This window comes from Shewanella sp. GD04112 (assembly GCF_029835735.1).
GTDB lineage: Bacteria > Pseudomonadota > Gammaproteobacteria > Enterobacterales > Shewanellaceae > Shewanella.
Genome location: NZ_JAOEAL010000001.1, coordinates 1,093,577 through 1,554,949, shown reverse-complemented (window position 1 = coordinate 1,554,949; position 461,373 = coordinate 1,093,577). Strand labels below are relative to the sequence as shown.

At 47.4% G+C, this 461,373-nt stretch carries 408 protein-coding genes, 23 tRNA genes and 2 pseudogenes (2 of these 433 only partly in view); 154 read left to right on the top strand and 279 right to left on the bottom strand.

Features of this window, described 5'->3' with window-relative positions; genetic code table 11:
* From N7386_RS06940 to rfaH, 17 genes and pseudogenes are all read right to left on the bottom strand, one after another.
* Positions 1-522, bottom strand: the 5' portion of a protein-coding gene (locus N7386_RS06940; protein ID WP_279767685.1) for an SDR family oxidoreductase. Its footprint begins 450 nt before the window's first position; 522 of the gene's 972 nt are visible here — the first part of the coding sequence; its start codon is at positions 520-522; its stop codon lies off the left edge, out of view.
* 15 nt (positions 523-537) lie between these two features.
* On the bottom strand, positions 538-1,452 hold the full coding sequence (locus tag N7386_RS06935; protein ID WP_279767684.1) for a glycosyltransferase: 915 nt from the start codon (positions 1,450-1,452) through the stop codon (positions 538-540).
* Between the two features lie 26 nt (positions 1,453-1,478).
* The gene (locus N7386_RS06930) at positions 1,479-2,606 is read right to left on the bottom strand and encodes a glycoside hydrolase family 99-like domain-containing protein (RefSeq protein WP_279767682.1); all 1,128 of its coding nucleotides are present in this window, start codon (positions 2,604-2,606) and stop codon (positions 1,479-1,481) included.
* 7 nt (positions 2,607-2,613) lie between these two features.
* Positions 2,614-3,453 (bottom strand): hypothetical protein, encoded by an 840-nt coding sequence (locus tag N7386_RS06925; protein ID WP_279767680.1) that lies wholly within the window; start codon positions 3,451-3,453, stop codon positions 2,614-2,616.
* Between the two features lie 1,026 nt (positions 3,454-4,479).
* The gene (locus tag N7386_RS06920; RefSeq protein WP_279767678.1) at positions 4,480-5,517 is read right to left on the bottom strand and encodes a glycosyltransferase family 4 protein; all 1,038 of its coding nucleotides are present in this window, start codon (positions 5,515-5,517) and stop codon (positions 4,480-4,482) included.
* 278 nt (positions 5,518-5,795) lie between these two features.
* Positions 5,796-7,052, bottom strand: a complete 1,257-nt coding sequence (locus tag N7386_RS06915) for an O-antigen translocase (protein WP_279767676.1) — start codon at positions 7,050-7,052, stop codon at positions 5,796-5,798.
* Positions 7,049-8,152 (bottom strand): DegT/DnrJ/EryC1/StrS family aminotransferase, encoded by a 1,104-nt coding sequence (locus N7386_RS06910; RefSeq protein ID WP_279767675.1) that lies wholly within the window; start codon positions 8,150-8,152, stop codon positions 7,049-7,051. The genes N7386_RS06915 and N7386_RS06910 overlap by 4 nt, the downstream gene beginning before the upstream one ends.
* A 1-nt stretch (position 8,153) precedes the next feature.
* Positions 8,154-8,615 (bottom strand): acyltransferase, encoded by a 462-nt coding sequence (locus tag N7386_RS06905; protein ID WP_279767673.1) that lies wholly within the window; start codon positions 8,613-8,615, stop codon positions 8,154-8,156.
* On the bottom strand, positions 8,593-9,012 hold the full coding sequence (locus tag N7386_RS06900) for an FdtA/QdtA family cupin domain-containing protein (protein WP_279767672.1): 420 nt from the start codon (positions 9,010-9,012) through the stop codon (positions 8,593-8,595). The genes N7386_RS06905 and N7386_RS06900 overlap by 23 nt, the downstream gene beginning before the upstream one ends.
* 10 nt (positions 9,013-9,022) lie before the next feature.
* Entirely contained in the window at positions 9,023-9,559 is a 537-nt protein-coding gene (gene rfbC, locus N7386_RS06895; RefSeq protein ID WP_279767671.1) for a dTDP-4-dehydrorhamnose 3,5-epimerase, read from the bottom strand.
* 53 nt (positions 9,560-9,612) lie between these two features.
* On the bottom strand, positions 9,613-10,488 hold the full coding sequence (gene rfbD, locus N7386_RS06890; protein WP_279767670.1) for a dTDP-4-dehydrorhamnose reductase: 876 nt from the start codon (positions 10,486-10,488) through the stop codon (positions 9,613-9,615).
* Entirely contained in the window at positions 10,485-11,354 is an 870-nt protein-coding gene (gene rfbA / locus N7386_RS06885) for a glucose-1-phosphate thymidylyltransferase RfbA (RefSeq protein WP_279767669.1), read from the bottom strand. The genes rfbD and rfbA overlap by 4 nt, the downstream gene beginning before the upstream one ends.
* Positions 11,355-11,432: 78 nt before the next feature.
* A complete protein-coding gene (gene rfbB / locus N7386_RS06880) occupies positions 11,433-12,512 on the bottom strand; it encodes a dTDP-glucose 4,6-dehydratase (protein WP_279767668.1) in 1,080 nt (359 codons plus the stop codon).
* 207 nt (positions 12,513-12,719) lie between these two features.
* Entirely contained in the window at positions 12,720-13,694 is a 975-nt protein-coding gene (locus tag N7386_RS06875) for a Wzz/FepE/Etk N-terminal domain-containing protein (protein ID WP_279767667.1), read from the bottom strand.
* A 201-nt stretch (positions 13,695-13,895) separates the two neighbouring features.
* Positions 13,896-14,329 (bottom strand): annotated as a pseudogene (locus N7386_RS06870) (four helix bundle protein).
* A 117-nt stretch (positions 14,330-14,446) separates the two neighbouring features.
* Positions 14,447-16,957 carry an SLBB domain-containing protein gene (locus N7386_RS06865; RefSeq protein WP_279767648.1) on the bottom strand — a complete coding sequence of 837 codons (2,511 nt, stop codon included), beginning with the start codon at positions 16,955-16,957 and terminating at the stop codon, positions 14,447-14,449.
* Between the two features lie 663 nt (positions 16,958-17,620).
* Entirely contained in the window at positions 17,621-18,121 is a 501-nt protein-coding gene (gene rfaH / locus N7386_RS06860) for a transcription/translation regulatory transformer protein RfaH (RefSeq protein ID WP_011716442.1), read from the bottom strand.
* 474 nt (positions 18,122-18,595) lie between these two features.
* Between rfaH and N7386_RS06855 the strand changes: the two genes are divergently transcribed.
* Positions 18,596-20,065, top strand: a complete 1,470-nt coding sequence (locus tag N7386_RS06855; protein WP_279767646.1) for a peptide MFS transporter — start codon at positions 18,596-18,598, stop codon at positions 20,063-20,065.
* 201 nt (positions 20,066-20,266) lie between these two features.
* Here N7386_RS06855 and N7386_RS06850 read toward each other — a convergent pair whose 3' ends face one another.
* Positions 20,267-21,370 carry a response regulator gene (locus N7386_RS06850; RefSeq protein ID WP_279767644.1) on the bottom strand — a complete coding sequence of 368 codons (1,104 nt, stop codon included), beginning with the start codon at positions 21,368-21,370 and terminating at the stop codon, positions 20,267-20,269.
* A gap of 122 nt (positions 21,371-21,492) precedes the next feature.
* Positions 21,493-22,278 (bottom strand): VacJ family lipoprotein, encoded by a 786-nt coding sequence (locus N7386_RS06845; protein WP_279767642.1) that lies wholly within the window; start codon positions 22,276-22,278, stop codon positions 21,493-21,495.
* 221 nt (positions 22,279-22,499) lie between these two features.
* On the opposite strand from N7386_RS06845, the gene N7386_RS06840 reads away from it, so the two are divergent.
* Entirely contained in the window at positions 22,500-24,548 is a 2,049-nt protein-coding gene (locus tag N7386_RS06840; RefSeq protein ID WP_279767640.1) for a flagellar hook-length control protein FliK, read from the top strand.
* Positions 24,549-24,563: 15 nt separating this feature from the next.
* Positions 24,564-24,872 (top strand): EscU/YscU/HrcU family type III secretion system export apparatus switch protein, encoded by a 309-nt coding sequence (locus tag N7386_RS06835; RefSeq protein WP_086903746.1) that lies wholly within the window; start codon positions 24,564-24,566, stop codon positions 24,870-24,872.
* Between the two features lie 25 nt (positions 24,873-24,897).
* Here the strand turns inward: N7386_RS06835 and N7386_RS06830 are convergent, their stop codons facing one another.
* The 50 genes from N7386_RS06830 to N7386_RS06585 all read right to left on the bottom strand — a co-directional run bounded on the left by N7386_RS06830 (position 24,898) and on the right by N7386_RS06585 (position 73,468).
* The gene (locus N7386_RS06830) at positions 24,898-25,296 is read right to left on the bottom strand and encodes a DUF2802 domain-containing protein (RefSeq protein WP_011622093.1); all 399 of its coding nucleotides are present in this window, start codon (positions 25,294-25,296) and stop codon (positions 24,898-24,900) included.
* 154 nt (positions 25,297-25,450) lie between these two features.
* On the bottom strand, positions 25,451-25,945 hold the full coding sequence (locus N7386_RS06825) for a chemotaxis protein CheW (RefSeq protein ID WP_011073088.1): 495 nt from the start codon (positions 25,943-25,945) through the stop codon (positions 25,451-25,453).
* Positions 25,946-25,952: 7 nt separating this feature from the next.
* On the bottom strand, positions 25,953-26,960 hold the full coding sequence (locus N7386_RS06820; protein ID WP_279767617.1) for a chemotaxis protein CheW: 1,008 nt from the start codon (positions 26,958-26,960) through the stop codon (positions 25,953-25,955).
* Positions 26,944-27,735, bottom strand: coding sequence for a ParA family protein (locus N7386_RS06815; protein ID WP_086903718.1), 792 nt, complete (start codon positions 27,733-27,735; stop codon positions 26,944-26,946). Before N7386_RS06815 ends, N7386_RS06820 begins: the two co-directional genes overlap by 17 nt.
* A 64-nt stretch (positions 27,736-27,799) precedes the next feature.
* Positions 27,800-28,315 (bottom strand): hypothetical protein, encoded by a 516-nt coding sequence (locus N7386_RS06810; RefSeq protein ID WP_041412972.1) that lies wholly within the window; start codon positions 28,313-28,315, stop codon positions 27,800-27,802.
* A 13-nt stretch (positions 28,316-28,328) separates the two neighbouring features.
* The gene (locus N7386_RS06805) at positions 28,329-29,453 is read right to left on the bottom strand and encodes a chemotaxis response regulator protein-glutamate methylesterase (RefSeq protein WP_279767614.1); all 1,125 of its coding nucleotides are present in this window, start codon (positions 29,451-29,453) and stop codon (positions 28,329-28,331) included.
* A gap of 18 nt (positions 29,454-29,471) precedes the next feature.
* Positions 29,472-31,754 (bottom strand): chemotaxis protein CheA, encoded by a 2,283-nt coding sequence (locus N7386_RS06800; RefSeq protein WP_126512830.1) that lies wholly within the window; start codon positions 31,752-31,754, stop codon positions 29,472-29,474.
* A gap of 15 nt (positions 31,755-31,769) precedes the next feature.
* Positions 31,770-32,507, bottom strand: coding sequence for a protein phosphatase CheZ (locus N7386_RS06795; protein ID WP_011622087.1), 738 nt, complete (start codon positions 32,505-32,507; stop codon positions 31,770-31,772).
* A 13-nt stretch (positions 32,508-32,520) separates the two neighbouring features.
* On the bottom strand, positions 32,521-32,904 hold the full coding sequence (gene cheY, locus N7386_RS06790) for a chemotaxis response regulator CheY (RefSeq protein ID WP_007649667.1): 384 nt from the start codon (positions 32,902-32,904) through the stop codon (positions 32,521-32,523).
* Positions 32,905-32,951: 47 nt separating this feature from the next.
* A complete protein-coding gene (locus N7386_RS06785; RefSeq protein WP_011716431.1) occupies positions 32,952-33,665 on the bottom strand; it encodes an RNA polymerase sigma factor FliA in 714 nt (237 codons plus the stop codon).
* On the bottom strand, positions 33,658-34,539 hold the full coding sequence (locus N7386_RS06780; protein ID WP_011622085.1) for a MinD/ParA family protein: 882 nt from the start codon (positions 34,537-34,539) through the stop codon (positions 33,658-33,660). Before N7386_RS06780 ends, N7386_RS06785 begins: the two co-directional genes overlap by 8 nt.
* Before the next feature lie 4 nt (positions 34,540-34,543).
* The gene (gene flhF, locus N7386_RS06775) at positions 34,544-35,920 is read right to left on the bottom strand and encodes a flagellar biosynthesis protein FlhF (protein WP_109286380.1); all 1,377 of its coding nucleotides are present in this window, start codon (positions 35,918-35,920) and stop codon (positions 34,544-34,546) included.
* An 11-nt stretch (positions 35,921-35,931) separates the two neighbouring features.
* Complete coding sequence (flhA, locus tag N7386_RS06770) at positions 35,932-38,031, bottom strand: flagellar biosynthesis protein FlhA (RefSeq protein WP_089068184.1); 2,100 nt, start codon at positions 38,029-38,031, stop codon at positions 35,932-35,934.
* Between the two features lie 118 nt (positions 38,032-38,149).
* Complete coding sequence (gene flhB / locus N7386_RS06765; RefSeq protein WP_011622082.1) at positions 38,150-39,280, bottom strand: flagellar biosynthesis protein FlhB; 1,131 nt, start codon at positions 39,278-39,280, stop codon at positions 38,150-38,152.
* Positions 39,281-39,297: 17 nt separating this feature from the next.
* A complete protein-coding gene (gene fliR, locus N7386_RS06760) occupies positions 39,298-40,095 on the bottom strand; it encodes a flagellar biosynthetic protein FliR (RefSeq protein WP_089068185.1) in 798 nt (265 codons plus the stop codon).
* A 4-nt stretch (positions 40,096-40,099) separates the two neighbouring features.
* On the bottom strand, positions 40,100-40,369 hold the full coding sequence (gene fliQ, locus N7386_RS06755) for a flagellar biosynthesis protein FliQ (protein WP_011622080.1): 270 nt from the start codon (positions 40,367-40,369) through the stop codon (positions 40,100-40,102).
* Between the two features lie 17 nt (positions 40,370-40,386).
* Positions 40,387-41,133, bottom strand: a complete 747-nt coding sequence (gene fliP, locus N7386_RS06750; protein ID WP_089068186.1) for a flagellar type III secretion system pore protein FliP — start codon at positions 41,131-41,133, stop codon at positions 40,387-40,389.
* Positions 41,130-41,537, bottom strand: coding sequence for a flagellar biosynthetic protein FliO (fliO, locus tag N7386_RS06745; protein ID WP_086903724.1), 408 nt, complete (start codon positions 41,535-41,537; stop codon positions 41,130-41,132). The genes fliP and fliO overlap by 4 nt, the downstream gene beginning before the upstream one ends.
* A 33-nt stretch (positions 41,538-41,570) precedes the next feature.
* The gene (fliN, locus tag N7386_RS06740; protein WP_011622077.1) at positions 41,571-41,945 is read right to left on the bottom strand and encodes a flagellar motor switch protein FliN; all 375 of its coding nucleotides are present in this window, start codon (positions 41,943-41,945) and stop codon (positions 41,571-41,573) included.
* A 12-nt stretch (positions 41,946-41,957) separates the two neighbouring features.
* On the bottom strand, positions 41,958-42,989 hold the full coding sequence (gene fliM, locus N7386_RS06735) for a flagellar motor switch protein FliM (RefSeq protein ID WP_011716423.1): 1,032 nt from the start codon (positions 42,987-42,989) through the stop codon (positions 41,958-41,960).
* A gap of 40 nt (positions 42,990-43,029) precedes the next feature.
* The gene (fliL, locus tag N7386_RS06730; RefSeq protein ID WP_089068187.1) at positions 43,030-43,554 is read right to left on the bottom strand and encodes a flagellar basal body-associated protein FliL; all 525 of its coding nucleotides are present in this window, start codon (positions 43,552-43,554) and stop codon (positions 43,030-43,032) included.
* Between the two features lie 83 nt (positions 43,555-43,637).
* Complete coding sequence (locus tag N7386_RS06725) at positions 43,638-45,416, bottom strand: flagellar hook-length control protein FliK (RefSeq protein WP_279767601.1); 1,779 nt, start codon at positions 45,414-45,416, stop codon at positions 43,638-43,640.
* Between the two features lie 159 nt (positions 45,417-45,575).
* Positions 45,576-46,022 (bottom strand): flagellar export protein FliJ, encoded by a 447-nt coding sequence (gene fliJ / locus N7386_RS06720; protein WP_055647463.1) that lies wholly within the window; start codon positions 46,020-46,022, stop codon positions 45,576-45,578.
* Between the two features lie 11 nt (positions 46,023-46,033).
* A complete protein-coding gene (gene fliI, locus N7386_RS06715) occupies positions 46,034-47,371 on the bottom strand; it encodes a flagellar protein export ATPase FliI (protein ID WP_011716419.1) in 1,338 nt (445 codons plus the stop codon).
* Positions 47,340-48,302 (bottom strand): flagellar assembly protein FliH, encoded by a 963-nt coding sequence (gene fliH / locus N7386_RS06710; RefSeq protein ID WP_279767598.1) that lies wholly within the window; start codon positions 48,300-48,302, stop codon positions 47,340-47,342. The genes fliI and fliH overlap by 32 nt, the downstream gene beginning before the upstream one ends.
* Positions 48,289-49,335: a flagellar motor switch protein FliG gene (fliG, locus tag N7386_RS06705; protein ID WP_011716417.1), complete on the bottom strand. Its 1,047-nt coding sequence runs from the start codon at positions 49,333-49,335 to the stop codon at positions 48,289-48,291. The genes fliH and fliG overlap by 14 nt, the downstream gene beginning before the upstream one ends.
* On the bottom strand, positions 49,328-51,013 hold the full coding sequence (fliF, locus tag N7386_RS06700) for a flagellar basal-body MS-ring/collar protein FliF (protein WP_279770989.1): 1,686 nt from the start codon (positions 51,011-51,013) through the stop codon (positions 49,328-49,330). The genes fliG and fliF overlap by 8 nt, the downstream gene beginning before the upstream one ends.
* A gap of 45 nt (positions 51,014-51,058) precedes the next feature.
* Positions 51,059-51,397 (bottom strand): flagellar hook-basal body complex protein FliE, encoded by a 339-nt coding sequence (gene fliE / locus N7386_RS06695; protein ID WP_279767596.1) that lies wholly within the window; start codon positions 51,395-51,397, stop codon positions 51,059-51,061.
* 177 nt (positions 51,398-51,574) lie between these two features.
* Positions 51,575-52,915: a sigma-54 dependent transcriptional regulator gene (locus N7386_RS06690; protein WP_279767593.1), complete on the bottom strand. Its 1,341-nt coding sequence runs from the start codon at positions 52,913-52,915 to the stop codon at positions 51,575-51,577.
* Positions 52,908-53,990, bottom strand: a complete 1,083-nt coding sequence (locus tag N7386_RS06685; protein WP_055647457.1) for an ATP-binding protein — start codon at positions 53,988-53,990, stop codon at positions 52,908-52,910. The genes N7386_RS06690 and N7386_RS06685 overlap by 8 nt, the downstream gene beginning before the upstream one ends.
* A gap of 108 nt (positions 53,991-54,098) precedes the next feature.
* Positions 54,099-55,532 carry a sigma-54 dependent transcriptional regulator gene (locus tag N7386_RS06680; protein ID WP_279767590.1) on the bottom strand — a complete coding sequence of 478 codons (1,434 nt, stop codon included), beginning with the start codon at positions 55,530-55,532 and terminating at the stop codon, positions 54,099-54,101.
* Positions 55,533-55,829: 297 nt separating this feature from the next.
* Entirely contained in the window at positions 55,830-56,240 is a 411-nt protein-coding gene (gene fliS, locus N7386_RS06675; protein WP_279767589.1) for a flagellar export chaperone FliS, read from the bottom strand.
* A gap of 6 nt (positions 56,241-56,246) precedes the next feature.
* Positions 56,247-56,576, bottom strand: coding sequence for a hypothetical protein (locus N7386_RS06670; RefSeq protein ID WP_037424799.1), 330 nt, complete (start codon positions 56,574-56,576; stop codon positions 56,247-56,249).
* A gap of 18 nt (positions 56,577-56,594) precedes the next feature.
* Positions 56,595-57,965, bottom strand: a complete 1,371-nt coding sequence (gene fliD, locus N7386_RS06665; protein ID WP_279767586.1) for a flagellar filament capping protein FliD — start codon at positions 57,963-57,965, stop codon at positions 56,595-56,597.
* Between the two features lie 44 nt (positions 57,966-58,009).
* The gene (locus N7386_RS06660; protein ID WP_218677680.1) at positions 58,010-58,396 is read right to left on the bottom strand and encodes a flagellar protein FlaG; all 387 of its coding nucleotides are present in this window, start codon (positions 58,394-58,396) and stop codon (positions 58,010-58,012) included.
* A gap of 138 nt (positions 58,397-58,534) precedes the next feature.
* Positions 58,535-59,359 (bottom strand): flagellin, encoded by an 825-nt coding sequence (locus N7386_RS06655; protein WP_279767583.1) that lies wholly within the window; start codon positions 59,357-59,359, stop codon positions 58,535-58,537.
* Between the two features lie 255 nt (positions 59,360-59,614).
* Entirely contained in the window at positions 59,615-60,442 is an 828-nt protein-coding gene (locus N7386_RS06650) for a flagellin (protein WP_279767580.1), read from the bottom strand.
* Positions 60,443-60,544: 102 nt separating this feature from the next.
* The gene (gene flgL / locus N7386_RS06645; protein ID WP_011716405.1) at positions 60,545-61,756 is read right to left on the bottom strand and encodes a flagellar hook-associated protein FlgL; all 1,212 of its coding nucleotides are present in this window, start codon (positions 61,754-61,756) and stop codon (positions 60,545-60,547) included.
* An 11-nt stretch (positions 61,757-61,767) separates the two neighbouring features.
* Positions 61,768-63,693: a flagellar hook-associated protein FlgK gene (gene flgK, locus N7386_RS06640; RefSeq protein WP_037424813.1), complete on the bottom strand. Its 1,926-nt coding sequence runs from the start codon at positions 63,691-63,693 to the stop codon at positions 61,768-61,770.
* Positions 63,694-63,733: 40 nt separating this feature from the next.
* The gene (locus N7386_RS06635) at positions 63,734-64,888 is read right to left on the bottom strand and encodes a flagellar assembly peptidoglycan hydrolase FlgJ (protein WP_279767578.1); all 1,155 of its coding nucleotides are present in this window, start codon (positions 64,886-64,888) and stop codon (positions 63,734-63,736) included.
* Between the two features lie 17 nt (positions 64,889-64,905).
* Entirely contained in the window at positions 64,906-65,997 is a 1,092-nt protein-coding gene (locus N7386_RS06630) for a flagellar basal body P-ring protein FlgI (RefSeq protein ID WP_037420597.1), read from the bottom strand.
* Between the two features lie 11 nt (positions 65,998-66,008).
* Positions 66,009-66,683 (bottom strand): flagellar basal body L-ring protein FlgH, encoded by a 675-nt coding sequence (gene flgH / locus N7386_RS06625; protein WP_279767576.1) that lies wholly within the window; start codon positions 66,681-66,683, stop codon positions 66,009-66,011.
* A 12-nt stretch (positions 66,684-66,695) separates the two neighbouring features.
* Positions 66,696-67,484, bottom strand: a complete 789-nt coding sequence (gene flgG / locus N7386_RS06620; RefSeq protein ID WP_011716400.1) for a flagellar basal-body rod protein FlgG — start codon at positions 67,482-67,484, stop codon at positions 66,696-66,698.
* A gap of 10 nt (positions 67,485-67,494) precedes the next feature.
* Entirely contained in the window at positions 67,495-68,238 is a 744-nt protein-coding gene (gene flgF / locus N7386_RS06615; protein ID WP_011716399.1) for a flagellar basal-body rod protein FlgF, read from the bottom strand.
* 172 nt (positions 68,239-68,410) lie between these two features.
* Positions 68,411-69,772: a flagellar hook protein FlgE gene (gene flgE / locus N7386_RS06610; RefSeq protein WP_086903735.1), complete on the bottom strand. Its 1,362-nt coding sequence runs from the start codon at positions 69,770-69,772 to the stop codon at positions 68,411-68,413.
* Between the two features lie 62 nt (positions 69,773-69,834).
* A complete protein-coding gene (gene flgD / locus N7386_RS06605; RefSeq protein WP_126512809.1) occupies positions 69,835-70,614 on the bottom strand; it encodes a flagellar hook assembly protein FlgD in 780 nt (259 codons plus the stop codon).
* Positions 70,615-70,638: 24 nt separating this feature from the next.
* Positions 70,639-71,055: a flagellar basal body rod protein FlgC gene (gene flgC, locus N7386_RS06600; RefSeq protein WP_011622048.1), complete on the bottom strand. Its 417-nt coding sequence runs from the start codon at positions 71,053-71,055 to the stop codon at positions 70,639-70,641.
* Positions 71,056-71,057: 2 nt separating this feature from the next.
* Positions 71,058-71,462 (bottom strand): flagellar basal body rod protein FlgB, encoded by a 405-nt coding sequence (gene flgB / locus N7386_RS06595; protein ID WP_011716395.1) that lies wholly within the window; start codon positions 71,460-71,462, stop codon positions 71,058-71,060.
* Positions 71,463-71,606: 144 nt separating this feature from the next.
* The gene (locus N7386_RS06590) at positions 71,607-72,446 is read right to left on the bottom strand and encodes a protein-glutamate O-methyltransferase CheR (RefSeq protein ID WP_011716394.1); all 840 of its coding nucleotides are present in this window, start codon (positions 72,444-72,446) and stop codon (positions 71,607-71,609) included.
* A 101-nt stretch (positions 72,447-72,547) separates the two neighbouring features.
* Positions 72,548-73,468: a chemotaxis protein CheV gene (locus N7386_RS06585; RefSeq protein WP_011716393.1), complete on the bottom strand. Its 921-nt coding sequence runs from the start codon at positions 73,466-73,468 to the stop codon at positions 72,548-72,550.
* A 205-nt stretch (positions 73,469-73,673) separates the two neighbouring features.
* On the opposite strand from N7386_RS06585, the gene flgA reads away from it, so the two are divergent.
* The 3 genes from flgA to N7386_RS06570 all read left to right on the top strand — a co-directional run bounded on the left by flgA (position 73,674) and on the right by N7386_RS06570 (position 75,211).
* Positions 73,674-74,381 (top strand): flagellar basal body P-ring formation chaperone FlgA, encoded by a 708-nt coding sequence (flgA, locus tag N7386_RS06580; protein ID WP_011716392.1) that lies wholly within the window; start codon positions 73,674-73,676, stop codon positions 74,379-74,381.
* A 75-nt stretch (positions 74,382-74,456) separates the two neighbouring features.
* Positions 74,457-74,783: a flagellar biosynthesis anti-sigma factor FlgM gene (gene flgM / locus N7386_RS06575; RefSeq protein ID WP_011622043.1), complete on the top strand. Its 327-nt coding sequence runs from the start codon at positions 74,457-74,459 to the stop codon at positions 74,781-74,783.
* 2 nt (positions 74,784-74,785) lie between these two features.
* Positions 74,786-75,211, top strand: a complete 426-nt coding sequence (locus N7386_RS06570) for a flagellar protein FlgN (RefSeq protein ID WP_011716391.1) — start codon at positions 74,786-74,788, stop codon at positions 75,209-75,211.
* 102 nt (positions 75,212-75,313) lie between these two features.
* On the opposite strand, the gene N7386_RS06565 is transcribed toward N7386_RS06570, so the two are convergent.
* Both N7386_RS06565 and N7386_RS06560 read right to left on the bottom strand, forming a co-directional pair.
* The gene (locus N7386_RS06565) at positions 75,314-75,763 is read right to left on the bottom strand and encodes an LPP20 family lipoprotein (protein WP_011625672.1); all 450 of its coding nucleotides are present in this window, start codon (positions 75,761-75,763) and stop codon (positions 75,314-75,316) included.
* On the bottom strand, positions 75,760-76,392 hold the full coding sequence (locus N7386_RS06560) for a FlgO family outer membrane protein (protein WP_126512808.1): 633 nt from the start codon (positions 76,390-76,392) through the stop codon (positions 75,760-75,762). Before N7386_RS06560 ends, N7386_RS06565 begins: the two co-directional genes overlap by 4 nt.
* A 239-nt stretch (positions 76,393-76,631) precedes the next feature.
* On the opposite strand from N7386_RS06560, the gene N7386_RS06555 reads away from it, so the two are divergent.
* From N7386_RS06555 to N7386_RS06495, 13 genes are all read left to right on the top strand, one after another.
* The gene (locus N7386_RS06555; protein WP_279767564.1) at positions 76,632-77,798 is read left to right on the top strand and encodes a flagellar assembly protein FlgT; all 1,167 of its coding nucleotides are present in this window, start codon (positions 76,632-76,634) and stop codon (positions 77,796-77,798) included.
* Positions 77,799-77,853: 55 nt separating this feature from the next.
* Positions 77,854-77,929 (top strand) — tRNA-Arg (locus N7386_RS06550).
* A gap of 49 nt (positions 77,930-77,978) precedes the next feature.
* Complete coding sequence (locus tag N7386_RS06545) at positions 77,979-79,307, top strand: 6-hydroxymethylpterin diphosphokinase MptE-like protein (protein ID WP_279767562.1); 1,329 nt, start codon at positions 77,979-77,981, stop codon at positions 79,305-79,307.
* Complete coding sequence (locus N7386_RS06540; protein ID WP_279767560.1) at positions 79,307-79,552, top strand: hypothetical protein; 246 nt, start codon at positions 79,307-79,309, stop codon at positions 79,550-79,552. The genes N7386_RS06545 and N7386_RS06540 overlap by 1 nt, the downstream gene beginning before the upstream one ends.
* A 72-nt stretch (positions 79,553-79,624) precedes the next feature.
* Positions 79,625-80,491 (top strand): N-acetylneuraminate synthase family protein, encoded by an 867-nt coding sequence (locus N7386_RS06535; RefSeq protein WP_279767557.1) that lies wholly within the window; start codon positions 79,625-79,627, stop codon positions 80,489-80,491.
* A 47-nt stretch (positions 80,492-80,538) separates the two neighbouring features.
* A complete protein-coding gene (locus N7386_RS06530; RefSeq protein ID WP_279767555.1) occupies positions 80,539-81,378 on the top strand; it encodes a transketolase in 840 nt (279 codons plus the stop codon).
* Positions 81,371-82,336 carry a transketolase C-terminal domain-containing protein gene (locus N7386_RS06525; protein WP_279767553.1) on the top strand — a complete coding sequence of 322 codons (966 nt, stop codon included), beginning with the start codon at positions 81,371-81,373 and terminating at the stop codon, positions 82,334-82,336. Before N7386_RS06530 ends, N7386_RS06525 begins: the two co-directional genes overlap by 8 nt.
* Positions 82,336-83,085 carry an SDR family NAD(P)-dependent oxidoreductase gene (locus N7386_RS06520; protein ID WP_279767551.1) on the top strand — a complete coding sequence of 250 codons (750 nt, stop codon included), beginning with the start codon at positions 82,336-82,338 and terminating at the stop codon, positions 83,083-83,085. Before N7386_RS06525 ends, N7386_RS06520 begins: the two co-directional genes overlap by 1 nt.
* On the top strand, positions 83,078-84,262 hold the full coding sequence (locus N7386_RS06515) for a class I SAM-dependent methyltransferase (protein WP_279767549.1): 1,185 nt from the start codon (positions 83,078-83,080) through the stop codon (positions 84,260-84,262). The genes N7386_RS06520 and N7386_RS06515 overlap by 8 nt, the downstream gene beginning before the upstream one ends.
* A gap of 14 nt (positions 84,263-84,276) precedes the next feature.
* Positions 84,277-85,458 (top strand): polysaccharide pyruvyl transferase family protein, encoded by a 1,182-nt coding sequence (locus N7386_RS06510; protein WP_279767546.1) that lies wholly within the window; start codon positions 84,277-84,279, stop codon positions 85,456-85,458.
* Positions 85,455-86,684 carry an ATP-grasp domain-containing protein gene (locus N7386_RS06505; protein WP_279767544.1) on the top strand — a complete coding sequence of 410 codons (1,230 nt, stop codon included), beginning with the start codon at positions 85,455-85,457 and terminating at the stop codon, positions 86,682-86,684. The genes N7386_RS06510 and N7386_RS06505 overlap by 4 nt, the downstream gene beginning before the upstream one ends.
* Positions 86,681-88,591 (top strand): glycoside hydrolase, encoded by a 1,911-nt coding sequence (locus tag N7386_RS06500; protein ID WP_279767542.1) that lies wholly within the window; start codon positions 86,681-86,683, stop codon positions 88,589-88,591. The genes N7386_RS06505 and N7386_RS06500 overlap by 4 nt, the downstream gene beginning before the upstream one ends.
* Positions 88,584-90,290, top strand: a complete 1,707-nt coding sequence (locus N7386_RS06495) for an NTP transferase domain-containing protein (protein ID WP_279767538.1) — start codon at positions 88,584-88,586, stop codon at positions 90,288-90,290. The genes N7386_RS06500 and N7386_RS06495 overlap by 8 nt, the downstream gene beginning before the upstream one ends.
* Before the next feature lie 15 nt (positions 90,291-90,305).
* On the opposite strand, the gene pseC is transcribed toward N7386_RS06495, so the two are convergent.
* Both pseC and pseB read right to left on the bottom strand, forming a co-directional pair.
* Positions 90,306-91,451 carry a UDP-4-amino-4,6-dideoxy-N-acetyl-beta-L-altrosamine transaminase gene (pseC, locus tag N7386_RS06490; protein ID WP_279767536.1) on the bottom strand — a complete coding sequence of 382 codons (1,146 nt, stop codon included), beginning with the start codon at positions 91,449-91,451 and terminating at the stop codon, positions 90,306-90,308.
* Positions 91,448-92,443, bottom strand: a complete 996-nt coding sequence (pseB, locus tag N7386_RS06485; protein WP_279767534.1) for a UDP-N-acetylglucosamine 4,6-dehydratase (inverting) — start codon at positions 92,441-92,443, stop codon at positions 91,448-91,450. The genes pseC and pseB overlap by 4 nt, the downstream gene beginning before the upstream one ends.
* A 371-nt stretch (positions 92,444-92,814) precedes the next feature.
* Here pseB and N7386_RS06480 point away from each other — a divergent pair, with 371 nt between their 5' ends.
* The 3 genes from N7386_RS06480 to N7386_RS06470 all read left to right on the top strand — a co-directional run bounded on the left by N7386_RS06480 (position 92,815) and on the right by N7386_RS06470 (position 96,671).
* Positions 92,815-95,280, top strand: a complete 2,466-nt coding sequence (locus N7386_RS06480) for a 6-hydroxymethylpterin diphosphokinase MptE-like protein (RefSeq protein WP_279767533.1) — start codon at positions 92,815-92,817, stop codon at positions 95,278-95,280.
* Positions 95,281-95,384: 104 nt separating this feature from the next.
* Positions 95,385-95,864, top strand: a complete 480-nt coding sequence (locus tag N7386_RS06475; protein WP_248967285.1) for a DUF2947 domain-containing protein — start codon at positions 95,385-95,387, stop codon at positions 95,862-95,864.
* A gap of 246 nt (positions 95,865-96,110) precedes the next feature.
* On the top strand, positions 96,111-96,671 hold the full coding sequence (locus N7386_RS06470) for a chalcone isomerase family protein (protein ID WP_086904642.1): 561 nt from the start codon (positions 96,111-96,113) through the stop codon (positions 96,669-96,671).
* Here the strand turns inward: N7386_RS06470 and N7386_RS06465 are convergent, their stop codons facing one another.
* Together N7386_RS06465 and N7386_RS06460 are read right to left on the bottom strand one after the other, a co-directional pair.
* Positions 96,672-97,574 carry a DUF6268 family outer membrane beta-barrel protein gene (locus tag N7386_RS06465; RefSeq protein ID WP_279770985.1) on the bottom strand — a complete coding sequence of 301 codons (903 nt, stop codon included), beginning with the start codon at positions 97,572-97,574 and terminating at the stop codon, positions 96,672-96,674.
* Between the two features lie 157 nt (positions 97,575-97,731).
* Positions 97,732-98,352: a TetR/AcrR family transcriptional regulator gene (locus N7386_RS06460; RefSeq protein ID WP_279767528.1), complete on the bottom strand. Its 621-nt coding sequence runs from the start codon at positions 98,350-98,352 to the stop codon at positions 97,732-97,734.
* Between the two features lie 137 nt (positions 98,353-98,489).
* Here N7386_RS06460 and N7386_RS06455 point away from each other — a divergent pair, with 137 nt between their 5' ends.
* Positions 98,490-99,602 carry an efflux RND transporter periplasmic adaptor subunit gene (locus N7386_RS06455; protein WP_279767526.1) on the top strand — a complete coding sequence of 371 codons (1,113 nt, stop codon included), beginning with the start codon at positions 98,490-98,492 and terminating at the stop codon, positions 99,600-99,602.
* Positions 99,603-99,604: 2 nt separating this feature from the next.
* On the top strand, positions 99,605-102,685 hold the full coding sequence (locus N7386_RS06450) for an efflux RND transporter permease subunit (RefSeq protein ID WP_086904639.1): 3,081 nt from the start codon (positions 99,605-99,607) through the stop codon (positions 102,683-102,685).
* Here the strand turns inward: N7386_RS06450 and N7386_RS06445 are convergent.
* Entirely contained in the window at positions 102,670-102,915 is a 246-nt protein-coding gene (locus N7386_RS06445; RefSeq protein WP_086904638.1) for a YdcH family protein, read from the bottom strand. The genes N7386_RS06450 and N7386_RS06445 overlap by 16 nt on opposite strands.
* 259 nt (positions 102,916-103,174) lie before the next feature.
* Between N7386_RS06445 and N7386_RS06440 the strand changes: the two genes are divergently transcribed.
* Positions 103,175-105,178 carry a methyl-accepting chemotaxis protein gene (locus N7386_RS06440; protein ID WP_086904637.1) on the top strand — a complete coding sequence of 668 codons (2,004 nt, stop codon included), beginning with the start codon at positions 103,175-103,177 and terminating at the stop codon, positions 105,176-105,178.
* Between the two features lie 499 nt (positions 105,179-105,677).
* Here the strand turns inward: N7386_RS06440 and cydX are convergent, their stop codons facing one another.
* The 4 genes from cydX to purL form a co-directional block, all read right to left on the bottom strand.
* Positions 105,678-105,794 carry a cytochrome bd-I oxidase subunit CydX gene (gene cydX, locus N7386_RS06435; RefSeq protein ID WP_011622029.1) on the bottom strand — a complete coding sequence of 39 codons (117 nt, stop codon included), beginning with the start codon at positions 105,792-105,794 and terminating at the stop codon, positions 105,678-105,680.
* An 18-nt stretch (positions 105,795-105,812) separates the two neighbouring features.
* The gene (cydB, locus tag N7386_RS06430; RefSeq protein WP_011622028.1) at positions 105,813-106,952 is read right to left on the bottom strand and encodes a cytochrome d ubiquinol oxidase subunit II; all 1,140 of its coding nucleotides are present in this window, start codon (positions 106,950-106,952) and stop codon (positions 105,813-105,815) included.
* Positions 106,953-106,967: 15 nt separating this feature from the next.
* Entirely contained in the window at positions 106,968-108,524 is a 1,557-nt protein-coding gene (locus N7386_RS06425; RefSeq protein WP_011716322.1) for a cytochrome ubiquinol oxidase subunit I, read from the bottom strand.
* 1,240 nt (positions 108,525-109,764) lie between these two features.
* The gene (gene purL, locus N7386_RS06420) at positions 109,765-113,646 is read right to left on the bottom strand and encodes a phosphoribosylformylglycinamidine synthase (protein WP_011716321.1); all 3,882 of its coding nucleotides are present in this window, start codon (positions 113,644-113,646) and stop codon (positions 109,765-109,767) included.
* Between the two features lie 279 nt (positions 113,647-113,925).
* Here purL and mltF point away from each other — a divergent pair, with 279 nt between their 5' ends.
* Positions 113,926-115,362, top strand: coding sequence for a membrane-bound lytic murein transglycosylase MltF (gene mltF, locus N7386_RS06415; protein ID WP_011622025.1), 1,437 nt, complete (start codon positions 113,926-113,928; stop codon positions 115,360-115,362).
* Positions 115,363-115,801: 439 nt separating this feature from the next.
* Here mltF and tadA read toward each other — a convergent pair whose 3' ends face one another.
* From tadA to guaB, 3 genes are all read right to left on the bottom strand, one after another.
* On the bottom strand, positions 115,802-116,299 hold the full coding sequence (gene tadA, locus N7386_RS06410) for a tRNA adenosine(34) deaminase TadA (protein WP_279770982.1): 498 nt from the start codon (positions 116,297-116,299) through the stop codon (positions 115,802-115,804).
* A 277-nt stretch (positions 116,300-116,576) separates the two neighbouring features.
* Positions 116,577-118,154, bottom strand: coding sequence for a glutamine-hydrolyzing GMP synthase (gene guaA / locus N7386_RS06405; RefSeq protein ID WP_011622023.1), 1,578 nt, complete (start codon positions 118,152-118,154; stop codon positions 116,577-116,579).
* 117 nt (positions 118,155-118,271) lie between these two features.
* A complete protein-coding gene (guaB, locus tag N7386_RS06400; RefSeq protein WP_011716317.1) occupies positions 118,272-119,738 on the bottom strand; it encodes an IMP dehydrogenase in 1,467 nt (488 codons plus the stop codon).
* 122 nt (positions 119,739-119,860) lie between these two features.
* On the opposite strand from guaB, the gene xseA reads away from it, so the two are divergent.
* A complete protein-coding gene (gene xseA / locus N7386_RS06395) occupies positions 119,861-121,207 on the top strand; it encodes an exodeoxyribonuclease VII large subunit (protein ID WP_279767520.1) in 1,347 nt (448 codons plus the stop codon).
* 150 nt (positions 121,208-121,357) lie between these two features.
* Here xseA and der read toward each other — a convergent pair whose 3' ends face one another.
* The 8 genes from der to N7386_RS06355 form a co-directional block, all read right to left on the bottom strand.
* Complete coding sequence (der, locus tag N7386_RS06390; protein ID WP_011622020.1) at positions 121,358-122,824, bottom strand: ribosome biogenesis GTPase Der; 1,467 nt, start codon at positions 122,822-122,824, stop codon at positions 121,358-121,360.
* 79 nt (positions 122,825-122,903) lie between these two features.
* On the bottom strand, positions 122,904-124,091 hold the full coding sequence (gene bamB, locus N7386_RS06385; protein WP_086904454.1) for an outer membrane protein assembly factor BamB: 1,188 nt from the start codon (positions 124,089-124,091) through the stop codon (positions 122,904-122,906).
* An 11-nt stretch (positions 124,092-124,102) separates the two neighbouring features.
* A complete protein-coding gene (locus N7386_RS06380) occupies positions 124,103-124,723 on the bottom strand; it encodes a tetratricopeptide repeat protein (RefSeq protein WP_279767516.1) in 621 nt (206 codons plus the stop codon).
* A 12-nt stretch (positions 124,724-124,735) separates the two neighbouring features.
* Entirely contained in the window at positions 124,736-126,013 is a 1,278-nt protein-coding gene (hisS, locus tag N7386_RS06375) for a histidine--tRNA ligase (protein WP_011622017.1), read from the bottom strand.
* A 159-nt stretch (positions 126,014-126,172) separates the two neighbouring features.
* Positions 126,173-127,288 carry a flavodoxin-dependent (E)-4-hydroxy-3-methylbut-2-enyl-diphosphate synthase gene (ispG, locus tag N7386_RS06370; protein ID WP_011622016.1) on the bottom strand — a complete coding sequence of 372 codons (1,116 nt, stop codon included), beginning with the start codon at positions 127,286-127,288 and terminating at the stop codon, positions 126,173-126,175.
* Between the two features lie 41 nt (positions 127,289-127,329).
* The gene (locus N7386_RS06365; protein ID WP_279767513.1) at positions 127,330-128,475 is read right to left on the bottom strand and encodes a RodZ domain-containing protein; all 1,146 of its coding nucleotides are present in this window, start codon (positions 128,473-128,475) and stop codon (positions 127,330-127,332) included.
* Positions 128,472-129,260: a type IV pilus biogenesis/stability protein PilW gene (gene pilW / locus N7386_RS06360; protein WP_126512764.1), complete on the bottom strand. Its 789-nt coding sequence runs from the start codon at positions 129,258-129,260 to the stop codon at positions 128,472-128,474. The genes N7386_RS06365 and pilW overlap by 4 nt, the downstream gene beginning before the upstream one ends.
* A gap of 32 nt (positions 129,261-129,292) precedes the next feature.
* Positions 129,293-130,414: a bifunctional tRNA (adenosine(37)-C2)-methyltransferase TrmG/ribosomal RNA large subunit methyltransferase RlmN gene (locus N7386_RS06355; RefSeq protein ID WP_279767510.1), complete on the bottom strand. Its 1,122-nt coding sequence runs from the start codon at positions 130,412-130,414 to the stop codon at positions 129,293-129,295.
* A gap of 144 nt (positions 130,415-130,558) precedes the next feature.
* Between N7386_RS06355 and N7386_RS06350 the strand changes: the two genes are divergently transcribed.
* Both N7386_RS06350 and N7386_RS06345 read left to right on the top strand, forming a co-directional pair.
* The gene (locus N7386_RS06350; RefSeq protein WP_011622012.1) at positions 130,559-131,650 is read left to right on the top strand and encodes a hemolysin family protein; all 1,092 of its coding nucleotides are present in this window, start codon (positions 130,559-130,561) and stop codon (positions 131,648-131,650) included.
* Between the two features lie 97 nt (positions 131,651-131,747).
* The gene (locus N7386_RS06345) at positions 131,748-133,499 is read left to right on the top strand and encodes a bifunctional metallophosphatase/5'-nucleotidase (protein ID WP_279767508.1); all 1,752 of its coding nucleotides are present in this window, start codon (positions 131,748-131,750) and stop codon (positions 133,497-133,499) included.
* A 396-nt stretch (positions 133,500-133,895) separates the two neighbouring features.
* On the opposite strand, the gene N7386_RS06340 is transcribed toward N7386_RS06345, so the two are convergent.
* Positions 133,896-134,789, bottom strand: a complete 894-nt coding sequence (locus N7386_RS06340; RefSeq protein WP_041412961.1) for a LysR substrate-binding domain-containing protein — start codon at positions 134,787-134,789, stop codon at positions 133,896-133,898.
* A gap of 164 nt (positions 134,790-134,953) precedes the next feature.
* Here N7386_RS06340 and N7386_RS06335 point away from each other — a divergent pair, with 164 nt between their 5' ends.
* On the top strand, positions 134,954-135,397 hold the full coding sequence (locus tag N7386_RS06335; RefSeq protein WP_011716306.1) for a DoxX family protein: 444 nt from the start codon (positions 134,954-134,956) through the stop codon (positions 135,395-135,397).
* 10 nt (positions 135,398-135,407) lie between these two features.
* Complete coding sequence (locus N7386_RS06330; RefSeq protein ID WP_279767505.1) at positions 135,408-136,103, top strand: pirin family protein; 696 nt, start codon at positions 135,408-135,410, stop codon at positions 136,101-136,103.
* A gap of 97 nt (positions 136,104-136,200) precedes the next feature.
* On the opposite strand, the gene N7386_RS06325 is transcribed toward N7386_RS06330, so the two are convergent.
* From N7386_RS06325 to N7386_RS06305, 5 genes are all read right to left on the bottom strand, one after another.
* The gene (locus N7386_RS06325; protein WP_011622007.1) at positions 136,201-136,731 is read right to left on the bottom strand and encodes a GNAT family N-acetyltransferase; all 531 of its coding nucleotides are present in this window, start codon (positions 136,729-136,731) and stop codon (positions 136,201-136,203) included.
* Positions 136,732-136,794: 63 nt separating this feature from the next.
* On the bottom strand, positions 136,795-137,316 hold the full coding sequence (locus N7386_RS06320; protein WP_279767503.1) for a GNAT family N-acetyltransferase: 522 nt from the start codon (positions 137,314-137,316) through the stop codon (positions 136,795-136,797).
* Between the two features lie 167 nt (positions 137,317-137,483).
* Complete coding sequence (locus N7386_RS06315) at positions 137,484-137,786, bottom strand: hypothetical protein (protein WP_011622005.1); 303 nt, start codon at positions 137,784-137,786, stop codon at positions 137,484-137,486.
* A 127-nt stretch (positions 137,787-137,913) separates the two neighbouring features.
* Positions 137,914-138,123, bottom strand: coding sequence for a DUF3820 family protein (locus tag N7386_RS06310; RefSeq protein ID WP_011622004.1), 210 nt, complete (start codon positions 138,121-138,123; stop codon positions 137,914-137,916).
* Positions 138,124-138,334: 211 nt separating this feature from the next.
* Positions 138,335-138,793, bottom strand: a complete 459-nt coding sequence (locus N7386_RS06305) for a GNAT family N-acetyltransferase (RefSeq protein WP_011716301.1) — start codon at positions 138,791-138,793, stop codon at positions 138,335-138,337.
* 531 nt (positions 138,794-139,324) lie between these two features.
* Between N7386_RS06305 and N7386_RS06300 the strand changes: the two genes are divergently transcribed.
* From N7386_RS06300 to N7386_RS06275, 6 genes are all read left to right on the top strand, one after another.
* On the top strand, positions 139,325-140,107 hold the full coding sequence (locus N7386_RS06300) for an AAA family ATPase (RefSeq protein ID WP_011622002.1): 783 nt from the start codon (positions 139,325-139,327) through the stop codon (positions 140,105-140,107).
* Positions 140,067-140,501, top strand: coding sequence for a CopG family transcriptional regulator (locus N7386_RS06295; RefSeq protein WP_176370371.1), 435 nt, complete (start codon positions 140,067-140,069; stop codon positions 140,499-140,501). Before N7386_RS06300 ends, N7386_RS06295 begins: the two co-directional genes overlap by 41 nt.
* A gap of 134 nt (positions 140,502-140,635) precedes the next feature.
* A complete protein-coding gene (locus tag N7386_RS06290) occupies positions 140,636-142,126 on the top strand; it encodes an extracellular solute-binding protein (protein WP_279767499.1) in 1,491 nt (496 codons plus the stop codon).
* Positions 142,123-143,859: a GGDEF domain-containing protein gene (locus N7386_RS06285; protein ID WP_279767497.1), complete on the top strand. Its 1,737-nt coding sequence runs from the start codon at positions 142,123-142,125 to the stop codon at positions 143,857-143,859. Before N7386_RS06290 ends, N7386_RS06285 begins: the two co-directional genes overlap by 4 nt.
* A 103-nt stretch (positions 143,860-143,962) precedes the next feature.
* On the top strand, positions 143,963-144,787 hold the full coding sequence (locus tag N7386_RS06280) for a zinc-dependent peptidase (RefSeq protein ID WP_279767496.1): 825 nt from the start codon (positions 143,963-143,965) through the stop codon (positions 144,785-144,787).
* Between the two features lie 51 nt (positions 144,788-144,838).
* The gene (locus N7386_RS06275; protein ID WP_279767494.1) at positions 144,839-145,378 is read left to right on the top strand and encodes a nuclear transport factor 2 family protein; all 540 of its coding nucleotides are present in this window, start codon (positions 144,839-144,841) and stop codon (positions 145,376-145,378) included.
* 4 nt (positions 145,379-145,382) lie between these two features.
* Here the strand turns inward: N7386_RS06275 and N7386_RS06270 are convergent, their stop codons facing one another.
* Together N7386_RS06270 and ltaE are read right to left on the bottom strand one after the other, a co-directional pair.
* Positions 145,383-146,849 carry an HDOD domain-containing protein gene (locus N7386_RS06270; protein ID WP_279767493.1) on the bottom strand — a complete coding sequence of 489 codons (1,467 nt, stop codon included), beginning with the start codon at positions 146,847-146,849 and terminating at the stop codon, positions 145,383-145,385.
* 164 nt (positions 146,850-147,013) lie between these two features.
* Complete coding sequence (ltaE, locus tag N7386_RS06265) at positions 147,014-148,027, bottom strand: low-specificity L-threonine aldolase (RefSeq protein ID WP_086904766.1); 1,014 nt, start codon at positions 148,025-148,027, stop codon at positions 147,014-147,016.
* Between the two features lie 301 nt (positions 148,028-148,328).
* On the opposite strand from ltaE, the gene N7386_RS06260 reads away from it, so the two are divergent.
* From N7386_RS06260 to tpx, 3 genes are all read left to right on the top strand, one after another.
* Positions 148,329-148,904 carry an OmpA family protein gene (locus tag N7386_RS06260; RefSeq protein WP_176370372.1) on the top strand — a complete coding sequence of 192 codons (576 nt, stop codon included), beginning with the start codon at positions 148,329-148,331 and terminating at the stop codon, positions 148,902-148,904.
* 32 nt (positions 148,905-148,936) lie between these two features.
* The gene (locus N7386_RS06255) at positions 148,937-149,764 is read left to right on the top strand and encodes a mechanosensitive ion channel domain-containing protein (RefSeq protein ID WP_086904764.1); all 828 of its coding nucleotides are present in this window, start codon (positions 148,937-148,939) and stop codon (positions 149,762-149,764) included.
* Between the two features lie 111 nt (positions 149,765-149,875).
* On the top strand, positions 149,876-150,469 hold the full coding sequence (gene tpx, locus N7386_RS06250; RefSeq protein ID WP_086904763.1) for a thiol peroxidase: 594 nt from the start codon (positions 149,876-149,878) through the stop codon (positions 150,467-150,469).
* Between the two features lie 35 nt (positions 150,470-150,504).
* On the opposite strand, the gene N7386_RS06245 is transcribed toward tpx, so the two are convergent.
* Both N7386_RS06245 and N7386_RS06240 read right to left on the bottom strand, forming a co-directional pair.
* A complete protein-coding gene (locus N7386_RS06245; RefSeq protein ID WP_086904762.1) occupies positions 150,505-151,146 on the bottom strand; it encodes a trimeric intracellular cation channel family protein in 642 nt (213 codons plus the stop codon).
* A 353-nt stretch (positions 151,147-151,499) separates the two neighbouring features.
* The gene (locus N7386_RS06240; RefSeq protein ID WP_011621990.1) at positions 151,500-152,060 is read right to left on the bottom strand and encodes a DUF4136 domain-containing protein; all 561 of its coding nucleotides are present in this window, start codon (positions 152,058-152,060) and stop codon (positions 151,500-151,502) included.
* Positions 152,061-152,239: 179 nt separating this feature from the next.
* On the opposite strand from N7386_RS06240, the gene N7386_RS06235 reads away from it, so the two are divergent.
* The 4 genes from N7386_RS06235 (at position 152,240) to ruvX (ending at position 154,121) form a co-directional block, all read left to right on the top strand.
* Positions 152,240-152,554: a hypothetical protein gene (locus tag N7386_RS06235; RefSeq protein ID WP_011716287.1), complete on the top strand. Its 315-nt coding sequence runs from the start codon at positions 152,240-152,242 to the stop codon at positions 152,552-152,554.
* Between the two features lie 149 nt (positions 152,555-152,703).
* Positions 152,704-153,033, top strand: coding sequence for a stress response translation initiation inhibitor YciH (gene yciH, locus N7386_RS06230; RefSeq protein WP_011625632.1), 330 nt, complete (start codon positions 152,704-152,706; stop codon positions 153,031-153,033).
* Between the two features lie 68 nt (positions 153,034-153,101).
* The gene (locus N7386_RS06225) at positions 153,102-153,665 is read left to right on the top strand and encodes a YqgE/AlgH family protein (RefSeq protein WP_011621987.1); all 564 of its coding nucleotides are present in this window, start codon (positions 153,102-153,104) and stop codon (positions 153,663-153,665) included.
* Positions 153,666-153,695: 30 nt separating this feature from the next.
* On the top strand, positions 153,696-154,121 hold the full coding sequence (gene ruvX / locus N7386_RS06220; protein ID WP_011621986.1) for a Holliday junction resolvase RuvX: 426 nt from the start codon (positions 153,696-153,698) through the stop codon (positions 154,119-154,121).
* A 61-nt stretch (positions 154,122-154,182) separates the two neighbouring features.
* Here the strand turns inward: ruvX and hemH are convergent, their stop codons facing one another.
* The 4 genes from hemH to N7386_RS06200 form a co-directional block, all read right to left on the bottom strand.
* Positions 154,183-155,166, bottom strand: coding sequence for a ferrochelatase (hemH, locus tag N7386_RS06215; RefSeq protein WP_088212067.1), 984 nt, complete (start codon positions 155,164-155,166; stop codon positions 154,183-154,185).
* Between the two features lie 69 nt (positions 155,167-155,235).
* Positions 155,236-155,769: a glutathione peroxidase gene (locus N7386_RS06210; RefSeq protein ID WP_086904528.1), complete on the bottom strand. Its 534-nt coding sequence runs from the start codon at positions 155,767-155,769 to the stop codon at positions 155,236-155,238.
* Between the two features lie 176 nt (positions 155,770-155,945).
* Positions 155,946-157,058: a PilT/PilU family type 4a pilus ATPase gene (locus N7386_RS06205; protein WP_011621983.1), complete on the bottom strand. Its 1,113-nt coding sequence runs from the start codon at positions 157,056-157,058 to the stop codon at positions 155,946-155,948.
* 9 nt (positions 157,059-157,067) lie between these two features.
* Positions 157,068-158,105: a type IV pilus twitching motility protein PilT gene (locus N7386_RS06200; RefSeq protein ID WP_011621982.1), complete on the bottom strand. Its 1,038-nt coding sequence runs from the start codon at positions 158,103-158,105 to the stop codon at positions 157,068-157,070.
* 35 nt (positions 158,106-158,140) lie between these two features.
* Between N7386_RS06200 and N7386_RS06195 the strand changes: the two genes are divergently transcribed.
* Positions 158,141-158,857, top strand: coding sequence for a YggS family pyridoxal phosphate-dependent enzyme (locus N7386_RS06195; RefSeq protein WP_279767481.1), 717 nt, complete (start codon positions 158,141-158,143; stop codon positions 158,855-158,857).
* On the opposite strand, the gene N7386_RS06190 is transcribed toward N7386_RS06195, so the two are convergent.
* Positions 158,854-158,985: a hypothetical protein gene (locus N7386_RS06190; protein WP_279767478.1), complete on the bottom strand. Its 132-nt coding sequence runs from the start codon at positions 158,983-158,985 to the stop codon at positions 158,854-158,856. The genes N7386_RS06195 and N7386_RS06190 overlap by 4 nt on opposite strands.
* A 96-nt stretch (positions 158,986-159,081) precedes the next feature.
* Here N7386_RS06190 and proC point away from each other — a divergent pair, with 96 nt between their 5' ends.
* From proC to N7386_RS06155, 7 genes are all read left to right on the top strand, one after another.
* The gene (gene proC, locus N7386_RS06185) at positions 159,082-159,900 is read left to right on the top strand and encodes a pyrroline-5-carboxylate reductase (protein WP_011621980.1); all 819 of its coding nucleotides are present in this window, start codon (positions 159,082-159,084) and stop codon (positions 159,898-159,900) included.
* A gap of 71 nt (positions 159,901-159,971) precedes the next feature.
* On the top strand, positions 159,972-160,520 hold the full coding sequence (locus tag N7386_RS06180; protein ID WP_086904530.1) for a YggT family protein: 549 nt from the start codon (positions 159,972-159,974) through the stop codon (positions 160,518-160,520).
* Positions 160,520-160,810, top strand: a complete 291-nt coding sequence (gene yggU, locus N7386_RS06175) for a DUF167 family protein YggU (protein ID WP_011625626.1) — start codon at positions 160,520-160,522, stop codon at positions 160,808-160,810. Before N7386_RS06180 ends, yggU begins: the two co-directional genes overlap by 1 nt.
* 68 nt (positions 160,811-160,878) lie before the next feature.
* Positions 160,879-161,313 carry a DUF4426 domain-containing protein gene (locus N7386_RS06170; protein ID WP_011621977.1) on the top strand — a complete coding sequence of 145 codons (435 nt, stop codon included), beginning with the start codon at positions 160,879-160,881 and terminating at the stop codon, positions 161,311-161,313.
* A 160-nt stretch (positions 161,314-161,473) separates the two neighbouring features.
* A complete protein-coding gene (gene rdgB, locus N7386_RS06165) occupies positions 161,474-162,091 on the top strand; it encodes an RdgB/HAM1 family non-canonical purine NTP pyrophosphatase (RefSeq protein WP_086904531.1) in 618 nt (205 codons plus the stop codon).
* The gene (hemW, locus tag N7386_RS06160; protein WP_279767473.1) at positions 162,091-163,248 is read left to right on the top strand and encodes a radical SAM family heme chaperone HemW; all 1,158 of its coding nucleotides are present in this window, start codon (positions 162,091-162,093) and stop codon (positions 163,246-163,248) included. Before rdgB ends, hemW begins: the two co-directional genes overlap by 1 nt.
* A 152-nt stretch (positions 163,249-163,400) precedes the next feature.
* Positions 163,401-165,248, top strand: coding sequence for a DUF885 domain-containing protein (locus tag N7386_RS06155; protein WP_279767471.1), 1,848 nt, complete (start codon positions 163,401-163,403; stop codon positions 165,246-165,248).
* A gap of 622 nt (positions 165,249-165,870) precedes the next feature.
* On the opposite strand, the gene N7386_RS06150 is transcribed toward N7386_RS06155, so the two are convergent.
* From N7386_RS06150 to trmB, 5 genes are all read right to left on the bottom strand, one after another.
* The gene (locus tag N7386_RS06150; protein ID WP_011625622.1) at positions 165,871-166,812 is read right to left on the bottom strand and encodes a LysR family transcriptional regulator; all 942 of its coding nucleotides are present in this window, start codon (positions 166,810-166,812) and stop codon (positions 165,871-165,873) included.
* Between the two features lie 419 nt (positions 166,813-167,231).
* A complete protein-coding gene (locus tag N7386_RS06145; protein WP_126512742.1) occupies positions 167,232-168,053 on the bottom strand; it encodes a YggN family protein in 822 nt (273 codons plus the stop codon).
* 178 nt (positions 168,054-168,231) lie between these two features.
* Entirely contained in the window at positions 168,232-169,146 is a 915-nt protein-coding gene (glsB, locus tag N7386_RS06140; protein WP_011621971.1) for a glutaminase B, read from the bottom strand.
* Complete coding sequence (locus N7386_RS06135) at positions 169,146-169,472, bottom strand: YggL family protein (protein ID WP_011621970.1); 327 nt, start codon at positions 169,470-169,472, stop codon at positions 169,146-169,148. The genes glsB and N7386_RS06135 overlap by 1 nt, the downstream gene beginning before the upstream one ends.
* A gap of 45 nt (positions 169,473-169,517) precedes the next feature.
* On the bottom strand, positions 169,518-170,234 hold the full coding sequence (gene trmB, locus N7386_RS06130) for a tRNA (guanosine(46)-N7)-methyltransferase TrmB (protein WP_011621969.1): 717 nt from the start codon (positions 170,232-170,234) through the stop codon (positions 169,518-169,520).
* A gap of 179 nt (positions 170,235-170,413) precedes the next feature.
* Here trmB and mutY point away from each other — a divergent pair, with 179 nt between their 5' ends.
* Both mutY and N7386_RS06120 read left to right on the top strand, forming a co-directional pair.
* The gene (gene mutY, locus N7386_RS06125; protein WP_011716273.1) at positions 170,414-171,532 is read left to right on the top strand and encodes an A/G-specific adenine glycosylase; all 1,119 of its coding nucleotides are present in this window, start codon (positions 170,414-170,416) and stop codon (positions 171,530-171,532) included.
* A 9-nt stretch (positions 171,533-171,541) separates the two neighbouring features.
* Positions 171,542-171,820: an oxidative damage protection protein gene (locus N7386_RS06120; protein ID WP_011621967.1), complete on the top strand. Its 279-nt coding sequence runs from the start codon at positions 171,542-171,544 to the stop codon at positions 171,818-171,820.
* Between the two features lie 84 nt (positions 171,821-171,904).
* Here N7386_RS06120 and N7386_RS06115 read toward each other — a convergent pair whose 3' ends face one another.
* On the bottom strand, positions 171,905-172,480 hold the full coding sequence (locus N7386_RS06115) for a YceI family protein (RefSeq protein WP_011716272.1): 576 nt from the start codon (positions 172,478-172,480) through the stop codon (positions 171,905-171,907).
* A gap of 4 nt (positions 172,481-172,484) precedes the next feature.
* On the bottom strand, positions 172,485-173,036 hold the full coding sequence (locus N7386_RS06110) for a cytochrome b (protein WP_011716271.1): 552 nt from the start codon (positions 173,034-173,036) through the stop codon (positions 172,485-172,487).
* 388 nt (positions 173,037-173,424) lie between these two features.
* Between N7386_RS06110 and N7386_RS06105 the strand changes: the two genes are divergently transcribed.
* The 4 genes from N7386_RS06105 to N7386_RS06090 all read left to right on the top strand — a co-directional run bounded on the left by N7386_RS06105 (position 173,425) and on the right by N7386_RS06090 (position 174,204).
* Positions 173,425-173,500 (top strand) — tRNA-Phe (locus N7386_RS06105).
* Between the two features lie 6 nt (positions 173,501-173,506).
* Positions 173,507-173,582, top strand: a tRNA-Thr gene (locus N7386_RS06100).
* Between the two features lie 464 nt (positions 173,583-174,046).
* Positions 174,047-174,122, top strand: a tRNA-Phe gene (locus N7386_RS06095).
* Between the two features lie 6 nt (positions 174,123-174,128).
* Positions 174,129-174,204 (top strand) — tRNA-Thr (locus N7386_RS06090).
* 364 nt (positions 174,205-174,568) lie between these two features.
* Here N7386_RS06090 and N7386_RS06085 read toward each other — a convergent pair.
* The gene (locus N7386_RS06085; RefSeq protein ID WP_011625617.1) at positions 174,569-174,754 is read right to left on the bottom strand and encodes a hypothetical protein; all 186 of its coding nucleotides are present in this window, start codon (positions 174,752-174,754) and stop codon (positions 174,569-174,571) included.
* A gap of 153 nt (positions 174,755-174,907) precedes the next feature.
* Here N7386_RS06085 and N7386_RS06080 point away from each other — a divergent pair, with 153 nt between their 5' ends.
* Entirely contained in the window at positions 174,908-175,252 is a 345-nt protein-coding gene (locus tag N7386_RS06080; protein ID WP_011621963.1) for a DUF3634 family protein, read from the top strand.
* A 120-nt stretch (positions 175,253-175,372) separates the two neighbouring features.
* Here N7386_RS06080 and N7386_RS06075 read toward each other — a convergent pair whose 3' ends face one another.
* The 12 genes from N7386_RS06075 to N7386_RS06020 all read right to left on the bottom strand — a co-directional run bounded on the left by N7386_RS06075 (position 175,373) and on the right by N7386_RS06020 (position 185,504).
* Positions 175,373-175,552: a hypothetical protein gene (locus N7386_RS06075; protein ID WP_164717927.1), complete on the bottom strand. Its 180-nt coding sequence runs from the start codon at positions 175,550-175,552 to the stop codon at positions 175,373-175,375.
* A gap of 76 nt (positions 175,553-175,628) precedes the next feature.
* The gene (locus N7386_RS06070; RefSeq protein WP_086903188.1) at positions 175,629-176,177 is read right to left on the bottom strand and encodes a DUF3833 domain-containing protein; all 549 of its coding nucleotides are present in this window, start codon (positions 176,175-176,177) and stop codon (positions 175,629-175,631) included.
* Positions 176,165-176,737 carry a chalcone isomerase family protein gene (locus N7386_RS06065; RefSeq protein ID WP_086903187.1) on the bottom strand — a complete coding sequence of 191 codons (573 nt, stop codon included), beginning with the start codon at positions 176,735-176,737 and terminating at the stop codon, positions 176,165-176,167. Before N7386_RS06065 ends, N7386_RS06070 begins: the two co-directional genes overlap by 13 nt.
* 54 nt (positions 176,738-176,791) lie before the next feature.
* Positions 176,792-177,334: a DUF2878 domain-containing protein gene (locus N7386_RS06060; protein WP_086903186.1), complete on the bottom strand. Its 543-nt coding sequence runs from the start codon at positions 177,332-177,334 to the stop codon at positions 176,792-176,794.
* Between the two features lie 12 nt (positions 177,335-177,346).
* Positions 177,347-178,603 (bottom strand): cyclopropane-fatty-acyl-phospholipid synthase family protein, encoded by a 1,257-nt coding sequence (locus N7386_RS06055; protein ID WP_086903185.1) that lies wholly within the window; start codon positions 178,601-178,603, stop codon positions 177,347-177,349.
* 1 nt (position 178,604) lies between these two features.
* The gene (locus tag N7386_RS06050) at positions 178,605-179,396 is read right to left on the bottom strand and encodes a DUF1365 domain-containing protein (RefSeq protein ID WP_279767461.1); all 792 of its coding nucleotides are present in this window, start codon (positions 179,394-179,396) and stop codon (positions 178,605-178,607) included.
* Positions 179,393-180,643 carry an FAD-dependent oxidoreductase gene (locus tag N7386_RS06045; protein ID WP_279767459.1) on the bottom strand — a complete coding sequence of 417 codons (1,251 nt, stop codon included), beginning with the start codon at positions 180,641-180,643 and terminating at the stop codon, positions 179,393-179,395. The genes N7386_RS06050 and N7386_RS06045 overlap by 4 nt, the downstream gene beginning before the upstream one ends.
* Positions 180,640-181,440, bottom strand: a complete 801-nt coding sequence (locus N7386_RS06040) for an SDR family NAD(P)-dependent oxidoreductase (protein ID WP_279767457.1) — start codon at positions 181,438-181,440, stop codon at positions 180,640-180,642. The genes N7386_RS06045 and N7386_RS06040 overlap by 4 nt, the downstream gene beginning before the upstream one ends.
* Entirely contained in the window at positions 181,440-181,886 is a 447-nt protein-coding gene (locus N7386_RS06035) for a nuclear transport factor 2 family protein (protein WP_279767455.1), read from the bottom strand. The genes N7386_RS06040 and N7386_RS06035 overlap by 1 nt, the downstream gene beginning before the upstream one ends.
* A gap of 45 nt (positions 181,887-181,931) precedes the next feature.
* The gene (phrB, locus tag N7386_RS06030) at positions 181,932-183,413 is read right to left on the bottom strand and encodes a deoxyribodipyrimidine photo-lyase (RefSeq protein ID WP_279767453.1); all 1,482 of its coding nucleotides are present in this window, start codon (positions 183,411-183,413) and stop codon (positions 181,932-181,934) included.
* Positions 183,403-184,476: a MerR family transcriptional regulator gene (locus tag N7386_RS06025; protein ID WP_279767451.1), complete on the bottom strand. Its 1,074-nt coding sequence runs from the start codon at positions 184,474-184,476 to the stop codon at positions 183,403-183,405. Before N7386_RS06025 ends, phrB begins: the two co-directional genes overlap by 11 nt.
* 74 nt (positions 184,477-184,550) lie before the next feature.
* Positions 184,551-185,504 (bottom strand): DUF523 and DUF1722 domain-containing protein, encoded by a 954-nt coding sequence (locus N7386_RS06020; protein ID WP_011625604.1) that lies wholly within the window; start codon positions 185,502-185,504, stop codon positions 184,551-184,553.
* 201 nt (positions 185,505-185,705) lie between these two features.
* Between N7386_RS06020 and N7386_RS06015 the strand changes: the two genes are divergently transcribed.
* Positions 185,706-186,215, top strand: coding sequence for a hypothetical protein (locus N7386_RS06015; RefSeq protein ID WP_279767449.1), 510 nt, complete (start codon positions 185,706-185,708; stop codon positions 186,213-186,215).
* Between the two features lie 264 nt (positions 186,216-186,479).
* On the opposite strand, the gene N7386_RS06010 is transcribed toward N7386_RS06015, so the two are convergent.
* Positions 186,480-187,709 carry a DEAD/DEAH box helicase gene (locus tag N7386_RS06010; RefSeq protein WP_279767447.1) on the bottom strand — a complete coding sequence of 410 codons (1,230 nt, stop codon included), beginning with the start codon at positions 187,707-187,709 and terminating at the stop codon, positions 186,480-186,482.
* 149 nt (positions 187,710-187,858) lie between these two features.
* Positions 187,859-190,498 carry a bifunctional diguanylate cyclase/phosphodiesterase gene (locus tag N7386_RS06005; RefSeq protein ID WP_279767445.1) on the bottom strand — a complete coding sequence of 880 codons (2,640 nt, stop codon included), beginning with the start codon at positions 190,496-190,498 and terminating at the stop codon, positions 187,859-187,861.
* A gap of 396 nt (positions 190,499-190,894) precedes the next feature.
* On the opposite strand from N7386_RS06005, the gene N7386_RS06000 reads away from it, so the two are divergent.
* The gene (locus N7386_RS06000) at positions 190,895-193,312 is read left to right on the top strand and encodes an ATP-binding protein (RefSeq protein WP_279767443.1); all 2,418 of its coding nucleotides are present in this window, start codon (positions 190,895-190,897) and stop codon (positions 193,310-193,312) included.
* Between the two features lie 67 nt (positions 193,313-193,379).
* Here N7386_RS06000 and N7386_RS05995 read toward each other — a convergent pair whose 3' ends face one another.
* Entirely contained in the window at positions 193,380-194,447 is a 1,068-nt protein-coding gene (locus N7386_RS05995; RefSeq protein ID WP_126512726.1) for an alkene reductase, read from the bottom strand.
* Positions 194,448-194,575: 128 nt separating this feature from the next.
* On the opposite strand from N7386_RS05995, the gene N7386_RS05990 reads away from it, so the two are divergent.
* Complete coding sequence (locus N7386_RS05990) at positions 194,576-195,157, top strand: TetR/AcrR family transcriptional regulator (RefSeq protein WP_261731572.1); 582 nt, start codon at positions 194,576-194,578, stop codon at positions 195,155-195,157.
* Between the two features lie 104 nt (positions 195,158-195,261).
* Here N7386_RS05990 and N7386_RS05985 read toward each other — a convergent pair whose 3' ends face one another.
* A complete protein-coding gene (locus N7386_RS05985) occupies positions 195,262-195,486 on the bottom strand; it encodes a TIGR02922 family protein (protein ID WP_011621944.1) in 225 nt (74 codons plus the stop codon).
* A 315-nt stretch (positions 195,487-195,801) separates the two neighbouring features.
* Entirely contained in the window at positions 195,802-197,373 is a 1,572-nt protein-coding gene (locus N7386_RS05980) for a methyl-accepting chemotaxis protein (RefSeq protein ID WP_261731573.1), read from the bottom strand.
* Positions 197,374-197,763: 390 nt separating this feature from the next.
* Here N7386_RS05980 and N7386_RS05975 point away from each other — a divergent pair, with 390 nt between their 5' ends.
* Entirely contained in the window at positions 197,764-198,486 is a 723-nt protein-coding gene (locus tag N7386_RS05975) for a YebC/PmpR family DNA-binding transcriptional regulator (protein WP_088212097.1), read from the top strand.
* Between the two features lie 70 nt (positions 198,487-198,556).
* Here N7386_RS05975 and N7386_RS05970 read toward each other — a convergent pair whose 3' ends face one another.
* Positions 198,557-199,102: a cysteine hydrolase family protein gene (locus N7386_RS05970; RefSeq protein ID WP_279767437.1), complete on the bottom strand. Its 546-nt coding sequence runs from the start codon at positions 199,100-199,102 to the stop codon at positions 198,557-198,559.
* Between the two features lie 365 nt (positions 199,103-199,467).
* Here N7386_RS05970 and N7386_RS05965 point away from each other — a divergent pair, with 365 nt between their 5' ends.
* Together N7386_RS05965 and N7386_RS05960 are read left to right on the top strand one after the other, a co-directional pair.
* Positions 199,468-200,628 carry a histidine kinase gene (locus tag N7386_RS05965; RefSeq protein WP_279767436.1) on the top strand — a complete coding sequence of 387 codons (1,161 nt, stop codon included), beginning with the start codon at positions 199,468-199,470 and terminating at the stop codon, positions 200,626-200,628.
* Between the two features lie 46 nt (positions 200,629-200,674).
* On the top strand, positions 200,675-201,352 hold the full coding sequence (locus tag N7386_RS05960) for a response regulator transcription factor (protein ID WP_279767434.1): 678 nt from the start codon (positions 200,675-200,677) through the stop codon (positions 201,350-201,352).
* A 170-nt stretch (positions 201,353-201,522) separates the two neighbouring features.
* On the opposite strand, the gene tnpA is transcribed toward N7386_RS05960, so the two are convergent.
* The 3 genes from tnpA to N7386_RS05945 form a co-directional block, all read right to left on the bottom strand.
* A complete protein-coding gene (gene tnpA, locus N7386_RS05955; RefSeq protein WP_279767432.1) occupies positions 201,523-201,960 on the bottom strand; it encodes an IS200/IS605 family transposase in 438 nt (145 codons plus the stop codon).
* A 168-nt stretch (positions 201,961-202,128) separates the two neighbouring features.
* Entirely contained in the window at positions 202,129-202,485 is a 357-nt protein-coding gene (raiA, locus tag N7386_RS05950) for a ribosome-associated translation inhibitor RaiA (protein ID WP_023266557.1), read from the bottom strand.
* A 229-nt stretch (positions 202,486-202,714) separates the two neighbouring features.
* Positions 202,715-204,283, bottom strand: coding sequence for a PAS domain-containing methyl-accepting chemotaxis protein (locus N7386_RS05945; RefSeq protein WP_279767430.1), 1,569 nt, complete (start codon positions 204,281-204,283; stop codon positions 202,715-202,717).
* 422 nt (positions 204,284-204,705) lie between these two features.
* Here N7386_RS05945 and N7386_RS05940 point away from each other — a divergent pair, with 422 nt between their 5' ends.
* The 5 genes from N7386_RS05940 to N7386_RS05920 all read left to right on the top strand — a co-directional run bounded on the left by N7386_RS05940 (position 204,706) and on the right by N7386_RS05920 (position 208,161).
* A complete protein-coding gene (locus N7386_RS05940) occupies positions 204,706-205,080 on the top strand; it encodes a DUF3649 domain-containing protein (RefSeq protein ID WP_088210788.1) in 375 nt (124 codons plus the stop codon).
* A gap of 1 nt (position 205,081) precedes the next feature.
* The gene (locus tag N7386_RS05935) at positions 205,082-206,764 is read left to right on the top strand and encodes a PepSY-associated TM helix domain-containing protein (RefSeq protein WP_279767428.1); all 1,683 of its coding nucleotides are present in this window, start codon (positions 205,082-205,084) and stop codon (positions 206,762-206,764) included.
* A complete protein-coding gene (locus N7386_RS05930) occupies positions 206,761-207,111 on the top strand; it encodes a DUF3325 domain-containing protein (RefSeq protein WP_279767427.1) in 351 nt (116 codons plus the stop codon). Before N7386_RS05935 ends, N7386_RS05930 begins: the two co-directional genes overlap by 4 nt.
* A 99-nt stretch (positions 207,112-207,210) precedes the next feature.
* Positions 207,211-207,648 carry an OsmC family protein gene (locus N7386_RS05925; RefSeq protein ID WP_220054974.1) on the top strand — a complete coding sequence of 146 codons (438 nt, stop codon included), beginning with the start codon at positions 207,211-207,213 and terminating at the stop codon, positions 207,646-207,648.
* 129 nt (positions 207,649-207,777) lie between these two features.
* Positions 207,778-208,161, top strand: coding sequence for a hypothetical protein (locus N7386_RS05920; RefSeq protein ID WP_279767426.1), 384 nt, complete (start codon positions 207,778-207,780; stop codon positions 208,159-208,161).
* A gap of 137 nt (positions 208,162-208,298) precedes the next feature.
* On the opposite strand, the gene N7386_RS05915 is transcribed toward N7386_RS05920, so the two are convergent.
* The 6 genes and pseudogenes from N7386_RS05915 to thrA all read right to left on the bottom strand — a co-directional run bounded on the left by N7386_RS05915 (position 208,299) and on the right by thrA (position 218,147).
* Positions 208,299-211,580, bottom strand: a complete 3,282-nt coding sequence (locus N7386_RS05915; RefSeq protein ID WP_279767425.1) for a S41 family peptidase — start codon at positions 211,578-211,580, stop codon at positions 208,299-208,301.
* A gap of 207 nt (positions 211,581-211,787) precedes the next feature.
* Positions 211,788-212,612 (bottom strand): annotated as a pseudogene (locus N7386_RS05910) (transporter substrate-binding domain-containing protein).
* Between the two features lie 221 nt (positions 212,613-212,833).
* Entirely contained in the window at positions 212,834-213,127 is a 294-nt protein-coding gene (locus N7386_RS05905; RefSeq protein ID WP_279767424.1) for a hypothetical protein, read from the bottom strand.
* A gap of 266 nt (positions 213,128-213,393) precedes the next feature.
* On the bottom strand, positions 213,394-214,677 hold the full coding sequence (thrC, locus tag N7386_RS05900) for a threonine synthase (protein WP_279767423.1): 1,284 nt from the start codon (positions 214,675-214,677) through the stop codon (positions 213,394-213,396).
* Positions 214,678-214,743: 66 nt separating this feature from the next.
* Positions 214,744-215,682, bottom strand: coding sequence for a homoserine kinase (gene thrB / locus N7386_RS05895; RefSeq protein WP_279767421.1), 939 nt, complete (start codon positions 215,680-215,682; stop codon positions 214,744-214,746).
* Complete coding sequence (gene thrA / locus N7386_RS05890; RefSeq protein ID WP_279767420.1) at positions 215,679-218,147, bottom strand: bifunctional aspartate kinase/homoserine dehydrogenase I; 2,469 nt, start codon at positions 218,145-218,147, stop codon at positions 215,679-215,681. The genes thrB and thrA overlap by 4 nt, the downstream gene beginning before the upstream one ends.
* A 642-nt stretch (positions 218,148-218,789) precedes the next feature.
* Between thrA and slyD the strand changes: the two genes are divergently transcribed.
* Complete coding sequence (gene slyD / locus N7386_RS05885) at positions 218,790-219,452, top strand: peptidylprolyl isomerase (RefSeq protein WP_279767419.1); 663 nt, start codon at positions 218,790-218,792, stop codon at positions 219,450-219,452.
* Between the two features lie 192 nt (positions 219,453-219,644).
* Positions 219,645-220,022 (top strand): hypothetical protein, encoded by a 378-nt coding sequence (locus N7386_RS05880; protein WP_011625580.1) that lies wholly within the window; start codon positions 219,645-219,647, stop codon positions 220,020-220,022.
* Between the two features lie 30 nt (positions 220,023-220,052).
* Here the strand turns inward: N7386_RS05880 and trpR are convergent, their stop codons facing one another.
* Positions 220,053-220,328, bottom strand: a complete 276-nt coding sequence (trpR, locus tag N7386_RS05875; RefSeq protein ID WP_011621923.1) for a trp operon repressor — start codon at positions 220,326-220,328, stop codon at positions 220,053-220,055.
* 189 nt (positions 220,329-220,517) lie between these two features.
* On the opposite strand from trpR, the gene N7386_RS05870 reads away from it, so the two are divergent.
* A complete protein-coding gene (locus tag N7386_RS05870) occupies positions 220,518-220,967 on the top strand; it encodes a cytochrome c (protein WP_011625579.1) in 450 nt (149 codons plus the stop codon).
* Positions 220,968-221,032: 65 nt separating this feature from the next.
* Here N7386_RS05870 and N7386_RS05865 read toward each other — a convergent pair whose 3' ends face one another.
* Positions 221,033-221,722 (bottom strand): cytochrome b/b6 domain-containing protein, encoded by a 690-nt coding sequence (locus tag N7386_RS05865; RefSeq protein ID WP_279767418.1) that lies wholly within the window; start codon positions 221,720-221,722, stop codon positions 221,033-221,035.
* Between the two features lie 297 nt (positions 221,723-222,019).
* On the opposite strand from N7386_RS05865, the gene raiA (N7386_RS05860) reads away from it, so the two are divergent.
* The 3 genes from raiA (N7386_RS05860) to N7386_RS05850 all read left to right on the top strand — a co-directional run bounded on the left by raiA (N7386_RS05860) (position 222,020) and on the right by N7386_RS05850 (position 226,899).
* Positions 222,020-222,376 carry a ribosome-associated translation inhibitor RaiA gene (gene raiA / locus N7386_RS05860; protein WP_011621920.1) on the top strand — a complete coding sequence of 119 codons (357 nt, stop codon included), beginning with the start codon at positions 222,020-222,022 and terminating at the stop codon, positions 222,374-222,376.
* 1,166 nt (positions 222,377-223,542) lie between these two features.
* On the top strand, positions 223,543-224,007 hold the full coding sequence (locus tag N7386_RS05855) for a DNA polymerase III subunit chi (protein ID WP_011716230.1): 465 nt from the start codon (positions 223,543-223,545) through the stop codon (positions 224,005-224,007).
* A 15-nt stretch (positions 224,008-224,022) separates the two neighbouring features.
* Entirely contained in the window at positions 224,023-226,899 is a 2,877-nt protein-coding gene (locus N7386_RS05850) for a valine--tRNA ligase (protein ID WP_279767415.1), read from the top strand.
* A gap of 406 nt (positions 226,900-227,305) precedes the next feature.
* Here N7386_RS05850 and N7386_RS05845 read toward each other — a convergent pair.
* From N7386_RS05845 to recA, 13 genes are all read right to left on the bottom strand, one after another.
* A tRNA-Arg gene (locus tag N7386_RS05845) sits at positions 227,306-227,382 on the bottom strand.
* 94 nt (positions 227,383-227,476) lie between these two features.
* Positions 227,477-227,568: transfer RNA gene (locus N7386_RS05840), tRNA-Ser, on the bottom strand.
* A 36-nt stretch (positions 227,569-227,604) separates the two neighbouring features.
* Positions 227,605-227,681: transfer RNA gene (locus tag N7386_RS05835), tRNA-Arg, on the bottom strand.
* Positions 227,682-227,725: 44 nt separating this feature from the next.
* Positions 227,726-227,802 (bottom strand) — tRNA-Arg (locus tag N7386_RS05830).
* A 42-nt stretch (positions 227,803-227,844) separates the two neighbouring features.
* A tRNA-Arg gene (locus N7386_RS05825) sits at positions 227,845-227,921 on the bottom strand.
* A gap of 82 nt (positions 227,922-228,003) precedes the next feature.
* Positions 228,004-228,080: transfer RNA gene (locus tag N7386_RS05820), tRNA-Arg, on the bottom strand.
* Between the two features lie 28 nt (positions 228,081-228,108).
* Positions 228,109-228,185: transfer RNA gene (locus N7386_RS05815), tRNA-Arg, on the bottom strand.
* Between the two features lie 18 nt (positions 228,186-228,203).
* Positions 228,204-228,295 (bottom strand) — tRNA-Ser (locus tag N7386_RS05810).
* 203 nt (positions 228,296-228,498) lie between these two features.
* On the bottom strand, positions 228,499-228,696 hold the full coding sequence (gene csrA / locus N7386_RS05805; protein ID WP_006082602.1) for a carbon storage regulator CsrA: 198 nt from the start codon (positions 228,694-228,696) through the stop codon (positions 228,499-228,501).
* A gap of 118 nt (positions 228,697-228,814) precedes the next feature.
* On the bottom strand, positions 228,815-230,071 hold the full coding sequence (locus N7386_RS05800; protein WP_109287347.1) for an aspartate kinase: 1,257 nt from the start codon (positions 230,069-230,071) through the stop codon (positions 228,815-228,817).
* A gap of 9 nt (positions 230,072-230,080) precedes the next feature.
* Positions 230,081-232,705 carry an alanine--tRNA ligase gene (alaS, locus tag N7386_RS05795; RefSeq protein ID WP_279767412.1) on the bottom strand — a complete coding sequence of 875 codons (2,625 nt, stop codon included), beginning with the start codon at positions 232,703-232,705 and terminating at the stop codon, positions 230,081-230,083.
* A 275-nt stretch (positions 232,706-232,980) separates the two neighbouring features.
* Positions 232,981-233,391, bottom strand: a complete 411-nt coding sequence (locus tag N7386_RS05790; protein WP_347815256.1) for a regulatory protein RecX — start codon at positions 233,389-233,391, stop codon at positions 232,981-232,983.
* A gap of 74 nt (positions 233,392-233,465) precedes the next feature.
* Positions 233,466-234,539 carry a recombinase RecA gene (gene recA / locus N7386_RS05785; protein WP_011716225.1) on the bottom strand — a complete coding sequence of 358 codons (1,074 nt, stop codon included), beginning with the start codon at positions 234,537-234,539 and terminating at the stop codon, positions 233,466-233,468.
* Between the two features lie 383 nt (positions 234,540-234,922).
* Between recA and mutS the strand changes: the two genes are divergently transcribed.
* Positions 234,923-237,508, top strand: coding sequence for a DNA mismatch repair protein MutS (gene mutS / locus N7386_RS05780; RefSeq protein WP_279767410.1), 2,586 nt, complete (start codon positions 234,923-234,925; stop codon positions 237,506-237,508).
* A 194-nt stretch (positions 237,509-237,702) separates the two neighbouring features.
* Here the strand turns inward: mutS and rpoS are convergent, their stop codons facing one another.
* From rpoS to mazG, 11 genes are all read right to left on the bottom strand, one after another.
* Complete coding sequence (gene rpoS, locus N7386_RS05775) at positions 237,703-238,683, bottom strand: RNA polymerase sigma factor RpoS (protein ID WP_011621912.1); 981 nt, start codon at positions 238,681-238,683, stop codon at positions 237,703-237,705.
* Between the two features lie 80 nt (positions 238,684-238,763).
* Positions 238,764-239,660 carry a peptidoglycan DD-metalloendopeptidase family protein gene (locus tag N7386_RS05770; protein ID WP_279767407.1) on the bottom strand — a complete coding sequence of 299 codons (897 nt, stop codon included), beginning with the start codon at positions 239,658-239,660 and terminating at the stop codon, positions 238,764-238,766.
* A gap of 97 nt (positions 239,661-239,757) precedes the next feature.
* Entirely contained in the window at positions 239,758-240,393 is a 636-nt protein-coding gene (locus N7386_RS05765) for a protein-L-isoaspartate(D-aspartate) O-methyltransferase (RefSeq protein WP_279767406.1), read from the bottom strand.
* The gene (surE, locus tag N7386_RS05760; protein WP_279767405.1) at positions 240,390-241,139 is read right to left on the bottom strand and encodes a 5'/3'-nucleotidase SurE; all 750 of its coding nucleotides are present in this window, start codon (positions 241,137-241,139) and stop codon (positions 240,390-240,392) included. Before surE ends, N7386_RS05765 begins: the two co-directional genes overlap by 4 nt.
* Positions 241,136-242,278, bottom strand: coding sequence for a tRNA pseudouridine(13) synthase TruD (locus N7386_RS05755; RefSeq protein ID WP_279767402.1), 1,143 nt, complete (start codon positions 242,276-242,278; stop codon positions 241,136-241,138). Before N7386_RS05755 ends, surE begins: the two co-directional genes overlap by 4 nt.
* Positions 242,279-242,307: 29 nt before the next feature.
* Positions 242,308-242,787 (bottom strand): 2-C-methyl-D-erythritol 2,4-cyclodiphosphate synthase, encoded by a 480-nt coding sequence (gene ispF / locus N7386_RS05750; RefSeq protein WP_220057573.1) that lies wholly within the window; start codon positions 242,785-242,787, stop codon positions 242,308-242,310.
* Between the two features lie 51 nt (positions 242,788-242,838).
* Positions 242,839-243,588 carry a 2-C-methyl-D-erythritol 4-phosphate cytidylyltransferase gene (gene ispD, locus N7386_RS05745; RefSeq protein ID WP_088210809.1) on the bottom strand — a complete coding sequence of 250 codons (750 nt, stop codon included), beginning with the start codon at positions 243,586-243,588 and terminating at the stop codon, positions 242,839-242,841.
* Positions 243,589-243,598: 10 nt separating this feature from the next.
* Positions 243,599-243,898: a cell division protein FtsB gene (gene ftsB / locus N7386_RS05740; protein ID WP_011625569.1), complete on the bottom strand. Its 300-nt coding sequence runs from the start codon at positions 243,896-243,898 to the stop codon at positions 243,599-243,601.
* 100 nt (positions 243,899-243,998) lie between these two features.
* Positions 243,999-245,294 carry a phosphopyruvate hydratase gene (gene eno / locus N7386_RS05735; protein ID WP_011621904.1) on the bottom strand — a complete coding sequence of 432 codons (1,296 nt, stop codon included), beginning with the start codon at positions 245,292-245,294 and terminating at the stop codon, positions 243,999-244,001.
* Between the two features lie 213 nt (positions 245,295-245,507).
* On the bottom strand, positions 245,508-247,148 hold the full coding sequence (locus N7386_RS05730; RefSeq protein WP_023267550.1) for a CTP synthase: 1,641 nt from the start codon (positions 247,146-247,148) through the stop codon (positions 245,508-245,510).
* Positions 247,149-247,264: 116 nt separating this feature from the next.
* Positions 247,265-248,143 carry a nucleoside triphosphate pyrophosphohydrolase gene (mazG, locus tag N7386_RS05725; protein WP_279767399.1) on the bottom strand — a complete coding sequence of 293 codons (879 nt, stop codon included), beginning with the start codon at positions 248,141-248,143 and terminating at the stop codon, positions 247,265-247,267.
* A gap of 515 nt (positions 248,144-248,658) precedes the next feature.
* On the opposite strand from mazG, the gene N7386_RS05720 reads away from it, so the two are divergent.
* The 3 genes from N7386_RS05720 to N7386_RS05710 all read left to right on the top strand — a co-directional run bounded on the left by N7386_RS05720 (position 248,659) and on the right by N7386_RS05710 (position 250,428).
* Positions 248,659-248,868 carry a hypothetical protein gene (locus tag N7386_RS05720; protein ID WP_279767397.1) on the top strand — a complete coding sequence of 70 codons (210 nt, stop codon included), beginning with the start codon at positions 248,659-248,661 and terminating at the stop codon, positions 248,866-248,868.
* A gap of 330 nt (positions 248,869-249,198) precedes the next feature.
* A complete protein-coding gene (locus tag N7386_RS05715; RefSeq protein ID WP_279767395.1) occupies positions 249,199-249,666 on the top strand; it encodes a hypothetical protein in 468 nt (155 codons plus the stop codon).
* 102 nt (positions 249,667-249,768) lie between these two features.
* Positions 249,769-250,428, top strand: a complete 660-nt coding sequence (locus N7386_RS05710) for a hypothetical protein (RefSeq protein ID WP_279767393.1) — start codon at positions 249,769-249,771, stop codon at positions 250,426-250,428.
* Between the two features lie 416 nt (positions 250,429-250,844).
* Here N7386_RS05710 and relA read toward each other — a convergent pair whose 3' ends face one another.
* Together relA and rlmD are read right to left on the bottom strand one after the other, a co-directional pair.
* Complete coding sequence (gene relA / locus N7386_RS05705; protein ID WP_279767391.1) at positions 250,845-253,052, bottom strand: GTP diphosphokinase; 2,208 nt, start codon at positions 253,050-253,052, stop codon at positions 250,845-250,847.
* 189 nt (positions 253,053-253,241) lie between these two features.
* The gene (gene rlmD / locus N7386_RS05700) at positions 253,242-254,591 is read right to left on the bottom strand and encodes a 23S rRNA (uracil(1939)-C(5))-methyltransferase RlmD (RefSeq protein WP_279767389.1); all 1,350 of its coding nucleotides are present in this window, start codon (positions 254,589-254,591) and stop codon (positions 253,242-253,244) included.
* Positions 254,592-254,692: 101 nt separating this feature from the next.
* Here rlmD and barA point away from each other — a divergent pair, with 101 nt between their 5' ends.
* The 3 genes from barA to N7386_RS05685 all read left to right on the top strand — a co-directional run bounded on the left by barA (position 254,693) and on the right by N7386_RS05685 (position 258,671).
* Complete coding sequence (gene barA / locus N7386_RS05695) at positions 254,693-257,500, top strand: two-component sensor histidine kinase BarA (RefSeq protein ID WP_279767387.1); 2,808 nt, start codon at positions 254,693-254,695, stop codon at positions 257,498-257,500.
* Entirely contained in the window at positions 257,475-258,074 is a 600-nt protein-coding gene (locus tag N7386_RS05690) for a YjaG family protein (RefSeq protein WP_011716210.1), read from the top strand. Before barA ends, N7386_RS05690 begins: the two co-directional genes overlap by 26 nt.
* A 363-nt stretch (positions 258,075-258,437) precedes the next feature.
* Complete coding sequence (locus N7386_RS05685; protein WP_011625558.1) at positions 258,438-258,671, top strand: DUF3319 domain-containing protein; 234 nt, start codon at positions 258,438-258,440, stop codon at positions 258,669-258,671.
* Positions 258,672-258,676: 5 nt separating this feature from the next.
* On the opposite strand, the gene lldR is transcribed toward N7386_RS05685, so the two are convergent.
* Complete coding sequence (gene lldR, locus N7386_RS05680; RefSeq protein ID WP_279767386.1) at positions 258,677-259,576, bottom strand: LysR family transcriptional regulator LldR; 900 nt, start codon at positions 259,574-259,576, stop codon at positions 258,677-258,679.
* Positions 259,577-259,852: 276 nt separating this feature from the next.
* Here lldR and N7386_RS05675 point away from each other — a divergent pair, with 276 nt between their 5' ends.
* From N7386_RS05675 to N7386_RS05665, 3 genes are all read left to right on the top strand, one after another.
* Positions 259,853-260,815 (top strand): AEC family transporter, encoded by a 963-nt coding sequence (locus N7386_RS05675; protein WP_089068228.1) that lies wholly within the window; start codon positions 259,853-259,855, stop codon positions 260,813-260,815.
* A gap of 129 nt (positions 260,816-260,944) precedes the next feature.
* Entirely contained in the window at positions 260,945-262,603 is a 1,659-nt protein-coding gene (gene recN / locus N7386_RS05670) for a DNA repair protein RecN (protein WP_089068229.1), read from the top strand.
* Between the two features lie 414 nt (positions 262,604-263,017).
* Entirely contained in the window at positions 263,018-263,893 is an 876-nt protein-coding gene (locus N7386_RS05665; protein WP_279767385.1) for a universal stress protein, read from the top strand.
* Positions 263,894-263,963: 70 nt separating this feature from the next.
* Here the strand turns inward: N7386_RS05665 and N7386_RS05660 are convergent, their stop codons facing one another.
* The 9 genes from N7386_RS05660 to glyA form a co-directional block, all read right to left on the bottom strand.
* A complete protein-coding gene (locus tag N7386_RS05660) occupies positions 263,964-264,458 on the bottom strand; it encodes a phosphatidylglycerophosphatase A (RefSeq protein ID WP_279767384.1) in 495 nt (164 codons plus the stop codon).
* On the bottom strand, positions 264,458-265,414 hold the full coding sequence (thiL, locus tag N7386_RS05655) for a thiamine-phosphate kinase (protein WP_279767383.1): 957 nt from the start codon (positions 265,412-265,414) through the stop codon (positions 264,458-264,460). Before thiL ends, N7386_RS05660 begins: the two co-directional genes overlap by 1 nt.
* Before the next feature lie 78 nt (positions 265,415-265,492).
* A complete protein-coding gene (nusB, locus tag N7386_RS05650; RefSeq protein WP_279767381.1) occupies positions 265,493-265,897 on the bottom strand; it encodes a transcription antitermination factor NusB in 405 nt (134 codons plus the stop codon).
* A gap of 14 nt (positions 265,898-265,911) precedes the next feature.
* A complete protein-coding gene (ribE, locus tag N7386_RS05645; RefSeq protein ID WP_011073313.1) occupies positions 265,912-266,388 on the bottom strand; it encodes a 6,7-dimethyl-8-ribityllumazine synthase in 477 nt (158 codons plus the stop codon).
* Positions 266,389-266,527: 139 nt separating this feature from the next.
* Entirely contained in the window at positions 266,528-267,631 is a 1,104-nt protein-coding gene (ribBA, locus tag N7386_RS05640; RefSeq protein WP_279767380.1) for a bifunctional 3,4-dihydroxy-2-butanone-4-phosphate synthase/GTP cyclohydrolase II, read from the bottom strand.
* Between the two features lie 67 nt (positions 267,632-267,698).
* A complete protein-coding gene (locus tag N7386_RS05635) occupies positions 267,699-268,355 on the bottom strand; it encodes a riboflavin synthase (protein ID WP_011621887.1) in 657 nt (218 codons plus the stop codon).
* A gap of 7 nt (positions 268,356-268,362) precedes the next feature.
* Positions 268,363-269,508 carry a bifunctional diaminohydroxyphosphoribosylaminopyrimidine deaminase/5-amino-6-(5-phosphoribosylamino)uracil reductase RibD gene (gene ribD / locus N7386_RS05630; protein ID WP_279767377.1) on the bottom strand — a complete coding sequence of 382 codons (1,146 nt, stop codon included), beginning with the start codon at positions 269,506-269,508 and terminating at the stop codon, positions 268,363-268,365.
* Between the two features lie 87 nt (positions 269,509-269,595).
* On the bottom strand, positions 269,596-270,045 hold the full coding sequence (gene nrdR / locus N7386_RS05625; protein WP_011073317.1) for a transcriptional regulator NrdR: 450 nt from the start codon (positions 270,043-270,045) through the stop codon (positions 269,596-269,598).
* Between the two features lie 210 nt (positions 270,046-270,255).
* Positions 270,256-271,509, bottom strand: a complete 1,254-nt coding sequence (gene glyA / locus N7386_RS05620; RefSeq protein ID WP_011625551.1) for a serine hydroxymethyltransferase — start codon at positions 271,507-271,509, stop codon at positions 270,256-270,258.
* A gap of 190 nt (positions 271,510-271,699) precedes the next feature.
* Between glyA and ettA the strand changes: the two genes are divergently transcribed.
* The gene (ettA, locus tag N7386_RS05615) at positions 271,700-273,367 is read left to right on the top strand and encodes an energy-dependent translational throttle protein EttA (RefSeq protein ID WP_088210825.1); all 1,668 of its coding nucleotides are present in this window, start codon (positions 271,700-271,702) and stop codon (positions 273,365-273,367) included.
* A gap of 74 nt (positions 273,368-273,441) precedes the next feature.
* Here ettA and N7386_RS05610 read toward each other — a convergent pair whose 3' ends face one another.
* Both N7386_RS05610 and N7386_RS05605 read right to left on the bottom strand, forming a co-directional pair.
* Positions 273,442-274,449 carry a TIGR00341 family protein gene (locus N7386_RS05610; protein WP_088210826.1) on the bottom strand — a complete coding sequence of 336 codons (1,008 nt, stop codon included), beginning with the start codon at positions 274,447-274,449 and terminating at the stop codon, positions 273,442-273,444.
* Positions 274,450-274,648: 199 nt separating this feature from the next.
* Positions 274,649-275,572, bottom strand: a complete 924-nt coding sequence (locus tag N7386_RS05605) for a LysR family transcriptional regulator (RefSeq protein WP_279767374.1) — start codon at positions 275,570-275,572, stop codon at positions 274,649-274,651.
* A 186-nt stretch (positions 275,573-275,758) separates the two neighbouring features.
* Here N7386_RS05605 and N7386_RS05600 point away from each other — a divergent pair, with 186 nt between their 5' ends.
* Both N7386_RS05600 and N7386_RS05595 read left to right on the top strand, forming a co-directional pair.
* Positions 275,759-276,658, top strand: a complete 900-nt coding sequence (locus N7386_RS05600; protein WP_279767372.1) for an MBL fold metallo-hydrolase — start codon at positions 275,759-275,761, stop codon at positions 276,656-276,658.
* Between the two features lie 107 nt (positions 276,659-276,765).
* The gene (locus N7386_RS05595; protein WP_279767370.1) at positions 276,766-277,419 is read left to right on the top strand and encodes a DsbA family protein; all 654 of its coding nucleotides are present in this window, start codon (positions 276,766-276,768) and stop codon (positions 277,417-277,419) included.
* 128 nt (positions 277,420-277,547) lie between these two features.
* Here N7386_RS05595 and N7386_RS05590 read toward each other — a convergent pair whose 3' ends face one another.
* Positions 277,548-277,868: a TapY2 family type IVa secretion system protein gene (locus tag N7386_RS05590; RefSeq protein ID WP_279767368.1), complete on the bottom strand. Its 321-nt coding sequence runs from the start codon at positions 277,866-277,868 to the stop codon at positions 277,548-277,550.
* Positions 277,869-277,905: 37 nt separating this feature from the next.
* Complete coding sequence (locus tag N7386_RS05585; RefSeq protein ID WP_279767366.1) at positions 277,906-281,586, bottom strand: PilC/PilY family type IV pilus protein; 3,681 nt, start codon at positions 281,584-281,586, stop codon at positions 277,906-277,908.
* A 544-nt stretch (positions 281,587-282,130) separates the two neighbouring features.
* Here N7386_RS05585 and N7386_RS05580 point away from each other — a divergent pair.
* From N7386_RS05580 to N7386_RS05565, 4 genes are all read left to right on the top strand, one after another.
* Complete coding sequence (locus N7386_RS05580) at positions 282,131-283,297, top strand: metallophosphoesterase (protein WP_279767364.1); 1,167 nt, start codon at positions 282,131-282,133, stop codon at positions 283,295-283,297.
* 276 nt (positions 283,298-283,573) lie between these two features.
* Entirely contained in the window at positions 283,574-284,368 is a 795-nt protein-coding gene (locus tag N7386_RS05575; protein ID WP_279767361.1) for a transporter substrate-binding domain-containing protein, read from the top strand.
* A 198-nt stretch (positions 284,369-284,566) separates the two neighbouring features.
* A complete protein-coding gene (locus N7386_RS05570; protein WP_279767359.1) occupies positions 284,567-285,679 on the top strand; it encodes an efflux RND transporter periplasmic adaptor subunit in 1,113 nt (370 codons plus the stop codon).
* Positions 285,679-288,834 (top strand): multidrug efflux RND transporter permease subunit, encoded by a 3,156-nt coding sequence (locus N7386_RS05565; RefSeq protein ID WP_011716189.1) that lies wholly within the window; start codon positions 285,679-285,681, stop codon positions 288,832-288,834. Before N7386_RS05570 ends, N7386_RS05565 begins: the two co-directional genes overlap by 1 nt.
* Positions 288,835-288,909: 75 nt before the next feature.
* Here the strand turns inward: N7386_RS05565 and N7386_RS05560 are convergent, their stop codons facing one another.
* Positions 288,910-290,088: a multidrug effflux MFS transporter gene (locus tag N7386_RS05560; protein WP_011716188.1), complete on the bottom strand. Its 1,179-nt coding sequence runs from the start codon at positions 290,086-290,088 to the stop codon at positions 288,910-288,912.
* A 143-nt stretch (positions 290,089-290,231) separates the two neighbouring features.
* On the opposite strand from N7386_RS05560, the gene N7386_RS05555 reads away from it, so the two are divergent.
* Both N7386_RS05555 and N7386_RS05550 read left to right on the top strand, forming a co-directional pair.
* Entirely contained in the window at positions 290,232-290,999 is a 768-nt protein-coding gene (locus N7386_RS05555) for a helix-turn-helix transcriptional regulator (protein WP_011716187.1), read from the top strand.
* Between the two features lie 152 nt (positions 291,000-291,151).
* A complete protein-coding gene (locus N7386_RS05550; RefSeq protein ID WP_041412568.1) occupies positions 291,152-291,625 on the top strand; it encodes an NYN domain-containing protein in 474 nt (157 codons plus the stop codon).
* Between the two features lie 20 nt (positions 291,626-291,645).
* On the opposite strand, the gene N7386_RS05545 is transcribed toward N7386_RS05550, so the two are convergent.
* The 3 genes from N7386_RS05545 to N7386_RS05535 all read right to left on the bottom strand — a co-directional run bounded on the left by N7386_RS05545 (position 291,646) and on the right by N7386_RS05535 (position 297,438).
* Entirely contained in the window at positions 291,646-292,914 is a 1,269-nt protein-coding gene (locus tag N7386_RS05545) for an HD domain-containing phosphohydrolase (RefSeq protein ID WP_279767354.1), read from the bottom strand.
* 122 nt (positions 292,915-293,036) lie between these two features.
* A complete protein-coding gene (locus N7386_RS05540) occupies positions 293,037-296,186 on the bottom strand; it encodes a multidrug efflux RND transporter permease subunit (protein ID WP_279767351.1) in 3,150 nt (1,049 codons plus the stop codon).
* Positions 296,187-296,199: 13 nt separating this feature from the next.
* On the bottom strand, positions 296,200-297,438 hold the full coding sequence (locus N7386_RS05535) for an efflux RND transporter periplasmic adaptor subunit (protein WP_279767349.1): 1,239 nt from the start codon (positions 297,436-297,438) through the stop codon (positions 296,200-296,202).
* A 637-nt stretch (positions 297,439-298,075) separates the two neighbouring features.
* Between N7386_RS05535 and N7386_RS05530 the strand changes: the two genes are divergently transcribed.
* Complete coding sequence (locus N7386_RS05530) at positions 298,076-298,696, top strand: TetR/AcrR family transcriptional regulator (protein WP_011716182.1); 621 nt, start codon at positions 298,076-298,078, stop codon at positions 298,694-298,696.
* Between the two features lie 89 nt (positions 298,697-298,785).
* On the opposite strand, the gene N7386_RS05525 is transcribed toward N7386_RS05530, so the two are convergent.
* Positions 298,786-299,214: an OsmC family protein gene (locus tag N7386_RS05525; protein ID WP_011621862.1), complete on the bottom strand. Its 429-nt coding sequence runs from the start codon at positions 299,212-299,214 to the stop codon at positions 298,786-298,788.
* Between the two features lie 203 nt (positions 299,215-299,417).
* Here N7386_RS05525 and N7386_RS05520 point away from each other — a divergent pair, with 203 nt between their 5' ends.
* The gene (locus N7386_RS05520) at positions 299,418-300,236 is read left to right on the top strand and encodes a transporter substrate-binding domain-containing protein (RefSeq protein WP_126512657.1); all 819 of its coding nucleotides are present in this window, start codon (positions 299,418-299,420) and stop codon (positions 300,234-300,236) included.
* A gap of 15 nt (positions 300,237-300,251) precedes the next feature.
* On the opposite strand, the gene N7386_RS05515 is transcribed toward N7386_RS05520, so the two are convergent.
* Positions 300,252-301,145: a LysR family transcriptional regulator gene (locus tag N7386_RS05515; protein WP_086904664.1), complete on the bottom strand. Its 894-nt coding sequence runs from the start codon at positions 301,143-301,145 to the stop codon at positions 300,252-300,254.
* A gap of 135 nt (positions 301,146-301,280) precedes the next feature.
* Here N7386_RS05515 and N7386_RS05510 point away from each other — a divergent pair, with 135 nt between their 5' ends.
* Both N7386_RS05510 and N7386_RS05505 read left to right on the top strand, forming a co-directional pair.
* Positions 301,281-302,537, top strand: a complete 1,257-nt coding sequence (locus N7386_RS05510; protein ID WP_011716179.1) for an adenylosuccinate synthase — start codon at positions 301,281-301,283, stop codon at positions 302,535-302,537.
* A 187-nt stretch (positions 302,538-302,724) separates the two neighbouring features.
* Complete coding sequence (locus N7386_RS05505) at positions 302,725-303,138, top strand: thioesterase family protein (RefSeq protein ID WP_279767345.1); 414 nt, start codon at positions 302,725-302,727, stop codon at positions 303,136-303,138.
* 28 nt (positions 303,139-303,166) lie between these two features.
* On the opposite strand, the gene N7386_RS05500 is transcribed toward N7386_RS05505, so the two are convergent.
* Together N7386_RS05500 and N7386_RS05495 are read right to left on the bottom strand one after the other, a co-directional pair.
* Positions 303,167-304,693: a bifunctional diguanylate cyclase/phosphodiesterase gene (locus tag N7386_RS05500; protein ID WP_279767344.1), complete on the bottom strand. Its 1,527-nt coding sequence runs from the start codon at positions 304,691-304,693 to the stop codon at positions 303,167-303,169.
* Positions 304,694-304,777: 84 nt separating this feature from the next.
* Positions 304,778-305,617: an HDOD domain-containing protein gene (locus N7386_RS05495; protein WP_279767342.1), complete on the bottom strand. Its 840-nt coding sequence runs from the start codon at positions 305,615-305,617 to the stop codon at positions 304,778-304,780.
* A gap of 384 nt (positions 305,618-306,001) precedes the next feature.
* Here N7386_RS05495 and yegQ point away from each other — a divergent pair, with 384 nt between their 5' ends.
* Together yegQ and N7386_RS05485 are read left to right on the top strand one after the other, a co-directional pair.
* Entirely contained in the window at positions 306,002-307,366 is a 1,365-nt protein-coding gene (yegQ, locus tag N7386_RS05490; protein WP_023266720.1) for a tRNA 5-hydroxyuridine modification protein YegQ, read from the top strand.
* A gap of 3 nt (positions 307,367-307,369) precedes the next feature.
* A complete protein-coding gene (locus tag N7386_RS05485) occupies positions 307,370-307,621 on the top strand; it encodes a YfhL family 4Fe-4S dicluster ferredoxin (RefSeq protein ID WP_279767339.1) in 252 nt (83 codons plus the stop codon).
* Positions 307,622-307,706: 85 nt separating this feature from the next.
* Here the strand turns inward: N7386_RS05485 and N7386_RS05480 are convergent, their stop codons facing one another.
* Entirely contained in the window at positions 307,707-308,243 is a 537-nt protein-coding gene (locus N7386_RS05480; protein WP_279767336.1) for an SCP2 sterol-binding domain-containing protein, read from the bottom strand.
* A gap of 138 nt (positions 308,244-308,381) precedes the next feature.
* Here N7386_RS05480 and N7386_RS05475 point away from each other — a divergent pair, with 138 nt between their 5' ends.
* Both N7386_RS05475 and N7386_RS05470 read left to right on the top strand, forming a co-directional pair.
* Positions 308,382-309,383 (top strand): U32 family peptidase, encoded by a 1,002-nt coding sequence (locus N7386_RS05475; RefSeq protein ID WP_279767333.1) that lies wholly within the window; start codon positions 308,382-308,384, stop codon positions 309,381-309,383.
* 30 nt (positions 309,384-309,413) lie between these two features.
* Positions 309,414-310,283, top strand: a complete 870-nt coding sequence (locus N7386_RS05470) for a U32 family peptidase (RefSeq protein WP_279767331.1) — start codon at positions 309,414-309,416, stop codon at positions 310,281-310,283.
* A 29-nt stretch (positions 310,284-310,312) separates the two neighbouring features.
* Here N7386_RS05470 and N7386_RS05465 read toward each other — a convergent pair whose 3' ends face one another.
* The gene (locus N7386_RS05465) at positions 310,313-311,020 is read right to left on the bottom strand and encodes a hypothetical protein (protein WP_279767329.1); all 708 of its coding nucleotides are present in this window, start codon (positions 311,018-311,020) and stop codon (positions 310,313-310,315) included.
* Between the two features lie 704 nt (positions 311,021-311,724).
* Between N7386_RS05465 and N7386_RS05460 the strand changes: the two genes are divergently transcribed.
* A complete protein-coding gene (locus tag N7386_RS05460) occupies positions 311,725-313,083 on the top strand; it encodes a YjiH family protein (RefSeq protein WP_023266715.1) in 1,359 nt (452 codons plus the stop codon).
* A 544-nt stretch (positions 313,084-313,627) separates the two neighbouring features.
* Here the strand turns inward: N7386_RS05460 and N7386_RS05455 are convergent.
* On the bottom strand, positions 313,628-315,253 hold the full coding sequence (locus tag N7386_RS05455) for a GIY-YIG nuclease family protein (RefSeq protein ID WP_279767324.1): 1,626 nt from the start codon (positions 315,251-315,253) through the stop codon (positions 313,628-313,630).
* Positions 315,254-316,004: 751 nt separating this feature from the next.
* On the opposite strand from N7386_RS05455, the gene N7386_RS05450 reads away from it, so the two are divergent.
* The 3 genes from N7386_RS05450 (at position 316,005) to N7386_RS05440 (ending at position 319,527) form a co-directional block, all read left to right on the top strand.
* On the top strand, positions 316,005-317,087 hold the full coding sequence (locus tag N7386_RS05450; protein WP_126512637.1) for a UDP-2,3-diacylglucosamine diphosphatase: 1,083 nt from the start codon (positions 316,005-316,007) through the stop codon (positions 317,085-317,087).
* 104 nt (positions 317,088-317,191) lie between these two features.
* Complete coding sequence (locus N7386_RS05445; protein WP_086022265.1) at positions 317,192-318,994, top strand: lysophospholipid acyltransferase family protein; 1,803 nt, start codon at positions 317,192-317,194, stop codon at positions 318,992-318,994.
* A 101-nt stretch (positions 318,995-319,095) separates the two neighbouring features.
* Positions 319,096-319,527 (top strand): CBS domain-containing protein, encoded by a 432-nt coding sequence (locus tag N7386_RS05440; RefSeq protein WP_011621846.1) that lies wholly within the window; start codon positions 319,096-319,098, stop codon positions 319,525-319,527.
* Between the two features lie 25 nt (positions 319,528-319,552).
* Here N7386_RS05440 and N7386_RS05435 read toward each other — a convergent pair whose 3' ends face one another.
* Positions 319,553-320,905 (bottom strand): NCS2 family permease, encoded by a 1,353-nt coding sequence (locus tag N7386_RS05435; RefSeq protein WP_086903685.1) that lies wholly within the window; start codon positions 320,903-320,905, stop codon positions 319,553-319,555.
* A 517-nt stretch (positions 320,906-321,422) separates the two neighbouring features.
* Between N7386_RS05435 and torE the strand changes: the two genes are divergently transcribed.
* The 4 genes from torE to torD all read left to right on the top strand — a co-directional run bounded on the left by torE (position 321,423) and on the right by torD (position 326,000).
* Positions 321,423-321,593, top strand: a complete 171-nt coding sequence (torE, locus tag N7386_RS05430; protein WP_011621844.1) for a trimethylamine N-oxide reductase system protein TorE — start codon at positions 321,423-321,425, stop codon at positions 321,591-321,593.
* A 26-nt stretch (positions 321,594-321,619) separates the two neighbouring features.
* Positions 321,620-322,798 (top strand): pentaheme c-type cytochrome TorC, encoded by a 1,179-nt coding sequence (gene torC, locus N7386_RS05425; RefSeq protein WP_011625513.1) that lies wholly within the window; start codon positions 321,620-321,622, stop codon positions 322,796-322,798.
* A gap of 15 nt (positions 322,799-322,813) precedes the next feature.
* Entirely contained in the window at positions 322,814-325,303 is a 2,490-nt protein-coding gene (torA, locus tag N7386_RS05420; RefSeq protein WP_279767319.1) for a trimethylamine-N-oxide reductase TorA, read from the top strand.
* A gap of 67 nt (positions 325,304-325,370) precedes the next feature.
* On the top strand, positions 325,371-326,000 hold the full coding sequence (gene torD, locus N7386_RS05415) for a molecular chaperone TorD (protein WP_279767317.1): 630 nt from the start codon (positions 325,371-325,373) through the stop codon (positions 325,998-326,000).
* 207 nt (positions 326,001-326,207) lie between these two features.
* Here torD and torS read toward each other — a convergent pair whose 3' ends face one another.
* The gene (torS, locus tag N7386_RS05410) at positions 326,208-329,288 is read right to left on the bottom strand and encodes a TMAO reductase system sensor histidine kinase/response regulator TorS (RefSeq protein ID WP_279767315.1); all 3,081 of its coding nucleotides are present in this window, start codon (positions 329,286-329,288) and stop codon (positions 326,208-326,210) included.
* 56 nt (positions 329,289-329,344) lie between these two features.
* On the opposite strand from torS, the gene torT reads away from it, so the two are divergent.
* Positions 329,345-330,412, top strand: coding sequence for a TMAO reductase system periplasmic protein TorT (torT, locus tag N7386_RS05405; RefSeq protein ID WP_279767313.1), 1,068 nt, complete (start codon positions 329,345-329,347; stop codon positions 330,410-330,412).
* Between the two features lie 65 nt (positions 330,413-330,477).
* Here torT and torR read toward each other — a convergent pair whose 3' ends face one another.
* The gene (gene torR, locus N7386_RS05400) at positions 330,478-331,188 is read right to left on the bottom strand and encodes a two-component system response regulator TorR (protein ID WP_011625509.1); all 711 of its coding nucleotides are present in this window, start codon (positions 331,186-331,188) and stop codon (positions 330,478-330,480) included.
* Positions 331,189-331,388: 200 nt separating this feature from the next.
* Here torR and N7386_RS05395 point away from each other — a divergent pair, with 200 nt between their 5' ends.
* On the top strand, positions 331,389-331,760 hold the full coding sequence (locus tag N7386_RS05395) for a PilZ domain-containing protein (RefSeq protein ID WP_164717995.1): 372 nt from the start codon (positions 331,389-331,391) through the stop codon (positions 331,758-331,760).
* A gap of 83 nt (positions 331,761-331,843) precedes the next feature.
* Here the strand turns inward: N7386_RS05395 and radA are convergent, their stop codons facing one another.
* Complete coding sequence (gene radA / locus N7386_RS05390) at positions 331,844-333,208, bottom strand: DNA repair protein RadA (RefSeq protein ID WP_279767311.1); 1,365 nt, start codon at positions 333,206-333,208, stop codon at positions 331,844-331,846.
* Positions 333,209-333,310: 102 nt separating this feature from the next.
* On the opposite strand from radA, the gene N7386_RS05385 reads away from it, so the two are divergent.
* Positions 333,311-335,683 carry a PilZ domain-containing protein gene (locus tag N7386_RS05385; RefSeq protein WP_279767309.1) on the top strand — a complete coding sequence of 791 codons (2,373 nt, stop codon included), beginning with the start codon at positions 333,311-333,313 and terminating at the stop codon, positions 335,681-335,683.
* 16 nt (positions 335,684-335,699) lie between these two features.
* Here the strand turns inward: N7386_RS05385 and N7386_RS05380 are convergent, their stop codons facing one another.
* Positions 335,700-336,701, bottom strand: coding sequence for an alpha/beta fold hydrolase (locus tag N7386_RS05380; RefSeq protein WP_279767307.1), 1,002 nt, complete (start codon positions 336,699-336,701; stop codon positions 335,700-335,702).
* 82 nt (positions 336,702-336,783) lie between these two features.
* Positions 336,784-337,776: a phosphoserine phosphatase SerB gene (gene serB, locus N7386_RS05375; RefSeq protein WP_279767305.1), complete on the bottom strand. Its 993-nt coding sequence runs from the start codon at positions 337,774-337,776 to the stop codon at positions 336,784-336,786.
* A 79-nt stretch (positions 337,777-337,855) separates the two neighbouring features.
* Between serB and N7386_RS05370 the strand changes: the two genes are divergently transcribed.
* On the top strand, positions 337,856-339,055 hold the full coding sequence (locus N7386_RS05370; protein ID WP_279767303.1) for an AhpA/YtjB family protein: 1,200 nt from the start codon (positions 337,856-337,858) through the stop codon (positions 339,053-339,055).
* 167 nt (positions 339,056-339,222) lie between these two features.
* Here N7386_RS05370 and deoD read toward each other — a convergent pair whose 3' ends face one another.
* From deoD to pnp, 11 genes are all read right to left on the bottom strand, one after another.
* Positions 339,223-339,933, bottom strand: coding sequence for a purine-nucleoside phosphorylase (deoD, locus tag N7386_RS05365; protein ID WP_011621831.1), 711 nt, complete (start codon positions 339,931-339,933; stop codon positions 339,223-339,225).
* 91 nt (positions 339,934-340,024) lie between these two features.
* Positions 340,025-341,239, bottom strand: a complete 1,215-nt coding sequence (locus N7386_RS05360; RefSeq protein WP_248966464.1) for a phosphopentomutase — start codon at positions 341,237-341,239, stop codon at positions 340,025-340,027.
* 9 nt (positions 341,240-341,248) lie between these two features.
* Positions 341,249-342,580: a thymidine phosphorylase gene (gene deoA / locus N7386_RS05355; protein WP_126512626.1), complete on the bottom strand. Its 1,332-nt coding sequence runs from the start codon at positions 342,578-342,580 to the stop codon at positions 341,249-341,251.
* 184 nt (positions 342,581-342,764) lie between these two features.
* Positions 342,765-343,535, bottom strand: coding sequence for a deoxyribose-phosphate aldolase (gene deoC, locus N7386_RS05350; RefSeq protein WP_011716152.1), 771 nt, complete (start codon positions 343,533-343,535; stop codon positions 342,765-342,767).
* Positions 343,536-343,949: 414 nt separating this feature from the next.
* Entirely contained in the window at positions 343,950-344,789 is an 840-nt protein-coding gene (locus tag N7386_RS05345; protein ID WP_011716151.1) for an outer membrane protein OmpK, read from the bottom strand.
* Positions 344,790-345,124: 335 nt separating this feature from the next.
* Positions 345,125-346,384, bottom strand: coding sequence for a NupC/NupG family nucleoside CNT transporter (locus tag N7386_RS05340; protein WP_011716150.1), 1,260 nt, complete (start codon positions 346,382-346,384; stop codon positions 345,125-345,127).
* Between the two features lie 176 nt (positions 346,385-346,560).
* A complete protein-coding gene (locus N7386_RS05335) occupies positions 346,561-347,325 on the bottom strand; it encodes a TatD family hydrolase (RefSeq protein ID WP_041412946.1) in 765 nt (254 codons plus the stop codon).
* A 10-nt stretch (positions 347,326-347,335) separates the two neighbouring features.
* The gene (locus N7386_RS23500) at positions 347,336-347,515 is read right to left on the bottom strand and encodes a hypothetical protein (protein ID WP_041412565.1); all 180 of its coding nucleotides are present in this window, start codon (positions 347,513-347,515) and stop codon (positions 347,336-347,338) included.
* Between the two features lie 71 nt (positions 347,516-347,586).
* Positions 347,587-349,167: a peptide chain release factor 3 gene (prfC, locus tag N7386_RS05330; RefSeq protein WP_011716148.1), complete on the bottom strand. Its 1,581-nt coding sequence runs from the start codon at positions 349,165-349,167 to the stop codon at positions 347,587-347,589.
* A 99-nt stretch (positions 349,168-349,266) separates the two neighbouring features.
* Positions 349,267-350,169 (bottom strand): lipoprotein NlpI, encoded by a 903-nt coding sequence (nlpI, locus tag N7386_RS05325; RefSeq protein WP_011621823.1) that lies wholly within the window; start codon positions 350,167-350,169, stop codon positions 349,267-349,269.
* Between the two features lie 191 nt (positions 350,170-350,360).
* Positions 350,361-352,460: a polyribonucleotide nucleotidyltransferase gene (gene pnp / locus N7386_RS05320; protein WP_279767298.1), complete on the bottom strand. Its 2,100-nt coding sequence runs from the start codon at positions 352,458-352,460 to the stop codon at positions 350,361-350,363.
* A gap of 193 nt (positions 352,461-352,653) precedes the next feature.
* Between pnp and N7386_RS05315 the strand changes: the two genes are divergently transcribed.
* Positions 352,654-354,708 carry an EAL domain-containing protein gene (locus N7386_RS05315; protein ID WP_088210874.1) on the top strand — a complete coding sequence of 685 codons (2,055 nt, stop codon included), beginning with the start codon at positions 352,654-352,656 and terminating at the stop codon, positions 354,706-354,708.
* 86 nt (positions 354,709-354,794) lie between these two features.
* On the opposite strand, the gene rpsO is transcribed toward N7386_RS05315, so the two are convergent.
* The 14 genes from rpsO to rlmE all read right to left on the bottom strand — a co-directional run bounded on the left by rpsO (position 354,795) and on the right by rlmE (position 368,102).
* Positions 354,795-355,064, bottom strand: coding sequence for a 30S ribosomal protein S15 (rpsO, locus tag N7386_RS05310; RefSeq protein ID WP_011621820.1), 270 nt, complete (start codon positions 355,062-355,064; stop codon positions 354,795-354,797).
* A 126-nt stretch (positions 355,065-355,190) separates the two neighbouring features.
* The gene (gene truB / locus N7386_RS05305) at positions 355,191-356,144 is read right to left on the bottom strand and encodes a tRNA pseudouridine(55) synthase TruB (protein WP_279767296.1); all 954 of its coding nucleotides are present in this window, start codon (positions 356,142-356,144) and stop codon (positions 355,191-355,193) included.
* Entirely contained in the window at positions 356,144-356,584 is a 441-nt protein-coding gene (rbfA, locus tag N7386_RS05300; protein ID WP_088210876.1) for a 30S ribosome-binding factor RbfA, read from the bottom strand. The genes truB and rbfA overlap by 1 nt, the downstream gene beginning before the upstream one ends.
* Positions 356,585-356,646: 62 nt before the next feature.
* Positions 356,647-359,316 (bottom strand): translation initiation factor IF-2, encoded by a 2,670-nt coding sequence (gene infB / locus N7386_RS05295; RefSeq protein ID WP_086903704.1) that lies wholly within the window; start codon positions 359,314-359,316, stop codon positions 356,647-356,649.
* 25 nt (positions 359,317-359,341) lie between these two features.
* A complete protein-coding gene (gene nusA, locus N7386_RS05290) occupies positions 359,342-360,841 on the bottom strand; it encodes a transcription termination factor NusA (protein WP_279767293.1) in 1,500 nt (499 codons plus the stop codon).
* Between the two features lie 29 nt (positions 360,842-360,870).
* Positions 360,871-361,326, bottom strand: a complete 456-nt coding sequence (gene rimP, locus N7386_RS05285) for a ribosome maturation factor RimP (protein WP_011716141.1) — start codon at positions 361,324-361,326, stop codon at positions 360,871-360,873.
* Between the two features lie 170 nt (positions 361,327-361,496).
* Positions 361,497-361,573: transfer RNA gene (locus tag N7386_RS05280), tRNA-Met, on the bottom strand.
* Between the two features lie 83 nt (positions 361,574-361,656).
* A tRNA-Leu gene (locus N7386_RS05275) sits at positions 361,657-361,743 on the bottom strand.
* An 11-nt stretch (positions 361,744-361,754) separates the two neighbouring features.
* A complete protein-coding gene (secG, locus tag N7386_RS05270; protein WP_279767290.1) occupies positions 361,755-362,087 on the bottom strand; it encodes a preprotein translocase subunit SecG in 333 nt (110 codons plus the stop codon).
* Between the two features lies 1 nt (position 362,088).
* Complete coding sequence (gene tpiA / locus N7386_RS05265) at positions 362,089-362,871, bottom strand: triose-phosphate isomerase (protein WP_011071430.1); 783 nt, start codon at positions 362,869-362,871, stop codon at positions 362,089-362,091.
* Positions 362,872-363,064: 193 nt separating this feature from the next.
* On the bottom strand, positions 363,065-364,402 hold the full coding sequence (glmM, locus tag N7386_RS05260; RefSeq protein WP_279767288.1) for a phosphoglucosamine mutase: 1,338 nt from the start codon (positions 364,400-364,402) through the stop codon (positions 363,065-363,067).
* Between the two features lie 74 nt (positions 364,403-364,476).
* Complete coding sequence (gene folP / locus N7386_RS05255; RefSeq protein ID WP_279767286.1) at positions 364,477-365,310, bottom strand: dihydropteroate synthase; 834 nt, start codon at positions 365,308-365,310, stop codon at positions 364,477-364,479.
* Positions 365,311-365,469: 159 nt separating this feature from the next.
* The gene (ftsH, locus tag N7386_RS05250; protein WP_167373646.1) at positions 365,470-367,443 is read right to left on the bottom strand and encodes an ATP-dependent zinc metalloprotease FtsH; all 1,974 of its coding nucleotides are present in this window, start codon (positions 367,441-367,443) and stop codon (positions 365,470-365,472) included.
* 29 nt (positions 367,444-367,472) lie between these two features.
* Positions 367,473-368,102: a 23S rRNA (uridine(2552)-2'-O)-methyltransferase RlmE gene (gene rlmE / locus N7386_RS05245; protein ID WP_011621809.1), complete on the bottom strand. Its 630-nt coding sequence runs from the start codon at positions 368,100-368,102 to the stop codon at positions 367,473-367,475.
* A 90-nt stretch (positions 368,103-368,192) separates the two neighbouring features.
* On the opposite strand from rlmE, the gene yhbY reads away from it, so the two are divergent.
* Positions 368,193-368,492 carry a ribosome assembly RNA-binding protein YhbY gene (gene yhbY, locus N7386_RS05240; protein ID WP_011716136.1) on the top strand — a complete coding sequence of 100 codons (300 nt, stop codon included), beginning with the start codon at positions 368,193-368,195 and terminating at the stop codon, positions 368,490-368,492.
* Between the two features lie 57 nt (positions 368,493-368,549).
* Here the strand turns inward: yhbY and secF are convergent, their stop codons facing one another.
* The 7 genes from secF to N7386_RS05205 form a co-directional block, all read right to left on the bottom strand.
* Positions 368,550-369,434 carry a protein translocase subunit SecF gene (gene secF, locus N7386_RS05235; RefSeq protein ID WP_126512608.1) on the bottom strand — a complete coding sequence of 295 codons (885 nt, stop codon included), beginning with the start codon at positions 369,432-369,434 and terminating at the stop codon, positions 368,550-368,552.
* A gap of 2 nt (positions 369,435-369,436) precedes the next feature.
* On the bottom strand, positions 369,437-371,311 hold the full coding sequence (secD, locus tag N7386_RS05230) for a protein translocase subunit SecD (protein WP_279767280.1): 1,875 nt from the start codon (positions 371,309-371,311) through the stop codon (positions 369,437-369,439).
* Positions 371,312-371,687: 376 nt separating this feature from the next.
* Entirely contained in the window at positions 371,688-372,215 is a 528-nt protein-coding gene (locus N7386_RS05225; protein ID WP_279770968.1) for a hypothetical protein, read from the bottom strand.
* A gap of 313 nt (positions 372,216-372,528) precedes the next feature.
* Positions 372,529-373,005, bottom strand: a complete 477-nt coding sequence (gene greA, locus N7386_RS05220) for a transcription elongation factor GreA (protein WP_011621805.1) — start codon at positions 373,003-373,005, stop codon at positions 372,529-372,531.
* Positions 373,006-373,251: 246 nt separating this feature from the next.
* Complete coding sequence (locus tag N7386_RS05215) at positions 373,252-374,070, bottom strand: DUF4198 domain-containing protein (RefSeq protein ID WP_011716132.1); 819 nt, start codon at positions 374,068-374,070, stop codon at positions 373,252-373,254.
* A gap of 29 nt (positions 374,071-374,099) precedes the next feature.
* Complete coding sequence (locus tag N7386_RS05210; protein WP_167373712.1) at positions 374,100-374,612, bottom strand: DUF2271 domain-containing protein; 513 nt, start codon at positions 374,610-374,612, stop codon at positions 374,100-374,102.
* 16 nt (positions 374,613-374,628) lie between these two features.
* Complete coding sequence (locus N7386_RS05205; RefSeq protein WP_086903712.1) at positions 374,629-375,225, bottom strand: PepSY-associated TM helix domain-containing protein; 597 nt, start codon at positions 375,223-375,225, stop codon at positions 374,629-374,631.
* Positions 375,226-375,630: 405 nt separating this feature from the next.
* Between N7386_RS05205 and N7386_RS05200 the strand changes: the two genes are divergently transcribed.
* A complete protein-coding gene (locus N7386_RS05200) occupies positions 375,631-376,266 on the top strand; it encodes a hypothetical protein (RefSeq protein WP_279770965.1) in 636 nt (211 codons plus the stop codon).
* 304 nt (positions 376,267-376,570) lie between these two features.
* Here N7386_RS05200 and N7386_RS05195 read toward each other — a convergent pair.
* From N7386_RS05195 to N7386_RS05150, 10 genes are all read right to left on the bottom strand, one after another.
* Positions 376,571-376,645 (bottom strand) — tRNA-Gln (locus N7386_RS05195).
* Between the two features lie 36 nt (positions 376,646-376,681).
* Positions 376,682-376,766 (bottom strand) — tRNA-Leu (locus N7386_RS05190).
* A gap of 83 nt (positions 376,767-376,849) precedes the next feature.
* Positions 376,850-376,926: transfer RNA gene (locus N7386_RS05185), tRNA-Met, on the bottom strand.
* Between the two features lies 1 nt (position 376,927).
* Positions 376,928-377,002 (bottom strand) — tRNA-Gln (locus N7386_RS05180).
* A gap of 22 nt (positions 377,003-377,024) precedes the next feature.
* Positions 377,025-377,099: transfer RNA gene (locus N7386_RS05175), tRNA-Gln, on the bottom strand.
* Positions 377,100-377,146: 47 nt separating this feature from the next.
* Positions 377,147-377,231, bottom strand: a tRNA-Leu gene (locus tag N7386_RS05170).
* A gap of 54 nt (positions 377,232-377,285) precedes the next feature.
* A tRNA-Met gene (locus N7386_RS05165) sits at positions 377,286-377,362 on the bottom strand.
* A gap of 207 nt (positions 377,363-377,569) precedes the next feature.
* Positions 377,570-378,661, bottom strand: coding sequence for a redox-regulated ATPase YchF (gene ychF / locus N7386_RS05160; protein WP_011621800.1), 1,092 nt, complete (start codon positions 378,659-378,661; stop codon positions 377,570-377,572).
* 140 nt (positions 378,662-378,801) lie between these two features.
* The gene (pth, locus tag N7386_RS05155) at positions 378,802-379,389 is read right to left on the bottom strand and encodes an aminoacyl-tRNA hydrolase (RefSeq protein WP_011621799.1); all 588 of its coding nucleotides are present in this window, start codon (positions 379,387-379,389) and stop codon (positions 378,802-378,804) included.
* A gap of 167 nt (positions 379,390-379,556) precedes the next feature.
* Complete coding sequence (locus tag N7386_RS05150) at positions 379,557-380,783, bottom strand: FAD-dependent monooxygenase (protein WP_164717924.1); 1,227 nt, start codon at positions 380,781-380,783, stop codon at positions 379,557-379,559.
* Positions 380,784-381,131: 348 nt separating this feature from the next.
* On the opposite strand from N7386_RS05150, the gene N7386_RS05145 reads away from it, so the two are divergent.
* From N7386_RS05145 to N7386_RS05115, 7 genes are all read left to right on the top strand, one after another.
* Positions 381,132-381,464, top strand: a complete 333-nt coding sequence (locus N7386_RS05145; RefSeq protein ID WP_011716126.1) for a hypothetical protein — start codon at positions 381,132-381,134, stop codon at positions 381,462-381,464.
* A 139-nt stretch (positions 381,465-381,603) separates the two neighbouring features.
* Positions 381,604-383,028, top strand: coding sequence for a tRNA (N6-isopentenyl adenosine(37)-C2)-methylthiotransferase MiaB (miaB, locus tag N7386_RS05140; protein WP_011716125.1), 1,425 nt, complete (start codon positions 381,604-381,606; stop codon positions 383,026-383,028).
* Between the two features lie 263 nt (positions 383,029-383,291).
* Positions 383,292-384,356, top strand: a complete 1,065-nt coding sequence (locus N7386_RS05135; RefSeq protein ID WP_011716124.1) for a PhoH family protein — start codon at positions 383,292-383,294, stop codon at positions 384,354-384,356.
* Positions 384,346-384,807, top strand: coding sequence for an rRNA maturation RNase YbeY (ybeY, locus tag N7386_RS05130; protein ID WP_011716123.1), 462 nt, complete (start codon positions 384,346-384,348; stop codon positions 384,805-384,807). The genes N7386_RS05135 and ybeY overlap by 11 nt, the downstream gene beginning before the upstream one ends.
* A 39-nt stretch (positions 384,808-384,846) precedes the next feature.
* Complete coding sequence (gene corC / locus N7386_RS05125) at positions 384,847-385,722, top strand: CNNM family magnesium/cobalt transport protein CorC (RefSeq protein WP_011716122.1); 876 nt, start codon at positions 384,847-384,849, stop codon at positions 385,720-385,722.
* A gap of 42 nt (positions 385,723-385,764) precedes the next feature.
* Positions 385,765-387,315, top strand: a complete 1,551-nt coding sequence (gene lnt, locus N7386_RS05120) for an apolipoprotein N-acyltransferase (RefSeq protein ID WP_011716121.1) — start codon at positions 385,765-385,767, stop codon at positions 387,313-387,315.
* A 15-nt stretch (positions 387,316-387,330) separates the two neighbouring features.
* A complete protein-coding gene (locus N7386_RS05115) occupies positions 387,331-387,825 on the top strand; it encodes a type II secretion system protein (protein WP_011621791.1) in 495 nt (164 codons plus the stop codon).
* 61 nt (positions 387,826-387,886) lie between these two features.
* Here N7386_RS05115 and N7386_RS05110 read toward each other — a convergent pair whose 3' ends face one another.
* Positions 387,887-388,387 (bottom strand): zinc ribbon-containing protein, encoded by a 501-nt coding sequence (locus N7386_RS05110; protein WP_011621790.1) that lies wholly within the window; start codon positions 388,385-388,387, stop codon positions 387,887-387,889.
* Positions 388,388-388,508: 121 nt separating this feature from the next.
* Here N7386_RS05110 and leuS point away from each other — a divergent pair, with 121 nt between their 5' ends.
* From leuS to lipA, 14 genes are all read left to right on the top strand, one after another.
* Positions 388,509-391,088: a leucine--tRNA ligase gene (leuS, locus tag N7386_RS05105; RefSeq protein ID WP_011716120.1), complete on the top strand. Its 2,580-nt coding sequence runs from the start codon at positions 388,509-388,511 to the stop codon at positions 391,086-391,088.
* A 59-nt stretch (positions 391,089-391,147) separates the two neighbouring features.
* The gene (lptE, locus tag N7386_RS05100; RefSeq protein WP_011621788.1) at positions 391,148-391,642 is read left to right on the top strand and encodes an LPS assembly lipoprotein LptE; all 495 of its coding nucleotides are present in this window, start codon (positions 391,148-391,150) and stop codon (positions 391,640-391,642) included.
* A 52-nt stretch (positions 391,643-391,694) separates the two neighbouring features.
* A complete protein-coding gene (gene holA, locus N7386_RS05095; protein WP_011716119.1) occupies positions 391,695-392,726 on the top strand; it encodes a DNA polymerase III subunit delta in 1,032 nt (343 codons plus the stop codon).
* A gap of 12 nt (positions 392,727-392,738) precedes the next feature.
* The gene (nadD, locus tag N7386_RS05090) at positions 392,739-393,377 is read left to right on the top strand and encodes a nicotinate-nucleotide adenylyltransferase (protein ID WP_011716118.1); all 639 of its coding nucleotides are present in this window, start codon (positions 392,739-392,741) and stop codon (positions 393,375-393,377) included.
* A gap of 117 nt (positions 393,378-393,494) precedes the next feature.
* Positions 393,495-393,824, top strand: a complete 330-nt coding sequence (gene rsfS / locus N7386_RS05085) for a ribosome silencing factor (protein ID WP_037430791.1) — start codon at positions 393,495-393,497, stop codon at positions 393,822-393,824.
* Complete coding sequence (gene rlmH / locus N7386_RS05080) at positions 393,824-394,294, top strand: 23S rRNA (pseudouridine(1915)-N(3))-methyltransferase RlmH (protein ID WP_011621784.1); 471 nt, start codon at positions 393,824-393,826, stop codon at positions 394,292-394,294. Before rsfS ends, rlmH begins: the two co-directional genes overlap by 1 nt.
* A gap of 60 nt (positions 394,295-394,354) precedes the next feature.
* Positions 394,355-396,211, top strand: coding sequence for a penicillin-binding protein 2 (mrdA, locus tag N7386_RS05075; protein WP_086903351.1), 1,857 nt, complete (start codon positions 394,355-394,357; stop codon positions 396,209-396,211).
* The gene (gene rodA / locus N7386_RS05070; protein WP_011621782.1) at positions 396,208-397,311 is read left to right on the top strand and encodes a rod shape-determining protein RodA; all 1,104 of its coding nucleotides are present in this window, start codon (positions 396,208-396,210) and stop codon (positions 397,309-397,311) included. The genes mrdA and rodA overlap by 4 nt, the downstream gene beginning before the upstream one ends.
* Before the next feature lie 17 nt (positions 397,312-397,328).
* Positions 397,329-398,393, top strand: a complete 1,065-nt coding sequence (gene mltB / locus N7386_RS05065; RefSeq protein WP_086903352.1) for a lytic murein transglycosylase B — start codon at positions 397,329-397,331, stop codon at positions 398,391-398,393.
* Positions 398,377-399,219 (top strand): septal ring lytic transglycosylase RlpA family protein, encoded by an 843-nt coding sequence (locus N7386_RS05060; RefSeq protein ID WP_011621780.1) that lies wholly within the window; start codon positions 398,377-398,379, stop codon positions 399,217-399,219. Before mltB ends, N7386_RS05060 begins: the two co-directional genes overlap by 17 nt.
* A 144-nt stretch (positions 399,220-399,363) precedes the next feature.
* The gene (locus tag N7386_RS05055; protein WP_011621779.1) at positions 399,364-400,539 is read left to right on the top strand and encodes a serine hydrolase; all 1,176 of its coding nucleotides are present in this window, start codon (positions 399,364-399,366) and stop codon (positions 400,537-400,539) included.
* Positions 400,540-400,660: 121 nt separating this feature from the next.
* Positions 400,661-400,927, top strand: a complete 267-nt coding sequence (gene ybeD / locus N7386_RS05050) for a DUF493 family protein YbeD (protein ID WP_011621778.1) — start codon at positions 400,661-400,663, stop codon at positions 400,925-400,927.
* 92 nt (positions 400,928-401,019) lie between these two features.
* Complete coding sequence (lipB, locus tag N7386_RS05045; RefSeq protein ID WP_011716113.1) at positions 401,020-401,673, top strand: lipoyl(octanoyl) transferase LipB; 654 nt, start codon at positions 401,020-401,022, stop codon at positions 401,671-401,673.
* Positions 401,670-402,635 carry a lipoyl synthase gene (gene lipA / locus N7386_RS05040; RefSeq protein ID WP_011621776.1) on the top strand — a complete coding sequence of 322 codons (966 nt, stop codon included), beginning with the start codon at positions 401,670-401,672 and terminating at the stop codon, positions 402,633-402,635. The genes lipB and lipA overlap by 4 nt, the downstream gene beginning before the upstream one ends.
* Before the next feature lie 63 nt (positions 402,636-402,698).
* Here lipA and N7386_RS05035 read toward each other — a convergent pair whose 3' ends face one another.
* Complete coding sequence (locus N7386_RS05035) at positions 402,699-403,733, bottom strand: DUF1254 domain-containing protein (RefSeq protein ID WP_086903354.1); 1,035 nt, start codon at positions 403,731-403,733, stop codon at positions 402,699-402,701.
* 173 nt (positions 403,734-403,906) lie between these two features.
* Between N7386_RS05035 and N7386_RS05030 the strand changes: the two genes are divergently transcribed.
* Positions 403,907-404,797: a LysR family transcriptional regulator gene (locus N7386_RS05030; protein WP_086903355.1), complete on the top strand. Its 891-nt coding sequence runs from the start codon at positions 403,907-403,909 to the stop codon at positions 404,795-404,797.
* A 102-nt stretch (positions 404,798-404,899) separates the two neighbouring features.
* Here N7386_RS05030 and rimI read toward each other — a convergent pair whose 3' ends face one another.
* On the bottom strand, positions 404,900-405,301 hold the full coding sequence (gene rimI, locus N7386_RS05025) for a ribosomal protein S18-alanine N-acetyltransferase (protein WP_279770963.1): 402 nt from the start codon (positions 405,299-405,301) through the stop codon (positions 404,900-404,902).
* 134 nt (positions 405,302-405,435) lie between these two features.
* The gene (locus N7386_RS05020) at positions 405,436-405,786 is read right to left on the bottom strand and encodes a DNA polymerase III subunit psi (RefSeq protein ID WP_011716111.1); all 351 of its coding nucleotides are present in this window, start codon (positions 405,784-405,786) and stop codon (positions 405,436-405,438) included.
* A gap of 229 nt (positions 405,787-406,015) precedes the next feature.
* Here N7386_RS05020 and dpsA point away from each other — a divergent pair, with 229 nt between their 5' ends.
* Entirely contained in the window at positions 406,016-406,483 is a 468-nt protein-coding gene (dpsA, locus tag N7386_RS05015) for a DNA starvation/stationary phase protection protein DpsA (RefSeq protein ID WP_011621773.1), read from the top strand.
* 83 nt (positions 406,484-406,566) lie between these two features.
* Here dpsA and N7386_RS05010 read toward each other — a convergent pair whose 3' ends face one another.
* The 7 genes from N7386_RS05010 to N7386_RS04980 all read right to left on the bottom strand — a co-directional run bounded on the left by N7386_RS05010 (position 406,567) and on the right by N7386_RS04980 (position 413,758).
* A complete protein-coding gene (locus N7386_RS05010) occupies positions 406,567-407,772 on the bottom strand; it encodes a heparan-alpha-glucosaminide N-acetyltransferase domain-containing protein (RefSeq protein ID WP_086903357.1) in 1,206 nt (401 codons plus the stop codon).
* Positions 407,762-409,909, bottom strand: a complete 2,148-nt coding sequence (locus tag N7386_RS05005) for a TonB-dependent siderophore receptor (protein WP_086903382.1) — start codon at positions 409,907-409,909, stop codon at positions 407,762-407,764. Before N7386_RS05005 ends, N7386_RS05010 begins: the two co-directional genes overlap by 11 nt.
* A gap of 84 nt (positions 409,910-409,993) precedes the next feature.
* Positions 409,994-410,284, bottom strand: a complete 291-nt coding sequence (locus tag N7386_RS05000; protein ID WP_176370320.1) for a DUF2946 domain-containing protein — start codon at positions 410,282-410,284, stop codon at positions 409,994-409,996.
* A 159-nt stretch (positions 410,285-410,443) separates the two neighbouring features.
* A tRNA-Trp gene (locus N7386_RS04995) sits at positions 410,444-410,520 on the bottom strand.
* Between the two features lie 305 nt (positions 410,521-410,825).
* Positions 410,826-411,794 (bottom strand): hypothetical protein, encoded by a 969-nt coding sequence (locus N7386_RS04990; RefSeq protein ID WP_086903359.1) that lies wholly within the window; start codon positions 411,792-411,794, stop codon positions 410,826-410,828.
* A gap of 45 nt (positions 411,795-411,839) precedes the next feature.
* The gene (locus N7386_RS04985; RefSeq protein ID WP_279767254.1) at positions 411,840-412,727 is read right to left on the bottom strand and encodes a 3'-5' exonuclease domain-containing protein 2; all 888 of its coding nucleotides are present in this window, start codon (positions 412,725-412,727) and stop codon (positions 411,840-411,842) included.
* A 104-nt stretch (positions 412,728-412,831) separates the two neighbouring features.
* Complete coding sequence (locus N7386_RS04980) at positions 412,832-413,758, bottom strand: DUF808 domain-containing protein (RefSeq protein ID WP_279767252.1); 927 nt, start codon at positions 413,756-413,758, stop codon at positions 412,832-412,834.
* A 294-nt stretch (positions 413,759-414,052) separates the two neighbouring features.
* On the opposite strand from N7386_RS04980, the gene rpiA reads away from it, so the two are divergent.
* A complete protein-coding gene (rpiA, locus tag N7386_RS04975; RefSeq protein WP_011621766.1) occupies positions 414,053-414,712 on the top strand; it encodes a ribose-5-phosphate isomerase RpiA in 660 nt (219 codons plus the stop codon).
* 91 nt (positions 414,713-414,803) lie between these two features.
* Here rpiA and N7386_RS04970 read toward each other — a convergent pair whose 3' ends face one another.
* Complete coding sequence (locus N7386_RS04970) at positions 414,804-415,994, bottom strand: class I SAM-dependent methyltransferase (RefSeq protein WP_279767249.1); 1,191 nt, start codon at positions 415,992-415,994, stop codon at positions 414,804-414,806.
* Positions 415,995-416,461: 467 nt separating this feature from the next.
* On the opposite strand from N7386_RS04970, the gene N7386_RS04965 reads away from it, so the two are divergent.
* From N7386_RS04965 to N7386_RS04955, 3 genes are all read left to right on the top strand, one after another.
* A complete protein-coding gene (locus N7386_RS04965) occupies positions 416,462-416,914 on the top strand; it encodes a hypothetical protein (protein WP_011621764.1) in 453 nt (150 codons plus the stop codon).
* Positions 416,915-416,992: 78 nt separating this feature from the next.
* Entirely contained in the window at positions 416,993-417,874 is an 882-nt protein-coding gene (locus N7386_RS04960) for a DUF692 domain-containing protein (protein ID WP_279767247.1), read from the top strand.
* Positions 417,871-418,686, top strand: coding sequence for a DNA-binding domain-containing protein (locus N7386_RS04955; protein ID WP_279767245.1), 816 nt, complete (start codon positions 417,871-417,873; stop codon positions 418,684-418,686). The genes N7386_RS04960 and N7386_RS04955 overlap by 4 nt, the downstream gene beginning before the upstream one ends.
* 11 nt (positions 418,687-418,697) lie before the next feature.
* Here the strand turns inward: N7386_RS04955 and N7386_RS04950 are convergent, their stop codons facing one another.
* Positions 418,698-419,831, bottom strand: coding sequence for an endonuclease/exonuclease/phosphatase family protein (locus tag N7386_RS04950; RefSeq protein ID WP_279767243.1), 1,134 nt, complete (start codon positions 419,829-419,831; stop codon positions 418,698-418,700).
* A gap of 679 nt (positions 419,832-420,510) precedes the next feature.
* On the opposite strand from N7386_RS04950, the gene N7386_RS04945 reads away from it, so the two are divergent.
* The 4 genes from N7386_RS04945 (at position 420,511) to N7386_RS04930 (ending at position 424,970) form a co-directional block, all read left to right on the top strand.
* Positions 420,511-421,212, top strand: a complete 702-nt coding sequence (locus N7386_RS04945; protein WP_220054833.1) for a hypothetical protein — start codon at positions 420,511-420,513, stop codon at positions 421,210-421,212.
* A 22-nt stretch (positions 421,213-421,234) separates the two neighbouring features.
* The gene (mgtE, locus tag N7386_RS04940) at positions 421,235-422,608 is read left to right on the top strand and encodes a magnesium transporter (RefSeq protein ID WP_279767239.1); all 1,374 of its coding nucleotides are present in this window, start codon (positions 421,235-421,237) and stop codon (positions 422,606-422,608) included.
* 292 nt (positions 422,609-422,900) lie between these two features.
* Complete coding sequence (locus tag N7386_RS04935) at positions 422,901-423,989, top strand: methyl-accepting chemotaxis protein (RefSeq protein ID WP_279767237.1); 1,089 nt, start codon at positions 422,901-422,903, stop codon at positions 423,987-423,989.
* Between the two features lie 213 nt (positions 423,990-424,202).
* Positions 424,203-424,970, top strand: a complete 768-nt coding sequence (locus N7386_RS04930; RefSeq protein WP_279767235.1) for a transporter substrate-binding domain-containing protein — start codon at positions 424,203-424,205, stop codon at positions 424,968-424,970.
* An 83-nt stretch (positions 424,971-425,053) separates the two neighbouring features.
* Here the strand turns inward: N7386_RS04930 and carB are convergent, their stop codons facing one another.
* The 7 genes from carB to N7386_RS04895 form a co-directional block, all read right to left on the bottom strand.
* Positions 425,054-428,278, bottom strand: coding sequence for a carbamoyl-phosphate synthase large subunit (carB, locus tag N7386_RS04925; RefSeq protein ID WP_011716094.1), 3,225 nt, complete (start codon positions 428,276-428,278; stop codon positions 425,054-425,056).
* A 27-nt stretch (positions 428,279-428,305) separates the two neighbouring features.
* The gene (gene carA / locus N7386_RS04920; protein WP_088210913.1) at positions 428,306-429,466 is read right to left on the bottom strand and encodes a glutamine-hydrolyzing carbamoyl-phosphate synthase small subunit; all 1,161 of its coding nucleotides are present in this window, start codon (positions 429,464-429,466) and stop codon (positions 428,306-428,308) included.
* A 168-nt stretch (positions 429,467-429,634) separates the two neighbouring features.
* On the bottom strand, positions 429,635-430,447 hold the full coding sequence (gene dapB, locus N7386_RS04915; protein WP_011716092.1) for a 4-hydroxy-tetrahydrodipicolinate reductase: 813 nt from the start codon (positions 430,445-430,447) through the stop codon (positions 429,635-429,637).
* A gap of 72 nt (positions 430,448-430,519) precedes the next feature.
* Positions 430,520-431,137, bottom strand: coding sequence for an FKBP-type peptidyl-prolyl cis-trans isomerase (locus tag N7386_RS04910; protein ID WP_011716091.1), 618 nt, complete (start codon positions 431,135-431,137; stop codon positions 430,520-430,522).
* Positions 431,138-431,329: 192 nt separating this feature from the next.
* Positions 431,330-432,139, bottom strand: coding sequence for a M48 family metallopeptidase (locus N7386_RS04905; RefSeq protein WP_279767229.1), 810 nt, complete (start codon positions 432,137-432,139; stop codon positions 431,330-431,332).
* 140 nt (positions 432,140-432,279) lie between these two features.
* Positions 432,280-432,873: a GNAT family protein gene (locus N7386_RS04900; RefSeq protein WP_279767227.1), complete on the bottom strand. Its 594-nt coding sequence runs from the start codon at positions 432,871-432,873 to the stop codon at positions 432,280-432,282.
* Between the two features lie 131 nt (positions 432,874-433,004).
* The gene (locus N7386_RS04895; RefSeq protein WP_279767225.1) at positions 433,005-434,333 is read right to left on the bottom strand and encodes a DEAD/DEAH box helicase; all 1,329 of its coding nucleotides are present in this window, start codon (positions 434,331-434,333) and stop codon (positions 433,005-433,007) included.
* 677 nt (positions 434,334-435,010) lie between these two features.
* On the opposite strand from N7386_RS04895, the gene N7386_RS04890 reads away from it, so the two are divergent.
* Positions 435,011-435,700 carry a hypothetical protein gene (locus tag N7386_RS04890; RefSeq protein ID WP_249554240.1) on the top strand — a complete coding sequence of 230 codons (690 nt, stop codon included), beginning with the start codon at positions 435,011-435,013 and terminating at the stop codon, positions 435,698-435,700.
* A gap of 338 nt (positions 435,701-436,038) precedes the next feature.
* On the opposite strand, the gene dnaJ is transcribed toward N7386_RS04890, so the two are convergent.
* Positions 436,039-437,172, bottom strand: coding sequence for a molecular chaperone DnaJ (gene dnaJ, locus N7386_RS04885; protein WP_011716086.1), 1,134 nt, complete (start codon positions 437,170-437,172; stop codon positions 436,039-436,041).
* 109 nt (positions 437,173-437,281) lie between these two features.
* A complete protein-coding gene (gene dnaK / locus N7386_RS04880; RefSeq protein WP_011716085.1) occupies positions 437,282-439,201 on the bottom strand; it encodes a molecular chaperone DnaK in 1,920 nt (639 codons plus the stop codon).
* A 285-nt stretch (positions 439,202-439,486) separates the two neighbouring features.
* Between dnaK and N7386_RS04875 the strand changes: the two genes are divergently transcribed.
* The 3 genes from N7386_RS04875 to N7386_RS04865 all read left to right on the top strand — a co-directional run bounded on the left by N7386_RS04875 (position 439,487) and on the right by N7386_RS04865 (position 441,452).
* On the top strand, positions 439,487-440,407 hold the full coding sequence (locus tag N7386_RS04875) for a DMT family transporter (protein ID WP_126512556.1): 921 nt from the start codon (positions 439,487-439,489) through the stop codon (positions 440,405-440,407).
* A gap of 141 nt (positions 440,408-440,548) precedes the next feature.
* Positions 440,549-441,025: a Cys-tRNA(Pro) deacylase gene (ybaK, locus tag N7386_RS04870; protein ID WP_279767220.1), complete on the top strand. Its 477-nt coding sequence runs from the start codon at positions 440,549-440,551 to the stop codon at positions 441,023-441,025.
* Positions 441,026-441,149: 124 nt separating this feature from the next.
* Positions 441,150-441,452 (top strand): hypothetical protein, encoded by a 303-nt coding sequence (locus tag N7386_RS04865; protein WP_011716082.1) that lies wholly within the window; start codon positions 441,150-441,152, stop codon positions 441,450-441,452.
* Positions 441,453-441,524: 72 nt separating this feature from the next.
* Here N7386_RS04865 and N7386_RS04860 read toward each other — a convergent pair whose 3' ends face one another.
* The 5 genes from N7386_RS04860 to N7386_RS04840 all read right to left on the bottom strand — a co-directional run bounded on the left by N7386_RS04860 (position 441,525) and on the right by N7386_RS04840 (position 450,452).
* Positions 441,525-442,802, bottom strand: coding sequence for a glutamate-5-semialdehyde dehydrogenase (locus N7386_RS04860; RefSeq protein WP_279767217.1), 1,278 nt, complete (start codon positions 442,800-442,802; stop codon positions 441,525-441,527).
* A 12-nt stretch (positions 442,803-442,814) separates the two neighbouring features.
* On the bottom strand, positions 442,815-443,933 hold the full coding sequence (gene proB, locus N7386_RS04855; protein ID WP_279767214.1) for a glutamate 5-kinase: 1,119 nt from the start codon (positions 443,931-443,933) through the stop codon (positions 442,815-442,817).
* 173 nt (positions 443,934-444,106) lie between these two features.
* On the bottom strand, positions 444,107-445,396 hold the full coding sequence (locus N7386_RS04850; RefSeq protein ID WP_011716079.1) for an NCS2 family permease: 1,290 nt from the start codon (positions 445,394-445,396) through the stop codon (positions 444,107-444,109).
* Positions 445,397-445,804: 408 nt separating this feature from the next.
* Positions 445,805-447,994 carry a TonB-dependent siderophore receptor gene (locus N7386_RS04845; RefSeq protein WP_279767211.1) on the bottom strand — a complete coding sequence of 730 codons (2,190 nt, stop codon included), beginning with the start codon at positions 447,992-447,994 and terminating at the stop codon, positions 445,805-445,807.
* A 919-nt stretch (positions 447,995-448,913) separates the two neighbouring features.
* Positions 448,914-450,452, bottom strand: coding sequence for a leucyl aminopeptidase family protein (locus N7386_RS04840; RefSeq protein ID WP_279767209.1), 1,539 nt, complete (start codon positions 450,450-450,452; stop codon positions 448,914-448,916).
* 218 nt (positions 450,453-450,670) lie between these two features.
* Between N7386_RS04840 and N7386_RS04835 the strand changes: the two genes are divergently transcribed.
* Complete coding sequence (locus N7386_RS04835; protein WP_089068321.1) at positions 450,671-452,134, top strand: aminoacyl-histidine dipeptidase; 1,464 nt, start codon at positions 450,671-450,673, stop codon at positions 452,132-452,134.
* A gap of 175 nt (positions 452,135-452,309) precedes the next feature.
* On the opposite strand, the gene dinB is transcribed toward N7386_RS04835, so the two are convergent.
* From dinB to N7386_RS04785, 10 genes are all read right to left on the bottom strand, one after another.
* Positions 452,310-453,389, bottom strand: coding sequence for a DNA polymerase IV (gene dinB, locus N7386_RS04830; protein ID WP_279767208.1), 1,080 nt, complete (start codon positions 453,387-453,389; stop codon positions 452,310-452,312).
* Between the two features lie 150 nt (positions 453,390-453,539).
* Positions 453,540-455,543, bottom strand: a complete 2,004-nt coding sequence (locus tag N7386_RS04825; protein ID WP_011625413.1) for a methyl-accepting chemotaxis protein — start codon at positions 455,541-455,543, stop codon at positions 453,540-453,542.
* A gap of 299 nt (positions 455,544-455,842) precedes the next feature.
* Complete coding sequence (gene bfr / locus N7386_RS04820) at positions 455,843-456,310, bottom strand: bacterioferritin (protein WP_011625412.1); 468 nt, start codon at positions 456,308-456,310, stop codon at positions 455,843-455,845.
* A 9-nt stretch (positions 456,311-456,319) separates the two neighbouring features.
* Positions 456,320-456,793 carry a bacterioferritin gene (gene bfr, locus N7386_RS04815; RefSeq protein ID WP_011621736.1) on the bottom strand — a complete coding sequence of 158 codons (474 nt, stop codon included), beginning with the start codon at positions 456,791-456,793 and terminating at the stop codon, positions 456,320-456,322.
* A 375-nt stretch (positions 456,794-457,168) separates the two neighbouring features.
* A complete protein-coding gene (gene nqrM, locus N7386_RS04810) occupies positions 457,169-457,393 on the bottom strand; it encodes a (Na+)-NQR maturation NqrM (protein WP_007645837.1) in 225 nt (74 codons plus the stop codon).
* A gap of 11 nt (positions 457,394-457,404) precedes the next feature.
* Positions 457,405-458,463: an FAD:protein FMN transferase gene (locus N7386_RS04805; RefSeq protein ID WP_089068993.1), complete on the bottom strand. Its 1,059-nt coding sequence runs from the start codon at positions 458,461-458,463 to the stop codon at positions 457,405-457,407.
* 98 nt (positions 458,464-458,561) lie between these two features.
* The gene (gene nqrF, locus N7386_RS04800) at positions 458,562-459,818 is read right to left on the bottom strand and encodes an NADH:ubiquinone reductase (Na(+)-transporting) subunit F (RefSeq protein ID WP_011621734.1); all 1,257 of its coding nucleotides are present in this window, start codon (positions 459,816-459,818) and stop codon (positions 458,562-458,564) included.
* A gap of 46 nt (positions 459,819-459,864) precedes the next feature.
* Positions 459,865-460,473: an NADH:ubiquinone reductase (Na(+)-transporting) subunit E gene (gene nqrE, locus N7386_RS04795; protein ID WP_006080469.1), complete on the bottom strand. Its 609-nt coding sequence runs from the start codon at positions 460,471-460,473 to the stop codon at positions 459,865-459,867.
* Between the two features lie 6 nt (positions 460,474-460,479).
* Complete coding sequence (locus tag N7386_RS04790) at positions 460,480-461,112, bottom strand: NADH:ubiquinone reductase (Na(+)-transporting) subunit D (RefSeq protein WP_011621733.1); 633 nt, start codon at positions 461,110-461,112, stop codon at positions 460,480-460,482.
* Positions 461,112-461,373 carry the 3' end of a Na(+)-translocating NADH-quinone reductase subunit C gene (locus N7386_RS04785; RefSeq protein ID WP_086904332.1) on the bottom strand. It continues 527 nt past the right edge of the window, so the window shows 262 of its 789 coding nt (coding positions 528-789); the start codon falls outside the window, past its right edge; it ends in the stop codon at positions 461,112-461,114. The genes N7386_RS04790 and N7386_RS04785 overlap by 1 nt, the downstream gene beginning before the upstream one ends.

The window sequence follows — 461,373 nt, the reverse complement described above, 5'->3', positions numbered from 1 at the left end:
AACTAAAGTAGGACGAATGATGACAAGTTCTAAACCTGTTTCTTTGGATAACTCAATCAAATGATGCTCTGCTTCAGATTTAGAAACGCCATATGGATCTTGTGGACTTCTAATATCACTGTAGGTAAAAGACTTACCGAGTTCAGTACTTTCCCCATTAACCTTAATACTGCTAACAAAAATGAAGCGTTTTATTCCAGCATTTACTGCCTGTTTAGCAAGATTCAACGTACCTTCAGTATTTACTTCTCGATATAACAACAATGGGTTAGATTCATCATCTTGCATCAGATGGACTCGGGCGGCACAATGGATAACTACACTAATATCCTTAAAGGCAAGAGAGTAATCAGTATCAGATGTAATAGGTCCACATATTTGTTCTATACTTAGATTACGACTATTCCCTAATGCTGAAAGTGAACGTCTGCCATAAGTACGAATCGCGACCTCTTTCTCTTCCAACAATTTAAATAAAACTGCACTTCCGACAAAACCTGTAGCTCCGGTTAATAAAATCATAAAAGTCCAAAACTATTAAAATAAATTCAGTAAAAGTACCAAAGATAATGCGAAGCGATCACGCATTCTTCTTCTAAGTTTGTTTATATGTAACAACAAATATAAATTTCCGATATATCCATTATTCAAACCACATTTAACAATAGGTTCACTTTGAATATTTAAATACTCTGCAATTTTTACAGATTGTTTTCGATACCAATTACTTTTTATCAATTTAAGGCGCTTTAAAGCAGAAGCCAAATTATTATTAGTCCCGACTTGATTATTCGCATGCTGACGATAAAGCATCATAGGTTGCGGATCAATATACCAGTTATAACCATTTTTTCGTGCGAAAGCATAAAAAAGCCAGTCATGCAAAGCGATATCTTTACCTATCTGCTCGTAATTCTGAATTAACCAGGACCTGAAATTAACTGCAACGTCGTTCTTAAAAACATAAGTACAACCAGGACCAGCGGCTTCAAACAAAAAGTCCCATTCGCGTTGTGATTGAGCTTTATCAATTAAAACATTATATCCATTTTCCCAAAAAGCAGTAACGTTTGCAGAATAACAATCATAAAACTGAAGTTTCTCAATACCTTTGATTAACTTATCATTCGGCCAAATATCATCTTGGTCACTAAAAGAAATATAATCATAAAAACTAAGTTCAACATCCTTTAATAACCGATAAAAATTTCTACCAGCCCCCCCGAAACGAATATGACTAGACAAAATTTTGACATTCAAATGATGACCATATCTATCAAGTAAATATTCATAAGTTCCGTCACTTGAAACATCAACGCTAATATAAACAGTCAAACAAACACTTTTTTGAGAAAGAATTGAAGTTAACTGTTCATCAATCCAGTTAACTCCATTAAAAGCAGCCAACAAAACAGCACAAGTTGGCATATTATCCACAGTATTAATAGACATCAGCTTTCACTTTTCATATAAAGAAATCAACAATCAGAGCTAGCGAATGATTTAATAATCTCTAATTTTTTATAGGTATTTATTTCATCTGGTTCAATATATGCGCCTTCGGACCATTCATTCCAAGCATTTATAAAGAGAATCTTATTTTTGAAGTTTTTTTGACCATCAACAACCGTGTCAATTGCACACTTAAATTGTGGAATAGAAACATTGGAGAATAAAGTGGCTTTATCTCCATATCTTGCAGTATTATCCCAATCGGGGAAAACTATCTGATAACATTCCTTACCATAACAATTATAATCATCTTTATTTTTTAAACTATTTATATAATCAGAATAAGAATATATTCGGTAACTTTTGTTACTGACAAATCTAGTTAAGATACTCTGCATGCTTTCGGGTAATTTCCGAGCAAAAGATTCTAAATATTTAGTAAGTTTTGAACGTGAAGCCAAATACTTATTTATTGCGAATCTTGGTTGAAAATTAATAACAGATTCGAATTTATTGTAGATTTTTTGCGATCCAGATAAGATATAAGCTCTCATAGCAATAAAGTGTATACCAGAAAACCCTTCTTGAATTGCACGAGTATTAAAATAATCTAGCATATCATCTAAATTTGGAATAATTTCAGGACGATAAATGCAGAAAATTGGCTTTCCATCAATTTTTGTATACCTCGAGTCATTAAAAAATCGCAATAAATATTCAAAGTGATTATTCCACAACACATCTGAACGCTCATAACTATTTTTTACAAGAATTTCACCCGGTTTACCAATCCACTGTCGTGTCCAATTTTCATTAGCCCAAGTAAAGAAAAATTCAAATTGAATATCAGGATTATTAAGTAGATTAGTAACAGGTGCATCAAGCAAAACTTTACCATCAAACCAGTAGTGATAGAAATTAAAACCACTAATTCCAAATGACTTAGCTATACTACACTGTTTTTCAATAGTCTGCGGTAGAGATTGATCAAGATGACCATATAGAGGTCTTCTTGGTTGAAAATGATCTTGGAATAAAGGTTTAGCGCTTTTTACCAACTCCCAGTCAGTAAAACCGTCTCCCCACCATTTATCATTTTCAGGAATCGAATATAACTGAGGGAAATAAAGAGGAAAAATTTTGTAACAACTCATTGGTAGCTCACTTGAAATATTTAAACAAATTGATAAACTCTTTATACTTAAGAGATAACTTCAAGGAAAGTAAAAAAATATAAACTCTTAAAAGCATAGATTTAAAATTACTCTTACTATAATGGTCCACCCAAAAATTTATAACTTTAGACAAAGAGCTCAAATATATTTTTTTATCACTTGAAGGATGAAATGATAAGTCATGTTCTAAAAACAAATCCATAACCCAAAAATTATAATTATTTTTATTAAAATAATCAAAAAGCACTGTGTCAGTTCCGTAAAAAGAACTGTACATAGGATATGAAAAACTGTCCAACAACTCCGATTTTTTAATAATAATACCACTATTAATTGCAGATAAGCCTCTTGCTCTCCCCGATGTGTACGAGTTAATTGGTCGAGAAAAAACAAAATAACTTTTATACGGACTTATTAAGTTACCTGAAACATTAACCTTTGGCAAAAAAACGATATTGGGCTCTAAAAGGTTTTTAATCGCATCATTGAAAAAATTGGCAATGAAATTACAGGGCAAGTCTGTATCATCATCTAGAATTAAAATATAATGACCATTTATTACATCTTTGAATTGTGAAGAATAAATTTCACTTAGTGGTAAATTTCTATTATCATGCTTATAATTAACAGAAAACATATTTTTTAACAATCTAAGTTCATCTTCAGAAATACAAGGATCACTAGAATTATCAAATAAGTTTAAAACTAAATTACACTCACCTTGTTCACGTCCAAAGTTTTGACGCAACAAAGATGTTAACGTACTGCTCTCAAAAAAATTTTTGTTATATATTACAACCACAACTGTCAAATTAATATTACACATGAACCCACCAAATTTTTAAAGCTAAAACCTATCATGTAAGTCTAATAAAATATGTAACCAAGAAGACGATAGTTATAATAGACTGAAGAAATAATGAATACTGATGACATTAAGTAAAAACAAAAAACTGAGTAATACCTTCTTAAATTAGCAATCATAAATATTGAAAAAAATATTGCCATATCAATAAACCTAAAAGATAAATCGGGCAATGACCTTAATCCAATAGCAAATATCAACAATGAAATAACACAGAAATAAATAATAAAATCAAACCGCGTAATTTTATATAGTTTTAATGAAAACAATAAAAGGATTATATATAGTACAACAATTCTAAATGAGAACATGTTAACACCTTCATTCATATGAGAGCTTGCATTAACATATATCATCACTTTATCAAAAATATAATTAGAAAAAGAGAAACTAAGCAGATTTAAAAAATCTAAAAAGAAAATAGAAATTGAAAAAAATCCAATAAAAAAACAAATCGCCAACCCTCTATTTCTCTCAACCAACTTAGCTGAATAAAAGAATAGTACGAACAATATTGCAGAAGTGTGAAAAAACAAAGCAAGAAAGAAACAAATGATAGATTTTAATTTATTATTATAGCTAAGGACTACCCCTAGCAATAAAAAGGATAATGCCAGAGCAATCCTAATCTGAATAAATTCATGCAATATTAAAAGAGAACATAAGTACATTAATAAAATTAAATACTTATACTCAAACAATCTAAAACATAAGAACTTAATATACAAAGCAGTAAATACATAAAAGAGAATAACCCAACGAAACGAATCACTAAAAAGTAAGACTAATCGTGACAAGAATACATAACTAAACTCAACAAGAATTATCGAGTCTAATTTTACACTTTCGAAGTACTCTTTATAGGTCATCATATCGGGCAATAAATCAATAGGCTTTAATGCTCCAAAAAGAGTAAATATGCATAGTAAGAGAAATGTATAAAACTTATAAGCATTTATCATAAGTTAAATAACCATCATAGCAAACTTACATGTGGAGTAAAATTTTATGAAACTTATCACCTACAATACTCCACGAAGAATCTTTAACTAATTGATAGTTTGAGGCTAACTCATTTATTATATCAGACTGACTTAATTCGAAACATTGTTCAATCTTCTTCGCTAGTTCCTCTTTATCAAAACTCTTTAAACTCAAGATACTTTCACCATTAACAAGTGGTGCATAGTTTGAGATAACGAGACAATTTGATGCAATAGCCTCTGCGCATGGATAATGAAATGCACCATCCTCAATCAAACCTGTCGCAATAATGATGTCATTTAATCTATAAAAATCAGCTAACTGTTCATCGTTATGGATTTCATAAAAATTGAAACTTTCAATTTTGTTCATCCAATTAACATCCATATATACAGCAATATTTAAACTAAAATCAAACCTATTATTTAAATAAAACTTAGATAACACATCAATTATCTCTCGACTTCCTTTATAAGGCTCTCTCCTTCCTATAAAACCAATTTTCAATTTTTTAGTGTCTATTTCCTTATTAATAGATTTAAATAAATCAAGATCTATACCAGGAGGAATCACTTCAATGTAATTATTAATATAACTTGGCAATAATAATTTTGAGTTTACTATTTTTTTTAATGGGAGTAAATAGGAAAAAAAAGCGAGCATTTTAAGTGTATAGCGTTTACTAAAATTAACCTCGTAAGCCTGTATATAGTAAAACTTATTAACTGAACTTTTAAGCAAAGCAACTATATAAGCAGTTAAATGATAATTTGCAATAGCGACATCCGCATTTACAGCACGAGATTTACATAGCAAATAATACATATTAAAAAAGAAATTTAAAAATTTGAATCTTGTTCTCTTAACTTTAGATTTCAAAATTACAATTTTTGAATCTAACGGATAATAAGGCAAGCAATTACTTTCTGGAGCAACAATATATACATCCTCTCCTTTGTCAACTAATGCATTTGCAAGTTTTGCGAGAACTCGTTCACCACCAGACCGCCCCATCCCCATCATTGGAATAACAACTTTCACTTTGAAACCTCTAATCTGTAGCTTATTCAGACACTATTCAAGTAACATACTATAATGTAAGTAAAACGCCACGAAATATTTATAACCGATCATATACAATCTAAATAGCCACATGGTAACACCAAAAAAATACTATGGGCTATTTAATTAACCACGTCTAATCAAATTTAAGTAAAACTTGGAAACAAAAAATTACTATACCTTAATATAAAGTTCAAAGAATTAAGTGTGTTTACTTTCAAACAATATTAGTATTCACTAGAGACACATTATAAATTCTAACATTTTAAATGAAGTCTTTTTAAAAGAAATAACGCCACAAAAAAATATAACAAATAGTTCGCAGCGTACGCAATGCAAGCACCTTGCAAACCATATTTAGCTATAAAATAATAAGAAAATAAAACAAACAAAACAGAAAATAAAATCTCAGTAATTATAAACCACCGAAAACAACCCTTGGCCAATATAGGATAAGCATAAAGCCAACTAGTTATTTTTATTACATCGCCAGTTAATTGAATGGCGAATAACTCACGGGCAGAACGAAATTCATCAGTAAATAATAAGGTAATAGCCACATCCCGTAAAAAATACACCCCAAGCGCCATAACAGCTACAATCGGGATAATTACCCTTGCAGTTTTATTAATTTCACTGACAATTGCTTCAACACCGCTAAGTGATGCTAAGCGTGGCAAATAATAGGTGCCAAGCGCCATGGTGATCATCCCCAAATAGACTTCAGAGATTTTATATACCGCTTGCCATTGGCCTGTGGCATCCCAACCAACTTGGTCAATTAAAATATTTCTCACCAAGATTAACGACATAGGCATAGTCAAGGCACTGGTGATTGCCATCAGCATATAGCCGCCAATGTCTTTACGGGCTTTGGACTCTACCGCCCCCCACCAATAACACAATTTAAACCAAGGCTGGCGCAGGTTAGCGATTAACATAACCACGCCAATCAAGGCTGCTTGTATCGCAGCGGCTAACAGTGCGCCCTCAATATTGTGCAGAGAGATCATGGCCAACATCACGCCGCCAGAAACTAGCGACGAGATCATCCCAAGACAGACATAACGGCGGTATAACTGTTGACCATTAATCACCGAATTAAATAAGGTGCCAATTGCAGCAAAGGGCAATACACAGACTGTCGCCACCACCACCCAAGCTAAGCTCGAATCTTTAAATAAACTACTGGCAATAGGCTTGGCTAATAATACGCCAAAGGGAATTGTAATAGCCGAGATGATTAGCACCCATTGCATCGCTGCGCGCCACCAAGGTGCGCAAGCGTCAAACCCTTGTTCCTTATTTTCAGCGGTAAAACGCACCACACCGCTACCAGCGGGCGCATTAATAATTCCGTTCAAGCTACCTACTAAGCTTTGTACTTGCCCAAGCATCGCCAAACCAGTAGGGCCAGTATAAATAGCAACCACTTTAGCAATCACAAAACCCATCAACATACGTAGCAAAGTTAATAACGCTGTCATGGCAGTGACTTTAAGCAAACGCTTCATCGAGCAAACTCATTCATCGCTTCAATAACTTTAGCGATATCTTCAGCATTCATGGTTGGGTCAAGCGGAATAGAAAGCACTTGCTGATGTATTAACTCAGTTAGCGGTAGTTGTAAATCAGCATAATGACCATAAGCCTGCTGTTTATGTGGCGGAATAGGGTAATGAATTAAAGTTTGAATTCCCTTATCAGACAAATACTGTTGTAATGCTTCACGGTTTTCACAGCGCACCACAAAAAGATGCCACACATGTGCGAGTTCCTCATTCACACACGGTAGCGTTATTAGTAGATTACTAATCTCATCACGATATGCTTTAGCAATATTCTGTCGACGCAAGGTTTCAGCTTCTAAATGCCGTAGTTTAACTCGCAACATTGCAGCTTGAATTTCATCAAGACGGCTATTTACCCCCTGATAGAGGTTTTCATATTTTTTATGGGAACCATAGTTGCGTAGTGCTTTGAGGGTTTGTGCCAGTTCATCGTCATTTGTAGTGATAGCACCTGCATCGCCAAGGGCACCAAGATTTTTTCCCGGATAAAAACTAAAACCAGCGGCATCCCCCCAGTTACCAGCACGCTTACCATTAATTTCAGCGCCATGGGCTTGGGCACAATCTTCCAATACCAGTAGGTTATGAGCATTAGCAATCGCCATAATTTCTGGCATTGGCGACAATTGACCATAAAGATGCACTGGTAAGATCGCTTTTGTCTTTGGGGTAATGGCAGCGACTAGTGTTTCGGGGTCGAGATTATAACTACCTAGATTTGGTTCTACCAATACTGGCACGAGATCATTTTCAGTTATTGCCAACACAGAAGCTATATAGGTATTTGCCTGTACAATGACCTCATCACCAGCACTTAATTTCCCCAGCTCTTTCCATGCACGCAAAGTAAGAATAAGTGCATCGAGTCCATTGGCCACACCTATCGAATGTTTAGTGCCGCAGTACGCGGCAAATTCAGCTTCAAATTGGGTAAGCTCATTGCCCATGATATACCAACCAGAGTCGATCACCCGTGCACAAGCATCTTTCAGTTCTTGCTGGTATTGGTTATTAATGGCTTTTAAATCAAGAAAGTTGATCATATTACTGCTCTATAAATTTAATAATTTTGGCTGGATTACCGACTACCACAGCATACGCAGGCACATCTTTAGTCACCACAGAACCAGCCCCCACCATTGCATGCTTGCCAATCGTGATGCCGGGTAATAAAGTGGCATTTGCACCTATAGAGGCATGGTCCTCAATGGTTATTCTAGAAAATGTATCAGGGTAAACTTTAGAACGAGGCATTTTATCGTTGGTAAAAGTCGCACAAGGACCTATAAAGACATTATTTCCAATGGTGGTACCATCCCAAATATATACGCCAGATTTAACGGTTACGTTATCTCCTAGCACCACATCGTTTTCAATCAAGGTATGGGCACAAATATTACAATCACGACCAATAGTGGCATCTTGTAGCACAACTGCGAACTGCCACACACGAGTACCTTCACCGATTTTGCAACTTTGTACATCACTTAGCTGATGAATAAACATGGGAATTTACTGCCTCAATAAATTTTGAATATTCGCGAATGTAGTCCGATTCATCATAAACTTGGTCAGCCAGCACCATCAAAACGCAGTCTTCAGAAAAATCGTACATCTCGTGCCACTGCATGGCATCAATTAGCAAGCCTTTGTTTGGCGTTGCCAAGATCACATCTTGTTTGTCTTTACCATCGTCCATTACAAAGCGGCAAGAGCCTTTTAAACAAATCGCGATTTGTTTAAGTGCTTTGTGAGCATGAAAGCCGCGAGCGACGCCCGGTTTGGTTGCAAAAAGATAATATACCCTTTTAATTTCAAACGGTATTTGGTTATTAGCCTCTAGGGCAATTAATGAACCACGTTCATCACCAAGAGTATTGAAGTCAATTATATTGACAAGCATAATATAATTCTCACTTTAGATTTATAAACATCGGTGCTTGTCGATCTTTTTCTGAAAGCAAAACACTTTCAATGGGCCATTCAATTTTTAACTCAGGATCATTCCACGCAATCGCACCTTCACTCTCACGATGATAATAATCAGTAGTCTTATACAAAAACTCTGCAGTGTCGCTCAAGGTGACAAATCCATGTGCAAATCCCGAAGGAATCCATAATTGTTTCTTGTTTTCAGCCGATAAATAGACACCAACCCATTGTCCAAATGTTGGTGAATTTTTGCGTATATCCACGGCAACATCAAATACCTCCCCCACCACACAACGGACTAATTTACCTTGTTCGTGTGGGGAAAGTTGGTAATGTAAACCTCGTAATACTCCCTTGCTCGATTTAGAGTGATTGTCCTGCACAAATTTAACAGGATAACCAACAGCAGATTCGAATAACTGCTGATTGAAACTTTCAAAGAAGAAACCTCTTTCATCACCAAATACTTTAGGCTCGATGATTTTTACATCTGGGATTATTGTATCAATAATTTTCATGTTATTCATTAGTTGCGATTAGTAATTAGTGTAATATGCAATTACAGTATCATTCATGCATAATTATTCAGATTATTTAAAGCTGCTTGCCAGTCGCAGGGTTTAATACCAAAGCTTTGCTCTATTTTGCGACAATCCAGTTTCGAGTTTGCAGGACGTTTAGCTGGAGTAGGATATTGATCTGAAGTAATGCCATTAACCAAGACGTCTTTATTAAGCACATCTTGCTTTTTTGCTTTGGCGAAAATCTCCATGGCAAATTGATGCCAGCTAACATGTGGCAGGCCAGCAAAATGATAAATCCCATAGTGGTTATTGCCCATGTGCAACGCTTTAGCCATTAGGATAAGCGCATTGGCAATATCACCGGCATAGGTTGGACCGCCAAATTGGTCTGCGACCACACCGAGTTCATCACGGGTTTGGGCTAGTCGCAGCATGGTTTTAACGAAGTTATTGCCGGTTTCACAAAACACCCAAGCGGTTCGCAATATGATATGGCGTGGGCAAGCGGCTGCAACAGCAAGTTCGCCCGCCAGTTTACTTTGGCCATATACCCCTTGAGGCGCAACAACATCGGTCTCTACATACTCACCGACTTTATCGCCTGCAAACACATAGTCGGTGGATATATGCAATATTATGGCACCAACACGGTTAGCCGCTTGGGCTAAAAACTGTGGGCCATCGCGGTTAATGGCGTAGGATAGCTCAACTTCCTGTTCCGCTTTATCTACAGCCGTATGCGCCGCCGCATTAATAATTGCATTTGGCCTAAATTCACTAACAAGTTTGTTTACTGCATCAGGATCAGTAATATCCAGCTGATCGCGACCTACCGCTAAAAACTCAATCTCGGGCATCTGGTTTAAGATTTTGACTAGGCAGCTACCCACTTGGCCATTAGTTCCAGTAATAAGGATTTTCATTTCTTATCTGCCAAATGTGCCAAATACAGCCCATAGTCATTCTTCAGCATGGGTTTCGCGAGTTCTTTGAGTTCGTCAACAGTTAACCAGCCATTGCGATAGGCGATTTCTTCTAAACACGCTACCTTTAACCCTTGAACATGCTCAATAGTTTGCACAAAAGAGGATGCTTCATGCAGGCTCTCGTGTGTTCCGGTGTCTAACCATGCAAAACCACGCCCGAGTAGCTCAACATTTAACTCACCCGCATTTAAGTACATGTCATTAAGGGTGGTGATCTCAAGCTCGCCGCGATGTGACGGTTTAACCTCTTTTGCCAGTTCAACCACCTTGTTATCGTAAAAATAAAGGCCCGTGACTGCGTAATTAGACTTAGGCTTTGTTGGCTTTTCTTCAATAGAAATAGCCTTCATATCAGCATCGAATTCAACAACACCAAAACGTTCGGGATCTTTCACTTGATACCCAAAAACAGTAGCGCCTGACGGACGACCTGCAATATTTTTAAGTGTCTTGGAAAATGATTGACCATAAAAAATATTGTCACCAAGCACTAAGCAAACATTCGAATCGCCGATAAATTCTTCACCGATGATAAAAGCCTGCGCTAAACCATCGGGACTGGGTTGTACTGCATATTGCAAACGGATCCCAAAATCTGAACCATCACCCAATAGGCGTTTAAAGCTATCGTTATCTTCTGGGGTAGTAATAATCAATATATCCCGAATCCCAGCTAACATAAGCGTGGATAAAGGATAGTAAATCATAGGTTTATCATAAATTGGTAATAGTTGTTTAGATACACCACGAGTTAATGGATATAAACGCGTACCTGAACCACCAGCTAAAATAATTCCTTTCATCAAAAAATAAGCTCCTAGATATTTAGGCCCTAGGTTTAAAGAAAAAATAAGGGCGTTAAAACAGAATAGTAAAAGGGATTAGATACCTAAACGCTCACGCTGATAAGTACCATCTTGAACATTCTGGCACCATTCTTGGTTAGCTAAATACCATTCAACTGTTTTACGTAGACCAGTCTCAAAAGTTTCTTGTGGCTGCCAATTAAGCTCAGCACTCATTTTGCTTGCATCAATGGCATAGCGACGATCGTGGCCGGGTCTATCTGTAACATAGGTAATTTGCTCAGCATAAGGCGTGGTTTTAGGCACTAATGAATCTAAGATTCTACAGATGGTTTGTACCACTTCTAAGTTCTGCTTCTCGTTATGACCACCAATATTGTAGGTTTCACCAATTTTGCCCTCAGTAACTACTTTATAAAGTGCGCGAGCATGGTCTTCAACATATAGCCAATCACGGATCTGATCGCCTTTACCATAAATAGGTAATGGCTTGCCTTCGAGGGCATTTAGGATAACCAGCGGGATCAACTTTTCAGGAAAGTGATACGGGCCATAGTTATTGGAACAATTGGTTACAATCGTCGGTAAGCCATAGGTACGTAGCCATGCACGTACTAAATGATCGCTTGATGCTTTAGAAGCAGAATATGGACTGCTTGGGGCATAGGGCGTGCTTTCAGTAAATAAAGGTAGCTCTTGTTTTACTGCTTGGCTTTCTTGCTCATCTGGGTGTGGTAAATCACCATACACTTCATCGGTTGAAATATGATGAAAACGAAAAGCTGATTTACGCTCACCATCAAGTTGCATCCAGTAATGGCGTGCAGCTTCAAGTAGCGTGTAAGTACCCACAATATTAGTTTGAATAAAATCTGCTGGGCCAGTAATTGAACGGTCAACATGTGACTCTGCAGCCAAATGCATAACTGCATCGGGTCGGTGTTGTGAAAAGACTCTATCCAGCTCAGCACGGTCACAAATATCGACTTGCTCAAATGCATAACGCTCACTTGCCGCAACACTTACAAGTGATTCTAAATTGCCAGCATAAGTCAACTTATCAAGGTTAATTACGCTATCTTGAGTATTGCTGATGATATGACGAACGACTGCTGAGCCGATAAAACCAGCGCCGCCAGTAACTAGTATTTTCATTATTTACTACCAATAATTGTTGAACGTAACCATTTTGATGGTCAATGAAGGGGGACAAACACTGAAATTTTTCACTTTTGTACCTCAGCTTTTCAAACCCAGCGGAGACACTTTTATTCATTTTGAGACAGCTTTATCTTTGCTATCCCACGTAAAGCCTAGGTTTTACCGTTTTTCTGAAAACAGTCCCAATAGGCCCTTAAATCTCTAGTTTTGCTCTTTTCTCATAAAATGCCTTACCAGCACCAACATCACACCTAACATACCGCCGAGCATAGTGCCTAGTACGCATATTAGTGCGCGTTTAGGTTTAGCCTTTTCCTCAGGCGCTAATGCGGGATCGATAGTTTTGAATACATATTCATCACGTACTTCGGCAAACATAATCGTTTTAGCCTGCTCTTCGATCAGTTTATAAAGTACGGTTTTGATATCTGCGACATTGGTTAAGGCGATTTGTTGATTTAAAAACTCAGTACTGCGGTGCGCTTCTGCAACATCACGGTCTTTCATCACTTTATTAATATCTTGGATTAACCAAGTGACCCATTGCTGGGAAACGGTTGGGGATAAGTGCTCTACCGAAATAGTCACCATTGCAGTCTCTTTATCTTTATTGACAGCAATCATTTTACTGAATTCTTTATAGGCTTCTTGCATAGATGGCTCAGGTTTAAATGGTGGTTCTACATCGCGCACCCAAGTATTTGTTTGCTCGTTGTATAACTCAGGGTCATAGATAATCTTATCCGTATCCCTATCCCATTTTTTCGCAGCCATTAAATCAGCAAGAATATTATGCTTTTGAATAAACTCACTGGTAAATTGGCGGGATTTTAATACTTCAATCGCAAGCTGGGTTTTATCAGTACCACCTTTACCACCGAGATTAACCCCTGCAAGGCTAGCTAAACCACCAAACTGTGAGGCTAAGGCACTTAAGCCACCGCCCTGCTCCTCTGATGCGGACGCTAACAAAGCCTCGGATTTATAAATATTGGGCTGTAAAATAGCAAAGACTACAGAGGCAATGGCAAAAACAGTAGTTATGGCAATAATGAGCCATTTGCCTTGCCAGATAACCGAGAATAATTCACGAAGGTCGATTTCATCTTCTTGTACTTGCGGAAATCTAGCATCGGATTGATAGGTATTTGGATTTTGAGTAATTTGTGTGTTCATTGGTTCTTCAGATTCTAGATTCTAGTACGCTGCGCGGCGAGAGCGCTGCGCTTCTATAAAGGCAAAAGCTTAAAGCAGAGCGGGCTGCGCCCTTATAGAAAGAGCAGAGCGTCGCTTCGCGACTTCTAGATTCTAAAGCCACGTAGTGGCGTTCTAGAGGCCGAAGGCCGTTGTAGAGCAGTGCTCTTTGCTGCGTTCTTCTTAGCTTTTACTCTTACTTTGCTTTTGTTTGATAATTGCACCTAAGATTTTGGCTAATTCTTTTGCTTCTTGAACCATAAGTAACGCGGGTTCCTTTGCCAAATATCCAACTTCAATACCTATATAAAGTTGGGTGACTAGCTCTCCTAGAGAGCCTTTGGCATAGTACAAAAAGCGAATTTGATCTTTTAGTGTTTCACGCTCTTCACCTTACTCGGTACATCCATGTACCTTACTTCTTCGAGACCGATGCTAAAGTCACATCGTTCAAAAGTTGCTCCTGCACTTTTGTCAGCAATATTTGAAGGGACAGATAATCCTGAACGGGTTATTTGATCTTTAAAACCCCAATTACTTACTGATTCTGTCACTTGATATATTTGACAAGATAATCTCGAAGCTCTTTTCCAAACATCCAGTTGTTCGAATCGCATGAGAGCTCCTTTCAGTCGCGAGAATCGAGGATAAGCAGAGCGTCGCTACGCGACTTCTAGATTCTAGAACCACGCAGTGGCGTCCTAGAAGCCGAAGGCCGTCCTAGATTCTAGTTTCTATATCCCCGATATTGCGGATACTGCAACGGCGGTGTTGTAGATAATGCTCGTTACTTGAGTCCACAACGTTAGATTATCTTTGTATTCGGTATCTAATGGTACAACTATGGTATCACCAGGTTCCATTGAGCTACCGCCAGTAAACCACATTGAAGATTCAGGCATTTGTACCGCGCCATCGGCTTTTAATATGTAAGTACGTGATTCGTCAGCACGTTTACGTGGACCGCCGGATAAGGCTAAATACTGCTCAAAGTTTAAACCGGGTTTAAAGCGATGAGTACTTGGGTGCTGTACTTGACCCATAACAGAAACCGTCTGGTTAGCAGGTGGAATGTAGAGTGCATCTGCATCCTCTAGCATTAAATCGGCACTTTCGATACCTAATTCAATCGCATTGATATCGACAACTAAGCGACCAACCGTTTTAACGTTTTCCAACTGATTTAACATCATTTGTGCGTCGTTATAACCAACGGTAGGCGTGTCTTTGGTCAAGGCTTTTGCCGCAATCTCACGGCGCAATTCATCGGCAAGCTTAGCAAGCTCTTGCTGTTCTTTCTCTTGAATAGATTTGCGCAAAAAGACCGCACTGCGTGGTGCTGCATCACTCGTCATACCACCAGCACGAGCCAGCACTTGTTTTAAAGTTTCGCCGCGCTGGATACTGTAAGTGCCAGGGAATTTAACTTCACCTTTAATGGTGACCCAACGAGTTTCTTGCCAATCTGGCAAAGTACGTACAGTTAAGATGTCACGGCTTTGCAGTTTGATATTGGCCGCCGGATCATTTTGCATAACGCGGTCTAAACTAAGCTGTACATGTTCTACACTGACACCGTTTTGCTCAGACACTTGTTGGCGAGTCAGCTCTGCAGATAGGGTATATGCTCCTTCCTCTAATCCACCGGCTGCGATGAGTAACTCTTTTACATCGGCATTAACTGTTATTGGATACTGGCCAGGAAAGCGCACATTACCATTAATGTTAACTAGCTTCGCTGCATCACCAAAACGGCTTTGCTCTTTTAGCTTTTTGATGATGGGCTTAAGCAGAGCTTCACGGTCAGCATAGTCAAATACGATGACTGAATCACGTGGTTTTAGCTCAAGGTTATAATGTGATTTGGGTTCACCAATCGCGCGACCGAGGTTAATACGCTCGACTTCGATATCGCCACGTTGGTTGATTTCTCTTACCAACAAGCTGTAATCCAAGTCTGCCGAGATGGTTAAATCGCCCCAAATTGAAGGCAATAAATCGGCAACGGTTAGGCCATTTGTCCATTGATATTTACCAGGGCGTATTACAGCACCAGACACCGTAATGGCATTATCAATACGGCTTGAAGCTGAGCGCACATTAAGCAAGTCGCCATTTTTAGCTAACGTACTTAAACCTGAATTTTCGGTTAAATCTACGCTTACCACGGTTTTTACAGCTTCACGACTATAACGTTCGATAGTACTGGCTTTAGGATAAGCACCTGGGTTTAAGCCACTGGCCATGTTAATCACATCAGCCATGGTTTCATTATTTTTAAGTTCGTAAATGGCAGGGCGACGCACTTCGCCAATGACACTCACTGTGCCCCCGGTAGATGGAACAAAGACCACATCACCGGATTGTAATCGCATATCACCCGAAGCATCGCCGCGAAGCAATAAATCATACAAGTCTAAACGGCCAATAGTTTTACCAGAGCGCTTTAATTGGATATCACGCAAGCTACCAATTTCATTCACACCACCCGAAATAAACAAGGCTTGGGTAATAGTGGATAAACTAGATACAGTATAGGATCCTGGCTTGTAAGCGTCACCCGCCACAAAAATCCGAATAGAACGCAACTCACCCATAGTGATATTAGACTCAATGCCTATCATGCTTTGGCTTATCTTTTGCTGTAATAACTCCCGTGTTTCAGCAAAGGTTAAACCTACTAGTGAGATAGGCCCCAAGTTAGGGAATTGCACTGCACCATCACGGCCCACGGTTAACGTGAACTGATTATTTTCTTTACCAAAAAACTGCACATTTAAGGTATCACCTGGGCCCATCATGTATTCAGCAGGCACTGGTACGTCAGAAACGGGAGCAAACGTACTTGGAGAACCCGCAAATAAGTCATAGCCAAAGCGTTTTAGCTGATTTTCTTTCCTATCTTCGATAGCTTCAACTTTAGCTTCCGTTTTGGTTGCCTGGTTAAGTTTATCGTCCTCAGATTGATCGACAACATTGTTTGTCGCCGCACGCGGCGTCACCACTGTTGGGTTTTCAACAACAGTAGCAGTAGTTGAGGCTCCCGTGATCATTGATGGATCAATACCGTATTGGCGAGCTAAACGCTCTTGCTCTGACTTAGGTAATTGTTTGAATTGCTCTATCATCTGCGGAGAGGGCGTAATAGCTTGCGCCTGTGCGCCCATCAATATAGTGGCAGTGATGCCAACTAATATTGCGGTTTTGGGAACCGCTTTGATGTATTTTTTGAATTGTTGTAACACCAGATATCTCCGATTGGGTAAAAATGATGGAAAACATTAAAAACGTTAAAGGCTGATTGGGCTTCGCCAAGCGAGAACAATGTACTTCTCAGTTCTAGACTCTAAAAGCGAACTTACAAGCGTTTCAGAGCGGCGCTTTGAGCTATAACTTTGAGGCCGAAGACCAGCAAAGCAGCGCAGTTCATCGAAACCTGACACGCTACCAATCTGCGTGCCAGACAAGACCTTCTGCATTCTTCGCTTAACGAATGAAACTATCGATTTGATGTCATTCAGACACGCTACCGCCCATGGATTGCGGTCTCCAAAATCCCCTTCGCAACGCGAAAAACCTTATTTTTCAATTGGTCACACTAAGTTTTGCACCAATTTCAAATTCTATTAGAACCTAAATCTAAGTAGAACTTAACTTCAAGCATGGTTAAGGATAGCACTCAGAAAGGATATGATTTATCACATATCCTAATTAAATCATGCGTGTACTCTCTTGCTGCTTAAATGCTGTACAAAATGATACTTATTTATTTCTTTTAAAGGCGCAAAATCCTGCACCAAAACCGAAACATATATTTTACATATTGCGCTATAGAAAATTTAAGCATTGCAACGGGTAACCCGCTATTTTGCGGACAACTAAAGCAAGATACTTAATTTCAAAGCATGCTATAGCCTTACAACAGAATCCTGAGGAACAGTAACGACTTTGCTCTGCCCCATAATATTAAACAACACATGACAGCGCTTGTTCGGGCATTTCTCTTGAAAAATACCTTCTAAGTCCACAAAAGGCCCATCTTTAAAGCGAATTTTTTCCCCGGTTTTTAGTTCTAGTTCGTGGTCTAAAACCGCTTGGGAAGGCGTTAATTCTTTCATGCGAATAGCGTGAATAATACGATCGTCTATAGGCGTCATTTTTTCCTGACAATTGACGATTCGGCTCACGCCGCGAGTAGAGTTGACCTGCTTAACACTGGTTTGGCTTGGGTCGAAATTGATGAACAGATAATTTGGGAATAGAGGTACGCGACAGATCCGCTTCTGCCCGCGTTGAGATTTTTCTTCAGAAACCATCGGTAAGTATGTCTCTAAATTTTGAAGCGCTAAGTTCTGTTGTGCCCTCGCTTCACTTCGAGGTTTACAATACAAAAGGTACCATGCCTTCATCTACTAATCTCACTACCCTATGTTAAGTGACGTCCATTCACGGCTCGCAATCATAGCAAAGTTGTGAATAGGGATGGAAGCAGTTTTTTGGCGCAAAAGGATTGCCGCTCGGTATATGAACAATGATGACTTATATTAGTAAAATCAGCATTAATCGGCCTTTGCCGTAAGTTGCAGATAATCTCACCAGTTAGCAAGCCAAAATTGACTTTAGCCACTTTTAAAGGGTATATAAGGTGGGATTTTAGCGAAATCGTTCAATTTAATGCTATAAAATATTACTTTTATTATAAGAACGTAACAATAACTCATACCAAAGCCGCCGTAATTCAACAAGTTACTCTTGCTTTAAAGCTTTAGTAAACCAACGAATTCACAGTGGATAAATGAGAAGAGCAACAACCATTTTTCTGTGGTGACATCATCCTGTTACAGGGGCGCCACAGGCAATCACGAGCTTAAGGTGGAAACTTCATGAGCGTAGCAAAACCACAAGGGACGATGCTTGGTCATCCCAAGGGCCTGTTCCTTCTATTTACAACAGAACTGTGGGAACGTTTTAGTTATTACGCAATGCGCGCCATTTTGGTGCTGTATTTAGTGGACAAAGTGCAGAGTGAAGGGGGACACGGTTTAGGTTGGACGCAAGCCGATGCGATTTCACTCTATGGTACATTCACTGGCCTAGTTTACTTAACGCCGCTTATCGGTGGCTGGTTAGCAGACACCTTTTTAGGCCAACGCCGCGCGATTATGATTGGCGGTACTTTAATGGCCGCAGGTCAATTTATTCTCGGTACGCCGCACGCTTGGGTACCAGGTATGGAAACCGAAGTTTTCTATGTCGGCTTAGGTACCTTGATCTTAGGTAACGGCCTGTTCAAGCCGAATATCTCTACCATGGTGGGCGATTTGTACGAAGAAGGCGATCATCGCCGTGACGGTGCATTCACCATTTTCTACATGGGGATCAACGTCGGTGCTTTCCTATCGGGTATTATCGTAGGTTCTGTGGTGGCGGCTTATGATGGCAACTTCCAAGCCGGCTTTATCTGTGCCGGTATTGGTATGATCCTGTCATTAATCATCCAACTTGTGTTTGCGCAAAAGTTACTTGGTGATATCGGTAGAACCCCTGCGGCTAAGCTTGAAAAGCAAAAAGCGGCAGAAAAAGGCGAAGTTCGCAAAGAGCCACTCACCAAAGTTGAGCGTGACCGTATTAAAGTCATCATGGTGATGGGCTTATTTACCATCATCTTCTGGGCGGGGTTTGAACAAGCTGGCGGCTTGATGAACCTGTTCACGAATGACTTTACCGACCGTATGATCGGTACTTGGGAAGTTCCAACCACTTGGTTCCAATCCTTAAACGCGATGTTTATCGTGATTTTCGCACCTGTTGTAGCCTCGATTTGGGTACGTTTAGGTAAGAATGAACCGAACTCCCCTGTTAAGTTTGCTTTAGGCTTAGTGTTATTAGCCGTTGGCTTCTTATTCATGATCGGTGCCGTTGTTGAGATGGGTGGCGATGCTTCAGCGAAATCGAGCATGTGGTGGTTAGTCGGTGCTTATTTCTTCCACACCATGGGTGAGCTTTGCTTATCACCAATTGGTTTATCTATGGTGACTAAGCTAGCCCCATTACGTATAGCTTCATTAATGATGGGTTCTTGGTTCCTGTTCGTTGCTGCTGCTAACAAGATTGGTGGCGTAGTGGGTTCATTCATCGGCCACGGCGGTGAAAAAGAAGAACAACTCGCCAATGCAATGGCCATTTTCTCGGGTATCGCGATTACTGCTGCGCTTTCTGGTGTGATCTTATACTTCATGGCCGACAAACTTGTGGATTGGATGCATGGCGCAGAAAGCAAGCATCACAACGAAGCCGAAGCGTTAGAAGATGAAATTGCCGTTACCGGTGAGCATGAAGCGATTAAACGTTAATATGCTTTAGGTTCAATCAATAAAAAACGCTGCCATGGCAGCGTTTTTTATTTGTCGCATAGAAGATTAACTTAAGCCATCGAGCTAATTTCCAATTACATTTCTGGTTAATAGTCGATTTTAGAATCATCGCCAACCTTCACATTCGTTGTCATAGATACGCACAAAGTCACTGTCGTGGCATAGTGAATTTCCCCACAGTTATAGACTTAATTGCATAAAGCCACCCGCTGGTAACTGTGAATCATAAACAAGGCCTTTAAATTGGTTTTCTAAGAGTTGCTGCTTGTGTTCAGGCTCACTGGTCGCAATACAGAGCTGCTCCTGCGGCAATATAGTGCGAAACTGAATGCTCGGTTTCCCCCAATCTAACATCCCCAATTGTAAGCTCTCAGAAAGCGCTAATGGGCTCAAACCTTCATCATTACGCAAATAACACCTCAGCCCCTTACCAGCTTGCGCAATCGCGGCGCGATAGCGTGTTAATTCGATAGCGACATAAATAATATCGACTGTGATATCGAGGCCAGATTTGACTAAACGCTCGTTCAAATAACTTAACATATTGAAGGGCTCGATAATGGTCTTGCTTTGGCCACTACGATAACTTTTGAGCTTTTGGTTAACAAAACTGCGCAGCAATACACAGGCAAAAGCCGCTCTATTATCTTCGGGATAGAGATGGGCCATGTACATGATGAGGTAGTCACTACCCACCATAGTGGAATCAATAAAGTAACTGCTGATATCGCTACTCTTAAACAGACTGTAATCCACCTTGGCTGTGGGATAGCTTATGTTAGAGGCAGGAAATAGCTGCTGCTGAACTTGCTTAGCTGCCTCGACACTTTGTTCTAACAGAACCAAGTTATCCTTAAGCTCTTGATTAGATAAAGCATCAAACTCGGCTTGAGTCACATCATCAGAATGGTGTCGTTGCAACCCCTGTTTTATCGCTTGTTCGATGATAAATAAATCGGGGACGGGTTTAACGAGATAATCACAGGCACCAACACGCAGAGCTTCAACGACATCCGCCATTACGTTATTACCAGAGACCACAATTGAAGGCACCAGCGGCTCTAATTTACTCATTTCCTTGAGCATATCGAGTCCACCGAGTTTAGGCATGCTGAGATCGGCAAGAATGATATCGAAACGTTGTTGCTTAAAAATAGACAGTCCCTGCTCACCATCGCAGGCCTGCACAACTTCGGCACCGCGCCCAATAAGAAATGTGGCGACGATTTGCCTAAAGACCGGGTCGTCTTCGACCCAAAGAATAGAAACATCATTTAACGCCATAAAGATTCCCGAATAACATTCATTGCGATAGCAATAACTCAATCATGACATCGGAAGAATCATTCAATACGGCAAGGGCTTGGCTGCAAAAAAGGATTTACAGCCAAGTACAGCGCATAAGCTTACTCAAGTTCCTGCATGTACTGATCGAGCAACTCATCATCTTCTTGTTTTTGAGGAACATTGCCATCATAGACTTTATAGTCCATGTGTTGTAAGTACGCATCTTTCACAAAGGTATAAGGATCGAGCGCATTATCAACAAGCCTTTCTTGGTCAATCGCCGACGCTCTCGCATGAAGACTCTTAAGTCCCCATTTAACAATGGATTGCCACACTGTTAGCTCAGATAGTGGAAAGTATAGACCATCAACCCAATCCGACGCGAGTTCTCGCACGACATAGGGGCCGGCAAAGGGAGCCATAAAATACGGTCCGTTTGGCACGCCGTAGTAGCCTAGCACTTCGTTAAATTCATCTTGCTTGCGTGGCATCCCCATCATATCGGCCACATCAAATACCCCGAGTAACCCGATTGTGGTGTTCACCGTAAAACGGCCACCTGCATTTGCCGCCCAGCCCCATTTACCCTGTAAGGCGTTGTTAACTAGGCTACTCGGTTCTTCCAAATTTTGTACGAAGTTGTTTATCCCCGTTTTTGCGGGCAATGGCAGATAATCGTTATATCCATGTGCGACAGGACGATAAATATACCGGTCTAAATACAGATAGTTGAAATCCCACATTGCACGGTTAAACCCCTCAAAGGGATCACGCGGGTCATCGTAAGTAATCTTTACTGCTGAAGCCGTATCCTTTGGAGTAGTCTCAGGTACAGTCGCCTCTGCCCCATACACCTTAGGCAGTAATGCAATTCCTAAAAGTACCCCTAGCCATTTCAACTTCATATTGCTCTCTTAAATAAATGTACTGCTTAGATATCGAGTTTTGCTAAAGTGACCAAGGACAAGTGACGATAAAAGATTATTCACCTGAGTGGCATACTCTAGTATGACAGAGAAACTGTCGTTGTTTTTACAAAGCGCATAAGCATACTTGGCAAAACATTTTGGTCAATTGTTAATTTTTCAAAATAGCGTGCCGTTAGATACACCAACAAGGGCCTCACATGGAGTCAATTCCACTTATTAATACCGCTAATGCGCAATTAATCACTCCAGCCTCTTCAAACGATGCCGTGAGCGTACACTCACGTCCCCTTCCAGCTGAAGTGCAAGTCTCCCCCGAGGGCGATAGTATTATTCTAAACGGTACAGAATATAATTTAAAGCTTGTTAATGCACAGCAAAGACAAGCCTTGATTGTGGCGAGTAGTTTCTTAGTGAATCCAATTACCCCAAAAGCCACTGCCAGCACGAGTGCCAATAGCACTGTCGCTAACGCACAATTACTGACGCTAGGCGCGACACTGACCCTAAAATTACCCGAAGCGATAGCGCAACTTGCGCAGCAAAATGGCATCTCCCTGGATAAGCTCTATACCCTAGCGGCTAGGCCGCAGGGATATCCGCTACCCAATGTCACTGTTACAACAAAAGAATTTCAATTTGCCAACGGGACTGTGGTGCCACAGGATCCTGGTACTCGACTCAGCACTGGAGAATATCAAGCTAAAATAAGCCTCTCGCAAGGAAGGCCTATTTTAGTCCTGACCCCAATACTGAGCAAACTTGAAATCCACATTGGCGCGCCAATAAATGAAACTCAACTTCCCATTATTGATAAACAAGCAGCTAATGTGGTCATCACTAAAACTGAGCCTGCTCAGATAATTGCTGCATTTTTACGTAAACTTGAAGGAATTGCACCACAGGCCGAGCCATCAAATGCAGCGAAGCCTAGTACTCAAGCACCTGTGTCCTCGGAGAATAAAGCTGCCAATATGCTAGCTCCTTCTTCCGCAACAGATATGCCAAGCAGCAAAATCAATGTATCGGCCGCTAATCCTCAAACCAGTCTACAAGCCAATACTGAACCTAAGCTGACTGTTGTAAATCAAACGTTAAATACCACGGCGCAATCGCAAGAAACTTCCCAAGCTCAGCAAAAAGCACAAGTGCTTGATGCTAAGACGTTAGAATCCAAGGCCTTTGAATCTAAGCCACTAGAATTAAAACCTTTAGAAGCTAAAACTATGGGATCGGGGGCGAACAATCTCGATAGCAATCGAAATTCACTTTTAGCAGCCAAGGCTCAACAGGATCTCCCCCCTACAAGTTCCACTAAAACTGGCTTAGTCGGTAACGAGTTGCCGCTGAGTCTCAAACCACAGGCGATGGAGGCTCAATTAGGCGAAAAAACAAATAAGTCCACCGAGGCACAAATCAGTGTCAATGAGGTGCTACAGAAAGCTTTTACCAAAGCCGGTGCCTTGCCGTTAGAACAAATGCTCGCGCGCGGCGGAGCAAATCTCGCGGCGGAGTTATTAAAACATTTGCCCCATCTAAGCCCGCCAACATTAGGGCAATTAAGTGAACTGAGCGAATTAAAGGACGCTATGCTTGGGCTCTCAGCCTTAAACCTTGCCGCGCCACAGCTTAGTCAACCCGCCGTGTTTATGAATGCCAATGCGATTACCTCGCTATTTCAACTATTGTTGGGGTTTAGGGCCAATAATGGCAACAATACGGTCAGCCAGAAGCTGGCAGATTACCTAGAGCAATTACAGGCTAAAACAGGTTTATCGACCAATCAGCTTGGACAATTGAGTAAAGCCGGAGGGCTTGAAAGCATGGGCCAACTGGCCTCGAGCTTACACCTTTATCAGCAGGCAAGCGGCGAAAACAACGGCAATCTGGTATGGTTTTTTGCCCTGCCCTATGGGATCAATCAACGGCATGAACAGCTCGAAGGAAAATTTGAACGAGATGCCAATGATGACGAACAACAAAAGCACAAAGGTTGGCATCTGCAATTGAAGTTTAATCTTGCACAGGGGCCGCTGCTAATTTCGGCACGCTTCCATCAGCAAGTGTTAGATATTCAATTTAAAGGTAATAGCCAACAACTGCTCAATCGCGTTGATAATTTTTTAGCTCCCCTAGGTCAAAAATTATCCCAGCTAGGCTTTACGCCAGGGGAGCTTTCAACGCAAATTGCCCAAGTGCCGGCGACACTGCTCCCGGGCGATCATTTTTTAGTGAAAACACGTGCTTAAAATCGAGAACGAATGATGAATGAAGAACCCAAAACCCAGCAAGCCGTCGCCTTAAGTTACGATGGGAAACATGCCCCTAAAGTCGTGGCATCAGGGGAAGGATTGGTTGCAGATGAAATTATTGCGCTCGCAAAAGCATCAGGCGTTTATATTCATCAAGATCCCCACCTGAGTAATTTTTTGAGATTACTCGAATTAGGTGAGGAAATTCCGAAAGAACTGTATCTGCTTATCGCAGAACTGATTGCCTTTGTGTACATGTTGGATGGCAAATTTCCTGAGCAGTGGAATAACATGCACAAGAAAATTGTAGAGAAAGCCTAAAATAAGGAATGTGCGACTTTGCAGCCTATTTTCGATGAAGGCGAATTAACAACTCAGCCTCGGCTTTAGGTAACTCACACTCTTTAATCAGTTCGTCCACCCCCGCACCTAACGCGACCATTTTCATCGCTCGGGTATAGAGTTTGGCTTGAGGATCCTGCTGCGTCGACTCTTCGATACGCTCAGATTGTTGATGTAAGCGCTTCTCAAGCTCGATAACACGTCGTCCCATGCCGATAGTGCCGCTGCGAAGCTCCTGCAACTCCCGTTTAAAGGACTCACGTTGGCGATCGCCTTCTTTGACCAGTACAGTTAACGCTTCAACTTTACTGCGCAACTTACTCAATTGTTTTTGGAGATAAAGGACTAACCCTAAACACGCAATCACATAAACTAAGGCTGCGATTAAAAATTCATCGCCCATTAATCATCCTTACGCATCACAATAAACTGAAATCAACAATACAACGGGTTCACCAAACGGCAATCATAATGGTTAAACAATGGCGAAATAAACCGTTTGCATTTTGAAAAGCAAGGACGACAGATTAACTAATCTGTCGTCTCATCATGGAAGCTTAGAGCTGATTTAACTCAGCCCATTCTTCATCGGATAATAACTTGTCTAAATCGACGAGGATCAGTAGCTCGTTATCGCGATTGCTCACGCCTTGGATAAATTTGGCGCTTTCTTCAGTGCCGACATTCGGGGCATTATCAATTTCAGAGCGGCGCAGATAAACTACTTCGGCCACACTATCCACCAAAATACCGATTACTTGTTTCTCAGCTTCGATAATCACGATACGAGTCGAATCATCCACTTCCGCCGATTGCAGACCAAAACGTGATCGTGTATCGATAACAGTCACCACATTGCCGCGCAGGTTAATGATCCCTAATACGTAATGGGGGGCGCCAGGCACAGGGGCGATCTCGGTGTAACGTAGCACCTCTTGCACCTGCATCACATTGATACCATAAGTTTCGTTGTCTAACTTAAAGGTAACCCATTGCAATACTGCATCATCTTTACTTGCAGCCACGGCCGCGACATTTCTTGTATCTTTCATGTTTACCTCAACCAATGGAGTCCTGACAGCCTAAACCCGCATCAAGCATTTCAACTAAGGCTTGTACGTGCAAAATGCCACACATTTGTTCTTTCACTACACCAGCCAACCAAGGACGTTTCCCCGCTTTGCTGCGCCAGTTTACTTGCGATTTATTAATTTTTACTGCATTAACGAGGGACTCACAAGCTAATCCCCAATTACTGCCTTCTAATAATACAAGATATTGATAATTTACCGATTGCGCCAGTTTATCCGTGTATTTTTCTGGCATCACCCATGCACAGGTATCAACCAGATTTAACTGTTCTTCCCTATGGGTTTGCACCCCTAAAAACCAAGAAGGGCGACCGATAATATGATTAATCCGCTCAACCTTAACGATCCCACCCAAACTCACTAAAGGCACAGCTAAGGTTAACCCTGCCACTTTAAAGAATAGTACTTGAAACTCATCATCGAGTACTTCTTGCAGGTCTTTTGTGATACTTGGAGGGGCAAACCCCACCTGAGTCTCGGGTGTTGTCTCAATGATTATCTCGTCATCTACGACAGTGGATGGCTGCTCAATGGTGACGCTAGCGTCGCTTTCGGGTAGCGAAGAGATACTCTCTTGGCTCTCCTCAGGCGCCTTATCCATCTCGGGCGCGACTTCGCTCAACACTTCCGCAGGCTTATCCTCAATCACCACCGTTTTTAATACCGGCGCGAGGAGTTTCTCCAAAGCCTGCTTATTAACTAATGGCGCAGGCTCATCAAGATGAGACATATTGCTGACAGACTTTGCCTTCTGTGGCTGCACTTCGGTAGCAATGGTCACGCTCGCGTGCACTTTAGCCTGACTGTGCTCGGCTAAAATGGCGTCATCGAGTAATTGTGCTTCATTTTTTTTGCCAACCAGTGGTGCCACAACTTCATGTTGAGGCGCATTCGGGGAAGCCACAGCTTTGCTGTCTTCTTCATGCAGCAATAATTCAAAAAAATCAAAAACAGTTTCATCAACCGATTTTGACATGGCCAAACTCCCCAGCTAAAAGAAAATCTAATAATCGCTCGTAAGCTTTTACGCCACGACTGCCGCTTGCATAATGGGAAGCGGGTAAATGTGCCAAACTGGCGTCTCTAAACTTAGTATCTACGGGGATCACATCTCGCCAAAGGCTGTCACCATATTGTTCACTCAGCACCTGTAAGGCAGCAGGTGATGCCTTGGTACGTTTATCGTACATAGTGGGTACGACGGTATAGCTATAACGGGTTTTCTTTGACCGCCCCATGATCTCCATGGTTTTGACCATGCGCTCAAGCCCTTTAATGGCCAAAAACTCGGTTTGCACGGGGATCACTATGTGTTGACTGGCCGCCAGTGCGTTCACCATTAATACCCCTAACACGGGTGGGCAGTCGACAATCGCCACATCGTATTCATCGGCAACCAGTGCCAATAAATTACGCAGCACTAACCCCATGCCCTCTTGATGTCCGAGCGCTCGGTCTAACGTGGCTAACGCCATCGTAGCGGGCAGTAAATCTAAACCATCGACTAAGGTGGGCACTATGTGGGACTTAACTAAGTCAGTCGTCAGACTTTTATGCGCCACAAACACGTCAAATAGCGAACCAGGAACCTCTTCAGAGTCAATGCCAAGGTAATAACCAAGCGATGCATGGGGATCGGTATCAATCATCAGTACACGTTTACCCCGTTTAGCGAGCGCGCCCGCTAAACTGGCTACTGAAGTGGTTTTTCCAACCCCACCTTTTTGATTCGCAATGGTCCAGACTTTCAAAGAACTGACCTCTTTAATGTTGATTCTCGGCTATTTATCATGCCCGTTTGAGCAACGACAAGCACTACTCGCCTTCCCTTGTGGTCACTCTTATGCCGCCGTTAGGCAAACTAATGACTTTGACCCCATCGGCATTTTCTGAAATCACCACGGGAACATTACTCGACTGAGGTTGTGCTTCCGTAGCAGCAGCCGATGAAGCTTCTGTACGCAGAGACTCAGGCACGGGATCGACAGCAGTTTGCTGCTGCGACGGTTTATCCTCTACCGGTTTCTCAAGCGTCGGCGGAATTTTTGCATCGGATGCCGAGAACGCCTCAGGGCCCAGCGTCACCGCCTTTTGCTCTCCCGGTGAAGCCAACTTTAACATTGCTTTGGTTTGATCCGGATGGGAAGCGAGCCAAGACGCAATCGCCTGTGCCTGTTCATCCGGCACCATGAGCAAAATCTGTGTCGACTCCAATCGCTTTACATCATCGCGTAATGCAGTGATTTTTCGATGATAGTCGAGACTTAACGCGCCGAGGCACAATATTGCGATCGCCATTAACACTATGATAAGCACAATATTTGTGCTTATCGGTGTTTTCGACTTAGCCACGCGCAGACTCTTTTAAAATCGACTCCGCCATGTTATCCAGAGAAATTGACTGAGTGGCGATACCCGCACTGGCCACCGCCTGCGGCATACCATAAACCACGCAGCTGGCCTCATCCTGAGCCCAAATAGTTGCACCCGCTGATTTCAGCATACGCGCACCTTCGCGGCCGTCGGCTCCCATGCCCGTCAGCACGACCGCCAGCACATCCCCGCCATAGGCTTTAGATGCTGAGGCAAAGGTAATGTCGACGCAGGGTTTGTAATTCATCTCAGCGCTACCCGCCAAGACTTTGACACGGCCAGTAACACCAGCGCGCTCAACCATCATTTGCATTCCACCTGGCGCAAGATAAGCGCAACCTGGACGCAATACATCACCATTAGCCGCTTCTTTCACTTCGATCTTACACAAACCGTTTAAACGGTTCGCAAAAGCGGGGGTGAAAGCCGCAGGCATATGCTGGATAAGCAAAATAGGATGAGGATAATTTGCTGGGAACTGAGTCAAAATCTTCTGCAAGGCGACAGGCCCGCCCGTCGATGTGCCAATCAGCAATAATTTATATTGCTTACCACTTGGGCGAATCGAGGTTGCAGGTGAAGAACGCACAGGCGCTGGCGCAGGTTGCGCATGGGTAGCAGTGCCGCCTAATACGGCATTCGCACTCTGGCGAGGTGGCGGCGTAGGCGCCGTTGGACGCACCGTAGGGCGGAAAATCCGGCGACGACCTAAGGCTTTCACTCTTTGCTGCAATAATAGAATCGCTTCGTCTTTATTGGTCGCAATGTCTTCAAATCGCTTAGGTAAAAAATCGAGCGCCCCCGCATCGAGGGCATCTAGCGTGGCTTTGGCGCCATCGTGGGTCAATGAAGAAAACATCAAAATCGGTGTAGGACATTTCGCCATGATCTCACGCACGGCCGTAATACCGTCCATGACAGGCATTTCAATATCCATTGTAATGACTTGAGGATTTAGCTCGGCAGCCATCTTCACCGCTTCGGCCCCGTTAAAGGCCGTCGCGATCACTTCCAGTTCAGGATCTTGATTGACTATTTCACTAACACGTCGTCTAAAAAAACTTGAGTCATCAACGACTAATACTTTAATGGCCATTCCATTCCTTATTGGAAACTAACTTTTATTTTTCGCATAATGCTTTAATAAACCAGGGACATCCAAGATGAGGGCAATGCCACCGTCGGATGTGATTGTCGCCCCCGCCATACCCGGCGTGCCATGCAACAATGCTCCCAAAGGTTTAATCACCACTTCTTCTTGTCCAATTAAAGCATCAACAACAAAACCAATTTGCATCATTCCCAGCTGTACAATGACCACATGGCCGTGTTTCTTATCACCATGTTTAAAGCTGGTTCTATTGCGATGTAACCACTGCTCCAGATAGAAAAGCGGTACGGCCTTGTTGCGGACAATCACTGTCAGTTGTCCATCGACAATATTGGTCTTGGTGAGATCGAGATGGAAAATCTCATTCACACTGGATAAAGGCAACGCAAACACCTGCTTGGCAACGTCCACCATTAAGGTCGGCATAATCGCCAAGGTCAGCGGTACTTTAATTTCAAGTATGGTGCCCTTGCCTTTCATCGAGTCGATATGAACGGTTCCGTTAAGTTGGGTAATACGGGTTTTCACCACGTCCATCCCAACACCACGGCCGGAAATATCTGAAATCTCCACCTTAGTCGAGAAGCCAGGCGCAAAAATCAGGTTATAAGCTTCGCTGTCGGTCATCCGCGCCGCGGTATCCTCATCGAGTACCCCACGCTTGATGGCAATTTGCTTTAACTTTTCAGGATCCATACCTGCGCCATCGTCTTCGATTTTTAGCAGGATATGGTCACCCTCTTGGCTTGCAGACAGAGTGATGGTACCTGTTCTTGGTTTGCCGCTGGCCTCACGGTCATTGGGCATCTCAATACCGTGATCTACCGAGTTTCGCACTAAGTGCACTAACGGATCAGCGAGCGCCTCAACTAAGTTTTTATCGAGATCGGTCTCTTCACCCACGAGAACTAAATCAATTTCTTTATTCAGAGTACGGGCTAAATCGCGTACAACCCGAGGGAAACGACCAAAAACTTTCTTGATGGGTTGCATGCGCGTTTTCATCACCGCGCCCTGCAAATCTGCTGTAACCAAGTCTAAATTCGCTAGCGCCTTAGACATTTCCTCGTCATCACGACTAATACCTAAGCTCAATAAGCGGTTACGCACTAACACTAACTCACCGACCATGTTCATGATTTGGTCGAGTCTCGCGGTATCGACGCGAACAGTTGTCTCGCCCTGAGGTACGTTAGCAGAGGCTGCTGCCGCTGCTTTAGCAGGGGCTTTTTCAGCAACCGCGACATCAGTTTTGGCTTTTACCGCAGGAGGGGTTGCTGGTGCAGCAACACTGGCTTTAGGAGCGGCTGGCGTAGAAGACGCGACGGCACTTGGAGGCGCTTTAGCGGGCTCGGCTTTAGCTGGAGCAGATTCGGCTTTCGCAGTCACTTTTGCAGGTGCACCGCCTTTACCGTGTAACTCATCGAGGAGACGCTCGAACTCATCTTCAGTGATTTCGTCCGAATCAACCGCTGGAGCGGCAGGTTTGGGGGCCGCGGCAACTGCTTCAGCTTTTGGCTTGGCAGGCTCTTCCACTTTACCTTTAAACTTACCAGAACCGTGCAGCTCATCGAGCAGCGCTTCAAACTCGTCATCGGTAATATCATCGCTAGCGCTTGCGGATGTCGCTTGAGGCTTATTTTGCACCGCAGGGGCAGCATCGGCTTGTGGAGCAGAAATTCCTGGGCCTTTTCCGGCGCCGTGCAACGCATCGAGTAATGCTTCAAACTCCGCTTCATCGATTTCATCGATACTGGAATCTGAAAGCTCTGATTTCTCAATCGGCATTTCTTCAACGGCGGCAACTTCAACCACTGTTTCTATGACAGGTTCGGGCTCAGGTTCTGGCAATGGTTCAACTTCGGCACTACTTTGACCTGACTCGGAAGGAAGCGGCTCACCGGAGCTGAGCATTTTCAATTTAGCCAATAATGCAGGATCTGCTGGGTCTTGTTGCTCGCCTTGTTGGGTTTGAGCAAACATAGTGTTAATCGCATCGACAGCCTGAAGAATGATGTCCATTAACTCTGCGGAGACACTGCGCTTGCCAGTGCGTAATAAATCGAAGGTGTTTTCTGCTTCGTGACAGACATCCACCATGGGAGTGAGACTAAGGAAACCCGCACCGCCCTTTACAGTATGAAACCCCCTGAAAATGGCATTTAGCAAGTTAGTATCATCAGGATTGTTTTCAAGCGCGACCAGCTGCTCTTGCAGCAACTCAAGAATTTCGCCCGCTTCAATTAAAAAGTCCTGGAGTATCTCTTCATCTACATCAAAGGCCATCAAATTGACTCCCAGTTAGAAACCCAGACTCGACAGCAGATCATCGACTTCATCTTGACCGGTAACGACGTCTTGACGAAGCTCGGCATTCATTATCGGTCCTTCAGCTTCAATATTATTTTTCTGAGTAATCTGACTCTCAATCACGGGTTGCTCACCAAATACTGTCAGCATAGACACCAGATTACTTTCAACTTCCATCACTAGATCGATCACCCGCCGGATCATTTGTCCAGTCAGGTCCTGAAAATCCTGCGCCATCAAAATCTGGTTGAGCAATTCGCGTAAGCGATTGGAATCCAATTCGCTACGTGACATCAAATGCTGCACATTGTGGCAAAGCGCTTTAAAATCGCTCAGAGCGATTTCACGGCGCATCAATTTGTCCCAAGAAGGCATCACTTGTTGAATATTCGCCGTTAATGCATTAGCGAGCGGCAAGCACTCTTCTACCGCATCCATGGTTTTATTCGCTGCTTGCTCGGTCATGTCAATGACATAACTTAGCCGTTCCTTAGCATCGGGAATTTCGGTATTCGCAAGTTCAACCAAACGATTATCAACTTGGAAATCCATTAATGCGCTGTGAAGTTGCCTTGTCAGTTTACCAACTTCATCAAAGAGCTCCCGTTGAAGTGGAGCCGCGAGTTCCCTAAATAAATCATCTGCTTGAGCTTGTTCATTTGCGCTTAATAGTTCAACTAAACGCTGAGCCTTCTCGAGCGTAATGAGCCCTGATGTTTGTGACTTCATAGCTCATCCCTGCTTAAGCGAGTCGTTCGAATATTTTATCTAACTTCTCTTTAAGTGTTGCTGCGGTAAAAGGTTTAACCACATAGCCGTTAACACCGGCTTGTGCGGCAGCAATAATTTGTTCACGTTTTGCTTCAGCGGTAACCATTAATACGGGTAAATGCTTAAGGGAATCGTCAGCCCGAATAGCCTTCAGCAAATCAATACCCTGCATACCTGGCATGTTCCAGTCTGTCACGACAAAATCAAAGTCGCCCTTTTGTAACATAGGCAGCGCAGTTGAGCCGTCGTCTGCTTCTTGGGTATTGTTAAAGCCCAAGTCTCGCAACAAGTTCTTGATGATACGTCTCATTGTCGAAAAGTCATCAACGATGAGAATCTTCATATTCTTGTCCAAGGTTTCCTCCGGTGAGCCGACATTCTGTGCTCAATAAATAATTATACTTATGTCCAATGCTTGAGTTTGCCTTTGAGCCGCAACATTGCCTGACTTAATATCTGGCTAACTCGCGATTCACTTACCTCAAGAATGGCGCCAATTTCTTTTAAATTCAATGCTTCATCGTAGTATAACGATAGCACTAGCGCATCTCTTTCGGGCAATAATTTTATCGCCTCAACTAGTGCTGAATGAAACTGGGTTTCTGCTAACGCTTCATATGTACCATCACTGACATTATCGCTCGAAGTGAGTATATCCTGCGATACGCCTAAGTCTTCTATCCCTATGATTTTACCAACAGAAACATCGTTAAGAATATGATGGTACTCATCGAGCGTCATATCAAGTTTTTCTGCAATTTCTGTGTCGCGTGCATCACGACCCAACACTTGCTCTAACTCATCAATGGCTTGAGCAACTCGACGATTATTACGATGAACAGAACGGGGAACCCAGTCGCCACGACGGATCTCATCCAACATGGCGCCACGGATCCGTATGCCGGCGAAGGTTTCAAACTTTGCACCTTTGCCACCATCAAACTTGGATGATGCTTCTAATAACCCCATCATCCCCGCTTGAAGCAAGTCATCGAGCTGCACTGAGGCAGGTAATCTGGCGAGCAAGTGATGTGCAATTCTTTTAACCAACGGTGCATACTGTTCAACGATTGACGTTTTACTGTCTAAACAAGTATACGCTGCGGCTTTATTCACTCGTTTTTTCCTCTTGAAAATCTGGTCGCTGAACTAAACGCTCAACGAAAAACTCCAAATGCCCACCAGGTTGCTGTGGTACTGGCCAGCTCATGATTTTATTCGCTAGGCCATGGTACGCAATCGCAGCTGGAGACTTAGGATAAGCCTCAACCACTAACTTTTGTTTACGCACTGATTTGCGAAGGTTTTCATCAAACGGAATGGTCGCAACCAGTTCGAGTGCCACGTCCAAGAATCTGTCGGTCACTTTACTGAGTTTAGCAAACAATTCCATACCTTCGCGCAAACTGCGCACCATATTAGCAACAATTTTAAAGCGGAAAACGCCGTGTTCGCGGCTGAGAATTTTGATTAACGCATAGGCGTCAGTGATAGAAGTTGGCTCGTCACAAACAACCACCAACACATCCTGTGACGCACGGGAGAAACTGAGTACCATGTCAGAAATCCCCGCGGCAGTATCCACGATGAGGATATCAAACTGGGTGCGCATCTCACTAAAAGCACGAATTAAGCCCGCATGTTGCGCAGGGCTCAACTCTACCATGCCTTGAGTTCCTGAGGTCGCAGGGACAATGCCTATGCCCTTAGGACCACGGACGATAATATCATCCAGCTCAGCATCGCCAGAGAGTACATGGGAAAGGTTACGTTCAGCACGGATCCCTAACATGACATCGACGTTTGCTAAGCCTAGGTCGGCATCAAGCACTAAGACACGCTTGCCCTTTTCGGCTAATGCTACTGCGGTATTGATAGACACGCTGGTTTTACCCACGCCACCTTTACCACCCGTAACCGCGATTACTTTCACTTTTTCGTTATAGGGTTGATTCATCATACGTAAACCACTTGCTTGATCCAGGGTCATAACTCTACTCAAATGCACAGGTCATATTATCTGACCACGCTGTGTCTGGTAACGATTGTTGTTCAGTGTTTTCTAAGGCCGCTAACGCCTGCTCTGCGAGCAATAAAGTATCGGCAACTTTCATATCTTCGGGCACTCGCTGCCCATCCGTAACATAACTTAATGGCAACCCACTTTGGATCAACACACTTAATGCACCCGCTAACGACACGGACTCATCGAGTTTGGTGAGTACAACACCAGATAATGGAATGCGTTTAAAGTGATTTACAGCATCCTGTAGCACACGGCGCTGTCCTGTGGCAGACAGTACCAGATAACTGCGGATAGGTATTCTGCTATTTGCAGTTAAATTATCAAGTTGCTGGTAAAGCCGCATATCTCGTTGGCCCATTCCTGCGGTATCTATCAATACTAGCTTGCGATTTCTGAACTGATACAGTATTTGCTCTAGCTCAGCAAGATCATGGGCTTGCTTAACTGGGCATCCCATAATTTTGCCATAGGTGGCCAATTGCTCATAGGCGCCAATACGATAATGATCTGTCGTGATCAAGGCGACTTGATCCGCACCATGATGGGCGGCGAAACGAGCCGCTAATTTGGCTAAAGAAGTGGTTTTGCCTACACCCGTTGGGCCAACCAGCGCTACAACGCCACCTTGCTTAACGATATCATCGCCTTGATTATCAAGCATATTAGCTAGACTTTGTGGCAAGGCACGAACTAATTCTGCCGGGGTATAGTGTTGACTAAGCGCCGCTAACTTGTTCGCAACAGCAGGCGAAAACTCCGCTTCCAGTAACTTTGACTCCAGCATCGCACCCACAGGGTCGATACGTTTTTTGTGTTCAGTCATCAGCGCAGACACTTGATGAGTAAGCAAATTGCGTAAGGATGCTAACTCATCACGCATCGCTTCAATATCCGCATTTTGCTTCTGTGAAACCTGCGGCTTCTTATCGAAAGCCTGTCCCATATCTCGGCGCTCAGCTTTTGGCGCGGCTGGAGCTTGTAGACCTTGTGCCCACGCAGGCAATTCGGCGTCTTGCTGTTGATGGGTGAGCTGTTGGTTTAAACGGCTTTGTTGCTTCTCGAGCAATGCTTGGAGAGAGTCTGCTGGCGCCGAGGGTTTTAACTTAGTTTCAGCGCGAATCGGCGCTTTAGCACCGAGCGACACTAAGTCATCACTCACATCCATAAAAGTCGGTGCAGCGGCAGGCGCCTTCGCTTTGGGCTCGTCATAGTCAACGGCGGCCACAATCTCAATGCCGCCATTTACCTTTTTATTCGACATAATCACGGCATCGGAGCCGAGCGTGTCCTTCACTTGGGCCAGTGCAGCACGCATGTCTTTGGCAAAAAAACGTTTAATCTTCACTTATGCGTCCTCTACTGGCCGACGGCAGACACTATGCGTATTTGCTTTTCATCGGGGATTTCTTGGTAAGAAATCACTCTGAGATTAGGAATAGTATATTTAACAAAGCGAGACAGTGTCGCACGTAACATACCTGACGTTAGCAAAATAGCGGGCTGACCAACCATTTCTTGCTTTTGAGCGGCATCCGCTAAGGATTGCTGCATACGCTCTGCAAGACCTGGTTCGATATTTGGGCCATCGCCACCGGTTGCTTGCATTGACTGATGCAACATCTGTTCCAACTCTGGCGCCAAAGTTATGACAGGTATTTCAAGTTCAGGACCCGAGATCTCTTGAACTATCATGCGCTTCAATGCGATACGCACTGCCGCCGTTAACACTTCAGTATCGTTACTCTTAGTGCCGTATTCTAACAAAGTTTGCACTATGGTACGCAAGTCTCTGACAGAAACTCCTTCATTTAATAGGTTTTGCATCACTTTTACGACATTTCCGAGCGGCATCACATCAGGAATAAAGCCATCCACCAGCTTAGGCGAATGCTTAGCAAGCATATCCATCAGTTGTTGCACTTCTTCGTAGCCTAAGAGTTTCGCCGCATTATTCGTCAATATTTGGCTAATATGGGTTGCCACCACTGTCGCGGCATCCACCACGGTATAACCTAAGGTTTGTGCATGTTCACGCAGCTCAGGGGCAATCCACACGGCTTCGAGACCAAAGGCTGGATCACGTGTTTCGATACCATCGAGCTTGCCATAAACTTGGCCAGGGTTGATGGCAAGTTCGCAGTCATGGCGAATATCCGCCTCTCCAACCACCACGCCCATTAACGAGATGCGGTAGGCATTGGGTGATAAATCGAGGTTGTCACGAATATGTACCGCAGGCACCAAGAAGCCCAGCTCTTGAGAAAGTTTTTTACGTACCCCTTTGATCCGGCTCAGTAATTCCCCACCTTGTCCCTTATCGACTAATGGGATCAAACGGTAACCTACTTCCAGACCAATAGTGTCAACATGGTGTACATCGTCCCAGCTAAGTTCTTTAGGTTCTCTTTCGGCTCTTTCCGTTGGGCCCGTTTTGACTTGCTCAAGGGCTTTAGTACGTTTGGCTTCATTACGTTTGAAGATAAAGTAAGCGGCTCCAGCTGTGATCACGGCAAAGCTTAAAAACGCCATATGTGGCATGCCAGGCACAATCCCCATGACAAAGAGTACGCCAGCCGCAATACTGAGCGACTTGTGACTGTCAAACATCTGACTGATCAGCATCTGGCCCATATCGCCAGATTCATTTTGACGGGTCACCATCAACGCCGCAGCGATTGACAGTAATAGACCAGGAATTTGCGCGACGAGACCGTCACCAATGGTTAACAGGGTATAAATTTCAACGGCTTGGGAGAATGTCAAACCGTGCTGCACAATCCCGATAATAAACCCACCGAGAATGTTGATAACTAAGATCATGATACCGGCAATCGCATCACCCTTCACAAACTTAGATGCACCGTCCATTGCGCCATAGAAGTCCGCTTCGCGGGTCACCTCGGCGCGTCTGGTTCTGGCTTGATCTTGATTAATAATACCTGCGTTCAAGTCGGCATCGATGGCCATTTGCTTGCCCGGCATCGCATCTAAGGTAAAGCGAGCACTCACCTCGGCAATACGGCCAGCACCTTTAGTTACAACGGCAAAGTTGATAATAATCAAGATGATAAATACAACTAGGCCCACGGCATAGTTACCGCCAATCACCACGGAGCCGAAGGCCTCAATCACCTTACCGGCGGCGTCACCACCATTGTGACCTTCGAGTAATACCACACGGGTCGATGCCACGTTAAGCGCGAGTCGCAGCAATGTCGCGACTAATAAAACAGTTGGAAAAGCAGCAAAGTCTAAGGGTCTGTCGGTATAAATCGCGACAAGAAGAACAATCAAAGCCAAGGCAATGTTAAAAGAAAATAAAACGTCGAGTAGAAACGGCGGGATAGGCAATACAATCATAGCCAATGCCGCAAGCACTAGCATTGGCGTACCTATGCCCTTGAAAGAGCTCAGTTTCAACTGTTTTACTTGGCCTAGGGAGGCTTTAACATCCATTCACAGATACCTAAACTTTGACGTATAACAGCCTGGAAGCAAAAAACGCGCCAACCACTAGCGCTTCAAGTCGTGGTTTTATCTCTGTGAACTATCTCTTCGTTAACCTAACACTTAACTAGTGTTTCAGCTCGTCAGGGATGGGTTGATTAGCAGGGATTGGAATAGGTTTACGGCCACGACCTTTTTGGTACTGGCGTAACTGGAACACATAAGCCAGAACCTGTGCCACCGCGGTAAATAGGCCCTCAGGGATCTGCTGCTCAAGCTTAGTGGTGTGATAAATTGCCCGCGCCAGCGGTGGTGCAGAGACAATCGCAATGTTATGTGCCCTTGCCACTTCGCGGATTTTAAACGCGACTTCATCCACACCTTTAGCGATAACAAAAGGCGCTGCAGAGCGCTTCACATCGTATTTAATGGCCACCGCATAATGCTCAGGGTTCACCACAATCACATCCGCATTGGGAACTTCGGCCATCATGCGTCGCTGCGCTAACTCACGCTGCATTTGGCGTACTCGCCCTTTGACCTCAGGTTTACCTTCGGTATCTTTATACTCGTCTTTCACTTCCTGCTTAGTCATTTTCAGCTGTTTGTTGTGATTCCAGATCTGAAATGGCACATCGATCACCACGATGACTAAGACGGAGGAGCAAAGCAGAATAAACATCCACACTAACAAATCCAGCGCATGATGGACGTTACCGGGGAGATGATCGGCTGACAGGAGTAAAATATCGTTAAAATAATGACTGAGTAGTAAATAAGCCGCGATGGCTACCACAGAAAACTTAGCAATCCCTTTGGTTAATTCAACCAAGGCCTGCACACCAAACATCCGTTTAAAGCCCGCAATCGGGCTCATTTTGCTGGCCTTAGGCATCATGGCTTGGGTGGAGAAGTTCATCCCGCCAAGGGATACGTTACCGATAAATGCCACCACGACAATCAGTAACATAATCTTGAGTAACGGCCAGCCAATCTCGCTTCCCACGACGCCCCATACATTAAACATCTGGTTCGTATCGAAAATCGCAGCGCGATCCATGGTAAAAACGCGCTCAAACACATTGGACAGCGCCTTCGCAATCCCAGGCCCGAGCATATACAAGCCTGTCGCAGCCGAAAGCAACACGGTCGCAGTACCTAACTCTTTTGAACGGGCTACCTGCCCTTTTTCTCGCGCCTGTTCGAGGCGCCTCCCGGTGGGTTCCTCGCTGCGTTCGCCGCTACTTTCTTCAGCCATTACGCGTTCCTATCCGGTTAAAGTATGCCGTCGGCTTGACACTGAAGCCCTAAAATATCACAAAGCAAAAGCTGTGCCGACGCCCAAACCTCTTCGAAATGGGCCATTACGGGGGTCAAGGTTAACCACAAAATGAGCAGTCCACCAATCATAGTGATTGGGAAACCTATCGAGAAAATGTTCAGCTGCGGCGCGGCGCGAGTCATTACCCCAAAGGATAAGTTAACCAGTAGCAAGGCAATAATCGCCGAGAGCGACATGGTCAATGCCGCGCCAAACATATAGGAGCCCCATTCCGCTAGCGCGCGATAACTCGTCAAACTTAACCCTTGATTCGAAATCGGTAAGGTCTCAAAACTGGCGACTAACATTCGGATCATCAACAGGTGTCCATCGACGGCGAGAAAAATCAACGTCGCGAGCAACAAAAAGAAGTTGCCTATCACTGGCGTTTGTTGGCCAGAACCCGGATCGACCATAGAGGCAAAACCTAAGCTGGTTTGCATACCGATGATCTGGCCCGTTAACACAAAGGTTTGCATCACCATTTGAGTCACAAAGCCCATGGCGACGCCAATAATAATTTGCTGAGCGGTAATAAAAACAGCGCTTAAGGAAAAGAGCTCCGCATCCTTAACGGGCGGTAATACTGGCGCAATGGCCAGAGTGATAGCCACCGCTAAGAGTAAACGAACTCGAGTCGGGGTTGTCGTAGCACCAAACACCACCATGACCATCAACATGCTGGTCACGCGAAACAATGGCCACATGTAAGAAGCGATGGTTTGCATTAAGGTGTCGAGCAGCAGCTCCATCGGATTAGCCCACCACTTGGGGAATGCGGTTAACCATTTCGATAAAGAAATCCATGAGGGTTTGCACTAACCAGTGTCCCATAACCATCAAGGCTAGTAAGGTCACTATCAGTCGAGGCAAAAAGCTTAAAGTCTGTTCGTTAATTGAGGTCGCGGCTTGGAACACCGCCACAATGAGGCCAATACCCAAGCCCGGCAGCACGATGGCCGAAACCATCATGACAATCACAGCTAAGGCCTCACGGAAAATATCGATTAGGGCTTCTGGCGTCATCGCGAATCTCCGCTCGTCTAACCAAAGCTATTGGCTAAAGTGCCCATCACTAGGCCCCAGCCATCAACAAGCACAAACAACATGATCTTAAAGGGTAAAGAAACAATCATCGGCGAGAGCATCATCATACCCATGGCCATCAAGATACTGGCAACCACAAGGTCGAGCACTAAAAATGGCACAAACAACATAAACCCAATTTGAAAGGCGGTTTTCAGTTCGCTGGTAATAAAAGCTGGCACCAACACGCTCATTGGCGCTTCTTCTGGGGAATTAATGTTTTGATACCCCGAGATATCGATAAAGGTTTTCAGATCTGTGGTACGCACCTGCCCTAACATAAATGCTCGTAATGGCTCTTTGCCCTTATCGAAGGCCTGTTGCAGCGTGAGCTGCTCATCGATATAGGGTTTTACCCCTTGGTCATAAATTTTGTCGAACACTGGCGCCATAATGAAAAAGGTCATAAACAGGCTCATACCAATCAAGACTTGGTTAGAAGGTGTCTGTTGTAAACCAATAGCTTGGCGCAAAATCGAGAGAACCACTATGATGCGGGTAAAGGAAGTCAACATAATGACCATCGCAGGAATAAAGCTCAGCGAAGTCATTAGTAATAGGATCTGCATGGTCACCGAATATTCGGTCGAACCATCGGCAGCGGTTTTTACGGTGACCGCCGGCAATACACCATCGGCCGCGCCCACCGATGCGGCAAACAACAGGGTACTAACCCCAATCAAGCTGAGTATGTACTTCATCATTGTTTTAATTTCGCCTGCCGTAGCTTGTCCGCAAAGGAAACGGACTCAATTTGAATTGGTTCAGCTAATTTATCAATTAAATTAACTTGTTGCCCGCTAACACCCAACAAATACTGCTGTTCACCGACCTGAACTAATACCAAACGCTCCTTCTGCCCAAGCGATGTGACCGCGAGGGTTTTCAGTACGCTGTGATCCGTCGGCACTAAATTAAATCGCCGCAGCAGGTACGCTAAGGCGAAGATAAGCAATAACACTAAAATAAGACCGCCTAGCATGCTCGCTGCGGCGGCCATTTGCGAAGGTTCAGCCAATTTCGTTGCTGTCGCGGCACTTTCGTTAGCAACGCCAGCAACACTCGCCTGAGTCGCTGACACTAGACTGAGTATGACCGATGTGCTCATCTCGCTCCTTCAGGCTTTGTCTTAATAGATAAATTACTTAAGCTTTTTAATCCGCTCAGTTTGACTGATCACATCCGTTAGCCGAATACCGAACTTATCGTTAACCACAACCACTTCGCCATGGGCGATAAGCGTGCCATTGACCATCACATCGAGCGGCTCACCCGCCACCCTATCCAACTCCACCACAGAACCTTGGTTCAGCTGCAGCAGGTTACGAATGCTGATATAGCTGCGGCCAACTTCCATCGAAATCGTCACAGGGATATCTAAAATAGTGTCTAGTTTGGCGGCTTCGGCCTTACTTATTGGCTGCGAGTCGTCTACCAGCTCGTCAAGGTCAATGGCATTAGCTTCTTCCAATGCCTGTTCAGCCATGGCTGCAGCCCAATCATCATCTGTACTCATCTCACTTCACCTTTATAATTCGGATATGTCTCTGGCTTTGCCTTTACGTGTCACTAATTGCAGTTCGGATTTGACCGTTTCAGGACGTGGGATTTTTTCGTAAATTTTAAGTGCTAGATTATCGCGTGAACGCCCCATTTTACAGCGATACGTCGGTAAGTCTTCGATTTTCATCATAATGTATTCAGGCAGCTCGATCGGAATAATGTCCCCTGCCTTGAAGTTCATGACATCTTTGAGTGTGAGCTCATGTTCAACCACACTGGCATCAAATCCGACTTTCACATCCATAATCTCGTCATGCAGCGCCTGTGACCAACGCATGTCGGTGTCTTGTTTATCACTCTGCACACCCGCATCGAGTAGTTCACGGATAGGTTCAATCATCGAATAAGGCATAGTGATATGGAAGTCACCGCCACCGCCATCCACTTCGATGTGGAAGGAGTTAATCACCACCACTTCAGTGGGGCTGACGATGTTGGCCATCGCGGGGTTTACTTCGGAGTCTAAATAATCAAACTCGACATCCATCACTGGCGCCCAAGCATCTTTATAATCTTCAAAGATAATCTTAAGCAATAACTGCACGATGCGACGTTCAGTTGGGGTAAATTCCCGCCCTTCAATCTTGGCATGGAAACGGCCATCGCCGCCAAAAAAGTTGTCCACCAGAATAAACACTAAACGCGCTTCCATGGTGATCAGTGCCGTGCCTTTTAAGGGATGGAAACGCACCATATTCAAGCTAGTCGGGACGAACAAGGTGTGTACGTACTCACCAAATTTCAACATTTGCACGCCGTTAATCGACACTTCGGCCGCACGACGCATCATGTTGAACATGCTGATCCGCAGGTGACGGGCAAAACGCTCATTCACAATCTCGAGCGTGGGCATACGGCCACGCACAATACGGTCTTGGGAGGAAAAGTCGTAGGAGCGAGCTTCTAGCCCCGCGGCATCAAGCTCATTATCCTCTTCGACGTCATCGACTCCGTGTAAGAGCGCATCAATTTCGTCTTGGCTTAATAAATCACTCACAGTATTGTCTTCGCCTCTTTAAGGTGCTGAAGATAAAAGGTTATTGCATAACAAAACCGGTGAAGAGCACTTTCTCAACCACTTTACGTCCGGTCACAGATTGCAAGGTATTTTGTACGCTCAGCAGTGCTAATTGCCGTAATTCATCTTTACCCGCCTGTGTACTTAACTTTTGCACATCGGCGCCACTAAAGGTGGTTAACAGCGCATCTTCAATCAACGGAATATGCTTTTGGGTCAACACATCATCGTCTTGGCCTCTGACCATCAGTTGTACTTTAATTTCAACGAGACGAGCACGGTCAGGCCCTGGGAGGTTAAATAAAAAGGGCCGTGGCATTGGCACATAGGCCGCCATAGCCGCATCGGCGGCAGGAGAGGTCGCCTCCGTTGCTGTAGCACCTTCGGCGGCGACTTCGGGTGCCTCATCACTGCTACCGAGGAAAAACCACAGGGCGCCCCCAATCAACAGGGCTGCAAACACGCCCGCACCGATAAAAATAAACTTCTTCTTACTCTTAGGCGCTTCGGTGCTTTCAAGTTCTAATGATTCTTCCTTGGCCATTTTCTATACTCTTTAATTGGCTAAATTCGGGAATGGGATCAGGGCTTGGCGCATAATCCGCTTTATTGCTATAGGTTACCTTCTTAAGCGTAATAATCTATACCTGAATTTAAACTAGTTACTTGATTTAAACCTAAATCTAGCTCTTCTGCCGAGAAATCATCCACATTTCCACCGCTCGAACCACCCGCTTCACCAAATCCCCCCTCGCGGCGTTGACCTTGGTCCCCTTGAGAAACATGACTGTCGGCCAATTGCATGCCCTGCTCCTGTAATAATTCACGTAGGCGAGGAATGGCTTGCTCTACAACATCGCGGGTTTGTGATTGTGTGACATGGAACTGCACTTGTGTCTGGTCGCCATGTACTTGTACTTTAACCAACATATGTCCAAGTTCTGGCGGATCTAAACGGATTTCCGCCTGTTGGATCCCTTGACTCACCATAGTCACTAATTGCTGCTTCATCACAGGCGAGAACCGCTGGATCATCTCCTGCATTTGGTTTTGAGTTTCTACACCTTGGCGCAAGGAAAGCTGCACTTGAGGAATATCTTGACGCTGGGTTGCCGGCGTTGCCAAAGAATGCAGTGAAGATACCGCTTTAAATTCCACAGGCTTAAACTCGCTGCCCGCCTCTTCACTGCCAGAACTTAAAGCAGCAACTTGGCTATCTTGCTGCGCATCGAGAGTAACCGCTAACTTAGCGTCTTTTAGCAAAAAGCCTGCTGAAATCTCGGCGCGGGATGGGTTGTCGGCAGTAAGATTCGGATCGATGGCTGCGGTACCTGATACATTAGCCGCCGCATTAGTGCCTAAGGTATTAAGATCGTTAGTATTCGCGGCTGTTGCCGCATTCGTCGTTAATACATCACTCGCAGAGGCATTGGCCGCTTTGATTGGTGTTTGATTATCAATGACTTGGGATCCCATACCTTGGGGTGCAAGAGCTTTATCTGCTGGCTGCGTCGACACATTTATCGCCTTAGCGCCAATTTCTGCGGTACCAAGCTCTTTTCCCCCTAATACGGGCTCACCCTCAATGGGTAAAATATGATTTTCGGGCGGTTTAACGAACTTTTCGCTGCGCAGACCTGTAAGTAACGCTGCATCATCAATCAAATGCGGCTCATCAACAGAGGTGCCTTGACTATCCGCTTCCGCAACAGTTACGGCCGCAACCAAAGCATCGACATCAGCAGCTGGAATCTGTGGCTCTACACTCTCAGTATCAGTGACATCAGCAGCTTGAATCGGTTGTTCTACACTTTCAGCATCAACGGCGTTCTGTTGTGAGGCTTGCTGTTGTAATAACTGTGCGGCGGCTTGCGCAGTATTTTGTCCGGCCACCTTTGGAGCGACAGCCCCAGAGTCTTCTGATTCAGTACTAACCTTCAGTTTGTTATCGCCAAGGCCAGTGTTAGTGGACTGAGCGAACTTAGCCATTTCATCGGAAAAAGTACCGTCAACAATAGAGCTGTCGGTCTGAGATTGATCATCGACTAATAACGAGGATGAGTCGGCATCGGCATCATCCGTTGCCGTGATATCAGCCTCAAGCGGCAAAGACTCGCCCGGCGCTGCCGCTTTCTTCATCTCATTTGCCATACCAATCTGGGCGAAAATCAAGTTGATATCGGCTTCATCATCAGTTTTGGTATCATCAGTGCTGGCTTCCGCTTTGGCAGATTTGACGGCCACATCCTGAGACACAGAGGTTTTAGTCGAGGGGGAAGATACGGATGTGACTGAAGCCAACGCTGCAGAAAAGTCTTCACTATTAGTATCTTGAGTCAATGCTTTACTTGAGCTAGCGCTATTTTTCGCGCTTGACGCTAATAGGATATTGTTCATTTGTTGCATATCAGCTCCTAAACATTCACCCGAAGACATAAAAACGTGTGGGCAAACGTCAATTTATGCGGCTATAGCCATCTCTGGTGTAAAGCAAGCAAATAAAGTGCCAATAAGTGAGGGTTACATTTAGAAGAAACAGCTTATACGCACAATGGCGAGCTTGGGTTAGGGTTTATTGCGGCGAAAAAACTGCTGAGAGGCAAATTCATCGGTCATCTTTTGCTCTTTTTTCAACTCAAGAGCTTGGCGTTTTTTCTCTTTATTATCCAAGAGCAGTTCAACCGCCTTGCGTTTCTTTTGCTTGTCAAGCCAATGTTGCTGACGATAGTTTTTCTGCTTCTCACCATCGGCGACCACACGATTTTGCTGGGCAATGGCCTCATCGATTTGCCGAATAAAACGATGGAATTGGTGATAATGGCTAGCGCTAATGGCTTGGCCCTGCTGGGACTGCATCTGCTTCATATAGTCCAAGCGATAATTGTTGAGTGCATCCAACTGATTTTGGCGCTTTTGGCACTCTAGTTGCGCCGACTTTAGCAGCAGTGCGGCCTGCTCCTCTGCATCGAGGGCTAATTTCAACACCAGTAAGAGGGGATCGGCATTCGCCATAACAGTCTCGATTATTTACATTGCGCCGCGAGTTGCCCAAGCATGACTTGGCTATCGGCAAAACTAAAGGCATCACGCATGGTCTGCCGTAAGAAGGCATTCATCGCAGGTTGCAGGCGTATAGCGTTATCGATTCGCGGATCGCTGCCTTGGGCATAGGCACCAATCGAAATCAGATCCTTATTCTGTTGGTAGAGGGAATAAGTCTGCTTGACGCGGCGCATGGCTTCTAAGTGCTCGTTCGAAATCACCATTGGGGCCACACGGCTGATCGAAGCCTCAATATCGATTGCAGGATAATGCCCAGAATCCGCCAGCGAGCGTGAAAGCACAATATGGCCATCGAGGATAGCCCGAGAAGCATCGGCAATCGGATCCTGTTGATCGTCGCCCTCGGTCAGCACAGTATAAAATGCGGTGATAGAACCTTGTCCGGGCCCGCCATTACCCGCCCGCTCAACCAAACGCGGCAATTTAGCAAATACCGAAGGTGGATAACCTTTAGTCGCCGGAGGTTCACCTACGGCCAGAGCAATCTCACGCTGCGCTTGGGCGTAACGAGTCAGACTATCCATTAATAACAATACGTTATAGCCTAAATCACGAAAATACTCAGCGATACGAGTCGAGGTTTCACAGGCGCGAAGGCGCATCAGCGGCGAGGTATCGGCGGGCGCCGCCACCACAACAGAGCGTGCTCTGCCCTTTTCACCGAGGATTTCTTCAATAAATTCTTTTACTTCACGGCCACGTTCACCCACCAGCCCCACCACAATGATGTCAGCTGTCGTGCCCCGGGTCATCATCCCTAACAGCACACTCTTGCCCACACCCGAGCCCGCAAATAGGCCCATGCGTTGACCCTTACCAACGGTTAGCATGGCATTGATGGCGCGCACACCCACATCGAGTGGTTCGGTGATCGCTCGGCGAGAAAGTGGGTTGATGGCGTTACTGTGCCTTGGCGCCTGCTGTTCGGTCGATAACGCGCCAAGACCGTCTAATGGCACACCGTTACCATCGAGCACACGTCCCAATAGGGATAAGCCCACACTCAGCCCCGCCTGCTCACCGAGTGGGACGACACGAGCGCCGGGTAACACGCCGCGTAATTCCTCAATCGGCATAAGGTACAGCAGTTCATCGTCAAAACCGACGACTTCGGCAATCAACTCTCCTGCCATGGTTTCGATAGAGCACAGGCTACCCACGGGCGCACGGCAACCACTCGCCTCTAAGGTTAAACCTACCACACGCACCAGTTGACCACTGGCGACGGCTCGAAACGGCGGGACTTTATCGATGCAATGATTCAATTTATTCAGCAGTTGATGGCGGCGATTTTGCATCTTGCTCTCCATCAGCTTGCGACTCTGTACTCAGGGACTCGGTGCTCTGCGCCTCGTCACCTAGCTCTGAACTCGATCCCCGTTTTGCAGCGTTTTCCTCATCGAGAACCGCTTGGTGCTGTTGCTGCTGGTGACTCAAATGGGACTGTTGATTACGTAAGGACTCAAACACCGCATCGATGCGCGAGGACAGGGTTAAGTCCACCAGCGAGCGTTGGCTGCTGATAATACAATCCCCAGAATTTAAGCTGGGATCGGCCTCTAACTGCCACTGATTACGGTTCAATTGGGTACTGGAATATAGCTGCTCCACCAAGGCAACATCATCGGGATGCATGCGAATACTGACGCTTTGCTCCTTGATTGGCAGAGATTCGACCCCTAAACGTAGCGCCGACAGGATTTGTTCTGGATGAGTTTTAAGTTCATGACCAATCACAGATTTGGCCAGCGCCATAGTGAGTGTCATTAAGGAATGTTCAATATCGCCATCGAGTAATTGCAATGGCTTTTCAAATTGGCTTAACAGTCCTTCGAAGCGGCTGACTAATGCCTTGGCTTCAGCAAGCCCAGCCTCAAGCCCTTGCTCATGACCTTGGGCTAGGCCCTCGGTATGGCCTTGCTCTAAACCTTCGAGTCTGCCCTGCTCCAGTCCTTCGGCATAACCTTGCGTCTTACCTTCGTTAAAACCTTCTTCTTCGGCTTGAGCGCGAATATCTTCAATTTCCGCCATGGTGGGTGGCGCAATGGTTTCGGCGGCCACCGCCTTCGGCGCTTGCTGCGGCGAATAACCAAAGAGGTTTGAAATACTCACCTCTTCGGTTTGGGTCACATCGGGTAATTGCCAATGGCTGAACTCGATCTCCGAGTCGCTCACCACCCGATGGGACAATTTATTGTCGCTATTGTCACTCCGATTAGAGGAACTCATCGCCGCCACCGCCGCCTAACATGATTTCACCGCTGTCACTTAATCGACGCGCAATTGACAGAATTTCTTTTTGGGCGATTTCCACTTCGCTGATCCGGATTGGGCCCATGGCCTCTAAATCGTCACGCAGCAATTCGGCAGCCCGTTTCGACATATTGCCCAATATTTTGTCTTTGAGCTGATCATCTGCGCCTTTCAGCGCCTTCATCAATACATCCTGCTGCACTTCACGCAGCAAGGTTTGGATACCACGGTCGTCCACATCGATCAGGTTTTCGAATACGAACATTAAGTCTTGGATTTGCTGCGCCATTTCCTCATCGGTTTCGCGCATGGTTTCCATCAACTGACTTTCGACACCCGTATCGAGGTAGTTCATAATGTTGGCCGCCGCCTTTAGGCCGCCCATCTTCGCTGCTTGCGCGCCGCCTTGACCGGCGAATTGTTTCTCCATGATGTCGTTTAATTCCTGCAATGCCGCAGGTTGCACTTCTTCAAGGTTAGCAATACGCATCATTAAGTCTAAGCGGGTATTCTCTGGGAACTGGCCGAAAATTTCCGCCGCTTGATCTGGCTCTAAATACGATAAAACAATGGTTTGGATCTGTGGATGTTCGTTTTGGATGATAGTCGCGACTTGGCGCGCATCCATCCATTTAAGCGAGTCCAAACCTTTGGCGCCGCTGCCCATGATAATTTGTTCAATCAAATTACCGGCTTTGTCTTCACCTAGAGCCGCGGTTAACGCCTTACGGACGAACTCTTCGCTGTTAAAGCCAATAGAAGAATACTTTTGAATATCATCGAGAAACAGCTTATGCACTCCGATGACTTTTTCCTGCCCAAAGTCTTCCATGGCCGCCATCGCCATACCGACCTTTTGCACTTGTTTAGGTTCTAAGTGCTTTAAAATAGAGGCGGCATCGGCTTCACTCAAACTTAACAGTAAAATCGCCGTTTTTTCGATGCCACTGAGATCCTTAATATTGAAACTTGAGGTTTCAGCGGCGTCTTTTGATTTATTCTCAGCCATTGTCTTGTAACCAGTTTTTCACGACTTGGGTTGAAAGCTCGGGCTCATTGGCCACAAGCGCACGGATAGCTTTAATCATATCATCATCTTTATGCAGATTAGGGATAAGAATTGAGCCATCGTCGGCATAACTATACTCTGCTTCTTTGGTATTGAGCATCCCTAAGGTGTCGGCAGCGTATTGATCCTCAATCTCGGCCAGCTCATTACCCAATCTTGAATCTTCAGGCATGTTCACACTGTCTGGGTAGATTAAGCGTTTCAGCATTGGGCGCACCACAGCAAGGATCAGCACTAAGATAACTAAGGCACCGATACCTAACTTAACGGCACGCCAGAACCAAGGCTGTTCCCAAAGCTCAGGCGCAGGTACATCTTCAACCAATTGATCCATAAAGGGAACAGTGACCACCTCTAAAACATCACCACGCTGCGCGCTAAAGCCTACCGCGCCTTCCAGTAAACGGCGGATATTGGTGAGCTCTTGCTCAGTGCGGGCAACGCGCGCCACTTGACCATTTTCACCCGCAGCGCCCGGTTTAAAGTCCACGGCTACTGACACACTGACGCGGCGCACTACGCCAATTTGCTGACGGGTATGGCTGATGGTGGTATCTAACTCAAAATTACGGGTCGCTTCGCGGTGCGAGTTACCTGCCGTCACGCTTTCTGTCGCCTTGGTCGCATCCTGAGGAATATTTGACTCCATCGGAGGTTGGTTCGACAACGCGCCAGGAATACCGCCAGTTGAACCGCCTGTCGAATTATTCTCAACCGTCATTTCGCTACGCAGCGACGGTAAGTCAGGGTTAAAACGTTTAGCGGTTTGCTCAACCGCGGTGAAATCCATGCTCACATCCACTTGGGAGGTGAAATTATCTGGGCCAAGGATGGGCGAGAGAATCGAATCAATCTTGGTTCGGTATTCGGCTTCTTTTTGTTGAACCAACTCAAGCTCGCGGCGCGCCCTGGCAGAGATGCCATCTTGGCTGCCAGAGTTCAGTAAACGGCCGTTAGAATCTGTGACGGTAACGCGAGATGGCTCTAGGCCCTGAACGGCAGAAGCGACGATATCCACAATCGCATCGACCTCTCCTTGGCCTAAACCGCCACGACGAGTGTTAATCACAACGGTCGCACTTGGTTGCGCGGTATTGCGGGCAAACACGTTTTCCTTAGGTAACGCTAAAATCACTTTAGCGCGGCTAACACTTTGTAATTGTTCGATTGCGCGGGCGAGGTTTTCTTCTTGGCTATGCTTGAGACGAGCCTGCTCCATGCGTTGGCTCACGCCAAAACCACTGTCTTGGGTAAGAAAGTCTTGGGTCGATGCAGCAGGACTATTAACCCCTGCACGGCTAAGCATCATTTTGACTTCTTGGTATTTATCTTCTGGTACTTTAACAACGTCGACATCGATTTGATATTTGATCTTGTTTTTATCGAGTACGTCGAGCACTTGCACCATTTCCTGAGTCTCCATTTTACCCAATGGACGATACTCTGGTTCCTGTGCCCAGATCATGACGAACACCGCTAATGCCAAACAAATGGCAAGGGCTAAAATCATGGTGATTTGACGCATCATATCGACGCCACCGAGACTCCCCAGCACGCCGGATTTATTTTCCTGTTGGACCCCTTGGTCCACTGCGCCGGCGTTTGATCCGACAATCATTTCTGTGCTCACGATTCGTACCTGCTAATTGCGTTATTCACTGGCCTAAACAGGCATGCTCATTATTTCTTTATAAGCTTCAACGAGCTTATTGCGCACTTGGACTGTGGCTTCAAAGGCAACACTGGCCTTTTCGCGGGCGATAACTGTATCAGAAAGGCTCACAGTGGTGTCACCCATTTCGAGCCTAGTCGTGAGATTCGATGAGGTTGACTGCAAGCCACTGACATTACCAATGGCTTGAGAGAGAAGTTGTCCAAAGTCAGCACCGCTGGTGTTATTCACTTGCTGCACAATGTTATTGGGTGAAATCCCAAAAGAAGGTTTGATTTCACCTTGAAGTGACTGCATTTCTTGCAGTAATGAATTCGCGCCAATTTGCATGTCGTGCTCCCCATCGTCGAGTTATTGACGATTAAACTCTCTAGATAAACAGGATATGCAAAAGCACGGCCAAGTTTTCACTTAGCCGTGCTAAAAAGAATTGAGGGAATCGTCAAATATGAAATTGCCACAGGGTAACCCAGTGGCAAAGGTGCAAGTTAGGTTGCAAAAACCAATTTAGTTGGGCAATTGAATCCCCATATCGCGCATTCTGGCCATCTTGTATCTTAAGGTGCGCGCACTGATCCCGAGTTTCTCGGCAACCAACTTACGGCTACCTTGGCATTGCGCTAGGGTTTCGATAATGATCACATGCTCCTGCGCCTTCAACTCTTCACCTAAACCTTCAGGTTCATTGGTGTATTCAGCTTCATCGGATGACAGAGGCACATCTTGGGCATCGATAATAATATCGTTGGCGCTAATCACAGCTCCAGCACGTAAAATTAACGCACGTTGAACAACGTTATCCAACTCGCGCACGTTCCCCGGCCAGCGGTGGCTGAGTAAACGACGACAAGCTGCCTCATCAAACTCAGGCAAATCAAGCACATTGAGCGCCTTCGCGTGCTTGGCTAGCAAATGCCGAGCTAAGGGCAAAATATCCGCAGGGCGTTGATTCAAAGCTGGCCAGGTCAGTGGAAACACGTTGATGCGATAATAGAGATCTTCCCGGAATTGCCCCGCGGCAACGACGGCCTTTAAATCGCGATTAGAGGTGGCAAGCACCCGAACATCTAACTTAATTGTTTTGCGACCGCCTAAACGCTCCACTTCACGCTCTTGCAGCACACGCAGCAGTTTGGCCTGAAGTCCCAAATCCATCTCTGAAATTTCATCGAGTAATAAGGTGCCGCCCTGCGCCTGCTCAAATTTACCAGGACACGCCTGATAAGCACCGGTAAAAGCGCCCTTTTCATAACCAAATAAGGTCGCCTCGAGCATATTCTCGGGGATGGCGGCACAGTTAATGGCCACAAATGCTTGGTCGGCACGGCTGCTATGTTGATGAATATAACGGGCTAACACTTCTTTACCCGAGCCGCTTGGCCCAAGGATCATCACAGAGGCATCGGATGCGGCCACACGCTGCGCCAGAGACAAGAGCGCGAGACTCTTTTCGTCGGCAACCACTGGCTTATCACTATTTTGTTTGAGCGGTAAATAGCGGGAAACTTGGTTGAGCAACACCTCTGGAGCAAAGGGTTTAGCCAAATAATCGACGGCGCCCAATTTAATTGCACTGACCGCACTACCAATGGTGGCATACGCCGTCATCAGCAACACTGGCAGCTTGGGGTGATGCTGCTGTAAGTAATTTAATAAGCCTAAACCGCCAATACCCTGCATCTGCACATCGCTGATCACTAAATCAAACTGATGTTGCTTTAAGGCGATAATGGCTTCTTCGCCGGAGGCTACATCGATACAGTCGTATTGCGCCAACATTAAGGTGTCCAGCAACGCCTCGCGTAAGGATGCATCGTCTTCGACTAAGAGTAATTTGGCTTCAGACATAGGGTTTCTCCAGCGGCAATACAGTAGCAGATTTAGCCTGCGGGAAAGTAAGCGAAACAGTACAACCTTTATTGGGCATACAGCTTAATTGCAGTTGGCCGCCATGATTACGCACAACGGATTGCACAACGGCTAATCCAAGTCCTGTCCCTTGAGCTTTGGTTGTGAAAAAGGGTTCCATCACTTTCTGCTGCATCTTCGCATCTAAACCTCTACCGTTATCAATAACCTCTAGCATTAATTGATCCCTTGACTCTGTGGCAAGGATACGGATCTGACTCGCTCCAGCTTCGAGACTGTTGATGACGAGATTATTAATTGCTGAGCTTAGCGCGCTTGAATTTGCGAGCAATAATCCACTCGAAGTATTAGTAAAAGAAAGTTTGCAACCTTGCTGTTCCGCAATAGGATCACAGTTTCCCATTACGTTGGCTATCACATCACTCAGGGAAACTAATTCACCAAGCTCATCTTGACGGCCTTTTGCCATCAACAGCATATCGTTAACTTGTCTTTCCAACTCATTAAGCCTATCAACCAGTTTCTGTTGAAACTTAACCTTGGCAGAGTCTGATAATTTAGGGCTAGCTAAGTTAGATGCATACAACAAGGCAGCAGAGAGTGGCGTACGGACTTGATGGGCCAATGTCGCCACCATCTTACCGAGCGCGGATAAACGCTGCAGATGGGAAAGATTCTTTTGCAGTAGACGAGTTTCGGTCAGATCCGTCAGCACAATTAATTGGCCAGGTTCCGGCGTTAATGGGGTAATCGCAAATTTGACTCGGCGGCCATTGCGTAATGAGACTTCATGGCCATCATCGTCCTGTGGCGCAAACGCCGTATGGATCACATCAATCCAGCGGGCGCCGCATAACGACTGCTCCAGCAATTCGACGGCTACGGGGTTTGCATCGGTGACAATACCATCACCGTTCAAAATCACCACGCCAGAGGGCATAGCCTGTAAAATATGCTCCATCCGATTGGACATATTGGCGGCCTCACGCAGTTGGTTCCATTGTTTGCTAGTGTGCTTGAATGTCTCGATTTGCGCTAGTGGGTGAGCAGACATAGTCACTCCGTCAAAAAATTGCTTATGACGGAGTGTTTGCAGATTCTATGCCAAATTAGGAAATGAATTTAGATAGATAAAACAATAAGATAAATAACATCAAAATGACTATTCTTTCGTCATTCCGTACTTACGCATTTTCTCAACCAAGGTAGTACGGCGAATACCGAGCATTTCTGCAGCACGCGCAACCACGTTATCCTGCTGCTCTAACGCCTGGCGAATCATATCGATTTCAAGCTCTGCCAGCAGATCCTTGAGGTTAACGCCTTCAGGTGGTAACTCACTGGGGAAACGCGTTTCAGGAATTTCAACTGGCTCTTCGCTGGTGAAAATCGAAGCGAGCGCATCACGCTCCTGTTGCTCTTCACTCATTTCAACACAGTATTCTGGCACATCAATGTGGCGATATTTAACAGGCAGATCGTTAACATCAACTAAGCCACCTGGATACAAGATTGTGAGGCGCTCAACTAAGTTAGATAATTCTCGAACGTTACCTGACCAAGCATGTTCTTTTAACGATTCAATAGCACGCTGAGTAAAACGAACTTTGCCACGTCCCTCGTTATAGACACGACTCACTAACTCTTGCAGCAGTAAAGGAACATCATCCTTACGCTCACTTAATGCTGGCATTTCGATCGGGAAGACGTTAAGGCGGTAATAAAGATCTTCACGGAACTCATTGCTGCTGATCATAGTTTCAAGATCCCTATGGGTTGCCGCTACGACACGTACATCAGCATTAATCGTTTTAGTTCCCCCAACACGCTCAAAGACACGTTCTTGCAACACGCGCAGCAATTTTACCTGCATCTGCAAAGGCATGTCGCCAATTTCATCGAGAAACAGCGTGCCACCTTCGGCCAGTTCGAAACGGCCCTTACGAGAACTAATTGCCCCAGTAAAAGAGCCCTTTTCATGGCCAAATAATTCACTCTCCAATAACTCAGGCGGAATCGCGCCACAGTTAACCGGAATAAAAGGACCATCTCGGCGCTCAGATAAATAATGAATGTTCCGAGCAACCACTTCCTTACCCGTCCCCGACTGACCCAGGACTAATACAGTGGCATCAGAGGTGGCGACTTGGCTAATCAAGTGACGCACATTGGCAATGCCTTCACTACGACCCACTAAGCTACGAAACAGTTTGGTTTGATTTGCACTGGTTGGGACTTGTGGACGTTTGACTTGCCCATAAACCTGACAAAAATGCAGGAGTTCGGTTAGTTGTGGGTAGTTTAATGGCTCTTCAATGTGACCCAGTACATTCGACACTTGCAGATCATCTACATTGCCAAATAACAAAATGGGTTGCCATGGGTACTGACTCGCAAGTGACTTGAGTGCATCAGCAGGCATATTATCAGCACTGACCACTAAAGCGCGGAACCGAGTATCTTGCAGACAAATACTTAACTTTTCGATGGCGACGATTTCAATCTGCTCACCCAAAAATTCAAAAATGCAGCACAGGCGACTTAAGCGCTCTGATGGGGTTCCGACAAGTAAAATTCGTTGATCTGTTTGCATCATTCAGTAGGCCGTAAAGCTCTAATATGTATTAATTTGCATTAATTATTTTATGATTAGTTGCTGTAAAAGCTTAACAAATTCAATGTAACAATCTGTGCCACCATCACTACTGTGATGAATATTGTATTATCAGCAGTCGAGAAGCAAGCCTCAGATGCGCTTTATGCCAATCTGAGTTGATTTTAGTTCATTTATGCCATGATTCTAGTTACAAGAGTCAATTTATTGACATTCGCCATAAAAAAAGCGCACTCTGTGCGCTTTTTTTATGGCCCTTGACCCGTGTCCTAAATTACCTTAACTCGCGTCAGAATGGGAAGACATATTATGCTTATCGGCAGGGATGGCATCCCACCCTTCTTTGATGGTTCGTAAAATATCGCACACATCATCTATTGCTTTCACATCATTATTCAAGTTAGCTTCTGAAATTTTGCGCAGCATGAAATCATAGAGCTCGCTTAAATTCTTTGCTATTTGCCCACCGGCATCCATATTTAAACTATTACTCAATCCTGTAATAATTCCAATAGCCTTACTGATATAAATACCCTTATTGACTAAATCATTTTGTTCGATAGCGTAACGGCTCTGAGCCAAGCGTTGTAATGCCCCTGCAAACATCAGCTGAATAATGCGATGTGGTGAAGCTACAGTGATCTCACTTTCTAACGAAACCTTACGATATGATTGCAGCGATCCTCTCATAAACACCTACCTATTTGAATCTATAGTCTCGTAAACACTGATCTTGCGCTTATTCTTACTGCCCGCATGTAATAATGCTTGCCTGTCCGCCATGATGTGATTTGCCTTAATAGTGAACTCTTTAGTGAGGTCAAGCTGACACTGAAGATAATCAGCGTCCGTCATGCTAGCATCAGCCACTAATACATTGAGTAAAAGTTGACGCTCTCCAACGAGTACCTGCAAATTTGACACCAACTCGTCAGTTTGAGGATATTCTGCGGGGATGCGAGTTAACTGATTCAATGTGTCGCTGAGCGTTATATTAAGTTCATTAAGTTCATTAAGTTGTTTCACTAGACGTTTCCTTACTTACTAACTCTTTTTAACTGCTCCAGGAAGCGAGTTTAAACTAGCTTGTAAACCACTACTCTGCTGGTTAAGTTGTCCTACGACAAGATCCATTGCATTAAACTGTTTTGTTAAACGGGCAGTTTTCTGGTCCATTTTAAGAGTAAAAGCTTCTCTTTGTTCTGCTAACCTACTTTGCTGATTAGTATAACTTGTCTCTCTATCTGCAATCACGCCTCGGGATTTAACATAGCTTTCAGAAACATCGTAAAACCGATTAGCTAAGCCTTTTTCTGGTGTAGCAAAGAGAGCTTCAACACTAGACATATCCTCAGAAAGCACTTTATCAAGCTTAGTATCATCAATAGATAACTTACCATATCTATCTGTTGTGATACCTATATCATACAAAGCTATAGAACCACCATCTTCGGTAGGCACTCGTTCGCTCGCAATACGACGGAGTTGTGATTCAATCGAACGGATCATCGAGTCGCCCTGCAATGCCGCTGCAGTATTTGTATCTTGATCGTAGGATGACAGCTCATCGACCGTTGTAACTAAGCTATTGTAGGCATCAACAAATGCCTTAACGTTTGTTTTAACTGCATCGTTATCTTGTTCTATTTTGAGTGAAGTGGTTTTAGTAAGATCAGCATCTGTTAACTGTAAAGTCACACCTGTAATCGCATTCTTAACTTCATTAGTTTGCGAGGTGACTTTTTGATTATCAATGTAGAGGACAGCATTTTTTGCATCTTGAAGCGTTGTGGTATTCATTGCATCAAACATATTGCTAAGGCCAGAGCCTGTGGTATCTGTAGCCGTGATGCTGATTTGGTTATCTTCGCCAGATTTATCGGAACTAAAAACTAATCGACTTCCGGCGTCACTGGTTATAACGGTGGCAGTGACACCGACATTATCGGGTGCTTCATTGACTTTTTTCGCTATCGCATCAAGAGAATCCGTTGCCGATACGTCCACGGAAAAATTATTACCATTGACCCCAAAAGCTAGACTCCCCTCACCGACACCTAATGCAGGATCAGTTACATTCGTTCCAGCAATTTTATGATTGACAGCGAGCTGTTCAACTTTAATAGCATAACTACCTGTTTGAGCTGTTTTATCAGCAGTTGCAGTTAAATATGTACTATTACTAACGGATATTTTGCGTTGATTTAAAGCCTCACCGGTTTGTAATTTTTTTACGGCATCCTGAAATGTCGTCAGTGCGCTTTTTAAGGTTCCCATAGCAGAAACCTCAGCTTTAATGCTGTCTTCTTGTGCTTTAAACATTGCTTCTTTAGGAGCTTTTTCAGCATCCACTAATACTTTTACAATGTTATCAACATCTAACCCTGAACCAATACCTGTCGCTGTTAATGCCATATAAACCTCTTACCTATCAACGGATATATAAAATTGTGTGAATTTTAAGCCTCTGTTTTCATCAAAAGCCCAGTCACTTCAGACAGTTTTTCCGCTAATTTCAGCGCTTCCTCGCTCGGCATCTGTCTGATGACATCACCAGTGTCTCTATCCAAAACAGTCACTACCGCTTGCCCTGAGTTTTCATCAACTTTAAATGCAAGCCCTTTACGCATCATAGACATCATATCAGAAAGTTCGGCGGCAACTTGGGTAAGCTTATCTAGATTCTGCTCGTTATTCGTAGCATCTTGCTCCATTGCCTCTTCAATCGCGGATACGCCTGAATCACGTTTCAATACCACATCTGAAACCGATGTTTTTGGCGGCAATTGAGCTAGCTCAACTCTATTTTGGACCAGTGCAGATGAATTTGCTATATGGATATCCATAGCCATTCCTCACTATATTGAGCATTTGTTTTCATCAATTGTTCAAACAAATACATCATAAAGTTTAATCACCATTTATGTAGCAAAGGGAGATCCGTCGCCGAACCTCCCTTAAAACCATTTCACTTCAGTATGTTATTACAACAGTGATAAGGCTACTTGAGGTAATTGGTTAGCTTGGGCCAACATCGCAGAACCCGTTTGTTGTAACACTTGGTTCTTCGTCATTTGTGACGTTTCTTTAGCAAAGTCAACATCCACAATACGGCTCTTCGCATCGGCAACGTTAGCTTGCGTATTAGCACTATTGCTGATGTTGTAAGCTAAACGGTTTTGTATAGCACCTAATTTTGCCCTTTGGTTATCAATTGACTTAATTGCTGCATCAATATTTGTTAGTGAAGTACTTCTCTGGGCCGCAGTAGAAACCTTAACATCCGAAGCCTGCACCTTTAGAGCACTTGCAGTCACTTTAGACACAGAAACCGCTATATCCTCTTTATTCTGGTGTCCCACTTGGAATGTCTTACCAGTAGCAAATGAACCATCCAGTAACTTAGTGTTACCAAATGCTGTTGTATTAGCAATAGCAGTAATCTCAGTTGCAAGCGCGTCCAGCTCTGATTTTATCGCTTCAAGATCGGATGTAGAATTTGAACCGTTTTCAGACTGAATAGTCAGATCACGCATACGTTGCAACATATTAGTTTGTTCTTGCATCGCACCTTCAGCAATTTGTGCGATAGAGATAGCATCGTTGGCATTACGCATACCGACTTCTAAACCGCGCACTTGGCTGTTTAATCGGTTAGAAATAGCTAAACCAGCGGCGTCATCTTTTGCGCTATTAATACGCAGACCACTGGATAAACGTTCCATGGAGGTGGCCAAGCCGCTTGCTGAAGTATTTAGGTTTTTCTGTGCTTTCAAAGATGTAACGTTTGTGTTTACTGTAATGGCCATGATCGTTTCCTCTTTATACCTGGCTTTATCTAAACTTGCCTGTCTGCTTAAGCCAGGCGGGTCTTAGTGGTTACAGTATATTTAACGGCCATCTTTTTTTTATCTTTAGTATTATTTTTAAAAAATTTTTATCTTTATAAAAAATCTTTTTTTTCATAAAGATAAAGCTTTTCAATTAAAAAATTTGCCTATTTTTCTAATCGTAGCTAGAAAAAGTAGGCAAAAGTAATCTACAAAAGATACGCTAACTTAAGCTTAGCCCAACAATGACAACGCCACTTGCGGTAATTGGTTTGCTTGAGCAAGCATCGCTGAACCCGTTTGTTGCAACACCTGATTCTTAGTCATTACTGAGGTTTCTTTCGCAAAGTCCACATCCACAATACGGCTCTTTGCATCGGCAACGTTAGCTTGAGTATTAGCGCTATTGCTAATGTTATATGCCAACCTATTCTGGATAGCCCCCAAATTTGATCTTTGCTTATCAATGGCTTTAATTGCTGCATCAATATTTGTTAGTGAAGTACTTCTCTGGGCTGCAGTAGAAACCTTAACATCCGAAGCCTGCACCTTTAGAGCACTTGCAGTCACTTTAGACACAGAAACCGTAATATCCTCTTTATTCTGGTGCCCCACTTGGAATGTCTTACCAGTAGAAAATGAACCATCCAGTAATTTAGTGTTACCAAATGCTGTAGAGTTTGCGATTGCTGAGATTTCAGAGGCTAATGCATCAATTTCTGATTTAATTGCTTCAATATCAGAAGTTGAGTTCGCACCGTTTTCTGCTTGAATGGTCAGGTCACGCATACGCTGTAACATGTTAGTTTGCTCTTGCATTGCACCTTCAGCAATTTGGGCAATAGAAATTGCATCGTTTGCGTTACGCATACCGACTTCCAAGCCACGAACCTGGCTGTTTAAACGGTTTGAAATTGCTAGACCAGCAGCGTCATCTTTTGCGCTGTTAATACGCAGACCGGAAGACAAACGTTCCATCGATGTCGCTAATGCTTGACCAGATGTATTTAAATTTTTCTGTGCCTTCATCGAAGTCACGTTAGTATTAACTGTAATAGCCATAATTTTTTCCTCTTCTAAGTATCTTGCCAAGACTTCGAAGCTTGGCCATTTCCAATCTTGAAACTACCTATGTATTCAGGTTGTTACCCCAAAATATCACGCTTAAATATAATCAAACAGGGAAACAGAACCCACCTTACTAAACACGCTAGAGACTGCGTTCAATGCAAGCTGCTGCTTTGCAAATTCCGTAATCGCTGACGCGTAATCAAGATCCTCAAGTAGAGAAAGAGCAGATGTATTCAACACTTGTTCCTCGATGTGAGTATCTTTGTAGCTTTCAACGGCTTTCAGATTATTCCCCGCCACACTTCTGGCAGAACTGATCTGATTGACACCACTATCGATGTCATTCAATATCTGTGCCAACTGAGATCGACCTTGAGGTGTGTTAGCTGAATTAGGATCTTCAATTAATGCGATCGCACGACTGATTGTATCGAAAATGCTGACTTCAGACTGTGGCTCCATGGTGAAACTATCGCCAGCGCTGGGTTTTCCAGAAATGTTGACTTCAATACCATTAAAACTTACAGGGGTTGCCGCATCAAAATTAGCAATGTTCGCCACTGGATTATTGGCTGAATCAAGTACTTGTAAATTGGTTCCACCAGAACCATTATCTGAAAAATTAAATGTATATGTATCAGCTAGATAAGTTGCTGGATCAGCAATCTTCGCCGTTTTAACACTAAACTCGCCCTGCTGGCTGGCCAAATAATTGACACTATAATCGCCAAGTCCATTGGGGGCTTTCATAAAAGCGGTGTCGCCAGGGACATTAGTTCCTAGTGCAACGCCAGACTGCACTAAACTATTTCGAATGCCAGAATCACCGCTATAAACTATTTTGGGTGGTGTAGAGTTATCGAAAGCAAAAGGCTCTTTATCAGTGCTGTAGCCAGAAAACATATAATTGCCAGATTCATCCTTACTATTGGCAATAGATAAGAGTTCTTCTAAGCTGCCTTTCATTTCATCGGCAATCATTTGCCGCTCAGAATCCGCGAGAGTGCCGTTTACCGCTCGCATAACTTGTTCACGTATGGAAGATGCCAGATTTTCGGCACTCCCCAACTTACTTTCAGTTACTGCTAATCGATTAGTCGCGTAGTCAATATTCTTCATAAATTGATCGACTAAGGCATTGCGTTGATTCAGGTTATCGATACCTAGCGCCGCGACAGGATCATCACCTGCAGTATTGACTTTTTTGCCACTACTGAGCTGTTCGAGGATCTTGCTAGTTGCCGTTTGCTTTTGCAGTACACTCGTAATGCTTTGATTAAAGATCTGCGCGGATGATAGTCGCATGATTAAATCTCCTAACGCACTGAAGTTAATAGGGTGTCAAAAATTTGTTGTGCCGTAGTCATGATACGGGCTGAGGCTTGATAAGCTTGTTGAAAACGCATTAAATTGGCGGCTTCTTCATCTAAGTTGACGCCCGATTCGCTTTCTACTCTGGCATAGGCTTGTTGGTAAATAGCCTCTGCAGACCCTACACGCACTTCGGCCGCTTTTGTCTTACTGCCTATGTCAATTTTTGTATTTTCAAATACATCCGCTAAGGTTGACTTCCCCCCATTCATCACTTTACTTTCACTCAATTTGGCCATAGCAACGGCGTTAGAGTTGTCGCCTTCAGCAAAGGCTAGGTTAAAGGTAAATCTGTCATTACTGGCGGCTGCGGTACTATCAACTTCAAAGGTAAAACCAAAGGCACTTATACTTGGGGGAGTATAAGGAGCGGCAGCGCCAAGGGAGGTTCCGGAGGCATCAAATGCTTCATAGGTTGGAGGTATCGCGGTGGTATCGAGCTGGATCGTCAATTCACTGCCAGTAATAGGAAAATTGGCTGCACTGCGATTCGTAATTTGCGTCAACTTAACTTGGGTATTACCTGAGTTCGCTGCATCAGCGGTTATTTTAGGCGAAGCGGCGGCAATGCCTTTTGGATCCGTCATTTCAACGGTAATGCCGTTAGCGGCGCCCGCAGTAGGGCGAATAACAAAGCGATCACCTGAAGCCATCGCCCCTGCTTTAATATCGATTGAAAATCCAGCACCACCTTCTAAGGTCGACCCATTTAACGTCAGTGGTGTAATTACCCCTGTTTCTGTATCCCTTAGTTCATAGGAGGCCGGCGCAGTAAAAGATAACTCATATGAGCCACCCGTTAATAAGCTTGTGTCATCAATATTCACGCCTAAGGTTGCGTTACCAGTATTGTTTGAATAGCCACCAACACGACCCAATGACATCAAAGGATCATTAATATCCCTAAAGATATTCGCTCCCACTTGGCCATTTAGATCTAATCCTTGTTGCTGCATTTTGTTGAAGTTATCAGCAATCCCCAGGGCCAACTGATCAAGCTCATGGCTTGCAGGAATTAACGTTTGATCACGGTACTCAAACAACGCCCCTAATTGCCCACCTAACTTGCTCGGATCGGCAGCAACACTTTGTGAGCCAATACTTGACGTCAATTGCAATTCATTGGGAAATGGATCTCCAGTTTTAGTATCCATCGTCATGGCGATTTCACCGGAAACCAACATCACCGAACCACCTAACATAATACTTTTTGCACCATTCTCTTGAGGAATTACATTCACCTGAGCATATTGGCTTAGCTCTTGAATGAGTGCATCTTGCTTATCGAGTAACATGGCATCTTGATTTGGCGATTTCATCAGCTCGAGATTTAAATTAGCCAGCTCCTTACTAATCTCGTTGATGCGCTTAGTCATCCCCGTGATCTGGTCATTGGTTTGCGTAAGCTGGCCATTTAGACTCGATTGCATCTGATTCAAGCTACTTGCCACTTGTTTAGCATCAGTCAGGGTTGAGCTGCGAAGACCTAAATCAGCAGGTAAATCCGCTAAACTGTTTACTCCAGCAAAGAGAGAATTTAAGCTCTGCGGCACCATTTTACCGGTTTGAGAAAACAGTTGGTCGAGCTCACTGAGTTTGCCATAACTCGCTTCAGCACCACTTAGGGTTGTTTGTCCAATACGTAATTCTCTTGCCGCATAGTCGTTGTAAATACGTTTTACATCATCAACGTAAGTCCCCGTGCCATAAAAACTATTACCAAGCCGTTGTGACTCTAGCGTCGACTGGGTTGCCACCTGCCTGTGATAACCTGCGGTATTCGCGTTGGCAATGTTATTACTGGTAACCCCAAGTTGCGACTGCGAGGCTAGCACCCCAGTACGAGCAATATTTAATAGGTCAATCGCCATTAGCCGACACTCCTCAGAACTAATAACCTATGAAGATTTATCATTTGTCTTCTCCTTGCAGTATCGACTTAAGCTCTTGGCTTATTGTCTGCATCACTTTAATGACTTTCTCAGCATATTTTGGATCGGTGGCATAGCCCGCATCCTGCAATGCACGAATAAATTGGGTTGGTGAAGCGGCGACTTTTTTAGCATCTTGATAACGCTCACCCTCAGCAATAAAGGTGACAAAATCGTTAAAACTATGTTCAAAATCAGTGTAAACGCGAAAATCGGCTTTTTGTCTAACGGCAATACCCTGCTCGAATTCCAAGGTACTCACGTTAGCCTTATCCCCAAGCCAACGGCGATCAGCCTTAATGTTGAATAAGTTATGGCTAGGAGTGCCGTTATTTCCGCGAACAATTTTTTGCCCCCAACCAGTCTCGAGCGCCGATTGAGCCAATAACACTTCGGGTTTAGTGCCAAGGGCTTTAGCGGCTTTTTCGGCATGGGGATATAACGTCGCTAAAAATTCTTCACGGCTACCAAACTTAAGCGTCTTTTGCGTTTCTCTAAATGCCACTGTCGGCAATATTTGGCCGCTGATAACAGGTTCTATCGGTGATAAGGGTTGCTCAGACCAGGTAGGCTTAGGTGTATCTATCGCCAACAAGCGTTCAGGTCGGTCAATGTCTAAGGAAGAAGTGACACCATCGGCCTTTTCAAATTCAACATTTGGACGCGCTATCGATGCAGGTACACCTTGTGCGGCTTGTTCTGAAGTGTTGCTATTTATAGCTTCAGCAATCGATGGGGCTTGAACAGGAATATTAAAGGCTTTAGCGTCATGTTCTAGTTTCATGCCACCATCATTACGTAGCACCGATGCAGGTGTTAGCTGGCTTGACTCAGGAGACAACTGCTGCACCATCATGTCAGCCAGCCCCAGCACACCTTTATCCGATAAGTCGACGGATAATTGCTGATCCCGCATCTGCTCATAAAATTTGGTGTATTGACTATTGAGAGGGCTGTCAGACTCAAACACCGCATTAGCATCACGCATGCTCTTCATCAGCATTTGCACAAAAACGCCTTCAAATTGCTGGGCGACTTTTTTCAAAGCGCCCTTTTCATCTTTCTGAGCCTGGGCGCGCAGGTTATCCAGCCCGCCCAAGTCAAGAAAATGTGATGAACTTGAAAGCTTTTCCATAATTTTCCCGACAGAAATTAGATGATGATAAGCTCACCATGCAAAGCACCTGCCACTTTTAATGCTTCTAGGATAGCAAGTACATCTGAAGGTGCTGCACCGACCAAATTCACGGCGCGCACTAATTCATCTAAGGTCGTGCCGGGATTAAACATAAACATCCTGCGATCACTTTCAGTCGCATTTATCGTGCTATTGCTGGTCACTGTTGTTTGGCCATTGGCTAGCGCATTTGGCTGAGACACCTGAGTCGCTTCGGCGATCGTCACAGTCAAACCACCATGAGTCACAGCCGCAGGTAATAACTTGACGTTCTGCCCAACGACTATCGTGCCAGTGCGCGAATTCACAATCACTTTGGCAGACTCCTCAGCAGGTTCCACCTCGATATTTTCGAGCGTAGCTAAAAAAGACACCCGTTGTGATACATCCCTTGGCGCACTGACTTGAATCGACGTTGCATCCAATGGGCGTGCCATATCAGGGCCGAGCAGATCATTAATCGCATCGGCCATACGCTGCGCGGTCGAAAAATCCGAGCGACGTAGGTTAAACGTCAAATAATCGCCAGTAGAAAACGGCGTAGCCACACTGCGTTCAACAATTGCGCCGTTAGGAATACGGCCAACCGTTGGCGTGTTTTGAATCACTTTCGAACCATCCAAACCATCGGCACTAAAACCACTTACCACTAAGCTGCCTTGGGCAATCGCATATACATTGCCATCAACCCCTTTGAGGAAGGTTTGCAGTAACGTCCCACCACGTAAGCTTTTTGCTTCACCTAGGCTTGAAACGGTCACATCCAATTCTTGGCCTGGTTTAATAAACGCTGGCATATCGGCATGCACAGCAACCACGGCCACGTTTTTGATTTTGGGTCTAAAATTTTCAGGCAAATTGATGCCGAAATTTTTAAGCATGGTGGTGAATGTTTGCTCTGTGTAATTGGTTTTCTCACCCGTACCAGGCAACCCCACTACTAAGCCATAACCAATTAACTGGTTATTTCGTACCCCTTGCACATTAGCAATATCTTTAATGCGTTCAGCCTGGCTTGGCATCGAAAACGCCAACATAACAACGGCCAAAATGAGTTTATATTTCATGATATGACTCCTTAGAAGGGCCACCAATCGCTCATAAAGAACTGGCTTAACCAGCCCACTTTTTGCGCTTCGGCGAAAGTACCAGTACCGCTGTATTGAATACGCGCATTGGCCATACGGGTTGAATCGATAGTGTTGTCAGGCTTGATATCCTGTGAACGCACTATGCCGGTCACTCGGATAAACTCATCGCCGTTATTAATGGAAATCCATTTCTCGCCACGCACCACTAAGTTGCCGTTATTGAGTACTTGCATTACGTTGGCGGAGATACTGCCATCTAAGCTATTGCTTTGATCGGCATCGGATTCCCGCTTAGTGTTCATACTGTCTTTGTAACGCAGATCGAGGGGAACCCCGCCAATCGACACATTACTACCACCGGCATAAATAGGATCGAGCGACATATCAGAGCCTTTTTTGATCTGATTACCCGCACTCTTTTTCGCCTGAGTCGCTTCCTTCAACACGATAGTGATGATGTCACCGACTTTATGGGCACGAATATCCGAGTAAAGACTCGCCGCTTGGCTATCTTGGTAAATCGACCCCGTTGCAGCAATTTTAGTCGGTGGTGCTTCGGGATAAACTGGGGCATAGAAGGGATCATCCGCAATCGGCTTCTTTGGAGTTGAACTACATGCCGCCAGCAAGAGCGTACTAGCCAATAGTAGATATCTAGCCATGATCATGTGCCTCTATAGATTCTGATTCACATAAGCCAGCATCTGATCGACCGCCGAAATCACTTTGGAGTTCATCTCGTAGATCCGCTGACTTTCAATGAGGTTAACTAGCTCTTCGGTCACGTTCACGTTAGAGGTTTCTAACGCACCTTGACGAATCGCTCCCATACCATCAAGTGATGCAGTGCCTTGAATAGGCGTACCACTCGCACCAGTTTCGGTGTATAGGTTTTGTCCCATAGGATCTAAACCCGACGGGTTAATAAAGTCGGTCATACTTAGCTGCCCAACGACCTGGTTTTCCGCCGCACCTGGTGTTTTTACCGAAACTTCCCCTTCAGCAGAGACTGTAATACTGGTTGCATCCTCAGGGATAGTGATCGCAGGTTGCAACACATAACCCGAACCCGGTGTGACAATTTGCCCAGTATCATCTAAGGTAAATTGACCATTACGGGTATAAGCCGTAGTCCCATCGGGGAGCTGCACTTCGAAAAATCCTGGGCCTTCAATCATCAAATCGAGCGAGTTGTCCGTGGTCAGCATATTGCCTTGGGTAAACATTTTTTGGGTGGCTACCACCTTGGTACCCGCACCAATGTTCAAACCGTTTGGCAACTTAGTGTTAGAGGCGCTGATCCCACCCGCTTGGTTAACAGTTTGATAAAGTAAGTCTTCAAATACCGCGCGGCTTTTTTTATAGCCCACAGTACTGGCGTTAGCGACGTTGTTTGAAATCACCGCAATATCGGTTTGCTGTGCGTCTAAGCCAGTTTTACTAATCCATAACGCTGGATGCATAATTTATCTCCTAACTAATCCGCATTAATGAAGATGAAGCGCGGTCATTTTCTTCCGCGGTTTTCATCATCTTCACTTGCAATTCAAATTGTCGCTGTAGGTCGATTAAGGACACCATCTCATCCACTGGATTGACGTTACTGCCCTCTACAGCACCACTTTCTACAAATACACTGGGATCGGCAGGCGCCGGATCACCGGATACCAAACGGAACAACCCATCCTCGCCGCGCATCATTTGTGCATTGCCAGGGTTTACTAACTTTAATCTTCCGACCTCTTCGACGACTTCTGTCGTCGCACCTTGAGGACGAACAGAGATAATCCCATCCTGTGAAATAGTGACCTTTTCAATTGGCAGCGGTAACACTATCGGTCCGGCATCACCCATCACGGGATTACCACGGTCGTTATGCAATAAACCTGTTGAGTCAAAACTGAGACTGCCAGAACGGGTATAAGCTTCACTACCATCCTGTGCTTGCACGGCAAACCAACCGTCACCTTTAATGGCAACGTCAAGATCGCGTCCAGTAGATTTAATCGGGCCCGAACGAAAATTGGCGGAGGGGGTTTCAACCATGGCAAAGACCCTTGTCGGTAATCCTTCACCAAAGGCTTGCATCGATCTGGCTTGCGCCATATCCGACTTAAATCCATCGGTATTTGCGTTGGCTAAGTTGTTGGCACGCAACGCCAACTCATTCATGTTTTGCTTAGCTCCGCTCATGGATATGTAGAGGAATTTGTCCACAGACTGCTCCGTCAAATTTTCAACCTGACAATAGCAAAGCAAGCATCATGCCAATAAAATTAATGGCTAATTTACTGATAAATTGGGAGAAGATTATGAGGAAATGGCGACAACGCCAAAAGAGGCTAAGTGTTGCCGCCATCGGCAACACTTAGAGAAGGAGTAAATCAGCTTAACGAATTTGCAGTACAGTTTGTTGCAGAGTGTTGTTCACTTCGAGGGTACGTGAGTTAGCCTGGAAGTTACGTTGCGCCGAAATTAAATCCACCAGCTCAGTCGTTAAGTCAATGTTGGACTGCTCTAATGCCGAAGAGCTGATGCTACCGAAGGTTCCACTGTTGGGTTCACCCGCGAGCGCTGGACCCGACTCAAGGCTGGCTTTCCATGAGGTGTTACCCACTTGAGTTAAACCTTGCTCGTTGGCAAAACGCACTAAGGCAACGCGGGATAATGGCACGGTTGAACCGTTAGAGTAGCTGGCGGTGATCAAACCATCTTCACCGATTTCAACGTTGGTTAAACGGCCCACTGTCGTACCATCTTGAGTTAATTCGGTGGCCGCAAACGGAGCCGAATACTGAGTAGGTGCATTGAACTTAATGGTCACATCTTGAGTGCCATCGGCACCTGGGCCTAACACGCCAGCACCACCCACGCCTAATGCTTCAGTCGTCACGACCGCAGGATCGCTTCCGGTATACACACCGACAGAGTTAAACTTCAACACCGAACCTTTCCAACCGCCTGTGGTTTGGGCTGTCTCTGTACCATCAGCCGTACCATCGCCATTGGTATCCGTCTGATAAGTCCCCGCAGGACCAGACACATCCACTTGCTTACCATCAATTGCGTAGTAGGCAACCCAGTTGTTTTCACCGTTGTAAGAGCCGTTGTTTGGCTTCACAAAATAGGTGGTCATGATATGCGGCTCACCGAGTGAGTCGTAAATCGTCATGGAGGTCACACTGTTGTAGGTTTTAGAGTCCAGCGGGTCAAAGGCAGCAGGATCGAGTGAACCTTCTTTCGCATTTAAGTTCATCTGCAGAGTCACGTTTTCAGTCTGAACTGGACTGCCAGCAGTATCAGGAATTTGCACAGGTTTAGCCGTCGTTAAACTGACCGATGTCGAATTACCATCTTTATCAACTGGGAAGGTTTGCAGGTAATTACCTGCAGAATCAACCATATAATTATTTTTATCGACTTTGAATGCACCTGCACGGGTAAACTGATGATCTAGGGTGCCAATCTCAGAAGCCGTCACAAAAAAGCCGCCCCCTTTGATCGCTAAATCTAAGGAGTTATTAGTCAGCTGCAAACTACCTTGGTGGAATTGCTGTGCCACTTGACTCGTTGCCACACCACCACCGACGGCGGTTTTAGAGTTAGAGAAAATTGAATTAGCGTAAACATCCGCAAATTCAGCACGCGATTCTTTAAAGCCAATGGTGTTAGCATTCGCAATGTTGTTCGCGGTAGTGTTTAAGTCTTTCTGTGCAGCAGAAATGCCACTCAATGCAATGTTAAACGACATAATTCACCTCTACATTTCACTCAATTCAATTAAGGACCCAGGTCCAACTCAATACTGACAAATTAGGTTTCTGATACCGCGAGCACATCAGAGAGCTTAATACCTGCACCACCGCGAAGATTCAGAATCGCCCCAGTGCTTGCTGTGCCCAATGAAACACTGGTCACATGGGCATAGGTCGAAACGGCAAGCTCTTGAGATTCTCCATCAACAAGACCGCTGGCCTTAATGGTGTAATTGCCGGCACTAACAGGCTCACCATTTTCATTCAGACCATCCCATGTCACAGGGATGTTGCCGCCATCACTGCCATCGATGTTAAAGGTGCTAACCACTTGGCCTTTATCATCTAGCACACGCACGTTAATCACAGGAATTTTGTCTGGCGTACTCACCACGCCACTCAGGGTGGGGCTTTCGACTGACACATTGCCGGTATCGGTTGGGATCAACACCTTACGTCCAACTAATCCCGATGCTTGCAGCGCCTGACTCGATGTCATCACGCTGTTTAAATTAACAATCTCATCATTGAGCTTTGAAATACCATCCACGGTAGAAAAAGATGCCATTTGTGCAATCATCTGGTCGTTGTCGACGGGCTTAAACGGATCCTGCATCGACAACTGCTGACTGAGTAATGAAAAAAAGTCTTCCTGCGTCAGCTGTTGACTCTTAGCTTCTGGCACAACCGATTGGCTAGGCAAGCGGATCCCATCTAAAAATGGATTGCCGGTTGATGTACTCGTTGTGCTCGTGGTATTAGTCGCCACCGTATTCGATTGGCTCTTAGCTTGAGTCGTCTGAGCCGTATTCTGGCTAAGTTGGTTAATGAGGCTCACAGCTTACCTCCTAAATCGCGCATGTTATTTACCCATCCCAAGTGTTTGTTGCAGCATAGATTTTGCGGCTTCTGCGACTTGAACATTCATCTGATATGAGCGAGAGGCAGAAATCATATCCGCCATTTCTTCCATGACATTCACATTCGGCTTATAAATAAAACCATCCGCATCCGCCATCGGATGATCGGGCGAATACTCTTTTAATAGGGGTTTATCGCTCTCAACAATGCCTTTTACTGCAACACCTTGAGAAGCTTGCTGTTGGCTCTGCGCTTTCGCCATTTCAGCTTCAAAAATGGGATGACGTGAGCGGTAAGTTTTATCAATACTGCTAGAAACAGAATCGGCGTTAGCGATGTTACTCGCCGTGGTATTGAGTCGGACGGACTGGGCTGACATACCGGAGCCTGCCACATCAAAAATGCTAAATAAACTCATGATTAATCCCCTCTCAGCGCTTTTTTCATGCCGCTAAACTTACTGTCCAAAAATCCCAGAGACATTTGATATTCGAGCGCATTTTGCATAAATGCCGACTGTTCCTGTTGAATATCCACTGTATTGCCATCTCCAGTATCTGGCTGATTTGGCACACGGAACTTCACGTATTGTCCCGTTAACTGTGCGAGGCCAAAATGCTGCTCATCGCCTGTCATCTCAAGGCTATTGCGTTGCTGTTGCTGGGTTTTCGCAATATTTAAGGCCGCAGAAAAATCGACGTCACGGGCTTTATAATGTGGCGTATCGGCGTTTGCGATGTTGCTTGAAATTACTTCGGCACGCTCGGCACGTATCCCCAAAGTAAATTGGTGCACACCTAGTGCCTTATCAAAATTAATCGCCATAAAATTGCCTCCATCGTGACTCTCACGGGAACAAAGCAATTCATGTGCCAAAAAACAGAAACTATCAGAAATGTGTAGAAAAGGGGTTTGACGGGGTAAAAAATTACCGACTCATGTCGGTAATTTTTATTTAATATCATAATATTAAGTCTTTTTCTGGTAATAGATACCCGGGTTGCAACGAACCATATCAAATTCATCCGTCAGACCCGCAATCGACTCTGACGCGCCGAGAAAGAGTATGCCCTTCGGATTTAAAGCGGCAGCGAATTGCCGCAAAATTTTTGCTTTTGCCTCTGGGGCAAAATAGATCAGCACATTTCGACAGAAGATAATGTCGAACTTGCCGAGTAAGGTGTAACTCTCAAGTAAGTTATGGGCGCGAAAATTGACTAAACGCTTAACGTTATCCTTAACTCGCATGTTGCCAGAGGGCAAAGCATCAAAAAACTGGCGCTTACGTTCCTCGGATAAACCACGCGCTAGCGCCAAACTATCGTATTCGGCATTTTTGCAACGTTCCAACATCGAAGGTGAAAGATCGGTTGCTTGAATCGAGGCGCCGCCCGGCAAAGCTCCCGGCTTCTTCTGTTGATATTCTAAGATAGTCATTGCCAACGAATAAGGCTCTTGGCCAGACGAGCAGGCAGCGGACCATATTTTTAATGGACGCCCCAACTTACTGTATTCAGGTAACAACACATTATTGAGCAACTCAAACGGATAACGGTCACGAAACCATAAGGTTTCATTGGTAGTCATGGCGTCGATCACTTCTGCCCGTAAGGCTCGCTCCGTGGGCTTCATCGAATGTTTTACCACATCGGATAACGAAGGCAGATTATATTTGCCCATCAAGGGAGCAAGACGGCTACGTACTAGGTATTGTTTATTTTCCCCCAGTACGATGCCGCTGTGTTGTTCTAGGAACAACCTAAATTGATTATATTCGGCTTCAGCGAGTGATTTGTCAGGCACATTCACGTCCTAGATCCTATAGCAAGCACCCAAATAAGTGCCAACAATCATGTAATAAGGGCTAGATTATAGCGTAAAGCGCTACTAGGCACTAACCCACACTTTCACTACAAACTTAAATGCTTGTTCACTGCTGCCGCTAATTCATCAGGATTGAATTTCGCGATAAAGTCGTTGGCGCCTACTTTTTGCACCATGGCCTGGTTGAACACGCCGCTGAGTGAGGTATGTAAAACGACCTTAATATGCTTAAGTTTTGGATCGTCGCGGATTTCTGCCGTTAAGGTATAACCATCCATTTCAGGCATTTCGATATCAGAAATAATTAATGGGATCTCTTCGGCGACATTGTTCATTTCACCAGCAATCGCCTTTAACTTGTCCAATGCCTCGCGGCCATCTTTTGCCGTATCAATCTGTAAGTTTAATGATTCCAACGCGCGAATAATCTGTTTACGAGCCACAGCCGAATCATCAATCACCATGATGTGATAATGCTGACTTCTATCGATAGTGAGCTGCTCATTGACTTCTTCACTAATCGCGGTTTTTACTGGGGAGATTTCATCAAGAATCTTTTCAACATCGAGAATTTCGACTAACTCGCCTTCAATTTCAGTCACCGCCGTCAAATAGGAATAACGGCCAGCACCTTGCGGTGGCGGCATAATAGCTTCCCAATTCATGTTGATGATACGTTCAACTGAACTGACCAAGAAACCTTGCACGCTGCGGTTATATTCTGAAATGATAATAAAGCAATTTTCGGTACTCGCGAGCGGACGTCCGCCAGTTGCGGCACTTAAATCGATCACTGAAATGGTCGTTCCGCGAATATGTGCCACCCCTTTGACGTAGGGATTAAGTTTAGGCAAGGCCGTTAATGGTGGACACTGCAGAACCTCTTTCACTTTGAATACGTTAATCCCAAAACGTTGACGACCATTCAACTTAAATAGCAATAGTTCTAGTCGGTTTTGACCTACGAGTTGGGTGCGTTTGTTGACTGAATCAAGAATACTCGACATAACTCTGCCTTGTTGTTCTGTTTATGTACGGCCATAAAACTCGTTTGAGTATAGGCATATTAATTGCTTGCGTCTTGTTATCCATAACCATAGTTGAAACTGAGTCAAACTTCTGACACGAAATTTTGGCCTTAACGACACAGGACAGTTTCACGTTTGATAAAAGTATAGGTGCATTCTGGCGTTACAAGCTAGTCTCTTCATTATGAAAGTAAATTTAGTATATTTTTTATGTGTTATCGCATTATTTCTCACCTCGGCGGCCAATGCAGCTCCCGAGGTACCTAGCGTATCGGCGATATCAGAGTTAGCTAAAGCCCTTATTAATGAAAAGATTTCAGTGCCAGCGAATGCCAAAGTGGAAATCGCTCCCCAACCTATCGACAACCGACTACTGCCAGCACAATGCGCATCCCCAATAAAAGTTGAACTAGCATCCGATAGGGAAATCAGCCGCAACAACACAGTAAAAGTCAGCTGTGATACACCTGATTTGGCCTACCCTTGGCAGATTTTTATGTCGGTGCGTGTTGATATTCTGTTCCCTGTGGTCGTTGCCAGCGAAACACTGGCGCCAGGGGAGTTAATCAGTCCGACTCAGGTTGAAATCCGTTATATTGATCAAAATAGTTTACGCGGAATGCAATTTAGCGATACCAGCCAACTTTCAGGCGTACGGGTTAAACGCCGTGTTGCCAAAAATTTTCCCATTTTTGCCAACAACCTTTGCTTTGTCTGTAAGAATGATTCAGTGTCGATTTATGTCCGTTCCAGTAATTTTGTGCTAAAAACCGTGGGTGAAGCACTGCAAGATGGTAATATTGGTGACCAAATTAGGGTCAAAAATAGCAGCTCAAACAAGGAACTAGATGCTATAGTCACAGCCATTGGCGAAGTCGAAGTTAGAATGTAAAATAAGCTAAAGCTTTTCGTTGGGCTGCCGATACCCCAGTTAAGAAATCCCGTATACACGACGCTGGAGCCTAAAATGGCAATTGATATTAGCAAATTTAACGCCGGAGCGGCCGCGCAAGTCCGTTCAAACAGTACTAAAAAGAGCAGTGAAAGCGAGCAATCGACTCAGGTTGCGGCCAAATCGACTCAACAAAAAGGTGACTCTGTTGTCATTACGGCTCAAGCTCAACAGCTACAAGGAGCTCAAACCAAAATGGCCAGCCTACCTGAAGTCGACCAAAAGAAAGTCGCTGAAATTAAGCAAGCGATTGCCGAAGGTCGCTATAAAATTGATCCCGAAAAGTTGGCGGCCAACATTGCCAGCTTCGAAGCTGAATTGAATGACCTCAATAAAGAGTAACTATGACAGAAATAGCTAAACTGGTAGATCAACAACACGCCCATTTGGCTGTTCTTAAACAGATTATTCTTAAGGAAAAAGGCGCTTTGGTTGACCAAAACGCCGATTTGCTTTTATCGCTTGCGGAGCAAAAATCAACATGCCTGCAAGAACTCAAGGCCAACGATGACTTACTGGCCAATCACAGCGATAAATCCTTACTCTCCTCGCAAGTAGAACTATCCCATAAAATGGCCGCCGTAAAAGAGGCCCTTGCCGAATGTAAGGATCTTAACGCTCAAAATGCCAGTCTCATCGAGATGAATTTGGCGAGTCTAAACCGTTTTGCCCAAGCCTTACAGGCGAGCCGAAACGCGACCACTCTGACTTATAACGATAAAGGCAGAACTTCGACCCTTTCTAGCTTAGGCAATGATTTAAAAGCATAAGTCGAGCAGTAAATAGTAAACGGGATATAAAAAAAGCCGCGCTAAAACTGAGTGCGGCTTTTGTTTATTGGTACTGCAAGGACTAGTCACCCTGCCCTAGTGCTAAAAATAGGTAACGTCTTTAATTCTTTGTGGGCGGCTCTGCTGTTGGTAAATTTGCCATACCTTGGCAAAATCAAGCTCCAACTCAGTGACATAGTGATCCCCTGCCGGATAGCTTTTTACCACTCTCGCGCCGCGGATCACCCCAGTCACAGAAGCTTTAACATTGTCATCTGTCAGCATCCAATCACTGACACTGCTATTGGCGGTGATCTTTTGTCCATACACTTGTTCAGCCAGTTCACGATAAGCCACAATTTTTGAGGCCTGCATCGCCATCAATACTCGTTGGGACTGCTCTTTAGCCGGTTGAGTCGCAAGCGGGGCATAACCTATGGCCGTCAGCTTAGGAAAACTGCTTGGCGGTACATCTTCCCACTGAACATATTTATCTTTGGCAGCACACCCTGTTAGTAGGAGCGCCGCAACAATGAATAGGTAGCGTTTCATTTTCCATCTCCTAGCACTCGCACTTCATTCATACCAGGGCTCGACTGGCGGTATAAAATCCCATCCTGAGAGATAACTTGCTCTGAAGGCTGCATGTAATTACTCAACTCTTTTTGGGTCACATAAGTTTGAGAGGCTGAGACCACACGGTTATTACTCAGGGTGACAATTCGTGTGTTGATTGCCATGCCATTAGTCGTGGGACTCATCGTCGATACCACAATATGGTCAACGGGTAAGTTGGTCGAAAGCTTTTGCCAATCGCGCGTCAAAATAAAATCGCCATCAGCCGTCACATTCAGCCCATCACCTAAATTCAAATCCACCACATTAAACATAAAGCTATGCAAAGACGTCATGAGCCCTTGCTGGAGCTGCTGCGCCAGCGCATTGGTGCTACTCAAATTCCCCACTAACACAGGCGTGGCAACAACGATAGGTTGGTCGGGACGCAAGGCATCATTCTGCTTGACTAGCTCAGTCACAATGCGCTGCGCGAGATGATTAATTGTCGCCGTAGGCGGCAAACCATTGCCGTCAGCTAAGCTAGGTTTGGGCGGTGCCACGGGTTTAGTCGCACACCCAACCAGCACTAACAGTGCCAGAGGAATGAATGCACGCTTAAGCATAGAAGTAACCTCGTCATCAGTATCAATGTGGCCCAGTGGGAGCCGCAATCTTTGCCATAAAGCAAGCAAGTATTAGACCAAGTCAAAATATTGCGCTTAATGAACTCTTCAGATTATCGACAAATCTATTGATAACTTTATCCCTATACCACGATAAATCAGGCATACAATTTGCTTGGAGCCATAAAGCACCGCCAGTAAACTGACTCATCCTAGCAATTTTAGTTAAGGGCTTATTGATGAACATACTAAGAAAGAACTTGCTCATAATCAGCAGCCTACTGCTATTTGCTGCACAGGCAAACGCCGAATGGGTCGAGGCCAGTGGAGAAGCGGTGATCACCAATGGCAACATCGCCCAAGCACGTGAAGAAGCCATCAATCAAGCGGTGAGTTATGCCACGCTCAGTACCGGTATCCAAATCACCAGCGAACAGCAAACGACTAACGGCAACTTAACGCAAAACAGCTTTGCGATTAATCGTTATGCCCAGGCGATTAGCATTCAATTGGTGAGCGAGCGTATTCAAGGCAATAAAATCTATGTATCCCTCAGGCTCGATCTCAATGATGATCCAACCCAGCAATGCCCGGCAGGCCAATTAAAGGCCGCCATCTTAATTCCCCAAGCGCAAATAAAAGACCGAGCACAGTTACGCTACGGACAATTATCGGGATTTGAAGAAGTCATCTCCGAGAAACTGGGTAATAGTATTGATGGCTACTCATCTACTGGTTTTAGCCATATCCATGCCAAAGAACGGCTTGATATCGCACAAGAATTGGTCGATATCCGCGGCTATAGACTTCCGAGTTGGCTGAGTGAAATTACCGATAGCCAATACATTTTATTACCGCAAATTATTGATATTTCAACCGAGCCAGTAAAAGCCACCTTTATGGGATGGTGGGATGAAGCGCCACAAAGGCAGTTCCAATTAAAGCTTAGCCTTTATCACGGCATTAGCGGTGAAGAAGTATGGAACAAAACCTACAGCACATCGGCTCGGTGGGAATTTGAGGAACAAGCCATTGTTGCCCCCAATAGTGATAGATTTTGGCGTTCATCCTACGGCAAAAATATCAGCCAACTGCTGCAAGAAGCGACTCGCGATATTGATAACACGCTCAACTGTAGACCACTACTTGGGCAAGTTGTCAGTCGTCAAGGAGACCGGATTATCCTCAACCTAGGCCGAAAACATGGCATTAGAGTTGGCGATAAGTTCCAAGTGGTGTTACAACGCAATTTACCAGATAGACTCAATGAAATGCGTGCCATTGCTACCAAAAGCCGAGCAACAGTGCAAATTGAACAAGTGAGTGAAGAAAGTGCAACAGCCGTACTCGTTGACCAAAATGCAGTTTACAATGTACAGATAAACGACATCGCGATTAAGATTTAAGCAACTAAATCATAAGCCTTTTAATCACAGATAAAACCAGTATAATCACTCTCGTCTCTTCATAGCTCAACAGGATAGAGCAGCCGCCTCCTAAGCGGCCGATCGGGGTTCGAGTCCCTGTGGAGAGACCAGATAGTGATGTCGGTAATATCAAATAACAAAAGCTTCCGAGGAAACGGAATGACTGAACTATTTGCCAATAATCTACATATTATTACCAAACGCTGGCCGATTGTGGCTGCTGCGATCAAAAGCCAATCAATAGATCAACTTGATGCGCACTTAGTTCAAGGCCAAAACCAAACTATCAGTGTTAATGGCATTCAGCTCAGTAGTCGTCACGACCGCATCGCCGAAGCACAACTTTTTATTGATACTCTTCCCCCAAATGCTCGCCAAGTAACGGTTTATGGCGTGGGAATGGGTGATGTACCGAGTCTATTAACGGATAATCCACAATACCAAACTATTGAAGTGTGTATTTTAAATCTGAGTATTTTTGCTCTTCTAATTTCTTATACAGACCAAAGGGAATGGTTAAGCCACCCAAATATCACCTTAAATGCACTTCCAAGTGCCATAATTAACTACCCCAACATATCAATCACACCAGATCTCACACTTGTTAGCGATGAAAATGCAACTTTAAGAGACCTCTTAGTGTTAGAGCTGAATCGTAGTTTTTCTAATCAGCGACATCAGGTTAATGATCCGGCGATATTACAACGTTTCAATGATAATCAGTTTTATATCTCCACCGATCCCGATGCTTTGCAATTAGTTCAGAAGCATAATCATTATAAAGCGATTGTTATCGGGTCTGGCCCTTCATTAGAAGAGCATTATAGTTATTTACAAAAAATAACTACCGTGTCATCTAATCGACCAACCGTTATCGCAGCAGATACCGCATTACGAGGCTTGCTTCACCATAATATAAAACCAGATATAGTTGTCTGTATTGATGGATTAATTGGGCAATATCATCTGCCGTTAGCTTTGACTCATCATATTGATCTTGTGTACTTTCCTCGAGTAAGTCCTGAAATACTCGCGGCGTGGCAAGGTCAGAGATATATTGCCTATGGCACAAGTCCACTCTATGATTCTTTGGCAATTTCCACTCCTAAGCTTCGACTATTCACGAGTGGCAGCGTGATCCACCCCGCCATAGACTTAGCCGTAAAATTAAAAGCAAAAGAGATTACATTATTGGGATGTGACTTTTGTTATTGTCATAACAAAAGTCACGCGTTTTGGAATGACCATCATTTTAATGAAACTGAAGTAAATGAAAAAATTTGGGTCAATGCAGTCAGTCAAAAAGTAAAAGATGCAAAACACTGGCTAATTAATGGCAAAGGACAACGAGTTGCAACAGATCTTAATCTACGTGCCTACCTGAGATATTTAGAACGTTATATCGGTCAACATCCTGAAATTAAGTTTTATCAAGCGAGTTTATCAGGGGCTAGAATTCGTGGATCTCAATATAAGGAACTTATCTAATGCGATTAAATCTTGAAGACTCTCTTCGCCAAACGGCACATTTATTCCGTCTAGGTAAAGAAGCTCAAGCTTCAGTAGAACTACGTAACTGCCTAGAAATTATAGAAAAATCCAATTCAGAGATAACACATTTGGCTGCTTTCCAACAAATTCTGCCATCAATGCTGCAAGCTCAAGAACAACATGATTGGCTCAGTCTTGCAGATTACTTAGAGTATGAATTAATAGCCTTAATCAGTACCTGAAAATACTACAGACATAAAGCTTATCTCTAACTTGCCGTTATATAGGTTATTAAAGCCATTTTGTGAGCCACTATGACTAAACATTCACCCATTTTTATCGCTGAAGTCTCCAGTAATCATCATAGGGACCTACAACGCTGTATTGAGTTTATCAAAACAGCCGCTGAAATAGGCTGTGATGCGGTTAAGTTTCAACTATTTAAAATAGAAGAACTTTTTGCGCCTGAGATTCTATCTAAGAGTGAAATGCATCGTAAACGTAAAGAGTGGGAGCTGCCCGTCAGTTTTCTGCCGGAGCTAAAAAAATGCTGCGATGAACAGGGCATACAGTTTTCCTGCACCCCTTTTTACCTTGCAGGCGTCAGCGAGCTGGAACCCTATGTCGACTTTTTTAAAATTGCTTCCTATGAGCTGCTGTGGGATGACCTGCTTGTCGCCTGTGCCCAAACGAACAAGCCGGTAGTGCTGTCTGCCGGTATGGCCAATTTCGATGAAATCGACCATGCCATTGAAGTTTTGCTGCAAGCAGGTTGCCAGGACATCACCCTGCTGCACTGTGTCTCTGCTTACCCTACCCCAAAAAGTGACTGTAACCTGGCCGTGATTGGCGCCTTCAGAGAGCGCTACGGCGTCAAGGTGGGTTGGTCCGATCACTCAGTATCATCGGCCGTTATCCAACGTGCCCTGCACCACTGGCGGGCAGACTGCATCGAATTTCACATTGACCTGGATGAAACCGGCGCCGAATACGCTGCCGGTCATTGCTGGTTGCCACAACAGATGGCACCCATCATCCGCGATTTCCGCCTTAACAGCATTATTGATGGCTCGGCCGAAAAGCAATTTATGGCCAGTGAAGCCGCTGACAGAGATTGGCGTGCAGACCCCAGTGATGGCTTGAGGCCACTGCGCAACATACGGCCGAGCTTTAATGGCTAATAAATACAGAGATTATTTTAAATTTGAGAACCCTATGGGTATGTGCCATGACAACGACTGAACAAATTGCACTCAAAGTGCGTAAAGACATTATCTGGTCCATCTATCATGCCAGATCGGGACATCCGGGCGGCTCTTTGTCCTGCAGTGATATTTTGACTGTACTTTTTCATCGGGTGATGTCATCAAATACCACCAACGAAGACAGACTCAGTGACGACTACTTCATCCTTTCCAAAGGACATGCTGCTCCGGCTCTCTACGCTGCGGCTGCCACCAAGGGATTGGTTGAAGCTGCGGCATTAAAGGCCCTCAGAGGTATAGACTCGCCTCTGCAAGGGCATCCCGACGTGCAACACCTGCCGTGGGTGGATGTGAGTACGGGCTCTCTGGGGCAAGGCTTTTCTGTCGCAGCAGGTATAGCCAAAGGCCTGCAGCTGAAAAACAGCCCCAACAGGGTCTTTAGCCTGCTGGGTGATGGCGAACTTCAGGAGGGCCAAGTATGGGAAGCAGCCATGTTTGCCGGTCACCATGGTTTGTCTCAGCTCACAGCCATCCTGGATTACAACAAACTGCAGAGTGACGCCTGCAATAGCGAAATCTGTAATATCGAGCCCCTAGCGGATAAATGGCAGGCATTTGGCTGGCAAGTTATCGAAGTCGATGGTCACGACCACCAGCAACTGATGGCCGCGCTTACGGCAGATCCAACATCGACTCAGCCCAAGGTGGTGATAGCCCATACCCTCAAGGGTAAGGGGGTCGACTTTATGGAGAACATGCCGCTGTGGCACGGTAGCGCCACCCTGTCTGAACAACAATATACGGATGCCATGACTTCCCTGGGTTGTAGCTTGGCCGAACTGGAGGAGTACCACAATGTCTAACACCCCAACTCTGGTAGGCCAGCAATCTGATTCGCTGCGGGAAGCCTTTGGTAAAGCAATCTCTGAGTGCGCGGTCACGGATCCCATGGTGTTGGTGCTGGATGCCGATGTCGCCGGTGGTACTGGCGCCCACCACTTCCGCCGCCAACATGAAACACGTTTCATTCAATGCGGTATTGCCGAACAAAACATGGTCGGGGTCGCGGCCGGATTGGCTACAGTGGGTTACAAACCCTTTGTCACCACCTTCGCAACCTTCATGCTACGTGGGCTCGAGCAAATACGCTTGTCGATTGCTTACTCACAAAAGAACGTTAAGTTGATTGCCAGCCATCCGGGCCTGGATGTGGGCCCGGATGGCGCCTCAGCCCAATGCATTGAAGATATTGCCTGTATGCGCGCTCTGCCGGGGATGTTGGTGCTGTCTCCTTGTGATGCCTGGGAAGTTCAGGCAGCAACCAAGGCTTTGCTCAGCTACTCTGGACCAGCCTATATGCGTACCGGCCGCAGTCCCTGCCCCAATGTATTCACCCAAGAGCCGGATTTCACTATCGGTAAGGGCCGAGTGCTCCACGAAGGTTACAGCATCACCTTAATCAGCTGTGGTGTCATGACACACAGGGCCTTATCGGCAGCCCAAGAGCTTGCCACGCAGGGCGTCAGCGTGCGGGTGATCCACATGCCGACCATTAACCCCATAGACGAGGCCATCATAGTACAGGCTGCCCGCGAAACTTCGGCCATCATCAGTTGTGAAGATCACAACTTAATCGGTGGGCTAGGCTCAGCAGTGGCTGAAGTGTTGGCGGAAAATCCAGGAGCCCCCCTGTTCAGAATAGGCCTCAAAGATGCAATCGGCCGTTCCGGTGAGCCAGATGAATTGGCCGCCTTCTATGGTCTGGATGTACCATCAATTAAAGCAAAAATATTGCAGGTTATTGAAAGGGTGGAAAAATAATGAATACTCAACGCCTGGTACTGATCTCCGGCGGAGCCGGTGGCATAGGTTCAGCCCTGTGCACAAGCTTTTGCCAACTGGGGTATGCTGTGGGCATTGGCTACAGCATTAATCGGCACAAGGCCGAAGCACTGGCCGAGCAACTCACTGCCCAAGGTGGGCAGGCCTTGGCCGTTGCTATGGACTACGAAAGCCGAGCCAGCATTCGTGATGCCATGGAGAGGGTAACCGAACACTTCCGGTTACCTGTCTCTATCCTGATCAACAACGGCGCGCTGGCCCAGGAAAAACCATTCGACACAATCACAGATCAAGATTGGGAGCGGATGTTAAGTATCAACCTGCAGGGCCCCTTCATTGCGGTGCAGGAAGCACTGCAAGGCATGAGACAGCAACAATGGGGCCGAGTCATCAACATCACCAGCATTGGCGGCCAATGGGGTGGGTTTAACCAAGTGCATTATGCGGCGTCGAAGGCCGCTCTGATAAACTTTACCCAGTCCATCGCCAAGATCTATTCAAGAGAGGGCATCGCCAGTATGGCGGTGGCCATAGGACTGGTGGCGACCGAAATGTCGGCCAGGGAATTAGCCACCGAGGCCGGCAAAGAAAAAGTAAAAAACATCCCCGCCGGCCGGCTTGCCTATGCCAATGAAGTTGCCAAGCAGGTACTACATCTTTGCCAGGAAGAGTCTTTCTATCTGACCGGGCAAACCATCAACATGAATGGGGGGATGTATTTTGGATAAAGTTGCAATGATTGAGCGAGATAGCTTCTGGGGAGCTAGAACTGGAGAGCCTGTTGTTACTTACAATTGGTTTATTTCGGGCTTAGGCGAAGTAAACATATCATTTGGAGTGTGCCCGAGTTCAGGACTGGTGATGCAAACAAAAACTGTTGCTCCCGATGAGATGATTAAGTACTACGCTCATACTGCTACTTATGTTTCTCCGGAAAGAAACGGAGAACCAACCCAAGCTAAAGTGAAAGATTTAACTAGATTACTTTCACTAATAGAACTGTCCTCAGAAAAATTCCCTCAGAAGATACTACAATTTGGGTGTTCTGATGGATATACACTATATAGATTTTTAGAAAAGGGAGCAAAACAAGTAACAGGGATAGAGCCCAGCATAGTTAGCCGCAACTATTCAGCAGAAAAATATGGTATTAGTGTAATCCCTAGCACAATAGAAGAATATCAATCAGATGATAAATTTGATTTGATTGTGGCAACACATATATTAGAACACTTATACACGCCGGATATTGTGCTGAAAAACATTAAAAAAAATCTGAGTAATGACGGGCTACTGTTGATAGAGGTTCCGTTATGGGAAAGAGAAGATCTTCAACCTCTAGGAGTTCTTAGTTTTGAACACTTAAATTATTTTTGCGAAGATACATTATCTAGAATATTACAGGAATCGGGTTATGACATCATACATATATCCAAGAATTATAATATTAATCACTATCCAGTGATAACTATAATAGCAAAAGTCGGGGTTAATAAAAAACAAGTCTATGATACTGACGTTGACGTTATTAAGGAAAAGAATAAAAAATTACTGACATCATATCTAAAACGAGAGCATGTTTTTTGGAAAGAAAAAGAGAAGAACATTATTTCACAATCAAACATATTCGTTCCAACGTATATTTATGGTGGAGGCATCCACACAAGCCAGCTATTATCAATGACAAATATAGTTGGAAAATTAACGATAACGGCTATCTTCGACGGTAGCATAACAAAGCAAGGAAAACACATTTTTGACATAAACATACTACCGCCAGAGATAATAAAAAAAATACCAAGCGGGTCTAACATCATTATATCATCAAAAGTTTTTGAGCTGGAGATAGAGAAGAGAATTTTCAGTTATAGAAACGACGTAAACATAATTAAAATTTATAACTAATAAGGTGAGTTTAGATGAATTTTTTAATAGCAGGTGGTTACGATACAAAAAACCTAGGTGACTATGCATCTTTTCTTGGATTAAAAAAAATATTAGGTAAAGATCATAACTATACCATTTTAAGTCGGCATCCAAATGACAATTTTTCATCTGAATTCAATGTTAAGTGTGTAAAAAATCTTGATCACGAAACAAAAGAAGAATCACGCGGGAGAATATTTAATGGCTTTAACAGTGGTGATGACAACTCTCACTTATTAGAGATTTACCAAGAAATTAAAAAATGTAATGCACTAATACTTGGCAATGGAAGATTATTTGTTGATATATCTCTTGGATTCATGACAGGTCCATTAAGCTATTACGCAACATTAGTTACATTAGCTAAATTCATTGGAAAGCCAATAATACTGTATTCGGTGTCGTTAGTACATCCTAAAACAGAACAAGGTAAATCACATCTCAAATTTATCTTAGACAACGCAGATTTAATCCTTGTAAGAGAAAGTTCTTCCGCGGAAGTAGCTTTAAGTTACTTGAAAAGAAATAACAAACTCCATATACTCCCCGACATTGCATTTTATTTATCAAGTGAAGATAAAAAGGAATCTAACATCCTCATTCCACAAGATGCAATTGGCGTTAACTTCAGAGGCGTTGACTTTACGGCTGAGACATCTAGCTCTGAAGTAAAGAACAATGCAAACAAAGTTGTCAACTTGATTAAAAATTATAACAAAAACATTGTTTTTATAAGTCAGTGTTTCTATCAAGTTGACAAAAAAAACACAGATGATAGAGAAATAAACAAATTAATCTTCAACAAAATACCATCTGAATATAAAAAACGATGCACTTTCATTGATAAAGAGCTCACCTTGAGTCAGACCTTATTTATTTACAGCAAAATTACGCATCTATTTACCACGAGAAGGCATGGATTTATTTTATCCTTAACGCAAGGAACTGGTGCATCCTTAATTTGTAACGAAGTTAATACACAGATCGTTAAAGAAACGGTAGAAATACCAGAGCTGTTTATTGACAAGAATTCTGAATTTATCATCCCAGAAATTGACAAAGCTTCATTGAATGAACAACTAAAAAAACTGTCACAAGAGTGTATGAAATATAAAGAACATATTGACTATGTTATAGTTACAGCGGCACACCAAACTATAGGTAACTTGGCTTGAATAGAACCTTGCTTATCATTGGAGCCGGCATTGAAGCCTGCGAAGGCATAAAAATTGCCAAGGCCATGGACCTTAAACTCATCATCGCCGATGGCAATCCGGCGGCGCCCGGCCTGGCCATGGCCGATTGGCCAATTGTCGCCAGCACCTACGATGGCGAAGCTATATTGGCCCAGGCAAGGGAGTTAATGGCCCGCGGGGTAACCGTAGATGGGGTCATTGCCATGTGCGCCGATGTGCCACTGAGTGTCGCCATTATCAGTAATGCTCTAGGACTGCCGGGCTTGTCGTTGGAGTCAGCATTCTGGGTCTCGGACAAGCTTGCCATGAAGGCCAGATTGCAGGCTGAAGGGATCCCGATCCCGCGTTTTGCTGATGTGTCAGACAAGTCAACCCTGGCCGAGCGGGCCCGGGCTATTGGCTTTCCGCTTATCATCAAACCTGTGGACAGTCGCGGCGCCCGCGGGGTGCAATTGATAGACAATGCCAATGGGCTGGAAGCGGCCTGTGCCCTAGCGGCCAGGGAGTCTCCCACCGGTAGGGTGATGTTGGAAGAATACCTCTCAGGTCCTCAGTTCAGTACCGAAACCCTGGTGGATGACGGCCGCTGTTACACACTGGGATTTGCCGACCGCAACTATGAGTGGCTGGCACGCACTAAACCCTTCATCATAGAAAATGGCGGTGATGCGCCCACCGGCGTTAGCCCCGAAATCAAGGCCGAGGTCAATGCAACCGTCGAACGGGCCGCTGCCGCCCTGGGCATTCGTCAAGGTGTCGCCAAGGGCGATATGGTGTATACAACCCAGGGTGCCAAAGTGATAGAAATCGCCGGCCGGCTGTCGGGAGGTTTTTTTTCCACCACCCAAATCCCCCTTTCCACCGGGGTCAATTTTATCGAAAAGGCCATCAAACTCGCTTTGGGTGAACACTTGAGCGAGGCTGAGGTGACTCCCAGCCGCAACAGAGCCGTCGCCATACGTTACCTGGATCTTCAACCAGGTAAGGTTGACGCCATTCATGGTGAGGCAGCCGCCAGAGCCAGTGCGGGTGTGGAGATGCTGACACTCTTTATTGAGCCCGGCAGCATGATTCGGCCTCTGGCGAATCACACCCAAAGGGCAGGCTTTGCCATTGCCAGCGCCGATGACAAACACAACGCCATCGAGCGAGCCAAGGCTGCCCTGGCGCTCATCAGTATAGAGTATGAGACGGCCAAGCCATGACCACAGCCCTCTACACAGTCTTCCATCTTAATCTGGCGTTCTCCTCCATCGAAGAGGCACAGCACCGGGACGTGGTCCAAAGCTGCTATTGGCCCCTGTTGCAACTTGCAAGGGACGGCATTCCCGTCGGCCTGGAGATGACAGGCTACACCCTGGAAGCCATCAATACTGTTGATCCCGCCTGGATTGCGGAATTCAAACAGCTGTTGCACCAGGGCAAGTGTGAATTGGTGGCCAGTGGTGACAGCCAGATTATAGGCCCCCTGCTTCCCGCTGAGGTTAACCTTGCCAACCTGAGACTGGGTCAGGAGTATTACCGGCAACTGTTGACTATCACCCCTAGGATTGCCTATATCAATGAGCAGGCAGTCTCAGCAGGCCTGCTGGATATCTATATCGATGCAGGTTTTGAGGCTGTGGTGGTGGAGTGGGACAACCCATTCTCCCACAATGGCGACTGGCACCCAGAACTACTGCAACGGCCCCAATTCCTTAAGAGCGCCAGCGGCAGGGAAATCAAGGTCATCTGGAACCATGCCATCGCCTTTCAAAAATTTCAGCGCTATGTCCATGGTGAACTGACACTGGATGACTACCTGCAATATCTGGTCAAGGTACTCAAACCCGGCACAGTCGCCTTTCCTGTTTACGGCAGTGACGCCGAGGTGTTTGATTTTCGCCCCGGGCGCTACCATACGGAAGCCGAACAAATTACCGGCGAGTGGCAACGCATTGAGCGGCTGTTTTTCACCCTTAGAAAGATGGAAGCGTATTGTTGGGCCAGCCCATCAAAGCTGCTGTCACTGTGGCAGCACGGCCAAGCACTGGCGCTGACCAATGCCCAGCATCCTGTGTCGGTAAAAAAACAGGCCAAGTACAACCTCTGTCGCTGGGGGCTCAGCGGCCGCAATGACTTACTGCTCAATACCCTGTGCTTTCAAGAACTCGCCAGGCTCAAGGCACAGCCGAATGCCGGCGACGACCAATGGCGGGCATTGTGCCGCCTGTGGGCCAGTGATCTTCGGACTCACCTGACACGGGAGCGCTACAATGCTCTGGCCCTGAATCCCCCGGCCACCAGCGCACCATGCTTCACGTCCTGGCAGCACAAGGAAGGGATTGAACTGCAATACGACAGCGAGCGCCGCCGGTTACAGATCCGCACTCCGGAGCTGCATTTGACGCTCAACGGCAACCGGGGCCTGGCCATTGAGTCCCTGGCCTTTGCCAGCCACAATTTTGCCCCTGTGATAGGCACCCTGTCCCACGGCCACTTCGACCATATCAGCTACGGAGCTGATTTTTACAGCAATCACTTACTGCTGGAACGCTTTCGCCACCGGGACCGGGTGGCCGATTTGAATAGGGTGGACTATCAGCTCGGGGAACTGGATGGCTGTCTGGTGATCTATTGTCGCCAAGCACTCAAAAGTGGTGGTTTGCTGAAGTGGTATCGACTCGACGGCGAGTGTTTGCAAACCGGCTTTTGCTTTGACGACAAGTTGCGCCCAGAGGCCTCGGTGCGCCTTGGATTTATGACCCTACTCGATTGTGGGCAACGCGCTTGGTACCAAACCCGCCTCGGTGGCACCGAAGATGAGTTTTTCCAGATAGCGGCAGACATGAACCAAGGCACCCCAGTGTCCTCCATAGTCTCGTCGGCCAGTGCCCTTGGTGCCACCGCCGGCGCCATCCACTTTGGCAGCAAGGAGCGAGGCGTGCGCATCGATTGGGATCCGGCGGCCTGCGCGGCGCTGCCGATGATCTCCAGTAAAAAAATTGACAGCCAGTACCTGAACCGGCTGTGGTTTTCCCTCGCAGAAGCCGATGAAACACTGAAGGAAGGCGGCAGCCTGCTGGATTTGAGCCTGAGCATTACCCCCGACTGGAGACCCGAGAATGTCTAAGACCCTTGCCATCGTCGGTGCGCGGCTCAACTCCAGTCGCCTACCAGGAAAGCATCTACTAAAACTGGCCAACGCCCCCCTGATTGGTCAGCTATGGCGCCGGCTAATGCAGTGCAAGGAAGTGGATGAATGCGAGCTGGCTACCACTGCAGATGCCTTCAACCAACCCCTGATTGACTGGGCCTATTCACAAGGCGTGACCTGTACCCCCTTTAAAGGCGATGTGGATGATCTGATAGCACGACTCAATGCCAGCATCAAGAGACAGGCACCGGATTATATCCTCTACATCTGTGGTGATTGCCCTTTGATCGATCCCGGCTTTATTGACCATGCCTTGGCATCGCTCAAAGGAACGCAAAAAGACAGCATAGTGCTGGAAGAAGGTGTGACTACCCTGCATGAAGGAATGTCTTTTTACAGTCGCCGAGGATGGGATAAACTCATGGCAGCCAGTCAATGCCCAATGGCAAGAGAACATGTCGGTTATGCAGACAAAATGAGCCCTGTACTCGACAGACTAGCTATTCCCGACAGCGATGACTACTCGCAGATAAAACACAGGATCTCGGTCGATACCCAAGCCGATTACCGTTTCATGGACGAGGTTTATAGTCGCTGGTATAAAACCCATGCATCAGACTCAATAGTCAGCTTGGCTTGGGTGCAACAGCAACTTATTGAAGACCCTAAACTCAGTGCAATAAATGCCCATGTACAACAAAAGGCCGCTAACAAAAACTATGCTAAGGCGAGTATCTATTGTCATCTGGGGCCTCAAATAGGTTTAGGACATTTCAAGCGCTCAGAATTGATTGCCAATGCATTGCAGGAACATTTAAGCATAGGAGTAAATATTCACGCTTATAGCGAAGTTGGACAACGATTAGACTCAAGCTCAAAAGTAGTGTGGCATGAGGATGAGCAAGCATTGCTCAGCGCACTAACCGAAGATCAAAATCCATTAGTACTAGTTGATTTTCATCCTAACTTTATCGACTTAGAATCATTTGCCAATAGGCTAGCAGGGCTAGCTAAGCGTGGTACAAAGCGGATTGGCATCGATAAAATGGTACCGCTACTGGATGTACTGGATTGGCTATTTATTCCAAGCTTCAATTGTCCAGCCCATCATCCAAAAATATCCGCTGGCTGGCAAAATTATCTCTTTAGCACAATTCCACAAGCGGCTAAGCAAGCACAAATTCTAGTTCTCACGGGGGGTAGCGATGCGTTGGGCTATGGCCGAGAACTCCCAACGATACTGGACTCCATTGATACTGATTGGCCCATTTTATGGATTCAAGGCCCACTGGCTCCAGCTCCCCAACTGCCCCCAAATTCAGCCATAGTGGTTCAACAAAATCCTGACAACCTTAAAGAGATAATCGCTCAATCAGAGATCATTTTAAGCTGTTATGGCTTATCGCTATTTGAGTCCATTTATGGGAAAGCAGCAACCCTACTTCTTCCCCCTCAACATCTCTGTGATGAAGCCGAACTCATCGCCCTCAATCAAGAACGCTGTTGTCTAGTGAGCGACTCATTGGAAGAAGCAAAAGTGATGTTACAACAACTGCTTACAGAGCCTGAACAAAGAAGGTCTCTCCAGAACCAAGCAACAAGAGTCTTTGAATCACACCTAGGAATACAAGCGCTTATAGATGATATCCGCCACTTATTGGGAGCGGTAAACTAACACCATTGAATTTTCTTACAGTACAGCTAACAAGGTATTAATAACGCAAGCTTGTTCCTTATCAGTCATCAAAGGATAGAGTGGCAAGGTCAATATCTGTTGATAAAATGCCTCTGCTTGAGGGAAATCACCTTCTTTAAATCCTTGTTTTAAATAGTAAGGTTGAAGATGTACGGGGAAATAATGCACATGCACTTGTACATTTGCAGCTCTCATATCGTTGAATAGCTGCTTTCTTCTTGATGCGTCATTTAGGCGGATAATTTGTAAATGTCTGGCACTTTGAGTATTTGATAAAGGCTCAACCCAATTAAAGGGAAGACCTATGAGTTGTTGACGATATTGCGCAGCGAGTTCATTTCTTTTCAAAACAAAGGTTTCGAGTCGCTTAATCTGAGACAAACCAAGTGCTGCCTGTAACTCCGTCATCCTATAGTTAAATCCCAGGGCATGTTGTTCGTAATACCAGTCCCCTTCATCAGGTCTTAACATTTTATCGGGGGCTTTAGTGATACCGTGGCTGCGGTAAAGGGCCATTTTTTCAGCTAATTCTGAGCTGTTTGTCATGGCCATACCGCCTTCGGCGCTGGTGATAATTTTGACAGGGTGAAAGCTAAAAACGGTAATATCAGAGTATTGGCAGCTACCCAAAGGGTATCCATGATAGCTCCCGCCAATTCCATGCGAGGCATCTTCAATGATGTTAAAGCTATATTGTTCAGCAAGAGCAGCGATCGCGGCCATATCACAACTATGACCACATAAATGTACAGGGATAACAACCTTAGGGAGCTTTCCTATCCGAGCCGCTTGTTCTAATTTCATTGCCAATGCATTTGGACAAAGATTACCCGTTAGAGGATCCACATCGACAAAATCAATCTCAGCCCCACAGTAAAGCGCGCAGTTTGCCGAGGCGACAAAGGTAATTGGAGAAGTCCATACTATATCGTTTGGCCCAACCCCAAGAGCGAGACATGCAATATGTAAGGCAGAAGTCGCACTATTTACTGCTACGCCATAGCGAGCTGAACAATAGGAAGCAACTGCTGACTCAAATGCAGGAACCTTAGGCCCTTGAGTCAAATAATCAGAATTAAGCACTTCAATCACAGCATCAACATCTGCCTGATTGATGTCTTGTCGGCCATAGGGGATCATGCAACGGTATCCAGTTTAAGAATTTCAGCCTGTGTTAAAAAATGTGGATTAGTGCCAGAATTATATTCAAATCCCATCGGCACAGCCTGCCCCTTCTCTCCTAAAGCATTGGTACAAAAATCTGTTTCACGCCCAAAAAAACGAATACTTGGCGTGATGACAAAGTGGTCATCAAATTCGATCGTGTGATGGGAGTCATCCCCTGGACACATGACCTCATGCATTTTTTCCCCGGGACGAATACCTACAATCTGCTGATCCAAACTAGGCCCATAGGCTGTTGCAAGATCAGTGATCCGAATAGAGGGAATTTTAGGGACGAAGATCTCCCCCCCCTGCATACGGGAAAAATTCTTTAAAACAAAGTCAACTCCATCCTGCAGAGTAATCCAAAATCGTGTCATATCGGGATGCGTAATGGGCAGCGAAGTCGCACCATTTACAATCAGTTGTTTAAAGAATGGCACAACTGAACCACGTGACCCCACGACATTACCATAGCGAACTGCGGCGAATCGGGTTTTGCCATCTCCTACCACGTTATTGGCGGCAACAAACAGCTTATCGGAGGCCAACTTAGTCGCACCATATAAATTAATTGGGCTTGCTGCTTTGTCAGTTGAGAGAGCAATAACCTTCTTAACATTATTACTGATGGCTGCCCGGATCACATTTTCGGCTCCATGAATATTGGTTTTTATGCATTCCATCGGATTGTATTCGGCAGCGGGAACCTGTTTAAGTGCTGCGGCATGGATAACAAAATCAACATCTTTAAAGGCTTGCTTTAGGCGATCACCATCGCGCACATCACCAATAAAATAACGCATACAAGGGGCATTAAATATTTGTTGCATCTCATATTGCTTTAGTTCATCACGGGAAAAAATGATCAACCGCTTCGGTTTATAACGTTGTAAAATGGTTTTGGTGTATTTTTGTCCAAATGACCCAGTGCCACCGGTAATCAAAATTGTTTTGTTATCAAACATAGAGTTTCCCGCCCACTATTGAGATCTTCAATTCGCAACTTGTGACAACGATAAGTCAATTTGTCAATGTAGCGCCATACCATACAAAATCCACGCCATAAATTCATATTGAAACAATCAAGAGCAAAAGTACCATACAAACAAGCGATAGTATTATAAAAAAGCACAAATAAAATATTTTTTATAGACTTATTGCTACACTCATAACAAACTCATCATTTAAAAAATTTTTTCAACCTAAACACTTTGGCTTTACACCATCAAAAATGCGCTGGAACATAAATTGCATTGTCGAAGAACTGCAATCAAGTGTCATTTATCGTTATGGCACTTAAAGTCTACGTTCAAGTTGTTCCCCAATCGAGGAAAATATGCAACTACAAACCAACATATTGAATAACTTTGCAATAAGTCGCTTCAACGAGTACTACTTACCCAGCATAAATCGCTCTACCTTTGAAGGACTTGACTCCAAAACCATCTATGATGGTAAGTTTAAAAAGGCTTTTTCTCAAAAAGACAGGCTTAATATCATTGTTGGTATGGATTCTGGATTATTAGCGAATTACATATTAGAAGAAGGTATTCCTGACGGTAGTAAATTTATTATAGTCGAGTTATCTTCAGTATTGCCACTATTAGTCATTGATATTCCAACTGAGTTACAAAAAAAACTTATCATCATCGATGAGTCACAATTTGATGAAACATTAAAACTAGAAGATATAAAGTTATTTATAGCAAAAACAGAATATAGCATATATTCCTCACTTGCTGTAGCAGCTAAACACATTGAAGATTACAACATCTTATTAAATACTGTTGAATCTAGACTGCAAAGTGAACACTTCGAAAATCAAATAAATTTCACTCAGAAAATATTTATCCAAACACAACTAAATAACATTCCAGACAACCATAGCCAAGCAAAATTATTGAGAAATAAATTTAATGGCAAAACAAGTATCGTTATCGCCGGAGGTCCATCTTTGGATGATAACATTGACTGGATTAAAGAAAATCAAAAAGATTTATTTATATTTTCAGTCTCTCGAATTGCAGGAAGATTAGTTAATTATGGTATTACTCCTGATATAGTTGTCAGTGTTGATCCACAAGAGGTCAGCTTCGATGTCAGTCGTGGTATGTTTGATTTAACTAATGAAACACTATTTGTCAATTCATATCATGTTAGCCCAAAAATTTTATCCCAATGGCCAGGAAAGTCCCTTTATATGGGCCAACGCTTACCGTGGGAAAGTGATATAGATCACGATAACATTATCACTGTTGGGCCAACGGTTACTAATAGTTCAGTGCGGCTAGCTATTGAAATGGGGTTTAGCAAGATATTGCTTAGTGGAGTTGATTTTTGCTATTCAAAGTCTGGTTATAGTCATGCAAGTGGGACTATTGAAGCGAGTCTTGGGCCTAGATTAGGTCATAACACTATATGGGTTGAGACCTATGCAGGTTATCAAGCTGAAACATTAATACAGCTAAAGCATGCTATGGAAGCTCTCGAACAAGAAGCAAAAAACAACCCTCAAGTTGAAATGTTCAATTTATGTAGTAACGCAGCTAAAATCCAAGGGATATCTCACATTACCCCACAAGCGATCACATTAGATATATTTGGTTCAAAAAAAATAGATAATATTGATTGGTCATCGAGTGATATTAAAAAAGATCTATTATTTATACAAAAAAAATGTATTAAAACTAAAGATGAATTAGCCAAGCTGCTTTCATTATCAAAAAAAGCACAAGTGTTGTCTACCAACCTAACATTAAATTCAAAATCATCAGCGAATGTACTTGATGAGATAAATAAAATAGAATACAAAATAAACAAAAAATATTCAGAACTAGCAAAGCTAGCTAAATTTTATGGTTATTTTGAATTCTCCCATTTTTTAACGACACGAGAAACTGAAACCTGGTCTCAGTCGCATATAAATGAAATGACGAAAAGATACTATGATGCACTATCCTCTAGCTGCTCGAATATCTTAAATTTAGTTGAAAATGCCTGTAATAAAATACAATTTAGGTTAAATGAACTAGGCGATACTCCATTATCAGACTTAGCGTCAAAGTGGAAAAATGAAGGTCAGCCGGGTAGAGGCATTATTTGGCAAAATATGCACAAAACACGAGTATTTAGTGTAGATGAACAATCATTATTGCTAGAGATTCATGAGCTATATCAAAAAAGTCTTACTGAGGTTAGACAAACCTATGTTGACAAGTTAACAGCAGGCTCCTCAATGGAACGTGTTTATACCAAAATCATACGACAAAACCAGTCACAACATCATCAAGGTCTCACGCTTATTGTCGATAATTTAAAGTCGATAATTGATACTAATCCAGAAGCTAACAGATTGTATCATTTAGCTTTATCATTCAAGTTAAACCTAGAACAACAGCTTGAGCAAGCCTTAAAGGTTCTATTGGCACTGCCTGAACACCTCTATACGGAGATGGAGTTAAAACACATTATTCTACTTGCGCTAAAATTGAGCAAACTTGAGCTGGCCGAGTCAACCCTTGTCAAAATTTTGACCCACAGTGATGAGTACATGCCACAGTATGCGCATATCCTTAAGCTACGCGGAAAAATCCAAGCGTCAGTCAACGTCTATCTAGACTACTTAGAAAAATATCCTTCAGATACGCAGACTTGGATAAAACTTGGCTTATTCATGGTTGAACTTGGCCAAGCAGAAGGCGCACACACTGCGTTTACCAATGCCCTCAATGCCGATCCGAGTAATCAGGTAGCACAACATTATGTGGCAGAACTCACCCGAATCATGACTGAAGCACAATAACCTAGTTGCCAAGTGGTGATATCTCCACTTGGCGATTTTATTATTCATGCTTAGCATCTTATAATGAGCCTGTTTCAATCTTGCCATTTCCTAGGAGATATTGCTTGGCTCATACCTACATACCTTTAGACACCTATCGCCGTAAGTGGATTTTTAACCACAAAGACTTGCCTGTAAGCGATGATGACAAGACTGGCATTCTGCCGCTGACGGACAAAAGCGCCATGCTGGTTTGGAATCAGTGGATTAGCAATAAAAGTAGCCGCGCCGAGCAGTTTACTAAAGGGGATTGGGCCGCTAAAGCCAACGCATGGGTCAAAACGGATCATTGGCAGAGTGCGTGGGACAGTGAAGATAATAGCCTACCCGAAATGTTGGCCGAGTTTATCCAGTGGCCAGACGATACTCAGGTCTATTTTTGCTACGAAAAATATCAAGTGATTGAGACTCGTTGGGATGTCTTTGTCCGCAACTGGAAGTGCTTTCTGTTTTTCGATGATGGCCCAATTCTGATCTCCCCTAAGCAAAAACAAGCGGTGATGTTTGAACAAAATGGCCAATATAAATTAGGTGTTCGTGGCTAACCACATCTGCCAATAAGTCGAATGGCTCAAACCAATAATTCCGACTTTTTACTTTTTTAAGCTGTCCCTCAAAAGAAAGCAGCCCAACTTGATTTACCTCCTAAGCGATAGCTTGTACAGATTAGGCTATCGCTCCCCTTTGGTTTCGATTAGTATCGCTTGGCAATCAACAGATTAATCTTCGTTTGAGCCGTCAATCCCATGGATACGCTCAGCGACCATAACTAAAAAAATATGAGGTGTATGATGAAGTTACTCTCAACCTTAACGCTCACTACCGCTTTGCTTTTTCCGCTATTCACCCAAGCTAATGAAGTCTCTGGTATCCAAGTTGCCGACAGCATCACGCTCAACGCTCAGGCGCTACAATTGAATGGCGTTGGTGTTCGCAGCAAGTTCTTCATGGATTTGTATGTGGGTAGCCTGTATGTCCCCACCCCGAGCAAAACCATGACCGAGGTGATCAATGCCCCGGTTGCGGCGATTCGCCTCAATATTACGTCAGGAATGATTACTTCCGAGAAAATGCGTGATGCGATAACCGAAGGTTTTGAGCACGCGACCGCCGATAATACGACCGACATTCAGCCACAAATTGACGCCTTTATGGCGCTATTTAAGGATGAAATCAAAGAAGGCGACCAATTCACTTTGGTCGCCAACAAAAGCCGTGGCGTTACCGCCTATAAAAATGGTCAAGAACAAGCCACGATTGAAGGGGAAATGTTCCGCCAAGCCTTACTCAAAATTTGGCTAGGGGAAAAACCTGCCCAGAAGAGCCTCAAAGAGGCCATGCTGGGCCAGTAATTAAAATCGGAACTCGAGATCCAAGGCGGCAGCGCCTTGGTTATCCATATCGAGCGCCGTTTGATCGGTGACTTCCAATTCACCATTGAAGTAGTAACCCGCGTAAAGATTCAGCGCAATGGCCGGCGTAGCTTGCCAACCAGCACGCAAATAACTCACCCACTCGTTAGTCTCTACTACGGTATCTTTATCGGCGACTAAAAATCGCTCGGTGCGACGTGAATGACCAAAGCCAACATTCCATGCCGGGCTCATTTGATAACTCAGCTCCAAACCCGCAGGGCCACTAAATCCCGCTTGGGATGGGTTCGCTAACCGCCAACGATCATTAATCTGCCAACTCACCGCCAGATAAGGCATAGTGCGCACTTCATCGATATCGTTTAAATACGCAACGCCAAAACCGAGCATATTGCCCGACTCGAAGGCATACATGGCCGACGCAACCACACCATAACTCTGCGCATGGCTCGCCGATGCGGTATCGGCATAGGCATATTGAAGTTGTGGCGACAACATAAAGGACCAATGCTTATCCATCCGATAGCTAAGGGATAGGCCCGCGCGATAACGGTCGATATTTTCCCAGGTTTCACCCGCATCACTAAACAGGCCTGCGGCGTTATTCGCCCCCGTTAAACGGATATTGCGCCAATCGTAATCAAGCCTATCGTAACCGACACGCATTCCAATAGACCACTGTTTATCTAGGGGAATATTGACACTCGCGTTGAGTAATAAGCTGTCCCGCTGCAACTCTGTATCGCCATTGGCAACCGATGCACTCTGGGTACTAATCTGCGATACACTCAACTTAAATGGCTTGTATTGCGCTTGTGGGCGCGCCTCAGCCGCGGATACGGCATAACTTAAAAAAGGCATTAATCCCAATCCTATATACATTAGGCTGGGCTTTATGCTGACTCGAGAATCAAGTGATTTAGTCACGCCTGCTCCTTGCGTTACTGTGAGTAATTTGTCGCGAATAATACGCTCGATTTCAAACAAAAGTAAACTCTTTTCGAAGAAGATACAAACTGATACCAACCGCTTAATGTTGTTACACTCGGTAGGCTTTTAAAAACATCTCGGCACAACCCCGAATATACTGTTCACGCTCCCCCAATAAAGGCTCGGTTTCAAGCCCTAACTCTAACCTGAGTTTCAACTCACCAAACAACATTAAACACAAACGTACCGCGCAGTGATGCGGTTGTGAAAAGCGATACACTCCAAGCGCTTCAACCGCCCCTAAATATTTTGTCAGCATCGCAAGCATATGCTGTGGCCCCGCCTCAAAAAACAACCTTGAAACTTCAGGGTGGCTCTCAGATTGCGCCACACAGGCTTTAAATACGGTAATCGCCTCAGGGCTAACGATCATCTCACCAAATTGCAGCGCAAATTCGGTGAGGGTGGCTTCGGGTTGACTTGGATCGCTGAGTAAATCGGCATTTAAGTTGTGGCCAACGCATTTGGATTCAATCGCCGCCACAAACAAATCATCTTTACTGCCGTAATGGGAGTACACAGTTTGTTTGGACACGCCCGCCTGTTTCGCCACTTCATCCATGCTGGTATGGGGAAACCCCTGGCGGCAAAACAAGTCAATGGCCGCCACCAGCACTTGCTGTTTCTTTTGTTCACTGCGGCTCATCGGGATATCGGAGGACTGAGTCATATCTTCACTCAAGGTAGCAACATAATTAATTCGTATTAGTTAAGCACAAAATAGACTAGACAGTCTAGTTCCACACAACTAGACTAGCAAGTCTAGTTACATAAACTTAACTTTAAGCTTACAACGGAAGGATTCAAATGGATCGAACTGCCCGATGTTCTTGGCGTGCATTTTACCTTTGCGTGATTGCCGTCACCGCCTTAACGGCCTGTCAAAAGGAAGTGACAGAGCATGCCAACGCCACCCAATTGCAAACCGTGACGACGGCGCCACTGCGCTTGTCGACTAGCTATCAGAGTGAGCAAGTATTCACTGGCACGATCCGCGCCGGCAATACCACGGGTGTCGGCTTCGAATTATCGGGTAAGCTCAGTGAGTTAACTGTCGATAGCGGTGCTAAGGTGACGCAAGGGCAAGTATTGGCTACGCTCGATACCCGCTTGCTCGATGCCGAACATCAGGAGATCCAAGCAAGTCTGGCGCAAACCCAAGCCGATGTCGACCTTGCCACCAGCACCCTCAAACGGAATCTAGAACTGAAAAAGTCCGGTTATGTCTCTGAACAATTGCTCGATGAAACTCGAACTCAACTCACCAGCCTAGAGGCGGCTAAACAACGCTTGCTCGCCTCGCAACATGCCAATCAACTCAAACTCGACAAATCACACTTACTCGCCCCCTTTGATGGCATCATCAGTCAGCGCCAACATAATTTGGGGGAAGTCGTTGCCGCGGGTAACTCTGTCTTTACCTTAGTTGGTAGCATCAATACCGAGGCCTATATCGGTGTCCCGGTTGCCATTGCTAACCAATTCACTACCGGACAAGAAGTAAAGGTTAGTGTCCAGAATCAACTATTTATGGCTAAAGTCGCTGGGATCAGTGCCGAGGTCAACCCCATTAGCCGCACGGTACAACTGCGGATTAGTCTACCTGCACAGGCCAAGGTGATAAATGGAGAAATAGCCTATTTACATCAACAACAAACCGTTGAACAAGCAGGCTACTGGGTGCCAATTTCAGCACTGATTGATGGTATTAGAGGACGCTGGAATATCTATGTTACGGCGCAACAAACAGCTGATAACGCTTCAACTCAAATAGAGCGTCGCGATGTCGATATTCTCTACACCACGCAGGATATGGCTTATATCCAAGGAGCGATTAAAGCCGACGAACAATATGTGACTCAAGGCTTACATAAGTTAGTGGTGGGCCAAGCCGTTTCTTCCATCGCGTCGACGAGGTAATCATGATTAAAGCCTTCGTCGAAAATGGTCGCTTAGTCAGCCTAGTGATCGCCCTGCTGCTGGTCGCGGGATTTGGCGCTATGTCCAGTTTGCCACGCACCGAAGATCCACATATCACCAACCGCTTTGCCTCTGTCATCACTCCTTATCCCGGCGCCTCAGCCGAGCGGGTCGAGGCGCTTGTCACCGAAGTATTAGAAAATCAATTACGTCGCCTTGAGGAAATTAAGCTTATTCAATCCACCTCAAGACCCGGTATTTCGGTGATCCAGTTGGAGCTTAAAGATACCGTTACTGACACAGATCCTGTCTGGTCTAGGGCGCGGGATCTATTAGCCGATACCAGAAACACCCTCCCCGATGGCATACAGACACCAACCTTAGACGATCAAGTCGGCTACGCCTACACCGCTATTTTAAGCCTAGTGTGGAACGATAGCAGTCAACCGCGGGTGGATATGCTCAACCGCTACGCCAAGGAATTACAGAGCAGGCTCAGGCTCTTATCCGGCACCGACTTCGTTAAACTCTACGGCGCGCCCGAGGAGGAAATCCTGGTCCAGCTCGATGGCTATAAGATGAGCCAATTGCAATTAACGCCGGGAACCATAGCGAAAATCTTAAGCAGCGCCGACAGTAAAATTGCCGCGGGTGAGATTAATAACAATCACTTTCGCGCCCTCGTCGAAGTCTCGGGTGAGCTCGATTCCCAAAGCCGTATTCGCCAAGTGCCACTCAAAGTGGATGCGCAGGGACAAATTATTCGTTTGGGAGACATCGCCCACATCAGTCGCCAACCTAAAACCCCCGCTGACAGCATCGCCCTAGTCGATGGCGAGCAGGGCGTGTTTGTTGCTGCGCGCATGCTCAACAATACCCGCGTCGATATCTGGCAAGGACAAGTCAAACAGCTGGTCGATGAGTTCAATCAGGAGCTGCCGGCCAATATCAAAGTGCAATGGCTGTTTGAGCAGAACAGCTACACCAGCGAACGTCTCGGCGGATTGATCGTCAACCTATTACAAGGGTTTGTGATTATTCTGGCGGTCTTACTGCTGACCTTAGGCTTAAGAAACGCGATTATCGTTGCGCTGTCACTCCCCCTGACCGCCCTCTTCACCTTGGCCTGTATGAAATATATCGGCCTACCCATTCATCAAATGTCGGTCACAGGCCTAGTCGTCGCCCTTGGGATCATGGTGGACAATGCCATTGTGATCGTCGATGCCATCGCCCAGCGTCGCCAACAGGGGATGAGTCGCTTAAGCGCGGTAAGTGAGACCTTACATCACCTCTGGCTACCCTTGGCCGGATCAACCATTACTACCATTTTAGCCTTCGCCCCTATCGTGCTGATGCCGGGCGCTGCGGGGGAATTTGTTGGTGGCATCGCCATGTCGGTGATGTTTGCCCTGCTGGGTTCCTATGTGATTTCCCATACTTTGATCGCAGGCCTTGCGGGACGCTTTAGCCTCGAAGGTAGGCATCCTGTCTGGTACCAACATGGCATCAATGTGCCTTTAGTAAGTGGTTACTTTCAGGCAAGCCTAAGATTTGCGCTAAATCGCCCGCTATTGAGTGCTACGTTTATTGGGATAATTCCCCTGCTAGGGTTTTATGCTTCCGGCAAAATGACTGAGCAGTTTTTTCCGCCGTCGGATCGGGATATGTTCCAAATTGAGCTGTATCTCGCGCCCCATGTCAGCCTCGAAAACACCTTAAACCAAGTGCAGTTGATGGATAAGCAATTGCATCAAATCGAGGGCATCACCCAAGTCGATTGGGTTGTGGGTGGCAATACGCCTTCGTTTTATTACAACCTAACTCAGCGCCAACAGGGAGCCACCAATTATGCTCAGGCCATGGTGAAAGCCAGTGACTTTGAGCGCGCTAACGCCCTCATACCTGAGCTGCAGCAAACCTTAGATAAGGCCTTTCCCGAAGCACAGGTGTTAGTGCGTAAACTTGAGCAAGGCCCGCCCTTTAATGCGCCAGTCGAGTTAATGATATTTGGCCCTAACCTTGAAACCTTACGCTCACTCGGCGATGAAGTGCGCAATATCTTAGCCGCCACGCCCGATGTGCTACATACCCGCGCGACATTGAGCGCCGGCGCTCCTAAGGTGTGGTTGCAGGTGAATGAAGATGCGAGTTTGATCAGTGGCTTAACCCTGACGGATATCGCCAGACAAGTTCAAATGGCGACGACGGGCGTTATCGGCGGCAGTGTGCTCGAACAGACCGAGTCTTTGCCGATTCGAGTCCGTTTGGGCGACACCAGCCGCGAGCAAGCCAGTCGCCTCTCAGAAATTCAGCTAGTTACCCCCTCAGGCACAGCCGTGCCCTTATCTGCGCTGTCCCACAATGAGGTGCAAGTCAGTCGCGGGGCGATCCCTAGGCGTAATGGCCAACGCGTCAACACGATTGAAGCCTATATCGTCAGTGGTGTATTGCCCGCTCAAGTATTAAACGATGTGAAAGATAAAGTCGCGGCGATTTCGCTCCCAGCGGGTTATCGAATTGAAATCGGCGGTGAAAGCGCTAAACGTAATGAGGCGGTCGGCAATCTGCTCTCCAATCTGATTTTGGTCGTCACCCTGTTGCTGGCCACGGTCGTCTTGTCCTTTAACTCCTTTAGGCTCACAGCGATTATTTTACTGAGCGCATTACAGTCGGCGGGGCTTGGGTTACTTGCGGTGTATGTGTTTGGTTATCCCTTTGGCTTTCCAGTCATCATCGCCCTACTCGGCCTAATGGGGCTTGCGATCAACGCGGCGATTGTGATTTTGGCCGAACTGGAAGATACCGACAATGCCCGAGCGGGTGATAAAGAGGTGATCATCACCACGGTCAGCAGCTGCGGTCGTCATATCAGTTCGACCACTATCACCACGGTCGGCGGGTTTATTCCGCTGATTATTGCAGGTGGTGGCTTCTGGCCTCCCTTTGCCATCGCAATTGCCGGCGGGACGTTACTCACGACGTTGCTGTCGCTCGTCTGGGTGCCAACCATGTATCTGTTACTGATGAAAACGCGCCGTACTGCTCCAACACCAGCGTTATCGTCTCAAATCGCATCATGAACAAGGTATTGATATAACTTATCTTTAAGATGGAGTCGTTCTAATTTTAAGGCAACAAAGTGCTCATCATCGGTGGGCACTTTAGTTAATTCAAGGGCGCGGATTTTATGGTCTAGTTCATGGTAGCGCTCTGCCATAGTGGCAAAAACGGCATTGATCGCTTTAAGCTTTTGAATATGTTCGACAAAATCTGGGAACTCATAAACCAATGCATGATTTTCGCCTAGCATAGTGTCACTCCTTGTTTCTGGTATCGACTCAATCGCAGTAAATCATAGGGATACTTCCGTTTAGTCCCTCAACGCTCGCCTTACGCCACTCTTCCTACCACTCACATGTATATTTCTATCGACTAAAGTAAAGACTGGTCTACACTGGTATCTGTGAGCGAACTATTTATAAATAATAGAAAATCTTAGACCCATATCAAGACCATGACGTAAAAGTTCGGTTACATTAGCGTTAACCTTTACCCTATAGGATCGTACAATGAACTATAAAAATTGGCCTATTGCAAAACAGATTGGTGCCCTCGCTTTTATCCTTACCCTGATCATTTTCTGCATACTGAGTACGCTCTCCTACAAATCCGCGTCAAACGTGCTCGAAGATAAAGGCATCAGTGCCATGAAAGCCGAGATGCACGCCGTCTCCGACATGCTTGAACTGCAATACGATAGCTTGCTGCAACTAGCAAGACGCAATGCCGATGTTTTTAAGGAAATGTACCCCGGCCAATTTAGTCGCCCAGATAAAACCGTGAATGTGCTCGGCGTCAGCACGCCAGCCTTACTACATGAAAAAGAACAAATTAACTCATCAAAGAGTAAAGTTGACCGCTTTGCCAACCTCACAGGCGGAACCGCCACTGTGTTTGTGCGCGATGGGGATGACTTTGTCCGGATTGCGACCTCGTTAAAAAAGGCCGATGGTAGCCGTGCCCTCGGTACCTTCCTCGGTAAAACCCATCCCGGTTATCCAACGCTTATCAAAGGTGAAGTTTACGAAGGCTACGCCAAACTCTTCGGTAAAGACTACATGACAGTATATCGCCCAATTAAGGATGCCCAAGGGCAAGTGATTGGGATCTTATATATCGGCTTTGAAATCACTCAATCCCTCACACAGTTACAAGCCGCGGTAAATAAAATCACCCTAGAAGAAACCGGTAGCTTCCTGCTGATGCGCAAAGCCGACAATGTGTTGGTCGCCAATCCTAAATTTAATGCGGGCGAGCCAGTAACTGAGTCCATGCTCGATGGATTAACCCTTAGCCAAGCCACACAGGATCAATCGGAGTTTCGCTACACTAACAGTAAAAACCAACCTATGTTTGCCTACACCCAAACGGTGAATGGGTGGAATTGGATGTTGATTGGTCAAGTGAATGCAAACGAATTAAATGAAGAGAGCCTACTGCTACTCACCATCAACGCCATAGTGGCGGTCACAGGTATTGTGCTTATTACCGTACTGCTATCCTTTGTGCTAATCCGCTCACTCAAGCCTTTGCATGCGCTGCAGCGCCATATGGAAATCCTCGGCACGGGGGACTTTAGTCATCCGCTTCCACCATCGGCCTACGATAGTCAAAACGAGGTCGACAAGATCACCACCAGCGTGTCGACCATGTCATCGGAATTGCGACAATTAATCAGTGCACTGCAAGCCTCAGTGCAAAGCATTGAACAACAAGCCTCTAAAGCACAGCGGATTGCTAAGCAAAACGGTGAAGAAGCCCAGGCATTGATGCAACAAACGGATCAAATCGCCACCGCGATTGAAGAAATGTCCACCTCCATCCGCGATGTCGCCAACCATGCTCAAGATGGTGCGAACCAGAGCCAACAAGTGGATCTCGCCGCCAAAGAAGGCCAACAGCAACAAACCCAAGTGGTACAAGATCTGTTGAAACTGAGCCAACAACTCAGTAGTAGCCATCAGGCCGTCGAAAAAGTCAGCCAAGAGAGTGAAGCCATCAGTAAAGTCACCGAGGTGATTAACAGCATTGCCGAACAAACCAACCTGCTCGCACTCAACGCGGCCATTGAAGCGGCCCGCGCAGGAGAACAGGGCCGAGGCTTTGCCGTGGTCGCCGATGAGGTGCGAACCTTAGCCCAGCGGACACAATCCTCCATTTTGGAAATTTCGCAAACCATTGATAAGCTACAATCTCAAGTGAAAACGACCACCAGCCAAATGGCGCAGAGCCACCAGCTGGGTATCGCCTCGGCGAATCAAGGGGAAGAAACCGGTAAGCAGCTGGAGGAAATCACCCGCAGAATTGGCGAACTGGCGATTAGCTCACGCAATATTGCTTCGGCGACTGAGCAGCAAAGCAGCGTTGCCCAAGAGATCACCCATAATCTGCACCAGATAAGCGAACTGGCTAATGAAGGTGAGCACAGAGCGGCCGAAACAGTGAACTCGGCGAATGACCTATCCTCCCTCGCCGTCGCGCTTAAACAGCAAATCAGCCAATTTAAAGCCTAAGTCAAACCATTGCTTTGTTCAGATACCGCCCACTTGGGCGGTATTTTTTTGACTTTCAACTTAAGTTACATCTATTCAGTTAAGTCGACATTGCTAAATTCATGCAGCAAAACTGCAAGGTAAACCACGCGAAACGCCTATCACATTAGTGCTGCTTCATGTTCGAGCAACCTGCTGGCTTTGGCTTTGGCTTTGGCTTTGGCTTTGGCTTTGGCTTTGGCTTTGGCAATTGAGCATAAGCTTTCAGATAAGCTTGAACTAACGCTTTAATAAGCTGTGGGGTTTATCGAGACTGTGCGGCTAAATCAAATTGAGCCGTGTTTCTTATGGAAACCTGTAGCTAACTTCTTTCTTGTTGCTTGTTGCTTGTTGCTTGTTGTGGCACAACATATCTCAGCAAACCAAGCCACCTTAGCGAATCCCTTAAGCTTAATAACGTGGTAATAAAAAACCCCGCAGTTGCGGGGTTTTAAAGGGTTCAGCTATAGGAGGTTAGCTATTACTCAGCGTCATCGCTTGAGCGGTCCATGTTCTCCGTGTTTTCAAGCCACAGGGCGTTGATCACACCAAAAGAACAGGCTAACAAAACCCCTAATATCCACGTGAAATACCACATAGTAGATGCTCCTTAATTCTAATAGAGTGAGGCTTTGTTATCTTCAATATGTTTGCGGTTTAAGCGGCCAAACATCTTGAAGTAAGTCCATACAGTGTAACTTAACACGATTGGAACGAAGATAATCGCCGCCCAAGTCATTACAGTTAATGTCATTTCACTCGCAGTCGCATCCCACATGGTTAAGCTCACGTTAGGATCTAATGAAGATGGCATAACGAATGGGAACATTGCTGCACCACAAGTTAAGATCACCATAGCCACAGTCAGCGAGCTAAATAAGAACGCAAAACCTGAACGATTTAAGCGGCTCACTAGGATAACCAGCAGTGGTAATGCCACACCTAATACTGGGAACAGCATAGTAATAGGATACTTATCATAATTGGCTAACCAAGCGCCAGACTCAACTGCAACGGTTTTCAGCGTTGGGTTTGACAGTGCATGGTGGTCAAGGGTTGAAGTGATAACATAACCATCAATACCATTAGCTAACCACACACCCGCAGCGGCAAATAATACTGCCACTAACAGTGCACATAGCTGAGTCGCATTCGCGGCACGTACACGCAGCTCACCGTCGGTCTTCATTTGTAACCAAGCAGCGCCTTGCATCATAAACATGCTCACGCTCACTAAGCCCGCCAGTAAACCGAATGGGTTCAACAGACCAAATAAACCACCGTGATAAGTCGCACGCAGGAACTCATCGAAATTGAATGGCACACCTTGGAGTAAGTTACCGAAGGCCACACCGATGATCAGCGGTGGAATAAAGCCACCACAGAACAACGCCCAGTCCCACGACTTACGCCATTTTGGATTTTCAATCTTAGAGCGATAGTCAAATCCTACAGGACGAGTGTACAAGGCAAACAGCACTAACATCATGGCCACATAGAAGCCAGAGAAAGACACTGCATACACCATAGGCCATGCCGCAAACAAGGCACCACCTGCGGTGATTAACCATACTTGGTTACCGTCCCAATGGGGAGCAATGGTGTTGACCATAATACGGCGCTCAGTATCGTCTTTACCGATAATCGGTAAAAGTGCACCCACGCCCATGTCAAAACCGTCAGTGACCGCAAATCCGATGAACAGTACGCCGATCAGAGCCCACCAGATAACTCTCAATATTTCATAATCAAACATAATGAAATCCTCTGCTTAGGCTTCTAGTTTCTCGAAGTGATAACGACCAGTCTTTAAACTGCTAGGGCCAAGACGGGCAAACTTAAGCATCAAGAATATCTCGATCACCAGCAGCACAGTGTAGAACAGTGAAATCGAAATAATACTGAACCACAGATCCCCAGTCGTTAAACTCGAAGCAGACATAAAGGTCGGCAGCACCTCAGAGATGGTCCAAGGTTGACGGCCATATTCAGCCACAAACCAACCACACTCGATCGCAATCCAAGGTAATGGCAAGCTAAAGAGTGCTGCTTTAAGTACCCATTTCTTCTCTTCGATCTGATGACGTGTGCTTTGCCAGAAGGCCGCCGCGAACACAAACAACATCACAAAGCCTAAGCCAACCATCACACGGAAGCTCCAGAAAATCGGTGCCACATTCGGGATAGAATCCTTCGCTGCCGCTTTGATTTGCTCTTCTGTCGCATCTACAACATTGTCGGTGTAACGCTTCAGCAGTAAGCCGTAACCTAAGTCAACTTTCGCCGCTTCGAACGCGTCACGTAACTCTGGAGACTTATCACCAGCGCGCAGTTTCACCAGCATCTCGTAAGCTTTCATACCGTTGCGGATACGTACTTCGTGTTCAGCCACTAAGTCACGTAGACCTGTCACTTCTTCATCTAAAGAACGTGTTGCCACGATACCCATAGCGTAAGGGATCTTAACCGCGAAATCGGTGTGCATGGTTTCTTGATTTGGGAAACCAACTGCAGTAAAGGCTGCAGGAGCTGGCTCTGTGTGCCACTCAGCTTCAATTGCCGCTAACTTAACGCGCTGCGCTTCACCCACTTTATAGCCTGATTCGTCACCCAGAACGATAACAGACAGGATAGACGCCATACCGAAGCTGGCTGCAATCGCAAATGAACGACGTGCAAAAGGTAAGTCACGTTTCTTCAGAATGTAGTAAGAGCTGATCGCTAATACGAACATTGCGCCAGTCACATAGCCAGAAGCCACAGTGTGAACAAACTTCACCTGTGCAACAGGGTTGAAGATAACATCAGCGAAGCTGGTCATTTCCATACGCATGGTTTCGTAATTGAACACGCTACCCACAGGGTTTTGCATCCAACCGTTTGCCACCAGAATCCACAATGCGGAGAAGTTGGAACCAAAGGCCACCAACCAGGTTGTCGCTAAGTGTTGACGCTTAGAGAAACGATCCCAACCGAAGAAGAACATACCCACGAAGGTCGATTCTAAGAAGAACGCCATTAATCCTTCAATGGCCAGTGGTGCACCAAAGATGTCACCCACATAGTGCGAATAATAAGACCAGTTAGTACCAAACTGGAATTCCATCGCTAAACCCGTTGAAACACCCAAGGCAAAGTTGATACCAAACAACTTACCCCAGAACTTAGTCATATCTTTATAAATTTGTTTATCAGTCATCACATAGAGTGATTCCATGATAGCCAGCAAAAATGCCAACCCCAAGGTTAAGGGAACAAACAGGAAGTGATACATGGCTGTCAGCGCAAACTGCAACCGTGATAGCTCAACAACCTCTTCAACAATCATCGGTGACTCCTTACGTGGTGCGTCCAATTGCTACGACTACTTGAGCCATTCGTAGCAAGTGCCTTTGTAGGATAGTGAGTTTTCATTTTGTGTTTATAGCTGAATTCAGTATAAACCGTTAAATTTCATCTTTTTCATTACATCGAAGCAGCAAGGCTTAAAAATCCCCTTTTCCCTCGCATACTGAGACCCTAGTCACACTATCGCTCGGCTTTGAGACTTTCACCTCACCACCCAATCCTACAAATGATCCCATCGATATAAATATCAGATAGTTAAGATATTTAATCGCTTTCATTTGTGAGTATTTTATACCACCCGCCTTTGATTCAAATCAATCAAACTCAGGGCTTTAGATGGGTTTTGCTACGGGGCACACACTTCACTTTTACCCACAGTTGACAGAGCCATAATTATGGGGTAGAGAGCGATTCATATTGAATTAAAAAGCCCATTTTTGACCGTTTGAGCACAAAACTGCACTACAAACACCAAAAACTGATAAAAACAAATTAAAAACAATATTCACACTAATAAAACATTATCCATTCAATTTTGGATAATACAATATATTTGTTTAAATTCAACAATATACAAAATTAAACACACTTAAACCAATAAAAGCATGATATATATTGATTAGTTTTTCTAATTGCTAAATGTACTTTTTTTCGTTTGAGAAGATAGATTTAACTGGTTAATATATCTCCTGTGTTAAGGAGACGGTTTGATGTGACTGGTGAAGCGCCCCAGGCAAGCCAAACTCCGCGCACATAGGTATAACTTTGGTGTGGAGAAAGAGATATGACAAACTTATTTGAACGTCTGGTTAACAGCTATAAGCGTGTTTTTGTTGAACTTTATACAGCTCGTGAGCTGTAATCGTTGACCGCTTACTCTGAAATAATACTGATTTGATTTGAAGTTTTGTTAGCGCAAAACGAGCCCCCTTCTCGATGAGTTGGGGGCTTTTTGTTTTTATCTCTCGAGAATACAGGCAAGTACAGCGACTAAATTAAGGCAAGTCAATTTTGTTTCACTTGTGTGAACTACTTATTAAGGGGTAATTAGTCTTTAAAATTGATATTTTTAAACTTCATTTTATTAGATTTAACAAATGTAAGACTAAGATCTTAAAATACCTTATCTTTTTAAAAGATGCGTTTTATATATAAAAAAGGAGCGAAAAATTTCGCTCCTTTTTTTGCTCACTTAAGTCGTGGTTTTCTCAGTAAAAACCTTAGCCTAAGTTGACTCGCGCATTGCGGAACATGCGCATCCATGGGCTGTCTTCACCCCAGTTATCTGGGTGCCAAGAGTTCGCAACCGTTCTAAATACACGCTCAGGGTGTGGCATCATCAGGGTCACACGGCCATCGGTAGTACAGATACCGGTTAAACCGTTTGGCGAGCCGTTCGGGTTTTGTGGGTATTGGGTGGCTATTTCACCTTTACCATTCACAAAACGCAGCGCGATAGTGCCAGAGGCCTCAGCTAACGCCAGTGCCTGCGCGCTGGCAAACTCTGCGTGTCCTTCACCGTGAGACACGGCGATAGGCATACGTGAACCCGCCATACCTTGGAAGAACAATGATGGACTTTGCTGCACTTCAACTAAGCTGAAACGCGCTTCAAAACGCTCAGAGCGGTTACGCACGAAACGTGGCCAGTGCTCGCTACCCGGGATGATTTCCTTCAGGTTAGACAGCATTTGGCAACCGTTACACACACCGAGGGCAAAGCTTGAGTCACGCTCGAAGAAGCGTGAGAACTCATCGCGAGCACGGGCGTTGAACAGGATAGACTTAGCCCAACCTTCACCCGCACCTAATACGTCACCGTAGGAGAAGCCACCACAGGCCACCAGACCTTGGAACTCTTCGAGGCTAATGCGGCCTGACAGAATGTCAGACATATGCACGTCACGGCTCTCAAAACCTGCGCGGTCAAACGCGGCCGCCATTTCCACATGGGAGTTAACGCCCTGCTCGCGCAGAATAGCCATCTTAGGTGCAGCACCTTTGAGGATGTACGGCGCAGCAACGTCTTCACTTGGATCGAAGCTTAAGTTAACCGTTAAACCTAAGTCGGTTTCATCCTGTTTGAGCTTAAACTCTTCTAATGCGCAGGCTGGGTTATCACGCAGCGCTTGCATACGGTAAGTGGTTTCAGACCATAAAGTACGCAGTGCAACACGTGTCTCGCTGAACACTTCACGCGCACCATCTTTAATGGTTACGCGTTGGTCATTCGCCAGAGTACCAATCATGTGGCAAGGTACGCCTGCTTGGGCGAATTGCGCAGCGATAAGCTCGGCATCAGCGCGGCTCACTTGCAGTACGCCACCGAGTTCTTCATTGAATAGACGTTCAACGTCAGTACCTTGCAGTGCACTTAAGTCGATAGCAAGACCCGTGTTACCGGCAAAGGCCATTTCCACTAACGTCGTGAATAAACCACCGTCACTGCGGTCGTGGTATGCAATAACCGACTTCTTCGCCACCAGCTTTTGCATGGTTTCGAAGAAACCACGTAACAGAGCTGCATCGTCTAAGTCTGGCGCGATATCGCCTAACTCACCGTAAACCTGTGCCAAACAAGAACCGCCTAAACGATTTTTGCCAGCGCCTAAGTCGACTAATAACAGCGAGGTTTCGCCTTTATCACTGCGAAGTTCAGGCGTTACCGTGTTACGGATATCCTGCACCACACCGAAGGCAGAAATGACCAACGACATAGGTGCCGTCACGGTTTTGTTCGCGCCGTCTTGCTGCCATGCGGTTTTCATCGACATGGAGTCTTTACCGACAGGAATGGTCAGGCTCAGTTCTGGACACAGCTCTTCACCCACGGCCTTAACCGCTTCATAAAGACCCGCATCTTCGCCAGGGTGGCCCGCGGCAGACATCCAGTTAGCCGACAGTTTGATACGTTTGAACGAACCAATATCCGCACCCGCGATGTTCATAATCGATTCGGCAACCGCCATACGGGCAGAGGCGCCAAAATCGAGCAGTGCCAGCGGCGTACGTTCACCCATAGACATGGCTTCACCGGCATAGGTATCAAAGCTTGCCGCCGTTACCGCGCAATCAGCCACAGGGACTTGCCATGGGCCAACCATTTGGTCACGGTTTACTAGACCCGTTACCGTGCGGTCACCAATGGTGATAAGGAAGGTTTTGTCCGCCACAGTTGGCAGGCTAAGAATGCGTTTGACCGCTTCTTTCACATCGATGTTGCTTTGCTCAAGTGCAGGTGAAACTGCCTTAGCGGATACCACATTACGGCTCATCTTAGGTGCTTTACCTAATAACACCTCGAGTGGTAAATCGATAGGATTGTTATCGAAATGGCTGTCAGCTAGGGTTAAATGCTGCTCTTGCGTTGCCTCGCCCACTACCGCAAACGGTGCGCGCTCACGCTCACAAATCGCAGTAAATAACGGCAGGTCTTCGGCAGCAACCGAAAGCACATAACGTTCCTGCGATTCGTTACACCAGATCTCCAGCGGGCTCATGCCCGGCTCGTCCGATGGCACGTTGCGCAGATTGAAGATACCACCACGGCCGCCATCGTTAACTAACTCAGGGAAAGCGTTAGATAAACCACCCGCGCCCACGTCGTGGATAAATTGGATCGGGTTTTTATCGCCTAATTGCCAGCAGCGGTCGATCACTTCTTGACAGCGGCGTTCCATTTCTGGGTTTTCACGCTGAACCGACGCAAAGTCTAAATCTTCGCTCGATTGACCCGACGCCATAGAAGAGGCCGCGCCGCCGCCCAGACCGATGTTCATCGCAGGGCCGCCGAGTACGATAAGCTTAGCACCGACGGTGATTTCGCCTTTTTGTACGTGCTCTTCGCGGATGTTACCTAAACCACCGGCTAACATGATGGGCTTGTGATAACCACGGACTTCTACGCCGTTGTGGCTCGAGACTTCTTGCTCATAGGTACGGAAGTAACCTAACAGTGCTGGACGACCAAACTCGTTGTTAAACGCCGCGCCGCCAAGCGGGCCTTCGGTCATGATATCCAGCGCGCTGACGATACGTTCAGGCTTACCGTAGTTGCCTTCCCATGGTTGTACAAAACCAGGGATTTTTAAATTCGATACGCTAAAGCCAGTTAAACCCGCTTTAGGTTTAGAGCCACGACCGGTTGCACCTTCGTCGCGGATCTCACCACCTGACCCCGTCGCCGCACCTGGATATGGGCTGATTGCTGTAGGATGGTTGTGGGTTTCCACTTTCATCAGTACGTGCATTGGTTCAGTGTGATAGCTGTAAACACCGTTTGGATCGGGGAAGAAACGTCCCGCAACCGAACCTTCCATCACAGCGGCGTTATCTTTATAGGCAGATAACACGTGGTCTGGTGTGGTTTCAAAGGTGTTTTTAATCATCTTGAACAGAGACTTAGGCTGTGCCTCGCCATCAATTGTCCAATCTGCGTTAAAAATCTTGTGACGGCAGTGCTCAGAGTTGGCCTGAGCAAACATCATCAGTTCAATATCGTTTGGATTGCGGTTCAAACGCACAAAGTTTTCGACAAGATAATCGATTTCATCTTCGGCGAGCGCCAGACCCATTTCGACGTTGGCCACTTCAAGGGCACGGCGACCTTCAGCCAATACGTTCACACTCTTGAAAGGCGCAGGTTCAGTGCGCTTAAACAGCACATCGGCTTTTGCAAAATCGTCCAGAACCACTTCAACCATACGGTCGTGCAATAACCCTTTGAGGGTTTGTTGCTGCTCGACAGTCAAAGTGTCTGACTCCACATAATAGGCAACACCACGCTCTAAGCGCTTCACTTTACCTAAACCACAATTGTGGGCGATATCAGTGGCTTTAGAAGACCATGGGGAAATTGTGCCGGGGCGGGGAGTAACAAACAGGAGTGAACCTTGGGGGGTATGGGCTTCGATAGCAGGTCCATAGGTGAGAATTTTTTCAAGTTGCTCACGCTCATTGGTCTCAAGCAACTCGCTCAAATCCGCTAAATGAACATACTCAGCATAGATTTGGCGTACCGGAAGCGCAGCGTTTACGCAGGCCTCCATTAGCTTTTGCACTCTAAACGTCGAGAGTGCTGGGGCTCCGCGGATGATCTCCATCACGTCAATTCACCTTATATTTATAATTGCAGGGGTCAGAGATGGCGCTATTATAAGGAAATGTCTGTCACAAATCACCTGTGACCTTACGTAAAACAGTGTTTCCTATTAAGATAAAAAGCGGCCCTTTTCCCCTCCTTCGTATTCCATGCGGTACGATTTTTTTACGTAATTGGCGACAAACGGATATAATCACAGCAATGTCAGCCAGTTTATCCTTGTTACCTCACTGACCTTCTACTGTTCATCATTTTGATTTTATTTAATAAAGTGTGTTTAATGACTCGATTTCTGTTCGCGATTATCTTAGGTTTCTTACTGACGGCGTGTCAGCAAGTGACCGTGGAAGAAACAGAATATGTCCCCCATAAACTCACCGAATTAAGGGTCGGCACCCTTTATGGCCCGCAAATTTATATGACCTCGGGCCAAGGTAACAGCGGCTTCGATTACGATATGGCGGTGCTGTTTGCCGAGTATCTCGATGTGCCCTTAAAAATGGTGCCCTACACCAACCGCGCCGAACTCTATGAAGCATTGAAAAAAAACGAGATTGATATCATTGCCGCGGGGATGACAGAAACCCCTGCGCGGCGCGAACAATTCCGTTTAGGCCCGCCGCTGTATCGTGTCAATCAAGTACTGGTTTACCGTGAAGGCATGCCAACACCCAAAGACATCACAGATTTAAAAGGCAAAATTACTGTAATTGCCGACTCTTCTTTTGTGGAAACCTTGACGCAATTACAGAAACGCCATCCGACGCTGGTGTGGGATCAAGTCACAGATAAAGACAGCGAAGAGCTGCTAGCGATGATCGCCAACAAGGAAATCGACTACACCATCGCCGACTCGAGCAGCGTGCAGATTAACCGCCGTTACTTACCGGATCTGCGCTCAGGGCTCGTGCTAGAAGAAAAGCTTGATGTGGTTTGGTTACTGCCCCCCACACACAGTGACGGCTTGATGAGTCAGTTATTGGCGTTTTGGCACCAAGAAAAACTCGCTGGCACACTCGATCATTTAAACGAAAAGTACTTTGGTCACGTCAAGCGTTTCGACTATATCGATACCCGCGCCTTCCTGCGCGCCATCGAAACCGTGCTGCCCCGTTATCGTCAGCTTTTCGAGACCCACGCCGGAGACTTAGATTGGCGTAAATTGGCGGCGACCAGTTATCAAGAATCCCATTGGAATCCTAATGCCCGCTCGCCGACTGGGGTGCGCGGCATGATGATGCTCACGCAGCCGACCGCCAAAGAAATTGGTATTACGAACCGCCTCGATGCGGAAGAGAGTATTCGCGGCGGCGCCGCTTATTTACGGGATATGATCAACCGTCTGCCAGAGTCTATCCCCGAGAGTCAACGCATGTGGTTTGCGCTGGCCTCTTACAATATCGGTTATGCCCATGTGGAAGATGCCCGTAAGCTCGCCGAATCCATGGAGCTTAATCCCAACGCCTGGCGGGATCTTAAAAAGGTATTGCCACTGCTGCAAAAGCGTAAATATTACCAGAAGACCCGCTATGGCTATGCCCGTGGTAGCGAAGCCGTGCATTACGTCGACAGCATTCGCCGCTATTACGACACCTTAGTCTGGGTCGATAATCAATCTAAACAACAAAATAGCGATGAGGAAGAACCGAGCGACCTCGCCTCGGAAGATGGCCCAGCGCCAGTGCCCGGCACCCTCAGCCCAGATAAGCCGAAATAGCCCTAACCGCTTCCCCCTCAATCACTTGACTTGCGCCGCAGCCTTGCTTTTTTGCGGCCATCAAACCACGATTTTAATCTTTGATTAAGCCAACACAGGCTAAAGTGAGCTAGCTTTCGGCTAAAAACGCTGCTTTATAGAGCAGATGCATCGAGAGGGATTGCCGCCTGAGATCTCTGCTGATACTGTCATAGTTACAGGTCAATATAATCATCATTGCACGTTAACCCATAGCCGTTAACCAAAGCAAAATAGCCTTAACCTAGACAATAACAAGATTGAAAACGGGGTCTATATGAGAAGAAAAACCATCAATAACAGCGCATCACGCCGTCGTACCACGCTGAAAATTCGCCATCGCCGGGTGCTGAATCGCCACAAACTGTTTTTTACGTTTCTCCAAGCCCAAGACTAACGCTTAAGCGAGTCTCCAAACTCCTTAGGATAGCGTCCCCTGCTGCGCCTTTTGAGCCTGTTTTAAAGCCTTCTTTTCCTCCCTGCGACGTTTAAAAAAGCGGCTCAATTGGTCAGCACAGTCCTGCGCTAACACCCCTGACGCCACCTCAACTTGATGATTAAAGGCTGGATGCTGCAAGAGATTAAGCACGGTTCCTGCGGCGCCGGTCTTCTCATCCTTTGCCCCAAATACTACGCGGGCAATCCGGCTATGCACCATGGCACCGGCGCACATAGCACAAGGCTCGAGGGTAACGTAAAGAGTGGTATCGAGAAGTCGATAGTTTTCAATCGTCTGCCCCGCTGCTCGCAAACACTGAATTTCAGCATGGGCGCAAGGATCGTGCTCACTGATAGATAAGTTGTATCCGGCCGCGATTTGCTGACCCTCTTTGACTAAAACCGCACCCACAGGCACTTCACCCGCCGCCTCGGCCTTTTCAGCCATAGTCATCGCGACACGCATCCAATGCTCATCGATTCGAGCTTGTTCAACATCTGCTTGATTGAGACTCGCTTGATTGAGACAAGGTTGCTCGCCAACAAGCACATTACCACTCACTTCATCACAACCAAGTTCATCAGCGCCAAGTTCATCGGAGCTGAGCGTCTTCGCATGCAAGGTTTTTGGGTTCAGTTTTGTCTGCTCCACTTAAGGATTCTCTTTTATCAACAATGTGGGCAATTATACCCATAACCAATAAAAAAGGCGCACTTGGCGCCTTTTCATTAATGCATCATGTCATCAAGACAGGGGATTATTCCCACTCGATAGTTGCAGGTGGCTTACCTGAAATATCGTAAACCACGCGGGAGATACCGTCGATTTCGTTGATGATACGGTTAGACACTCGGCCTAAGAAATCGTATGGCAAGTGCGCCCAGTGAGCGGTCATAAAGTCGATGGTTTCAACGGCGCGCAGTGACACCACCCAATCGTATTTACGGCCATCGCCCATTACACCGACAGAGCGAACGGGTAAGAACACGGTAAATGCTTGGCTGACTTTGTTATAAAGATCAGCTTTGTGCAGCTCTTCGATGAAAATCGCATCGGCGCGGCGCAGCAAATCACAGTATTCTTTCTTCACTTCGCCCAGTACACGCACGCCTAAACCAGGGCCTGGGAACGGGTGGCGGTAAAGCATGTTGTATGGCAGACCTAGCTCAAGGCCAATCTTACGCACTTCGTCTTTAAAGAGTTCGCGCAGAGGCTCAACCAGACCTAACTCCATATCGTCTGGCAGACCGCCAACGTTATGGTGCGACTTAATTACATGGGCTTTACCTGTGGCGCTGCCAGCAGATTCAATCACGTCTGGGTAGATGGTGCCTTGGGCTAACCATTTAGCGTTAACGCATTTCTTGGCTTCTTCGTCGAAGATCTCAACGAATACACGGCCGATGATTTTACGTTTCGCTTCTGGATCGGCTTCGCCTTTCAGCGCGTCAAGGAAGCGGTTTTCCGCATCGACGTGAACAATGTTCAGACCGAAATGATCACCAAACATTTCCATGACTTGCTTCGCTTCGTTTAAACGCAGTAAGCCGTTATCAACAAATACGCAGGTCAGTTTTTTGCCAATTGCGCGGTGCAGCAGCATGGCCACTACCGATGAATCCACACCACCAGACAGGCCTAAAATCACTTCGTCGTCGCCAACTTGCTTTTTCAAGCGTTCGATAGCGTCTTCGATGATTGAAGAAGGTTTCCAGTTGGCCGCACAGCCGCAGATATCTAAGGCAAAGTGCGACAGCATACGCATGCCCTGGCGGGTATGGGTTACTTCAGGGTGGAACTGCACGCCGTAGAAACGTTTTTCCTCACAAGACATGGCCGCAAATGGGCAAGTGTCCGTTTTAGCAACGGCCACAAAACCTTCTGGGATAGCCGAAACTTTATCGCCATGGCTCATCCACACATCGAGCAGCGATTTGCCATCGGCACTGACTGCGTCTTCGATATCTTTAAACAGGGCCGATTGCGCTAACATTTCGATTTGAGCGTAGCCGAACTCGCCTTCACCCACGCCTTGAATCACTTTACCGCCCAGTTGCTCAGACATGGTTTGCATGCCGTAGCAGATCCCTAGAACGGGGACGCCAGCATTGAACACATATTCAGGTGCGCGGGGAGAGTTGTCGGCAGTCACACTTTCTGGGCCGCCAGCGAGGATAATCCCGTTAGGGGCAAACTCACGGATTTGGGCTTCGGTCACATCCCACGCCCATAACTCACAGTAAACACCAATTTCACGGATACGACGGGCAATTAGCTGGGTGTACTGAGATCCAAAGTCGAGGATCAGTATCTTATGCTCATGAATATCGCTCATGGATAACCTTTATCTCATCTATTGTTTTAACTTAGCTCAAGACTACGAGGTTCAATCTTGAGGGCATACAAATCTTAATAACGGGGCGGCTTATCGCCGCCCCATTATCACAAACGTTTACGCACCTGAACGGTAGTTTGGCGCTTCTTTAGTGATGGTCACATCGTGAACGTGGGACTCGCCCATGCCCGCAGACGTCACTTTCACAAATTGCGCTTTTTCGTTCAGTTCTTGAATCGTCGCACAGCCAGTTAAGCCCATGCATGAACGCAGACCACCCATATGTTGATGGATGATTTCCTTGAGCTTGCCTTTGTAAGGTACACGGCCTTCGATGCCTTCTGGCACCAGCTTGTCGGCAGCATTGTCAGATTGGAAATAACGGTCAGAAGAACCTTGAGACATGGCACCTAAAGAACCCATACCGCGGTATGACTTATAGGCACGACCTTGGTAGAGTTCCGTTTCGCCTGGCGCTTCGTCAGTACCCGCGAACATTGAACCCGCCATAATGCACGATGCACCTGCGGCTAAGGCTTTGGCTAAGTCACCCGAGAAACGTACACCGCCGTCGGCGATAACAGGGATCCCTAAGCCTTTTACGGCTTCGGCAGCGTCAGACACTGCGGTAATTTGTGGCACGCCCACACCCGTCACGATACGTGTGGTACAGATAGAACCAGGGCCAATACCAACTTTAACCGCGTTAACGCCGGCTTCAACTAGGGCTAATGCGCCTTCAGCTGTCGCCACGTTACCACCGATGATTTGTAGTTCTGGGTATTTAGCGCGGGTTTCACGGATACGTTGCAACACGCCTTCAGAGTGGCCGTGAGAAGAGTCAATCAGCAGCACGTCAACACCGGCTTTCACCAGTGCATCGACACGCTCTTCGTTACCGGCACCGGCACCCACGGCTGCGCCCACACGTAAACGACCTAATTCGTCTTTACAGGCATTAGGCTTACGCTCAGCTTTTTCGAAGTCTTTTACTGTGATTAAGCCTTTCAGCTTGAAGTTATCATCGACAACTAACACTTTTTCGATACGGTTTGAGTGCATTAACTTTTGCACTTCATCTAACTTAGTGCCTTCCGCAACAGTGACTAAACGCGCCTTTGGCGTCATCACTTCTTCTACGGTTTTGCTCCAGTCAGTCACGAAACGTACGTCACGGCCAGTGATGATACCCACCAATTCATTGGCTTCGTTCACCACAGGGTAACCCGCAAAACCATTCTTCGCGGTCAGCACTTTAAGATCCGCCAGCGTAGTTGAAGGCGTTACCGTCACAGGTTGTTGAACCACACCCGCTTCGTAAATTTTTACTTTACGAACTTCTTCGGCCTGCTTTTCTATGCTCATGTTTTTATGAATAAAACCTAAGCCACCTTCCTGTGCCATGGCGATCGCGAGACGCGCTTCGGTCACAGTGTCCATAGCGGCAGACACAAGCGGAATATTCAGTTCAATGGTATTGGTCAGGCGAGTTTTAAGGATGGCGGTGTTTGGGAGTACAGTCGAATGCGCAGGAACAAGTAACACATCGTCAAAGGTTAGCGCTTCTTTAATTAAACGTAGCATAGGCAACATCTCCCCAGTTGAGTAGGATTTTAGAGGTGAAATATTGCGGCGGGATTATACCTTGCATCTGGGGAGCGGTAAATGGAAAATAGTGAAAAAATCCCATTTGCACGAGAAAACACATGCAAGTCCCTAAAAATAATATTTATACCGTCTCACGCCTCAATGGTGAAGTCAGGCAAATTCTCGAGGGACAACTGGGAAAAGTCTGGCTAAATGGTGAAATTTCCAACTTTTCGGCCCCCAGTTCTGGACATTGGTATTTAACCCTCAAGGATCATTATTCCCAAATTCGCTGCGCCATGTTCAAGGGGCGCAACCAAAGCGTGAGCTTTAAACCTGTGAATGGCCAACAGGTGCTCGTGAAAGGCGCGATTAGCGTGTATGAGCCTAGAGGCGACTATCAATTATTGATTGAATCTATGCTCCCCGCAGGGGATGGCTTACTGGCACAGCAATTTGAAGCGCTCAAAATGAAGCTCGCGGCGCAGGGATTATTTGCCGCCGACACTAAACGCCAGTTACCGAAAAATATTCAACGTATTGGCGTCATCACCTCCCCCACGGGCGCGGCTATTCGCGATGTATTGCATGTGCTTGCCCGCCGCGACCCTTCCATCGAAGTGATTATTTATCCAACACAAGTACAGGGTGAAAATGCGGATATGAATATCTGCCAAGCCATCAATATCGCCAACCAACGGCTCGAGGTCGATGTATTACTGCTCACCCGCGGCGGCGGCTCACTCGAGGATTTATGGTGTTTTAATAGTGAAGCGCTCGCCCATACCATCTACAACAGTGCCCTGCCCATTGTTAGCGCCGTAGGCCATGAAGTCGACACCACTATCAGTGACTATGTGGCCGACGTTCGCGCCCCGACGCCTTCTGCGGGCGCAGAGCTACTGTCTCAGGATAGCGACAATAAGAGCCAACGCTTAGCCACTGTACTCTCGCGCCTCAAACAGAGCGCCAGCCACTATCAACTCAAGCAAGAAAGACGCTTAAGTTTGCTCGAACACAGACTGCAACGCTTAGATCCTAAGCGCACCTTGCAACAATTTGAGCAGCGTTTTGATGAAATGCAATTAAGACTCGAAGCCGCATTGTCTAACAAATTGCACGGCTTAAGTCGCCGTCAGCAGCAACTGGCAAGCCGCCTCGAGCAGCAGTCCCCAAAGCACAAACTCGCACTCGAGACCAATCGATTGAGCTATTTAGCGACGCGTTTACAAAACGCTATGCAGGATACCCTCAACCAAAGCGAGCAGCGGATAAAATACGCCGCCCATCAATTGGAAACGGTTAGTCCATTAGCTACTTTGAGCCGGGGTTACAGCATCACCACAGATGCAAATGATCAAGTCATAGACAATGCCGCCCAGCTGAGTGTGGGCGATAAGATAAACACTCGCCTACGCCATGGACAAGTGCAGTCGACCGTGACGCAAATAACCGATGAAAATTAAGTCTAGACAGCCTTAAGGCTCAACGTCTAAGCCCATAGGCATAATGTATTTTATCTAAGCAAGACTTAAGATTGCGGCCTAAAACGCGCTAGTAAAAAAGGAACCCTAGGGTTCCTTTTTTTATGTTCAGCTTAAGCCAATAGCGCAGATTTACTTTGTCTTGCGATCTTTAATATGGCTCAGGGCGCGCTTACGGCGACGTTCTTGGCTCATGGTCAGCTTTTCAACCTTGTTTTCAAACGGGTTATCACCCTCTTGGAAACGCAGCTGAATTGGCGTACCGACCACTTTCAATGAACGGCGGAAGTAGTTCATCATGTAGCGCTTGTAAGAATCAGGCAGCTTGCTGACTTGGTTACCGTGAATAACCACGATTGGCGGGTTATAACCACCGGCGTGGGCGTATTTCAGTTTCACACGGCGACCGTTCACCAATGGTGGCTGATGGTCATCCTGCGACATTTGCATAATGCGGGTCAGCATAGAGGTGCTCACGCGGCGAGTCGCACTGTCGTAAGCTTCTTCAATCGACTCAAACAGATGGCCAACGCCCGTACCATGTAGCGCCGAAATAAAGTGAATGCGAGCAAAGTCGATAAAGCCTAAGCGGCGGTCGAGTTCACTCTTAACCCGGTCTTTAATGCCCTGATCGATACCGTCCCACTTGTTGACGGCGATAACTAAGGCGCGGCCCGCGTTCAGGGCAAAACCTAATAGACCTAAATCCTGCTCGGCAATCCCTTCACGGGCATCGATGATCAGCAGCACAACGTTGGCATCTTCAACCGCTTTTAGGGTTTTGATCACCGAGAATTTTTCAATCACTTCATGGACTTTACTGCGGCGACGCACACCGGCAGTATCGATAATCACGTATTCGCGGCCATCGCGTTCCATCGGAATGTAAATACTGTCGCGAGTGGTGCCCGGCTCGTCGTAAACCACCACACGCTCTTCACCTAAGATACGGTTAGTCAGCGTTGATTTACCTACGTTAGGCTTACCGATAATCGCAAGCTTAATCGGTAAATCCTGCAGACGCTTCTGCTCGGCTTCGGCTTCTTCTTCTGTGTACTGACGCTCGTCGACTTCTTCCTCTTCGCCTTGGCGTTCAATCCCCATCGCTTCGGCATAAGGGGTTAAGGCGTACTCAATCATGTTGGTCACGCCGCGACCTTGGGCGGCAGCCATTTGATAGACTTCACCTAAACCTAACGACCAAAACTCGGCGCAGGCAGAATCGGCATCGATACCGTCAATCTTGTTAGCCACCACGAAAGTGGTTTTTTGGCGGCTACGTAAGTGCTGAGCAATAGACAAATCTGCGGCGGTTAAGCCCGCGCGCGCATCGGTCATAAATAAGACAACATCGGCTTCTTCGATAGCGGCAAGGGACTGCTCGGCCATCTTAGTTTCGATCCCCTCTTCAGTGCCGTCGATACCGCCGGTATCCACCACGATAAACTCATAGCCGGATAGGAATGCTCGACCATATTTACGGTCACGTGTTAGGCCAGGAAAGTCAGCAACCAGCGCATCACGCGTACGCGTAAGGCGGTTAAATAAAGTGGATTTACCGACGTTCGGCCGACCAACAAGGGCCACTACAGGGATCATGATTTTGCCTCTAAAAAACTTTTCAATAAAAAGCCCCCGGAACACACTTCCAGGGGCTCTACAAGGATAACACTTTTAACTAAGGAAGTGTTACAACAGCTAACTTTCCGCTGCGACCTTGCACGTAGATTTTATCATCCACCACTAATGGCTGGCTGAATAATCCAGAGCTGTCCACTTGGATACGACCGACAATACTGCCTGTGCTGCGGTCGATAAAGTGCAGATAACCTTCAAAATCGCCCACGACCAGATAGTCGCGATACACGGCTGGTGACGTGAGTGTACGGTTCGCCAGCTCAGAGTTGCTCCACAATTCTAAGCCGTTACGTCTGTCCACGGAGTAGATACGGCTGTGATCATCGACTAGGAATAAGCTTAAGCCTGCTGACGCTAGCTCATTGAAGCTGGAGTACTTACGGGTCCAAATCACACGTCCGGTACGCAGTTCCATCGACACCAAGTTACCGTTGTAGCTCACCGCATAAAGGTTGTCACCTAAGATCAGCGGCGTCATATCCACATCGGCCATACGAGTAAACTCATTGCCGCCAGTTGGATTATAAATCGCTTGTTCCCATGCGGCTTGACCGTTGTTTTTCACCACAACGGCGACTTTGCCATCGGCAGTACCGATAAAGAAACCACCCGCCTCATAGGCCGCAGAACCTGTGCCACGTAAGGTTAGATTAGGCAACTGCATCTCATAGGCCCACAGCTTAGCGCCCGTATCGACGTTAAAGGCTTCGAGCGCGCCAGAGCTAGTGCTCACCACCACCACATCGTCAGCAACGGTTGGTTTAGAGAGTAACTCGCCACCAGCCACGACATGCCATAACACTTGACCATCTTCGGCATTCAACGCGGCCAATAGACCACTCTCACCACCGACAAAGATTTTATTGCGCGCGGCAGTAACACCTGCGGCTAAGCGTGCGCCCTTGTTTTTGGCTAAGGCGTTATCGCGAAACTCTTCACTAAAATCTTTTTTCCAAACGCGCTCACCCGTGGCTTCATCAAAGGCCACGACTTCGCCGTAACGGTCGGCTGCAAAAATTTTACCGTAACGAACTGCAGGAGTGAGGCGAGAGTAATAATCACCGACACCATCACCTACAGAGGCGCTCCAACTTACTTCAGGAAACACTGTCGCCTGAATCGCAGTTAACTCACTTACCGGTTCTTCTTCCACATCGCTAGAAGAACAGGCGGATAACATGGCTAGGCTTAACCCAGCGGCTAGCAGGTTCTTGCACCAAGACTTCATCAAGGGATCCCTTATGCTTGATTTAGGTTATCAAGTTTGATTTTAAGTGCAGGGCTGGTCACAACACCGCCATTGTCCATTGCCGCTTGGTAAGCGGTTTTCGCTTTATCCGCTTCACCTTGGCGTACAAAGAAATCGCCTTTGAGTTCTTCACGTTGCGCTAAGAATGCTTTATCAGTCACTTGTTCTAAGGTCGCCAACGCAGTGCCGATTTGGCCTTGCTCTGCTTGAATACGTGCTAAACGCAGTGTTGCCACTGTATCTAATCCAGCACCAGGCTTAGCGGCAATCACTTTCTTCAGTGCTTCTTCGGCCTTAGCAAAATCTTTGGCTTCAACCGCGGTTTTCGCAACGATCAGATCCAGCAGGGCTTGATAGCCCTTTTGGTCGTGATTTTTGGAAAACTCAGCAACGCCAGCCAGCATGGCCGCTTCGTCACTTGATTTGGTGGTTAAGGTTTGGAAAGCCTGTGATGCTTCTTCGGCCTTCACGATTTTCATGTCGGAGTAATAGTTCCAACCGTACAGGCCGCCTAAACCAACGACCGCCCCGATAACAATCGAGGTTCCATAGTCTTTCCAGAACTGCTTGATAGCATCAACTTGTTGTTCTTCTGTGCTATAAATTTCCACGCGCACGTCCCCTTATTTGGTAAGTTCAGCTAAAAATGCGCTTAATGCATTTCGAGCGACCCGTTGTTGTTCGTTGTCATTGCGTAAATATTTAACGGTAACCACACCTTCGGCGAGTTCTTCTTCACCGATGAGTAAGGCTACTTGTGCGCCGCTTTTATCGGCACGCTTAATTTGCTTCTTGAAGTTACCGCCGCCACAGTGGCTCATAACACGCAGTGTCGGTAAGGTTGAGCGTAACTCCTGCGCCACTTTAATGGCTTCAACCAAGCAGCTATCCCCCATCGCCGCGACGTAAACATCAACAGCCGCAGGGATATCTTGGGTCAGCTCTAAGGTTTCAAGCAGCAGAACGATGCGCTCTAATCCCATCGCAAAACCGACGGCTGGCGTATCTTTACCGCCCAATTGAGCGACTAAACCATCGTAGCGACCGCCCGCAAGTACAGTGCCTTGAGAGCCTAAGCTATTGGTAACCCATTCAAAAACCGTACGATTATAATAATCCAAACCACGGACTAAGCGCGGGTTAACTCGGTATTGGATGCCAACTGCGTCGAGGAGTTCACGCAATTGTGCAAAATGTTGTGAAGATTCTTCACCTAAGTAATCCATCAGCGCAGGCGCATCACCTAAAATGCTTTGCACTTGGGGATCTTTTGAGTCCAGTACCCGCAGCGGATTGCTGTACATACGGCGCTGGCTATCTTCGTCTAATTTGTCCTTGTGTTGCTCTAAGAAGGCAATCAAGGCTTCACGGTAAGCGGCGCGCTCAGCGGGGTCGCCTAAGGTGTTCAGCTCAAGCGTCACATGCTCGCTAATGCCGAGTTTTTCCCATAGACGGGCCGATAACATCAACACTTCAGCGTCAATATCGGCGCTACCAATGCCGTAGACTTCCACACCAAACTGGTGGAATTGGCGATAACGACCTTTTTGCGGACGTTCGTGGCGGAACATTGGGCCCATGTACCACAGGCGTTGTTCTTGGTTATAGAGCAGACCATGCTCATTACCCGCACGCACAGTTGAGGCGGTGCCTTCAGGACGTAGGGTTAAACTGTCACCGTTACGGTCCTCGAAGGTATACATTTCTTTCTCAACAATATCAGTCACTTCACCGATAGAGCGTTTAAAAAGATCGGTATTTTCCACTATTGGAGTGCGGATCTCACTGTAACCATAAGCAGCCACGCTCGCACGTAGTACCGCTTCCACTTTTTGCCATAGAGGACTTTGAGTTGGCAGAATGTCGTTCATTCCGCGAATCGCTTGGATCTGTTTTGCCACTGTATCGACTCGTCCGATTTTCGCTAAATTAATAAAAAATGTCAGGCATTATAGGCTGTTCAACACTAAACGTAAAATGACCCCGTCGGTTTCGGGGTCTAGCTCAAGGCTTGAGTGTTTTTATAACGCTTAACCTATGGGTTGATTCGGCTGTGTCTGTTACTCAGTCGTGTCTTTCACTTGGATGCGGTTAGCCATTTGGCTCGCCTTAGCGCGAATTTTCGCTTCGAGGGAATCGACTAGGTTATCATTGTCGAAACGCTCTTTTTGACGCTCGCCTTCATCGTAGTAACCACTCTTACGATGTCCACCCGTTAAGCCGATGTGTGACACTAAGGCTTCGCCTGGGCCATTGACCACACAGCCGATGATAGACACATCCATCGCGGTCGTCACATCTTCGAGGCGGCGCTCTAATTCATTTACTGTGCTGATCACATCGAACTCTTGGCGCGAGCAAGAAGGACACGCAATAAAGTTAATGCCACGGCTACGGATCCGCAGTGACTTTAGGATATCAAAGCCAACTTTGATTTCTTCCACCGGATCGGCCGCCAACGAAATACGCAGCGTATCACCAATGCCCTCGGCAAGCAGCATACCTAAGCCAACAGCAGACTTCACCGCACCAGCACGGGCGCCACCCGCTTCGGTAATACCTAAATGCAATGGCTGGCGAATTTGCTTAGCCAATAAACGATAGGATTCTACCGCCAAGAACACATCGGAGGCTTTTACGCTGACCTTAAACTGGTCGAAGTTCAAACGGTCAAGAATGTCCACATGGCGCATGGCCGATTCGAGTAAGGCTTCTGGCGTCGGCTCTTTGTACTTGTCCATCAGATCTTTTTCTAATGAACCGCCGTTCACCCCAATACGGATAGGAATGTTTTTATCGCGGGCGCACTCCACCACACTGCGGATACGCTCTTCGTTACCGATATTTCCTGGGTTGATACGCAAACAGTCCACACCATATTCGGCCACTTTCAGGGCGATACGGTAATCGAAGTGGATATCGGCAACCAAGGGCACTGACACCGATTGCTTAATCACTTTAAAGGCTTCGGCGGCATCCATCGTCGGCACAGAGACACGCACAATATCGGCACCCACTTTTTCTAGGGCACGGATTTGGGCAACAGTTGCCTCAACATCTGTGGTCTTAGTGTTAGTCATCGACTGTACGGCAATCGGCGCACCATCACCAATCGGCACATTGCCCACATAAATGCGGGTTGAAGGACGTCTCTTTATGGGTGTTTCGTTATACATACTCAATACGCTCTTTTCGGTACTCTGCGTAGGCGCCAGACTTAAACCTGTGGGATAGTCAAACGCGCAACACGACCCTTAGGAAATTCAGCAAGGCTGATGGCTTTACCATCGACCGTAAATGTGGACACGACAGTGGGAGCACCTAAGATCACTTTAAACGGAGGCACACCACTGGCTTGAATATTCGCGCCAGCACCACGAACGCCGTCAACAATCGCTTTGCCTTTGGCATCGACTATGTTGATCCAGCAATCGCCCGTGAGCTCAATAGTAATGCTCGACTGCCCAGCTACCACTGGCATGGCTTGCGCTGTAGAAGCTGTATTGGTTACTGGTGTATTGGTTGCAGGCACATTCGATGCAGTTTGGTTCTGCAGTGGCGCGGTATTGGTCGCGACGTTTTGTGTCGCACTTGGAACCGCAACGGCATTACTTGCTCCTGAGGTCGGCGCAGTATTCGGTGCAGTGTTCGTAAGCGCCGTATTAGATTCGCTCGCATTCATAGCCGAATTGGCAGCAGGCGTCTGCTCCGCTTCCATCGCTGCCGAATCGTTCATATTAGGGTCGATAGTGCTCTCGTCGGTATCTTTTACCGGACCATCGGTCGCCATAGAGCCATTGACCGCAATCTCGCTTAAGCGCTCGCTCGCGTCGGTTTCCGTCAGCAGCACATCGCCCGGCAAAGTTTGATTCGCCGCAGCTAACTCTTCCGCCGTTGGTTTAGACACATCAACATGGGTCACCAACGTAGTTCTTTGCATCCACCATAGGACGAATAAGCCCAGTAACACGATGACAATAAAAAAGCTCAGCCACTTTAATTTAGTGTCACGAGCTTGATAGGTCGTCTTGCGGGAAAAGCTTTGCATGGCAGGCTGCGTCACTAACGGTACCTGCCGCGCGAGGCATGCCTCAATCAGGGCGTTATCCACCCCCAGCATGCGCGCATAGTTTTTGACGTATCCACGAACATAAGTCGAAGAAGAAATATTGGAAAAATCGTCGGCTTCGAGATTTTCAACAATCCCTGGGCGCAGATGTAATTTCACCGCGGTATCCGCAATGCTTAAGCCCATCTGCTCACGAGCCGTTCTGAGTACAGTGCCGAGCGTTACATCAGGCGTCGATTCAGCTTCACTCGCTGCAACTGGTTCTACTGACGCGTTTATTTCGTTATCTTTCATTGATGCAAATTAACTCTGTATTGCTTGGCTTGAGGCGATGCTGGGAATTTGGCGAGCAATAAAATGCCAAATCGCTTCATAGCAGCATCGTCATTCAACGCCTGCTCAATTTTTATTCCGAGCGTTAAACTTTCTGGAGTCTGGGCTGCCACTTGGTGATAACGCGCTAATTGGTTTTGCGCATCGACATAATCACCTTTATCCATCCCAAGCTCAGCCAGCTCCAGTAAAGACACCGAGCGTCTCGGGTCATACTTTAACGCCATCTGAAAATACTGTCGTGCCTTTTCTGTTTGTCCCGCGTCTCGGCTGCAAATGCCTAAGTTCTCATAACTGGACGCGGTACGCGTATATTTGGGCATTTCTATCGCGGCCAAAAACATTTTTTCAGCTTTGTCGTATCGCTTTTGTTGGCACAAAAACACCCCAAAGTTATTCATGGAATCGCCAGAGGCGTCCTTAGTATTGATAGCGTCTTGATACGCCTGTTCGGTACGTACTAAATCGCCAACGGTTTGATAGTAATAGGCCATGGCCACATGCACATCTTCGAGCTCTGGTGCATATTCAACTGCTTTATCAAGATTGTACTTGGCTTGTTCCGAGTTACCTCGATTAAGGTAGGTTAAACCGAGCTGCATACGCTCCCGTGCGGCGGCGACTTTATCGAGTTTTCGCTCCGACACGGGAATATCAGTCCCTGAATAGGTACGCTCAGTTACGCATCCTGTCACTAATAATGACAGGGCAATTGCTAATGAAAACCCTGACAATCCATGCTTCATGGGCAAGCCTATAAATCTGTGCAAACAAAGAGTTAATTCATTGTGACCGAAATCTGATTTTCTTGCATGCGTTTTTTTGCTAAACGCTTGGTTCGATCGCGAATATCACCCGCTAACTGTCCACAGGCCGCGTCAATATCATCACCACGGGTTTTGCGTACAATCACAGTTAAGCCGTATTCCATCAATACCTTAGAAAAACGGTCGATGCGCGAGTTCGATGAACGACCATAGGGCGAACCTGGGTATGGATTGAATGGGATCAGGTTTACCTTACAAGGCGTATCCTTCATTAATTGTGCTAATTCATGGGCTTGTTCAGTGCTGTCGTTGATGTGATCGAGCATCACATACTCCACTGTCACGCGGCCACGGTTAGCGTTAGATTTAGCGATGTAACGGCGAATTCCTGCAAGGAACTCTTGCAGTGGATACTTTTTATTCACGGGAACCAGAATATCGCGCAATTCATCGTTTGGCGCGTGGATACTCACGGCGAGCGCCACATCGAGGGCATCACCGAGTTTATCTAAGGCTGGCACTACGCCCGACGTTGACAGGGTCACACGGCGTTTTGACAGGCTAAAACCAAAGTCGTCCAGCATGATATCCATCGCTGGGATCACGTTGGCAAGGTTAAGCAGTGGTTCACCCATGCCCATCATCACCACGTTGGTGATTGGGCGCTCGCCGGTTTCTTTCGCGAAGCCTAAGAAATGGGAGACACGCCAAATTTGGCCGACGATCTCAGAGACAGTTAAGTTGCGGTTAAAGCCTTGCTGCGCAGTCGAGCAGAAAGTACATTCGAGGGCGCAGCCCACTTGAGACGACACACACAGAGTGGCGCGGTCATCTTCAGGAATATACACGGTTTCGACTTCTTGGCCTTCGCCGACATGGATGGCGAACTTAATGGTGCCATCAGTGGATTTTTGATAGCTTGAAATTTCAGGCGCAACAATCTCACAGCGCGCCGCCAGTTTTTGGCGTAACACTTTGTTGATGTTAGTCATTTCTTCGAAGTCACTGACACCGAAATGATAGATCCATTTCATCAGCTGATCGGCACGGAAAGGCTTCTCACCCAGATCCGCAAATAATGTGCGCATCGCCTTACGATCAAGGTCTAATAAATTGATCTTTTTTTCACTCATAGGACTAACCTCAACACCAAAACCTGCAACAGGGCGGCGAATTATACAGACGCAGAAAAATTTTAGCCAGCAACTCCACACTCCTATGCTAGAATCGGCGTGGGTCAATGTTGGCCTAAATTATGGAGTTGTAATACCACCTATATGTTAACCCTCATCATTATAGTGCTTGTCGCTGTCGGAGTTTCTTTTCTGTGCAGTGTATTCGAAGCAGTGTTGCTTTCGGTTACCCCTAGTTATATCGCCTCGCTCGAACAAACTGACAGTGCCGCAGCCGCCCGGTTGCGTAAACTAAAAGAAAACATCGAAGCGCCTCTCGTGTCTATTTTGACCCTAAACACCATTGCCCACACTGTGGGTGCCGCCGTTGCCGGTGCGCAAGCAGCCAAGGTTTTTGGTGATGACATGCTCGGCGTGTTCTCTGGAGTGTTAACTTTTATCATCCTATTCTTCTCAGAGATTATTCCGAAATCTGTGGGAGCCAATCACTGGCGCCGTTTAGCCCCGAGTGTGTCGATTGCCATCACTTGGATGAAGCGTGTCACTAAGCCGCTGATTTGGATGTCACAACAGGTGACTCGCCTGCTAGGTAAAGGGGAAGAAGGTCAGTACATTCGCCAAGAAATGAGCGCCATGGCCAAGATTGGTCACGAATCCGGTGAGTTAGACGAGCAAGAGTCTAAAATTTTGACCCAAATGCTCAAGGTGCGTGACGTGCCTGTGACGGCGATTATGACGCCGCGTACCGTGATGTTCTCGTTACCCGTTTCACTGACGCAAAATGAGTTTGTGCAAGAATATCGCGACAAACCTTTTACGCGTATTCCAGTATACGATCAGGACCACGACGACATTATCGGTTACATCACCCGTACCGATGTCTTACTGGCTGAACGTTACAGCCCGAACGCACCAATTGGTGAACTCAAGCGGAGCCTATTTGTTGTGCCCGAAACGGCTAAAATCCTGCCGTTATTCGAGCGGATGATTAAACGCAATACACAAATTGCGATGGTGGTTGACGAATACGGCAGTAGCCAAGGTATTGTGACCCAAGAAGACATTATCGAATCACTACTTGGCTTAGAGATTGTCGATGTGAATGACCCTGCGACCGACATGCAGCAATTGGCCCGTAAACTCTGGACCAAGCGCATGAAGCAAAAAGGCATTCGTCTCTCCGATGATGGCGACTTCGAAGCTGCCGCCGAAGATGACGAGGCACGCTCGGGTTAATGACATTATTTAGTCATTGTTAAAGTAAAGGGAGCTTGGCTCCCTTTCTTGTTTTTGGGGAGAAGGTTATAATCTCCCGCCGTAAAAGAGGTAGGTTATGACACAGGGATACACACTCTCACTCGCGCACATCAACGATACCCATTCGAATTTTGAGCCCAGCCGCGTACAATTTTCCCTCAATCTAGGGCTTAAAGCCTTAGATATCACCAGTCACAGCGGTGGCTATGCACGTCTAGGGTATCAGATTCGTCAGGCACGTGACCGAGCCGCACAAAGCCAAATGCCGTTTTTATTTTTGCATGGTGGCGACAGTTTCCAAGGCACGCTGTATTTCAGCCATTTTAAGGGTAAGGCCAACGCCCATCTGCTGAATTTACTCGCACCCGATGCCATGGTGATTGGTAATCACGATATTGATGAAGGCAATGCGCGGCTCGCCGAATTTGCTAAGCAAATCGATTTTCCGCTGCTAGCGGGGAATATGGACTTGAGCCAAGAGGATATCCGTAAGCCGGGTAACCTGCGTACTGTGGCGAATATTCTGGCCTATGATGAAAATACTCAGCTTGCCAGCTACCTCGAAAAGCCCTTCTACGACAAAAAGCTCGCCGTCATCGGCATTACTCTGGATCAGATGAAAGACATCGCCAGACCCGATCCCGATACCCACTTTGTAGATGCGATTGCGACCACGGCGCGCACCGTCGAGCATCTGCATGCTAAAGGCATTAAGCACATTATTGTACTGAGTCACTTAGGCTTAGATCAGGATAAAAGGCTTGCCGAACAAGTCGATGGTATCAGCCTTATCGTCGGCGGCCATACCCATACCTTGCAGGGCGATTTTAGCGCCTTGGGGTTAAGCAATATTCCCTATGGCGAAACCATCAATGGCACTCCTATCGTGCATGCGGGGAAATACGCCGAAACCTTAGGCTTGGCCGAGATTGAATTTGATGCAGCTGGCCGCGCGATAAACCTAAAGGGTGGCAACTACTTTATGCTCGATAAACAGTTTATGTTGAGTTCGAGTGAGCAAGTGGATGACACCGACTATCAAGCCGTGCAGCAACGCTTTAATGAGCATCCCTATGTATTGTGGGATGATGCCGATGAAGACATTCACGGCGTGATCCACGATATCTATCGCCCCGCGATTGCCGAGATGGAAAACAAAGTCTTAGCCCTTGTGCCTAAGAATCTAGTGCATACCAGACTGCCATCTAAGGCATTACCCCATGGCAGCGAAATCGCCCCTTGGGTGAGCCGCAGTATGTTTCAAGAGGCCAAACTTGAAGATCCCCGCATCCACTTTGCCCTGCATAACGCGGGCGGAGTAAGGCAATCGGTCGCCCAAGGTAGGCTCACCCTCGCCGATGTGTTGGGGCAATTGCTGCCCTTCGAATTGCCATTAGTCAAATACGAAATCCAAGGACAGTATTTATACCAAGCGCTGGAGTCGGCAATTAACGCCGCGACAAACAACAGTGTGCGCGGTACGGGTGCGGGCAGCTTCCCCTATACCTATGGATTACGTTATTACTACGATGGTAGACGCCCATTAGGGGAGCGCTTGTTCAAGCTTGAAATGATGCAGCAGGATGGCTTATCACTCTGGTATCCAGTGCAGCCCGATGCGCTCTATGTGGGGGTTTCTACCTCTTATACCGCGGCGGGGAAAGAAGGTTATCACCCACTGTTACAGGCACGCTGGCAGGAGTCGATTGAAACGCTCACCCTACCACAGGCTTTTATTCGCTTCCTCAATCGGGCGCCCAACCCCAATTTAGCGGATTTGCTCTCCCCCCATGTGCATTACACCAGCCATATAAAGCGCTCAGTGTAAGCGCCTAGTGTCAGGGATTTATATCAGCGCTGCCACAAAGTCCAGCCCTCTTAATTCATCACAGTACTTAGGGCGTGTTGACGTTTCAGGGTTATTTTTGCAGCAGTTTGGCTGGCGTTTATGCAAGGTAAAGTCCGTGCAGTGTAGTTATTCTACATAAACGGACGATAACGCAGCAGAAACGCCAGCCAAACGCTGCCCGAAGGGTTCGTCTAGCAAATTCGTTCTCTTTGTCACTCGTCATTTGAGTAGAATAACTACACATCATTCCTCGTTTCGCGAGCACGAGCTTGCCAGAACGAACAAAATTTAATCTCGAAACGTCAACACGCCCTAGCAATGGTTAAGTACTGTGATTCACTTCATCCAGTACCCAAACGCACTATCGACATCTCACTAAAACAACCAGTCGCAATGGGGTAAACGTTCGGCAAACCACGCCTGCGCTTTGCCTTGATTCCCCTTGCGCCATGCGAGAAACACCGGCTGCGCCGGTCTTGGGATCTCAACCTTACACGCGACTAATGCGCCTGAAGCGAGTTCTTCGCGGATCAAATGTTTGGGAAGATAACCTACACCCAGCCCGAGTTGCTGCGCTTTAATCTTGGTCTGCATGTTCGGCACGCGGATAACTTGGCGACTATCAAACAATCCACTTGAGCGCTGCGCGAGCGCCGTTGAGCTGTCGGCCACCACCACGGAGGGAAATTGCAACAGGGCTTCGGTCGGGATGGGATGGTCAAACTGTGCCAAGGGATGGTGAGGCGCAAGGGCAAACACGAATTCAAGCATGCCGATTTCGACTAAGTGATATTGCCCCTTAGGTAACTCCCCGGTGACCCCAATGGCAATATCGGCGCGGCCCGAATACAGCGCATCCCAACCGCCACCCAATGACTCCTCGGTGATATTGATGGTCACCTGTTTACCTAACTCGGTAAATTCAGCAATCAGTTTAAGCAGTGGTAAATCGGGCACCACAGTATCTATGGCTAAGGTTAATGCCGACTCCCAGCCCGTTTCGAGTTGCCTAACCGCCTCTTCAAGCCTAGCGGTAGCAGCTAAAATCTCCCGCCCTTGGCGTAATACCAGCTGGCCAACTAAGGTCAATTCGGCGCGCTGGCCCTTACGTTCAAATAATTTTACCCCTAAGTCGCTCTCTAATTTCTGCACTGTGTAGGTCAGCGCCGATGGCACCCGGAATAAGGATTCGGCCGCCGCCGAAAAACTACCTTTCTTATCAATAGCATCAAGCACTATCAAACCATCTAGACTCATCACAGGTAACATAGCCACCTCTTATTCAAATTTTTTGAAATAGACTTTGAAAATGTTCCGATTTTCTTTCCATCAGGTCAAGACTAGACTTTAAACCAATGGAGAGATTAACGCTAAGCCTCCACCGACTAACCCATTAACGACATAGTTAAAAAATTTGAATTAAGGAACATCCCATGAAAGCACTTATCACAAAATTACTGACCTCTGCCCCAAGTTTCGCCCCATTGGCCCTGCGTATTCCTATCGGGATCATCCTCATGGCCCACGGCTCGCAAAAACTCTTCGGCTGGTTTGGTGGCTACGGTCTAGAAGGCACAGGACAATGGATGGCATCCATCGGCTTAACCCCTGGCTACTTAATGGCGCTGATGGCGGGCTCGAGCGAATTCTTTGGTGGCTTGCTGATCATTATCGGTTTACTGACTCGCCCAACAGCACTGGTATTGTCCTTTACTATGGTGGTCGCGATCTTCTCGGTCCACATTGGTAACGGTCTGTTCCTCAGCAATAACGGTTATGAATTTGGTTTAGCCCTGTTAGCCGCCACTGTGTCTCTGGCCGTGTCAGGTGCGGGTAAACTCAGTGCCGACAACCTGTTAGCCGCACGCTTAAAATAAGGAGGAAATGATGATCCGTATACGTAAAGCGCAGGACCGTGGGCAGGCAGATTTAGGCTGGTTAAAGAGCCAACATACCTTCTCGTTTGCAAGCTACTACGATCCGCAGCATATGGGCGTGTCTTCCCTACGAGTCATTAATGATGACAGAGTTGCGCCTGGCGCAGGGTTTGAAACCCATGGCCATAAAGATATGGAAATCATCAGTTATGTGATTTCAGGCACCATTGCCCATAAGGACAGCTTCGGTAATGTTAAGACCTTACCAGCGGGTGAGTTTCAGTTAATGTCTGCTGGTAAAGGGATTTATCACAGCGAGTTTAATGCATCAAACACTGAGTCTCTGCACTTTTTGCAGATCTGGATCCAACCAGACACCTTAGGCATTGATGCGGGTTATCAGCAAAAGGCCTTCGAGCAAACCTCGGCGCTGACCGCCGTGGTCACCCCAACGGGTGAAAATGGCACCTTGAAAGTACAGCAGGATGCGACCTTGTATCGCCTTATGCTGGCACCGCAAGAGCAAGTGAATATGCCGCAGCTTAAGCCACAGCGTCAGCTCTATGTGCAACTGGTGGAAGGTACGCTTAAGGTCAATGACCAAGTGCTCATCCCTGGGGATGGCGCACATATCACCGCCGAAGAAGCGGTTCGATTTAGTGCCGCGGGCAGCTATGTCACCGCCCTAGTGTTTGACTTAGCCTGATGAATATTGTGACCAATAAAAAACCGCCAAGGAAACGAGGCGGTTTTTTTATTACTGATCGTACGGCCAGAGAAGAGCAGTCTTTCCAAACGCGAACCTATGATAAGGACATAATCAAACTAAAGTTCACTAACACCTGCGCCCTGTCGTTTTGTTTATCTTCGGCGGTGAGATAGCGACGTAGTTCATTACGGCGAATGCAATTAAAACCCTGTTTCTCAAAGAAAGGACGCGCCTGATAGGAGGCTTCAACGGTAAGCCGTTTAAGATTACGGCTTTTAGCCTCTTCGAGCAGGGCTAAATACAAATGCGTAGCCACTCCGGCACGGCTGTATTCTGGGTGGACAAACAGACAATCGACTTCGCCGACCATACAATTGAGCTCTTCATCGGGACAGAGCCTTAAGTTGGTAAAGCCAACCAACTTGCTGCCTTCCTGCGCCACCCAAGTGGTGGTGTCTTCTAACTTAGCCAGCCAGTAGGCATCGCTTCGCGCCTCACCCTGATTTTGCGCCCAAGCTAAACGTTCGGTAAGCGAATAATATTCCTGCGCGCCCTCCATAACACTGGCGTTAAATACCGCCGCCACCTGTGCCACATCCGGAGGTGAAAATAAGCGTATCTGCATTGGAGTCCACTCCTATGGGTTAATCATGACCAATGGGCACATAAGCAGTGTATTCCCATTCAGTTACAGTTTTTTAGTCATATAAAAACTCGGCAATACCTGGCCCAGTTTTTGTTGATAGCTGCGCTGTTGTTGGACAAATCCGAGTTTAATAAACAGCCCGCGGGAAAGATAAGACGCATCGGCACTCAATTGACTATACCCCTGCTCCCTCGCCCACAGTTCTAGCTGTCGATAAGCTTGCTCCCCCAGCCCCTGCCGTTGCCAATCGGGATGAATATAGAGGCTATCTATATATCCTCTATGGTGAAAATCCGTTTCGACATTGATAAAACCTGCACAAATCTTAGATAAGCCCGCGGCATCTGTCACCAAAATAATCCATGCTTGGGAACGACTTAAGCGTAAATGCCAATGTTGACTCGAACGGGGTGCCTGCGACCAAGCCTTGAGCTGCGCGGCGTTATAACGCTCATGTTGTATTTGATGCACGCACTGATGAAAGAGTTCACTCACCGCACGCGCATAACAGCGCTGATAGGGGACGACTTCGACTGGCTTTTCGATTGAATTAGCGGCGAACACGAGTAATCAACCAAGAGTGTAAATAATCGCTATATTCTGCCGTGATTTAGATTCGAGCGATAGCATCAGAACGATAAGAAAAGGTTTGCCGCTGTAAACAAAACCGCCTCGAACAAGGCGAGGCGGTTTAGGAACTCATCGCAACATGAATGTTGCTAAGACATCGATTATTTCTTCTCGATTTGACCAACAAACAACAGCTTGTCGAAGGTGCGGTTTAAGGTTTTGCTGGTGAATTGATTCATCCACATTTGCTCAACCACGGCTACTTTGTCGCCTTTCTTCACTTCAGCTTCTGGGCCTGCTGCCCAAAACGTGTTGTCAGCTTCTTTAATTTGAACATAGGTGTAGCCGCCACCATTCATGGTATCAACCACAGTACCTTCATGAACGACGCCCTGTGCCCAAGCACTTGACATACCTAACGCTAAAGTTGCTACAGCCGCTAATTTTACCAATTTTGCCATCATGCCTTTTGTTCCTTGTGTTTTACTAATATGCGGCATTAAAACATGCCATAGGTAATAAATCGCCAATCTCTATCACGAAATACAACACTTATCGCAAAAGTAGGATTTTTATCGCTCAGTAGGGAACTCATTTCAATAGCGGTTTTAACATGCCCTCAAGGCCGTTGAGTTTGACCTCATAAATCAGCGCTAACTGCTCCCCTAATTTTCCCTTCGGAAAACCCTGTTGATGAAACCACACTAGATAGGGTTCGGGCAATTCTAGTAAGCGGCGACCGGCATATTTACCAAAGGGCATCACCTGATTCACGGCATCGATAAGCTGTTGTTGATCCATTGCATTACCACTTCAAACAAAAAACACACTCATAGGTGGATGCTACGCTATTGACGGACAAATGCCTAAAATTAACGAGTTGATTTAATCATGAAGTCATACTGCAAGCTAAGTGACTTGTGAAGCAAAACGATATGACTATTATCCTGCAAGTATCCGGCAAGCGCACTCAGGATAAGCCATCCACTTACCCTGAGTCAGGAAATAGAGATTAAGAATAGATTTTTCGCATGTTCGGCCCAAGATTGGCGCAGGGAGAATAGACAAAACCATAATCGCCGCAGAGTCGCTCCTCTTCGCCATGCACATTGATGCTGACACAGGTGCCTGGGGCGGCATGTTCATCAATATAAGTCATCACCCGCTCTAACATGATGCTAGCCAAGCCTAAATGACGATACTCAGGTAAAACAATAAAGTCCTCAATCGCCAAATGGTTAGCCTTATCGCCATACACGCAGCTGGTCGCGATGATTGACGGCGAGTTTTTTTCTTGTTCCCCCGTCACCCGAATCGACACCCAATATAAAGGCTGTAACGGATGACCCTCCCCCATTTCCACACCGATAGAGGGATGCCCCGCAGCATCACGTAGATTCAGCAGCTCATGAAATAAAGGTGCAGATTCAACCAACTCAAATTCAATAGGCATAAGCATTTTAATATCCATTTTGGCATCCCTTCACGAATGGTAGAAAAATCAAGGTGATTAGACGGCATAATAGGAAAATCCTAACTGAATTAGGTGGCAATTTGATGACATACAGAACAGCGACAAGACAACTTTCGACTGAAAATCATAAAGCAAAGAACAAGGTTTCAATAATATTTAAGAATAAATATCTAAAATTATATTCACAAAAGAAATATAAGAATTAAGACTGAGTCAATCGTTGCACTCGACTCAAGTAGTGACGCTGACTTAAATACGCCCAAAAGAATCACAAAAGCATTTTAAATCATGCAATTAACCACAGATTGACCTCATTTATCTTTGCTCGATATAAGAGTCAAATAAACGGCACACGTCACTGTAACGTCAAATAATAATCGCGCGACATTTTATAAAAAAACGTCAAAAATCAGCTAATTGACCTCAATTAACATAGGGTTTACATTCATTTGTGACAACAAGGTGCGGTAAAAGCTCGACACTTATAACAGCCGCCCAAGTGATACCCTAAGCATTGAGGAATTCGTCATGATAGTGTTAGTCGGCGGCGAAAAAGGCGGCAGCGGTAAGAGTTGCCTCGCACAAAATATCGCAGTATTTCTCACCACTGAATGTGGTGCCTCTGTCATCATGGTGGATTGCGATCCACAACGCACCACATCCGATTGGATCCAAGCCAGAAACAACAATCCAAAACTTGCTAGCATCAACTGTGTGCAACTTTATGGCAAAATCCGTAATGACTTGCTGAGTTTAGAGCAGCACTATGACTTCGTTCTCGTAGATTGTGGTGGACAGGATAACCTCGCATTAAGGGCAACCATGTCGGTGGCTTCCCATATCTTGATGCCGCTGCGACCAAAACGCCGCGACTTAAAAACCGTGAGCCATATGGATGATATCGTCGCCACTTGTAAGATGATTAACCCAAAATTACATGCCTCTTTCGTTATCACTCAATGCCCTAACCTGCCGAATCAAGCAAACCGTATTTTAGAGGCAAAAGAAGTCTGTAAAACATACGATATCAATGTATTAGATGCGATCACCTACAGCCGTAACATCTATGATGATAGCGAAGAATCGGGATTATCCGTGATGGAGATTGAGCCCAACGGCAAGGCTGCCAACGAAATCCGCGCCATTGCCTGCGAAATGTTCCAGGTTGACTGCGCCGCCTCATTAACGGCATTACTCAGGCCAAGCACGCCAATGGCCGCATCACGCAGTGCTATCAATCAACCTCAGCCAAATCACCTGAGAGGACAATATGGGACTCAGCGACCTCAAGAAAAACGCTATGCCATCTAGGGGTGGCGCGCAGCCCCTCTCCCTCGATGAGTTTATTGATGCCGCAACCCTTTATGCTATGGGAGAGACTCGCCTTCCGAGCACGGGCTCTGCCGTTGCGGTCGATTTAGTCAAAGAAGCCCAAGTCGAAGTCACGCTGGATTCTTCCAATGTAGTGACGTTACATCGACCACAAACGGCAACCAGACAGCTCGATGCGAGTATTGAAGAGGAGCGCCCACATTACCGAAAAGCGACGTTCTCCCTCAGTGAAGCGGCGATCAGCCATTTAGCCAAGCTCTCTGAAGAAAGTGACATATCCAAATCGAAATTGATCCGTTTTTTAATTGAACAACATTATGCCTTGCCCACCGCCTTGCGGCAGATGCGCGAGCAGCAAATAAAAAAATCTTAGTATCGCGCCATCTCCCACCCTTTTTCGGTGATCCAAGTTAATTCGATCACCGTTTTTTTTCGCCTCAAAACCCTACAAAAATTAAGACATAGTTTTTTATCAAGCCTATCCTTATTGTACAGTCGAGATGATTAATGCTACTTATTAGCATGTTAACACTTGTATCCGAGGGGTTATTCTTGTTAAAACCTTTGTCACTCTTACTTGTCGGACTGGGTTTCACGCTAGCAGCACCTGCCTTAGCGGAATTTTCCTTGGCACAAATACCCCCTCTTACGAACAAAACGCCCATCACCTTAGTCGCCGAAAAAGGCTTTTGGACTGACTACCTAACGCGGGAAATGTTACCCAAGTTCACCGAAAAAACCGGCGTTAAAGTCAATGTGGTCAGTACCGAGCTGGAAGGTATGTTCGAACTACAGACCCATGCATTGCTGCAAGGCGAAGGAAAATATGATCTGCTAACCATGGAGGCCGGCTGGGCAAAAGAGTGGGCCGCCAATGGTTATACCGTCCCCCTATTAGAACTCGCAAAACTCTACGATCCCGACGGTGAAAAAGCGATGGAAAGCTATCTCGAACCTTATTACCCATCCTTGCTGAATATTTTGTCCTATCACGGTGAGTTACACGCTATTCCCTACAACAACTACGTGATGGGAAGTCATTACCGCGCTGATTTATTTGAGAATAAAACCGAACAAACGCAGTTTCAGCAGCGCTTTGGTTATCCCCTCAAACCCGCGACTAACTTCGACCAATTGCAAGATCAAGCTGCGTTTTTTACCCGAAAAGCGGGTGAACTCCTCGCCGATAAACCGCTAAACCATGACTTTTATGGTCTCGCCTTAATGTCTGGCAATAAGCCCCATATTAACGATGAATTTTCGAGCATCATTTGGAGCTTAGGGGGCGCTTGGATGTGGCCTGTCTATAATCCGCAAAAGCAGATCACCCACTTCGAAGTGCCCGCAGTCAACCAAGAGGCGATAAAAGCGAGCGCTATCTATCGAAAACTCATGACTTACGCCATTCCAGCAGATGATAAATTTGCCTTCAACGAAGCAGCCAATGCAATGGCAACGGGACAAGTGGCGATTTGGCCCTTTGCTTACAACAACCTATGGTCAGCCTCCTTTAAAGTCGAAACCAACATACCTGGCGCTCGACTTGGCGTAGCCCAAGTGCCTGGCGGCATGCCCTATAACGGCGCCTACGCTTTTGCAGTGAGCTATGACAGTAAAAATCCGCAAGCCGCCTATTGGTTACTCAAATACATGGGCACCTATGAAGCCCAATATGCCTATGCTCTAGGAGGCGGTAATCCCTGTCGCATGGATGTCGTCACAGCCCCCGAATTTAAACAAGCTTCAAAAAGATCCATTGCCGGCGCCTTTGAGGCAAGCCACGTAGCAAACTTGTTTTGGTCAACTAAGGTATTGGAAGTTGGACACTTTACCACTACCGCTATGGGGCAGATTTATCCTGAGCTAAGCCATGCTTGCTATGCCGCAAGCCGACACGAAGCAAACAGTACCGATATTTTTATTGAATTAAGTAACAAAATTAAATACCTGCAGAATACCTATGGGGAAGTGCCTGCAATTGATAAGAAAAACAAATGAACTCGAAACGGCTCACCAGTCTTAAACATAAAATCACGCTAGCCTTATATTTCATCCTAGGCATGGCTCTGCTTAATGGCATTATCGCCATCCTATTGTCACAACAGTTAAGGACCAAAATAGAGCAATTGGTGAGCAGTGATGTGGTCAAAGTCACCACAGCGCTGCAATTGGCAAAAAACAGCGAAAGACTGCAAATTATCACTACAGAGCTGAATCACTACGATACCGAACAGCAGCGGCTCAGCTTACTGCAAGAGTTGACCCATCAATGGGAACAATTGCTGCAAGATACTAAAGTGCTGTTAAGTCTTGAAAATACGACTAATATCCATGAGGCATTAAATAGGACAATTGATACCCAGCTGTATTTCCAGCAACAACTGCCCTTGCTCGACACCCTGACCGACAGCGCCTTACAGGCCAAATTACAAGCACAAAATATTCAGGCGAACCTCGCGGGAATGTCATCGGCCTTTTCCATTGAGATGCAGGCGCAGCTCGACTCAAGCCACGAGCTCAACAGCAAGCTTATCGCCCAAAAAAATCTCACGGGAATAACCCATAACCTCAATGAGCATCAAAAAATCTCTGATTATTTGCATCAGGGTGAACACCTGTTTGTGCTGCTGGATGAAGTTAAAAACACCCAAACCACCATAGGACTCAACCGCCTGCAACGGGATGCAATGCGTCTTTTCCTCAAAATGGAGGCAGTCGCCGCCTCGATACCGCAGGATAATACGCTGTATCTCAACTGGTTATCTCAAATAAAGCAAAATATGGTGGGTAATGACAACCTGTTTGAACTATCACGCAACGCCTTAAAAAGCACCCACATCGCTAATGCGCATTTTGGCTATCAAGCCAATGCCGCGCGGGAAATTGCCAGCTTCACCCAAGTGTTAGTCAACCATGTAGAAGATGAAATCCAAGTGGCAAGCACTAACCTCAAGAGCGACAGCACCGCCTTCGTGATCCTGATTTTTTGTGGTGGGATAGTGTATTGCTTCTTTATCTGGCTGATCAGCTGGCACTTTATCGCCAAGGGAATTATCAAACCCGTAATCGCCACACGGGATGCGATGAATGCCATCGCCAATGAAAAACTCGATACCGAAATGCCGATTACCGATAACTTAGAGCTGCAACAAATGGTCAGCTCGCTGGAGACCCTAAAAACCTATGCCGCACAAGTCAAAGCAATGGCCGAAACCGATGGCTTAACGGGCTGTTATAACCGCCGTTATCTCGACAGCCAAATTAACAAGGAGTTGAATTACGCCAACGATCACAATATGCCACTCAGCATAGTGATGTTTGATATTGATAACTTTAAAGAATTTAATGACAAATATGGCCACGTCGTTGGCGATCAGTGTTTAAAACAGGTCGTCAATGCAGCCAAATCGATTCTGCAACGCCCAACAGATATCCTTGCCCGCTACGGTGGGGAAGAATTTACCTTGTTACTGCCCTCGAGCCACTGTGAAGACGCTTATAGAATTGCCGAGCGACTGCGCAAAGCCATCATCGCCCTGCATATTCCCCATGAGGATTCCTCCCATTCGGGATTAGTGACCATCAGCTTAGGTGTTGCCTGCTGGCAACCGTCACAATTAATCGACACCAATAGACTCCTTTGCCAAGCCGATGAAGCACTTTATCAAGCCAAACAACATGGCCGAAACCGCACTGAAGTTTTGCTCAACACCCCCTCACTTTATCCGTAAGCAGCACATCCTAGAGCGTTTTATTTTTAGCCAAAGCATTGAGTTCGCCTCGCTGAATCCCCATTAGCTAATATACCTAAGGAAATAGTGCACTGAGGAATTCATGCTCGCAGTTTTCATTACCCTAACGCTTGGCCTCGGCGCGATCGCTTGGTTAGCGTCGAGCCGCTGGCGCAAGACGCTCCACCGTAAGCGCGTGATGGCCAGTGCCTTTCCTAAGGATTGGCGAACGATTTTGAAAAAGAGATTGCCCTATTTCCACGCCTTACCCGCAGATCTTCAACTACAACTCAAACGCCACATCCAAGTTTTTTTGGATGAGAAACGATTCGTTGGCTGTGACGGTTTGCAAATAACCGATGAAATTCGCGTCACTATCGCCGCCCAAGCTTGCCTGCTTTTGTTAAATCGCAACACCGACTTTTACCCCAATCTTAGGCAGATATTGGTGTATCCCGATGCCTTTATTGTCGACAGCCAGCGCCAAGATCCCGCGGGTTTGATTTGGGAGCAACGTAATGTGCTCGCGGGGGAATCTTGGGAGCAGGGCCAAGTGATACTGTCGTGGAAGAACACCCTCGAGGGCGCAGCCAATCCCCATGATGGCAACAACGTAGTGATCCACGAGTTTGCCCATCAATTAGATCAAGAAGATGGTCACGCCAATGGCGCGCCGATTTTACAACACCGCCAAGATTACCTGTCGTGGTCGAACGTATTCAATCAAGCCTTTAATGAGTTAGTACAAGCTGCCGCCCTTGGCCGCCCGTCACTGTTTAATTACTATGGTGCCACCAATCCTGCGGAGTTTTTTGCCGTAGTCACCGAGGTCTTTTTTGAAAAGCCAGAAGCGCTTAATCTTGAACATCCAGCACTTTATCGAGAGTTGAGCCATTTTTATCAACTCGATCCGATAAACTGGCATTGACCGAATCAACATAGCGATTAGCCTAATAACCATAACGATAAGGAATTTTCGATGACAATCTCCACTCGCGCCGAGCAGCGCGCCCATTCGACACGCACTCGCCAACGTCTTGCCCTGTTCAGCGCCAGCGTATTCATGCTTGGCGCCCTATACTTTCATCCACAAACGGCCATTGCCAACGAACAAGCCGCAATAACGCTGACCGATGAGCAAGCGGCCGCCGAAGTGCTGAATAAATTGAATCAATATTCGAGCAGTGCCGATTGGGACAAGTATTTTGCCCTCTATCGTCAGGATGGTATTTTTATTGGAACCGATGCGACTGAGCGCTGGGGCATGGCCGAGTTTGAACGCTATTCGCGCCCAACCAAAGGTTGGCGCTACGATTTAACTCGCCGCCATTTAGTGCAGCATGGTGATGTGATCCTGTTCGATGAACTACTCAACAGCCCAAGTTACGGCGTGAGTCGCGGTACTGGCACCTTAATCAAGACCAATGGGGAATGGAAAATTGCCCAATATCATTTGAGCTTTCCCATCCCCAATGCAATCGCCAAACACATTACCGCTGAAATTAAAAACGCTCAGTAAGTCACTATTTTATCGACACGGTAAAACACACATTGGCCAGCTGCGAGAAGTGGATAAAGGCTTGAAAATCCACTTCGCTAAAGCTTCGTTGTGAAGGCCCCCTATCGGCATAATAAAAACCGATCACTTTATTATCGACCAAGAGCGGTGCCATCAAAAAACCCGACTCAGGCAACTGAGTCTTAAGTTCTTTGCATTGTTCTAGCCATTTTTTGGCATTGGGGTTATCCACCCACTGGCATTCCTTGTGTTCCATCGCCTGCGGAAATAGCCCCTTCCTATCACTCAGATCGATAATAAACTGCTGCTTCATTTCCTCGGCGTCTCGGCCGAGCATGATCCTAGGTTGCAGCTGTTTACGGCTCGGAGATAAGAGCAGAACTCCGCAGCGGTCCACACCAACTCCTTCTAAAATCCCCTCGAGCACGGTTTGCATGATTTGATTAAAATCGGCTTTGTTGATTGCAAAGGCGGTGAGTTCACGCAGCTTAGCCAATTGCACATTCAAGTTAGCCTCAAACACGGGCAACTCTACCTCAGGGACGTTGGGCTCAAGCTTATTGATGCGTTTAGGATCAGGCAGATAATCAATCAACACCTTGGCGCCATAGGCTTCGGCTAATTTATGGGTCGCCTTGGTGCAGCGCTGCATTCTCAGGGTTAATTCTTTCTCATCCAGCCCAGTAAAATGCGCGGCTTGGCTGATACGCTTATCCAACTCGATTTTATCTATCACCTCTTGGGAGAGAATTTCGCAAAGCTTATCGGCAAGAAAAATAGAGCGAATTTCAGGGCGTTGATCGTCAGGATAATTCACCGCTTGGATCAATAATTCCCCTAAGCCCCAGTGGCGCGCAATACTCTGCGTCAGCTGCGAAAATGAGGTGCCTAAAGCTTCACGAATGACGCTACGCTCTTCGGCTGGGGTTTCACTGGCACTGAGTTGACTGTCTAAAATTTCGGTAAACTCGCCGCCGATACTCCAAAATGCACTCTCACCAATGTGGTAAAGCAAAGACGCAATAAAGGCTTCTTCCTGAATATCCTCATCGTAATCACTGAGCATCATCCGCGCTAACATGGCGGCTTGAAATGCCTTCGCCATTAATTTAATGAGGCGTTGATAAACGGCGGGGGCGAGATTCTTACTCTCTAAAAGGCTCGATAATAGCTGGGCCGTGATGCAGATATTACGCACGGCATCAAACCCTAGCACTATCGCGGCTCGGCTCACGGTCGAAATTTGGGTACTGCCCTTATGGTAAATCGCACTATTGGCGACCCGTAAGATGCGGGATGTGAGGGCGTTATCGTGCATCACGCTTCGCCCGAGTAAGGCGAGAGACGAGACGTCATCCTTGGCAAGCTTTTCTAGCGTTTGGACGGTGGAACAGAGCGCTGGCATTTCCAATTCACTGATCCGTTTTGTCCAATAATCCACCCCTTTATTAGTATTATTGTTAGGTTTCAACCCAGCATGACCTCGATGATGTGAACTTATTGTTTTTAGTATAGATAGGCTTAAAAAAATTCGCCTAGCATCTGGCTCACAATTCGACTTTTGATTTTAAAATCCACGATATAGCAAGCCAGAGGTATAAAAAAGTCCAAGCTTTCACTTGGGCGTCACGCCGATTATGCCTGCAAATGCAATTTAAACACTTGCAGCACTTTATCAATATCCTGACGCGAAACATCTTTATGGGTCACAAAGCGCAGAGTACGGCTAGGGCTGATGAGGATCCCCGCCTCACGGCAACGCTTAGCTAGGGCTTTCTCATCGACATGGGGCGCGAGGTTTGCAAACACCATATTGGTTTGTACGGCGGTCAAATCGATTTCAAACTCACTCAACTGACTCAATTGCTGGGCAAGATACGTAGCATTTTCATGATCTTCGCCAAGTCGCTCAACCTGCTCTGTGAGCGCTAATTTACCCGCAGCCGCTAAAATCCCCGCCTGACGCATACCGCCGCCCAACATTTTACGCCAGCGCGTGGCCTTTTTAATTAGACGCTCATCACCTAGGAGCAGTGAGCCAACAGGCGCACACAATCCCTTGGATAAACAGATAGAGACAGAATCAAAATGCCCCGCAATATCGGCAATCCCTATCCCCTGTGCCACGGCGGCATTCGCAACCCGAGCGCCATCTAAGTGAATTTTTAAGCCACGCTGAAATGCCAGCGCCTGCGCATTGGCTAGGTAAGTCTGAGGCAATACTTTACCGCCGATAGTGTTTTCTAGGCTCAGTAAGCGCGTGCGCGCGAAGTGAATATCATCGGGTTTAATCGCCGCTTCAATATCGGTCAGGGCGATAGTACCATCCAGCTGATTGGTCAGCGGTTGCGGCTGAATACTGCCGAGTACCGCCGCGCCGCCGCCCTCAAATTTATAGTTATGGGCCTGCTGGCCGCACAGGTATTCATCCCCACGCTCACAATGGGCCATTAATGCAAGCAAATTGGCCTGAGTACCAGATGCCGTAAACAGCGCACTCTCAAAGCCGAACATCTCGGCGGCCATGTCTTGCAAGCTGTTAACGGTCGGATCATCACCATAAACATCATCACCCACTTCAGCCCTCGACATGGCTAAGCGCATCGCCTCTGTTGGCTGGGTCACGGTATCACTGCGTAAATCTATCATCTTGTCCTCGACTTCTTGTGCCTATCCCCGACGCGGATATTCATCGCGTAAGTGCGACTCTAGCCTCAAAGGAAAAATTTGTATAGTTTGCCCTTATGTCTGCCGATAAAATCAACAAGGAGCCAATGTTATCTATGCTGATGCAATTGATTTGCATCAAATAACGGGCAAAACTTGGCGTTAGGCCGATAAAAAGATAGAATACCCGACTAAGATGCTCATGCTAATGCAATGCAAATCTCTTAGTGGTTTTAACTATCCAAGATAAAATACAAGGTGATTTGTGGTGAATATATCCGTAATGCAATGGATTAAATTAACGTGTTTAGCGCTGAGTTTAAGCCTGATGTTACCCGCGTATGCATGGCAAGATACAGATCAAGACGGTGTTCCCGATATTAAGGATGCCTGTCCTAACACACCTGCAAACACCACAGTGATGGCCAATGGCTGTGTTTACCAAGCCGAAGTAAAACCCAGCAGTATTCAATGTGATCTCAATGACCCCAGTACATATTCAGCCGCTGATTGTCATAATATTGAGACCGCGATTGTGTATTTTGAGTTTGCTATCGCCGAAGTAGATTTATCGCAATGGAAAGCTTTAGCCTTAGTGAAAGCTTTTTTAGACGCGAATACTGAGACTCGATTAACTTTAGTGGGGCATACGGATATTGTCGGTACGCCAGAGTTTAATTATCAGTTATCACTACGACGGGCTCAAAATGTGAAACGTATTTTGGTTGAAGACTACGGCTTCAATCCAAATCGCTTTACCGTTGTCGGTAAAGGTATATCTGAACCGGTTGCGGATAATCATTCCAGCGAAGGTCGCAGATTAAATCGACGAGTACAATTTATCGTCAATAATAACTAGTTTTGTTAGCGTATTTTTTAGGGAGTAATTTAATGGATAACCTCGAAGGTTTATTAAAGCAGGCGCCAGATTTGGTCATGACCTATGGCTTAAAAATCTTATTTGCCCTCATTATTTTCTTCGTCGGTAAATATTTTTCTGGCGTCGCACAAAAGTTAGTACGCAAGTTGCTTAACAGTCGCAAGATTGACCCGACTGTGGTGTCTTTTGTGGCTAACTTAGCTTGGGCAGTGGTGTTTGTGTTCACCATTATCGCCACCTTAGGCCAAATTGGCGTACAAACAGCCTCTCTAGTCGCCGTTATCGGTGCCGCTGGTTTAGCTGTAGGCTTAGCACTGCAAGGTTCTCTGTCTAACTTTGCCTCAGGCGTATTAATGGTGCTATTCCGCCCATGCCGCGTAGGTGATTATATTGAAGCAGCAGGTATTGCCGGCACTGTTGATGAAATCACCATTTTCTCAACCAAATTACGCACCCCAGATAATAAAGTAATTGTGGCGCCAAACTCTTCAATCATGAATGGCACCATCACAAACTACTCAGCCTCTGAAAATCGTCGCATCGATTTAGTGATTGGCGTGTCTTATTCTGCGGATATCGCTCAAACCAAAAAAGTATTAACAGAGATTTTAGATAACAACCAATACGTACTGAAAGAGCCAGGTTACACTGTAGGCCTTTCTGAATTGGCGAATTCTTCAATCAACTTTGTGGTTCGTCCTTGGGTTAAAACCGCCGATTACTGGACAGCGCGTTTCCAAATTTTAGAACAGATCAAAAATGCACTCGATGCAGCGAACATTGAAATTCCATTCCCACAAATGGATATTCATGTGAAGCAATTGCCAGAGAGCAAATAATCAGCAAGCATATTAAAAGGCCGGTAATTACCGGCCTTTTTTATGGTGATAGTTTAGGTTTTGTCGTACCTTAAGCCTATGTGCACAACATACCTGAGTACGGGAGAGAAAATGCAAAAGTATGTTTCGTTTCTAGCCGCTGGCTGTGTTTTTAGTTTAATGGTTCTCAGCCCCACCGCTATCGCCAATGATAAAACCCAAGTGATGATGGGCGACAAGACTGTCACTCTCGCAGGAAAATTACCCAAGCTTGAACAAATGGCGCCACGATTTAAAGTTGTCGACGAACAATTTACCCCAATCAGCCTGAGTGACTTTAAAGGCAAAACCGTGCTGATCAGCGCCGTGCCCAGTTTAGATACTGGTGTCTGTGCGCTGCAAACTAAGCGCTTTAACAGTGAAGTCAGTCACTTCTCCGATGATGTTGTCATGCTGACCATTAGTACAGATTTGCCCTTCGCTCAAAAGCGTTTCTGTAAGGTGGAGAATGTCGACAAAATCAAAGTCCTCTCCGACTCAGTGTGGCGTGATTTTGGCGAGAAATATGGCTTATTGATTGAGGATTACGGCTTGCTCGCTCGGGCCATCTTTATTATCGATGCCGAAGGTCAGCTTAAATACCAAGAGCTGGTGCCCAATATTACCGAACACCCCAATTACGACGCCGCGCTTGAAGCGTTAAAAACCATTCAAGCACAGCAATAAGCATAAAAAATGGGGCATTTATTGCCCCATTTTTATTAGTGCGTATGTTGGTCGCCATTGGCTTGATAGTCGAAGGTCGGCATAGACCAATGATAACGCAGTGCTAACATTCGTAAGCTAAAGCCCAGCGTTAAACAGATCACTAGGTTTATCCACTCTGCCAATTGATAGGCGTTGAGCGTGATATATAAGCCTGCGGTAAAAAGCGAAATCACCGCGTAGAGTTCTTTCTTAAAAATCAAAGGCACTTGGTTACAGAGAATATCGCGGATCACCCCACCAAAGACCCCTGTGACGAGTCCCATTACCACAGCTATCGTTGGACTAAAGCCTAACATTAGCGTTTTTTGGGCGCCAACAATCGAGAATACGGCTAACCCCAAGGCATCAATGGCCAAAAATAACTTAGACAGGTAACGCATCACAGGCGCAATGGCGACCGTTAATAAAGACGCAAATGCAATCGCCAGCAGGTAATGGACATTCTCGACCCAAATCAAAGGGTAATTTCCGAGCAGCATGTCTCTTAGGGTGCCACCACCAATCGCCGTCGCGCAGCCAATGATAACCACGCCGAATAAGTCCATCTGCTTACGGCCCGCCGCTAATGCCCCTGTCATGGCTTCGGCTAAAATCCCAATCAACCATAATAATCCGATAAATTGCGCTTCTTGCATTTAAACTACTTATTACCCATGCATAAAGAACGGATTTTGCCTGATAATCCACGGACTGGATAATGAGATTATTTAAATTTTGTCATTAGAATATTTAATCTATTGATAGAATTTGTGCATTAGTCATTTCTACTTTTCAATACCGCGTAACGCTACAACCCTTCAATAACAATACATTAACTAAGAGTAAGCTATTCCCCGTTTTCCATTAAGCTTATTTTTTGATAAGTTTTAATAAATCATAATCAATTAAAATATAGAAATTTGCAGAAAACTCATCTTAACGTCAATCAAGCCTAAATTTTGGCCACAAAAAAGCGGCCAAAGGGCCGCTTTTTTAGACTAAAAGTAAATTATTTGTTTTCAGGCTTTGGCGGGAAATTCGCCATCACGCTGCCGACCGCTTCGTTGATCAGCTGTACTCTTTCCGAAGGAGTATTTTTATCACGGATAGTATCAGCTACTGAGCCACGCCAAATTAACTTAGCTGTTTTATTATCAACTAAATCAATGATCAGGGTGCCAACTTCGTATTCTCTGACTGTGGTCTGGGTTTGCATGTTACCGCCCCAGCCCCAACCTGGGCCATAGTAAGGGTTATAGCCAAAATTGGTATTGAAGGTATCGACATTAATCTTCTTATCGATTTTGGTCAGATAGTTCACTAATACATCGGCATCTTTCGCATCAACCAAGGTCATGCCCTTAGATGAAAGCTGAGAATTCACCGCATCTCGCACGCGCTGATCCATTAAACCATCGAGGTGATAACCCGAAGCATCGGTCTTTTGTGCGACCCACGCATAGGTCTTGTACTGAGTAAAATTGGCGCTAGGGTCAAAATCCCAACCCGACTTCAGCGAACTACAGGCACTCAGTGCCAGTACGGCTAAACCTACAATTATATTTTTCATGATGATTTCCTTGGTCGTTCTTATCGAACACAAATAAGCCGAAAATAAATTTAGCTTACAGAGCAATGGCCGGTTCTACAACTCAATATGATGAAAAAGCAGTGTGTTATTCAGCTTGACTTCAGCAATCACTTTAAATGATAATGATTATCAATTAAAGTGATTGAGGGATAAATAACATGTACTGGTTCATTAGCGCATTGATTGTGGCATCGGCGATTTTCTGGTTCGCACCGCAAAAAGTCTCTGCCGATACCCATAACAGTAAGCTCACACCTCATCTTCCCATGATGCTGCTGTTTTTACCTTTAGTCGTATTGAGTTGGCTCGTCTTTGAGACTGTGTCAAACGGGGTAAATTACACCACGGTTGCCGCCTTTGGGTTTGTTGCCACCGCTTGCTTAATCGCCCTCCCTAAATTGCATCGTTTTATCATGCCCTGCGCCCTACTTACCGCATTGGCATTAATCGCTATGGTATTGCAGCATCTCTAAGTCTGCTTTTTAAACATGCTACTTCCCTGCAAAGAGCTAGCATTGACCTTCGGCCACTTTCAGTCTCTGTCAGTGGCCTTTTTTTACCTCCCCGAAAGACGTTGAGTTTGGTAAACTTAAGCGGCATATATTCAGATAAAAGATGACTTATGAGAGTAGATCCCAACGTTTCCTTAGTGTACAGCACAGATAAAGGCCGGATTACTGCCGAGCCAGAAGCCAAAGCTATCCCTGCATCCGATGGGATTGTACGTATCCACAGAGACAGCAAAGGCCGCAAAGGTAAAGGTGTCTCGGTCATTTCAGGTCTAGGACTTGATGAAGCAGGCTTAAAAGCACTGGCACAGACCCTTAAAAAACAATGTGGTTGTGGTGGCACAGTCAAAGATTTCACTATCGAAGTGCAAACCGACAATCGTGAGCAACTAAAACTACTGCTTGAAAAACAAAACTACAAAGTCAAATTAGCCGGCGGTTGATACGCCACCAGCCTAAGCCGCTGGATTTAATCTATTGGTCAACGCCTGTGGGCTGAACGGAGCATTTAATGGAGAGTTTGCAGAACCATTTTTTAATCGCCATGCCGTCGCTCGATGACACTTTTTTTGAGCGCACCGTCATCTATCTATGTGAGCACGATGAAAAAGGCGCCATGGGGCTAGTGATTAATAAACCGCTGGGCATTGAAGTGAACTCATTGCTCGAGCAGATGGATTTACCCGCAGAGCAAGTGTCTACCGATCTAGCACTGGGCGCGCAGGTTTTAATGGGTGGCCCCGTTTCCCAAGATAGAGGCTTTGTCCTGCATACATCTCAGCCCTATTGGGCCAACAGTACAGAATTAAGCTCTGGCCTTATGCTCACCACCTCAAGGGATGTACTAACGGCGATTGGCAGCGAGCGCTCGCCAGAAAAATTTATCGTGGCATTAGGTTATGCGGGTTGGAGCAAAAACCAGCTGGAGCAAGAACTGGCCGATAACTCATGGCTGACTATCCCTGCCGATCAGGCCCTGCTCTTCGATGTCAAACACGAGGATCGATGGCAACAAGCGAGCCGTGCGCTCGGCTTTGATGCTTGGCAATTGTCATCACAGGCGGGCCACGCCTAGCCGATTTTATTGTGACGAGTGAATATACAGATGAACGCAAAAACCGTTTTAGGTTTTGATTTTGGAACAAAAAGTATTGGTGTCGCCATAGGGCAACAAATAACCGCCAGCGCCACACCACTGCTATCCCTAAAAGCCGTCGACGGTATTCCCAATTGGGATGAAATTGGCAAACTCATTAAAGAGTGGCAACCCGATTTAGTCGTCGTAGGTTTACCGCTCAATATGGATGGCACAGAGCAGGAAATGACCCACAGGGCGAGAAAGTTCGCCAACCGACTGAACGCTAAGTTTGGGGTCAAAATTGTCACTCAGGATGAAAGACTGACCACCACAGATGCAAAAGCTCGGCTATTTGAACTCGGCGGCTTTAAAGCCCTCACCAAAGGTCAAGTCGATGCCGTGTCTGCCGTATTGATTGTCGAAAGCTATTTTGAAAATCATTTCGGTGAATAATAAATCATAAAAACAAAAGGATAGCCTAAGCTATCCTTTTTTATTTCTGCACTTATAAACCTTACAGGTAAGGTTTAACCAAGTTAGCCATCATGCTGATATGGTCATCATTATCGTTCAGCGCAGGAATGTAACGAAACTTCTCCCCGCCAGCATTAGCAAAGATATGGCCATTCTCACCCACGATCTCTTCTAAGGTCTCTAAGCAATCGGCACTAAACGCTGGGCACACAATCGCCACGTCACGTACACCTTCGCTTGGTAACGCCTGCATGGTTGCATCCGTATAAGGTTGTAACCATTTAGCCTTACCAAAGCGAGATTGGAAAGTCATCACAAACTCATCCGCTGTAAGCCCTAATTGCTCGGCCACCAGACGGGTGGTCTTCATGCAAAAGCAATAATAAGGATCGCCTAAGTGCAGATTACGCTCCGGCATACCATGGTAAGAAAGCACTAACTTTTGCGGCTTACCCTGTTGCTCAAAGTCGGCACGAATTGAGTTCACCAATGCGGTAATAAAGTCGGGGTTATCATGATACGTGTGAATAAAATGCAGCGATGGTAGATAGCGCCACTGGGTTAATTCCCTTGCAATAGCGTCAAAAGCCGAGCCGGTTGTCGGCGCCGCATATTGCGGATAGAGCGGTAACACCACCAGCTTATCAATCCCCTGTTGATGCATCGTTTGTAAGGTGCTCGCCACAGAAGGATTGCCATAACGCATGGCTAAATATACTGATACTTGATGTCCATCGGCCGTTAATTTTTCTGATAATTTAGCGGTTTGGCGCAAGCTGATATCCATCAGTGGTGAACCCGCTTCAGTCCAGACCTTCTGATAGAGCGCCGCAGACTTGGCTGGGCGAACGCGCAGCACTATGCCATGTAAAATTAGCATCCACAGGAGTTTTGGAATTTCGACCACCCGAGGATCGGATAAAAACTCGGCAAGGTAACGCCTCACCGCCGATGCTGTTGGCGCATCGGGTGTGCCAAGGTTAAGTAACAACACACCCACTTTGCCACGCTTTGCGTGACCCATCTCTTTTGATAATCCTGAAAACCTAGCCAAAGTAGCCTCTTAACATGAGTAAAATGAATAAATTGGGCATTAAAGCACTGATTCTATTGCCTGCTTAAGCTCGGCACTATCGGGTTTCACCTTAGAATTAAACTGCTGCACAGTATTGCCATCACCACTGACGACATATTTGTAGAAATTCCACTTAGGCGAGCCTGCTTTATCTCCTAAGTATTTGAATACACTGTTAGCATCGCTGCCTCTCACGGGCGATGTCGCGAGCATAGTGAAGGTAACACCATAGTTGATGTAGCACACCTTAGCCGTGTCTTTTTCATCATTTTCTTCTTGGAAAAAGTCATCGGAAGGGAAACCAATCACCACTAAGCCTTTGTCTTTGTATTCTTTATGAAGCGCTTCGAGAGCCTTAAATTGCGGAGTGTAACCACAGTTACTCGCGGTGTTGACCAGTAACACTGGCTTGCCCTGAGTCAATTCACACAGATTAATCTTCTCATCCGAGTGCAATTTACGCACTTCAACATCAAGATAACTCGGGCAAGTTGCCGCAAATGCGCTAGTGCTTAACAGGCTAGCAAAGATAACTAAGGGGAGTTTCATCATAATGTCCTTCTCATTGGGCGCGCCAAGATTGGCAAACTCGTTATTCTCTATTACGTCACTCACTAATATAGAGATCATATTGAATAAAAAAATAAAAGCTACAGCGAGTTATCGATTGGCTTAAGCGATAAAAAAAGCAGCTCAAGGGAGCTGCTTTAACATCACCGCAGATAGGATTAATCCATATCCAAGGTCACGCCTTCCATAAAGCTGGAACTGGTAGGCTCTTTATTTTGCAGTTTGATCATTAAACGTAAGTCGTTTGGCGAGTCAGCATGGTGAAGCGCATCGGCATAGCTGATTTCCCCATCGATATAGAGTTGCAGCAAGGCTTGGTCGAAGGTCTGCATACCCTGCTCATTCGATTTGGCCATGGTTTCTTTGAGCAAATGCAGCTCGTTTTTAGCAATCAAACTCGCGACACGTGGCGTATTGATCAAGACTTCAATCGCCGCCCGTCGTCCTGTGCCATCGACTTTGGGCACCAGTTGCTGCGCCACAATGCCGCGCAGGTTGAGTGACAAGTCGAATAGCAACTGCTGGTGTTTACTCTCAGGCACTAAGTGCATGATCCGGTCTAACGCTTGGTTAGCGTTGTTCGCGTGCAATGTCGCCATACAGAGGTGACCCGTTTCGGCGAAAGAAAGCGCAAACTCCATGGTTTCTTGAGTACGGATCTCACCAATCAAAATCACATCGGGTGCTTGACGCAGCGAACTCTTCAGCGCCGCATCAAAGGATTCGGTATCTATACCCACTTCACGTTGAGTGATGATGCTTTTGCGATGGTCGTGCACAAATTCCACCGGGTCTTCGATGGTGAGGATATGACCACGGGCATGGGCATTACGATAACCCACTAACGCCGCCAAGGAGGTCGACTTACCGGTTCCCGTTCCCCCAACCATGATGATAAGACCACGTTTACTCATCACCAGATCTTTTAAAATCGGTGGTAGTTTTAAGTCTTCCACCTCAGGGATCTTGGTCTCAATCCGGCGCATAACGCATCCCGGAGATTCACGCTGCCAGAATGCGCTGACGCGGAAACGCCCTAAATCCTTAACCGCAAAAGCAAAGTTACACTCGCGAGTCGTGTGAAACTCCTTCTTTTGCGCTTCAGTCATCACGGACTCGACAAAATCCAAAGACTGCGCGGGCGTAAAGGCACTCTCGGCTAACGGGCGTAACTCACCATCGATTTTGGCGCTCGGCGGAAACCCTGCGGTAATAAACAAGTCCGAGGCTTTACGCTCCACCATGACTTTTAAAAACGGACGGACATCCATCATAAATCCTTAAAACGTCGCTTGTTTGTTTGAGCTCTTCGCCATGGCATCCTCACGGGTGATGAGGCCACGGTTCACTAAGTTTTGCAGACACTGTTCGAGCGTTTGCATGCCATGGGCCATCCCCGTTTGAATGGCTGAGTACATCTGCGCCACTTTATCTTCACGGATAAGGTTACGAATAGCGGGCGTTCCCATCATGATTTCGTGGGCAGCCACACGGCCGCCACCGATTTTCTTAATCAGGGTTTGCGAAATAACCGCCTGTAATGATTCAGATAACATGGTACGCACCATGTCCTTTTCACCAGCAGGGAAAACGTCAACCACACGGTCGATGGTCTTAGCCGCCGAGGTGGTGTGCAAGGTACCAAAGACTAAGTGACCCGTTTCGGCCGCCGTCATCGCCAGACGAATGGTTTCAAGGTCACGCATCTCACCGACGAGGATTACGTCAGGGTCTTCACGCAGTGCGCTACGCAGCGCCGCATTAAAGCTGTGGGTATGACGATGCACTTCCCGTTGGTTAATCAAACATTGCTTATTCTGGTGAACGAATTCGATCGGATCTTCAATGGTTAAGATATGGTCGTGGCGGTTCTCATTGATGTAATCCACCATGGCCGCAAGTGTGGTACTCTTACCCGAACCGGTAGGCCCAGTAACAAGCACTAAGCCGCGGGGAAAGCTGGAAATTTTCTTAAAAATTTCTGGCGCCCCTAACTGCTCGAGCGACAAAATTTCGCTGGGAATGGTACGAAACACCGCCGCAGCGCCGCGGGATTGGTTAAAGGCGTTAACACGGAAACGCGCTAAATTAGGGACTTCGAACGAAAAGTCGATTTCTAAATGCTCTTCAAAGTCCTTACGCTGTTTATCATTCATAATGTCGTACACAAGGCTGTGTACACCCTGATGATCGAGCGCGGGCAGGTTAATTTTTCTCACTTCACCGTCGACACGGATCATGGGAGATATCCCTGCAGAGAGGTGTAGATCCGAGGCTTTGTGTTTTACACTAAAGGCTAATAACTCAGTGATTTCCATAGTTTGGGATATCCTTGCAACCAGATAATTACATCATGACAACAATAGCAGACAGACTCGCAGTCGCCCAGAGCAGGATCGCGCAAGCGGCGCAAAAATGCGCACGCCTACCTCACAGTATTCGCTTACTTGCCGTCAGTAAGACTAAACCCATTGAAGATATTATAGCAGCCTATGATGCGGGCCAGCGTTGCTTTGGCGAGAACTATGTTCAAGAAGGTGTGACAAAGATTGAGACGCTAAAGGGCACACACCCTGATATTGAATGGCATTTTATTGGGCCACTGCAATCCAATAAAACCGCCTTAGTCGCTCAGCACTTCGACTGGATGCACACCCTCTCGCGGGAGAAAATTGCCCAACGGCTCAATGAGCAGCGCCCAGCACACCTTGCGCCGCTCAATGTGTGTATTCAAATCAATATCAGTGATGAAGACACTAAATCCGGCATTGATGCCGAGCAAATACTGCCACTGGCCGATAGCATCAGCCAATTACCCCATTTACAACTGCGGGGCTTAATGGCGATTCCCAGCGCCACCAATGACATTGCGCAGCAAAGGCGCGAACTCCGCGAGCTTAAGCAGTTATTCGATACGCTAAAGCAGCATTATCCCGCTATCGATACGCTTTCTATGGGCATGAGTAATGATTTAGACGTGGCTATTGAGTGCGGATCAACCATGGTGCGTATCGGCAGCGCAATCTTTGGTGAACGGGATTATGGCGCAAAAGAGACGACCCGCAATTAGTCGTTACGGGTTAATGCATCTGTACGATTGATGCTAAGGGAAATCACAGAGATAGCCAAAGGCGAGTCAGCAATATCGGCTTTAGCCTTGTTTTTAGAGGCTAAAGCCCAAATACTGTTAGAGAACATTAAATAGAAATTTTTATCCGGCCTAATAACGCTAATTCAATGATATTAATGCTGAATGTTATCCACTCAGCCTAGGCCAGACATTATGGGGTACACATGAGTCAACAAAAAATCTGTTTTATCGGTGCGGGCAATATGACCCGCAGTATTATCAGTGGCTTAATTCGTAGCGGCTATCCTGCTGCACTAGTGCAAGCCACCAATCCTAGCCAAGGTAAACTCGATGCCCTCGCCGCCGACTTTGGTGTGCGTGTATCCCAAGACAATGTTAGCGCCGCCCAAGATGCCGATGTCATCGTATTATCCGTTAAGCCACAGTTGATGGAACAAGTCTGCCAAGCACTGCAAGGCATTGATATGTCTAACAAGCTGGTCATAACCATTGCTGCGGGGATTAAAGCAGAGCGCTACAGCCAGTATTTAGCACAGCCCATCACACTAGTTCGCACTATGCCAAACACGCCAATGCAAATCGGTGTCGGTATGACGGGACTCTACGCCCCGCAGCCCCTCTCTGATGCCCAGCAAGCCATTACCGAGCGCTTGATGTCCAGCGGTGGTGAAATTGTGTGGGTGAATGAGGAATCTGAGATTAATCAAGTCATTGCCCTTGCGGGTAGTTCACCTGCCTATTTCTTCCTGCTGATGGAATCTATGATTGATGCCGGCAAGCAAATGGGCATGGATGAAGCCAAAGCCAGAAGCTTAGTACAGCAAGCCGCCCTCGGTGCTGCTATGATGGCAAAGCAAAATCCCGAGCTTACACTGGGTAATTTACGGGAGAATGTCACCTCTAAGGGCGGCACAACGGCGCAAGCCATCGCCACATTCGAAGCGGCGGATCTTCGTGGTGTGGTCAAAAATGCGATGGAAAACTGCATCAAACGTGCAGAGGAAATGGCTAACACTTTTTGATCTAGCTATTGCTGGGTGACTCACTTTTAACGCGGGCGTTTTTAATCGGACTCATATAGGCAGAAATCTCGATGAATGCATTAACCTTTTTAATCAGCACACTCTTCGATTTGTATTTGATGGTGGTGATATTACGGATCTGGCTCCCCTTGGCCCGTGCCGATTTTTATAATCCCTTCAGTCAGTTTGTGGTCAAAGCCACTCACCCGTTGATCGCGCCTATGCGTCGATTAATTCCTTCAATGGGAAGATTCGATACTTCTTCATTTGTACTCGCCCTATTAGTGGTGATGGTCAAAGTGTTGCTGTTAAGCCTTATCGCTGGCGGCGGTATTGATTTAGTGCTGTTCTTTGTGTTTGCACTTGTCACTGTTATCAAACAGGCGGGCGTTTTGCTCTTCTGGATGCTGATCATCCGCGCCATCTTAAGCTGGTTCAATCAAGGCTATAACCCCATTGTGATGATCATGGGTCAACTGACAGAGCCCATTTTGGCTCCAGTGCGCCGCATTATACCGCCCATTGGTGGTTTAGATTTGTCGGTGATGTTGGTGATTATCGGCATGAACTTTATCAACATGCTATTGGCGCAATACGTACCATTCTGGGCCGCGATTTAATGAGCGCAGTCATTATGCAGCAAGGCGACTTGCTGCTTAATTTGTATATTCAACCTAAAGCGAGTCGCGATCAGATAGTCGGGCTACACGGTGATGAGTTAAAAGTCGCCATCACCGCTCCGCCTATCGATGGCAAGGCCAATGCCCATTTAAGCAAGTATTTAGCCAAGGCCTTTAAAGTCCCTAAAAGCGATGTTCACATCCTTAAGGGCGAATTAGGACGTCATAAGCTGGTACGGATTAGCGCGCCCAAAAACGTCCCGGCAGAAATCGCGACATTGCTCGAATAAACGCACCGTTGGAAGTCTCCTTCCTGCGACCTATACTCAAGTAATCCCTCATATGAAGGTACAACATCATGTTACGTAATCTCCTTATTATGCTCGCCTTGACTGCAAGCCTGTGTGGCGTCGCCAATGCCGAGCAAAAAGAAACCGTCGGTAATTTCGACATTCATTACATGGCGCTGGGCAGCACCTTTTTAACCCCGAGCATTGCAAAATCCTATGGCATCGAACGCAGTAGCTACAGAGGCATCATTAACATTGCCGTATTAGATATGAGTGAAGAAGGCTCGCCCGCAGTACCCGTTGAAATCACTGGCGTGGCCAATAACCTACTCGATGCGCGTATCGATTTGAAATTTAGAGAGATCCGTGAAGGTAAGGCGATTTATTATATCGCCGAAGTTCCTTACCGCGACGATCAAGAAATCAATTTCAACATCGCCATCAAACACGGTAATCAGCTCAACACCAATCTGCAGTTTAAGCAAAAGTTCTACGTCGAATAATCTCAACCTCATAAGGCAGGACGATACAAAGTATCGTCCTGCCTTTTTCTGTCCTTTACCGCTCAGCTTGGGTATCATTGCCGCATACAGTCCAATGACATCGCTCAATGTCCACACTCAGTGACACACAGACAAGAGCGCCCAATCCAATAGGTATTCCATGCAACAAATCGTCCTCGCCAGTGGCAATAAAGGTAAACTTGCCGAATTCGATCAAATGCTCGCCGCCTATGGCGTAAAAGTGCTGCCACAAAGCCAATTTAACGTTAGCGAAGTGGCCGAAACGGGCACCACCTTTGTCGAAAACGCCATTATCAAAGCCAGACATGCGGCGCAAATTACTGGACTTGCCGCCATTGCCGATGACTCGGGATTAGAAGTCGATTTACTCCAAGGCGCACCGGGGATCTACTCTGCGCGCTATGCGGGGGAAAATGCCAAGGATCAAGACAATGTGTTAAAACTCTTAGACACATTAAAGGATAATCCTGCGCCGCGTACGGCCAGATTCCAATGTGTTTTAGTCTATATGCGCCATGCCAAGGACCCAACGCCCATCATTTGCCAAGCCTCGTGGGAAGGCCAAATCGATTTCGTGCAACGGGGTGACAACGGCCATGGTTACGATCCGATTTTTATTCCAGAACACCATGATTGCAGCGCAGCCCAATTGAGCAGTGACGAGAAAAATGCCTTGAGTCACCGTGGTAAAGCTTTAGTGCAACTGATTGCTGCCATGCAGGAAAAAGGCGTATTTACCGACGGGAACGCCCAATAATGTCAGTGAATGTGTCACCTCAGTTAACCCTGCCGCCGTTGAGCTTGTACATCCATATCCCTTGGTGTGTACAAAAATGCCCTTACTGCGACTTTAACTCCCATGGGCAAAATGGCGAATTACCCCAAAAGGCCTATGTGGATGCGCTGCTAGCGGACTTACGCCAAGACTTGCACTTAGTCCAAGGCCGTAAGCTGCACACCATTTTTATTGGTGGTGGAACGCCGTCTCTGTTTGATGCCAATCAAATCAAACGGATATTGGATGGCGCCAATGCGCTAATTCCCTTCAGTGACGATATTGAAATCACCATGGAGGCCAACCCAGGCACCCTAGAGCACGATGACTTTAGTGCCTACCGCGCCGCAGGGGTCACCCGGTTATCCATTGGAGTACAGAGTTTCTCTAAGGATAAGCTCAATCTGCTGGGGCGGATCCACGATCAAAACGAAGCCCAAACCGCCGCCCAAAAAGCCAGCCAAGCGGGTTATTTAAGTTTTAACTTGGATTTGATGCACGGACTTCCGAATCAAAGTTTTGCTGAGGCCATGGCGGATATCGATACCGCTGCGGCGCTCAATCCGCCGCATTTGTCTTGGTATCAACTGACGATTGAGCCCAATACCCTGTTCCACTCAAAACCGCCGCAACTACCCGACGATGAAGATCTCTGGCAGATCTACGAACAAGGGCAACAAAAGTTAGCGGCACTCGGTTATGAGCAGTATGAAATCTCGGCCTATGCCAAACCCGGCTATCAATGCAGACATAACCTTAACTATTGGCAGTTTGGCGATTATTTAGGCATAGGCTGCGGTGCCCATGGCAAAGTGACCTTGCCCGAAGAAAATCGCATTATCCGCACGGTCAAAATCAAACACCCTAAGGGTTATTTAGCTGCCGACAACTATCACTTCGAGCAGAGTGAGGTCGCCGAAGAAGATCGCGCCCTCGAATACTTGATGAATCGTCTGCGCTTAATGACGCCTATTCCTAAGCAAGAGTTTGAAGACAGAACTGGTTTACACCGAGATACGTTGAAAGAGGGAATGGAAAAGGCCAAACAACGGGGTTTACTGACCGAATCGGCTGAACATTGGCAATTAACCAGTAAAGGTCACATGTTTGTGAACGATTTACTGACGCAATTTTGTTAATTCACTAATTAAATTCCCCATATAAATAATGTGTTAGCCTAGGATTCTCGATGAAGGACCTTTTATGGCTAACACATTTTCTAACATTTATATTCATACATTTTTCCCCTGCTTCTTTAGAATTGCCTGAACATTGTTAAGGAAGCCTGATCATGCCAATAAAAACGAACATCAGCTTAGTCGCATTTACTCTCTCCGCCCTGCTTGCACTGCCTTCTCATGCGGTGCCTACCTTAAGTGACTCACAAAATGTGGCCAGTACCAGTGTTGCCGCCCAAAGCGAGTCAGAAAAAGCCAACGCCTTGTTTGAAACCATCTTCATGGAAAACATCATGGCAAGCCCCATTGCGCAAACCTATATGGGCATTAAGCAAGACTATGATAAGTGGGACGATATTGGCGATGAGGCGGATGCCCGTGAGTTGGCGCGAACCAAGAAACAGCTAGCCGAAGTGAATCAACTGGATGCGAGTAAGCTTGATCCACAAACTCGCCTAAGCCTGACGTTACTCACTCAAAACCTTAATAACGATATCAAAGACTATCAGTGGCGCTACCATAACTACCCAGTGAATCAGATGCATGGTGGCCACTCGATGATAGCCTCCTTCCTGATTAATCAACACCAGATCACCGATGTCAGCGATGCTAAGGCCTATATCAGCCGCTTAAATGGCGTGCCCAAACGCTTAAGCCAACTGCAACAGGCGCTCGAGATCCGCGCAGATAAAGGCATTATTGCCCCTAAATTTGTGTTCGGCTACGTGATTTCTGACAGCCAAAACATCATTAAAGGCGCCCCCTTTGATAAAGGCGAAGACAGTGCGTTGTTGGCGGATTTTCGCAAAAAAGTGAATGCGCTCAGCATCTCTGAAACAGAAAAAGCCCAGCTTATTGCCGATGCAGAAAAAGCACTGGTCTCGGAAGTTGAGCCCGCATACAAGACGCTTATCGCCTATATCAAAACCTTAGAAGCCAAGGCCGATACCCGCGATGGGGTTTGGAAACTCCCCGACGGCGAGGCGTTTTATAACAATGCCCTTGCGCGCACCACGACTACCCACATGACGGCGGATGAGATCCATCAACTTGGTCTTGCCGAAGTGGAGCGCATCCATAATGAAATGCGCGCCATTATGAAAAAGGTGAATTTTAACGGCACCTTGCAAGAGTTCTTCGCCTTTATGCGCGATGATCCGCAGTTCTATTATCCAAATACCGCCGAAGGCAAAGCGGCATATTTAGCCGATGCAACCAAGCTTATCGATAATATGCGCTCACGCTTGGATGAAGTCTTTAAGGTCAAGCCTAAGGCGGCCATGATAGTCAAACAGGTTGAAGCCTTTAGGGAAAAGTCCGCGGGTAAAGCCTTCTATGAACAACCGGCGCCCGATGGCTCTCGCCCTGGCAGCTACTATGCCAACCTCTACGATATGAAAGCCATGCCCAAATACCAGATGGAAGCACTGGCTTACCATGAAGGGATCCCTGGGCACCATATGCAAATCGCTATCTCACAGGAGCTAAAGGATATTCCTAAGTTCCGTAAGTTCGGTGGCTATACCGCCTATATCGAAGGTTGGGGGCTCTACAGTGAGTCTTTCCCGAAGGAGATGGGCTTATATGCCGACCCTTACTCCGATTTTGGTCGACTGGCGATGGAGTTATGGCGAGCTTGTCGTTTAGTGGTCGATACCGGGATCCACGCAAAAAAATGGACCCGCGAACAAGGGATAGCTTATTACGTCGATAATACCCCTAACGCAACATCCGATGCGAAGAAAATGGTCGAACGTCATATCGTTATGCCATCACAAGCTACTGCCTATAAAGTTGGAATGATTAAGTTACTCGAGTTAAGACACAAGGCGGAAAAACAACTGGGTGATAAGTTTGATATCCGGGATTTCCATACTTTAGTCTTGGCAAATGGCGCGCTGCCTTTAGATGTACTGGAAGAGCAAGTCGATCAATGGATTGCTAGCGTTAACAAAGCCTAAACTTGAAACCGTGGGAGGCTAACGCTAGCCTCCCTTGAACGCCTTGCCAATAAAATCCTTAAATCGCAGCCAATAAAAAAGCCACTATTAAGTGGCTTTTTTATTGGATTTATCACCGACTTGGTCATAAAACCCTATCTCACTGTGGGTCACTATATTTGATGTATTAAGCAAGTAGCTAACACTCGGTGTGACTTTAGGGTACAGAGAGACAAAACTCGTTTCCCGCACTCAACCATCAGAAAAAAATTACCTCAGCCTAATGAGCTGAGGTAAACCAAAAACTAGGATGATGGTTTAAAAGCCAACATTGTTTTAGTTCGCAAACTTCTGCTGGCTGTGATCCGAAACTGCATTGCTGCCAACCTGTACGCTAATACCAAAAGGGGTCATTTCCAGTAAAAGTGTAGGACTCAGGTCATTCCGAATCATCTGGCAACCATTGTATCCATTTAAGAACAGACTTCAATACACCTACTAAAAAGCTGTTTTAGAGAACCCTAAAAAACCAAACTAAAATACAAACTAATCTCGATACAAATAATTGATTTTAAATGAATTTCAAAACCATCAAACTCTCTAAAAATGCATTAACCGCATTTTAAGAACAATGTTTCCAAAATTACTGACGTTCACTGAAGAGTTCCGCATAGGGAATGTCCCAATAAGGCGGATTACCAATGTGGTCTTTAATAAACTCAATGAAAGCACTCACCTTAGGCGCTAAGTGTTTACGGCGTGGGTAAACGGCCTGTAGCGGTAAATGATGAGTCAGTTGCCAATCCCTCAGCAGCGGCACTAAGGTGCCCTTAGCGATTTCATCTTCCATCAAGTAACTGGCAAGATAGACAACCCCTAAGCCACTGATCGCAGCTGATTTTAAAGCGGGAGCGTTATCCACTCTAAAGTTACCAGAGACACCTATCTCACAGTAATCATCGCCCTTTTTAAACTGCCACATGCTGTGCTCATGCCACTCACCTTGATACACCAAGCAGTTATGGTCGACTAATTGCTCTGGACGCGACGGTTCACCATGTTTAGCAATATAATCAGGCGAGGCAACGAGTAGGAACTGACACTTCATCAAAGGGCGCGCCACCATACCCAAGGGAAGCTGCTCAGACATAGTTAACAATAGGTCTAAACCTTCGCTGACTACATCCACCTTATGATCTAATAAGCTGACTTGCAGCTCGAGTTCAGGGTGTTTGGCCATAAATGATGGCAGCGCGGGAATAATATGCATAGCACCAAAGGACTGGGAAATCCCCACCTTTAACACGCCGCGGGTGGCATCGTTTAAGTTATGCACGCTAGCAATGGCCTGTTCGGCATCGCGAAGCAACTCTTCACCTTGCAGATATAACAAATGTCCAGCTTCAGTCAGACTTAAGCTTCGAGTGGTACGCTGGATCAGTTGAACACCGAGTCTATGTTCGAGATCGGCTACCTGCGTACTGACCTTAGATTTAGAGATCCCAAGCCTTCTTGCGGCGGCACTAAAACTACCAGCTCTGGCCACATGAGTAAAAATCGCAATAGGTTCTAACAGTTCTAACATGGAAAGTCGCCTTAAGCAGTTTCGACAGTGATATTAACTTTCGGAATAGCATAGGAATGCAGCACAAATGCCTTGAAGCATCCCTCAATGCCTTAATATCTCACAGCAATTGGGTTCGTTGTAGAGATTTAGCCCGAAAAAGTCCGCTAAAGTAGAGTGTTCTATCTGACTGAATTGCCAGCTTTTCATTATATTTTAAGAGTATACCAAACATTAGTCTTTAGAATGTAATATTCCATAGTAAATAGCCGCAAGCAATCAGATTAATATCATTCCGCTTGGCTAAAATGAATCAAGAAAAAGCCCCAGACACTTAACGTACTGGGGCTTTTTCATTTATATCACTGTATTTATGATGTCAGTTAGCTCGGCATTACCTGACTCCAACCAGTGTTGGTTTTAAGCTACTCTGCCGAGCACTATTCACGTAATTCATGGTGAGTGTTTTGAGTCAACACATAGGGCGCTAACTCTGGCACTTCTTTACGCAGTTGATTCTCAAGCACCAGCAGGTTTTCAAAACGGTCACATAAACGGTCGGCTTTCGCTTCAATCCCCTTAGATTGGGATTCAATTTGCTGCTCAATATCATCGCCTAATCTATCCATTTTTTGTGAGAATGCGTCCATCTTAGCTTCGAAGGACTCACCGTCGCCCGCAAGGATTTGGCTGCCGATATTCATCATTAGAGTGCCAATGGAGTTTTGCACGATTTGCTCCATTTCCTTATCAAATTCGTCGTTAAAGGTGTTTTGCATCGACTCTTCAGTCGCACCAAGGTAAAAACTATCGCCCTGCTTGTAGGCTACGGTATCAACACGCTTCTGCACTCCCGCCATCATCTCATCAAACTTAGCGCCTGCCGCATCGCCCATCAGTGGTGTTAAGGCCATACTCACAGCTTGAGAGGCCAATGCAACCGCTTCGTTGACTAATTCAATGACCTCAGGAACCTGAGTCGACACCTCATCGGCATACTGGCTCACGAGCTTTTTCTGTTTGTCGGTTAAGGTTACCTGCTTGCCTTCAACGTATAACTTGTCGACCTCGATGCGATACTTCTCAGCGCCCTTCTCGCTCATCACTAATTTTTTCGGTTCGACTCTCACATCATAGTTAAGAGAAACCTCACAGCGCTCATCGATTTGCGGCTCGGTTTTCGCTTGTGCTGATTGCAAGCCAGAAGCGCTTAAAATAACACCCGATAATGCCACTCCGGTTAATAGTGTATTTATCTTCATTGTTGTTCATCCTTTAATCTGAGGAATTCGACTAAGCTAACATGCTAAAAGATGAATAGCAGAAGATGTGCCAACTTTGTAACAATATGATTAGTATGAAGTTATAAAAATTAGCACCGAGAGCAGATTAGTGAATTTCACTAATATTTAGCCTAACAGTGCTAATAAAAGAGTTAAATCAGAAGATTGAACGTCCGAGACGCTGGCTGAGATGCTCAAGCATCGCCGTCCCTGCGAGGGAGTTACCTTGATTGTCTAATTCGGGTGACCAAACGCAGACCGAGAGTTCCCCGGGGATCACCGCAATAATGCCGCCGCCAACACCGCTTTTACCAGGCATACCAACACGATAGGCAAACTCACCTGCGCCGTCATACAAGCCTGAGGTTGCTAACAGGGCATTTAATTGCCGAGTCTGCACCTGCGAAATAAGTTCAGTGCCATCTAAGGTTTTACCACGGTTGGCTAAGTACAACATCGCCCGCGATAGGTCGGCGCAATTCATTTTTAAGGCGCAATAATGAAAATAAGTGCGCAGCACTGTATCGACATCGCCTTGAAAATTACCGAAGGATTTCATCAGATAAGCGATGGCCGCATTGCGAGCACTATGCTGATATTCAGAATCCGCCACTTGCTTGTCGAAACAGACTTTATCGTTTTGACTCAGCGCCCTGACCAATTCCAACATCCGATGCTTAGGCGCCCCTAAACGGCTCTGTAATAAGTCAGCGATAACTAACGCGCCAGCATTAATAAAGGGATTGCGAGGTTTACCCCGCTCGAGTTCAACTTGGACTAGTGAATTGAAGGAGTGTCCCGAGGGTTCTTTACCGACGCGGCTCCAAATTTCGGTTTCTTCATATAAAGTTAGCGCTAAGGTTAAGCTGAAAACTTTAGAAATACTTTGAATTGAAAATGGCTCAAGGTAATCGCCTGCGCCTATGGTTTCACCGTCAATTGTGGTCACAGCAATGCCCAGTTTACCAGCATCAACATTGGCGAGCGCAGGGATATAATTAGCAACCTTTCCTTGGCCGAGCAAGGGCCGAACTTTGTCGACCACTTCCTCTAATAACGCCTGTTCTGGCATTAACTCCACCAGATATCGTACAGATCGCTAACTTCAAGTTGAGTCACTTTTTGACCCGCCCAGAAAGCCTTCACTGCAGCAACATCTTCTTCGGTACACTTACCGATAGTTTGGGTAGCAATAATACCTTCCCACTCGATATGACCACCGCCGTGGAAACCTAACTTACGGGCTTCAATGACTTCATCGATAAACTTATCGACTGTTGCATCAATATCGGCTTCAGAGACAGATGCATCGAAGGTCCAAGTAATGTCAAAACCTAACTCTTGGAATTCATCAACGCGCATTTTCTTACGTAAACGACGGCTACGATTCTTTGCCATAGTGATTTTCCCCGTTGTGTTAAAAAATAAAATCCATAAAAGATGTTAAGCGATACGCTCAAACATCAGATCCCACACACCATGGCCGAGGCGATGACCGCGGGCTTCAAATTTAGTCAGTGGGCGATGATCTGGGCGCGGCACCACGGTACCATCGGCGGATTGGTTTTTGTAACCATTGGCCGCATTCATCACTTCCAGCATATGCTCGCTGTAGTTTTCCCAGTCGGTTGCCATATGGAACACGCCGCCAATCTTTAGTTTGCGGCGGATAAGCTCAGCAAATTCGGCCTGCACGATACGGCGCTTGTGGTGGCGCTTTTTATGCCAAGGATCGGGGAAGAACAACTGCACGCGAGCAAGACTGCCATCGGCGATAGCATGTTCTAACACTTCCATTGCATCATGGTGATACACGCGAAGATTAGTCACCCCAGCAGCGGCAGCGTCACTTAAGCATGAACCCACGCCAGGCTTATGGACTTCAATACCGATAAAGTTCTGCTCTGGAGCTTCTTGCGCCATTTGTACTAAAGAGGCGCCCATGCCGAAACCAATTTCCAGTACGGTATCGGCTTCGCGACCAAACACTTCGGTCAGGTTTAATGGTGTTGGGCTGTAATCTAAGCCCATTGTTGGCCACTGAGTCTCAATGGCTTGCGCTTGACCTTTAGTCAAACGACCTTCTCTTAGGACAAAGCTTCTGATCTTACGCAGATACTTGCCTTCTTCATTAAATTCAGCGGTAGTGACTTCGCTCATTTTTGCCTCGTCTCGTGGACAACACCATCTAAAAAGAAGGGCATTATCCAAAGTTCAACTTACAGTGCAAGCACTAATGGAGGCGAAGTATAACAAGATTATCCTAGAGAGCGAATCTAGGCCGATTTTTCGATGGGGTGTTACTTGTTTGCCAACCAATCTCCCGCTACACTGCGCCGATGAAATCTACAGCCTCCTTTGCTACACGTATCGTTAATTGGTACGACACCCACGGTCGTAAAACCCTCCCTTGGCAGCAAGATAAAACCCCATATCGCGTATGGGTTTCAGAGATTATGTTGCAACAAACTCAGGTAGCGACTGTAATCCCCTATTACCAGCGTTTTATGGCACGTTTCCCCGATGTGTTAGCCCTCGCTAACGCGCCGGATGATGAAGTACTGCATCATTGGACTGGGCTTGGTTATTACGCCAGAGCTCGCAATCTACATAAAGCCGCTAAGATGGTTCGCGATCTGTATCAGGGGCAATTTCCAACAGACTTTGAGCAAGTGTTAGCGCTGCCAGGTATTGGCCGCTCGACAGCAGGTGCAGTGTTATCCCTATCACTTGGGCAACATCATCCGATCCTTGATGGCAATGTTAAGCGCGTATTAGCAAGACATGGCGCGATTGCGGGCTGGCCCGGTCAAAAACCTGTGGAAGAACAACTCTGGCAATTAACCGAGCAGTTAACGCCAGAGCAGGATATTCAAAAATATAACCAAGCCATGATGGATATTGGTGCCAGTATTTGTACTCGCAGCAAACCCAATTGTGCCGCTTGCCCAGTGGCTATTGATTGCAAAGCTCAATTAATGGGAAGACAAACTGAGTTCCCCGGTAAAAAGCCTAAGAAAACTATCCCAGAGAAAGCCGCTTGGATGTTGGTTTTACTCAAAGATAACCAAGTCTTCTTGGCTAAGCGCCCTCCTGCCGGCATTTGGGGCGGACTCTGGTGCTTCCCCGAATTTAGTACTCAAGCCGCACTCAATGCAGAGCTTGAGGCCCAGGGTTATCACGCCGCACAACTCGAACCATTAATCGGTTTTAGGCATACCTTTAGCCATTTCCATTTAGATATTCAGCCCATGCTACTGAATTTAGATAGCCAAGCAAATGGCTACGACAAGCAAACCTTGGGTATGCAGAGCGTGGGCGCAGTCATGGAACAAAACCAGTCTCTCTGGTATAACATCAATCAACCTTCCAAAGTGGGACTCGCCTCCGCAACCGAGCGCGTGTTGGCCAACTTGGGATCACTCGTAGCTATTGCTAGCAACCTCGACAGTCAGTAAGGAATAATCATGGCGCGTACAGTCAATTGCGTATATTTAAACAAAGAAGCCGACGGCCTAGACTTTCAACTGTATCCAGGTGATTTAGGTAAACGTATTTTCGATAACGTCAGTAAAGAAGCTTGGGGCCTATGGCAGAAAAAGCAGACCATGCTGATCAACGAAAAGAAGCTCAACATGATGAATGTTGATGATCGTAAATTTTTGGAAGAACAAATGACCTCTTTCCTCTTCGAAGGTAAAGACGTGGAAATTGAAGGTTTTGTGCCTGAAAAGGGTCAGGAATAAGCCTAAGCGCCTATCCATAAAAGCAAAAAAGCGCCCAAAGGCGCTTTTTTATTCGCTGATAAATGCAGCTCAGTAGCGTTAAGCTTACTTACGCACGCCTTCTACCACTAAATCTAACTCAACATTGGCAGACGCTGGGCCTAAATCCATCTTGATACCGTAATCTTTCATCGCAAACGTGGTAGTACCGGTAAAACCTGCACGGTATCCGCCCCAAGGATCTTGACCTTCGCCCACAGCATGCGCTTGGATTGCCAACGGTTTAGTCACACCGTTTAGCGTGAAGTTACCTGTGATAACCATATCGCCATTGCCTTTGTCTTCAACCGAGGTCGAAACGAAAGTCGCTTCTGCAAATTTAGCAGTATTCAAAAAATCGCCACTACGGATGTGCTTATCACGCTCGGCATGGTTAGAGTCAACGCTTAAGGTGTTCACTTTAACATTCACTTTAGCTGCCGTTGGATTTTTAGCGTCGTAGCTGAAATCACCGCTGAAATCGTTAAAACGACCGACGACATAGCTATAACCTAAGTGACTTACTTTAAAGGTAATAGATGCATGAGCACCTTCGCGGTCAATTACATAATCGGCGGCAGATGCAGCCATTGGAGCCAGTAAAGACCCACCAATCAAAGCAGCTAATAGTTGTTTTTTCATTATATTATCCTCGGTTAAATTTAATCATCTTGAGTAGTGTTGAATCTTTATCGATAAAATGGTGCTTTAACGCGCCTAACGCATGCAGTAAAACCAGAGCAATCAAGCTGTAGGCGGCATATTGATGAATATCCCCCGCGATATCAGCCTGATTTTCAATCAGTGGCGTTAGGCCGGGTAACTCAAACCAGTCAAACACCATAATTCCACGGCCCTCTGCCGTCGAAATCAAAATACCTGCGGCCATAATCACTAGTAATAAGAGGTAAATCGCGCCATGGGCAATGTGGGCGCTAACCTTTTCCCATGTCTGGTGATTTTGCTCAGGAGCGGGCTTTGGATTAACCAAACGCCAAACTAAACGAAACAGGGTTACCGCCAGCAGCAAAACTCCAATGCTTTTATGCCAATGTGGCGCCGTTTTGTACCATGCACTGTAGTAGGTCAATTCCACCATCCACACACCGACGGCAAAGAGTCCAATCACCACAACCGCACTTAGCCAATGGCTGGCAATAGCAATAAGTCCATAATTCAACTTAGTATTTCTAAACATATAGCTACCCCACACCTCTGCACTTAAGTCGCACAATCAAATAATAGTCATTATCATAAAACGAAAATTAAAAACTAAAATCAGTAAAAATCGCTCATATCTTTCTAAAATTCAGAAAGATTAACGCTATTATGGTATTAACGCTGATTGTGGGGCTTAAACGGGTCACTCACGCGGCTGGAAATACAACTTTGAGGCATCAAAAAGGCTCATTCCCAACTGGTTTATAGATAAAAAACAGCCAAAGTGCACATTAAACAGTCGAACACATCATTTATCAGGAAAAAGCACTTGCAGAGGATAAACACCCTCGTTAATATAGCCGCACTTCGAACGAGGCAGCATTAAGTTGTCGGTTTAAAGTAGTCAACTAACGCTTAGTTTAGTTGCCCGAATAGCTCAGTCGGTAGAGCAGAGGATTGAAAATCCTCGTGTCCCTGGTTCGATTCCGGGTTCGGGCACCACCATTCGCCGGCATAGCTCAGTTGGTAGAGCAACTGACTTGTAATCAGTAGGTCCCGAGTTCGACTCTTGGTGCCGGCACCATAAGAAACAAAAAAGCCACTCACTGAGTGGCTTTTTTGTTTCTGGGATTTGGATGAATTCAAACTCCTTCAATGTTCGATGTTCAATGCAACTACATTACGACTAACCAGCTATCAATCATTTACACAGTGCTTAAGTTCGGTTCTTGGGCATGACGCCATATAAACAAAATACTGATTAACAGCTTAGTCCTTAGCACTGTGAATATTTAAAATTCCCAGTCATCCACTGCCCTTTTACTCATTTATCCCACCACTAAATCGAATTAACCCATTGATAGTTCGACCAAGTAAACCATTCGCATCTCTATAAAGCCTTAATTAAGGCACTTTTTGTTTAATACTTGGTCAGTCGAATTAAAAGGACTTGCACAGTGAAAGCGAGCACTATATGATACGCGCACTTCGAACAAATGGGGTGTTAAGCACTCGGTTTGAAGTAGTTAACTAACGCTTAGTTTAGTTGCCCGAATAGCTCAGTCGGTAGAGCAGAGGATTGAAAATCCTCGTGTCCCTGGTTCGATTCCGGGTTCGGGCACCACCATTCGCCGGCATAGCTCAGTTGGTAGAGCAACTGACTTGTAATCAGTAGGTCCCGAGTTCGACTCTTGGTGCCGGCACCATAAAAAACAATCAAGCCACTCAATGAGTGGCTTTTTTGTATCCGTATTTTGAACCTGAATGTTGAGTAAAAGTCACAGCATCGACAGCCCAGAGCAACTGACTTACTCTCGATAATCACAGTCGCTCCCAAACTCGACTCTTAGTGCTGGCACCATTAAAAACAACGAAGCCACTCAATGAGTGGCTTTTTTGTATCCGTATTTTGAACTTGATTTTTGAGTAAAAGTCACAGAATCGATAACGTGTGGCAACTGACTTACTCTCGATAATCACAGTCGCTCCCAAACTCGACTCTTAGTGCTAGCACCATTAAAACAACGAAGCCACTCGATGAGTGGCTTTTGTTTCTGTCATTTTGACAATTTACTTTATCTGCTCATGCACTATCGGCCTATCCCCCGCCTGCACTTGATGTTGCAAATGCCGCCAACCATGGGTCAACTCATTAAGCGGTTCTTTTCGTTCTGGGAACTGTGCAGACAATTTATCAATAATATCAATTTGTTTTTTGCACAATAAAGACCAACGGTCAGCATTCGATAAGTACATGGCGTTTTCCTTAACTGAGGGAGTACATTTCCTTAGTAGACTAAGACTAGGCCAGAATCATACCTTTGCCAAATTAAAATTGCGTGTTAGCGCACTGTTAAAAGCCATAACTCCAGAGTATCTTTGTCCTATAAACATAAGAGAGGAGGCATTATGACAGCCACTATTTTAAAGCTCGTTTTTATCGCGATTGGTTTGTTTCTGGTTTATAAGCTGATCTTTGCTGGTAAGAAGGGACTGACTATTTTTGAAATGCATTTTAAAGATGGCCGCATGACTCAACATAAAGGCAAAATCCCCGAGCGTTTCGAGCGCGAATGCCGCCAGCTGGCCAAAGCGGAAAAGCTGACTTGCACTATTAGAGCAGAAAAAAACTCCGGCGTGCGTCTGCATATTTCAGCCAATGTGAATGACAACCTACAGCAGCGGATCCGTAACCAATTTCCCTTCGAGTATTACGACAAAAAGGCGGTCGACAATAGTCGCCAAGCGGGTTAATCCTTCTGACGTTCAGCCCTTATTTTTCAGTAAGGGCTGAAAACATCGCCCTCTCGCTAGATTAACCCAACGTTAGTATTTAAGCGGGCTCTAGAATTTAAACCACCTCTTTGGCTCTAGTCATCCATCTTCACGGGCATCACGAACGCGGCGCTCATTATCCTGCACCATAGGATCGCTTGTTGGTTGATTAGGGTCGACTTGCTCATCTGACTGACCTTCAAATTGAAAATCGATATTCGAACAGGCCATTAAAGACAGACTTACGAATACCAGCATTAACATCCAATAATTTTTCATCGACTTAGCCATGCAGGATTGAAGTGTTTTGTCAGCCTGCTGTAATAAACGAAAAATTATTAGTTAGGCTATACCGTTAATGCTTTTGGATCACTAAGGTCACTTTGGCAACAGTGACGCCCCATTTAATAATATCGCTTTGGTTAATAATGGTATTGTCATTCACTAAGTACATCCAATCATCAAAGTGCACTTGGTATTCATCACCATCTACGGGCAGTAGCATATCGTAACGCCAACGCAGCGCACTGCCGCTCGCCTTCCCTTCCGCAGTACCGATAATATCGTCAGCCCTGCCAGTGTATTGCCCTTCCCCTTGGGATTTAATGCGCCAAATACGAGTTTGGGTTTCACCATCATCATAGACAAACCACTCTTTGATGGTGCCTTCCGTCCCCTGCCAACTCGCCTCCATAGTCACATTAAACCGACGTATCACTTTGCCACTGAAGTTCTCAACAATGCCCGATGCCTTAAGCGGGCCATTAAAGAAGCTTTCTAACACTAAGGGGGGATTGGTGCCTTGATAATCACTTACATCGACACTAGAACAGCTAGACAAAAGGCTGACCATCAACAACCCTAAGACAACAGACTTACCCCAGTTAAGCTTTAGCAATCGCATGATTTTTCTCCTAATAATTGCGCCCTTAAGGTTGGCCTGCTGGTATTGGTCGATAACCAAATCGCCAGAAATGCTTCGGCTAATTTAGGCTCTTCGATAACGCCAAGCGGCTGACCATTGAAAAAGAACTGACTGCGCTGCGCATCGATGAGTTTGAAACTTAAATGATCGCCAGGCACAACATTAGGCCAAATTCCCTTGAGTAATTGCAGCCAATTGGCAATTTCATCCTTGGTGTAACCTAAGTGTCGCCACTGATCTGCCGTCGCCTCTAACAGATCATTCGCCTCAATATCACGATAATATTCAATGTCTAATAACTGCGGATAAATCCCACTCTGGTACTTCCCCGTAGTGGTCATCAGCTTGGCTTTATAGACATTAAACCAGAGCCAATCCATCTCACCTCGGCCAACCTCAACCAGCCCTGAGGTCATAGTCTTTTCGATGGCCGCTGGCGTGGCGCTATATCCTGCGACTGGCAGCATTAATCCACACAGGGCGCCGAGATATCGCTTTTTTAACAACATCACTGACAATATGGATGAAAGATGAAGCATCAGATTTCTCCAGCAAGACAAAGATTAACGACGATATAAACGCGCCTAGATAGCTCATCCCATAGACCTATGGCTGCGCGAGAGTTTGATGAAAAGAGGCAATAACACAGCCCAAATAATCGCGAGAAACACCGCAGACACGCCCTCACCATAGGGAAGGCTCACGGCATGAAATGCGGCCCCAGCCAAGTAACTCAGGCTGCCGAAGATTGCCCCTAGAATGGCTTGTAATACGATCGCAAAGGCGCGGATAAGCTTAAGGCTATGGTGCAAACTCAACGCAAAATGCAACCAGAGACACGCCAACCAAGCGGGAAAAGCGGAAAATTCAAATACACTAGCCAACGTTAGCAGGCTATCAACCGCCATACCGAGTAACCCAATCTTAAGCATTGCGCTTAAGTCCCGCGGGATAGCGGCGGTTTCCACTCGCGGCAGTAATATAAAATGCAGCACTAACAGAGGGATACTCAGTAACAGCGCGCGATTGCCGAACAACACGCCAGTCCACCACACACACTGAAAACTCAAGCTGTTATAGAGTATAAAGCCCTGATATTTTGAGATATTGAGTATGTTTCCCGCCATAGAGGACATCTCATCACCACCTTAGTTACCGCTCACCGCATTCGGCAAACGGTAGTCTGGGCGCACCGCAACCAAATGCACTGTGCTCGTGGTACGCTCTAAAAAGCCTCCTTCGCAATAGCTTAAGTAAAACTTCCACATGCGGATAAAATCGTCGCCATAGCCAAGGGCTTGCACTTGCTCAATGGCGCGGTCGAAATTGTTATGCCAGTCCCTCAGCGTCTTGGCATAATCGAGGCCCATATCATCAATCGACCACACCTGCATATCGGTGCGCTTGGCCAAGTGTCCAACCATTTGGTGAACCGAAGGCAAGCAACCGCCAGGGAAAATATATCGCTGAATAAAATCAACACCTTTGCGATAACTGTCGTAACGTTGATCGGCGATAGTGATAGCCTGCAATAACATGCGGCCATGGGGTTTGAGTAAGGACTCGAGCTTTTTAAAGAACCCCGGCAGGTACTCATGGCCAACGGCTTCAATCATCTCGATAGACACTAGTCTGTCGTAGGTGCCGCCGAGATTACGGTAATCCTCAGTCAATAAGGTGATGCTATCGCTTAAGCCTTCCCGTTCGACTCGCGCTTTCGCGTAAGCATATTGCGCATCCGAAATCGTTGTGGTCGTCACGTGCACGCCATAATGCTTGGCGGCGTAAATGGCTAAGGCACCCCACCCCGTTCCGATTTCGAGTAAGGTCTGCCCAGGTTGTAGGTCGAGCCGCTCACAAATGGTTTTCAGTTTATGCAGCTGCGCCTGCTCTAGACTCGCTGCGCTATCGGGATAAAGAGCGCTGGAGTACAACATTTCGCGATCTAAAAACTGCTCATACAAGGCATTACCTAAGTCGTAATGGGCCAAGATATTACGTTTAGAACCCTGCTGTGAGTTGCGATTCAGCAAATGTTTCATACGGTTAACCGATCCAGTCAGCCAACCGAATTTCGCCTCAATCTTATCGAGCAAGGGGAGATTGCGGGCAAACAGTTGCACCACCTTAGTGAGATCCGGGCTAGTCCAATGACCTTGGATATAGCTTTCACCGGCGCCAATGGAGCCCGAAAACATCGCTTGGCGATAGAAGCTCGGATGCTTCACCACCAGGGTGGCATGTAAATCACTGTGATGCTCACCAAAGCGATAGCTCTTGTCGCCCTCCACTAAGGTTAAACAGCCGTGGGGGAGATTTTCTAATGCTTTGAGCAGTAGCTTACGGGCCAGACTGTCAGGCAATTTTGCCGTAATAACAGAAGATTGCGATGCAGTGTTTTCCATCTTATTTCTCCACTTGGGCTGGATGTGGCACAAAAGGTACGCGCTTAAAGAACAGCTTTAACGCCTGCCAATAAATCCCGCCGAAAATTTTCAGCGACATAAATGGAAAGCGAAACAACAAGGCACGAAGGGATTGAGCATTGATAGCTTGGCGAGTCATCGATAGGCTGGCATTGAACAAACGCTTACCCGTCTGATTCGGTAGATTCTCGATGCCAATGTTTAAGCGTTCAGCGGGCGGTTCAACATGCCACTGGTAGCGCATATCGAGGTTCATAAAAGGCGAAACGTGAAACACTTTATCCGTGGTTTTAGGGGCGGATAAATCCACTAAATAACAGTGGCGTTGGTCCCACGGGGTATTGCTCACTTCGGCAAGCATATATAAAGGCTGTTGTGCTTGATAACAAAAGTAAAAATTCACTGGGCTGAAGTACACGCCAAAGTGACGGATTTGCCCAACAAATAGCACTCTGTCGCAGGCCTGGTGACCGCCTAACTCAGCAACTTGCTCAAGCACCCGTTGCTTAAGGGCAAAGCTGCTGGGTTCGTTTATCTCAAGCTGCCGACTCTGGTTATCCCTTGTCGTAAAACTGCGAAGATAATCCTTGGGATTAAATCTGAGTAGCGCGCGCCGCTGACTGGCGAAACTGCGCCCCATAGCACTGATGCTATCGACCTCGTCTAAATCAATCGCCAACAAAGCCATTTGGTAGCTAAAGTGATGTTTTACTGGCGTATAGCGACTATGGGTCACGCTGCCGTAGTAAATACCGCTATTGAGCTCACTCATAGCGTCACTCCAAAGTGGGCACACACATCTAAGGCGCTGCGGACACCGTCCTCATGGAAACCATTGTGCCAATAGGCGCCGGCAAAATGGGTATGGTTTTGCCCCGAGATTTCTTCCCGACGCGCCTGCGCCTGTAAACTCTGCTCATTAAACACAGGGTGGGCATAGTTAAAACGGCGCAGAATTTTGGCTTCATCAATCAGCTCAGTCTGATTGAGCGTTACGCAAAAGGTTGGTGCGTCGCTAGGTAAGCGCTGCAGAATATTCATATTGTAAGTCACAGAGGCGGGGCGTTTTTGATTGCCATCCAAACGATAATTCCAGCTGGCCCATGCCGCCTTGCGCTTAGGTAAAAGGTTGGTATCCGTATGTAAAACCACCTCATTATTTTGATACTGCAAGTCACTCAGAATCGCTTTTTCGGCCGAGCTGGCATCGGTTAACATCTTAAGCGCTTGGTCGCTATGACACGCAAGGATCACCTCATCGAATACCTGCCACTCACCATTCACATACAGTTTTACACCGTCAGCATGGCGTTCGATGGCACTCACTGGGCTGTTTAAATGCAGATTGTCTTTAAAGGGTGTAATTAAATCAGGGACATAACTACGTGATCCGCCCTTGAGCACATACCATTGCGGCCTGTTACTGACGTTTAGTAAGCCATGGTGCTCAAAGAAACGGATAAAGAAGCGCAGCGAAAAGGCGCGCATATCTTCAATGCTCGATGACCAAATTGCCGCCCCCATGGGCAAAATATAATGCTCGGCAAAAAAGCCGGAAAACTGCTCGCGGTCGAGAAACGCCCCCAAGTTGCCAGCGGGGTAATTATCCTGTTGGTAAATCGCCTTACAGCTTTTATTAAACCGCACAATTTCATTTAAAAAGGCCCAAAAGCGCGGATTCAGGAGGTTACGCTTTTGGGCAAACAAACTGGCAACGTTATGGCCATTGTACTCAAGCCCCGTCAGGGCGTTATGCACACTAAAACTCATTTCGGTCGGCAAAATACTGACATTTAAACGGGCTAACAGCCGTTCAAAACGGGGATAGGTTCGGTCGTTAAACACGATAAACCCAGTGTCTATCGCATAGTGTTTACCAAGATGCTCCACATCCACGGTCGCGGTATGGCCGCCTATATAGTCATTGGCCTCAAACACAGTAACCTTGTGGGATTGGCTGAGTAGATAGCCACAGGTCAGCCCTGAAATTCCCGTCCCTACAATGGCAATATTTTTCATCGTCCTGCATCCTTAAGCGCCTTCGGCTGGTTATCCCGTTGGATCATTTTTTGCCAAACCAAGGCTGGTAGAAATGACATCAATTTCAATAAATAAGTAAATCGTTTGGGGAAATGGATCTCGGCTCCGCCGCGCGAAAGCCCGCGGCGAATTGCCGTTGACGCCGCCTTTACATCGACTTGCATCGGCATGGCAAAATCATTCTTGGCCGTTAGAGGCGTCGCCACAAATCCTGGGCAAATCACACTCACAGATATCCCGTGTTGAGCAAGGTCGAGCCTCAGGCTGGCGGCTAAGTACTGCACGCCCGCTTTGGAAGCGCCATAGGCCTCCGCACGGGGAAAGGCTAAATACGTCGCGCTCGAACTCATCAGTGCCAAGCGCGCGCCTCTTGGCATTAAGGGTAAAAACGCGCCAAGGCAGTAGCCCATGGCTATCAGATTGGTGTGCACGACACGCTCAAACAATCTGTCGTCGAAGTGTTTAGCGTCATCGATATACTCGCAGCCACCCGCATTGAGGATCACTAAATCCAGCTGACAGGCGCACTGAGTCAGTAAATCTTTGATACGGAGAGCATTCTCTTGGACTTGGCTGCGCTCATTAATATCAAAGCTGATGCACGTCGCCCCAATCAGCACTGTTTCGGCAAGGGCATCGAGCTTGGCTTTATCTCTCCCGCAGGCAATCACATGCCAGCCAGCGGCGAGATAATCCTTGGCTAATTGCAGCCCAATACCCGAGCTTGCCCCAGTGATCAGCACAGTGTTGATTTTGTGGATCTGCACCGATGTCATCACTTTGCCGCCCTGTCTTTAAGCAGTCGAATCAGACCGCCCATGCAGGGCAAATGCTCATACAACATTTGCCCTAAGTCGAAATAATCCCGATGAAAGTAAATCCGCTGATGAAACTTAAGCTGACTCATACCATCGACCCGGATAAGTTCGCCCTTGTTTAACTTGGGATGGCGATATTGCATCTGCCAGAATAGCGAAGCTTGGAAGTCATCTTGCAATACTTCTTTGATTTCAAAGTGAATGTAGCCAACGTTTTTGTAGAGTTTGGCAAAATACTCAGTCAAGGCAGTTAAACCATTCACTTGATGCATAGGATCGATAAAACAAATATTGTCATCGTAGACCTGAGCCAGCAGATGCAGATTGTCCTTGTTTAATGCTTGATAGAGCGCGATAAACTCATCAACCACACCGCTCTGTTCAATCTTCGCTTGGTTTATCATCCAGATAACTCCCTAAGGGATAAGTTGTAAGGTTGAGCCTATGGCCTAGGCCTTTTTCAGCACCCCAAGTACCGCTAGCGCCCTCGCCCTTGCCGCATTGTGCTCCACAATTGCATAGGGATAAGCCGAGTCAGACTCCAGCGTTGGCACCTCAAATAACGAAGGCGTTTTTTGCATATTGGGTTGGTGCAAACGCTTGATTCCCCAAGATGCCAGCTCTGGTAAGTACTTACGGATAAAGCTGCCATCTGGATCAAACTTTTCGCTCTGGCTGATAGGATTAAAAATGCGGAAATAAGGCTGGGCATCGCAGCCACAGCCTGCCGACCATTGCCAGCCACCGTTATTAGCCGCCAGATCGCCGTCGATAAGATGCTGTCGGAAATAGCGTTCCCCCCAGCGCCAATCGATAAGCAAGTGTTTGGTTAAAAAGCTCGCCACCACCATGCGCAGTCGATTGTGCATCCAGCCGGTTTGATTGAGCTGGCGCATCGCTGCATCTACAATCGGGTAACCCGTTTTGCCCTCGCACCATGCCAAAAACTCAGCTTGGTTGTTGCGCCACTGCACATGGTCGGCCTGACGATTAAAGTTGTGCCCCTTGGATAAATCTGGAAAAGCGACTAACAAATGGCGATAAAACTCCCGCCAAATCAGCTCATTCAACCAGGTTCGCCCTGGGCTAGTATCATCGACAATCACCTCGGGAAAACGCCCAAGCAGCGCCGCGATACATTGCCTTGGACTGAGCACGCCCAGCGCCAAATAAGGGGAGATAACGCTAGTCCCCTCTAGAGCAGGAAAGTCTCTGTCCTGTTTATAGTCTTGGGCTTTTTGCTGAATAAATGCGGTAAGAATACGCTTTGCCTGCCCCTCTCCCGCCGCCCATTGCTCGCTCGAGGTTAGCTTGCTAGTGGATGTAAAACGTTTTTTAAAACTGATTGGCTTTGGTTCAGGTAACATAGGTCCAAGCAGCGCAGGTACAGCAAGCGGCAAAATGGCGCGTTTGGCGGCAACTTCTCGCCACTTACGGCTAAAGGGCGTGAACACCTTATACATATCACCGCTTAAGTTAAGCACTGTGCCCGGCGGTAATAGGCAGTGTTCGTCGCTGAGCACCAAGGGAATACCCGCATCGAGACAGGCTTGGTCGCGCTTTTGCTCGTTGATTTCGGGTTCTCGCCCCGCGAACACCCGTTCAACCCCAAGCTTTTCACAGTAACTCGCTAAAAAAGCGGGCACCTCTTTAAAGCTATCGAGTTGAATAAGCTCAAATTCAATCCCTAGGCTTGCGAGTCCTTGGGCGAGCAAATTCACATGCCGCTGGATAAAATCAATCTGGATCGGCGCCATATCGTGGCTGAGCCACTGGCTCGGAGTCGCAATATAAATCGCCCTGAGTTTTGCGCCCGGCACTTGCCGCACCCAATCACAGGCTGCCGTCAGCGCTTGGTTATCCGTTAGGCGCAGATCCTGGCGAAACCACATCAACGCGTGCTTTGCCGCTTGGGATTGATTATCGCTCATCGGCTTGCCCTCCTTGCTCCGCTTCGACCGCGTTTTTGTTCTTACGTAGCTGTTTCTTCTGTTGCTCTTTTGCCGCCGAAACTTGGCTAACCCATTCAGCCAAGTCTGGCGCCATAAACGCTAATAAGGCCGTGAGAGTCGGTGCAAAGGGGCCGATGAGATAACAGGAAAGTGGCATTTGCTCGAGCAAGCTTTGCAGCTCGAAGATTTTCGATGGTGGATGATTCGCCTCAGGCACTAGCAAGAGAGCGTCCACCTTGAGCCGATTATTGATAAGCCCAAGGCTTGTAGTGTCGAGTACACCAAGATCAATGACTGACACTCTTAACTCGGCAAGTTCTAAGCGTAAAACCAGGCTATACAAGCGATTAGTCATACTCAAGTTGCTTGTGCTTGAGTTGCTTGCGCTCGAGTGAATCATGTTCGAATGACCCGCGTGCAGCTCTGCCGTTTTTTGCCCTTGGATAGATGGCAAACACACGACACCGATTTGCGCCAAACTGGCCTGCCCAGCAAAACTGGCGCGCCCTCCGATGCGACTGGCTAACTCGCTTTCTAGCCATGCAAGCAACAGCTCGGCATCTAAACGAGGCTCAAGCAAAGCAGGTAACTGCGCCATCCAAGCCAGTAACAATTTTTGTTTCACTAATTGAAAGGGATATAAGCCAAGGGCTTCATCAAGGATTTGGTGCAGCTTTGGTTGTTCCAGTTCAAACAGCGCGCTATTTAAAGCTGTGATCAGCTCCAGCCACAAATCCCCCTCTTGCAATGGGGTGCTATCGGCTTCGGTCGCAAGCGCCGAACTCATCAGTAACGGTTTAACCTTACTGATGGCGACGCCCTTGGCTAACCATGCATTGATCTCATGGATTTGTTGAATATTTTCAGGAGTGTATAACCTATGGCCCTTAGGCGTACGCGCAGGGATGACCAGCCCAAAGCGCCGTTGCCATGCTCTTAACGTTACCGCGTTAACCCCTGTGAGTAGCGACACTTCCCCTATCGGGAGTAGCTCGCGACTCTCGAGGTTTTCGGCCTCAACCTTTGAATCATGTTGTTTCATGTTAATCACTTAACTCGTTAATCTTAATGCATTATCTAATCGTTCAAGTGCGTATTTTCGCCAGCTGACTGTGATTAATAGGCATAGCGCAGCTTTAATTCCTCGGGATGGGGATTTAAGTACACTTGATCCTCAATATAGGGGGTGGGGAATTGGCGCAAATAGTGGTTAATCAAAGTGATAGGCACCAGCAAAGGGAGAAGTCCTTGGCGATATTTCATAATCATTTCAGACAGTTCTAACTTCTGTTCCTTATTCAAATGCTTTTTAAAATAGCCCTGAATATGTTGTAAGGTGCTGGTATGGTTTCGACGAGTTGCATTGATTTTTAAGGCGGTCATAAAGCCCGCAAAATAGCGCTCGGCGGTTTGATCTAAGTCTTCAATATTGGCCACAATCGGCCCAAGCTCGCGGTACCATTTTGGGCTATGGGCCATCAACAGATACTTATAGCGGGAGTGAAACTTCACTAACTTGTGCTTGGTTAGGCCCTCATGACACATCTTATGCCAGTCGTGATAGGCATAGACTCGGGTAAAAAAGTTTTCCCGCAGCACCATATCGTGCAGGCGACCTTCTTCCTCGACGGGGAGATAGGGATAGCGTTCCATTAATTTACGGGCAAACACCCCAATGCCTGATTTAGTGCCATTATTGGTACCGATTTTGTACTCAGTCACCCGTTCCATACCGCAGGTCGGCGATTTGGCACAGAGTAAGTAACCGCCTAAAAAGCCTAATTCCTCAACCTTTTGCTCGCTAAAGCGATTGAGTTTGTCGGTGACATCTAAGCTGCCATCACCGCTCTGCACTCGGATCTGCTCACCATCGCGCACTAATCGAATGCTTTTTCGCGGTGCACCTAGGCCAATCGCCATTTCTGGACACAAGGGGACATAATCAAAAAATGGCGCAATCTCTTGATTACAATAGGAAGAATTTTTATGCCCACCGTCAAAGCGCACCTTCTCCCCTAATAGGCAGGCACTGATCCCAATTTGAATTCGCTGCGGATTAAACTTGTACATAATGCTATTCCTTGTATCACTTTGAATAATATTACGGACCATTCTTGTACAAGGATCAAGTTTTTGTACAAATTTTTATAAAAATTTTCTGACGCTAAAAATCCAACGAAAGTCGCTAGGGCTTGGCCTTGATATTGCTTAGTTTATTCGCCCCATTGGCGCGGCATCAGGAAGTAAACATCGACGAGGGAGAATAAGGAAATGACGGTCATCAATCCCAATAGCTATGCTGCCATTGCACTAAGCCAGCTAAAATCGGCTCAGACTCAACAAACGCAGGGCGTACCAAGCACAGCGGAAAGTTCGAGCCCTCAAATGACGGTTCCGCAAGATACAGTCACCCTATCGGGCGGCGTGACTCGAAGCGCTGAAACCAGTGATACCTATAGCCAGCTTGCGCCCAATGCCAAACAACATTACACCAGCAATGTGCAAAATATTGCCGGTTCTCAAGAGAGCGCAAAATCCGAAGACAGATTAGCGGAAGCCATGCAGGCAATCCTCGATAAACGCACCGGAGTCGACAGGGAAAAACTGAAGCAACTAGAAGAAGAAATGGCGAAAATTGCCGCCAATGACAGCTTATCCGAAGAAGAAAAGGCCAAGCAGATAGCGCTACTCGAAGCCCAAAAAGCCGAGCTAATTAAAGAAGCAACTGAAAAAAATGAAGAGCGGCAACGCAATAATCAAGCTGAAGTCTATTTTAGTTAATGCTTAACGTTCAACACTAACAATTTGAAAAAAGACCTTGATAAGCAGTTCACTAGACACACAATGAGCGAGATGCGATCCAAAACGCCAGTGAGCGTGAGAACCGTGAAAGATAAGTAAACTGCCACGCAAGAGAAGCGCAGAATCGTCAACGGTTGAAAAACAAAAATCCGCCCCATCTCTGGGGCGGATAAGTATCGAAGGCAGGACTTTTGATAACGCTTTCAACCCACAAGTTAAACCATACCAATAAGCAAACTAGCGTTACCGTTTCTTGCCGCCTAAGGCGCGCTTCTTAGCTCGCTGTTTTTGAGCCGCTTTACTATTGCGTCTTGGCTCGGGTTCCATCTTATTAAAATCAGGTTCAAAGCCGGGATACCATTGCTGCGGCAGGCGTTTATCGAGCAATGCTTCTACCTCTTCAAGCAGCAGTGCATCCTCTTGGCTAAACAGCGTAATCGCCAAACCAGTGCTACCCGCACGCCCAGTGCGACCGATACGGTGAATATAATCTTCGGCAATAAAGGGTAATTCGAAGTTAATCACATACTGTAAGTCGGCAATATCGAGGCCACGAGCGGCAACATCGGTCGCGACTAAAACCTGCACTAGTCCTTGTTTAAAGTCCTTTAAAACCTTCTCCCTTGCGCCTTGGGATAAGTCACCGTGAAATGCCTGCGTTGCCACCCCGAGTTGATTGAGCTGAGTGGTCAGCTTATCGACACCCTGCTTAGTGCGGCTAAAGATCAGCACTTGCTGCCAATTTTTGCTGCGTACTAAATGGCTGACAAACTCGGTTTTACGATCACTGTCGATGGCATAAACCCGCTGCTCCACCTGTGCGGCCGTTGTATTGCGTTTCGCGACTTCGATAAGCTTAGGATCACGCAACAGATTTTTACTGAAACCGAAAATCGAATCGTCTAAGGTGGCCGAGAACAGCAATGTCTGTCGCTGCGCGGGCACTTGCTTGAGCACCGCTTTGATTTCATCCATAAATCCCATATCGAGCATACGGTCGGCTTCATCAAATACCAGCACACTCAAACGCTTAAGGTTAAGTGCCCCTTGACGTAGATGATCGAGTAGGCGCCCAGGCGTCGCGATAAGCACATCGATGCCAGCCTTAAATTCGGCTTGCTGAGCCTCGATACTCACGCCGCCGTAGGCAATCCCGACACGAATCTCCGTGCCTTTGGCATATTTCACAAAACTCTGCTGCACTTGCACCGCTAACTCACGAGTCGGCACTAGCACTAAGGCTCGAATATCTTTAGGGGCATCTTGGCTTTGGTTATCGAGGAGTAATTGCTGCAAAATCGGGAGAGCAAAGGCTGCGGTTTTCCCTGTTCCCGTTTGTGCACCCGCCATCACATCCTGTTTTGCCAAAATAGCGGGAATGGCTTCAATTTGGATAGGCGTGGGCTGCTGATAGCCAAGTTCGGCTAAGGTATTCACTAACTGAGAATGTAAGGAAAGCGCGCTAAAAGACATGGAAGATCACCAAAAACATTAATGGCGCCATGTTAACAGACAGCCGCTAGAGCGACCAGTTGCATTGCATCTGTCAGTTGCTCACGGCGTTAATCATGCCCAATCAGCCTTATGGTCGATAGACGCGCTCAGACTTTCACTAGACGCGCTTAGGCTTTCGCTAAAAACGCCTCAACATCCGCGGGTAATAGCGGACGGCTGAACAGATAGCCCTGCGCCTGATCGCACAGGTTGTGGGTTAAAAACTCAGCCTGTGCTTGAGTCTCGACCCCTTCTGCCACTATCTCTAATTTGAGCGCATGCCCTAGGGCAATTACGGCTTTAGCGATAGCGGTATTGTTGGTGTCAAACGGAATATCTCGCACAAAGGATTGGTCAATTTTAAGCTTATGGATAGGCAGTTTTTTCAGATAGTTAAGGGAGGAATATCCGGTTCCAAAATCATCGACCGAGAGCTCGATCCCAAGATCCCCTAACAGCTTTAAGTCACGAATCGCCACATCGGGATTGTGCATCATCACGCTCTCAGTCACTTCAAGCTCAAGGCAAGTGGCAGGTAAGCCAGTTTGAGCCAAGATACGCTTAACATCTTCAACAAAGGAGCTACGTTGTAGCTGTTGTCCGGCAACGTTGACCGCAATTCGGCCAAAGGGTTTGCCCTCGGCGAGCCAACGCATACCTTGTAGACAAGCGGTTTCGAGCACCCATAAACCAATATCGTAAATCAGCCCAATTTTCTCGGCGACGGGAATAAACACCCCGGGGGATATTTGCCCCAATATGGGATCATTCCAGCGCAGTAGCGCCTCCACGCCAAGGGTTTTACGGGTCACTAAATCCAATTTAGGCTGATACATCAGATACAAAGCATTCTCTTCAAGCGCGCCATAGAGTGCACTCTGCAGCTTTAAATGCTCAAAGGATTGTTTGGTAAGCGACTCAGTGTAAAAGGCAAAGTTATTGCGGCCCTCACTCTTAGCGCGGTACATGGCAGCATCGGCATTACGCAGCAGAGTATCGGCCTTACTGCCATCGCTAGGGTAAATTGAAACCCCCATACTGGCGGTAAGACGTAGATGATCGCCCGTACTTACCACAAAAGGTTGTTCAAATACTTGGCGTAATTGATTGATGGCCACAGCGGCATCCTCGTGATCTTGAATCCCCGAGATCAGCGCCACAAACTCATCACCACCAATACGCGACAGCACATCTTGCTCCCGCAGTTGGCAGCGCAAACGTTTTGCCAACTCCACCAGCATCTCATCACCTATGCTATGGCCAAAACTGTCGTTGATATGTTTAAACAAATCCACATCAATAAAGACTGTTGCTAACTGGGCATTAAGCCGTTTTGCATGCTTCACTTCCTGTTTAAGCTGCATCATCAGCTTCATGCGGTTTGGCAAATGGGTTAGCGGGTCAAAGTAAGCCAGATGGGCAAGCTGGGCTTCATTCTGTTTTTGAGCGGAAATGTCGGCAAAGACTGCGACAAAATAGCGTACATCACCACTGTCATCATAAATGGTGCTGATGGTGATATTTTGCGGGAAGATAGTGCCATCCTTGCGGCGATTCCAAATTTCGCCATTCCACTTTCCCGTCTCGAGTAAGTGAGTCCACATGGTATCGAAAAAGGCTTTCTCATGACGACCCGAGTTAAATAACCGTGGGTTTTGACCGAGCAACTCTTCCCGCGAGTAGCCAGTGATCTCATAGAAGGCGCCATTCACATCGGTGATATTGCCGTGTCTATCCGTCACGACAACGCCTTCGAGGGAATGTTTAAACACGTTAGTCGCCAGCGTGAGCTGCTCTTCCACTTCTTTATGCTTGGAGATATTGCGGGTCATGCCGATGACTCCCGCCAACGTGCCCTCCGGCGTTAAGGCAGGAATTTTCAGGGTTTCTAGCCATAAGTGCTTGTTTTGCTTTTCACCATCCAAACACTCGGCGACAATAATCGGCGCACCGGTTTCAATCGCAAGCCGGTCACCATTAAGAAAAATCTCGGCGATATCTTTACCAAAGAGCTCTTCGTCTGTCTTGCCGACGATTTCACTACGAGGTAATTCCCATGCTTTTTCAACACTTTGGTTGCAAATGGTATAAACACCTGCGGTATTTTTCACCCAGATATGTTCTTCAAAGCTGTCGATAAAGGTTTGCAGGCCAATCACGTCGACGGCTTTGCTCTCTTTACGCGTTGCCGTCACCGCTTGTTGTTGCAACCTGAGTAATTCTGCCAAGTGAAGTTGCAGGCTATTGACGGTCAAAGATGCCAGTTGCAAGGCCTTGTCGTCTAAGTGCAAAGCCGCACTGTGATAAAGACATAAAGCCCCGAAATGAGCGCCAGATGGCCAAAGTATCGGCAGGTAAATCAAGCTTCCAATCCCAGTCGCACGCCATTGGGGATCGGCGTTAACATCGCGGATCAATAATGCGGATGGCTGATGAGCACCAGCACTGAGATCTTCGGGCAGATTCACCTGATAGTTGCTAAAAGCACTCGATTCATTAAAGGGATTATAGGGTGCACTGTGTTGGGAAAAGACCTGATCTTTAGGGGAAGCATTTTGATACAGGCTAAAATGCGCTTTCAAATTGGCCTGTAAAAGGAGCGCCTCTAAATGGCGTGGCTCACAATCCACAGTCTGCAATAATAGACTGCGCTCTCCGGCGGGGGTTACCCTAAAAATCGCTGCATGTGACTGAGTGATATCGGCAATTAATTGTAAGTCGCTTGCCCAGTTCGCTAACTGCTTTGGTGAAATTGCAACATCATTCATAAGCTTGCTAACTCTAGCCTCTACAATTCCATTGTGACTGAGGGCATTTACACTCCCTCACCATAAAACACAGCCATAACCAACACAGAGTATCAATAGATGGATAACGCGATAGTCGCATTCTGTAGGCCATATTACCGCAGACAATCAAGCATCGTCATTCACTAATACATAAATATTTGACTCATTCAGCGATTACTTTGTTTCGAGAGCCTGCATGGGCAAATGACAATATCTATCCTAATGATAATAGACTGTTTTTAAGTTTAGCTTCCGTCAAAAATCGACTCGTCAGCAACAACACTGATTTAACCGTAAATTACCGCCTTGTGATTGACAAAAACCTTATCTTATTGTCTACAATGGAAATAATCAGGATGAAAAACAAGGATCTCTATGCCTACCGTGCCCACTGCCACACCCGCCATCCCGTTAACGAGTCAACAGCTTTATCGGAAATCCGACCTTAAACAGCTTAACCCTGAGTGCCAGTCTACCGCTCAACTCACGCCACTCGATGATATTGTCGGTCAAGAACGTGCCCAACAGGCGGTGGAATTCGCCATGGGGATTAAGGAAAAGGGCTATAACATTTATGCCATTGGCCAAAACGGCTTAGGCAAACGCACTATGATGCTGCGTTACCTGAATCGCCATGAGCCTATCGAGCCATCACTGTTTGACTGGTGCTATGTGGTCAACTTTGACGATACCCGCAGTCCCAAAGTGCTTAAACTCACCGCAGGAACGGGGCAAGAGTTTAAAAAGTCCATCGAAAAACTCATGCTAAAACTCGTCAAAGCGCTGCCCTTAGCCTTTGATAACGAAATGTATTATGCCCGTGCCGAAAAACTCAAAAGCCAGCTAGCACAAAAACAAGAAGCCGCACTGACAGAGCTAAGTGAAGAAGCCAAACAGAAAAATATTAGTCTCAGTTTAACCCTGCAGGGCGACTATCAAATGGTTGCCCTCAATGGCGAAGAGCCCCATGACGAAGTCTCCTTTGGCGCCTTGACCGAAGCCGAACGCACTCAGTTTGAAAGCAATATTAATGGGCTCGAAGTCAAACTTCGCGGCATCATTCGCCAAAATACCGAATGGGAAGAAGAATTTAGCGATACCCAGCAGGAACACGACGAACAAGTCGCTAAAGATGTATTAGTGCACTTTTTTAAGCCCTTGAAGGACAAGTACAAACATCAGCCCGAAGTCAGAGCCTTCTTAACGGGGATGCAGTCGGATATCTTAAGTAATTTAGATATTTTCCTTGAGGAGAGTGAGGAGCAACTCGCCCTCGCCTACGCTTCCCTAGAAAAGAAAATGCCGCGCCGCTATCAGGTCAACGTCATCGTATGCCAGGGGGAGCAAAAATTCCCGATTGTGGTCGAAGAAAGCCCAAGCTACCACAGCCTGTTTGGCTATGTTGAGAACGCCACCTTTAGGGGCACAGTATTTACCGACTTCTCACTCATCCGCCCAGGAAGCTTACACAAGGCCAACGGTGGCGTGCTGTTGATGGATGCTATCAAAGTACTGGAGCGCCCCTATGTGTGGGACGGCTTGAAACGTGCACTGCGCTCCCGCAAGTTAGATTTAAGCTCCTTGGAGCGGGAAGTCTCACTGTCGGGCACTATCTCATTGGCGCCGGAACCCATTCCCTTAGATGTGAAGATCATTCTGTTTGGGGATCACGAAACCTATCAGCTTTTACAGCATTATGATCCTGATTTCAGTGAGTTATTTAGGGTCACGGCCGATTTTGAAGATGTGATGGATAGAACCGATATCTCGGAGGCGCAATATGCACGATTTATTTCCAGCATAGTCCACGATAACAATATGCTGCACTGTGACCGCAGCGCCATCGCACGCATCATCGAATACAGCTCCCGTGAGGCGCAGGACCAACAAAAGCTGTCGCTGCATTCGGCAAACATCGCCAATCTGCTTAGGGAATCAAACTTCTGCGCTAAGGCCGCCGCAAGTCAATGTATTGAAAAACAACATGTAGAGCAGGCGCTGAAAAACCAAGAGCAACGGGTCTCGCGCCTACACGACAATATTATGGAGAGCTTTATCAACGGCACGACATTAATCAATACCCACGATAAAGTTGTCGGCCAAATCAATGCGTTATCTGTGATATCAACCTCAGATCATCAATTTGGTCTGCCGAATCGTATTACCGCCACCACCGCCTTCGGTAAGGGGGAAGTGCTGGATATTGAGCATAGGGTTAAGCTCGGCGGCCGCATTCACTCTAAAGGAGTGTTAATCCTGACAGCCTATTTGGCTTCGGTCCTTGGTAAAACCGCGCAAATCCCCCTCACCACCTATCTCACCTTCGAGCAATCCTACAGCGGGGTAGATGGTGATAGCGCCTCGATGGCCGAATGCTGCGCCATTATCTCCGCCATCAGTGAGTTGCCCTTAAGGCAGGATATTGCCATTACCGGATCGATGAATCAGTTTGGTGAGGCGCAACCCATCGGCGGCGTAAATGAAAAAATCGAAGGCTTTTTCGATGTGTGCAAAATTAAGGGCCGCTCATCGAGCCAAGGGGTGATTATTCCCGAGTCGAATATCGCCAACCTCATGTTACGCCAAGACATTGTGGAAGCGGTTGAGCGTGGAGAATTCCATATTTGGGCAATTAGCCATGTCACCCAAGCTATGGCATTACTCTTAGGTAAAACGGCAGCGACCTTAGGAGGCAATGATGGGAAACACGCAGGCCATTATGCCCCAGAGTGCGTATTTGGGATTGCCCAGCAAAAACTCAATGCCCTGAGGGCGCTCCCTAAAGCCAATTGATAGTCGGACCAAAATCAAAAAGGGTTAGCAAAGCTAACCCTTTTTTATCGGTAATTGCTGCTCTGAGTTACACCAAGCTTGCCAGCATTTCATCGCTATAGGTCACCAATTCATGACCTTGGCGCACTCTTGCCACATAATCTGGGTTGGCAATAAAGGGGCGACCAATCGCAATTAAATCAAACTTATCGGCGGCAATCGCTTCACTTGCCGATTGGGCGCTGTAACCACCTACACCCACTAAGGTTTTGCCATAGTTAGCACGCACATAGCTAGAAACACGGCCATCTAAGTAATCAAACTCCATGCTGTCGTCGAAGATACCGATATGCACAAAGGCCAGTTCACGTTTTTCGAGCTCAGGCAACAGGTAATCAAACACGGCGCGGTCACGGTTATCGACAGCCATATTGAAATAGGCGCCGGGAGAAATACGAAGACCGGTTCTGTCTTTACCAATACGCGCCGCAATCGCATCAACCACTTCTAAAGCAAAGCGTGACATATTGGCAGGTGTGCCGCCGTATTCATCGGTACGACGGTTGCTGTCATGGTGTAAGAATGCATCGATTAAATATCCGTTTGCACCGTGGATCTCAACCCCATCGAATCCGGCTTCAATCGCGTTTTCGGCCGCTTTCGCATAATCGCGGACTAAGCCCTGAATATCTTCAAGAGTTGCCGCTTTTGGAGTGACATAGGTCAGCTCACGCATTCTGGGCACACTGCCCTCTACTTTTTCAGCCGAAGGCGCCAGTACATCGCCGCCACCGAAGAAATGTGGGTGTGCGACACGGCCGGTATGCCATAACTGCACAAAAATCTTGCCGCCATTAGCATGCACAGCATCCGTCACTTTACGCCAGCCGGCGATCTGCGCTTGATTAAAAATCCCGGGCGTATTTGGGTAACCTTGACCATCAGGGCGAATGATCGTCGCTTCGGAGATAATCAATCCCGCTTCGGCGCGGCGAGCATAGTAAGCCACCATATCATCGGTCGGTACTAAATCCGCATCGGCCATACAGCGCGTTAATGGCGCCATTAAAATACGGTTTTTTAAGGTAATAGTGTCATTAAGTTTGTAGGTATCGAATAAATTACCCACGGAATTCGCTGCATGTTCAATCGTCATTGGTGTTGCCCCATTCTTGAATGTGCATTCAAGATATTCTTATTTGAACGATCATTCAAGAACATTTTTGAATGTTTGTTCAAAATTAGTTAGAATCAGCCCAAGTATCCGTGAAAGGTGAGATTGCAATGCGAAACGCAGAGTTTGATAGGGCGCAGGTGCTCAGGGGGGCGATGGCCGCCTTTATGCACAAGGGATACACCAAAACCAGCATGCAGGATCTGACCCAAGCGACGGGGTTACATCCCGGCTCCATTTATTGCGCTTTTAGTAATAAGCGTGGATTGCTGATCGCCGCCATCGAGCAATATCAGCAGGATAGAAACGAGCAGTTCAAGCTTATCTTCTCCAATAGCTGGCCCGTGCTGGGGAATTTAAAGACCTACTTAGACAATATCGTGGTCGAATGTTTAAGCTGCGATAGCCAGCAAGCTTGTTTGCTCACTAAAGCCTTAAATGAAATTGCAGAGCAAGATGATGAAATCCAAAACATTATCAGTCAAAACCTCATGCTTTGGCAGTATGCGTTGACGGCACAATTTGAATTAGCGGCCTCCCAAGGGATGTTGCAAGGCGAGCTTAACAGTGAGCAGCGGGCGCAATACTTGATGATGGGCATTTATGGGTTAAGAACCTTTGCCCATACCCATCCGCAGGCGGAAATCCTGCAGCAATTGGCCGATAAATTGTTTGATGATGTCTGCAGATAAAAACGGCGTGCTTAGTTAGGCAGCCCCAAAAACGCAAAAAGGACGATAAATCCACTTATCGTCCTTTAAGTTTCAAGTGTTGCCAGTGCTATTTTTCGTTTTTATTAACCTATATTAGCCTGCGCAAATACCCGCTCACCGAGTGAGTTCAATATTTTACACTCACCTTCAAGCACGGCGATGATGGATTTTCCCTTACGAAAACTCGCAGGTATCATCACACGACCGGAATCGCTCACAGGTAAACCTTCTAACACCGCGTTGTGCATAATTAACCCGACTGGCGCGTCATAATACAAAACGGTAACTGTCGCTTGTGTTGCTTGCATAACTTTTAACTCACATTAAGCAGAATCTACTGCTATCGATCAAAGTGGCAAGAGTCTCCCTTCATCTCTTATAACAACAAAACTCCAAGATGCATTTTACCTTTTAAAATCAAAAAACTATAAAAACATCATGCGACAAGCCTAAATACAACCCTTAGGAAAATCTTAGCGCCATGAATATCCAGTTATTTAAGCACTTCGGCAAATAGATGCCAAACTATTTCTATTCTGTTAAGCAAATACGCGCCAAAGATCACAACTAGTCAACATTTTATTCTGCGTCGTTATGCACTAAACCTAGAATAAATACACTAATTAAGATTTCGCCTTAAATCCAACCCTAAAACCGCCCCAATGTTTGCCATTGACATAAATCGGGACGGACAAATCATGCATCACTTCCCCGGTATCTCGCTTATAGGTTTGCAGCAGCACAGGCTCAGTATGGGCGCCGCAGCGTATTCCGGTCGGGTCGTTAAACAAACGCTTAGTGCGATTATGTACCATATCAATTTCCACCTTACCGGTTAAGGCTTGGCTAAAGCGCTTATTGTGGGTTGGGAAATAACCTTTTCTATCCACGGCGCCGGCATACACTATCTCACTGTGCTTGGCGAGGATCGGCTCTTGTATGGCTGGAAAATGTTGATCGGTATAGCGGTCAAAGGCCGTGCTGTACTTTTGTGGCTGAGTATTCGCAATTGGTTGGTATTGTGGATTAAACAATTCAGTCTCGGTAAAACTACGATTCGCTAATCCCTGGGAGAGTTTTTCGCCACAGGCTTTAGCCGCTTCATTGGCGAGTAATAACACTTGTTGGTCAAAGGTATGGGTATCCCAATTCGCTAGGGCTCTGAAAATACCCTCAGTGGTTAATGACAGAGTAAACGCCTGTTCCGAGAGTTTGTGGCTTTGCTTGCCTGTGACGTTAAGGGAGTCGCGGATCTGGCTCACCGAACCACTTATCTCATTGGTGGTGTGGTTATATTGTTTGAGTGAATCTTCCATATCACCCAGAGCCCGCGCCGAATGGGTAACGGATGTCGAAATGTCGGTAAAGTGGCCATCGAGCGTCCCCATCGCCATCACCACATCGGCAGTTTGCGAGACCACCCGCTCCATCAGTCCCGAGGTTTTATCGGTTTCGGCGCGGATCTCGAGCAGCATCTTACCAATATCTTTGGTTGCGCCCGCCGTTTTGCCCGCAAGGCTGCGGACCTCATCGGCGACCACGGCAAAGCCACGCCCCTGCTCTCCTGCCCGTGCAGCCTCAATGGCGGCATTGAGAGCCAGTAAATTCGTTTGCTCGGCGACCGAGTTAATCACCTCGGTAATTTTTTGAATTTGTTCGGCTTTAGATTTTAGTGCTTGCACCTGCTGTGCGGCGGTATTGATGTCGCCACTGAGGGATTCAATCGCCGATACTCCTTTTTGGGCTTGGGTACGCCCCTGCACACTTAAACGCTCCGCCTCTTGAGTTTGCCCTAAAATATGCGTGGCATTGTCACCTAATAGCGCCGTGGTATGGCTTAACTGTGAAGCCGCCACCGCAATGGCACTGGCATGTTCGCCATTGGACTCGATGGATTTATTTAATAGGTCAATAAAATGCGACACCTCGGCCGAGCCAATCGCAATCTTACTGGTTTGTACGCTGATCTCATGCTCTGGCGAGTTAACTGATTTGAATGCCTTCGTTACTTGCTCAGATTTGGGCTTGTAATGGCTTACTAAGCGCTGCACTATCCACAGCACCCAAGCACAGACAATTCCCCCCAAGATCAGCGCCTGCGTGAAACCAGACAGTGCTATCGCGTTGAGAAGAAGGCTACTGAGTACGACTAAAACAAAGCTGAGCGCAATGGCGACTTTATGTTGTAATTCCATAATGTTTCTCACTGAATACACGCACTAGGGGAGTGAGAGAAGCGGACATTCACTGGCTATCCTTTGCCATTCGATTCGCAAAGCTTTGCGAAATAGGCAAGATCGAGAACGATATAGTGAGTCTATCCCTCTGACTAAATTGAACTATTCGCCCATAGGAAATATAAACTATCTTGCTATCATCAGCACTCTATCGCGCTTATGGCATTAGACCTTAGTATAGATATAACCGAATTGCCTATTTCCCCAAGCCAAAAGTGTCAGCAATAAATGCCATCTTAAAATGTGGTATCCATCGCTTTATCCGCAATAATTCCCGCGAGAGTGACTGCACAATCAGACTTAAAACTGCTAATATCGGCGCAATTTTTTTGAGCTAACGAGATCAAGATGGGCAGAGCATATCAAAACCGTAAAGAATCCATGGCGAAAACAGCTGGCCAGAAAACCCGCCTTTACTCGCGCTACGGTAAAGAAATTTACGTAGTCGCCAAGCAAGGTGGCGTTGAGCCAGACGGCAACTTATCACTTCGCCGTTTAATCGAACGCGCTAAGAAAGACCAAGTGCCAGCACACGTTATCGAACGTGCAATCGATAAAGCCAAAGGTGGCGGCGGTGAAGATTATGATACAGCCCGTTATGAAGGTTTCGGCCCAGGTAACTGCATGGTTATCGTGGACTGCTTAACCGACAACGTAAAACGTACCTTCACCGAAGTGCGTCAAGCCTTCGTGAAGAACGATGCCAAACTCGGCACCCCAGGCACTGTGGGCCATATGTTTGATCAATCTGCTGTTTTCGTATTCCCTGGTGAAGACGAAGATGCCATCCTCGAGATCCTGATGATGGCCGATGTCGATGTAAATGAAGTGGAAGTCGAAGACGGCATGATCAGTGTTATCGCGCCGCATACTGAGTTCTTCAAAGTCAAAACCGCACTGACAGATGCGATGCCAGACATCAACTTCGAAGTGGAAAACATCACCTTCGTACCACAGAACATGACGCCAGTATCGGGCGAAGATGTGGCTACATTTGATAAGTTTATCGCCGCATTAGAAGATTGTGACGACGTACAAAACGTGTATCACAACGCAGATATTCAAGAATAAGTTGATTACGATATCAGAGTCTTTGATATCAAAAAACGCAGCCTAAGGGCTGCGTTTTTGTTTGCGAGTATTAATGAAATTCAATATCCGCGCTCTTGGCTAAACGCACAAAGGCGCCCTGGAGCGTGACATTGTGGTGGGCAATAATTGCCTCTGCCGAGAGCTGCGCCGTATCCATACAAGTGTGCGCATCGGCGGCTAACACCACCTGCCAGCCAAGTTCCGCCGCAATTCGGCAAGTGGTATCGATACAATACTGGGTTTTCATCCCCACTATCACCAGCTCACTTATCCCCTCATGGGTTAATGCCTCTGCCAATCCAGTTTGATAAAAACAACTTGGCTTGGTTTTATCAAAGATATTATCCAGCTGCGGATTAATCGCTAAGGATTCAATCAATTGCCAATTTTCCGTTCCGGCAGCAATCGGGGAACCTTCAGGCCCCGTATGGCGAACCGCCCAAATCGGTGCACCAGCCTCACGGGCGTTGGCAATTAAGAGATTGATATTATTAAGCACCTGTTCCCGATTAAAGGGCGGCGCATCGGCGTAAAACAGTCCCTGCTGCATATCAATAATTAACAGCGCAGTTTTAGGCAAGCTCATGTTATCCATCACATTCTCCAGCGTTATTGCCCAAAAGACGGAAAAAACAACCCCGCCACTTTGGGCGGGGTTGAGTAATCGATTTTTAGGCACAAATCGCTACGCACGCACCGCCGAAGCAGTTGTGGTCGTAGTGTGGGTGAAGTAAACGGCAAATTTGTGCATAAGGCCAAACTATGCCAGCCGCTTAAGAAGATCAAGCCAAGATTGATGACATTTTAATGAAATAAATCAAATTACTGATAAACCAACTGACACTGAAATAGTGTCACATTTGCCATAGTGACTTAGTGGCTTATGAGCTTAGTGATTTAGTGACTTATTGAATTCTTGCCTTAGAATGGATGGCAGCATGAATAACAGGAAACCAATCAGTGCAGGGAAATCGATTTATTAGAGCAGAAACAATGCTGATTGGCGCAGGCAGCCTCACCTGGGCGCTTATCGCTTGGCTAGGGCTCAATCAGGATATGCAAGCTAATCTCCCCATACTCGCGACCTTTAGCCATCTCACCCTGTATACCTTATTTATTCTGCTCTTCTTGTTATTAACGACGCAGGATTTCCCCCGAAAAAACCTTAATCTAAGCAGGCTGTTAAGCAACGCACTCGTCGGCTGCGTCTTCGGATTGATGCTCTTGAGTCAACACCCATTACTGCCCATTCTACTGGTAATTTGGGCCTCGCTCTTACCAGAGTTTTTTAGCCGCCGCGCCGCAGTAGCACAGATCCTGTTAGCTAATATTGGTTATTACCTGATCCTGCATACACAAACCTCAAACAGTGTGATGATTAATGTGCTTATTTATATGGGGTTTCAGCTGTTTGCCTACAGCAGTAGCCAAGCGAGATTGTCAGAGCGCGAGTCTCGCCGAATACAGGAACAGCTTAATCAACAACTTATCGCCACGAGAGCCTTGCTGAGCCAAACCAGCGAGCAGCAAGAAAGATTGAGGATCTCACGGGATTTGCACGATATTCTCGGCCACCAGCTCACGGCATTATCACTGCAACTTGAGCTCTTAAGTCATCAGGCGCCTGCGGAGCTCAAACCCACAGTCAATCAGAGTAAATCGCTGGCCAAGGAATTATTAGAGAGTATTCGCGCCGTGGTTCGGGCGCAGCGGGTGAATATTGGCCTCGATTTAACGCCGCCGCTCGATGCCATTGCAAGCCGTTTGCCCAATGTTAGCCTGCGGTATGAATCATTAATGCCGCTCCAATCGACTGAACTGGCCCAAGCCTTATTGCTGGTGTTGCAGGAAGGGATCAGTAATGCAGTGCGCCATGGCAAGGCCAATCAGCTCACGCTGTCGATGCAAGAGGAGCAAGCCGAGCTTATCATTCGCCTTAAAGATAATGGCCAAGGGATAAGCCAAAGCGCCTCTCAGGGCGTTGGCCTAAGTAGCATGCTGGAAAGGTTATCGCCTTTTCACGGCAGCGCACGTTTGCAACCCAATGACATAAGCGAAGATGGTTCGCACGCCCAAGGCTGCTCGCTAATAATTAGTCTGCCGCGCAGCAACGCAGCGTAAAATGGCATTAATAATGAAACAGTTAACCAAGGAATAAGTCACATTCATGGAAAGTCAGCAAATAATGACCGAAGATTATCCGCCAGCGCCTCGCACGATTAGAGTGGGATTAGTGGAAGATCAGCAATTGGTGCGTCAGGGCATCGCCAGCCTGATTGCCATCTCACACCATATCGAGGTGATTTGGCAGGCCGAGAATGGTCAAGAGGCGCTGAAACTGCTGCAAACAGATGCCGTAGATGTGTTGCTAAGCGATATACGCATGCCAGTGCTCGATGGTATCAGTCTGTTAAAACAGCTTCGCGCCGCAAAAAATCCCCTACCTGTGATTATGTTAACCACCTTTGATGACAGCGAATTGTTTTTAAATAGCTTGCAAGCAGGCGCAAATGGTTTCTTATTGAAGGATGTGTCACTGGATAAATTACTGCATGCCATTGAAACCGTCGCTCAGGGCGGACACTTGATAGAACCTTCAGTGCTTGAACAGATGCAGCAATCCTCGCCAACGGCGCAAAGCGGGCCGACTCACGGCTTATTATCCGATCGCGAGCGGGAGATCTTAGGCTTTATGGCGGGGGGATTTTCCAATAAAGAAATCGCCAATGCGGTATTTCTGGCCGAAGGCACGGTCAAAAACCATGTCTCCACCATACTGGCTAAACTCGATTGCCGTGACCGCACCCAAGCCGTGCTAAAGGGATTGCAGCTTTCTTTGATTTAAGAAATTACAGCAAGTTTAAGGCAACGGGCTTTAAATACCTTGGCTTAAATGCCTTGGTTCTAAATTTTTGACTTGAACTAATTGGTTTAAGCCAAATCGCAGCCAGTAAAGAATCCGCCTTCTTAGAAGGCGGCTTTGATTTGCCCCTAGAAGGGGCAATTTCCTTACACCTACTTCATCTGTAACGACAATTGAGCCTCATACTCTAAATCTTGATTGTCTTGATGACGAACATAGCGTCTTATGATTTCCTCATTTACGCCTACCGTATCAACAAAGTAACCTCTCGCCCAAAAGCTATTTCCCCATAACTTTTTGCGAACATGAGGGAATTTGTTAAAAAGCCTTATTGCACTCCTACCCTTCAATACCCCCATTAATGTGGATACTGACAACTTTGGGGGAATTATCACGACTAGATGCACATGATCTATCTGGACGTTTAATTCTAAGACCTCACAACTTTTCATATTGCATAGAATATAAATCGACCTGTATAACTCTTTACCGAGGTTACCTTTTAGAATTTTGAATCTGTACTTAGGCGTCCAAACGATATGATATTTACAACGCCAGTAAACATGTGATGAACTTCTGTAATCGCCCATGTTTCTAGTTTCCTCTTACTTGTGGTGAATAAGAAGGTCTCTTTTAACATGGGCGTTATTCAGGCTATAGCCTTAAGGGACAATCACCACCGCCAGAGGCGGTGGTTTTGGGATGACAATAAAAAAGGGCCAACAGGCCCTTTTTTATTGCATCCTAAAAGTTAATCCCTAGCGCAAATCCATCTCTTGGATAATTTCGTGGGCGATTGGCGGCGTAGTGCAGGTTGGCTTTTCATGTAAGTCCGCCTTTAACTGGCCTTTACGGTGTTTGAGTGCAGCATCGAGTTTTTTCGCTGCGGCGGCAATCGCGGGATACATGATTTCATCCGTACCCGAGGCTGAGATGCGACTGCCTTCATAATTCGTTCTAATTTCAACCTGAAACTCGCCATGCTCCTTAGCAATAATGATATCGAGGCCGATCAATGTGGGGAAATGAGTGGCGATTTTAGAAAACTTTTCGTTAACGTGTTCTTTTACAGAATCAGTAACATCGACATGGTGACCAGAAAGATTAATTTTCATAGGTTGTCCCTTTTAGTGTCTTTACTTTTTTTCGCTTCACTATTAGAGCTTGGGGCATGGCAAATAAAACACAAGCCCCCTAGACAAATATTTCGACTGAAACGGGTATTAGCCGTCGCTAAATGTGAGACCAATCAAAGAAATAGCAATTGAAGGGAACTTTAAAAATGAGTAACTGGTTGATTTATAATCGACTATAAATATAAACCAACCAGCAACGTGACTAGATTTAATACTTACGCTGTACGCTCTGCTGCCAAAATTGTTGCGACAGGTGATGAGTTTTAGTCGATAAGCGCGATACCTGATCGCCCCTCGCCGCCGCATCCTGTGTCTGTTGTAAGCTCTGCTGGGCCAAATCGCTGATCACATGGATAGCACGGCTAATTTCCGCCGCCACCGACGTCTGTTGCGTCATTGCCGCCGCATTGTCATCGCTTAAGGAATTGATTCTCGCAATAGAAGATAACAGCTCGCCAAAGGCAACACTGGCATCCTGCGCTAAGGAGACTGAACGCTTAACTTGCTCCTGTCCGGCCGTCATGGTCGATGTGGCCCTTTGGGTGCTGTCTTTAAAGCGACTGACAATCTGCTCAATTTGCGAAGTCGACTGGCTGGTTCGGCTAGATAACTGCCGCACCTCGTCGGCAACAACAGCAAAGCCGCGGCCACTTTCCCCCGCACGCGCCGCTTCAATCGCCGCATTGAGTGCTAACAGATTGGTTTGATCGGCGATGGAGCGGATCACTTCTAACACTTGATGAATCGCTTGGCTATCCTGCTCAATCGTTTGTACCACATCGGAAAAATGGCTCACCTGCACACTCAGTTGATGTATCGCCTCGATAACGGTTTCAAGCCGTGAGTGACCACGCTGCGCCGCCTGATGACTAGAAACCATCTCGGATGCGGTGCGGTGGATATTGTCCGTCACTTCCGCAAAACTGGCACTCATTTGCTCCATCGCGGTTGCCGCCTGCGTGGTCTGCGCGCTCTGGCTATCTGCATGCTCCCAGGTATTAGTGATGGTTTGTTTAAGATTGACACTCTGCTCTTGGATCTCACTGGCAGAATCCGCCATTCGGCCGACTACGCCGCCAATTTCGGTAATTAAAAATCGCAGGGCAAGATCAATTTTACCGATTTCATCCTGTCTGCCAGTGTAAACGCCCATAGCAACAGGGTCATCGATAATATTACTGGCCACCTGCACTAATTCCTGAAAAGGCCGCATAAGCATGTACCACAGGCCCCAAGCAATCAGCCCACCGGCTAGCACAGCTAAGATGGGTGAATAAGTTGCTAAGGATGCGGTTAACGCGATAGTAAATAACATCGCCGTGAGGACTTTCCCGCCAAATCCTAAGCGGTCTTTTTTTAATGCTTTAGGCTGTTTACCTTGATTGATCCCTTGATAGATCTCTTCGGCAGCTTTGATTTGATCTGGAGTCGCTTGGCGACGAACCGATTGATACTCATGGATTTTTCCGTTCTCATATACTGGTGCGACATAGGCATTGACCCAATAATAGCCCCCTGTTTTGGTTCTATTTTTAACAATGCCCATCCAAGGTTTACCGCTTCTTATCCGCTCCCAAAGCATTTTAAAAGCAGCGGCGGGCATATCGCCATGGCGGACTATGTTATGTGGGCTTCCCTGCAACTCGGCAACGCTATATTCACTGATCTGCGAAAAGGTCTGGTTAACATACTTAATGTTGCCCTTCAGATCGGTCGTCGAGAGGAGAATAGCGTTTTCGGAGAGGTGTTTTTCACCATTTTTTGAATGTGTTTGCATAGGGCGCACTAACGGATTCCATGTGAAAGTTGCGCCGCATTTTGCCAAAATGACAGAATGCCTGCTTTGATTAAGCTCACAATGGCAGCATAAAAATTAACCAAATTCTAAACAAGTAAGATCAATCACATCAACAAAACCAAACATTTGTGACAGATTGCACATTGCTGAATTATTCCTGCGCAAACGAGTCCGGCGTGATTTCGCCCCGTCACAAATACGTTAAGGATCTCACAGATAAACGCAAATGATATTGTTTATCATTTAAATAAACTGAGTTATACTCCAAACCGAGTAGCAACTCTCCTTTGCTCATGCACCCAAGTGGACAGGGTTAGGCATAAGTACAATCAATGGAGTGGTATGCGTGACATGGCAGGTCGCCATAACGGTTTTAATATTGACTGAAATAAGCAGCACTTATGTCTCATATCCCAGTATCAGATACACCTTCAGCAACTTCGGCAGCTTCAACTGCCGCTGTAACGGGTTATTTTCAAGCAGCCTTACGCTGGTTTAAGCAAGATCAAACCCAGTTTGGTTTTCAAGTGTTTGTTCGCGCCAGTGCCGCCTTGTTAGCGGGCTATATTGCGGCGGCAACACTAGCCTGTTTACTGACGCAAGTACTGCCTATGTCTCGATTTGAGAGCACATTAACGGCCAATATGTTGGCATTTTTGTTTTATGCCATCGCGATAATTTATGCCTTCTGCGTGCGTAAAACTTGGCATGCGTGGCGGGATCTCACGCTATTTAGTCTCCTGTGTTTTGCTCTGCTTAAGGTGTGTGGACAATAAGATGAAAGAAACCTTTTTTAGAACCCTATCCTGGCTACATACTTGGGCGGGTTTACTCGTATGCTGGGTGTTATTGCTGATCTTTTTTGCTGGCAGCCTGAGTTATTTCCGCCATGAGATGAGCCTATGGGCCGAGCCAGAGCTTCACCGCGGGGCTTTTCAGGACTATCAAGTTGACCAAGTAGCCAACCAACTTGAGAAGGGACAAAGCTATATTGAAACGCATTCAGCCCCTACCACACAGCGCTGGTTAATTAACTTCCCAACAGAACGCAGCCCGATGTTGAGCTTTGCTTGGCAACTGCCGCCTGAAAAGGGGCAACGCCGTGGCAAAATCGAGCAACATACCGCACTGGCCGATGGTAGTGGCGTCATCACCGATGTCCGCGATAGCCGTGGTGGTGACTTCTTCTATCGTTTACATTTCGACCTGCACTATATGTCCGCCATTACGGCGCGTTACATTGTGGGTGTCTGCACCATGTTTATGCTGATTGCCCTTATCAGCGGCATCGTTATCCACAAGCGTATCTTTAAAGACCTATTTAGCTTTCGCCAGAACAAGGGCGCGCGCTCTTGGTTAGATGCCCATAATGTCAGCTCAGTGATTGCCCTACCCTACCATTTGATGATCACTTATACCGGCCTCATTACCTTAATGTTGATGTATATTCCATGGACGGTGAGCACAGCTTATCCTGAGGATAATCAAGCCTTTTTAAAAGAACTCAATCCTGCAAGACAAACAGAAAAAGCTTCGGGCATTCAGGCAGAGCAAGTGCGCTTAAGCCAACTGCTACCCCAAGTTCAGGCTAAATGGGGCGATGCGCCTATTAAGCAGGTGATTGTTTCTTATCCTAAAGATCAAAATAGCCAAGTCACCTTCTACCAAAATACTGGCAAAGAGGTCACCGATGAGTCATCAATCTTAGTCTTTAACGGCGTGACCGGTGAACTCAAATACGCCAGCCCCCATGAAGTGTCGGGAACCGTCACCACGTACGACACTATGATGTCGCTGCATACCGCGCGGTTTGCTGCGCCACTGCTGCGTATTTTGTTCTTCTTCTGCGGCTTACTCGGTTGTGCCATGGTGGCATCAGGCACCTTAATGTGGGCGATTCGTCTACGCCAGAAACAGCAAAAAGCAATCGATAAAGGTGAAAAAGCAAGCCGTGGTTTGCGTTTAGTCGAAGGCTTAAACTTCATGTTTATCTTAGGCTTGCCCTTGGGCGCGGCAGCGTTTTTCTATGCCAATCGCCTGTTACCCGTCGGTTTTGCGACTCGCTCTGCTTGGGAGGTTCACAGCTTCTTTATCGCCCTCGCGGCAATGGGCGTTTGGGCATTTTTCGGTAGAAGCAGACGCCATTGGCAATTGGCCTTAATGATAATCGGAGTACTTTATTGTGCGCTGCCGGTACTGAACGCATTTACCTCGCCAAGCCACTTTATTGACAATATCCGCAGCCAACAATGGGCACTGGTGGGGTTTGATATAGTCGCTCTACTACTGGGCAGTGCGATGTTATTTGCCAGTACACGACTCTCTGCTGTGGTCAAAACCCTGCAAAAACCGAGTCGAAAAAATACGGCAACAGCTGAAAAAGTCACAAGAAAACAGCCAGCTCCGAGTTATGCTAACGAACTTGCCTCGTCGTCTCCCTTGGAGGAAGCAAAATCATGATGCCAGAATTTATCCCTATGCTCGGCATTCTCGGGCTTAGTTATCTCTCCCTTGCGCTGTTTGCGTTAGCCAAGTTTGGCCATTTTAAGGATGTGTTTAAACGCCCACCGTCACAATGGCAGAGCCGCCTGTTAACCCTGTTTGCTTGGCTGTTATTAATCATCAGCTTAAGTACCTGCGCCCACGGGCAAGGCTGGGCCTATGGCAGCATTCTGTTTATGGGGCTCATCTCGCTAGCCGCCATGTTAGTGATTTTGACCCTAAGCTACAGCCCACGCCACCTTCCCATTGGGATTGTCACTGGCAGTGTACTGACTGGCAGCTTGCTGTTAAGTGGTGGGCTCTAAACCGTTTCACTGGTGGCGCACTAAACTGTGCGCCCCATGCTGGAGAAGTCTTTTTAGCTAAGCTATAGTGCCCTGATGTCCTGCTATGAGGAGAAAAACATGGGCTTTAACTTAACGGTGAATTGGCAAACCTCTCCAGCCGAAGAAGGCGAATTCTGCCGTGACCACAGCATTACGTTTGGCAGCGGTCAAACAATTCAGGCCTCTTCTGCCCCCGAATATAAGGGTAATGAACATTTGGTGAATCCAGAGGAAAGCCTGCTCGCGGCGCTATCTTCATGCCATATGCTGACCTTCCTCGCCATCGCGCACCTCAAACGCCTCCCAGTATTATCTTATATCGATGAGGCATCCGCTGAGCTGGGTAAAAATGACGAAGGTAGGCTTGCCGTCACCAAAATGATTTTAAATCCTAAGGTGGTGTTTGCCGAAGGTGTTGAGGTTTCAGCTGAAACTCTTGAGAAAATTCACGAGAAAGCACACGCAAACTGCTTTATCGCCAATACGTTAGCGACAGATATTCAAATTAAGTTTTAACGATTTTGGGCAAGTTTATCACGATGAACTTGCCCTCTCCGATTACCCATTCCGCACCTCGTTCAGCTTAGCTCAAGCTCGGTTACCGTATGATAGCGCCATATCTCACGCTCACACTCGAGGTTAGCCATGCAGATCCAAGCCTATCGTAATACCGCAGCACCCTATCAGCAGCCAGCGACAACAGCCGCGACGACTACGGCATCAGCCGCACCCGCCAGCGCGAGCACTGTGACCCTATCTAATGAAGCGAAACAACTGTCGCAGGTGGACCCGATCCCACAACCTCATGCGCCAGACTTAAGCAAAGTGAAGGCGGGTGTTGAGCAATATGCTCATATTCAAGCGACCAAAATGAAGTATCAGGTCGCATCGGACATGGTCAATATCGCGATGGGAACGAACGATGGGATTTCGGCTCCCACGGCTTACTATTTGAGTCACAACGATTCGGCTAGAGCTGCAACTGTGGGGCAATCAACAACAGGTCAACACCCTGCAAGCCTATGTTGATGCTAGCGAAAGCATTAATGAGTGGGCATAAAAAAAGGTGTTGTCTCGGGAACCACAAGACAACACCCTAACATTGAACCAAGCCAGCTTAACTTGGCTAACTTAAACCTTAGTTAAATTTCTATTTTTTAAGCCAATTACTTAGCTTTTATGTCTTCCGCCATGCCTTTTGCAGGCATGGGCTGCGCCTTCAATGCAGGGATAGGCTGCTTAATCAACTCATCCTTAAGATAGCTGATGGCGGATTCGAGCTGCGCATCGTGGCCGTTAAATGTCGCAAAGGGTAAGTTATCCACCTCGATATCCGGTGTCACCCCATGCCCTTCGAGTACCCAGCGGCCATCCATCGCATATTGCGGATATTCGGCGACCCGCGCCATGCCTTTATCTGTGAGTGAATTACGACCCGATAACCACACGCCCGCGCCCGCAGTTTGCTTACCAATCAGCGGAGCAATGCCCAACGCCTTAATCCCCGCCGAGAAGGTTTCACCATCTGAGTACGTAAGCTCGTCGGTTAACACCACTAAATGTCCGCGGAAGGTTTGCTGCATATTGGTGTTAGGCGTGCCATGGGTTGGCTGCCAGAAGGCCCAAGCGCGGCGTAACAGTTTTTCGATGATCCAACTATCAATATTGCCGCCGCGGTTACGACGCACGTCGATAATCAAACCGTCCTTATCGTAATTGGTGTAAAACTCACGGGCAAAACTCTCAATATCGCCGCCGCCCATGGCGTATAAGTGCAGGTAACCAATCTTGCCCTTACTTGCCTCGGTCACGACGCCCGCATTGTGATTGACCCAATCTAAGTAACGTAATTGGCTATCGACCTGAGTGCTAACTGGCATCACCACGGTTTTATGGTTTTGGCCGCCGCGTTTAAGCTCAAGCAGAACCTGTTTATCCTGCTGATTACGCAATAAACGAGTCACATCGGCCACATTAGTCACAGGAGTGCCATTAATGGCGAGTAACATATCGCCTTCTTTCGCATCGACTTCGATACGGCTTAAGGGCGATGCCTGACTTGGCAGTTCAGGATCATTACGATAGATATGGGCAATTTTTACCCCATCGTTAGTTTGTTGTAGCCGCGCGCCTAAACTCGCGCCTTTGGCCGCGTCTGGGTCTTTTGGCAGATCGCCACCCCGCACTTGCGAGTGCAACGAGTCCAGCTCGCCCATCATCTGCATAAAGATATCGTTTAACTCGTTACGGTCGGTCAAACGGTCAAGTAGCGGTTGGTACTTGGCCTTGGTCGCTTGCCAATCGAGGCCGCGCATCTTCTTATCGAAGAAGGAGTCCCTGTGCATTAACCAGGCATCTTCAAACATTTGTTGCCATTCTAGGGTGGGTGAAATCGCTAATTGCCACTGATCCGTTTGCACCTTGGCATTTTCGGTATCGCCCAGCTTGTCGCCCGCATCGACGATCAGCAGCGACTTTTCATTGCTCTTTTTGCGCAGCAACAACTTGCTACCATCGGCAGACACACTGTAGTTCGCCACATCTTCGGCAAACACTTCGGCTTTAGGGCGCTGCTCGCTAAACTTAATCGTCATCAAGCTAGGCTCAGTGTCATCGCCTATGGCTTGGTCGAGCACATAGAGACGACCGTCAATAGCAGTTAGCTGGCTGTAATTGCCTGAGTCGACAGGTACTTGCCATAAACGCTCGCCAATGCCCGCCCAATCAATTTTGACTGGCGTCGGTTTATCTTTAGAGTCTGCCTTTTCAGCCGCTTTAGCTGTCAGCTCTGTGGGTTTGCTAAAGGGGAACTTGGCGTTCTTTACTAAGGCAATCGCAAAAATCTGGCTGCGTTTATCAAACACTGGCCCCATATTGCGGTCGCCCCAAGGTGAGCTTGGTGTCGCAGTAAACTGGCGATTGGAGAGGAAATATAACCACTGGCCATCGCTGCTAAAAGTCGGCGAATAAGACTCATACTTGTCGCTGGTGAGCGCTTGGGCCTTATTTTCATCCATTGAATACAGCACGATTTGTGGTCTTTGCTTGCCGATTTCGGATTTAGTTAACGCGATAAAACGACTGTCAGCCGACCAGCGAATATCGGCATAGGGGCCGAGACCCTCACCGTTACTGATGATTTTTTGATTGGAGTTTTTCTTCAGATCCAGCAGCCACACATTGCCATCGTTATCGTCGTGGGCAAGGTAGCGACCATCGTTTGACAGACTCAGCGTCATTCTTAAGGTATGACCATCTTTGGTAAGTTGCTTCGCGCCGCTGCTGCCATCGGCAGGAAATTGCCAAATTTCCTGTTGGCCACTCATGTCGCTGATGGCATAAACCGATTTACCATCCTGGCTCATAATCGCATTGCGCACGCGATAGGTGCCTGGTAGCGCTACTTGCACTAAACGTGAACCGTCAATTCCCGCAATCGCCACATGGCTACGGGCGGTGATCACCACTTTATCGCCCGCAAGCGCAAGGTTCGCTGAGGTCGCATAATCCATAGGATCTTTTACCCAATGCTCGCGGCGCTGGGCAAAATCTGACGTTAATTCAATATCTAATAATGAGTCTTTGGTGGAGGCTATATCAAAAACATGAATATCTGCGCCCTGCTGGAACACGACTTTGCCTTGGTCCATGCGAGCGCCGCGCACCTGCCAATCTTTATATTGGGTCAACTGTTTCACGTCACTGCCATCCAGGGCCATGGACCAGAGATTGTCGTTACCATCGCTGTCGCTGATAAAGTAGAGTCTGTCTTGCCATAGCATGGGCTGACGCACCGAACCTTGATGCTGACCACTGAGTAACTGCGCCTCGTCCTTGCCGCCGAGTTTAAAGCGCCATAACTCACCCTTAGCGCCGCCGCGATAAACCTTAGCGTTATCGCCAGTCACCTGCAGGCCAAAACGTGTAAAGTACACATATTGATTATTGGCATCGACCACGCCTTCTACCGCGTCGGCGAGGGGTAAGTCGGTCGTCGCCAAGGTCTCAGGGTTCACCAGTCGCAGCATCCAATTGTTTGCAGGGCCAAAGCCACTGTCGGTGGAATAAAGCACTTCGCCCTTTGCGGTCCAGCCTTGCACGCGCACTCGACTGTTTTCGAAACTCACGCGTTTAGCCACACCTCCCGCAACAGGAATAACATAAACCTCACTCGCGCCCTCATAATTGGCGACATAGGCCACCCATTTACCATCGGCAGAGATGGCGGCACCTAGCTCTTCGGCGGGTAAAGTGGTCAGGCGTGTCGCCGCCTTTTGCCCGAGCGTTTGAGTCCAAAGGTCGCCTTCGGCCGTAAAGACTAAGGTCTGGTCATGCAATGCTGGCGCACGGTAATAACCTTGATTGCTGGCGGGTTGAGCGATGGCGTGGGCTGCGGACAAAGTGCCAAGGGCGAGCATGCAGCAGGCAACAGAATGACGAAGTTTCATGTGTAATCTCTATCCTATTGTTATTGTTAGCAATGGACTTTCTAGTGGGCGTGATTGACGAATGATGACCCAAAGTCTGGCAAAGTAATCCCACAAGCTAGCAGAAATTGATAGAGAGAGCAGTAACTGCAGGCAACAGAAGTTTTAGCAAATGTGTCATAGGCTTACCATTTGCTATACCGATAACCTGAAAGGTATTTGTCCGCTTCAATTGAAGGTGAGTAAGTCGGCATATTGCGCGGGGAGCGAATTAAACTGATGGCTGGTTTTCGTTTGTTGCGCCAACGAAATTTGCTGCCATTTATACACAATTCGAGCAATTTCACCGTTGGCACGTAACGCCTTGATAGCAGAATTAAATTGCTTTAATTGCGATGATGAAAGGGTTTGCTTGCTGAGCATTAAATGAATTTGGTTGCGGTCCAACACGGGTTTTAGCGGTGATAACCTCACCCCTTGATGCTGACTGGTGATATAAGGCATGGCCATGGCATCACCGATAATCAAATCCGCGCGGCCATAGGTGAGCATTTGCACCGATTTATCGGCATCGGGACTGAGTATCAACAGGTGCTATTGTTCCAAGCGCTGCCGGGTCTTTTCATAATCCACCCCATACCAACCACTGATGGGCACTAACAAGCGCAGTTTTTGGCTAAAAATGTCCTGCCATTGGGTTAAGCGGATCTTGTCTTTGTTCTCATCCAGCACAAATAAACGCACTGTTTCATCACGGTATGCAGCGGAAAATAAGGCATATTCTGCACGCTCAGCGGTTTTAGTGGCGCCCATCATCATGTCTAAGGAGCCACTTTTCAGCATTTGGTGTGAGCGCTTCGCCGGCACATTGATAAAAGTAACCTCACAGCCTAAGTGTTCAGCAAAGGCGCGAAGCAACTCCACATCTAACCCTTGCGCTTCACCCTGCGGATCTTGCCAGGCATAGGGCGGCCAATCGTTATAACCCACTTTGAGGGGATTTACACAAACGGGCGCACCTGCCTCAGATGGAACACCTAAAGCGGGGAAAATAAGAATACATAACAGCAGGATATAACTAAGCTGAAAAACGAACCTAGGCACAATAGTCGCCCCATAATCGGTTGTTCTCGTCCTTATGTAGAATGTCTAACGCATGAGTTTACCGTTAGAACCCGTGGCGTTCCCATCGCCTTCCTAAGCTTAGTCTGCATCAACCGAGGATGCCACGGGCTTGAACTCCCGCTAGATAGCCAACCCTCAAGGCATTCGGTTTAAAGCAGGCATTTATAGACTATTGCCACCACTTTGGTTGGTTCGCCCATATCGGTTTGCAACCACACTATATGGGTGCCTCCTAACTCTTCACCTTGCAAGGCGGCGGATTGTTTTGCCTCGGCAAGGTTATTGGCATGACGGCTCACACCTGTGACTAAGGCAAAACTGTCACAGTGAGTCACTTCAAAATCATAGGCTTCGTTAATGCGCCGTGGTAGTTGCGGAGGCTCAACTGCACAGCCTGAAAGTAAAAAGATAAGGCAAATCCCTGATAAGGCACATTTAAACAAAACAGTTTATCCAATTGTTACATCCTAAATAGGCGGGCGAACATAACGAATTCGATTCAACTTAATTGTGAAGCAACTCACATCCCTTTAACGACAACCTATACACTAAGTTACAAATATTAATTTGATTTCATATGGTTATATAAAGGTTTGATAATAACTGTGGATGATAAGCTTTGATTAATTATCTCGAGCCTCATTTACACTTGTAAAAAAGGGAGTCAATCGACTCCCTTTTACCTGTGGTTTAGTGGCGATTAACCACCTCAGCTTAATACCGCAAATAAATGTGACTTTAACTGGGCAAAATCGGCGGCTAATTCAGCCGAGAGTATAGGTTTATGCTCTACCGCTTTAAGTTCTGCTGGCAGAGGTAAATCGAGGTTAAGCTCTCTATCTACGACGTCCTTAAACTTGGCAGGATGCGCCGTGCCTAAAAATATCCCCACTTCATCAGGCACTAAGTTAAGGGTTAACGCTTTAGCCGCAATCGCCGCATGGGGTTCGGACACATAACCTTTGGCATGCAACTCCGCCAGCGCCTCCGAGGTTTGCGCCTCAGATAAACGAATCCCCACTAGGTCCGCCAATGGCCAACCGAGTTTCTCGCAAATGGCCTCGACGCGCGGCCAGTTACTTGGCTCGCTCACATCCATCGCATTGGACATAGTCGCTTGAGTGGGATTAGGTTGCCAATCGCCAGTCTCTAAATAGCGTGGCACAGTGTCATTCGCATTAGTAGCAGCAATAAAACGTTTAACGGGTAACCCCATGGCTTTAGCAAACAAACCCGCGGTGAGATTACCAAAATTACCACTGGGCACGGCAATCACAGGATCGGCCTCATGACGCTGTTTTGACTGAGCAACAGCTTCGAAGTAATAACAAATCTGTGCCAGTAAGCGACTGATGTTGATTGAGTTAGCTGAGTTTAAATGCAAACCATCACGCACATCGCTATCTTCAAATGCCTGTTTGACTAAGTGCTGGCAGGCATCGAAATCGGACGCCACCGCCACTGTGTGAATGTTGTTGCCTAAGGTGGTGAACATCTTCTCCTGTAGCTCACTGATTTTACCCTTGGGATAAAGCACCACGACATTGACTTTATCTAGGCCGTAAAAGGCATCGGCCACTGCCGCCCCTGTATCCCCTGATGTCGCCGTTAAAATGGTTAAGCGCGAGTCTTGAGCAAAAACATTGATGCATTGCGCCATAAAGCGCGCGCCAAAATCCTTAAATGCTAAGGTCGGCCCATGGAAAAGCTCGAGGCACGAGCGCTGCTCATCAACTGCCACTAAGGGTAAATCGAAATTAAAGGCACGCTCAACCAGTTGATCTACCGTATCTTGACCCAGTTCAGAGGCGAGCCAAGCACCGAGCACTTTTTTACTGCGCTCGACAAAAGGCATCGCCAGCAGCGCCTCAATATCGTGCAATACTGGGATTTGTGTAGGAAAAAACAGCCCTCTGTCTTTACCAAGTCCTAATTGCACCGCTTCTTTAAAGCTCACTTTCTGTGAAGGGTGTTTTAAATTATATAGTTCCATGCTCACTCGACCTTATCAGTGCCAAACCTTTAAGGCTTGGGCTTAATGCTTTTAAAAGTAAGAAAATTAATCGACTCGGCGCGTGCCTTGCTCATCGAGACGGCACACATGGGCAAAGCCCCCCGCTTCAGTCAGATAATGAGCCTCCAACCACGCCTTGGCGGCGTTAGCGGTCGCAAGATCGTCTGTCACCGAAAACAGCGTTGGCCCGCTGCCCGAGATGCCAGTAGTTAACATGCCTAATTCGGCGAGCGCCGCCCTAGCATTGTCATAACCCGGTATCGCCGCCGCGCGGTAAGGCTCAGCCAATACATCCTTTAATACTTGAATCGCAAGCTTGGCGTTTTGCTGATAAGAGGCGTGCACAAAGGCACTCAAATAACGCCCAAAATCGATGGCCACAGACTTATCGTATTGTGCTGGCATGAGTTTACGCATCATGGCCGTTGAGAGTGAAATCCCAGGATACGCCACCACCCAATACCATTGTTTAAAACTGGGGATCGGCTCACAGATAGCGCCAGGCACATTGAGCATCAGCTGCATGCCGCCCAGATAACAGGGCGCGACGTTGTCGTAATGCACGCTACCGCTGATCTTGCCCTCAAACTCGCCCATGAGTTCGAGTAGCGCTTGCTTATCGTATGGGCGCTCAAAATGCTCGTTAAGCGCGTAAAGCGCTGCAACCACAGAACTGGCGCTCGAACCTAAGCCACTGCCGACGGGCAAGTTTTTTTCTAGGGTTAATGCCACGCCTTGGTTTTCTTTCCCAAGGGCTTTTAAGAAAAACACCGCGCATTGATGGACGATATTCTCCTCGGGATTACTGGGTAACTTATGCGCCCACGCTCCCACTTGAGTGAGACTCACCCCCGCATCCGCCGCCGCAATCGTGACTCTATCGCCCAATAAACTGCCATCGATGGGCGCAAGTGCTGCGCCCAATAAATCAAAGCCCACACCCACATTACCCATAGAGGCGGGAGCGTAAACGGTCAAACTCATACACTCACCTCACGAGTCCAATTTAAGGTTCTTAATACATCGGCAAAGGCGCCGGCCGCAGTCACTTCTGTACCCGCACCGTATCCACGTAGTACAAATGGAATCGGCTGATAATAACGGCTGTAGAATGCCAGGGCGTTTTCACCGCCTTTTACGCTGTAGAGCGGATCGGTAGCATCGACTTCGGTGATACGCACATAACACGCGCCTTCTTCAATCTGCCCCACATAACGCAGCACTTTACCCTGCGCTTTCGCCTCTGCCACTCGCGCCGCAATCGCAGCATCGGCCTCGGGTAAACGCGCCATAAAACTTTCCACATCGCCTGAATCATCAAAATCGTCAGGTAAGACTGAGTCGACAACGATATCGCTTAGCTCAAGTTTCAAACCCACTTCACGGGCCAAGATCAGCACTTTACGCGCCACATCCATACCACTTAAATCATCACGGGGATCGGGCTCGGTAAAGCATTTTTCCCGCGCCAGTTTAGTCGCCTCAGAAAGTGACATACCCTCATCGAGTTTACCGAAGATAAAGGATAAGGAGCCTGACAAAATACCGTTAAACTTGTGTAACTTATCGCCAGCAAATAACAATTTTTTCAAGTTGTCGATAACGGGTAATCCTGCGCCCACGTTGGTCTCATACAGGAACTGACGACGTTGCTTTAATGCTGTTTGACGCAAAGCTTGGTAATAGGCGTAATCGCGAGTGTTGGCCTTTTTATTCGGCGTCACTACGTGCATGCCCGCGTTCATCACCTCTAAATACTGGTTCGACACTTGATCGCTTGAAGTACAATCCACCAGCACAGGGTTTAATAACTGTTGCTCTTTCACCCAAGCCAGTAGCGCCGGAAGATCGCTTGGCTGCTGACTGTCGGCAAGCAGGTTTTGCCAATTGTTTAAATCGATACCCGCACTATCGAGTAACATCTTGCTTGAATTCACGATGCCGCAGACACGAATGCTAATGTGCTGCTCTTTTAACACGCTCGCCTGATGTTTGATTTGCTCGAGTAAGCCTGCACCAACATTGCCGCAACCCACTAAAAACACATCCAAATATTGCTGCACATCGAAAAAGCCCTGATGACAAGCCGCTACCGCATGCTTGGTCTTTCGCTGCTCGATTACCGTTGAAATAGAACGTTCAGAAGAGCCTTGCGCAATCGCGATGATATTCACACTCGCCTGCGCTAATGCTTGAAAGAACCGCGCCGCCACACCTTTATGGGTACGCATGCCATCACCGATCAAGGAGACGATTGCTAAGTCATGGCGCATTTCAATTGGCTCGAGTAAGTCACTTTTGATTTCTAGTTCAAACTCTTGTTCCAGCGCCGATTTCACCTTGGCCGCATCGCTAGTCGCCACACAAAAGCTGATGCTGTATTCGCAAGAACTCTGGGTGATGAGTGACACGGAAACGCCACTACGGGAAATTGCAGCCAGCGTGCGGCTCGCCATGCCGACCATGCCCTTCATGCCGGGGCCTGAAACATCAAACATGGTTTGATTATCCAGATTAGAAATGGCCTTCACCTGCAAACCGCTTTCATCGGCCTGATTCGATACCAGAGTGCCAGGCGCATCGGGGTTAAAACTGTTTTTGATATAACAGGGAATATGAAACTGGGCGATAGGCGCAATGGTTTTAGGATGTAGTACCTTAGCCCCAAAGTAAGACAGCTCCATCGCCTCTTGATAACTGAGCTGTGACAACAACTTAGCATCGGTGACAACCCGAGGATCTGTGTTGTATACGCCGTCAACGTCGGTCCAAATCTCACAACTTGAGGCATCTAAACAAGCAGCCAGCACGGCAGCGGAATAGTCAGAGCCGTTACGGCCTAAGGTCACGACCTTGCCGTCTTCATCGGCGGCAGTAAAGCCGGGCATCACCCAAACCCGTTTTTCATCGAGGGCAAGATTTTTGAATCGCGGTTTACTGACTGCAATATCCACTACGGACTCGAGTGGACGACCACGGCCTAAAAACAGCTCACGCGGATCCAGCTGCGCCGAAGTGATGCCTTTTGCCAGCATGACTTGCTCCATCAAAGCCGCAGACAAACGCTCGCCTGCAACCACGATTTCGGCGCGCACCCCGTCAGGGCATTCCTGCAGCAGCGTAATACCGCGTAATCTGTCCTGCCAACGTGCAAGTTGCGCACTCAGTCCGGCGAACAGCACTTCGCTTTGACTGCTCGAGAGTCCAGAACTGACCGCATCCTGATAGAGCGAAGTAAACACCAGCTCAACGTGTTGAATGACTGGCGAATAATCTTCCCCTTTCACCGCCACATCCACCATTTCTAGCAAGGCGTTTGTCACTGTCGCGGGCGCAGAGAGCACTGTAGCCACAGGTTCTGCTTTCGCCGCCTTGGCCACGATATCCGCCGCCATTGAAAATCGCTGCCAATTTGCAAGCGAGGTACCACCAAATTTCATAACTTTCATCTTGATCTCCTGTACCGCGCCCGACTAAGAAACATAAGCTAGAAACAAAAAAGCCCGCTTCTTTGTGGGAAGCGGGCTCGTCGTTAAAATTCTTTAGGGTGTATCAGCCCGCCCCCACTCTGGTTGTAGTGGTGGTTGTAATAATGGTAATTACTACAAAACCTAGGCTATGCATACGTTTGGGCTAATCCATGTCAATGTGATGTAAAACAGAATTGCCTTTTTCACCTAGCCTTGTCAACCCCCTAACTGGATTATTTATGAACAAATCTTTCACAGCCTCAAATTCGCTTCTTAACATTCATTAATATCAAGTTTTCCTAGGGTAAAAATGCGATTTCATCAATAGAAAACTGTTGACGTAAACGTAATGCTGCACAAATACATCTATTTTTAAACATTTAAATTCAATAAATTATATCAAGCATGTCGTAATGCCTTTAGATTAAGCTATGTAAACCCACTTTCGAGGCCAACAAACCGCAAGCGATATCCATCAACAATTTGGCGTAAATTCCTCTCCAAATGGCTGTTCATCACGCCAACAAAAAGCTGTGCGATATCTAACATAAGCAACTTCAAATTATCGCCAGCGCCCCAAAAGCACGTTATTATGCGCGCACATTCCGAACCGGAGGCGATATGAAGATCACCCAACACAGCGCGGTAACCATTCATTACCGTTTATCAGATCAAGACGGCAGACTTTTAGAAGACTCTTTTGATGCCGAACCTATGCTCTATCTGCACGGTGCAGAAAACCTGATCCCAGGATTAGAAGCTGCATTAGAAGGTAAAACCAAGGGCGAAACACTGGATGTGACTATTAGTGCCGAAGAGGCCTACGGTCCTTACCACGATGGTCTGCGTCAAGCTGTGCCATTAGAAGCATTCGGTGATATCGAAGATATCGTTCCTGGTATGCGCTTTATTGCCGAGACAGAAATGGGTCAACGCCCAGTGCAAGTTGTCGAAGTCAAAGATGATGTGGTCATCGTTGATGGCAACCATCCTTTAGCGGGCCAAGCTCTGAGCTTCAACATTGAAATTATCGATGTTCGCGCTGCAACTGCAGAAGAAGTTGCCCATGGCCATATCCATGCCCACGGCGGATGTGGTAGCCATGGACACAGCCATGATCATGACCACGGCGGCGGATGCTGTGGTGGTTCAAGCCAAGATGCGGGTGGCTGTTGTGGCGGTTCTGATGATCATGGTCATCATCACCATGACCACGATCATGAAGCATGCGACACACCAAAAACAGGTTGTGATGGCAATGGCGGTTGCGGTTGCCGCGGCTAATCTAGGCCGTAACGCCTAAAGCTCACTAACCCGAGCAAGATAATGAAGCACTTCCTTACATAAGGAGGTGCTTTTTTTATCAACAAATGTTTATAATCCAAAGGTAAACACGGAAGTTTTAGATAGATTTAGCATTTTTAACTGGAATATTAGGGTTTTAAACCTATTTCGATATCACGCGACGGAGTGCATATGTTAACAAAACCTGTATATGAAGCTTTACCTTACGGTTATATGGCATTAGGCATCGCAAGCTTTATGCTGCTCGAACCCAATTATGCTTTGATTGCTGCAGCTGTCATCTTTGTGCTTGGCGCAAGAATTTACACTATGCGCTCCCAAAACCGTCGCACCGACCCTATCAAACGTAGGAAATCAGGCGGGATCCCTAAAATGATTTATGACCTATTACCCTTCTTATACTTGCTAGGTGCATTGTCCATCTTTAAGTTTTTACCCGAAAAGTTTTACCCATTATTAGCCATATTACTCTTAAGCTACAGCTTCTACATTCTGGTAAGACGTACGCTTTATCGTCGCCATAAGTTGCCTGTCACCCCAATGTTTTAGGCTATTAAGGATAAAGGCACCATAGCGACCTTATTTGATGAGCTGTTGAATTTTTTCTCTATGGCTGGGTGCCATATTCTTTAAATAGTTTGAACAGCGTGTGATCGTGGCGATGCTGACCTCGTATTCCGCCGCGATTTGCCGCTGGCTCATCTCACCATCCAGTAATAATTGAAATACCTTTAATCGTCCCGCGATCGCACTGCGCTCTTCTTCTGTCAGCAATAAATGGAACAACACTGAGAGTTCTTCATAGTTTCCATGGCTCAATATTTTCTCTAAAACTAAGTCCCAATTGGCTCGCATAATCGCCCCAGTAGTATTGTTTAAGCATTACAACGGCAGTTTAGCAGATTTACTCAACCAACAAATAACTTGTTACGTTTATCCCTCCTGCCTAAACAAAAACTGACAAAAATGCTTCTAGTACATTGAGTTAATTTGTGTACAATAGGAGCGCAATGTCACACTTCGACGCTAATTTGTGAGAATACGATGAAAAAATTACTCCTGACTCTCGTTGCCGGTACCTTATTGGCTTCAACTGCACAAGCACACAATTTTGAAGATGCGAAGGACGCGATTGAATATCGCCAATCTGCATTTGGCCTGATTGCTTATAACTTTGGCGATATGGGCGCAATGATGAAAGGCAAGAAACCTTTCGAAGCTGAAACCTTCGCAATGCGCGCCAACAATGTCGCTGCTCTTTCGCACATTCCTTTCGAAGGCTTTATTGAAGGTTCAGATAAAGGCGATACCGAAGCGTTAGCCAAAGTATGGCAAGACAAGGCTGACTTCGACGCTAAGATGAAAACCTTCCAAGAAAATGCCGCTATTTTAGCGACTGTGGCTCAAAAAGGTGACCAAGCTGAAATCAAGCAAGCCTTTATGAACACAGGCAAGAGCTGTAAAGGCTGTCACGACGTGTACAAAAAAGACTAATTACGCGTTGTAATGTCTAATAAAAAAGCCTGCTACATGCAGGCTTTTTTAATGTTCAGCATTGGCTAGAGCACTTGTACTATGGGCCACATCAAATAGGTAAACACCACTCCAGCGATGATTAACAGCACGATTAAGGCCAACCAGTGTGATTTAAACACCAACTGAGTTTCAGATTCGGCGTGCTCAACCTTAGACACGCGTTTATAACCGCTGAGCATGGCTCCCACTAATTTGTCACCTTTAAGCGCGTGTACAACGACAGCCAACACATGCACGGCACTCAAGGCTAAGATGAGGTTGAAATTCATCTTATGCAACCAAGTGAGAAACGAAGCAGTATCAGCACTCACATAGCTGTACAGAGGACCTTCGGTAAACACATCATCGGTAGCAAAGAGTCCAGTGATAAGCTGTAAGCTAATAATGGCAATCAACACAATCACCATATAACCGCCCATCGGGTTATGCCCTAAAACCACTGACACGCCCTTTGCGCGAACGTCTTTCAAATATTCAAACACCACCTTGGGATGATGCACGAAGTGACTAAACCTCGCAGTATCACTGCCAATCAAGCCCCATAAAAGCCGAAAGCCAATCAGGATCAACAAACTATAAGCAAAGATCTGGTGCCATTGCATTTCGCCCACTTCGGCGCTCCACCAGAGTAAGGCCATGAGGGCCACCATGCCCCAGTGAAAAAAGCGTGTGGGTAAATCCCAGACTTTAACTTTGATATGTTCGGTTTCCATAATACCTGCCACTCGACTGAGCAATGAAATAAGTGAAGGTATTTTATCGGGATCTAATGAAAAACTTAAAGTAAAGATAGGTAAATGATGGGAAAGACTGCGTAGTTATCCCATCAAATATGGCCTGTTCCGATAACCAATTCAAGCCTTTTCGACCAAGAATCCGCGAGATTTGTCTAAGCGATCAAATAACCAACGAACAGAACTGAACAGGGTAAAAAATGTGATTTAGATCTCGTTTTTAAGGGTATAGATTGGTAATCTGAAATCGAAGGAAACAAATAGAAGGTGCAACATATGCTAAAGATTACGAGCAAACAACTAGAAGTCACTGCCCCAATCCGTGAACGCATTGAAAGCCGTTTTGACAAACTTTCTAGGCACGATGTGCAGTTGATTAATCCCCATGTCATCATCACAGAGGAGAAACCTGGTTTCAAAATTGAAGCATCGGTTGGCATCCCAAATGGAGAACTTTTTGCTCAAGCAAAACACGACAATCTTTATGCAGCCATTACGGCCATGGGTCAAAAATTAGAGAAACAACTCAATCGATTAACCCATAAACCTGAAGCACAACGTTTCGCATCCATTGCTCATCCCGAAGACGCTGTTAATGTCGAGGATGATTACGAGGAGGAAGATGCAGCTTAAGTTACTCGATGTTAGTGCGAGACCACATCACTTCGAGAGCATAAAGTAGATAAGGTTTAATAGGTCACATTTTTTAGCAAAATGTTTGATAGACCATCCTAATGGTCAGTAAAAAGAGTGTGAACCTGTAAATAACTACTACACTTTACTAAGTGACAGCAGAATCGAAGTGATGTGAATTTCAACTTAAAAGCGTTAAATATCACCATAAGAAGGAGTACGCCGCCACACAAAACTCATACTCAAAAATAGTGACACAGGCAGTTACATTAAGACAGCCACATAAATTAATAAGTAACGCCAAGCTGTAATATTTATGCATTTTCCCTCCGATGATCAAATGAGATGCGAGGTTACTAAAAAATAGAGACCGATGACCAACAACTAACGACAAACGCACTAAATGGGTGTTAACACACGAGTCGATCATAAAGGAGTAACCTACTACATCATATTGCCAATTTTAGTCTTACACACTCTTTGAGCCCAAATGTAACAATCAAGAGGAGGACGTCAGCAATAGAGCCACCATAGGTACCATGAAAGACCACTTTAGGTGAATTAGCTTCTTAACAGTCAAACAATATGAGGAGGTTAATAGCGTTATCGGTAATATGAGCAAGTGGGCATATTACAAATAGTGAGTAAAAAAGAATTTAGATAACACGGAACAAGGCGAGCTGCTTAACAGCAAAATACCCAGTACCTTTTTAAGTACTAATATCGGCCAGATTCCTTTATTTATATTCTGTAGTGTAATCGTAAGTGAAAATGTAAGTTGAAATTGTAAGTTGAAAGTGAGTTAACCTGCTGAATAAACAAAATCTAATGCAATATGTGTTGTTTATTCACAAAACGTCAATAAATCCTTTAATAACAATGCTCAATAACCTAGGAGGAATAGTTTGTTTGACCAGTCTTTCAACCAGCGCACCTTCGGGTGCGCTTTGCTTTTATATCCCGAAAACCCATAGTCGTTTAACCATTAGTCTTAGCCTTAAGCGAGTACTTAAGCTGTGCACATTTGGCACAGTAACGGCTTAAGCCAACCCCTGTCCCCGCTGCTCAATCTCCCGCGAAAAACCCCGAAGCTAAACGTTAACCCCGCTTGAGTTTTAGTGTAGACTTACCCGTTCGTCTATAACTTTAAGCAAGGCATTGAAATCATGACTCAAGCGCTGTTTTATTTACTGCCGCCGATGGGCGTGAACACGGCCCTTAATGACATGTATCAATTGGCTTGCCGTCTAGCCCAACAGGGATTTATAAACCAGCAGCAGGTCTATATTCACTGTCAGGACAAGAACATCGCCTTCGAAATCGACGAGTTACTATGGCAGTTTGAACCCAGTGCATTTGTCCCCCATAACCTCAAAGGTGAAGGCCCCACCACAGGCTCACCCGTTGAAATCGGTTTTGACAGACTCGGCCCAAACAAAAGTCGCCAACTTCTGATTAATCTTGCAGACCAAGTACCTCCGTTTGCGGTAAACTTTGGTCAAATCTTCGATTTTGTGGCTAATGACGACCAACATAAAGCGATAGCACGTGAACGCTACCGCCAATATCGTGGCTTAGGGATTGAATTAACAACCCAAAATTTAGCAACACATCCACTTAATTTAGCTTGAGACAGATACGTTCCCATGGAAAAAACATACGATCCTCAGTCCATTGAGCAGACTCTTTACCAAAACTGGGAAGAGCAAGGTTACTTTAAGCCCCACGGCGATGCCTCACAAGGCAACTATTGCATCATGATCCCGCCACCTAACGTGACGGGCAGCTTGCACATGGGCCACGCTTTCCAAGATACCATCATGGATACACTGATCCGCTACCAACGTATGAAGGGTAAAAACACCCTGTGGCAAGTCGGTACTGACCATGCGGGTATTGCGACTCAAATGCTGGTTGAGCGTAAGCTTGAAGCCGAAGAAGGCAAGAGCCGCCATGACCTTGGCCGCGATGCTTTTATGGAAAAAGTATGGGAATGGAAAGCGCAATCTGGCGGCACCATCACTAAGCAGCTGCGTCGTATGGGCGCCTCAGTGGATTGGGACCGTGAGCGCTTCACTATGGACGAAGGCTTGTCTAAAGCCGTACAAGAAGTGTTTGTCCGTCTCTATGAAGATGATTTGATTTACCGTGGTAAACGTTTAGTGAACTGGGATCCTAAACTACATACCGCGATTTCTGATCTCGAAGTGGAAAACAAAGAAAAGCAAGGCCACATGTGGCATCTGCGTTATCCATTAGCCGATGGCGAGCTGACTGCCGACGGTAAAGATTACCTCGAAGTCGCCACCACGCGTCCAGAAACTATGCTGGGCGATAGCGCAGTTGCTGTTCATCCAGACGATGAGCGTTATCAAGCGCTGATCGGCAAATTTATTCTGCTGCCAATTGTTAATCGTCGCATCCCTATCGTTGCCGATGACTATGTAGACATGGAGTTTGGCACAGGCTGTGTGAAGATCACTCCTGCCCACGACTTTAACGACTATGAAGTCGGTAAACGTCACAAACTTCCTATGTTCAACGTGTTGACCTTAGATGCAGCCATTCGTGCATCCGCTGAAGTCGTCAATACCGATGGCACCATCAACACTAGCTTAGATGGTAGCCTGCCAGAGCGTTTCGCAGGCCTTGATCGTTTCAAAGCTCGTGATGCTATCGTGGCCGAATTTGAAACCTTAGGTCTGCTCGAAAAAATCGCGCCACACGGCCTAAAAGTACCCTACGGTGACCGCTCTGGCGTAGTAATCGAACCTATGCTGACCGACCAATGGTACGTCGCCGTTGCGCCTATGGCGAAAACCGCTATCGAAGCCGTTGAAAATGGCGACATTAAGTTTGTGCCGCAGCAGTACGAAAACATGTACTTCTCTTGGATGCGCGACATTCAAGATTGGTGTATCTCTCGCCAATTATGGTGGGGTCACCGCATTCCCGCTTGGTACGATGCGAACGGTAAGGTATATGTTGGCCGTAACGAAGCTGAAGTGCGTGCTAAGCACAATATCGATGATTCAATTGCCCTGCGCCAAGATGAAGACGTACTGGATACCTGGTTCAGCTCAGCCCTATGGACATTCTCGACCTTAGGCTGGCCTGACAATGTTGAAGATTTAAAAACCTTCCACCCGACAGATGTGTTGGTGACGGGTTTTGACATCATCTTCTTCTGGGTTGCCCGTATGATCATGATGACCATGCACTTCATCAAAGATGAAGACGGTAAGCCACAGGTACCATTTAAAACCGTTTATGTGACTGGCCTTATCCGCGATGAAGCAGGTAACAAGATGTCAAAATCTAAGGGCAACGTACTTGACCCATTGGATATGATTGACGGTATTGATCTAGAAGCCCTAGTTGAAAAACGCACCGGCAACATGATGCAACCTCAACTCGCCGCCAAGATCGAAAAGAGCACCCGTAAAGAATTTGAAAATGGCATCGAAGCCCACGGTACCGATGCCCTGCGCTTTACCCTAGCGGCAATGGCCTCAACTGGCCGTGATATCAACTGGGATATGAAGCGTTTAGACGGTTACCGCAGCTTCTGTAACAAGCTTTGGAACGCGTCACGTTACGTGCTGATGAATACCGAAGGCCAAGATTGCGGTCCGAACTCACCAGATTACCAAGGCGGTGAAATGGAACTGTCACTGGCGGATCGCTGGATTATCGGTTTATTCAACCAAACCGTGAAAACCTACGACGACCACATGACAAACTACCGTTTCGACCTTGCAGCGAACACGCTGTACGAGTTCACCTGGAACCAGTTCTGCGATTGGTATTTAGAGTTAACTAAACCAGTACTGCAAAACGGCAATGAAGCGCAAATGCGTGGCACCCGCCATACGCTGGTCAATGTGTTAGAAGCGATGCAACGCTTGATGCACCCAATGATGCCATACATCACTGAAACCATCTGGCAACGCGTTAAACCACTGACTGGCGCTCAAGGCGACACCATCATGCTGGCACCATTCCCAAGCTATGATGCCGCCAAAGTAGATGCGACCGCGATGGCCGATCTCGAGTGGGTTAAGCAAGTCATTGTTGCAGTACGTAATATCCGTGCCGAACTCAATATTGCGCCTTCTAAGCCATTAAATGCCCTACTGCGTGGCGTGAGCGCCCAAGATCAAGCCCGTGTTGAAGCTAACCAAGCCTTCTTCACAACGCTTGCGCGCTTAGAGAGCATGACGATTCTTGGCGAAGGTGAAACAGCGCCAATGTCGACCACAGGTCTGATTGGCGAAATGGAATTATTGATTCCGATGGCAGGTCTGGTGGATGTCGCGGCTGAAATGGCTCGCATCGACAAGCAGCTTGAGAAGCTGACTCAAGAGATTGCCCGTATCGAAGGTAAATTATCGAATGAAGGCTTCGTGGCGAAAGCACCGCCAGCCGTCATTGATAAAGAACGCGCCAAGATGGCCGATCTGAGCCGTGATATGGACAAACTAAAAGAGCAAAAAGCCGAGTTTGCTAAGCTAGAAGCCTAATCACGACATCTACGCTAAAAAGGGCTGTATTTTACAGCCCTTTTTATTTCCCCAAATTGCTGCGCTAACACTCTTCAAACCTCTCTCAGGACTCGTCCCTAAGACGCGAAGTCACTCATCAATCCCTTGTTCCATGCTTATCTCTTCGTCTCTTTTACAGCTCAACTTGCGAGTCAAGATAACCCTTACAGCTATCTCTTTATCAGGCGCTAAACAGCAAGCCAGCGCGATAACATCATCGCTTAAGGCATAGGTACTAGATTAAACATAGCGTGGCGCAAGAAGCGAATTATCAAGGTTTTAAAGCATGGGAACAGATAAGGATTGATTCGAGATGAAGCAGAAAAATTTCATTAAAAAGGCCCTGCAATTGCTTGCAGGGCTTATCTAAATCTAACTAAGTAGATGGTGCGCGTGGAAGGATTCGAACCTCCGACCGCCTGGTTCGTAGCCAGGTACTCTATCCAGCTGAGCTACACGCGCTTAAATACTGGGTAAGTTGCCACCTTACCGATAGACTTGAGTCTAGAAGAAGCACTTAAGTCTCGCAAATTAAATCTATTCACTAGGAATAGAATGGCGGAGAAGGAGGGATTCGAACCCTCGATGGGAGATAAAGCCCATACTCCCTTAGCAGGGGAGCGCCTTCGGCCACTCGGCCACCTCTCCGCAAAATCTGCATTTGTAAGCTAATGCTTACTAAAATGGTGCGCGTGGAAGGATTCGAACCTCCGACCGCCTGGTTCGTAGCCAGGTACTCTATCCAGCTGAGCTACACGCGCGATTTTTGCGTTTTGCTAACAAAGCTAAGGCTCTGTCGGCGAATTGGTGCGCATGGAAGGAGTCGAACCTCCGACCGCCTGGTTCGTAGCCAGGTACTCTATCCAGCTGAGCTACATGCGCATTTTAACTGTTATCTCAACACATTCGCATTAAGATTGAATATGGTGCGCGTGGAAGGATTCGAACCTCCGACCGCCTGGTTCGTAGCCAGGTACTCTATCCAGCTGAGCTACACGCGCTTAAAACACTTACTTGAAGCACTAATTACAAAATTTCGTCTGAAATTCAAACCTGATGAGTTAAACATAACTAATGCAGAGATGGTGCGCATGGAAGGAGTCGAACCTCCGACCGCCTGGTTCGTAGCCAGGTACTCTATCCAGCTGAGCTACATGCGCGACTTGTATCTATCTTGCTTCAATAAAATGGTGCGCGTGGAAGGATTCGAACCTCCGACCGCCTGGTTCGTAGCCAGGTACTCTATCCAGCTGAGCTACACGCGCACTTTTATCGGTAAGAAATGGCGGAGAAGGAGGGATTCGAACCCTCGATGGGAGATAAAGCCCATACTCCCTTAGCAGGGGAGCGCCTTCGGCCACTCGGCCACCTCTCCGTTTTCTTGGCGCACATATTACTGTTTGACGAAAATAAGTCAAACCCTTTTTCTGAAACAACTTCTGTTTGAAGCGTTTTTAATCACATTGCTGTTATATCAATCCAATGTGTTGATTTGCGCCAATCTTTCGGTTCAAAAAATAAAAAAGCCAGTTAAAAAACTGACTCTTCTATGTCGCTAATACTCGCCTAAGCGCCGTATTAAAAGTTACCACCTTCTGAAGGTGTACCTGATTTTTCAGATTGAATGCGTTGATAGATTTCTTCACGGTGGACAGAAACCTCTTTCGGTGCATTAACACCAATACGCACTTGATTGCCTTTTACCCCTAGCACTGTAACTGTGACTTCATCACCAATCATCAGTGTTTCGCCAACACGACGAGTCAAAATCAGCATTCGATAGCTCCTTTATGTCTTAATTCAGCTTACACACGGCACTCATCCGGTAGATGGGCATATTATAGGGTCAGCTGAGTACAAATTAATAGTATTCAATACTCAAACAGTTATTTAATTACACCTTATTTAGCTCGAAGGCGTGATGCAACGCTCGAACCGCCTTGTGTAAGTCCCTTTCATCGATCACAGTTGACAATTTACTCTCCGATGTCGAAAGTAACTTAGCATGGATTGTTTCATTACCCAATACATCTAACATCTTAGTCAATAATCCAACTTTTGCCTGTAAACCTTTGCCAACTAAAGACACTTTTGCACGTTGACGCTCAACAATCAATTGGCCTAGATCAAGACTTTCGCTTAAAAGCTCTAGCTCATGCAATAAAATATCGACCTTGGCTTCGGCCAACATAAAACTGACACATTCGGCTGCTGAGGTTTCATTAAGCTTGAGCGGGGTAATAAACTCAACATCAATCTCAAGCCGTGCCAAGCAGGCTAACAGTGCTTGATAATGCTCACTGCTAGTAAACAAACCTTCGATGGTTAAGGTCGCAAGCGCCTTATTAATTGCAATACCTTGCACGGATGCGGCCATCGCTAGCTCTGATTCATCACCAAATTGGATCAATGTCCCATGGCCCGCCTCAAAGCTCGACAATACACGCAGTGGCACTTTAAAACGTTGTGCGTATTCAACCGAGTCGGGATGCAACACCTTAGCGCCGAGTTTTGCCATTTCTAACATCACATCAAAACCAATCACATCGAGGCGTCTGGCACTACTATCGATATTTGGATCGGTCGTAAATACACCGGGCACATCGGTAAAGATTTGACATTCATCGGCTTTTAACGCCGCAGCGAGTGCCACAGCCGTAGTATCAGAACCACCGCGCCCTAGGGTTGTTACATCACCATTGGGATCAATACCTTGAAAACCAGCCACAATCGGCACAATGCCGTCGTTTAGCAAAGAGGTTAAGTATGCCGTATCGACACGCTCAATACTCGCCCGACCAAACTGACTGTTTGTATGAATTTGGACTTGATCGCCAGTCAGGGATCTCGCGTTTATGCCGCGACGTTGCAACGCCATCGCCATTAACGCAATACTGATTTGCTCTCCCGTCGAGACCAGCATATCGAGTTCCCGCGCACTCGCGCGGGGATCGATTTGCGCCGCAAGCGCAAATAGTCTGTTGGTCTCCCCTGCCATCGCAGAAAGCACCAAGACCTGCAGCTCACCATTGTGAGCGGACTTTGCAATTTGCTCGGCAACCACTTCGATGCGTTCAATCGAACCCACCGAAGTGCCACCAAACTTCTTCACAAAAAGCTTGCTACCACTAAGCTTTCGTTTTTCGAGCACAGCAACCTCTTAAGCTAAACGCTCAGTAATCCAAGGTAATACTTGAGACAGTGCCGCATCCAGATTTTCTGGTTGGCTACCTCCCGCTTGGGCCATATCAGGGCGACCACCGCCTTTACCACCCACCTGCGCAGCAACCATAGCAACCAGTTCACCGGCCTTCACTTTAGCGACTAAGTCGTTGCTCACGCCCGCGATAAGGTTCACTTTGCCTTCTTGAGCCACACCGAGCAGGATAACGGCGGATTTCAGCTTTTGCTTTAACTCATCTTGCAGGCCACGCAGTGCACCTGCTTCAACGCCTTCAAGTTTCTTAATCAGCACATTTACGCCATTAACTACAACCGCATCACAGGCTAAATCCGCACTCGCTGCCGCAGCTAACTTATCTTTCAGTTGCTGCATGTCTTTTTCAAGTTGCTTCATTTTATCCAGTTGCGCTTTCAGCTTAGCCACAACGGATTGAGTATCGCCTTTAAGCAGTGCTGCCGCTTCTTCAAGTTGTGCTTGTTGCTGTGCCACATAGGCCATCGCCGCAGCGCCAGTTACCGCTTCGATACGGCGAACGCCCGCAGCGATACCGCCTTCAGAGGTGATTTTGAATAGACCAATGTCACCGGTACGGCCAACGTGAGTACCACCACACAGCTCGATAGAGAAATCGCCCATAGTGACGACACGCACTTGTGCATCGTACTTCTCACCAAAGAGCGCCATTGCGCCTTTTTCTTTGGCTTCATCAATCGCCATTTCAGCGACTTTCAGCTCATGGTTACGACGAATTTGGGTGTTGACTAACTCTTCAACCTGTTTCAATTCAGCAGGTTTCACCGCTTCGAAATGAGAGAAGTCGAAACGTAAACGCTCTGGGTCAACTAACGAACCTTTTTGAGTAACGTGAGTACCTAACACTTGACGCAGCGCAGCGTGTAATAAGTGAGTCACAGAGTGGTTTAACTGGGTGCGGTGACGCAGTTTCTTATCCACTTTTGCTTCAAGTACTTGGCCAACGCTTAAGCTGCCAGCCGTTAACGTCCCTTTGTGGCCTGAAGCTTGACCAAACTTTTGCGTATCGCTAACAGCAAACTCAATACCTTGAGCCACTAATACGCCCTTGTCACCGACTTGGCCGCCCGATTCTGCGTAGAATGGCGTCACATCAAGCACGACTACGGCATCATCACCCGCATTGATTGCAGGAACTGACTCACCGTTTAGGTAAAGTGCCGTGACTTTGGCATTGCCTGTGAGTTCTGAGTAACCACAGAATGCAGTTTCAGCATCAATTTTCAGTGCCGCGTTGTAATCGGCGCCGAAGTTACCCGCGGCTTGCGCGCGGCTACGTTGTTCAGCCATCGCCGCTTCGAAACCGGCTTCATCGACGATAATGTTGCGCTCACGGCATACGTCAGCGGTTAAATCCACTGGGAAGCCATAGGTATCGTACAGTTTGAAGACTGTTTCACCGTCTAAGGTGTCGCCCTGCAATTCGTTTAACGCGCTATCCAGAATACCTAAACCACGCTCAAGCGTACGAGCAAACTGCTCTTCTTCCGCTTTAAGGGCTTTTTCAACAATTACTTGAGTATCGGCAAGACCTTTAGCGGCATCGCCCATCACTTCGATTAGCGTCGGAACTAACTTGTAGAAGAAGGCTTCGGTTGCCCCTAACTTGTTACCATGACGCACTGCGCGGCGAATAATACGGCGCAGCACATAGCCACGACCTTCGTTCGATGGCATTACACCATCGGCAACTAAGAAGGCGCATGAACGGATATGGTCGGCAATAACGCGCAGTGACTTGTTAGATAAGTCAGTCACGCCGATGATTTCAGCCGCTTTAGCAATCAAGGCGCGGAAAATATCGATTTCGTAGTTTGAATGCACGCCCTGCATAATCGCAGCGATACGCTCAATCCCCATACCGGTATCGACTGAAGGTTTTGGCAGCGGCAACATTTCACCAGAGGCTTGGCGATTGTATTGCATGAATACTATGTTCCAGATTTCGATGAAACGGTCGCCATCTTCTTCTGGGCTACCAGGGCGTCCGCCCCAGATATGATCGCCGTGATCGTAGAAAATTTCGGTACATGGACCACAAGGACCTGTGTCACCCATTTGCCAGAAGTTATCTGAAGCGTATGGCGCGCCCTTGTTATCGCCGATACGAATGATGTTTTCAGCGGCAACACCAATCTTTTTATTCCAAATTTCAAAGGCTTCATCGTCTGTTTGGTAAACAGTCACACACAGACGCTCCTTTGGCAGCTTCAAAACTTCGGTCAGGAAGGTCCAACCAAAGTGAATCGCATCTTCTTTGAAGTAATCACCAAAACTGAAGTTACCCAGCATTTCGAAGAAAGTATGGTGACGCGCGGTATAACCAACGTTATCTAAATCGTTGTGTTTACCACCCGCACGGACGCAGCGTTGGGCAGTGGTCGCACGTGTATAGCTACGTTTGTCCATGCCAAGAAACACGTCCTTGAACTGGTTCATACCGGCGTTGGTGAATAAAAGCGTGGGATCGTTGCCTGGTACAAGAGAACTACTGTCCACAACTTGGTGACCATTGCTGCGGAAAAATTCGAGGAAAGCACTTCTAAGCGCTGCTGTCGTTTGATACATGAAATCGTCCTGAATTGGGTAAGCATGACCAGCTACACCATAAGGTAGCCGTATTTCTATTTGCCCAGCATTATAAGCAGACTGAGGAAAGACGACCAGCCTTGAATAGCGATATAGGCTTAGGAATCTCATATTTTCGGTGAGTTTGCCGCTAAGACATGGCTTATCACAAAAGCCAAGCGGTAAAGAGGAGTCGATGAGCCGAATCAACACGTCGGCCGAACGCAAAAGACAATGACCAGACAAGCCAAGGGCGGCGAGTTTATGCCATGACGTTAGTCATCATTATCTGCCAAAGGGTCGTAATCTAAGGCGTAGGAGACTTGTTCGTAATTAAAGCCTTGGCTCAGTAAAAACCGCACCCGTTTGGCTTTTTCTTTTGCAACCAGCTCACGAGAGTGTGAGCCTTTAACCTCGGTGACTTTAGGGGTTACATATTTTTTGATGGCTTTGGCTTTTGCTAGCTCAAACCAATCATGCTCATTGGCAGATAAGGCGGCTTCGATACAATCCTTTGAAAGCCCTTTTTGAGCAATGGCTTGGCGAATACGTATAGGCCCATGGCCACGGGCAATATGGCTGCGAACAAGAAGCTCGGCATAACGCTTATCATTGATAAAACCCGACGCTTCACAATCATCGAGAACGGGATCGATATCAACGACCTCAAAGCCTTTTTCGAGCAGTTTGGAGCGGATTTCTTGGCGGGAATAGTCGCGGCGCGCTAACAGCGCGACCGCGATTTGACGGGCTGACTGGCTCAGAATACTTCGCCTGTTTCGAAATCAACATTGCCTTCGCTATTTTCATCATCAGATGAAGATGAAGACATAGCGCTTGGGTTACTCAGCAGTAACTCACGCAGAGTTTTATCGATTTCAGCAGCAATTGCTGGGTTTTCAGTCAGATATTTACCAGCATTTGCACGACCTTGACCAATCTTGTCACCCTTGTAGCTATACCATGCACCGGCTTTTTCGATAAGTTTATGGGCCACACCTAAATCGACTAACTCACCGGTACGGTTGATACCTTGACCGTAAAGAATTTGGAACTCAGCTTGCTTAAACGGTGCAGCAACCTTGTTTTTAACCACTTTAACGCGCGTCTCGTTACCCACTACTTCATCGCCTTCTTTGATAGCACCAGTACGGCGAATATCGAGACGAACAGAGGCGTAGAACTTCAGCGCGTTACCGCCCGTTGTGGTTTCTGGGTTACCAAACATCACACCAATCTTCATACGAATTTGGTTGATGAAGATTAACAGTGTATTCGATTGCTTGAGGTTACCCGCTAGCTTACGCATCGCTTGGCTCATCATACGCGCCGCTAAGCCCATGTGTGAGTCACCAATTTCACCTTCAATTTCCGCTTTGGGTGTTAATGCCGCAACCGAGTCAACGATGATCACATCTACCGCTCCAGAACGGGTCAACGCATCACAAATCTCAAGGGCTTGCTCGCCTGTATCGGGTTGTGAACACAGTAAGTTATCAATATCTACGCCTAACTTTTTAGCATAGATAGGGTCTAGCGCATGCTCGGCGTCGATAAAAGCACAGGTTTTACCTTCGCGCTGAGCGGCGGCAATCACTTCTAATGTCAGCGTCGTTTTACCTGATGATTCAGGACCATAAATCTCAACGATACGTCCCATTGGTAAACCGCCAGCCCCTAAGGCGACGTCAAGGGAAAGTGAACCAGTAGAAATAGTCTCAACATCCATAGAGCGGTCTTCGCCCAGCTTCATGATGGAGCCTTTACCAAATTGCTTTTCAATTTGGCTCAATACCGCAGCAAGTGCTTTCTCTTTGTTTGGATCGACCTTCATTCCAGTTCCCTCATCTAGACAGTATCAGTACTGTCAAAAGTGATATTCAATTTAGTAAAGCGGGTAATACAAAAAGCGAGGCTCTTTGTCATAATCTGCTGACTAGTATACTGTACAATCATACAGTATCAAGACCTGTGAATGATTTATTTTTCAGTCAGAAAATTTTCCCGTTGAGACAAGCTTTTACCGACTCGTGCTGCAGATTTGTCAGGATATCAGTGAATATCCATGGTTTAAGGGTCAATTTTCAGAAAATTATTGCTAAGATTGGCGTCAATTTATTTTAGACAGTAACAGTGCACATCCACTGATTTTTTTATCCCATTACTGTACGACTTATTTCCCCGCTTTGGGCCGGCATAACGGACGAAAACGATTTAATGAATCCTATAGATACCGATGATTTAGAAAAACATACTCCTATGATGCGTCAATATTTGACCATGAAAGCGGAGCATCACGACATGCTGCTGTTTTATCGTATGGGTGACTTCTATGAACTCTTCTATGATGACGCAAAACGCGCCTCTGAATTATTGGGCATTTCCCTTACGGCCCGAGGCAAAAGTGGTGGCGATCCGATCCCGATGGCGGGTATCCCTTACCATGCGGTTGAAGGCTATCTAGCCAAATTGGTTCAAATTGGTCAATCGGTCGCGATCTGTGAGCAGATTGGCGACCCTGCTACCTCAAAAGGCCCGGTTGAGCGAAAAGTGGTGCGCATCGTCACCCCAGGTACATTGACCGACGAAGCCCTATTGCAGGAGAGGCAAGACAATCTGTTAGCCGCGGTTTACCAAGGTAAAGTTGGTTTTGGCTACGCGACCCTCGATGTGTCTTCCGGCCGCTTTGTGATTGCTGAATTAGAGACAAAGGAGTCCCTCGAAGCCGAGCTGCAACGTACCAATCCGGTCGAAATTCTCTATAGCGAAGATTTTGGCGCGATGGAGTTATTGCATCATTTTAAAGGCAAGCGTCGCCGCCCCGAGTGGGAGTTTGATTACGATACCAGCATCAAACTGCTGCTGGCTCAATTTGGCACTAAGGATTTGCACGGCTTTGGGATTACCGATGCGCGGCTGTCGCTGCAAGCTGCTGGCTGCTTAATGCAATATGTGAAAGACACTCAGCGCACCGCCCTGCCCCATATCAATGCCATTACCCGTTTCAATCAAACCGATACGATTGTCTTGGACGCGGCAACGCGCCGTAACCTGGAGCTGACACAAAATTTGAGTGGTGGTCGAGATAACACCCTAGCAGCCGTGCTCGACAATACCGCAACAGCGATGGGCAGCCGAATGCTGCAACGCTGGATCCATCAGCCGCTAAGAGACCATGCACAGATTTTTGCTCGCCAAACGGCCGTGAATGAATTACTCGGGACCGCGGCCCATGAGTCATTACATGAACAGCTTAAAGCCCTAGGCGATATCGAACGTATCATGGCAAGGCTGGCGCTTCGTACCGCACGTCCAAGGGATTTTGCCCGTCTACGCCAGGCATTAAACCTATTGCCTCAGTTGCAGCAGTCACTCGCGCAGTTAAGTGCGCCACATACGGTGAAACTAGGCCAACTCTTAGGTGAGTTTCCTGAAGAGCAACAACTGCTTGAGCGCGCGATTGTTGATAACCCGCCGATGCTTATCCGTGATGGTGGCGTGATCCGCGAAGGCTACAATGCCGAGTTAGATGAATGGCGAGGCTTAAGTGAGGGAGCCACTGATTATCTGGTTCAGCTCGAGGCGCGGGAAAAAGAGCGTACTGGCATTGCCACGCTGAAGGTTGGCTACAACCGAGTGCATGGCTACTACATCGAAGTCAGTCGCCTGCAATCACAGCAAGTGCCATTAAATTACCAGCGCCGCCAAACCCTTAAGAATATGGAGCGTTACATCACTCCTGAACTTAAGGAATACGAAGAAAAAGTGCTGTCGAGCCAAGGTAAGGCGCTCGCCCTTGAAAAACAACTTTGGGACGAATTGTTTGATTTAATACTTCCCAAGTTGCATGAGCTACAAGCCTTTGCCAGAGCGGCGGCCGAACTCGATGTACTGAGTAACTTTGCCGAACGTGCCGAAACCTTAGGCTATACCTGCCCAGAACTGAGCAGCGAAATCGGGGTAAAAATCGAAGCGGGTCGCCACCCTGTGGTTGAGCGTGTGAGTCAAACGCCTTTTATCGCCAATCCTGTCACCCTGCACAATCAACGCCGGATGTTGATTGTCACCGGTCCAAACATGGGCGGTAAATCGACCTACATGCGCCAAGTGGCGCTTATCACCCTAATGGCCCATATTGGCTGCTTTGTGCCAGCAGATCGCGCCATCATTGGCCCTATCGATCGGATTTTTACTCGGATTGGCGCCTCAGACGATCTCGCCTCTGGTCGCTCAACCTTTATGGTAGAAATGACTGAAACGGCAAATATTCTCCATAATGCGACCGCACAAAGTTTAGTCTTGATGGATGAAATTGGCCGTGGCACCTCAACCTACGATGGTCTGTCATTAGCCTGGTCCGCAGCGGAATATCTAGCGCAGCAAGTCGGCGCAATGACGCTGTTTGCGACCCATTATTTCGAGTTAACACAATTACCGGAACTCATGGCTGGCGTCTATAACGTGCACCTCGATGCAATTGAGCACGAAGACACCATCGCCTTTATGCATGCAGTGCAAGAAGGTGCGGCCAGTAAGAGTTATGGTTTGCAGGTAGCGGCCCTTGCTGGGGTACCTGCACGGGTGATTAAGGCGGCAAAACACAAGTTACATCAGCTTGAGAGCCGCGATCATCAAGTGGAAGGTGCTAATGTTAACGGCACTAGGGCACCGATCCAAACCCTGCTCGCCCTGCCTGAGCCAGTGGAGAATCCCGCTGTTAGTAAATTAAAAGATATCAATCCCGATAACCTGACCCCAAAACAGGCGCTGGATTTACTCTACGAGCTAAAACGCTTGAGTTAACACATAGAGTGAAAACTCGCGATAGCATAAACGCACAGCATAAAAAAACGCCCTGAAAATTGGGCGTTTTTTATGACTTGTTGAACTGGTTTAAGGCTAAATGTCGAAACCTTAATCTCTAAACTTTAGTCTCTTAACTTTTCTCTCTGAACCTTAATTTCTAAGCCTAATTTATAAACTTTAGTCTCTAAACCTTAGTTTCTAAAAAGTGCCTCTACGGAGAGACCTTGAGCGCCCAGCAAATCACGTAGGCGTTTTAGGGCTTCCACTTGAATTTGGCGAACACGTTCACGGGTGAGGCCAATTTCTGCGCCTACGTCTTCGAGGGTTGAGGGTTCATAACCCAACAAGCCAAAGCGGCGCGCTAACACTTCTCTTTGCTTGGTATTGAGTTCGTTAAGCCATTTCACCACTGAGTTTGAAATGTCTTCATCTTGTACTTTGTAGTCTGGCCCTACGTTGTCGTCATCGGCAAGCACATCGAGTAATGCCTTGTCGTTATCGCCACCTAAGGGGATATCGACAGAGGTGATCTTCTCATTGAGCTTCAGCATACGGCTGACGTCAACACTGGATACTTGCAGTTTTTCGGCAATTTCTTCTGCCGTAGGTTCGTGGTCAAGTTTTTGCGCTAATTCCCGAGCCGTACGTAAATACACGTTGAGTTCTTTTACCACATGGATTGGCAAGCGAATCGTGCGGGTTTGATTCATGATGGCACGTTCAATCGTTTGTCTGATCCACCAAGTCGCATAGGTTGAGAAACGGAAGCCTCTTTCTGGATCGAATTTTTCCACCGCACGGATCAAGCCAAGATTACCCTCTTCGATTAAATCCAGCAGCGCTAGGCCACGATTATTGTAACGACGGGCAATTTTAACCACGAGTCGCAGGTTACTCTCAATCATACGATTACGGGATTTTTCGCAGCCTTTTAAGGCCTTACGGGAAAAGTAAACTTCTTCTTCTGCGCTAAGCAGTGGGGAAAACCCTATTTCACCTAAATAGAGCTGGGTGGCATCAAGATTTTTTTGCAGGTCATCTTGAACCTGTTGTTCGAGTCCTAGTTCTTGAACTAAATCAGCGGCAATATCCTCTTTATCGAGATCAAACTCTGCGGTATCTACGGAAAAATCTACTAGTTCTTCTGCGGCAGTGCTATTTATGCGGCTCATGATCAAATCTCCCAAACCTAATGTAAACTGCTTGAATTACTGCAATTTTTTATCCTCCATGCCAACAAGGCCCTAAACAATCATTGCTTAGGTAAATAGTTAAGTGGGTTAACAGACTGACCGTGGTAACGGATTTCGAAGCGAAGCATTACCTGATTAGTACCTGTACTGCCCATTTTTGCAACTGTCTGTCCAGCGAGGACATGTTGCTTTTCTTCGACTAAGATCTGATCTGCATGAGCATAGGCACTAAGGTAATCGTCACTATGTTTAATAATCACTAAATTACCGTAACCCCTAAGAGCACTACCTGCGTATACCACCCGCCCATCTGCAGCGGCTTTGATGATATCTCCGCGTTTTCCTGCGATCTTAATTCCTTTATTTCCCTGCTCATTGGCAGAGTATGTCCCAATCAATTTACCTCTTACTGGCCATTGCCACTGACTCACACTGTCTGGCAGTGTTGATGTCGGGACGACGATCGAAGGGTTAATATTTTGTTGAGAGCTTGTTGCAGAATACGCAGGCTTGGCTTTCTGATCAAGTGTTTTTTTCTGCTGTTCACTTGACACGTTTTTCGCGGAAGAATTGTTACTAGCTGATTGTTTATCAAGAGAATTAGCTTTATTTTGCCCTTTAGACGCAGAATTACTTCCACCTAAAGTTGTAGAGCCTTTGCCATTTTGCCCGCGATCATTCGTTAAATATAAAATCTGTCCAGGATAGATGGTGTACGATTTATCTAGTTGATTAATTTTAGCAATTTCGGCGAAATCTTTACCTGCAGCCCAAGAGATCGAGTAAAGGGTGTCACCTTTCTTAACTTTATATGAATTAGATTTAATGTGGCCTTTGTTATGTTTGGAATAACTGTGGGAAAGACTTTCGACAGGTGCGGGGCGACTCGCCTGAAAGCTACAGCCCGCAAGCAACAACACTAAACTGAGGTTTAAGAGTAAACCCGCATTCAACAATAAAAACTCCTCTTTAGGGCTATCTTACTGTTTTACCTAATTATAAAGGTCAAGTATTTAACGAAGTGACCTAAAGCCAAAAACTTAAGCGCATAACTTAAGCGAGCTCGCCATTGACCAAGGGAACAAATTTGACAGTTTCTATCACTTCGGAACTAAAACGGTCCGAGCGGCGGGTAAAGCGCATCAATTGCTGCGTCTCTTCACCAACGGGGATAATTAATACACCGCCTTCGGCTAACTGGGATAATAACGCTTCAGGAACCTTTGCGGCAGCTGCGGTGACCATAATGCCATTATAGGGGCTACGATTCTGCCAGCCCTGCCAGCCATCGCCATACTTAAAGGAAACATTATGCAGATCGAGCCGCTTTAATCTTTGCCTTGCTTGGATCTGTAACGTCTTTATACGTTCCACAGTGCAAAGCTCTGGTACTAATTGGGCGAGAATCGCCGCTTGATAACCTGAGCCCGTTCCGACTTCAAGCACCTTATGTGGTTTATGTTGAAGCAGTAACTCAGTCATTCGCGCGACGATATAAGGCTGAGAAATCGTTTGTCCTTGGCCTATGGGCAAGGCGGTATTTTCGTAGGCTTTATGGGCCAGCGCATTATCAAGAAACAGCTCACGCGGGGTATGGGATATTGCCTTAAGAACGGCTGGATGGCGGATCCCCGCCTCCTGAAGCTTTTTAGCTAAATTCACCGCCGATGTTAAGGCAACTCGAGTCATATTTTATCTACCCAATCTTGCAATACCGATAATTGTCTATATGCGGTCAAGTCCACGGTTAAGGGAGTGATCGACACATAACCATGGGCTACCGCATGGAAATCCGTTCCTTCACTCGCATCTTGCTCAACTCCAGGTGGGCCAAGCCAAAAAATCTCTTTTCCCGCAGGATCCTGCGTTCGCACTATGCCTTCGGCCTTATGCCGTGCACCCAGGCGTGTCACCCTGATCCCTCTAATCTCATCGAGCGGTAAATCAGGCACATTGATATTGAGGATCTGATCGCTCGCAATCGGATGCGCTAACAGCCCCTGCACGATCCGCCGCGCATACACAGCCGCGGTGTGATAATGCTTTAATGCCTTACCATTAAGCGAAATCGCAACGGCGGGGAAACCTAAAAAACGCCCCTCCATCGCCGCCGCTACTGTGCCCGAATATAAAGTGTCATCACCCATATTCGCGCCAGCATTGATGCCCGACACCACCATATCCGGTTCACCATCACACAGCTCACGTATGGCTAAGTGAACGCAATCAGTGGGTGTACCGTGAACCGAAATATAACCATTATCTAACCTATTAATTCTTAATGGGTTAGTCAAGGTTAAAGAGTTACTTGCGCCGGAACAATTACGATCGGGCGCGACCGTCATCACAATAGCGATTTCGGCGAGCGCCTCGGTTAAGGCTTTGATCCCCGGCGCATTCACACCATCATCATTACTGACTAGGATGCGGATCATGAAGAGGACTCATCATGCTTTGGCGCACTGGTCTCTGGGGTATTGAGCTCAGCCGTCTGACTCACTGTTGCAGTATTAGCCTCAGCATCATTCGCATCAGGCATGACTGTCGCTTGCCATTGCAGCTCTTTCACATCTTGATAATCAACCAACTCTCTTAACAGCGATGTCGCAAAGCTACCCGCAGGTAAGATAAATTCGAGCACTAATCCATCCGCAGTTTGCTCGCACTTAAGGCCTTGAGGTTCGAGCAGCAATGGACGACGCTCCTGCTCAAGCCCCGCGTGCTCAAGGCCGTAGCAATCTTCGCTCAGCTCTGCCATGGCAAGAGTTTCAACCTCGGCGGCCTCGCCCTGCGGCAGCATTTTCCCGCGGCCCCAAAGTGGCGCAGAAAGCTGAATATCCTTCTCAATCAAGCGTTTTAATACTACTAAGTCCCATTCAGGCGTGACGAAAAAGCTCTTACTACCCGCCAGCATCACACAATCACCCGCTAAGGGTTTAGTGCCATGATTAGCCAAACGATAGGAGACGACAGTATTGAACAGATTGGAGCGCACCGCAGACAGATACATGCTGCGCTTATTACGGTCTTTCACCTTTTTACCCGCCAGCATTTGCCGTCCCATCACGAGGTTTTTACCATCGTGACCGAAACGCTGCTCACCAAAATAGTTAGGCACACCAATTTGGCTGACTTTTTCGATGCGGCTGATAATGTCTTCCACATTTGTGACATTGCGCAGAGTAAGAATAAAACGGTTGCCCAAGAGTGCGCCAATACGCAGTTTTTTGCTGTGGCGACTACTGGATAATATGGTTAAGCGCTCGCTGTTAAGCTCGCTCCACACAGGGGTTTCTTTACCTGGGATACGAATGCCAAACCACTGTTCTGTGATGGCATTTTTATCTTTTTGTCCGGCATAGGTCACCTCTTTGGGATGAACCTTAGCGAACTTGGCCAGCATTTCAGCCACTTGTACCGTGTTCAGCCCATCCTTACGAATGTGGACTAAATGATGCTCGCCCTCACCCGACGGGCTAAAAGGCAAAATCTCTTTCACGATAAAGTCGCTGTTAACGGTTCTTAAATCGGCGGTGGCCGTCGGTTTGCCGTACAGGTAATGTAGTTCGCTCATGGGTCTTTCTTATCTCTTAAAGTTTCAGGCTATTGGCGGCTGAGTAATACAACGGCTTCGACCGCAATGCCTTCTTTGCGGCCGGTAAACCCGAGTTTTTCTGTGGTGGTGGCCTTAACGTTGATATCGGCAATGTCAGCATTAAGATCGGCCGCCAGCACTAGGCGCATATCCTCGATATGCGGCGCCATCTTAGGCGCCTGGGCAATGATAGTGACATCCAGATTACCCAGCTCAAATCCCTTCGCCCGCGCTAATGCATAGCAGTGGCGCAACAAGACGCGACTATCGGCGCCCTTATAGGCGGCATCGGTATCGGGGAAATGTTTACCAATATCCCCAAGGGCCATCGCCCCTAGAATGGCATCGGAGATGGCATGCAACACCACATCACCGTCGGAATGAGCCACCAACCCAGTTTCGTAAGGGACTTCGACCCCACATAAAATTAACGGGCGCGCTTCACCAAATTTATGGACATCAAAACCATGGCCGATTCGGATTTTCATTACTTATTTCCTAACGTATTTAATAGATTGCGCAATTCACTCTGCTTGGCTTCAAGCATTCGCGCGCAGTAAAAAAAGCTCTGCCAACTCCAAATCATCGGGATGGGTGACTTTAATGTTATCCGCCCGCCCCGCGACTAAACCTGGGGAAATGCCCGCCCATTCCATCGCCGAGGCTTCATCGGTCACAACGGCCCCTGCGGCAAGCGCGGCTTTTAAATGCAATCGCAACAAGGAGGTTGGGAATAACTGCGGCGTCAAGGCATGCCAGAGATTATCGCGGCAAACGGTCGAGCTGATTTCACCTAAGCTATTGGCTCGCTTCATGGTATCGCGGACTGGCATCGCCAAAATGGCACCTTGGGGAAAGTGCACCCGCGAAGCCAGCAATTTATCTATGTCTTGCGCCGTTAAGCAGGGTCTAGCCGCATCGTGTACTAAAGCCCAACCATTGTCGGGCGCCTTATCGAGTGCCGCCAGCACTGAGTCGGCGCGCTCAGAGCCGCCAATAACAGTCACCAGCTTGGGATGCTTGGCCTGGGGCAACGCGGCAAACTCGGTATCCTCAGGATGCAGCGCGACAATCACTTGGTTAATTTGCGGATGGGACAATAACTTGTCTAAGGTATGAGCCAGAATGCTTTGTCCCAACAAAGTTAAATATTGCTTGGGTTTACCCGCGCCCATGCGGCTGCCAATCCCCGCGGCTGGCACAATTGCAACCACATGGTGCGAGAAAGGATCAATTTGAACTGCAACTTGGGTTTCGACCTGCGGCGCGGCTTCTAATACGGTATCCATAGGCGCTCCGTTACTGCGAGGGACTCGATACTGAACGGTCACCGCCCACCACGCGATAGAAGGTTTCGCCTTCTTTCACCATGCCTAGCTCGTTACGCGCCCGCTCTTCAATCGCTTCGGTACCGCTCTTAAGGTCGATAATTTCCTCTTTAAGCACTTGATTACGCTCATTGAGTTTTGCATTACCTTCTTGCTGAGCCGCGATCTGTTTTTGCAGAACAAAGTATTCGGGCAGGCTGTTATCGCCCGACCACAGCCGATATTGCAGCAAACCGAGAAGCACTATGAGTGCAATGACAAAGAATTTCATGGAGGAATTAGCGTCAGTATCTTGAATTAAAAAAATATACTGCAGATAGTACAACAAAAAAGGCCACCAAGTGGTGGCCTTTTTACATCAGACGACTAAATTACGCCTGACCTTTGATTTCTTTCAAACCACGGTATGGCGCTTTTTCACCTAATTGCTCTTCGATACGCAGCAATTGGTTGTATTTAGCAACACGGTCAGAACGGCACAGTGAACCCGTCTTGATTTGGCCAGCCGCAGTACCTACCGCTAAATCAGCGATAGTCGCATCTTCAGTTTCACCGCTACGGTGTGAAATCACCGCAGTGTAACCCGCCGCTTTTGCCATACGGATAGCCGCTAAGGTTTCAGTTAATGAACCGATTTGGTTGAACTTGATCAGGATTGAGTTAGCGATGCCGTTCTCGATACCACGGGTTAAGATCTTAGTGTTAGTTACGAATAAATCGTCGCCCACTAATTGGATCTTGTCACCCATGATCTTAGTTTGGTACGCCCAACCATCCCAATCTGACTCGTCCAGACCGTCTTCAATAGAGACGATTGGATATTGCTCAGTCAGTGATTTCAGGAAGTCAGAGAAACCGTTTGAATCGAATACTTTGCCTTCGCCAGACAGGTCATATTTACCGTCTTTGTAGAACTCAGAAGCCGCACAGTCTAATGCCAGAGTCACGTCGGTACCCAGCTTGTAACCTGCTAATTCAACGGCTTCTTTTATTACCGCTAATGCATCAGCGTTAGAAGACAGGTTAGGTGCGAAACCACCTTCGTCACCCACAGAAGTGCTTAAACCTTTGCCGTGCAGTACTTTCTTCAGTGTGTGGAAAATCTCAGCGCCCATACGTAAGGCTTCGCGGAAGTTTTTCGCGCCAACAGGTTGAACCATGAATTCTTGGATATCAACGTTGTTATCAGCGTGCTCGCCACCGTTGAGGATGTTCATCATAGGCACTGGCATAGCGTATTGGCCAGGAGTGCCGTTTAGTTCCGCAATGTGAGCGTATAAAGGCATGCCTTTGAATGCTGCAGCCGCTTTAGCCGCCGCTAAAGACACAGCCAGAATCGCGTTAGCGCCTAACTTGTCTTTGTTTTCAGTGCCGTCTAAGTCGATCATGATTTGATCGAGTTCAGCTTGTGCAGTCGCATCTTTACCGATTAACGCCGCACGGATAGGACCGTTTACGTTAGCCACAGCCGTTAATACACCCTTACCTAAGTAACGGCTCTTGTCGCCATCACGCAGTTCCAGCGCTTCGCGGCTACCGGTAGAAGCACCAGATGGCGCAGCCGCCATACCGATAAAACCACCTTCTAAATGCACTTCGGCTTCAACTGTTGGGTTACCACGAGAATCCATAATCTCGCGACCAATCACGTTAATAATCTTAGCCATATTACCCTCGATTTAAGTTTAAAAGAGAAAAGAAAAAACCAATACCAATGGGAATTAACAGATGTAGAGTACGACCAAAATCTTTAAATTCCGTTTACTATTTCCGTCTATACGCATGTCGTTTATACACATGGGTATGAGTTTTGACTCATGATTACGCGGCCTGAGTGTAACAAAAGGCCGGGCCCACTGTCGCGGGTCCGGCCTTAAAATTTATTTCTTCAGATCACGTTTTTGATGTGCACTTGCGGCAGCAACGAAACCTTCGAACAATGGATGACCATCGCGTGGGGTCGAAGTGAATTCTGGGTGGAATTGACCCGCTACAAACCAAGGATGATCTTTCAGCTCAATCATCTCAACCAGTTTACGGTCAGAAGATAAACCACTAAATACCAGACCCGCTTGCTCTAAGCGTTCTCTGTACTTGTTGTTCACTTCGTAACGGTGACGGTGACGCTCAACACAAGTGTTACCTTTGTACGCTTGCGCCGCTTTTGAACCTTCAAGCAGGTGGCATAACTGCGCACCTAAACGCATAGTGCCACCTAAATCAGAGGCTTCATGGCGTTGTTCAACGTTACCTTCTTCGTCAACCCATTCGGTGATTAAACCAACCACTGGGAATGGCGTTGCTTTATTGAATTCGGTTGAGTGTGCATCGGCCATGCCAGCAACGTTACGGGCAAATTCAATCAGCGCTACTTGCATACCTAAACAGATACCAAAGTACGGCAGCTCGTTTTCACGGGCATATTTAGCCGCCAGAATCTTACCTTCCACACCGCGCTCACCGAAGCCACCTGGAACTAAGATACCGTCTAAACCTTGCAGAACTTCATCGCCTTTCGCTTCAACAGTTTGTGAGTCGATATACTTGATGCTCACAGATACACGGTTCTTCAGACCCGCATGCTTTAATGCTTCGTTGACTGACTTATAGGCGTCTGGCAGTTCGATGTATTTACCGACCATACCAATCACGACTTCGCCGTTTGGATTGGCTTCTTGGTAAATGACGTTTTCCCACTCTGACAAGTCGGCTTCGCGGCACTCTAAGCCAAAACGCTTAACCACTAAGTCATCTAAACCCTGTGAGCGCAGTAGCGCAGGGATCTTGTAGATACTGTCGACGTCTTTTAATGAAATAACCGCACGTTCTTCAACGTTACAGAATAACGAAATCTTCGCACGCTCGTTGGCAGGAATCGCGCGGTCGCCACGGCAGATCAGCACATCGGGTGCAATACCGATAGAACGCAATTCTTTCACTGAATGTTGAGTCGGTTTGGTTTTCACTTCACCCGCAGCGCCAAGGAATGGCACTAAGGTTAAATGCATAAACAGGGTACGATCGCGGCCCAGTTCAACGCCTAATTGGCGGATAGACTCAAGGAATGGTAGTGATTCGATATCACCCACAGTACCGCCGATTTCTACGATAGCCACATCGTGACCTTCACCGCCTGCAATGACCTTTTCTTTGATCGCGTTAGTGATGTGTGGGATCACCTGAATCGTCGCACCTAAATAGTCACCGCGACGCTCTTTACGCAGCACTTCCTCGTAAATACGACCCGTAGTGAAGTTGTTGCGACGGTTCATCTTAGTGCGGATGAAACGCTCATAGTGACCAAGGTCAAGGTCTGTTTCTGCGCCGTCCTCAGTCACAAACACTTCACCATGTTGCGTTGGGCTCATGGTACCTGGATCAACGTTAATGTATGGGTCCAGTTTCATGATGGTTACATTGAGACCACGGGCCTCTAAAATTGCGGCTAATGAAGCGGCTGCAATGCCTTTACCTAGTGATGAAACCACACCACCAGTAACGAAGATATACCTTGTAGTCATGCTGAACCTGAGAAAATGAGTTTGAAAATACGTGCTTGTAAGAAAGCACTAGGACGGGGCAGTAGTATACCAAAGGTGTTGCCATTCGACAAACACCAATCCGGATAATTTGCCCTTTATCTTGGCTCGCCCTGTTTAACCTTATCCCAATAGGCATCTAACTCTTCTAAGCTATGTTCTTCTAATGCTTTATTATTTTGTTTTGCAAATGCCTCTACACCTTTAAAACGGCGTTCAAATTTAACATTGGCTTGGCGCAGCGCTTGTTCTGGGTCCACCTTTAAATGACGCGCCAAATTTACCACTGCAAATAATAAGTCGCCCATTTCGGCCTGCACTTTGGCTTGGTCGAGCGTTGGCTGATTCACCTCCGCCAGCACTTCATCAATTTCTTCATGGATTTTTGCGACAACGGGCTCAAGCTCAGGCCAATCGAACCCGACACGTGCGACCCGCTGCTGAATTTTGATAGAACGGGATAACGCCGGCTGTGCACGCGGAATATCATCAAGCACAGAAACCTCGCTTGATGAAGTCACCCCAGCCGCCAATGCCTTTTGCTCACGCTCGCTGGCTTTGATTGCTTCCCAATTGGCTTTCATTTGCTGACTACTGGCATCGGCCTCAAACACTTCATTACCAAACACATGGGGATGACGGCGGGTCAGTTTGTCGGTGATTTTATTGACGACTGTGCTGAAATCAAACCTGCCCTGCTCTTTGCCTAGCTGGCAATAAAACACCACTTGGAATAATAAATCGCCGAGTTCATCGGGCAGCTCGTCTAGGGCTAACCGTTCAATCGTGTCGGCCACTTCATAGGCCTCTTCGAGAGTAAAAGGCACTATGGTTTGAAAGGTCTGCGCCTTATCCCAAGGACAACCCATTTGCGGATCGCGCAGCTTCTCCATAATCTTCAGTAGCGGCGCAACATCGGTTGCTGAAAGTGCTGTTGCTGAAAGCTCAGTAATAGAAGGCGTGGTATGGGAAGTCATGCAGATATCCTTTCAAGAGAGTCGACACAGGTGCAGAATGCGTAAACAGGAATACACTCAAGCTGAGTCGCAACTAAGGCTGTAATAAGGGCAATAAAGCGCTAATGATAAAGTAGCCAAGCTAAAAGTGCTATTTAGGGTCTGGTATTAGGTTTTAACGAAGAGGATATGCCCTAAAACTAGATAAGTATGTCGTCAGGTGTGTAGGATGAATTGTCATAGTTTCCCCTGTGACACGCCATAAACTCGTCCCTGAGGGCTCGACGGCGGCATCCATGCCGCCAACGGTCACAGTTGCAACAATGACAATCTTTACGACCATTGAACTGTTTATCTGGCTAAAAGCTTTTGCCCCATTCGAAGTTAGCAACGCGACTTGAGATGAACATCACAAGCCTAATGTTGACCAAAATTGAGTAATGCGACAAAGTGACGACTAAAACGGTGGCGATTCACTGGTCTGACGGGCTTAACACTCAGCGTACGAATAAAATTTTGAAATCATGGATAGAACAATGAGCAAAAATCAGAAAACTGCATTTTGGTCGATTTTTATAGCTTTCTGTATTGTTGCAACTGCAACCATATATTCGCAGGGAGCATTTGAAAATCTACAGTTTGGTGGTGCTTTAATATTAACCATATTGTATTTGGTCTGTGGGTTCTTTATTCATTTGTATATAAAGAAGAACCCCACGGAAGTAGAAAAATGGTTTCAAAAGTAATGTCATTACATCACTGTGCTATTTTTGCCCCAATTCCGTGTTTCGGCTCGTTAGCTCAACCGAAAATTCCCACTCCTGCTGCCATACAAATTCTTATCTCTTTGCCTATGTTTGGCCTTACCAGAAATCGACTAACAATGTATGGGTATACAGTCGTATTTAAATTTAGGTGTTTTGGTATGATTTTCAGACAAAATCAGTGCGCACTAACTCCATGCGTAATAAATAAAGTGCTATAAAATCAATTAACTATAGAGACTGAATTTTAGTTAATAGGTTTGAAAAACGCGCATGCGCACTAATAAAATGTTACGTGTCACGGAAGCATTGATGAAGAATTACAAGTTTGAATTATTCGCAGATTACTTTCAGGTCTACCTTATGGATGCAGAGGCAGACGACGATACCTCGGAAGTCTGGACGAATGAAGCGCTTGATCTAAAGCTAGGAGTATTACCAAATACTCTTGCGGTTGGGACATTCCGCAATGTTGATGTACCTGTTGAAGTAGAAATCCACGAAAGCGAACCAGAGGTAAGTCTCGCTGAGTGGGATCATGCTTCTAAGGGCTACGTCACAATGAAGTCGGGCAGTTGCGCAGTATTCGGTTGCACAGACTATTTACCTGATGCAGCAAAAATTGAAATTTCCCCTGGAGAGTATGCTGTGCTTTCTCTAGCTAAAGGGCTTGACTCTATAACAGAGGAATGGGAAGACGCAGATGATATCTATAGGGTAATTCTTTGGCCTTCATCCAATAAAGAGTACAAAGTACTAAAGCGCTATGAAAACACGTAACAAGCCGCTCAAATTCGTTCCGGCCACAAAAAGCGTGGCCTCCACCGGACTCGCTAACGCTCGCCGTTTAGCGGAGCGTTAGGTGCACTAAATCGAGATTCAATGAAACCTGTAGATAAGTTAAATAAACTGCGCTTCGAAAGCTTTTGTAAACGCATAAATTTCAAACACTGTGTTATACCTGTCGTTAAAGAAGCCGTAGAAGATGGGGCTGATATATATGAAGAATATGGGGCAATAAAGCCATACATTCATATTATCAGTGAAGAATGGATAGAGCATAGAGAAAGCATTGAAAATGAAATATGGAGTGACTCCATTACTTTAAACTTTGGCCGTAAACCACTACCAATTAGGCCCGTTGTCCCACATAAATCAAGATCAAAAATCTTGTCAGAAGATCAAGCCTCCATGGTTATATCTCAGTCAGTCGCTGGAGATGTAGTGGCTCTTATTTACCCACCAAAATCTGACCTATTGTCATCAAATAAAGAGTGTTATGTTTTTGAGCGATGGAGTAACCCAGCAGATATCACAACTAATTCAATTAAGAAATTAATTAAGTTTACTCTAGAGATTAATAATTTTACTCAAACACTAGTTTTTCCAAATCCCAGAGGCATGAAAGCAACGATTAAGCTACAAGCTAAAGATGAGGTTTTAGCAAATGGTGGATCACGGATATGGGTCTGGGTGATTTATATAGTGAAATTTATTCGTGGTGTTGCAAAAATGTATGGAATGGCATCACCTAACAAGTAAAGGCATGGAACGCGAAAAAGCACCGCGCCCCTGCTTTAAGCGTTAGCCATAGAAATTTTTATCCGAAACAGACGCGTTTGAGTTAAGGCTTTGGCACGAAAATGTCCCAAAGCATGCTGTGTGTCTCTTTGAAACCTGCAGCCAACAACGATGCTAGGAAGCTGAGCAATGGTGATTTGCGAGACGAGCGTCCGCCCCATGGCCGCTCTTTGGCATCCATGCCACCGCAGCATTCGTGAATCCATTCACATCAGACGGGCGGTCGAGCATCCAAGGACGGACTCGCTGCGCGTCGGGGAGCAAATGCCATTGCTCAGAATGGTGAACAGCCTCCCTGCACCCCGATCTATATCTCTTATCAAAGTATTCTATATTGCTAATTTCGAGGCTAATCGCTTCGAAAGGTATTGCTAACCTTAAAGCCGTCTTGCTTCTATCACGCTATCGACTTGGGAGAGCTTAGATAACACCCGCGATAAGCCATCGAGGTTGTATAGCTCTAATTCCAGCTCGATGGCTGCCGTCTGATTCTTAATATCCGATGAGGAGCTCATGGCGAGTACATTGGATTTTTCGGCGGCGAGTACCGAGGTGAGATCCCGCAATAAGCCGCTGCGATCATGGGCTAATACGCGCAGGCGCATACGATAACCACCAGAGTAATTTTCGCCCCAAACCACATCGACGCCACGCTCAGGGTGAACGCGCATCAACTCTTTCACCTGTTCACAGTCGGAGCGATGCACCGAAATACCGCGTCCTTTGGTGATAAAGCCTAAAATTTCATCCCCAGGTACGGGCTGGCAGCAACGGGCGATATGGCTGAGTAAGTTACCCACGCCATTCACTTCCACCTGACCACGGCTGTTGGTGCCAGATTTAGGTTGGCTCTTCTTAACTAATTCTTCTACCGCATCTTCTTCGCTCACCTCATCGAGGCGCAACTTACTTTGAATATGGTTAACGACCTGATGTAAACGCACATCACCGCCGCCGATGGCTGCAAGCAAGTCGTCCATACTCGCCATATTAAAGCGCTCAACGGCGATGGCGGCATCTTTGATTTTAAGGCTGACTCGCGCCAACTCGGCTTCGAGCATTTCTTTACCGGCGATAATGTTTTTATCGCGGTCCTGCTGCTTAAACCAATGTTGAATTTTCGAGCGCGCCCGCGATGTGCGGATATAACCTAAGTTTGGATTGAGCCAATCGCGCTTAGGATTAGGGTGCTTCGAGGTGATGATCTCGATACGCTCACCCGTTTCGACCTGATAAGTAAACGGCACAATGCGGCCATCGACCTTGGCACCGATACACTTATGGCCGACCTGCGAGTGAATATAATAGGCAAAGTCGAGCACGGTTGAACCGAGTGGCAAGTCAACGACTTCACCGCTTGGGGTAAAGACATAGACTCTATCTTCAAACACTTGGCTACGGACTTCTTCGACCAAGTTGCCGCTTTCGACCACGTCTTCCTGCCATTGCAGAATTTTACGCAGCCAATTGATTTTTTCTTCGTAGCCGCTCTGTTTGCCGGAGTGATTACCTTCTTTATATTTCCAGTGCGCGGCCACCCCCAGCTCTGCATCTTCATGCATATCTTGGGTACGAATTTGAATTTCAACGGTTTTACCTTCTGGCCCTACCACTACGGTATGAATCGATTGATAACCGTTAGGTTTAGGGTTGGCCACGTAGTCGTCGAACTCGCGCGGGATATGGTGCCAAAGAGTGTGCACGACCCCTAAGGCGCCGTAGCAGTCCTGCAAACGTTCGGTGACAATACGCACGGCGCGCACGTCAAACAACTCATCAAACTTGAGGTGTTTGCCCTTCATCTTGCGCCAGATGCTGTAGATATGTTTTGGACGACCATACACCTTAGCGCGGATATGATCCTCATCGAGGCGCTGCTGCAACTGCTCGACAAATTTTTCGATATAGACTTCGCGGTCTAACCGCTTACCGTCTAACTGTTTCGCAATGTCCTTGTAAGTATCTGGATGCAAATAACGGAAGGAAATATCTTCTAATTCCCACTTTAACTGACCAATCCCCAAACGGTTAGCGAGCGGCGCATAAATGTCGGCAATTTCGCGGGCCAGCAAGACGCGGGTTTCTTCGTCGGCATTTTTCACGGCGCGCAGCAAACAAACACGCTCGGCCAGTTTGATCACCACGGCGCGTACGTCTTCAACCATCGCCAGTAACATGCGGCGGATATTGTCGATTTGCGGCTCGGTTGAGCGGCTATTGGGATTGATTTTTAACGCACCAATGGCATCCATGGTCACAACGCTGGCGACTAACCGCGCGAGGGACTCACCAAATTTTTCTTTGATCGCTTCTTCGTTTAATAAGCCGGCATCAAACACCACAAACAAGATAGCCGCTTGCAGCGTCTCGATATCCATATTCAGCGGCGCGAGGATTTCAATCATCTCGCGGGCACGTTCGAGTAGTTCTCTTTTCGCGGCAGGACTCTTAGCGGGTAAGGCTTCGACCTGTGCAATCAGGGTGAGTAAGGTTTGCGCCTCCTCGACATGACTGACATAGCGAGCCACCCAATCTTCAAGATGAAAATCGGGATCATTAAAGTGCGCTTCGCGAACAGAGACCATCTAATTTATTTCCTTATTCGTGCTCAGAGAAAAGTGGCACCACCTCGGCACTCCTATCTTCAGCATTGGCACGGACTTGTCAAACCCAACGAGACGAAACTTCACATTTTTTACGTTATTCAAACGCTTTGCTTACTTTACACTCGAATAACGCGGGCAAGTGAAGAAACCTTGCCCAACCAATAAGCCTTATTTTGCAAGCTCAAACAACGCCATGGCTTCGATATGATGCGTCTGCGGGAACATATCGATTAAGCCTAACTTTTGTAACTTGTAGCCACGTTCAAGCAACACCGCACTGTCGCGGGCCAAGCTCGCCGGATTACAAGACACATACACCACTTGGCGGGGTTTCATCTTCTTAAGCCATTGCAAACTCTCGAACGCACCCGCACGGGCAGGATCGAGTAGCAACTTATCAATCTTGCCCATCCAAGGCTCGCAGGATAAATCGGCACTTAAGTCGCCATGGTAAAAGGTTAAATTGCTTAAGCCATTTGCCGCCGCGTTTTCACGGGCTTGGCTAACCATTTCTGGCACCCCTTCAACCCCAATCACTTCGGCGCCCAGTTTAGCTAAGGGCAAACTGAAGTTCCCCATACCACAGAAGAGATCGAGAATACGCTCACCCGGCTGTGGTGCTAACCAGTCTAACGCCTGCGCCACCATGGCCTTGTTAATTTGCGCATTCACTTGCACAAAGTTACCTGGGGTAAAGGTGAGGCTCACAGGCTTTGCATCAGCGTTATCATCGAGCAACTGGTAAACGGGTAATAACAGCGTGCCATTCACCCCATGGAACTCGCCGTTGTTGTCTTGCAAACAAATATGGATTTGATGCTGCTCGGCAAACTGCGCAAGCTTTGCCATGTCCTTATCATTTAAGGATTTAGTGATCCGAATTACCGCAAAATGACCGTTGTCGGCATCAATCAATTCTACATGCCCAAGGCTCGATTTGGCCGCCAGTTGATTAAGCAACTTAGCAAAGGGCGCGATTAAATCCGCTAAGGGTTTCGCCAAGACTAAGCAGGTATCAATAGGCACGACTTGGCTACTGCTCGAGGCGCGGAATCCTAGGCTCAACTGCTTGGTATTTTTATCAAATAGAGTCGCAAGGCGGGCACGGCGACGATAGTGCCAACCTTCGCCCGTCAATGCAGGCACTGAGTTGCCTTCGGCGCCAGCAAATTTGGCCATAATATCAACCAAGGCAGCGGACTTATGCTCGCGCTGGCCAGCTAATGACATATGCTGTAAATCGCAGCCGCCACAGCTTTGGTAATGTGGGCATAGCGGCGTGACTCGCTCAGCGCTCGGTGTCTCAACTTTAATTAGCTTGGCTCGGGCATAATTTTTCTTTTGTTCGGTCAGCTGCGCCTGCACGGTTTCACTGGGCAAGGCGCCGGGGATAAATACGACTTTTCCCTGATGTTGTGCTATACCTGCCCCTAGATGATCCAGCTGGTGCACGCTAAAGGATTGCTTCGCGGACAATTGCTTGGAACTATTTGGTTTTGCTTTAAAAAATTGTGCCATTTCGGCCTCTAAATCAATAAAAAACTGGTAAAGACCGCCCTTTTTCTGGCAGTCTTATAAAATTATATCGTCCCTAGAACTTAGGAAACTGCGCTGCGGCTATGAACCCTGTCAACAACATGACCAAATACAGCTTACGTTCCTGGGTTCTGGTGCTTGCGCTTGCGCCGACGATCTTAGTCGGTATTCTGCTGGGCAGCTACTTTACCATAAATCGCTTCTATGAACTCGAAGATACGCTGATTGAACAGGGCAGCAATATTATCGAACCTTTAGCGATTGCCAGTGAAGTGGGACTCGTGGGCAATGACAGGGAAGCGACCAAACGGCTCCTTGCCGCCGCGCAGCTGAATAAATCCACGCTCGTTAAATCTATCGCTATTTTTGATATTCAAAATCAACTCTTTGTCACATCGCATTACCACAAAGATTTCGAAATCATGCGCTATAAAGAGGCGCTGAGTAATCTGCACAAAACCGAAATCGAGCATGTGGGCGATAGCCTTATCCTTAGAACACCGATTTTTGCCACCGCCCCTCCGACGCCGGGCGCACCCATCAATTTTGATATCCAAACCGATACTGGCGAATTGCTCGGTTATATTTCGGTGATTATCAATAAAGAACGCGCGCTGCTCGAACAACATAGGGCCGCCGTGGCCGCCTTTATTATCGTCTTGATTGGGGTGCAATTAAACCTGTTGTTTACCTTTCGTCTGGTGAAAAACGTTACCCAGCCGATTACCGAAATGGTACGAGTGGTGGCCAAAATTCGCGAGGGTAAACTCGATGCTAGGCTCGAGGGCAATCTTATCGGTGAGCTGGATTTGCTTAAACGCGGTATTAACGCCATGGCGGGTTCGCTATCTGAATATCACGATGAGATGCAGCAAAATATCGATCAGGCCACCTCGGATCTGCGGGAAACCTTAGAGCAGATTGAGATCCAAAACGTCGAGCTCGACTTAGCCAAAAAACGCGCGCTGGAGGCCAGCCGCATTAAGTCGGAATTCTTGGCGAACATGTCCCACGAGCTGCGCACGCCATTAAACGGCGTGATAGGCTTTGCCCGTCAACTCGTTAAAACCCCGCTGCACTCGAGCCAAGTCGATTACATTAATACCATCGAGCGCAGCGCCACTAATCTGCTGGCAATTATTAACGATATTCTCGACTTCTCGAAACTCGAAGCCGGTAAAATGGTGTTAGAAAAAATGCCATTCGGCTTAAGGGAAACCTTAGGTGAGACGATTACCTTAATCTCGGGCAGCGCGCAGGCGAAAGGGCTGGAATTGGTCGTCGATATTGCGCCAAACGTCCCCGACAATGTTAACGGCGATGCCATGCGCGTTTGCCAAATTATCAATAACTTAGTAGGCAATGCCATCAAGTTTACCGACTCGGGCAGCGTGTTAGTCAAATTAGAATTACAAAACCAGACCGACGAGCAAGTGGTACTGCGCTGTGATGTGATTGATACCGGGATAGGGATTGACGACAGCCAGCAGGACTACCTCTTTCAAGCCTTTGGTCAAGCGGATTCCTCGATTTCCCGCCGCTTTGGCGGTACAGGGCTTGGGCTGGTCATCACTAAGCGTCTCGTCAACCAAATGGGCGGCCAAATTGGTTTTACCTCGGCGGTGGATAAGGGTTCAAACTTCTGGTTCACTCTGCCATTGGGGCTCGGTCAATTCCAAATTGGTGACTCATTGCCCTTTGAAAAACTTAAAGATAAAACCGTGCTGTTTTATGAGCCCAGAGTGCTCACCCATTCGGTGATAAGTCGTCAATTAAAGCAATGGGATACCAAAGTTACTCACCATCAACACATTCCGAGCTTATTAACGACGCTCTCGACCACCGAGCATCAGTTCGATTATGTGCTGTTGAGTTGCCATGGATTTAGCAATCCCAATCAATTAGTCAGCACCTTAAACCAAGCCAAGACCAAGACGGATTGCTTAATCGTGCTGTTCGATTGCCAAGAGCAGGAAGTGCTAAGCCAATTTATTCGCCCCAATGCCGATGTGGTGTTGTCACTGCCGGTGAGCGAGCACCAACTGGCGCGTAATATGCTCTATCCGCCAATAGAATATGATATTTCACCACCAGCCAGCATCACAGTGCCCGCCGCGCGCCAATCATTGACCGTATTGGCGGTGGACGATAACTTTGCCAATTTAAAGCTGATTGATACCCTGCTTAACGAGTTAGTGACGACCGTCATCGCCGTTAACAGCGGTGAAGAAGCCGTCAAACAAGCCAAGAGCCGCACCTTTGACCTTATCTTTATGGATATTCAGATGCCGGGCACCGACGGTATCAGCGCCACTAAGCAAATCCGCCAAGGGTCGATGAACCGTAACACGCCGATTATTGCCGTGACCGCCCACGCGATTGCCGAGGAACGTGAACTGATTTTAGGCAGCGGTATGGATGGGTACTTGCCTAAACCCATAGATGAAGCGGCCCTCAAAGCCGAAATAAACCGCTGGATCACTCGGCCCAAGTTCACCCATTTCGATTTACATACCCTCAACTGGGATCTTTGCTTAACCCAAGCTAACCATAAGTCGGATTTAGCCTTAGACATGCTGCGCATGTTATTGGATTCGCTGCCTCAAACCGTTTCGGCAATCGAGACGGCGCTGAGCCAAGATGACCAAGCGACTATGCTCAGCACAATCCATAAACTTCATGGTGCTAGTTGCTATTGTGGGGTACCAACGACACAGCGATTATGCCAAGAGATTGAATCGGCATTGAAACGTGATGCCCGTGTCGAAGATCTCGAACCGGAAATACTAGAGTTACTTGATGAGCTAACTAAGGTAGAATCGGCGGCAAAACAAGTGCTATCACAGCTATCAGCGGAAATAACAGATGACCAAAAAAACGGGCTTCTTTAAGCGTTTAAAGGCGCTAGAACTACCACAGAAAAAACTCTTTGCCATTGCCCTTTGCCAACGAATGTTACCTAACTATCAATTGTTTTCAGAGGTTTGCGAGTTTGGCGATCCTGCGGTATTAAGCACTGTGCTCGATCTTCTTTGGCAATCCCAGTACGACAACAAGCTAAAATTCAACATCGATGTGCATCTGCAGCGCTTAGAAGATAACACCCCTGAACCCGCCGATTTTGATAACTATGGCGTATACCCAGCGATGGATGCTGTAGTTGCTCTGTCTACGTTACTCGGTGCGATTCAAACCGATCTGGAAGAAGATATCACCAATATCAGCAAGTTATCCTCAAGCACTGTGGCAAACTACATCGAGACCATCAGCGATGTGGATTTAACCGATGATGCCTTAGATGACTATGTCTTCGCCCATGAAGTGATGGAAGAAGAGCGCGAACTGCAAAATACGCTGCTGGAAATCATCGAAGAAAATCCTAAGATCACCGCAGAGTTGGTGAAAGGTTTACGCAAAGAGATTATCGAAGCGGGAGTCTCGAATATCGGTATTAGCGTCGCGTAAATGAGTCCTGCTACCTAAGAATGATTCACTATTAGGTAGCATCTTATACCAATCGTATTAAATATCTGTTCATTCAGCGGGAGTTAAACGGGCTTTAGACAAGGCGAAGGCTTGAAGGCATAGTGGCGCTCTGTCGAAAGCCTTAAACGCAGTATAAAGCCCGTTCAACCCCGCCCTTCGGGAGCCTCACAGGCGTCTCACTCCCGTGTTACATTGACTTAAAAGGGAATAACCATTTCTTCGTCAATGCGCCTTGGATTGAGACGCCTGTGAGGCTCTGAACTGATTAGATATTTAATGTGATTGGTATTAGCCAAGGGATAACACTGTGAGGGATAGGATTTAGCCGAGCATCCATTGAATATGAAAAAACTCGTTTACCAAGGATTTATCTTAACCAATAGCGAAGGTCGCACCGATACCTGGAAACTCACCATAGGCCAGCAAAGCCGTATTGGTTCTCTGTTTGAACTGCGCCGTTTAGTCAATTACTACCTTGAACTGGGGATTGTGCCCGCCACCCGAGCCAGCCTACAAGAGGCGAAACAGACCCAAAACTCCATGAGTAAAAATCCGCTAAAACCCCGCAAACGCTAACGAGCTTAAATCATCGAAAACAGCTCGGGCGCCTTAGACTGCATAAACTCTATAAATACTTTTACCTTTAGCGGCTGCTGACTCCGCTGGTGGTACAGAATCGATATTCTGCGCTGCTCACCTATCCATTCGGGCAAGAGTACTTTTAACTGTCCCTCTTTAATCTGCTGTTTTACAAATAATTCTGGGCCATAGAGTATGCCGCCGTGATCGAGAGTCGCCTGAATCGCCCCGTGCAGATCCGTGAGCGTGAGCTTTGTCGGGCCATTAAAATAAAACGACTCGCCATTTGGGTGCTTTAAGTGCCAGTTAAACAGTGGCCACACTTTAATTAACTGATGGGCTTCGAGATCATCGGGATGGGTTAACTTAGGCGCCGCGGCTAAATATTCCGGCGTCGCAAATAGGCGGTAATCGAGTTCGCCTAAGGTGCTCGACACCCAAGAGGAATCGGGCTGGGCCCCGCCCACAATCGCCACATCGATCCCTTTATCAATTAAATCGACTAACTCATTGCTTTGGGAAATATGTAAGCGGATATCGGGATATAAACGCCCAAACTCGTTCAATGCGCGGATAAAGATGATGGAAATAATCGAAATCGGCGCCGCAATCCGCAATGTCCCTTCGGGCTTATCACTGCCGACACCGCTGAGTTCATCAAATTGGGCAATGACGCTCTGGTAGCGTTGAAATAACGCTAGGCCTTCTTCGGTTAACCGCAGCTTACGAGTGCTACGCATAAACAATTGCTTATCGAGCTTCTCCTCAAGCTTGGCCAGCTTGCGGCTTACAGTGGCGATGGGCATATCGAGCTCTTTAGCCGCTTGGGAAAAACTCCCCGCATTTACTAAATGCACAAACAGATAAATTAACTGCAGCTCGGCACCTATATCATCAGCCATTTTCTATCCCAATTGTTTATGTGAGTGCTTGCGTTCAGGCAACGCACTAACTCATTGTGTTTTAAACGTAGAATTATTCACTTCTACGACCATAGCGCAATAGCCTCTAGGGGGAATGCTATGCTATTTTGCTAACAGATTTACTGCGCTAGCGCCGATTATCGTCAATTCGCTGAAATAACATCCCAACCGACCTCACCTTGGCGGCTTGAATGAAATCAAGCATCACTAAGGCTATCTCGTGGGATAAGCAACACAAAAGGATGAGTGAGGGTCATGAACATTTTAACCCCTCTGTTTGCCGTCTTCGGAATCATGCTACTGGGCACACTAGTGCAAAAGCTGCGCTTTCTTCCAGTAGAAACAGACCAAGTACTCAATCAATATGTTTACTATATTGCGTTTCCTGCCATCCTCTTGATAGCACTGGCGCAGCAGCCCATTGAAGAGATCCTACAGTGGGGATTTATCGCCGGGTACAGCGCAGCCATGCTGGTGATTTACCTCGTTTGTATCGGCATCTCCCTGCTGGTTAATCCTAAACAACATGCAATTGCCGCCGTGCGCGCCTTAAATGCCACTTTTGGTAATACCGCATTTATTGGTATTCCACTCCTTATCATCTTATTCCCCCAGCAACAAAGCGCCTTAGTTGCCGCTGCGATTGCCAGTTTATTGTCCGTACTCATGTTTGCCGTGGCCTTGGTCTCGCTAGAACTCGCCACCAATAAACAGCGACAACATCACGCCGCGGTGATCATGCTGTTAGCCGTGGTGAAAAACCCAATTGTGATAGGTTGTTTTATTGGCGTGGCCATCTCGGCATTAGGGATAACTCTCCCCTCAGGCTTGGCAATGATGATCCAGCAGATAGGCAATACGTCCAGTCCCTGCGCCCTCTTTGCCGTCGGCATGGTATTGGCTAAAGCCATGCGCTATCAAAAAGATAGCAAAGTCTTTAGCCTGACAAACTTTATCGAACTGAGCCTGATCAACCTGTTTAAACTTATCCTGCAACCTGCCTTGGTTTACTTCATGTTGAAAGGCGTGGGGGTCACGGGCGACTATCTCGTTATGGGCGTTATCCTTAGCGCCTTACCCACTGCGGCAAGCGTCTATCTGTTGGCTCAACGCTATAACACCCAGGCCTCCAGCAGTGCCCAAGGGATACTCTTTGGTACCATAGTGACCTTTTTCAGCTTACCCATTCTGGAACAGCTCGTTAAAACCTATTCATAAACAAATAATTAGATTTTATGACATAGCGACATGTCGAATATTCACCCAAAGCCACTTTACTGTATATAAATTCAGTATATACTGTTTATCAATACAGTGATTTGGTAAGTTTTTCGACAGGAACTCACTATGCTTTGCCAACTCAGCATCAACAATTTCGCTATCGTACGTTTCCTTGAATTGGACTTTCGCCCCGGAATGACCAGCATTACCGGTGAGACTGGCGCGGGGAAATCCATCGCCATCGACGCCCTAGGTTTGTGCCTAGGCAACCGTGCCGATGCCAGCAGCGTTCGCCCTGGCGCGAGCAAAACCGAAGTCAGTGCCCGATTTTCACTCGAGGATGTGCCTCTGGCAAAACGCTGGCTCGAAGATAACGATCTCGAACTCGATGATGAGTGCATTCTGCGTCGAACCATCGGCAGTGATGGCCGCTCACGCGCCTATATCAATGGCAATCCCGTCCCTTTGACTCAGTTAAAATTACTGGGGCAATTACTTGTGGGTATCCATGGCCAGCACGCCCACCATGCAATGTTAAAGAGTGAACACCAGCTCACCTTACTCGATAGCTACGCCAATCACAGACTACTGATAGACACTGTGGCGGCAAGCTATCAGCGCTGTAAACAAATCGAAGCAGAACTCAAGCAATTAGAAGCCTCACAGCAGGAACGTATCGCCCGTAAACAACTGGTGCAATATCAAGTTGAAGAGCTAGATGAGTTTGATCTCAAAGTCGGTGAATTTGAAGAGATTGAACAGGAACACAAGCGTCTTGCAAACGGCACCGAATTGGTCGATAGCTGCCAAGCCAGCCTGTTTTTGCTCACGGATGGCGAAGAGAGCAATATCGAGTCACTGCTGAATAAAGCCGTTGGCCTGGCAGAGAATTTGCTAAGCTATGACCCCGCATTATCCAATGTCAGCACTATGCTGAACGAGGCGCTTATTCAAGTGCAAGAGAGCGCTGGCGAATTGCAGCACTACCTAAGTAAACTTGAACTCGATCCCGCGCATTTTGCCTATTTAGAGGAAAGGCTCACTAAAGCCATGCAACTGGCCCGTAAGCACCATGTTAGCCCTGACAAATTAGCCGAGCATCATCTCGCCCTCAGGGCCGAACTCACCACACTCGATGATGATGAAAATAAGCTAGAAGATATCCAACGCCAAGTGGAGGCCAGTAAAGTAGCCTACCTCGCTAACGCGCAAAAGCTGAGTCAGAGCCGCGCCCGTTATGCGAAAGAGCTGGATAAATTGGTGACTCAATCCATTCACGAACTCAATATGCCTAAGGGTAAGTTCACCATTGAAGTGAATTTCAACCCAGAAATCATGTCGATGAATGGCAGCGATAATATTGAGTTTATGGTCACCACCAACCCAGGCCAGCCATTACAACCTATATCTAGGGTTGCCTCAGGCGGCGAATTGTCACGTATAGGCCTTGGTATTCAAGTCATTACCGCGAAAAAGGTTGCCACTCCGACACTCATTTTCGACGAAGTGGATGTTGGGATCTCAGGCCCCACAGCAGCTGTGGTTGGACGTATGCTACGTAGCCTTGGCGAATCGACCCAAGTGCTGTGCGTGACCCACTTGCCGCAAGTTGCAGGTAATGGTCATCAACATATGTTTGTGAATAAATTCAACAAGGCAGGAAGTACTGAAACCACTATGACGCCTTTAGATAGGGAACAACGTATCCAAGAACTCGCCAGATTACTCGGTGGCGATACGATTACCACCAACACCTTAGCCAATGCACGGGAGTTATTACAGTAGTCATTCGCTTAATCCTGTAAATGAAGGTGTACACATAATGAAGGTTCTGAGAGAGCCTTCATTTTTATTGTGCAGAATAATTATCCAAGCTAAAGCATAAATAATATTAAGTTTTAGAATACGTTAGAATATTCAAACAACCTAATATCTAAATACTATAGACCAAATACCTTCTGATGATAACAATCACCCTTAGTGAAGGGGGAATGAATAAATTTTTATATAAATAGGCATGATTATAAAAAAATATTCGAAAGCACTATCGTAGATTAAGGTAACCACATGAAATTTATTTATTAATTTTAGTTAGATTATTATTGGCTAGATTGCAAATTTAATAGCGATAATTAATATTACCGTATGAGCCCTATTTTCCTAGACTTAATTACCTCTCAGGTCAATAGGAGTTTTAGCATGCCTTTCCAGCATATTCTCGCGGCGGTGGATGAATCAGTTCCCCCCAACGCGGTTCTAAAAAAGTCCGTCGTATTGGCCAGGAAATGCCACGCATCGTTAACTATCCTAAAAGTGAAACGAACCCACAATTTTAATCTTAATCTGTTATTTCATAGAGATAAGTCAAAGGTAATGCCTGATGACAGGCGAAAGCCTATCTTGGCCTATCCCGATAAACAATATCCAATCCGTATAAAGGAATGTCTTTCCCATTCAATTCACAATGCTATCGTCAATGAATGTAGCCAGTTAGATTACGATCTCATCATCGTCAGTCATAAATTCTATCCACCTTTCTTTAGTGAATTTTTAATTGCAGATGAATGGCAATTACTGAGATTGCCTAATATTCCAGTGATGTTTGTCGATCTTGAAGATTGGCATGAGAACGGCCATGTACTCACCGCACTGGAACTCGACAATGAAAATATGGCTCACCTCGAGTTCAATGAAACCCTAATAGAAGAAAGTAAACGGATTGCAACCTTGCTATCAAATGATCTGCACTTAATTAACAGTTACTTGCCAGATCCCTTCTATATGAGCTTTAATCAGCAACCACAGGAGCCTGTTTCTGAGCGGGAAAAATATAAAGCGAGGCTCACCACAGTGGCACGGCAGCATAATCTCAACACACGCAACTTACACATTGAAGAAGGCTTGCCCGAAGATACGATTTCCAATGAGGCCCGCAGGCTCAACGTCAATATGCTGGTGATGGGCAGCGCCGAACGCAAAGGCATGTTTAGCGCATTCAAAGGTAATGCAGCGCGAAATATCATTAACAAACTGCGAACTGATCTCTTTATTGTCAAACCGCGACATCCACATTAAAACACCGACACAAACAAAAGCCGCCTTTAGTATTCACTAACGGCGGCTTGATTATCACCAATCGGTTTCATTATTGGATAAAAGCCGCCAGGACCTGCACACCAATAAGCGCAAAAATGCCAGCTAATACATCGTCGATCATAATGCCAAAGCCGCCTTCGACCTTGGCATCGAGCCAACGAATTGGCCAAGGCTTGATGATGTCAAAGAGACGAAACAGCACAAAACCAACGACTAACCAGAGCACTCCGGCTGGCGCGGCAATCATAGTGATTAATAGACCCGCCACTTCATCCCAAACGATTGCACCATGGTCATGTACGCCCATGTCTTTAGCAGCTTTATCGCAGATATAAATCCCCGCGAGTACGCATACTAAGGTCACAACTAAATACCAACTCAAGGGCAATTGAGCCAACAACAAATAGAGCGGAACTGCCGCCAAGGTGCCAAAGGTGCCGGGGGCCTTAGCCGCTAAACCGCTGCCAAAGCCTAAAGCTAAAAAATGGATCGGATTTTTAAGAGACAGGCGCGACAGCGCCTGATCTTGGGATAACAACTTCATTAAAAATGCTCAAAACCATGATATGGCGGCGTAAAGGGCTCACCATTGAGTTGCAACTTAAGTTTACTGCCCGCGCAAATTTGCCCAACCCGCACAAACTTAGTCCCAGCGTGGCTCAGTGCCGTTTCTAACGCGCCTTTTTGCGCCTCTGGCACGGTAAAGAGCAGCTCATAATCCTCGCCCCCCGTTAGCGCATAACCTAAGGCATGCTCTTCGCTCACGGTATCCTGCATGGCACGGGACAACGGAATCGCCCCCACATCCACAACCGCGCCTACCTGCGATGCTTTGAGGATATGGCCAATGTCCGAGATAAAACCGTCGGATAAGTCGATAGCACTGGATGCTAAAGACCGTAACGACTGGCCCGCTAACACTCTAGGCGTCGGACGATAATGGCGATTGATTAAGAACTCTTTATGCTCCGCACGCGCATGCTGCACGCCACGGATCAAATCCAGCCCTAATGCCGAATCACCTAGCGTACCGGTCACATAAATCCAGTCACCCGCTTTTGCACCGTGACGCGTCAACGCCTTACCCTGCGGCACTTGCCCATGCACGGTAATATTAATGGCTCTAGGGCCGCGGGTAGTATCGCCGCCAATAAGGGCAATGCCGTAATACTCAGCCGCTTCGAAGAGTCCCTCACTAAAGCCGCTCAGCCAAGCTTCGTTAACCTCTGGCAAGGTAAGCGCAAGCGTCATCCAAGCAGGTTCAGCCCCCATGGCGGCTAAATCCGAAAGATTTACGGCTAGTGCTTTGTAACCTAAGGCTTGAGGGGGAATATCGGGGAAGAAGTGAACGTTTTCGACTAAGGTATCGCAGGAGATGGCGATCGACTTGTTTTCGGCGGGCTGCACTAGGGCGCAATCGTCGCCAATACTCAGTTTGACATCACGACGCGTGGGGCCGCGGTGATTGAAATAACATTCAATAAGTTGGAATTCTTTCACTGTACAGTTTGGCGCGACTCACATCGGCCACCTTTGTTAGCAATGAAAAACGGTATCCTAAGATACCGTTTGTCCTTATTACTTACGTGCAACCAGTTTGTCGAGTAATCCATTAACAAACTTATGGCTTTCATCCGCACCGAAAGCTTTAGCCAGTTCAATCGCCTCGTTAATCGCGACTTTGAACGGCACATCTTTACGGAAAGTCAGCTCATAGGCCGCTAAGCGAACTATGGCCTTCTCCACTGGCGACACCTCATCAATGGGGCGGTCTAAGTGTGGAATGAACAACTCATCCAGTTGGGTTTTCTTAGTTGCTACGCCTGCAAATAGCTCACGAAAATAAGCTACATCAACACCGTCGAGGCTCTGTTCAGTTAAAAACTCGTACTCGACATCGGCAATATTATTCCCGCTTAGTTGCCATGAATAAATGGCTTGTACGGCTAAACGGCGGGCCTTGCGGCGCTCAGAAGGCTTCATTATTTTTCCTACTATTACAACTGTTGTTCTAGCTGTTGCAGAACATTGACCATTTCAAGCAAGCTTAGTGCAGCTTCGCCGCCCTTGTTACCTGCTTTAGTACCTGAACGCTCAATGGCTTGTTCAATGGTATCTGTCGTCAACACACCGAAGGCAACGGGCAGATCGAACTCTAATGCGATTTGAGCTAGACCTTTGTTACATTCACCTGCAACAAAATCAAAATGAGGGGTACCACCACGGATCACAGCACCAAGTGCGATGATACCGTCAAACTTACCACTTGCGGCAACACGACGTGCAGCCAGCGGTAACTCAACCGCACCAGGTACACGGACGACAGTGATGTTTTCATCACTGACTTGGCCAAAACGTTTCAGCGTGTCAAGTGCACCTTCAAGCAGGCTCTCAACTAAAAAGCTGTTAAAACGCGAAATTACAATCGCAACTTTGGCATTCTTCGCTTCGATATTACCTTGAACTACGTTCATTTTCTTACCTAATTTAGCTAAAGCACCCGGCTTGGGCGAAAAGTGGCGACATGATACCACAGTCAATCGCCCACAGCCCTATGCAAATTATACAAATGATTAATTTTACCTTAGTGCAACGTCTAACAAGCTCAGCCTGTTACTCCGCTACGTATTCAGTCACTTCAAGCCCAAAACCAGAGAGCGAGTGATAACGCTTAGGCGAACTCAAGAGGCGCATTTTGGTTACCCCAAGGCTGGCAAGGATTTGCGAGCCTACACCCACGCGGCGTGAAGTGCCTTGCCATTTTGCAGAGGCTGGCGCTTGACCTTGATCTTCCGCTTCAAAGGCTTTGACTTTAGAGAGGATTTCACAGGTATGCTCTTGATTGCCCAGCAGCACCAACACACCACCTTCGGCAGAAATACGCTCCATCGCTTTTTCAAGTGGCCAGCTACGCTGCTGATCGCGCTCTGAGTGGAGTAAATCGTTGAAGGTATTTTGTAAATGTACGCGCACTAAACAATCTGGCTTTACCTCGCCCTTCACTAAGGCAAAGTGCAGTTGATTGTCGATGGTATCCCTAAAGGTCACCATGTCAAACTCGCCAAAGCGGGTTGGCAGTTTACATTTGGCTTCGCGCACGACTGTGGTTTCTTTGGTGTTGCGGTATTCGATAAGCGCCGCAATAGTGCCGATTTTAATCCCATGTAATTCAGAGAAAATCTCTAGATCGGGGCGACGAGCCATAGTGCCATCTTCATTGAGGATCTCAACAATCACCCCCGATGACTCAAGCCCCGCTAAACGGGCTAAATCACAACCCGCTTCAGTGTGACCAGCGCGGGTTAACACGCCGCCGTCCTGCGCCATTAATGGGAAGATATGACCCGGCTGTACTAAATCCGATGCCTTGGCATCTTTTGCCACAGCCGCTTTAACAGTAACAGCACGGTCGTGGGCCGAAATCCCGGTGGTTACGCCTTCTGCTGCTTCAATCGATACCGTAAAGTTAGTCGAGAACTGCGCATTGTTATTAGTCACCATCAAGGGCAGGTTTAACTGCTGGCAACGGGCCTTAGTCATCGTTTGGCAAATGAGTCCACGACCGTATTTCGCCATAAAGTTAATCGCTTCAGGCGTGACCAGCTCGGCCGCCATAATCAGGTCGCCTTCGTTTTCTCTGTCTTCGTCATCCATCAAAATAACCATTTTACCTTGACGAATATCCTCGATGATCTCTTCTATACTGTGCAGCGCCATTGTAGGACCTTTATGATTTTACAGTTGTTATGAAATTCTATACCTAAGTGAGCTAAGTGCCAGTGCCCTAACGCACAAAGCCAGCACGGGCTAACATTTCCATGGTCACCCCACCGCCTTGGGTTTCTTTAGTATCAAAGCGCATCAAACGCTCTAAATAGCGGGCGATTAAATCCACTTCAATATTCACCTTATCGCCAGCTTTCAAATCCACCAACGTGGTTTCACCCGCAGTATGGGGCACTATGGTTAAACGAAAACGGTGTCCATCGACCTCGTTTACCGTGAGGCTCACACCATCGATGGTGATAGAACCTTTATGGGCGATATAGCGCGCCAGCTCCGCAGGTGCCGCTAACCAAAATTCGATTGCTTGACCACGAGCAAGACGCTGCTCTACGGTGGCAATACCATCCACATGGCCGCTGACCATATGCCCGCCGAGGCGAGTTGTCGGGGTAACGGCTTTTTCAAGATTAACCTTAGTGCCCACTTTATAGTTAGCAAAGCCTGTGAGACTGACAGTTTCAGCCGACACATCCGCCACATAGCCGTCGGCTAATTGCTGAACCACAGTCAAACACACACCATTGGTGGCGATACTGTCGCCTAAACGCACATCGCTTAAATCCAGTTTGCCACTGGCGACCGTCAAACGAATATCATCGCCTTTACGTTCAAGCTTTCGCAGCGTGCCTACGGCCTCAATAATCCCAGTAAACATGGTTAACTCACTTATTCGCTAAAGATGGATTGGACGTGAGCCGCAAGGTGAAACGCATATCCGCGCCCACTTTACGCTCATCGACCAGTTTGAGGGTCGGAATATCGGCCATCATTTGATAATCGGGTAATTCGAGTAGATTACGTCCTTGTGCGCCAAGGATTTTGATCGCTTGATACAGCACTAATTCATCGGCTAATCCCGCGCCGATAAAGGCGCCAGCTAAGGTCGCGCCCGCTTCGATAAGCACCTGATTGCAGCTTTTGCCTAAATAGCTTAAGAGTACGGGCAGCGAGATTCGACCATCAATCGCTGGTAATTGAAGACACGTCACATGGGCCGGCAACTGCGCCACAAAGGCTGGCGAGTAAGGCTCTGTTGAGACTAATAAAATCGGCGATTCAATAGCAAGCAAGGCTGCCGTAATCGGCATGCGGCAGCGACTATCTAAAATCACCCGCAGCGGTTGTAAAATTTGCGCTTCACTCAATTGCGAACTAAGACTGCCAAGCTCTGAATAACGCACATTGAGCGAAGGGTCATCGGCTATCACAGTGTCAATCCCTGTCACTAGCGCGCAGGCGCGTAAACGTAAACGCTGCACATCGCGGCGAGCTTCGGGGCCTGTAATCCATTTAGACACCCCGTTTGATAACGCGGTTTTACCATCGAGACTCGCGGCAAGCTTTACCGTCACCCAAGGTAGACCCGACTCCATGCGCTTCATAAAACCAAGATTTAAAGCGTAAGCTTCGTCGCGGTGCAAGCCAACATCCACTTGAATGCCCGCATCGCGCAGCATTTGAATACCGCGGCCACCGACTTGCGGATTGGGATCTTCAACCGCCACCACGACTCGTTTTACACCAATATTGATCAGCGCCAAGGCACAGGGCGGTGTGCGGCCATAATGGCTGCAAGGTTCTAAGGTGACATAGGCGGTCGCGCCACGGGCAAACTCGCCAGCCATCCGCAGTGCATGCACCTCGGCGTGGGGCTCGCCAGCTTTTTGATGATAACCTTCACCAACAATCTGGTTATCTTTTACGATAACGCAGCCCACACTAGGATTGGGGCGAGTGGTATAAAATCCTTTGCGAGCCAGTTGTATGGCTCGGCTCATCATCTGGTTATCGAGTTCTGACCAATTCATATAAACCCTATGAAATCTTGAGGAAGCGTGCCCGAATGCGGCGCATAACGAGGCGCTAACCTAAGCACTAACCTAAGATAACCCACGTTACTTTTGCAGTTTCGCAATCGCCTCACCAAATTCGGAGACATCTTCAAAGGCGCGATAAACCGAGGCAAAACGAATATAGGCAACCTTGTCTAGGCTCATTAACTGTTCCATCATCAAGTTACCTATCATCTCAGATGGCACTTCGCGCTCGCCAGTAGCCCGCAGCGTTGACTTGATTTTACTTAAGGCCTGCTCGATTTCATCCATGGACACGGGGCGCTTTTCGACCGCGCGTAACATACCTGCTTGCAGCTTTTCTTCATCGAAGGGTTGGCGCGTACCATCGCGTTTAATCACCCGTGGCATGACTAATTCTGCCCCTTCGAAGGTAGTAAATCTTTCGTGGCATTCGGTGCATTCTCGGCGACGACGCACTTGATGGCCTTCCGCCACTAATCGGGAATCGATCACTTTAGTATCTGTCGCGCTGCAAAATGGACAATGCATTGAGCCTCCTGCCGTGAATGGGATAAAGCCTATGGCTTTCGCTGTATCTTGCTTAAACCGAGCGGGTTTAAGTCTAAGATTTTAGCAATAAAAATGGCCGCTTAATGCGGCCATGGGATTTTATCCTATTTATCGGCTGAGGTTAACCACCTAAGAGTGACACCCTAAGCAGTTGTGAACTCAGCCGCCTTATCAGGATAAGTTAACGAATTAACCGTAAACAGGGAAACGGGCACACAGAGCCAATACTTGGCCTTTTACGCGCTCGATGACCGCTGGATTGTGGGCATCGTCGAGGATGTCACAGATCCAACCGGTTAACTCTTTCGCTTCAGCTTCTTTAAAGCCACGGCGAGTGATCGCAGGCGTACCGATACGCACACCAGAGGTCACGAAAGGTGAACGAGGATCGTTTGGCACAGAGTTTTTGTTTACTGTGATGTTCGCACTACCTAAAGCGGCATCGGCTTCTTTACCCGTCAGGTCGCGACCGATTAAGTCCACCAGCATTAAGTGGTTGTCAGTACCGCCAGACACGATCTTGTAACCGCGCTCTAAGAACACTTCAACCATGGCTTTAGCGTTCTTAACCACTTGTTGTTGGTAAGCTTTGAACTCTGGCTCTAAAGCTTCTTTGAAGGCTACCGCTTTACCGGCGATAACGTGCATCAAAGGACCGCCTTGACCGCCAGGGAATACCGCAGAGTTCAGCTTTTTATATAGCTCTTCATCATCGGCAGCAGACAGAATGATACCGCCACGAGGACCGGCTAAGGTCTTGTGAGTGGTTGACGTCACAACGTGCGCGTGTGGCACTGGGTTTGGATACACACCAGCGGCGATAAGACCCGCAACGTGCGCCATGTCGACAAACAGGTAAGCACCGATTTTGTCTGCGATTTCGCGCATTCTTGCCCAGTCAACGATGCCTGAGTAAGCAGAGAAACCACCGATCATCATCTTAGGCTTATGTTCAACCGCCAGACGTTCCATTTCGTCGTAGTCGATTTTGCCTGATTCATCGATGCCGTAAGGAATGATGTTGTACAGTCTACCGGAGAAGTTTACAGGTGAACCGTGGGTCAAGTGACCACCGTGAGCGAGGTTCATACCTAAAACGGTATCGCCTGGTTTTAACAATGCCATGTAAACGGCGCTGTTTGCTTGAGAACCTGAGTGAGGTTGTACGTTTGCGTAGGTCGCACCAAACAGTTGTTTTGCACGCTCAATCGCTAAGGTTTCAACTACGTCCACATATTCACAACCACCGTAGTAACGCTTGCCAGGATAACCTTCGGCGTACTTGTTGGTTAATTGTGAACCTTGCGCTTGCATCACGCGTGGACTGGTGTAGTTTTCAGAAGCAATCAGCTCAATATGCTCTTCTTGACGCAGAGTTTCGTTCTGAATTGCGTTGAACAGTTCCGGATCATAATCTGCGATATTCATATCTTTTTTCAGCATTGCTTACTCCAGCTGCCAATTCTTGTAGGTAGGGTTGCGCGGTATTCTACTCGTAACTAGCCGACAATCCCAGTCTCTGAAACATGAAAATCCTACAGTTTTACCTTGAACTCGCCTCAATGCCGAGTTGAGTTCGGCGCACAATCGAGTAGAATTAGCCGCATCATTAGTCACTTATAGATGCAGAAAAATGGCTCAGTTTGTTTACAGCATGCTGCGGGTGGGCAAGGTTGTTCCTCCTAAGAAGCAGATCCTTAAAGACATTTCCTTAAGCTTTTTCCCCGGCGCTAAGATCGGTGTGTTAGGTCTTAACGGTTCAGGTAAATCCACCCTACTGCGCATCATGGCCGGTATCGATACCGAGATTGAGGGTGAAGCGCGCCCAATGCCAGGGCTGAAGATTGGTTACCTGCCGCAAGAACCGAAACTCGATCCGACGCAAACCGTGCGTGAAGCGATTGAAGAAGCGGTTTCTGAAGCCAAAAATGCCCTCAAACGCTTAGACGAAGTCTATGCGGCTTACGCCGATCCCGATGCGGACTTTGACGCGCTTGCCAAAGAGCAAGGCGAACTCGAAGCCATCATTCAAGCGCAGGACGCCCATAATCTGGACAACATCCTTGAGCGTGCGGCGAATGCGCTGCGTCTGCCGGATTGGGATGAAAAGATCGAAGTCTTATCGGGTGGTGAGCGCCGCCGTGTGGCGATTTGTCGTCTGCTGCTGGAAAAGCCAGAGATGCTGCTGCTCGACGAGCCAACCAACCACTTGGATGCCGAATCAGTAGCTTGGCTCGAACACTTCCTGCAGGAATACTCGGGCACCGTTGTGGCGATTACCCACGACCGTTACTTCCTCGACAACGCTGCTGGCTGGATTTTAGAACTTGACCGTGGTGAGGGTATCCCATGGGAAGGCAACTACTCTTCATGGCTTGAGCAAAAAGATGCTCGCTTGAAGCAGGAATCTGCCGCTGAAAGCGCCCGCCAAAAGACCATCGCGAAAGAATTAGAATGGGTTCGCCAAGGCGCGAAAGGACGTCAGTCTAAGGGCAAAGCCCGTATGGCGCGCTTCGAAGAGCTGAACACCTCTGATTACCAAAAACGTAACGAAACCAACGAGCTGTTTATTCCGCCAGGACCACGTTTAGGTGACAAAGTGATTGAGGTTAACAACTTAACCAAATCCTACGGTGACCGCGTGCTGATCGACAACCTGTCGTTCTCCATTCCTAAGGGCGCTATCGTCGGTATTATCGGTGCTAACGGCGCGGGTAAATCGACCCTGTTCCGCATGCTGTCAGGCAGCGAGCAGCCAGATAGCGGCACAATCGAGTTAGGTGAAACCGTACAACTGGCATCGGTTGAACAGTTCCGCGACTCAATGAATGACAAGAACACCATTTGGCAAGAAATTTCCGGTGGTCAAGACATCATGCGCATCAACAACATGGAAATCCCAAGCCGCGCCTATGTGGGCCGCTTCAACTTCCGTGGTGCGGATCAGCAAAAGGTTATCGGCACCCTGTCGGGCGGTGAGCGCAACCGTGTTCACTTAGCTAAGCTGCTGCAGGCGGGCGGTAACGTACTGCTCCTCGACGAACCCACCAACGACTTAGACGTTGAAACCCTGCGCGCACTGGAAGAAGCCATCCTCGAATTCCCTGGTTGTGCTATGGTGATCTCGCATGACCGTTGGTTCTTAGACCGTATCGCGACCCACATTCTGGACTACCGCGACGAAGGCCAAGTGAACTTCTACGAAGGTAACTACACCGAATACTCTGCGTGGTTGAAGAACACCTATGGTGCCGATGTGGTTGAGCCACACCGCTTAAAATACAAGCGTATGACCAAGTAAGCGCAATCGTTTATAGGTACATAAAAAGCCCCGCAATTGCGGGGCTTTCTTTTAATGCACAAAAGTTAAGCCTACTAATCCTGCTCCTGAATCGCTTTAACATCACCATCGCGGTCAATCACATCGACCTGAAAGTAACGCACGCGCACGGTCGCTGGTTTTTCTTGCCCCGTCTGCGTCAACTCACTCTCCAGTAGTCGCACAAAGCTGGCATCTGGTTTTTTAATTCCGCCAACGGTGACCCGCACTATCCATTGACTGGCCTCTTCCTCAATCCCAACTTTAATCAACCGCATATTGGGGAATTTGAGTAGTTGCTCGCTCACAATGCGAGTCACTTTGCTCTCATACAATTGCCTTGCCACCACATTATGCAGATTCACGCTGAGGGCAATGACTAAAATAACCAGCAGGATCAATGTGATGAAGTTACGTTTCAATAACTCCCACAGTGAGCTTTTTTGCCAAAAATAAAATCCGTGGAAACCGTTCAACCACAGCACCACGGAGGACACAAATTGGATGGCGACTATGTTGGTAAACGTCAGCAAGAAGGCGCCTCGGGCGAGTTCAAAATTCCCATGACCTAGCAATATCGCCGAGGCACACAGGGGTGGGACTAATGCGGTAGCAATCGCCACCCCCACAAAGGAAGTACTTAAGCGCGGCGAAATGGTCGCATAGGCACCTGCCGCACCGCCCGCAAACGCGACCATTAAATCGAGAAAATTTGGCGCCGTTCTCGCCATGATCTCCGGCGTGATAGGAATATCGGAATGCAGAAAGCCAATTAAAAAGGCGGTGAAATAAACCAGAATACTCCCCACGATTAAACTCTTAATGGCATGGCGAACTAAGAGTTTTTCCCCTTCGACCAGCCCTAATGCCAGGCCTAAAATGGGGGAAAACAGCATAGCAACAATCATGGCACCAATGACCACGGCGGCGCTGTTGGCCAAGAGTCCATAGCTGGCGATGATAGCCGCTAGGGTGTTCATCGCCAAAAAGGGCACATCGAGCTGGGCATTGACGCGAATATTCGCGCGGGTAATTTCTTTGTGATCTTTAATATCTTCGCTCATATCGTCTGCTCAGCAAGGGAGGATGGGACCTAAGTTGCACATTTAAAACAAAAATATCCCAACCAATATAGCTGAACAGAAAATAGCCGCAATGGGGTTTAAGCGTCCGGCGCAAAATATAAATCGAAGGGAGGAGTTAAGGCTGAATGACGTTTCGAAGCGACTTTATCTTGGAGCTGAGTCGTGCAAGATCACGCCCTTAAATTGTCCCGTTAAAATGCTCCACTAACATATCCATCATTACCCTTAATGCGGGCTGCATATGCTTGCGGGATTGATACACCCCATACACGCCTAGGGACTGAGGTTTAAATTCCCGCAGCAATGGCACTAATGCCCCCGAATCGAGGTGCGGTTTTGCCGCCCACAGTGGCTGCATGGCAATTCCCTCCCCCGCCAAGGTGGCATTTAACACCACCATAGAGTCATTGGCACTTAGGTTGCCCTTCACCGGAATATTGAATATCTGCCCGGCTTCCTGCGTTGGCGTCGCCCTCGCGGTGGCATGCGTTTGAGTAAATCGCCACATCACATCGCCAAAGTAGGAGTAGGTCAGGCAGTTATGCCGAGTTAAATCCTCGGGATGCGTGATGGCCGAATGGCTGGCAAGATAACTCGGTGCAGCGCACACCACAGACTCACACTCGCCTAAACGTCTTGCGATAAGCGTAGGGTCGAGTTCGTTGGTGATTCGAATGGCAAGATCGATTCGTTCAGCAACTAAATCAACGGTTTGACTCGACACATGAAAGTTCACACTCGCCTGCGGGTATTGGGCCAAATATGAACGCACGACGGTGGGAAGGAGTAAATGCGCCATAAATTGCGAGCAGCTGATCCGCAGTAGCCCTCGGGGCTGGGCACTCTGAGCATGACTGACGGCGGGCACTTCCTGCGCCAGCTCAAGCAAACGCTGACAATAATCGAGCACTTGCTCCCCCGCACTGGTCAAGCTCAAACGTCTCGTCGAGCGGTGCAATAAACGGGCGCCCGACCATTCCTCCATCTCAGCCAAATAACGGGTCACCATGGAGCGCGACATATCTAACGCCTCGGCGGCGCCAATCATGCTCCCCCGCTCGACAATAGTCACAAACACCTTTGCCGCTTCGAGTCTATCCATGGTTATTCTCCCTTGTGGATTAGCTTGCACTAGATATTCGGCTTTTAACGCCAATTCATCCGAATTATGCAACAAACAAGCGCAATTTTCCGTGTTTATCTAACGTTTTTTGCAACCTAAACTAAGCTCACTTTTGCAGCAGTGCAAATCACCGAATCCAATTTGAATGAATAAGTGAGAACTGAAATGACACTATTGAATAACCTCAGCTTGGTCAGCTTCAAACCCCAATTCGCCGCGGCAATGCTGGTGGCGGGGATGGCTACGACGCAGGCCGCACCTTTGCAAGTGAGCCATTTTAATCCGGGCGAAAACAGCATCTTTGCCGTATCTTCCAGCTTTATCAGTGGCGAGCATGAAATGATGCTGGTCGATGCTCAGTTCCAAAAAAATGATGCCCAGACCTTAGTAGATACCATTAAGGCCAGCGGTAAAAAACTTACCTTGGTGTATATCAGCCACAGCGATCCAGACTTTTACTTTGGATTGGATGTGATTAAGCAAAACTTTCCCGAGGTAGAAATCGTCGCCACCCAAACCACGGTCGATGATATTAAAGCCTCGATGGAGGGCAAGCTCGCCTACTGGGGACCAATTTTAAAGGACAATGCGCCGAGCCAATTAGTGCTGCCAAAGGTCGTGACAACCAATAGCTTTAGTATTGACGGTGAACAAGTGCTGATTGAAGGTCTAGAGGATACTCACCCTAAGCACACCTTCCTGTGGGTACCTTCGGCGAAGACCATCACTGGCGGCGTTGAAGTGTTTGATAACACGCATGTTTGGATAGCTGATACCCAGAGTATCGAGTCTCGCCAGGCTTGGTTAGCCCATTTGGATAAAATGAGCGCCCTCTCCCCCGAAACGGTGATCCCAGGCCATTATCTTGGCAAAGCGAGATTTGATCAGCGCGCGATTAGCTTTACCCGCGACTATATTCACGCCTTTGAAAATGCGGCTAAAACAGCAAAAAATTCTGCGGACTTAATCGCCAAGATGCTCGCACTCTACCCACAAATCCCCAGCGATGTGGGCCTTGAGATCAGCGCTAAAGTGATTATGGGTGAAATGCGCTGGCCCATGTAAGCGCATCGGGGCATGGTACTCCTTGCCCCATTCATTCTGATGTAAGCCTCGGTTAGCACTCAAGCAAAAGCCAAAGTTCAGTTCAGCTCGTTTTATAGGAAGTACCCATGAATACCACTGAAAATCCACCAGCCGTTTTACATGCCATTATCGACCCTCTGTGCGGTTGGTGTTATGCGGCCGCACCGCTGTTTGATGCCGCAGCCGCTGCCGGATTTAGCATCAAACTCCACGCGGGCGGCATGCTCACAGGCCCAAGACGCAAACAGATTGATAATCAATGGCGCGACTATGTAATGCCCCATGATCAACGTATTGCCGCGCTAACCGGACAAGCCTTTGGTGAAAATTACTACGAAGGCCTATTGCGTGACACGAGTATCCTATTGGATTCGGCGCCGCCCATCAGGGCGTTACTCGCTGTGGCCGCCTTAGGAGGCGATGATTTAGCCTACTTACATGCGGTGCAACTCGCCCATTATCGCGATGGCAAGTGCGCGAGCGATGAAAATAACCTGCATCTTTTAGCGGAAAAATTGGGGATAGATGGCGCCGCCTTCGCCCGAGAATACGCCGCAAATGAAGAGGCCCTTTATCAACATATCGTCGCTTCGCGGGCATTAATGAATCAGCTCGGCGCCCAAGGGTTTCCCTCTGTGGCGCTAGAGACCGATGAAGGCCACTTAAAGCTTCTCAATCACAGCCGCTTTTACGGTCAACCCTCAAAGTGGCTTGAATATCTGAATAAGCAGCTATCCTGATCGGCAGCTTTCTTATCAAGTTGGTGATTGAAAGCATACGCCTTAGGAAGTTTGCTACCTAAGGCGTAATATATTAGCCCTGAGTACAAAGCGATTTTCTAAGTCTTTTTAAATACTTATAAAATCGGTTAACCTTGGTTTTCAGGAGCAAGCTCGGCTTGCTTGGCCTCTTCGAGGGTGAAACTCTCCGTCTTTTTCACACATTCCAGCACCGTCTTAACATAGAGCGCTATCGGCTTATCCTGTGGTAAACGGGGTAATTTTGTTCCGGGTAAAGACAGTTGATACTGCTCGACTTTAGATTCAAACCAGGAGAAACGCATCAATTTAAATCCTTGATTCGTTTCTAAATAGCATTTGTAATCCTGTCGCTTCTCTTTTTCTGTCGCCATTGCAGGCCATTGAAGCCCCCACAACAGCAACAGACAAACGGCACCATATTTCATCATCAAGCTATCACTCATATTGATTTATTAAGGCTTTGCATCATTGATCTACGTAGTAGTAAATCTTGTTTGCCTTAGGACCACTGCCAATACACTTAGGATTACCACTCTCACAAGTCGCCTCCTCGGGCACCGCCTTACCAATCCCAATCAAAAACATATCTGGAGTGGGAGCCTTAGCATTGGGGTCATCGGACTGCGCAGCCGGGGGGATGACCAATTGCGGCGTATCCAAAACCAGTTCACCGGCATACAAGAAATCGGTTCTGTAGCCATTTGTGCCTTTGTGTAAGTTCTTTTTATAGAGGTAGCCCTTACCCGAACTCAAACATTGGTTCACCGAAGCATCACTGCCTGGCACAAAACTAGTGAAATACACCTCGCCCTGTACTATGGTCGCAGAGGATAGACTCTTTTCACCTTTGCGAGAGAAGTTATAGTACCAGCCTCGCTTTTGACCAAAGGCGATTTCGCTGGCTTTATCGTTTGGCGCCGCCGTAGTCACATCGTATAAGTCGCTTAAGGTTAAGGCGCTTGGCACTGGCTTTTGATTAGGTTTACCTTGGAATGACTGAGTCACTATGTTCCTATCTTGCAAGGCAAAAAACATATCCGAACGGGACGCATCACTAGGCTTCGCCCTGTGACCGCTGCCTACAACCACGGCATCGTAGGGAATATTCTGCTTAGTCACTGTCTTGGTCGATTTTCCGTTCACCACCTGAGTCAACTCGAAGGTATTGGTGACCATGGTCTGCGCAACCGTCGGTCCCGAGAAGAATCGCCTATCCCCAGCCACCGAACTCCTATCCCCTAATGCGGCAAATTTAAATCCCGACCAAGTCGAGGTATTTGCCGTAGGCATGTCCATTCGCCACACATTCCCTTGGGTGTCTGTGGCATAGATCCTATCCGTTCTACCATCGCCATTACCGTCTAACACGGCAACGCTGCTCGGAATACTGTTCGCAATACCCAGCAGTTGGGTATTTGCGCCACTGCCACCAAATTGATGAATTAATGCGCCCGTTTCGGCATCGACAATAAACACGCCTCGACCTTGGCTATCGTCACTGCCAATCTCAGCGCCATCCTTGGTCGCAGGAGTATATCCCGCACCGAAGATGAGCACGGGTTTATCCCCAGTGGCACTCGGAATCGTGGTAACGACAGGCGTCGACCAGGATTGACCTAACTCGCCCATTCCCGGAGAACTAGCATCAATCCTCCACATAAAAGAAGGATTATCGGGGGAGGTGATATCGAGGGCATAATAAGCATTTCCCCCACGGCGCATCCCCACAAACACCCACGCTTTTTCAATACGTTTGCCCTGCATTTTGGTGTAAGCGACTGGCGAGCCATCGATACCGTATACCGAGTGCACGCCCGTTGGCGCGTTCGCCTTCAGATCGCGAAGATTTGGCAGCAGCTCATAGGGGATAAAACCCCAAGTCTCAGACACGCTATCGCCTTCATCCTTGAACATATGCAAGAACCCATGGTTAGTCCCCACGATAATCCGAATATCGGGCTGGTCTTCAGAGCCAAAATTGAGTGCCAAGGGTTTGGAATGTAAAGCATCCCCCATAATATCGGCGCGCCAATTGGGGGTTGCGCCACTCGCGGCACTAGCGGCACTGAGGTCCTGATTCTTATCGTTATCGACATCGATGCCCTTGGCCCAATCAAAATGCTCGCTAAGCTCAGTTTCATCGACCCCCATATACAAGGCCAAACGTGCATCGCCCCCCGCTTTGCGAGAAGCGTTCGACAGGGTAAACGGGCTTAATCCCGAGCCTAAATTACTGTACAAGGTGCGATTACTCGCCTGCTGCATTGCACCTAGCACGCCCCCCCGCTTCACATCATTACCATCACCACTCGCACCACACTCTTCGGCCGAGGTCCAATAGGAGCAGGCCTCGGCTCTGATGTTGCCATCTTCGCCTATCGCATTGTTGCCTTTGCTATCGACAACATCACCATCACTGGTGACTTTGAACTTCTTGATATTGCCTAACCATCTCGGCCCTTTGTTCGGCAAAAACATAGAGTAATAAGCGGAATCAAAGGTTTGCGTTCGGTTAAAGTTATTACTTGCCACCGAGGGAGAGGTAAAGCTGGCATTTTTTTCGAGGATATTGTTCAGGGCCGTTTGTAATGAAGAACGTAATTTACTGGCATCGGTCGCATCGAAATACTTACCTCCGCCATTTTCGGCGGTCTGCTTCAGCAAATGTTCGGCACTAGCGGCACCTTCACTAAAGCCGATGGTAAAGGTTCTAACGGTTTGTTTACCCGCAGAATTAGGATTGACGTCTTCGTTTCTCATCCAACCCGAAAGCGCACTGAGGTAACTGACGGGGCTTGAGGTATGTTTTCCCACACCTTTGGTTAACTGCTCCACCAAACCATCGGCCGCGTTATCCAACGTGGGTTCACCATCGGTGATATAGATGATATAGGCGTCGTTTTGGCAAGGTTTGAAGGGCGAGTTATAGTTATTTGTAAACTTTACTAATGCTTCGGGATCGGTAAAAGGGTTGACGTTTGCTTCGTAAGTCCCTTGATAGCGCCCCCAGCGGTCGTAATAATGGTAATTGCTGTCGTCGTCACCAAAATACTGACTCTGCCCGCCGAAATAGCGGTACGCCTCATAGAGGGTTTCGCATAAGGGGGTATTTTGAGCATAGTTAATGCCATTAACCCCTTTAAGCAGATCAATTTTAGCGGCAGCGGACATGGGCTTAATCCCAGAGATAATCCGTCCACCATCACGCTGGCCATCATAGGGGCCATTCATATTAAAAATCGCTAGGCCAAAATCCACACCCGGCGTGGTTAGAATCACACTTTCAATCGCATCTTTAGCCAAGGCCAGTCGTGTTTTATTGACCCTAGTTTTAGGCCCATGCAGCCAGTTTAAGTAATCTTCGGTATAGACGGTAACCACTTTACCTGTACCAAACGCGGTTTTTTCAGCTTTGGCCTTAGCCGCAGACTTTGCACTGTCTGATGAGCTAGTACTGGCCTTAGTGTAACGAACCGGTTTGCTCGCCGTCCCTAGACTATCCACGGGTAAACCTTGAGCTTCACCTACTGCGTTACCGAACTTGTTTTCCTGAATATCCTCAAAACAATCGACAGCGGAAATGGAACTGCCATTAAGCTCTGAAAACTCTCTCCAAGACCCCGAGCTTCCCGAAAAACCATATTCCCTAAAAAAACCCGTAAAGGTGCCGTAACGATTGAGATATTCCCATGAGCTTTCACAGCCATTAAGCGCCCCTTTGAACTTACGTTTTTCCCGCCCTGAATTAGGGTTGGGCGCAGCCGCGTTTTCCGATGAGCCTCGGCTATAGAATAAATTACCCGATTGGGCATAGTTTACTGCGCGCTTATTCTCATAGGGCGCCTCGACATCATAGGCGAGACTGCTCATGCTGCCCGAGTTATCGAAAATAATCAGCACCTGCGGACGTGAGCCATTACGGGCGGACGCTTCGAAAACATAAAGCTCAGTATCATCGGCGTGAGTCGGCGCCATAAATAAGCTGGCCGCACTCACAATTAAACTCGACAGAATAAGAGAAATAACGGACGTTAACGTATGGCGAACGTTTTGAGGTCGAGTGTTAAGGGATATCAGTGAAGAAGCACGAGCAATAGAGGATGCCAACCGATTATGTGGCTGGCATTTAAATAAAAACGGAATCATACGGTATGCATATCTGTTATTTAGATAAAAATAAAAACACTTTCACCTAGGATTTAATAATTTAAATCGCACGATTTAAAATAGAAAAGCAAAAATTACCGAATGATGCACAGTAAAATCATACCATTAGGTGATACTCGTGACTTTTACCACTATCAACACTTATTTGGCAACAAATAAACAAAAATATTTAAACTTCAACACAAACATCCACATATCAGTGTTAATAAAACATTGTTACTTAACCAGCAAAATGAAATAACCCGATATGAACAGATTTAAAAATAACCGTATACAGCCCGATTAAAATAACGATATAAATTTAAATAGAATACTTATTTAAATGGTTTGATAAAAATAAATTCACTCTCATTTTAAACACAGCATTCAATATAAACTCTCAAGTTATGTATGAGATAAGCATGACTTTCAATCGCTTGCCCATGAACAGCTCCCCTCTTGATGACTCTTGCCGCATTCGATTATTAACATTATGCTAACCAGCCCTAAATAGGTGACGTAAAACGATAATAAGGAACATCGAATGCGCATACTCTCCGAATCAGGCCTACTCCATGCCAACAGCCCATCACGGGATGTGTATTCGTCCGTGTCACCTAAAAAGCGCAGCAATATCGCTGCTCGGGGAGTTTTATTCTCACTGCTCAGTTTATTTGCTGTTGCCAGTTACAGTGCACAACCAATCCTTACGGAATCGTCCGTCACCGATGGCCCCTATGTGTTTCTCGACCAAGGAAAAGAAAACACTGCCTACTGGATCTGCCAGAGTGAGTTAAAACAAACTCCTATCGCAAACAATCAATTGGCTCGCCCCAATGATTGCGGCAACTTGCCACAGCCTTTACGCCATGACGCAGCACCTCAGGTTGAAGCCGATACTTATACCCATGCGGGTAAAATTGTGGCCTTAAGCGATGTGCATGGCCAATTTGACGTGATGATTAATTTGCTTAAAGCCCACAAGATTATTGATGAAAATAATCATTGGGCCTTTGGTGATGGCCATATGGTGATGACAGGCGATATGTTCGACCGCGGTCACCAAGTCAACGAAGTTCTGTGGTTTTTATATGAGTTAGATAAGGAGGCGCAAGCCGCCGGCGGTCGATTACATTTACTTATGGGTAACCACGAGCAAATGGTGTTTCGCGGCGACTTACGCTATATCAATGAGCGTTACAAAACCTCAGCCGAATTGCTTAATCGCAGCTATGATGCGCTCTACAATAAAGACACCGAAATTGGCCGTTGGCTTCGCAGTAAAAACACGCTGGTGAAGATCAACAATCTGCTATTTATGCACGGTGGAATAAGCCCAGAATGGGTCGAGCGTAAACTCAATATCAGCGATGCCAACCAGTTATTTCGCCAACATTTGGACGATAAAAAAGAAGAGCTAAAACAAAACGATCTGCTGAACTTCCTGTTTTTCACTAACGGCCCGACTTGGTACCGTGGTTACTTTAAAGACGCACTTAGCGAAAAAGATATTGACCAAATCCTTAACTACTTTAAGGTTGACCATATCATAGTCGGACACACCTCGCAGGAACGGGTTCTTGGGCTTTACCATAATAAAATCATTGCGATAGATAGCAGCATAAAGAATGGTCAATCTGGCGAGCTATTGCTGATAGACAAAGATAAACTTACCCGCGGCCTCTATCAGGGTGAGCAAGTACAACTTTAAGCCATGGGTAAACATTAAAGGATTAAGGGCTTATGGCATTTCCCCATAAGCCCTATTTTTTCGAGGCGATGATTCGACTAAATATCAATTTCTCGCTGTAGTTATAGATAGTGATCACCATAGCTATTGCCATAGCTATTGCCATAGTTATTGTCATAGTCATCGCCACTTCAATTGTCATAGCTCTCACCATAATAACAACCACACAAAATTCCCACTCAAGGTTCAAACAGCCCCTATACTCAGCAAAGTGACGCTTTATTTTAAGGGACAAGTATGAACCTCAAGTCGCTAATCAAGATTAGCCTTGTATTGCAGCTCTTAGGATTATCTACGCCGTGTATGGCGGGACGAGAGTTAACACTGGTCGCGACTAACTACCCTCCCTTTTATACCAATGAGTTACCCGACCAAGGCGGCGTTGCGCTTGTGGTCAAAGAAGCCTTTAAACGTCGCGGCTACAATGCCAGTGTCAAATTCTATCCCTTCGCACGGGCAGCCTTGCTTGTTAAAACCGGCCAAGCCGATGGCATTATTGGCCTTTGGTACCGTAAAGAACGTGAGCAATGGGCACACTATTCCGAGCCCATCCAGGCAGTCCAAATTGTGTTCTATAAACGCAAGGATAATCCGTTAAGTTTTAGTCAATTAACTGAACTAAAGCCCTTCACCATAGGCATTGGTCGTGGCTATGCCAATCCGCCCGAGATAGCTGGTGCAGGACTCACGACAGAGGAAGGTAATTCAGATGAGATGAATCTTAAGAAATTATTTCTAAAACGCATCGACTTAGTCTTAATAGGTCACAACCTTGCTGAGTATTTAATCAAACAACATGGCGATGAATATACCGATGCCTTCGAGCAGGTTGGCGATCCTATCGCGACTGAAGTATTTCATTTAGGGGTTTCCTTGGCCGTTAGCGATCAAACAACCTTAGTAGCAGAGTTTAACAAAGGCCTTGAATCAATGAAGAAAGATGGCCGTTTAGCCGCGATTTTAAGCCGATTCCCCCAACTTCTATCCACTTCAGATCCGATAGAAAAAATACGAACACAAGCACATCCTTAGCCCGATAACTAGGCTATTTTAGCCACGCCCACACAGCTAGAAAATATTGTTGGCCGTCTTTTCGACAAAAACACAATTTCTTTCACTTTCGTGCGCTTAACTTTACAAAGTTTTACTCACCTGATGACGGTTATTCACTAGAATAGCGCCATTAGTGCGATCGCCTCTTAACCGTCTTTGTGCGAGATAATTATTCCAATGAAAAAAACCATAATAGCCATTGCCTTAATTGCTGCGGTTGCCACCGCTGTGAGTTTTAGTGATGTACTGCAGGCGGCCAAACCCGAAAGCGCGCCCCATTTAATGCGCACTGTACCTGTGGTCACAGGAGAAGTGGTTGAACATCCACTGGCACAATCGATTTCACTCATAGGTAAACTCGCCGCCGATCGCGCCGTGGTTATCGCGCCGCAAGTCACAGGCAAAATTAAGCAAATCGCCGTGACATCGAATCAGGCGGTCAAAAAAGGCCAACTGCTTATCGAACTCGATGATATGAAAGCCCAGGCCGCAGTAGCCGAGGCCAATGCCTTTTTAAATGATGAAACCCGTAAACTCAGGGAATTTGAAAAACTCATCAGCCGCAACGCCATCACCCAAACCGAAATCGATGCGCAAAAGGCCAGCGTCGATATCGCCAGAGCCCGACTCGCCTCGGCGCAGGCGGATTTACATTACCATTCACTAATCGCCCCCTTTGCTGGCAAAACCGGCCTGATTAACTTCAGTGAAGGTAAAATGGTGAGTATTGGCACTGAGCTGATGACCTTGGATGATTTATCCAGCATGCGACTCGACCTACAGGTGCCCGAACATTTTCTGTCACAGCTCAGCATTGGCATGCCCGTCTCGGCGACCAGCCGCGCCTGGCCGGGGGAAACCTTTATCGGCAAAGTAGTCGCCATCGATCCCCGCGTCAATGAAGAAACCTTAAACTTGAAGATCCGCGTGCAATTTGAAAACGCGAAAAACCGTTTAAAGCCCGGCATGATGATGTCATCGACCATCACCTTCCCACCGATTTCCGCCCCGATTGTGCCTGTGCAAGCCTTAGAATACTCAGGCACTAAGCGCTACGTTTATGTGGTGGGCGAGGACCATATCGCCCATCGCACCGAAGTAATTTTAGGTGCCCGCGTGGGTGACCAAGTGCTTATCGATTCGGGCCTTAAGATTGGCGACAAAGTGGTAGTGCAAGGGCTAGTGAACATGCGCGATGGCTTAAAGATCAATGAAGTGGTGCTCGAAGCCAAGAACGATGCTAACCGTCCAGAAGCCAAGTCAGACGTCAACACCGCGGAGACGAAATAATGTGGCTGTCCGATGTATCCGTTAAGCGCCCCGTCGTCGCGATCGTATTAAGCTTATTGCTGTGCGTCTTTGGTTTAGTGTCCTTCACTAAACTGTCGGTACGGGAAATGCCCGATGTCGAAAGCCCAGTTGTGACCGTCAGTACCAGCTACTCCGGTGCTTCGGCCGCGATTATGGAGAGCCAGATCACTAAGACCCTTGAGGATGAACTCACGGGGATCAGCGGCATAGATGAAATCACCTCAACCACCCGTAATGGCAGCTCGCGGATCACAGTGAAATTTCTCCTCGGTTGGAACTTAACCGAAGGCGTGAGTGATGTGCGTGACGCCGTGGCCCGCGCCCAGCGCCGCCTGCCTGAAGATGCCAACGATCCTGTTGTCTCTAAGGACAATGGCTCAGGCGAGCCGTCCGTCTATGTCAACTTAAGCTCCAGCGTGATGGACAGAACTCAGCTGACCGATTACGCCCAGCGCGTATTAGAAGACAGATTTAGCCTCATCAGCGGCGTGAGTTCCATCAGCATCTCGGGCGGTCTGTACAAGGTGATGTACGTCAAGCTCAGACCCGAGCAAATGGCGGGACGCAATGTCACAGTCACCGACATTATTAACGCACTGCGTAAAGAAAACGTCGAAACCCCGGGCGGTCAAGTACGTAACGATACCACTGTGATGTCGGTGCGCACCAAGAGACTCTATTACACCCCGAAGGATTTTGACTATTTAGTGGTACGCACCGCCAGCGATGGCACGCCTATTTATCTTAAGGATGTGGCGGATGTGGCCGTTGGCGCCCAGAACGAAAACTCCACCTTTAAGAGCGATGGTATCGTTAACTTAAGCTTAGGCGTCATCACTCAGTCCGATGCGAACCCTTTGATTGTGGCGCAGGAAGTCCATAAAGAAGTCGATAGAATTCAAGACTTTCTCCCCGAAGGCACAAGCCTAGTGGTGGACTTTGACTCGACCGTCTTTATCGACCGCTCAATTAACGAGGTATACAACACCCTCTATGTCACTGGCGCCCTCGTAGTATTAGTGCTGTATATCTTTATCGGCCAAGCCAGAGCGACCCTTATCCCAGCGGTGACAGTACCCGTGTCGCTGATCTCGGCCTTTATTGCCGCCAATATGTTTGGCTACTCGATTAACCTCTTGACGCTGATGGCATTAATTCTCGCCATCGGTCTTGTCGTCGACGATGCCATCGTCGTGGTAGAGAACATCTTCCACCATATTGAGCGCGGCGAAGAGCCACTACTCGCCGCTTACAAAGGCACGCGGGAAGTAGGCTTTGCGGTTGTGGCCACCACCGCCGTGTTAGTCATGGTGTTCCTGCCGATTTCCTTTATGGAGGGCATGGTCGGTTTACTCTTTACCGAGTTCTCCGTAATGCTGGCAGTATCCGTGCTGTTTTCTTCACTTATCGCCCTGACGCTGACGCCAGTATTGAGTAGCAAACTGCTTAAAGCCAATGTTAAACCGAACCGTTTCAACCGTTTCGTCGACAGTGGTTTTGCCCGCATGGAAAAGGTTTACCGTGTTGGCGTGACTCAGGCGATCCGTTTTAAATGGTTGGCGCCACTGGTGATCCTCGCCTGCGTTGGCGGCAGCGCCTGGTTAATGCAGCAAGTGCCCTCACAGTTGGCCCCGCAGGAAGACCGCGGCGTACTGTTCGCCTTCGTAAAAGGTGCCGAAGGCACCAGCTATAACCGTATGACGGCAAACATGGACATAGTTGAAGACCGACTGATGCCCCTGCTCGGCCAAGGCGTGTTACGTTCTTTTAGCGTGCAAGCCCCCGCCTTCGGTGGCCGCGCTGGCGATCAAACTGGCTTTGTGATCATGCAGTTAGAGGATTGGGAGCATCGCCATGTCACGGCGCAGCAAGCCCTTGGCATTATCAGCAACGCCTTAAAAGACATTCCCGACGTGATGGTTCGCCCTATGATGCCAGGCTTTAGGGGTCAATCGAGTGAGCCAGTACAATTCGTGCTCGGCGGCTCAGATTATGCTGAGCTGTTTAAATGGGCACAGGTATTAAAAGAAGAAGCCAACGCCAGCCCTATGATGGAAGGCGCGGATTTAGACTATGCCGAAACCACGCCAGAGCTTATCGTTACCGTCGATAAAGAACGGGCGGCAGAGCTTGGGATCAGCGTAGATGAAGTCTCACAAACCTTAGAAGTGATGCTCGGCGGTCGTAAAGAAACCACCTATGTCGACCGAGGCGAAGAGTACGATGTGTATCTGCGCGGCGATGAAAACAGCTTTAACAACGTCGGCGATTTGAGCCAAATCTATATGCGCTCGGCCAAGGGTGAATTAGTGACGCTCGATACCCTAACCCATATCGAAGAAGTCGCATCGGCACAAAAACTTAGCCATACCAATAAGCAAAAATCGATCACCCTTAAGGCCAACATCAGTAAAGGCTACACCTTGGGCGAAGCCTTAAAGTTTTTGGATAATAAGGCCATTGAGTTATTACCTAAGGATATTTCCATCGGTTATACCGGCGAATCTAAGGACTTTAAAGAAAACCAGAGCAGCATCTTAATCGTGTTCGGTTTAGCGCTCCTAGTGGCTTATCTGGTACTGGCGGCGCAATTTGAAAGCTTTATCAACCCCTTAGTGGTGATGTTTACCGTGCCTATGGGGGTATTTGGTGGTTTCCTCGGCCTGTTGGTCACCAGTCAAGGCATTAACATCTATAGCCAGATTGGGATGATCATGTTGATTGGTATGGTGACTAAAAACGGCATCTTAATCGTCGAGTTTGCCAACCAATTGCGTGACCGTGGTTTAGCCCTAGATAAAGCCATTATCGACGCCTCGACTCGTCGCTTACGCCCCATTCTGATGACAGCCTTCACCACCTTGGTAGGTGCAGTGCCGCTGATCTTCTCATCGGGAGCGGGCTCTGAGAGTCGGATTGCCGTGGGTACTGTGGTGTTCTTCGGCATGGCCTTCGCCACCTTTGTGACCCTATTTGTGATCCCAGCCATGTACCGCTTAATCTCGGCCGCAACCCATTCACCGGGTTATGTTGAGGCAAAACTCGAAGCGGCCATTAAGGCTCAAGAATTAGCAGCTCAAGAATTAGCAGCGCAAGAGGCGGCCAAACAACAGGAACACACTGCTAAAGCCTAGCACGAGACAGTAAAGCGAAACGGCATAAGGTTTGTTAAAACCATAAAGCCAAGGGAATCACCCTTGGCTTTTTATTTACGCTCGAGACGACTTCCCTCTTAGCACTGTCCTGCCTGCCAAACCCGCATATCCAAGCCCAACACATAGCAGTGCAGCTAAGGTAATAACGCCCCCAAGATGGCTTACCATGCCCGCACCGCCTAAACCTAGCCCCAACAGAATGTAATAAAACAGTCCAAACAGTGCACCCGCGGAACCTGCATAAGCGCGGTAGTTTGCCAGCGCCGAGCTCAGGATATTAGGAATCGCGATCCCATAAGCAATCACAATCAACAGCATGGGTAGTAAGAAATAAACATTATTCAAGCCAATATTAGTCGATTGGAACAGCCAAATACCGAGTCCTCCGAATAGTGCCATAAGGCTTGCTAACCGCACTAATAGCGCACAGGAATAGCCTCTACCCAGCAATAGTTTATTAAAATAACTGCCAAGGAATGCGCCAAAGCCCAATAACAACCCACTGGCACCGAAGGCAAGCGTCGACAATCCTCGCGCCTCAAACATAAATGGTGCCAGCGAAAAGTAGCTAAACCACATCAAGTTAAATGAGGCCACCAGCAGAGTATTTTTAATTATCCCAATGTCGGTAAGCATCTTGATAGCTAATTCAACTATCGCGATTTTTTGAGTGTGTTCAGGCTTGGTTTCGGGCAAAGATTTTACCGACAAAAACAACAACACAATGGCAGAAACCATCAGGGCGACAAATACCCCTTGATATCCCCAATAAGCACTGAGGATGCTCCCCAATAGCAATCCGATAATGGGACTAATCCCAAGAGACATGCCCATCACCGAAAAGACTTTCGCGAGTTCCTCCCCGTTGTAACTGTCACGCATCATGGTTTGAGTGATGACAGAACCCACTGCTGCACCAAAGGCCGATAATACCCGAGCGAACAACAACAGGGTAAAGTCGCTAATCATCAACGCGCATGCGGAACCAATGGCATAACAGAGTAAGCCCGCAAGCATGGCATTGCGGCGACCAATGATGTCGGCTAAACGACCCCAGCAAAATACGCCTACAGCAAAAGCGATAAAGTACACAGATAAAGTCTGCGAGGCGCTGGTAACAGACACCGCAAAATTTTCTGCAATATTAGGCAACGCAGGGCTATAGATGGTTTCCATAATTTGCGGAAACATCATCAAGAGTACGCACAGCCAGAGTGGTGGTTTTATTTTCATGATTTTTATCTACGTTTTAGCTTTCAGGGTTAACCGATAAACCAAAACGGCGCTCCATACTTGTCAAAGAGGGCGCAGTATAGATAGGATCCCTAAGTAACAATTAACGACACTTAGACAAAAAACATCAAAAATAAGACAGCATGGCCTTTATTCAACCCGAGCAGCAATTTAATCCCGATGCCTTAGACAACCTAGTGATCGGCATTGCCGCCGAAATGGGCGAGCATGACTCAGGCGTACATCAGCATAGCAAGGCTCAGTTGCTCTACTCATCGGCGGGATGTATGCGGTTTAACTTAGCCGATACTCAAGTCGTGTTGCCGCCAACCCGTGCGGCTTGGCTGCCCGCAGGCGTGATCCACCAAGTCACAATGCGCAATGTTGTGGCGTATCGTTCACTCTACTTTGAGCCTGAAACCGTGGCGTCTTTGCCGGATAACGTCACGATTTTCCATGTGGATCCGTTACTCAAAGCGTTAATCGACACTATGTCCTTTTGGCCTTGGGACAAACCCAGACACAGCCAGCACAATGCCTTTGCCCTGCTGATTGAAGAATTAGTCAATGCGGATGCAGAGAATTTAAGCTTACCCCTGCCCAAGGACAAACGGCTACAGAGCTGGCTTAAGCAATTGCAGCAACAGCAAAAAATCCCCGCCAGCTTGCAGGAAATGGCCATTGAAATTGGCGCTAGCGAACGCACCATCAGCCGTATCTTTAGCAACGAAACGGGCATGGCTTATCAGGCGTGGCGGCAGCAATGGCGCTTACTATCAGCTATTGAGCAATTAGCTGCGGGCGCCTCGGTGGCGCAGGTAGGATTTAACTTACAGTTTTCCAGCGACAGCGCCTTTATCAGCTTTTTTAAACAATATACCGGCACCACTCCGGCGCAATACTTTAGATAATCAATCTGTTAACCTAACTAAAAATCCATTAAACACAACGACACACGGCAACTCCCGATTAGACCCATTGCCGTTTTGCCTGCTCGCGCCATTAGCCGCCTTGCTGTGCTATAGTGCGAACAGTCTTCCAGCTGATAGCCATAACTTATCCCTTGAAAAAAATCGCCCTATTTGTCGACGTGCAAAACATCTACTACACCTGCCGTGAGGCCTATCAGCGCCAGTTTAACTATCGCAAACTCTGGCAACAGTTAAGCGCGCAGGGTGAGATTGTCAGCGCCATTGCCTATGCCATTCATCGCGGCGACGATGGCCAGTTAAAGTTTCAAGATGCGCTCAGACATATTGGTTTTGAGCTAAAGCTCAAGCCCTTTATTCAGCGCAGTGATGGTTCGGCGAAGGGGGATTGGGATGTGGGCATCACCATAGATGTACTGGAAATGGCGCCCGAGGTGGATACTGTAATACTGCTGTCTGGCGATGGGGACTTTGCCCTCTTGCTCGATAAGATAAGGCAAAAATACGCAATCGAGGCCGAGGTGTATGGCGTGCCCTCCCTCACGGCCAAATCCTTGATGGATGCTGCCACAAGGTTTACACCAATCACTCCCGATTTGCTGCTCTAACCTTTTACGCTAGTGAGCCACTAAGCCTCATACTCTTGTGTCGAGAGTTGGTAAAAATTATCGGCATCGGCTAGCAACACATCATAAACGTTCGAGTCCAACTTACCTTGTTGAACCATAGGCAACATAATCTCCAGCACCTCACTTAAGGACATTGAACCTCGATAAGGCCGCTTTTGGGTTAAGGCTTGAAATACATCGACGAGTGCAAGGATACGCGAAGGTAAATCTAATTGTTCTGGTCCTTTTCTAAAGGGGTAACCCGACCCATCGAGACGCTCATGGTGGTTTGAGGCCCACTCACCAATCACAGACTTAGGAAAAAAGCTCTTTAAGGTGTGGTCGGTATCGACGGTGTGGCGCTTCATAATCGAGTATTCCGCCCTAGTCAGCTTGCCTTCCTTATGGAGTAATAAATCGGGGGTTTTGAGCTTACCAACATCGTGTAATAGCCCGGCCACATACAATAACTCGGCATCGGTATCCGATATGCCACAATCCTTAGCGACCAGTTTTGCCAGCAGTGCGACCTTGTCCGAATGATGAAAAGTAAAGGGACTTTTGGCATCGACAATCCGCGCCAGAAATCTTGATATCTGCTTAACGCCTTCGAGATCCAGCTGTTTGTCGTATAGTTGATTCGCTTCAAACTCGAGGGCCATTTGCTCAATATGGGCAGCCTCCATGTTGTACCAAAAACCGTCTTTACTGACTAATTGGCACATGGCCGCCACCATATTAGGCTCAAACAACACGCCACTGTGGGCTAGCAAATTATCCGCAACTAACCCCTCATGGAGGGTGATTAGCTCTTGATGACAGCCATGGGTATAGCGTGCCCGCAGAAAATCGGTCCGATCGGCCAGAAACACCAATGCAGCAAGGTCACGATCAAACTCTGAGATTGCCGTGGTTTGCAACTCTAGCCAAGGTGTATGGTGATAAAGCACTGTGAGGGCAAAGACATCTAAGATAGGACACTTCATTAATGCCTCATACCCACGGCGGCTGTGGGAAGTGGCATCTTCTGGCTGCATTAATTTGAGCAGGCGTAAATGCTCCTCAGAGGAAGATACGCCACAGTCATGGATAAGCCCCGCAAAATAGGCAAACTGCTTCTTTTCATCGGGCCAGCCCAGCACATTGGCGCATTCGTAGGCCATATAGGCCACTCTATGACCGTGGTGTAAATCATCCACACCAACAAAATCCAATGCCGTTGCCACGGCTAACAGCGCATGCCGCACATCAATTTTGATGCTGATTTCCTGGGGCTGAAAAGCATTCATCGCATTTTCCTAATTTAACGCACTGATCTAACTATAGTTACTCCGTCGATATTTACCCGCGAAAATAAAAAAAGACCTGCAAATGCAGGTCTTTTAAGAGATAACAGATTGAACAGAATGAACTATTGCGCCGTTAATGCTTCCACTTTGCGACGACCGCGTTTAGCGAGGGCATAGTAAAATAGCGGCGTCAGGATTAAGCCAAACAGTGTCACCCCTATCATACCGGCAAATACCGCGACGCCCATGGCTTGACGCATTTCAGCGCCCGCTCCGGTTGAGAACACCATGGGCACCACCCCCATGATAAAGGCGATAGAGGTCATCAAGATGGGGCGTAAACGTAAGCGCGCCGCCTCGAGAATCGACTCCATGACTTCCATACCATGGTCTTGTTTTTCCTTGGCAAATTCGACAATCAGAATCGCGTTCTTGGTCGCTAAGCCCACGAGGACGATAAGACCAATCTGGGTGAAAATATTATTATCACCGCCATAAATAAGCACACCACTGAGCGCCGAAAGCAAGGTCATTGGAATGATTAAGATAATCGCCAATGGCAAACTCAAACTCTCGTACTGCGCCGCTAGCACCATAAACACCAGCAGGATCACCAGAGGGAACACTAACAAGCCTGTGTTACCGGCGAGGATCTGCTGATAGGTCAGCTCAGTCCACTCGTAGGTCATGCCTATCGGCAAAGTCTCGGCGAGGATTTTCTCAATCGCCGCCTGCGCTTGGCCCGAACTCACACCGGGTGCTGGGCCACCGTTAATCTCAGCCGTGGTGAAACCGTTATAGTGCATCACACGATCGGGTCCCGCGCTCTGGCTCACATTGATAAAGGAGCCGAGTGGGATCATATCGCCATTCACATTAGGCACTTTTAGCTGACTGATCTGCTGCGGGCTTTGACGGAATGCTTCGTCGGCCTGCATATTCACCTGATAGGTTCGACCGAAACGATTGAAGTCGTTGACATAGGTCGAGCCCATATAGGTTTGTAATGTCTGGAAAATTTGATCGAGCGACACTGCCTGCTGTTTCGCTTTAGTTCGATCGATATCCAGTTCAAGTTGTGGCACGTTCACTTGATAGCTGGAGAAAATCCCCGCTAATTGTGGATCGGCCCACGCCTTGTACATCACTTGTTGGGTCACCTGATACAAGGCCTCATAACCAAGGTTGGCTCTGTCTTGAATTTGCAGACGGAACCCTCCAATAGTGCCGAGGCCTTGCACAGGTGGCGGCGGGAAGATGGCAATAAACGCATCCTGAATACCAGCAAACTGCTGATTTAATTGGCCGGCAATCGCATTCGCCGACAGTTCAGGACGCTTACGTAACTCAAAATCATCTAGGGCAACAAACACCACGCCCGAGTTAGGACTATTGGTAAAACCGTTGATACTCAGACCGGGGAAGGCAATAGAGTGCGCCACACCGGGGTGATTCAAGGCGATATCGGACATTTTCTTGATCACCGCATCGGTACGCTCGAGTGAGGCCGCATCCGGTAATTGGGCAAATGCCACTAAATACTGCTTATCCTGACCAGGCACATAACCCGTTGGGGTATTCACAAATTGCACGCCCGTAAGCGCAACCATGCCCAGATACACTAGTCCGATGATGCCGCCAAAACGGATCACCTTACGTACTAAATAGCCATAACCTTCTGAGGCACGGTTGAATAAGCGGTTAAAGGGTGTAAATAACCAGCCACCAAACAGCTTATCCATTAACCGAGTGAGCGCATCCTTAGGCGCATCATGCCCCTTGAGTAACAACGCCGATAACGCTGGGCTCAAGGTGAGCGAGTTAATGGCCGAAATAAAGGTCGAAATCGTAATAGTCAGTGCAAACTGCTTATAAAACTGCCCCGTTAATCCGCTCATAAAGGCGGTCGGAATAAACACCGCGGCCAACACTAAGGTGGTTGCCACAATCGGCCCAGTCACTTCCTTCATGGCTTTTTGTGTTGCGGCAATAGGGCTTAAACCCGAAGCGATATTTCGCTCCACGTTTTCTACCACCACGATGGCATCGTCGACCACAATCCCGATGGCCAGCACCAGACCAAACAGCGACAGCGCATTCAGCGAGAAACCCATCAAGTGCATAAAGGCGAAGGTACCCACCAAAGACACAGGCACGGCCACAAGCGGAATAATCGAGGCGCGCCAAGTCTGCAGAAACAGCACCACCACGAGTACCACTAAGAGCACGGCTTCGAGCAGGGTTTTCACTACCGCATGGATAGAACCACGCACAAACACGGTCGGATCGTACACAATCTCGTATTGCAGCCCTTCTGGGAAAGACTTCGCCAGTCTTGCCATTTCGGCGCGCACATCGTCGGAGATTTGAATCGCATTCGAGCCCGATGCTTGGAACACTGGAATCGCGACCGCATCCTTGTTATCCAGCAATGAACGCAGCGCATAGCTAGTTGCACCGAGTTCGACACGCGCCACATCCTTAAGACGGATCACCTCACCGTTTTGGCCGACCTTGATAATAATGTCTTCGAATTCTGACAGTTCAGTCAGACGCCCCTTAACGTTAATCAAGAGTTGGAAGTCGGCATTACCACTAGGCTGCGCCCCTAAACTGCCCGCTGCCGCTTGTTGGTTTTGCTCACGTACGGCGGCAATAATTTCAGCTGGCGACATGCCAAGCGCCGAGACCTTATTCGGGTCAAGCCAGATCCGCAGACTATATTCGCCCGCACCGAATAAACGCACCGCGCCCACGCCTTTGATACGTGCTAATTCATCTTTTACGTTGAGCGCCGCGTAGTTAGACAAATACAGCATGTCATAACGGTTATCCGGCGACAGTAAATGCACCACCATGGTTAAGTCGGGCGAGGACTTTTCGGTCACAATCCCGAGGCGTTGAACCTCCTGCGGCAAACGTGGCATAGCACGGTCAACCCGGCTCTGCACTTGGGTTTGCGCCCTGTCCACATCGGTGCCAATGGCAAAGGTGATGGTCAAGGTCATGCGTCCATCGGATGTCGCCTGCGATGACATATACAGCATGTCTTCGACGCCGTTGATTTCCTGCTCTAAGGGCGAGGCAACCGTCTCGGCAATAACTTTAGGGTTCGCGCCAGGGTAGTTGGCGGTCACCACGACTGTCGGTGGCACCACTTCAGGGTATTCGGTAATTGGTAATTGCCAGACGGCAATCGCCCCTGTGATAAAAAATAGCAGCGAGAGAACGGCTGCAAATATCGGTCTTTTAATAAAAAACTGCGACAACATTCTGTTGGATTCCTTAACCGCGGCTCGCTACTTCAACGTCTGGGGTGGTGATATTTTCTTGATGTTTATCAAGCAGTAATTGAGCTTGACGAAGCGCATCTAGCTGCTCGCTATCGGCCATATCGACTAGGTGTGGCTCAATTTGCATCTTAGGACGAACCCTTTGCATGCCATTGACAACGATCTTGTCGTTTGCCGCTAAACCTTGCTTAACAATGCGTAAACCTTGAACTTTTTCACCTAGGGTGACGCCGCGATACTCCACAGTGCCATCGTTTGCCACCACTAAGACGAACTTGTTGTTCAGATCCGTGCCTACGGCTTTATCGTCGATTAAGATGCCGTCGTAGGCGCCGCTACCGGCGGTACGTAATCTTGCGAACAAACCTGGGAGCAAGCTGTTGTCTTCATTGCTAAACGTGGCACGTACTCGAATAGTGCCCGTCTGTCTGTCCATCGAGTTATCGACAAAATCCACTAGGCCTATGTGTTGATATTCGCGCTCGTTGGCCAGCGCCATATACACGGGATTGTCTCCAGCACGAGGGTCTTTACGCTTTTTCTCGGCGGTTAACTTGACGTATTTCAGATAGGTTTGCTCATCCACATCGAAGTAGGCATACATGCTGGCGGTCGACACTAAGCTGGTTAACACACTCTGCCCCGCAGACACATAGTTACCCGCGGTGACATTGGCGTAGGAGGCACGGCCATCAATCGGCGCGCGCACTTGGGTGTAATCTAAGTCCAGCTCGGCGCGCAGCAGCGCCGCTTTCACAGAAGCCACGGCCGCCGTGGTTTGGCGTTTGTTAGACTCGCGGGTATCGAGTAATTCTGCAGATACCGCCTTTTGGGCAAAGAGTTTGCGGGCACGTTCTAAGTCGTTAGTGGCCAGTTGCTCAGCAGAAAGCGCGCTAGCAAGATCTGCTTTTAACCGGGCCACTTCCGCTTCGAACACACTCGCATCGATACGGAATAGCACATCGCCTTTTTTCACTAAAGCGCCTTCTTTAAAGTTTACCGACGCGATATAACCAGACACGCGTGGCACTAAGGTCACACTTTCTGGCGCCTGCAAACGGCCGGTAAATTCATCCCACTCGGTAACGCGCTCATGCAATACCTGCGCAACATCGACCTTAGGAGCACCTTGAGCTGGGCTTTGCTGTGCAGCTGGTTCACCACAGGCCGAAAGGACAAACGCCGCCACGGCAGTCAACATCAATATCCGTAAAGATGGGTTACTTTTCATTTTACAATCCTCATGTGGCAGGCATTTATCTCGTTTAAGACAGACATCAGTGATGGACACTCGGTCAACACCAATAAATACCGACTGGTAAAAAATATTATGTACTGAGCGGTAATATATAGTGTAAAATGATCCTGTCAACTTATTTTGTACCGACAGGTATTTAATTTTGTGCCAGCTTGAAACCATGCAGTTAAGCCTTTGAGGTAATTAGGGCGTGTTGACGTTTCGAGATTAGATTTTGTTCGTTCTGGCAAGCACGTGCTCGCGAAACGAGGAATGATGTGTAGTTATTCTACTCAAATGACGAGCGGCTCTTATGACAGAAAGTAAGAGCAAGGGCTTGCCAGACGAACCCTTCGGGCAGCATTTGGCTGGCGTTTCTGCTGCGTTATCGTCCGTTTATGTAGAATAACTACACAGCACGGACTTTGCCTTGCATAAAAGCCAGCCAAATTGCTGCAAAAATAACCCTGAAACGTCAACACGCCCTAGCCACAGCGAACGTGCTATGTGGGCTTGAATGGACGTATATTTTGGTGAGTTACTCACCTAACCCGCAGACAGCAGGCAAGAGTGGCTGGACATGAACTAAACCCATGTCTATCCTAGGGGCAATTGAGAATTGAGGAGCCTAATGATGTCAACCGTCACCCAGACGCCCTGCGTAGGTCGCCCACGAGCCTTCGACGCCGACGATGCATTGGCCAAAGCCTTGGAAGTCTTCTGGCAAAAAGGTTTTGAAGGTACATCGTTAACCGATCTGACTCAGGCCATGGGCATCAACAAACCCAGCCTATATGCCGCCTTTGGTAATAAAGAGCAGCTTTTTCTGAAAGCGATCGAGTTATACGAGCAGCGCCCCTGTGCATTTTTCTATCCTTCGCTTGAAAAAGAAACCGCCTATCAAGTGGTTGAGGCCATGCTCTATGGCGCAGCATCATCTTTAGTGGATGAGAGTCATCCCCAAGGCTGCTTAATTGTTCAAGGCGCCCTCGCCTGTAGCGAAGCCGGACAAGCGATCAAAGATACCTTGATTACCCGCCGCCGTGACGGAGAACAGGCACTATGCCAACGTCTGCAACGGGCAAAGGATGAAGGCGATTTACCCGCAGATGCCGATCCGCTGCTGCTGTCTCGATATATAGGCACAGTGCTGCAAGGCATGGCAGTGCAAGCCACCAATGGCATATGCCCCGGAGAATTACGCAAAGTCGCCGAGCTAGTGTTAGCCAACTTTCCGAAAAATAATGCGTGATAGTGCGACTAGCTGATAGCCATTGACATAAACCCCAGCAAACTCTGGGGTTTATGCTTTTAAAGCCGCTATCGAAATTAATCTTGAGATTAGTGCTGAACTTGGTGAGTGACTAAGCTTGGGCGCAGCAGATTGTCGTGGACAGGACAACGGTTACACACAGTATCTAAAAACTCACTCTTTTGTGCATCGGTTAAATCAGCATCAATGCTGGCATTGATGGCAATTTCTTTAAATCCCACAGGATCATCCGAAGGCTGGCCTAGTAATCCAGCCGAATTCATCACGGCTCTGACATGCACATCGAACTGGTGAATGGTGATATTTCGCTCACGCGCAACCATCTTAGCAATCGCCGAAATACAGCCTCCGAGCGAAAATAAAAAGGTCTCTAAGGGATTAGCGCCTTCATTGGTCGCGCTGGGTTGATCGATAATCAGCAAATGCTCACGTACCTGCGCCGTAACCTTCCAACCGCTTCCCATATGTGTGGTGACTTCAACGACTTTATCCGCCATGACTTACTCCATTAGTTTTTTTTCAATCAGATTATTCTAATAATTAAAAAACCAAAAGTCACAACTTAAGATCACAGTTTTATGGCCTAACTCGTTTTGTCATAAACAATCTCGGCCACATCACAAATCGCAAAATCATTAGGTTCGTTATAGGCACTTATGATATAAATTTCCGATTAGGAATAGGATGATACGGAAATAAGATGCGTGTTTGCAGCCCAACAAGGAATGAATTTCAGCGTGTAATAAATAACCCGCTGACGTTGTTGACTGCGGCTTGCTTATTTTTATTCTCTGCCACAAGCCACTCCTCCTTTGCCCAAGAAAGCCAAAGTAGCCCACAAGCCGCAGGCCATAGCATCACCTTAGCCGCCGAAGACAGCTGGCCACCGTTTGCCAATCAGTTTGGCCAAGGGATCTCCCATCGCCTTATCGCGGCGGCATTCAAACAATCTCAAGTGGAAGTCAACAGCCTAGTCGTGCCCTATAGCCGCGCCCTTATGATGGCCGAAAAAGGTGCCGTCGATGGAGTCTTTAACGTGACCCGCGAGGCGAGTACCGAGCAACGTTTTGTGTTTGGTAACACGCCGCTATTTGTGGCGAAAGCCTCTTTTTATCAACGTAAACAACGCCCGCTCATCGCCGCCAATAAATGGGAAATTCCCAAAGGCAGCATAGTCGGGGTCATAAAAAGTTATGAGTATGGCGATGAGTTTCCCGAACTGGTGAAACAGCGCCAACTGAATGTCATCACGGTCGCCAACCAACAGCAACTGATTAATCTGTTGATGATTGGCCGAGTCGATGCAGCGGTCATGTTCGACTTAGTCGCGCAGGAAAACCTGCAAAAAATGGGCGTCAGTGACGATGTGATCCCCGCCTTTAATAACCACAGCAGCGAGATTTATCTGGCCTTTTCGAAGCAAAACCCCAAAGCCGCACAACTCGCTAAAGAGCTGGATCTGGGCTTAACCCAGTTAAAAGCCAATGGACAGTATCAACAACTGCTTAGCACTAAGTAACCTTTCAAACCGCCATTAGCTGCCTTGAGTACGGATAATCTCTTGGTTCACCCAATGTAGCAGCTGCTTAATCGCTTTCGAGAGGATCTGATTCTGCCGCACGATGTAACCCAAACTGGTGCTCGGAAACTGCGGCAATGGCGTGACTTTACTCTTTAAGTGCGTCTTAGTGTAAATCGAAAACTCAGGCACAATTGCCACCCCAAAGCCCGCCTCGGCCCAATCGATTTGCGCATCCACACTGCCGACTTCCATGATCCGATAACGGGGTAAATTTAAGGTCGGTAATGCGGGATCGAGCAACTCGCGGGTACGAGTATCATGGCCGAGCAGAATCAAAGTCGGCCGCTCCGCATGGGGCATATCATGGCTGGCTTGGCTTTGCTGCCACAGCTGCAAATTATCCCCAAAGGCACACCATTTGATTTGCTGTAACTCGGTAAAATGCAGCGGCTGACTCTCCTTTTGCGCGATCACAAAGCCTAAATCCGCCTCGGCATTAGTCACCAATTCTGAGGCTTGGGAAGACGTGGTATTAAGCAGGGAAAAATCAATCCCGGGGAATTCCGCTTTAAATAACTGAAATGGCTGAATAAGCAGCAAACGCGAAATGATATCGCTGGCCGCTATGGTCAAGGTGCCTTGACTGAGATCGTTGATGGCATTGAGATCCGCCTGACACACTTGCAGTTCCATCAAGGTCTTCTGGCTGCTCTCGAGCAAACGAAACCCCGCCTGAGTTAGCCTAAACGGATTGCGCTCAATCAACTTAACTCGAGTATTCTGCTCCAGTTGTTTGATATGCAAGCTGACATTGGGCTGCGTCATATGCAGCGCCGCTGCCGCCTTTCCGAAGTGCTTACACTCGGCTAAGGTCACGAAGGTCTTTAACCAATGAAGTTCGAGCATCGCATTCATCTCCATCCATCAATTCAGCTCACCCTATGATATATGATTTCCTTATCACGACGATAACTATAATTAATTTCTCTTATTCATTAAGCAGGTCTAGCATAATCGCTTAATTCCTGTGGAGATGATGTTATGCCGTCTATCGTAGTTGTTGGTGCAAATTGGGGTGATGAAGGCAAAGGCCGAATCGTAGATTATTTAGCCGCAGATGCTGCAGCGAGTGTCCGCTTCCAAGGCGGTAACAACGCAGGTCATACGGTCGTTAACGACTTTGGCACCTTTAAATTACACCAATTACCTAGCGGTATTTTCAATCCAAACTGCGTTGCAGTACTTGGCCCTGGCATGGTGATCAGCCCTGAAAAACTCAGTGTTGAAATCGCCGAAGTCGAAGCGGCTGGCATTGAAGTTAAACTGTGCATTTCTGACCGTGCGACCCTGTGCTTACCTATCCATGCACTCGAAGATACCTTAGAAGAACAACGTTTAGGCGATCTGGCCTATGGTTCAACCCGTCAAGGGATTGCCCCAGCCTATGGCGACCGCGTAATGAAGAAAGGTATTCTGGTTGGCTGGTTAAACCAACCCGAAGTGCTGCAAGAACGCATTCAATTTATGCTCGACTGGAAACTGCCCCAGTTAAAAGCATTGTACCCAAGCTGTGACTTTAGCCAAACGGCCGCCGAAATGACCCAATGGTTATTGGATGTGACCGCCCCATGGCGTCCATTTATTTGCAACGTCACAGAGCCATTAAAAGCCTTACAAAAACAAGATGCTAACTTGTTATTTGAAGCGCAATTAGGCGCGGGTCGTGACTTGATTTACGGTGAGTATCCTTACACTACCTCTTCTAACGTGACGGCGGCTTTCGCAGGTCTGGGTAGTGGTTTACCGGCTCTGCGCCCAGAGCGTGTGATTGCGGTAGCGAAAGCCTTCAGCTCATCTGTCGGTACTGGCACCTTAGTGACTGCGATGGAAGAGCAGGATGATTTCCGTAAAAACGCCAACGAGTTTGGTGCAACTACGGGTCGTCCACGTGATATGGGTTACTTCGATGCGGTTGCAACACGTAACGGTGTTGAACTGCAAGCAGCGACTGAAATCGCCCTGACCAAGATTGACTGCCTGACTGGCATGAAAGATCTTAAGATTTGTGTTGCCTACGAAGGCGAGCACACTGAAAACCCCATTTGGCCACAGACTGCGGCATTAAGCCCAGTGTACGAGCAAATGGAAAGCTGGAGCGAAGACATCACTGGCTGTCGCACCTTCGAAAGCCTGCCAAAGGCGGCGCAACATTATGTTGAACGCATCGAAGCCTTAATGGGTGTGCGTGTGAGCATGGTGTCTGTGGGACCTGAACGCGACCAGATGATCATTCGCTAAGCGCTAGGCTTTAGCCACCGATTACCCTACAAAAAAGCCATATTCGTTTCGGCGAATATGGCTTTTTACTTTGTGTCCCCTAAGTTTTCTCAATCCTAACCACCTAATTTACCCACACTTTGGGTTTTGTTCAGCCCGATAAACCGCTAGACTGCGCTCAACCCAAATACTTCATATCGAAAACGCCATGCCGCAATTTAGCCCAAGTTATTCTTTCCCTGTGCAAATTTACTATGAAGATACCGATTTTTCTGGCGTGGTGTATCACCCGAACTTTTTGAAATACTTCGAGCGCGCCCGTGAGCATGTGATTGGTGCCGAGTGCTTACGCGACCTCTGGCAACAGCAGCAATTGGGTTTTGCGGTGTATCGCAGCGACATGTTGTGCCACGAAGGGGTGGAGTTTGCCGATATCATCGATATCCGCACTAAGTTCTACTTTGAGAGTAAATATCGCACCGTCTGGCATCAGGAAATTTGGCGCCCGAACGGTAAAAAACCGGCTGTCACCGCCACCATTGAAATGGTGTGTATGAATCAGGCCCGCCAACTTGCGCCCATGCCCGCCGACTTAATCGCCCAATTAAGCCTAGGGATGTGAAGCTAAGCCAAGGGATGTAAAGCTTAGTCTAAGGATGTGAACCATTAACGCAGAGCATTTCGGGTCTGGGTCTTAGCTGGCTCCAGTTCATTTCAAGCTCAGCGGCCCGCATTGGCTTAGCATAAAAAATCCCTTGAATACGGTCGACGCCCATCTTCACTAACATATCGTGGATATTAAGGCTCTCAACCCCTTCGACCGTCACCTCATAACCGAGCTTTTTCGCAATATTAATGCTGGCCTCAAGGATATATTCTGAAGGTTGGTTCGGCTCAAGATCCCGAAGAAAGGCTTTATCAATTTTGACTTCATTGGCGGGTAAATGCTTTAAATACGCCAGCGATGAATGGCCAGTACCAAAATCATCGATTGCCAATTTAATCCCCAAACGGCGGATTTTCTCTAGGGTATCCACGGCCTTATTTAAATCGGCCATCAGGGTGCTTTCAGTGATTTCAATCATTAAGCATTCTGGTGGTAATTTATAATGCTCGAGACGGGCGGCAATATCCTGCGGTAAGGTATCACTATCCAGATCCCGAGTTGACAAGTTTAATGCCACACAAACATACATTCCGGCAGCACGCCATTTAACTTGCTGCTGCAACACCTGCTCTAACGCCCAATGGCTAACTAAATCTATCATTCCCGCACATTCAGCAAGCGGTATAAATTCACCCGGTGAGATAAAGCCTAATTCTTCATGCTCCCAACGGATCAGCGCCTCGACTTGGGTACAGACTCCGGTTTGCACGTCCAACTTAGGTTGATACACCATATATAGATGATTGCGCTGCAAGCTACTGGGAAGACTGTCGATAATTTTAAGCTCTCGCAATTGGCGGATATCGTCATTCTCACTGTAACAGGCAATCGCAATTCGGGTTGTTCTTGCTTTTTTCAATGCCAAGTCGAGTCTTCTAAGCATATTGCTCACATCAGTATGATGCTTAGCTAACTGCACACAACCAATCTGCAAACGCACACTTACTGGCGTATCATTAATTTTAAATGGCACCTGCAAACGACCACGTAAGTGCAGCAATTGCTCCTGCGACAAACTTTGCTCGTAGTAGAGAAAAAACTCATCGCCGTTTAGACGCGCAATCAATTTAGGCTTTAAGCTCAAGCTGGTTAATCTATCCGCAAATTGTTTAAGCAGAATATCCCCAAACACAAAGCCAAATAGATCATTTACATACCGAAAACGATAGATATCAATCAGTACCAAGGTTCCTTGGGTAATCGACATTAATGAAGCAAGCGCGCGTTTAAGCCCAACACGATTATTTAAACCTGTGAGTTTATCCTTACCCATGCCCGCTGGTAGTGCAGCAAGCATCTCATTTAAGGAATGGTACAGCGGCGCAAACTCCTGCGGCACAATGGGAATATTAAGGGGGCGACGATCGCTTTTTTGCTGTTCGAGCTGAGGGCATAATTGCGCCAAAAATTGCCTTTGTTGACGCAAGGTTTTATATCTCGTCTGTAAAAGGTACAGCACCGCTATCAAAACGATAATAAGTACTATACCTATACCCCCTAAAACAACCATATTCAGGCCTCTATTTACCGCGTAAGCTTACTCGCTATCCCACTTATCACTCAGCAAGGATTGGCTTCCCTTTTGGCCCAACGACTACTGGTAACTTTCTTTAATTGAATGGAATTTATCCATAAATTCATCACTAGCTAAATCATTTGCCGAAACGGGTAATCCCCGACTTGCAAAGACCTCTAACCTTTGTTCAAGTTCGGCGCCTGCACGTAATTCTCCGGTATAAAATGCCGCGGCACGAATAAAATCTAAGTAGGTCACATGGTCAGGCAGATAAGGTAAATCCGCCCAGCGCTCAACCACTTCCATCACCTCAGGGGCAAAATCCCAACTCTTTAACACCGCACGTCCAAGCGGACCTTGCATTTTACGTACTAAAGAGCGCAATTGATCAATACTGGTGAATAACTCTGGATGGGCTTCGGCTTCGGTCAAAACCGGTAATGCACCGATATTATGGACTAAACCTGCCAGTGTTAAGGTATCTAAGTTGAGCTGACCTGGGTGACGTCTATTATACATTTGCAACATAGCGCAAGCGGCAGCAGTCACATCGATAGAAGTGCGCCATACTTCATCCATCACTTCCCACACCATTTCATTGGTGGAAATAAACAGCTGCTCCATGGCAACAGAAGTTGCAATACTTTTAATTTGAATCAAGCCAATACGGGATACCGCATTATTAATGCTTTCGGCGGGGATCCCTCGGCTATATAACGCACTATTAGCGACTTTGATGATACGTGCCGAGATAGCGGCATCTTGGCCAATCACATCAGCAACTTGCTTTAGGCTCGCATCGGAGCGGCTCACTACTTCCTGCACTCTCATGGCCACTTCAGGCAAGGTTGGCAATACTAAGGCATCATCTTTTAATTTTTTAAGTAATCCGACTAACAGTAGATGTTCAGTAGACATCTTATCTCCCATCAATCTGCAAACATAAATCTATCGTCATTGGAGTATACCAGTTGGCTATCATTTGATGGGTAGAAAAAAGCGACAGAGGTTAATTATTTGTATGACTCTGTTATCAATATCATCCAAATCCCCCTTAGCTTAGCCGTTAGCGTTTAAGTTATAGTCGATTGAAAAACCTAAAAATGAGCAACGTTAGATACCATTAATCCCTCATCAACTTCGATGCAAAAGCCAGCGCCATCATAAGGCTTCTAGGTATATTCGTAAAATGCGAACTATACCTAATCTTAGACGAGGTGATTTGCATAACCCTACTTTGATTGTGTAAAATGCCGCCCCCGCGCACTGCGCCTCCATCTACCAACCAATTCGAGAGTCATTATGTTTAAACCTGAGTTGTTATCTCCCGCTGGGACGCTGAAAAACATGCGTTACGCTTTTGCCTATGGTGCAGATGCCGTGTATGCCGGCCAGCCAAGATACAGCCTAAGGGTACGTAATAATGACTTTAAGATGGAAAACCTTGCCACGGGTATCGAAGAAGCCCATGCGCTGGGTAAAAAGCTTTATGTGGTGAGTAACATTGCTCCCCACAACGCTAAGCTCAAAACCTATATCAAAGATATGGAGCCCGTGGTGGCGATGAAGCCCGATGCGCTGATCATGTCAGACCCTGGCCTTATCATGATGGTGCGTGAGGCCTTCCCTGAGCAGGTGGTGCATTTATCGGTGCAAGCCAACGCCATTAACTGGGCATCGGTCAAATTTTGGCAGACCCAAGGCATTAAACGGGTGATTTTATCCCGTGAATTGTCCTTGGATGAAATCGAAGAAATCCGTCAGCGTTGCCCAGATATAGAGTTAGAAGTGTTTGTCCACGGCGCCCTGTGTATGGCCTACTCAGGCCGTTGTTTGCTATCAGGTTATATCAATAAGCGCGATCCAAACCAAGGCACTTGCACAAACGCCTGCCGCTGGAAATACGATGTGCACGAAGCGCAGCAAACTGACTCTGGCGATATCATCGCCACCCCAAATGCAGTGCAAATCGAGACGCCAACCTTAGGTGCGGGCCCTGCGACCGACCAAATCTTCCTGCTACAAGAAGCCAATCGTCCCGGCGAATATATGCCAGCGTTTGAAGATGAGCATGGCACTTATATCATGAACTCTAAGGACCTGCGCGCAATTCAACACGTTGAGCGTTTGGCCAAAATGGGCATCGACTCGCTGAAGATCGAAGGCCGTACTAAGTCGTTCTACTATGTGGCCCGTACCGCCCAGCTATACCGTCAGGCCATCGACGATGCCGCCTCAGGCAAGAGCTTCGATCGCAGCTTGATGAACCAACTCGAAGGCTTAGCGCACCGCGGCTACACCGAAGGTTTCTTACGTCGCCACGTACATGATGAATATCAAAACTACGACTATGGCTACTCAGTCAGCGATACCCAACAATTTGTGGGTGAATTAACCGGTAAACGCAATCTGGCTGGCCTTGCCGAAATCGAAGTGAAGAACAAATTCTCTGTCGGTGATAGTGTTGAATTAATGACGCCACAGGGCAATATCAGTTTGACCATCGAACAACTCGAGAACCGCAAAGCCGAATCGGTTGAAGCGGGATTAGGTTCGGGCCATACCGTTTACTTGCCCGTGCCGAAAGAGGTTGATCTGAACCACGGCATTTTACTGCGTAACCTGCCCCAAGGTCAGGATACCCGCAACCCACACGAAGCAGGCTAAGGCATGGCATTACTGATCGACGACAGCTGCATCAATTGCGACATGTGTGAACCTGAATGTCCGAATCAGGCCATCACCATGGGGGAAGAAATCTATGAAATCGACCCAGACCGCTGCACTGAATGCGTAGGCCACTATGATAAGCCGACCTGCGTCTCCGTCTGTCCGATTGATTGTATTGACTCCGACCCTAACCGCGTCGAGTCCCACGACGAGTTGTTGGTCAAATTTGCCATACTCACACAAAAAATTTGAGTGAGCGCTAGCCGTCCAAGCTAAACAAAAAGCCCCGCAATATCAGCGGGGCTTTGTTTATCACTTGATTACAGCCAAGTTCGCATCAGCTTAAGCTTGGGGATTTAGCCAAAATCACCGTCGGTTTTGCCTCAAGCTGCAAACGCACAATGGCATCGGCCAGCTTTTCAATGCTTAAGCGAATGGGTGTCGGCAGGCTGGCAAACTCGATACTGAGCAGTAGATTTTTCACCTCAAGCCCTAACTCGGTATCGCCTTCGATGCTCAGTTTTCGTTGGAAAAACAGCGTATCAGGGTCTTCTTTTGCCGCGGCGACCAATAATAGCTCGGCGGAATTGGCACTAAAGCTAACCTGGGCATCGGTCAGCTCACGCACCTGCCAGCGGCCATCGAAACTCACTTCAAAATACAGATTTAAATCTTCAACCCGAATCGCAACCCACTTACCCGCCAAGAAATCTAACTCGCCATCTTCGGCCTGCGGCGCCAGCAGCTGCGTTAGGAGTTGGCTAAGCACCTTGGCCTTGAGGCTAAAGGGCACTTTGGAGAGTGGTAAGCGGATCAGCTTTGGGGTGAGTTCAAGCAGTTGTTTTGCAAGGTTTGCTGAAAAAACAGCGGACATAATCAGTTACCTAAGGATAAAAAACACTATATCTCCCAGTTTACCGAGATTTTATGATCTTAAACCTGTTTTAAATCAATTCACCGCCAATCAATCTTCCCTACACTCTGCCCCTGTTATTTTATCGGGAGCACCATTATGGAGTTGTTGTGTCCAGCAGGAAACCTGGCCTCGCTAAAGTCGGCGCTGCAGGCCGGAGCCGATGCTGTCTACCTTGGGTTAAAGGATGATACCAATGCACGTTCATTCGCGGGCTTAAACTTCACCCCCGCAAAATTACAGGAAGCCGCCGAGCTAACCCATCAGCGGGGCAAGAAAATCTTCCTCACCTTAAATACCTTTCCTAAGCCGAATGAGGAACACCGCTGGTATCAAGCCATTGACTTGGCGGCCAGCATTGGCGTCGATGCCTTAATCGTCGCCGATCTGTCACTGCTCGACTATGCCCATAGGCAATATCCGCATATTCCGCTGCATTTATCGGTACAGGCCAGCGCCACCAACTTGGGCGCACTGAGCTTTTATAAAGAGGCTTTTAATATCGCGCGGGTGGTGTTACCCAGAGTGCTGTCGATGAAACAAGTGCGCGATTTAGCTAAGGTCAGCCCAGTCGATTTAGAGGTCTTTGCCTTTGGTAGTCTGTGCATCATGGCCGAAGGCCGCTGCCACTTATCCTCCTATGTTACTGGCCAATCGCCAAACACTGGCGGCTCTTGCTCTCCGGCGAAACACGTGCGCTGGCAGGAACAGGGCCAAGACAGGCTGACTCGCCTCAACGAAGTCTTAATTGATAAATCAGGGCTCGATGAGCAAATGGGCTACCCAGTCGTCTGTAAGGGCCGTTATCTCACCCAAGACGATGATAAACCGCAATATCTGCTCGAGTCCCCCACCAGTTTAAATACCCTTAGCTTGCTGCCAGAGCTTGCCAAGGCGGGCATAGTGTCACTTAAGATTGAGGGGCGGCAGCGCAGCCCAGCCTATGTAGAGCAAGTGACTAAAGTTTGGCGTCAAGCGATGGATACTTATCTTAATCAGCCAGATAAATTCCAGACGCAGGCCCATTGGGAGCAAGCCCTCGCGAAAGTCTCCGAAGGCCAAATTACCACCTTAGGCGCCTACGAGCGTGACTGGCAATAGTCCTCGGATAACCACGAAGAAGAAACGATTATGAAAATTTCCCTCGGCCCATTGCTCTATTGCTGGGAAAAACAACAGGTCATCGACTTTTACCAGCAGGTGGCCAACAGTCAGGTCCCGTTAGTTTATGTGGGTGAAGCCGTTTGTAGCCGTCGACGCGAACTCAAGTTTGGCGACTATCTCGAACTGGCGAAAATGCTTAAATCTGCGGGTAAAGAGGTGGTGCTGTCGACGCTCGCCCTTATCGAAGCGCCCTCTGAATACACTGAACTTAAACGCCAAGTCGACAATGGCGAGTTTAGCATTGAGGCCAACGACATGGCGGGCGTGTATCTCGCCAAGGAGCACAAGCTGCCCTTTGTCTGCGGCGCCAGCATCAACAACTACAACCGCGCCAGTTTAGATATTTTGCAGCGTTTCGGCATGCAGCGCTTTGTGATGCCAGTAGAACTGTCGAAGACTTGGCTTAGCCAAGTGATAGAGAACAAGCCCGCATTCGAAGTCGAAGTGCTCGGTCATGGCTACTTGCCACTCGCCCACTCGGCGCGCTGCTTTACCGCGAGGCATCAACACTTATCGAAGGACAGCTGCGAAACCGTTTGCCGCCAATACAGCAAGGGCTTACTGGCGCAGACGCAAGAGGCGCAACCTTTGCTCAGGTTAAACGGCATCCAAACCCAGTCGGCCAGCTGTGTCGATTTACGCAGCGAAATCAATGAAATGCTAAAGATGGGCGTCGATGTGTTTCGGGTTTCGCCCAGCAGCTTAGCCTGTATCACTAAGGCCGATGCGCTGGTCGAGGCGTTAAAGACTGGGGCAACGGACGCTCAGTTTCCTCTTAGCGATGAGTACTGTAACGGTTACTGGTTTGGCGAAGCGGGACTGAAATCCTTAAGCTGATAGCATGATGGGTTAATCACTAAAATCACTCACTCGGGAGCTGGCTCCTGAGCGAGTGATTGTGGAGTAAGCAGTAGCGCTACCGTCCAACTTAATAAACTCCCAAGCGCAATCCACTCCAACAATGCTGGCCACCATAAATCGGGCCTAGGCAGTTGCAACACCATTTCTTGATAGAAGGGCCTGTCTCCCTCGGTTAAGCCCAGCTCTAATAAGGGGGCATAGAGAAAGGTCATCATACTCAGCAATACCACAAGCGCTAACAATAGCGTCCAAGGTTGTCGCCTTTGTGAATTAAGGCCAGCCCACAGCAGATAACAGATGGCACTCGAACTGCCGAAGTAGAAAAACCATTTCAGGGCTAGGATATGCAGGTGATACACATTGACCGGAAACAATCCCACGCAGGCCAAGGCTAAAAACGTTAGCGCCAGCGCGCAGTAAAAGGGATAGCCCCAAAAACCACTTACGGTTTGCAAGGATGAAAGGCAATAAAACACAATGCTTAAACTGCCAAAAAACAAGCCACCATTGAGCACCACAGCAAGAGCGGAATGCCCATAGGTTCCCAATTCACTCAAGGTATGATTCAAAAAGTTGAAGGCTCGAGTCTCGGTCTGATCGAAGCCTAACACGGCCACGCCTATCCCGAGCAATAATCCAAAAATACCAAGAAAACCAAACTTAGTGGCGAGCGAAAAACCTCTTGTCGCGACATTCATTTTTGTAACAGTCATGGATAATTTAGCTAAACAAAAGTAGTACTAACTTACATGGAATTGAAAAGAATTAAAGCGGCGTTCATCCTCTTTAGGAGAAATATTTTATTTCACCACTATTTACGCTTATTTAGTCACTCGCGCGCAGCGCCCGTCCTTAGTCAATATTCAATTTAAAATATGCAAATACCGAGTAAAAACCGCATAAAAATGCACAACTCATTCAGAAACGCTGAGCTTATTGTCGGCGATAACCTCGCTATTACAATTCGCGTTAACTGCTTCACATTGTATGGAGAGCGGCAGAAGAACTAATCGTATTAACGGATAAAAAAACCGCAAAAGCGGAATATTCGAAGAATCTAAGGGAAAATTTTGTACAAAATCCCCCATGGCCACTAACAATATCAAGAATAAAACAACTCGATAAACCCGCTGCAACACCAAGATTTAATTGCATGATTTAGTTATCAAAACATCTAGCTTTCGCTAAATATCCGCCAAGATAAGCATTCAGAAATAGCCCAAATAACTATGCTATTTTGCTGCTTATCTCAAACAAATTTCCGAATCGTTTTACATAGCGGCGCTAAGCGAGTAATCTTCCCCCTTCTCGATTTTGAGTTGAATGAAAATGCACCTAACATCCGCCTAAGATGCGGCTTTGAGGGGCAATTTGTTCAAGTTTATTTGTGCGACTCGTACTTTTAAGGTGTACACCATTGGCTACTGAACATAAAAACCGCAACATTAAGACGATACTCACCTTTATCGTCCCTTCGCTGATCGGTCTGCTGCTGTTTATGACCCCTATCAGCTACAACGATGCGATTACCATTCCCATCGCAATCATCTCTAAAGCACTGCAAAGCGTGTTAAGCGATGTATTAACCTTAATCGTGACTGTGATTGTTGTCGCCATGGCCTTGGCCTCTGTGTTGACTAAGTTACTCAAACCTAAGTTTGTGCTGAACAATCACTTCCTCAATGGTTTACTTAACATCAGCCCGCTCTGGCTTGCGACGCGCGTCGTCGGCGCCGTCTTTATCGTGCTGACCTACTTTGGCATTGGCCCCGAAGCCATCAACTCTTCAAGCACTGGCGCCTTAGTACTGAACGACCTGTTGCCTGTACTCTTCTCGGTGTTTATCTTCGCCGGTATGTTACTGCCGCTACTGTTAAACTTCGGTCTATTAGAGCTCTTTGGCACCCTGCTGACCAAGGTAATGCGCCCCGTGTTTAACCTGCCAGGTCGCAGCGCCATCGACTGCATGGCCTCTTGGTTAGGTGATGGTAGCGTTGGGATTTTGCTGACCAGCAAGCAATACGAAGCGCGGTTTTACACCCAAAGGGAAGCCGCGGTTATCGGTACGACCTTCTCGGCGGTGTCAATTACCTTCAGCTTAGTGGTGATCTCGCAGGTGAAGTTGGAGCAAATGTTTGTCCCCTTCTACCTGACCGTATGTTTAGCGGGTTTTGCGGCGGCCGTGATTGTGCCTAAGCTGCCACCACTGTCGTGGAAAAAAGATAACTATATCGACGATACGCCACGTCAACCTGACGATGAGATGATCCCCGCAGGACACGGTGCACTCTCTTGGGGCTTTGATAAAGCACTCGAGAAAGCTGCCAGTGCTGGTGGTGTCAAAGCCGTTTTAAATGAAGGCGTTAAAAACGTTATCGATATGGTATTTGGCATTATCCCAGTGGTAATGGCCATTGGTACTACGGCGCTGATCATCGCCGAGCATACGCCTATCTTCAATTACTTAGGTATGCCGTTTATTCCATTACTGGAACTGCTGCATATCCCAGAAGCGACCGAAGCCTCTAAAACTATCGTTGTTGGCTTTGCCGATATGTTTATCCCGTCGATTTTAGCCAGCTCTATCGAATCGGATATGACCCGCTTTGTGATTGCCGCGTTATCAGTCACCCAGCTAATTTATATGAGTGAAGTGGGCGCGCTGCTGATTGGCAGTAAGATCCCAGTGAATTTTGTTGAGCTATTCGTGGTGTTCGTACTGCGTACCTTAGTGACTCTGCCAGTGATTGCCGGCGTGGCTCACCTGCTGTTCTAAGCGCAACATCACCTTAAATATCAAGGGGAGTCAGATTAACTGACTCCCCTTTTTTGTATCACTTATAAATGCATTCATTAACGAACTCATACACAAACAAGCAGTTTTGATTACTTCGTTGAGTGTGGGTTAGTCGTACAAACTCCACTCGTTACCATATAACTCAGTTTTACAGGAAGTCATTTAGCATTTCTGGATACTACTGCTGAAGGATAAAGCTTGGCTGTTTAACTCTTTAAGTACTGGCTTTTGGTGAGCCATGGCATTCTCTCACCGACACGCAACAAGTCCATCCGTGGATGCTCGACCGCCCCGTCCGTGGGGCGGACGGTCGTCTCGCTAATCACCATGGCTCACCCGTTTAACATCGGTATAGCCTGTTAGTTTTAAAGCAGATATGTAATTCGTATAGGGACAAAAGCGTGTTAGATCCCCAACACTAATTTTTGAGTTTCGGATTAAAATTTCTATGGGTTTAACGCCTCAATAACCGGCGCGGTTTTGCCGCGTCCGGCACGCGAAGCGTGCGTAGTTAATTGACTTGTTATGAGTCTTCTAGGCTATCAATGACCTCATCAATAACTTTGAAAATTACTTTATAAGGTGCCTTAAAGTACTCTCTTTTTGGGTTAACTCTATACTCGCTTAGCTTCTCATGGATAAGCTTTTCAGCAAGAACACAGTCATTAACATCCCATTCTTGCATGACGTGAAAATGATCTGGAGAGCTGGTGCTACCAGAAAGCTCCTTTGATCTTTCTTCAGGATTCCTTCTAGTTAAACCAACTTTGAAAACATTTTTGTCATGAGCTGCGGAGCGCATAACATATATAAACCCTTCGTTATCTGCACTAGATGAATTTGACACAACTTTAACTGAAATAGGCTTATTAGATGTTTCTTTCCATTCGAGAGTTTTACTAACCCAAGTGCGACCTTGTATTGGTGAATTGTTTTTATCTTCACCTTTGGATTGAAAAGGTAATTTTTTCCAGTAACCTGATGTTTCAACTCTTAACTCTGGGGCTAAAAACTCTCGGCGTGAAGGATGATTACGATTAATAGGCTGAATGTTCTCAACGTTTCTGAAAGCTATCTTCAAGTCAACCCTAGCTAGTTTATTAGCTTTTTTAAAACTGGGTTTATTTCTATTTTGACCAAATTCTGTCGGGTGTCTCTCTATAGAAATTGTATCTTCATATTCATTTCTGAAAACAGGGAGAAATAATGCTGTTTTACATAACTCAAATAATGGGGTGTACTCTTCAATTTTGATATTTTGTGTTTTGAACGCTTCTTCAAGCTCTTTAGAATGAAAATTTCCTTCATGATCTAGAAAACAATCCATATCATCACTCAAACCAGTAAAACTTCTACCCGCATCTTGATATATATAACGCGCATCGATAGTTGATGACTCCATATCAAAGCGAACTAGAACTATAGTTCTCCACAAATTACTATTTGGAAGCAAAGGTACAGCTTCGACTTTTAAGGATTCGTCAGGGTTTATTCCGTTAAAACACTGCGCTTTAGACATATCAATGTCTAAGGATTTTGTTTTTTCATTCAGGTCGCATTTTTGTCCCGCAAGCATAACAACTGAAACTTCATTTTTATGCTTAACAAGTGAGATAGATAAGATGCCAAATTCTTCATCAGCAGTTGTGGAAAACAAAAAGTTAGAAGGATCATCAACAGAATTAAATGAATAAACTGTACCATCTTCAACAAATTCATTTAGGTTACCTATATCACAGGGGCAATCCTCCGAGGTTACAAAATTAAGAAAATCATCAAAAGAAAAAATACAATCAATTTCGTTATTAATAATAAAAGTTGCTGATGGTGGTATAAAAGTATTAAAAGCTTCAACTACATTGAATGAGCCAGGTAGTTGGTGTAAAGAATGATTGAAAACCCTATTATTATATTCTGTATTGTATTCTCTTAATAAAGTATCGGCGGGCAATCCAGCACCATTTAATTCTTGAACTATGCAAGTGGCTACAGCTTCGTTGAATATTTTCTTCGTATACTCTTTTACGAATGGATTGTTCTCATTTTTCTTGATGTGTTTTTGTAGAATATGCCACTCAGGGGTTCCTTCACGAGGAATTGCAACTTTCCCTATTTCTTTCATTCGATCGCGATGCACAGAGTTCTCCATTAAGACTCATAACATTTTATTCGTGCGCATGCGCGTTTACCTCGTTGGACCAGTGAAAACGTGCATTGTTAACTATCTGTATACAAAGAACTTATCAGCTTTCTGCCAAATACACCATCTGGAAAAACGCGCATGCGCGTTTTCCAAACCTATTAACTAAAACTCAGCCTCTATAGTCAATTGATTTTATAGCGTTTTATTTATTACGCATGGAATTAGTGCGCACTAATTTTGTCTAAAAATAATACCAAAACACCTAAATTTAAATATGACTGTATAGCCATACATTATTAGCCGTTTAGCGGTAGGGCCAAACATAGGTAACTAGATGAAAATTTGTATGGCAACAAGAGTAGGTATTTTCGATTGAGATAACGAGCTGAAACACGAAAAGGGATAAAAGCTTTTAGCCAAATGAACAGTTCAATGGTCGTTAAGATTGCCATTGTTGCAACTGTGACCGTTGGCGGCATGGATGCCGCCGTCGAGCCCTCAAGGATGAGTTCATGGCGTGTCACAGGGGAAACAATGACAATTCATCCAGCACACCAAGCGATAATACAATCTAGCTTTAGGCAAAAGTAAGTTAAATCCTCCAGCCAGTTCTCATTGCATCCAGATCCAAATCTTGATGGTTAAGTTCAAGTTAATCCAACTTACTGTCATCTGCATGTCACTTAAGCTTCATCATTCAGTCAAAGCTCGTCACTAATCTCTAAGGCAGTCAACAGCCGCATAGGGTGAATATGAGATGACTGGAGCTAATTACAGGGGACTTGATCGCACGCTTATCGACGCACTCAAGACTCCCCGCAACTCTTCCCGTAACACTCCTTCCAACTCTTCCGACAATGCTCCATCCAGTGTTTACGACACTTCCTTCTCAACCCCACATATTGCCAACGCCAGCAACGCCGCAAATAGCCAAACCATCACAGTCAACGCCCTCTGGCTATCGGATATCCATCTCGGTTGTAAGGATTGCAAAGCCGACTATCTGTTAAGCCTATTAAATACCGTGCGTTGTCAGCACTTGTATCTGGTCGGCGATATTGTGGATTTATGGGCGCTCAAACGCCGCCTGCACTGGCCCGAGAGCCACAATAAGGTATTGCAAAAGCTGATTGAACTGGCACAAAACGGCACTCAGGTGATGTATCTGCCGGGTAACCACGATGAGTTAATCAAGCCCTATGCCGAACTGACACTATTGAATATCAAGATAGCTCGCCAACATATTCATCAGGGGATTGGCGGCCACAAACTGTTAATGCTGCATGGCGATCAGTTCGATGCCGATGTTTGCGTTGGCCGCTTCTACGCCATCTTGGGCGATCATCTCTACGACTTGTTGCTGTTCCTCAACCGCAATCTCCATCGCCTGCGAGAGCGTTTAGGCTACCCGTATTGGTCACTCGCCAGCTATATAAAATCCCGCGTTGGCAAGGCGCAGACGGCTATCGCCCGTTTTCGCCAAGCCGTAGTGAATTATGCCCAGCACTATGATGTGGATGGCGTGATCTGCGGCCATATCCACCAGCCAGAGTTATCGGTTCACGCTCGAGATAACCAATACAGCACGCCGGATAAGCGCCAGATAATCTATGCCAATGATGGCGACTGGGTCGAAAACTGCAGCCTGATCACCGAAACCTTAAACGGGGAATTACAGCTCTGCCGCTGGAACGAGCAAAGCGTAAACCTCGATATTCTGAGCAGTATTGTGCTGGCGCAAACGCCACCCAAAGCGCCTGTTAACGCCCCAAAACCTATTCCACAAACGGCCACACACAGCCCCAAACAAGCAGAAATCCAACCAAGGGATGTCGCCTAATCATGACCCCATTAACACCTCATACCCCAAACGCTGATTCATTAAGCTCTAACACATTAAGCGCCAACGCATTAACGCAGAACACAGCAAGCGGAGCAGTAGCCATGCCACTGCCCGCCTTAAAAGCCAGTTCGATGATCTTTACCGTCGATAATGTGGTGGAGCAAAACCTGCCCGCCCTCAAGGATAAACCTTGGTTAGCCAAGCCGACTAAGGCCATGCTGCGTTACCTGTTGAATGAAAAACAATGTAACGAGATAGCCAACCAATTTGCCTATCTGCAAGGGGTCGATTTTGTCGAGCAAGTGCTCGCCAGCTTCGATTTTAGCTTTACCGTGCCCGCCAACGAGGTCGAAAATATTCCCTGTGAGGGCCGCGTGGTGATCTTCGCCAATCATCCGATTGGCTCCCTCGATGCGCTTGCCCTGATTAAACTCGTCAGCGAAATTCGCCCCGATATCAAGGTTGTGGCGAACGAGCTCCTGATGGCGCTCGAACCTTTGCATTCAATCCTACTGCCAGTGCGCAATATGACGGGCGGCACGCCGAAACAGCACCTCGAAAAAATCCACCAGCATCTGCGTAATGAAGGCGCGGTACTGATTTTCCCGTCGGGAGAAGTCTCTCGCCTGCGCCCGAGCGGCGTGCGCGATACCCAGTGGCACTCGGGCTTTTTGAAGATGGCGATTTCCTGTAATGCACCGCTGCTGCCAATCTTTTTGGATGCTAAAAACTCGGCCACCTTCTACGGCGCCTCGATGATTTACAAACCCTTAGCCACATTGCTATTGGTCAAGGAGATGTTTAAACAGGCCAAACGCAATATGCCCATTCGTATCGGCGAGCTTATCCCGAACGAAGCCGTACGCTCGATGGACTTTCCGCTAAAGACCAAGATAAAACTGCTTAAAAATCATCTGTATCGCATCGGTAAAGATAAAGACCCACTGTTTATCACCCAAAGCGCCATCGCCCACCCTGAGTCGCGCCGAGAGCTACAGGCGGCGCTGCAACAATGTGAACTCCTCGGCGAAACCCAAGATAACAAGCTGATTTATTTGTATCAGCATCAGGACAGCAACCCCATCATGCGCGAAATTGGGCGCCTGCGGGAAATCGCCTTTCGCGCCGTTGGCGAAGGCACGGGCAAACGCCGAGATATCGATAAATATGATTCCTACTACCAACATCTGGTGCTGTGGGATAAAGAGCAGTTTGAAATTGTCGGCGCCTATCGTTTCGCCAGCGGCGAGCAAGTGCTAAATCGCTACGGCGACAACGCCCTCTACAGCCAATCCCTGTTCCAATATGCCGACGGTTTTATGCCCTTTGTTAAACAAGGCTTAGAACTTGGCCGCAGCTTTGTGCAGCCCAAATATTGGGGCAAACGCAGTCTCGACTACCTCTGGTTTGGCATTGGCGCCTTCCTCGCCAAACATCCCGAATACCGCTACCTGTTCGGCCCTGTTTCCATCAGTAATCAACTGCCTGGCAGCGCGCGGGAGATGTTAGTGCATTTCTACTCCAAGGAGTTTGCGCCAGCACAGCAGCTAGCGGTGTCAATGTCGCCCTTTGGCTTGTCCAAGCAGCGTAAGTTGCAGTTGGATGAACTCTATTCGGGCGAGGATTACCAAAGCCACTTTAAGCAACTCAAACAAATGCTGGCGAGTATGGGCGCCGCGGTACCAACCCTGTACAAGCAGTATGGCGAGCTGTGTAAGCAGGATGGGGTGAAGTTTCTCGCCTTTGGGATCGATGCCGATTTTGGTGACTGTGTCGATGGCTTAGTCTTGGTCGATACCCATAAACTGAAGGGGAAAAAGTACCAGCGTTATATCGGCGCCCATTTACCCGAAGACTTACGCAACCCCTTGATGGCAGAGGACGAAACCGACGAACAGGATTAGGCACAAATCCGCCCTAATACATTGGCTAAATAAACATCGGTCTGTTATAAGTATCTGTAATACAGTGCATTAACGATACACGTCCTAGGAAGGGGTTTATCATGCCGATCATTATCGCCGATATTATGCGTACCCGAGTCGTCACGGTCGAAATGGACGATCGCTTAACCGTGGCGAAGGATATTTTCGATCAGGCAAACTTCCACCATCTGCTGGTGGTGGATGAATATAAACTCGAAGGGGTATTGTCGGAGCGCGACTTACTGCGTGCCATCAGCCCGAATTTGGGCAGCAGTGCCGAAACCGCTAAGGATCTCGAAACCCTACAAAAACGCGTCCATCAGGTGATGACCCGTAATCCCGTTACCGTTGCGCCACATGTGTCGCTCGATGCTGCGACGCACACCCTGCTAGAACACAATATTGGCTGTTTGCCCGTGCTCGATAATGGCGATTTGGTCGGGATAGTGACTTGGAAGGATTTACTGCGAGCCTATTGTGAACACAATGAGGTCAATGAAAGCGAGTGCTAACGGCACTCGCTTTCAACTTTATAAACTAGATCGCCCAGCCGCCCATATAGAAGGCCACAAGACCCAGCGTAATGGCGAGCACGCCTAACTTAAGCTGACGGATTTCACCGCTAAAAATGCGGCCAACCACTAAAGTCACAAAGCCAAGCATAATACCCGTCACAATGTTACAGCTGAGGATGATGAATACGGCGCAGGTTAATCCCGCCATCGCATCGACCTTGTCATTAAAGTCCAGCTTAGTCACATTGCTGAGCATCAATAGCCCCACATACATCAACGCAGGCGCCGTAGCATAGGCAGGCACTAAATAGCTGAGTGGCGCTAAAAACACCATCAGCAGGAATAATCCGCCCACTATAGTCGCGGTTAAACCCGTCTTACCGCCCGCCGCAGTACCCGCTGCCGATTCGATATACACGGCAGCAGGAGCGCCACCAACGATACCCGCAAACATGCTGCTCACAGAATCTGACGTTAATGCCTTGCCACCGCCGACGATATTATCGTCTTTATCCAGCAGATTGGCTTGCCCCGCGACCGCACGGATGGTGCCAGTGGCATCAAAAATCGCCGTCATCACCAGCGCCAGTACAATCGGTAATACCACAGGATTCAAGGCGCCCATAATATCCATTTGGCCAATCAGCGAGTGCTCAGAGGTAAAATCAGGCACGGCGAAGAAACCTTGGAATTTAACGCTTGGATCAAACACTAAACCGAACAGGGATAGGCCGATAATCACCAATAAAATCCCGCCGGGTACGCCGCGACGCTCTAAACCGATAGTGGCCGCTAACCCCAGTACGGTGGCGATAACGGGCAGGCTGTTAATGTCGCCTAACTTCACTGGCAGACCCGCGTCATTGGCCACAATCAACTGCACACTGTTAGTGGCAATTAAGAGTAAAAACAAGCCAATACCGATACCTGTACCATGGGCAATCCCCTTGGGTAAGTTAGCCAGCACCCATTGACGCACGCCCGTGACACTCACGACGGTAAAAATCACCCCCATCCAAAAGATGGCGCCTAAGGTCACAGGGATACTCATGCCCTGACCTAACACTAAACCGAAGGCGGTAAAGGCGGTGAGTGAAATCGCACAACCAATGGCCATGGGTAGATTTGCCCAGAGCCCCATCAGCAGCGAGCCGAAGGAGGCAATTAAACAGGTGGCGACGAACACGGCGCCGGGATCGAATCCCGCTTTGCCTAACATATTGGGTACCACAATCACTGAGTACACCATAGCGAGGAAGGTGGTTAACCCTGCAATCACTTCTTGGCGAACAGTGCTACCACGTTGTTGAATTGAAAAAAAACGGTCCAGAAACGAACCAGAGGGTACGGCTGTTGAACTCAATTGCTCAGACATATCTTGTTATACCTTGTGATCTCTTAAAATAGGGTCGATACCAATTGGCTTAACCATTGGCGACGCTGGCTGCGGCAGATTAGAGCCCCAAATCCAATGACTTGGGTGAGAGATCCACATCATTCTCCTACATCGGGAAAAATCCATGATCTGCAAGCAGTGACGCTTTGCATCGTTAAAATGGCTTCAACGAGACAAACGCAGCCTTTGTTGGGCGCGGATAATACTGTAAACGCCGCCAGATAGCTAAGACCTCGCCTGCACTTCAGTAAATAATTAGCGAAAAAATTCAAAATCAGTGTTTAAAAAAACGCCTAAACCGCACAACAAACTGCCGAGTTCGATCACAGAAATTAGATTAACTCTCTGTCAGTAAAACAAAAAGTCATCGGCTTTTTAAAATTTTCATAATTTTTCATATATTGTCAAAGCCCATTCATCCCTGCAGGCAAGTCCATTCACATCTCCCCTTTATAGTGCTCCCATCAAAAATCGCTTTCGAACGGAGCTCTTCCCAATGACAAAGCCCACTATGCAAACATCGGATAAGTCCTCACGCAGCAATGAGTTAAAGGCGCTGGGATTCATCATTTTCATACTCTTTCCCGCACTGACTGTCGCGGGGATCAGTCTCTACGGTTTCATCATTTGGATGATCCAAGCCTTCGGCGGCGTTGTCGGCCACTAATTCACTGATACTTTGAGGACGCTATTATGAAGTGGTTAACCAACCTCTGGCGCACACTAAACAAACCCACAAAAGCTCTCACCTTAGGCGCTGTCAGCATCAGTGCTTTTATCATGGGCATCATCTTCTGGGGCGGATTTAACACCGCACTGGAAGCCACCAACACCGAAGCCTTCTGTATCAGCTGCCACAGTATGGAAAGCAAGCCATACCAAGAATTACAGGAAACTGTGCATTGGTCGAATCACTCTGGCGTGCGCGCCACCTGCCCTGACTGCCACGTGCCCCACAACTGGAGCCGTAAGATTGCCCGTAAGATGGAAGCTTCCCACGATGTTTGGGGCTGGTTATTCAACACGGTCAACACCCCTGAAAAATTTGAAGCTAAACGCCTCGAAATGGCGAGCCGCGAATGGAAACGTTTCGATCGCGACAATTCTCTGGCCTGTAAAAACTGCCACAACTACAACTCCATGAAGTGGGAAAGCATGTCTCCACTGGCGCAAAAACAGATGAAACGCGCCGCCGAAATCGACCAAAGCTGTATCGATTGCCACAAAGGTATTGCCCACCATTTACCTGAAATGGGCACGGCCCGCGCACCCGAACTCATCGCCGAAGTGGGCGCTGGCGTCAGCTCAGTCGAAACCAACCAAACCTACTACAGCGCCCTGACTAAGCCACTGTTCTTTAGTGAAAAAGGTGACGTTGAAGCCGGTACCTTAAACGTGGCCACTAAAGTCAAAGTGCTCGAAACCCAAGGTAAGCGCATCAAAATTGGCATCGATGGCTGGCGTAAGAAAATCGGCGCAGGCCGCGTGATATACATGGACTTTGGGGTAAACATTCTGTCGGCGCAGTTAAGCAAAGATGCAGCCGAAACCGAAGGTGTTATCCAAACCTTTGAAGAGAAAGAAGACCCAATGACAGGCCTGAAATGGCAACGGGTTGAAGCCCAAATCTGGACCGATAAGGATTACCTGCTCACCGAGCTGCAACCACTCTGGGGCTATGCCCGCGACACGTTCCGCTCAAGCTGTAGCGTGTGCCACACCCAGCCAGATGAAGCGCATTTCGATGCCAATACCTGGCCTGGCATGTTCCAAGGCATGTTGGCCTTCGTGAACATGGACCAAGACACCCAAGCGCTAGTGCAGAAATACCTGCAGGAACATTCGTCAACCTTCGTGAAAAAAGAGCACTAATTCGGGAGTAATACCATGAACAGAAGAGACTTTTTAAAAGGCTTAGCCTCAACCTCTTTCGTTGCTTTAGGTGGCAGCTCAGTGTTAGCGCCCTTAAACGCGCTGGCCAGCACAGGTTTAAATGAAGACGAATGGCTGACTACTGGCTCACACTTCGGCGCCTTCAAAATCAAACGTAAAAACGGTGTGATTGCCGAGGTCAAAGCTTTCGATTTAGATAAATATCCAACGGATATGATTAACGGTATCCGTGGTATGGTCTATAACCCATCTCGCGTGCGTTACCCTATGGTTCGCTTAGACTTTTTACTGAAAGGCCATAAGAGCAATACCCAGCAACGGGGAGATTTCCGTTTCGTTCGTGTGACCTGGGATAAAGCATTAAAGCTGTTTAAACACTCACTCGATGAAGTCCAAACCAAGTACGGTCCATCGGGCTTACACGCGGGGCAAACCGGCTGGCGCGCCACCGGGCAACTGCATTCCAGCACCAGCCATATGCAGCGTGCGGTGGGGATGCACGGCAACTACGTGAAGAAAATCGGTGACTACTCCACAGGTGCAGGCCAAACCATTCTGCCCTATGTGTTAGGTTCAACCGAAGTATATGCCCAAGGCACCTCTTGGCCGCTGATCTTAGAAAACAGCAGCACTATCGTGCTCTGGTCAAACGATCCTTACAAAAACCTGCAAGTGGGTTGGAACGCCGAAACCCATGAGGCCTTCGCTTACCTCGCGCAGTTAAAAGAGAAGGTCAAACAGGGCAAGATCCGCGTGATCAGTATCGACCCTGTGGTCACCAAAACTCAGGCCTACCTTGGCTGTGAACAGTTGTATGTTAACCCACAGACTGACGTGACGCTGATGCTGGCCATCGCCCATGAGATGATCACCCAAAAACTTTACGATGATAAATTTATCCAAGGCTACAGCTTAGGCTTCGAAGAGTTTGTGCCTTACGTAATGGGCACTAAAGATGGTATCGCCAAAACCCCTGAGTGGGCAGCGCCAATCTGTGGGGTTGAGCCACACATCATTCGCGATCTGGCGAAAACCTTAGTTAAGGGCCGCACTCAAATCATGATGGGTTGGTGTATTCAGCGCCAACAACACGGTGAGCAACCTTACTGGATGGCCGCAGTCCTCGCGACCATGATAGGTCAAATTGGTTTGCCCGGCGGCGGCATCAGCTATGGTCACCACTACTCTAGCATTGGTGTACCTGCAACAAACGCAGCGGCGCCCGGCGCCTTCCCCCGTAACTTAGACGAGAACCAAAAACCCCTGTTCGACAGCACCGACTTTAAAGGCGCGAGCAGCACTATTCCCGTCGCCCGTTGGATTGATGCGATCCTCGAACCCGGCAAAACCATTGATGCCAACGGTTCGAAAGTGGTGTATCCCGATATTAAGATGATGATTTTCTCGGGTAATAACCCATGGAACCACCATCAAGACCGTAACCGCATGAAGCAAGCCTTCCATAAACTGGAATGCGTGGTCACTATCGATGTGAACTGGACGGCAACTTGCCGCTTCTCCGACATAGTGCTGCCCGCCTGCACCACCTATGAGCGCAACGATATCGACGTATACGGCGCCTATGCTAACCGCGGTATTTTGGCGATGCAGAAGATGGTCGAGCCGCTATTTGAAAGTTTGTCAGACTTTGAAATCTTCACTCGTTTTGCCGCGCTGATGGGTAAAGAGAAAGAATACACCCGTAATATGAGCGAAATGGAGTGGATAGAAACCCTCTATAACGAGTGTAAAGCCGCGAACGCGGGTAAGTATGAGATGCCAGATTTTGCCACCTTCTGGAAGCAAGGTTATGTGCACTTTGGTGATGGCGAACTGTGGACACGCCACGCCGACTTTAGAAACGACCCAGAAATCAATCCATTAGGTACGCCTTCTGGCTTGATTGAAATCTTCAGCCGTAAGATTGAACAGTTCGGTTATGACGACTGCCAAGGCCATCCAATTTGGATGGAAAAAGCCGAGCGTAGCCATGGCGGCCCGGGGTCGGACAAATATCCTGTGTGGCTACAATCTTGCCACCCGGATAAACGTCTGCACTCACAGATGTGTGAGTCGAAGGAATACCGCGAAACCTACACAGTCAACGGCCGCGAACCCATCTATATCAGCCCTGTGGATGCCAAAGCGCGCGGCATTAAAGATGGCGATATAGTGCGTGTCTTTAACGACCGTGGCCAACTGTTAGCGGGCGCCGTGGTATCGGATCGCTTCCCTAAAGGCGTAGTGCGAATTCATGAAGGCGCATGGTATGGCCCTGTGGGTAAAGATGGCAGCGTCGAAGGCGGCGCCGAAATCGGTGCCCTGTGTAGCTATGGCGACCCGAATACTCTGACCTTAGACATTGGCACCTCGAAGTTGGCTCAAGCCTGCTCAGCCTATACTTGTCTGGTCGAGTTTGAGAAATACCAAGGCAAAGTCCCTAAGGTCAGCTCCTTCGATGGTCCTATCGAAGTCGAAATCTAACCGAGCCCACAAGGCGATGCGCCTAGTCAACTAGGCGCATTCCACTGTTATTCTTGAGGAACATGCGATGAGCAATGTCGATATCAATCATGCCAGAGCCTTAGTGTATCAGCTGCTGTCTTCTCTGTTTGCCCGTGAAATTGATGAGCAGCGCCTTAAGCAACTCACCAGTGAGCAAGCGCAGCAATTCTGGACACAACTGGGTTATGCGCCCGAGTTTAGTGCACCAGTCGCCAGCATACAGAAGGTGCTGAATGGCTTAACGAGCGATGAAGCCTTGCTCGAACTTGCCGCCGATTATTGCGGTTTATTCCTCGTAGGCACAAAGCACAGCGCGTCGCCCTATGCCAGCCTGTACTTGAGCCCCGAGGAAGAACCCTTGCTATTTGGGCAGCAGCATCAACAAATGAGCGAGTTTTTACACCAGAGCAAACTGCAAGTGCAGAGTCACTTCCCTGAACCTGCCGATCACTTAGCCGTGATCCTCGCCTATATGGGACACTTAACTTGTCACAGTGAAGATGCTGCCCAGTTAAGCTTCCTAAATGCTTGTATAGACTCTTGGTTAGCCAAGTTTGTCGCCAAGGTCGTTGAGTGCGATAGCAAACACAGCAATGGCTTTTACAGCGCTCTCGCCACACTCACCCTCGCTTGGGTGCAGCAAGATAAACAGCAGTTAGAACAGGCAATGCATTGATCGCCACCAGCCTAAAGCCCGAGTAGCGTTAAACCCGAGTTGCATTAAGACTCAAGTTGATGCCTCATGTCCCGCCCTAGAATTAATTAACGAAATGCGGCTCCCAAGGGAGCCGATTTTTTATTCCTCGATTTGCATCGATTAGGCAGAAATACGCGCTGAAAGAGCGACTCATAGTGCTAACGTCCTGTCGCGAATACTTTGCTGCTAATCCCGTGCATCTAATCCAGTGTTGCTAGCCTGTGTTGCAAGCCACTGCTCAAGCGCTGTTATCGACGCCTGCCAGCAGGTGGTTAATTCAGCCACGGCTTTGCTATCCAATCCATTTTCCCCTGTGGTGTTGAGTGTTTTCTCCCACTGCTGACAACACTGGGTCAGTGCTTTTAGCCCCATGCTGGCACTGCTGCCCTTAAGCGCATGCAATAGTTTTGCGCCTTCGCTGAAATGCGCCACAGCGCTTAGCGCCGAGAGTCGCTCAATTTGCTCGGCACTGGAGGTGCGATAGAGCGCCAACATATCACTCACGGCTTTCACGCCTAAAACCTCAAGATCTTGCTGTAACTGGTTAAGATCTAACAAGGTTTCAGCTTGATGGCTCTGGCGGGTAGGTTCTGCCTGACTCGGTGATTGAAGTGATTGCGGCGATGACTCGCCTAGTGAAGTCGGCATTGAAGCAGGCACACGCGCAACACCCAACCATTCAGTCAGGGTTTGCAGGCTCAAGGGTTTAGCTAACACAGTATCAAACCCCGCCTCCCGATACAGGCTAAGATCCTCCGTCTGCATCTGCGCGGTAAAGGCGGCAAACTTCACCTTGTCATTGGCGAATAACGCCTTTAACTGGGGTAATAGCGTGAGTCCCGAGCCATCACTCAGCTGAATATCGAGCATCACGGAATCGAATGCCTTATCGCCACTGACATGCGCCAGCGCCTGCTGACAACTGATGACCAAACTGGAACTGTGGCCTAAATGCGCCAAAAATCCCTGCGCGACCATGGCATTGACCTTGTTGTCTTCAATCACTAACACCCGTTGGGGATTAACCCGTTTTTGCACCTGAGTTTGCGTATCTAATGCCCTATCACACTGGGTAAAGCTCAGCTCAAAACCAAACTCACTGCCCTTGCCTGGCTCGCTCTTGACCCAAATGCCTGGCCCCTGTGCATCCATCAGTTCAACTAACTGTTTGCAGATGGCAAGCCCTAAGCCTGTCCCACGGCTGCGCCCCTGATTAGGCAATACGCAGTAAGGCATAAATAATTGCTCGCGCACCTCGGGCGCAATCCCCACGCCGGTATCGGCCACCACAAAGGTCAACTTATCGCCTCGTACGCTGACATTGAGACTCACGCCGCCTTCGGGGGTGAATTTAATGCCGTTACCAATCAAGTTAAACAACACTTGCCTCAGCTTAGGGCCATCAATCTGAATACACGCGGGTAACTGGGGACGATTCAGCCTTAGGCTCAATCCCGCTAAATTGGCGCCCGCCACCATAATCGCCAGCACTTCATCGAGCAGGGCGTTGATATCCGTTGGCCGCGGCTCATTGGTTAAATTACCCTGCTCGAGGCGGGAGAAATCGAGAATATCGCTCAGCACGGTTTGCAGCAGCGTGCCGCTGTATTGCGACAACGCGAGCATCTGTTGCTGCGAGGGCGGTAACTGACTATGGCCGAGCAGGGTGAGCGTCCCGAGTAAGCCATTGAGTGGGGTGCGGATTTCATGGCTCATGGTCGCCAAGAATTGGGATTTTGCCTGACTCGCCTCCTCGGCAACGATTCTTGCCTTAGCGTGGCCTTTGGCCTCCGCATCGAGGCGCAGGTTAGCTTCCGCCAATTCCTGCGTGCGCATGGCCACGGTTTGTTCGAGGGCCTTTTTATGCTCGGTCAGCTCATCGGCGACCTGGCGTAAATCCGTCTGCAATTTCAGGTTATGGGCGGTTTTTCGCTTAAATGCCTCGATAGCATTGGCCATGGCGGTCAATTCATCGTCGCCGTGGGCATCGAGGCTCACATTGGTGTCCCCTAAACTTAAGCGCGACATGGCCTCGGTCGCCTGATTTAACCTCAAGGCAATACCGCGATAAATCACTCGATAGACCACGACCGCCATGATAACCAACATTAATATGCCCGTGCCCCACAGCCCCAAACGGGCGTAAGACAACTGCATTAAGTAATCACTGCGCGCCAGCTCCGCCCGCTGTTGCTGTTGATTAAGCGCACTGTCCACCAGCGTGTTGAGGCTATAGAGTTTTTCCGCTAACTCCTGCTGCTGACGCTGTTGGCGCTGCAGGCTTTGACTCAGTTCTCGCTGTAATTTAATGATTTTTGGGGTATGAAGAAGGAGTGCCAGCTCCGCCTTTAGCGCATTGAGCCTGCCGGGGTCGCGGATAAGCTCAGCCACTGTGGTGAGCGCCATTAAATCGATACCCACCTCTGCCGCTGGCGCCTCAGTGGTTGCCAGCTCGATAGCCGTCCCTTGCTTTGGATGATCTGGATGATTTGGATGATTCTGCGCCATGGGGTGGGATGGTGCAGTGCTGGCAAAGGTGGCCAATAAACGGGGAACACTCAATTGCAGTTCGGACTGTAATTCGGATGCCTCAAATAACTGACTGAGCAGCGCAATTTGATGCACTAACTTGAGTGCGCGGTTGAGCTGCTCCTGCACATCTAACTCTCGCTCAATCACATCATCGAGTAATTGGCCACTGCGCTTATCCCCCGCCATATCCGGATAGGCTTGGCTGAGTTTTGCCAAAATCGCCGAGTCGACAACCGCCAATTCGGATTGCAATAACTCAGAGGCGCGGCCTGCGGCAACCGATAATTCGCGGGCCCTAAGCTGTAACTCATCGCCTAAGGTAATACGCTGGCCCACGCTCTTACCCAATAAGGTTAATTGCTCGATGATTTGCCCTGCTAATACGGATAAATGATTATCTTCGTTCACATCCAATGTCAGTAACACTTTGATGCTATTTAACATTGTGGCGCTTTCAAGGCTGAGCTTACGGCCGATAAATTCCCGCTGCCGCTCATCCTCCACTTGGCCTAACTGGGTCACACCATCGGATAAGGCATTAGAGGCCTGCACTAATTGGCGCGCGGCTTGAGAGGCGGGTAAGGATTCTTCATACAGATAACTGTCGGCCTGTTTGAGCCAATGCAAACTCAGGCTACCTAAGCTAACCAGTAGCAACAGCAATACCCCAAGCACGCCGAAGGCGAGCATGAGTCTGCCGGTTAAACTACTTCGCGATAAAGATAAAGGCGCCACACTTGTTCCTTCTGTTACAATGCCTTCGAGATAATCACTGTGGATGATACGAGACAATGGAAAAATTTTGGCAAGCTTTGCTCACACTCACCACTTTTGGCCTGTCATGTTTATCTGCAGCTGGTGCCAACAGCCAAACTTGGCCATTAGAGCAACGCCATCCCTTTAATGCCAAGATTCAACAGGCGCAGGCACTCGATTATCATCCCCTTAGTAAAGCACAACAGGCTTGGCGCATTTGTGCCTTAGTCCCCCACCTGAAGGATGCCTATTGGATTGGCATCGACTACGGCCTGATCCAACAGGCGAAACACCTCGGTGTGTCGCTGGATCTGTTCGAAGCGGGCAGCTACTACCATCAAGATAAACAGCTCGAGCAATTAAGCGCCTGCATGAAGGGAGATTACGACGCAATTTTGCTTGGCGCCGTGAGCCCTAATCTGCTCGAACAGTTTTCTGAGCCGCTAACCAAACCCGTGCTCGCCCTAGTGAATAAGCTCAATGCTGAGCAAGTGCAGACCCATATCGGCGTTAACTGGTATCAAATGGGGCTAAGTGCTGGCAATTTTATTAAGGCGGATGCCAAAGCGCATACGCCCAGCCAGCCGACCACCTTGGCCCTCTTAGCGGGCCCTGAAAACCTCGGCGGCACAGATTTAGTCGAACAAGGCATTCGCCATGCCCTCGAGGGCAGCAATGTCAGCATCAGTGCGATTCAGCATGCAGATAACAATCGCAATCTCTACCGCGATCAATTACAGATACTGCTTAAGGCCCAGCGCCCCGACTATATTCTCGGCAGTGCGGTGGCGATAGAAGCCGCTGTCAGTACCCTCAAACAAAAACAGCTGACGCAAGACATCAAGCTGGTGAGCAGTTACTTATCCCCCGCGATTCTGCGCGGCTTAAAACGACAAAAAGTGGTCTACAGCAATGATGACTTGGTCGTGTTACAGGGCAAACTCGCCATCGATGTCACGGTAAAACAACTCGAAGGCGCCGCGCCTTTTGGCGATATAGGTCCTGCTATCGTTGAGCGCACGACCTTACAAAATACCTTATCGGATCTTAGCTTTAGTCTCACCGAAGCGGATTTTTACCCCCTGTATCAAGTGCGCCCCTGAGTGCTTAACATAGCGATTAACTCTACACTTAACACAGGCCTAAAATCAGGGACTTAAGTTAGCGATTAATCATCCACCTTAGCGGCAAACAAATAGCCTTCACCATGGACAGTGACAAAGAGTTCGGGATTAAGCTTATTACGCAGGCGACGGATGATGACATCTATGGTTCTGTCATTCACATCCTGATTACGATGACTGGTTTGCTGCATTAAGCGCTCGCGGGAAAGTACCTGCTGCGGATGCAACGCAAAGGCGGTTAATAACTCAAATTCGGCCTTAGTGAGCTTGATAAGCTCCTCCCCTTGGCGCAGCTTACGGCTGTTTAATTCAAGCCGATAGCCTTCAAAACTCATCACATCATCGGGCTCGGATAATTCCTGCACCAGCGCTTGTTCGGCTTGTTTTACCAGAGAAATCCGCCACAGTAGGTTTTTAACCCTAACCAATAGCTCCCGCAGCTCGAAGGGCTTAGTCACATAATCATCGGCGCCCATCTCCAGACCGACGATTTTATCAATCGATTCATCACGGCCCGAGACTAAGATAATCCCCACATGGGAGCGGCTACGTAACTCACGGGTTAAGCTTAAACCATCTACTCCGGGCAGGTTAATGTCTAACATAATTAAATCAATATGTTGACGATTAAACTCGTGCCACATCTGCTCGCCATCGGCCGCCTCGACAACGCGGTAACCTTCTTTTTCAAAATACCCTTTCAATCGAGCACGAATAACCGCTTCATCATCGACAACGAGCACACTATAGGCCATGTTCTACATCTCTTATTTTGCTTAACTGAATTATTCATACTTTTTCATATTTGCATATGAGGAAAAGGTAAAATATGCGATCTCCGTTACTTTCTCGCACAAAAAACTGCCGAACTTTTACAGTAACATCAATATGACATATGCTTAGGCATATTGATTGGGGTGAGCACTAACAAACTATGAACAATAAAGAAGTAGTGATTGATGAAAGACGAAAGTTCTCGCGGATCCTCTTTGCCGCTAGCGCATCGGTACACCAAGGCGATAAACAGTGGCAAACCACCATACTCGACCTCAGCCTAAATGGCGCACTGGTGGACGAACCTGCCGGATTTAGCCATTCAAGTGAGCCTATCACCCTCAGTTTTACCTTGCCGGGCTCGGATATTGAGCTGCAAATGGAAACCGAGTTAGTGCATCAACGCAACCAGCAACTGGGCCTGAAATGTAACTTTATCGATGTTGACAGCATCAGCCACCTCAAACGCATCGTTGAGCTGAACCTAGGCGATGCGTCGATACTGAATCGTGAATTAGCGCTATTTATCGAAAAACACAACAGCGCCGATTAAGCGAAAGCTCAGCGCGACACAGGCTTCACCGCCGATAACACCATAAAAAACAGCGCCATTAGGCGCTGTTTTTGTTTTGATCATTATATCGCTTCGAGGGCTTCGGATAATTTTGCCACGCCCACCACTTCCATGCCCGCAGGCGGCTTTTTCGGCACATTGGCACGGGGCACAATCGCCCGCTTAAAACCATGTTTGGCGGCTTCAACGAGGCGTTCTTGACCATTGGGCACGGGGCGAATTTCCCCGGATAACCCCACTTCACCAAATACCACTAAATCGCTCGGTAAAATATCACCACGGAAACTCGACACCATGGCCAGCAGCAAGGTTAAGTCGGCACTGGTTTCCGTCACTTTAACCCCACCAACGACGTTGACAAACACGTCCTGATCCGACATTTGTAACCCACCATGGCGATGCATCACTGCCAGTAACATGGCTAAACGGTTTGCATCCATGCCCACAGCAACGCGGCGTGGGTTCGACATCGCCGAATTGTCCACCAGCACCTGAAGTTCTACCAGCAGCGGACGCGTACCTTCCCACACCACCATCACTAAGGAGCCAGAGGACTCTTCCTCGCCGCGGGAAAGGAAAATCGCCGAAGGGTTAGCCACTTCCTTCAAACCACGCTCGGTCATGGCGAAGACGCCTAACTCGTTAATCGCCCCGAACCGGTTCTTGTGGGAGCGCAAGGTGCGATAACGGCTGTCGCTATCCCCTTCAAACATCACAGAACAATCGATACAGTGCTCGAGCACTTTAGGCCCTGCGAGGCTGCCGTCTTTGGTCACATGGCCGACCATAATCACGGCAATGCCGTTTTGCTTGGCAAAGCGAGTTAAATAGGAGGCCGATTCACGCACCTGCGACACACTGCCAGGGCTCGATGCCACATCGCTCATGTGCATGACTTGAATAGAGTCGACGACGATGACTTTTGGCGATTCTTGCAGGGCGACTTCGCAGATCTGCTCCACGCTGGTCTCGGATAACATCCGCAGTTTATTGGTCGGCAACCCTAAGCGATGGGCGCGCATAGCGACTTGCTGCAGAGACTCTTCCCCCGTCACATAGAGCGCAGGCATTTGCTCGGCTAAATAGCAAAGGGTTTGGAGTAACAGCGTACTCTTACCGGCACCAGGATGACCGCCAATCAGAATCGCAGAGCCTGGCACTATACCGCCCCCGAGCACGCGGTCGAGCTCGCCAAAATGGCTCACAATCCGTGGTAACGCATTGAGGTCAATTTGGTCTAAGGTTTTGACTTCGCTACTACCGGCACCGGCATAACCCGCAAACTTAGTTCCCCGTCCGGGCGAGGCGGCGCCTAAGCGCACTTCGGTTATCGTATTCCACTCCTGACAAGCACTGCACTGCCCTTGCCAGCGAGGAAAATCCTGTCCACACTCATTGCACACGTACGCGGTTTTATTCTTTGCCATAACTTATTAAAATCTGTATAAAATCAATTTAAGTAACTGTGAATACTGCCGACATTAGACTAACACAGCACGGCATAAAATCAGCATTAGAAAAGACCCTACATGAGTTTAGATAACCATAATGCACTCATAGAACAGCTCAAGCCGCTACTCATGGAACCGAATTTCCAAGAGATTTTTCAGCAGCTGACTGCCGATGAAAACAATTCGACCCGTTTTCTGTTGAAAATGGAGTTGAATCGTTTGGCTTCGCCCTGCACCCGGATTATCGATCTTAGGGACAAGTCTGAGTTGCCCTGCACCGAAGTCATGCTCGGCCAACAGCGCCATTTTCTCGATGAGCCCGCCAAGCATAGTCTGCAAGCGGCCATGTCTCTATACCGCAATAAGTACACCTTAGGGGTGTATGAATATGTCATCGCCGCCCATCAACAGCGGCGACAAAAACTACGTCAGGTAACACAACAAACCGATAGCGTCGAGCCCGAGCCTTTTATGGTGCCCGGCGTGGTGCTCGGCAGTTATTTTAACCGCGCCGAAGAGCGGATGAATTACAGTATCCGCATTGCAGTGTCGCAACCCGGACGGACTGAAATGCCGGGGATCACCGTCGATTTATCGGTCGGCGGTGCGCGCATTCGCTTAGCGGCGAATCATCCCTTCGATCTCGACAAGCCGCTCAAGGTCAAACTGCTCGAGCTGAGTGAAGAATATTACTATCCCGATTTACAACTCGGGGTCGATTATCAGATTGTCGATAGCCAAACCAATGGTGAATTCGTTTGGTTACGCTTGCGCCGGATTGGTGGTACCGATGCTTTAGGTGAAATGCTGGGCAACTTAATCCGTGGTTATAAACTTCGTTATAAGCTGGATGTGAATGATGTCTTAGTGACGGCCTCGGGGTTAGGGTTCGAGCGTCATTACCTACCGCACCTGCCACATCTGCCTTTGTTTCTCAATCAGCAGTCCCAATCCATCACCCATATGCTGCTGAGCCGCGACAATCAGCAGATAGTGCATTATTTTCAGGATGAGAATGATATCAGCCAGTTGCCCGCCATGCTGACGCCAGCTAGGCTCTCTGCGCTGGTCAATCATCCTGAAAACCCCGATTACGGATTATTTTTTAGCTTTACCTACAACGCTCAAGGCTCACTGTATTTTTACTCGGCCACCTTAGCCGAATTAAAAGCCAAGGGCATGACGTCTTTATTCCTCGGTTTTGCTTCAACGAAACCGAGCTGGCGGATTTTCAAACTCATCCCAGATAAGATTTACCATGCTAAAGGTTATCGCCGTGCGACCTTGCCGGGGGATGATGCCAAGTACAGCCCGCTGGTGGAGCAGCAATTGTCCCAGTTCAGCCATATGCTGCAACTTATAGACCTCACCAATGAGGATGAAAGGGCCAGCTACAAAGCCTGGCAGGACGATAGCAATGCCAATGCGCTCAAAGCCTTTGGCCAACAGCGCCTAACGGCACACCAAATCAAGCCAGTTTCGATGCAATTTAGTGAGCGTCGACAGGAGGCTCGTTTTGCCTTCAAAACCTTAGTCAATGTGTCACAGGGAGCCCTAAAAGCGACGGGGATAACCTTAGATATTTCAGGCCGAGGTATGCAGCTGACGCTGGATAATCCGACTGAGTTTGCCACCAACAAGCCAATAATGATCAGTTTGCCTAAGTTGCAGACCATTGCCGGTAAGACTCAGCTGGATAATTTACCCTACCGTCTAGTGCGTACCCGTAAAAATGGCGTGACGCTCCATTTAGCTGCGGTCATGGGTCACACGCCCCACGTTGGGGTGGAGTTTTTAAATAAACTGATCGCCCATAACCGTGAAAAACTCGAACAGCTGACCGAGAACAATAGCGAGATAACAGAGCTCGCCGATGGTTTAAAAAACATTCTGCTACGCGAGCTGCACTCGGTCCCCTACTTTGTTGAAAAAACAACAAAATCGGCACAGGTCGCCTGTTTAGGGGTCAGCACTGAGCATGATGAAATCAGCGATATTTTTGCCGCAGGTTCCTCGGATACCCTGCAATATAATCTCGCGCCGCTACTAAAAGATGGATTCTTTAAACGGGACATTCTCGATCCTATCCGCCAAATGAAGCCGCAGCAGGATATGGATTTTATTGAGGTATTTATCCAATTGACCCGCCAGTCCCGCGGTCAATTCCATTTAAAATGTGTTCCCGCCACCGAGCTTGGAGATGCGCAGGCCAAAATCGCCTTTATCAACCAAAGTAAACTGGCGGGACGCTTTATGGCGCTGCGGATTTACCGTGGTGCAACCGAGAAACCGGATATGGGTTACCTGCGCCGCGAATTGGAATACATCAACATCCACGCAAACCACAGGGCGAAACAACTCGAGGAACAACTCTGGCGGATTATCGGTGTAGGGGAACTACTCGATATCACCCAAGAGGTGGAGCTGCGCTACCCTACTCTGCAAAAATAAACTAGGGTGCATCGCCCTAGTCTTTTAACACCGCCAATTCAAACCCGAGATACCAATCGCGGATCAGTGGAAAATGGTCACTCATCGCATCCATATGGGTCAGCATATCCGCATGACCATAGTCGTGCTTAAAGCCATTCGCCTTTGAGAGCAGAGTGTATTTCACTTGGCGAAAACCACATTCAGAGATCATATCGGCGACATCTTCGGGATGCCCAAGCACAGTATCGTTTTGCCCAGCAATAAACCAAGCGACGGGCCAGTGGGCCGCCTTCGCCGCCTTGCCATAGTCGAAGCCATCGTCATGGTCACGCCACTCTCCACGCACCCAATCTATGCTTTGAGTTAATGAGGCGCGGCTCTCGTTATCCATACCGACACGCAGCTTATCGGCGGCGAGATACCCCTGCCCCACGGCTAAACTCGGGGCGAGGCGATTCCAAAACACATCGACCATCAACCATTTTTTAAAGGACTTCACTCGAATCGTGCGTTTACTGCCAAAGGTTAGCAGTGAACGTACACTCTGCTGCAATTCGGGGTAACGCGCTAAGGCGCTTGCCATCAACACGCCGCCCCAAGAATGCGCGCACCAATGCAATTGCGATGGCGCAGGCTTTCCCTGCTCCTGACAAAGCTGTTGATGTATCTTCAAAATATGCTGCTGCACTAATGGCAGTTGCTCGCGGATCACCTCGCCTTGCCCTAGAGTAAAGCCACGCGCAATTTTGGGCAGACTCAAACCTCTACCTGCCGTATCCAGCACATAAACCACAAAGCCCGCCTGAGCGAGAAAGCATCCTAAGCCTCGACCACTCTGGCTGTAAAATACCCGGCCATTGGACATAGCACCATGCAACATCAAGATCGGAGGCTTTGAAAAATCCGCATTAGCAGGCAACAACTGGCGCAGGTGCAGCTGTCCATCTCGGTAAGGAATATAAAGGGAAGTTTGTGCGGGCGTTTGCGCCGAGTGTTGGGATGAAGAGGAAGTCAAAGTCAGTCGCTGGTAGTCCATTGATGAACACTAAACTACCAGCTAAGCGTCAAAAAACAAGAGTCATTACTCTAATGTTAACGACTCGGAAACAGCGGATAAATTAAAACTGCAGCAGATAAGGCAATACCCGCAGATCTAAACTGCGGATCCGCGCATCAGCCGCCGCCGCAAGTTTAGGCTTAGCATGGAAGGCTATCCCAAAGTCCGCCGCCTGCACCATAGGAATATCGTTTGCACCGTCACCGATGGCAACACGCTGGCCAGCTGGGATCTGCCAGTCTTGGCTACAACGGTTCACCACATCGGCCTTAAACTGGGCATCGACGACTTTCCCCGTGACGGTTCCCGCAAGCTTGCCGTCCGCAATCACTAATTCATTGGCAAAGGCTGCGTCTAAATTCAACAGCTGTTTTAAGTGACCAACGAACGGCGTAAAGCCGCCTGAAGCAACAACGAGGCGCCAATGGTGCGACTTAAGCTCGGTCAGCATGGCCTCAAGGCCCGGCATCAGTGGCAAAGTGTCACACAGGGTTTGAATAATCTTTGCATCGGCGCCCTCGAGCTGGGCAACCCTTTGGCGCAAACTCTGCTCGAAATCCAGTTCGCCCTGCATCGCGCGCTCTGTGATCGCCGCCACTTGCTCGCCGACCCCTGCCATCGCGGCAAGTTCATCAATACATTCAATTTGGATCGCGGTAGAATCCATGTCCATCACCAGTAAACCGGGCTCGCTCAGTTTAGGTAATGGGCCGCGAATAAGGTGTAACTCTACCTGTGATGGACAAGTGGCTAACAGCTCGGCACTCGGCTCAACGGGAAGCGCTAATTGAACACAATGCAGCGCCACTTGACGGCGAATAGGTGCGATGGAGAGCGAGGTTAATTTAAGGCTTTCAGCTAGAGAAACAATCCAAGCCGCTAATGAGTCTTCAATGCCTAAATCTTCGTAAATCAGACGCATAGCAAATCCGCTTTGGGATGGCCGCGTAGACGATTCCTGATAAGCCTCGAAACTGAGCCCCTGATATTCAAAGCGAGGTGAAGGGCTAGCAGCTAACCATACAAACAGCGCATTTTGGTTCAAGCTTTCCATAGGACTCGTGTTCTCCAACTATCGGGCTCACTCAGAATCAATTATGATTAGGCAAGCGCTCTAACTATTAAGGGTCAAAGTGTTATATCTTAAAGGGCTAAAGAAAAGCCATAAAATCAGTAGACTGCTCCAAATCGCCATCGCCCTGACCTTGATGGTCGGCTTAGTGCAATTGTGGCAGACAAGCCTACTACAAGGTCAGCTGCTTCTAAAGTCCCAAACGCAAAAGATGGCCAGATTACTGGTACAACAAACGGCCTACAGCGCGGCGCCCGCCCTACAATTGCAAAACGATGAACAGCTCCAATGGCTGGCCAGCGCCTTAGTCGAAGATCCTAAGGTGATGTCGGCAGCCATTTTCAGCGACCAAGGTATACGTTTAGCCTTCGCCCAAAGCCTGACCAATGAAGCCTTAGATCCCGAATCGGAAGACATGAGTTTGCTCCTAAGCAAATATCCACCCTATGTCGAACCCGTGATCCAAGATGGAAAAAATTTAGGCTATGTCGAGGTTAGACTCGATACCAAACTATTTTTTAATGAAATCAAAGAAGCGCATAACCTAAATATGGAGCAGCAGCAAATGATGCTGCTGGTTGCCGGTCTTATCGGCATGTTGTTATCCCGCGCCTTATCCTTTAAACGCGCCGATTTTGACCGCCGTCGCACCCGCGCCAAATTGCGTAAAAACCCTAAGAAGAATAAAGCCATAAAAGCCCCCGAAGCGGCCGAGGAAGCTAAGCCATCGGATAGTCAAGATACCCAGCAGGATGCCGTTATCGCAAGTGGCACTGAGGCTGTGCAAAAGCCAGCAGAAGCTAAAAAGGCCAAAGAAAGCAAAGAAGCACAGGATCTAGACACTCAGCCCTTGGAGAAATCGGCTGTAAGCAAAGCGCAGAATGAAGACAGCAACCAAGCCATTGCCGAATCTAAAGCGAAGAAAGCCAAAACAAGCGCAGAAACAAAAACTGCACTTGCGCCAGATCCAGTATCAGAGAAAGCAGTAGAGAAAGCGCTTGATGTGAAGCCAGAGCTTAAACCAGAGATAAAACCGGAGAAAGATGAGTCATCATCTGAGCCAACGCCTCAGTCTCAGTTTAAAACGGATACCAAAGAACAGCCGACTCAAGCTTCAGTCACCGAGCCGCCAAGCTCAGCGCCCACGCCGACTAAACCTAAGGTAAAATCGGTGCGCCGAGTGAAAACCACTGCGGCGAAATCCACCACTGAGAAAGCCCCAGCTCAACCAAGCGATTTAGATACCGATTCTACGGGTTAATCGAGGCGTCTCTGCTCAAACTGAAGCGTCTTAGGTTTAGCGCTGCATTGAGGATTGCCAATCTAAGATTCTGCAACACTGCTAAACCGATTGAACTTGAAGATCACTAGGTAATAAAAAAGGGTTCGCACTGCGAACCCTTTTCTTATAACGAAATTAGCGACAAATTACAGCGTAATTGCAGCGTCTAATGTCATCACGATCATATCGTTGAACGTGGTTTGACGCTCATCAGAAGTGGTTTTTTCGCCAGTACGGATATGGTCAGATACAGTTACCACACACAGTGCACGAGCACCGAATTCATGGGCAACACCGTATAAACCAGCGGCTTCCATCTCTACGCCTAACACACCCATTTTTTCCATCACGTCAAACATTTGTGGATCTGGAGTGTAGAACAGGTCGGCAGAGAAAACGTTACCAACACGGATCTTAGTGCCTTTCACTTTGGCAGATTCGATCACGGCATTCATCAGCTCGTAGTTCGCGATAGCAGCGAAATCTTGGCCTTTGAAACGTAAACGGTTAACTTGAGAATCGGTACAAGCACCCATGCCGATGATCACATCGCGCACTTTAACGTCAGTGCTGATCGCGCCACAAGTACCCACGCGGATCAGGTTCTTAACACCGTAGTCTTTAATTAATTCAGTTGCATAGATTGAGCATGAAGGAATACCCATGCCTGAACCCATAACAGAAATACGTTTACCTTTGTAAGTACCGGTAAAACCTAGCATGTTTCGAACGTCAGTCACTTGCTCAACATTTTCTAAGAATGTTTCAGCAATATATTTTGCACGTAATGGATCGCCTGGAAACAGAACTGTCTCAGCGAATGCGCCCTCTACAGCATTAATGTGTGGTGTTGCCATCGAAATAACCCCTGTTTATTTTATTAAGACTTAAGTCTTTGTTTACTGGCGGCCCAATGTTGGCCGCCAAATCGAGATCTTGCACGTTTACTTAGATAAACGACTCACCGTATTCCATCGGCTCAAGCTTGAAGTAGCTTGCGATAGATTGACCGATATCGGCGAAACTGTTACGGCGACCGAGTGACCCCGCTTTCAGCCCTGCGCCATAGGCCAATACAGGCACATATTCACGAGTATGGTCAGTACCTTGCCATGTTGGGTCGCAACCATGGTCAGCAGTGAGGATTAACAGATCGTCCTCATCCAGTAGCGCGAGCATTTCAGGTAAACGCGAGTCGAAATACTCCAGCCCTTTCGCATAACCTGCCACATCACGGCGGTGACCATAGTGGGAGTCAAAATCAACAAAGTTAGTGAATACAATAGTATTTTCACCCGCTGATTTCACTTCGGCTAAAGTCGCATCAAATAGCGCTTCTAAACCGTTTGCCTTCACCTTTTTGGTGATGCCACAGTAAGCGTAAATATCGGCAATTTTGCCCACACTCACGACTTCACCACCGGCGGCTTTTAACTTATCTAATACTGTCTTCGCTGGCGGCTCGAGGGAGTAATCCTTACGGTTGCCAGTACGAGCAAAGTCGCTTGGGCCTGTGCCATCGAATGGACGCGCAATCACGCGACCAATGTTGTAAGGCTCTAACTCTTCACGGGCGATTTCGCAAAGACGATATAAATTTTCTAAACCAAATGTGCCTTCATGGCAGGCAATCTGGAATACCGAATCCGCCGAAGTGTAAAAAATCGGCTTGCCAGAACGCATGTGCTCTTCACCTAACTCTTCCAGAATCGTGGTACCAGAAGCATGGCAGTTACCTAAAAAGCCATCGAGTCCTGCACGGGTTAGAATCTTATCTGTCAGCTCTTTAGGGAACGAGTTTTGGTGCTCGCTGAAATATCCCCAGTCGAATAATACGGGCACACCCGCCATTTCCCAGTGACCACTCGGGGTATCTTTGCCCGAACTTAATTCCTGAGCGTGGCCATAGGCACCAATCAGCTCAACATTGTCCGCAAAGCCTGGAGCAAACGCCCCCGTGCTTTCCATCGCCGCATGGGCCAAACCTAAACGCGCCAAGTTTGGCAGCGTTAACGGACCTTCACGGCCGATATCGGCTTTACCTTCGGCACATGCTTTAGCGATATGGCCAAAAGTGTCAGAACCCAGATCCCCAAACTTGGCGGCATCGCCAGCGGCGCCCACGCCAAAGGAATCCAACATCATTATAACTGTACGTTTCATAATTCTTCCTTAAAGATCCGCTGCTCGGATATAAGCATAGATCTCAGGTGTTTTTTCTGGAGCGACGTCATCAATACGAATCGCTTTTTTCACGGCTTCTTCCGCTTGAGCAAAGGCATCTTCAGATTGCGCGTGGATCACGGCAATCGGCGTTGAAGCATCAATCTTATCGCCAAGGGCACAGACTTGCGTCAGACCAACACTGTAGTCGAGTGCATCACCAGGCTTGCGACGACCACCACCTAAGGTAACCACGGCCAAACCGAGTTCGCGGGTGTCCATGCTGTGGGCATAACCTTGGGTATCGGCAAAGACAGGGCGAATAATTTGCGATTGCGGTAAGTACTTACTGTAGTTTTCGACAAAATCGACTGGGCCACCGAGGCCTGAAACCATCTTGCCAAAGATCTCGGCAGCGCGGCCGTTATCTAATACGCGGTTTAACTTGGCACGGGCATCCGCTTCATCGGTCGCGAGGCCACCTAGGAGTAACATCTCGGCACAAAGACCCATAGTCACAGCGTACAGACGAGGATTACGGTAAGCACCGGTTAAGAAGTCGATGGCTTCTTTCACTTCAACCGCATTCCCCGCACACGAGGCTAATACTTGGTTCATGTCAGTGAGTAAGGCCGTTGTTTTAGTACCAGCGCCATTGGCTACCGCTGCAATACTACGAGCAAGCTCTTCAGAGGCTTCGTAGGTTGGCATAAATGCGCCGCTACCGACTTTGACGTCCATCGCCAATGCATCGAGACTACAAGCTAATTTCTTAGAGAGAATTGAGGCGGTGATGAGGGAGATGGATTCGACGGTCGCAGTGTTGTCACGGATGGAATAAAAACGTTTATCGGCGGGAACCAGATCGCCAGTTTGGCCGATAATCGCCACACCAACGTCTTTAACTACTTTGCGGAACAATTCACTCGAAGGTTCGGTTTGATAACCGGGAATAGCGTCGAACTTATCGAGCGTACCGCCTGTGTGTCCGAGTCCGCGACCCGAAATCATCGGCACATAACCACCGCAAGCCGCAGCCATGGGGCCGAGCATGAGACTAATCACATCACCGACACCACCTGTACTGTGTTTATCGATGACAGGGCCATTCAGACCAAGTGATTGCCAGTTGAGTACAGTGCCAGAATCGCGCATTGCCGTGGTCAAAGCGATTCTTTCATCCATATTCATGTCATTAAAATACACAGCCATGCCTAGTGCGGCGATCTGACCTTCCGACACTGCATTAGTGGTTATGCCCTTAACGAAGAACTGGATCTCTTCTGTACTTAAGGCTAACCCATTGCGTTTCTTACGTATAATTTCCTGAGCTAGAAACATGATACTGCCTCCAAGCTAAATACTAATACAACATATCCGTTATTTAGCTTTGCAATGAAACATCAAAACTGTAGCAATATTACAATTACATGCTATCGAAGTTTTGATGTTTCCAACTAGATTTAGGTCACACTTAATTAGTTTCGATATACGATTTTGGTATTAATCGAGATGCAATGTTCGATTAATAGCCTTGAGTCGGCTTAGGCGCATCGGCTAATTCTAATGTGTGTAACAAGCTGTTGAGTAAGCTTGAAGCACCAAATCTAAAGGTACGTGGAGAGACCCAATCCGCACCGAGAATACGCTCAGCCACACCTAAAAACTCTGCAGCTTGAGCAGCATCACGTACGCCGCCAGCAGGCTTAAAGCCCACTTTGGTGTTCTTTTCACTGATCACAGTCAGCATGATTTCGGCCGCTTCAAGGGTCGCGTTGACAGGTACTTTACCGGTAGAGGTCTTGATAAAATCAGCACCCGCATCGATAGACAGTTCAGAGGCGCGGCGGATAAGCGCAGGATCGGCTAATACACCTGATTCGATAATCACTTTCAGTAATACATCGCCACAGGCTTCTTTACAGGCTTTGACTAACTCGTAACCGACACTTTCGTTACCTTCCATCAGCGCGCGGTATGGGAATACCACGTCAACTTCATCGGCACCATAGGCAACGGCGGCACGGGTTTCTAATACAGCAATAGCAATATCATCGTTACCGTGTGGGAAATTGGTTACTGTTGCGATTTGAATGTCTTCTGCGCCCAGCTCATCGAGGGTCTTACGTGCGATAGGAATGAAGCGAGGATAGATACAGATGGCAGCAGTATTACCCGCTGGTGTCACGGCTTTGTGACACAGGTCGATCACTTTCTGATCGGTATCGTCATCGTTTAAGGTGGTTAAATCCATAAGTTCGATGGCGCGTTGTGCTGCTTTTTTTAAATCAGTCATAATAGCTCTCCAAAATAAAAAACAAATAAATAGAAATCAGTCGCTTATACGCAACGCTCAGAGCTGGCATTATTTTGATTATTTTTATATGGCCGGGCCTTCAGGCGATGCCGAGTAATTTGTGTAGGGCAAATTACATTTTTATTAGGTATTCAATCTTGCCTATGCATAACACATACGCATCCTGACACTTAAATGAACTATAAGTGATCACGACTTGAATCCTTGAAGACCGGAAGAGAGGATACGAATAATGTCTTGTTCCTACTTTTCCGCGAAAAATCCGTTTTAGCGCGAGAAAAACACAAACCTTTATATAAACGCACTGCTCAAATTATAAATGGGTTTAGATAAAGATTCATGACACATAAAAGATGGAGCCGCCATCGCGGCTCCAACGGCTTTTACAAGAAATTAGAACTTGTAAGTAGCTGACAGGTAGTGAGACCAACCTGTTGATTCTAGAGCCAGTGCACCAGCACCGTCTTCTAACAGGTAAACGTCTTTGAAGCCTTTCAAGCCATAGCCCAGAGCGTAACGATCTGAGTGCCAGTATAGACCGAAGAAGATGTTACCACCGTTAGAGGTTTTTGGTACGAAAGCAGTCTTGTCTTCGTCAGCACCGAATTGGTAATCGATGTAACCTTGGAATGACAGGAAGCTCTTGTTGTCGAAGAAGTAGAAAGGCTTGAACCAGTTAGCAGAGAATTGGTAACCGTTCCACTCTTTCGCGTTCATGTCGTAATAACCGTACAGGTTCATACCTGTTTTGCCTAACCAAGGCACGTTTACGTCAGCACCAACACCCCAGAAAGTAGAGTTAACGCCTTCACCGTTCAGACCGTCCCAGTTGAACAGAGTAGAGAAGTAAACTTCTTGTACTGGACCGAAAGATAAATCTTTACCAGTTAATGCATCGATAGAAACACGTGGAGCAAATTTCATGAACAGTTTGCTGGTGCCTGAACCTGGGTTCTTGTCACCGTCTTTGGTGTTCTCGTTTGCTAAGTTGAATACGTCAACATAACCATACAGATCGAAAATACCAGAACGGCCGCCGAACTCCATTTCTAAGTAGTTGTGTTGGTCGCCAGAAGCTGGGTTATCAGGCTTTTCGCCGATAGAGTACATAGCGTTGAACTGCATCCACTTGTAGTCAGAACCGTGAAGGTCTGAACGGTCTGCAGCAAATGCGTTACCAGACATTGCAGCTACTGCTGTAGCAGCTAAAGCTAAAGTTTTAACGTTTTTCATCATCAACCCCATTATTTTGTTTGCTACCGTCAAGGGTAGCGTTCTTTTTGTGGCGCTCGCATTCTACCTCGATTAAAAAAAATCTCAATAATCTGGCGTAAAATCACGAACACAAAATTCTTAATTGTGAACAAAGTCGCGACTTGTTGTTTACGATTAATTAACTTAACCGTACGTCACGACCGTTAAGACAGCATCACAGCTAAAGTCTAGTTGTAATCTGGCCTATACAATCGGGAAATATTCACTACTGGAAAATGGTTGAATTAACTTAGGTCCCGCCCTGCATGGTCAGGACCCAGTTAGTGGGGAGCGTCTCCCCTACACGTCTATGCTTAGATAGCTAAGAACAGACCTGCAATTGTTGCACTCATTAAGTTAGCTAAAGAACCGGCGATAACTGCACGGATACCTAACTTAGCTAAATCGTGACGACGGTTAGGAGCCATAGCACCTAAACCACCTAGCAGAATCGCAATAGAAGACAAGTTAGCGAAACCACACAGTGCAAACGAAATAATCGCTTTAGTTCTGTCAGTCATTGCTAAACCAGTGTCAGCAACAATCATACCGCCATCAGCGATGTCTTTTAGGTATGGAGCAAAGTTCAGGTAAGCAACGAATTCGTTAACAACGATCTTCTGACCGATGAAAGAACCAGCAACCAGTGCTTCGTTCCAAGGTACACCGATTAAGAAAGCTAAAGGCATGAAGATGTAACCAAGGATCAGTTCCAGTGTTAAACCTTCAACACCGAACCAACCACCTACACCACCGATGATGCCGTTGATCATTGCGATCAAACCAACGAAGGCTAACAGCATTGCACCAACGTTTAACGCTAAGTGCATACCAGATGAAGCACCCGCAGCAGCAGCGTCTAATACGTTAGCTGGCTTATCAGGATCTTCTGGTAATTCATCCATATCGTTTTTAGCAACTTCAGTCTCTGGGTGCATCAGTTTAGCCATTAATAGACCACCTGGTGCCGCCATGAATGACGCAGCAACTAAGTACTCAATAGGCACGCCCATTTGCGCGTAACCAGCCAGTACTGAACCTGCGATAGAAGCTAAACCACCCACCATGATCGCAAACAGTTCTGATTGAGTCATAGTTGGGATGAATGGACGAACCACTAACGGCGCTTCAGTTTGACCAACGAAGATGTTAGCAGTCGCAGACATAGATTCAGTACGGCTTGTGCCTAATGCTTTTTGCAGACCACCACCGATGATACGGATGATCCACTGCATGATGCCTAAGTAGTACAGAACGGCGATCAGAGAAGAGAAGAACACGATAACTGGCAACACGTTTACCGCGAAGATAAAGCCAAGTTTGAAGTTAGCTAAATCACCGAACAGGAAGCCGATACCGTTTTGTGCATAACCGATAACGCTAGAAACCGCGTCAGATACACTTTTCAGGATATCTTTACCGACAGGAACGTACAGTACAAAACCACCGAAGGCGGCCTGGATGGCTAATGCACCACCCACAGTACGCAAGTTAATTGCTTTTTTGTTATTCGATAGGAGGAAACCTATCGCAAGTAGGACGACCACCCCTACTAAGCTCATCAATATATTCATTAACCATCACCCTATTGTTAACACTTTTTAATTATGTTGTTAATCAACCTATTTCCGAGTCAGATTATACCCGAGAGAAAGTCGAAAATCGTCGTTTTGATCAAAATTTTGGAGTTTAATTTCAACCGCTTAGAGCAAAATGCTATTGCGACCTACACCTGTTTAACCAAAAACAACTAAAGGTCAAACAGTTGCATTGCATTCGACACCAAGTGTTCTGATATTAGAACACTAGATTTTTTTTGCAAAGTTGCAATTTTGTCTATAAAAAGTACAGCGTTAGCGGGTTGATTCCGTTTTTCTGTAACATTTTGCGGGGTCATGGCTGGAGAATCAGTCTCAAGTAGGAAGCTGTCTAGGGGCAATTCGCTGACGGTTTTGAGCAGTTTTTTCGCATTGGGATTCATCACTAAGCCCCCAATACCTAGCTTAAAACCCAACTTAATATATTCAGCAGCTATATCGGGACTGCCAGAAAAGGCGTGTATTACGCCACCTTTTGGGAGTTTGTGGCGCTTTAAATGGGACAATACCTCTTGATGAGCTTTGACTGCATGGACGATAACGGGCAAGTTCAGCTCATTGGCGAGAGTTAGCTGCGCATCGAAAAATGCTAACTGTTTACTCCAATTATCAGCATAAAGTTTGTCTAATCCGCATTCACCAATAGCAACAAAACGGGGACATTCTCGTAACTGAGAAACTTGAAATGTTAATGCAGAAATAGCCTTATCAACATCTTCGGGGCAAAACCAAGGATGGATACCTAAGGCAAAATAACATTGATATTGCTCTGCAATCGCCAACTGCTTTTCCCAATGCAGCGGGGAAACTCCCGGAATAATCAGATTATCGATGCCCGCTTGTCGCATACGCTGCACGACCTGTTCGCGGTCACTATCAAACTCTGCGAAATCGAGGTGTGCGTGGGTATCTAGCATCATCAATCTGTTACTCCGATTTTGTTTCTCCTTGGGGTGCAGGCGCCTTTTCTTGGCAATTCGGCTTGTTGCGGGCTAATGGCGGGTCCTCCAATCGAGGCATACAACAACGGCGATTCTCTGGCGTCAGCCCCATCTTGTCACACCAACGAATATAGGCACGCCACGCCCGAGTTATCCAATGAATCATGAGTCATCCCACAAATTGTAGATACAAAAAAGGCGGTGAATCACCGCCTTTTAGCCTAGGTTACTTACCTGTTAGTGTTCGCGCGTTTTAGCGAACTCGATATCAGGGTATCTTTCCATCGAAAGATTTAAGTTAACCATAGTTGGCGCAATATAAGTTAAGTTATCGCCACCATCGAGCGCCAAGTTTTGGCTGCACTTACGGCGGAACTCTTCTAGCTTACGCTCATCTTTACAATAAACCCAGCGTGCCGTTGAAACGCTAATACCTTCGTAAATCGCTTCAACGTTGTACTCGCTCTTTAAGCGGCCGACAACCACTTCAAACTGCAGCACACCCACAGCCCCAACGATCAAATCGTTCGAATCTAATGGACGGAATACCTGCACAGCACCTTCTTCAGACAACTGAACTAGGCCCTTAAGCAATTGTTTTTGCTTGAGTGGATCACGCAGACGAATACGGCGGAACATTTCAGGTGCGAAGTTAGGTACACCGGTAAAGCGGAACTTTTCACCTTGGGTGAAAGTATCACCAATACGAATGGTCCCATGGTTATGTAAACCAATAATATCACCAGGATACGCCACTTCAGCACGTTCTCGGTCACCCGCCATAAAGGTCAAGGCATCACTGACGTTAACATCTTTGCCAATGCGCACATGGTGCATCTTCATGCCTTGCTCATAGCGACCCGAGCAAACGCGCATAAAGGCAACGCGGTCACGGTGTTTAGGATCCATGTTAGCTTGGATTTTAAACACAAAACCGGTGAATTTTTCTTCGTCAGGCATGATCATCCGCGCATCGCTTTCACGAGGCAACGGCTTTGGCGCCCACTCCACAATACCATCGAGGATATGGTCAACACCGAAGTTACCCAATGCAGTACCGAAGAAGACTGGCGTAAGTTCACCCTTTAAGAAGGCTTGATGATCAAATTCATTCGATGCACCGCGAACCAACTCCATTTCATCACGTAAATCGGCAGCATAACTACCAATCGCCTTATCCAGCTCAGGGTTATCGATGCCTTCAATCACGCGGCGCTCTTGAATCGTGTGTCCCATACCGCTCTGATACAGTACCACTTCATCACGCAGAATATGGTAAACACCTTTGAACTCTTTACCGCTGCCAATAGGCCAAGTGATAGGCGCACAGGCGATATTAAGAACATCTTCAACCTCATCCATCAGTTCGATGGGATCGCGAATATCACGGTCGAGTTTGTTCATAAAGGTCACGATAGGCGTATCGCGCAGACGCGTGACTTCCATCAATTTGATGGTACGATCCTCTACCCCTTTTGCCGAGTCGATAACCATCAAGCAAGAGTCAACCGCCGTCAAGGTGCGGTAAGTATCTTCTGAGAAGTCTTCGTGGCCGGGAGTATCGAGTAGGTTAACGAGCGCGCCACCATAGGGGAACTGCATGACAGACGTAGTAATCGAAATACCACGGTCTTTTTCCATTTCCATCCAGTCAGACTTAGCATGCTGACCCGATTTTTTGCCCTTAACGGTACCCGCTTTCTGCAGCGCGTTTCCGAATAACAGCACTTTTTCGGTAATGGTGGTTTTACCCGCGTCGGGGTGCGATATAATCGCGAAGGTGCGACGTTTATCGACCTCTACTTTATTGTCTGACATTTAACCTATGCACTCGTATCGCTAAAAAAGGCGCAAATTATAGCGCCTCAGTGCGTACTTGGCTAGGTAAAGCCCAAGATGTGTCTCGGGCGATATGGCTTATTTTGTGCCTTCGAGCAAACCTTTAACTTTGGCTAACTCAATTCGCGCGTATCTGTGCTCAACAAAGTCATAGATATTGGTCGCGAGGGCAAGACGGAAATAATTCGCCGCCTCTTGGTATTGATTCTTGGCGATTTCGATTTTCGCGAGGTAGAAATACGCTTCACACAAACGCTCAGCATATTCTTTGGGGTGGGTCAGGCCTAACTTGGCGTCAGCAAAAACCTGCTCGCGGCTCTTAGCACCGAGGTAATAATCAACAATTACGGTTGACCAGGCATCGGCTTCCAGTCCCTTGCGGTGCTCCTGTAACTGACGTTTAGCTTCCTCAGCGTTATCCTTTGACTGGATGAGATATAACCACAGGGCGCGGTAACCGTCTTTATTATCGCCGGCATAAAACGCCTGCATATCTTTTAAGGCGAGATCGTTCCGATCACCATAATAAAGCGCAATGCCGCGATTCAAATAGGCATAATCATAGTTTGGCGACAGCTCTAATACCCCATCAAACGCCTCATAAGCGCTATCGTATTCACCCTCTTGGGTGTAATAAATACCAAGGAAATTATAGGCATCGGCTAAGTCGGGTTGCAGTTTAAGCGCCTGCATAAAATCGATACGCGCCATTAAGCGTAAACCAACGCTGTCGTAAATCACGCCACGGTCGTAATGAAAACGTGCGCGCTGCTCGTTGGTTAGCTCAACCGCCGATAATATTTCATTCAGCTTGGCAAGGGTGACTTCAACTTTATAGTCTGGCATCACGGGGGCGATGACTAACTTGCCTTCAACGTCATTTTGGTTGTCTAAGGGAGACTTAGTGGTCGCACATCCAGCCAACATCAAGCTGGCACCCGCCAGCACAGCAACAACAGCGGTTCTAATTTTAAGACTCATCCATTTCTACCTTTTTAGATTCCCAACCCACGCAGAAGAATGTTCATGATAGCAATCCCACTTCAGGACTGCTATTGAGGAATAGCATTAAACGCAATTTTATTAAACCTAAACAAACAAAAAGGAGATCAATTGATCTCCTTTTAGTCACGTCATGTCGAAACTGACGCCGATAATGTCAGTAAAGACGATTATTCAGCAGCGGCTTCTTTAGTCTGTGCTTCTTTGATTGACAGACGTACACGGCCTTGACGATCCACTTCCATGACCTTAACAGTCACTTCTTGGTTCAGTTCAAGGTGGTCAGAGACGTTAGCAACACGCTCATCGCTGATTTGCGAAATGTGCACTAAACCATCTTTGCCTGGCAGAATGTTAACGAAGGCTCCGAAGTCTACGATACGGATAACTTTACCGTTGTAGATACGACCCACTTCAACTTCAGAAGTGATTTCTTCGATACGACGGATGGCTTCACGGGTTGCATCGCCATTTGACGAAGCAATCTTCACAGTACCGTCATCTTCCAGTTCGATAGTGGTGCCAGTTTCTTCGGTCAGAGCACGAATTACCGCGCCGCCTTTACCGATAACATCACGGATCTTCTCAGGGTTGATCTTGATAGTTGTGATACGTGGTGCGTGGTCAGAGATATCATCACGGTGTGAACCAATTGCTTGGTCCATCACGTTCAGGATATGTACACGCGCGCCGTAGGCTTGTTGCAGTGCAATTTCCATGATTTCTTTGGTGATACCTTCGATCTTGATGTCCATCTGCAGTGCAGTCACACCGTCACGAGTACCGGCTACTTTGAAGTCCATGTCACCTAAGTGGTCTTCATCACCTAAGATGTCAGACAGAACAACGAAGTCATCGCCTTCTTTAACTAGACCCATAGCGATACCCGCTACAGAAGTCTTGATGGGTACACCCGCATCCATCAGCGCCAGAGAAGTACCACATACTGAAGCCATAGAGCTTGAACCGTTTGATTCAGTGATTTCAGAAACCACGCGCACGCTGTATGGGAATTCTTCAGCCGTTGGCATAACCGCGTTGATACCGCGCCATGCTAACTTGCCGTGGCCGATTTCGCGACGCTTAGGTGAACCCACCATACCTGTCTCACCCACAGAGTAAGGAGGGAAGTTGTAGTGCAGCATAAAGCGGTTAGTACGCTCGCCCATGATGCTATCAATCTTCTGTGCATCACGTTCAGTACCTAAAGTACAAGTCACCAGTGCTTGAGTTTCGCCACGGGTAAACAGTGCACTACCGTGAGTACGTGGTAATACGCCAGCTAATACGCTTAATGCGCGAACCATGTCTGGCTCACGACCGTCGATGCGCGGCTCACCACGGATGATGCGACCACGAACCACTTTCTTCTCTAAGCTACCGAGCAGACCGTCAACTTCACGTAAATCCACTTCTGGGTTTGCAGCCAGCAGCGCTTCTTTAGCAGCGGCTTTAACCACAGCAACTTGAGCATAACGCTCTTGTTTAACTTGAATTTGATACGCTTCAACAAAACCTGCTTCAGCTAATTCTTTAACTTGAGCAACTAAGGCTTCGTTCGCCACAGGTGCAGTCCAGTTCCACGCTGGTTTGCCTGCTTCTGCTTTGAATTCGTTGATGGCTTTGACCACAACTTGTTGTTGGTCATGACCGTAAACCACAGAGCCTAACATCACTTCTTCCGGTAAGGCTTGAGCTTCTGACTCAACCATCAGTACTGCGCTTTCAGTACCAGCAACAACCAAGTTTAATTGGCTAGTCGCTAACTGTTCAACAGTTGGGTTCAGTACGTATTCGCCATTGATATAACCCACGCGCGCTGCACCTAATGGGCCGCTGAATGGGATACCCGAAATAGCAAGCGCAGCCGAAGTACCGATCATTGAAATAATATCCGGCTCGATTTGTGGATCGACAGATACAACAGTAATGATCACTTGAACTTCGTTTGTGAAGCCATTAGGGAAAAGAGGACGAATTGGACGGTCGATCAGGCGAGCGATTAATGTCTCATCTTCTGAAGGACGACCTTCACGCTTAAAGAAACCACCAGGAATTTTACCTGCTGCGTAGGTCTTTTCTTGATAGTTAACAGTCAGAGGAAAGAAGTCACGGCCTGCTTCAGCTTCTTTTTTACCAACAACAGTGACTAACACTGTCGTGTCACCCATGCTAGCTAAAACGGCAGCGTCTGCTTGACGTGCTATGACACCTGTTTCCAGGGTGACTGTATGTTGACCATACTCAAAACTCTTTACAATTGGATTCACGTGACCCATTCCTTAATTAATGACCTTGAATTACGCGCGTAAGTATACTGCAATTAGGAACAATAGATAAAGAGCAGATAATGATGACAAAGGTCTATCTTTTCACTAAAGTGGGTAAACGAACAAAGAGTTATGTTGTAACTTAATGTAGCAATATCCCCTATAGCGAAAACAATAATAAAGGATGAGCTGAATGACGGGTCGCTTTAAATCCCTAACTTGGAAACAAACGAATCTCGTCGTTTTTACAGCGCTTTTTTTCGCTATCGCCATCTTCATTGTTGAAATTGCCCTCGTCGTCGTCTCCACCAAGCAGCAACTCACTACCACGCAACAGGAATTACTGGATTCTGTAGAACAACCCGCCGCCAACGCCGTCTGGGCATTAGACGACAACCTAGCAAGACAAACCCTTGAAGGCGCAATTAAAGTAGAGCATGTCGGCTCTGCGGTAATCGAACTCGATGACGGCTCGATGTTTGTTTCCGTGAGCAATAATAAGAAAAACAACTCACAAACCTTTATCAGCCTTAGCAACAAACTCTTTGATGACTTAAAAGAAATTTCACGGCCCTTATATCGGCCCTTTTACTTTGAAGGCACACAAAAACAGCAGCTTATCGGCACATTAACCATTTTTTACGACACGCAAGAACTCACCAACACCCTCTTTAGCCAGTTACGCTTCAGCTTTTTTGCCACCTTAGCCCGCGCGTTACTACTCACCTTAGTGCTATCCGTGGTATTCCACCGCTTCTTAACCCAGCCGATTGCCAGGATCAGTGAAGCCATAGATAAGATTTCACCCGATTCACCCGATGAAAACCTGCTGCCTATGTCCAATGCCCATAAGGATGACGAATTAGGCCTAGTGACATCAAAATTTAACCAGATCCTTATCCAATTCAGTCAAACCCAATCCAAACTGCGTAAGATGGCTACCCGAGACCCATTAACAGGCCTGCCCAATCGCACTCTGTTACTGGAAACCATTGCCGTGACAATCCAGCGCTCACGGGTTCATAAAAGCAGTTTTGCTTTGATGTTTATTGACTTAGACCGCTTCAAAAATATCAATGACTCATTAGGACATGCCCTTGGCGACCAATTCCTCGCCCGTATCGCTCGTATTCTTGAGCGCGTCGTAGGAGATAAAGGGTCAGTATCACGCCTAGGTGGCGACGAATTCGTGATTCTTGCCGACTCGGTCCACTCCCCCGATCAAGCCGCCGACTTTGTCGATAAGCTGTTAGTGCAGCTCAATGTTCCGATTCAACTGAATGAACATGCAATTCATCCGGCGGCATCGATTGGGATTTCCATCTATCCAGAAGATGGCAACAGCGCCGAAGATCTTATCCGCCATGCCGATATCGCCATGTACAGTGCAAAGGCAGCAGGTTCGAATCAATGGGCCTTCTTCAAGCAACAGATGACCGAGCGCGCGGCCGTGCGACTCCGCACCGAAGCATCACTGCATGATGCCTTGAAAAACAATGAATTTTTGCTCTACTTTCAACCCAAGTTGGATTTACAAACCGGCAAAATCACCGCCTGTGAAGCCCTGATCCGCTGGCAAAAAGATGGCCGCTTAATCAGCCCGATATCCTTTATTCCTGTGGCGGAAGAAACCGGTATTATTATTCCCATCGGACGTTGGGTAATCGAGCAAAGCTGCCGCGTGCTGCGCGACTGGCAGAAGAAATATAACTTTGCTATACCGATTGCCATTAACGTCGCGTCACAGCAATTTGCCGATGCCAGCCTAGTGTCGGACATCAAACAGATGGCGCTGCGTTATCAAATCCAACCGGAATTACTCGAAATTGAAATCACCGAAACCTCGTTAATGAATGATATTGAGCTTGCGATCAACAAGTTAGAGCAGCTCAAATCGGCAGGTTTTGGTATTGCAGTCGATGACTTTGGTACAGGTTACTCTTCCCTGTCTTACCTACGCCATTTGCCGATCACCACCATGAAAATCGACCGTTGCTTTGTGTCCGACTTACCAGGGGACAGCGCCATTGCCTCGACCATTTTGATGTTAGGTAAACAGTTAAATCTGACGATTGTGGCCGAAGGGATTGAAAACGAAATGCAACTCGATTGGCTCAAGCGTAACCAATGTCAAATCGGTCAAGGCTTCTACTTTAGTCAGCCGTTGCCACAGGCGGAATTTGAGGCGCTGTATATTGCCAATCAAACCGCAACCATTAGCAATATTGATGGATTACGTGGCGCTTAATACGTCGAAGAAGATAGTGTAAACACTGAATTTGAGACAATAAAAAAGGAGGCTTAGCCTCCTTTTTTACGTCAGTAAACGCGTGATTAACGACGTAAACCTAACTTTTGGATCAGCTCATTGTAACGCGCTGCTTCAGTACGCTTCAGGTAAGCTAATAACTTACGACGAGCGCTAACCATGCGTAACAGACCACGACGTGAGTGGTGATCGTGGATGTGCTCTTTGAAGTGATCTTGCAAATGGTTGATTTGAGCAGTTAACAGCGCAACTTGAACTTCAGTTGAACCAGTATCGTTTGCGCCACGGCCAAATTCAGCCAGGATCTTTGCTTTCGCTTCAGTACTTAGTGACATGTGTCTCTCCAAATATAAAATGTGAATCTCTAGCCGATCACTAACTCAGCCAGAGGGCGCGCCATTCTACCCATAATCCTTGGCGCGCGCAATAAATGCGATGGATTAATAACCCAAGATAATCAATTAAGATGCTTTAACTTGGTCGTGGAGTACGACTAAGCGCTTAGGCGCCAGTAAACCATCTTCGTTCATCTCGCCAATGCCGACAAAACGACGCTCAGTGCCCAACGTAATGCGCACCAGTGTATCTGCAACGAGCCCAGAGACTCGTACCGCCTGACCTTGCATAAGGTAAGCTGCACTCGCATCAGGGACATTGACCTCAGGAAAGTCAGCAACCGCCGTATCCATAGGCAGCAGCAGCGAGTCCAGCAAGCTGCTTGGGTCAAGCTGCTCCTCCTGTGCCTTAGCGACTAAGGCTTCGAGCTGCTCAAGAGTGACCATTTTGTCGTAGGGATAATGGGCAACTTGAGTACGGCGCAGCATAATCACATGGGCGCCACAACCGAGCATCTCACCTAAATCATCGATGATAGTGCGAATATACGTGCCCTTAGAGCAATGAATGTCTAAGGTCAGCTCATCGCCTTCTAGACCGATGAAGTTCAGCTCAAATACTGTGATTGGACGTGCCTCGCGCGGCACTTCAATCCCCTCACGGGCATACTTATACAAAGGCTGGCCTTGGTATTTGAGCGCCGAATACATGGAGGGCACTTGCAGGGTATCACCACGAAAATGCTCTAAGGCGGACATTAACTGCGCCTCAGTGAACTCGAGCGGGCGAGTCTGCACCACTTCACCGTCAGAGTCGCTGGTATCTGTGCGTTGTCCCAGTTTTGCTGTAACAAGATAACGCTTATCCGAATCCAGCAAATGCTGCGAAAACTTAGTCGCTTCGCCTAAACACACAGGTAGCATACCCGTAGCCAAGGGATCGAGTGCTCCCGTGTGCCCTGCTTTATTGGCATTAAAAAAGCGCTTTACCCGTTGTAATGCGAAGTTGGAGCTCATGCCAGTGGCCTTATCCAACAACACAATACCGTCGATGAAGCGGCCCTTCGAACGTCTCGCCATTACGCTTTACCTTCGGTGTCATCGGCTTCGTCGATGTCATTATCAGTCACATCGTCGGCGCTACCAAACTGTTGCTGCTTGGCTTTATCGCTGTTGATCACTTGGCTGACGAGGTTAGACATACGCATACCTTCAACCAATGAACTGTCATACACGAAACGGATTTCAGGCATGACTCTCAGCTTCATACGGCCCGCAACTAAAGTACGGATATAAGGTGCGGCTGTAATCAAGGCATTGAGCTTTTCTTGCACTAGCTCTTTGTCTTCTTCGAAGAAAGTCACAAACACTTTGGCGTAACTTAAATCGCGGGACACATCGACATCATTAACGGTTACAAAACCAATACGGGGATCTTTCATGTCGCGTTGTAACACAACAGCCAGCTCTTGCTGCAACTGCTGGGCTATGCGACGTGTACGACTGAATTCTTTTGCCATAATAGAGTTACCATAGCTAATGTATTAAATTGAAAGGGCGGCTAATGCCGCCCTCTTTATCGTTACAGTGTACGTGCCACTTCGACGGTTTCGAATACTTCGATTTGGTCACCCACGCGGACATCGTTGTAGTTCTTAACACCGATACCACATTCCATGCCGTTGCGAACTTCGTTAACGTCGTCTTTAAAGCGACGTAGCGATTCGAGTTCACCTTCGAAGATCACCACGTTATCACGCAGTACGCGGATTGGTGCGCTGCGCTTGATGGTACCTTCAGTTACCATACAACCGGCGATTGCGCCCAGTTTTGGTGACTTGAACACGTCACGTACTTCAGCCAGACCGATAATCTGTTGCTTGAATTCTGGTGACAACATACCCGTCATCGCCGCTTTCACTTCATCAATCAGATTATAGATAACGCTGTAGTAACGCAGGTCAACACTTTCGCTTTCGATAGTCTTACGCGCCTGTGCATCGGCACGGACGTTAAAGCCAACCATGATCGCGTTAGAAGCCGCAGCTAAAGTCGCGTCGGTTTCGGTCAGAGCACCCACACCGCGAGCGATGATGTTCACTTTCACTTCGTCGGTAGACAGACCCATTAAGGAGTCGGTAATCGCTTCGAGTGAACCTTGAACGTCTGCCTTCAGAACGATGTTCAGTTCCTTCACTTCGCCTTCGGTCATGTTCGCGAACATGTTTTCCAGCTTAGACTTCTGCTGACGCGCTAATTTCACGTCACGGAACTTGCCTTGACGGTACAGGGCTACTTCACGGGCTTTACGCTCGTCGCGAACAACAGTTGCTTCATCACCGGCAGATGGCACACCTGACAGACCTAAGATCTCAACAGGGATTGATGGGCCCGCTTCAGTGATTGAACGACCGTTCTCGTCTTTCATCGCACGGATTTTGCCGTACTCTAAACCACACAGAACGATGTCGCCTTGGCGCAGTGTACCTTCTTGAACCAGAATCGTTGCCACAGGGCCGCGACCTTTGTCCAGTTGTGATTCGATAACCACACCTGCCGCCATACCGTCACGTACCGCTTTAAGCTCTAATACTTCAGCTTGCAGCAGAATGCCTTCGAGTAGGTCGTCAACGCCAGCACCTGTCTTAGCAGATACGAAGGCGAACATGTTGTCACCGCCCCAATCTTCAGACATAACGCCGTGTTGCGCTAATTCGCTCTTCACGCGGTCGATATCGGCTTCTGGTTTGTCCATCTTGTTGACAGCAACAATCAATGGCACGTTACCGGCTTTAGCGTGTTGAATCGCTTCGATGGTTTGTGGCATTACGCCGTCATCGGCAGCAACAACCAGTACAACGATGTCAGTCGCTTTAGCACCACGGGCACGCATTGCGGTAAACGCGGCGTGACCTGGGGTGTCTAAGAAAGTGATCATGCCGTTTTCGGTCTCAACATGGTATGCACCGATATGCTGAGTAATACCACCGGCCTCACCCGCAGCCACTTTCGCGCGGCGGATATAGTCGAGCAGAGACGTTTTACCGTGGTCAACGTGACCCATGATGGTCACAACTGGCGCACGAGGTTCAAGCTTAACGCCGCCCTCTTCATCACGCTCAGACAGTACTTGTTGCTCTAATTCGTTTTCACGGATCAGTACCACTTTGTGGCCCATTTCTTCGGCAACTAGCTGGGCGGTTTCTTGATCTAACACTTGGTTGATCGTCACCATTGAGCCCATCTTCATCATTTGTTTGATGATTTCAGTCGCTTTAACAGCCATTAAGTGCGCAAGTTCTGCCACAGTAACGGTTTCACCGATACGTACGTCACGGGTAACAGCAGCTACTGGCTTGTTAAAGCCGTGTGCCATTGATTCTGGCGCTGTGCTGCGGTTACGCATGTGTTTTTCGCGACCATCGCGAGCATCTTTACCACCGCGTTTAGTCTTAGCGGTATTTTTGTTACGTGCACGACGACCACGTTTTTCTTCATCCATATCCGATGAATCTTCAGCGGCACGGGCCACTTTAGAGGTAGTGATATGGTGATCGCTATAACGCTCAGCCTCTTTACGTTGACGCTCTTCTTCGTCCCAACGCTTAGAGTTTTCTTCCGCTAATAGACGTGCTTTTTCAGCCGCTTTAGCCGCTTCTTCGTCTTGCTTACGCTTAGTCGCTTCCGCTTGAGCCGCTTTTAAACGCTCAGCTTCAACACGTGCCGCTTCCGCTTCTGGCGAAGTATCTTTTGTGGTTTTCGCATCAGTCGCCGCTTTGGCTTTAGCTTTTGCTTCAGCATCCGCTTTCGCCTTGGCTTCAGCTTTTGCTTCGGCGTCTGCTTTAGCCTTAGCTTCGGCTTCCGCTTTGGCCTTGGCTTCTGCTTCAGCTTTTGCCTGAGCTTCAGCTTCTGCCTTCGCTTTGGCTTCTTCTTCAGCTTTCAGAACCGCTTCGCTCACGTCGCGCTTAACGAAAGTACGGGTCTTACGTACTTCTACTTTAACGTCTTTAGATTGACCACCATTACCGGCCACACTCAGGGTCGATACGGTTTTACGTTGCAGTGTCATTTTGGTCGGTGCGCTTTCGCCGCCATGCTGCTTCTTCAGATAATCCAGTAACTGTTGCTTCTCAGCTTCAGACACGTTATCAGTTTGGCCTTTCTTAATTCCGGCCTGAGAGAATTGCTCAATCAGACGTTCAACACTTTTACCCACTTCCGTGGCCAATTTCTCTACGGTAGTATCTGCCATCAGTTAAATCCCCCTGTTGATCGACTTATGCTTCTTCGCCAAACCAACAGATGTTGCGGGCAGCCATGATCAGCGCACCTGCTTTTTCTTCTGTCAATTCTTCAATTTCGATCAAATCATCAATGCCTTGTTCAGCCAAGTCTTCTAGAGTCACGATACCTTTGCTTGCTAAAACATAGGCTAAGTGTCTTTCAACACCTTCAAGTGCTAATAACTCTTCACTTGGCTCCACACCATCTAGTGCTTCTTCAGTGGCGAGAGCTCGAGTTGAGATCGCCGCTTTTGCACGCTCACGTAATGCTTCAACGATATCTTCATCGAAGCCATCAATTGCTAATAATTCAGATACAGGCACGTAAGCCACTTCTTCGAGAGAAGTAAAACCTTCGTCAGCCAGTACTTGAGCAAAATCTTCATCTACATCCAGTGCGTTCATGAATAAGCTCTTCACCTTAGCGCTCTCGGCTTGGTGCTTCTTGTTCATGTCTTCCACTGTCATTACGTTCAGTTCCCAACCAGTCAGCTGAGTTGCTAAACGTACGTTTTGACCGTTACGGCCAATGGCTTGTGCCAGACTTTCCGCTTCAACGGCGATATCCATTGAGTGGTTGTCTTCATCAACGATGATAGAAGCCACATCGGCAGGCGCCATTGCGTTGATCACATATTGTGCTGGATTATCATCCCACAACACGATATCCACACGCTCACCACCGAGTTCATTCGATACAGCTTGTACACGTGCACCACGCATACCTACGCAAGCACCGATTGGGTCGATACGACGATCGTTTGACTTCACGGCAATCTTAGCGCGTGCACCTGGGTCGCGCGCAGCGCCCATGACTTCAATCAGCTCATCGGCGATTTCAGGTACTTCAACACGGAACAGCTCAATCAGCATGTCTGGCTTAGTGCGAGTTAAGAATAACTGCGCGCCACGGGCTTCTGGACGTACTGAATACAGCAGTGCACGGACACGGTCACCAGGACGGAAAGATTCACGTGAAATTAAATCTTCACGGAACAATACGCCGTCAGCGTTGTTACCTAAGTCTACAACCACGCTTTCACGGGTCGCTTTTTTCACCACACCAGTGATCAGCTCGCCTTCTTTATCTTGGAACTGTTCAACGACTTGCGCACGCTCTGCTTCACGTACTTTCTGTACGATCACTTGCTTAGCGGTTTGGGTCGTAATACGGTCGAAGGCGACAGATTCGATCTGATCTTCGATGTAATCGCCAGGTTGGATTTCTGGGTTTTCGTAACGCGCAGCTTCAAAGGTGATTTCGCGGTATGGGTTTTCTAACGCAACACCGTTATCATCGATCACCATCCAGCGGCGGAATGTTTCATAGGCGCCAGTTTTACGGTCGATAGAAACACGAACGTCGATATCGCCTTCGTATTTTTTCTTGGTTGCAGTTGCCAGCGCAGTTTCTAGCGCTTCAAAAATTTTCTCGCGTGGAACGGCCTTTTCATTTGAAACCGCCTCAGCGACTAGCAGAATCTCTTTATTCATTTCGTCTTGCCTCGTTCACCTTGAAACCATCAAAACTTAGCGATGATGTTGCCTTTACGGATATTATCCAAGGCGACAACCAGCTCTTTACCATTCACATTGAGTGACAGCATTTGACCGTCAACCTGTGTAATGGCGCCTTTTAAATTACGACTGCCCGCGACAGGCATAGTCAGTTGAAGCTTGACATCCTCACCGACGTAGGCCGCATATTGTTCAGCAGTGAACAGCGGTCTATCTACACCGGGTGAAGAAACCTCTAAGGTATATTCGGTCGAAATAGGGTCTTCAACATCGAGTACAGCGCTGACTTGGCGACTTACGTTGGCACAATCTTCGATATTGATACCATTCTCACCATCAATGAACACGCGCAGGATTGAATGTTTACCCGCTTGTACATATTCAATGCCCCAAAGTTGGAAGCCTAATGCCTCCACAGGCACTTTGAGCATGTCTGCCAGTCTGGATTCTAATGTTGCCAAAATTGACCCCCGGAAAAAACAAAAAAGGGCTTAATAGCCCTAGTAAAACGTCGCATCGGATACGACAAATTTAAAAGTCCCAGATAACAAAAAACCCCGTAATGACGAGGTTATTAGCTTCAAGAACCTGTAAACCATAACGAATTCAAACACTATTCGTTACTAGGAGCTGGTTGCGGGGGCCGGATTTGAACCGACGACCTTCGGGTTATGAGCCCGACGAGCTACCATGCTGCTCCACCCCGCGTCAACTGTGTGCAAGTATATTGACTATCGTCTTTGCTTGCAATAACTAAGTCAGCGCTTACTTCGTCTCACTTAGCTATATTATGGTGCCGAGAGCGGGACTTGAACCCGCACGTCCGTTAGGACACAGCCACCTCAAGGCTGCGCGTCTACCAATTTCACCACCTCGGCGACACCTTTTACTAGTCAGGAATTTTCGTTTCTGACTTTTCGGTTGCTTGATCAACTGGTTGAGTAACCTGTTCATCAGAACCTAAATTTTTCCATGCACCTTCATTTTTTGCGTGGTTTGCACTTAAGTTGCCAATCAGCAGACTTAACGTGAAAAACGCAATGGCCAGAATCGCCGTTGTACGTGTCAGGAAGTTACCTGAACCGCTTGAACCGAATAAGGTACCTGATGCACCGGCGCCAAATGAGGCCCCCATGTCAGCTCCTTTGCCTTGCTGGATTAAGATCAGGCCAATTAAGCCTAATGCAACCAACAAGTAAACAACTACTAAAACTTCATACATATTATGCGCTCATCGCTATGGTACACAGACTTAAAAACTCGGTAGAGTTTAAACTGGCACCGCCAATCAGTCCACCATCAACATCAGGTTGGGCAAATAAATCTGCCGCATTACTCGGTGTCACACTGCCACCGTACAAAATCCTGATATTTTCTCCGATAAACGGAGACACTTCAGAGAGACGCTTGCGTATAAACGCATGTACTTCTTGTGCCTGCTCTGGTGTCGCGCTCTTACCAGTCCCTACGGCCCATAACGGCTCGTAAGCGATAATGGCGTTATCAAAAGCCATAGTGCCATTTTTCTGGATCACTATATCCAACTCTTCCGCAATCACCTCGAAGGTACGTCTTGCTTCACGTGCTGGACCGGACTCACCCACGCATAAAATGGGGGTTAAACCGTGCTTTTGTGCTGCAGCAAATTTCTCCGCTACGATATTACTCGTCTCTCCGTACATACGGCGACGTTCTGAATGCCCGATAATGACATATCGACATCCGCAATCTTTAAGCATCTGGCCCGAAACTTCTCCGGTATAAGCGCCAAAGTCATGTTGACTTAAATTTTGAGCGCCCATCCTAACAAGTGAACCGTCTAACGCTTCCTTGTTTGCTTCTAGCAGTTGCCTTACGCTTTCTAGATAGATAGAAGGCGGGCATAAAACCACTTCAGCTGAATCATTTTGGAGCTTTGAGGCAAATTTCTTGAACAACTCTTGGGCTAATGCCGCGCTGCCGTTCATCTTCCAATTGCCAGCTACCATAGGACGTCTGAGTGCCATCACTGTCTCCTCTGAAAGCGGCGTGAATAATAGCGAACCACTTATTAAGTTACAATAGCTAAATTCGAAATTTTTCAGATATTAGGTTGGAATGCTTACTTTTTACACGCCAAACCCTATTCTTGCTCATTAATGCAGCTAACACCTTCATTTTTAATCGGTATCAGCTGCACTCGACTAAAGATTGGTGTGATTAGCTCGCCGATTTTACCGCATCTGCGATCAAATTGGCGTGCGCTAACACAGTATTGTGATCATCACCTTCAACCATTACGCGAATTAACGGTTCAGTACCTGATTTACGTAGTAATACGCGACCTCGGGCACCCAGTTGTGATTCAACCTGAGCTTGGGCGGCTTTAACTTTATCTGAGCTTAATGGGTCGTGTTCCCCCTCATAACGAACATTCACTAACACCTGTGGCAGCATCTCCATCGGGGCCGTGAGTTGCTCTAATGTGGCATTTTGTCGACGCATTGCCGCCAATACCAAGATACCTGCCACGATACCATCTCCCGTCGTGCCATGGTCAAGGTTAAGGATGTGCCCCGAGTTTTCACCACCGATACGCCAATCGAGTTCTTTCAGTAACTCCATCACATAACGGTCACCCACTTTAGAGCGGGCAAAGGGAATATCTAAGGCTTGCAAGGCTAAATCGAGGCCTAGATTAGACATTAGCGTGCCGACAACGCCACCACGCAGCACGCCACGGGCTTTAGCATCGCAGGCCAGAATATAGAGAATTTGGTCACCATCGATAACTTCACCGCGGCTGTTGACCATCATAATACGGTCACCGTCACCATCGAGTGCAATCCCTAAATCGGCGCCCTCGGTCAATACGGTTTCGCAGATTTTCGCCATGGACGTGGCGCCCACTTTGTCATTGATGTTGACGCCATTGGGCTTATCACCAATGGCAATCACCTCTGCGCCTAACTCACGGAATACCGCAGGTGCAATGTGATAGGTTGCACCGTGAGCACAGTCCACGACAATTTTTAACCCTGTTAGGGTTTGATCCGCAGGGAAGTTACCCTTGCAATATTCGATATAACGGCCACGCGCATCTTCGATACGTGACACTTTGCCCAATAAATGCGACTCGACACACTCTAAGGGCTTTTCTAATTCGGCTTCAATTTCTAGCTCTAAGTTATCGTCGAGCTTGCTGCCATCATTGGAGAAAAATTTAATGCCGTTATCATAATATGGATTGTGGGATGCACTGATCACCACCCCCGCTTCGGCGCGGAAAGTGCGAGTAAGATATGCCACAGCGGGTGTTGGCATGGGTCCCATTAACATCACATTGAGGCCCGCTGCTGAAAGACCTGCCTCTAAAGCTGACTCAAACATATAACCCGAAATACGAGTATCTTTACCAATAATCACTTTTTTCGTGCCGCTGCGGGATAACACTCGTCCCGCAGCCCAACCCAACTTTAATGCCAGCTCGGGAGTCATCTGGCCTGAACCTACCTTGCCACGAATACCATCGGTTCCAAAAAATTTACGTTCGCTCATATCGCCCCACAAACTTCAATGTGTCCCTTCGGTTGGGATCATAATATTAATGAAATACTTAACAAAAATAGCCTTTATAGAGATGCCTGTGTCGCTTGTAACACTTTCAGCATATCGACAGTTTCAGGGACATCATGAACACGAATGATATGTGCCCCTTTCTGGGCCGCTATCATGGCACCAGCAAGGCTCCCCGCTAGACGCTCGGAGGTCGGTCTAGCGAGAAGGTTTCCTATCATGCTCTTACGGGATAAACCTATCAATATCGGCAGCTCAAACTGCTCAAAACGCTCTAACTTCGCGAGCAGTTCATAGTTATGTTCTAAGGTTTTACCAAAGCCAAAGCCCGGGTCGATTAACAATCGCTCCCGCGGGATCCCCGCATCGATGCAGGCTTGAATACGCTCGCGCAAAAACTCAGTAACATCGGCAACCACGTCTTGGTATTCGGGTGCCGTTTGCATACTTTGCGGCGCGCCCTGCATGTGCATCAAACAGATGGGCACATTTAGCTGCGCCGCAGTCTCTAATGCCCCTGGCTCTAACAAGGCTCTAACATCGTTGATTAAATGCGCACCAGCATTCACCGCTTGTCGCATCACTTCCGGTTTACTGGTATCGACTGAAATCCACACATCATGATGTTTAGCGACATATTCCACCAGAGGGATCACACGGGCGAGCTCATCCTCAACCGTCACATCGGCCGCACCCGGCCTTGTCGACTCGCCACCGATATCGATGATAAGCGCACCTTGGGCCACCATGTCATCGGCATGTTGGCAAGCTAATTCAAAGGAAGAGAACTTTCCACCGTCGGAAAAAGAATCGGGAGTAACATTCAAAATGCCCATCACGACGGGCGAAGCTAAGGATAAGCGTTTGTTTCCAGCAATTAATTCAAACACGCATTGACTCCATATGGGACAGCTTGCTAGCGCGTTTCATCCGTTTACTGCGCGGGTTCATTCATGTGACTGATTTATATTGAATGACAGCGCAGTCAATTTTCTAGCAAGATAAAACAAGAAAACCCCTTAACGGGGTTCTCTTTCAATTAACAACCGCTACTTAACGGGTGACTCATCGGCATCTTTCAGCTCTGCCTCAACGGGAGCGGCCTTTACCACTTCGTCGACTTTAACGGCAGGTTCACCTTTGCCATTGCCTTTGTCGTTTGAACCATTGTCATCCGCTTGCCAATCGGCAGGCTGACGCACTTCACGACGGTTCATCAAATCGTCAATTTGCAGTGAGTCAATGGTTTCATACTTCATCAGCGCGTCTTTCATCGAATGTAGAATATCGATGTTATCCAGCAGAATTTGCTTAGCGCGGCCATAGTTTTTATCGATAAAGGCTTTCACCTCGGCATCGATAACCGTCGCGGTTTCATCGGACATCGCCTTGGCTTTACCCATGCTACGACCTAAGAACACTTCACCTTCTTCCTCGGCATAGAGTAATGGACCGAGTTTGTCGGAGAAGCCCCACTGGGTCACCATGTTACGGGCAATCGATGTCGCGTATTTAATATCTTGCGAAGCACCTGTAGACACTTTTTCGCTGCCGTAGATCAGCTCTTCGGCTAAACGACCACCGTAGGCAACCGAAATCTGGCTTTCTAACTTACGACGGCTTTGGCTAATCGCATCGGCTTCAGGTAAGAAGAAGGTCACACCCAGCGCACGACCACGTGGAATAATGGTTACCTTGTGCACAGGGTCATGCTCTGGCACTAAACAGCCCACAATAGCGTGGCCCGCTTCGTGGTATGCCGTCATTTCTTTCTCGGCTTCTGACATCACCATAGAGCGGCGCTCAGCACCCATCATGATCTTGTCTTTAGCGCGCTCGAATTCTTCCATACCGACAACACGGCGGTTACCGCGCGCCGCAAATAGTGCAGCTTCGTTAACTAAGTTGGCTAAATCGGCACCGGAGAAACCTGGCGTACCGCGAGCAATTACGCTTGCTTTCACATCTTCAGAAAGCGGCACTTTACGCATATGCACTTTAAGGATTTGCTCACGACCGCGAACGTCCGGCAGACCTACAACCACTTGACGGTCGAAACGACCTGGACGCAGCAGCGCAGAGTCTAATACGTCTGGGCGGTTGGTTGCAGCAATCACGATAATCCCTTCGTTACCTTCGAAGCCGTCCATCTCAACCAGCATTTGGTTAAGGGTTTGCTCACGTTCATCGTGCCCACCACCTAAGCCAGCACCACGTTGGCGACCTACGGCATCGATTTCGTCGATGAAGATAATACAAGGGGCTGATTTCTTCGCTTGTTCGAACATGTCACGTACACGAGATGCACCGACACCGACGAACATTTCTACGAAGTCAGAACCCGAAATGGTAAAGAAAGGTACCTTTGACTCGCCCGCAATCGCTTTAGCCAGTAAGGTTTTACCTGTACCTGGTGGGCCAACCATGAGCACGCCCGTTGGAATACGGCCACCCAGTTTTTGGAATTTGGTTGGATCACGCAGATAATCGACCAGCTCTTTCACTTCTTCTTTGGCTTCATCACAGCCAGCAACGTCAGCAAAAGTGGTCTTGATTTGATCTTCGCTCATCAGCTTGGCTTTGCTCTTGCCAAAAGACATAGCGCCTTTGCCACCGCCGCCCTGCATCTGGCGCATAAAGAAAATCCATACCCCAATCAGCAGCAACATTGGGAACCAAGAAATAAAGATCTGGGTTAAGAAACCCGACTCTTCGGCTTCTTGGCCTTTCATGGTGATGCCTTTACGGTCAAGATCATTAATTAAATCTTGGTCATACAGTGGCATGATGGTCGTGAATTTTTCGCCCGTGCGCTTAGAACCTTCGATAGTACGTTGGTCACTTTTCACTTCAACACTGGCGACTTGTCCATCACGAACATTGTCTAGGAACGTAGAATAATCCATCTTCTGCGATGACGAAGAAGAGGGGGAGTAACCCTGAAACACTGACATCAGCACAACGGCGATGACAACCCAGAGTATTAGATTTTTTGCCATGTCACTCAAATTACTAGACCTCATAAAGTCTTGCGATGATTAACGCTAGGGTACTACAACTTGTACCCTGTCGCCACAAGATAGACTTCACGGGAGCGTGCCCGCGACGAGTCCGGTTTACGTGTTTTTACTACTTTGAATGCGTCTTTTACCGCCTTCATATATTCGTCAAACCCCTCCCCCTGAAAGACTTTGACCGCAAAACTGCCGTTAGGTGCCAATACTTGATGACACATATCTAACGCCAGTTCGACTAAATACATGGCGCGCGGTTGATCGACACCATCGGAACCACTCATGTTGGGCGCCATATCAGACAATACAACGTCAACCTTATCCGCACCGACGCGAGTTAGCAATGCTTCGAGTACTTTCTCTTCACGAAAGTCCCCTTGCAAGAAATCCACGCCGACGATGGGATCCATTGGCAAAATATCACAGGCGATCACTTTACCTTTATCTCCGGTCAGCTTGACGGCTATTTGAGACCAACCACCAGGAGCCGCACCTAAGTCCACCACAGTCATACCTGGGCGGATCAATTGGTCCTTCTCCTGGAGCTCCTCAAGCTTGAACGCAGCGCGAGAACGCAATCCCCGTTTCTGTGCTAGTTTGACATAATGATCATCAAAGTGTTCCTGCATCCAACGGGTGGAACTGGCCGTACGTTTTTTACCTGACATTTAAAATCCGCAACAATTGAGAGTTACACAAGGGCTATATAAGGGTAGAATAGCGGTTTTTCAACAGTAACTCAGCAAAAGTTGGTAGAAATGAACTTAACAACCAAACAAAAACAGCATTTAAAAGGTCTGGCGCACAATTTAAAGCCAGTGGTGCTGCTTGGTGCCAATGGATTGACTGAAGGTGTACTCGCTGAAATTGAAAGCGCACTCGCTTATCATGAACTGATTAAAGTGAAAGTAGCCTCTACCGATAGAGAGCTAAAAAATGCCATCGTTGATGCCATAGTACGTGAAACTCAATCTGCAAAAGTGCAACTTATTGGTCATATTCTGGTGATTTATCGTCAATCGCCTGAAATGAAAATTGCCCTGCCAAGAGCTAAGTAATTTTCCAACCTTAAACAAAACGGCCACTCAAGCGAGTGGCCGTTTTGTTTTTAGCTCTTATGGCGTATCTGTGATGACTTGCACTTTATAATGCTCTGGCGTTAATCCCAAAAATTCGGGCAATGAAGTCCCGACCGATATTGATGAGAAAGTGCCAGTTAAAATGCCGATAAACATGGCTATTGAGAATCCTTCCAACGGCCCGCCACCCATAATCCATAGCGCTCCCACCGTCATTAAGGTGGTTCCCGAAGTTACCATGGTACGGGAAAATGTCGCGACAATCGCTTGGTTGTTAATCTCTTGGATAGCAAGCTTTGGTTTGGCAATCAATAACTCCCGGATCCGGTCGGCAATAATGATCGAATCGTTGAGCGAATAGCCTAAAATCGCCAGCACGGCGGCGAGCACGGTTAAATTAAACTCCATTTGGGTTAATGAGAAAAAGGCGAGCACGAAAATCACGTCGTGCACCAGTGCAAATAACGCACCGGAGGCGAGACGCCATTCGAAGCGATAACTCAAATAGCCTAAGATACACAGCATGGCCACCAACAAAGCAAGACCGCCCTGCTCGGCTAACTCTTTACCCACTTGCGGGCCGACAATACTGGTGTTCAGTACTTGCACCTCACCCAGTGGCGCTAAGGTTTCTTGAATATCGACATTACTTTGCGCTGTGTCAGCATAGCGTAATACCCAACGTCCGGGCTCACTGGCCGAAATCACAGTCACCTCTTGCTGATAAGCCGCGTTCAATAGCGGTTGCAGCTCGCTGCTGGTGATCCGTCTGTCGAGCTGCACCTCAGTTACCACACCGCCTGTAAAGTCTAAACCCCAGTTAAAGCCTTTCATCCCGATGATGGTGAGAGAGGCCAACATTAAAAAGATAGAGATAGCGCTCGACACATAACGCCATTTGGTCAGATTGAGATTCTTCATAGTTATACCCTCACATGGCGGCGCGCATCACGCCCATACACTAGGTTGATTAAGGCTCTTGAGGCAAAAATACCGGTAAACATACTGGTCAGCAGACCTAAACCTAAGGTCAAGGCGAAGCCTTGGATGGGGCCATTACCGATGGAATAGAGCACAACCGCGGTGATCATAGTGGTGAAGTTAGCGTCGAAAATGGTTGAGAACGCGCTGTCAAAGCCAGTGTCAATCGCTAGGGCGAAGCTGCGCCCCTCTTTTAACTTGTCTTTAATCCGCTCGAAGATCAGCACGTTGGTATCGACCGCCATACCAACCGTCAACACCAGACCGGCAATGCCGGGTAAGGTCAGTACTGCGCCGGGGATCAGCGCCAGCAAACCAAAGAGGATCACCATGTTGGCAATCAAGGCCACGTTGGCCACCCAACCGAGACGGCGATACCAGAGCGCCATAAACAACAAGGTAATTCCCATACCAAGGCCGAGCGCTGCAAAGCCATTTTGAATGTTTTCGGCACCTAGGGTTGGGCCAATGGTGCGTTCTTCAACAATAGTCACAGGCGCCGTCATGGAGCCAGCGCGTAGCAACAAGGCTAATTGCTGCGCCTCTTGATAGGTGCCTGCGCCAGTGATCCTGAAACGATCTCCCAGCTGTGATTGAATGGTCGCGACACTAATGATCTCTTGGGTCTGCTTGGCTTTGCCCTGCTCATCCCGGCTGTATTCGCTGTAGGATGTTGCCATCGGCTTACCGATATTGGCGCGGGAAAACTCCGACATTTTTTGGCCGCCTATTCGGTCGAGGTGAATGTTCACTTCGGCCATGCCCATTTCGCCAATATTGGCGCGGGCATCGACAATATGATCGCCGCCCAATACCGGCGTGCGTGCAACATAAACAGGATTGCCAGATTTATCCTTCAGTACCTGCGCATTCACTGAACCCGATTCTTTAACTTCAAAAAAGGCCAAGCTTGCGGTCGCACCAATCACGTTTTTCGCAGCGGCGGGGTCTTGGACACCGGGCAGCTCGATGCGAATACGATGTTCGCCCTGACGCTGTACTAAGGCTTCTGTAATCCCTAACTCCTCAATCCGGCTACGCATAATTTGCAGGTTTTGCTGCACGGTTAAATTACGTAACTTGATTTGCTCTTCTTGAGCGAGCTTTACGACTAAGCCATTATCCGCATTGGTTAATTGCCAAGTCGGGTAGCTTTGTTGCATAAACTGGCGAATGGCTGAGCGCGCATTATTGGTGGATTCAGCCGCTTCATTAAATGCAATTGCAATTTGCAACCCTGCGTCATCGCGCGTGCTATCAATACGTACACTGGCGCCGCGAATTTGTTGTTCGCGCAAAAACTGTCTAAGGGACTCGACTAATGCATCGGCTTGGGCTTGATAGACGGGCTGCACATCCACATCCAGCAAAAATTGCACCCCACCGCGCAAATCGAGCCCGAGTTTAATCGGTTCAAAGCCCATATTTTGCAGCCAACTTGGCGCAGCACTCACCAGTGCCAGCGTGAGTTCTTTCGGCTCACTCACCATGGATGACACTAAGGTCTTCACTAAGGTTTGCTCGCTGTCATCATTGAGTACAATAAGGGTTTGCCAGTCTTCTGAGCTGTTGGCGTTGCCATGTTGGGCATGCTTAACTTCGATACGCTTAACATCAACGCCCTGCGCCTTTAATTTATCCCGCAGTTCGATGGGGGTTAAATTAAGCCCCGCTTTAGCGCCCACCTGCACGGCGGCATCTTCTCCATACCAAGTCGGTAAGGCGCTAAATAACATCACGATAATCGTGACGATAAGCACAACGTATTTCCAAGCTGAATAATGATTTAGCAGCTTTTTACTCTGAATTTTATCCATAGATATCACTCGCATGATATTGCCCGCTCCAATAGCCATCTGCAGCGCAAATAGTGCAGCTAAACATGAGCGAACAATCACTGTATTACGGTGAAACCTGTAAACACGGATCCCACAAGGAGAACGCTAAATGCGAGCAAACTCAGTGGTAATAACCGATTAAAATCCGTCTAAACCGAATGGATTTAAATCCCATGCGATTTAGTCGCACCTTCGGCGACCACACCGCAGGCTTTGATGCTAGGTTATCGGGTACAGGTTTCGGATGACAAAATGCAAGTTAATCAAAGACATCCCTAACGACCTCTGGTTCAGATGATGAACTCAAACGGTAATTATGGATAAGCATTGCTAACTTGCTACAGGGAGCGGTGAGTTAAGCGGCTTGCTGACTAAAGCGATATTGGAGGTTGGAGACTTTCCAGCCGGAGATCCGCGCTGGTGAAGATTCGGCTAAGAGGGTCCAATCCGGGCGAGCATCGAGGCGAATATTTTCCCCTAATGCGGGCGCAGGCTCTGGTTCGAACTCAAAAGCCAACAGGTAAACAGGCTTCACCTCACGCATATCATGCTGAACAAGATTGATAAAACGCTGGGAGTTAGCCGGAGCAAAATTAAAATCATCCGAGTGACTGACTAATTCTGACTCGGAGCAATCGGTGGCCTGTGCTTTATCTGAATCGGTGCAGACAGCTTGGCTATCGCTCGCCGTCGATTGTGCCGTTGAGTGATGTGATGCAGTGCTCTGTTGCGCAGTGAGTGACGGCGTATCCGCGGTAGACGCAGTTGTTACTACCGTTGTCGCTACCGTTTTAGGCGCCAGATGCAGTTGCTGGGCGGTTAAGCTGCGCGGCGCATAGCCACCCGTATGGGCGATCAAGATGATCGACACACAGAGTAACATTAATCCTTGGCGCCAGTGCTTAATCAAACTCAGTTCCTAAAAGGTACACGCAACTTTTACGTGATGAAATATTTGCAGAAGAAACAACACTTTTTTGGATAGCTTTCGTAAAGAACCTTGATGAATGCATAGAAAGCTCCAAGCATGCAGCTTAGGTAACCGCCGCCTCAGAGGCAAATTAAACTTTATCCATCTTGCTTATTTGTGCGCCAAGGACACTGATATTGCAGTGCCTGAGATATAAAAAAGGCATAAAAAAGCCGCGCTAGGCGGCTTCGTATCGGTAAATAAGCGAGTCTGGTGAGACCAAGACTTAGATGTATTGCACCGAAATAATTTCGTAATCGGTCAAGCCACCTGGGGTTGCGATCGACACTTCATCACCTTCATTCTTACCCACTAAACCACGGGCAATCGGAGAGTTGACTGAAATCAGGTTTTCTTTGATGTTAGCTTCATCATCGCCCACGATACGGTAAGTCACTTCCGCATCAGTATCCAGATTGAGGATAGTCACTGTGGTACCAAAAATGATACGACCATTGTTCGCCATCTTAGTCACGTCGATGATCTGCGCGTTAGAAAGTTTGCCTTCAATGTCACGGATACGCGCTTCACAGATCCCTTGCTCTTCACGGGCTGCATGATATTCCGCGTTTTCCTTCAGATCGCCTAACTCTCTCGCTGAGGCAATCGCTTCAGTGATTTTCGGGCGACGTTCAAACTTGAGCATATCTAACTCTTTACGCAGCTGTTCTGCACCAACAACTGTCATAGGAACCTTAGTCATAACTTCTTTCGTCTCCTTTAAAACAAAAGCAACCCGTGCCGACGCTAAAGGTCAACACAGTAAAATCAGGGTGGAATTGCGCTATTCTAATCGTTATGCGCTTGGGATGCATCAAGAACTATGCACCAGTGCAGCTTACTGAAGCTCACGCTCAGATGCTAGTGCCAAAGTATAATAGTGCGAACTTAAGTGGGGCAAAATGCCCACAAATGAATTTGTGGGCATGGGGAGCGTTAAAGCATGCGCTTATTCAAGCCCAGCTTCGAAGGTCAAAAAGATTTCGCTAACTGTTTTATCGGCAAGAGATTTATCAGGACTTGGACGTTCGATTGAAGCATGCAGCAGATAACGACCAGCAGCTGGCAGCGTCATCGCCACTTTACCTTCTTTATCCGAAGTTAAACTGATTTCTTCCGGCTTATTACGGTACAGGCTGCCATCCTTCATGATCGCCACACTCACGCCCTCGACAGGTTTACCATCGTAAACAAACTGCAGTGTTGCGGGTTCATTTTCAACGATATCAGCGGGATGGGTAATAGGCACCAATTCCAAGTATTCACCTTTCGGTGCTAATACCTTATCGGTGGGTTTGTTGCGGGTCACATAGGTTTCGACCCGCGCCACATTTAATGAACCTTTTAGCTCATAGGCATCCTTTGGCATCACGGCCGCTGTCGCTTTTTTATCGAGTCGACTGCGAACCATGCCTTCTTTACCTTTGATTTTATAAACAGAAAAGTATCTCGGCGTGACTTCCTTTTCAAACTTATAGGTACCGTCTTGCAGTAATTGCACGTCGAAAACCGATTTACGACCACCAGTGTAACTTGAACTTGGAGAGCTTGGCTTGCCATCGGGTAAGTACACTCGTACATCGCTGGCGGTGACCGGCTTATCAAACATAAAGACTTGGTTACTGGCAGACACATCCGAGGTGATCCACACCGCCTCTTGGCTTTCGGCCGAGACGTTATAGTGGCTAGGTAAAATCCAGCGGTCATGGCTGCTCGCCAATGGGCTGATGCAGAGCGCGCTAACTAAGGCAAGTAAACGTAGTTTCATCTTCATATCCTTTCAGTAAAGTGCAGGGCTTAGCGAGTCATACCGCTTAAGCGAATATCAATCACGCCAGTTTCAGTGGTCGCTGGTAGTTGGGCGGTAAAATCCCCCGCCGTTAAATCAATATTTTGTCTCACGAGGTCACGCCCGCCGTGCTCGCGCACCACTTCGATAAACACTGTGTAGGAGGCTGGAGTCAGCGGCTTACCCGCGTCATCCGTTAAGTCCCAATCAATTTTGTAATGACCTGCAGGCTTGGTCGCCGAGGCAATACCGTCGACAAAACTCATGTCTTCACGCCCCGCCTTTCGCCACCAACGGCGAATGTCCTTAAGCCATTTATGGCCCTCGTCCCATACCCATAGGCTTAAGGTTTTAACGGTTTGGCCCTTGGCATCCTCAACCCACACGGCCACATAGGGACGGTGATACTGGCCTTCGGTAATTTCAGGCAAGGTCAAATCAACGGTCATTTTTGGCGCGGCAAATACCGCTGAACTCACAAACAACGCACCGATGGCGCTGGTGCGAATAAGCTGACGCATCATTAATCGGTTCTCCCTATGGAACAAAGTAGACATACACAAGTGCACAGCCTGAGCTGACGAGCACCATATAAAACAAGGATTTTTTAAGTCGTTTCGTTTGAGGCAGCAGCAAATAAGCGCCGGTGAGCGAAAAGAGAATAATCAGCAAGGCGCAGAGATCTAACACCCAAGCCCAGACTATCCCAGTATTGCGCCCCTTGTGCAGATCGTTAAGCACTGCAACAACGCCATAATCTAAGGTCTCAACATAGGCTTTGCCGTCGAGCAGATCTAAGGTGACGGTGCGATACGTGCCTGGGCCTTTATTCACTAGGCTTATCTCATCCTCATCGATATCGGCAGTGCCAATATCCATATCCCACTGGCTTTTTAACCAATGCCCCGCCGCTAAACGCCACTCAGGCTCCTGCGGCGCTGCGGGTATCAAATAGTTAGGAATATCAAACTGTTCACGTCGCGGCTCTTGATCTGCTGATGAAAACCAATTGGGATGGTTTAAGGTGATCCCGGTTACGGCAAAAAACAGCATTAACAGCAGCAGTGCCATAGAGACATAAACATGAATAATCCGAGCGAAGGAAAGCGATGATTTACTAACTTTTAATTTCAATGACTGACTCTCAAGAAGGGATATTAGGCGAGCGCCTAAATCGCCACCAACCGTTAGCTAATAGCCTGTATTAACGAAAGTTAATGGGATAGAGAGTAAATGATATTTATTATCAACAAAACCCAGGTTTACATTCTTTACATCACAAGCACGGTATAACGGCAAAGTTGATGGGAAATATTGCAAACTCACAGAGCGAGAATTGAGGAGGAGAAAACAGAAATAATTGTAAAACCAATACAAATTCAATTAGATAAAACTTAACTTTTTACCCTCTAATCCCTGTAAAAATTTACTTATTCACCCCTCTCGTTTACAGAATCGCAATCGGCTACAATCCGCCGCCGGCGACTTGCTGGTACTTCCAAAGGAAATATCATCTTGAGTACAACTCTGCTCAAAAAAATGCGTTGCCTTAACATTATTTGGCTCGCATTAATGCTTAATGCCTGTGTTGCCCCACTGCTATTGATGTCACCCCAAGGCCAACTCATGTGGGCACTACTAAAACCCCTTGTCGGATTAAATCCCAATGACGTGGGGCTGTTCGAACAGCCGCTGATTAAAGATCGAATGAAGGCTCTGCTCGGAGACAACTACGAGACCACAGTATCGCTGCTTAAAACCGCCGATAAAATCCAGCAGGAAGGCCCACTGTTTTATATGGTATCGACCTATACACCAGTGCCAGAAATAGCCGAAAAAGCAGGCTTTGTGTGGAACTCAGAAACCAACCAAATGGCGGTGATGTTGCTTACGGGTGGCTCGCCAAAAATTATCTCTGAGCAATTTACCGATCAGGCTGAGAAACTGGTACCAAGCTGGCCTAAAGAACTGGCTGACTACACAGATCCGCAAAAACTACAGCAAAAGGCGATAGATGCAGGCACCGAAAAGCTGCAAGAACAAATCCCAGCGGCTGCGCCCCTAAAAGCGGTTGCCACAGGCGATGTAAAAGCGACACAGGAAGCGGTACTTGAAAAGGCAGTGAGCGAAGTCGCAGCTCCCGCAGCGGTTAAAGAAGTTAAACCTGTACAATAATAACTAATCTACGCTCTGCGAGCGTTTTAGTCGCATTTCACTTTTGTCGGTGTTAGTCAGCCACAGTGTTATTAAGCACTGTGGCTTTTTTATCTCGATGACACACCCATTCCAACCCCTAAATACATCTTAGTCATTCGCACATAGCCAAAATACAAGCACGAGGCTTGCTCGAGTAAAGCCATAACACGCGAGTAATAGAGCAGAAGATTGAAAGATAACGAAGTAATGAGGGAGTGACTCGAAAAGCACATCACAAAAGACAGAAAGCAAAAAGCCCGTCGTAGGACGGGCTTTTTAACTATGGCTGGGGTACTAGGATTCGAACCTAGGTATGCCGGGATCAAAACCCGGTGCCTTACCGCTTGGCGATACCCCAATTAACTTTTCATCAACCTAGAAGGTTTCACTTTGATGGTACGGGAAGAGAGACTTGAACTCTCACACCTCGCGGCACCAGAACCTAAATCTGGCGTGTCTACCAATTTCACCATTCCCGCATCAAAATGTACCAGATTGGCAAACAAAGGCGTCTCTGGATTTTTACCAGATAAATCAAATTGATTTAACGTGGATTTAAATATGGTAGCAATGGCGGGACTTGAACCTGCGACCCCAGCATTATGAGTGCTGTGCTCTAACCAGCTGAGCTACATTGCCATGGCTGGGGTACTAGGATTCGAACCTAGGTATGCCGGGATCAAAACCCGGTGCCTTACCGCTTGGCGATACCCCAAAAACTGAGAAACATGAAATGATGGCTGGGGTACTAGGATTCGAACCTAGGTATGCCGGGATCAAAACCCGGTGCCTTACCGCTTGGCGATACCCCATCACTAACTTGTTTCATACATCCGCTTACGCCGATGTTTAAAAATAATGGTACGGGAAGAGAGACTTGAACTCTCACACCTTTCGGCACCAGAACCTAAATCTGGCGTGTCTACCAATTTCACCATTCCCGCACTGCTTCAAGTTGACATCCTGAATTGATGCTAGCAAACGCTAGGATAACGAAATGGTAGCAATGGCGGGACTTGAACCTGCGACCCCAGCATTATGAGTGCTGTGCTCTAACCAGCTGAGCTACATTGCCACTTCGTTATTGCGCGCCCCTCGTAGCGAGGAACGGGGCGTATTATGCTTATTCGAGGTATCGAGGTCAACAGCTTTTTTTCGCTATTTTCCTTGAGACAAACCGTTCGGCTATTACTTCACCAAACTGAGCAACAGATGCGCTAAATCGCCCTCTGTTGCCCGTATTTTACCTTACTTTCTAAAGCTTAGCCCTTTATCAAACCCGTTATACGTTAAACAGGAAGTGCATTACATCGCCGTCTTGAACAATGTATGTCTTGCCTTCTACACGTAACTTACCCGCTTCTTTGGCGCCCGCTTCACCTTTATAGGTAATAAAGTCGTCAAATGCCATCACTTGAGCACGAATAAAGCCACGTTCGAAGTCGGTGTGAATTACGCCCGCCGCTTGAGGTGCAGTCGCGCCCACAGAAACGGTCCAAGCGCGCACTTCTTTTACACCCGCTGTAAAGTAAGTTTGCAGGCTCAGTAATTGGTAACCAGCGCGGATCACGCGGTCTAACCCAGGCTCTTCTAAACCGAGGTCCGCCATAAACTCATCACGCTCTTCGGCCTCCATTTCAGCCAGTTCTGACTCAATGGCGGCGCACACTGACACAACAATGGCGTTTTCTTTTTCAGCGATGGCACGCACTGCATCTAAATGTGGGTTATTTTCGAAACCATCTTCAGCCACGTTAGCAATGTACATGGTTGGCTTTAAGGTTAAGAAGTTTAAGTAAGCAACCGCTTCTAACTCTTCCTTAGACAGCTCCATAGAACGCAACATATGGCCTTCATCGAGGATTGGACGCATCTTCTCGAGAACATCCACTTCAAACTTAGCGTCTTTGTCGCCGCCCTTAGCACGTTTTTGTTGACGGATCACCGCACGCTCTAAGCTGTCTAAGTCGGCTAATGCCAATTCAGTGTTGATCACTTCGATATCGCGCGCAGGGTCAACACGGTTAGCCACGTGGACAATGTTGTCATCTTCAAAGCAACGTACAACGTGACCGATAGCATCGGTTTCGCGGATGTTAGCAAGGAACTTGTTACCTAGGCCTTCACCTTTCGACGCGCCCGCCACTAGACCAGCAATATCCACGAATTCCATCGTGGTTGGCAGTACACGCTGCGGATTGACAATCGCCGCCAGCGCGTCTAAGCGTGGATCCGGCACAGGTACAACGCCAGTGTTTGGCTCGATGGTACAAAACGGGAAGTTTGCCGCTTCGATGCCAGCCTTAGTTAACGCATTAAAAAGCGTTGATTTACCTACGTTAGGAAGACCAACAATGCCGCATTTAAAACCCATATTCTTACCTTTCTCTCGATGATAGGCTGGCGAGTCACACTCACCAGCAAGTTTATAGTCACCCTGCCCTTAGGCAGTACATTGATTAATTCGATTGTTCTGGTGTTCGCCGTCCTTTATGCAGGACGCGAGCACAGGGCTTACTCCGCTTTAAAGGAGTGTAAGCGAGTCATGGCTTTCACCATGTCCTCTTTAAATAGCACTTCAGTGGAACGTACGGCTTCATCTACGGCGGCGTTGATCAGCTCTTGTTCTTTAGCAGGCGCCTTACCCAGTACGTAACCACTTACTTTATTCTTATCGCCGGGATGGCCAATCCCAATCCGTAAACGGTAGAAGTTTTTATCATTGGCCAGTTTAGCAATAATGTCTTTTAAACCGTTATGGCCACCATGACCGCCACCGAGTTTAAATTTAGCCACACCGGGCGGCATATCCAACTCATCGTGGGCCACCAGAATTTCTTCAGGGGTAATACGGAAGAAATTCGCTAAGGCCCCCACAGCTTTGCCGCTTAAGTTCATATAAGTCGTTGGGATCAGCAAACGCACATCTTTGCCATGCAACACGGCTCTGGCGGTGAGGCCAAAATACTTGCTATCCGGCACTAAGCTGACGCCACAGATGCGGGCCAATTCTTCCACATACCAAGCACCCGCATTATGGCGAGTCTGCGCATATTCGGCGCCCGGATTGGCAAGACCTACGATTAATTTAATTTCGCTCATGACACTCACTAATGGCACTCAATACTGTGTTAATTGGTCGATGGCAAAGCGCACATGGACGACCATCTTGAGTTAATAATGCCGCTTATACTCGTTAAAAACGCGGCATTTTAGCACTCAATGCGTAAGTCAACAAATGCCGAGTGAGTCAGCACTAATGATGTGGCCTAATTGAGGCCCATCGCATACTTCAGCACGGTTCGCTTGATGGGTGAGTTAATATTGGCCAGTTTTAACGCGCCGTTACGCAGTAATTTAAGTGGCAAAATGTCATTACTAAAACCTGCGTAAAACACATCCATGGTCGTCATCATCAGTTGATTATCGCGATAACGTTTGGCTTGATAGGCATTTAATACCTCGGTGGACCACCAAGGTTTATCCTCGGTTAATGCATTCTTGATTACCGTTAGTAAGGCCTCGACATCTTTAAAGCCGAGGTTAACCCCTTGACCCGCCAACGGGTTAATGGTGTGCGCCGCATCCCCTAAAATCACCACATTCGGCTTAAAATAGGCATTCGCGTGGCGGCGCGTCAGAGCAAAACTGCCTTTGGCTTCTACTGTAAAGTCACTGTCTAAGCGAGCGGGGAAATGCTGGCGGATTTGGTCGGCAAGCTGCTTATGATTCAGCTGCATTAATTGTTTAATGCGATTGGCATCGTCATACCAGACTAACGACGCATGATTGCCGGGGAGAGGTAATAACGAGCGCGGACCGTTAGGGGTAAATTGTTGCCAAGTGACATCTTGCTGACCTTGGGCGGTTTGAATATTAATCAGCATCGCCGATTGGGCATAGTCCCACCCCGAAATGCCAATCCCTGCCCATTGGCGCACCTGCGAGTTGGCGCCATCGGCCCCGATAAGCAGCTTTGCCTCAAGCTGAATACCGGATTGTAAGTGCACGCTTACCCCGTCTGTGAGACGCGAAAAAGTCGCCACTCGTTCTGGGCAAAACAATTTAATCGCATCCCATTGCTGCATTTGCTCCCACAGGGCAAGTTGCACCAAACGGTTTTCAACAATATGCCCTAAATGGCTCGCGCCGATTTGTGAGCTATGGAATTGAGTAATGCAGCCATCAAGCTCCCAGGTTTCTAAGCCCAGATAAGGCACATTACGCATGTTAAGCAGGCTCTCGAGCGCGCCTAACTGCTCGAGTAACTGTTCAGAGGCCACGCTTATCGCCGACACGCGCACATCTAATGCCTGCTCGGGGGAATAAGCCTCGGGGGCAAATGATTCAATCACCGCCACCTGTAAGCCTTGCTTCGCCAGTCCGATAGCCGTTGCCGCGCCCACCATACCGCCACCGACAAGGATCACATCAAATCGCTGAGCATCTGTGGTTGTCTGGCTTGGTTGCTGTGTTTGGCTTATCGCTTGGCTCATCTTAGTTACCACTCTTTAGAATTCTTTCCATTTATCTGACGCACTATACTCTTATCGAAACTCGAACTTGAGGCACAAGCTTAAAGCGCATCACTCTGATCGCGGACATTGTATCAAAAGCATGTCAATTTCAGCTCAAAGGTGAGCAAATGTTGCTAGGGGCGCATTTGCTCACAGTTGCTTACAAAGGCAAGTTTTCAGCCTTGGCAAAGCCACTACACTCTAAGGCAACCCCGCGGGGATCTCAGGCGGTCTGCGGGACAAGCCGATTAGCTTCTCACTTAGCGAGCCCTAGCCGTTCGGGACGAGTTACCAGTGAATCCACTTAATAGAGTTAGTGAGGATGTCATGAAAACACTCATCCACTTGCAGATAGCCAGTAGTCTACTGATTTGCAGCGCGATCCCATTTAGTCATGCATTGGCAGCAACACCCGTGATGGAAACCATCACAGTCAATTACCGCGACCCGCTCGATTATGCCCTATATCTACATACCACGGAAATGTTGAGCGTATTTCGACTCGAAATCCGTGAGGACATTAGCATTCAAGCCCGTAATAGCTTGTTAGAAATGGCAAATGCTGCCCAATTTAGCCAACCATCACTCGCACAAAACCCATCAGCTGAGATAAACCTAGCTTCTTTGTGGGTATCACAATCTCAAGGGATTAGCGAGTAAAAATGTGGACAAAGCTGGTCAGCAGCCATAACTGCGGGTAAAATGTCGCGCTATTTTTACTGGGCGGCCGGATTTGTCTGTAACAGGGCAAAGGCAGCTTGGGCACATATTTACTGGGCAGCGTAGGGCAACACAACTGATGAGCAAAAAACTCCATATTAAAACTTGGGGCTGTCAAATGAATGAGTATGACTCATCCAAGATGGCGGATCTTTTAGGCGAATACCAAGGTTACACCTTGACTGAAGAAGCAGAAGAAGCGGACATTCTACTGCTGAACACTTGTTCTATCCGCGAAAAAGCGCAGGAAAAGGTGTTCCATCAGTTAGGTCGTTGGAAAACCCTTAAAGATAAAAATCCCGATCTGATCATTGGTGTGGGTGGTTGTGTTGCATCGCAGGAAGGTAAAGCGATCAAAGACCGTGCTCAGTGCGTCGACATCATCTTTGGACCACAGACACTACACCGTCTGCCAGATATGATCGACCAAGTACGCCGTGGCGAAAAGGCCGTGATCGACGTTAGCTTCCCTGAAATCGAGAAATTTGACCGTCTACCAGAACCGCGCGCCGAAGGCCCAACGGCGTTTGTGTCTATCATGGAAGGTTGCAGCAAGTACTGTTCATTCTGCGTGGTGCCTTATACCCGTGGTGAAGAAGTCAGCCGTCCATCGGACGATATCATCCTCGAGATTGCCCAACTGGCAGAACAAGGTGTGCGCGAAGTCAACCTGCTCGGTCAAAACGTTAACGCCTACCGTGGTGCAACCCACGACGGCGGCATTTGTACCTTTGCCGAGCTATTACGCTATGTTGCCGCTATCGATGGTATCGACCGTATTCGCTTCACCACCAGTCACCCGATTGAATTTACGCAGGACATTATCGACGTTTACGAAGATACTCCTGAATTAGTCAGCTTCCTGCACTTACCAGTGCAATCGGGTTCTGACCGCATTCTGACGGCAATGAAGCGTGGCCATATGGCGATAGAGTACAAGTCAATCATCCGCCGTCTGCGCAAAGCCCGTCCTGATATCCAAATCAGCTCTGACTTTATCATTGGCTTCCCTGGCGAAACCAAAGAAGACTTCGCCGATACCATGAAGCTGATTGAAGATGTGGCGTTTGACCACAGCTTTAGCTTTATCTACAGTGCGCGCCCTGGTACACCTGCGGCAGATTTACCCGATGACGTTGATATGGAAGAGAAAAAACAACGTCTGGCGATTCTGCAGGACCGTATCACTCAACAAGCCATGCGTTACAGCCGCCATATGATGGGCACAGTACAACGTATTCTGGTTGAAGGCCCATCGGTGAAAAACCCTATGGAGCTGCGCGGCCGTACCGAAAACAACCGTGTCGTCAACTTCGAAGGTCAGCCAAAGCACATCGGTAGCTTTGTGGATGTCGAAATTGTTGACGTTTACACTAACTCACTGCGCGGTAAATTTATCCGTGGTGAAGATGAAATGGATCTGCGCCGCAACCTGCGCCCATCGGATATTCTGGCCAAACACAAACAGGATGACGATCTCGGTGTGACACAATTTAAACCTTAAGGGTTTAAAATCGAGCAAGCAGCACCTATATCAGGGCGACATGGTTTAGCTAACCTCAGTGTCGCCCTTTTTGTTTTGTGTACTTTTGCCTTTTATAGAGCAGTCATTCAAAACCCTTGGGCTTAACGATTTTCCGTTAGCAATTATCCGCTATGGCTCGTAAACTGAGATTATCTTCTGATTAGAGACTGCGATAGCAAACAGGCATCGCACTTGGCTTTTCACTCAGCACTTTGCTTGGTATTTGACAATAGGAGTACTATTTGTCCAGTAAATTAACCACAATGAATCTGTATCTCGAACCCGCAGAAACCCGCCGTTTGGCCTCGCTGTGCGGTCCCTTCGATGACAATATCAAACAGATTGAGCGTCGCGTTGGCGTTGAGATAGTCCGTAAGAACAACCATTTTCAAATTACCGGACTGCCGCGTAACTGTTTAAGTGCCAATAACTTACTTAAGCAGCTCTATATCGAGACCCAAACGGTCAAGGGCAGCACGCCGGATCTCGACCCTGAGCAGGTGCATTTGGCAATTCAAGAAGCCATAGCCCTCGAACAGGACGACAGCGGTGACGATAAATCTTTATTTATCAAAACCCGCCGTGGTGTGATTAAACCGCGTAACCCCAACCAAAGCACCTATGTGGCCAACATTGTGCGCCATGATATTACCTTTGGTATTGGCCCAGCGGGAACGGGTAAAACCTACTTAGCAGTGGCCGCCGCAGTAGATGCATTAGAGCGTCAAGAAGTGCGCCGTATTCTGCTCACCCGCCCTGCGGTTGAAGCAGGGGAAAAACTCGGCTTCTTACCCGGCGATTTAAGCCAGAAAGTCGACCCTTACCTGCGCCCACTTTATGATGCCTTGTTCGAAATGCTCGGCTTTGAAAAGGTGGAACGCTTAATCGAGAAAAACGTCATCGAAGTGGCGCCGCTCGCCTATATGCGTGGTCGCACCCTAAACGATGCCTTTATTATTCTCGATGAGAGCCAAAACACCACCGTCGAACAGATGAAGATGTTCCTAACCCGTATTGGCTTTAACTCACGCGCGGTGATCACGGGGGACATCACCCAGACAGACTTACCCAAACATGTTAAGTCGGGTCTGCGCCACGCTATTGAAGTCCTGAGCCAAGTCGAGGAAATCAGCTTTAACTTCTTCGTGTCTCAAGACGTAGTGCGCCACCCCGTGGTTGCTCGGATTGTTGAAGCCTATGATGCTTACGATCGTAAGGAGCAGGCATTAAAGGCTGAAAAAGAGCGCCGCGACTATCAACAAGCGCATCCACAAACGCAACAGGAAGTCTTAAAGCATGAGTCTTGATTTAGCCTTAGATGTGCAATACGCCACGGCGAGTGACTATCTGCCCAGTGAAGATCAGTTTGCTCTTTGGGTAAAAACTGCCATTGGTAACAGCATGGAACAGGCGGAGCTGACCATTCGCATCGTCGATGCCCGTGAAAGCCAAATGCTAAACAGCACCTACAGAGGCAAAGACAAACCGACCAATGTGTTGTCGTTTCCCTTTGAAGCACCGCCAGAAATTGAACTTCCACTGCTTGGAGATCTTGTCATTTGTGCCGCAGTCGTTGAAAATGAAGCGCGTGAACAAGATAAAACCCTAGAAGCCCATTGGGCACACATGGTTGTACATGGTTGCCTGCATCTGCTAGGTTATGATCACATTGAAGACGAAGAAGCCGAAGAGATGGAGTCGTTAGAGACTCAACTCATTGAAAGCTTAGGTTTTACTGACCCATATAAGGAACAATAATTAACCACGGTGCACAGCATCAAGGTTAATGAGAAAACTATGAGTGACGATATCCCCCCGAGTACGAGCGCCCAAAAGAAAGGCTGGTTTGACAGAGTAAGTCAGTTATTTCAGGGCGAACCTCAAAATCGCGAAGACTTAGTCGATGTGATTGATGGCGCAGAGCAGCGCGAGTTAATCACCGAAGACACCCGCGAAATGATCAAAGGTGTATTAGAAGTTTCTGATATGCGTGTTCGGGATATTATGATCCCACGAGCTCAAATTGTCGCGATTCAAATCGACAATACTGTCGAAGAATTGCTCGCAACTGTTATCGGTTCAGGCCATTCTCGCTTCCCTGTGGTTAACGAAGATAAGGACCATATCGAAGGCATTTTACTGGCTAAAGATTTGATCCCCTATGGTTTCTCAAACAGTGAAGAACCCTTCTCCCTTGAGCGCGTGATCCGCCCCGCCGTCGTTGTGCCAGAGAGCAAACGCGTCGACGTATTACTCAAAGAATTCCGCTCCCAGCGTTACCATATGGCGATTGTCGTCGACGAATACGGCGGAGTATCGGGTCTAGTGACCATTGAAGATATTCTCGAAGAAATCGTCGGTGAGATTGAAGACGAATTCGACCACGATAGCCCTGAAGACACTGAGATCCGCAAGGTCGGCAACACTGTCTACATGGTAAAAGCGTTGACGCCTATCGAGGATTTTAACGAAGAATTCAATACTCACTTCAGCGATGAAGAGTTTGATACCGTCGGTGGTTTAGTGTCCCATGCCTTTGGTCATCTACCAGAGCGTAATGAGAGCATTATGATCGAAGGAATTGAATTTAAAGTCATCAATGCCGATACCAGACGCTTAATCCAACTCAGAGTTAAACTCCCCGATCCCAATGTCGGTGAAGACGTAGAATAACCCTCTACGTAAGAATAACGCTCAGTGTAAGAAGAATTATCCGTGCTAACTAACATTCGGGCTTTTGCCCAACAAAAGTCCCGACTGAGCGTGTTACGGCTCGTGCTGGCGTTTATTTTAGGCGCCAGTACGGCGCTTTCCTTTGCCCCTTATTCCTTGTGGATTATCTATCCCGTCGCCATGGCCTTAGCCCTGTGGCTGAGTGGCTCCTTGACTCCTAAAGCCAGCTTCTTCCATTGGTTAAGCTTTGGTTTTGGCTGTTTCGCCGTTGGGATCAGTTGGGTGCATGTCAGTATGGACACCTTCGGTGGCCTCCCCTTGGCCGCCTCAGTGGGGCTAATGGCGCTGTTAGCCCTCTATTTAGCCCTTTATCCGGCCTTAACGGGTCTCGGTTTAGCGTGGTTGACCCGCACTAATACTCCGTCGCTATGGCGCAATCTATTACTCTTCCCCTCGCTTTGGGTCTTAGCCGAATGGGCTAGAGGCTGGGTGATGACAGGATTTCCCTGGATCTGGGCCGGCTACTCTCAAACCCAAGGTCCATTAAAGGAACTCGCGAGTATTATTGGTGCCCTAGGACTCAGTTTCTTAATTGCGATGCTCGCAGGCGCCTTAGCCCTGTGTTTTAGCAAGCGCTACAAAAGCCTGTTGATTTTACTGCCCATCATCGCAGCTGCGGCTTGGGTTGCCCCAAAGCTAACGCAAATCCAGCCGACAGGCGAATCAGTTAAAGTTGCTCTGGTGCAGGGAAACATTCCCCAAAGTATGAAATGGGAACCCGAGGCACTCTGGCCAACCCTATTGAAATACATGGATTTATCCCGTGAGCACTTCGACGCTGACATTATCGTCTGGCCAGAAGCCGCGATCCCGGCGCCAGAATCTATGGTGCAAGACTTTTTGGATAATGCTAACAAGGTTGCCAACCTTAACCACACTTCCATCATCACGGGGATTATTAGCCGTCAACAGAACGAGTTTTATAACTCTTTGATCGTGCTAGGTAACCATAATCAGAAGCAACAAGATACGCCGGATTATGAGAGCGATGGCAGCAACCAGTTTAAAAAACACCATCTACTGCCTATCGGCGAGTTTGTGCCCTTTGAAACCTTACTGCGCCCAATTGCGCCTTTCTTCAATCTGCCAATGTCCTCCTTCGCTCGGGGCGATTATCAACAGCCGAACTTGAGCGCCGTAGGCCATAAAATTGCCCCGGCAATTTGTTATGAAATCGCCTTCCCAGAGCAGCTGCGTGACAGTGTTAACCTCGGCACCGATCTGCTGTTAACCGTATCGAACGATGCGTGGTTTGGCACCTCAAATGGGCCGTTGCAGCACATGGAAATCGCCCAAATGCGCGCCATCGAATTGGGCCGTCCTCTGGTGCGCGCCACCAACAACGGTGTGACCGCGGTTGTTGATGAGAAAGGCAATATCACAGCTGCACTGCCGCAATTCGAAACGGGCGTGCTAAGCGCGACGATTCCACTGGTCACAGGCCAAACTTGGTTTGCCAAAATCGGCCAAACACCGCTGCTATTGCTGTGTGGTGCGCTGCTGTTCGTCGGGTTTATTCGTCGTAAAAAATAACAATAGAGTCAGAAATTGATTAATCAGAAACGCATTCAAGGTTTTACCTTAATCGAACTCGTCGTCGTTATCATAGTGCTCGGGATTTTAGCGGTTATTGCGGCGCCGAAATTTATCGGTATGAGCAAAGAGGCGCGGGAGAAAAGTCTGCTGCAACTTCAAGCCAGCGTAAAAACCGCCAATACCTTGGCCTATTCCAAGACCCAAATGCCCAGTTTGCAAAGCCAAGCCGTTGTGGGCCGTGACGATATTATCGACATCGACCTCGATGGTAATGGCACGGTCGACACTCGCCTCAAGTGGGGATATCTGGACAATACCGATATCGAAAAATGGATAACGAAAGACGATAAACTCGTCATTCAATATCAAGGCATTGATATTACTTATATTGGTTACGACTTAAATGACAATTCCATTGTCGACGACGATCAGTGTTATTTCCGCTACACCCAAGCTGCCGATTCGAGCACTCCGCCGCTTTACGATATCAATGTTCAAGGCTGTTGATGACTCACAAAAAAACGACGCAAAGCGTCGTTTTTTATTTATGCACGTTGAAGCAATCCCCTTAAGGCGTTAACGCCTCACGGGTAAACTCCTCATGGTCACACTCGGGGCAATCTGGGATCACTCCCGGGAACTCGATACTCATTTCATGGCCGCAGTTAGTGCACACCATCACCCCTTGACTCACAATATCGCCACTCTGGTAATAGCCGTGGTGCTTGAAGTCTTGAGTCAGCTCGTGCCACTCCACTTGGCTGCGGTCAGTGATTTCACTTAACCAATGCCAAAGGGTGTTTTCAAGGGTGATCACCGTCGGGCTGTGGCTTAAGCTGTCGGCATTTTGCTCACGCAAAAAGCTGGCGATATCACGCTTTAAGAATTGCTCCACTAAGGCGAGCTCATCTTCCCCCGCTTGTTCTTTGAGGCGTAAAAACTCCTTCCCTTGAGTGACAGACTTAAATAAATTCTTTGCAGTCAGCGAGTTATCTTCCGCAAATTGCGCTTTCACTTCGTTAATTAAGGCTTGATACAGTCCTAGTAGCGCACTACTTCTATCATTCATAACCAATACTCCTTCATAGAACCTTTTTAATGCATCGCTTCTAGTTTATTCTATGCAGATCTTATTCGCGTCGATATGGCGTTAGATCAAATAAATAGGCGGCACTGCCGGAAATAGCGTGATGCAAGAGCAATATAATCCCTCAGAAATTGAAGCCTTAGTGCAAAAGCACTGGCACGACAACAAAACCTTTGAAGTTACTGAAGATGCGAACAAAGAAAAGTTTTATTGCCTTTCGATGTTCCCCTATCCTTCAGGTCGACTCCACATGGGACACGTTCGCAACTATACCATAGGCGATGTGGTTGCCCGCTTCCAGCGTCTTCAAGGCAAAAACGTGCTACAACCTATCGGTTGGGACTCTTTCGGTTTGCCTGCAGAAAACGCCGCAATCAACAACAAAACAGCCCCAGCACCATGGACTTATCAAAATATTGAGTACATGAAGAATCAGCTAAAACTGTTAGGTTTTGGCTATGACTGGAGCCGTGAAATCGCCACTTGTACCCCAGAATACTACCGCTGGGAACAATGGTTCTTCACTAAACTGTACGAAAAAGGCTTAGTTTACAAGAAGACAGCTTCTGTTAACTGGTGCCCTAACGATGAAACCGTACTGGCCAACGAGCAGGTACAAGACGGTTGCTGCTGGCGTTGTGATACCCCTGTAGAACAAAAAGAAATTCCACAGTGGTTCATTAAGATCACCGCCTACGCCGAAGAACTGTTAAACGATATCGACACCTTAGACGGCTGGCCTGAGCAAGTTAAGACCATGCAGCGCAACTGGATTGGTCGCAGTGAAGGCGTGGAAATGACCTTCGGTGTGGCAGGTAGCGACAAGTCATTCGATATCTACACAACCCGTCCAGATACCCTGATGGGCGTAACCTATGTGGCTATTGCTGCGGGTCATCCATTAGCAGAATTAGCGGCTCAAACTAACCCAGAGCTGGCTCAATTTATTGAAGAGTGCAAAAACAGCACCACTTCAGAAGCCGATTTGGCCACCATGGAAAAACGCGGTGTAGCAACAGGCCTTTACGCGATTCACCCCATCACTGGCAAACAAGTGCCTATTTGGGCGGCGAACTTTGTACTGATGAACTACGGCACCGGCGCCGTAATGTCAGTCCCTGGCCACGACCAACGCGATTACGAATTTGCTAAAAAGTACAATCTGCCCATCGAAGCAGTTATCAAGCCTGTTGATGGCGAGTTAGACATCAGCGAAGCGGCTTACACCGAAAAAGGCGTACTGTTTAACTCTGGTGAGTTCGACGGTTTAGACTTTGACGGCGCCTTCAATGCCATCGCCGACAAGTTAGTGGCTGAAGGTAAAGGCAAACGCCAAGTCAACTACCGTCTGCGCGACTGGGGTGTATCACGTCAACGTTACTGGGGCGCACCTATTCCTATGGTGACCTTAGCCGACGGCACTGTTATTCCAACGCCTGAAGATCAACTGCCAGTTATTCTGCCAGAAGATGTGGTGATGGATGGTATTCAAAGCCCAATCAAGGCCGACAAAGAATGGGCGAAAACCCAAGTTAACGGCCAAGATGCGCTGCGCGAAACCGATACCTTCGATACCTTTATGGAATCTTCTTGGTATTACGCCCGTTACTGCAGCCCACAAGCAGACCAAATGTTAGATCCGACTAAGGCTAACTACTGGTTACCAGTAGATCAGTATATTGGTGGTATCGAACACGCTTGTATGCACTTGTTATACTTCCGCTTCTTCCACAAGTTGCTGCGTGATGCGGGTCTAGTGAACTCTAACGAGCCAGCGAAACAACTGCTGACTCAGGGCATGGTTTTAGCCGATGCCTTCTACTACACCAACGACAAAGGTGCCCGTGTATGGGTGTCTCCGCTGGATGTAGTGACCACAGAAAAAGACGATAAAGGCCGAGTCACCAAAGCCATCGATAAAGACGGTAACGAACTGGTTTACACCGGTATGTGCAAGATGTCTAAGTCGAAAAACAACGGTATCGACCCACAGGTGATGGTAGAGAAATACGGTGCCGACACAGTTCGTCTGTTTATGATGTTCGCATCACCACCAGAATTAACGCTGGAATGGCAAGAGTCTGGCGTTGAAGGCGCACACCGCTTTATCAAACGTCTGTGGAAACTGGCCAGCGATTATGTGGCTCAGGACAACAGCGAAGCCTTAGACGTTAGCAAATTAACTAGCGAGCAAAAAGCGCTGCGCCGTGAAGTACACAAGACCATCGCTAAGGTGACCGATGATATCGGCCGTCGCCAGATGTTCAACACTGCGGTTGCCGCCGTGATGGAACTGATGAACCACCTGCAAAAAGCGCCACAAACCACAGGTCAAGACCGAGCCATTATCGGTGAAGCTTTAACTGCGGTAGTGCGTTTACTGTACCCAATCATCCCACACGTGAGCTTTACCCTGTGGAACGAACTGGGCAACACCAACAGCATCGAAGACAGCCAATGGCCTGTTGTCGATGAATCTGCTCTGGTAGAAGACAGCAAACTCATCGTGGTACAAGTGAACGGTAAAGTGCGCGCTAAGATCACTGTCGCTGCCGATGCTGACCAAGCGTCAGTGGAAGCGCTGGGTATGGCGGACGAGCAAGTCATCAAGTACTTAGATGGTGTTACGGTTCGTAAAGTTATCTATGTACCCGGTAAACTGCTCAGCATCGTTGCCAACTAACATCGTTGCTGTGATAAACGGATGCTGTCCACAAGACAAACAGGAAACCGCGAAAACTTATGCTAATTAAACGCTTAGCTTTCGCAATCATGGCGCTGGTCATTATGACCAGCGCAGGTTGCGGTTTTAAGCTTCAACGTAGCTACCAAATCCCCGAGCAGCTCAATCAACTCAGTTTGAGCAGCTCGGACGAATACAGCGAACTCACCCGTTTGGTGCGTGAGCGGTTACGTTTGAACAACGTCAAGATTGTCGATGCTGCCAATGATGTGCCAGTGTTAAGGCTCATCACCGACTCCTTAGAGCGTTCTACCCTGTCACTTTACCCTACGGGCAATGTGGCTGAGTATGAGCTTATCTATTTCGTCGAATTTGCCGTGGCCTTGCCGGGCAAAGAGGCGCAGCCTTTCAAGATTGAAATTCGCCGCGATTACTTAGACGACCCTCGCACCGCACTGGCGAAAAGCCGTGAGATGGAACTGTTAGTCAAAGAAATGCGTATCCAGGCGGCCGACCGGATCCTGCAATCCATGGCCAGCACAGAGGTGAATTAATGCAGGGTCCAAATTAATGTGGAACTGCAATAAAATGTGGAGAGTGATTTAAATGCGTGTTTATCCTGATCAACTCTCCCGCCATCTCAATCCGCTTCACGCTTGCTACCTGATTTTTGGTGATGATCCTTGGTTGCTCGAAACCTCCAAGGATCAGATCCGCCAAGCAGCCAAACGCCAAGGGTTTGAAGAGCGCGTTCAGTTAATTCAAGAAACGGGTTTTAACTGGGGTGACTTGACCCAAGAATGGCAATCCATGAGCCTGTTTTCTAGTCGGCGCATCATTGAGCTAACACTGCCCAACGCAAAACCCGGTGCTGATGGTTCGGCGGCGCTACAAGCGTTACTACAAACGCCAAATCCCGATGTGTTGCTGATCCTCGAAGGCCCCAAACTCGCCAGCGAGCAAACCAATAGCAAGTGGTTCAAAACCTTGGATAGTTTAGGGATTTATTTGCCCTGCACTACGCCAGAGAGCGACCAATTCAGACGTTGGCTCGACTCACGAATTGCGCACTTTAAGCTGAATTTACAACCCGATGCGCGCGCTATGCTGTACACACTCTACGAAGGGAATTTACTCGCCGCCGATCAGGCCATGCAGTTGCTGCAACTGTTAAGCCCAAGCCAGCCCATCGGCGCCGACGAATTAAGCCATTACTTTGAAGATCAATCCCGCTTTACTGTGTTTCAGCTCACCGATGCACTGCTGAATAATCGTCAAGACAGTGCTCAGCATATGCTGGCCCAGCTCAACGGTGAAGGCACGGCCATGCCGATTTTACTCTGGGCCTTATTCAAAGAGCTGCAGTTACTGCTTAGCCTCAAGAGTGAACAAGCCCAAGGCGCGCCCTTAAATAGCTTGTTTGGTAAACATCGAATTTGGGATAAACGCAAACCCTTGTACCAGACCGCGTTGCAGCGCTTAAGCCTCACCCAAATCGAACATATGCTTGCCTTCGCGTCTAAGCTGGAGCTAAACCTTAAGCAATTAGGCCATGAAGATTGGACAGGGCTTAGCCACCTGTGCTTATTATTCGATCCTAAGGCCCACGGCCATTTGGCCCATATCAGCTTAGATTAAGGCTCTGACTGAATGCGTATCGGTATTTTAGGCGGCACCTTCGACCCCATACATTACGGCCATATTCGCCCCGCGATGGAAGTCAAAGCCAGCCTCAAGCTGGATAAAATCCTGCTGATGCCCAACCATATTCCGCCGCATAAAAACACCACCCACTCGAGCACGGCGCAGCGGCTCGAAATGGTCGCGCAGGTATGTGAGGCATTAACCGGTTTTGAGCTTTGTGATATCGAAGCTAAACGCGACAGCCCATCCTATACGGTTGTCACCCTTCAGCAGTTAAGTCGGCTTTATCCCGATGACGAACTGTTTTTTATTATGGGGATGGATTCGTTTATTCACCTGCAAAGCTGGCATAAATGGCTGCAACTGTTTGAATTAGCCAATATTGTGGTATGTCAGCGCCCGGGCTGGCATTTAGCCGAAGGGCACCCAATGCAGCATGAACTCAGCGCACGTCACGCAACGCTTGAAGCCTTAAGTCACTCAAGCGAGCCGCAACATGGGCGCATCTTTACCGTCGACATCAGCCCACAGGATATTTCGTCCACTCAAATTCGCTCACAGCTGGCCATGGGGGAAATTCCACAGGACGCCCTCCTACCCGTCACTCTAAATTACATTCAAAAACAACGGCTTTATTTTTCTTAGGCTGAAAATCAAGCGCTAAGAGTACAAACTCAGCCGCTAAGATCGCTAAGAGAATGTATTCCCCCGCTTAAGACTGATATACTAGCGCGCTATTTAAAATGAATGAGGTACATCAGCGTGCAGAGCGCCGAATTAAAGCAGTTTGTTGTCGACAAAATCGACGATTTAAAAGCCCGTGACGTCGTGGTTATCGATGTCAGCAACCAATCTAACATCACCGACTATATGGTGATTTGTTCAGGTACATCTAAAACTCACGTGAAAGCGATCGCCGAAAACCTCGTGCTCGAAGCGAAAGCCGCTGGCATTCCACCAATCGGTATCGAAGGCCGCGACAGCAGCGAATGGGTATTGGTGGATATGGGCAACGTGATCCTGCATGTTATGCAAGACCAAACCCGCGATTTCTACCAGCTTGAAAAGCTCTGGTCAGAAAAGCAAGCCTAATGAAGTTGCAACTTATCGCAGTAGGGACACGGATGCCCGATTGGGTCACCCGCGGCTTTGAAGAGTACCAACGCCGCTTCCCCCGAGATATGGCACTGGAACTTATCGAAATCCCTGCCGGCAAGCGCGGAAAAAACGCTGATATCGTTCGTATCCTGCAAAAGGAAGGCGAGCAAATGTTAGCGGCAATCCCTAAGGGCAATCACATTGTCACCTTAGATCTTCCCGGCAAAAACTGGACTACGCCAGAACTGGCGACCGCCATGAACAAATGGCAACTCGATGGTCGTGATGTGAGTTTACTGGTTGGCGGCCCCGAAGGCTTAGCGCCCGCCTGTAAGGAAGCAGCCCATCAGAGTTGGTGCCTGTCGGCATTAACCCTGCCCCATCCTCTGGTGCGGATTGTGGTTGCCGAAAGCTTATACCGCGCGTGGAGCGTGAACACCAATCACCCTTATCACAGAGAATAGCGGGATCTTGATGTTAACGAGTGTCAACCACCCGGATGGGATCAGCTGGAGATAGCCTAAGTGTCGCCAAAAAAGCGGATAACCATGCACGACCACGCCGCCGAGGCGTCACTGTTTAAGCGCCGTGCGCTGTTCACTTTTTTTTGTGTAGTCGCCCTCCTGAGCGTGTTGGTGACCAATCTTTATCACCTTCAGGTTGAATCCTATAAAGATTACGCAACACGTTCTAATGACAACCGTATTCGTGTCGTGCCCATCGCTCCAAGCCGTGGCCTGATTTACGACAGAAACGGCGTACTCCTCGCCGAAAACCAACCCTTTTACTCCCTCGATCTGGTGCCTGAGAAAATTGCCAATATGTCCGAGACCTTGGACGAGCTAGGCAAGTTAATCGAAATCACCCCAGATGAGCGCGAAACCTTTACCGACGCCTTAAAGTTTCACCGCCGCTTTAAGCCGCTTACCCTTAAAAATCAGCTGACTGAAGAACAAGTGGCGATTTTTAGCGTGAACCAGCATCGCTTTCCCGGTATTTCCGTCGAGGCGGGTTTAAAGCGTAACTACCCCTATGCGAGCCAGCTCACCCATGTGCTGGGCTATGTAGGCAAAATCAACACCCGCGATCGCGCCCAATTGGAGCGTAACGATCAATGGAAGAACTATGCCGCCACCAAGGATATTGGTAAGCAAGGCATTGAAAAGTTTTATGAATCTCTGCTACACGGCACGCCGGGTCACCTCGAAGAAGAAGTGAACAACCGCGGCCGAACTATCCGTACCCTTAAAATCGTACCGCCGGAGCCGGGGCAAGATATTTACTTAACCCTAGATTTGCAATTGCAGCAAAAGGCGGTGGAATTACTCCAAGGTCACCGTGGCTCAATTGTCGCTATCGACCCGAGGGACGGCGGCATCTTAGCCCTAGTCTCAAGCCCTAGTTACGACCCGAATCAGTTCGTTCAAGGGATTAACAGCAAAGATTACAGTGATTTATTAAACGATAAATCTCGCCCACTGATTAACCGCGCGACCCAAGGTCAGTATGCGCCAGCTTCGACGGTCAAACCCATTATCGCCCTACTGGGGTTAGATGAAAAAGCCGTCACCGAACACACTCGTATTTGGGACCCTGGCTTTTGGCAAATCCCTGGCGTTGAGCGTAAATACCGCGACTGGAAACGTTGGGGCCATGGCTGGGTGAACGTCTACAGCGCCATCGTGGAATCCTGCGATACCTACTTCTATGAATTGGCTTATAAAATCGGTGTCGATCCTATCGCCCGCTTTATGGAGCAATTCGGCTTTGGACAAAATACCGGTGTCGATATTTTCGAAGAGTCGGCGGGCAATATGCCATCGAAGGACTGGAAACGCTTAAAATACAACCAAGCTTGGTATATTGGTGACACCATTTCTGTCGGTATCGGCCAAGGTTACTGGACCGCCACGCCATTGCAATTGGCCAGCGCCACCGCCATTCTCGCCAACGATGGCCGCCGCTTCCCGCCACATTTGTTAAAGTCGATTAAGGATAATACGGCCAAAATTGACTCACCAATTAACGAGTTACCGCCGATTGAGCTTAAAAATCCGCGCAACTGGAAAATCATTAATGAAGCGATGCGCCAAACGGCTCATAAGTCTCGCTTCACCGACGCCAGTTACACGGCTGCGATGAAAACCGGTACGGCGCAGGTCATTGGCGTGGCCGAAAACACTAAGTACGATGCCAATAAAATTGCCGAGCATTTCCGCGATAACGCCCTCGTGGTCGCCTACGCGCCCTTTGAAGATCCTAAAATCGTCCTCGCTGTGGTAATGGAAAACGCCGGCTGGGGTGGCGCAAACGCAGGCCCAGTCGCCCGCGCTATGCTCGATGAATACATGCTAAGAGACACTTGGAAACCAACGCCATGAGTGCCCATCAACGTCAAAACATCTGGCAACGATTGCATATCGACTTGCCCTTACTGCTCGGCCTGTTTGCCGTCATGGGCTTTGGCCTGTTTGTTATCTACTCCGCCAGCGGTGAAGATCTTGGCATGATGGAGCGTCAACTGTTTAGGATGTTTTTATCCCTAGGCATTATGTTTACTATGGCGCAGATCAATCCCGAGGCGCTCAAACGCTGGGCCCTACCGATTTACCTTGCGGGGATTGTGCTGCTGCTTGGGGTACATTTTTTTGGGGAAATTAACAAAGGCGCACAGCGCTGGTTGAACTTAGGCTTTATGGAGTTTCAGCCTTCGGAGCTGATTAAACTCGCCTTCCCCATTACTATGGCTTGGTATATCAGTAAGTTCCCTCTGCCACCGAAGAAACGCTACCTTGCGGGCGCAGCGGTGATCCTCTTAGTGCCGACGCTTTTAATTGCCAAACAACCTGACTTAGGCACCTCGATTTTGGTTGCCGCATCGGGCATTTTCGTGCTGTTTTTATCGGGCATGAGCTGGGCAATTGTGGGCGGTTTTATTGCCGCCGTATTAGCCTTCTTACCGATCCTTTGGTACTTCCTGATGCACGATTACCAAAGAACCCGCGTATTGACCCTACTCGATCCAGAGCAGGATCCCTTAGGTGCGGGTTACCATATTATCCAATCGAAAATAGCCATCGGCTCTGGTGGCCTCTGGGGTAAAGGTTGGCTCGATGGCACTCAATCCCAATTAGAATTTATCCCCGAACGTCACACCGACTTTATCTTTGCGGTGATCGGTGAAGAGTTTGGCCTGATAGGCAGTATTATCCTGCTCCTGATGTATCTGTACATCATCGGACGCGGCTTAGTCATCGCCTCTCGGGCGCAAACTAGCTTTGCCAGACTCCTTGCCGGCAGTATCACATTGACTTTCTTCGTTTATGTTTTTGTGAATATTGGTATGGTTTCAGGTATCCTGCCTGTGGTGGGTGTACCTTTACCCCTTGTCAGTTATGGTGGCACTTCCATGCTGACATTGATGACAGGGTTTGGCATTCTTATGAGCATTCATACCCATAGACGTTTTGTAGATAGATAATTTTTAGGGACTTCTTAATGCCTATTCTTCGAGCTTGTTTGGCTCCACTGGCAGTGCTTTGCCTCAGTTCATACCTCATTGGCTGCTCAACAGCGAACGAGCCAGCAACAACGACACCGCCACCAAGCGCGGCCGTGACCACACAGGCGCCAACACCTGTATTGCCCGAGGCCTTAAAGGCGGAGTTTATTAAAACCCAAATGGCACAAGGCTTTACTCAAGCCGAAGTGGAAAGTTTCTTGGCCAAAGCCAACTACAACCAAGCGGTTATCGATGCGATTTCTCGCCCTTGGGAAGCTAAGCCTTGGCACCAGTATTATCCGATTTTCCTCACCGAGAAACGCCTCAACGCGGGCCTAGCCTTCTGGAAAAAACACGAGGCGACGATTGCCAAAGCTGCCACTCAATACCAAGTTGAGCCACAAATTATTGTGGCCATTATTGGTATCGAAACCTTCTATGGTCAGTACACGGGCAATTATCCGGTAATCGACGCGCTCTATACCTTAGGGTTTTATTACGAGCCAAGAGCCACTTTCTTTCGCAAGGAATTTGGCGAGCTGATGAAGCTGGTAAAAGAAGAACACTTAGATATCAATAGCCTCAAGGGTTCTTACGCTGGCGCCATGGGCTTTGGTCAGTTTATTCCGTCAAGCTACCGCCACTATGCCGTGGATTTTGATGGCAGCGGCAACCGTGATTTACTCCAGAGTCCAGAGGATGCCATTGGCAGTGTTGCCAATTATTTCCATGAACACGGCTGGCAATTGCACGCGCCCGTTGCGCTTCCTTTAGTGAACAGCAGTGCCAATGCGCCTAAAGCCAAAGTGTGGGCCGGCGAGAAGTTGCAGTACAAGGTTTCTGATATTCTCTCCCCAAGTTTATCGCTGGCCACCGCCCGCGATTTAAATGCCTCGCAAAAGGCCATGCTTATCGAGCTGGAACAAGTGGATAGCAAGGACTACTGGTTAGGACTCAATAACTTTTATGTGATCACCCGTTATAACCGTAGCCCTTTGTATTCCATGGCCGTTTACCAATTTAGCCAACAACTGAAGCAACAACATGACGCTAAGAAATAATCTTTTACAGCTCTTGATGCTCGGCTGCTGTTTTGCGCTCGCGGCCTGCTCGAGTTCTAATTCTGGCTCGGCCAGCGAGAAGAACAAGAACATGGATCCCAACAAGGGCCGCTATGCGCTAAAAAACGATAAGATGCCCATCAATCCACCCAATGTGGATCATGTGCCAAACGCGACCCCAAAATACGAGCCTTACAGCCGTCGCGGTAATAAACCTTACACGGTTTATGGTGAGTCCTATACGGTATTAGATTCGGGCCAAGGCTTTTCCGAGACTGGCCGCGCCTCATGGTACGGTGAGAAATTCCACGGCTATGAGACATCGAATGGCGAGCCCTACGACATGTATGGCATGTCTGGTGCACACAAGACATTGCCATTGCCAAGCTATGCTCGCGTCACTAACTTAGATAACAATAAGCAGGTCATTATTCGGATTAATGATCGTGGCCCTTTCCATTCGGACCGGATTTTGGACTTATCCTACGCCGCCGCTTATAAGCTGGGTATGTTAGGCACAGGTACCGCGCGAATTAAGCTGGATGTGATCTATATTGGCACTCAGGCCGCGACACAATCGGCTATCGCCAGTATTCAATCCTCAGGCAATCATTACATACAATTGGTGGCTTCAAAGGATCAGCATAGGCTGAACAAAATGGCGAAGGATCTGGAGAAGAAATATCAGGTCAAGACCCGTGTACAACCGGCAAACAATATGTATAGACTACAGCTCGGTCCAATTGGCCAAACCGAACTGGCCGACCGATTACTCAATAAAGTGAAACAAGACGGTTACCCCGAAGGCTATATGGTTTTGGAGTAGTGACCGCTCACTATAAGATATAGATTTAGCTTAAAAATACCCCAGATGAAGGAACCTTCACTGAAAACCTTTGTCGAAGGGTGGTATACTCGCGAAACTATTTTGCCTTTTCTTTCAATACAACCAAAAAGACGTGCTAAGTTAATGATGAATTTTGTAAAAAGTCCCATTAAAACATTGCTGCTAATTTCGAGTGTTTCTCTTCCTGTTTATGCTGCGCAGCCGATTGTTACCCCTGATGCACCTACAGTTGCCGCCAAGGCTTACGTCTTGATGGATTATTACTCGGGCCAAATCATTGCCGAAGAAAATGCCTACGAAAGCTTAAACCCAGCCAGCTTAACGAAGATGATGACCAGTTATGTGATTGGTCAAGAAATCAAAGCCGGTAACGTATCCCCAGATGATGATGTGACCATCAGTAAAAATGCGTGGTCGAAGAACTTCTCTGACTCATCAAAAATGTTCATCGAAGTGGGTAAAACCGTTAAGGTTTCCGACTTAAACCGCGGCATCATCATCCAATCGGGTAACGATGCCTGTGTGGCCATGGCCGAACACATTGCTGGCACCGAAGGCGCCTTCGTCGACATGATGAACTCATGGGCGAAGCAGCTTGGCATGCGTGACAGCTACTTCGAAAACTCCCACGGTTTAGACTCTGAAAACCACAAATCAACCGCCTACGATATGGCGTTATTAGGTGCCGCACTTATCCGTGACGTGCCTGAAGAATACCGTGTCTACAGCGAAAAATATTATACCTTCAACGGTATCAAGCAATATAACCGTAACGGTCTGCTGTGGGATAACAGCATGAATGTCGACGGTATCAAAACCGGCCACACCTCTGGCGCGGGTTATAACTTAGTTGCATCTGCCACCAAAGACGGTATGCGTTTAATTTCAGTGGTCATGGGCACCCAGAGTGAAGCCGCCCGTAAAGCCGAAAGTAAAAAGCTGCTGACCTATGGTTTCCGTTTCTTCGAAACCGTAACCCCTTACAAGGCGGGCGACAGCTTCGTGACCCAACAAATTTGGTACGGCGATAAGAGCACTGTCGATTTAGGTGTCGCAACTGATACCCCAATAACCATCAGCCGTGGCCGTGCGAAAGACTTAAAAGCCAACTTCGAACTGACTAAGCCACTGGATGCACCACTGAAAAAAGGTGAAACCGTTGGCCGCTTATACTTCCAGTTAGATGGCAAAGATATTGCGCAATTCCCGCTGGTTACCCTGCAAGAAGTCAATGAAGGCAGCTGGTTCAGCAAATTAGTTGATTACTTTAAGCAACTGTTTTCTGGTTGGTTTAGCTAATCGGAATCACAAAAACTAAGCCACCTTCGGGTGGCTTAGTTGTTTTTGGGGGAGTATCGCCCTTGAATCGGGTATAATCGTCACCATATAGTTCCCATTAAAATGGTTATAGAGCACGACTATGTTAAACACGAAATTTGATGAACTCATGGAGTTCCCCTGCGCCTTCCCCTTCAAAGTGGTTGGCGATGCCCACGAAGCCCTGACCGACAGAGTCGTTGCCGTAGTGCAAAGACACGCCCCAGGTGATTATTCACCTACGGTTAAGGCCTCAAGCAAAGGTAGCTACTACTCTGTGACCATCCGCGTCACAGTGACCAGCAAAGATCATATTGAGACTCTGTACACTGAGCTTGCCGGTATCGAAGGCGTACGCCGCGTACTATAAGTATTCCTCAAGGCCATGAAATGTGATCTGTCTTACATTTATGGTCAAGAGGCGTATAATAGCGCCACTCAATTCTAGGGGAGAGGTTGCCCTTGCAAGACACCACTTTGCATATTCGGCATCTGGGACAACAGGATTACGAGTCTGTGTGGCATGCGATGCAGCATTACACCGACACACGTAACAGCGATAGCCCAGACGAACTGTGGATCGTTGAACATCCACCCGTATTTACCCAAGGCCAAGCAGGTAAAAGCGAACATATTTTGAATCCGGGTGATATTCCCGTGATCCAAGTGGATCGTGGCGGCCAAGTGACTTACCACGGGCCGGGACAATTAGTTGTCTACCCTCTCCTCGATATTAAACGCAGCAAGATTGGCGTCCGTCAGCTCGTGACCCATATCGAGCAAAGCATTATCGATATGCTCGCCAAATACGATATCAATGCCTACGCCAAGGCCGATGCGCCGGGCGTGTATGTGGATCAGCGCAAAGTCGCCTCTTTAGGGCTTCGCATTCGTAAGGGCTGCTCCTTCCACGGCTTAGCATTGAATGTCGATATGGATCTAGCGCCGTTTCGCCGTATTAACCCCTGCGGTTATGCTGGGCTTGAAATGGTGCAATGCAAGGAACTGGGCGGCCCACAAACCGTGATAGAAGCAGGCGACCAACTCATTATTACCCTTAGCCAACTATTGGGCTACCAACAACTAGTTCATCATCAAGGATTAGCAGCGTCATGAATAGGCCTGAACGTTTACAACCCGGAGTCAAATTAAGAGATGCCGATAAGGTCTCGCGCATTCCGGTTAAAATCGTGCCCTCTGAGCGCGAAACCATGTTACGCAAACCCGATTGGTTAAGGGTCAAACTGCCCGCTTCTAACCAACGCATTCTCGAGATCAAGCAAGCATTACGTTCGAACGGTCTGCACTCGGTCTGTGAAGAAGCTTCCTGCCCTAACTTGGCAGAATGCTTTAACCACGGCACCGCGACCTTTATGATTTTGGGCGCAATTTGTACTCGCCGCTGCCCATTCTGCGACGTAGCCCATGGCCGTCCATTGAAACCTGATGCAGAAGAGCCGGTCAAACTGGCGCAAACCATTCGCGATATGAAGCTGAAATACGTGGTCATCACCTCTGTTGACCGCGATGACCTGCGTGATGGCGGTGCCCAGCACTTTGCCGACTGTATCCGTGAGATCCGTAAACTCAATCCTGAAATTAAGATTGAGATCTTAGTGCCCGATTTCCGTGGTCGTATCGACGCCGCCCTCGACATTCTGTCGACCGAGCCGCCTGATGTGTTCAACCACAACCTCGAAACAGCGCCTATGCATTACCGCAAAGCGCGTCCGGGTGCGAACTATCAGTGGTCACTCGACCTACTGAAGCGCTTTAAAGAGCGTCACCCTAATGTGCCGACAAAATCGGGACTGATGATGGGTCTAGGTGAAACCAACGAAGAAATCGCTCAAGTGCTGCGTGACCTACGTGAGCACAAGGTCGAAATGTTGACCTTAGGCCAATATCTGCAACCGTCTAAGTTCCACCTGCCGGTTGAGCGTTACGTGTCACCAGCCGAGTTCGATGAGCTTAAAGTCCTTGCCGATGAGCTTGGCTTTACTCACGCCGCCTGTGGTCCATTAGTGCGTTCAAGCTACCATGCAGACCTGCAAGCTCAAGGTAAAGAAGTAAAGTAATCTTCGCTTGGAATAAAGTAAAAAAACCAGCCCATAAATAGGGCTGGTTTTAGTCTCGAGATATTATTTCTTCACGGGAGTCGGTTGTGGTAATTGATATTTACCGTCGATCACATCCTGCTTAGGGCGATATACCCGCATACCTAAATACCAATTATCCGAAGGTGTATCTAATAGATTATCCACATTGCCACAGGTTTCCTTAGAGCCGAAATGCAAAGTGAAGGTCCCATCGGCATTAAACTTAATACTGCGGTCATTCAGATTTGACTGTCCTTCATGCAAGTATTTATCTGCACCATACATAGTGAAGGAGAAGAATCCTAACTTATTAAACCCCGGAACCTGATAAGTGGCCGAATAACAAATATTCTTTGATAACCCATAGTCACGATAAAGGTACATAGCATCCTGCGGCGGTAATAATCCCAATGCGACGGAAACACCCATTTTCTGTTTTTCAGGATCTAAAGTGCCATGGGCGCCAGAGGTTTCATTAAAATTGGGCAACTTGGCCGCTTTCTCTTGATATTCGGTGCGTATACTATCCACACTCTTTAAATCCCATTCCCGCGGATGATACTCTTTAACCTCAACGCCTTTTGGAAAAGTGACCTTAATTTGATCTTGTAGCGTATTCACATACTTAATGTCGTTGGGATCTTTAGTATCCACTTGAGTACGCACCACAATCGCTACAAATTCGGTCTGAGATTTAATTTCATGATCACCCGCGCCGTAAAATACTTGGTCAATATAATGATCACTTTGGAGGATCATGGCCGATTGATATCGATGATCTTTGGATTCGGGCAAGGTGATCACTGTTCCCTTTGGCACATAGAAAATCCCGAACGAATACACTGTATCGCGATTCATCGTCACAGCGGGTTGTTGGTCAAGCGCAATTAAATTACGGTCATGTCTAAACTTATTGGCCCCTGCAGTTTTATATATATTGGCAAAGGAAATATCGACTTCTGCTTCAACATAATTATCTGTTGTCACTGGGATCACTTGATTGTCGTTCGCCTGTACAGAGGTAACACCTAATACTGCTGACACTACTAACAAAGATATCGCGGTTTTCTTTAACATCGTTCGTTTCTCCATTCACACAAATAGATTTAGCATCTAGGTCCATGGCAATCCAAGTTAATACTAGTCGAGCCAAAAACCAAGCGCATCGTCAATAAGTGATATAATAGACAGCACATTAGGAATTCGAGGATATTCATCCTTGAATTAAATTCAATTTGTGGATACTACTGATGCGTCTCGATCTTGATTTCAATCTGCTTAAAACCTTAGTCGTCTTAGCGGACAAGAAAAGCTTGAAAAAGGCCGGAGTCACTTTGGGTTTAACCGACAGCGCCGTCAGTAAACAACTCGCTCGTCTCAGGGAACAGTTAAACGACGAGTTATTTATTCGACTCGCAGGGCAATTTGAACCCACCAGTTATACTCTATCCATTCTACCTAAACTCAAATTAGCGCTCACAGATCTCGAAGAGGCGATTCAGCCCAATCAGTTCGATCCCCTAAGCTATGCCGATCCCATTCATATTGCGCTACCGGATCTGGTGATGGAAAGATTTGGCTTAGCGTTATACCAATCGTTGCAGCAACAGCTACCACAGGCCAGCATCACTCTTCATGCGTGGGGAGATGAAACGGAAAATAAACTGGTGTCAGGGCAGATGACTCTAGGAGTGCATTTACTCACAGGGACAAGACTTGCGGGCATTTATCAAAAGAAAATATGTGACGATCAACTCACCATTGCGATAGCGGCGCAGTACGCCGAATATCAATGGAGCCAAGTCAAAAAATGGCCTTTTATCAAGCAACGAGCCATTGGTTGGAATGAGCAAAAATTTCAATTTATCGAGCACTTACAGCAAGCCAAGATAGATTTAAATTATGCCCATGAGATCGATACCGCCTCATTTGCATTAAAGCTTATGAACAATCAAAAAGTCGCGAATGTATTACCACTACGGTTGCAAGGCACGGAATTTGTGCAAGTGAAGGGGGCTGAATTTGTAAATTATCCCGTCGCTTGGGCACTCAATACCCGAGTCACAGACAGGCACTCACCGCTTAACCAATATCTGCTCCAGCTGATAACACAGCTCTTTATCACAAATCCAAAAACCTAAATGGTCAAAGCCTTGGAACGTTCGATTTGAGGACTTCTGTGACATTACTCCAAAGTAATTAAATACTTAAATATTGCTGTCGATTGTGAATAAACACTCATGTTATATAGTCAGATCCATCAAAATCGCATCTTCTTTGCCTTCAGCCAATGGGTAATAGCCCTTGCGACGGCCTGTTTCGACAAAGCCCCGCTTTTGATAAAGTGCGCGCGCGGCAAGGTTTGATTCGCGAACCTCCAGCATCAGCACCACGGCCTTGGTAGCCTTAGCGCCGTCGATAACCGCCGTGAGTAGCAGATGCCCATAACCTCGCCCTTGTTGCGCTGGCGACAAACAAATATCCAGCAGTGTTGCCTCATCAACAATCTGCTGCACAATCGCAAAGCCGAGTAACTCGCCATCGCGTTGCATTAATCCAAGGACGCGGTACAAGTGGCCAAAACAGTCGGCAAGATTATTCTCACTCATAGGATGGGAATGGGCGCTCGCTTCAATGCGCGCCATTTGGCTTACATCCGTTGGCGTCAGGAGCACAATTTGCAACGATTCACTCAGGGTTTTAAGGACTTGATGACTCACGGGAAAATCCAAATTAAAAGGTAACTCACGATAATGTATACAGGGCGACCAATAGAGACTTAAGCCGTTAATTGCTGCTCACGCCACTGGCAGATCTGGGCCCATAAGGCACGCTTTGCCTCACTGCGTGACAGCAAGTCCGCTAAAGGATCTGACACTAACCAAGCTACTCTGGGCCTAACCCTATTGCGGCGTAAATCCCAGACTATGGTTTTGCCCTTATGCGGCTCAGTGTTGAACTCACAGTCGTCCTTACTGATGCCGATTAATCCGAGCACGGTTTCGAGTAAAGGCTCGGCGGCGGGCGTCATCTCGTCTGCATCCCAAACCACTTGATAAGGTCGCACTTTAGTATCGCGAAGCTGCCAGGGAGTAATCTCCATTGCGGCTAAATAGGCTGATTTATTCATGGGGTGATTGGGGTTTCATTCGGCTCTAACACAAGTACAAGGATACCAGCTAAATAGACCGAATGTTATTGTCACGACGCAGGTCTCCATGCAAATCCATCCCAAAATCCCAATTAGGCTGTAAAGATTAATCTATAAATTCGATTTATAGAATCTATTTTAACCGCTTTAGATGTTTAGCTCATTTGATAAGCTATCCCCATTGAGTAGGACAATAGGAGGAATTTCCATGATTAACATCGGCATCAACCAGAGTCACAGAGAAGAAATCGCCGCTGGGTTAAATCAGTTATTGGCCGACAGCTACAGCCTTTACCTTAAGACCCACAGCTTCCACTGGAACGTCACAGGCCCCATGTTCACTAGCTTGCACTTATTGTTTGAACAGCAATATACCGAGCTTGCCTTAGCGGTCGATTTAATCGCCGAGCGAGTGCGCGCATTAGGCGCAAGGGCATTAGGTTCCTATTCGGCCTATGCCAAGTTGACCGAAATCCGTGAAGATCAAGGTGTCACTAAAGCAGAAACCATGATCCGTGAACTGTTAAGCGACCAAGAAGTGGTGATTCGAAACGCTCGAGCGCTCTATCCCTTGGTTAGCCAAGCCAACGATGAAGCAACGGCAGATTTACTCACCCAGCGCATCCAACTCCATGAGAAAAATGCGTGGATGTTACGTAGCTTATTAAGCGAATAACCCTTTCATCATCCCAAGCCAAATGGCCGAGCAGTCACGCGCTCGGCCATTTTTATTAGGCATTTATCGGTACTAAAGCCAATTTAGAGATACTTAAGCCAAGCCTGCTGACTCTGTCCTTTGTAACGGCTAAACCAACGCACGGGGTAATAGAGTAAGGGGATCAAGACTAAGCTTATCAGCCATACCCACCCCATATGTGCTACGCCAAACAGCTCGCCATGGTTTGCGCCAAATCCCCATTTAGCCAGCGAATACAGCAACAGCAGCACATATAAGTGCAAGATATAGAAGAACATAGGCACTGAGCCAAACACTGCTAACCTCTGTCCTACCCAACCTAATACACTGCCTGCGGCAAAATAGCGCTCAAACAGCACTAAGCTATAGAACATTCCGCCCAAGGTCACCAACAAAAAGCTCAGTGATGGCGGATACTTAGTGAGGTTAAATACCGACATTAGGGTTTGGCCTAGAGTATCGCCAAACTGCCAAGGTAGCGTCTCGCCGTAGAGATTGAATCCGCGCAGCAAGCCAAACAGCAGAGCGCAGCCAAGCCCTAGCAATATCAATTTTTGCTGACGCTGCCACGCATCACTCCCTCGGCCAAAGACGGGGCCTGCCACATAGCCCAATAAAATCACGCCAATCCAAGGTAGCGCTGGGTAACTTATCTTCAGTTTAAGCTCGCCCTCGACAATCAAATAACCTCGGTCGTGCAATATGGTCCATAGACTATAGCCCCACTCATCTGGCGTAAAATGAATAGGCGACAATAGGTTATGGCCAAAGACAATCAATAGCCCGAGTAATGCCATCCACAGCCTTGGGAGGTTGATAAGTGCCGCCAGAGCCAACATGCTCAGCCCTATCACCCAAATCACCTGCAACCACAGGGTGTGATAATTGCCCATCCATGAGAAATTAATCACCAGCACCTCGAGGGCGATTAAGAATAGCCCGCGCTTGATTAAAAACTCACGCGCAGAGCGCGGTTCGCCATAACCACGATTGGCATAAAGCCAAGCCGATACCCCAGTTAAAAAGACGAAGACCGGCGCACAAAAGTGCGCCGCAAAACGGCTGACAAACAGCGCCCAGTTGGTAGTGCTTAAATCCATAGGATCGCTCACCTGCATATGCAGGAAAAACCGCTCCCGCACATGGTCGAGCAACATAATCAGCATCACTAAGCCGCGCTTCATGTCGATGCTATTGATCCGCTGACGCCCTTGCAGCTGAGGCTTATCAGGCGAAGCGGCGGGTGTCACTGTGGCATTAGAATTCATAGCTGACACTCACTTTAACGTTACGTGGCTCACCCGGCACAGCCCACAGCGCCGAATAACTGCTGGCGATATAGTGCTCATCCAGCAGGTTATCGACATTGAGCGCAAGACTGAGGTTTTCACCAAGCCGAGTTGTGAAGAACATTCCAAGCAGCTGATAACTCGGTAATTGAAAACTCGGATCGGCCGAATCGCCCAAGCGTGAGTCCACATAACGCCAACTCAGCCCTAAATGACCGTCGATAGATAGATCATTTAAGTCCTGTTTGAGAATGATACTGCCCGTGTGTTTTGGCACATTGACCAGTGGACTGCCCGCCGGAATTAACACGCCCCAATCTAGATTCAGACTGTCGTTCGCCGTGCGGGTATTCAGGTAGGCATAGGACAAGGTCGCTTGTAAGCTCTCGGTCAACTCGGCCGCGACATCCAATTCAATCCCCGTGCTCTTGGCTTCACCAAGGGTCGCCGAAAAGCCGACATTGACGGGATCTGAGGTCAAGATATTGCTCTTTTGCGCATCAAACCAAGCCACACTGCCATTGACGGGAAGCTCAAACCAAGTGCTATTGAACTTAACCCCCAACTCGACGGATTTGCTCTCCTCTGGCTCGAAGGGATTACCCGCATAATCAGTGCCTGAAAGCGGTAAAAATCCTTCCGAATAGGAGCCATAGACACTTAACGCCTCAGACCATTGATACACTAATCCGACTTTCGGGCTGACTCTGTGGTCGTTTTGTTCCGACAGACTCGCGTTCACCTGCTCTGAGATTTCTTGGGAATAACGGTCAAACCTTAACCCTAAATGCAGTTTCCAGTGCTCAGTTAACTCCAATTGATCCTGTAAATAGGCACCCCAAGCATCTTGAGTCTCTCGGTTTTCATACAACAGACTCACCTCAGGCTGAGCAGCGCCATATTGGGGGGTAAAAATATCGATAGCATAGGCGCCCTTCTGGCCTCGATAACGGTAAAGCCCTGTTTTCAGTCGATAATGATAGGCATCTGTCCCGAGCAGCAGATTGTGCCTTATGCTGCCAGTATTAAACTGACCGCTGAGTTCAGCCCGCACTGAATGGTCTTCAGAAGCGTAATCTCGATAGCGATGCTGACGCGTCAGAGTACGGCCATCGTCATATAAGGATTGACGTCCCTTTGCTAATTCGGCATCCGATGAGTAGCCATTTAAACTCGAATCGCGATAGTTATAACCCGCGGTAAGCGACCAATCCTCATTCAATTCATACTCATAGGTAAACTGATGCCCAGTCGCATCCACTTTTGTTGGCCCATCATTGGGCTCACCCAAGTAACGCCAACGGGGCACGGTATTAAAGTCGTTATTGAGCACCACTACGCCACGGTCAAATAACTGTTCTTGCTTAAGATATTCAACCTCATACAGGAGCGATGACTTATCCGACAGTTGCCAGCGCAGCGATGGTGTGACGATTTTTTTATCACTAAACACATAATCGCGAAAACTGTCATGCTCCTGCCAAGCACCATTGATCCTAAAGGCTAAGGTATCGGTCAGCCCCGAGGTAAAATCCCCTTCTAACCGATATTGATCGAAACTCCCCGCGGACGCTTTTAAATAGCCCTGCGCCTCGTACTGCGGCTTTTTAGTCACAATATTTACAGTGCCGCCGGGCTCCGAGCGTCCATAAAGCGCCGAGCCCGGGCCTTTGAGAATTTCCACATAGGCCACGTTCGATAGGTCTCTGTGGCCGCTAAAACCTCGGCCACCATTAAAACCATTGATTAAATAGCCCGATGGCATGTTTTCATTCCCAGGAAAGCCCCGTAACGAAAAACTATCCCATAACCCACCACCGTTGTTTTGCCGCGCGACACTGGCGGAATAATCCAATAAGTCTTGAAAACGCGTCAGCCCAGTATCTTTAATCAGTTGCTCATCCAGCACAGTAATTGCCTGGGGCAACTCAGTCGCCGGCACATTGCCGCGGTATGCCTGGCGATAATGAATGCTTAAACGTTCGATATCCTCATTAAGTCCAGCGGTATCAGTTGGCACAGCCTCGGCGGCCAATAGGGGAACACTCGCATCCAACGCCAATAACGCTACGCCCAGCACGAATGCCGAGCGCTTTTGAATGACATAAGTAGCCATTTTTACTCCAAAAATAAACAGCATCGGGCACCTTAGTTAAGCCAAGGCGCTCGAAAAATAAGAGAAATAGATAAAAAGCAGGAGTTAGGCTATTAGCGGCGGCGCGCGGCTATGGAAGTGGCGCCTAAATGGCGTCTTAAAGGAAATAACATCAAACTCAACCGAGATAACGCCCTGTTGAGTAACTTGAAAATCTAGCGGAGAGTATGAGATGGCATGCTGCAATTGGTGCTGATGCAAACACAGCGCGCAATGGGCTTTGGTATCATCATTGAGGTGGGAAACACTGTGCACCGCAAACGCAACAGACAGCAACACTAAGATGGCTGCAAGCCATAGTGCCAATCTGCGCCTTGTTTGCATCACAGAGCTCAAACCATACATCCTCAAACCAAAGGGCTTGCGATTGTATGTTAGACCCTACGAAAGTTGCAAATACCTTTACTTAACAAATGTAAGCAAATACGCAGGGGAAATTTTATCGCGCGCAAAATAAAACGGCTCGCATATTTCTATGCAAGCCGTTGTTTTATTTGGCAGGGGTGGCAGGACTCGAACCCGCAACCATCGGTTTTGGAGACCGCTGTTCTACCAATTGGAACTACACCCCTGTTGACGTGGGGCATTATGCTAAAAGCACTCTAAAAGGTAAAGGACTTTTTATAACAAACTTAATTAACTGAGGAATTTTCAAACAAGTTTGCCATCTACTGTTGATTTAATTGGCATAAAGCTGAAAAAGTCGGCATTTACGCTTAGTACTGTATGTGCAAAACCCAATTACTACGGAGTAAATACTGAAGTTTGATGCATTATTTATTGCCTCTCCCAACAAAAGAGTCGTGAAAATGCCTTAAAAGATAAATTAAAGCGCAGCGTGTACCACGCACTCGCGACCCAATCCCATCACGTATGGTTAATCATCAAGGGTTGAGATAAAAATCCGCCGTAAATCATTGTCCCAAAGCTGGATAATTTTGCGGGTCTTATCCTTATTCCAAAAACACTTACCAAACAGGATAAGCCCTGCGCCTTCTAAATCCCGTTTATCTTCGATATTAAAGCGCTTAAACAGTTTAGTTTTGACGGCCTCGATAGGAATACCTATGTCTTTACTGTCGGCGGGGTTAAGCCAAGATAAGGTCGGATCACTATGGGAGATAGTGCCCCAGTACATATGGGGTTTGTTATCCGTCGGATCCGCATCGGCGAAATTTACAAACAGATTCTTCGCCCGCCAGCGATACTTGCGCTCATCATCGGTGTAAACCCAAAGCTCGGAAGTCGCCAGATCCGAGCCACGCAGCAGGCTATGGAGTAACTTTTCTAGCCCTTGGCTCGGAGTACGCTTTGCCGTGATGGCTATCTCGGGCTTATCGGTCGTCACCTGATAGCCAGCTTTGGGCTCCTGCACTGACTCTAATGGCTCGGTATCATTTGCAGTTGTACTTTTGGCTCCAACCTCTTGCTCTTGGAGAGCCTTGACGTTGAGCGCTGAGTCAGATTGTCTCTTATTGGTGGAATTAAGCGAAAAATCGATCACCAAGGCATCGGCGTCGAGCAGTTGTTGCTGCACTTCAAGGGCATCTTGTTCTTCACGGGACTTTTGCGCCGACGGATTAAATTCGATGCAATCGAGTTCATGGTAACGGGAGCCAAAACAGGCGGCCCTACCATCCTTAGATGCTTTACGAAAATAGGCTTTGCCGTAGCAGGCGGGGCAATATAAATGTTGGCGCAAACGCTCAATCTCAGCCTCGGGTAACTGCTGAAACTTGAACACACTGTAGGTGACACCAGCCTGAGCATTAGGGTTGAGTCGTAGTGGCGACGAAGCGTGCTCTGCCGCAGTCTCGGTTGTGAGTACACAAATAGCATCCAACATCGCTCGTCCCCCTAATCCTTATCTTCGCGACCTTTATCTTAAGTCTTAAGCCGGATGAAAATAGCTTGCTAGTCGCGCGGCTAAACTCGGCGGCAATAAGGGTTTATTACCGACAGTCGTTTTGCCATAAAAACCTTGTAGCTTGTCGATTAACTGCCAAAAACAGAGGTTCGCCGCCAATGCATCGAGGGCGGCGTACTGAATTTGCGCTTGGGATAAAGGTACCTGTTGCCAATTCGAGAGGGTAATTTTTTTAGGTTTATCGATGCGTTTATGCAGTAATGCCGCCACCAATTGCCGCGTGCCCATTTCCTTCCCGGCGCCGAGCTGCGCCATCGCCCAATTCAAATCGAGTCGAGGGAAAACCTGAATATCCCAATCCCGTTTCAGCGCTTGGCCATCGCCCCTTAATCCAATCCCCACTTTGAGGATCTGTTCATTTTCGAGTAAAGGTTTAAGCTCAGCAAGCCTCTCACCCAATACCGCCCGCTGAAATAAATAGCAGGTATCTGAGGTCGCCAATTGCACTAAGCTCAAGGGATGTTGAACACCCGGCTCAAAGCTTGCCCGCGTTTCAGTATCAAACCCCAGCACGGATTCACGGCTAAGTTGTTGTAGTGCGGAGGCAAGCGTATCGGGCGTGACTAACTCAACCCGCATTTCGCCCTTTATATCCACCAGCGACAGTGGTTCGAGGTTTGCCAGCTCTGCATCGGTTAATCGCGTCGTTAGGGCGAGTTTTTGCTGAAACCATTGGAACTTAAGTTGCGAATCGGCTGCCGATAAGTCCCCCGCTTGTGACTCGGCTAACCCTGCAAGATATTGACTCCCAGCAGCATCCATCGCCGCGATAAGCTCGTCGGCATGTTCGCCTAATTCCTGACGCAGCCAAGCCAACTTATTGGGAGAAAGGCAATAACGCATTAATTGCATACTTCGTCCTTGAGCGTTGAAATAATCGCCGCGAGCATCTTAGCACTCGCGCAACTCGGGTTAGCTGACTCTATAATGGTCAGCAATAAAGGAGCAAAAACGCATCAGTTACGTAGCTTTTGGAATCCAGTCATCAGCAGTACCGCCACCGCGCCCGCCGCAATGCCAAAGAGCGCGTTAAGAATGCTCGGCGTCAGTAACCCAAGCACTGGGCCGACAACGGCAATGGTTTCCACAAATTGCTCGGCATGGTGGATTTGCTCGCCGACCCAATGTAATCCATGGGTTAGAATGCCGCCGCCCACCATAAACATGGCAGCAGTACCAATAATGGTTAAGCCCTTCATCAACACGGGGGCCGCGCTCAGTAAGCCAAAACCCAACTGACGATTAAAGCGAGTAAAACTCGACTCGCCCTGACGCTGGCTCAGATACAGACCCGCATCGTCCATTTTGACAATCGCCGCCACCAAACCATAAACGCCTATGGTCATCACAATACCGATAATGGCGAGGGTAAAAAATTGCGTCGTCAGCGACTTATCCGCGACTATGCCTAAAGTGATGGCAATAATTTCTGCCGACAACACAAAGTCGGTGCGAATTGCGCCCTTCACCTTTTCCTTCTCATAGGCCGCCAGATCGCTTATCTCGGGTAAGTCAGATTCGGCCTGCTCCGCGTGTTTGTCTTTGCGATGGCTATAGCTGTGGTGTAATTTCTCAAAGCCTTCAAAACATAAAAACAAGCCGCCGAACATCAATAAGGGCGTCACAGCCCAAGGAATAAAGGCGCTGATCAACATGGCCGCCGGCACTAAAATCAATTTATTGCGAAACGAACCTAAGGCGACCGCCCAGACCACGGGTAATTCACGGTCAGCACTCACGCCTGTCACTTGCTGGGCGTTTAAGGCCAAATCGTCCCCTAAAACCCCGGCGGTTTTCTTGGCCGCGACCTTACTCATCACCGCCACGTCATCCAAAATGGATGCAATATCGTCGAGTAAGGTTAATAAACTCGCCCCTGCCATACATGCTCCCTTAAACAAATAATGCTGTTTTTATCAATTCTGCTTTTGCCATAGTAACTTAGTTAGATTAAGTCCGCCTAGCGAATCGTCAATAGCGAAATGGGCTTTATCTTAGGCACATCACTTATTTTAACGAGTTCGCTTAGCGATTAAATCCTTAAGCACGTTAAGCCGAACACTGCATAAGATCACCGCCCAAGATCACAGCTACAGTGCAATAGCACCACACACTTTGATGGAAAAGAGTATACTAAGCCCAGAATTTTTACTCATTTGCCATTACAGGATGTCAACATGACTCAAGATGAAATGAAAAAAGCCGCTGGCTGGGCTGCTCTCAAATACGTTGAGAAAGACAGCATTGTGGGTGTAGGCACAGGCTCAACCGTCAATCACTTTATCGATGCTCTCGCCACCATGAAGGCCGATATTGAAGGTGCGGTATCAAGCTCTGAAGCCTCAACCCAAAAGATGAAAGCCCTTGGCATCCCAGTTTATGACTTAAACAGCGTCGATAAATTATCTGTGTATGTCGATGGAGCCGATGAAATCAACGGCCATATGGACATGATCAAAGGCGGCGGCGCGGCATTAACCCGCGAGAAAATCGTTGCAGCTGTGGCTGAAAAGTTTGTCTGTATCGTGGATAACACTAAACAAGTGGATATTTTAGGTGAATTCCCACTGCCCGTTGAAGTGATCCCAATGGCGCGCTCTTACGTGGCCCGTGAACTGGTCAAACTCGGTGGCGACCCAGTGTACCGTGAAGGCGTTGTCACTGATAACGGCAACGTGATCCTCGACGTTTACAACCTTAAGATCATCAATCCTAAGGAATTAGAAGAGAAGATCAATGCCATCGTCGGCGTAGTCACCAACGGTCTATTCGCGAAACGCGGCGCCGATGTGTTACTGGTTGGCACCCCTGAAGGCGTGAAAACCTTTACCGCTTAAGGCAAGGTGAGTCAAAAGACTCCAATGCGAGAAACAAAAATGCCAGTGCAACTGCACTGGCATTTTTTATTCCCCTAAAACGATGAAGCAATTACCACACTCGAGCCACTAAGCCCTTGAGGTAAAAACCTTCTGGGAAGGCGCTGCCAATAGGGTGATCGCTCGCCTGGCTTAAACGCTCGATAAATTGGATCTCACGCTTAGCATCCACTGCCGCATCGGCAACGATTTTTTGGAACAGATCCGCAGGCATTAATCCCGAGCAAGAGAAGGTCAACAGCACCCCGCCCGGATTTAATAATTGTAGTGCAATCATATTGATATCTTTATAGCCACGGCAGGCGCCATTGAGCTGCGACTTATTGTCGGCAAACTTTGGCGGGTCGAGTACGATCACATCGAAGGTTTTACCCTCATCACGGTACTGACGTAGTAACTTAAACACATCGGCTTCGTTGTAATGCACATTGTCATCATTTAAGCCATTGACTCGCATGTTTAAACGCGCAGTATCGAGGGCAAGCGCCGACACGTCGACGTTTTCAATGCTGGCCGCGCCCGCCTTAGCGGCGTACAGACCAAAGGTGCCCGTGTAGCAAAAACAGTTCAGAACCGATTTGCCCTTCACAAACCGCGCGGCCATGGCACGGTTGTCGCGCTGGTCGAGGTAAAACCCTGTCTTATGACCCTTAGTCACATCGACGGCAATCTTGATACCATTTTCTTCAATAATGACAGGCATTTCAGGCAGTGTGCCATGGAGCAATCCCATAGTAGAGGCTAAGCCTTCTTTCTTGCGGGAATCGACGTCAGAGCGCTCGTAAATCGCACTATCGGGATACAGCTCGGCGAGCACATCGACAATAGTGTCGCGCCATACATCGGCGCCCATGCTCAGCAATTGGCAGACCAACACATTGGCGTATTTATCAATGGTAATACCGGGCAAACCATCGGACTCGGCGGCAATTAAGCGGTAACCGGTTAAGCCTTGCTCACGAATCAGATCGTCGCGTCCCGCTTGGGCACGCAGAATACGGCGCTTAAAAAACTCACGGTCGATTTCTTCTTCGCGGTCAAAAGTCCAAATCCGCACTTGGATTTGAGACTCTGGAGACCAGGCACCACGGCCCAGCCAGTGGCCATCATGGGCAACCACATCGACGGTCTCGCCCGCTTCAGGTTTACCTTTAACGTTGTGGATCCCGTTGGAAAAGACCCAAGGATGACGACGCTCAAGGGACTTTTCGCGACCGGGTTTAAGTTTGATTCTGACTGCCATAGTACCGCCTTAAAAAAGTACCGCCTTGCTAAATTGAACCGCCACAACAAACTGCGTTAAGTTCGTCAGGCGCCGTCTTCAAAAATGGAAGCGGATAATATACCTAATATCGTTTGAGCGCGAGCCATCCACCGTAAACAACGCGCGTCAACCGTCAACAACGCGCGATAGTGCCGCGCTAAGTGATGGCGATCATAGCTTAGTTTTCGCCGTAAAACCCAGTTGTCACAGCCGATTTTTGGCAAGCCAGCGCGATTATCGATGAGATAAACAGCATTTCGCTGAAAGATATTCACCTCCCTTAGGGTCTTATTCCAGTAACAGGACTTAAGCAAAAGCTGCACAAGCAACTAGGCTTATTCCTGTATTTATCCATCCGCTTTATATACTGCCTATTGGTGCTGTCGTTATAAAAGCAAGCTAATCAACAAGATACTCATATCGTCAGATATGCAAAGGAAGAAACCATGAATAAGAAAGCCCAAACCGCACTTTCAGGTGCAGCACTTGCTATGGCCATGGCTGGTATGGCAAGCCAAGTGAATGCTGCAGAACCCATGACCAGCGCCGACAGTAGCGACCTCGTCCACTGTTATGGCGTGAATACCTGTAAAGGCCATAACGACTGTAAAACCGCAGACAATGCCTGCGCTGGCCACGCTAGCTGTAAAGGCAGTGGATTTGTGGCTATGCCATCCAAAAGTTGTGGCGATGTCGGCGGCAAAGTGGCCGATGATTGGGTCGGCAAAATCGCTAATACCGAGCTAGTGCACTGCTATGGCATTAATACCTGCAAAGGCCACAACGACTGCAAGACTGCAGACAATGCCTGCGCCGGACACGCCAGCTGTAAAGGCAGTGGTTTTGTAGCCACCCCAGCTAAAGCCTGTGGCGACTTAGGCGGTAAAGTCGGCGCCTAATACAAATAGGTGTTTATCGATAAAGAAGCGGTCGGAATCTGGGCCGCTTCAGCCACTCAGTCAACATAAGGTTTATACATGGATAAGCAGAGTCTCACTCACCCCACCCTAGGTTTTGGTTTAGGACTGCGAACCCAGCACTTCGATCATGTGCTTAAGCATCAGCCCGAGGTCGACTGGTTCGAGATACTCTCGGAAAACTTTATGGTCGCGGGCGGAAAACCCCGCTATTACCTGAGTGAGATAGCAGAGCGTTATCCGCTGGTGATGCACGGCGTCTCTTTATCCATCGGCAGTACAGACCCACTGAATATGGATTATCTTAAGACGCTAAAACAACTCGCCAATGAAGTGCAGCCCCAATGGATTTCGGATCATATTTGCTGGACTTCCATCCACGGCATCAATAGCCATGACTTACTGCCCCTACCCTACACCGAAGAAACCGTGAGACACGTGGCCGAGCGCATCGGCATAGTGCAGGACTTTTTAGGCCGCCGCATTCTGATGGAGAACGTCTCCAGCTATTTGTCCTACCAAGATTCGACCATGAATGAATGGCAATTTGTTAACGCAGTAGCCGAGGAGGCCGATTGCCTATTGCTATTAGATATCAACAACATCTATGTCAGCGCCCGTAACCATCAGTTTCCCCCAGAGGATTATCTGCTGCAAATCGCGACTAATCGGGTGCAACAATTTCACTTAGCGGGTCACTCGGATTACGGCGACTATGTTATCGACACCCATGATCACGATGTTTGCCCCAGTGTGTGGGAGCTGTATCGGCAGGCATTAACCCGCTTTGGTGGCGTCAGCACTATGATTGAGCGTGATGCCAATATCCCCGAATTTAATGCATTGGAAGCCGAATTGGCGATTGCTCGCAACGTCGCCCGCACCACGTTAGGCGAGTCACATCCACTGGTTTACAGACCGAGGCAGGAGACGGTGGCATGAGTCAGCTTCGCGAGATCCAAAAACAGTTTATGGATTATCTGCTGGCAAGTGCCGCCCAAACGCCGATAGCAGAAACTATAGAGAAATCCTTTAGCGACAAGGTTGCCGAACAAGGTGGCGTTGGCCGTGATATACGGATGCAGATTTACGCCAATGCCTATCGCATTCGCTTAACCGAAGTCCTCGATACCGACCATGAAATACTCGGTCTGTATTTAGGCGATGACTTATTCGCGCGGATGGCCAATGGCTATATCGCCCACCAGCCCTCACGTTTTACCTCGCTACGCCAATTTGCCGATGCCCTACCAGACTACTTAGCCAGCGACGCTTTTTTTAGTCAGTATCCGATTATCAGTGATATCGCCAGATTCGAGCGCCGATTACTCAACGCCTTCGATGCCAAGGATGAACAGCGCGCAAGTTTTGTGGCACTGCAATCCTTACCCGCCGACGCTTGGTCCTATTGCCAACTGCGTTTTCACCCTAGCGTGCAGCTATTTGAATGTGGCAGCAATGCGGTAGAAACTTGGCAAGCCTTAAAGCATCAACAAGTCCCGCCCGCGCCCGATTATCAAGGTAAACGCGCTTGGCTACTTTGGCGCGGCGAGAGTCGTTTAACGGAGTTTATCTCTCTCGCAGAATACCAATTAGCCTTGATTCAAGGATTTATTCACGGGGCCAATATTGCCGAGCAATGCGAATTGATGCTGAACTTTTTTGCGCCAGAAGAGGCCATGCAGCAGCTGTTGCAAGCACTGCAAGCTTGGTTTCAATTAGGCTTGATATTGAGTGTTCAGCCGAACAATTAAAGTTTGAGCAGCTAACGCCGCAGTGCTAATTCCACCATCACGGGCGCATGGTCGGTACTATAGGCATCGCGCTCATATTCGGGCCTGACTAAGTGTCTATCACAGGTCTGATAATCCACCACCTGCGCCAAACTGCGGCTATCGCTGGCATCAAACTCATTGGAGAGCAACACATAATCCAGCACAGATCCTTTAGGGCCATAGTAATGGGTGGGTGCCCTATGCTCACGGTAATGGACGGCGTTATCGGCTACATTGGCTTCGATAAATAGCTCATAGGCGTCTTGTAATCGATAGTGGCCAAACACTTGCGCTAATGCCGCATCGGATAAATGCCCAAGCCCTGCGGCTTTTATATCGTTACTGTGCAGTGCTTCGCCTTGGAGCGTTAACGCATCCAGCGCGCCTAAGGACAAACTATCGTTAAAATCCCCCATCAGGATCACCGGATATTTGGCACTCTGTCTTCTGGCGAGTATGGCATGGAACAGCAATGCCGCCTCGGCGCCCCGCTGCATGGTTGAGGCCCAACGCCCGAGGGCCTGTTCGGTTAATAACTTAGTCTCGGCGTGTAACTTAAGATCCGACGGCGCATTTAACGATAATCCCAAAGGATGCGGCTCTAAGGCTAATCCCGGCCGCTTAGATTTAAAATGCACCACATAGCAATCACAGGGGCCAATCTGCGGCACCGCCACCGTCGCCCGTAACACTTTACGACTAAAGGCAAATTCGCTCGACAGCCCCATCGCCGCCACTAAGTGCGCCTCAGGCTCAATAGCGTGTACCTCAAGGATAGGGAAGCGAGACGCCAAGGCTACCACAGGGCTTTGGTAGATATAGTCACTGACTAAGGTCGCACTATCGACCACCGCAAAGTGAGTGAGTCCCTGCTGCAACGCAAGCTGGCGTAACGGTTCGGGGCTAAACACCTCCTGAAAACCAACAATATCCGGATGGTGTTGATTCAACAACTCGCTAAACCACTGGCACTTTTTCTGCCATTGGCCGTGGCTATAGATATTCTCAAAATCGTAAAAGGCTGAGGGCGGCTCGATAAAGTTAAATAGATTCACGGTCGCAATTTTAATATTCGATTGCGTTGACTCAGTTGAACTCGACAATTCTGGGGAATGCTGCGCCACGGTATTATTCCTCTTTAGCCAAATCATGCACTCAACAGCGCCTTTAACGGATTTGCGCGTCAAAATATCTCTTTACCCAACAACTTAGGCAAGAGATGCCATCTTAAGGCGTGATAGCCAAGGTTATACCTAAATCGCTTGGGTCATCAATCACAGCATGCTCATTGCCACCAGCGACCTAGGCAGGAAAGTCCATAAAACCAACAATAACCCACTCACAGATAACATTTAGTCACCAAGGCACAACAAGATCAAAACCAACTAACTCAATTCACCCAAAAATAAAAACCACATTTAAACATAAACATGACGAATTGGCGTTCAGGTTTGACTTTGCGTTTTCGCGGTTTAGAATCTAGCCACTTTTATCATTGCGGAGACCCACTGTGGGCACACACATAAGTGACAGTAGATGCCCTGTCCAAGTGACAGGATTAAACACCTAGCACTAGCCCGCAATGTTTTTGCTGCTACCTGCTAGGCAGGGTAGTAGCGTGACGCTTTCTCACTCCACTCCCATATATTCAATTTAAGCCTTTACTCATGGCCAATCATGCCCGTGCATGTGCTCGGCTATTGGTTTTATCCGGCCTTGCGCTGGAGCTAGAGTGCTGGCCATTGAATACATCTTCACGCATGTTTTGCCCCAGTAGGCTTCCCTTACTTTGGGAGTTTACCTATGGCTTATATCAAGCATACATCCACCTTAGCTCGGCAACCTTTGGCCCTATTTGGGCTATGCCTTAGCGTCACGGCAAACGCTTCTTTGCTGGACCTTGATGATCCCGGCATCGCCGAGCGCTGCGAGTTGCAACTCGGCTGGCAACAACCTAGGTCCGATCACTCTGCGACAACGCTCAAAACGGCGGCGACCTGCAACCAAGGACAATGGGAATGGCACTTAGGTTTTGAACATCAACATCTAAGCGTTGAAGATCAAGCAGACAGCAGCAATAGCGAACAGCAAACCGAGCTGGGCATTAAATTGCCCTTGCACGTTGGCACGGGCCCTTGGCAGAGCGCGCTGGCCATGAATCTGCAACACCATCATCAAGACCATCACCCCATTAGCGCAGAAGTGCTCGGCATTATGGGATATCAGATGGCGGAGCTGGATTTACGCCTCTATAGCAATTTGGGCTTTTATCAGCATGCGGCTCAGTCGCCGCAACTGATCGCGGGCGTCGCCATTGCCCTAGCGCCAAGCGCAGATCAGCAATGGGTCGGCGAAATTTATCGCAAGGCACCCGAGGCACACGCCTACCGGCTTGCCTATCAATGGTTACTCAAAAGACAGTTGCAACTCGAATTCAGCCTAGGCAACGACCTTAAGGGAAATGCCCAGCAACTCGGTGCAGATATCACTTTTTTCTTTGGCTAATAGCTCGTTGGGAGAATGACCTATGAACATGAACAACAACCAAAAAAACACTAAGCAAATCATCTTAGCCCTGCAAATCATACTAGAACAACGCGACAGCGCGAGCATGGTCGCCTTGGCCAAAGAGCGCCATCCCGCGGATATTGCCGCCGCGCTCAGCACCTTTAGTCAGCCGCAGCAATTAGTATTTTTGCAACTGGCACCGGCAAAAGTTGCCGCCGATTTACTGCGCTATTTAAGCGATGAGCAGCAAGCCGCATTAGTGCAACAGCTTGATAAAGCCACACTATCGTCGCTCTTGCTGACGATGGCGGCGGATGAGCGCGCCGATCTCTACAATCTGCTTGAACCTGAGCAGCAACAACTCTTCTTGCCCGTGTTAGCGCAGGCTAAACGGGAAGATCTGCGCACCTTAGCCGCCTACGATAAAACCAAGGTCGGTGCGGCGATGACATCGGATTATACCTTGCTCAATAGTCGACATACCGCCGCCCAAGCGATTGATATGCTCCGCACGGAAACCGCCGACAAAGAAACCATATATCAAGCCTATGTGGTTGATATGTTGGGGCGCTTAATTGGTACCGTCTCGCTACGGCAATTACTACTGGCCCAGTCAGAAGAACGGGTGGTCGATTTTATGAAGCCCAACCCCATTGCCTTGGATGCCAACGCCCAATGCCAAGAAGCGGTGCAGATGATCGCCCATTACGATTTGCTAGCTTTGCCCATCATCAATGGCAAGGGGCAATTGGTCGGGATTGTGACCTATGACGATGCGATGGACATTGCCAGCTCACAGGCCGATCTCGAGTTCACCAAAACCGCGGCCATAGGCAATATCGAGCACAATTTAAAGACCGCAAGCATAGGACTACTCTACCGTAAGCGCGTGGTCTGGTTGGTGATTTTGGTCTTTGGCAATATCTTCTCAGGGGCGGGCATCGCCTTTTTCGAAGATACGATTTCGAGCTATGTGTCTTTAGTGTTCTTCCTGCCCTTACTTATCGACAGCGGCGGTAATGCGGGTTCCCAATCCGCTACCTTAATGGTGCGGGGATTAGCCACCGGCGAAGTGATACTCAAGGATTGGATCTCTCTGCTAGGGCGCGAGTTAGGGGTTGCGGGATTACTCGGTGCCAGTATGGCACTGGCGGTGTCCTTGCTCGGTTTCTGGCGCGGCGGCCCTGAAATTGCCCTCGTCGTCGCACTGACCATGCAAATTGTGGTGCTCATTGGCAGCCTGATTGGTATGTCACTGCCCTTTTTACTCAGCAAGTTAAAAATGGATCCCGCTTCAGCCAGCGCGCCACTTATCACCTCAATAGCCGATATCATTGGTGTGCTGGTTTACTTTAGTATTGCCACTCTGATACTCGACTTGCCGACGGCATAGGTAACTTGAGACTTAAAGTGCCGTTGTTCAATACACTCACCCAAAGGATAACGGCACAGCTCTAGGCTCAAGATTGATGATGGGAATACAAGGTATTCAGCAATAACTGACTTGTATTCCCTCATTATTAAGCATTTATTTGCTCAAGCTCATAAATCCGCTGTTCTTTTATCAATGAAGCTTGGGCATACACTAATATTTAACCACCAGCAGCTTGCGATTTATTTCAACCTCGCTGGGGTTGCACCATAAAATTAATAAGCTGTCGCCATAACAATAACTAGAGGTTTATATGTGGTTTAACGCTCAACTCAAGTCTGAAAATAACGCTCTCAAGCAACAGCTCATTCAATTACAACAGCAGCATCAACAAGAATTAGATGAACTAAAAACCATCATCCATGAACACGAAACAATGAAACAACAGTCACGCCAAGCGGCCGATCTGTTTACCGAGGTCATAGCCTGTCAAAATCAGGGCGGCGAAATGTTAAATGCGATTCGAGATGGCTTAGCGAGCAGTGCGACTCAACTCACCGAAGAAAAGGATTCTCTCTCCGAACTTGATGCCATTTTCGATCAAACTAGGCTCGCCATTGCGAACTTAGGCCAAAGGGCACATGAGATAAACACTCAAGCGAGCCAAAGCATGGAAGCCGTGACCGCTCTTAATGGCACGACAGCGTCCATCAACCAGTTTGTTTCTGCCATTCAAGGGATCTCAGAGCAAACCAACCTACTTGCCCTCAATGCCGCCATTGAAGCTGCCCGCGCGGGCGAAGCAGGCCGCGGTTTTGCAGTGGTCGCCGACGAAGTTAGGCAACTAGCGAGTAAGGCTCACGAGGCCAGCAGCCAGATTGAAAAGTTAGTAAAACAGATAGTTACCCAAGCAAGCGAGATTAAGAATATTGTTAACACCAATCAATCCAGTGCCAGCGATATTGCCGCCTCATCGACACAAATCGGCCACGTGGTTGAGGATGTCCTTCAGCGGTCACATAAAATGCAGCAGGTGATCCATAATGCGGCGACCACCTCTTTCCTTAACACCACTAAACTCGACCATGCAGTCTGGAAGAGTAATGTTTACCAACTAATTGAAAAACCAAAGCATGATCATAGCGTTAATTCACATACCGAATGTCGCTTAGGCCAATGGTATTTCAAGGGATTTGGCGCGGAAAATTATCAGCATTTAAACAACTTTAAAGCCCTCGACGCTCCCCATAAGGCGGTGCACGATGCGGGTAAAGCGGCGCTGGCAGCGAGACAAAAAGGCAACTTGTCCGACATGGTTAAACAACTCCATGTGATGGAAGACGCCAGTATGCGGGTAGTCCAGTGCATAGACCATTTGATGCATGATGTGTATCAGCGTTAATGGATTTTAGTTCCCCAAAGAGCACTCGCTGCTCTTTGGGTTTATTTATCCTGTAAAAGGCAAATTAGTGGCTTAGCCGAGATACCTTTTTCACATTGCTATTTACAAAATAATCTCGGTTAGCTATTGATAGCCGTACACTTATCATCTTTAATTCATTCAGAGCACGCCGTGAGACTCTAATATAACGTTCTAATTTTTTTAGGGTTATTAATGAAATTTTTCACAGGCCTACTGCTATTACTCACCGTTGGCGCCTTTCCCTTGCGCGTAGCAGCCACACTGAATATTTATACCGAAGAATGGGCCCCCATTAGCTTTTCCGTCGACGGTAAAGCCGATGGTTTAGCGGTACAAGTGGTGCAAGAAATCCAAAAGCGCGTGAATAATCAGGATCCCATCAAGGTGGTGCCCTGGGCACGCGGCTGGAAAATCATGACGGAACAAGCTAATACAGTACTGTTTACTATGACTCGTACACCCGAGCGAGAACAGCTGTTTAGTATGATAGGCCCAGTCGCCGTTGGCACGACAAACTTCTACGCACTCAAAAACAGTCAACTCAATATTAGCTCGATTGATGATGCTAAACAGGCTAAAGCCGTAGGAGTGTATCGCTCCTCCGTTGAGGAACAATTATTAATGGAGCATGGTTTGACGAATCTCGCCCCCTCATCGACACCACTACTGAGCGCTAAGCAACTGATGAAGCGCCGAATCGATCTCTGGTGCAACGCCAATCTTACCGCCCCAAGTATTCTGGCCGAAGCGGGCGCGAGTATTGATGATATCAAATCCCTCTACACTATCAGTGCGAATCATCTATACATTGCATTTTCGAAGGGAACGCCAAGTGAAGAAATCGATAAATGGAAAGAGGCACTTATCAGCATTAAGGCCGATGGCACCTTTGCACAAATTTATCACCGCTGGCTGCCCAATGATGCGCCGCCAATGGAAACCGAGCGCGTTGGACAATAAATCTTTAGTACAAAGTATTGAGTGCAAAAAGAAAGGCCGGATAACTTAAGTTATCCGGCCTTTTGATGACAGAGGCTTATGGCTTATTTAGCCAATACGCGCTGATGCAGCTCTTGCACTGAGGTCACGTTAGTGCGGTCGTCCGCAGCGTGTGCCATACAAGTGGCGAATGCTGCGTTCATGGTCGTGGTGTAGTTCACTTTGTAACGCAGTGCACCGCGACGTAATTGACGAGAGTCTTCAATCGCTTGACGGCCTTCGGTGGTGTTCACTATATAGGTGTACTCACCGTTCTTGATGCGGTCAAGAATGTGTGGACGGCCTTCGTGTACCTTGTTCACTAAGCGTGGGTTGATACCCGCTTCACCTAGGATAACCGCGGTACCGTGGGTGGCATCAATTTGATAACCCAGCTCAATCAACTTAGCGGCTAAGTCGGCAACACGTTTCTTGTCGCTGTTACGCACAGACAACAGAGCACGACCAGACTTAGGCACTTCAGAAGTCGCACCTAACTGCGCCTTAGCATAGGCTTCGGCGAAGGTATCGCCCACACCCATCACCTCACCCGTTGAGCGCATTTCAGGGCCTAACAGTGGGTCAACGCCAGGGAACTTGTTAAATGGCAGTACCACTTCTTTCACTGAGTAGAAAGGTGGGATCACTTCTTGAGTGAAGTTTTGCGCCTTCAAGCTTTGACCCGCCATCACACGGGCGGCAATCTTAGCTAACGGCACACCTGTCGCTTTCGATACGAATGGCACGGTACGCGCTGCACGTGGGTTAACTTCAATCATGTAGATTTCGTTATTCTTCACGGCAAACTGTACGTTCATCAGACCGACAACACCCAGCTCCATCGCAAGCTTACGCACTTGTACGCGCATTTCGTCTTGGATAGCTTGGCTTAAGGTGTAAGGAGGCAGTGAACAACCAGAGTCACCTGAGTGAACCCCCGCCTGCTCGATATGCTCCATAATCGCGCCGATAACCACGGTTTCACCGTCACATACTGCGTCGATATCCACTTCGATAGCATCGTCTAGGAAGTGGTCTAACAGTACTGGCGAAGCGTTAGATACGCTGACCGCTTCGTTGAAGTAGCGCAGTAAATCTTGTTGGTCGTAAACGATTTCCATCGCGCGGCCGCCCAGTACGTAGGATGGACGAACAACTAATGGATAACCGATACGCTCAGCGGCAATCACTGCACCTTCAACGGTGGTGACTGTATCGTTTTCAGGTTGCTTCATTTCCAGGCGTTGAATCGCTTGCTGGAAACGCTCACGGTCTTCTGCGCGGTCAATCGCATCTGGGCTAGTACCAATAATGGGCACACCAGCCGCCTCAAGGGCGCGAGCCAGTTTCAGCGGCGTTTGACCACCGTACTGTACGATAACGCCCTTTGGCTTCTCGATACGGACGATTTCTAACACGTCTTCTAAAGTAACAGGCTCGAAGTACAGACGATCTGAGGTGTCGTAGTCGGTAGAAACGGTTTCAGGGTTACAGTTCACCATGATGGTTTCATAACCGTCTTCACGCAGGGCTAATGCCGCGTGCACACAGCAGTAGTCGAATTCGATACCTTGACCGATACGGTTTGGACCGCCACCTAACACCATGATTTTTTCACGGTCAGATGGGTTCGCTTCACACTCTTCCTCATAGGTTGAGTACATGTAAGCGGTGTCGGTGGCAAATTCAGCCGCGCAGGTATCTACGCGCTTGTAAACTGGGTGGATGTCGAAACGGTCACGCAGTTTACGGACTTCAGTCTCGTTTACGCCAAGGACCGCCGCCAGACGCGCATCGGCAAAGCCTTTACGCTTAAGCTTACGCAGCAGTTCTTCGTTAAGACCGGCTAAACCGCCTTCGGCCACTTGGCCTTCCAGCTTAATCAGCTCTTCAATCTGGACTAAGAACCATGGGTCGATGTTGGTTAAACGGAAGATTTCATCCAGGGTTAAACCCGCACGCATAGCGTCGGCGATGTACCAAATACGGTCACAGCCTGGCTCTTTCAGCTCGAGGCGAATACGCGCTAAGGCATCGGCTTTGGTTAAGTCAGTGATGGGGTCAAAGCCATGACGGCTCACTTCTAAACCGCGCAGGGCTTTTTGCAGTGACTCTTGGAAAGTACGGCCAATCGCCATCACTTCGCCCACTGACTTCATCTGAGTGGTTAAGCGATCGTTTGAGCCAGCAAACTTTTCAAAGTTAAAGCGAGGTACCTTAGTCACTACGTAGTCGATAGCTGGCTCGAATGACGCTGGCGTACGGCCGCCAGTGATGTCGTTCATCAGCTCATCGAGGGTGAAACCGACCGCTAACTTGGCGGCGATTTTCGCAATCGGGAAGCCCGTTGCTTTAGACGCTAGTGCCGATGAACGTGATACGCGTGGGTTCATCTCGATGATCACCATACGGCCATCTTTCGGGTTGATACCAAACTGTACGTTCGAACCACCGGTTTCAACACCAATCTCACGCAGTACTGCCATAGAGGCGTTACGCATCAGCTGGTATTCTTTGTCTGTCAGAGTTTGCGCTGGGGCAACGGTGATAGAGTCACCGGTGTGCACGCCCATTGGGTCGAAGTTTTCGATAGAACAGACGATGATACAGTTGTCGTTACGGTCACGAACCACTTCCATCTCGTATTCTTTCCAACCAATTAAGCTCTCGTCGATGAGTAGCTCTTTAGTTGGCGATAAATCTAAACCTTGAGAACAGATTTCTTCGAACTCTTCCTTGTTGTAGGCGATACCACCGCCCGAGCCACCCATAGTGAATGATGGACGGATAATACAAGGGAAACCAACGAGGTCGAGCACACCATAGGCTTCTTCCATGCTGTGGGCGATGCCCGCACGTGGACACTCTAAGCCAATGCTCTTCATGGCTTTGTCGAAGCGGCTACGGTCTTCTGCTTTGTCAATCGCATCGGCGGTTGCACCGATCATTTCAACGTTGAATTCAGCCAGTACGCCTTTAGCTTCAAGCTCAAGGGCGCAGTTCAGCGCGGTTTGGCCGCCCATGGTTGGCAGAATCGCATCAGGACGTTCTTTGGCGATAATGTTACGTACCACTTCCCATTGGATTGGCTCGATGTAAGTGGCATCGGCCATTTCAGGGTCGGTCATAATGGTGGCAGGGTTAGAGTTCACCAGAATGACGCGGTAACCTTCTTCACGCAGGGCTTTACAGGCTTGAGCGCCTGAATAGTCGAATTCACACGCCTGACCAATAACAATTGGGCCTGCACCTAGGATAAGAATACTCTTTATATCTGTACGTTTTGGCATTGCTTCTCTCTTCTCCTAGCTTGCGTATTACTTAGCGTTCTGACGGTATTGTTCAATAAGCTCGATAAAGTGATCGAACAGTGGGGCCGCATCGTTCGGACCAGGGCTCGCTTCAGGGTGACCTTGGAAGCTGAACGCAGGTTTGTCCGTCAGATGGATACCTTGCAGTGAACCATCGAACAGTGACTTGTGAGTCACTTTGATATTGGCAGGTAATGTGGCTTCATCGGCAGCAAAACCGTGGTTTTGGCTGGTGATCATCACGTTACCTTTTTCGATATTGCTCACTGGGTGGTTAGCACCGTGGTGACCAAACTTCATCTTTAAGGTTTTCGCGCCTGATGCCAATGCCAGTAACTGGTGGCCTAAACAGATACCGAAAATTGGCGTATCGGTTTTCAGGATTTGTTGAATCGCTTCAATTGCGTAGTCGCATGGCTCTGGGTCGCCAGGGCCGTTAGAGAGGAACACACCGTCTGGGTTCATCGCTAACACTTCAGCTGCCGATGTTTTTGCAGGAACAACGGTGACGTCACAGCCACGGTCAACCAACATGCGCAGGATGTTTTGCTTAACGCCGTAGTCGTAGGCAACGACTTTGTACTTCAGCGCTTCGGCTGGCGTATCTTCAGGCAAGCCGCCCACTAAACGCCAGCTACCCTTGCGCCATGGGTAGGCTTTGTCAGTCGTCACTTCTTTTGCTAAATCCATGCCCTTTAAACCCGGGAAGGCTTTAGCCGCAGCCAGTGCTTTCGCTTCATCTAAGTCAGCACCCGCCATGATGCAACCCGCTTGGGCACCTTTTTCACGGAGGATTCGAGTTAATTTACGAGTATCGATATCTGCGATGCCAACAACATTGTTTGCTTTGAGATAATCACTGAGGGTTTGCTGATTGCGGAAACTACTTGCTACGAGTGGAAGATCGCGAATGATTAAACCACAAGCATGAACCCCATTGGATTCGACGTCTTCATTATTGGTACCAGTGTTACCAATGTGGGGGTAGGTTAAAGTTACTATTTGGCGTGAATAAGAGGGATCAGTTAAAATTTCTTGGTATCCTGTCATGGAAGTGTTAAAAACAACTTCACCAACAGAGAGACCATCGGCACCAATTGCTGTGCCAGTGAATACGGTTCCATCTTCGAGTACGAGTAAGGCAGACTTTGTCAACGCGACCTCCATAAAGAGCCAAGCCACTGAAATGTAATGTTTTTATGCTATGTTAAGATACCAATTTCCGCTTATTTACGAAATTTTGACAAATTCCAGCGAGTTTACAGGATAAACCCGAACTCGTCTACACCTTGGTATCTGAGTGCAAAAAAAAACGCCAATATGGCGTTTTTTCTGTTAATTCAAACCTAATACCTGCTGCATGTCATACAGACCCGGTTTTTGCTCCACTAACCAATGGGCGGCACGCATAGCGCCATTAGCAAAGGTCATACGACTAGAGGCTTTATGGGTGATCTCTAAACGCTCACCGATATCGGCAAACATGGCGGTATGCTCACCGACTAAGTCGCCTGCACGCACAGTCGCAAAACCGATAGTTTCACGGTCGCGCTCGCCAGTGATCCCTTCGCGGCCATAGACGGCGCATTTTTCAAGATCACGACCTAAGGTCTTGGCAATCACTTCACCCATTTTTAGTGCCGTGCCAGATGGCGCGTCTTTCTTATATCTGTGGTGACCTTCGATAATTTCGATATCGGTGTAATCGCCCATGACCTCAGCGGCCAACTCGAGCAATTTCCACATCAGATTGACACCCACAGACATATTCGGCGCCATCACCACCGGCGTTTGCTCGGCAAAGGCATTGATCTGTTCTTTTTGAGCATGATTGAAACCAGTTGTGCCGATCACCATGGCTTTCTTATGGCGCACACACCAGTCTAAATGGACAATACTGGCCTCTGGCGCAGTAAAATCAATCAGCACATCAAAGTCATCGGTCGCATAGTCGAGCGAATCCATGATAATGACATTTAACTTCCCCACACCCACGAGTTCGCCCGCATCCACGCCGACTAAGCTTGAACCGGGACGCTCGATAGCCGCGCCTAAGCGAATGTGCTCTTGATGATAAGCCGATTCAATAAGAGTCCGTCCCATGCGCCCACCCGCACCGACAATTGCAACTCTCACTTGTCCACCCATTTCAATCTCCTCAAACCTGTTCATCACTTCCATACAAAAACGCCTAAGACTGGCTTAGGCGTTTCAATCACATTAGACGATGTCTAACAACTCGACTTCGAATACTAACGTTGAGTATGGAGGAATAGAAGCACCCGCACCACGCTCACCGTATGCTAAGTGATGTGGAACGAATAACTTTAACTTAGTACCTACTGGCATCAGTTGCAGGGCTTCAGTCCAGCCAGCGATAACGCCAGATACTGGGAATTCAGCTGGTTGACCACGTACTACAGAGCTGTCGAACACGTCACCATTGATGAAAGAACCATGGTAGTGAGTACGTACTGTGTCTTCGTAGGTTGGTTTTGCACCGCTACCTTGAACTAATACTTCGTATTGCAGACCAGAATCAGTCACGATCACGCCTGCACGCTTAGCGTTTTCAGCTAAAAAGGCTTCGCCTTCGGCAGAAGCTTCTGCAGCAGCTTGCTCTTGAGCCGCTTGAATGCGACGGCTGATCTCAGTGAATGCAACTTGCATATCTTGCATAGATACAGCGCTTTCCACGCCAGCAAATGCATCGGCTAAACCTGCTTGAACGGCAGCAATATCCACACCTTCAAAAGAATTAGCAGCCAGTTGCTCGCCCATTTGACGACCTACACCATAGCTTGCTTGCTGTTCAACAGTACTGAATTTATCAGACATAATTAACGACTCTCAATGTTCAATGGAATTTTGCGCGCCAGTTTATCATAGTTCCACGCCCTATGCTGATAAACTGACTGCTTATTTAACTTTGGCGGCGATTTTACGTAACCGATGCTTATTTATCCAGCATTCGCGCCTAATTGCGGCACGATAAGGCCAGCATCTAAGCGAAGGCCACGCCCTAAATCGCTATTTAGGCAACACGCATTGGGTTTTGATACTCGCCTTTGCGCTCTGATACAAAGGCTGCATTTGCCCCTGTAATTGCTCGAGTTGAGCGATGCGATTGCTGTTGGATGGATGCGTTGATAACAACTCTGGCCCTTGGCTACCGCCCGCTTTCGACATATTGTGCCAAAGCACCACGCTCTGCGCCGGATCGAACCCTGCCCGCGCCATCAACTCCAGCCCCATCACATCCGCCTCACTCTCTTGAGCACGGCCAAAGGGTAAAATCACCCCGACCTGCGCGCCCAGTCCTAAAGCAGACATATATAAGTCACGGTTTGAGACACCGCTCGCGCCAAGGGCGGCATCGGCGATTTGCATCCCCATGCCCGTTATCTGCGCCCGAGAGACCTGCTCATTACCATGCTGGGCTAATACGTGGGCCACTTCGTGGCCTAATACGGTTGCCAGTTGGTCCGGGGTACTCGCGACGTTAAGTAAGCCGGTATACACGCCAATGTGTCCACCCGGCAATGCAAAGGCGTTAACTTGTTCGGAGTTGAACAAGACGACATCCCACTTCTGGCTTTGATCGGGCAGCACAGCGGTGACGCGATTCGCCACGCAATTTACGTACTGGGTCAGCTTTTTATCGCTACTGATCTTTTGCTGCTTTTTCATTTCTTCAAAAGAAGCATCCCCCATTTGCTGCATCTGCGATGCCGAATACAGCAAGGTTTGCCCCCGCCCCGTGGGCGATTTCGTGGTCGCGCAGCCCGATAATCCTAACGTGAGTCCAACCGCCACTAAGGCGAGTGTTGTTGCTTTCATAGGGAACTCCTTAATCCGAACGAGGCCGAACCTAGCAGCCAAGTGACTCAACTAATCATGATTAAGATTTTACTGAGATAGCAAGCAGAAGCCAAACTACATTCAAAACTTGCCTTAAAGCCGAGTGAACTTCGAGCAAGTTAAGGTGCTATATAGTCTTCCCTTAACATGGCATAGAGATATTCATCGCCCCATGCGCCCTTAAAGAAGATATTTTTCACATAATGGGCTTCGCGCCGAAAACCGAGTTTTTCGAGTAATCGACAGCTGGCAAGATTTTGAGTATCGGTTATCGCAATAACACGATGCTTATCTAATTCCATAAAGAGATAATCCAGCAATGCGCTGACGGCCTCAAATGCTACCTGCAGACCTTGATACTCAGGCGCAATCGTAAAGCCGATTTCCATTTGCTGCTTATCGATAAAATGCAGCGCCAGATCGCCCACTAAGGTGGCAGGCGTCTCTGCTGATGCAGTACTGACAATAGCCAATTGAAACCAAGTTTCCGCCGCGCCAAATTGTGCGTAATCCATGTTCTCGAATAGTGCGACAGCATCGCTATAAGAGTAATCCGTCCAGCTTTGATATTTAGCGACCTTAGGCTCGGCTCGATAGGCGGTAAAAGCCTCGAGATCCGCTCGCTGAAATGGCCGAAGCGTAAAACGTTGGGTAGTTAACCCGTGAGTTACCATGTGCTGAAGTGCGTTACTTATCGCCAATGTCGACGCCATGCGTGATCCTTTAATCTGAGTAAGCCTCTAATGTAAGTAAGCCTCTAATGTGAGTAAGCTTCTAATATGAATAAGCACACAAACAGCAGCCAATAAGTACTAGCAATTTAGGGATAGCAGCGCAGGCTCTCTCAACGCTTACCTTTAAAGGCTTTGATGCTGTGCTTATTAAGACTGCGACGATTTGCCTGTTTATCCCGAGGTGGGCGCTTAGGTGCCACTTTATTATCAGTACCGTCCTCTCTGACTCTTTCGCTCGGCTTATCGGTCACAGGAAAGTCCGCCAATGATGCTAACGGTAACTCACGCGCCGTCAAGTTGCGGATTGCGGTTAAGCTTGGCATTTCACCATGGCACACCAAAGAGATGGCGAGCCCATTAGCGCCCGCCCTTGCGGTGCGGCCAATGCGGTGCACATACACAGGCGCACTGGTGGGTAAGTCTAAGTTGATTACCACAGGCAAGGCATCGACATGAATACCTCGGGCCATTAAATCCGTCGCCACCAGCACTTGAATGCGATGTGCTTTAAAGTCGGATAAGGTTTGACTGCGCACGGTTTGATCTTTTTCGCCGTGCAGCGCAGCAGCATTTATCCCCGCCTTAAGTAGCCGTTTCGCTATCGCATCGGCATCGTCACGGGCACTGATAAACACCAGCACTTGCGGCCATTGATACTGTTTGAGTAACGCAATCAATGCCTGCGCCTTGCTGCCCTTATTGACTAAATACAGTCGCTCTTCGATTTCGGCGGCGACAGCATTGCGCGTACTGGCCTCAACCCGTTGGGGATTATTGGTCAGCAATTTACCCGCCAAAGAATCTAAAGCCTCTGGCAAGGTGGCAGAAAACAGTAAGGTTTGCTTACGCTTAGGCATCATTGCCATCAGCTTTTGCACATCGGGCCAAAATCCCATTTCCAGTAAGCGGTCGGCTTCGTCTAGCACTAGATATTTTATCGAGTCGAGACTTATATGGGACTGTGTACATAAATCCAATAAGCGCCCTGGGGTTGCCACGATAAGCTGCGGTTTAGCAGCAAGTTCGGCTAATTGTTCTTCCTGCGCTATGCCGCCACAGAGAAGCTGAATCTTCAAAGAAGACGATAACTTACTCGCCAGCGCGTGCAGCGCCATCGTTACCTGCTGCGCTAACTCCCGTGTCGGCACGAGCACTAAGGCCTGCGCCTTACAGGCCGAGGATGACACTGACTCGAGTTGTTGATGGATGGTTTGCAACAAGGGCAAACCGAAAGCCAAGGTCTTACCGCTACCAGTTTGCGACAGCGCTAACACATCTCGCCCCGCAAGAATCGCCGGAATCGCTAATTGCTGCACCCGTGTCGGATGCTTGAGCGCGGCAGGCAATACCGAACATAACGCCGAATTGATGCCAAGCTCAGCAAAGGTTAACGACTCAGGAGAAGGCTCTGGGGAAGTAGAAGGCTTAAGAATGGTCATCGCAACACCAATATAAACATGGGAGCGAAAGTTTACGCAGAGTTGGCAGTTAATACCAATGTTGTTTGGGCTTTGACTAAAGCCTTGGGGTAGTTTTCGACGGGATATTTAACTATTCACGTTACGTAGGCCCAAAGCCTAATTTTCAAACTTCATTTAAATTTTTAAATCAAAGATAAAATCAAAGTCAAAGTCGTGGGGCTTCACCCCACACCCGACCAAGGAGGACTGCTCGTCCTATCCTCCTTGGATGCTCCAAGACGCCCCTAGCGAAGTTGAAAGCTCCTTGTGCTCATTGCCAAATTTGCTATCGCTTCCGAAGGATGCGTCCCTGCACCTGCGAAAGCTAGCCGGTCATCCATGACCGGACTCACGCAATTTGTCTATTCGCCCTGCGGCAACTCCGAGGGGAGGTGTATTCCTTGGAGTTTTGAGTAGTTTGATAGCGATTCATCTGCAAAAAATAAGCGCTATAAATAATAAATCAAATAATATCAAATAATTACAAACAAAATCGTATGGAAACCGCTACCGCAAAAAAGCAAATTCCTATAGCATCATTTATATCAATTGACATGGATGTCGCAGCGGCCAAGTCCAACAAGCGATTTATGCCCTGCAAACAGCGCAGCGCATAAATACTAAGACGTTAGGTAACTAAATCAGGAGTTGTGAGTTTGAATCAAAGACAAAATCAGTTTCTACACTATCTTGGAAATACTCTCTCTGAGTTAGAGTATCGACTTAATGAAATTCTAAATTTACGTGATAGATCCATTGTACAATATCAAAATGGAAATTCAGAGCTCAAAGATCAAGAACTTAACTTTGCATTTTCTGCATTCAGTGGGCAATTACAAACCATAAAGGATGTATTACCTGTAATATCTGAAGATCAAATATCTTGGGCAATGCTTGAGACGGTTAGGCATGCAAAATTTATCAAAGGTTGTCGCAATGCTATAACTCATGATGGTCAACAAGTTATCAATATGTGGGTAAAAGGAAAATATTACGTAGCCTGCGACTTTCATCGGATAGCCTGTAAAGAGGTGGAGCTCATTACGGCACCTTCTGAAGATATTGCTACTATCTGCACTGAGTTTACGTTAGAGCTTCTCGACTTAATTAAGCAATGTTTAGATGGCTTAGTTGATGATTTAAGTAAGTGTCAACCTTTGTATGATGTTCACTTTTATGAAGCCGCAATCCGTCACCCTGCAATCAGCGATTCGGTTCGAGAAATGTACGTTGATGCAGATAAAAGTAAGTTAGATCGACCAGTCGACCTAACAGCTGAACTCAACTCTAAAATTGATAAATTGCGCTCGATATGCACCCCAATACTTACCGAACAAAGCATTTAAGAGGGATTCTCAACGCTTGGCACTTTATGCTTCTACTTCAAATTTAGTAGTCTACCGAAAGATCGGACAGGCATAACATTTATCAGATATACGCAGGACTTAAAAGGAATTAAGCGCTGCCATGGAAGTGACCGTTGACGGCATGGATGCCGTCGTCGAGCCCTCCGGGATGAGTTCATGGCGAGTCACTGAAATGACAGTGCTTAATTTATTGCTGCGGACAGAGTTTGAAATTTGAGCATGCAATCAAGCATAAAAAAGCCCCGCTAGTGTTAAACACTGCGAGGCTTTATTTATCTAGTGCGCAGCTAACATAACCGCTGCGCCACCAAACCTAATTAGCTATTTAGGTCTTGGAAAAACTTCTTCACGCCATCGAAAAAGCCTTCAGCCTTTGGGCTGTGCTTCTTTGATTCGCCGGTTAATGTCGCCTCAAACTCACGCAGTAATTCTTTCTGACGCTCATTGAGGTTAACTGGCGTTTCCATCACGACTTTGCAGAGCAGGTCGCCCACCGCATGGCTGCGAACCGATTTAACCCCTTTGCCACGCAGACGGAACATGCGGCCCGTTTGCGTTTCGGCTGGGATCTTCAGGCTGACTTTGCCGTCCAGTGTTGGGACTTCAATCTCGCCGCCGAGCGCCGCTTTGCTGAATGAAATCGGCACTTCGCAGTAGAGGTTGTTGCCATCACGCACGAAAATAGCATGTTCACGTACTGTGACCTGAACATATAAATCGCCCGGTGGCGCACCAAACTCGCCCGCTTCACCTTCACCCGCTAAGCGGATACGGTCGCCAGTGTCGACACCCGCAGGGATCTTAACTGACAATGTTTTGGTCTTCTCGACACGGCCATCACCATGGCACTTAGAACAAGGATCTTTAATGATCTTGCCGCGACCATGACAGGTTGGACATGGCTGCTGTACGGTGAAGAAACCTTGGCGCATTTGCACTTGGCCTTGACCATGACAGGTGCCACAGGTAGTCGCCGAAGAGCCTTTTTTCGCCCCGCTGCCGTCACACACATCACAGCTGGCTAAGGTTGGAATACGCAGTTCTTTGGTAAGGCCTTTTACGGCTTCTTCCAGTGATAACTCTAGGTTGTAACGTAAATCTGAGCCGCGGGCCGCTTGGCGTTGACCGCCACGGCGTCCACCGCCGAAAATATCGCCAAAGACATCACCGAAAATATCGCCGAAATCTCCCGCGCCGCCGTAGCCACCACCGCCGCCACGATTAGGATCCACACCCGCATGACCAAATTGGTCATAGGCCGCTTTTTTGTTGGCATCGGTAAGGATTTCGTAGGCTTCTTTAACTTCTTTAAAGCTCGCCTCGGCAGCTTTGTCGCCAGGGTTGCGATCGGGGTGAAACTTCATCGCCAAACGCTTGTAGGCTTTTTTAATTTCACGTTCGCTGGCGTCACGACCAACGCCTAATACTTCGTAATAATCTCGCTTTGACATAATCTCATGCTTCTCAGCTTAAGTTGAACGAACGGGCGTTAGGGTTTCCCCGTAACGCCCGCCTAGAAATTAACTATTTGAAATCAATCAATTTGATTGAGAGCAAATGTTATTTCTTGTCGTCTTTCACTTCTTCAAATTCAGCATCGACAACGTCATCGGCAGTCGCGTTAGACTGTTTAGCAGCACCTTCTTGTGCGCCGCCTTGAGTTTGAGCTTTAGCCTGAGCAATTTCCATCAGCTTAGCAGACGCTTCAATCAGCTCTTGAGTCGCTTTTTCAATGGCTTCTTTGTCGTTGCCTTTAGTTGCAACTTCAACTGCGCTCATTGCCGCTTCAATCTTAGCTTTGTCGTCTGCTGGCAATGCATCGCCCGCTTCTTCAACTTGTTTCTTAGTTGCGTGAACTAAGCCGTCAGCTTGGTTGCGAGATTGCACTAACTCTTCAAACTTCTTGTCTTCTTCAGCGTGTGCTTCAGCGTCACGTACCATTTGCGCCACTTCTTCTTCGCTTAAGCCTGAAGAAGCTTTGATGGTGATGTTTTGTTTCTTACCGGTTTTCTTGTCGGTGGCAGAAACATGCAGAATACCGTCAGCGTCGATATCGAACATCACTTCGATTTGTGGCATGCCACGTGGTGCTGGCTCAATACCGTCAAGGTTGAACTGACCTAATGACTTGTTCGCGCTCGCTTGCTTACGCTCACCTTGCAGTACGTGAATGGTTACTGCGCTTTGGTTGTCATCGGCTGTTGAGAACACTTGCTGTGCCTTAGTCGGAATAGTAGTGTTTTTCTCAATCAGCTTGGTCATTACGCTGCCCATGGTTTCGATACCCAGAGACAGTGGTGTTACGTCTAACAGCAGAACGTCTTTCACGTCGCCTGACAGTACGCCCGCTTGAATCGCAGCACCTACGGCTACGGCTTCGTCTGGGTTAACGTCTTTACGAGGTTCTTTACCGAAGAAGTTAGAAACCGCTTCTTGAACCTTAGGCATACGGGTTTGACCGCCCACTAAAATCACTTCGTTAATGTCTGATACTGATAAGTCAGCGTCAGCCAGTGCCACTTTTAATGGCTCTAAGGTACGAATGATTAAGTCTTCAACCAGTGACTCTAACTTAGCACGGGTGATTTTCACCACTAAGTGCTTAGGACCTGTTGCATCGGCAGTGATGTATGGCAGGTTCACTTCAGTTTGGTTGGTGCTTGAAAGCTCAATCTTCGCCTTTTCAGCCGCTTCTTTCAGACGTTGCATTGCTAATGGATCTTTACGCAGATCTAAACCTTGCTCTTTCTTGAATTCGTCAGCTAAGTAGTTGATTAAACGGTTGTCAAAGTCTTCACCACCTAAGTGAGTGTCACCGTTAGTCGCTAATACTTCGAAGGTTTGGTCGCCGTCGTTGCTGTCGATTTCGATGATAGAGATATCGAATGTACCACCACCTAAGTCGTACACTGCAACGATGTTGTCGCCTTGCTTCTTATCGATACCGTAGGCCAATGCTGCAGCCGTTGGTTCGTTGATAATACGTTTAACTTCAAGACCTGCGATGCGACCCGCATCTTTAGTGGCTTGACGTTGTGAATCGTTAAAGTATGCAGGCACGGTAATTACCGCTTCTGTCACTTCTTCACCTAAGAAGTCTTCTGCTGTTTTCTTCATCTTTTTCAAGATTTCAGCAGAAACTTGTGGTGGAGCCATTTTGTTGCCACGTGATTCAACCCATGCATCACCGTTGTCGGCTGCAATGATTTTGAATGGCATGATGTTCACGTCACGTTGAACTTCGTCGTCTTTGAAGCGACGACCGATCAAACGCTTGATCGCGAAGAATGTGTTATTTGGGTTAGTTACAGCTTGGCGTTTTGCTGGCTGACCCACGATGGTCTCATCATCGGTGTAAGCGATGATAGACGGGGTTGTGCGATCGCCTTCAGCATTCTCTAATACGCGTGCTTTGCCACCATCGAGGACAGCTACACAAGAGTTTGTTGTGCCTAAGTCGATACCAATAATTTTACCCATGAGGTCCTCCGAAAAATTTCTGTCTAACTAAATTTATAAGTTGGTTTTGATATGGGGCCGGACGGTTTTTTTTCAAGTCCACTGTTGGCCACCTTCTCTGCCTTAACACCTATATTGGGACAGGGAATTTAATTACAAGGGCCGATAAAAAATTTTTCTGATTTATCTTTTCAAAGGGCTCGGCTGTATAAAATATTCAAAACCGCAAAATCCGCTTGCTTATCAGCAATAGCTGTTATTCAATCTGCGCACATTGAGTGATGTTTAAGCGCATAGGGTAATAGTGTGAAATCTTCAAATTTGGCGTATGTGTACGGCATGGCCGCGGTATTCCTCTGGTCGACGGTGGCAACCGCCTTTAAGATTGCCCTCGGATTTTATAGCCCATTACAGTTGGTGTTTGTGGCAGTACTCACTTCAATCATCGCCCTAGGTGCCATTCTCGCTTGGCAGAAAAAACTGCCGCTCCTTAAAGCGCAGCTCCTGCGTCGCCCAGCGTTTTATCTGGTTACCGGGCTGATTAATCCTTTTCTGTATTATGTGGTGCTGTTTAAAGCCTATTCACTATTACCCGCCCAGCAGGCACTCTCACTCAATTACACTTGGGCGGTATTGCTGCCGCTGTTAGCCGCGCCGCTCTTGAAACAACATTTGCGTAAGAGCGATATGATTGCGGCACTGATTGCCTACTCTGGGGTATTTATTATCGCCACCGGCGGCGATGTCAGCGGTTTTCGCTTCGACAGTCCGCTCGGGATTGGTCTTGCATTAACCAGCACTTTGCTCTGGTGCCTATATTGGATTGTGAACACTAAAGATCAAGGCGACCCCGTAGTCAGCCTGCTATTAAGCTTTTTAATTGGCTTACCCTTTATTACCGTAACACTGCTGCTGACCGATACCCTGCCCAGCTTTAGTTTGAGCGCCGTGATGGCGGGCATGTATGTTGGCTTATTTGAGATGGGCATTACCTTCGTGCTGTGGTTAATGGCACTTAAAACCGCGACTCGCACGGCTAATATCAGTACCTTAGTATTTTTATCACCAGTGATGTCGATTGGCTTTATTGCCTGGATTCTGCAAGAGACTATCGCCGCCGCAACGTATATCGGATTAGGTTTTATTTTGAGTGGTATGATGTTGCAGCAGTTATTCCCGCGTTACCTTGAGCGCAAAACCAAGCTCAATGCCAAGCTTGCAGACTAGCAGACTAAATAAGGCGTATCACTCGGGCATAGGCAATTTATGCCCGAGCTAACATTTTAACGCCGCAGAAAGGGCTACTATGGCGAACTTTTATTGCCCCTAGACTTTTATTGCACCTAATTGGGGCGCGAGGACGAGAGCATGACACCAGCCGTACAAATGGCAAAGAAAGCCAAAATTCCCTTTGAAATCTTAGAATACAGTCACGACCCACACTGCGCCGCCTATGGCGAGGAAGCCGCCAATGTGTTGGGGCTCGCCCCCGCGCAGGTATTTAAAACCTTACTGGTTGCGACCGATAAAGCCCATCCGCCGCTTGCCGTCGCGCTAGTGCCCGTTGACCATCAACTCAATTTAAAAGCCGTCGCTAAATGTTTAGGCCAGAAGAAACTGCAAATGGCCGATGCGGATTTAGCACAAAAATCCTCTGGCTACCTCGTTGGCGGCATTAGCCCCCTAGCACAGAAAAAACAGCTGCCAACGCTGATCGATACGACGGCTCAGCAATTCGATAAAATCTATGTGAGTGCCGGCCGCCGCGGCCTTGAAATCTGCCTTGCAGCGAATGACTTAGCAAAATTATGCCGCGGAACATTTGCAGATATTAAAACCCTTTAAGGCAAAATATCAGATATTGCTAAAATATGCTGAGAGCATCACAGCATTTATCCTCAACAGAGTTGAAAACTGCAGCATATCCGTCTATAAATTGAACTGTATGCAGACGACTAAGGATAGTCAGATGGAAAAATCAACTCAATGGAATCAAGAAGATGGCATAAGCCCTATCGGTTGGGTCGCCATGCTCATTTGTATTGCTCTTTTTATCTATGAGCATTTTTTCGGAAATGGTTTCACAACTATGGTGGTGATGCTCTATTGCACTTTTTTACTTCCCTCGGTACTGATCACCCGCAGAGTGCAGGAGAAGTATTTTTTGTATACCTTGGAGTACATTAGAGCCTTTCGTAAGTTCACCACTGCTATGTCGGTAGCATTTTTGTGCCTATGGTTAATTGCCACTTACACCCCGCTTATCCATTAACCGAGATCTTTGCCAACAAAAAAGCCGCTATTGCGGCTTTTTTAATGGAACGATTTGATAAAACGATAAAGACTAAGCGCGGCTCGTGTAATCACCCCATGCTAACCACTTATAGGTGGTCAGCGCCTCAAGCCCCATAGGACCACGGGCGTGGAGCTTTTGCGTGCTTACGGCTACCTCGGCCCCTAAGCCAAATTGGCCGCCATCGGTAAAGCGGGTACTGGCATTCACATACACAGCTGCCGAATTCACTTCGTTCATAAAATGCGTTGCCGCGTGGATATCATCGGTGAGAATCGCTTCCGAATGTCCACTGGAATAGGTACGGATATGGGCAATGGCTGTATCTATGCCACTCACCACTTTAATGCCTAAGGTCAAAGACAACCACTCTGTCGCAAAGCTTTGCTCAGTTGCCGGGAAAATATCAAAACCCAGCCCATCGAGCAGTGCATAGCTTTGTTCACACACTGCAAAACGCACACCTAAGCGATGTAAGTACTCGGCAATTTGCGGCACAAAACGCTCGGCAACCGCGTTATCCACCAGCAAGGTATCCAGCGCGTTGCATACCGTCGGGCGCTGCACTTTTGCGTTAGCAACCACCTCGAGCGCGCGCTCAAGATCGGCATGTTTATCGACATACAGATGGCAGATCCCAATGCCGCCTAAAATCACAGGAATTGTCGCTTGCTCGGCGCAAAGGCGCTGCAATGCTTGTCCGCCACGGGGGACGATCATATCGACATATTGGTCGAGCTTGAGTAAACCAGTGACTAAGGCTCTATCGGGAGAATCAATCAGCTGCACCGCATCGACTGGCAGACCTTGGCTCGCAATCGCGCCACGGATCACTTCACTAATCAGTTTGTTAGATTCGAGCGTCTCTTTTCCGCCGCGCAAAATCACTGCGTTACCGGTTTTCAGTGCCAATACCGCAATATCGACCGTCACATTCGGCCGCGCCTCATAGATAACCCCAATCACCCCCAGCGGTACGCGGCGGCGCGTGAGCCTTAACCCATTGTCCAACACTCGACTGCCAAACTCTTCGCCAACGGGATCGGCAAGACGCACCACATCGCCGATATCACCGATAATCCCCGCCAGACGCGACTCGTTAAGCAACAGCCTATCGATCATTGCATCATTCAAGCCTTCAACCTTAGCGGCGGCAACGTCTTTGGCGTTAGCCGCAAGAATGGCAGGAATATTCTGCGTCAGGGTCTCGGCAATCGCCTCGAGTAAATCCGCTTTCTTTGCGGCACTAAGATTCGCTAAGGCATAGCTGGCTTGCTTAGCCTGGCTGCCCAGTTGTTGTAAATATTGCGCTTGATTAGTTTCACTCAAAACAGACCTCGCTTATAAGACGACCATGTCGTTGCGGTGCACTATTGCGTCACCATAATCGTAACCGAGCACAGACTCGATTTCGTCGGAATGTTTACCCGCAATTAACCCTAAGGCCTCACCACAGTAGCGGGTGATGCCTCTGGCAATGATTTTGCCTTTTTGGTCAACCAATTGCAGGGTTGCACCACGTTCAAATTCACCTTTAACGCCAATAATTCCCTTCGATAACAGGCTACGACCTTTTTCGGTCACGGCTTTCACCGCGCCCGCATCGAGCACCAGTGAACCTTGGGCGGCAGGTCCCGCTAAAATCCACTGTTTGCGGCTCTCTAACGGATTTTCGATGGCACTAAAATGGGTGCCGACAGACTCTTTGCCGACGACTTTTTTAATCACATCGGGGTGATGACCCGAGGCAATCACCACTTCAATGCCCGCGCGGCGAGCAATATCCGCAGCTTCTAGCTTAGTCGACATTCCGCCCGTGCCTAAGCCTGACACTGAACCACCCGCTAACAGGCGTAGACTGTCGTCAATTTTCTCGACCTGCGAAATCAGCTTAGCATTCGGGTTAGTGCGAGGATCGGCATCGAATAAGCCCTTTTGATCCGTCAACAAAATCAACAGGTCGGCATCACACAGCAGCGCCGCTCGCGCCGACAAGTTATCGTTGTCGCCCACTTTGATTTCGTTCGTGGCGACGGCGTCGTTTTCGTTGATGATGGGGATAATATTGTTTGCCAGCAAAGCATTAAGGGTATCGCGGGCATTCAAATAGCGCTCTCGATCGTGTAGGTCAGCACGGGTCAGCAGCAATTGCCCCACATGTAAACCGTAGATGCTAAAGAGTTGCGCCCAAGCGAGAATAAGCTGACTCTGCCCGACAGCGGCTAATAACTGTTTATTGGCCATAGTGTCGGGCAATACCGGGGATTGGAGATGTTCGCGTCCGGCGGCAATTGCGCCAGAAGTGCATAATACGACTTCGACCCCTGATCTCATCAGTGCGGCCATTTGACGAGCAAGCTCAACCATATGGGCTTTATCCAGCTGTTTACTGCCAGACGTCAGCACACTCGTCCCTAACTTCACTACCACGCGGCGATACGCAATCTCACTTAAATTCATTATTCATATGTAGAAAATAACCGGATAATCCTTATACCTAATCCGCAGAGCAATTGGTAGTTAGTGGGCCGGATGTTGGTAGAAATTTTCAATTCTGCTTGGGATCGCGCATAAAAAAGGGCCATCGATTAGATGACCCTCAAAAAACCGTCTAATTGGCGACTGGCTAAGTATCAGCCGTAAATAAATTTCGCAATAAACATCGCTGCGAGCACAATCACCCCGATATTTAAATCGCTAAAACGGCCTGTTAACAGTTTGATGGCGGCATAGGAAATAATCCCCAGCGCAATCCCCGTAGCGATAGAGAAGGTCAACGGCATTAGGATACAGACCACAACTACTGGCGCTGCTTCTGTTAAATCTTCCCATTCGACGTGAACCAGTCCGGACATCATCAGAATCGCCACATAGAACAGCGTACCAGCCGTGGCATAGGCGGGGATCATCCCTGCTAATGGTGATAGAAATAAGGCCAAGATAAACAGTAAGCCTACCACGACAGCGGTTAAGCCAGTACGGCCGCCCGCACTCACCCCCGCGGTACTTTCGATATAACTGGTAGTCGTTGAAGTCCCTAAAGCGGCGCCCGCAATCGTGGCTAAACTGTCCGCAGTTAAGGCACGGTTTAAGCGAGGTAAACGGCCTTTCTCATCGAGGAAACCACCACGCTGCGCCACCGCAACTAAGGTGCCCGAAGTATCAAAGAGATCCACAAATAAGAAGGCAAACACCACAGACAGCATTGTCACTTCAAATACTTGAGACAAATCCATCGCCATAAAGGTCGGTGCGACTGAAGGCGGCATTGAGACGATACCGTTGTAATGCACATCACCGAAGATTAATCCCAGTCCTGTGATGATAAGGATGCTTAAAATCACCGCTGACTTCATGCCACGTTGCACCATGGCGATGATCAGGAAGAAACCTAACACGGCCATTACCGCTGGGAAAGCGGTAATATCGCCCATAGTCACTAAGGTTGCAGGGCTTGCGACCACAATGCCAGCACTCTTAAGACCGATCAACGCGAGGAATAAACCAATACCCGCAGCAATACCGATACGCAGCGACATAGGAATACTGTTCACAATCCACTCGCGAATACGCACTAGAGACAGGATTAAAAAGCAAATTCCCGACAGGAAAACGGCACCGAGTGCCGTTTCCCAGCTGTAACCCATTTCACCCACGACTGTGTAGGTAAAAAAGGCATTGAGTCCCATACCTGGGGCTAGTGCAATGGGATAGTTCGCCATGACACCCATCACAATACATCCCACCGCCGCCGCTAAACAGGTGGCCACAAACACGGCGCCATGATCCATACCCGCATCGGCTAACATCATTGGATTCACAAAAATGATGTATGCCATAGTCATAAATGTTGTCAAACCTGCTATCGCTTCCTGCTTGAGGCTCGTTTGATTTTGTTTCAGTTTGAACAGCTTTTCTAACATGGAACTGGGTTCCTTTTCTTTTAAAGTAGGTAGGGTCAAAAATGTAAACACTATGTAGTCGTGTTTTTCGCTGGGGATTATAGGGAGTTTGTGCTGGTCAGGCCAGAAAATTGATGGAGATTTTCTTGATAGAAATCGCTAAACAGAACAAAAAACCACCGAGCTTAATTTACATTAAAGCTCACGCCAAATAGGGGTTAGCAAGCCAATCTTAACACTGGGAAAATTCAAACGTCGTTCAGGATGAACAGCACATTGTTTTTAAAGCGAAATAATCATAAAACAGCACAATGCTTATCCCATGCAGGCATATTCGGTCGCCTCTGCGCCAAAAATCGTAGTGAAGTCGATAGCAAAAAGCCGGTGCCCTTAAGGACGCCGGCTTTTTGAGTTCAACGGGGAAAATGCTTAGAAGCGATAGTTAAAGCTGACGGTAAAGTTACGTGGCGCGCCGTAGTGATATACGCTATAAGCTTCTGGCAAATAACTAGAGGTTGACATATAGGCGTAATATTTCTCATCCAGTAAATTCTCTACGTTAACCTGCAGATCCATATTCTCAGCCAAATCGTAGCGCGCCATTAGATTCACCAAAGAATAGGCATCCTGCGTGATAGTGACATTGCCACCTGTAGAATAACTGTCGCTTTGCCAATTCACTCCACCACCAATGGTTAACTCTGGTAATAAATCCACAAATTGATAGGTAGTAAAGAGTTTAAATTGCTTACGTGGACTGGTTGTATCCAGCTTATTTCCTTCAGCATCTTCGGCTTTAAATTGTGAATAGCCTGCTGAAATATTCCAACCGTCGATAAACTCCCCAACAACTTCTAACTCGAAGCCCTTACTTTCCGTACCTTGGATAGCATAGTATGCGGTCGTTTGGCCGTTGGCGATTTGCTCTTCAGTCGGTACAAAGTCCGGGTCTTGTTTACCAAAGTTATCCTGCTCGATTTTAAACAATGCTAGCGATGTATGCAGACGGTCATCTAAATACGCACTTTTTAAACCAATCTCATATGCTTTCCCCTCTAATGGGTCAAGATAATCGCCACTCGCATCCTGTTTATTCTGCGGATTAAAAATCCCGGTATAACTGGCGTAAATACGGTGCTCTTCATTGATATCGTATAAAGCACCAACATAGGGCACAAACACACCATCATCACCAAAGTTAGTATCGGTACCATAGCTCACGCCTTCACGGTTCCAGCTTGAGATACGTCCACCGGCAATCAGTTTGAAATCATCGGTAATGGTCAGGCGAGTCGCCGCATAAAAGCCTTTTTGCTCGGTATCCATATTGAGCTGACGGTTCGCATTGGTCGACCATTCAGGCTCGGCAAACTGATTTTGTTGCCATTCGTAGAAGTTATCGACCACTTGTGAGTCCCAACCCGTCATATCGTCGCGGATAGGCTCATAGGTATCGGCGTAAGATTTTTGCTTACTATATAAGGCGCCCGTCACAAACTCATGGGTTTGACCAAAGAGGTCATAATCGCCCTTAAGCTGCACATCAAAGTTATTCGAGTTGCTTTCACCATGGCTATGATAACGCTGACCACTGAGCCCAGCACCCGTGTCTTTATCGAGTAAACCCGACATGTAGATCATCTTAGTGGTGGTCTCATACTCCATGCGGTTGTAGTTAGCGACCAGCTGCCAACCATTGCTGAAGTAGTGATTCAGGTTTGCAAAGTAGTTGATATTTTTGGTTTCCCAGCGGCTCCAATCGGCTGCAGTGGTGGCCGATGTATCCCAATCAGTGGCAGAACCATCACTAAAGACGGCGGGCAACGCGCCCCACATCGCCCCTTTGGGATCGTTGTGGTTATAGCTACCACCGACACGCAGCAAGGTGTTGGCCGTAATATCACTGTCGACCACACCATAGAGAATGGTTTTGCGGTCTTGATACAGATCTTGGTAAGAATCGCTATTCACATACTTAGCGACCAAGCGGCCACGGACACTGCCGTCTTCATTCAGACCATTGGACACATCCGCAGTGACTTGTTTTTTATCCCAACTTCCAGTGGCGACATCGACATAACCTTTAAGATCAGAACTGTCGGCATGCTTACGCACTAAGTTAATCGAGGCCGAAGGATCGCCAGCACCCGTTAATAATCCGGTAGCACCACGTACGACTTCAACGCGCTCGTAGATAGACACATCCGATACCGTTTCACCGGCATCACCACCCAAACTCCAAGATAAAGGCACGCCATCAATTTGATAGTTTTGCACGGTAAAACCGCGGGCCGAAAAACCGTTACGCACGTTATCGGTTTTTGAAGATGATAAACCCACAGTGTTGTTGACCACATCGACCACGGTATTTAGCGCCTGATCTTCAATCCGATCCGCCGTCATAATGCTGACCGACTGTGGCGTTTCCCGCAGCGTGAGTCCTAACCCCGTTGCGGTATCAATATTACGACTCACTGTGTATTTACCCATCACAGTGATTTTCTCGATATTTTGATCTTGTGTCTCTGTTGTTGAAGCGGTTTGTTCTTCGGCCATCAGTGCCAAAGGATTCAAAGCTAGGGTTACTGCAGCAGCAAGTGGAAGTAGATTAAAACGCATAGTCGTTCAGCAAGTTTCGTTAAGGTGCGCATACGGTAACACCATTGAGAACGATTTGCATTTGTATTTTATGTGACAAATGTAACAAATTCATCATTCTTAAGTCGTACAAAAAGATGAATAGATTGATGACAAAGTTTTATACTTTAAAAACAGATAATTAAATTAACTTTTGATAAAAGCAGTCATTTCGAGATGGCCGCAAAAAATTTTATGTTTATGGGAATAAATGAGAGGCATAGCGCCGTAACGACAGAAAAAAGCTAAAAAAAAGCCTGCTCAATGAGCAGGCAAGACATATTTCAAGCGTCCCTTTCGGGGAAGTACATTACCGCGCTAGCGGAAGAAACCTGGCATACCCATGCAAAAACACCGATATGCTACTTGAGTCTAAACACGCCAAAAAGGCGATACAAAGGTTGATGGATGATGGAAACTAGGTTTAAAGGGATAGTTAGCCCTTAAAGCTCATAGCGAATAAACCGCCACGCAAAACATCAGAGTTAATCCAAGTGTTTTGCCAAACAAAGTGATTCTTGCCTGTATAAGACATAGTCAATTACTCCTAAGTAAAGTTGAGATTAAGTACTCTAGTAAAGCTTGGCTCGGTTCCTTGGAACTAGAGATTCTCAAATCCGTTGAGACGACTTGTCACTCGGGTCCTTGGAGAAGGGTATCCATCCTGGATAGACTAGAGGGGATGGGCGCATTGCCCTGTCCACGAAAACCATTATATGTTTTCGTAGTTTTATTACAAGCTTTATTTGTATTTTTTTTAATTAAGGCTTTTTAATGTAATTAAATTACGTAAAACAACCAAAAATCTTGGCGACCTGCATCACATAAAAACAGAAATAACCCTGTAACCACCTAATAAGTAAGATATTACAGAATTATTTCTATTTATTACGTTAAATTGTTAACGATTGATCAGATATTGATACAGACCGACCAAGGGACTCGCAGTAGGTTTTCCATAGAGAGGATCGCCCTCCGTCGCACTGCCTGCGATATCTAAATGTGTGTAACCTAAAGGAATTGCGGCATTTATGCCATGTTCAAACAATCCCGAAGCCTTGAGCAGAAACGCCGCCGGATATTGATGCCCACGGGCCGTTACCGAAGATGGCGCATTGTTAGACGATAAAATATCAGCCGCCCCTGAGACTTCACGGATCTTGGCAAAGTCCTCGCGGCGCAATGTAGAAACCTCAAAGGGTTCGCCCCATTGGCTTGCCTGTAACGCGAGTGTCTGCGCACACTTGGCGCCACTGGCGACCGCATTTTCAACCGCAGCAGGATACGCCCCATAACAACGTACCACATGGCCCGTGAGAGTCGCGACCGAGAACAACTCTGGTTGCACCGCCGAAACCGCTTTAATACGCAGATGACTTAACAGGTCTGCCAATACTAAACGCCCTTCCGCATCCGTATTACCAATTCGCACCCGCACGCCCGCATGGCTAGTGATAATTTCATCGGTAACAAAGGCTTCGCTGCCAATGCTATTACGCACTAAGCCCAGTTCGGCGATCACCCGGATCCCTTTAGGCTTGAGCATAGACAAGGTTTTAAATAACCCCGCCACGGCAGAGGCACCACCTTTATCGCGGCTCATGCCCGCCATTGCGCCGCCGACTTTCAGATCGGCGCCGCCCGTATCGTAGACCACACCTTTGCCTGCAAATAGGAAAGTGCGGGTAATCTCGCCTTCGGGCAGATATTCGAGTTTCACCACCCGCGGTTGATGCCGCCCAACGGCAAAGGAAGAACGCGCCACCGCACTTAACAATGGATAATCGCGCTCGAGAATATCCCTGTCTTCCACGACTGCCGTTTTAATCACACTGCCTTTAAAGGCTTGCAAACAATATTCGGCAAAGGCTTTTGCCGACATACGCTCAGGTTCAGTGCCACATAAATCCCGCGCCAACACACGGCCAGCTTCTAATGCGTTGAGCAATTGACTCTTTTTAGCTGATAGAGACAGTAATCCTATGGCTTCAAAGGCTGGCGTTAAGCCCGTTGCCTCGCGCAATTCTAAGGTTTGCCATAATTCTTGACCGCAGGCGAGCGCCGCAACTTCAGTCGCAAACCCAAACTTGGGCGTGGTAGAAGGCACCACATAAAGCAGGGGACGCTTAGCGCCCGCGTCTTTAGCGATAGCAATGGCGGCTCTTGCCGCATCACCATAAACACGTACATCGGCATAATCATCAGCCACTTGAGTAACCGGCGCAATGATTAAACGACCACCGGCTAAACCGGGGGCAAACAATAACGTCGGGCTCTTACCGACACGTTTATCGACCTTAGCGCCATGCTCGGCCAATAAACTGATCTCATCAATTCCAATAGCACCAAGATCCGGTGTGACGACCACAACCGCATCCCAACCTTCACCATCAAAAATGGCATTTTCTGCTTGTACATCAACAAAGTTAACTTGAAACATGACCCATCCTTTTTCATTATTGTGCCTGCATTATTCCCGCTATAACGCTTAATTACCAATCAAAAAATCCCTTTGTCCCCATCGAAAAGACTGAGGGTGGCAACTTTCGCTGCCACAAGCACACATAGGCTTATCGAGAAGATTAATCGGTCGAGCAGAATGTGGTAGGATCAAGCCAAATTTGCCCTATACCCACAAGACCTGATGAGGGACCTCCTGTGACAGCGTTAAGTCAGTTATACCCACAGCCTTTATGGCAATGGTTCGAACAAATCTGTGCAATTCCCCACCCTTCCAAACATGAACAAGCACTCAGCAAACACATCCAAGCATGGGCTAAGAGTAAACAACTCGATGTCGTGGAAGATGCGGTCGGCAATTTAATCATTCGCAAACCCGCAACGGCCGGAATGGAAGATCGCAAAATCGTCGTGATCCAAGCTCACATCGATATGGTGCCGCAAAAGAATGCCGACAAAGTGCATGACTTTATCAAAGATCCTATCGAAGCCTATGTTGAAGGTGACTGGGTAAAAGCCAAAGGCACAACCTTAGGCGCCGACAATGGTATTGGCATGGCGTCAGCCTTAGCGATTTTAGGTAGCGACGATATCAAACACGGCCCACTGGAAGTACTGCTCACGATTGATGAAGAAGCGGGCATGACAGGCGCCTTTGGCCTGCAAGCGGGTATGCTCGATGCTGAAATCCTGATAAACACCGACTCAGAGCAAGAAGGTGAAATCTACATGGGCTGCGCTGGCGGTGTCGATGCTCAAATCACACTGCCTATGGTATGGCAAGCGTCGGAGCAAAGTTACGCATCATTTAGCCTGCATTTATCTGGCTTAAAAGGCGGTCACTCTGGGGTTAACATCCATTTGGGTCGTGGTAACGCCAACAAACTCTTGGCACGCTTCCTGTTTGAAAATGCCGATGAATTAGCGCTGGAATTAACCCAATTTACCGGTGGTTCACTGCGTAATGCCATCCCACGCGAAGCCAATATCAGCTTTATGTTACCCGCTGAAAATGTCGATGCACTGAATGAAAAAGTGCGCGCTTTTGAAGCCTTAGTCCGCGCCGAGCTGGCCATTGCCGACCCTGATATGCGTTTAGTGTTGAGCGAAATCCCAACGCCAAAACGCGTGATGAGTGAAAACAGCCAAAACACGCTGATCGACCTGCTGCATGTATGCCCTAATGGCGTGATGCGTATGAGCGATGAAGTCGCTGGCGTGACAGAAACCTCACTCAACGTAGGCGTGATTAGCACTAACGATGAAGAAGTTAGCATTCTGTGCTTAATTCGCTCGCTCATCGATTCGGGCCGCAGCCAAGTTGAAGGCATGCTCAATGCGCTGACTAATCTCGCTGGCGCTGAAATTGAATTCAGTGGCGCTTACCCAGGTTGGAAGCCAGATAACAGCTCACCCGTAATGGCGATTGTGCGTGAGACCTACGAGTCTATCTACCATAAAGAACCGGTTATCATGGTGATCCACGCGGGTCTTGAATGTGGTCTGTTCAAGAAGCCTTATCCAGAAATGGACATGGTGTCGATTGGCCCTACCATCCGCTATCCACACGGCCCGGATGAAATGGTCAATATCACCACAGTAGGTCAATACTGGGATCTGCTCCTTGCTGTGCTAGAACGAATTCCCGCTAAAGGTGAATAATCACTCTAGGTGAATAGTCGCTAAGCAGACTTAAATAACAAAGGCCGCAGAGGGTTTACCAATGCGGCCTTATTGTTGCTTCTATTTGCGCACTGCGTAAAGCTGATTATCGCGTTATCTAAACTAAACTAGGTTAGATTGGCGCTGAGCCAGATCCGCTCAGATTAAATTGACACTAAAACACAAAATCCAACTGCTTCGTTTCGCGTACCATGAGCGGCGAAAGCGTGTCTTTAGTCTCGGCGAGTCCAACAGAAACCCCGAGTAACCGAATTCCACGGCCCTCTTGCCTAGCCATTGCTTGGCTCAGTAGCTCATAGAACATCACCACGGAGACCTCGTCACTACGATGCTCGATGGTGGTCTGTTTAAAATCATTAAATTTAAGTTTGACCACCTGCTTATGGATTTGCCTCCCCTTAGCACTTCGCCCTAAACGGCTGGACAACTCTTGGATTAATCCCGGCATCACCTGTTGGCACTGCTCCAGCGTGTAAATATCCTGAGCGAGAGTGGTCTCAACGCCTACGGATTTGCGCTCGCGGCTCACAGAAATCCCGCGATCATCGATGCCATGGGCCCGCTCGACTAACACGGCGCCAAACTTACCAAAACGGGCAATCAACTCTTGCTTTGGATAAGCCTGCACATCGGCGCAGGTATTTAAGCCTAGCGAAGACAGTTTCTCAGCGGTCACTTTACCGACTCCGGGTATTTTCCGCAGGGATAAGCTTTTAACGAACTCGGGCACCTCATCGGGTGGGATAACACATTGCCCATTGGGCTTATTTAAATCAGAGGCAACCTTGGCGAGAAATTTAATCGGCGCCACGCCCGCCGATGCCGTCAGCCCAGTTTCGGCCAAAATATCACGGCGAATCGCCTCGGCAATTAACGTGGCTGAGCCCTTAAACAGCTTACAATCGCTGACATCTAAATAGGCTTCATCGAGGGAAAGTGGTTCGATTAACTCAGTGTATCGGGAAAAGATGGCGCGAATTTGCTGTGAGACCTCTTTGTAGACCTGCATACGACCGGGAACGAGGATAAGATCGGGGCACAATTTCAGTGCGTAGCCCGTCGCCATGGCCGAACGCACGCCAAATTTGCGCGCCTCATAATTACAAGTGCTGATGACGCCACGCTGCACCCGACTGCCGCCGACAGCCAGCGGTTTACCGCGGTATTCGGGAAAATCCCGCATTTCCACCGCAGCAAAATAGCAATCCATATCGATATGAATGATTTTTCGCACCTTGCATTCCTCCGACACTCAAAATACTGTATATAAAAACAGTAATCAAGTGCCGCTTACCAATTTGCCGCGGTGCTGTTTGCGCTTGGATTATAAGCGCTCAAAAAACAAAGGGAGCCCTAAGGCTCCCTTGATTTGCAACGTTTTGAATTAAATCTTAAATTGCCCAATGTTGCGGGTGAGTTCGTGAGTCGCTTGCTCAAATCCTTGCAAACTTTGGGATAAATCTTGGCTTGAGAGCAAAGACTGATCGGACAAACCACGCACGCTAACCACGTTCTGTGCTACTTCTTCAGCCACAACGGCCTGCTGGCCAATCGCGACGGTAATTTCCACCGTTTGCTGCTGAATCGACACAATCGCACTGGCGATATCACTTAAAGCTTGCTCCACTTGTGTGGTCAAGTCTTGCCCGACCCTTGCCTGCTCAACCCCTGATTCCATCACCTGCTCGGCTTGTAGCGCACTCTGTTGCAGGGTTTGGATAATGCCTTGAATGTTGGCGGTAGAATCTTGGGTACGAGACGCGAGAGTACGCACTTCATCGGCCACTACGGCAAAGCCTCGGCCCTGCTCACCCGCCCGCGCCGCCTCGATGGCCGCATTGAGCGCCAGCAAGTTGGTTTGGTCGGCAATGTTACGGATCACGCTTAACACTTCGCCAATTTGCTCAGAGCTGCTACGTAACTCCTTGATGACCTTGGCCGCTTCAATCACTTGAACCGATAATGCCTTCATACCTTCGGTCGCACGGGACACGATTTGGGTACCGTCATGGGCTTGGGTTTGTGCCTTTTCAGCAAAATCATTCGCCCGCTGCGCGCTAATTGCCATTTCTTGGCTTGTCTGTGCCATTTGGGTGGCTGCCGTGGCCACTGAGTCGATTTGTTGTTTCTGCGATGACACCGAAGATACCGCTAAATCACACACTTGGCGTGCATCCATCACCCCAGTGCCCACCTCTTGGGTTAAGTTGCGAGTGTGCAGTAACATTTGCTGCACCTTTTCGGCAAAGCGGTTGAAGGCATCACCCAGCTTGCCTAACTCATCCTCGCGCTCCATTAAAATGCGTTGGGATAAATCGCTATCACCTTCGGCAATGTCTTCCATCGCATCGAGCAATTTGCCGAGCTGGCGTCTAAAGGGCAATAACATCAACCATACTGTGATGCCGACCAAGAGCATAATCCCTAAGGCAACAAAACAGGCATTCCAAAAGGCTTCGGTCACTGGCGCTTCAATCACCTCATGGGGCAACATAAAGGCTAAGTGCCATTTTTGCTTAGGATAATCACCGCCCACGGACACAAAGGTTACCCGCTGCGGCACACCGTTAAAGGTGACTTCGGCAAAGCCCTGTGCTTCGCGCTGCATTTGTTGTCTTAAGGCGGTAAAACCTGAGGTGTCCTTAAACTGGCTATCGATTTGATTCGCAAGTGAGCCCGGCGGGAATTTATCTGAGAATCCGGGGAAATAAACCAGCTTACCTTCATCTGTCATCAGGAAGGCTTGGCCATAGTTGCGGTATTTGATTGGCGCTAACAGGGTTTTACCAATGGTATCGATAAGAATATCCATACCACCAATCCCGATGAGTTCACCATTGGCACCATAGACTGGGGTTTTAACCGTGGCTGAAATAGATCCATCGTTGGCATCGACCGCAGGATCGCCCACAAACAAGCTGCGCTGATCGATAGCCTCCTGCCACCAAGGACGCTTGTTAGTGTAGTAGTTTGGATCGCCATCGAAACGGCCATTAAGGTCGAAATACTCGAAGGTATTCGCCGAGCCAAAGAACACTGACTTCACATCGCTATCACGGTCGGAGAACGAGCGGAAATAGCGAATAATATCTTGGTACTGTTGATCGTTGGCTAAGTTACTGCCACGGGCATGATATTGGCTAAACCAATGGATAAGCCCAGGCTCGGCAAAAACCGAGTGGATCACTTGTCCCTTGGCAACAAAGTAACCACCAATCTCATTGGCCTTGAGAGCCACAAGCGCCGAAATGTCCGCATCCACTTGCTTACGTGTGTTATTACTTTCTTTATTCACGAGCAAAGCGGCAACTAAAGTAAGAAGTACAGCGAGGGCACCGACGATAGTTACCACTAACTGCAAACTAAGAGAACGTTTTATATATCTCATCCATCTTCCCGTCTGGTTAACCAACCACTTAACAAAAAAGCCTGCAAAAACAGTTTCACACGGTAACAATTTTTACCAGCCAACAACAGCCGAAATGATGAGAAAAAACGTAAACAAGTATTTGTAAAGAATAGACATTAGCAAAATAACAGGAATCGCTAAACAATCGACATCCATCAGAAGATCCCATCGCAATAGCGATTTTTTACAGAGTGTTAGACTAAATACTCAAAATCCAAAAACAAAGGCCAGTCATTTAGTGACTGGCCTTTGTGCTTAAGCTGCGTAAGCGGGCGTGGTTACATCTTAGTTTGCAGATAATTCGGTAAACCAATTCGGTCAATCAAACCGAGCTGTTTTTCTAACCAATACATGTGGTCAGATTCGGTGTCGTCGAGTAACACTTCTAAGATCTCACGGGTTTGATAATCTTTTTTCGACTCACACAGGGCAATCACCTTACGCAAATCATCGGCGACCTTATACTCATAGGCCAAATCGTTACGCAGCATCTCTTCAACGTTTGAACCGATGTTGAGCGCTTCCCGTGCGGCTACATTTGGCACGCCTTCGAGGAATAAAATGCGCTGTACCAGTTTGGCCGCATGGCCCTTTTCATCATCCGACTCATGGGCAATACGTTCATAGAGTTCGTTCAGGCCCCAGTCTTCATACATATGGGCATGCACAAAATACTGATCCATCGCCGATAACTCTCCCGTTAGGAGTCGATTCAACGCGTCGATGACTTCTTTATCACCTTTCATATTCAGCTCCTATGACTCACTAATTTGCGATTGAAGATAGTTTTGAATGCCGGTTAAGCTAATCAGCTCCTGCTGTGACTCGAGCCAATCTAAGTGCTCTTCTTCATCTTCAAGGATATCTTCGAGCAGATCGCGACTCACATAATCCTGCTCCGCCTCACAAAGGCTAATGGCATCCCGTAACAGTGTGAGTTGTTCCTGCACCATGGCCAAATCGCAATCGAGCATCTCTTGGGTGTGCTCGCCAATACGCAGTTTTTCGAGCTGTTGCAGATTCGGTAATCCCTCTAAAAATAATACTCGCTCGATAAGCTTATCGGCGTGTTTCATATCTTGGATGGATTTCTTGTATTCGACGTGATCTAGCTTCTCGAGACCCCAATGCTTGAACATTCTGGCGTGGAGAAAATATTGATTAATGGCCGTTAACTCACAGGTCAGCACCCGATTGAGTTGTCCCACCACTTTAGGATGACCTTTCATAAGTAACTATCCTTGATATGAGTGAAAGATTGATCTAAATCAAGCTTCTAGCCTAGTACAGTTTTCAAGCTAACTCAAATTTTCTTTATTTTTCACAAGCTTAAAGATAAAAAGCATTCTCATTATCGCTTAGATTAGCCAGCTATCCTCCTCATATATCAAGGATTAATTTTATGGGTACGCTCAGCAGGTAAGTAAATTCTCTTTCTTGCAGTTATAAAAGGCACTCGTTAACTGATTAGCATAACCCGCGTCACTCATCCCTTCGTGAACTTGCGCTTTCCAGAAGAAAATCGACGCTCCAAACCTCTGCTGCGCTAAAATCGAGGCAAAAAAATAGCCTCCAGAGGAGGCTATTTCAGTTGAAGCGGATAATTAAATGATCCTGTCTTTCGTTAACTTCTCACGGCGCGCTTCTTCTGCGGCCATACGACGCTTACGCTTGTCGCAGGGATCATCACAATCGCAGGCTTTTTCAATCCCTAATACACCTAAACCGCCACAGCTTCCTTCAACGGCTTTGCGCTTGATGAGATAACCTATCGACATAAGCAAAAAGAACAGTAATAAAATCACAAATGCCGCGATAAAAGTGCTCATGTTAACTCCAACTACTTAAGGAAAGGCTTGAAGGCGTCACTGTAGTAGACTTTAAATCCTTCGCCTTGCTTTTCTATTAGCATTATCGCCAAGTGTTCTTTCTTGGCAAGCTCCAATGACGCTTCTGTGCCTAAAACCATCATCGCCGTCGCAAAACCATCGGCCGTCATACATTCTTTATGCAAAACGGTCACAGATGCTAGCTTATGGTTAATCGGCAAACCGGTACGTGGATCAATTATATGAGTAAATCGCTGACCTTCTTCCTCATAATAATTGCGATAATCCCCCGAGGTTGCCATCGCCATAGTGCCAGGCTCAATCACCTGCTGCACCGCCATGCCATCATCGGTCGGTTTCTCTATCGCGACACGCCACGAGCTACCATCGCCTTTGGTGCCTTTAATGCTCAGCTCGCCACCAATTTCGACTAAGTAACCGCTTGCATGATACTTATCTAAAATAGAGGCCACTTTGTCCACGCCAAAACCTTTGGCGATTGAAGACAAGTCTACATATAAATGCGCATTGTGCTTGCTTAAGCGATTGCCTTCGATAGACAGCTCACTGATACCCGTTTTGGCTTTAGCCGCATCGATATCGGCTTGAGTCGGCACTTTGGTTGGGCGTTTATCGGGGCCAAATCCCCATAGGTTCACCAGCGGCCCTAAGGTAATGTCTAAGGCTTTGTCTGTCACGTTATACAAACGCATGCCTTCTTTAACCACTTTGATGGTATCCGGCGACACTTCAACGCTCTGCTCGAGCGGTAACTGATTGAAACGAGACAGTTCTGAATTAGGTCGATAGGTCGACATCTGGTTATTGACTTGCTCAAGTGCTAAGTCAATTTCGGCCTGCAACAGCTGGGCCGTTGGCATTTGCTCATTGGGAACCACTTTAATGTGGTAGGTCGTGCCCATTGTGCTGCCCGCGAGGGAGATAACCTCATCCTGTTTGCTACAGGCTGAAATAAAAAAGGCCAGACCTACAAGGACCAGCCAGCTCACTGAATGCTTTAACACTGAGGTTTTTAACACGGGGGTTTTTAACGCTAGGGTTTTAAACATAGTGACTAACAACTCTTTTGGATGCCCTTTAATGCAAAAGTTGCAGATGAGAGCTTTACTCCACATCTGCAACTCTTCTCACCTTGGGCTAATTCACATTAGCCGCCGAAGTCATCCAACAGGATGTTTTCGTCTTCGACACCAAGATTTTTCAACATACCGATCACAGCAGCGTTCATCATTGGAGGTCCACACATGTAGAACTCACAATCTTCTGGCGCTTCATGGTCTTTCAGGTAGTTTTCATACAGTACGTTATGGATGAAACCTGTGTAACCATCCCAGTTGTCCTCAGGTTGAGGATCAGACAGGGCCACATGCCATACGAAGTTGTCGTTTTCAGCCGCTAGGCCGTCAAAGTCTTCCACGTAGAACATTTCACGCTTAGAACGTGCACCGTACCAGAAGCTCATCTTACGCTTAGACTTCAGACGCTTCAGTTGGTCGAAAATGTGTGAACGCATTGGCGCCATACCCGCACCACCACCGATAAACACCATTTCTGCATCGGTATCTTTCGCGAAGAATTCACCGAATGGGCCAGAAATCGTCACTTTATCGCCAGCCTTCAGGCTCCAAATGTAAGATGACATCTTACCGCATGGTAAGCTCAAGTTACGTGGAGGTGGCGTTGCGATACGCACGTTCAACATGATGATGCCAAACTCTTCTGGGTAGTTAGCCATTGAGTAAGCACGGATCGTTTCTTCGTCAACTTTAGATTCTAACTTGAAGAAGCCAAAGTGTTCCCAGTCACCACGGTACTTTTCAGGTACGTCGAAATCAGCATATTTAACATGGTGCGCAGGCGCTTCGATCTGGATGTAACCACCCGCACGGAACGGAACAGATTCACCATCAGGGATTTGCAGCTTCAGTTCTTTAATGAAGGTCGCCTTGTTATCGTTAGAGATAACAGTACATTCCCACTTCTTAATACCGAAGATTTCTTCGTCAAGCTCGATTTCCATGTCGTTCTTAACATTCACCTGGCAAGACAGACGGCAACCTTTACGGGCGTCACCCTTGCTGATGTGATCTAATTCTGTTGGCAGAATATCACCGCCGCCAGACTTAACCACTACGCGACATTGGCCACAAGAACCACCGCCACCACAGGCGCTCGATACGAAGATACCGCTGTTCGCTAGCACGCCTAACAGCTTGCCACCGGCACCGGTTGTAATCGCTTTTTCAGGATCGTCGTTGATGCCGATCGTGATGTCACCGCTAGACACTAGCTTAGATTTAGCGAATAAAATCACTAACACTAAGACCAGGACGATAGCAGTAAACATACTCACACCGAGGTAAACCTCGAGCGGAGTAGATTTAAAAATACCAAGAATATCCATTAACTTATCCTTAGAAGGTCCAATTCAAGAAGCCGTTTGGTGTCTCTTACAGAGACACACCAGAAAACGACATGAAACCTAAGGCCATTAAACCAGCGGTAATAAAGGTAATACCTAAACCACGCAGGCCATTCGGCACATCGGCATACTTCAGCTTCTCACGGATACCGGCCATCAATACGATAGCTAATGCCCAACCTACTCCAGAGCCGAAACCAAACACCACACTTTCGCCCAGCTTGTAGTCACGCTCAACCATGAATGATACCGCACCGAAAATCGCACAGTTCACAGTGATCAGAGGTAAGAAGATACCTAACGCGTTGTACAACGGAGGAAAGTACTTATCCAGTGCCATTTCCAGAATTTGAACTAAAGCCGCAATCACACCGATAAAGGTAATGAATTTCAAGAAGCTTAAGTCAGCTTCAGGTGCACCAGCCCAAGCCAGTGCGCCAGGTGCTAACAGCCCTTGGTAAATAACTTGGTTAGCAGGAACAGAGATAGTTAACACTACAACTACCGCAATCCCTAGGCCCATCGCGGTAGTCACTTTCTTCGATACCGCTAAGAAAGTACACATACCTAAGAAGAAGGCCAGTGCCATGTTTTCAATGAAAACAGAGCGAATTAACAGGCTAATATAATGTTCCATCTCAAATTACCCTTTTGCTTCAACTTGCTCTGGCTTATAGGTACGAATAATCCAAATCAGAATACCGATCAGGAAGAACGCACTTGGCGGCAGTAATAACAGACCGTTTGGTTGATACCAGCCACCTTCAGAGATCTTGTGCAGGATTTGAACACCGAACAGAGAACCGTTACCAAACAGTTCACGCACGAAGCCAACAGCTAACAGAATCGCACCGTAACCTAAACCGTTACCGATACCATCCATAAAGCTCATCATTGGCGGTGTTTTCATCGCATAGGCTTCAGCGCGACCCATTACGATACAGTTCGTAATGATAAGGCCCACGAATACCGATAACTGCTTAGAAATCTGATAAGCATAAGCCTGCAGCAATTGGTCAACCACGATTACCAGAGAGGCAATAATGGTCATCTGTACGATAATACGTACGCTGCTAGGAATATGGTTACGGATCATTGAGATAAACAGGTTAGAAAACGCTGTTACCGCAGTTAATGCCAACGCCATTACCAGTGCAGTTTCGAGCTTGCTCGTTACCGCTAAGGCACTACATACACCAAGTACTTGTAATGCAATCGGGTTGTTGTTGACGATAGGTCCAGTCAGAACCTGTTTCAGTTCTTTAGCGTCAGACATTAGCTGAGACCTCCATTGCGTGCTTTTTCAATGAAACTCGCAAAACCTTCTTTACCTAACCAGAATGTCAGAGAGTGTTGAACACCGTTACTGGTCAGAGTCGCGCCGGATAATGCATCCACACCGTATTCAGTGCTAGCAACAGCTGGGTTTTTAGTTACGCTGATTGCAATGTTACCTTGCTCATCAAATAACTTCTTACCGTGCCATTTCGCTTTCCACTGAGCGTTTTGCACTTCACCACCAAGACCTGGGGTTTCG

Coding starts and splice junctions, on each gene's coding strand:
- N7386_RS06935 (WP_279767684.1), bottom strand. CDS start 1,452: ATGTCTATTAATACTGTGGATAATATGCCAACTTGTGCTGTTTTGTTG.
- N7386_RS06930 (WP_279767682.1), bottom strand. CDS start 2,606: ATGAGTTGTTACAAAATTTTTCCTCTTTATTTCCCTCAGTTATATTCG.
- N7386_RS06925 (WP_279767680.1), bottom strand. CDS start 3,453: ATGTGTAATATTAATTTGACAGTTGTGGTTGTAATATATAACAAAAAT.
- N7386_RS06915 (WP_279767676.1), bottom strand. CDS start 7,052: ATGAAGCGTTTGCTTAAAGTCACTGCCATGACAGCGTTATTAACTTTG.
- N7386_RS06910 (WP_279767675.1), bottom strand. CDS start 8,152: ATGATCAACTTTCTTGATTTAAAAGCCATTAATAACCAATACCAGCAA.
- N7386_RS06905 (WP_279767673.1), bottom strand. CDS start 8,615: ATGTTTATTCATCAGCTAAGTGATGTACAAAGTTGCAAAATCGGTGAA.
- N7386_RS06900 (WP_279767672.1), bottom strand. CDS start 9,012: ATGCTTGTCAATATAATTGACTTCAATACTCTTGGTGATGAACGTGGT.
- rfbC (WP_279767671.1), bottom strand. CDS start 9,559: ATGAAAATTATTGATACAATAATCCCAGATGTAAAAATCATCGAGCCT.
- rfbD (WP_279767670.1), bottom strand. CDS start 10,488: ATGAAAATCCTTATTACTGGAACTAATGGCCAAGTGGGTAGCTGCCTA.
- rfbA (WP_279767669.1), bottom strand. CDS start 11,354: ATGAAAGGAATTATTTTAGCTGGTGGTTCAGGTACGCGTTTATATCCA.
- rfbB (WP_279767668.1), bottom strand. CDS start 12,512: ATGAAAATACTAGTTACTGGCGGCGCTGGTTTTATCGGCTCAGCAGTC.
- N7386_RS06875 (WP_279767667.1), bottom strand. CDS start 13,694: ATGAACACACAAATTACTCAAAATCCAAATACCTATCAATCCGATGCT.
- rfaH (WP_011716442.1), bottom strand. CDS start 18,121: ATGAAGGCATGGTACCTTTTGTATTGTAAACCTCGAAGTGAAGCGAGG.
- N7386_RS06855 (WP_279767646.1), top strand. CDS start 18,596: ATGAGCGTAGCAAAACCACAAGGGACGATGCTTGGTCATCCCAAGGGC.
- N7386_RS06850 (WP_279767644.1), bottom strand. CDS start 21,370: ATGGCGTTAAATGATGTTTCTATTCTTTGGGTCGAAGACGACCCGGTC.
- N7386_RS06845 (WP_279767642.1), bottom strand. CDS start 22,278: ATGAAGTTGAAATGGCTAGGGGTACTTTTAGGAATTGCATTACTGCCT.
- N7386_RS06840 (WP_279767640.1), top strand. CDS start 22,500: ATGGAGTCAATTCCACTTATTAATACCGCTAATGCGCAATTAATCACT.
- N7386_RS06835 (WP_086903746.1), top strand. CDS start 24,564: ATGAATGAAGAACCCAAAACCCAGCAAGCCGTCGCCTTAAGTTACGAT.
- N7386_RS06830 (WP_011622093.1), bottom strand. CDS start 25,296: ATGGGCGATGAATTTTTAATCGCAGCCTTAGTTTATGTGATTGCGTGT.
- N7386_RS06825 (WP_011073088.1), bottom strand. CDS start 25,945: ATGAAAGATACAAGAAATGTCGCGGCCGTGGCTGCAAGTAAAGATGAT.
- N7386_RS06820 (WP_279767617.1), bottom strand. CDS start 26,960: ATGTCAAAATCGGTTGATGAAACTGTTTTTGATTTTTTTGAATTATTG.
- N7386_RS06805 (WP_279767614.1), bottom strand. CDS start 29,453: ATGGCCATTAAAGTATTAGTCGTTGATGACTCAAGTTTTTTTAGACGA.
- N7386_RS06800 (WP_126512830.1), bottom strand. CDS start 31,754: ATGGCCTTTGATGTAGATGAAGAGATACTCCAGGACTTTTTAATTGAA.
- N7386_RS06795 (WP_011622087.1), bottom strand. CDS start 32,507: ATGAAGTCACAAACATCAGGGCTCATTACGCTCGAGAAGGCTCAGCGT.
- N7386_RS06780 (WP_011622085.1), bottom strand. CDS start 34,539: ATGACCCTGGATCAAGCAAGTGGTTTACGTATGATGAATCAACCCTAT.
- flhA (WP_089068184.1), bottom strand. CDS start 38,031: ATGGATGTTAAAGCCTCCCTAGGCCAAGTAAAACAGTTGAAACTGAGC.
- flhB (WP_011622082.1), bottom strand. CDS start 39,280: ATGGCTGAAGAAAGTAGCGGCGAACGCAGCGAGGAACCCACCGGGAGG.
- fliR (WP_089068185.1), bottom strand. CDS start 40,095: ATGGAGCTGCTGCTCGACACCTTAATGCAAACCATCGCTTCTTACATG.
- fliQ (WP_011622080.1), bottom strand. CDS start 40,369: ATGACGCCAGAAGCCCTAATCGATATTTTCCGTGAGGCCTTAGCTGTG.
- fliP (WP_089068186.1), bottom strand. CDS start 41,133: ATGATGAAGTACATACTCAGCTTGATTGGGGTTAGTACCCTGTTGTTT.
- fliO (WP_086903724.1), bottom strand. CDS start 41,537: ATGAGCACATCGGTCATACTCAGTCTAGTGTCAGCGACTCAGGCGAGT.
- fliN (WP_011622077.1), bottom strand. CDS start 41,945: ATGAGTACAGATGATGATTGGGCTGCAGCCATGGCTGAACAGGCATTG.
- fliL (WP_089068187.1), bottom strand. CDS start 43,554: ATGGCCAAGGAAGAATCATTAGAACTTGAAAGCACCGAAGCGCCTAAG.
- N7386_RS06725 (WP_279767601.1), bottom strand. CDS start 45,416: ATGCAACAAATGAACAATATCCTATTAGCGTCAAGCGCGAAAAATAGC.
- fliJ (WP_055647463.1), bottom strand. CDS start 46,022: ATGGCGAATGCCGATCCCCTCTTACTGGTGTTGAAATTAGCCCTCGAT.
- fliI (WP_011716419.1), bottom strand. CDS start 47,371: ATGCAAAATCGCCGCCATCAACTGCTGAATAAATTGAATCATTGCATC.
- fliH (WP_279767598.1), bottom strand. CDS start 48,302: ATGAGTTCCTCTAATCGGAGTGACAATAGCGACAATAAATTGTCCCAT.
- fliG (WP_011716417.1), bottom strand. CDS start 49,335: ATGGCTGAGAATAAATCAAAAGACGCCGCTGAAACCTCAAGTTTCAAT.
- fliF (WP_279770989.1), bottom strand. CDS start 51,013: ATGATTGTCGGATCAAACGCCGGCGCAGTGGACCAAGGGGTCCAACAG.
- fliE (WP_279767596.1), bottom strand. CDS start 51,397: ATGCAAATTGGCGCGAATTCATTACTGCAAGAAATGCAGTCACTTCAA.
- N7386_RS06690 (WP_279767593.1), bottom strand. CDS start 52,915: ATGTCTGAAGCCAAATTACTCTTAGTCGAAGACGATGCATCCTTACGC.
- N7386_RS06685 (WP_055647457.1), bottom strand. CDS start 53,990: ATGTCTGCTCACCCACTAGCGCAAATCGAGACATTCAAGCACACTAGC.
- N7386_RS06680 (WP_279767590.1), bottom strand. CDS start 55,532: ATGATGCAAACAGATCAACGAATTTTACTTGTCGGAACCCCATCAGAG.
- fliS (WP_279767589.1), bottom strand. CDS start 56,240: ATGAGAGGATCGCTGCAATCATATCGTAAGGTTTCGTTAGAAAGTGAG.
- fliD (WP_279767586.1), bottom strand. CDS start 57,965: ATGGCATTAACAGCGACAGGTATTGGTTCAGGGTTAGATGTTGATAAC.
- N7386_RS06660 (WP_218677680.1), bottom strand. CDS start 58,396: ATGGATATCCATATAGCAAATTCATCTGCACTGGTCCAAAATAGAGTT.
- N7386_RS06655 (WP_279767583.1), bottom strand. CDS start 59,359: ATGGCCATTACAGTAAACACAAACGTTACATCTTTGAAAGCACAGAAA.
- N7386_RS06650 (WP_279767580.1), bottom strand. CDS start 60,442: ATGGCTATTACAGTTAATACTAACGTGACTTCGATGAAGGCACAGAAA.
- flgL (WP_011716405.1), bottom strand. CDS start 61,756: ATGCGACTATCATCCGCGCAGATCTTTAATCAAAGCATTACGAGTGTA.
- flgK (WP_037424813.1), bottom strand. CDS start 63,693: ATGGCGATTGACCTATTAAATATTGCTCGTACTGGGGTGCTAGCCTCG.
- N7386_RS06635 (WP_279767578.1), bottom strand. CDS start 64,888: ATGGAAAAGCTTTCAAGTTCATCACATTTTCTTGACTTGGGCGGGCTG.
- N7386_RS06630 (WP_037420597.1), bottom strand. CDS start 65,997: ATGAAATATAAACTCATTTTGGCCGTTGTTATGTTGGCGTTTTCGATG.
- flgH (WP_279767576.1), bottom strand. CDS start 66,683: ATGGCTAGATATCTACTATTGGCTAGTACGCTCTTGCTGGCGGCATGT.
- flgG (WP_011716400.1), bottom strand. CDS start 67,484: ATGCATCCAGCGTTATGGATTAGTAAAACTGGCTTAGACGCACAGCAA.
- flgE (WP_086903735.1), bottom strand. CDS start 69,772: ATGTCGTTTAACATTGCATTGAGTGGCATTTCTGCTGCACAGAAAGAC.
- flgC (WP_011622048.1), bottom strand. CDS start 71,055: ATGAGTTTATTTAGCATTTTTGATGTGGCAGGCTCCGGTATGTCAGCC.
- flgB (WP_011716395.1), bottom strand. CDS start 71,462: ATGGCGATTAATTTTGATAAGGCACTAGGTGTGCACCAATTTACTTTG.
- N7386_RS06585 (WP_011716393.1), bottom strand. CDS start 73,468: ATGTCGAGTATTCTTGATTCAGTCAACAAACGCACCCAACTCGTAGGT.
- flgA (WP_011716392.1), top strand. CDS start 73,674: ATGAAAGTAAATTTAGTATATTTTTTATGTGTTATCGCATTATTTCTC.
- flgM (WP_011622043.1), top strand. CDS start 74,457: ATGGCAATTGATATTAGCAAATTTAACGCCGGAGCGGCCGCGCAAGTC.
- N7386_RS06570 (WP_011716391.1), top strand. CDS start 74,786: ATGACAGAAATAGCTAAACTGGTAGATCAACAACACGCCCATTTGGCT.
- N7386_RS06565 (WP_011625672.1), bottom strand. CDS start 75,763: ATGAAACGCTACCTATTCATTGTTGCGGCGCTCCTACTAACAGGGTGT.
- N7386_RS06560 (WP_126512808.1), bottom strand. CDS start 76,392: ATGCTTAAGCGTGCATTCATTCCTCTGGCACTGTTAGTGCTGGTTGGG.
- N7386_RS06555 (WP_279767564.1), top strand. CDS start 76,632: ATGAACATACTAAGAAAGAACTTGCTCATAATCAGCAGCCTACTGCTA.
- N7386_RS06545 (WP_279767562.1), top strand. CDS start 77,979: ATGACTGAACTATTTGCCAATAATCTACATATTATTACCAAACGCTGG.
- N7386_RS06540 (WP_279767560.1), top strand. CDS start 79,307: ATGCGATTAAATCTTGAAGACTCTCTTCGCCAAACGGCACATTTATTC.
- N7386_RS06535 (WP_279767557.1), top strand. CDS start 79,625: ATGACTAAACATTCACCCATTTTTATCGCTGAAGTCTCCAGTAATCAT.
- N7386_RS06530 (WP_279767555.1), top strand. CDS start 80,539: ATGACAACGACTGAACAAATTGCACTCAAAGTGCGTAAAGACATTATC.
- N7386_RS06525 (WP_279767553.1), top strand. CDS start 81,371: ATGTCTAACACCCCAACTCTGGTAGGCCAGCAATCTGATTCGCTGCGG.
- N7386_RS06520 (WP_279767551.1), top strand. CDS start 82,336: ATGAATACTCAACGCCTGGTACTGATCTCCGGCGGAGCCGGTGGCATA.
- N7386_RS06510 (WP_279767546.1), top strand. CDS start 84,277: ATGAATTTTTTAATAGCAGGTGGTTACGATACAAAAAACCTAGGTGAC.
- N7386_RS06500 (WP_279767542.1), top strand. CDS start 86,681: ATGACCACAGCCCTCTACACAGTCTTCCATCTTAATCTGGCGTTCTCC.
- N7386_RS06495 (WP_279767538.1), top strand. CDS start 88,584: ATGTCTAAGACCCTTGCCATCGTCGGTGCGCGGCTCAACTCCAGTCGC.
- pseC (WP_279767536.1), bottom strand. CDS start 91,451: ATGATCCCCTATGGCCGACAAGACATCAATCAGGCAGATGTTGATGCT.
- pseB (WP_279767534.1), bottom strand. CDS start 92,443: ATGTTTGATAACAAAACAATTTTGATTACCGGTGGCACTGGGTCATTT.
- N7386_RS06480 (WP_279767533.1), top strand. CDS start 92,815: ATGCAACTACAAACCAACATATTGAATAACTTTGCAATAAGTCGCTTC.
- N7386_RS06470 (WP_086904642.1), top strand. CDS start 96,111: ATGAAGTTACTCTCAACCTTAACGCTCACTACCGCTTTGCTTTTTCCG.
- N7386_RS06465 (WP_279770985.1), bottom strand. CDS start 97,574: ATGTATATAGGATTGGGATTAATGCCTTTTTTAAGTTATGCCGTATCC.
- N7386_RS06460 (WP_279767528.1), bottom strand. CDS start 98,352: ATGACTCAGTCCTCCGATATCCCGATGAGCCGCAGTGAACAAAAGAAA.
- N7386_RS06455 (WP_279767526.1), top strand. CDS start 98,490: ATGGATCGAACTGCCCGATGTTCTTGGCGTGCATTTTACCTTTGCGTG.
- N7386_RS06450 (WP_086904639.1), top strand. CDS start 99,605: ATGATTAAAGCCTTCGTCGAAAATGGTCGCTTAGTCAGCCTAGTGATC.
- N7386_RS06445 (WP_086904638.1), bottom strand. CDS start 102,915: ATGCTAGGCGAAAATCATGCATTGGTTTATGAGTTCCCAGATTTTGTC.
- N7386_RS06440 (WP_086904637.1), top strand. CDS start 103,175: ATGAACTATAAAAATTGGCCTATTGCAAAACAGATTGGTGCCCTCGCT.
- cydX (WP_011622029.1), bottom strand. CDS start 105,794: ATGTGGTATTTCACGTGGATATTAGGGGTTTTGTTAGCCTGTTCTTTT.
- cydB (WP_011622028.1), bottom strand. CDS start 106,952: ATGTTTGATTATGAAATATTGAGAGTTATCTGGTGGGCTCTGATCGGC.
- N7386_RS06425 (WP_011716322.1), bottom strand. CDS start 108,524: ATGATTGTTGAAGAGGTTGTTGAGCTATCACGGTTGCAGTTTGCGCTG.
- purL (WP_011716321.1), bottom strand. CDS start 113,646: ATGGAGATCATCCGCGGAGCCCCAGCACTCTCGACGTTTAGAGTGCAA.
- mltF (WP_011622025.1), top strand. CDS start 113,926: ATGACTCGATTTCTGTTCGCGATTATCTTAGGTTTCTTACTGACGGCG.
- guaA (WP_011622023.1), bottom strand. CDS start 118,154: ATGAGCGATATTCATGAGCATAAGATACTGATCCTCGACTTTGGATCT.
- guaB (WP_011716317.1), bottom strand. CDS start 119,738: ATGCTACGTTTAATTAAAGAAGCGCTAACCTTTGACGATGTGTTACTT.
- xseA (WP_279767520.1), top strand. CDS start 119,861: ATGCAAGTCCCTAAAAATAATATTTATACCGTCTCACGCCTCAATGGT.
- der (WP_011622020.1), bottom strand. CDS start 122,824: ATGATCCCTGTAGTGGCCCTTGTTGGTCGGCCGAACGTCGGTAAATCC.
- bamB (WP_086904454.1), bottom strand. CDS start 124,091: ATGAAGTCTTGGTGCAAGAACCTGCTAGCCGCTGGGTTAAGCCTAGCC.
- ispG (WP_011622016.1), bottom strand. CDS start 127,288: ATGTATAACGAAACACCCATAAAGAGACGTCCTTCAACCCGCATTTAT.
- N7386_RS06365 (WP_279767513.1), bottom strand. CDS start 128,475: ATGAAAGATAACGAAATAAACGCGTCAGTAGAACCAGTTGCAGCGAGT.
- pilW (WP_126512764.1), bottom strand. CDS start 129,260: ATGAAGCATGGATTGTCAGGGTTTTCATTAGCAATTGCCCTGTCATTA.
- N7386_RS06355 (WP_279767510.1), bottom strand. CDS start 130,414: ATGAGTGAAAAAAAGATCAATTTATTAGACCTTGATCGTAAGGCGATG.
- N7386_RS06350 (WP_011622012.1), top strand. CDS start 130,559: ATGTTAACCCTCATCATTATAGTGCTTGTCGCTGTCGGAGTTTCTTTT.
- N7386_RS06345 (WP_279767508.1), top strand. CDS start 131,748: ATGACACAGGGATACACACTCTCACTCGCGCACATCAACGATACCCAT.
- N7386_RS06340 (WP_041412961.1), bottom strand. CDS start 134,789: ATGTTACCTGTGATGAGTCTAGATGGTTTGATAGTGCTTGATGCTATT.
- N7386_RS06335 (WP_011716306.1), top strand. CDS start 134,954: ATGAAAGCACTTATCACAAAATTACTGACCTCTGCCCCAAGTTTCGCC.
- N7386_RS06330 (WP_279767505.1), top strand. CDS start 135,408: ATGATCCGTATACGTAAAGCGCAGGACCGTGGGCAGGCAGATTTAGGC.
- N7386_RS06325 (WP_011622007.1), bottom strand. CDS start 136,731: ATGCAGATACGCTTATTTTCACCTCCGGATGTGGCACAGGTGGCGGCG.
- N7386_RS06315 (WP_011622005.1), bottom strand. CDS start 137,786: ATGATGGCAAAATTGGTAAAATTAGCGGCTGTAGCAACTTTAGCGTTA.
- N7386_RS06310 (WP_011622004.1), bottom strand. CDS start 138,123: ATGGATCAACAACAGCTTATCGATGCCGTGAATCAGGTGATGCCCTTT.
- N7386_RS06305 (WP_011716301.1), bottom strand. CDS start 138,793: ATGGATATTAAAATGCTTATGCCTATTGAATTTGAGTTGGTTGAATCT.
- N7386_RS06300 (WP_011622002.1), top strand. CDS start 139,325: ATGATAGTGTTAGTCGGCGGCGAAAAAGGCGGCAGCGGTAAGAGTTGC.
- N7386_RS06295 (WP_176370371.1), top strand. CDS start 140,067: ATGGGACTCAGCGACCTCAAGAAAAACGCTATGCCATCTAGGGGTGGC.
- N7386_RS06290 (WP_279767499.1), top strand. CDS start 140,636: ATGCTACTTATTAGCATGTTAACACTTGTATCCGAGGGGTTATTCTTG.
- N7386_RS06285 (WP_279767497.1), top strand. CDS start 142,123: ATGAACTCGAAACGGCTCACCAGTCTTAAACATAAAATCACGCTAGCC.
- N7386_RS06280 (WP_279767496.1), top strand. CDS start 143,963: ATGCTCGCAGTTTTCATTACCCTAACGCTTGGCCTCGGCGCGATCGCT.
- N7386_RS06275 (WP_279767494.1), top strand. CDS start 144,839: ATGACAATCTCCACTCGCGCCGAGCAGCGCGCCCATTCGACACGCACT.
- ltaE (WP_086904766.1), bottom strand. CDS start 148,027: ATGATAGATTTACGCAGTGATACCGTGACCCAGCCAACAGAGGCGATG.
- N7386_RS06260 (WP_176370372.1), top strand. CDS start 148,329: ATGCAATGGATTAAATTAACGTGTTTAGCGCTGAGTTTAAGCCTGATG.
- N7386_RS06255 (WP_086904764.1), top strand. CDS start 148,937: ATGGATAACCTCGAAGGTTTATTAAAGCAGGCGCCAGATTTGGTCATG.
- tpx (WP_086904763.1), top strand. CDS start 149,876: ATGCAAAAGTATGTTTCGTTTCTAGCCGCTGGCTGTGTTTTTAGTTTA.
- N7386_RS06245 (WP_086904762.1), bottom strand. CDS start 151,146: ATGCAAGAAGCGCAATTTATCGGATTATTATGGTTGATTGGGATTTTA.
- N7386_RS06240 (WP_011621990.1), bottom strand. CDS start 152,060: ATGAAAAATATAATTGTAGGTTTAGCCGTACTGGCACTGAGTGCCTGT.
- N7386_RS06235 (WP_011716287.1), top strand. CDS start 152,240: ATGTACTGGTTCATTAGCGCATTGATTGTGGCATCGGCGATTTTCTGG.
- yciH (WP_011625632.1), top strand. CDS start 152,704: ATGAGAGTAGATCCCAACGTTTCCTTAGTGTACAGCACAGATAAAGGC.
- N7386_RS06225 (WP_011621987.1), top strand. CDS start 153,102: ATGGAGAGTTTGCAGAACCATTTTTTAATCGCCATGCCGTCGCTCGAT.
- ruvX (WP_011621986.1), top strand. CDS start 153,696: ATGAACGCAAAAACCGTTTTAGGTTTTGATTTTGGAACAAAAAGTATT.
- hemH (WP_088212067.1), bottom strand. CDS start 155,166: ATGGGTCACGCAAAGCGTGGCAAAGTGGGTGTGTTGTTACTTAACCTT.
- N7386_RS06210 (WP_086904528.1), bottom strand. CDS start 155,769: ATGATGAAACTCCCCTTAGTTATCTTTGCTAGCCTGTTAAGCACTAGC.
- N7386_RS06205 (WP_011621983.1), bottom strand. CDS start 157,058: ATGGATGTCCGTCCGTTTTTAAAAGTCATGGTGGAGCGTAAAGCCTCG.
- N7386_RS06200 (WP_011621982.1), bottom strand. CDS start 158,105: ATGGAAATCACTGAGTTATTAGCCTTTAGTGTAAAACACAAAGCCTCG.
- N7386_RS06195 (WP_279767481.1), top strand. CDS start 158,141: ATGACAACAATAGCAGACAGACTCGCAGTCGCCCAGAGCAGGATCGCG.
- N7386_RS06190 (WP_279767478.1), bottom strand. CDS start 158,985: ATGTTCTCTAACAGTATTTGGGCTTTAGCCTCTAAAAACAAGGCTAAA.
- proC (WP_011621980.1), top strand. CDS start 159,082: ATGAGTCAACAAAAAATCTGTTTTATCGGTGCGGGCAATATGACCCGC.
- N7386_RS06180 (WP_086904530.1), top strand. CDS start 159,972: ATGAATGCATTAACCTTTTTAATCAGCACACTCTTCGATTTGTATTTG.
- yggU (WP_011625626.1), top strand. CDS start 160,520: ATGAGCGCAGTCATTATGCAGCAAGGCGACTTGCTGCTTAATTTGTAT.
- N7386_RS06170 (WP_011621977.1), top strand. CDS start 160,879: ATGTTACGTAATCTCCTTATTATGCTCGCCTTGACTGCAAGCCTGTGT.
- rdgB (WP_086904531.1), top strand. CDS start 161,474: ATGCAACAAATCGTCCTCGCCAGTGGCAATAAAGGTAAACTTGCCGAA.
- hemW (WP_279767473.1), top strand. CDS start 162,091: ATGTCAGTGAATGTGTCACCTCAGTTAACCCTGCCGCCGTTGAGCTTG.
- N7386_RS06155 (WP_279767471.1), top strand. CDS start 163,401: ATGCCAATAAAAACGAACATCAGCTTAGTCGCATTTACTCTCTCCGCC.
- N7386_RS06150 (WP_011625622.1), bottom strand. CDS start 166,812: ATGTTAGAACTGTTAGAACCTATTGCGATTTTTACTCATGTGGCCAGA.
- N7386_RS06145 (WP_126512742.1), bottom strand. CDS start 168,053: ATGAAGATAAATACACTATTAACCGGAGTGGCATTATCGGGTGTTATT.
- glsB (WP_011621971.1), bottom strand. CDS start 169,146: ATGCCAGAACAGGCGTTATTAGAGGAAGTGGTCGACAAAGTTCGGCCC.
- N7386_RS06135 (WP_011621970.1), bottom strand. CDS start 169,472: ATGGCAAAGAATCGTAGCCGTCGTTTACGTAAGAAAATGCGCGTTGAT.
- trmB (WP_011621969.1), bottom strand. CDS start 170,234: ATGAGCGAAGTCACTACCGCTGAATTTAATGAAGAAGGCAAGTATCTG.
- mutY (WP_011716273.1), top strand. CDS start 170,414: ATGAAATCTACAGCCTCCTTTGCTACACGTATCGTTAATTGGTACGAC.
- N7386_RS06120 (WP_011621967.1), top strand. CDS start 171,542: ATGGCGCGTACAGTCAATTGCGTATATTTAAACAAAGAAGCCGACGGC.
- N7386_RS06115 (WP_011716272.1), bottom strand. CDS start 172,480: ATGAAAAAACAACTATTAGCTGCTTTGATTGGTGGGTCTTTACTGGCT.
- N7386_RS06110 (WP_011716271.1), bottom strand. CDS start 173,036: ATGTTTAGAAATACTAAGTTGAATTATGGACTTATTGCTATTGCCAGC.
- N7386_RS06085 (WP_011625617.1), bottom strand. CDS start 174,754: ATGTACTTATCGAATGCTGACCGTTGGTCTTTATTGTGCAAAAAACAA.
- N7386_RS06080 (WP_011621963.1), top strand. CDS start 174,908: ATGACAGCCACTATTTTAAAGCTCGTTTTTATCGCGATTGGTTTGTTT.
- N7386_RS06075 (WP_164717927.1), bottom strand. CDS start 175,552: ATGAAAAATTATTGGATGTTAATGCTGGTATTCGTAAGTCTGTCTTTA.
- N7386_RS06070 (WP_086903188.1), bottom strand. CDS start 176,177: ATGCGATTGCTAAAGCTTAACTGGGGTAAGTCTGTTGTCTTAGGGTTG.
- N7386_RS06065 (WP_086903187.1), bottom strand. CDS start 176,737: ATGCTTCATCTTTCATCCATATTGTCAGTGATGTTGTTAAAAAAGCGA.
- N7386_RS06060 (WP_086903186.1), bottom strand. CDS start 177,334: ATGTCCTCTATGGCGGGAAACATACTCAATATCTCAAAATATCAGGGC.
- N7386_RS06055 (WP_086903185.1), bottom strand. CDS start 178,603: ATGGAAAACACTGCATCGCAATCTTCTGTTATTACGGCAAAATTGCCT.
- N7386_RS06050 (WP_279767461.1), bottom strand. CDS start 179,396: ATGAGTGAGCTCAATAGCGGTATTTACTACGGCAGCGTGACCCATAGT.
- N7386_RS06045 (WP_279767459.1), bottom strand. CDS start 180,643: ATGAAAAATATTGCCATTGTAGGGACGGGAATTTCAGGGCTGACCTGT.
- N7386_RS06040 (WP_279767457.1), bottom strand. CDS start 181,440: ATGACATCGGTGCAGATCCACAAAATCAACACTGTGCTGATCACTGGG.
- N7386_RS06035 (WP_279767455.1), bottom strand. CDS start 181,886: ATGATAAACCAAGCGAAGATTGAACAGAGCGGTGTGGTTGATGAGTTT.
- phrB (WP_279767453.1), bottom strand. CDS start 183,413: ATGAGCGATAATCAATCCCAAGCGGCAAAGCACGCGTTGATGTGGTTT.
- N7386_RS06025 (WP_279767451.1), bottom strand. CDS start 184,476: ATGAAACAACATGATTCAAAGGTTGAGGCCGAAAACCTCGAGAGTCGC.
- N7386_RS06020 (WP_011625604.1), bottom strand. CDS start 185,504: ATGTACAAGTTTAATCCGCAGCGAATTCAAATTGGGATCAGTGCCTGC.
- N7386_RS06015 (WP_279767449.1), top strand. CDS start 185,706: ATGACGGTCATCAATCCCAATAGCTATGCTGCCATTGCACTAAGCCAG.
- N7386_RS06010 (WP_279767447.1), bottom strand. CDS start 187,709: ATGTCTTTTAGCGCGCTTTCCTTACATTCTCAGTTAGTGAATACCTTA.
- N7386_RS06005 (WP_279767445.1), bottom strand. CDS start 190,498: ATGAATGATGTTGCAATTTCACCAAAGCAGTTAGCGAACTGGGCAAGC.
- N7386_RS06000 (WP_279767443.1), top strand. CDS start 190,895: ATGCCTACCGTGCCCACTGCCACACCCGCCATCCCGTTAACGAGTCAA.
- N7386_RS05995 (WP_126512726.1), bottom strand. CDS start 194,447: ATGACGATTGAACATGCAGCGAATTCCGTGGGTAATTTATTCGATACC.
- N7386_RS05990 (WP_261731572.1), top strand. CDS start 194,576: ATGCGAAACGCAGAGTTTGATAGGGCGCAGGTGCTCAGGGGGGCGATG.
- N7386_RS05985 (WP_011621944.1), bottom strand. CDS start 195,486: ATGCAAGCAACACAAGCGACAGTTACCGTTTTGTATTATGACGCGCCA.
- N7386_RS05980 (WP_261731573.1), bottom strand. CDS start 197,373: ATGGAATTACAACATAAAGTCGCCATTGCGCTCAGCTTTGTTTTAGTC.
- N7386_RS05975 (WP_088212097.1), top strand. CDS start 197,764: ATGGGCAGAGCATATCAAAACCGTAAAGAATCCATGGCGAAAACAGCT.
- N7386_RS05970 (WP_279767437.1), bottom strand. CDS start 199,102: ATGGATAACATGAGCTTGCCTAAAACTGCGCTGTTAATTATTGATATG.
- N7386_RS05960 (WP_279767434.1), top strand. CDS start 200,675: ATGGAAAGTCAGCAAATAATGACCGAAGATTATCCGCCAGCGCCTCGC.
- tnpA (WP_279767432.1), bottom strand. CDS start 201,960: ATGGGCGATTACAGAAGTTCATCACATGTTTACTGGCGTTGTAAATAT.
- raiA (WP_023266557.1), bottom strand. CDS start 202,485: ATGAAAATTAATCTTTCTGGTCACCATGTCGATGTTACTGATTCTGTA.
- N7386_RS05945 (WP_279767430.1), bottom strand. CDS start 204,283: ATGCAAACACATTCAAAAAATGGTGAAAAACACCTCTCCGAAAACGCT.
- N7386_RS05940 (WP_088210788.1), top strand. CDS start 204,706: ATGTCTCATATCCCAGTATCAGATACACCTTCAGCAACTTCGGCAGCT.
- N7386_RS05935 (WP_279767428.1), top strand. CDS start 205,082: ATGAAAGAAACCTTTTTTAGAACCCTATCCTGGCTACATACTTGGGCG.
- N7386_RS05930 (WP_279767427.1), top strand. CDS start 206,761: ATGATGCCAGAATTTATCCCTATGCTCGGCATTCTCGGGCTTAGTTAT.
- N7386_RS05925 (WP_220054974.1), top strand. CDS start 207,211: ATGGGCTTTAACTTAACGGTGAATTGGCAAACCTCTCCAGCCGAAGAA.
- N7386_RS05920 (WP_279767426.1), top strand. CDS start 207,778: ATGCAGATCCAAGCCTATCGTAATACCGCAGCACCCTATCAGCAGCCA.
- N7386_RS05915 (WP_279767425.1), bottom strand. CDS start 211,580: ATGAAACTTCGTCATTCTGTTGCCTGCTGCATGCTCGCCCTTGGCACT.
- thrC (WP_279767423.1), bottom strand. CDS start 214,677: ATGGAACTATATAATTTAAAACACCCTTCACAGAAAGTGAGCTTTAAA.
- thrB (WP_279767421.1), bottom strand. CDS start 215,682: ATGAGTTTGACCGTTTACGCTCCCGCCTCTATGGGTAATGTGGGTGTG.
- thrA (WP_279767420.1), bottom strand. CDS start 218,147: ATGAAAGTTATGAAATTTGGTGGTACCTCGCTTGCAAATTGGCAGCGA.
- slyD (WP_279767419.1), top strand. CDS start 218,790: ATGAAGATCACCCAACACAGCGCGGTAACCATTCATTACCGTTTATCA.
- N7386_RS05880 (WP_011625580.1), top strand. CDS start 219,645: ATGTTAACAAAACCTGTATATGAAGCTTTACCTTACGGTTATATGGCA.
- trpR (WP_011621923.1), bottom strand. CDS start 220,328: ATGCGAGCCAATTGGGACTTAGTTTTAGAGAAAATATTGAGCCATGGA.
- N7386_RS05870 (WP_011625579.1), top strand. CDS start 220,518: ATGAAAAAATTACTCCTGACTCTCGTTGCCGGTACCTTATTGGCTTCA.
- N7386_RS05865 (WP_279767418.1), bottom strand. CDS start 221,722: ATGGAAACCGAACATATCAAAGTTAAAGTCTGGGATTTACCCACACGC.
- raiA (WP_011621920.1), top strand. CDS start 222,020: ATGCTAAAGATTACGAGCAAACAACTAGAAGTCACTGCCCCAATCCGT.
- N7386_RS05855 (WP_011716230.1), top strand. CDS start 223,543: ATGACTCAAGCGCTGTTTTATTTACTGCCGCCGATGGGCGTGAACACG.
- N7386_RS05850 (WP_279767415.1), top strand. CDS start 224,023: ATGGAAAAAACATACGATCCTCAGTCCATTGAGCAGACTCTTTACCAA.
- csrA (WP_006082602.1), bottom strand. CDS start 228,696: ATGCTGATTTTGACTCGTCGTGTTGGCGAAACACTGATGATTGGTGAT.
- alaS (WP_279767412.1), bottom strand. CDS start 232,705: ATGTATCAAACGACAGCAGCGCTTAGAAGTGCTTTCCTCGAATTTTTC.
- recA (WP_011716225.1), bottom strand. CDS start 234,539: ATGAAGGTCGATCCAAACAAAGAGAAAGCACTTGCTGCGGTATTGAGC.
- mutS (WP_279767410.1), top strand. CDS start 234,923: ATGAATCCTATAGATACCGATGATTTAGAAAAACATACTCCTATGATG.
- rpoS (WP_011621912.1), bottom strand. CDS start 238,683: ATGAGCCGCATAAATAGCACTGCCGCAGAAGAACTAGTAGATTTTTCC.
- N7386_RS05765 (WP_279767406.1), bottom strand. CDS start 240,393: ATGACTCGAGTTGCCTTAACATCGGCGGTGAATTTAGCTAAAAAGCTT.
- surE (WP_279767405.1), bottom strand. CDS start 241,139: ATGATCCGCATCCTAGTCAGTAATGATGATGGTGTGAATGCGCCGGGG.
- N7386_RS05755 (WP_279767402.1), bottom strand. CDS start 242,278: ATGAGCGAACTACATTACCTGTACGGCAAACCGACGGCCACCGCCGAT.
- ispF (WP_220057573.1), bottom strand. CDS start 242,787: ATGAAAATCCGAATCGGCCATGGTTTTGATGTCCATAAATTTGGTGAA.
- ispD (WP_088210809.1), bottom strand. CDS start 243,588: ATGGATACCGTATTAGAAGCCGCGCCGCAGGTCGAAACCCAAGTTGCA.
- ftsB (WP_011625569.1), bottom strand. CDS start 243,898: ATGAAATTCTTTGTCATTGCACTCATAGTGCTTCTCGGTTTGCTGCAA.
- eno (WP_011621904.1), bottom strand. CDS start 245,294: ATGGCTAAGATTATTAACGTGATTGGTCGCGAGATTATGGATTCTCGT.
- N7386_RS05730 (WP_023267550.1), bottom strand. CDS start 247,148: ATGACTACAAGGTATATCTTCGTTACTGGTGGTGTGGTTTCATCACTA.
- mazG (WP_279767399.1), bottom strand. CDS start 248,143: ATGACTTCCCATACCACGCCTTCTATTACTGAGCTTTCAGCAACAGCA.
- N7386_RS05720 (WP_279767397.1), top strand. CDS start 248,659: ATGAGCAAAAATCAGAAAACTGCATTTTGGTCGATTTTTATAGCTTTC.
- N7386_RS05715 (WP_279767395.1), top strand. CDS start 249,199: ATGAAGAATTACAAGTTTGAATTATTCGCAGATTACTTTCAGGTCTAC.
- N7386_RS05710 (WP_279767393.1), top strand. CDS start 249,769: ATGAAACCTGTAGATAAGTTAAATAAACTGCGCTTCGAAAGCTTTTGT.
- relA (WP_279767391.1), bottom strand. CDS start 253,052: ATGGTCTCTGTTCGCGAAGCGCACTTTAATGATCCCGATTTTCATCTT.
- rlmD (WP_279767389.1), bottom strand. CDS start 254,591: ATGGCACAATTTTTTAAAGCAAAACCAAATAGTTCCAAGCAATTGTCC.
- barA (WP_279767387.1), top strand. CDS start 254,693: ATGAACCCTGTCAACAACATGACCAAATACAGCTTACGTTCCTGGGTT.
- N7386_RS05690 (WP_011716210.1), top strand. CDS start 257,475: ATGACCAAAAAAACGGGCTTCTTTAAGCGTTTAAAGGCGCTAGAACTA.
- N7386_RS05685 (WP_011625558.1), top strand. CDS start 258,438: ATGAAAAAACTCGTTTACCAAGGATTTATCTTAACCAATAGCGAAGGT.
- lldR (WP_279767386.1), bottom strand. CDS start 259,576: ATGGCTGATGATATAGGTGCCGAGCTGCAGTTAATTTATCTGTTTGTG.
- N7386_RS05675 (WP_089068228.1), top strand. CDS start 259,853: ATGAACATTTTAACCCCTCTGTTTGCCGTCTTCGGAATCATGCTACTG.
- recN (WP_089068229.1), top strand. CDS start 260,945: ATGCTTTGCCAACTCAGCATCAACAATTTCGCTATCGTACGTTTCCTT.
- N7386_RS05665 (WP_279767385.1), top strand. CDS start 263,018: ATGCCTTTCCAGCATATTCTCGCGGCGGTGGATGAATCAGTTCCCCCC.
- N7386_RS05660 (WP_279767384.1), bottom strand. CDS start 264,458: ATGAAGTTGTTATCCCAAGATCAGGCGCTGTCGCGCCTGTCTCTTAAA.
- nusB (WP_279767381.1), bottom strand. CDS start 265,897: ATGAAGCCTTCTGAGCGCCGCAAGGCCCGCCGTTTAGCCGTACAAGCC.
- ribE (WP_011073313.1), bottom strand. CDS start 266,388: ATGAACGTAGTTCAAGGTAATATCGAAGCGAAGAATGCCAAAGTTGCG.
- ribBA (WP_279767380.1), bottom strand. CDS start 267,631: ATGGCGCTGCACAGTATAGAAGAGATCATCGAGGATATTCGTCAAGGT.
- N7386_RS05635 (WP_011621887.1), bottom strand. CDS start 268,355: ATGTTTACTGGGATTATTGAGGCCGTAGGCACGCTGCGAAAGCTTGAA.
- ribD (WP_279767377.1), bottom strand. CDS start 269,508: ATGAATTGGTCAGAACTCGATAACCAGATGATGAGCCGAGCCATACAA.
- nrdR (WP_011073317.1), bottom strand. CDS start 270,045: ATGCATTGTCCATTTTGCAGCGCGACAGATACTAAAGTGATCGATTCC.
- glyA (WP_011625551.1), bottom strand. CDS start 271,509: ATGCTGAAAAAAGATATGAATATCGCAGATTATGATCCGGAACTGTTC.
- ettA (WP_088210825.1), top strand. CDS start 271,700: ATGGCTCAGTTTGTTTACAGCATGCTGCGGGTGGGCAAGGTTGTTCCT.
- N7386_RS05610 (WP_088210826.1), bottom strand. CDS start 274,449: ATGAGCGAAGATATTAAAGATCACAAAGAAATTACCCGCGCGAATATT.
- N7386_RS05605 (WP_279767374.1), bottom strand. CDS start 275,572: ATGGATAGACTCGAAGCGGCAAAGGTGTTTGTGACTATTGTCGAGCGG.
- N7386_RS05600 (WP_279767372.1), top strand. CDS start 275,759: ATGACACTATTGAATAACCTCAGCTTGGTCAGCTTCAAACCCCAATTC.
- N7386_RS05595 (WP_279767370.1), top strand. CDS start 276,766: ATGAATACCACTGAAAATCCACCAGCCGTTTTACATGCCATTATCGAC.
- N7386_RS05590 (WP_279767368.1), bottom strand. CDS start 277,868: ATGATGAAATATGGTGCCGTTTGTCTGTTGCTGTTGTGGGGGCTTCAA.
- N7386_RS05585 (WP_279767366.1), bottom strand. CDS start 281,586: ATGATTCCGTTTTTATTTAAATGCCAGCCACATAATCGGTTGGCATCC.
- N7386_RS05580 (WP_279767364.1), top strand. CDS start 282,131: ATGCGCATACTCTCCGAATCAGGCCTACTCCATGCCAACAGCCCATCA.
- N7386_RS05575 (WP_279767361.1), top strand. CDS start 283,574: ATGAACCTCAAGTCGCTAATCAAGATTAGCCTTGTATTGCAGCTCTTA.
- N7386_RS05570 (WP_279767359.1), top strand. CDS start 284,567: ATGAAAAAAACCATAATAGCCATTGCCTTAATTGCTGCGGTTGCCACC.
- N7386_RS05565 (WP_011716189.1), top strand. CDS start 285,679: ATGTGGCTGTCCGATGTATCCGTTAAGCGCCCCGTCGTCGCGATCGTA.
- N7386_RS05560 (WP_011716188.1), bottom strand. CDS start 290,088: ATGAAAATAAAACCACCACTCTGGCTGTGCGTACTCTTGATGATGTTT.
- N7386_RS05555 (WP_011716187.1), top strand. CDS start 290,232: ATGGCCTTTATTCAACCCGAGCAGCAATTTAATCCCGATGCCTTAGAC.
- N7386_RS05545 (WP_279767354.1), bottom strand. CDS start 292,914: ATGAATGCTTTTCAGCCCCAGGAAATCAGCATCAAAATTGATGTGCGG.
- N7386_RS05540 (WP_279767351.1), bottom strand. CDS start 296,186: ATGTTGTCGCAGTTTTTTATTAAAAGACCGATATTTGCAGCCGTTCTC.
- N7386_RS05535 (WP_279767349.1), bottom strand. CDS start 297,438: ATGAAAAGTAACCCATCTTTACGGATATTGATGTTGACTGCCGTGGCG.
- N7386_RS05530 (WP_011716182.1), top strand. CDS start 298,076: ATGATGTCAACCGTCACCCAGACGCCCTGCGTAGGTCGCCCACGAGCC.
- N7386_RS05525 (WP_011621862.1), bottom strand. CDS start 299,214: ATGGCGGATAAAGTCGTTGAAGTCACCACACATATGGGAAGCGGTTGG.
- N7386_RS05520 (WP_126512657.1), top strand. CDS start 299,418: ATGCGTGTTTGCAGCCCAACAAGGAATGAATTTCAGCGTGTAATAAAT.
- N7386_RS05515 (WP_086904664.1), bottom strand. CDS start 301,145: ATGCTCGAACTTCATTGGTTAAAGACCTTCGTGACCTTAGCCGAGTGT.
- N7386_RS05510 (WP_011716179.1), top strand. CDS start 301,281: ATGCCGTCTATCGTAGTTGTTGGTGCAAATTGGGGTGATGAAGGCAAA.
- N7386_RS05505 (WP_279767345.1), top strand. CDS start 302,725: ATGCCGCAATTTAGCCCAAGTTATTCTTTCCCTGTGCAAATTTACTAT.
- N7386_RS05500 (WP_279767344.1), bottom strand. CDS start 304,693: ATGGTTGTTTTAGGGGGTATAGGTATAGTACTTATTATCGTTTTGATA.
- N7386_RS05495 (WP_279767342.1), bottom strand. CDS start 305,617: ATGTCTACTGAACATCTACTGTTAGTCGGATTACTTAAAAAATTAAAA.
- yegQ (WP_023266720.1), top strand. CDS start 306,002: ATGTTTAAACCTGAGTTGTTATCTCCCGCTGGGACGCTGAAAAACATG.
- N7386_RS05485 (WP_279767339.1), top strand. CDS start 307,370: ATGGCATTACTGATCGACGACAGCTGCATCAATTGCGACATGTGTGAA.
- N7386_RS05480 (WP_279767336.1), bottom strand. CDS start 308,243: ATGTCCGCTGTTTTTTCAGCAAACCTTGCAAAACAACTGCTTGAACTC.
- N7386_RS05475 (WP_279767333.1), top strand. CDS start 308,382: ATGGAGTTGTTGTGTCCAGCAGGAAACCTGGCCTCGCTAAAGTCGGCG.
- N7386_RS05470 (WP_279767331.1), top strand. CDS start 309,414: ATGAAAATTTCCCTCGGCCCATTGCTCTATTGCTGGGAAAAACAACAG.
- N7386_RS05465 (WP_279767329.1), bottom strand. CDS start 311,020: ATGACTGTTACAAAAATGAATGTCGCGACAAGAGGTTTTTCGCTCGCC.
- N7386_RS05455 (WP_279767324.1), bottom strand. CDS start 315,253: ATGGAGAACTCTGTGCATCGCGATCGAATGAAAGAAATAGGGAAAGTT.
- N7386_RS05450 (WP_126512637.1), top strand. CDS start 316,005: ATGACTGGAGCTAATTACAGGGGACTTGATCGCACGCTTATCGACGCA.
- N7386_RS05445 (WP_086022265.1), top strand. CDS start 317,192: ATGCCACTGCCCGCCTTAAAAGCCAGTTCGATGATCTTTACCGTCGAT.
- N7386_RS05440 (WP_011621846.1), top strand. CDS start 319,096: ATGCCGATCATTATCGCCGATATTATGCGTACCCGAGTCGTCACGGTC.
- N7386_RS05435 (WP_086903685.1), bottom strand. CDS start 320,905: ATGTCTGAGCAATTGAGTTCAACAGCCGTACCCTCTGGTTCGTTTCTG.
- torE (WP_011621844.1), top strand. CDS start 321,423: ATGACAAAGCCCACTATGCAAACATCGGATAAGTCCTCACGCAGCAAT.
- torC (WP_011625513.1), top strand. CDS start 321,620: ATGAAGTGGTTAACCAACCTCTGGCGCACACTAAACAAACCCACAAAA.
- torA (WP_279767319.1), top strand. CDS start 322,814: ATGAACAGAAGAGACTTTTTAAAAGGCTTAGCCTCAACCTCTTTCGTT.
- torD (WP_279767317.1), top strand. CDS start 325,371: ATGAGCAATGTCGATATCAATCATGCCAGAGCCTTAGTGTATCAGCTG.
- torT (WP_279767313.1), top strand. CDS start 329,345: ATGGAAAAATTTTGGCAAGCTTTGCTCACACTCACCACTTTTGGCCTG.
- torR (WP_011625509.1), bottom strand. CDS start 331,188: ATGGCCTATAGTGTGCTCGTTGTCGATGATGAAGCGGTTATTCGTGCT.
- radA (WP_279767311.1), bottom strand. CDS start 333,208: ATGGCAAAGAATAAAACCGCGTACGTGTGCAATGAGTGTGGACAGGAT.
- N7386_RS05385 (WP_279767309.1), top strand. CDS start 333,311: ATGAGTTTAGATAACCATAATGCACTCATAGAACAGCTCAAGCCGCTA.
- N7386_RS05380 (WP_279767307.1), bottom strand. CDS start 336,701: ATGGACTACCAGCGACTGACTTTGACTTCCTCTTCATCCCAACACTCG.
- serB (WP_279767305.1), bottom strand. CDS start 337,776: ATGGAAAGCTTGAACCAAAATGCGCTGTTTGTATGGTTAGCTGCTAGC.
- deoD (WP_011621831.1), bottom strand. CDS start 339,933: ATGGCAACACCACACATTAATGCTGTAGAGGGCGCATTCGCTGAGACA.
- N7386_RS05360 (WP_248966464.1), bottom strand. CDS start 341,239: ATGAAACGTACAGTTATAATGATGTTGGATTCCTTTGGCGTGGGCGCC.
- deoA (WP_126512626.1), bottom strand. CDS start 342,580: ATGTTTCTAGCTCAGGAAATTATACGTAAGAAACGCAATGGGTTAGCC.
- deoC (WP_011716152.1), bottom strand. CDS start 343,535: ATGACTGATTTAAAAAAAGCAGCACAACGCGCCATCGAACTTATGGAT.
- N7386_RS05345 (WP_011716151.1), bottom strand. CDS start 344,789: ATGAAAAACGTTAAAACTTTAGCTTTAGCTGCTACAGCAGTAGCTGCA.
- N7386_RS05340 (WP_011716150.1), bottom strand. CDS start 346,384: ATGAATATATTGATGAGCTTAGTAGGGGTGGTCGTCCTACTTGCGATA.
- N7386_RS05335 (WP_041412946.1), bottom strand. CDS start 347,325: ATGCTAGATACCCACGCACACCTCGATTTCGCAGAGTTTGATAGTGAC.
- N7386_RS23500 (WP_041412565.1), bottom strand. CDS start 347,515: ATGATTCATTGGATAACTCGGGCGTGGCGTGCCTATATTCGTTGGTGT.
- prfC (WP_011716148.1), bottom strand. CDS start 349,167: ATGTCAGACAATAAAGTAGAGGTCGATAAACGTCGCACCTTCGCGATT.
- nlpI (WP_011621823.1), bottom strand. CDS start 350,169: ATGAGTCTTAAAATTAGAACCGCTGTTGTTGCTGTGCTGGCGGGTGCC.
- N7386_RS05315 (WP_088210874.1), top strand. CDS start 352,654: ATGACGGGTCGCTTTAAATCCCTAACTTGGAAACAAACGAATCTCGTC.
- rpsO (WP_011621820.1), bottom strand. CDS start 355,064: ATGTCACTAAGTACTGAAGCGAAAGCAAAGATCCTGGCTGAATTTGGC.
- truB (WP_279767296.1), bottom strand. CDS start 356,144: ATGGCGAGACGTTCGAAGGGCCGCTTCATCGACGGTATTGTGTTGTTG.
- rbfA (WP_088210876.1), bottom strand. CDS start 356,584: ATGGCAAAAGAATTCAGTCGTACACGTCGCATAGCCCAGCAGTTGCAG.
- infB (WP_086903704.1), bottom strand. CDS start 359,316: ATGGCAGATACTACCGTAGAGAAATTGGCCACGGAAGTGGGTAAAAGT.
- nusA (WP_279767293.1), bottom strand. CDS start 360,841: ATGAATAAAGAGATTCTGCTAGTCGCTGAGGCGGTTTCAAATGAAAAG.
- secG (WP_279767290.1), bottom strand. CDS start 362,087: ATGTATGAAGTTTTAGTAGTTGTTTACTTGTTGGTTGCATTAGGCTTA.
- tpiA (WP_011071430.1), bottom strand. CDS start 362,871: ATGGCACTCAGACGTCCTATGGTAGCTGGCAATTGGAAGATGAACGGC.
- glmM (WP_279767288.1), bottom strand. CDS start 364,402: ATGAGCGAACGTAAATTTTTTGGAACCGATGGTATTCGTGGCAAGGTA.
- ftsH (WP_167373646.1), bottom strand. CDS start 367,443: ATGAGGTCTAGTAATTTGAGTGACATGGCAAAAAATCTAATACTCTGG.
- rlmE (WP_011621809.1), bottom strand. CDS start 368,102: ATGTCAGGTAAAAAACGTACGGCCAGTTCCACCCGTTGGATGCAGGAA.
- yhbY (WP_011716136.1), top strand. CDS start 368,193: ATGAACTTAACAACCAAACAAAAACAGCATTTAAAAGGTCTGGCGCAC.
- secF (WP_126512608.1), bottom strand. CDS start 369,434: ATGAAGAATCTCAATCTGACCAAATGGCGTTATGTGTCGAGCGCTATC.
- secD (WP_279767280.1), bottom strand. CDS start 371,311: ATGGATAAAATTCAGAGTAAAAAGCTGCTAAATCATTATTCAGCTTGG.
- N7386_RS05225 (WP_279770968.1), bottom strand. CDS start 372,215: ATGTTACTCTGTGTGTCGATCATCTTGATCGCCCATACGGGTGGCTAT.
- greA (WP_011621805.1), bottom strand. CDS start 373,005: ATGACTAAGGTTCCTATGACAGTTGTTGGTGCAGAACAGCTGCGTAAA.
- N7386_RS05215 (WP_011716132.1), bottom strand. CDS start 374,070: ATGAAACTACGTTTACTTGCCTTAGTTAGCGCGCTCTGCATCAGCCCA.
- N7386_RS05210 (WP_167373712.1), bottom strand. CDS start 374,612: ATGCGTCAGCTTATTCGCACCAGCGCCATCGGTGCGTTGTTTGTGAGT.
- N7386_RS05200 (WP_279770965.1), top strand. CDS start 375,631: ATGCGTTGCCTTAACATTATTTGGCTCGCATTAATGCTTAATGCCTGT.
- ychF (WP_011621800.1), bottom strand. CDS start 378,661: ATGGGTTTTAAATGCGGCATTGTTGGTCTTCCTAACGTAGGTAAATCA.
- pth (WP_011621799.1), bottom strand. CDS start 379,389: ATGAGCGAAATTAAATTAATCGTAGGTCTTGCCAATCCGGGCGCCGAA.
- N7386_RS05150 (WP_164717924.1), bottom strand. CDS start 380,783: ATGAGCCAAGCGATAAGCCAAACACAGCAACCAAGCCAGACAACCACA.
- N7386_RS05145 (WP_011716126.1), top strand. CDS start 381,132: ATGAAAACACTCATCCACTTGCAGATAGCCAGTAGTCTACTGATTTGC.
- miaB (WP_011716125.1), top strand. CDS start 381,604: ATGAGCAAAAAACTCCATATTAAAACTTGGGGCTGTCAAATGAATGAG.
- ybeY (WP_011716123.1), top strand. CDS start 384,346: ATGAGTCTTGATTTAGCCTTAGATGTGCAATACGCCACGGCGAGTGAC.
- corC (WP_011716122.1), top strand. CDS start 384,847: ATGAGTGACGATATCCCCCCGAGTACGAGCGCCCAAAAGAAAGGCTGG.
- N7386_RS05110 (WP_011621790.1), bottom strand. CDS start 388,387: ATGAATGATAGAAGTAGTGCGCTACTAGGACTGTATCAAGCCTTAATT.
- leuS (WP_011716120.1), top strand. CDS start 388,509: ATGCAAGAGCAATATAATCCCTCAGAAATTGAAGCCTTAGTGCAAAAG.
- lptE (WP_011621788.1), top strand. CDS start 391,148: ATGCTAATTAAACGCTTAGCTTTCGCAATCATGGCGCTGGTCATTATG.
- holA (WP_011716119.1), top strand. CDS start 391,695: ATGCGTGTTTATCCTGATCAACTCTCCCGCCATCTCAATCCGCTTCAC.
- nadD (WP_011716118.1), top strand. CDS start 392,739: ATGCGTATCGGTATTTTAGGCGGCACCTTCGACCCCATACATTACGGC.
- rlmH (WP_011621784.1), top strand. CDS start 393,824: ATGAAGTTGCAACTTATCGCAGTAGGGACACGGATGCCCGATTGGGTC.
- rodA (WP_011621782.1), top strand. CDS start 396,208: ATGAGTGCCCATCAACGTCAAAACATCTGGCAACGATTGCATATCGAC.
- mltB (WP_086903352.1), top strand. CDS start 397,329: ATGCCTATTCTTCGAGCTTGTTTGGCTCCACTGGCAGTGCTTTGCCTC.
- N7386_RS05060 (WP_011621780.1), top strand. CDS start 398,377: ATGACGCTAAGAAATAATCTTTTACAGCTCTTGATGCTCGGCTGCTGT.
- N7386_RS05055 (WP_011621779.1), top strand. CDS start 399,364: ATGATGAATTTTGTAAAAAGTCCCATTAAAACATTGCTGCTAATTTCG.
- ybeD (WP_011621778.1), top strand. CDS start 400,661: ATGTTAAACACGAAATTTGATGAACTCATGGAGTTCCCCTGCGCCTTC.
- lipA (WP_011621776.1), top strand. CDS start 401,670: ATGAATAGGCCTGAACGTTTACAACCCGGAGTCAAATTAAGAGATGCC.
- N7386_RS05035 (WP_086903354.1), bottom strand. CDS start 403,733: ATGTTAAAGAAAACCGCGATATCTTTGTTAGTAGTGTCAGCAGTATTA.
- N7386_RS05030 (WP_086903355.1), top strand. CDS start 403,907: ATGCGTCTCGATCTTGATTTCAATCTGCTTAAAACCTTAGTCGTCTTA.
- rimI (WP_279770963.1), bottom strand. CDS start 405,301: ATGGCGCGCATTGAAGCGAGCGCCCATTCCCATCCTATGAGTGAGAAT.
- N7386_RS05020 (WP_011716111.1), bottom strand. CDS start 405,786: ATGAATAAATCAGCCTATTTAGCCGCAATGGAGATTACTCCCTGGCAG.
- dpsA (WP_011621773.1), top strand. CDS start 406,016: ATGATTAACATCGGCATCAACCAGAGTCACAGAGAAGAAATCGCCGCT.
- N7386_RS05010 (WP_086903357.1), bottom strand. CDS start 407,772: ATGAATTCTAATGCCACAGTGACACCCGCCGCTTCGCCTGATAAGCCT.
- N7386_RS05005 (WP_086903382.1), bottom strand. CDS start 409,909: ATGGCTACTTATGTCATTCAAAAGCGCTCGGCATTCGTGCTGGGCGTA.
- N7386_RS04990 (WP_086903359.1), bottom strand. CDS start 411,794: ATGTTGGATGCTATTTGTGTACTCACAACCGAGACTGCGGCAGAGCAC.
- N7386_RS04985 (WP_279767254.1), bottom strand. CDS start 412,727: ATGCAATTAATGCGTTATTGCCTTTCTCCCAATAAGTTGGCTTGGCTG.
- N7386_RS04980 (WP_279767252.1), bottom strand. CDS start 413,758: ATGGCAGGGGCGAGTTTATTAACCTTACTCGACGATATTGCATCCATT.
- rpiA (WP_011621766.1), top strand. CDS start 414,053: ATGACTCAAGATGAAATGAAAAAAGCCGCTGGCTGGGCTGCTCTCAAA.
- N7386_RS04970 (WP_279767249.1), bottom strand. CDS start 415,994: ATGGCAGTCAGAATCAAACTTAAACCCGGTCGCGAAAAGTCCCTTGAG.
- N7386_RS04965 (WP_011621764.1), top strand. CDS start 416,462: ATGAATAAGAAAGCCCAAACCGCACTTTCAGGTGCAGCACTTGCTATG.
- N7386_RS04960 (WP_279767247.1), top strand. CDS start 416,993: ATGGATAAGCAGAGTCTCACTCACCCCACCCTAGGTTTTGGTTTAGGA.
- N7386_RS04955 (WP_279767245.1), top strand. CDS start 417,871: ATGAGTCAGCTTCGCGAGATCCAAAAACAGTTTATGGATTATCTGCTG.
- N7386_RS04945 (WP_220054833.1), top strand. CDS start 420,511: ATGGCTTATATCAAGCATACATCCACCTTAGCTCGGCAACCTTTGGCC.
- mgtE (WP_279767239.1), top strand. CDS start 421,235: ATGAACATGAACAACAACCAAAAAAACACTAAGCAAATCATCTTAGCC.
- N7386_RS04935 (WP_279767237.1), top strand. CDS start 422,901: ATGTGGTTTAACGCTCAACTCAAGTCTGAAAATAACGCTCTCAAGCAA.
- N7386_RS04930 (WP_279767235.1), top strand. CDS start 424,203: ATGAAATTTTTCACAGGCCTACTGCTATTACTCACCGTTGGCGCCTTT.
- carB (WP_011716094.1), bottom strand. CDS start 428,278: ATGCCAAAACGTACAGATATAAAGAGTATTCTTATCCTAGGTGCAGGC.
- carA (WP_088210913.1), bottom strand. CDS start 429,466: ATGGAGGTCGCGTTGACAAAGTCTGCCTTACTCGTACTCGAAGATGGA.
- dapB (WP_011716092.1), bottom strand. CDS start 430,447: ATGGGTGGACAAGTGAGAGTTGCAATTGTCGGTGCGGGTGGGCGCATG.
- N7386_RS04910 (WP_011716091.1), bottom strand. CDS start 431,137: ATGTCTGATAAATTCAGTACTGTTGAACAGCAAGCAAGCTATGGTGTA.
- N7386_RS04905 (WP_279767229.1), bottom strand. CDS start 432,139: ATGAAAGCAACAACACTCGCCTTAGTGGCGGTTGGACTCACGTTAGGA.
- N7386_RS04900 (WP_279767227.1), bottom strand. CDS start 432,873: ATGGCGTCGACATTGGCGATAAGTAACGCACTTCAGCACATGGTAACT.
- N7386_RS04895 (WP_279767225.1), bottom strand. CDS start 434,333: ATGACCATTCTTAAGCCTTCTACTTCCCCAGAGCCTTCTCCTGAGTCG.
- dnaJ (WP_011716086.1), bottom strand. CDS start 437,172: ATGTCAAAGCGAGATTATTACGAAGTATTAGGCGTTGGTCGTGACGCC.
- dnaK (WP_011716085.1), bottom strand. CDS start 439,201: ATGGGTAAAATTATTGGTATCGACTTAGGCACAACAAACTCTTGTGTA.
- ybaK (WP_279767220.1), top strand. CDS start 440,549: ATGACACCAGCCGTACAAATGGCAAAGAAAGCCAAAATTCCCTTTGAA.
- N7386_RS04865 (WP_011716082.1), top strand. CDS start 441,150: ATGGAAAAATCAACTCAATGGAATCAAGAAGATGGCATAAGCCCTATC.
- proB (WP_279767214.1), bottom strand. CDS start 443,933: ATGAATTTAAGTGAGATTGCGTATCGCCGCGTGGTAGTGAAGTTAGGG.
- N7386_RS04850 (WP_011716079.1), bottom strand. CDS start 445,396: ATGTTAGAAAAGCTGTTCAAACTGAAACAAAATCAAACGAGCCTCAAG.
- N7386_RS04845 (WP_279767211.1), bottom strand. CDS start 447,994: ATGCGTTTTAATCTACTTCCACTTGCTGCTGCAGTAACCCTAGCTTTG.
- N7386_RS04840 (WP_279767209.1), bottom strand. CDS start 450,452: ATGTTTCAAGTTAACTTTGTTGATGTACAAGCAGAAAATGCCATTTTT.
- N7386_RS04825 (WP_011625413.1), bottom strand. CDS start 455,543: ATGAGATATATAAAACGTTCTCTTAGTTTGCAGTTAGTGGTAACTATC.
- bfr (WP_011625412.1), bottom strand. CDS start 456,310: ATGAAAGGTGATAAAGAAGTCATCGACGCGTTGAATCGACTCCTAACG.
- bfr (WP_011621736.1), bottom strand. CDS start 456,793: ATGAAAGGTCATCCTAAAGTGGTGGGACAACTCAATCGGGTGCTGACC.
- nqrM (WP_007645837.1), bottom strand. CDS start 457,393: ATGAGCACTTTTATCGCGGCATTTGTGATTTTATTACTGTTCTTTTTG.
- N7386_RS04805 (WP_089068993.1), bottom strand. CDS start 458,463: ATGTTTAAAACCCTAGCGTTAAAAACCCCCGTGTTAAAAACCTCAGTG.
- nqrF (WP_011621734.1), bottom strand. CDS start 459,818: ATGGATATTCTTGGTATTTTTAAATCTACTCCGCTCGAGGTTTACCTC.
- nqrE (WP_006080469.1), bottom strand. CDS start 460,473: ATGGAACATTATATTAGCCTGTTAATTCGCTCTGTTTTCATTGAAAAC.
- N7386_RS04790 (WP_011621733.1), bottom strand. CDS start 461,112: ATGTCTGACGCTAAAGAACTGAAACAGGTTCTGACTGGACCTATCGTC.